The organism is Actinobacillus porcitonsillarum, from assembly GCF_003101015.1.
Lineage (GTDB): Bacteria > Pseudomonadota > Gammaproteobacteria > Enterobacterales > Pasteurellaceae > Haemophilus_A > Haemophilus_A porcitonsillarum.
Map to the genome: position 1 here is coordinate 1,694,666 of NZ_CP029206.1, position 461,373 is coordinate 2,156,038.

At 38.6% G+C, this 461,373-nt stretch carries 401 protein-coding genes, 7 tRNA genes, 2 other RNA genes, 7 pseudogenes and 1 riboswitch (1 of these 418 running past the window's edge); of the genes and pseudogenes, 167 read left to right on the top strand and 250 right to left on the bottom strand.

Annotated features, from left to right (window positions below; genetic code table 11):
- Together DDU33_RS08250 and DDU33_RS08255 are read left to right on the top strand one after the other, a co-directional pair.
- Positions 1-379: the 3' end of a metal ABC transporter permease gene (locus DDU33_RS08250; protein WP_108924654.1), read on the top strand. 494 nt of this gene lie to the left of the window's left edge; 379 of the gene's 873 nt are visible here — the last part of the coding sequence; the start codon falls outside the window, past its left edge; its stop codon occupies positions 377-379.
- A complete protein-coding gene (locus DDU33_RS08255) occupies positions 379-1,209 on the top strand; it encodes a metal ABC transporter permease (RefSeq protein WP_108924656.1) in 831 nt (276 codons plus the stop codon). Before DDU33_RS08250 ends, DDU33_RS08255 begins: the two co-directional genes overlap by 1 nt.
- Before the next feature lie 29 nt (positions 1,210-1,238).
- On the opposite strand, the gene glnS is transcribed toward DDU33_RS08255, so the two are convergent.
- Positions 1,239-2,906: a glutamine--tRNA ligase gene (gene glnS / locus DDU33_RS08260; RefSeq protein WP_005819270.1), complete on the bottom strand. Its 1,668-nt coding sequence runs from the start codon at positions 2,904-2,906 to the stop codon at positions 1,239-1,241.
- 153 nt (positions 2,907-3,059) lie between these two features.
- On the opposite strand from glnS, the gene DDU33_RS08265 reads away from it, so the two are divergent.
- From DDU33_RS08265 to DDU33_RS08335, 15 genes are all read left to right on the top strand, one after another.
- Positions 3,060-3,136: transfer RNA gene (locus DDU33_RS08265), tRNA-Met, on the top strand.
- Between the two features lie 188 nt (positions 3,137-3,324).
- Complete coding sequence (gene rimP / locus DDU33_RS08270; RefSeq protein WP_005818806.1) at positions 3,325-3,786, top strand: ribosome maturation factor RimP; 462 nt, start codon at positions 3,325-3,327, stop codon at positions 3,784-3,786.
- Between the two features lie 33 nt (positions 3,787-3,819).
- Positions 3,820-5,316, top strand: coding sequence for a transcription termination factor NusA (gene nusA, locus DDU33_RS08275; RefSeq protein ID WP_108924658.1), 1,497 nt, complete (start codon positions 3,820-3,822; stop codon positions 5,314-5,316).
- A gap of 14 nt (positions 5,317-5,330) precedes the next feature.
- On the top strand, positions 5,331-7,889 hold the full coding sequence (gene infB, locus DDU33_RS08280; RefSeq protein WP_108924660.1) for a translation initiation factor IF-2: 2,559 nt from the start codon (positions 5,331-5,333) through the stop codon (positions 7,887-7,889).
- Between the two features lie 26 nt (positions 7,890-7,915).
- Entirely contained in the window at positions 7,916-8,128 is a 213-nt protein-coding gene (locus DDU33_RS08285) for a hypothetical protein (RefSeq protein WP_125121620.1), read from the top strand.
- A 213-nt stretch (positions 8,129-8,341) separates the two neighbouring features.
- Positions 8,342-8,989: a hexitol phosphatase HxpB gene (gene hxpB / locus DDU33_RS08290; protein ID WP_108924664.1), complete on the top strand. Its 648-nt coding sequence runs from the start codon at positions 8,342-8,344 to the stop codon at positions 8,987-8,989.
- A 135-nt stretch (positions 8,990-9,124) separates the two neighbouring features.
- Entirely contained in the window at positions 9,125-12,679 is a 3,555-nt protein-coding gene (locus DDU33_RS08295) for a S8 family serine peptidase (protein WP_108924666.1), read from the top strand.
- Positions 12,680-12,861: 182 nt separating this feature from the next.
- Positions 12,862-13,242, top strand: coding sequence for a 30S ribosome-binding factor RbfA (gene rbfA, locus DDU33_RS08300; protein WP_005818820.1), 381 nt, complete (start codon positions 12,862-12,864; stop codon positions 13,240-13,242).
- A gap of 3 nt (positions 13,243-13,245) precedes the next feature.
- On the top strand, positions 13,246-14,163 hold the full coding sequence (gene truB / locus DDU33_RS08305; RefSeq protein ID WP_108924669.1) for a tRNA pseudouridine(55) synthase TruB: 918 nt from the start codon (positions 13,246-13,248) through the stop codon (positions 14,161-14,163).
- Positions 14,164-14,223: 60 nt separating this feature from the next.
- The gene (locus DDU33_RS08310; protein ID WP_108924671.1) at positions 14,224-15,321 is read left to right on the top strand and encodes a lytic murein transglycosylase; all 1,098 of its coding nucleotides are present in this window, start codon (positions 14,224-14,226) and stop codon (positions 15,319-15,321) included.
- A 247-nt stretch (positions 15,322-15,568) separates the two neighbouring features.
- Positions 15,569-17,821, top strand: coding sequence for a 1,4-alpha-glucan branching protein GlgB (gene glgB / locus DDU33_RS08315; protein WP_108924673.1), 2,253 nt, complete (start codon positions 15,569-15,571; stop codon positions 17,819-17,821).
- Between the two features lie 8 nt (positions 17,822-17,829).
- Positions 17,830-19,812, top strand: a complete 1,983-nt coding sequence (gene glgX, locus DDU33_RS08320; protein WP_108924675.1) for a glycogen debranching protein GlgX — start codon at positions 17,830-17,832, stop codon at positions 19,810-19,812.
- A 52-nt stretch (positions 19,813-19,864) separates the two neighbouring features.
- The gene (gene glgC / locus DDU33_RS08325; protein ID WP_005818834.1) at positions 19,865-21,175 is read left to right on the top strand and encodes a glucose-1-phosphate adenylyltransferase; all 1,311 of its coding nucleotides are present in this window, start codon (positions 19,865-19,867) and stop codon (positions 21,173-21,175) included.
- A gap of 64 nt (positions 21,176-21,239) precedes the next feature.
- Positions 21,240-22,682, top strand: coding sequence for a glycogen synthase GlgA (glgA, locus tag DDU33_RS08330; RefSeq protein ID WP_108924678.1), 1,443 nt, complete (start codon positions 21,240-21,242; stop codon positions 22,680-22,682).
- A 29-nt stretch (positions 22,683-22,711) separates the two neighbouring features.
- Entirely contained in the window at positions 22,712-25,177 is a 2,466-nt protein-coding gene (locus DDU33_RS08335; protein ID WP_108924680.1) for a glycogen/starch/alpha-glucan phosphorylase, read from the top strand.
- A gap of 295 nt (positions 25,178-25,472) precedes the next feature.
- Here DDU33_RS08335 and dld read toward each other — a convergent pair whose 3' ends face one another.
- The 5 genes from dld to DDU33_RS08360 form a co-directional block, all read right to left on the bottom strand.
- The gene (gene dld / locus DDU33_RS08340; protein ID WP_108924682.1) at positions 25,473-27,167 is read right to left on the bottom strand and encodes a D-lactate dehydrogenase; all 1,695 of its coding nucleotides are present in this window, start codon (positions 27,165-27,167) and stop codon (positions 25,473-25,475) included.
- Between the two features lie 165 nt (positions 27,168-27,332).
- On the bottom strand, positions 27,333-29,471 hold the full coding sequence (gene pta / locus DDU33_RS08345) for a phosphate acetyltransferase (RefSeq protein ID WP_005819964.1): 2,139 nt from the start codon (positions 29,469-29,471) through the stop codon (positions 27,333-27,335).
- A 56-nt stretch (positions 29,472-29,527) separates the two neighbouring features.
- Complete coding sequence (locus DDU33_RS08350; RefSeq protein WP_005819966.1) at positions 29,528-30,736, bottom strand: acetate kinase; 1,209 nt, start codon at positions 30,734-30,736, stop codon at positions 29,528-29,530.
- A 285-nt stretch (positions 30,737-31,021) separates the two neighbouring features.
- Positions 31,022-31,894 (bottom strand): pirin family protein, encoded by an 873-nt coding sequence (locus DDU33_RS08355; RefSeq protein WP_108924684.1) that lies wholly within the window; start codon positions 31,892-31,894, stop codon positions 31,022-31,024.
- Positions 31,895-32,021: 127 nt separating this feature from the next.
- Positions 32,022-32,924, bottom strand: coding sequence for a pirin family protein (locus tag DDU33_RS08360; RefSeq protein ID WP_108924686.1), 903 nt, complete (start codon positions 32,922-32,924; stop codon positions 32,022-32,024).
- Positions 32,925-33,296: 372 nt separating this feature from the next.
- Here DDU33_RS08360 and DDU33_RS08365 point away from each other — a divergent pair, with 372 nt between their 5' ends.
- On the top strand, positions 33,297-33,665 hold the full coding sequence (locus tag DDU33_RS08365) for a LysR substrate-binding domain-containing protein (RefSeq protein ID WP_157951838.1): 369 nt from the start codon (positions 33,297-33,299) through the stop codon (positions 33,663-33,665).
- A 105-nt stretch (positions 33,666-33,770) separates the two neighbouring features.
- Here the strand turns inward: DDU33_RS08365 and DDU33_RS08370 are convergent, their stop codons facing one another.
- Positions 33,771-35,597 carry a monovalent cation:proton antiporter-2 (CPA2) family protein gene (locus tag DDU33_RS08370; protein WP_108924690.1) on the bottom strand — a complete coding sequence of 609 codons (1,827 nt, stop codon included), beginning with the start codon at positions 35,595-35,597 and terminating at the stop codon, positions 33,771-33,773.
- Between the two features lie 239 nt (positions 35,598-35,836).
- On the opposite strand from DDU33_RS08370, the gene ybeY reads away from it, so the two are divergent.
- From ybeY to DDU33_RS08405, 7 genes are all read left to right on the top strand, one after another.
- A complete protein-coding gene (gene ybeY, locus DDU33_RS08375; RefSeq protein WP_108924692.1) occupies positions 35,837-36,328 on the top strand; it encodes an rRNA maturation RNase YbeY in 492 nt (163 codons plus the stop codon).
- An 11-nt stretch (positions 36,329-36,339) separates the two neighbouring features.
- The gene (locus DDU33_RS08380) at positions 36,340-38,226 is read left to right on the top strand and encodes a tRNA(Met) cytidine acetyltransferase TmcA domain-containing protein (RefSeq protein WP_005817643.1); all 1,887 of its coding nucleotides are present in this window, start codon (positions 36,340-36,342) and stop codon (positions 38,224-38,226) included.
- A 69-nt stretch (positions 38,227-38,295) separates the two neighbouring features.
- Positions 38,296-39,492: an amino acid aminotransferase gene (locus DDU33_RS08385; protein ID WP_005817644.1), complete on the top strand. Its 1,197-nt coding sequence runs from the start codon at positions 38,296-38,298 to the stop codon at positions 39,490-39,492.
- A gap of 400 nt (positions 39,493-39,892) precedes the next feature.
- A complete protein-coding gene (gene apxIIC, locus DDU33_RS08390) occupies positions 39,893-40,375 on the top strand; it encodes an RTX-II toxin-activating lysine-acyltransferase ApxIIC (protein WP_012263032.1) in 483 nt (160 codons plus the stop codon).
- Positions 40,376-40,415: 40 nt separating this feature from the next.
- Positions 40,416-43,286: an RTX family hemolysin gene (locus tag DDU33_RS08395; RefSeq protein ID WP_108924696.1), complete on the top strand. Its 2,871-nt coding sequence runs from the start codon at positions 40,416-40,418 to the stop codon at positions 43,284-43,286.
- A 64-nt stretch (positions 43,287-43,350) separates the two neighbouring features.
- The gene (locus DDU33_RS08400) at positions 43,351-45,474 is read left to right on the top strand and encodes a type I secretion system permease/ATPase (protein WP_005817646.1); all 2,124 of its coding nucleotides are present in this window, start codon (positions 43,351-43,353) and stop codon (positions 45,472-45,474) included.
- Positions 45,475-45,486: 12 nt separating this feature from the next.
- Complete coding sequence (locus DDU33_RS08405; RefSeq protein ID WP_005817647.1) at positions 45,487-46,923, top strand: HlyD family type I secretion periplasmic adaptor subunit; 1,437 nt, start codon at positions 45,487-45,489, stop codon at positions 46,921-46,923.
- Between the two features lie 117 nt (positions 46,924-47,040).
- Here the strand turns inward: DDU33_RS08405 and folC are convergent, their stop codons facing one another.
- The gene (gene folC, locus DDU33_RS08410) at positions 47,041-48,336 is read right to left on the bottom strand and encodes a bifunctional tetrahydrofolate synthase/dihydrofolate synthase (protein WP_108924699.1); all 1,296 of its coding nucleotides are present in this window, start codon (positions 48,334-48,336) and stop codon (positions 47,041-47,043) included.
- A gap of 53 nt (positions 48,337-48,389) precedes the next feature.
- Entirely contained in the window at positions 48,390-49,277 is an 888-nt protein-coding gene (gene accD, locus DDU33_RS08415; protein WP_005817649.1) for an acetyl-CoA carboxylase, carboxyltransferase subunit beta, read from the bottom strand.
- Between the two features lie 297 nt (positions 49,278-49,574).
- On the opposite strand from accD, the gene mazG reads away from it, so the two are divergent.
- From mazG to DDU33_RS08435, 4 genes are all read left to right on the top strand, one after another.
- The gene (gene mazG, locus DDU33_RS08420; RefSeq protein ID WP_108924701.1) at positions 49,575-50,366 is read left to right on the top strand and encodes a nucleoside triphosphate pyrophosphohydrolase; all 792 of its coding nucleotides are present in this window, start codon (positions 49,575-49,577) and stop codon (positions 50,364-50,366) included.
- Between the two features lie 106 nt (positions 50,367-50,472).
- A complete protein-coding gene (locus DDU33_RS08425) occupies positions 50,473-51,201 on the top strand; it encodes a response regulator (RefSeq protein WP_005817651.1) in 729 nt (242 codons plus the stop codon).
- A 63-nt stretch (positions 51,202-51,264) separates the two neighbouring features.
- Complete coding sequence (gene cpxA, locus DDU33_RS08430; protein WP_244175315.1) at positions 51,265-52,659, top strand: envelope stress sensor histidine kinase CpxA; 1,395 nt, start codon at positions 51,265-51,267, stop codon at positions 52,657-52,659.
- 301 nt (positions 52,660-52,960) lie between these two features.
- Complete coding sequence (locus DDU33_RS08435; protein ID WP_005817653.1) at positions 52,961-54,883, top strand: MacB family efflux pump subunit; 1,923 nt, start codon at positions 52,961-52,963, stop codon at positions 54,881-54,883.
- A gap of 61 nt (positions 54,884-54,944) precedes the next feature.
- Here the strand turns inward: DDU33_RS08435 and glpX are convergent, their stop codons facing one another.
- The gene (gene glpX / locus DDU33_RS08440; protein ID WP_108924705.1) at positions 54,945-55,943 is read right to left on the bottom strand and encodes a class II fructose-bisphosphatase; all 999 of its coding nucleotides are present in this window, start codon (positions 55,941-55,943) and stop codon (positions 54,945-54,947) included.
- A 194-nt stretch (positions 55,944-56,137) separates the two neighbouring features.
- Here glpX and DDU33_RS08445 point away from each other — a divergent pair, with 194 nt between their 5' ends.
- Together DDU33_RS08445 and DDU33_RS08450 are read left to right on the top strand one after the other, a co-directional pair.
- Entirely contained in the window at positions 56,138-56,356 is a 219-nt protein-coding gene (locus DDU33_RS08445) for a cell division protein ZapB (protein WP_005817655.1), read from the top strand.
- A 61-nt stretch (positions 56,357-56,417) separates the two neighbouring features.
- A complete protein-coding gene (locus DDU33_RS08450; RefSeq protein WP_005817656.1) occupies positions 56,418-56,996 on the top strand; it encodes a thymidine kinase in 579 nt (192 codons plus the stop codon).
- Between the two features lie 33 nt (positions 56,997-57,029).
- Here DDU33_RS08450 and tsaB read toward each other — a convergent pair whose 3' ends face one another.
- From tsaB to rnd, 6 genes are all read right to left on the bottom strand, one after another.
- Positions 57,030-57,734 (bottom strand): tRNA (adenosine(37)-N6)-threonylcarbamoyltransferase complex dimerization subunit type 1 TsaB, encoded by a 705-nt coding sequence (tsaB, locus tag DDU33_RS08455; protein ID WP_005817658.1) that lies wholly within the window; start codon positions 57,732-57,734, stop codon positions 57,030-57,032.
- Between the two features lie 38 nt (positions 57,735-57,772).
- Positions 57,773-58,858, bottom strand: a complete 1,086-nt coding sequence (aroG, locus tag DDU33_RS08460) for a 3-deoxy-7-phosphoheptulonate synthase AroG (protein ID WP_108924707.1) — start codon at positions 58,856-58,858, stop codon at positions 57,773-57,775.
- 107 nt (positions 58,859-58,965) lie between these two features.
- A complete protein-coding gene (ypfJ, locus tag DDU33_RS08465; protein WP_108924709.1) occupies positions 58,966-59,823 on the bottom strand; it encodes a KPN_02809 family neutral zinc metallopeptidase in 858 nt (285 codons plus the stop codon).
- 143 nt (positions 59,824-59,966) lie between these two features.
- Entirely contained in the window at positions 59,967-62,936 is a 2,970-nt protein-coding gene (locus DDU33_RS08470; protein ID WP_108924711.1) for a DNA translocase FtsK, read from the bottom strand.
- A gap of 9 nt (positions 62,937-62,945) precedes the next feature.
- Positions 62,946-63,428, bottom strand: a complete 483-nt coding sequence (gene lrp, locus DDU33_RS08475) for a leucine-responsive transcriptional regulator Lrp (RefSeq protein ID WP_005817692.1) — start codon at positions 63,426-63,428, stop codon at positions 62,946-62,948.
- Positions 63,429-63,475: 47 nt separating this feature from the next.
- On the bottom strand, positions 63,476-64,597 hold the full coding sequence (gene rnd / locus DDU33_RS08480; protein ID WP_005817694.1) for a ribonuclease D: 1,122 nt from the start codon (positions 64,595-64,597) through the stop codon (positions 63,476-63,478).
- A gap of 150 nt (positions 64,598-64,747) precedes the next feature.
- On the opposite strand from rnd, the gene DDU33_RS08485 reads away from it, so the two are divergent.
- Both DDU33_RS08485 and bioD read left to right on the top strand, forming a co-directional pair.
- Positions 64,748-65,929 (top strand): ROK family protein, encoded by a 1,182-nt coding sequence (locus DDU33_RS08485; RefSeq protein ID WP_108924713.1) that lies wholly within the window; start codon positions 64,748-64,750, stop codon positions 65,927-65,929.
- Positions 65,930-65,990: 61 nt separating this feature from the next.
- Positions 65,991-66,710 (top strand): dethiobiotin synthase, encoded by a 720-nt coding sequence (bioD, locus tag DDU33_RS08490; protein ID WP_005817696.1) that lies wholly within the window; start codon positions 65,991-65,993, stop codon positions 66,708-66,710.
- A 37-nt stretch (positions 66,711-66,747) separates the two neighbouring features.
- Here bioD and DDU33_RS08495 read toward each other — a convergent pair whose 3' ends face one another.
- From DDU33_RS08495 to topA, 4 genes are all read right to left on the bottom strand, one after another.
- A complete protein-coding gene (locus DDU33_RS08495) occupies positions 66,748-68,238 on the bottom strand; it encodes a helicase HerA-like domain-containing protein (RefSeq protein ID WP_108924715.1) in 1,491 nt (496 codons plus the stop codon).
- Positions 68,239-68,249: 11 nt separating this feature from the next.
- The gene (locus DDU33_RS08500; protein WP_108924717.1) at positions 68,250-68,642 is read right to left on the bottom strand and encodes a hypothetical protein; all 393 of its coding nucleotides are present in this window, start codon (positions 68,640-68,642) and stop codon (positions 68,250-68,252) included.
- A gap of 3 nt (positions 68,643-68,645) precedes the next feature.
- Positions 68,646-69,860, bottom strand: a complete 1,215-nt coding sequence (gene rhlB, locus DDU33_RS08505; RefSeq protein ID WP_108924719.1) for an ATP-dependent RNA helicase RhlB — start codon at positions 69,858-69,860, stop codon at positions 68,646-68,648.
- Between the two features lie 87 nt (positions 69,861-69,947).
- Entirely contained in the window at positions 69,948-72,548 is a 2,601-nt protein-coding gene (topA, locus tag DDU33_RS08510; RefSeq protein WP_108924721.1) for a type I DNA topoisomerase, read from the bottom strand.
- Between the two features lie 128 nt (positions 72,549-72,676).
- Between topA and DDU33_RS08515 the strand changes: the two genes are divergently transcribed.
- Positions 72,677-73,576, top strand: a complete 900-nt coding sequence (locus tag DDU33_RS08515) for a LysR family transcriptional regulator (protein ID WP_108924723.1) — start codon at positions 72,677-72,679, stop codon at positions 73,574-73,576.
- A gap of 34 nt (positions 73,577-73,610) precedes the next feature.
- Here the strand turns inward: DDU33_RS08515 and argA are convergent, their stop codons facing one another.
- The 8 genes from argA to pheS form a co-directional block, all read right to left on the bottom strand.
- The gene (gene argA, locus DDU33_RS08520) at positions 73,611-74,921 is read right to left on the bottom strand and encodes an amino-acid N-acetyltransferase (protein ID WP_108924725.1); all 1,311 of its coding nucleotides are present in this window, start codon (positions 74,919-74,921) and stop codon (positions 73,611-73,613) included.
- A 113-nt stretch (positions 74,922-75,034) separates the two neighbouring features.
- On the bottom strand, positions 75,035-76,333 hold the full coding sequence (gene aroA / locus DDU33_RS08525; RefSeq protein ID WP_108924727.1) for a 3-phosphoshikimate 1-carboxyvinyltransferase: 1,299 nt from the start codon (positions 76,331-76,333) through the stop codon (positions 75,035-75,037).
- 39 nt (positions 76,334-76,372) lie between these two features.
- Positions 76,373-77,143, bottom strand: a complete 771-nt coding sequence (locus tag DDU33_RS08530) for a Nif3-like dinuclear metal center hexameric protein (protein ID WP_108924729.1) — start codon at positions 77,141-77,143, stop codon at positions 76,373-76,375.
- A gap of 17 nt (positions 77,144-77,160) precedes the next feature.
- The gene (gene nrdR / locus DDU33_RS08535) at positions 77,161-77,610 is read right to left on the bottom strand and encodes a transcriptional regulator NrdR (protein WP_108924731.1); all 450 of its coding nucleotides are present in this window, start codon (positions 77,608-77,610) and stop codon (positions 77,161-77,163) included.
- Between the two features lie 263 nt (positions 77,611-77,873).
- On the bottom strand, positions 77,874-78,389 hold the full coding sequence (locus DDU33_RS08540) for an NlpC/P60 family protein (RefSeq protein WP_005817719.1): 516 nt from the start codon (positions 78,387-78,389) through the stop codon (positions 77,874-77,876).
- 59 nt (positions 78,390-78,448) lie between these two features.
- On the bottom strand, positions 78,449-78,745 hold the full coding sequence (locus tag DDU33_RS08545) for an integration host factor subunit alpha (protein ID WP_005817721.1): 297 nt from the start codon (positions 78,743-78,745) through the stop codon (positions 78,449-78,451).
- A 27-nt stretch (positions 78,746-78,772) separates the two neighbouring features.
- The gene (pheT, locus tag DDU33_RS08550; protein ID WP_108924733.1) at positions 78,773-81,160 is read right to left on the bottom strand and encodes a phenylalanine--tRNA ligase subunit beta; all 2,388 of its coding nucleotides are present in this window, start codon (positions 81,158-81,160) and stop codon (positions 78,773-78,775) included.
- Between the two features lie 98 nt (positions 81,161-81,258).
- A complete protein-coding gene (gene pheS / locus DDU33_RS08555; protein WP_005817725.1) occupies positions 81,259-82,245 on the bottom strand; it encodes a phenylalanine--tRNA ligase subunit alpha in 987 nt (328 codons plus the stop codon).
- Between the two features lie 215 nt (positions 82,246-82,460).
- Here pheS and DDU33_RS08560 point away from each other — a divergent pair.
- Positions 82,461-83,123, top strand: a pseudogene (locus DDU33_RS08560) (NAD(P)H-dependent oxidoreductase).
- 15 nt (positions 83,124-83,138) lie between these two features.
- On the top strand, positions 83,139-83,954 hold the full coding sequence (locus DDU33_RS08565; RefSeq protein WP_108924735.1) for a shikimate 5-dehydrogenase: 816 nt from the start codon (positions 83,139-83,141) through the stop codon (positions 83,952-83,954).
- A gap of 39 nt (positions 83,955-83,993) precedes the next feature.
- Here the strand turns inward: DDU33_RS08565 and DDU33_RS08570 are convergent, their stop codons facing one another.
- The 4 genes from DDU33_RS08570 to DDU33_RS08585 form a co-directional block, all read right to left on the bottom strand.
- A complete protein-coding gene (locus tag DDU33_RS08570) occupies positions 83,994-84,284 on the bottom strand; it encodes a YcgL domain-containing protein (protein ID WP_108924737.1) in 291 nt (96 codons plus the stop codon).
- The gene (locus DDU33_RS08575; protein ID WP_108924739.1) at positions 84,268-85,731 is read right to left on the bottom strand and encodes a replicative DNA helicase; all 1,464 of its coding nucleotides are present in this window, start codon (positions 85,729-85,731) and stop codon (positions 84,268-84,270) included. Before DDU33_RS08575 ends, DDU33_RS08570 begins: the two co-directional genes overlap by 17 nt.
- Before the next feature lie 85 nt (positions 85,732-85,816).
- Complete coding sequence (gene epmB, locus DDU33_RS08580; RefSeq protein ID WP_108924741.1) at positions 85,817-86,818, bottom strand: EF-P beta-lysylation protein EpmB; 1,002 nt, start codon at positions 86,816-86,818, stop codon at positions 85,817-85,819.
- A gap of 40 nt (positions 86,819-86,858) precedes the next feature.
- Positions 86,859-87,437, bottom strand: a complete 579-nt coding sequence (locus DDU33_RS08585; protein WP_108924743.1) for a hypothetical protein — start codon at positions 87,435-87,437, stop codon at positions 86,859-86,861.
- Between the two features lie 151 nt (positions 87,438-87,588).
- Here DDU33_RS08585 and efp point away from each other — a divergent pair, with 151 nt between their 5' ends.
- From efp to asnS, 9 genes are all read left to right on the top strand, one after another.
- Positions 87,589-88,155: an elongation factor P gene (gene efp / locus DDU33_RS08590; RefSeq protein WP_005817738.1), complete on the top strand. Its 567-nt coding sequence runs from the start codon at positions 87,589-87,591 to the stop codon at positions 88,153-88,155.
- Between the two features lie 168 nt (positions 88,156-88,323).
- Positions 88,324-89,232 carry a siderophore ABC transporter substrate-binding protein gene (locus tag DDU33_RS08595; RefSeq protein WP_108924745.1) on the top strand — a complete coding sequence of 303 codons (909 nt, stop codon included), beginning with the start codon at positions 88,324-88,326 and terminating at the stop codon, positions 89,230-89,232.
- A gap of 2 nt (positions 89,233-89,234) precedes the next feature.
- Positions 89,235-90,185: an ABC transporter permease gene (locus DDU33_RS08600; RefSeq protein WP_108924747.1), complete on the top strand. Its 951-nt coding sequence runs from the start codon at positions 89,235-89,237 to the stop codon at positions 90,183-90,185.
- Positions 90,182-91,123 (top strand): iron chelate uptake ABC transporter family permease subunit, encoded by a 942-nt coding sequence (locus DDU33_RS08605; RefSeq protein WP_108924749.1) that lies wholly within the window; start codon positions 90,182-90,184, stop codon positions 91,121-91,123. Before DDU33_RS08600 ends, DDU33_RS08605 begins: the two co-directional genes overlap by 4 nt.
- On the top strand, positions 91,120-91,878 hold the full coding sequence (locus tag DDU33_RS08610) for an iron ABC transporter ATP-binding protein (protein WP_005817746.1): 759 nt from the start codon (positions 91,120-91,122) through the stop codon (positions 91,876-91,878). The genes DDU33_RS08605 and DDU33_RS08610 overlap by 4 nt, the downstream gene beginning before the upstream one ends.
- Positions 91,879-92,050: 172 nt before the next feature.
- Positions 92,051-92,731, top strand: a complete 681-nt coding sequence (locus tag DDU33_RS08615; protein ID WP_108924751.1) for a TIGR00153 family protein — start codon at positions 92,051-92,053, stop codon at positions 92,729-92,731.
- An 11-nt stretch (positions 92,732-92,742) separates the two neighbouring features.
- Positions 92,743-94,005 (top strand): inorganic phosphate transporter, encoded by a 1,263-nt coding sequence (locus tag DDU33_RS08620; protein ID WP_108924753.1) that lies wholly within the window; start codon positions 92,743-92,745, stop codon positions 94,003-94,005.
- Positions 94,006-94,103: 98 nt separating this feature from the next.
- Positions 94,104-94,712 (top strand): TIGR04211 family SH3 domain-containing protein, encoded by a 609-nt coding sequence (locus DDU33_RS08625; protein WP_005817752.1) that lies wholly within the window; start codon positions 94,104-94,106, stop codon positions 94,710-94,712.
- 131 nt (positions 94,713-94,843) lie between these two features.
- Positions 94,844-96,247: an asparagine--tRNA ligase gene (gene asnS / locus DDU33_RS08630; protein WP_108924755.1), complete on the top strand. Its 1,404-nt coding sequence runs from the start codon at positions 94,844-94,846 to the stop codon at positions 96,245-96,247.
- A gap of 65 nt (positions 96,248-96,312) precedes the next feature.
- Here asnS and DDU33_RS08635 read toward each other — a convergent pair whose 3' ends face one another.
- From DDU33_RS08635 to pepP, 3 genes are all read right to left on the bottom strand, one after another.
- Positions 96,313-98,457, bottom strand: a complete 2,145-nt coding sequence (locus DDU33_RS08635) for a transglycosylase SLT domain-containing protein (protein ID WP_108925294.1) — start codon at positions 98,455-98,457, stop codon at positions 96,313-96,315.
- A 111-nt stretch (positions 98,458-98,568) separates the two neighbouring features.
- On the bottom strand, positions 98,569-99,108 hold the full coding sequence (gene hpt, locus DDU33_RS08640) for a hypoxanthine phosphoribosyltransferase (RefSeq protein ID WP_108924757.1): 540 nt from the start codon (positions 99,106-99,108) through the stop codon (positions 98,569-98,571).
- Positions 99,109-99,160: 52 nt separating this feature from the next.
- Positions 99,161-100,444, bottom strand: coding sequence for a Xaa-Pro aminopeptidase (pepP, locus tag DDU33_RS08645; protein ID WP_108924760.1), 1,284 nt, complete (start codon positions 100,442-100,444; stop codon positions 99,161-99,163).
- Between the two features lie 136 nt (positions 100,445-100,580).
- Between pepP and DDU33_RS08650 the strand changes: the two genes are divergently transcribed.
- Positions 100,581-100,766 carry a YegP family protein gene (locus DDU33_RS08650; RefSeq protein ID WP_039895294.1) on the top strand — a complete coding sequence of 62 codons (186 nt, stop codon included), beginning with the start codon at positions 100,581-100,583 and terminating at the stop codon, positions 100,764-100,766.
- Between the two features lie 396 nt (positions 100,767-101,162).
- Here the strand turns inward: DDU33_RS08650 and DDU33_RS08655 are convergent, their stop codons facing one another.
- The 12 genes from DDU33_RS08655 to pyrH all read right to left on the bottom strand — a co-directional run bounded on the left by DDU33_RS08655 (position 101,163) and on the right by pyrH (position 111,155).
- Positions 101,163-101,525, bottom strand: a complete 363-nt coding sequence (locus tag DDU33_RS08655) for a helix-turn-helix domain-containing protein (RefSeq protein ID WP_005817761.1) — start codon at positions 101,523-101,525, stop codon at positions 101,163-101,165.
- 16 nt (positions 101,526-101,541) lie between these two features.
- Positions 101,542-101,844 (bottom strand): type II toxin-antitoxin system HigB family toxin, encoded by a 303-nt coding sequence (locus tag DDU33_RS08660; RefSeq protein ID WP_005817762.1) that lies wholly within the window; start codon positions 101,842-101,844, stop codon positions 101,542-101,544.
- A gap of 917 nt (positions 101,845-102,761) precedes the next feature.
- On the bottom strand, positions 102,762-103,031 hold the full coding sequence (locus tag DDU33_RS08665) for a hypothetical protein (protein ID WP_244175316.1): 270 nt from the start codon (positions 103,029-103,031) through the stop codon (positions 102,762-102,764).
- 211 nt (positions 103,032-103,242) lie between these two features.
- Positions 103,243-103,328 (bottom strand) — tRNA-Leu (locus tag DDU33_RS08670).
- A 13-nt stretch (positions 103,329-103,341) separates the two neighbouring features.
- Positions 103,342-103,668, bottom strand: coding sequence for a preprotein translocase subunit SecG (secG, locus tag DDU33_RS08675; protein ID WP_005817764.1), 327 nt, complete (start codon positions 103,666-103,668; stop codon positions 103,342-103,344).
- A gap of 141 nt (positions 103,669-103,809) precedes the next feature.
- Positions 103,810-105,711, bottom strand: coding sequence for a DNA topoisomerase III (locus DDU33_RS08680; protein ID WP_108924762.1), 1,902 nt, complete (start codon positions 105,709-105,711; stop codon positions 103,810-103,812).
- A gap of 54 nt (positions 105,712-105,765) precedes the next feature.
- Complete coding sequence (mepA, locus tag DDU33_RS08685; RefSeq protein WP_108924764.1) at positions 105,766-106,599, bottom strand: penicillin-insensitive murein endopeptidase; 834 nt, start codon at positions 106,597-106,599, stop codon at positions 105,766-105,768.
- A 109-nt stretch (positions 106,600-106,708) separates the two neighbouring features.
- Positions 106,709-108,028, bottom strand: coding sequence for an L-cystine transporter (locus DDU33_RS08690; RefSeq protein ID WP_108924766.1), 1,320 nt, complete (start codon positions 108,026-108,028; stop codon positions 106,709-106,711).
- 84 nt (positions 108,029-108,112) lie between these two features.
- Positions 108,113-108,874 (bottom strand): Zn-ribbon-containing protein, encoded by a 762-nt coding sequence (locus DDU33_RS08695; RefSeq protein ID WP_108924768.1) that lies wholly within the window; start codon positions 108,872-108,874, stop codon positions 108,113-108,115.
- Positions 108,874-109,770 carry a cation diffusion facilitator family transporter gene (locus tag DDU33_RS08700; protein WP_108924770.1) on the bottom strand — a complete coding sequence of 299 codons (897 nt, stop codon included), beginning with the start codon at positions 109,768-109,770 and terminating at the stop codon, positions 108,874-108,876. Before DDU33_RS08700 ends, DDU33_RS08695 begins: the two co-directional genes overlap by 1 nt.
- A 73-nt stretch (positions 109,771-109,843) precedes the next feature.
- Positions 109,844-110,401 carry a ribosome recycling factor gene (gene frr, locus DDU33_RS08705; RefSeq protein ID WP_005817771.1) on the bottom strand — a complete coding sequence of 186 codons (558 nt, stop codon included), beginning with the start codon at positions 110,399-110,401 and terminating at the stop codon, positions 109,844-109,846.
- Between the two features lie 40 nt (positions 110,402-110,441).
- A complete protein-coding gene (pyrH, locus tag DDU33_RS08710; protein WP_005817773.1) occupies positions 110,442-111,155 on the bottom strand; it encodes a UMP kinase in 714 nt (237 codons plus the stop codon).
- Between the two features lie 89 nt (positions 111,156-111,244).
- Between pyrH and DDU33_RS08715 the strand changes: the two genes are divergently transcribed.
- Positions 111,245-112,783 carry a phosphoethanolamine transferase gene (locus tag DDU33_RS08715; protein ID WP_108924771.1) on the top strand — a complete coding sequence of 513 codons (1,539 nt, stop codon included), beginning with the start codon at positions 111,245-111,247 and terminating at the stop codon, positions 112,781-112,783.
- Positions 112,784-112,848: 65 nt separating this feature from the next.
- On the opposite strand, the gene aroC is transcribed toward DDU33_RS08715, so the two are convergent.
- From aroC to seqA, 5 genes are read right to left on the bottom strand one after another with little or no spacing between them, the layout of a single operon-like run.
- On the bottom strand, positions 112,849-113,931 hold the full coding sequence (gene aroC, locus DDU33_RS08720) for a chorismate synthase (RefSeq protein WP_005817776.1): 1,083 nt from the start codon (positions 113,929-113,931) through the stop codon (positions 112,849-112,851).
- Between the two features lie 15 nt (positions 113,932-113,946).
- Positions 113,947-117,267 (bottom strand): mechanosensitive channel MscK, encoded by a 3,321-nt coding sequence (gene mscK, locus DDU33_RS08725; RefSeq protein ID WP_108924773.1) that lies wholly within the window; start codon positions 117,265-117,267, stop codon positions 113,947-113,949.
- A gap of 17 nt (positions 117,268-117,284) precedes the next feature.
- Complete coding sequence (mscK, locus tag DDU33_RS08730; RefSeq protein ID WP_108924775.1) at positions 117,285-120,617, bottom strand: mechanosensitive channel MscK; 3,333 nt, start codon at positions 120,615-120,617, stop codon at positions 117,285-117,287.
- 8 nt (positions 120,618-120,625) lie between these two features.
- Positions 120,626-122,029 (bottom strand): o-succinylbenzoate--CoA ligase, encoded by a 1,404-nt coding sequence (menE, locus tag DDU33_RS08735; RefSeq protein WP_108924777.1) that lies wholly within the window; start codon positions 122,027-122,029, stop codon positions 120,626-120,628.
- An 11-nt stretch (positions 122,030-122,040) separates the two neighbouring features.
- A complete protein-coding gene (gene seqA / locus DDU33_RS08740) occupies positions 122,041-122,601 on the bottom strand; it encodes a replication initiation negative regulator SeqA (protein ID WP_005817783.1) in 561 nt (186 codons plus the stop codon).
- A 114-nt stretch (positions 122,602-122,715) separates the two neighbouring features.
- On the opposite strand from seqA, the gene DDU33_RS08745 reads away from it, so the two are divergent.
- A complete protein-coding gene (locus DDU33_RS08745) occupies positions 122,716-123,501 on the top strand; it encodes an alpha/beta fold hydrolase (protein ID WP_108924779.1) in 786 nt (261 codons plus the stop codon).
- 3 nt (positions 123,502-123,504) lie between these two features.
- Positions 123,505-124,230 (top strand): carboxy-S-adenosyl-L-methionine synthase CmoA, encoded by a 726-nt coding sequence (gene cmoA, locus DDU33_RS08750; protein ID WP_005817786.1) that lies wholly within the window; start codon positions 123,505-123,507, stop codon positions 124,228-124,230.
- 52 nt (positions 124,231-124,282) lie between these two features.
- Here cmoA and tsf read toward each other — a convergent pair whose 3' ends face one another.
- From tsf to rlmE, 5 genes are all read right to left on the bottom strand, one after another.
- Positions 124,283-125,128, bottom strand: coding sequence for a translation elongation factor Ts (gene tsf, locus DDU33_RS08755; protein WP_005817788.1), 846 nt, complete (start codon positions 125,126-125,128; stop codon positions 124,283-124,285).
- Positions 125,129-125,233: 105 nt separating this feature from the next.
- The gene (gene rpsB / locus DDU33_RS08760) at positions 125,234-125,944 is read right to left on the bottom strand and encodes a 30S ribosomal protein S2 (protein WP_005823792.1); all 711 of its coding nucleotides are present in this window, start codon (positions 125,942-125,944) and stop codon (positions 125,234-125,236) included.
- Positions 125,945-126,212: 268 nt separating this feature from the next.
- On the bottom strand, positions 126,213-127,991 hold the full coding sequence (locus tag DDU33_RS08765) for an ABC transporter ATP-binding protein/permease (protein ID WP_005817793.1): 1,779 nt from the start codon (positions 127,989-127,991) through the stop codon (positions 126,213-126,215).
- Positions 127,992-128,196: 205 nt separating this feature from the next.
- Positions 128,197-130,125 carry an ATP-dependent zinc metalloprotease FtsH gene (gene ftsH, locus DDU33_RS08770; protein WP_005817795.1) on the bottom strand — a complete coding sequence of 643 codons (1,929 nt, stop codon included), beginning with the start codon at positions 130,123-130,125 and terminating at the stop codon, positions 128,197-128,199.
- A 34-nt stretch (positions 130,126-130,159) separates the two neighbouring features.
- Positions 130,160-130,786, bottom strand: a complete 627-nt coding sequence (gene rlmE / locus DDU33_RS08775) for a 23S rRNA (uridine(2552)-2'-O)-methyltransferase RlmE (protein ID WP_108924780.1) — start codon at positions 130,784-130,786, stop codon at positions 130,160-130,162.
- Between the two features lie 234 nt (positions 130,787-131,020).
- Between rlmE and guaB the strand changes: the two genes are divergently transcribed.
- From guaB to guaA, 4 genes and pseudogenes are all read left to right on the top strand, one after another.
- A complete protein-coding gene (gene guaB, locus DDU33_RS08780) occupies positions 131,021-132,487 on the top strand; it encodes an IMP dehydrogenase (RefSeq protein WP_005817800.1) in 1,467 nt (488 codons plus the stop codon).
- A 98-nt stretch (positions 132,488-132,585) separates the two neighbouring features.
- Positions 132,586-133,470: pseudogene (locus DDU33_RS08785) on the top strand (BRO family protein).
- 60 nt (positions 133,471-133,530) lie between these two features.
- Positions 133,531-134,064, top strand: coding sequence for a hypothetical protein (locus DDU33_RS08790; RefSeq protein WP_108924781.1), 534 nt, complete (start codon positions 133,531-133,533; stop codon positions 134,062-134,064).
- Between the two features lie 16 nt (positions 134,065-134,080).
- Entirely contained in the window at positions 134,081-135,652 is a 1,572-nt protein-coding gene (gene guaA / locus DDU33_RS08795; RefSeq protein WP_108924782.1) for a glutamine-hydrolyzing GMP synthase, read from the top strand.
- 224 nt (positions 135,653-135,876) lie between these two features.
- Here the strand turns inward: guaA and DDU33_RS08800 are convergent, their stop codons facing one another.
- On the bottom strand, positions 135,877-136,929 hold the full coding sequence (locus DDU33_RS08800; RefSeq protein WP_108924783.1) for a porin: 1,053 nt from the start codon (positions 136,927-136,929) through the stop codon (positions 135,877-135,879).
- Between the two features lie 477 nt (positions 136,930-137,406).
- On the opposite strand from DDU33_RS08800, the gene priC reads away from it, so the two are divergent.
- Positions 137,407-137,925, top strand: a complete 519-nt coding sequence (gene priC, locus DDU33_RS08805; RefSeq protein WP_108924784.1) for a primosomal replication protein PriC — start codon at positions 137,407-137,409, stop codon at positions 137,923-137,925.
- A gap of 8 nt (positions 137,926-137,933) precedes the next feature.
- Entirely contained in the window at positions 137,934-138,551 is a 618-nt protein-coding gene (locus DDU33_RS08810; protein WP_108924785.1) for a DUF1919 domain-containing protein, read from the top strand.
- Between the two features lie 74 nt (positions 138,552-138,625).
- Here DDU33_RS08810 and DDU33_RS08815 read toward each other — a convergent pair whose 3' ends face one another.
- The 15 genes from DDU33_RS08815 to DDU33_RS08890 all read right to left on the bottom strand — a co-directional run bounded on the left by DDU33_RS08815 (position 138,626) and on the right by DDU33_RS08890 (position 157,108).
- Complete coding sequence (locus tag DDU33_RS08815; protein ID WP_108924786.1) at positions 138,626-140,071, bottom strand: alanine/glycine:cation symporter family protein; 1,446 nt, start codon at positions 140,069-140,071, stop codon at positions 138,626-138,628.
- Between the two features lie 335 nt (positions 140,072-140,406).
- Positions 140,407-141,831 (bottom strand): dihydrolipoyl dehydrogenase, encoded by a 1,425-nt coding sequence (gene lpdA / locus DDU33_RS08820; protein WP_108924787.1) that lies wholly within the window; start codon positions 141,829-141,831, stop codon positions 140,407-140,409.
- Between the two features lie 116 nt (positions 141,832-141,947).
- Positions 141,948-143,840, bottom strand: coding sequence for a pyruvate dehydrogenase complex dihydrolipoyllysine-residue acetyltransferase (gene aceF, locus DDU33_RS08825; protein WP_108924788.1), 1,893 nt, complete (start codon positions 143,838-143,840; stop codon positions 141,948-141,950).
- 201 nt (positions 143,841-144,041) lie between these two features.
- Entirely contained in the window at positions 144,042-146,699 is a 2,658-nt protein-coding gene (aceE, locus tag DDU33_RS08830) for a pyruvate dehydrogenase (acetyl-transferring), homodimeric type (RefSeq protein ID WP_108924789.1), read from the bottom strand.
- A gap of 295 nt (positions 146,700-146,994) precedes the next feature.
- The gene (gene pyrD / locus DDU33_RS08840; RefSeq protein WP_108924791.1) at positions 146,995-148,002 is read right to left on the bottom strand and encodes a quinone-dependent dihydroorotate dehydrogenase; all 1,008 of its coding nucleotides are present in this window, start codon (positions 148,000-148,002) and stop codon (positions 146,995-146,997) included.
- A gap of 60 nt (positions 148,003-148,062) precedes the next feature.
- Positions 148,063-149,013: a ribose-phosphate pyrophosphokinase gene (locus tag DDU33_RS08845; RefSeq protein WP_005820993.1), complete on the bottom strand. Its 951-nt coding sequence runs from the start codon at positions 149,011-149,013 to the stop codon at positions 148,063-148,065.
- A 19-nt stretch (positions 149,014-149,032) separates the two neighbouring features.
- A complete protein-coding gene (gene ispE, locus DDU33_RS08850) occupies positions 149,033-149,869 on the bottom strand; it encodes a 4-(cytidine 5'-diphospho)-2-C-methyl-D-erythritol kinase (protein WP_108924792.1) in 837 nt (278 codons plus the stop codon).
- Positions 149,869-150,501, bottom strand: a complete 633-nt coding sequence (lolB, locus tag DDU33_RS08855; protein ID WP_108925297.1) for a lipoprotein insertase outer membrane protein LolB — start codon at positions 150,499-150,501, stop codon at positions 149,869-149,871. The genes ispE and lolB overlap by 1 nt, the downstream gene beginning before the upstream one ends.
- Before the next feature lie 85 nt (positions 150,502-150,586).
- A complete protein-coding gene (locus DDU33_RS08860; RefSeq protein WP_005819548.1) occupies positions 150,587-151,387 on the bottom strand; it encodes a class II glutamine amidotransferase in 801 nt (266 codons plus the stop codon).
- An 83-nt stretch (positions 151,388-151,470) separates the two neighbouring features.
- Positions 151,471-152,250, bottom strand: a complete 780-nt coding sequence (znuB, locus tag DDU33_RS08865) for a zinc ABC transporter permease subunit ZnuB (RefSeq protein WP_108924793.1) — start codon at positions 152,248-152,250, stop codon at positions 151,471-151,473.
- A gap of 65 nt (positions 152,251-152,315) precedes the next feature.
- Positions 152,316-153,650: a replication-associated recombination protein A gene (locus DDU33_RS08870; protein WP_108924794.1), complete on the bottom strand. Its 1,335-nt coding sequence runs from the start codon at positions 153,648-153,650 to the stop codon at positions 152,316-152,318.
- Positions 153,651-153,668: 18 nt separating this feature from the next.
- Positions 153,669-154,157, bottom strand: a complete 489-nt coding sequence (mreD, locus tag DDU33_RS08875; protein ID WP_005819554.1) for a rod shape-determining protein MreD — start codon at positions 154,155-154,157, stop codon at positions 153,669-153,671.
- The gene (mreC, locus tag DDU33_RS08880) at positions 154,157-155,215 is read right to left on the bottom strand and encodes a rod shape-determining protein MreC (protein ID WP_039895731.1); all 1,059 of its coding nucleotides are present in this window, start codon (positions 155,213-155,215) and stop codon (positions 154,157-154,159) included. Before mreC ends, mreD begins: the two co-directional genes overlap by 1 nt.
- A gap of 92 nt (positions 155,216-155,307) precedes the next feature.
- The gene (locus DDU33_RS08885; protein WP_005819560.1) at positions 155,308-156,360 is read right to left on the bottom strand and encodes a rod shape-determining protein; all 1,053 of its coding nucleotides are present in this window, start codon (positions 156,358-156,360) and stop codon (positions 155,308-155,310) included.
- Between the two features lie 118 nt (positions 156,361-156,478).
- Entirely contained in the window at positions 156,479-157,108 is a 630-nt protein-coding gene (locus DDU33_RS08890) for a LysE/ArgO family amino acid transporter (protein WP_005819562.1), read from the bottom strand.
- A 100-nt stretch (positions 157,109-157,208) separates the two neighbouring features.
- Between DDU33_RS08890 and udk the strand changes: the two genes are divergently transcribed.
- Positions 157,209-157,868: a uridine kinase gene (gene udk, locus DDU33_RS08895; protein ID WP_005819564.1), complete on the top strand. Its 660-nt coding sequence runs from the start codon at positions 157,209-157,211 to the stop codon at positions 157,866-157,868.
- 1 nt (position 157,869) lies between these two features.
- Positions 157,870-158,454 carry a dCTP deaminase gene (gene dcd, locus DDU33_RS08900; RefSeq protein WP_108924795.1) on the top strand — a complete coding sequence of 195 codons (585 nt, stop codon included), beginning with the start codon at positions 157,870-157,872 and terminating at the stop codon, positions 158,452-158,454.
- Positions 158,455-158,496: 42 nt separating this feature from the next.
- Here dcd and dxs read toward each other — a convergent pair whose 3' ends face one another.
- The 4 genes from dxs to pckA all read right to left on the bottom strand — a co-directional run bounded on the left by dxs (position 158,497) and on the right by pckA (position 164,105).
- Positions 158,497-160,350 (bottom strand): 1-deoxy-D-xylulose-5-phosphate synthase, encoded by a 1,854-nt coding sequence (gene dxs / locus DDU33_RS08905; RefSeq protein ID WP_108924796.1) that lies wholly within the window; start codon positions 160,348-160,350, stop codon positions 158,497-158,499.
- Between the two features lie 84 nt (positions 160,351-160,434).
- Entirely contained in the window at positions 160,435-161,247 is an 813-nt protein-coding gene (gene suhB / locus DDU33_RS08910) for an inositol-1-monophosphatase (RefSeq protein WP_005819569.1), read from the bottom strand.
- A gap of 145 nt (positions 161,248-161,392) precedes the next feature.
- On the bottom strand, positions 161,393-162,280 hold the full coding sequence (gene dapA, locus DDU33_RS08915; RefSeq protein ID WP_108924797.1) for a 4-hydroxy-tetrahydrodipicolinate synthase: 888 nt from the start codon (positions 162,278-162,280) through the stop codon (positions 161,393-161,395).
- 214 nt (positions 162,281-162,494) lie between these two features.
- On the bottom strand, positions 162,495-164,105 hold the full coding sequence (gene pckA / locus DDU33_RS08920; protein ID WP_005819575.1) for a phosphoenolpyruvate carboxykinase (ATP): 1,611 nt from the start codon (positions 164,103-164,105) through the stop codon (positions 162,495-162,497).
- A 227-nt stretch (positions 164,106-164,332) separates the two neighbouring features.
- Between pckA and ftsB the strand changes: the two genes are divergently transcribed.
- From ftsB to ffs, 4 genes are all read left to right on the top strand, one after another.
- Positions 164,333-164,614, top strand: coding sequence for a cell division protein FtsB (gene ftsB, locus DDU33_RS08925; RefSeq protein WP_108924798.1), 282 nt, complete (start codon positions 164,333-164,335; stop codon positions 164,612-164,614).
- 9 nt (positions 164,615-164,623) lie between these two features.
- Positions 164,624-165,301 (top strand): 2-C-methyl-D-erythritol 4-phosphate cytidylyltransferase, encoded by a 678-nt coding sequence (gene ispD / locus DDU33_RS08930; RefSeq protein ID WP_108924799.1) that lies wholly within the window; start codon positions 164,624-164,626, stop codon positions 165,299-165,301.
- A 12-nt stretch (positions 165,302-165,313) separates the two neighbouring features.
- Complete coding sequence (ispF, locus tag DDU33_RS08935) at positions 165,314-165,790, top strand: 2-C-methyl-D-erythritol 2,4-cyclodiphosphate synthase (RefSeq protein WP_108924800.1); 477 nt, start codon at positions 165,314-165,316, stop codon at positions 165,788-165,790.
- A 106-nt stretch (positions 165,791-165,896) separates the two neighbouring features.
- Positions 165,897-165,994: signal recognition particle sRNA small type (gene ffs / locus DDU33_RS08940), an RNA gene on the top strand.
- Between the two features lie 41 nt (positions 165,995-166,035).
- Here ffs and dhaM read toward each other — a convergent pair.
- From dhaM to DDU33_RS08960, 4 genes are all read right to left on the bottom strand, one after another.
- Positions 166,036-166,446 carry a dihydroxyacetone kinase phosphoryl donor subunit DhaM gene (dhaM, locus tag DDU33_RS08945; RefSeq protein ID WP_108924801.1) on the bottom strand — a complete coding sequence of 137 codons (411 nt, stop codon included), beginning with the start codon at positions 166,444-166,446 and terminating at the stop codon, positions 166,036-166,038.
- Between the two features lie 9 nt (positions 166,447-166,455).
- On the bottom strand, positions 166,456-167,082 hold the full coding sequence (gene dhaL / locus DDU33_RS08950) for a dihydroxyacetone kinase subunit DhaL (protein ID WP_108924802.1): 627 nt from the start codon (positions 167,080-167,082) through the stop codon (positions 166,456-166,458).
- Positions 167,083-167,132: 50 nt separating this feature from the next.
- Positions 167,133-168,203, bottom strand: a complete 1,071-nt coding sequence (dhaK, locus tag DDU33_RS08955) for a dihydroxyacetone kinase subunit DhaK (RefSeq protein ID WP_108924803.1) — start codon at positions 168,201-168,203, stop codon at positions 167,133-167,135.
- A 175-nt stretch (positions 168,204-168,378) separates the two neighbouring features.
- On the bottom strand, positions 168,379-170,346 hold the full coding sequence (locus DDU33_RS08960) for an LTA synthase family protein (protein ID WP_108924804.1): 1,968 nt from the start codon (positions 170,344-170,346) through the stop codon (positions 168,379-168,381).
- Between the two features lie 231 nt (positions 170,347-170,577).
- Between DDU33_RS08960 and xseB the strand changes: the two genes are divergently transcribed.
- Positions 170,578-170,802 (top strand): exodeoxyribonuclease VII small subunit, encoded by a 225-nt coding sequence (gene xseB / locus DDU33_RS08965; protein WP_005819591.1) that lies wholly within the window; start codon positions 170,578-170,580, stop codon positions 170,800-170,802.
- A complete protein-coding gene (gene ispA / locus DDU33_RS08970; protein WP_108924805.1) occupies positions 170,795-171,694 on the top strand; it encodes a (2E,6E)-farnesyl diphosphate synthase in 900 nt (299 codons plus the stop codon). The genes xseB and ispA overlap by 8 nt, the downstream gene beginning before the upstream one ends.
- 45 nt (positions 171,695-171,739) lie before the next feature.
- Here ispA and DDU33_RS08975 read toward each other — a convergent pair whose 3' ends face one another.
- The gene (locus DDU33_RS08975) at positions 171,740-172,681 is read right to left on the bottom strand and encodes a Kdo(2)-lipid IV(A) acyltransferase (RefSeq protein WP_108924806.1); all 942 of its coding nucleotides are present in this window, start codon (positions 172,679-172,681) and stop codon (positions 171,740-171,742) included.
- A gap of 182 nt (positions 172,682-172,863) precedes the next feature.
- Here DDU33_RS08975 and hpf point away from each other — a divergent pair, with 182 nt between their 5' ends.
- Entirely contained in the window at positions 172,864-173,148 is a 285-nt protein-coding gene (gene hpf / locus DDU33_RS08980) for a ribosome hibernation-promoting factor, HPF/YfiA family (protein ID WP_005823326.1), read from the top strand.
- A gap of 54 nt (positions 173,149-173,202) precedes the next feature.
- Here hpf and truA read toward each other — a convergent pair whose 3' ends face one another.
- The gene (truA, locus tag DDU33_RS08985) at positions 173,203-173,991 is read right to left on the bottom strand and encodes a tRNA pseudouridine(38-40) synthase TruA (protein WP_108924807.1); all 789 of its coding nucleotides are present in this window, start codon (positions 173,989-173,991) and stop codon (positions 173,203-173,205) included.
- A 29-nt stretch (positions 173,992-174,020) separates the two neighbouring features.
- A complete protein-coding gene (gene folE, locus DDU33_RS08990; protein ID WP_193594263.1) occupies positions 174,021-174,677 on the bottom strand; it encodes a GTP cyclohydrolase I FolE in 657 nt (218 codons plus the stop codon).
- Between the two features lie 118 nt (positions 174,678-174,795).
- On the opposite strand from folE, the gene DDU33_RS08995 reads away from it, so the two are divergent.
- Positions 174,796-175,497 (top strand): 3-deoxy-D-manno-octulosonic acid kinase, encoded by a 702-nt coding sequence (locus tag DDU33_RS08995; RefSeq protein ID WP_108924808.1) that lies wholly within the window; start codon positions 174,796-174,798, stop codon positions 175,495-175,497.
- Between the two features lie 37 nt (positions 175,498-175,534).
- On the opposite strand, the gene DDU33_RS09000 is transcribed toward DDU33_RS08995, so the two are convergent.
- The 7 genes from DDU33_RS09000 to DDU33_RS11015 all read right to left on the bottom strand — a co-directional run bounded on the left by DDU33_RS09000 (position 175,535) and on the right by DDU33_RS11015 (position 179,784).
- Positions 175,535-176,527 carry a nickel/cobalt transporter gene (locus tag DDU33_RS09000; RefSeq protein WP_108924809.1) on the bottom strand — a complete coding sequence of 331 codons (993 nt, stop codon included), beginning with the start codon at positions 176,525-176,527 and terminating at the stop codon, positions 175,535-175,537.
- Complete coding sequence (locus tag DDU33_RS09005) at positions 176,518-177,135, bottom strand: DUF1007 family protein (RefSeq protein ID WP_108924810.1); 618 nt, start codon at positions 177,133-177,135, stop codon at positions 176,518-176,520. Before DDU33_RS09005 ends, DDU33_RS09000 begins: the two co-directional genes overlap by 10 nt.
- A 58-nt stretch (positions 177,136-177,193) precedes the next feature.
- An RNA gene (rnpB, locus tag DDU33_RS09010) (RNase P RNA component class A) lies at positions 177,194-177,572 on the bottom strand.
- Between the two features lie 42 nt (positions 177,573-177,614).
- Positions 177,615-177,869, bottom strand: a complete 255-nt coding sequence (locus tag DDU33_RS09015; RefSeq protein WP_108924811.1) for a sulfurtransferase TusA family protein — start codon at positions 177,867-177,869, stop codon at positions 177,615-177,617.
- 14 nt (positions 177,870-177,883) lie between these two features.
- Complete coding sequence (locus DDU33_RS09020) at positions 177,884-178,396, bottom strand: hemerythrin domain-containing protein (protein ID WP_108924812.1); 513 nt, start codon at positions 178,394-178,396, stop codon at positions 177,884-177,886.
- A gap of 45 nt (positions 178,397-178,441) precedes the next feature.
- Positions 178,442-179,584 carry a tRNA guanosine(34) transglycosylase Tgt gene (gene tgt, locus DDU33_RS09025; protein ID WP_005819613.1) on the bottom strand — a complete coding sequence of 381 codons (1,143 nt, stop codon included), beginning with the start codon at positions 179,582-179,584 and terminating at the stop codon, positions 178,442-178,444.
- A 65-nt stretch (positions 179,585-179,649) separates the two neighbouring features.
- A complete protein-coding gene (locus DDU33_RS11015) occupies positions 179,650-179,784 on the bottom strand; it encodes a lipoprotein (RefSeq protein WP_005819615.1) in 135 nt (44 codons plus the stop codon).
- Between the two features lie 105 nt (positions 179,785-179,889).
- Between DDU33_RS11015 and DDU33_RS09030 the strand changes: the two genes are divergently transcribed.
- The 4 genes from DDU33_RS09030 (at position 179,890) to ilvN (ending at position 183,761) form a co-directional block, all read left to right on the top strand.
- The gene (locus DDU33_RS09030; RefSeq protein WP_108924813.1) at positions 179,890-180,462 is read left to right on the top strand and encodes a YceB family lipoprotein; all 573 of its coding nucleotides are present in this window, start codon (positions 179,890-179,892) and stop codon (positions 180,460-180,462) included.
- 14 nt (positions 180,463-180,476) lie between these two features.
- The gene (gene can / locus DDU33_RS09035) at positions 180,477-181,223 is read left to right on the top strand and encodes a carbonate dehydratase (protein WP_108924814.1); all 747 of its coding nucleotides are present in this window, start codon (positions 180,477-180,479) and stop codon (positions 181,221-181,223) included.
- A gap of 332 nt (positions 181,224-181,555) precedes the next feature.
- Positions 181,556-183,277, top strand: a complete 1,722-nt coding sequence (locus DDU33_RS09040) for an acetolactate synthase 3 large subunit (protein WP_005819621.1) — start codon at positions 181,556-181,558, stop codon at positions 183,275-183,277.
- Positions 183,270-183,761: an acetolactate synthase small subunit gene (gene ilvN / locus DDU33_RS09045; RefSeq protein WP_108924815.1), complete on the top strand. Its 492-nt coding sequence runs from the start codon at positions 183,270-183,272 to the stop codon at positions 183,759-183,761. The genes DDU33_RS09040 and ilvN overlap by 8 nt, the downstream gene beginning before the upstream one ends.
- A gap of 117 nt (positions 183,762-183,878) precedes the next feature.
- On the opposite strand, the gene DDU33_RS09050 is transcribed toward ilvN, so the two are convergent.
- Positions 183,879-184,118: an alternative ribosome-rescue factor A gene (locus DDU33_RS09050; RefSeq protein ID WP_208620291.1), complete on the bottom strand. Its 240-nt coding sequence runs from the start codon at positions 184,116-184,118 to the stop codon at positions 183,879-183,881.
- 150 nt (positions 184,119-184,268) lie between these two features.
- Here DDU33_RS09050 and DDU33_RS09055 point away from each other — a divergent pair, with 150 nt between their 5' ends.
- Genes DDU33_RS09055 through DDU33_RS09075 form a run of 5 tightly spaced genes read left to right on the top strand, consistent with a single transcriptional unit; the run spans position 184,269 to position 188,492 of the window.
- Positions 184,269-185,024 carry a class I SAM-dependent methyltransferase gene (locus DDU33_RS09055; protein ID WP_108924816.1) on the top strand — a complete coding sequence of 252 codons (756 nt, stop codon included), beginning with the start codon at positions 184,269-184,271 and terminating at the stop codon, positions 185,022-185,024.
- A gap of 5 nt (positions 185,025-185,029) precedes the next feature.
- Positions 185,030-186,082: an AI-2E family transporter gene (locus DDU33_RS09060; protein WP_108924817.1), complete on the top strand. Its 1,053-nt coding sequence runs from the start codon at positions 185,030-185,032 to the stop codon at positions 186,080-186,082.
- Positions 186,083-186,112: 30 nt separating this feature from the next.
- Positions 186,113-187,024 (top strand): gluconeogenesis factor YvcK family protein, encoded by a 912-nt coding sequence (locus DDU33_RS09065; protein ID WP_108924818.1) that lies wholly within the window; start codon positions 186,113-186,115, stop codon positions 187,022-187,024.
- Positions 187,025-187,074: 50 nt separating this feature from the next.
- A complete protein-coding gene (queA, locus tag DDU33_RS09070) occupies positions 187,075-188,166 on the top strand; it encodes a tRNA preQ1(34) S-adenosylmethionine ribosyltransferase-isomerase QueA (RefSeq protein WP_108924819.1) in 1,092 nt (363 codons plus the stop codon).
- Positions 188,163-188,492 (top strand): CHY zinc finger protein, encoded by a 330-nt coding sequence (locus DDU33_RS09075; protein ID WP_005820971.1) that lies wholly within the window; start codon positions 188,163-188,165, stop codon positions 188,490-188,492. The genes queA and DDU33_RS09075 overlap by 4 nt, the downstream gene beginning before the upstream one ends.
- On the opposite strand, the gene DDU33_RS09080 is transcribed toward DDU33_RS09075, so the two are convergent.
- Entirely contained in the window at positions 188,459-190,765 is a 2,307-nt protein-coding gene (locus DDU33_RS09080; protein WP_039896117.1) for a DNA internalization-related competence protein ComEC/Rec2, read from the bottom strand. The two genes, DDU33_RS09075 and DDU33_RS09080, sit on opposite strands and share 34 nt — an antisense overlap.
- 179 nt (positions 190,766-190,944) lie before the next feature.
- The gene (gene trpCF, locus DDU33_RS09085; protein WP_108924820.1) at positions 190,945-192,357 is read right to left on the bottom strand and encodes a bifunctional indole-3-glycerol-phosphate synthase TrpC/phosphoribosylanthranilate isomerase TrpF; all 1,413 of its coding nucleotides are present in this window, start codon (positions 192,355-192,357) and stop codon (positions 190,945-190,947) included.
- A gap of 137 nt (positions 192,358-192,494) precedes the next feature.
- Between trpCF and DDU33_RS09090 the strand changes: the two genes are divergently transcribed.
- The 4 genes from DDU33_RS09090 to DDU33_RS09105 are packed head-to-tail and all read left to right on the top strand — an operon-like array spanning position 192,495 to position 194,182.
- Entirely contained in the window at positions 192,495-192,806 is a 312-nt protein-coding gene (locus DDU33_RS09090; protein WP_005820968.1) for a YqcC family protein, read from the top strand.
- A gap of 1 nt (position 192,807) precedes the next feature.
- On the top strand, positions 192,808-193,536 hold the full coding sequence (truC, locus tag DDU33_RS09095) for a tRNA pseudouridine(65) synthase TruC (protein WP_005820967.1): 729 nt from the start codon (positions 192,808-192,810) through the stop codon (positions 193,534-193,536).
- A gap of 17 nt (positions 193,537-193,553) precedes the next feature.
- The gene (locus DDU33_RS09100; protein ID WP_005820966.1) at positions 193,554-193,718 is read left to right on the top strand and encodes a YoaH family protein; all 165 of its coding nucleotides are present in this window, start codon (positions 193,554-193,556) and stop codon (positions 193,716-193,718) included.
- Positions 193,715-194,182 carry a hypothetical protein gene (locus DDU33_RS09105; protein ID WP_005820965.1) on the top strand — a complete coding sequence of 156 codons (468 nt, stop codon included), beginning with the start codon at positions 193,715-193,717 and terminating at the stop codon, positions 194,180-194,182. The genes DDU33_RS09100 and DDU33_RS09105 overlap by 4 nt, the downstream gene beginning before the upstream one ends.
- A gap of 39 nt (positions 194,183-194,221) precedes the next feature.
- Here DDU33_RS09105 and DDU33_RS09110 read toward each other — a convergent pair whose 3' ends face one another.
- Positions 194,222-195,052 carry a CYTH domain-containing protein gene (locus tag DDU33_RS09110; RefSeq protein ID WP_108924821.1) on the bottom strand — a complete coding sequence of 277 codons (831 nt, stop codon included), beginning with the start codon at positions 195,050-195,052 and terminating at the stop codon, positions 194,222-194,224.
- 71 nt (positions 195,053-195,123) lie between these two features.
- On the opposite strand from DDU33_RS09110, the gene DDU33_RS09115 reads away from it, so the two are divergent.
- From DDU33_RS09115 to serS, 3 genes are read left to right on the top strand one after another with little or no spacing between them, the layout of a single operon-like run.
- Positions 195,124-196,533 (top strand): YcjX family GTP-binding protein, encoded by a 1,410-nt coding sequence (locus DDU33_RS09115; RefSeq protein ID WP_108924822.1) that lies wholly within the window; start codon positions 195,124-195,126, stop codon positions 196,531-196,533.
- 32 nt (positions 196,534-196,565) lie between these two features.
- The gene (gene smpB, locus DDU33_RS09120; protein ID WP_192805816.1) at positions 196,566-197,048 is read left to right on the top strand and encodes an SsrA-binding protein SmpB; all 483 of its coding nucleotides are present in this window, start codon (positions 196,566-196,568) and stop codon (positions 197,046-197,048) included.
- A 41-nt stretch (positions 197,049-197,089) separates the two neighbouring features.
- Complete coding sequence (gene serS, locus DDU33_RS09125) at positions 197,090-198,397, top strand: serine--tRNA ligase (RefSeq protein WP_108924823.1); 1,308 nt, start codon at positions 197,090-197,092, stop codon at positions 198,395-198,397.
- Between the two features lie 140 nt (positions 198,398-198,537).
- Here serS and pntB read toward each other — a convergent pair whose 3' ends face one another.
- Together pntB and pntA are read right to left on the bottom strand one after the other, a co-directional pair.
- A complete protein-coding gene (gene pntB / locus DDU33_RS09130) occupies positions 198,538-199,986 on the bottom strand; it encodes a Re/Si-specific NAD(P)(+) transhydrogenase subunit beta (protein WP_108924824.1) in 1,449 nt (482 codons plus the stop codon).
- A gap of 11 nt (positions 199,987-199,997) precedes the next feature.
- On the bottom strand, positions 199,998-201,536 hold the full coding sequence (pntA, locus tag DDU33_RS09135; protein WP_108924825.1) for a Re/Si-specific NAD(P)(+) transhydrogenase subunit alpha: 1,539 nt from the start codon (positions 201,534-201,536) through the stop codon (positions 199,998-200,000).
- A gap of 212 nt (positions 201,537-201,748) precedes the next feature.
- Between pntA and trmJ the strand changes: the two genes are divergently transcribed.
- Positions 201,749-202,483: a tRNA (cytosine(32)/uridine(32)-2'-O)-methyltransferase TrmJ gene (trmJ, locus tag DDU33_RS09140; RefSeq protein ID WP_039896124.1), complete on the top strand. Its 735-nt coding sequence runs from the start codon at positions 201,749-201,751 to the stop codon at positions 202,481-202,483.
- Positions 202,484-202,515: 32 nt separating this feature from the next.
- On the opposite strand, the gene galU is transcribed toward trmJ, so the two are convergent.
- The 5 genes from galU to DDU33_RS09165 all read right to left on the bottom strand — a co-directional run bounded on the left by galU (position 202,516) and on the right by DDU33_RS09165 (position 208,403).
- Positions 202,516-203,403 (bottom strand): UTP--glucose-1-phosphate uridylyltransferase GalU, encoded by an 888-nt coding sequence (gene galU / locus DDU33_RS09145; RefSeq protein ID WP_108924826.1) that lies wholly within the window; start codon positions 203,401-203,403, stop codon positions 202,516-202,518.
- Between the two features lie 91 nt (positions 203,404-203,494).
- Positions 203,495-204,853 (bottom strand): phosphohexomutase domain-containing protein, encoded by a 1,359-nt coding sequence (locus tag DDU33_RS09150; protein WP_108924827.1) that lies wholly within the window; start codon positions 204,851-204,853, stop codon positions 203,495-203,497.
- A 31-nt stretch (positions 204,854-204,884) separates the two neighbouring features.
- Positions 204,885-205,076 (bottom strand): carbon storage regulator CsrA, encoded by a 192-nt coding sequence (gene csrA / locus DDU33_RS09155; RefSeq protein WP_005820955.1) that lies wholly within the window; start codon positions 205,074-205,076, stop codon positions 204,885-204,887.
- 79 nt (positions 205,077-205,155) lie between these two features.
- Positions 205,156-207,780 carry an alanine--tRNA ligase gene (gene alaS / locus DDU33_RS09160; protein ID WP_005820954.1) on the bottom strand — a complete coding sequence of 875 codons (2,625 nt, stop codon included), beginning with the start codon at positions 207,778-207,780 and terminating at the stop codon, positions 205,156-205,158.
- 197 nt (positions 207,781-207,977) lie between these two features.
- Entirely contained in the window at positions 207,978-208,403 is a 426-nt protein-coding gene (locus tag DDU33_RS09165; protein ID WP_005820952.1) for a universal stress protein, read from the bottom strand.
- A 218-nt stretch (positions 208,404-208,621) separates the two neighbouring features.
- Here DDU33_RS09165 and DDU33_RS09170 point away from each other — a divergent pair, with 218 nt between their 5' ends.
- Positions 208,622-209,401, top strand: a complete 780-nt coding sequence (locus DDU33_RS09170; RefSeq protein WP_005820951.1) for an FNR family transcription factor — start codon at positions 208,622-208,624, stop codon at positions 209,399-209,401.
- A 133-nt stretch (positions 209,402-209,534) separates the two neighbouring features.
- On the opposite strand, the gene rplY is transcribed toward DDU33_RS09170, so the two are convergent.
- Entirely contained in the window at positions 209,535-209,822 is a 288-nt protein-coding gene (rplY, locus tag DDU33_RS09175) for a 50S ribosomal protein L25 (protein ID WP_005820950.1), read from the bottom strand.
- A 173-nt stretch (positions 209,823-209,995) separates the two neighbouring features.
- Positions 209,996-210,973 (bottom strand): annotated as a pseudogene (locus tag DDU33_RS09180) (malic enzyme-like NAD(P)-binding protein); the annotation flags it as partial.
- A gap of 85 nt (positions 210,974-211,058) precedes the next feature.
- Between DDU33_RS09180 and DDU33_RS09185 the strand changes: the two are divergent.
- On the top strand, positions 211,059-212,033 hold the full coding sequence (locus DDU33_RS09185) for an IS30-like element ISApl1 family transposase (RefSeq protein WP_012478345.1): 975 nt from the start codon (positions 211,059-211,061) through the stop codon (positions 212,031-212,033).
- A gap of 9 nt (positions 212,034-212,042) precedes the next feature.
- On the opposite strand, the pseudogene DDU33_RS09190 reads toward DDU33_RS09185, so the two are convergent.
- The 6 genes and pseudogenes from DDU33_RS09190 to citD all read right to left on the bottom strand — a co-directional run.
- Positions 212,043-212,336 (bottom strand): annotated as a pseudogene (locus DDU33_RS09190) (malic enzyme); the annotation flags it as partial.
- 194 nt (positions 212,337-212,530) lie between these two features.
- A complete protein-coding gene (locus tag DDU33_RS09195; protein ID WP_108924828.1) occupies positions 212,531-213,982 on the bottom strand; it encodes an anion permease in 1,452 nt (483 codons plus the stop codon).
- 12 nt (positions 213,983-213,994) lie between these two features.
- Positions 213,995-215,401 (bottom strand): triphosphoribosyl-dephospho-CoA synthase CitG, encoded by a 1,407-nt coding sequence (citG, locus tag DDU33_RS09200; protein WP_108924829.1) that lies wholly within the window; start codon positions 215,399-215,401, stop codon positions 213,995-213,997.
- Between the two features lie 52 nt (positions 215,402-215,453).
- Positions 215,454-216,956, bottom strand: coding sequence for a citrate lyase subunit alpha (citF, locus tag DDU33_RS09205; RefSeq protein ID WP_108924830.1), 1,503 nt, complete (start codon positions 216,954-216,956; stop codon positions 215,454-215,456).
- A gap of 11 nt (positions 216,957-216,967) precedes the next feature.
- Positions 216,968-217,843: a citrate (pro-3S)-lyase subunit beta gene (citE, locus tag DDU33_RS09210; RefSeq protein WP_005820945.1), complete on the bottom strand. Its 876-nt coding sequence runs from the start codon at positions 217,841-217,843 to the stop codon at positions 216,968-216,970.
- A complete protein-coding gene (citD, locus tag DDU33_RS09215) occupies positions 217,840-218,127 on the bottom strand; it encodes a citrate lyase acyl carrier protein (RefSeq protein WP_005820944.1) in 288 nt (95 codons plus the stop codon). Before citD ends, citE begins: the two co-directional genes overlap by 4 nt.
- A gap of 262 nt (positions 218,128-218,389) precedes the next feature.
- On the opposite strand from citD, the gene metF reads away from it, so the two are divergent.
- Positions 218,390-219,268, top strand: coding sequence for a methylenetetrahydrofolate reductase (gene metF, locus DDU33_RS09220; RefSeq protein ID WP_005820943.1), 879 nt, complete (start codon positions 218,390-218,392; stop codon positions 219,266-219,268).
- 112 nt (positions 219,269-219,380) lie between these two features.
- On the opposite strand, the gene DDU33_RS09225 is transcribed toward metF, so the two are convergent.
- The 8 genes from DDU33_RS09225 to DDU33_RS09260 all read right to left on the bottom strand — a co-directional run bounded on the left by DDU33_RS09225 (position 219,381) and on the right by DDU33_RS09260 (position 225,821).
- Complete coding sequence (locus tag DDU33_RS09225) at positions 219,381-220,010, bottom strand: FtsZ/tubulin family protein (protein WP_108924831.1); 630 nt, start codon at positions 220,008-220,010, stop codon at positions 219,381-219,383.
- A gap of 180 nt (positions 220,011-220,190) precedes the next feature.
- Positions 220,191-221,153 (bottom strand): helix-turn-helix transcriptional regulator, encoded by a 963-nt coding sequence (locus tag DDU33_RS09230; protein ID WP_108924832.1) that lies wholly within the window; start codon positions 221,151-221,153, stop codon positions 220,191-220,193.
- 108 nt (positions 221,154-221,261) lie between these two features.
- Positions 221,262-221,447 carry a DNA gyrase inhibitor YacG gene (gene yacG / locus DDU33_RS09235; RefSeq protein WP_108924833.1) on the bottom strand — a complete coding sequence of 62 codons (186 nt, stop codon included), beginning with the start codon at positions 221,445-221,447 and terminating at the stop codon, positions 221,262-221,264.
- Positions 221,429-222,061, bottom strand: a complete 633-nt coding sequence (coaE, locus tag DDU33_RS09240) for a dephospho-CoA kinase (RefSeq protein ID WP_108924834.1) — start codon at positions 222,059-222,061, stop codon at positions 221,429-221,431. The genes yacG and coaE overlap by 19 nt, the downstream gene beginning before the upstream one ends.
- 25 nt (positions 222,062-222,086) lie before the next feature.
- Positions 222,087-222,719 carry a prepilin peptidase gene (locus DDU33_RS09245; RefSeq protein ID WP_244175317.1) on the bottom strand — a complete coding sequence of 211 codons (633 nt, stop codon included), beginning with the start codon at positions 222,717-222,719 and terminating at the stop codon, positions 222,087-222,089.
- A 31-nt stretch (positions 222,720-222,750) separates the two neighbouring features.
- Positions 222,751-223,947, bottom strand: coding sequence for a type II secretion system F family protein (locus DDU33_RS09250; RefSeq protein WP_108924836.1), 1,197 nt, complete (start codon positions 223,945-223,947; stop codon positions 222,751-222,753).
- A complete protein-coding gene (locus DDU33_RS09255) occupies positions 223,940-225,325 on the bottom strand; it encodes a GspE/PulE family protein (protein WP_108924837.1) in 1,386 nt (461 codons plus the stop codon). Before DDU33_RS09255 ends, DDU33_RS09250 begins: the two co-directional genes overlap by 8 nt.
- Before the next feature lie 49 nt (positions 225,326-225,374).
- Complete coding sequence (locus DDU33_RS09260; RefSeq protein ID WP_005823732.1) at positions 225,375-225,821, bottom strand: prepilin-type N-terminal cleavage/methylation domain-containing protein; 447 nt, start codon at positions 225,819-225,821, stop codon at positions 225,375-225,377.
- A gap of 185 nt (positions 225,822-226,006) precedes the next feature.
- Here DDU33_RS09260 and radA point away from each other — a divergent pair, with 185 nt between their 5' ends.
- Positions 226,007-227,386, top strand: a complete 1,380-nt coding sequence (radA, locus tag DDU33_RS09265; protein WP_108924838.1) for a DNA repair protein RadA — start codon at positions 226,007-226,009, stop codon at positions 227,384-227,386.
- Between the two features lie 34 nt (positions 227,387-227,420).
- Here the strand turns inward: radA and DDU33_RS09270 are convergent, their stop codons facing one another.
- Positions 227,421-227,906, bottom strand: a complete 486-nt coding sequence (locus DDU33_RS09270; protein WP_108924839.1) for a dihydrofolate reductase — start codon at positions 227,904-227,906, stop codon at positions 227,421-227,423.
- Between the two features lie 122 nt (positions 227,907-228,028).
- On the opposite strand from DDU33_RS09270, the gene proB reads away from it, so the two are divergent.
- From proB to nth, 3 genes are read left to right on the top strand one after another with little or no spacing between them, the layout of a single operon-like run.
- Positions 228,029-229,120, top strand: a complete 1,092-nt coding sequence (gene proB, locus DDU33_RS09275) for a glutamate 5-kinase (RefSeq protein WP_108924840.1) — start codon at positions 228,029-228,031, stop codon at positions 229,118-229,120.
- A 23-nt stretch (positions 229,121-229,143) separates the two neighbouring features.
- Complete coding sequence (locus DDU33_RS09280; RefSeq protein ID WP_108924841.1) at positions 229,144-229,908, top strand: TSUP family transporter; 765 nt, start codon at positions 229,144-229,146, stop codon at positions 229,906-229,908.
- Positions 229,909-230,544, top strand: a complete 636-nt coding sequence (nth, locus tag DDU33_RS09285) for an endonuclease III (RefSeq protein WP_005818971.1) — start codon at positions 229,909-229,911, stop codon at positions 230,542-230,544.
- Positions 230,545-230,743: 199 nt separating this feature from the next.
- Here nth and DDU33_RS11020 read toward each other — a convergent pair whose 3' ends face one another.
- From DDU33_RS11020 to DDU33_RS09335, 11 genes are all read right to left on the bottom strand, one after another.
- Positions 230,744-230,878: a hypothetical protein gene (locus DDU33_RS11020; RefSeq protein ID WP_275936216.1), complete on the bottom strand. Its 135-nt coding sequence runs from the start codon at positions 230,876-230,878 to the stop codon at positions 230,744-230,746.
- Between the two features lie 59 nt (positions 230,879-230,937).
- Positions 230,938-232,265, bottom strand: a protein-coding gene (locus tag DDU33_RS09290) for an IS3 family transposase (RefSeq protein ID WP_108924842.1) whose coding sequence is annotated in 2 segments (ribosomal slippage) — positions 230,938-231,797 and positions 231,797-232,265 — 1,329 coding nt in all. Because the reading frame shifts where the segments join, the coding sequence is not laid out codon by codon here.
- 265 nt (positions 232,266-232,530) lie between these two features.
- Positions 232,531-232,818 carry a type II toxin-antitoxin system RelE family toxin gene (locus DDU33_RS09295; protein ID WP_108924843.1) on the bottom strand — a complete coding sequence of 96 codons (288 nt, stop codon included), beginning with the start codon at positions 232,816-232,818 and terminating at the stop codon, positions 232,531-232,533.
- Between the two features lie 8 nt (positions 232,819-232,826).
- On the bottom strand, positions 232,827-233,075 hold the full coding sequence (locus DDU33_RS09300) for a type II toxin-antitoxin system RelB/DinJ family antitoxin (RefSeq protein WP_108924844.1): 249 nt from the start codon (positions 233,073-233,075) through the stop codon (positions 232,827-232,829).
- A gap of 277 nt (positions 233,076-233,352) precedes the next feature.
- Positions 233,353-233,730, bottom strand: coding sequence for a hypothetical protein (locus tag DDU33_RS09305; RefSeq protein WP_108924845.1), 378 nt, complete (start codon positions 233,728-233,730; stop codon positions 233,353-233,355).
- Between the two features lie 21 nt (positions 233,731-233,751).
- A complete protein-coding gene (locus DDU33_RS09310; RefSeq protein ID WP_108924846.1) occupies positions 233,752-234,756 on the bottom strand; it encodes a hypothetical protein in 1,005 nt (334 codons plus the stop codon).
- Between the two features lie 47 nt (positions 234,757-234,803).
- Positions 234,804-235,481 (bottom strand): hypothetical protein, encoded by a 678-nt coding sequence (locus DDU33_RS09315; protein WP_108924847.1) that lies wholly within the window; start codon positions 235,479-235,481, stop codon positions 234,804-234,806.
- A 17-nt stretch (positions 235,482-235,498) separates the two neighbouring features.
- Positions 235,499-236,371: a hypothetical protein gene (locus DDU33_RS09320; protein WP_108924848.1), complete on the bottom strand. Its 873-nt coding sequence runs from the start codon at positions 236,369-236,371 to the stop codon at positions 235,499-235,501.
- Positions 236,372-236,383: 12 nt separating this feature from the next.
- Positions 236,384-237,898 carry a hypothetical protein gene (locus DDU33_RS09325; protein WP_108924849.1) on the bottom strand — a complete coding sequence of 505 codons (1,515 nt, stop codon included), beginning with the start codon at positions 237,896-237,898 and terminating at the stop codon, positions 236,384-236,386.
- Positions 237,895-238,233, bottom strand: coding sequence for a hypothetical protein (locus DDU33_RS09330; RefSeq protein ID WP_108924850.1), 339 nt, complete (start codon positions 238,231-238,233; stop codon positions 237,895-237,897). Before DDU33_RS09330 ends, DDU33_RS09325 begins: the two co-directional genes overlap by 4 nt.
- Before the next feature lie 8 nt (positions 238,234-238,241).
- Positions 238,242-239,129: a helix-turn-helix transcriptional regulator gene (locus DDU33_RS09335; RefSeq protein ID WP_108924851.1), complete on the bottom strand. Its 888-nt coding sequence runs from the start codon at positions 239,127-239,129 to the stop codon at positions 238,242-238,244.
- 248 nt (positions 239,130-239,377) lie between these two features.
- Between DDU33_RS09335 and DDU33_RS09340 the strand changes: the two genes are divergently transcribed.
- The gene (locus DDU33_RS09340) at positions 239,378-239,722 is read left to right on the top strand and encodes a helix-turn-helix domain-containing protein (RefSeq protein ID WP_108924852.1); all 345 of its coding nucleotides are present in this window, start codon (positions 239,378-239,380) and stop codon (positions 239,720-239,722) included.
- A 202-nt stretch (positions 239,723-239,924) separates the two neighbouring features.
- On the opposite strand, the gene cysS is transcribed toward DDU33_RS09340, so the two are convergent.
- Complete coding sequence (gene cysS, locus DDU33_RS09345) at positions 239,925-241,304, bottom strand: cysteine--tRNA ligase (RefSeq protein WP_108924853.1); 1,380 nt, start codon at positions 241,302-241,304, stop codon at positions 239,925-239,927.
- 147 nt (positions 241,305-241,451) lie between these two features.
- On the opposite strand from cysS, the gene DDU33_RS09350 reads away from it, so the two are divergent.
- Both DDU33_RS09350 and DDU33_RS09355 read left to right on the top strand, forming a co-directional pair.
- Positions 241,452-241,961, top strand: a complete 510-nt coding sequence (locus DDU33_RS09350; protein ID WP_005818969.1) for a peptidylprolyl isomerase — start codon at positions 241,452-241,454, stop codon at positions 241,959-241,961.
- 78 nt (positions 241,962-242,039) lie between these two features.
- Positions 242,040-243,278, top strand: a complete 1,239-nt coding sequence (locus DDU33_RS09355; protein ID WP_108924854.1) for a multifunctional CCA addition/repair protein — start codon at positions 242,040-242,042, stop codon at positions 243,276-243,278.
- 37 nt (positions 243,279-243,315) lie between these two features.
- Here the strand turns inward: DDU33_RS09355 and DDU33_RS09360 are convergent, their stop codons facing one another.
- Complete coding sequence (locus tag DDU33_RS09360; protein ID WP_108924855.1) at positions 243,316-243,657, bottom strand: helix-turn-helix domain-containing protein; 342 nt, start codon at positions 243,655-243,657, stop codon at positions 243,316-243,318.
- Between the two features lie 157 nt (positions 243,658-243,814).
- Here DDU33_RS09360 and DDU33_RS09365 point away from each other — a divergent pair, with 157 nt between their 5' ends.
- Together DDU33_RS09365 and DDU33_RS09370 are read left to right on the top strand one after the other, a co-directional pair.
- Positions 243,815-244,417 (top strand): transferrin-binding protein-like solute binding protein, encoded by a 603-nt coding sequence (locus DDU33_RS09365; protein WP_108924856.1) that lies wholly within the window; start codon positions 243,815-243,817, stop codon positions 244,415-244,417.
- 72 nt (positions 244,418-244,489) lie between these two features.
- Positions 244,490-245,785 carry a surface lipoprotein assembly modifier gene (locus DDU33_RS09370; RefSeq protein ID WP_108924857.1) on the top strand — a complete coding sequence of 432 codons (1,296 nt, stop codon included), beginning with the start codon at positions 244,490-244,492 and terminating at the stop codon, positions 245,783-245,785.
- Positions 245,786-245,921: 136 nt separating this feature from the next.
- On the opposite strand, the gene cpdB is transcribed toward DDU33_RS09370, so the two are convergent.
- From cpdB to DDU33_RS09430, 12 genes and pseudogenes are all read right to left on the bottom strand, one after another.
- Positions 245,922-247,895, bottom strand: a complete 1,974-nt coding sequence (gene cpdB / locus DDU33_RS09375) for a 2',3'-cyclic-nucleotide 2'-phosphodiesterase (RefSeq protein WP_108924858.1) — start codon at positions 247,893-247,895, stop codon at positions 245,922-245,924.
- 146 nt (positions 247,896-248,041) lie between these two features.
- Positions 248,042-248,236, bottom strand: a complete 195-nt coding sequence (gene iscX, locus DDU33_RS09380) for a Fe-S cluster assembly protein IscX (RefSeq protein ID WP_005818965.1) — start codon at positions 248,234-248,236, stop codon at positions 248,042-248,044.
- Entirely contained in the window at positions 248,236-248,577 is a 342-nt protein-coding gene (gene fdx, locus DDU33_RS09385) for an ISC system 2Fe-2S type ferredoxin (protein WP_005818964.1), read from the bottom strand. Before fdx ends, iscX begins: the two co-directional genes overlap by 1 nt.
- 75 nt (positions 248,578-248,652) lie before the next feature.
- Entirely contained in the window at positions 248,653-250,509 is a 1,857-nt protein-coding gene (gene hscA / locus DDU33_RS09390) for a Fe-S protein assembly chaperone HscA (RefSeq protein WP_108924859.1), read from the bottom strand.
- Between the two features lie 148 nt (positions 250,510-250,657).
- Positions 250,658-250,783: pseudogene (locus DDU33_RS11010) on the bottom strand (DUF559 domain-containing protein); the annotation flags it as partial.
- A 15-nt stretch (positions 250,784-250,798) separates the two neighbouring features.
- Positions 250,799-251,431, bottom strand: coding sequence for a DUF2625 family protein (locus DDU33_RS09400; protein WP_005821054.1), 633 nt, complete (start codon positions 251,429-251,431; stop codon positions 250,799-250,801).
- Positions 251,431-252,246: a glycosyltransferase family 8 protein gene (locus DDU33_RS09405; protein ID WP_108924860.1), complete on the bottom strand. Its 816-nt coding sequence runs from the start codon at positions 252,244-252,246 to the stop codon at positions 251,431-251,433. The genes DDU33_RS09400 and DDU33_RS09405 overlap by 1 nt, the downstream gene beginning before the upstream one ends.
- 29 nt (positions 252,247-252,275) lie before the next feature.
- Positions 252,276-252,797 (bottom strand): Fe-S protein assembly co-chaperone HscB, encoded by a 522-nt coding sequence (gene hscB / locus DDU33_RS09410; RefSeq protein WP_005821058.1) that lies wholly within the window; start codon positions 252,795-252,797, stop codon positions 252,276-252,278.
- A gap of 8 nt (positions 252,798-252,805) precedes the next feature.
- On the bottom strand, positions 252,806-253,129 hold the full coding sequence (gene iscA, locus DDU33_RS09415; RefSeq protein ID WP_005821060.1) for an iron-sulfur cluster assembly protein IscA: 324 nt from the start codon (positions 253,127-253,129) through the stop codon (positions 252,806-252,808).
- Between the two features lie 128 nt (positions 253,130-253,257).
- Positions 253,258-253,641, bottom strand: coding sequence for a Fe-S cluster assembly scaffold IscU (iscU, locus tag DDU33_RS09420; RefSeq protein WP_005821062.1), 384 nt, complete (start codon positions 253,639-253,641; stop codon positions 253,258-253,260).
- Positions 253,642-253,724: 83 nt separating this feature from the next.
- The gene (locus tag DDU33_RS09425) at positions 253,725-254,945 is read right to left on the bottom strand and encodes an IscS subfamily cysteine desulfurase (RefSeq protein WP_108924861.1); all 1,221 of its coding nucleotides are present in this window, start codon (positions 254,943-254,945) and stop codon (positions 253,725-253,727) included.
- A gap of 51 nt (positions 254,946-254,996) precedes the next feature.
- On the bottom strand, positions 254,997-255,449 hold the full coding sequence (locus DDU33_RS09430) for an Rrf2 family transcriptional regulator (protein ID WP_005821066.1): 453 nt from the start codon (positions 255,447-255,449) through the stop codon (positions 254,997-254,999).
- A 357-nt stretch (positions 255,450-255,806) separates the two neighbouring features.
- Between DDU33_RS09430 and DDU33_RS09435 the strand changes: the two genes are divergently transcribed.
- Entirely contained in the window at positions 255,807-257,288 is a 1,482-nt protein-coding gene (locus tag DDU33_RS09435; protein WP_108924862.1) for an outer membrane protein transport protein, read from the top strand.
- Between the two features lie 70 nt (positions 257,289-257,358).
- Complete coding sequence (locus tag DDU33_RS09440; protein WP_108924863.1) at positions 257,359-257,913, top strand: methylated-DNA--[protein]-cysteine S-methyltransferase; 555 nt, start codon at positions 257,359-257,361, stop codon at positions 257,911-257,913.
- Between the two features lie 17 nt (positions 257,914-257,930).
- On the opposite strand, the gene DDU33_RS09445 is transcribed toward DDU33_RS09440, so the two are convergent.
- From DDU33_RS09445 to smrB, 3 genes are all read right to left on the bottom strand, one after another.
- Positions 257,931-259,775, bottom strand: coding sequence for an ATP-binding protein (locus DDU33_RS09445; protein WP_108924864.1), 1,845 nt, complete (start codon positions 259,773-259,775; stop codon positions 257,931-257,933).
- A gap of 110 nt (positions 259,776-259,885) precedes the next feature.
- Positions 259,886-260,755 carry a DMT family transporter gene (locus DDU33_RS09450; protein ID WP_005821074.1) on the bottom strand — a complete coding sequence of 290 codons (870 nt, stop codon included), beginning with the start codon at positions 260,753-260,755 and terminating at the stop codon, positions 259,886-259,888.
- Positions 260,756-260,887: 132 nt separating this feature from the next.
- A complete protein-coding gene (smrB, locus tag DDU33_RS09455) occupies positions 260,888-261,427 on the bottom strand; it encodes an endonuclease SmrB (protein WP_005821076.1) in 540 nt (179 codons plus the stop codon).
- 100 nt (positions 261,428-261,527) lie between these two features.
- On the opposite strand from smrB, the gene prmB reads away from it, so the two are divergent.
- Entirely contained in the window at positions 261,528-262,475 is a 948-nt protein-coding gene (prmB, locus tag DDU33_RS09460; RefSeq protein WP_005821078.1) for a 50S ribosomal protein L3 N(5)-glutamine methyltransferase, read from the top strand.
- A 60-nt stretch (positions 262,476-262,535) separates the two neighbouring features.
- Here prmB and greA read toward each other — a convergent pair whose 3' ends face one another.
- Positions 262,536-263,012 carry a transcription elongation factor GreA gene (greA, locus tag DDU33_RS09465; protein ID WP_005821080.1) on the bottom strand — a complete coding sequence of 159 codons (477 nt, stop codon included), beginning with the start codon at positions 263,010-263,012 and terminating at the stop codon, positions 262,536-262,538.
- 121 nt (positions 263,013-263,133) lie between these two features.
- Between greA and dacB the strand changes: the two genes are divergently transcribed.
- The 6 genes from dacB (at position 263,134) to rsmA (ending at position 271,135) form a co-directional block, all read left to right on the top strand.
- Positions 263,134-264,573, top strand: coding sequence for a serine-type D-Ala-D-Ala carboxypeptidase (dacB, locus tag DDU33_RS09470; protein ID WP_108924865.1), 1,440 nt, complete (start codon positions 263,134-263,136; stop codon positions 264,571-264,573).
- A gap of 135 nt (positions 264,574-264,708) precedes the next feature.
- Positions 264,709-266,016 carry a glutamyl-tRNA reductase gene (hemA, locus tag DDU33_RS09475; protein ID WP_108924866.1) on the top strand — a complete coding sequence of 436 codons (1,308 nt, stop codon included), beginning with the start codon at positions 264,709-264,711 and terminating at the stop codon, positions 266,014-266,016.
- 148 nt (positions 266,017-266,164) lie between these two features.
- Positions 266,165-267,697, top strand: a complete 1,533-nt coding sequence (der, locus tag DDU33_RS09480) for a ribosome biogenesis GTPase Der (protein WP_108924867.1) — start codon at positions 266,165-266,167, stop codon at positions 267,695-267,697.
- Between the two features lie 42 nt (positions 267,698-267,739).
- Positions 267,740-269,167 (top strand): bifunctional D-glycero-beta-D-manno-heptose-7-phosphate kinase/D-glycero-beta-D-manno-heptose 1-phosphate adenylyltransferase HldE, encoded by a 1,428-nt coding sequence (hldE, locus tag DDU33_RS09485; protein WP_108924868.1) that lies wholly within the window; start codon positions 267,740-267,742, stop codon positions 269,165-269,167.
- An 83-nt stretch (positions 269,168-269,250) separates the two neighbouring features.
- Positions 269,251-270,204, top strand: coding sequence for a peptidylprolyl isomerase (locus DDU33_RS09490; RefSeq protein WP_108924869.1), 954 nt, complete (start codon positions 269,251-269,253; stop codon positions 270,202-270,204).
- A gap of 61 nt (positions 270,205-270,265) precedes the next feature.
- Positions 270,266-271,135, top strand: coding sequence for a 16S rRNA (adenine(1518)-N(6)/adenine(1519)-N(6))-dimethyltransferase RsmA (gene rsmA / locus DDU33_RS09495; protein WP_108924870.1), 870 nt, complete (start codon positions 270,266-270,268; stop codon positions 271,133-271,135).
- 142 nt (positions 271,136-271,277) lie between these two features.
- On the opposite strand, the gene gap is transcribed toward rsmA, so the two are convergent.
- Entirely contained in the window at positions 271,278-272,282 is a 1,005-nt protein-coding gene (gene gap / locus DDU33_RS09500; RefSeq protein WP_005821093.1) for a type I glyceraldehyde-3-phosphate dehydrogenase, read from the bottom strand.
- Positions 272,283-272,522: 240 nt separating this feature from the next.
- On the opposite strand from gap, the gene msrB reads away from it, so the two are divergent.
- Complete coding sequence (gene msrB / locus DDU33_RS09505) at positions 272,523-272,918, top strand: peptide-methionine (R)-S-oxide reductase MsrB (RefSeq protein WP_005821095.1); 396 nt, start codon at positions 272,523-272,525, stop codon at positions 272,916-272,918.
- Positions 272,919-272,971: 53 nt separating this feature from the next.
- Here the strand turns inward: msrB and DDU33_RS09510 are convergent, their stop codons facing one another.
- The 5 genes from DDU33_RS09510 to DDU33_RS09530 all read right to left on the bottom strand — a co-directional run bounded on the left by DDU33_RS09510 (position 272,972) and on the right by DDU33_RS09530 (position 277,856).
- A complete protein-coding gene (locus DDU33_RS09510) occupies positions 272,972-273,658 on the bottom strand; it encodes an LrgB family protein (protein WP_108924871.1) in 687 nt (228 codons plus the stop codon).
- A gap of 11 nt (positions 273,659-273,669) precedes the next feature.
- Positions 273,670-274,032, bottom strand: coding sequence for a CidA/LrgA family protein (locus DDU33_RS09515; protein ID WP_005821099.1), 363 nt, complete (start codon positions 274,030-274,032; stop codon positions 273,670-273,672).
- 125 nt (positions 274,033-274,157) lie between these two features.
- The gene (locus tag DDU33_RS09520) at positions 274,158-276,080 is read right to left on the bottom strand and encodes a DNA repair helicase YoaA (protein ID WP_108924872.1); all 1,923 of its coding nucleotides are present in this window, start codon (positions 276,078-276,080) and stop codon (positions 274,158-274,160) included.
- A gap of 64 nt (positions 276,081-276,144) precedes the next feature.
- Positions 276,145-276,942, bottom strand: a complete 798-nt coding sequence (locus tag DDU33_RS09525) for an ABC transporter ATP-binding protein (protein WP_005821102.1) — start codon at positions 276,940-276,942, stop codon at positions 276,145-276,147.
- On the bottom strand, positions 276,942-277,856 hold the full coding sequence (locus DDU33_RS09530) for an ABC transporter permease (protein ID WP_108924873.1): 915 nt from the start codon (positions 277,854-277,856) through the stop codon (positions 276,942-276,944). Before DDU33_RS09530 ends, DDU33_RS09525 begins: the two co-directional genes overlap by 1 nt.
- A 161-nt stretch (positions 277,857-278,017) precedes the next feature.
- Between DDU33_RS09530 and DDU33_RS09535 the strand changes: the two genes are divergently transcribed.
- Positions 278,018-278,782 (top strand): TOBE domain-containing protein, encoded by a 765-nt coding sequence (locus DDU33_RS09535; protein ID WP_005821107.1) that lies wholly within the window; start codon positions 278,018-278,020, stop codon positions 278,780-278,782.
- A gap of 87 nt (positions 278,783-278,869) precedes the next feature.
- On the opposite strand, the gene uvrA is transcribed toward DDU33_RS09535, so the two are convergent.
- A complete protein-coding gene (gene uvrA, locus DDU33_RS09540; RefSeq protein WP_108924874.1) occupies positions 278,870-281,698 on the bottom strand; it encodes an excinuclease ABC subunit UvrA in 2,829 nt (942 codons plus the stop codon).
- Between the two features lie 147 nt (positions 281,699-281,845).
- On the opposite strand from uvrA, the gene DDU33_RS09545 reads away from it, so the two are divergent.
- The gene (locus DDU33_RS09545) at positions 281,846-282,373 is read left to right on the top strand and encodes a single-stranded DNA-binding protein (RefSeq protein ID WP_108924875.1); all 528 of its coding nucleotides are present in this window, start codon (positions 281,846-281,848) and stop codon (positions 282,371-282,373) included.
- A 55-nt stretch (positions 282,374-282,428) separates the two neighbouring features.
- On the opposite strand, the gene sodC is transcribed toward DDU33_RS09545, so the two are convergent.
- The 6 genes from sodC to DDU33_RS09575 form a co-directional block, all read right to left on the bottom strand.
- Positions 282,429-282,968, bottom strand: a complete 540-nt coding sequence (gene sodC / locus DDU33_RS09550) for a superoxide dismutase family protein (protein ID WP_108924876.1) — start codon at positions 282,966-282,968, stop codon at positions 282,429-282,431.
- Between the two features lie 159 nt (positions 282,969-283,127).
- Positions 283,128-284,162, bottom strand: coding sequence for a peptide ABC transporter ATP-binding protein (locus DDU33_RS09555; protein ID WP_108924877.1), 1,035 nt, complete (start codon positions 284,160-284,162; stop codon positions 283,128-283,130).
- 17 nt (positions 284,163-284,179) lie between these two features.
- Positions 284,180-285,079, bottom strand: coding sequence for an ABC transporter permease subunit (locus DDU33_RS09560; protein ID WP_005824308.1), 900 nt, complete (start codon positions 285,077-285,079; stop codon positions 284,180-284,182).
- Positions 285,069-286,031: an ABC transporter permease gene (locus DDU33_RS09565; RefSeq protein ID WP_108924878.1), complete on the bottom strand. Its 963-nt coding sequence runs from the start codon at positions 286,029-286,031 to the stop codon at positions 285,069-285,071. Before DDU33_RS09565 ends, DDU33_RS09560 begins: the two co-directional genes overlap by 11 nt.
- Before the next feature lie 7 nt (positions 286,032-286,038).
- Positions 286,039-287,721 (bottom strand): ABC transporter substrate-binding protein, encoded by a 1,683-nt coding sequence (locus DDU33_RS09570; protein ID WP_108924879.1) that lies wholly within the window; start codon positions 287,719-287,721, stop codon positions 286,039-286,041.
- A 12-nt stretch (positions 287,722-287,733) separates the two neighbouring features.
- Positions 287,734-288,696 (bottom strand): sigma 54-interacting transcriptional regulator, encoded by a 963-nt coding sequence (locus DDU33_RS09575; protein ID WP_108924880.1) that lies wholly within the window; start codon positions 288,694-288,696, stop codon positions 287,734-287,736.
- 196 nt (positions 288,697-288,892) lie between these two features.
- Here DDU33_RS09575 and lpcA point away from each other — a divergent pair, with 196 nt between their 5' ends.
- Positions 288,893-289,477, top strand: coding sequence for a D-sedoheptulose 7-phosphate isomerase (lpcA, locus tag DDU33_RS09580; protein WP_108924881.1), 585 nt, complete (start codon positions 288,893-288,895; stop codon positions 289,475-289,477).
- A 129-nt stretch (positions 289,478-289,606) separates the two neighbouring features.
- Here lpcA and DDU33_RS09585 read toward each other — a convergent pair whose 3' ends face one another.
- The 3 genes from DDU33_RS09585 to DDU33_RS09595 form a co-directional block, all read right to left on the bottom strand.
- A complete protein-coding gene (locus DDU33_RS09585; protein WP_108924882.1) occupies positions 289,607-291,025 on the bottom strand; it encodes an IS1182 family transposase in 1,419 nt (472 codons plus the stop codon).
- Positions 291,026-291,213: 188 nt separating this feature from the next.
- Complete coding sequence (locus DDU33_RS09590) at positions 291,214-292,494, bottom strand: amino acid permease (RefSeq protein WP_108924883.1); 1,281 nt, start codon at positions 292,492-292,494, stop codon at positions 291,214-291,216.
- 35 nt (positions 292,495-292,529) lie between these two features.
- Positions 292,530-293,723: a MalY/PatB family protein gene (locus tag DDU33_RS09595; protein WP_108924884.1), complete on the bottom strand. Its 1,194-nt coding sequence runs from the start codon at positions 293,721-293,723 to the stop codon at positions 292,530-292,532.
- Positions 293,724-293,932: 209 nt separating this feature from the next.
- On the opposite strand from DDU33_RS09595, the gene DDU33_RS09600 reads away from it, so the two are divergent.
- On the top strand, positions 293,933-294,637 hold the full coding sequence (locus tag DDU33_RS09600; protein WP_208620292.1) for a helix-turn-helix domain-containing protein: 705 nt from the start codon (positions 293,933-293,935) through the stop codon (positions 294,635-294,637).
- A 260-nt stretch (positions 294,638-294,897) separates the two neighbouring features.
- On the opposite strand, the pseudogene DDU33_RS09605 reads toward DDU33_RS09600, so the two are convergent.
- The 3 genes and pseudogenes from DDU33_RS09605 to DDU33_RS09615 form a co-directional block, all read right to left on the bottom strand.
- Positions 294,898-295,383, bottom strand: a pseudogene (locus DDU33_RS09605) (transposase); the annotation flags it as partial.
- Positions 295,384-295,496: 113 nt separating this feature from the next.
- Entirely contained in the window at positions 295,497-296,468 is a 972-nt protein-coding gene (locus DDU33_RS09610; RefSeq protein ID WP_108924886.1) for a substrate-binding domain-containing protein, read from the bottom strand.
- 172 nt (positions 296,469-296,640) lie between these two features.
- Complete coding sequence (locus tag DDU33_RS09615; protein WP_108924887.1) at positions 296,641-298,176, bottom strand: Na+/H+ antiporter NhaC family protein; 1,536 nt, start codon at positions 298,174-298,176, stop codon at positions 296,641-296,643.
- A gap of 128 nt (positions 298,177-298,304) precedes the next feature.
- A riboswitch (Lysine riboswitch) is annotated at positions 298,305-298,501 on the bottom strand.
- 192 nt (positions 298,502-298,693) lie between these two features.
- Between DDU33_RS09615 and DDU33_RS09620 the strand changes: the two genes are divergently transcribed.
- Both DDU33_RS09620 and purU read left to right on the top strand, forming a co-directional pair.
- The gene (locus tag DDU33_RS09620; RefSeq protein WP_005819119.1) at positions 298,694-299,086 is read left to right on the top strand and encodes an H-NS family histone-like protein; all 393 of its coding nucleotides are present in this window, start codon (positions 298,694-298,696) and stop codon (positions 299,084-299,086) included.
- A 64-nt stretch (positions 299,087-299,150) separates the two neighbouring features.
- The gene (gene purU, locus DDU33_RS09625; protein ID WP_005819121.1) at positions 299,151-299,987 is read left to right on the top strand and encodes a formyltetrahydrofolate deformylase; all 837 of its coding nucleotides are present in this window, start codon (positions 299,151-299,153) and stop codon (positions 299,985-299,987) included.
- A gap of 29 nt (positions 299,988-300,016) precedes the next feature.
- On the opposite strand, the gene DDU33_RS09630 is transcribed toward purU, so the two are convergent.
- Positions 300,017-300,730, bottom strand: coding sequence for a SanA/YdcF family protein (locus DDU33_RS09630; protein ID WP_108924888.1), 714 nt, complete (start codon positions 300,728-300,730; stop codon positions 300,017-300,019).
- 217 nt (positions 300,731-300,947) lie between these two features.
- On the opposite strand from DDU33_RS09630, the gene metX reads away from it, so the two are divergent.
- The 3 genes from metX to DDU33_RS09645 all read left to right on the top strand — a co-directional run bounded on the left by metX (position 300,948) and on the right by DDU33_RS09645 (position 303,760).
- Positions 300,948-302,018 carry a homoserine O-acetyltransferase MetX gene (metX, locus tag DDU33_RS09635; RefSeq protein WP_005819125.1) on the top strand — a complete coding sequence of 357 codons (1,071 nt, stop codon included), beginning with the start codon at positions 300,948-300,950 and terminating at the stop codon, positions 302,016-302,018.
- A gap of 109 nt (positions 302,019-302,127) precedes the next feature.
- The gene (gene purR, locus DDU33_RS09640; protein WP_005819127.1) at positions 302,128-303,138 is read left to right on the top strand and encodes an HTH-type transcriptional repressor PurR; all 1,011 of its coding nucleotides are present in this window, start codon (positions 302,128-302,130) and stop codon (positions 303,136-303,138) included.
- Positions 303,139-303,148: 10 nt separating this feature from the next.
- On the top strand, positions 303,149-303,760 hold the full coding sequence (locus tag DDU33_RS09645; RefSeq protein WP_005819129.1) for a DedA family protein: 612 nt from the start codon (positions 303,149-303,151) through the stop codon (positions 303,758-303,760).
- Between the two features lie 50 nt (positions 303,761-303,810).
- On the opposite strand, the gene folD is transcribed toward DDU33_RS09645, so the two are convergent.
- Complete coding sequence (gene folD / locus DDU33_RS09650; RefSeq protein WP_108924889.1) at positions 303,811-304,671, bottom strand: bifunctional methylenetetrahydrofolate dehydrogenase/methenyltetrahydrofolate cyclohydrolase FolD; 861 nt, start codon at positions 304,669-304,671, stop codon at positions 303,811-303,813.
- Between the two features lie 176 nt (positions 304,672-304,847).
- On the opposite strand from folD, the gene DDU33_RS09655 reads away from it, so the two are divergent.
- The 5 genes from DDU33_RS09655 (at position 304,848) to holA (ending at position 309,619) form a co-directional block, all read left to right on the top strand.
- Positions 304,848-304,924 (top strand) — tRNA-Pro (locus DDU33_RS09655).
- Positions 304,925-304,978: 54 nt separating this feature from the next.
- A tRNA-Arg gene (locus DDU33_RS09660) sits at positions 304,979-305,055 on the top strand.
- Positions 305,056-305,192: 137 nt separating this feature from the next.
- Positions 305,193-307,781: a leucine--tRNA ligase gene (gene leuS / locus DDU33_RS09665; protein ID WP_005819628.1), complete on the top strand. Its 2,589-nt coding sequence runs from the start codon at positions 305,193-305,195 to the stop codon at positions 307,779-307,781.
- Between the two features lie 115 nt (positions 307,782-307,896).
- Positions 307,897-308,391, top strand: a complete 495-nt coding sequence (locus tag DDU33_RS09670; RefSeq protein WP_005819625.1) for an LPS-assembly lipoprotein LptE — start codon at positions 307,897-307,899, stop codon at positions 308,389-308,391.
- A gap of 202 nt (positions 308,392-308,593) precedes the next feature.
- Positions 308,594-309,619 carry a DNA polymerase III subunit delta gene (gene holA / locus DDU33_RS09675; RefSeq protein WP_005820986.1) on the top strand — a complete coding sequence of 342 codons (1,026 nt, stop codon included), beginning with the start codon at positions 308,594-308,596 and terminating at the stop codon, positions 309,617-309,619.
- Between the two features lie 59 nt (positions 309,620-309,678).
- Here the strand turns inward: holA and lptD are convergent, their stop codons facing one another.
- From lptD to yihI, 4 genes are read right to left on the bottom strand one after another with little or no spacing between them, the layout of a single operon-like run.
- Positions 309,679-312,021, bottom strand: coding sequence for an LPS assembly protein LptD (gene lptD, locus DDU33_RS09680; protein WP_108924890.1), 2,343 nt, complete (start codon positions 312,019-312,021; stop codon positions 309,679-309,681).
- An 11-nt stretch (positions 312,022-312,032) separates the two neighbouring features.
- On the bottom strand, positions 312,033-313,400 hold the full coding sequence (gene hemN / locus DDU33_RS09685) for an oxygen-independent coproporphyrinogen III oxidase (RefSeq protein ID WP_108924891.1): 1,368 nt from the start codon (positions 313,398-313,400) through the stop codon (positions 312,033-312,035).
- Positions 313,400-313,867, bottom strand: a complete 468-nt coding sequence (locus tag DDU33_RS09690) for a DUF2489 domain-containing protein (protein ID WP_108924892.1) — start codon at positions 313,865-313,867, stop codon at positions 313,400-313,402. The genes hemN and DDU33_RS09690 overlap by 1 nt, the downstream gene beginning before the upstream one ends.
- A gap of 13 nt (positions 313,868-313,880) precedes the next feature.
- A complete protein-coding gene (yihI, locus tag DDU33_RS09695; RefSeq protein WP_108924893.1) occupies positions 313,881-314,456 on the bottom strand; it encodes a Der GTPase-activating protein YihI in 576 nt (191 codons plus the stop codon).
- 243 nt (positions 314,457-314,699) lie between these two features.
- On the opposite strand from yihI, the gene gltS reads away from it, so the two are divergent.
- The gene (gene gltS / locus DDU33_RS09700; protein ID WP_108924894.1) at positions 314,700-315,917 is read left to right on the top strand and encodes a sodium/glutamate symporter; all 1,218 of its coding nucleotides are present in this window, start codon (positions 314,700-314,702) and stop codon (positions 315,915-315,917) included.
- Positions 315,918-316,075: 158 nt separating this feature from the next.
- Here gltS and DDU33_RS09705 read toward each other — a convergent pair whose 3' ends face one another.
- A complete protein-coding gene (locus DDU33_RS09705; protein ID WP_005819712.1) occupies positions 316,076-316,456 on the bottom strand; it encodes a YacL family protein in 381 nt (126 codons plus the stop codon).
- A 44-nt stretch (positions 316,457-316,500) separates the two neighbouring features.
- Positions 316,501-319,383, bottom strand: coding sequence for a bifunctional [glutamate--ammonia ligase]-adenylyl-L-tyrosine phosphorylase/[glutamate--ammonia-ligase] adenylyltransferase (gene glnE, locus DDU33_RS09710; protein ID WP_244175318.1), 2,883 nt, complete (start codon positions 319,381-319,383; stop codon positions 316,501-316,503).
- Positions 319,384-319,564: 181 nt separating this feature from the next.
- On the opposite strand from glnE, the gene rpsO reads away from it, so the two are divergent.
- The 3 genes from rpsO (at position 319,565) to DDU33_RS09725 (ending at position 321,837) form a co-directional block, all read left to right on the top strand.
- Positions 319,565-319,834, top strand: a complete 270-nt coding sequence (gene rpsO / locus DDU33_RS09715) for a 30S ribosomal protein S15 (RefSeq protein WP_005597777.1) — start codon at positions 319,565-319,567, stop codon at positions 319,832-319,834.
- A gap of 72 nt (positions 319,835-319,906) precedes the next feature.
- Positions 319,907-320,773: a DUF808 domain-containing protein gene (locus tag DDU33_RS09720; protein ID WP_108924895.1), complete on the top strand. Its 867-nt coding sequence runs from the start codon at positions 319,907-319,909 to the stop codon at positions 320,771-320,773.
- An 89-nt stretch (positions 320,774-320,862) separates the two neighbouring features.
- Positions 320,863-321,837: an IS30-like element ISApl1 family transposase gene (locus tag DDU33_RS09725; RefSeq protein WP_012478345.1), complete on the top strand. Its 975-nt coding sequence runs from the start codon at positions 320,863-320,865 to the stop codon at positions 321,835-321,837.
- A 59-nt stretch (positions 321,838-321,896) separates the two neighbouring features.
- Here the strand turns inward: DDU33_RS09725 and DDU33_RS09730 are convergent, their stop codons facing one another.
- A complete protein-coding gene (locus tag DDU33_RS09730; protein WP_108924896.1) occupies positions 321,897-322,502 on the bottom strand; it encodes a curli polymerization inhibitor CsgI-related protein in 606 nt (201 codons plus the stop codon).
- A gap of 139 nt (positions 322,503-322,641) precedes the next feature.
- Between DDU33_RS09730 and corC the strand changes: the two genes are divergently transcribed.
- The 3 genes from corC (at position 322,642) to DDU33_RS09745 (ending at position 325,750) form a co-directional block, all read left to right on the top strand.
- Positions 322,642-323,547, top strand: a complete 906-nt coding sequence (gene corC, locus DDU33_RS09735) for a CNNM family magnesium/cobalt transport protein CorC (protein ID WP_005819717.1) — start codon at positions 322,642-322,644, stop codon at positions 323,545-323,547.
- Positions 323,548-323,631: 84 nt separating this feature from the next.
- A complete protein-coding gene (gene lnt, locus DDU33_RS09740) occupies positions 323,632-325,152 on the top strand; it encodes an apolipoprotein N-acyltransferase (protein ID WP_108924897.1) in 1,521 nt (506 codons plus the stop codon).
- 109 nt (positions 325,153-325,261) lie between these two features.
- Positions 325,262-325,750: a Dps family protein gene (locus DDU33_RS09745; protein ID WP_005819721.1), complete on the top strand. Its 489-nt coding sequence runs from the start codon at positions 325,262-325,264 to the stop codon at positions 325,748-325,750.
- Between the two features lie 39 nt (positions 325,751-325,789).
- Here the strand turns inward: DDU33_RS09745 and DDU33_RS09750 are convergent, their stop codons facing one another.
- The 7 genes and pseudogenes from DDU33_RS09750 to DDU33_RS09780 form a co-directional block, all read right to left on the bottom strand.
- Entirely contained in the window at positions 325,790-326,704 is a 915-nt protein-coding gene (locus DDU33_RS09750) for an ATP-grasp domain-containing protein (protein ID WP_108924898.1), read from the bottom strand.
- A pseudogene (gene nfsA, locus DDU33_RS09755) lies at positions 326,701-327,420 on the bottom strand (oxygen-insensitive NADPH nitroreductase). Before nfsA ends, DDU33_RS09750 begins: the two are co-directional and overlap by 4 nt.
- Positions 327,421-327,482: 62 nt before the next feature.
- Positions 327,483-328,274, bottom strand: coding sequence for a monofunctional biosynthetic peptidoglycan transglycosylase (gene mtgA / locus DDU33_RS09760; RefSeq protein WP_108924899.1), 792 nt, complete (start codon positions 328,272-328,274; stop codon positions 327,483-327,485).
- Positions 328,261-328,569 carry a trp operon repressor gene (trpR, locus tag DDU33_RS09765; RefSeq protein WP_005819727.1) on the bottom strand — a complete coding sequence of 103 codons (309 nt, stop codon included), beginning with the start codon at positions 328,567-328,569 and terminating at the stop codon, positions 328,261-328,263. Before trpR ends, mtgA begins: the two co-directional genes overlap by 14 nt.
- A gap of 19 nt (positions 328,570-328,588) precedes the next feature.
- Positions 328,589-329,230, bottom strand: coding sequence for an outer membrane lipoprotein periplasmic chaperone LolA (lolA, locus tag DDU33_RS09770; protein WP_108924900.1), 642 nt, complete (start codon positions 329,228-329,230; stop codon positions 328,589-328,591).
- Positions 329,231-329,308: 78 nt separating this feature from the next.
- Complete coding sequence (polA, locus tag DDU33_RS09775; RefSeq protein WP_108924901.1) at positions 329,309-332,161, bottom strand: DNA polymerase I; 2,853 nt, start codon at positions 332,159-332,161, stop codon at positions 329,309-329,311.
- 251 nt (positions 332,162-332,412) lie between these two features.
- The gene (locus tag DDU33_RS09780; protein WP_108924902.1) at positions 332,413-332,799 is read right to left on the bottom strand and encodes a helix-turn-helix domain-containing protein; all 387 of its coding nucleotides are present in this window, start codon (positions 332,797-332,799) and stop codon (positions 332,413-332,415) included.
- Positions 332,800-332,947: 148 nt separating this feature from the next.
- On the opposite strand from DDU33_RS09780, the gene DDU33_RS09785 reads away from it, so the two are divergent.
- Both DDU33_RS09785 and DDU33_RS09790 read left to right on the top strand, forming a co-directional pair.
- The gene (locus DDU33_RS09785; RefSeq protein ID WP_108924903.1) at positions 332,948-335,353 is read left to right on the top strand and encodes a HupA family protein; all 2,406 of its coding nucleotides are present in this window, start codon (positions 332,948-332,950) and stop codon (positions 335,351-335,353) included.
- 96 nt (positions 335,354-335,449) lie between these two features.
- Positions 335,450-336,850 carry a porin family protein gene (locus DDU33_RS09790; protein ID WP_108924904.1) on the top strand — a complete coding sequence of 467 codons (1,401 nt, stop codon included), beginning with the start codon at positions 335,450-335,452 and terminating at the stop codon, positions 336,848-336,850.
- 72 nt (positions 336,851-336,922) lie between these two features.
- Here the strand turns inward: DDU33_RS09790 and trpA are convergent, their stop codons facing one another.
- From trpA to leuB, 7 genes are all read right to left on the bottom strand, one after another.
- Positions 336,923-337,729 carry a tryptophan synthase subunit alpha gene (gene trpA / locus DDU33_RS09795; RefSeq protein ID WP_108924905.1) on the bottom strand — a complete coding sequence of 269 codons (807 nt, stop codon included), beginning with the start codon at positions 337,727-337,729 and terminating at the stop codon, positions 336,923-336,925.
- The gene (gene trpB / locus DDU33_RS09800; RefSeq protein ID WP_108924907.1) at positions 337,726-338,922 is read right to left on the bottom strand and encodes a tryptophan synthase subunit beta; all 1,197 of its coding nucleotides are present in this window, start codon (positions 338,920-338,922) and stop codon (positions 337,726-337,728) included. Before trpB ends, trpA begins: the two co-directional genes overlap by 4 nt.
- Positions 338,923-338,941: 19 nt before the next feature.
- Complete coding sequence (locus DDU33_RS09805) at positions 338,942-339,694, bottom strand: SDR family oxidoreductase (RefSeq protein WP_108924909.1); 753 nt, start codon at positions 339,692-339,694, stop codon at positions 338,942-338,944.
- Between the two features lie 109 nt (positions 339,695-339,803).
- Entirely contained in the window at positions 339,804-340,259 is a 456-nt protein-coding gene (locus DDU33_RS09810) for a YcgN family cysteine cluster protein (RefSeq protein ID WP_108924911.1), read from the bottom strand.
- Positions 340,259-340,579 carry a YbjQ family protein gene (locus tag DDU33_RS09815; protein WP_005821403.1) on the bottom strand — a complete coding sequence of 107 codons (321 nt, stop codon included), beginning with the start codon at positions 340,577-340,579 and terminating at the stop codon, positions 340,259-340,261. Before DDU33_RS09815 ends, DDU33_RS09810 begins: the two co-directional genes overlap by 1 nt.
- Before the next feature lie 7 nt (positions 340,580-340,586).
- A complete protein-coding gene (gene rdgB, locus DDU33_RS09820; RefSeq protein ID WP_108924913.1) occupies positions 340,587-341,180 on the bottom strand; it encodes an RdgB/HAM1 family non-canonical purine NTP pyrophosphatase in 594 nt (197 codons plus the stop codon).
- A gap of 217 nt (positions 341,181-341,397) precedes the next feature.
- Positions 341,398-342,480, bottom strand: a complete 1,083-nt coding sequence (gene leuB, locus DDU33_RS09825) for a 3-isopropylmalate dehydrogenase (protein ID WP_005819173.1) — start codon at positions 342,478-342,480, stop codon at positions 341,398-341,400.
- A 98-nt stretch (positions 342,481-342,578) separates the two neighbouring features.
- On the opposite strand from leuB, the gene DDU33_RS09830 reads away from it, so the two are divergent.
- From DDU33_RS09830 to DDU33_RS09850, 5 genes are all read left to right on the top strand, one after another.
- On the top strand, positions 342,579-342,809 hold the full coding sequence (locus DDU33_RS09830; RefSeq protein WP_005819175.1) for a YceK/YidQ family lipoprotein: 231 nt from the start codon (positions 342,579-342,581) through the stop codon (positions 342,807-342,809).
- Positions 342,810-342,864: 55 nt separating this feature from the next.
- On the top strand, positions 342,865-344,169 hold the full coding sequence (locus DDU33_RS09835; protein ID WP_108924915.1) for an acetyl-CoA C-acyltransferase: 1,305 nt from the start codon (positions 342,865-342,867) through the stop codon (positions 344,167-344,169).
- 15 nt (positions 344,170-344,184) lie between these two features.
- Positions 344,185-346,314 (top strand): 3-hydroxyacyl-CoA dehydrogenase NAD-binding domain-containing protein, encoded by a 2,130-nt coding sequence (locus DDU33_RS09840; protein ID WP_108924917.1) that lies wholly within the window; start codon positions 344,185-344,187, stop codon positions 346,312-346,314.
- Positions 346,315-346,383: 69 nt separating this feature from the next.
- A complete protein-coding gene (locus tag DDU33_RS09845; protein WP_108924919.1) occupies positions 346,384-347,796 on the top strand; it encodes a YdgA family protein in 1,413 nt (470 codons plus the stop codon).
- A gap of 163 nt (positions 347,797-347,959) precedes the next feature.
- On the top strand, positions 347,960-349,339 hold the full coding sequence (locus tag DDU33_RS09850; protein ID WP_108924921.1) for an L-serine ammonia-lyase: 1,380 nt from the start codon (positions 347,960-347,962) through the stop codon (positions 349,337-349,339).
- Between the two features lie 60 nt (positions 349,340-349,399).
- Here DDU33_RS09850 and DDU33_RS09855 read toward each other — a convergent pair whose 3' ends face one another.
- On the bottom strand, positions 349,400-350,332 hold the full coding sequence (locus DDU33_RS09855) for an AEC family transporter (protein WP_108924923.1): 933 nt from the start codon (positions 350,330-350,332) through the stop codon (positions 349,400-349,402).
- A 1-nt stretch (position 350,333) separates the two neighbouring features.
- Complete coding sequence (gene fdhD, locus DDU33_RS09860) at positions 350,334-351,149, bottom strand: formate dehydrogenase accessory sulfurtransferase FdhD (RefSeq protein WP_108924925.1); 816 nt, start codon at positions 351,147-351,149, stop codon at positions 350,334-350,336.
- A 260-nt stretch (positions 351,150-351,409) separates the two neighbouring features.
- Here fdhD and fdnG point away from each other — a divergent pair, with 260 nt between their 5' ends.
- The 4 genes from fdnG (at position 351,410) to fdhE (ending at position 357,096) form a co-directional block, all read left to right on the top strand.
- Positions 351,410-354,475: a formate dehydrogenase-N subunit alpha gene (gene fdnG, locus DDU33_RS09870; RefSeq protein WP_157951839.1), complete on the top strand. Its 3,066-nt coding sequence runs from the start codon at positions 351,410-351,412 to the stop codon at positions 354,473-354,475.
- Positions 354,475-355,380, top strand: a complete 906-nt coding sequence (gene fdxH / locus DDU33_RS09875) for a formate dehydrogenase subunit beta (protein WP_005819202.1) — start codon at positions 354,475-354,477, stop codon at positions 355,378-355,380. The genes fdnG and fdxH overlap by 1 nt, the downstream gene beginning before the upstream one ends.
- A complete protein-coding gene (locus DDU33_RS09880) occupies positions 355,373-356,056 on the top strand; it encodes a formate dehydrogenase subunit gamma (protein WP_005819204.1) in 684 nt (227 codons plus the stop codon). Before fdxH ends, DDU33_RS09880 begins: the two co-directional genes overlap by 8 nt.
- 122 nt (positions 356,057-356,178) lie before the next feature.
- A complete protein-coding gene (fdhE, locus tag DDU33_RS09885) occupies positions 356,179-357,096 on the top strand; it encodes a formate dehydrogenase accessory protein FdhE (RefSeq protein WP_108924929.1) in 918 nt (305 codons plus the stop codon).
- A 143-nt stretch (positions 357,097-357,239) separates the two neighbouring features.
- Here fdhE and DDU33_RS09890 read toward each other — a convergent pair whose 3' ends face one another.
- The 3 genes from DDU33_RS09890 to pepB form a co-directional block, all read right to left on the bottom strand.
- A complete protein-coding gene (locus DDU33_RS09890; protein ID WP_108924931.1) occupies positions 357,240-357,776 on the bottom strand; it encodes a hypothetical protein in 537 nt (178 codons plus the stop codon).
- A 384-nt stretch (positions 357,777-358,160) separates the two neighbouring features.
- Positions 358,161-358,649 carry a transcription elongation factor GreB gene (gene greB / locus DDU33_RS09895; protein ID WP_108924933.1) on the bottom strand — a complete coding sequence of 163 codons (489 nt, stop codon included), beginning with the start codon at positions 358,647-358,649 and terminating at the stop codon, positions 358,161-358,163.
- Positions 358,650-358,657: 8 nt separating this feature from the next.
- Entirely contained in the window at positions 358,658-359,941 is a 1,284-nt protein-coding gene (gene pepB, locus DDU33_RS09900) for an aminopeptidase PepB (protein ID WP_108925304.1), read from the bottom strand.
- A gap of 134 nt (positions 359,942-360,075) precedes the next feature.
- Here pepB and DDU33_RS09905 point away from each other — a divergent pair, with 134 nt between their 5' ends.
- The 3 genes from DDU33_RS09905 to sucD all read left to right on the top strand — a co-directional run bounded on the left by DDU33_RS09905 (position 360,076) and on the right by sucD (position 363,224).
- The gene (locus tag DDU33_RS09905) at positions 360,076-361,029 is read left to right on the top strand and encodes a bile acid:sodium symporter family protein (RefSeq protein ID WP_108925308.1); all 954 of its coding nucleotides are present in this window, start codon (positions 360,076-360,078) and stop codon (positions 361,027-361,029) included.
- A gap of 145 nt (positions 361,030-361,174) precedes the next feature.
- On the top strand, positions 361,175-362,344 hold the full coding sequence (gene sucC, locus DDU33_RS09910) for an ADP-forming succinate--CoA ligase subunit beta (protein ID WP_108924935.1): 1,170 nt from the start codon (positions 361,175-361,177) through the stop codon (positions 362,342-362,344).
- Between the two features lie 10 nt (positions 362,345-362,354).
- Positions 362,355-363,224, top strand: a complete 870-nt coding sequence (gene sucD / locus DDU33_RS09915; RefSeq protein WP_108924937.1) for a succinate--CoA ligase subunit alpha — start codon at positions 362,355-362,357, stop codon at positions 363,222-363,224.
- Positions 363,225-363,271: 47 nt separating this feature from the next.
- On the opposite strand, the gene gyrB is transcribed toward sucD, so the two are convergent.
- From gyrB to DDU33_RS09965, 10 genes are all read right to left on the bottom strand, one after another.
- Positions 363,272-365,701: a DNA topoisomerase (ATP-hydrolyzing) subunit B gene (gene gyrB, locus DDU33_RS09920; protein ID WP_108924939.1), complete on the bottom strand. Its 2,430-nt coding sequence runs from the start codon at positions 365,699-365,701 to the stop codon at positions 363,272-363,274.
- 159 nt (positions 365,702-365,860) lie between these two features.
- A complete protein-coding gene (gene purB / locus DDU33_RS09925; protein ID WP_108924941.1) occupies positions 365,861-367,231 on the bottom strand; it encodes an adenylosuccinate lyase in 1,371 nt (456 codons plus the stop codon).
- A gap of 130 nt (positions 367,232-367,361) precedes the next feature.
- Entirely contained in the window at positions 367,362-369,002 is a 1,641-nt protein-coding gene (gene treC / locus DDU33_RS09930; protein WP_108924943.1) for an alpha,alpha-phosphotrehalase, read from the bottom strand.
- A gap of 67 nt (positions 369,003-369,069) precedes the next feature.
- Complete coding sequence (treB, locus tag DDU33_RS09935; RefSeq protein WP_108924945.1) at positions 369,070-370,494, bottom strand: PTS trehalose transporter subunit IIBC; 1,425 nt, start codon at positions 370,492-370,494, stop codon at positions 369,070-369,072.
- 129 nt (positions 370,495-370,623) lie between these two features.
- The gene (locus tag DDU33_RS09940) at positions 370,624-371,565 is read right to left on the bottom strand and encodes a LacI family DNA-binding transcriptional regulator (RefSeq protein WP_108924947.1); all 942 of its coding nucleotides are present in this window, start codon (positions 371,563-371,565) and stop codon (positions 370,624-370,626) included.
- A 57-nt stretch (positions 371,566-371,622) separates the two neighbouring features.
- Complete coding sequence (gene hflD, locus DDU33_RS09945; protein WP_108924949.1) at positions 371,623-372,258, bottom strand: high frequency lysogenization protein HflD; 636 nt, start codon at positions 372,256-372,258, stop codon at positions 371,623-371,625.
- A gap of 78 nt (positions 372,259-372,336) precedes the next feature.
- Positions 372,337-374,001 carry a heme ABC transporter ATP-binding protein/permease CydC gene (cydC, locus tag DDU33_RS09950; protein ID WP_108924951.1) on the bottom strand — a complete coding sequence of 555 codons (1,665 nt, stop codon included), beginning with the start codon at positions 373,999-374,001 and terminating at the stop codon, positions 372,337-372,339.
- A gap of 26 nt (positions 374,002-374,027) precedes the next feature.
- Positions 374,028-374,113, bottom strand: a tRNA-Leu gene (locus DDU33_RS09955).
- Between the two features lie 247 nt (positions 374,114-374,360).
- Positions 374,361-375,821, bottom strand: coding sequence for an exodeoxyribonuclease VII large subunit (gene xseA / locus DDU33_RS09960; RefSeq protein WP_108924953.1), 1,461 nt, complete (start codon positions 375,819-375,821; stop codon positions 374,361-374,363).
- A gap of 133 nt (positions 375,822-375,954) precedes the next feature.
- Positions 375,955-376,031 (bottom strand) — tRNA-Met (locus DDU33_RS09965).
- Between the two features lie 215 nt (positions 376,032-376,246).
- Here DDU33_RS09965 and mltA point away from each other — a divergent pair.
- A complete protein-coding gene (gene mltA, locus DDU33_RS09970; RefSeq protein ID WP_108924955.1) occupies positions 376,247-377,365 on the top strand; it encodes a murein transglycosylase A in 1,119 nt (372 codons plus the stop codon).
- A 56-nt stretch (positions 377,366-377,421) separates the two neighbouring features.
- Here the strand turns inward: mltA and DDU33_RS09975 are convergent, their stop codons facing one another.
- The 3 genes from DDU33_RS09975 to ycaO form a co-directional block, all read right to left on the bottom strand.
- On the bottom strand, positions 377,422-377,757 hold the full coding sequence (locus DDU33_RS09975; protein ID WP_005818802.1) for a hypothetical protein: 336 nt from the start codon (positions 377,755-377,757) through the stop codon (positions 377,422-377,424).
- 159 nt (positions 377,758-377,916) lie between these two features.
- Positions 377,917-378,879, bottom strand: coding sequence for a tRNA 5-methoxyuridine(34)/uridine 5-oxyacetic acid(34) synthase CmoB (gene cmoB / locus DDU33_RS09980; RefSeq protein ID WP_108924957.1), 963 nt, complete (start codon positions 378,877-378,879; stop codon positions 377,917-377,919).
- A gap of 49 nt (positions 378,880-378,928) precedes the next feature.
- Entirely contained in the window at positions 378,929-380,674 is a 1,746-nt protein-coding gene (gene ycaO, locus DDU33_RS09985) for a 30S ribosomal protein S12 methylthiotransferase accessory factor YcaO (protein ID WP_108925311.1), read from the bottom strand.
- Positions 380,675-380,857: 183 nt separating this feature from the next.
- On the opposite strand from ycaO, the gene rng reads away from it, so the two are divergent.
- Both rng and lysS read left to right on the top strand, forming a co-directional pair.
- Positions 380,858-382,333, top strand: a complete 1,476-nt coding sequence (gene rng / locus DDU33_RS09990) for a ribonuclease G (protein WP_108924959.1) — start codon at positions 380,858-380,860, stop codon at positions 382,331-382,333.
- Positions 382,334-382,615: 282 nt separating this feature from the next.
- Positions 382,616-384,121, top strand: a complete 1,506-nt coding sequence (gene lysS, locus DDU33_RS09995; protein ID WP_005824439.1) for a lysine--tRNA ligase — start codon at positions 382,616-382,618, stop codon at positions 384,119-384,121.
- A 44-nt stretch (positions 384,122-384,165) separates the two neighbouring features.
- Here lysS and DDU33_RS10000 read toward each other — a convergent pair whose 3' ends face one another.
- Entirely contained in the window at positions 384,166-386,085 is a 1,920-nt protein-coding gene (locus tag DDU33_RS10000; RefSeq protein WP_108924961.1) for an ABC transporter ATP-binding protein, read from the bottom strand.
- A gap of 64 nt (positions 386,086-386,149) precedes the next feature.
- Here DDU33_RS10000 and DDU33_RS10005 point away from each other — a divergent pair, with 64 nt between their 5' ends.
- From DDU33_RS10005 to DDU33_RS10020, 4 genes are all read left to right on the top strand, one after another.
- Positions 386,150-386,767, top strand: coding sequence for a MarC family protein (locus DDU33_RS10005; protein WP_108924963.1), 618 nt, complete (start codon positions 386,150-386,152; stop codon positions 386,765-386,767).
- A 38-nt stretch (positions 386,768-386,805) separates the two neighbouring features.
- A complete protein-coding gene (locus DDU33_RS10010; protein WP_108924965.1) occupies positions 386,806-387,396 on the top strand; it encodes a YajG family lipoprotein in 591 nt (196 codons plus the stop codon).
- Positions 387,397-387,470: 74 nt separating this feature from the next.
- A complete protein-coding gene (gene rsmE, locus DDU33_RS10015) occupies positions 387,471-388,202 on the top strand; it encodes a 16S rRNA (uracil(1498)-N(3))-methyltransferase (RefSeq protein WP_108924967.1) in 732 nt (243 codons plus the stop codon).
- Between the two features lie 31 nt (positions 388,203-388,233).
- Positions 388,234-388,797, top strand: coding sequence for a YqgE/AlgH family protein (locus DDU33_RS10020; protein ID WP_108924969.1), 564 nt, complete (start codon positions 388,234-388,236; stop codon positions 388,795-388,797).
- 67 nt (positions 388,798-388,864) lie between these two features.
- Here DDU33_RS10020 and rluA read toward each other — a convergent pair whose 3' ends face one another.
- The 3 genes from rluA to DDU33_RS10035 form a co-directional block, all read right to left on the bottom strand.
- The gene (rluA, locus tag DDU33_RS10025) at positions 388,865-389,533 is read right to left on the bottom strand and encodes a bifunctional tRNA pseudouridine(32) synthase/23S rRNA pseudouridine(746) synthase RluA (protein ID WP_108924971.1); all 669 of its coding nucleotides are present in this window, start codon (positions 389,531-389,533) and stop codon (positions 388,865-388,867) included.
- 188 nt (positions 389,534-389,721) lie between these two features.
- Complete coding sequence (gene rapA / locus DDU33_RS10030; protein WP_108924973.1) at positions 389,722-392,631, bottom strand: RNA polymerase-associated protein RapA; 2,910 nt, start codon at positions 392,629-392,631, stop codon at positions 389,722-389,724.
- A 418-nt stretch (positions 392,632-393,049) separates the two neighbouring features.
- On the bottom strand, positions 393,050-393,415 hold the full coding sequence (locus DDU33_RS10035; RefSeq protein WP_108924975.1) for a hypothetical protein: 366 nt from the start codon (positions 393,413-393,415) through the stop codon (positions 393,050-393,052).
- Positions 393,416-393,572: 157 nt separating this feature from the next.
- Between DDU33_RS10035 and rlmD the strand changes: the two genes are divergently transcribed.
- Entirely contained in the window at positions 393,573-394,895 is a 1,323-nt protein-coding gene (gene rlmD, locus DDU33_RS10040) for a 23S rRNA (uracil(1939)-C(5))-methyltransferase RlmD (RefSeq protein ID WP_108924977.1), read from the top strand.
- Here rlmD and udp read toward each other — a convergent pair whose 3' ends face one another.
- From udp to DDU33_RS10090, 10 genes are all read right to left on the bottom strand, one after another.
- Positions 394,896-395,657, bottom strand: coding sequence for a uridine phosphorylase (udp, locus tag DDU33_RS10045; RefSeq protein WP_108924979.1), 762 nt, complete (start codon positions 395,655-395,657; stop codon positions 394,896-394,898).
- 175 nt (positions 395,658-395,832) lie between these two features.
- Complete coding sequence (locus DDU33_RS10050) at positions 395,833-397,389, bottom strand: DUF2813 domain-containing protein (protein ID WP_108924981.1); 1,557 nt, start codon at positions 397,387-397,389, stop codon at positions 395,833-395,835.
- Positions 397,390-397,399: 10 nt separating this feature from the next.
- Complete coding sequence (ppnN, locus tag DDU33_RS10055) at positions 397,400-398,764, bottom strand: nucleotide 5'-monophosphate nucleosidase PpnN (RefSeq protein WP_108924983.1); 1,365 nt, start codon at positions 398,762-398,764, stop codon at positions 397,400-397,402.
- Positions 398,765-398,884: 120 nt separating this feature from the next.
- Positions 398,885-399,871, bottom strand: a complete 987-nt coding sequence (locus DDU33_RS10060; protein WP_108922914.1) for an IS110 family transposase — start codon at positions 399,869-399,871, stop codon at positions 398,885-398,887.
- Between the two features lie 308 nt (positions 399,872-400,179).
- A complete protein-coding gene (locus DDU33_RS10065; protein WP_108924985.1) occupies positions 400,180-403,191 on the bottom strand; it encodes a glycoside hydrolase family 2 TIM barrel-domain containing protein in 3,012 nt (1,003 codons plus the stop codon).
- Between the two features lie 151 nt (positions 403,192-403,342).
- Positions 403,343-404,311, bottom strand: coding sequence for a galactose-1-epimerase (locus tag DDU33_RS10070; RefSeq protein WP_108924987.1), 969 nt, complete (start codon positions 404,309-404,311; stop codon positions 403,343-403,345).
- Between the two features lie 183 nt (positions 404,312-404,494).
- Positions 404,495-405,649, bottom strand: coding sequence for a galactokinase (gene galK, locus DDU33_RS10075; RefSeq protein ID WP_108924989.1), 1,155 nt, complete (start codon positions 405,647-405,649; stop codon positions 404,495-404,497).
- A gap of 150 nt (positions 405,650-405,799) precedes the next feature.
- Positions 405,800-406,849 carry a galactose-1-phosphate uridylyltransferase gene (gene galT, locus DDU33_RS10080; protein ID WP_108924991.1) on the bottom strand — a complete coding sequence of 350 codons (1,050 nt, stop codon included), beginning with the start codon at positions 406,847-406,849 and terminating at the stop codon, positions 405,800-405,802.
- A 201-nt stretch (positions 406,850-407,050) separates the two neighbouring features.
- Positions 407,051-409,186 carry an alpha-galactosidase gene (locus tag DDU33_RS10085; protein ID WP_108925314.1) on the bottom strand — a complete coding sequence of 712 codons (2,136 nt, stop codon included), beginning with the start codon at positions 409,184-409,186 and terminating at the stop codon, positions 407,051-407,053.
- An 81-nt stretch (positions 409,187-409,267) separates the two neighbouring features.
- Positions 409,268-410,554 carry an MFS transporter gene (locus tag DDU33_RS10090; RefSeq protein WP_108924993.1) on the bottom strand — a complete coding sequence of 429 codons (1,287 nt, stop codon included), beginning with the start codon at positions 410,552-410,554 and terminating at the stop codon, positions 409,268-409,270.
- 219 nt (positions 410,555-410,773) lie between these two features.
- Between DDU33_RS10090 and DDU33_RS10095 the strand changes: the two genes are divergently transcribed.
- Positions 410,774-411,769 (top strand): LacI family DNA-binding transcriptional regulator, encoded by a 996-nt coding sequence (locus DDU33_RS10095; RefSeq protein WP_005819708.1) that lies wholly within the window; start codon positions 410,774-410,776, stop codon positions 411,767-411,769.
- 137 nt (positions 411,770-411,906) lie between these two features.
- Here the strand turns inward: DDU33_RS10095 and DDU33_RS10100 are convergent.
- From DDU33_RS10100 to argG, 7 genes are all read right to left on the bottom strand, one after another.
- Positions 411,907-411,982 (bottom strand) — tRNA-Asn (locus tag DDU33_RS10100).
- Positions 411,983-412,065: 83 nt separating this feature from the next.
- Positions 412,066-412,812: a molybdopterin-synthase adenylyltransferase MoeB gene (gene moeB / locus DDU33_RS10105; protein ID WP_108924995.1), complete on the bottom strand. Its 747-nt coding sequence runs from the start codon at positions 412,810-412,812 to the stop codon at positions 412,066-412,068.
- Position 412,813: 1 nt separating this feature from the next.
- Positions 412,814-414,058 carry a molybdopterin molybdotransferase MoeA gene (gene moeA / locus DDU33_RS10110; protein ID WP_108924997.1) on the bottom strand — a complete coding sequence of 415 codons (1,245 nt, stop codon included), beginning with the start codon at positions 414,056-414,058 and terminating at the stop codon, positions 412,814-412,816.
- 100 nt (positions 414,059-414,158) lie between these two features.
- Positions 414,159-415,679 (bottom strand): amidophosphoribosyltransferase, encoded by a 1,521-nt coding sequence (gene purF, locus DDU33_RS10115; RefSeq protein WP_108924998.1) that lies wholly within the window; start codon positions 415,677-415,679, stop codon positions 414,159-414,161.
- Positions 415,680-415,690: 11 nt separating this feature from the next.
- Complete coding sequence (locus tag DDU33_RS10120) at positions 415,691-416,197, bottom strand: CvpA family protein (protein WP_108925000.1); 507 nt, start codon at positions 416,195-416,197, stop codon at positions 415,691-415,693.
- Positions 416,198-416,345: 148 nt separating this feature from the next.
- Complete coding sequence (gene rnhA / locus DDU33_RS10125; protein ID WP_108925002.1) at positions 416,346-416,807, bottom strand: ribonuclease HI; 462 nt, start codon at positions 416,805-416,807, stop codon at positions 416,346-416,348.
- Between the two features lie 113 nt (positions 416,808-416,920).
- Positions 416,921-418,252 carry an argininosuccinate synthase gene (argG, locus tag DDU33_RS10130; protein WP_005823160.1) on the bottom strand — a complete coding sequence of 444 codons (1,332 nt, stop codon included), beginning with the start codon at positions 418,250-418,252 and terminating at the stop codon, positions 416,921-416,923.
- A 192-nt stretch (positions 418,253-418,444) separates the two neighbouring features.
- Between argG and DDU33_RS10135 the strand changes: the two genes are divergently transcribed.
- Both DDU33_RS10135 and DDU33_RS10140 read left to right on the top strand, forming a co-directional pair.
- Positions 418,445-419,482 (top strand): glycosyltransferase family 9 protein, encoded by a 1,038-nt coding sequence (locus DDU33_RS10135; RefSeq protein WP_108925004.1) that lies wholly within the window; start codon positions 418,445-418,447, stop codon positions 419,480-419,482.
- Between the two features lie 69 nt (positions 419,483-419,551).
- On the top strand, positions 419,552-420,376 hold the full coding sequence (locus DDU33_RS10140; RefSeq protein ID WP_108925006.1) for a D-alanyl-D-alanine carboxypeptidase family protein: 825 nt from the start codon (positions 419,552-419,554) through the stop codon (positions 420,374-420,376).
- 54 nt (positions 420,377-420,430) lie between these two features.
- Here the strand turns inward: DDU33_RS10140 and DDU33_RS10145 are convergent, their stop codons facing one another.
- On the bottom strand, positions 420,431-421,192 hold the full coding sequence (locus DDU33_RS10145; RefSeq protein ID WP_108925008.1) for a glycosyltransferase family 2 protein: 762 nt from the start codon (positions 421,190-421,192) through the stop codon (positions 420,431-420,433).
- 99 nt (positions 421,193-421,291) lie between these two features.
- Positions 421,292-422,392, bottom strand: coding sequence for an extracellular solute-binding protein (locus tag DDU33_RS10150; RefSeq protein ID WP_005819693.1), 1,101 nt, complete (start codon positions 422,390-422,392; stop codon positions 421,292-421,294).
- A 232-nt stretch (positions 422,393-422,624) separates the two neighbouring features.
- On the opposite strand from DDU33_RS10150, the gene grpE reads away from it, so the two are divergent.
- From grpE to hrpA, 3 genes are read left to right on the top strand one after another with little or no spacing between them, the layout of a single operon-like run.
- Entirely contained in the window at positions 422,625-423,212 is a 588-nt protein-coding gene (gene grpE / locus DDU33_RS10155; RefSeq protein WP_108925010.1) for a nucleotide exchange factor GrpE, read from the top strand.
- A 42-nt stretch (positions 423,213-423,254) separates the two neighbouring features.
- Positions 423,255-423,707, top strand: coding sequence for a DUF441 domain-containing protein (locus DDU33_RS10160; protein WP_108925012.1), 453 nt, complete (start codon positions 423,255-423,257; stop codon positions 423,705-423,707).
- Between the two features lie 14 nt (positions 423,708-423,721).
- Positions 423,722-427,636: an ATP-dependent RNA helicase HrpA gene (hrpA, locus tag DDU33_RS10165; protein WP_108925014.1), complete on the top strand. Its 3,915-nt coding sequence runs from the start codon at positions 423,722-423,724 to the stop codon at positions 427,634-427,636.
- Between the two features lie 37 nt (positions 427,637-427,673).
- Here the strand turns inward: hrpA and DDU33_RS10170 are convergent, their stop codons facing one another.
- Entirely contained in the window at positions 427,674-429,002 is a 1,329-nt protein-coding gene (locus tag DDU33_RS10170; protein WP_108925016.1) for a tetratricopeptide repeat protein, read from the bottom strand.
- A gap of 655 nt (positions 429,003-429,657) precedes the next feature.
- On the opposite strand from DDU33_RS10170, the gene DDU33_RS10175 reads away from it, so the two are divergent.
- Complete coding sequence (locus DDU33_RS10175) at positions 429,658-430,509, top strand: glycosyltransferase family 2 protein (RefSeq protein ID WP_108925018.1); 852 nt, start codon at positions 429,658-429,660, stop codon at positions 430,507-430,509.
- Positions 430,510-430,593: 84 nt separating this feature from the next.
- On the opposite strand, the gene DDU33_RS10180 is transcribed toward DDU33_RS10175, so the two are convergent.
- From DDU33_RS10180 to ung, 3 genes are all read right to left on the bottom strand, one after another.
- Positions 430,594-432,252: an amino acid ABC transporter ATP-binding/permease protein gene (locus DDU33_RS10180; RefSeq protein ID WP_108925020.1), complete on the bottom strand. Its 1,659-nt coding sequence runs from the start codon at positions 432,250-432,252 to the stop codon at positions 430,594-430,596.
- A complete protein-coding gene (locus tag DDU33_RS10185; protein WP_108925022.1) occupies positions 432,239-433,993 on the bottom strand; it encodes an ABC transporter ATP-binding protein/permease in 1,755 nt (584 codons plus the stop codon). The genes DDU33_RS10180 and DDU33_RS10185 overlap by 14 nt, the downstream gene beginning before the upstream one ends.
- A 291-nt stretch (positions 433,994-434,284) precedes the next feature.
- The gene (ung, locus tag DDU33_RS10190) at positions 434,285-434,956 is read right to left on the bottom strand and encodes a uracil-DNA glycosylase (protein ID WP_005819675.1); all 672 of its coding nucleotides are present in this window, start codon (positions 434,954-434,956) and stop codon (positions 434,285-434,287) included.
- Positions 434,957-435,137: 181 nt separating this feature from the next.
- Between ung and grcA the strand changes: the two genes are divergently transcribed.
- A complete protein-coding gene (grcA, locus tag DDU33_RS10195; protein ID WP_005819673.1) occupies positions 435,138-435,524 on the top strand; it encodes an autonomous glycyl radical cofactor GrcA in 387 nt (128 codons plus the stop codon).
- Positions 435,525-435,692: 168 nt separating this feature from the next.
- A complete protein-coding gene (locus DDU33_RS10200) occupies positions 435,693-436,139 on the top strand; it encodes a LexA family protein (RefSeq protein WP_108925024.1) in 447 nt (148 codons plus the stop codon).
- 48 nt (positions 436,140-436,187) lie between these two features.
- Here DDU33_RS10200 and DDU33_RS10205 read toward each other — a convergent pair whose 3' ends face one another.
- Complete coding sequence (locus DDU33_RS10205) at positions 436,188-436,775, bottom strand: C40 family peptidase (RefSeq protein WP_005819669.1); 588 nt, start codon at positions 436,773-436,775, stop codon at positions 436,188-436,190.
- Between the two features lie 112 nt (positions 436,776-436,887).
- Positions 436,888-437,727, bottom strand: a complete 840-nt coding sequence (gene nfo, locus DDU33_RS10210; protein WP_108925026.1) for a deoxyribonuclease IV — start codon at positions 437,725-437,727, stop codon at positions 436,888-436,890.
- Positions 437,728-437,794: 67 nt separating this feature from the next.
- On the opposite strand from nfo, the gene DDU33_RS10215 reads away from it, so the two are divergent.
- Complete coding sequence (locus DDU33_RS10215) at positions 437,795-438,346, top strand: TorD/DmsD family molecular chaperone (protein ID WP_108925029.1); 552 nt, start codon at positions 437,795-437,797, stop codon at positions 438,344-438,346.
- A gap of 30 nt (positions 438,347-438,376) precedes the next feature.
- Positions 438,377-438,754, top strand: coding sequence for a hypothetical protein (locus tag DDU33_RS10220; RefSeq protein ID WP_005819663.1), 378 nt, complete (start codon positions 438,377-438,379; stop codon positions 438,752-438,754).
- Positions 438,755-438,916: 162 nt separating this feature from the next.
- Here the strand turns inward: DDU33_RS10220 and DDU33_RS10225 are convergent, their stop codons facing one another.
- The 7 genes from DDU33_RS10225 to DDU33_RS10255 form a co-directional block, all read right to left on the bottom strand.
- Positions 438,917-439,852, bottom strand: coding sequence for an IS256 family transposase, variant Zn-binding type (locus DDU33_RS10225; protein WP_244175319.1), 936 nt, complete (start codon positions 439,850-439,852; stop codon positions 438,917-438,919).
- A 9-nt stretch (positions 439,853-439,861) separates the two neighbouring features.
- Complete coding sequence (locus tag DDU33_RS10230; protein WP_108925031.1) at positions 439,862-440,119, bottom strand: hypothetical protein; 258 nt, start codon at positions 440,117-440,119, stop codon at positions 439,862-439,864.
- 8 nt (positions 440,120-440,127) lie between these two features.
- Positions 440,128-440,790: a hypothetical protein gene (locus tag DDU33_RS10235; protein WP_108925033.1), complete on the bottom strand. Its 663-nt coding sequence runs from the start codon at positions 440,788-440,790 to the stop codon at positions 440,128-440,130.
- Positions 440,791-441,205: 415 nt separating this feature from the next.
- Positions 441,206-441,775, bottom strand: a complete 570-nt coding sequence (locus tag DDU33_RS10240; protein ID WP_108925035.1) for a hypothetical protein — start codon at positions 441,773-441,775, stop codon at positions 441,206-441,208.
- A 448-nt stretch (positions 441,776-442,223) separates the two neighbouring features.
- Entirely contained in the window at positions 442,224-443,321 is a 1,098-nt protein-coding gene (apbC, locus tag DDU33_RS10245; protein ID WP_108925037.1) for an iron-sulfur cluster carrier protein ApbC, read from the bottom strand.
- 8 nt (positions 443,322-443,329) lie between these two features.
- The gene (locus tag DDU33_RS10250) at positions 443,330-444,904 is read right to left on the bottom strand and encodes a peptide ABC transporter substrate-binding protein (RefSeq protein ID WP_108925039.1); all 1,575 of its coding nucleotides are present in this window, start codon (positions 444,902-444,904) and stop codon (positions 443,330-443,332) included.
- A 93-nt stretch (positions 444,905-444,997) separates the two neighbouring features.
- Positions 444,998-446,872, bottom strand: a complete 1,875-nt coding sequence (locus DDU33_RS10255; RefSeq protein ID WP_108925041.1) for a SurA N-terminal domain-containing protein — start codon at positions 446,870-446,872, stop codon at positions 444,998-445,000.
- A gap of 180 nt (positions 446,873-447,052) precedes the next feature.
- Between DDU33_RS10255 and DDU33_RS10260 the strand changes: the two genes are divergently transcribed.
- Positions 447,053-448,357 carry a cation:proton antiporter gene (locus DDU33_RS10260; RefSeq protein ID WP_005819648.1) on the top strand — a complete coding sequence of 435 codons (1,305 nt, stop codon included), beginning with the start codon at positions 447,053-447,055 and terminating at the stop codon, positions 448,355-448,357.
- Between the two features lie 48 nt (positions 448,358-448,405).
- On the opposite strand, the gene DDU33_RS10265 is transcribed toward DDU33_RS10260, so the two are convergent.
- Both DDU33_RS10265 and purH read right to left on the bottom strand, forming a co-directional pair.
- Positions 448,406-449,727 (bottom strand): IS3 family transposase gene (locus DDU33_RS10265; RefSeq protein ID WP_108925043.1). Its coding sequence is split into 2 segments (ribosomal slippage): positions 448,406-449,253 and positions 449,253-449,727, totalling 1,323 coding nucleotides; the frame shifts between segments, so codons are not numbered across the junction.
- 81 nt (positions 449,728-449,808) lie between these two features.
- Entirely contained in the window at positions 449,809-451,398 is a 1,590-nt protein-coding gene (gene purH / locus DDU33_RS10270; RefSeq protein WP_108925045.1) for a bifunctional phosphoribosylaminoimidazolecarboxamide formyltransferase/IMP cyclohydrolase, read from the bottom strand.
- A gap of 116 nt (positions 451,399-451,514) precedes the next feature.
- Here purH and DDU33_RS10275 point away from each other — a divergent pair, with 116 nt between their 5' ends.
- The 6 genes from DDU33_RS10275 to msbA all read left to right on the top strand — a co-directional run bounded on the left by DDU33_RS10275 (position 451,515) and on the right by msbA (position 457,286).
- Positions 451,515-451,787, top strand: a complete 273-nt coding sequence (locus DDU33_RS10275; protein ID WP_108925047.1) for a GNAT family N-acetyltransferase — start codon at positions 451,515-451,517, stop codon at positions 451,785-451,787.
- Between the two features lie 109 nt (positions 451,788-451,896).
- Positions 451,897-452,931, top strand: coding sequence for a methionine ABC transporter ATP-binding protein MetN (gene metN, locus DDU33_RS10280; RefSeq protein ID WP_005821459.1), 1,035 nt, complete (start codon positions 451,897-451,899; stop codon positions 452,929-452,931).
- The gene (locus DDU33_RS10285) at positions 452,921-453,598 is read left to right on the top strand and encodes a methionine ABC transporter permease (protein ID WP_005821457.1); all 678 of its coding nucleotides are present in this window, start codon (positions 452,921-452,923) and stop codon (positions 453,596-453,598) included. Before metN ends, DDU33_RS10285 begins: the two co-directional genes overlap by 11 nt.
- Positions 453,599-453,664: 66 nt before the next feature.
- On the top strand, positions 453,665-454,486 hold the full coding sequence (locus tag DDU33_RS10290; RefSeq protein ID WP_108925049.1) for a MetQ/NlpA family lipoprotein: 822 nt from the start codon (positions 453,665-453,667) through the stop codon (positions 454,484-454,486).
- A gap of 80 nt (positions 454,487-454,566) precedes the next feature.
- The gene (locus DDU33_RS10295; protein WP_108925051.1) at positions 454,567-455,379 is read left to right on the top strand and encodes a MetQ/NlpA family ABC transporter substrate-binding protein; all 813 of its coding nucleotides are present in this window, start codon (positions 454,567-454,569) and stop codon (positions 455,377-455,379) included.
- A 161-nt stretch (positions 455,380-455,540) separates the two neighbouring features.
- Positions 455,541-457,286 carry a lipid A ABC transporter ATP-binding protein/permease MsbA gene (gene msbA / locus DDU33_RS10300; protein ID WP_108925053.1) on the top strand — a complete coding sequence of 582 codons (1,746 nt, stop codon included), beginning with the start codon at positions 455,541-455,543 and terminating at the stop codon, positions 457,284-457,286.
- 450 nt (positions 457,287-457,736) lie between these two features.
- Here the strand turns inward: msbA and DDU33_RS10305 are convergent, their stop codons facing one another.
- From DDU33_RS10305 to DDU33_RS10320, 4 genes are read right to left on the bottom strand one after another with little or no spacing between them, the layout of a single operon-like run.
- Positions 457,737-458,018 (bottom strand): YciI family protein, encoded by a 282-nt coding sequence (locus DDU33_RS10305; protein WP_108925055.1) that lies wholly within the window; start codon positions 458,016-458,018, stop codon positions 457,737-457,739.
- 32 nt (positions 458,019-458,050) lie between these two features.
- Positions 458,051-458,524, bottom strand: coding sequence for an acyl-CoA thioester hydrolase YciA (yciA, locus tag DDU33_RS10310; RefSeq protein WP_005821448.1), 474 nt, complete (start codon positions 458,522-458,524; stop codon positions 458,051-458,053).
- Positions 458,514-459,074, bottom strand: coding sequence for a septation protein A (locus DDU33_RS10315; protein ID WP_005821446.1), 561 nt, complete (start codon positions 459,072-459,074; stop codon positions 458,514-458,516). The genes yciA and DDU33_RS10315 overlap by 11 nt, the downstream gene beginning before the upstream one ends.
- Before the next feature lie 15 nt (positions 459,075-459,089).
- Positions 459,090-459,794, bottom strand: coding sequence for a hypothetical protein (locus DDU33_RS10320; protein ID WP_005821444.1), 705 nt, complete (start codon positions 459,792-459,794; stop codon positions 459,090-459,092).
- 123 nt (positions 459,795-459,917) lie between these two features.
- Between DDU33_RS10320 and yfbV the strand changes: the two genes are divergently transcribed.
- Positions 459,918-460,352: a terminus macrodomain insulation protein YfbV gene (gene yfbV / locus DDU33_RS10325; protein ID WP_108925057.1), complete on the top strand. Its 435-nt coding sequence runs from the start codon at positions 459,918-459,920 to the stop codon at positions 460,350-460,352.
- Between the two features lie 83 nt (positions 460,353-460,435).
- A complete protein-coding gene (ttcA, locus tag DDU33_RS10330; protein ID WP_005821440.1) occupies positions 460,436-461,368 on the top strand; it encodes a tRNA 2-thiocytidine(32) synthetase TtcA in 933 nt (310 codons plus the stop codon).
- The last annotated feature ends 5 nt before the right edge of the window (positions 461,369-461,373 follow it).

Consider the following 461,373-nt stretch of genomic DNA (forward strand, 5'->3'; position numbering starts at 1 on the left):
AGCCAAAGCCGTAGGCATTTCGCCGATGCGACTTAAAGTGCTGTTTTTTAGCCTACTCAGCGCCTGTATCGTTGCTGCATTACAAAGTGTCGGTGCAATTTTAGTGATCGCAATGGTTGTTACACCAGGGGCAACGGCGTATTTATTAACGGATAAATTCGGCAAATTATTGATTATCGCAATTTCACTTGGCGGTTTTAGTGGATTTGTTGGTGCTTATTTAAGCTATTTTGCTGATGGTGCGACAGGTGGATTTATTGTCACGCTACAAACCCTACTGTTTTTATTAGCGTTCTTCTTCGCCCCTAAATATGGTTTAGTTTCACGCAAATTTGCAAAAAATCCAGCAAAACTGACCGCTTGTCAAGGGGGAGAATAATGGACGCACTCTATCAATGGTTTGCTGAACCGCTTGCTTTCCCTTTTATACAACAAGCCTTAGTTATCGGTATTGTGGTTGCCCTAATCTGTGCCGTGTTGTCCTGCTATTTGGTACTAAAAGGTTGGTCGCTAATGGGAGATGCCATCTCACACGCCGTATTACCAGGGATAGTGATTGCCTATCTGCTAGCCATTCCATTAGCAATCGGGGCTTTTGTTTCGGGTATTTTTTGTGCCGTTGCAGTGGGTTATCTCAAAGAAAATAGTCGCATTAAAGAAGATACGGTAATGGGGATCGTCTTTTCTGGAATGTTTGCGTTAGGTTTGGTGATGTTTGCCAAAGTTGAAACCGATCAACATCTAATGCACATCTTATTTGGCGATCTGCTTGGGATTACCGACAATGAATTTTACCAAACTCTCGCCATTTCCTTAGTGGTATTATTTGTTATCTTAGTAAAACGCCGAGATTTCCTACTATATTGCTTTGATGCTAGCCACGCTCGCACCGTTGGCTTTAATATCAAAGTGTTACATTACAGCTTACTGGTGTTATTGGCATTAGTGATTATTAGTGCAATGCAAGTGGTCGGCGTGATTTTAGTGGTGGCAATGTTGATTACCCCAGGGATCACAGGCTATACACTTGCCAAACGCTTTGACCGAATGTTGCTGATCGCCATTTTCACTGCGGTAAATAGTGCTTTCTGGGGCGTGTTTTTAAGTTTCCATTTCGATGTCGCCACAGGACCTTGTATTGTATTGTTGCAAGCGGTAGGATTTTTAATTGCACTTGCAATAAGTCGATTTGCAGTATTTCATAGATAAAAAAATCCCCCTCAATGGGGGATTTTTCATTAGAACGCAACGCTTTCTTTTAGGCTGACTGTCAAGTTAAATACAAGATTATCGGCATTGCCATCTTTGCTATCTAAACAATAATAGCCTTCACGTTCAAATTGATAGCCTTGTTCTGCTTTTGCATTCGCTAAACTTGGCTCAACAAAACCTTGTTTAACTACTAACGATGTTGGATTTACCACAGAACAAATATCTTCTTCCGCACCTGGATTTGCAACGGTAAACAAGCGGTCGTAAATACGGAACTCTGCAGGTTTATTATGTACCGCAGATACCCAATGAATTACGCCTTTCACTTTGCGTCCGTCTGCAGGATTTTTACCTAAGGTTTCCGGATCGTAGGTGCAATAAATTGTTGTAATTTGACCGCTTGCATCTTTTTCTACACGTTCTGCTTTAATCACATAGGCATTACGTAAGCGAACTTCTTTACCTAATACAAGGCGTTTGTACTGTTTGTTCGCTTCTTCACGGAAGTCTGCTTCATCAATGTAAAGTTCACGGGTAAATGGTAATTGACGGCTGCCAAGTTCTTCACGATTTGGGTGATTTGGTGCAGTCAGCCACTCTTCGCCTTCAAAGTTTTCAATCACCACTTTAACAGGGTTAATTACAGCCATTGCACGAGGTGCGTTGGTATTTAAGTCATCACGAATACAAGACTCTAACGCACTGTATTCCACCACGTTATCTTGTTTTGTTACACCAATACGGCGGCAGAATTCACGGATAGACTCAGGAGTATAACCGCGGCGGCGTAAACCTGAAATCGTCGGCATACGCGGGTCGTTCCAACCATCAACAATACCGTCATTCACTAATTTCAACAGTTTACGTTTAGAGGTTAATGTGCCTTCTAAATTTAAACGTGAGAATTCGTACTGATGCGGTAGTGGGCGTTCAATACTGATGTTGTCTAATACCCAATCGTATAAACGGCGATTATCTTGGAACTCTAATGTACAGAGTGAGTGAGTAATACGCTCAATCGCATCTGAAATACAGTGGGTAAAGTCGTACATTGGGTAAATGCACCATTTATCGCCTGTTTGGTGGTGGCTCGCAAATTTGATACGGTATAACACAGGATCACGCATGACGATAAATGGCGAAGCCATATCAATTTTCGCACGCAAGCTCATTTTACCTTCTTCGATTTCGCCGTTTTTCATTTTTTCGAATAACGCTAAGTTTTCTTCAATCGGGCGATCACGATATGGGCTGTTTTTACCTGGCTCAGTTAATGTACCACGATATTCACGCATTTCTTCTGGAGAAAGTTCATCAACATAGGCTAAGCCTTTGTTGATTAATTCAATCGCATAACCGTAAAGCTGATCGAAATAATCAGAGGCATAACGAGGTTCGCCTTCCCATTCAAAGCCTAACCATTTCACATCTTCTTTGATTGAATCAACGTATTCCACGTCTTCTTTAACAGGGTTGGTATCGTCAAAGCGTAAGTTACATAAGCCTTTATAATCTTCTGCGATCCCGAAGTTTAAACAGATAGATTTAGCGTGACCGATATGCAAATAACCATTTGGCTCAGGTGGGAAACGGGTATAGACGTTATTATGTTTTCCTGATGCTAAATCTTCATCAATGATATGGGTAATAAAGTTTGCACGCACATCTTCGTGCGTTAAAATCTCTTCGCTCATAATTATCTCTTATAAATTTAAGTAAAATATCCTGATATTCTACACTGTATTTACACTGAATTAAAGGAACTCATCAAAGCGGTTAAAAAAGAAAATAATTTTGCAAAAACATTTGACTTTATTTTCTTTTCCTCTATAATAGCCCACATCAGACGCGGGGTGGAGCAGCTTGGTAGCTCGTCGGGCTCATAACCCGAAGGTCGTTGGTTCAAATCCAGCCCCCGCAACCAGTTTTGTAGGCTCACATTCCTGATTAGGTCTGTGAGCTTTGTTTTATGTAGTTTATCTTGAAAATTGCAAAATAAAGCATAAAACAAACCGCTTTCACGTTTTAAAAAACAGTTAAAGTGGCTGGTACAATATATTTCGTATCATAAAGAGCTGGTAAGGCTCTTTTTTTATATCTGGAGAAAATTCTTTGGCAACCTTAGAACAAAAATTAACAGAATTAACGCAAGATACCATTGAAGCAATGGGATGCGAGTTAGTTGGTATTGAATGTCAGCGTGCAGGTCGTTTTTTAACGGTGCGTTTATATATCGATAAAGAAGGCGGTGTAACCATTGACGATTGTAGTGATGTTAGCCGTCAAGTCAGTGCAATTTTAGACGTGGAAGATCCGATTGCAGATAAATATAACCTTGAAGTTTCTTCGCCTGGTCTAGATCGCCCATTATTTACGTTAGCACATTATGAACGTTTTGTAGGGCGTGAAATTACCATTCATTTACGTATTCCGATGTTCGATCGCCGTAAATGGCAAGGTAAATTGGAAAAAGTGGATGGCGATTTAATTACCCTTATTGTGGATAATGAAGAACGTCAATTTGCTTTCGGCAATATTCAAAAGGCAAATTTAGTACCAGTGTTTAATTTTTAACTTAACCAAATCTATTTTTTAGAGAGAAATTCCATGAGTAAAGAGATTCTTTTTGCCGCAGAAGCGGTTTCAAATGAAAAGCAATTACCAAAAGAAGCAATTTTTGAAGCATTAGAAACCGCTTTAACAATTGCAACGAAAAAAAGCAGTGAGTTAGATATTGACGTTCGTGTTGTTGTTGATCGTAAAACCGGTAGTTTCCAAACTTTCCGCCGTTGGTTAGTGGTAGAAGACGTGCACAATATGACACGTGAAATTAGCCTTGAAGCAGCACAATTTGAAAATCCAGACATTCAATTAGGCGATGTCGTTGAAGACGAAGTTGAATCTATCGAATTTGGCCGTGTGGCGATTCAAACTTTCGGTCAAGTTGTTAAAACAAAAATTCGTGAAGCTGAAAAAGGCAAAATCATTGATGAATTCCGTTCGGATGAAGGCAAAATTATTAGTGCTACAGTTAAGAAAGTCACTCGTGATAACATTTTCCTTGAATTACAAGGTAAAACAGAAGACATCAAAGGCGAAGCTGTGATTGCTCGTGAAGATATGCTTCCTCGTGAAAACTTCCGTCCGGGTGACCGTGTTCGTGGGGTTTTATATGCGATCAAACCAGAATCGAAAGGACCACAAATTTTCTTAACTCGTGCTAAACCGGTAATGCTTACTGAGTTATTTAAATTAGAAGTACCGGAAATTGGCGAACAAACTATCGAAATTAAAGGTGCAGCTCGTGATCCGGGTTCTCGTGCAAAAATTGCAGTAAAAAGCAATGATAAACGTATTGACCCAGTAGGTGCTTGCGTGGGGATGCGTGGTGCACGTGTTCAAGCGATCAGCAATGAATTAGGTGGTGAGCGTGTTGATATCGTGTTATGGGATGATAATCCTGCACAATTTGTTATCAATGCAATGGCGCCAGCAGATGTAAGCTCAATTACGATTAACGATGAAACTCACTCGATGGATATCGCAGTTGAAGCGAAAAATTTAGCGCAAGCAATCGGTCGCAACGGTCAGAACGTTCGTCTAGCAACTCAATTAACGGGTTGGACATTAAATGTGATGACGGTTGAAGAGTTAGAGAAGAAAAACCAAGAAGAAGACGGTAAAGTTATCAATTTATTAACATCAGCGTTAGAAATTGATGAAGAATTTGCACAAGTGTTAATTGAAGAAGGGTTTACCTCTTTAGAAGCGATTGCTTATGTCCCAGTGGATGCTTTAACAGCAATTGATGGTTTAGAAGATGAAGATCTTGTTGAGGAACTCCAAACTCGTGCGAAAAATGCAATCACCAAACAAGCATTAGCGGAAGAAGAAGCATTAAAACAAGCGCATATTGATGAGAAATTATTAAATCTTGAAGGTATGGAACGCCATATTGCCTTTAGATTGGCAGAAAAAGGTATTACTACGCTTGAAGATCTTGCTGAACAAGGCACTGACGAATTAGCGGATATTGAAGAATTATCTGCAGAAGCAGCCGGTGAATTAATTATGGCAGCTCGTCAAATTTGTTGGTTTAGCTAAGAGAGGAATTTGTAATGACAGAACAAACAGAGAAAAAAACGCTTTCCCTAGGTGGTGCACGTAAAACCAACAAGGTAAGTGCGACAACAACAGCCGGTAAAACAAAAGCGGTTGAAGTAAAAGAGAAAAAAGTAAAAATTGATGCGAAAGCGTTAAAAGAAAAAGCTGAAGCAGAAGCAAAATTAGCAGCTGAAAAAGCTGCTAAAGAAAAAGCGGAAAAAGAAGCAAAAGAGGCTGCAGAGAAAGCTGCTCAAGAAGCAAAAGCTAAAGAAGAAGCAGTGAAAAAAGAAGAAGCTGAAAAGCAAGAAGCCGCTAAGAAAGCTGCACATAGCGTGCCGGTTATGCCAAATAGTAAGCCCAAAACGGTAGCACCAAAAGCAGAACAACCAAAACAAGAGAAAGCGGTTGATCCTGAAAAAGAAGCGAAGAAAAAAGAAGAAGCAGAGCTTCGCCGTAAACAAGAAGAATTAGCCCGTCAAAAAGCAGAAATGGATGCAAAACGTGCTGCAGAAAATGCTCGCCGTTTAGCGGAAATTGAGCGTGAAGAGTCTATGGATAGCGGTAATGATGATTATGAAGATGATCGCTTTACCTCTAGCTATGCACGTGATGCAGATCGTGATAATGATCGCCGTAGTGAAGGTAATCGTGGTCGTAATGGTAAAACCGGTGTTGCAAAAGCGAAAAAAGGTCGTGAAGATGATAAAAACGAGCGCAATGCGGATCGTCGTAATCAGAAAGACCAAAAAGGCAAGGGTAAAAACGGTAAAAAAGGTGCTGCTTTACAGCAAGCCTTTACTAAACCAGCTCAAGTGGTTAAAGCAGATGTTGTTCTTGGCGAAACCATCACTGTTGCTGAATTAGCCAACAAAATGGCAGTAAAAGCAACAGAAATCATTAAAACCATGATGAAAATGGGCGAAATGGTAACGATCAACCAAGTTATCGACCAAGAAACGGCGCAACTTGTTGCTGAAGAGATGGGACACAAAGTTATTATTCGTAAAGAAAATGAACTTGAAGAGGCGATTTTAGAAGACCGCGACTTACACGCAGAACAAGTGACTCGTGCGCCGGTTGTAACAATCATGGGACACGTTGACCACGGTAAAACCTCATTGCTTGACTACATTCGTAAAGCGAAAGTGGCAGCAGGCGAGGCTGGCGGTATTACTCAGCACATCGGTGCTTACCACGTTGAAACTGATGACGGTAAGATGATTACTTTCTTAGATACACCGGGACACGCAGCATTTACTTCAATGCGTGCACGTGGTGCAAAAGCAACGGATATTGTGGTGCTTGTTGTTGCTGCGGACGATGGCGTAATGCCACAAACCATTGAAGCAATCCAACACGCTAAAGCAGCAGGTGCACCAATTGTGGTTGCGGTAAACAAAATTGATAAACCGGAAGCAAATCCGGATCGTGTAGAACAAGAGTTATTACAACACGAAGTAATTTCTGAAAAATTCGGTGGTGACGTACAATTTGTACCGGTATCAGCGAAAAAAGGTTTAGGTATTGATGAATTGCTTGAAGCGATCTTACTTCAATCAGAAGTATTAGAGCTTACCGCCGTGAAAGAAGGTATGGCAAGCGGTGTTGTTATCGAATCTTACCTTGATAAAGGTCGTGGTCCGGTTGCAACCATTCTTGTTCAATCCGGTACTTTAAACAAAGGCGATATCGTACTTTGTGGTTTCGAGTACGGTCGTGTACGTGCGATGCGTGATGAAAACGGTAAAGACGTGAATTCGGCTGGTCCATCTATTCCTGTTGAGGTGCTTGGTCTTTCTGGTGTGCCTGCAGCCGGTGATGAAGCAACCGTTGTACGTGATGAGAAAAAAGCACGTGAAGTAGCGTTATATCGTCAAGGCAAATTCCGTGAAGTGAAACTGGCTCGTCAGCAAAAAGCGAAACTTGAAAATATGTTTAGCAATATGACAGAAGGCGATGTGGCAGAATTGAATGTTATTGTTAAAGCAGACGTACAAGGTTCTGTCGAAGCGATTGTTCAAGCATTACATGAGCTTTCAACTGATGAAGTAAAAGTGAAAGTAGTAGGTTCTGGTGTTGGTGGTATTACCGAAACTGATGCAACTTTAGCGGCAGCTTCTAATGCAATTATGGTAGGCTTTAATGTTCGTGCAGATGCATCAGCACGCCGTGTGATTGAGAGCGAAAACATTGATTTACGTTATTATTCAATTATTTATGAATTATTAAACGAAATCAAAGCAGCAATGAGCGGTATGTTACAACCTGAATTCAAGCAAGAAATCATTGGCTTGGCAGAAGTCCGTGATGTCTTCCGTCATCCGAAATTTGGTGCAATCGCAGGTTGTATGGTAACCGAAGGTGTAGTAAAACGTAACAACCCAATCCGCGTATTACGTGACAACGTGGTGATTTTTGAAGGTGAGCTAGAATCTCTCCGCCGCTTCAAAGATGACGTTTCAGAAGTGCGTAACGGTATGGAATGTGGTATTGGCGTGAAAAACTACAACGATGTAAAAGTCGGCGACCAAATCGAGGTATTCGAAGTGGTTGAAGTAAAACGTTCGATCTAATCATATATTTATAAAAATATCTTGATATGCTAAATAAGCGGTCTGATTTTGGGAGTATTTTGCAAAAACTTTCAATTTCTGGCCGCTTGTTAGCAATTATGTCTGAATATCAATTGCCTTATGGAACAACAGCGGAAGTAGCAGTTTATACGGAACATGCTCATCATTTAGCGATGATGCGTAAAATTCTTCTACGTATGAATAGCTGGAAAACTATCTCTTCTAGATCATTAATTTAACGGGCGAGAGATCGCACGTTCAAGCGATAAGATTTTTTGTTTTTCGGTATTATGTAGCAATGCACAACCTCTTAATTTGATAAAATAGCATAGTAAGGACGCCAGCGTGGCGTCCCTACGTATATCTTGTGCAACTGCTACATAATAGCGTTTATTTTGCAAATTTAATGAGAAATTTTACCGCTTGTAATAATTAAGAAAAAAAGGAAATGTATGATTAAAGCAGTGATTTTTGATATGGATGGGACGTTGATTGACTCCCAACCCATTTGGTATCGAGTAAGTATCGATTTTTTCCAGAAAAATGGTTTCCCGATTACGATGGACGATATGATAAAGCTGACTGGCTCTCCGGTTGGAAAGCTTGTGGATTTTGTGCTACAAGCTCATGGACAAAAAGAGAAAGAGCGTGCTCAATTAGTAGCTGAATTGATGGATTATGCCGTCTCTGAAATTTTAGCGACTAAACCGTTAATGCCAAATGTTAAAGAGACATTGGCTTTTTTAAAACAACATCAAATAAAAATGGCGGTGGCTTCTGCTTCGCCTCGCAATATGCTACAAGGTATTGTTGAAAGTTGTGGCATTGCGGAGTATTTTGACTATTTAGCCTCTGCTGAAGATTTAGCATTTAATAAGCCCCATCCTGCCGTTTATTTACATGCCGCACAACAACTCGGCGTCTCTGCGGCAGAATGTTTTGCCGTAGAAGATTCTGTTTTGGGGATGATTTCAGGCAAAGCCGCAAGCATGAAAACGGTTGTGATTCCGGCACAAGCTGAATGGGATGATCCTCGCTGGTCTTTAGCAGATTTTAAATTAGCAAACATTGCTGAGTTGCCTACGTTACTCAATTTATAATCTTTACAGATAACTGTCATTTTAAACCGCTGAGAGGCGGTTTTTTGCTATGTATTACGCTACTTTAGTGGTAGAATTGTACAAATATCAATCTTATTGTGCATTTATTATAACAAAATTTAAAAGGAGACATTGATGAAGAAAGCGCTTAGATATTCAGAGGCGGCATTAGTATCATTATTAGCTACGGCTTGTAGTGGGGGAGGCAGTGGCTCACCAAGTCATGTAGAACCATCTAATAATGATTCTAAAAATATCGCCTCTTCAGATGTAACGATAATAGAGTCTACCGATACCACAATGGAGACGTCTGTTCCTGTAACAACCATCTACCATAATTCTGTCATTGAATTGACAGAAAAAGTCGCTTCACTTCCTGTTCCCCCAACACAAGAAGATGCTTTTAGAACAGATGTTTCAAATACTTCCAATGAGGAAAAAGTTGGAGATACTCCCCATGTTTCAACAGAACCAACAAAACAGGAAGAACATAGCTTAGAAGAAAGTTCACCTAAACCTGATGTGCCATCCGTTTCGGATAAAGAAAAGATTGAGGAAGTTTCTTCTGAGCCTGAAAAAACAGTTACAGTAAATGAAGAGAAAATTGAAGAAGGTACTTCTGCTTCAGTAGATACGACAGAACGAGAGGATGTGAGCGTTGAAGAGAGTATACTTGAAGGGGAAGTAACAAAGCCTATCTTTGAAGAAAGTTCACCTAAACCTGATGTGCCATCTGTTTCGGATAAAGAAAAGATTGAGGAAGTTTCTTCTGAACCTGAAAAAACAGTTACAGTAAAAGAAGATAAAATTGAAGAAGGTACTTCTGCTTCAGTAGATACGACAGAACAAGACGTAAAAGAGAACGAAGCAATTGAAGAGAATACAATAAACCCTATCGATGAAAAAACAGAAGAAAATGTAAGTTCTATAACTCCGCCACAGGAAAATGAGAGGGGCAGCCTGGTTACGAAGCATGTTTATCCAACAGGAGAATACAGACCAAAAGATCCTTCACGGATTTTTGATGAGGCGGATAGATATTCCTCTCAAAATGGTTTGATTGAAAAACTCCAACATCAAAACAACTCGGTTGTGAATGAACACAACCAAGTACATAATATCGGTGTAATTGATGTAGATTTTAGTTCAAGCAATGATACAGGTGATGCATTCTTATTTACAAATGGTAAGAATAGGTTGTTATTAAATCAAGGCTCGCCTCGAGTAGAAAAAGGAAATAAACATTCTCACGGAACAATGGCAGCAGGGGTTATTGCATTAAATAATAAAAATGCCTACATCTATGGCTATACAGCTGATTCAAATGGTATGGTAAGTGCATCAAATCAATACTATGATGCGGCTTATGAAAGAGGTATTAGAATTTTTAATAATTCTTATGGTAATACACCTTGGGAAGAGAGAGTAAAAGAGAAAGGTTGGGAAACACTTGCGAATCATAATATTTATCTTGAACTAGCAAAATGGGCAGCTAAAGACAGTATTTTTGTTTGGGCCGCAGGTAATGAAGGTAATATACATAGATATACTGGCCGCTATAAACACGCAACAACAGAATCTCACGTTCCTGTCTTAAATGATAATGCGAGAAAAGGCTGGATTACTGTTGCAGCAGTAAATTGGCAAGAAACAGCGCTAATGGATTATTCTAGCCAAATAGGTGATGTTGCTCAAAATTGGGGAATTGCAGCTCAAGGAAACTGGGATTTATTTAACCATACGGTATTTCCTCAAGGAACATCTTTTGCTGCGCCAGCTGTTACCGCAGCAGTGGCAAATGTTTGGGATAAATTTCCTTGGATGAGCAACCATCTTGTTACTCAAACGATTCTTTCAACAGCAAATAAATTAGGTTCAAAAGACGTAACGACAGGTCCGAATAAGCAAATTGGCTGGGGTGTTTTAAACGTTGAACGGGCATTGAAAGGCCCTGCTAGATTCGATAAACGTTTATTAGTGGAAGAGGAAAAAGACTTTGTTATCGCTGATTTTGACTACCACCAGTATGCAGATAAAGACAGATTAACTTGGCATAATGATATTGTTGGCGATGCAGGCTTTAAGAAACGTGGAACGGGTATTCTCTATTTTGGTGGAAAAAATAGTTATACAGGAGACACTGTTATTGAAGGCGGCACTTTAGCTATATCGAATGATTTAACACATTCTGCAGTGACTATTGAGAAAAATGGATCGCTTTTAGTTAAGAATGAGGTAAAGAACGTTTCTATTGGAAATTCTGTTTCCAATAAAGGTTCTTTAGATATTTATGGGCAAGGCGCAACGATTCAAAAAGATTACATTGCAGAGAGAGACTCACGCACGGTAATTGATATCCATACAGCATTGCTGGATATTAAAGGTACTGCAGATATGAATAATTCTCGTATCTTAGCGGATATAGAGAATGTTGATCGTGTTCCAACACAAACAGAGAATGTGAGAACGATCTTAAAGGCAGGTAATTTAATCAATTACAATAATTTTTATACGGTATCAGATCGTATTGCACCCTATATTCTTGTGAGTAAGGTAGAAAAACAAGAGAATGAGGTAAAGGCAACTTATAAACGTAATCAAACTGCAAATGTATTGCGAAGTGCTGTAGCTGTTTCTCGCAGTGCAGAGAATGTAGGGGCAAATTTAGATAAAGTGCTTGATGAAGTAGCGACTAAACCAAATAGTGCGATTCAATCGGATAGTGTGTCTATTATTAATGCGAAGCCGATGTCTGTTGCAAGAACAGTGGAATCTCTATCGGCTGAAATTTATTCATCATCGCCAAATATGATGCTTAATGCAAACCGAATTTTCAGTCAAAATGTGGCAGAAAGATCGCTCCAATCGCTTCAAGATGAAAAAAGTGATGTCTATGCCATTACAAGCCGTCAATCTTATCGGATTTCGCAAGAGGGTTATGCTTCAGCAGATGTTGATGGAAACCAAAGCTATGTGGGAGCAGATAAACAAACAGGGCCATTATTATTGGGAGCAGCAGCTTATCTTAGTAGACAAAAAGCGGATTTTGAGAGATCTGTTGGGTCATCAAAACTACATCAACAAGGCGGTATGATTTATGCAGTCTATCAATTAGACAATCACTATTTGTTAGCTCAAACAGGAATTGCCGAAGCGAAAAATGAAATTAAGCGATCAATTCTATTACCAAATGAAACTCGCCGTGTAGAAACTGATGTAAAATCAAGACTTTATCATTTCTATACGGAATTAGGACATCGTATTAAATTTAAACAGAGTGAAGTCAGTCCGTTTATGGGGTATCAATTTGATTCCATTTATCAAAAAGCGTTTAATGAAGGGAGAAACTTTGGTATTCAGGCAAATCGCACTCACTATAACCTAAATAGCTATCTGTTAGGTGTGCGAGCAATTATGAAATTCGGTGATGTAAGTGTAAATACCTCCTTGTCTCATCGTATGACGTCAAAAGCCGAAGGCGCATTTGGTTTTAATGCTCGTTATATTGGTGCAGAAAGTGATATTTACTTGCAAGGTATTTCTCCAGCAAAATATGTGACAGCTGCGAAGTTAGGGCTAAATTATCAAATGAGCGAAGCCTTTAATTGGTTCGGAGAATATGCGATAGCTCGTCAAAAAGGTGGGGAAAGATGGCATAATATCAGTGTGGGAATGAAATACCGCTTTTAGCATTTTTTGCAAAAAAGTAGACTAAAACGACCGCTTGTATATCATTTGCTTGTGAAATCAACCTTTTTGGACTATTATCATTCCCCATTATTTTAAGCAATACAAGCTAAAAATTGAGTTTAACTGAAATAATCCCCTTGTTTGAAGGGGATTATCTTATCTAAAAGAGTAAGTGAGAAAATATGAGTAGAGAATTTAAACGTTCAGATCGTGTCGCTCAAGAATTACAAAAAGAAGTGGCAATTATTTTACAGCGTGAGGTTAAAGATCCTCGTATTGGTATGGTAACGGTATCAGATGTTGAGGTTTCGCGTGATTTAGCCTATGCCAAAATCTTTGTAACCTTCTTATTTGATAACGATCAAGAAGCAATCAAACAAGGAATGAAAGGCTTAGAAAAAGCCAGCCCGTATATTCGTTCTTTAGTGGGTAAGGCAATGCGTTTGCGTATCGTGCCGGAATTGCGTTTTATTTACGATGAGTCTTTAGTGGAAGGGATGCGTATGTCAAACCTTGTTTCTAACGTGATTCGTGAAGATGAAGCAAAACATAAAGAGGAATAAGGCGTGTCAAGACCTCGTAAAAAAGGGCGTGATATACACGGCGTATTTTTATTAGATAAGCCCCAGGGTATGTCTTCTAACGATATTTTGCAGAAAGTAAAACGTATCTTTCAGGCAAATAAAGCCGGGCATACAGGGGCGTTAGATCCTTTAGCAACGGGAATGTTGCCGATCTGTTTGGGCGAAGCGACTAAGTTTTCACAGTTTTTATTGGATTCTGATAAACGTTATCAAGTTACGGCAAAACTTGGCGAACGAACGGATACTTCAGATGCAGAAGGGCAGGTTGTTGAAACAAAAGTTGTTAATGTAACCGAAAGCGATATTCAACAAGCCTTAGCGCAGTTTCGTGGCGATATTTTACAAGTACCAACAATGTTTTCTGCATTAAAACATCAGGGGAAACCCCTTTATGAATACGCTCGAGCAGGAATTACCGTAGAGCGAGAAGCGCGCCCGATTACCATTTTTGAGTTGAAATTTATTGCCTATGAAGCACCTTTTTTAACATTGGAAGTGCATTGTTCGAAAGGAACTTATATTCGCACATTAGTCGATGATTTAGGTGAAGTGCTGGGTTGTGGCGCTCACGTAACTGTATTACGCCGTTTAGCGGTGGCAGATTATCCGATTGCGGCAATGATGAGTTATGCCGATTTACAAAATATGGCAGAAAATCAACCGCTTGATGAGCTAGATAAGCTGTTATTACCTATGGATACCGCCGTATCTAATTTGCCTAAAATAAATTTAAATGAGCAGCAAACTAAAGCGGTTGGTTTTGGTCAAAGAGTAAAATTTGAGAATGTTGAACAAATTTATGGTTTAGTCCGATTATTCTCAAATACAGCGCAGTTTTTGGGGGTAGCGGAGATTACTGCTGATGATGTTATTCGCCCAAATCGTATGGTTAATCTATAAATATAAAGGGAAGCTGTTGGATTTACTCATTTTATAGTAAATTTAAGTAGCCGATAAAATATGAAATTTCAGAAAATTTTAGCAATTTCTTTAACTGCAATCACTTTAGCGATTGCAGGATGTTCAAGCAATACGGTAAATCATTATTCTGCTTTACCATTAGATGCAAAATATACTCAATCACGCGCTATAAGTAATTTTAATGATTACGTGAATTTCCTAAAGCGTAAGGCTGCGGGGGCGGGTGTTTCAGAAAAAACATTAAATTCACAAAAATTTATTCAATATAACGCAAGAGCGGTACAGTTGGATCAAGAACAAGCCGCGCGCAAACGTGATCCTAATACACCGCCACCACCGCCAAATCCTAATGGTGTAACGAATTATTTAAATAAAGTCCTTACCCAAAAGAAAGTGGATATGGCAACAGAACGTTGGTATGAATACAATGCTCAGCTAGCCAAAGCAAGCCAGAAATTTGGTGTTCAGAAAGAATACATTATGGCTTTATGGGGTATGGAAAGCAGTTTTGGTAATTACCAAGGCGATTTTGATGTGCTTTCTGTATTAGCAACATTGGCATTTGATGGCAGACGAGAAAAGCTATTTACGCAAGAGTTTGTGAATGCGATGAAGATGTTAGATGATGGTACGATTAATCGCTATGAACTATTAGGCTCTTGGGCGGGGGCAATGGGGCAAACACAATTTATGCCAACTGCTTATCTTAGCTATGCGGCAGATGGCGATGGCGACGGTAAAAAAGATATTTGGAATAATGAATATGATGCTTTTGCCTCAATAGCCTCTTATCTTTCAACTGTAGGCTGGAATAATCAATTACCTTGGGGTGTTGAAGTAAAATTATCGAACCCGATTGATTTATCATTCTCTGGAATTGAAGCAAATAAAGCTAAAACACTAGGAGAATGGCAAGCATGGGGCGTTTATTTAGCTTACCCTAATGGACAAGAAACAGCTAAACTAGCCAAAATGAATAATACGAAATTATGGTTAGTGAGACCGGATAAAGAAGCCGGGCGAGCTTTCTTAGTCACTAGTAATTTCCGAACGTTAATGGATTGGAATAAATCGAATAACTTCGGGATAAGTATCGGGAAGTTTGCAGATCGTATTTTAACAAGCGTAGGTCAATAATATATAGCGTAATGCTCTTTGAGTGTTACGCTATTTTTTTATTTATTTCAGCTTTTTGATAAAGATCAGGAAATGATATTAAAGTGTATAAAAACCATTGTAATTACTTACGCTTTTTATACAATGCGAGTATAAATTATGTTGGTGAATTGGTTGAAGGATAGCCAAATTAGAACTGCGAGAGATGTTGCTAGAAGATACTTAAAGTAAACTGCGCATAATGCTAACGCTAATAAGGAGAAAATTTATGGCTAAATTCGTTTCACAGGAAACAATTAATAATTTCTTTGATGGGAAGCATTCGGATCCTTTCTCTGTATTAGGTATGCATGAAACAGAGTATGGTATCGAAATTCGAGCACTATATCCTGATGCCAATAAAATTGAAGTTATTGGTAAAAATAACGAAGCACTGTGTGAGCTGCACCAAATTGATGAAAGAGGTTTTTTTGCTGGAGTTGTACCTAACACCCGTAGCTTTTTTACTTATCAATTAAAAGTGTATTGGGGATATGAAGCTCAAATTCTTGAAGATCCTTATCGTTTTCACCAAATGATCAGTGATTTAGATAATTGGTTATTAGCTGAAGGTTCTCATTTACGCCCTTATGAAATTTTAGGTGCTCATTTCTCTGAATGTGATGGTATTGCAGGTGTCAATTTTCGCTTATGGGCGCCAAATGCGAAACGAGTTTCTGTAGTAGGAGATTTTAACTATTGGGATGGGCGCCGTCATCCGATGCGTTTTCATCAAGCCAGTGGAATTTGGGAGCTTTTCTTACCAAAAGTCTCTTTAGGGCAAAATTATAAATTTGAATTATTAGATTGTAATGATCATCTTCGTTTAAAAGCCGATCCTTACGCTTTCCGTTCTCAACTACGTCCAGACACAGCTTCTCAAGTTAGCGTACTTCCAGAATTTGTTGAAATGACAGAAAGACGCCGTAAAGCAAATCAGGCAGACCAACCAATATCTATTTATGAAGTTCACTTAGGTTCTTGGCGTCGCAATTTAGAAAACAATTTTTGGTTAGATTACGATCAAATCGCCGATGAACTTATTCCTTATGTTAAAGATATGGGATTTACTCATATTGAATTTTTACCACTCTCTGAATTCCCATTTGATGGTTCTTGGGGATATCAACCAATTGGTCTTTATTCACCAACAAGTCGTTTTGGTACGGCAGAAGGTTTTAAACGCCTTATCGATAAAGCCCATCAAGCAGGCATTAACGTCATTCTTGATTGGGTTCCTGGACATTTTCCGAGCGATACGCACGGCTTAGTTGCTTTTGATGGTACATCACTTTATGAATATGCTGATCCGAGAGAAGGTTATCATCAGGATTGGAATACTTTAATTTATAACTATGGGCGACATGAGGTCAAGAATTTCCTAACAGGTAATGCTCTCTATTGGCTAGAGCGTTTTGGTTTAGATGGTATTCGAGTAGATGCGGTCGCTTCAATGATTTATAGGGACTATAGTCGTAAAGACGGGGAATGGATTCCAAACCGTTATGGCGGTAGGGAAAATTTGGAAGCCATTGAATTTCTAAAACAAACCAATAAAGTGATTAGAGAAGAAATTCCTGGCGCAATTTCTATTGCAGAGGAATCAACTTCATTTGCAGGTGTTACACATCCTATTGAAAATAATGGGCTTGGTTTTAGTTTTAAATGGAATATGGGGTGGATGAATGACACGCTATCCTATATGCAAAAAGATCCTATTTACCGTCAATATCATCATAGCCAAATGACATTTGGCATGATGTATCAATACAGTGAACAATTTGTGCTTCCATTATCACATGATGAGGTTGTTCATGGGAAATACTCGCTTTTAGGCAAAATGCCAGGCGATGCATGGCAAAAATTTGCTAATTTGCGTGCTTATTACGGCTATATGTGGGCATACCCTGGTAAAAAACTTCTATTTATGGGAAATGAATTTGCGCAAGGCAGAGAATGGAACTATAAAGAAAGTTTAGATTGGTATCTTCTTGACGAACAACATGGTGGTTCTTGGCATAAAGGTGTATTGAAATTCGTTAAAGATTTGAACCATACCTATACAGGAAATGCTCCACTTTATGAATTAGATTTTGATCCTGATGGTTTTGAGTGGTTAGTGGTTGATGATGCACAAAATTCAGTGTTTGCGTTTGAAAGACGTAGCCGTAAAGGGGAACGAATCATTGTTATTAGTAATTTCACCCCGATTCCTCGTGAAAATTATCGTATTGGGGTTAATGAATCTGGCGAATATGAAGAAATTTTAAATTCTGATTCCAGTTTCTATCAAGGTTCTAATATGGGGAATGGCGGTAAAGTATTAAGTGAAGAGATTGAAAGCCACGGAAAAGCACAATCCATCAATGTTGTTATTCCTCCATTAGCGACAATTTATCTTAAGTTTAAAGCACAAGCGGTTGAATCGAAAAAAAGTTTTGCGAAAAAAGCAAAAGCTCAACCTCATAAAAAACAAAAATAAGGCTAAATATGTTTCATACAGCAAAAGGAACACCTTACCCAATGGGTTGCACCCATCAAGAATATGAAGGTAAACAAGGATTTAACTTCTCACTGTATTCTTCACAAGCGAGAGCAGTAGAGCTTTGTTTCTTTGATTCTGTTGGGCAAGAAGTACGATTTCCAATGTATAAAACAGAGGATATTTGGCATATTTGGCTTGCTAATTTAGAGTATGGCACGGAATACGGTTTCCGTATTTACGGGAATTCCGAATCTATTAGTAATTTAAATAAATTAATGCTCGATCCTTATGCAAAAGCGGTAAACGGAAAACCTGATTTAAGCAATAGTGAGAAGCGGAAATGGTTTCTACTCTCTGATGAGCGAGATAATGCAGCCTTTGCGCCTAAATCAGTTGTAACACAAACAGATTTTGATTGGGAAGGCGATAAGCCACTCCGAACGCCTTGGGCTGAAACGATTATTTATGAAGTGCATGTGAAAGGGTTTACACAATTGCATTTGGACTTACCTGAGGAAATCAGAGGTTCTTATGCAGGATTGGCTCATCCTAAAATGATCGCTTATTTAAAAGAGCTCGGCATAACCGCTGTTGAACTATTACCTATCAATTATCACTTAGACGAACCGCATTTACAGGAAAAAGGTTTGCAAAATTATTGGGGATATAGCCCGCTTGCAATGTTTGCCGTTGAGTCAAAGTATTGGTCTGGACGAGAAGGCACAACACCATTAACGGAATTTAAATCTATGGTAAAAGCCTTGCATCAGGCTGGCATTGAAGTGATTTTAGATGTGGTATTTAATCATTCGGTTGAGTCTGAAAAACATTTTCCAACTTTTTGCCAACGTGGTATTGATGATCGAACGTATTATTGGCAAAACGAAGATGGGGAGTATCACAATTATACCGGATGTGGTAATTCACTAAATCTTTACCATGACGCTTCTCGTCGCTGGGTATTAGATTGTTTACGCTACTGGGTTGAAGAGTGTCATGTAGATGGTTTCCGATTCGACTTAGCTTCAACATTAGGCAGAGAGCCTGATTTTAATAAACAAGCACTGTTATTTAGAGAAATTGAACAAGAACCGTGTTTGAAACATTGTAAATTGATTGCGGAACCATGGGATATTGGTGGTAATGGTTATCAAGTTGGTAATTTCCCAGCCTATTTTGCCGAATGGAATGACCGTTTCCGTGATGATGTCACGAAATTTTGGTTATGGAAAAGCGGAGAGCTCGGCATATTTACAGAACGCTTTGCAGGCTCAAGCGATATTTATAAGTATGATGGACGCTTACCACATCACTCAATTAACTTTATTACGGCTCACGATGGTTTTACTTTACGTGATTTAGTAAGTTATAACCATAAACATAATGAAGCAAATGGAGAAAATAACCGTGATGGACGTAATGAAAACTACAGTTATAACCACGGTTTTGAAGGCATAGAAAACGTACCACCGATGGTGGAACAAGATCGTATTTTAAGCCGAGCAAGTCTCATGATGAGCCTTTTATTAGCGAATGGTACACCGATGTTATTAGCTGGCGATGAATTTGGGCATACTCAATTTGGTAATAACAATGCCTATTGTCAGGATAATGAAACGAGTTGGTTGAAATGGGCTCAATTTGATACGGTATTTTTCAATTTCATTAAGCAAACGATTGCATTGAGAAAAAAAATAAGAAGTCTTAATCATGATCAATGGTGGAGCATTGAAAATGTGCAACTTTTTAATACGCAAGGCGAATTAATGAATCTTGATGATTGGCATAATAGAGATACCAAGGCAATGCAGATTTTATTGGATCATCAATATCTTTTATTAATCAATGCCAAAACAGAATTACAAACCTTTATCTTACCGAAAGGGCGATGGAAGATTGTAGAAGACGCAGCATTTAATCAAAATCAACGATGGGAAAATGGTTTTCTCACATTAGAAAACGTAGATTTTTGTGTGTTGCAAAAGTGATCGATTAACGTCGGTTAAGGTTAAGTTCTTTTATATTACAGGGAGTGGCTATATGAATAGCAGTATTTCTCAATTACCAAATAGATATGAATTGGTTAAAGATACATTAGTATTGATTCTTGCCGGAGGGCGAGGTTCAAGATTACATGAGCTTACCGATAAACGTGCAAAACCGGCACTCTATTTCGGCGGTAATCGCCGTATTATTGATTTTGCCTTATCAAACTGCATTAACTCCGGGTTAAATCGTATCGGCGTTATTACTCAATATGCGGCACATTCTTTACTACGCCATCTACAAACAGGCTGGTCATTCTTACCGCAAGAACGTGGCGAGTTCGTTGATATGCTTCCTGCTCGTCAGCAAATTGATGATTCAACATGGTATCGTGGCACAGCGGATGCGGTTTATCAAAATATGGCGATTATTCGTGACCACTATCGTCCAAAATATATTCTTATCTTAGCGGGCGACCATATTTATAAACAAGATTACAGTCAAATGTTGTTAGATCACGTTATGAGTGGTGCACAATGTACCGTAGGTTGTATTGAAGTTCCTCGTTCAGAAGCCTCAGCATTTGGTGTAATGGCAGTGGATGAAAACTTAAAAGTAAAAGCCTTCGTTGAAAAACCAAAAGATCCGCCTGCGATGGTAGGCAAACCAGATATTTCATTGGCTTCAATGGGGATCTATGTATTTAATTCAGATTACCTCTATGATGTGTTAGAGAGAGAGGTTCACACTCCATGTACTTCTCACGATTTTGGTAAAGATATTCTTCCTAAAGCATTAGAAGAGGGCGTATTATATGCACACCCATTTAGCCGTTCTTGTATGGGACGTAACACAGAAGGCGAAATTTATTGGCGTGATGTCGGAACATTAGACAGTTTCTGGCAATCGAATATCGACCTTGTATCCGAAAATCCGCAATTGGATATTTATGATCAACGTTGGCCAATTCGAGGTAATCCAGTACAAACGTATCCATCTAAATTCTTCTATAAAAATGCAAGTATTCGTCCAGTGGATAACTCATTAATTGCAGGTGGTTGTGTTATTACAGATGCCTCTATTAGCTATTCTGTGTTATTTGATAAAGTGAAAGTTAATGAAGGCTCTTCCGTAGAATATTCTGTCGTATTGCCTGAAGTGGTTATCGGTAAAAACTGCGTATTAAAAAATTGTATCATTGATCGTCATACAAAAATTCCGGATGGGATGAAAATCGGTGTGGATTTGGAAGAAGATCGCAAACGTTTCAGAGTAAGTAGCACAGGGAAAGTCGTGCTTGTGACAGCAGCAATGATAAAGAAGTTAAATGGTGAAAATATTTCTTCTGAAGCGCATTTAGATTAAGTTTATGCTGAGAAATGCGGAGTAAATCGCTCCGTGTTTCTCTTATTTTATAGGATATAGAATAATGAGAGTATTACATGTTTGTTCAGAAATCTATCCGTTATTAAAAACCGGTGGATTAGCAGATGTAATGGGCGCATTACCTTTTGCACAAAAAGAGATTGGTGTCGATGCACGTATAGTCGTTCCAGGTTTTCCGGCTATTTTTGCAGGTATTGGCGAAACAGCTGTCGTGACAGAATTCCATAATTTTGCTGGACATATCACATTACGTTACGGCGAATATAAAGGCATTGGTGTTTATATTATTGATGCACCTCATCTTTATGCACGAGAAGGCAACCCTTATCATGACCCTTGGTATAACGACTATATTGATAATTATAAACGCTTTGCGTTATTAGGCTGGGTCGGTGCGGAGTTGGCAACAGGGCTTGATTTTTGGTGGAAAGCAGAAGTGGTGCATGCACACGACTGGCATGCTGGCTTAGCTTCAGCTTATTTATATCAGAAAGGAAGACCAGCAAAATCTGTCTTCACCATTCATAATTTAGCTTATCAAGGTAAATTTTCTTATCATCATCTCTTTGAGATTGGTTTGCCGTTAGAAATGTTCCATGTTCATGGATTAGAGCTTTACGGTGAAATGTCTTACTTAAAAGCTGGGTTATATTACTCAGACGTTTCCACCGCAGTGAGCCCAACCTATGCAAGAGAAATTACTACACCGGAATTTGGCTATGGTTTACAAGGCTTGTTGAGTGTTCTACGTGATCAAGGTCGTTTAGTCGGTATTTTAAACGGGGTAGATGAGAATATCTGGAGTCCAAGCAAAGATAGCTATATTGAAGACCACTATAAATTGAAATCAATGGTTGGAAAACGGAAAAATAAAGAAAAATTACAGGCTTATTTTAACCTCCCACAAAATCCGGATACGCTGGTCTTTGTGATGGTCACACGTTTAACGGAGCAAAAAGGTGTTGATCTTCTTATTGACAGTGCAGAAAGTATTGTACAACAAGGAGGACAGTTAATTATTTTAGGATCGGGTTCTCCGCACATGGAATATCATCTCAATCAATTAGCACAGCATTATCCGGAGCATATTGGTGTAAAAATTGGTTATGATGAAGCATTATCCCACTTACTCATTGCAGGTGGTGATGTGATTTTAGTGCCAAGCCGTTTTGAACCTTGTGGTTTAACACAACTTTATGGTTTGAAATACGGAACATTACCGCTAGTACGAGCAACAGGTGGACTCGCAGATACAGTAGTTGATAGCACATTAGAAAACATAAAATCTCGTACAGCAACGGGATTTGTTTTCCATGACGCAACGAAAGACGATCTCTGCAAAGCAATTTCGAATGCATTTGCTTTATGGCAAAAACAACGTTCATGGTTTAGCGTTCGAACCATTGCCATGGAACAAGATTTCAGCTGGCAGATTTCAGCATTACAGTATCAAAAACTTTATGAACGTTTGCTCGGACATCATTAATTATTTTACTCATTTAGGAGCTCTTATATATGGTAATCGATAATATTGATTTTCCATTTTCTTATAATCGCCCAGAACATACGACCGATTCGTTGAAAAAGGCGATTGTTTATAAACTTATCTTCTTAATCGGGCGCTCACCACAAGAGGCAAGCCAACGAGACTGGTTAAATGCCACGTTATATGCGGTACGTGATTTAGTAACAGAAGGCTGGATTTCGACCGCTCGTCAAGCTCGAGCAGATGAGACTCGCCGTGTTTACTACCTTTCAATGGAATTTTTGATTGGTCGAACTTTATCAAATGCACTCATTGCAGAAGGACTTTATGACCTCGCTAAAGATGCACTTTCTGAGTTAAAAGTTGATTTAGAAGAAATTTTAGAGAAAGAAGTTGATCCGGGTTTAGGAAATGGAGGTTTAGGTCGTTTAGCCGCGTGCTTTATGGATTCGATTGCCACATTGGGTATTCCGGCAATGGGTTATGGTATTCGTTATGAATACGGCATGTTCCGTCAAAAAATTGAAGATGGTCGCCAAGTTGAAAAACCGGATGCATGGTTAGAGAAGGGCGCACCTTGGGAGTTTATGCGTCCTTCTAAACGTTTCCATATTCGTTTTGGCGGACATATTTATTTTGAAGGTAAGAAATGTATTTGGAATCACGGCGAAGAAATTACCGCATTAGCCTACGACCAAATGATTCCAGGCTATGATAATGATTCGGCTGCAACGCTACGCCTTTGGAGCGCTTATGCAGGCGATGTATTTAATTTGCAAGACTTCAACCGTGGGGACTATTTCCGTGCGATAGAAAACCGCTCTTCAACCGAAAATGTTTCTCGTGTACTTTATCCTGATGATTCTACTTCAGCAGGGCGTGAATTACGTTTACGTCAAGAGTATTTCTTAGTATCTGCATCATTACAAGATATTTTGAAACGTCATAAACGCACACACGGTACGCTTGAAAATTTAGCGGATAAGGTTGCTATCCATTTAAATGATACGCACCCGGCTTTAGCTATTCCTGAATTGATGTATATCTTGGTCGATCAAGAAGGCTTCTCGTGGCAACACGCTTGGGATATGTGTCGTCGTATTTTCTCCTACACCTGCCATACTTTAATGTCAGAAGCATTAGAAACGTGGCCGGTCGAAATGATGGCGAAAATCCTACCACGTCATTTACAGATCATCTTTGAAATCAACGATCATTTCTTAGATTACGTGAGAAAACACGTAACAGACGAACACGATTTTATCCGCCGTGTTTCACTTATCGAAGAAGGTGATTATCGTAAAGTTCGTATGGGTTGGTTATCCGTGGTTGGTTCGCACAAAATCAATGGTGTAGCCGCAATTCATTCTGATTTAATGGTTACTTCAACCTTCGCTGATTTTGCTCGTATCTATCCAGAACGTTTTACTAACGTAACTAATGGTATTACACCTCGTCGTTGGATTGCTGTGGCAAACCCAGATTTATCTGCGCTATTTGATAAATATATCGGTAAAGAGTGGCGTCGCGATCTCAGTCAATTAGAACAACTGAAGGCGCATATTCAAAAAGCTGATTTCAAAGCGGCTATTCCACAAATTAAATATGCGAATAAAGTTCGTTTAGCAGAATATGTGAAGAAAACGCTAGGTATTGAGCTTGATCCAAATGCATTATTTGATGTTCAAGTAAAACGTATCCACGAGTACAAACGTCAAATTCTAAACGTATTACATATTGTTACCCGTTATAACGAGATGTTGGCAAATCCGGAAAAAGATTGGACACCTCGTGTCTTTATCTTAGCAGGTAAAGCAGCTTCAGCATATTATGCAGCAAAACAAACCATTCATTTAATCAATAATGTGGCGAATATCATCAATAACGATGAACGCTTAAAAGGACGTTTAAAAGTCGTCTTTATTCCAAATTACAGCGTAAGTTTGGCACAGTTAATTATTCCGGCGGCAGATATTTCTGAACAGATTTCATTAGCAGGTACAGAAGCATCGGGTACAAGTAATATGAAATTCGCCTTAAATGGCGCATTAACGTTAGGTACGTTAGATGGTGCGAATGTGGAAATTCTTGAGAATGTAGGCAACGATCATATCTTCATTTTCGGTAATACCGTTGAGCAAGTAGAAGCATTACGCCGTCAAGGTTATCGTCCATTTGAAATTTATCAAGCAGATGAGCAACTTCGCCAGGTTGTAGATCAAATTACGTCCGGTTATTTCTCACCAAATGACCCGAACCGTTATCAAGATCTCTTAAATAACTTATGCTACCACGATTATTACCAAGCATTCGCAGACTACCGTAGCTATGTGGAGGCACAAAAAGCGGTTGATGTGAAATATCAAGACCAAGCTGCTTGGGTAGAAAGCGCAATTCAAAATATTGTGAATATGAGTTTCTTCTCTTCAGATAGAACCATTGCAGAATATGCAGAAAAAATCTGGAAAGTAGAACCACTTAAATTAGGTGCATAAGATTTTGATTTATTGATTTTGGATTTATAAGGGCGAAAGATTTTCGCCCTTATTTTTTACCCTCGCCCCTTGTGGGAGAGGGAAAGATTTTGCTTCGTTTAGAAGCAAAATCAGGGAGAGGGGTAAATTCCTTTCTGGAAGTTCCCCCTCTCTCTGCCTACGGCTGCTAAACGCATCCTTCGGCTGTCTCTCTCCCACAAGGGGAGAGAGTAAGCATATTGCGGCTTATAAACTAGTTGTGAAAATAACTAATTTTAAATTAGCAAAATTCTCAAGAAATTCAACCGCTTGTAAATTATTCCACCCAGTATTTTTTCTTCGAGGTTTGTCCAATACCCGGGTTAAAGCTGTTTGTCGGATCAAGCGCTTTATAGAACTTACGTAAGGTTGGTTTCGCTTCGTATAAATGACCAACATTATGTTCTGCCGGATATTGCGCACCACGTTGGTCGAGTAGTTTTAACATCTCGTGTTCTAATTCAACACAATCATTGCCTTTTTTCACAATATAATCTTGGTGGAAAACGTGGCACATAAAGTGTCCATAATAGAGTTTATGGCTGATTTTATTATCAATTTCTGGCGGTAAATGCTCAAACCATTCACTATCATTGCGGCGTAATGCAATATCTAACGCAACAATATCTTCAACTTCTTTTTCGTGAATGGCACGATAACGAATTGCTGCAGAAGCAACAGCAAAGCGGTGGAGCATTGCCGCTTGGGTTTCTACCGCATTACATTCAAAATAACCCCCTTTTGTGCTATCGCTAAAGTATGTGCTTAAAAATTCTCGAGCTTCATTTACGCCTTTACCGCCCATTTTGACAATTAAATGGTGCTCATAGCGATCACGATATTCCCACAAACTTTTTGGTAAATGCTCCGGTAAAACCTTTGACACAAGTTGCATAAATTTATCGCTTAAATGTTGAGGTAAGAACGGGACTTTTTTTCCTAAACGATCCACATTCGCTTTAAGCGCAAAGAGTTTTGGTAACCAGTGCGTACCAAATTTCTTAATTACCCAGAAAGTGTCTTTTCCATAGCGAGCGGCAATATCAAAAGCATCACGATGGATATATTCACCTGAAATTGGCAGTTGTTCGAAATTTGCTAACATATGACGGCGAACATCATTTAAGACAGAAGTTTGGTTTGTACCAATATAGAAAACCGCTGTTTCTCGCTCAAGAGGGAAGGTATCTAAGCGAACCGCAAAAATCGCTAATTTACCTGCACTACCTGAAGCCTCATAATGACGGGCAGGATCGGCATTAAAACGAGCAGGGGAGTTTTCATCAACTTGGCGCACGTGGTTACAATAACTATGATCGTGTCCTTTACCGCAATCAAGCGTAATATCTTTTTGTTGGTAATGTTGCCCTTGTAGGTTAGTTAAAATTTCTTCAGGTGTCGAACCTAAATCAATACCGAGATGGTTTTTTAACTCCAGTTCGCCGTGCTCATTTAATTGGGCATACAACGCCATCTCAGTATAAGCCGGCCCACGTTGAACAAGCGCACCGCCGGAGTTATTACAAATCCCACCAATAACAGAAGCCCCAATGCAAGATGAACCAATGACAGAGTGAGGTTCACGGCTATGGGGCTTCAATTTATTTTCAAGTTCATTAAGTGTAGATCCGGGAAGACAGACGACTTGCGTTGCATTATTGATGAGTTGAATACCATCAATACGCATTGCATTGATAATGACAATATCCCGATCATAGTCATTTCCACTTGGTGTTGAACCGCCCGTTAGACCGGTATTTGCCGCTTGATTGATGACAATAACATCGTGTGCAACGCAGGCTTTTAAAACTTTCCAGAATTCTAATAAGGTTGCAGGTCGCACTACGGCGAGAGCATTTCCCGTACCAAAGCGATAACCGCTTCGATAGGCTTCTGTTTTAGCTGGATCGGTAATAATATATTGCCCACCGACAATTTCGGTAAGGGTAGAGATGAGTTGTTGAGCAGACATAGTTTGTTATCCTCTTGTAAAAAGAATTAACAATATCATAACCAACACTTGCGCATTTGTTAAGCGAAAAAAGAGAAATAAGCGGTCAAATTTAGAGGATTTTTTGCAAATAGGGAGAGCGGAGAAGCAAAAGGCTCCCAAACGGGAGCCTATTTATAAAAGCAATTAAGCTTGAGTTGCTTGGATTGCAGTTAATGCGATGGTGTAAACGATGTCATCAACCAACGCACCACGAGATAAGTCATTAACCGGTTTACGCATACCTTGAAGCATTGGACCGATAGAAACTAAATCTGCTGAACGTTGTACCGCTTTATAGGTTGTATTACCTGTATTTAAATCAGGGAACACGAATACGGTTGCTTTACCTGCAACTGGAGAATTTGGCGCTTTAGAACGTGCCACATCTTCCATTACCGCTGCGTCATATTGTAATGGACCATCGATAATTAAGTCTGGACGTTTTTCTTGTGCAATACGTGTTGCTTCTTTCACTTTCTCTACATCTGCACCAGAACCTGATGTACCGGTTGAGTAAGAGATCATTGCAACACGAGGCTCAATACCAAAGGCTTTTGCAGAATCTGCAGATTGAATTGCGATTTCAGCTAATTGTTCTGCATTTGGATCTGGGTTTACCGCACAGTCACCATATACAAGGACTTGGTCTGGTAATAACATAAAGAAGATAGAAGATACAATTGAGCTACCCGGTGCAGTTTTGATAATTTGCATTGGTGGGCGAATTGTATTTGCTGTGGTGTGAACTGCACCTGAAACTAAGCCATCAACTTCGTTCGCTTCTAACATCATTGTACCTAGTACAACGGTGTCTTCTAATTGCTCACGCGCTGATTCTTCAGTCATACCTTTTGCTTTACGTAACTCAACTAAACGAGCAACGTAATTTTCACGGACATCAGCAGGGTTAATAATGGTAATACCTTTACCTAAAACCACACCTTGTGCCTCTGCAACACGTTGTACATCAACAGGGTTTGCTAAAAGTACACATTCTGCAATACCACGTTCTGCACATAATGCTGCAGCTTTAACTGTACGAGGTTCGTCACCTTCCGGTAATACGATACGTTTTTTCGCTGAGCGTGCAAATTCTGTTAATTGATAACGGAATGCTGCCGGCGACAAGCGGCGTGCACGTGTTGCACCTTTAGAAACTTCTTCGATAAAGCCTGAATTTAATTGGCTTGCAACGTATTCTTTAATTGCTAAGATACGTTCTTTGTCATCTACAGGTACTTCTAAACTGAAGCTTTGTAGGTTAAGTGCAGTTTGCCATGTGTTACCTTCTACACGGAAAATAGGCACGCCAGTCTCAAATGCTTGTTGGCAAAGTTTAGCAATTGAGCTTTCAATTTTGTAGCCACCGGTTAATAAAATTGCGCCGATTTCTACACCATTCATAACAGCTAATGAAGCCGCAACTAATACTTCAGGGCGGTCAGCTGAAGTAACTAATAAGTTACCTGCTCTAAAGTGATCAACCATATGCGGTAAGCTTCTTGCACAGAAACTTACACCACGAATACGACGAGTATTGAGTTCGCCTTCATTGATAATTGCTGCATGTAAATGTTTTGCTAAATCTACAGCGCGTGTTGCGATAAGATCAGCTTTCCATTCAACACAAGCGAGTAGTTTAATTGGACTTTTTGCAAATAAAGCTTCAACTTCAGCAACATTTTGAGTGCTGTGTTGGAATGAGTCGAAGATTTCTGTTAAATCCGGGCGAGTGCGACCTGATTCATCAACCGGTGCATTGAATTTATTGATCACGACACCAAGTAGGTTAGGGTTATTACGACCACCGAACTCCGAAGCGGCTGCTTCAACACGTTCTTTTAATTGAGATGGTTTATCTGAACCTGGCGCCGCTACCAATACGATTTCTGCATCTAATGCTTGAGCCATTTCATAGTTAATGCTGTTCGCATAAGAGTTTTTGCGAGTCGGGATTAAACCTTCAATGATAACAATTTCATTGTTTTTCGCTAATGCTTGATGGCGTGCAACGATTTTCTCTAATAAAACATCAGTTTGATTTTGACCGATAAGTGCTTCCGCTTCACTTAACATGAACGGTTCGCCGATTTCGGTCGTTTGAGCCGCTTTAATGATTGAAGTAGAGCGGTCTAATGTATCTTCACCGCTAATTGGCTGAGCGATTGGTTTTAAGAAACCAACTTTAGTACCTTTTTGTTCTAAGGCGTGAACAAGACCTAAACTGACACTTGTTAAGCCTACGCCTGTTGAGGTAGGGATAAGAATAATAGTTCTAGACATTTTAATGTGTTCCGAATTTAAAAGTGAAAAAGGGCAGAGTGGTCTGCCCTTAGAAATTATAATGCTAATTTAGCGGTATCTTGTGCAATCACTAATTCTTCATTTGTTGGGATAACAATCGCTTTAAATGCAGAATCGTCTGTTGTAATAACACCTTCTTTACCGAAACGTGCTGCTAAGTTACGCTCGTTATCTACTTTAATACCGAATAATTTTAAGTGGTTTAAAGTTAATTCACGTACGTGACCAGAGTTTTCACCAATGCCACCGGTAAATGCAATAGCGTCTAAGTGTGAATCACCTAAAATCGCCATATATGCACCGATGTATTTTGCTAAGCGATATGCGTAAACGTCTAACGCACGTTTCGCTTCAGGTTTAGACGCATCGTCATAGTTATCTTCAGCGTAGCGGCAGTCGCTTGTTACTTCAGTTAAACCTAAAAGACCTGATTTTTTCACTAAGGTATCTTCAATTTGTTCCATTGACATACCAAGGTTTTTATATAGGTAGAAGATGATAGCAGGGTCGATATCACCTGAACGAGTACCCATTACTAAACCTTCTAACGGTGTTAAACCCATTGATGTGTCAATACATTTACCGTTACGAACCACAGAAACTGAACCACCGTTACCTAAGTGGCATACGATAGTATTTACTTGATCAACCGGTTTACCTACACGTTCAGCAACTTCACGAGAAATGAATAAGTGGCTTGTACCGTGAGCACCATAACGACGAATACCGTGCTCTTTATATAATGCATATGGAAGCGCATATAAATATGCTTCTTCTGGCATAGTTTGATGGAATGCTGTATCAAAAACAGCAACGTTTTTCTCTTTTAATTCAGGGAAAATACGGAAAGCTTCTTTAATACCAATTAAGTGAGCAGGGTTGTGAAGTGGTGCAAATTGAATTGCATCTTCAATACCTTTAACAACATCATCATTGATAACCACAGATGATGTGAATTTTTCTCCACCGTGAACGATACGATGACCGATAGCACCGATACTTGCTTTTAATTCTTCTGATAATAGCTCATTAGCGATAAACGTAAGAGCTTCGCTGTGTGCTGCACCAGCACCTAAATCAGCATTGCCTTTTTCGCCGTTTAATTTCCATTTAATACGAGCATCTTCTAAATGAAACGCTTCTGCTAGACCAGATAATTTTTCATCACCTGTTTTTGGATCTAAGATAGCAAATTTTAAAGATGAGCTACCGCAGTTAAGGATAAGAATTAAATTTTTAGACATGTCAAATACCTTAATTTCGTTTGAACGATTTATACCTAAATACGCAAGGCGTGAATACTTGTATAGAATACACAATTCATGAGTTGAATTAAAGAAATAATAAATAAATTTTGATCTAGATTAGCAAAATACCATCAAAGGCGTATAAAAATAAAAATATTTATAACTTATATCTTCTTATTTTAATTTCGCATAATGTAGATTATGTTAAATTGAAACAAACTATAAGAAATCCGACTTTAATGTTCATACTCATCTCCATCGGATTTCTTTATTATTTACACATTATTGCGCAATCGAACCAAATTTTCCTGCTTGTACATCACGAATTGCTTGCACAATTTCAGCTTCGCTATTCATGACAAATGGTCCATAACCTACAATAGGCTCATCAATTGGTTCGCCGGTTAAAATCAGAATTTTTGAGTCTTTGTTTGCAGCAAGCTCAACATCTGAACCACCACGCACAAATGTAGCTAATTCACCTGTTTTAGCAATATCGCTACCATTGATTTTAACTTCTCCATCAAGCACTAACACAATTAGATTATGGCTTTCCGGTACAGCAAACAGATTGCTTTTACCTGCATTTAGACGAACATCCCACATATTTACAGGTGTAAAGGTACTTGCTGCACCATTTACATTATTTAAATTTCCTGCAATTAAACGAGCGTAACCAGCATTATCGGCAAACTCAACAACAGGAATTTCTGCTGATGTAATTGCTTGATATTTTGGCGTTGTCATTTTGTCTTTCGCCGGTAAATTCACCCAAAGTTGCACCATTTCGAACATTCCACCCTCTTTAGAGAATTTTTCAGAATGGAATTCTTGATGCATTAAGCCTGAGCCAGCCGTCATCCATTGTACATCGCCAGTCCCGATTGTGCCGCCACCGCCATAAGAGTCGCTATGCGAAACTTCGCCTTGATAGGCAACGGTTACTGTTTCAAAACCACGGTGTGGATGCTCTCCTACTCCACGTGGGTGATATTCACGGTTTGGTTCAAAATAACGAGGTGGATTATAATCCATCAATAAGAACGGACTTAAGTTTTCATTTCTCTCGTTATAGCTAAACATTGATTGAACTTCAAAACCATCTCCAACCCAGTGTTTTGCTGGAGCACGACGAATATTTGCTAATTTTTTCATATAAACCTCACATTGTTATCTAATGGACGCTATTATATACTTTCATTTTTACAGATAAACTATCAAAAAGTAAAAACTCTATTTACTAAAAGCGAATAATAATTCACTAGATAACAATGATTTTTTATTAACGCAATTTTTCTGGAACCTTCGGTGCAGGTAAACGTTTCAACACCGTCCCTTCCAAGTTAATATCGCCAAAACGGAAATGGCCATTATTCCAGTCTTCTACCGCTTGTTCTAAGGCTTCTTTGCTGTCTGCCACAAAGTTCCACCAAATGACGGTTGGATGAGGTAGAGGCTCGCCGCCTAATAACATAATATGCGAACCGGCTTCGGCCCAAAGGTCCAATTCACCATTTGCATTTTGGCAATCAAATAAGACCGCTAGCTCATCGGCTTTATAGCTCACGCCGTTTACTTTCACTTCGCCTTTTAACACTAAAATGCCATATTCAAAGGTCGGAACACGGTCTATATCAAAGGCTTGCGCATTTTTAAATTGCATATCTACCCCAACCAATGGGCTAAATTGCGTAGTGGGTGCAGTGCGACCTAAGTAGCTACCTGTGGTTAGTACATAATCAATACCGTTTTCGCTCCATTCAGGTAATTCAGGATAATGCTCAAAATTCGGTTTGATTTCTTGGTTCATTGGCAACGCAATCCAAAGTTGTACTGCGTGTAAATCGTGAACACCTTCAGGAGTTTGCTCTGTATGGCTAATACCGTAATTTGCCCCTGTTCCAGCCGTCATTAAATTCACTTGTTTAGGGCGAATAAGCTGACGATTGCCAAGGCTATCTTGGTGCCAAACTTCGCCTTGTAGCATCCAAGTAAAGGTTTGAAGATTGGTATGCGGATGTAGACCTACTTGTAAACCTAATGAATCTTCTTCAAATTCCGCAGGCCCTGCGTGATCTAAGAAACACCAAGCACCTACGGTTTTGCGTGTGGCTTGTGGTAATAAACGGGCAACGGGAATACCGCCCACATCTTTTGTTTTTGCTAAAATTTTATCTACGCTCATGACATTCTCCATATTAAGAAAAACCGGCGGATTATAACCGCATAGACTGATGACAAACCTAAAATTGTCGTGAATACCACGATATTTTTTCAGTGCAAGTATTCAACTCATTCAATTTTGCGGAAATCTCAAGTCTCATAGTAGACATTGAGAATGTCATTATCAATTGCATCCCCTTCCCCTCACCCGCTTGCGGGAGAGGGTGGAGAAAAATGTGAAGCATTTTTCGGAGGGAGAGGGGAAATAACGATCTTTCCCCCTCTCTCTGCCTACGGATTCTGAACGAATCCTACGGCTGTCTCTCTCCCGTAAACGGGCGAGAGGAAATGAGATTTTGTCAGCAATCTGAACCCTAAGTTGATCGGCGAGCCATTGCGTGAACTCAATCAAATAAATCACTACCCTATTTTAAGTTGGGCTAAGTTAAATCACTCTTGGGTTTTCGAACATCAAGAAATCGGCTCGCAAGTTGTTAATTATTATCCTAAGTTGATTAGTGAAAATATTTATCTTATTCATAAAAGTGTTGTGGAAGGTGTGGGGATCGCGGTGTTGCCGGAAGTGTTGGTAAGAAAAGATTTAAAGCAAGGGACATTACAAATTATTTCTCCGAACGGTTGGAAAATTCCTAAATGGATGGTTCACGTTGCTTACAGCTCCCGTCATAGTTTGCAGCCATCTGCCAGATTATTGATTGATTTTCTTGCGGTTAAATTTGCCGAGTCAGATATTGTTATCTAAAAAAATCCCCTTAATGAGAGAATTAAGGGGATTGCAATTTTTAGGATAAAAAAGACCGCTTGTTAAAATTGGCTATGTATAACCATAGCCAATTTAGATATTTTATTATGAATTATTTTCTCTTGCTCGAGTGAGAATATTTTGAATTTCAAGCATTGTTTCTTGATCTTCTGCTAATGCAATTTTACGCATTTCTGCATTTTTGAAAATCTCAAGTTTAGGATCATAAACTTCCGCCATTAATTTCACGTGATGACGATCTCGGTCGAAATAGTATTTACAGATTTCATCTGCCACTTCGTGTTCAATACCTAAAATTTCTAATGCCTTACGACTGCTTCGTACTGCTGAGTCAAAGGTTTCTCGAACCTGAATATCTGCACCCGATTTATAAAGTTCAAACACATGACGGCGGTCATAAGCACGAGCCAAAATTTTGATGTTCGGATTCATTGAACGGGCAAGCTCCACAATATGTAATGCTTGTTGTTTATCGTCCACCGCAACAATCAATAATTCTGCTGTTTCAATTCCTGCATTGTGTAATAACTCCGGACGTGTTGCATTACCATAATAGCTTTTAATACCGAACTGTCTTGCCGCTTCAACCTGTTTTGCATTGAGATCGATAATTGTTGGGTGATAACCGGACATCGTTAAAATATGATTAACAATCTGCCCATAACGCCCAATACCGACTAAGATAATCGGGTGCTGTTCATCAATATGATCTTCAGCTTGCTGCTCGCCTTTATCTGCTAAACGAGGTACAACAAATTTATTGTGCAAAATAATGGTTAATGGGGCAAAAATCATCGAAAGCACTACAATCGCCGTGAAATTCGCTTGAATTTCCGAGCTAATTACCCCCTGAGTTGCCGCTGCCGCATAAAGAACAAAAGCAAATTCCCCACCTTGTGCCATCACGACGGCTCTATCCATAGCGGTAGAATTGGTACTTTTTGCTAATTTAGCAATAATAAAAATCGCCAGAGATTTAACAAACATCATCGCCAAAACAATAGATAAAATCATCAGCCAGTTGTTAAAGACGATGTTTAAATCTAGTGCCATTCCCACGCCAAGGAAGAATAAGCCTAACAGCAAGCCTCTAAACGGCTCAATGTCCGCCTCTAATTGATGACGGAAGCTCGATTCAGAAAGTAACACCCCTGCCACAAAAGCGCCCATTGCCGTAGAAAGTCCGCCCTCTTCCATCAATAATGCTGAACCTAATACGACGAACAACGCTGCAGCAGTCATCAGTTCACGGATTTTAGTTTTCGCCAAAATACGGAAAAGAGGGTTTAATAACCAAACTCCTGCAACAACTAAAGCGGTAACCGATAAACCGGCTATACCGATTTTCTGCCATACCGGTTGAGCATTTGCCACCTCATTCGCTTCGAGTGGTGATAGGAATGTAACTACTGCTAATAGTGGCACAATAATCAGATCTTCAAACAATAAAATGGAAACCATTTTTTGACCACGATAGCTTGCCATATCGCCACGTTCGCTTAACACCTGCATCACAATCGCCGTTGATGTTAAAACAAAGCCGGCGCCACCAATAAATGCTACTTGCCACGGAAAACCAAAAGCCATACCGACAAATGTCAGTAAGATTGCGCTTGTAACTACTTGAGCACTACCTAAACCAAAAATTTGACGGCGTAATCCCCAAAGGTGGGACGGTTTCATTTCCAACCCGATAATAAATAAGAACATCACGACACCTAGTTCGGCGACGTGTATGATAGATTGAGAATCAGAGAAAAGTTTTAACCCAAACGGACCAATTGCGATACCCGCGGCTAAATACCCTAATACCGAACCTAACCCTAACCGTTTAAAAATAGGCACAGCAATAATTGCTGCACCCAGTAGCGTAACGACGCTTACTAATTGATTTGCACCTTCTGCTGCCATATACCCTCAATATTTAAAATTTACCTATTATATTTTTACCTGTTTAATTTTTATTAAACAATGAGCTATTATTGAATATATTTTATAAAATTTCTAGTCCTAACACCTTGTATTTACTTAGATTTAACGATTTAATTTAATAGGTAAATAAATAGAATTCCAAATTAAAAAATATCCTAGTTTTCCTCTTCCTTCTTCGGGTAAAATAAGTACCGGTTTAGATTTAAGGAAAAGTATTTATGATAATACCAATAATTGATTTACAGATTGCCTGTGAAAATAGTGAAAATTTACCCAGCTTAGAACAATTTATGCTCTGGGTGCAAACAGCACTGGCTTATGAAGCACAAACTGAAGAGTTTCCAGAAACGGAAATGACCATTCGCATTGTTGATGAAGCAGAAAGCCACGAATTAAACCTAACTTATCGAGGCAAAGATAAACCAACAAATGTACTCTCTTTCCCCTTTGAAGTGCCGGAAGGTATTGAATTGCCACTATTGGGCGATTTAGTCATCTGCCGCCAAGTTGTAGAAAAAGAAGTGGAAGAACAACAAATATCCCTTGAATCTCATTGGGCGCATTTAGCCATTCACGGTACGCTGCATTTATTAGGTTATGATCATATTGAAGATGAAGAAGCCGAAGAAATGGAAGGATTAGAAACTGAAATTATGCAAAAACTCGGTTTTGCCGATCCTTACCTCTCTGAAAAAGTCATCGAAAGCTAATTCCCAACGCTATGAGAAAACTCGTTGTTTTGACTTCAGCACCTGACTTTCTGGAAGGTGCTGAAAATTTTTCCCATATTATCCTGCCTATCTTATCTTCTGATAAAGAAAAAAACGTTACATTGCCACGAAATCATAAAATTTCAGATTGGCAAAAAATCCCATTTTCCAATGCAAAAACGTTATTAGGTACGGAACACCCTTTCGCTTTTTTTGATATGCGAGCTTCAAATGGCGTGAATTTTCATTTGGAAGCCTTTGCGATTGTTGCCGGCACTATTCAAGATAATGGGATACTCTATCTTATCTGCCCTCATTGGCATAATTTAAGTGAGCAAATGGATGAAGATGCGTTACGTTGGAACGATAATAAACTCATTACAACACCCCATTTCTATCACTACTTCAAACAGTGTATTCACGAGTTTCATTTTGAAGTTACATCTGAGTTTTCCTATCCTACAAGCGGTCAAAATCTCGTTGAATTTCGCCAATTTACGCCACAACAGCAAAATATTTTTGAAAATTTACCGCTTGATCACGCAGATATTCATCTTATTACTGCACCTAGAGGACGAGGAAAATCCACTTTAGCCGGCAAATTAGCAGAACAAATTGCGCAAAAAATGCCTGTGATCATTACTTCCCGTAGTCAAGCTGCTCTACCTAGCTTTTGGAGAATGATCCAATCTGAGCATATTCAATTCTTTCCGCCGGATTTGCTTATCAAACAGATTGAAGAACAAGCGTTAAACCCTCAGAGCTGGCTATTTATTGATGAAGCCGCCAGTTTGCCTTTGCCTCTGCTGGTTAAGTTTTGTGAGTTTTTTCATAAAGTTGTTTTAACCACAACAACGCATAATTATGAAGGAACAGGCAGAGGCTTTTCATTGAAATTACCGCCACTTTTAACTCGAAGCATTAAACAATGGCAATTAACTCAACCGCTACGTTGGCAGGAAAACGATCCACTCGAATATTTTGTGGAGCGATTATTGCTACTGGATGATGAAGTTCATTATGATCATCAGAAAAAGGCAACAAAAACAGACTTTTATCGCCTACTCGCTGCAGCGCACTATAAAACAACACCTACGGATTTACGCCGTTTATTTGATGGTGAAAATCAAATTTTATTTCCTTATTCAGGGAATGGGCAACTTCTTGGTGGCATTTGGGCGATAAACGAAGGTGGTTTAGATAATGTGCTTTCACAAGCCATTTGGCGAGGAGAACGGCGACCGCAAGGCAGCTTAGTGGCGCAATATCTTTGTTATCAAGGTAATCTCCCCGAAGCACCGCAGCTATACTCTGTCCGAATTTCTCGTATTGCTGTCGAGCCTCTCTTCCAAAAGCAAGGTATCGGCAAGCGGTTAGTTTCTGATTTTATTTTGCAAATTTCACAGCAAAAACAACCGCTTGTTGATTTTATTTCAGTCAGTTTTGGACAAACCGAAGCATTAACCCATTTTTGGCAACAATGTGGTTTTGAATTAGTCCAAATTACACCAAATAAAGAAGCCAGTAGCGGTTATTACAGTGCGATGATGCTCTACCCTTTAACGGAGAAAGGCAAACAATTTGTAGAAAAAGCAAAAATGCGATTTAGTCGAAATCAAGCACTATTGCCCCATATCCAAAATGGTAGTCAGAAAATGGCTGAAGACCTCAAATTGGATAAAGCCGATTGGCAGGATTTATACGGTTTTGCTTATGCGCAACGTTCTTTTCAGGCGAGCTACACCAGTCTAAAACGGCTTTATTGGCAATATCCTGCACAATTTTCTGCGATGAAGGGGATTTTTGAACGAGAAGAACCATTGCCCAACAACAAAAAGCAATGGATTAACCATTACAGAACGTTGGTGCAAAAAATTTTGCAAGAAAATGATGGATAGCGCTTGCCAAAAGCGATATTTCGCTTTATAAAGATTTCATTTCAAACACAACTTTTAGAGGACAATAAAATGTCAATGTTTAGTCATATTCAAGCAGCACCAGCCGATCCTATTTTAGGTTTAGGAGAAGCATTTAAAGCAGAAACACGTGCCGGAAAAATTAATCTTGGTATTGGTGTTTATATGAACGATGAAGGGAAAACGACAATCGTTAAAGCCGTTAAAGAATCGGAACGCCAATTATTAGAAACGGAAATGACCAAAAATTATTTAACCATTGATGGTGTGGCAGCTTATAACGCCCAAACCCAAGTATTGCTTTTCGGTGAAAATGCTGAAGTGATTACTTCTGGTCGAGCGAAAACAGCACAAAGTTTGGGTGGCACCGGTGCTTTACGTATTGCAGCAGAATTTATTAAACGTAACACCTCTGCAAAAAATGTTTGGATTTCGGCTCCAACTTGGCCAAACCATAATGCGATTATGGCAGCGGTTGGCTTAAATGTGAAAGATTATCGCTACTACGATCCAAAAACAAACCGCTTAGATTGGGATAATCTTATTGCGGATTTAAGCCAAGCGGAAGCTGGTGATGTGGTGTTATTCCACGGTTGTTGTCATAACCCAACCGGTATCGATCCAACACCGGAACAATGGGAAACATTAGCAGCTTTATCTGCAGAAAAAGGCTGGTTACCATTATTTGACTTTGCTTATCAAGGTCTTGGTAACGGTTTAGAAGAAGATGCTTACGGTTTACGTGCCTTTGCTAAAAGCCACAAAGAATTATTAGTTGCAAGCTCGTATTCAAAAAACTTCGGTTTATATAATGAGCGTGTTGGTGCATTTACCCTAGTGGCTGAAAATGCAGAAGTTGCAAATCGTGCCTTTACGCAAGTGAAATCTATTATTCGTGTACTCTACTCTAACCCATCAGCACACGGTGCAAGTACCGTTGCAACAGTGTTAGCAAATCCTACGCTGAAAGCTTCGTGGATTGAAGAATTGACGGAAATGCGTAACCGTATTAAAGAGATGCGCAATCAATTAGTTCAGTTATTAAAAGAGAAAGGGGCAACTCAAGACTTCTCTTTTATCAATGAACAAAATGGAATGTTCTCTTTCAGTGGCTTAACACCTGAACAAGTCGATCGTTTACGTGAAGAATTTGCTATTTATGCGGTTCGCTCCGGACGTATCAACGTTGCAGGCATTACCAGCAGCAATATTGAAGCGTTAGCAGAAGCTATTGTGAAAGTACTTTAACTACTATGCCTTATAAAATCCCTCATCGAGGGATTTTTTTACTCAAACAACCTCTCCCTTACTCGCAGAAATTGAATTTCCTTATACGAAAGTAATTAAATATCCACACAAGTGTCATAACTTACAAAAGTAGACTAAAAGAAAAAACTATACGATAAACTCCCAAAGGTGCATATTATTTCCCCCCCTCAAAAATCAATAAATTACATACATTTCCTTTACAAAACCTTAACAAAAATGAGTGTTTCATTTCCTATAAAACATCCGACCAGTGTTATTTTTGGTCAAAAAGCAAACAAATAGACTGCAGCAAACGTTTGCCTTATGTTGTGTTACAAAAATATTATGGTTTTTTGTTTAGAATAATTTATCTATATTCATTTTTTAGGGAATGGGAGGGATGATGCTAAAAAATGATTTTAACGTATTGGGACAAATTGCTTGGTTATGGGCAAATTCTCCAATGCACCGAAATTGGTCAGTTTCACTGTTAATGAAGAATGTTATTCCTGCAATTGAAAATGACCAATATTTGTTACTAGTTGATGATGGTTTTCCTATTGCATATTGCAGTTGGGCCAAATTAACTCTAGAGAGTGAGGCTCGCTATGTAAAGGACACCAATTCATTAAAAATAGATGATTGGAATGCAGGAGATCGTATATGGATCATTGATTGGATTGCCCCATTCGGGGATTCATCTCTATTGTATAAACATATGAGACAACGTTTTCCATACGATATTGGAAGGGCAATTAGAATCTATCCTAGCAAAAAAGATACTGGAAAAATCATATATTTAAAAGGAGGAAAAATAACAAAAAAAGTAGCTGAAAAGACATTTCTTCAATATGAGCAAGAGTTAATAACAGCTCTACAATAATATCTTTAAATGATCAATTATATATAAAGGAGACTCTTTTATGTCAAAAATCACTTTGTCATCATTAAAATCGTCCTTACAACAAGGATTGACAAATGGGAAAAACAAGTTAAATCAAGCAGGTACAACACTGAAGAATGGTTTAACTCAAACTGGTCATTCTCTACAGAATGGGGCTAAAAAATTAATCTTATATATTCCTCAAGGCTATGATCCGGGTCAAGGAAATGGAATTCAAGATTTAGTTAAAGCTGCTAATGATTTAGGTATTGAAGTATGGCGAGAAGAACGCAGCAATTTGGACATTGCAAAAACTAGCTTTGATACAACTCAGAAAATTCTAGGTTTTACTGATAGAGGAATTGTATTATTTGCACCTCAGCTAGATAATTTATTAAAGAAGAATCCTAAAATTGGCAATACATTAGGAAGTGCTTCTAGCATCTCACAAAATATAGGTAAAGCCAATACTGTATTAGGTGGTATTCAATCTATTTTAGGATCTGTTTTATCTGGAGTAAATCTGAATGAATTACTTCAAAATAAAGATCCTAATCAATTAGAACTTGCAAAAGCAGGGTTAGAACTGACTAATGAATTAGTTGGTAATATTGCTAGCTCGGTGCAAACTGTAGATGCATTTGCAGAACAAATATCTAAACTAGGTTCACATTTACAGAATGTGAAAGGATTAGGAGGATTGAGTAATAAATTACAAAATCTACCAGATCTAGGAAAAGCGAGTTTAGGTTTGGACATTATCTCTGGTTTACTTTCTGGAGCATCTGCAGGTCTCATTTTAGCAGATAAAGAGGCTTCAACAGAAAAGAAAGCTGCCGCAGGTGTAGAATTTGCTAACCAAATTATAGGTAATGTAACAAAAGCGGTCTCATCTTACATTCTTGCCCAACGAGTGGCTTCAGGTTTGTCTTCAACTGGTCCTGTCGCTGCATTAATCGCATCTACAGTTGCACTAGCTGTTAGCCCTCTTTCATTCTTAAATGTAGCTGATAAGTTTAAACAAGCTGATTTAATCAAATCATATTCTGAACGCTTCCAAAAATTAGGATATGATGGAGATCGTTTATTAGCTGATTTTCACCGTGAGACAGGAACTATTGATGCTTCTGTAACAACAATTAACACTGCTTTAGCAGCTATCTCCGGTGGAGTTGGAGCTGCAAGCGCAGGTTCTCTAGTCGGAGCTCCAGTTGCATTACTCGTTGCTGGTGTTACAGGACTTATTACAACTATTCTCGAATATTCTAAGCAAGCTATGTTTGAACATGTTGCAAATAAGGTTCATGACAGAATAGTTGAATGGGAGAAAAAACATAATAAAAACTATTTTGAGCAAGGTTATGATTCTCGTCATTTAGCTGATTTACAAGACAATATGAAGTTTCTTATCAATTTAAATAAAGAACTTCAGGCTGAACGCGTAGTAGCTATTACCCAACAAAGATGGGATAACCAAATTGGAGACCTAGCGGCAATTAGCCGTAGAACGGATAAAATTTCCAGTGGAAAAGCTTATGTGGATGCTTTTGAGGAGGGGCAACACCAGTCCTACGATTCATCCGTACAGCTAGATAACAAAAACGGTATTATTAATATTAGTAATACAAATAGAAAGACACAAAGTGTTTTATTCAGAACTCCATTACTAACTCCAGGTGAAGAGAATCGGGAACGTATTCAGGAAGGTAAAAATTCTTATATTACAAAATTACATATACAAAGAGTTGACAGTTGGACTGTAACAGATGGTAATGCTAGCTCAAGCGTAGATTTCACTAATGTAGTACAACGAATCGCTGTAAAATTTGATGATGCAGGTAACATTATCGAATCTAAAGATACTAAAATTATCGCAAATTTAGGTGCTGGTAACGATAATGTATTTGTTGGGTCAAGTACTACCGTTATTGATGGCGGGGACGGACATGATCGAGTTCACTACAGTAGAGGAGAATATGGCGCATTAGTTATTGATGCTACAGCCGAGACAGAAAAAGGCTCATATTCAGTAAAACGCTATGTCGGAGACAGTAAAGCATTACATGAAACAATTGCCACCCACCAAACAAATGTTGGTAATCGTGAAGAAAAAATTGAATATCGTCGTGAAGATGATCGTTTCCATACTGGTTATACTGTGACGGACTCACTCAAATCAGTTGAAGAGATCATTGGTTCACAATTTAATGATATTTTCAAAGGAAGCCAATTTGATGATGTGTTCCATGGTGGTAATGGTGTAGACACTATTGATGGTAACAATGGTGACGATCATTTATTTGGTGGCGCAGGCGATGATGTTATCGATGGAGGAAACGGTAACAATTTCCTTGTTGGAGGAACCGGTAATGATATTATCTCGGGAGGCAAAGATAATGATATTTATGTCCATAAAACAGGCGATGGAAATGATTCTATTACAGACTCTGGCGGACAAGATAAACTGGCATTTTCGGATGTAAATCTTAAAGACCTCACCTTTAAGAAAGTAGATTCTTCTCTCGAAATCATTAATCAAAAAGGCGAAAAAGTTCGTATTGGGAATTGGTTCTTAGAAGATGATTTGGCTAGCACAGTTGCTAACTATAAAGCTACGAATGACCGAAAAATTGAGGAAATTATTGGTAAAGGAGGAGAACGTATTACATCAGAACAAGTTGATAAACTGATTAAGGAGGGTAACAATCAAATCTCTGCAGAAGCATTATCCAAAGTTGTGAATGATTACAATACGAGTAAAGATAGACAGAACGTATCTAATAGCTTAGCAAAATTGATTTCTTCAGTCGGGAGCTTTACGTCTTCCTCAGACTTTAGGAATAATTTAGGAACATATGTTCCTTCATCAATAGATGTCTCGAATAATATTCAATTAGCTAGAGCCGCTTAATATTCAAATCATAGCAATCCTATGGTGTAAATTATAGGATTGTTATTTTTTTAAAGGAGAATTTATGGAACCCAATAAAAATAAGGATCTTGGTTTAGCTGCACTTAAAATTCTTGCTCAATATCATAATATTTCAGTCAACCCCGAAGAATTAAAACATAAATTTGATCTAGATGGAAAAGGTTTGTCTTTAACATCATGGTTAATCGCAGCAAAATCATTAGATTTAAAAGCAAAGGCTATTAATAAAGCCGTTGAGCGTTTACCTTTTGTTAATTTACCTGCACTTATCTGGAGGGAAGATGGAAAACATTTTATCTTAGTAAAGATAGATAAAGATAAAAAACGCTATTTAACCTATAACTTAGAGGATGATGCGCCTAAAATTTTGGAGGAAAGCGAGTTTACTAATTTATACCAAAATAAAATTATTTTAATGACCTCTAGAGCATCTATTATTGGTCAACTTGCAAAATTTGATTTTACTTGGTTTATTCCTGCTGTCATTAAATATAGGAAAATTTTTATTGAAACCTTGATCGTTTCTGTTTTTTTACAAATTTTCGCACTAATTACACCGCTATTTTTCCAAGTTGTTATGGATAAAGTATTAGTTCATAGGGGATTCTCGACTTTAAATGTCATTACTATTGCTCTTGCAATTGTTATTGTATTTGAAATTATCTTAAATGGACTAAGAACTTATATATTTTCTCATAGTACAAGTAGAATTGATGTTGAATTAGGAGCAAAACTTTTCCGACATTTATTAGCACTACCAATTTCTTATTTTGAAAATCGAAGAGTTGGAGATACGGTTGCTAGAGTAAGAGAATTGGATCAAATCCGCAGTTTTTTAACAGGACAAGCGCTTACATCTGTTTTAGATCTTGTTTTTTCGTTTATTTTCTTTATCGTTATGTGGTTTTATAGCCCAAAACTTACGATAGTCATTCTTTGTTCGCTACCATTCTATATATTATGGTCATTATTAATCAGTCCAATACTTCGTCGTAGATTAGACGAGAAATTTGCTAGAGGAGCTGATAATCAATCCTTTTTAGTTGAATCAGTTAGTGCAATAAATACAATTAAAGCAATGGCCGTTACTCCACAAATGACTAATATTTGGGATAAACAATTAGCTGGTTATGTAGCATCAAATTTTCGAGTTACTGTTTTGGCAACTATCGGTCAGCAAGGTGTGCAATTCATTCAAAAAACTGTCATGGTAATAAATCTTTGGCTTGGTGCACATTTAGTAATTTCAGGTGATTTAAGTATAGGAAAACTTATTGCATTTAATATGTTATCTGGGCAAGTTATTGCTCCTGTTATTCGTTTAGCTCAATTATGGCAAGACTTTCAACAGGTCGGTATTTCAGTGACTCGTTTAGGTGATGTATTGAATGCCCCAACAGAAAGTTATAAAGGCAAATTATCTCTACCTGAAATTCAAGGTGATATCACATTCAAGAATATTAATTTTAGATACAAACCTGACTCTCCTACTATTTTACGTAATGTTTCTTTAAGTATTAAAAAAGGAGAGGTTATCGGAATAGTTGGGCGTTCAGGCTCAGGGAAAAGTACCTTAACAAAATTATTACAACGTTTTTATATTCCCGAGCAAGGTCAAATTTTAGTTGATGGACATGACTTAGCTTTAGCTGATCCCAACTGGCTACGCCGTCAAATCGGTGTAGTACTACAAGATAATGTGCTATTTAATCGCTCTATTAGAGAAAATATTGCACTCACGGATCCAGGAATGTCGATGGAAAGGATTATTGCAGCCGCTAACTTAGCTGGTGCCCATAGCTTCATCTCTGAATTAAAAGAAGGATACGATACAATAGTGGGTGAACAAGGGGCTGGTTTATCAGGAGGGCAACGACAAAGAATAGCAATAGCTAGAGCACTTATTAATAATCCCAAAATACTAATTTTTGATGAAGCTACCAGTGCATTAGATTATGAATCAGAACGGATTATTATGAATAATATGTCCAAAATCAGTGAAGGAAGAACAGTAATAATTATTGCTCATCGATTATCTACAGTAAAAAATGCAGATCGCATTATTGTGATGGAAAAGGGAGAAATTATTGAAGAAGGAAAACATAATGAATTACTTCAAAACACTAATGGGTTTTATTACTATCTAAATCAATTACAAATGAATTAAGGAAGAAAGAAAATGAAACTTTGGATAATAAGCATTTATGAATTTTTTCTTCGATATAAAAATCTTTTCCAAGAAGTATGGAAAGTTCGTAAAGAATTAGATTCACCTGTAAGACTTAAAGAAGAATATGAGTTTCTGCCAGCTCATTTAGAGTTAATTGAAACTCCTGTTTCTAAAAAGCCTCGAGCTGTAGCTTATTTAATCATGTTATTTCTTGCTATCTCTATAATTATTTCTATTTTTAGTAAAGTGGAAATAGTTGCAACAGCAACAGGTAAATTAACATTTAGTGGTAGAAGTAAGGAAATTGAACCTATTGAAAATGCTTTAGTAAAAGAAATTTTTGTGAAAGATGGGCAATTTGTAGAAAAAGGCGACCTCCTGATTAGTTTATCTGCTTTAGGTGTAGAAGAAGAGCTAAAGAAGTCTCGCTCTTCCCTTGCGTTGGCAAGATTAGAAAAATATCGTTATAGCACCCTCTTAGAATCCATTGAGAAAGAAAAATTACCTGTAATTGATTTTTCTCATATGGAATTAGATAGAGTATCCGAAGAGGAACGCTTGAGAATAAAGCATTTAATTGAGGAGCAATATACCACATGGCAAAAACAAAAATCTCAAAAACTTTTAGCTTATAAGAGAAAACAAGCAGAAAAACAAACATTGCTTACTTATATAAGAAAATATGAGGGGTTATTTAAAATAGAAAATGAAAAATATCAGGATTTAAAAAAATTATATAACCAAAAATCTGTATCAAGGCATGAATTACTTGTTCAAGAAAATAAATCTATTGAAGCTAAGAATGAATTAGATGTTTCTCATTCAAGATTAAATGAATTAGAGCATGATTTATTACAAGTTCAAGAAGAGATTTTCCTTACAACACAATTATTTAAAAGTGAAATTTTAGAGAAGCTTAAACACCATGTTGAAAATGAGAAACAGTTAAGTCTAGAATTAGAAAAGAACTATCAACGACAGCAAGCATCCATGATAAGGGCACCTATATCTGGTACAATTCAGCAGTTAAAAGTTCATACTATCGGTAGTGTTGTAACTACAGCTGAAACATTAATGATAATTACTCCTAAAGAAGATCTTCTAGAAGTAACAGCATTGATTCAGAATAAAGACATAGGTTTTATTAAGCAAGGGCAAGATGCAATTATCAAAGTTGATACATACCCTTATACACGTTATGGATATTTACAAGGAAAAGTAAAACATATTAGCTTAGATGCAATAGAGCATCCTCAACTAGGCTTAGTATTTAATGCTATCATTAAATTTAATGAAGGCACTCAAAATTTGTTTGATGAAAAAGGGATTAAGCTCGGTTCGGGAATGACTATTACTGCTGAAATAAAAACCGGTATGCGTAGCATAATCAGCTATTTATTAAGTCCTTTGGAGGAAGGATTTACAGAAAGTTTAAGGGAACGTTAAAAAGTACCATAAAACATATTCTATCTAAAATAAACCCGCTCCAAGTAAAAATTGGAGCGGATTATATACAATAGGGAAAAACCTACCTACAGTGTTTTTTTTAAGATCGCGAATTTATTATTGATTTAACCAAATCATAAAATCTGCTACGGTATGGAAAGAACCAAAGACCAACACAATATCTTGTTCTTTAGCCTGATTAAAAGCAATAGGCGTTGCTTGGGCGATATTTTCATAAGCACAAGCGGTCGCATTTGGTAAAGATTTTACCAACTTTTCAAATACTGCTTCCCCACTCTGCCCTCTCCAGCAATCTAACCCAACACAAAACCATTCATCAATAAGATTATCCAGCGGTTCAACAATACCTGATAATTCTTTATCTTCAAGGCAACTAAAAATAGCAAAAATTTTGCCTTTTTTAACCGCTTGTAAGCGCTCTGCTAAATAACGTGCGGCATGTGGATTATGTCCCACATCAATTATCACTTTCGCTTTAGGCATTATCCCACTAAATTGTGCGAAGTCAGATGCTGCCAACGTTTGAAAACGCCCAGTCATCTGTGCTTCAGATAGTGTTTCTCGAATAATCTGTTCACTCATGTTAAATGGTAATTGTGTCAGTGCCGCAATTGCCGTTCCAGCATTGGGAATAGGAATAAGTGGCATAGGTAAATCAACAAACTGTTGATCTGCCGCCTTCCACGAAAAACGCTCTGCTTTAACAGAATAATGCCAATCAACATCTCTTTGCATAACGTGACATTGTAATTGTTTGGCGTGTGTTAAAATGGAGTTCGGGCAATCCGGTTCACCAATCACTACGGGGATATGTTCACGGAAAATGCCTGCTTTTTCTCGACCAATATCTTCTCGATTGTCGCCTAAGAACGCCACGTGATCGATGTCAATAGAGGTAATAACCGCTAAATGAGGATCAACGATATTCGTTGCATCTAAACGTCCGCCTAAGCCGACTTCTAAAATCACAACATCTAATTTCGCATTTTTAAATAATTGAAATGCTGATAACGTACTGAATTCAAAGTAGGTTAAAGAAGCGGTCTTTTTTTCATTAATATCTGCAAAAGATTGAATATGAAAGTGATCGGCTAAAACCTCGCCATTGATACGGACACGTTCATTGTAGCGAATTAAATGTGGCGAAGAATAAACGCCCACGGTTAAACCTGCTTTAAGTAATGCAACTTCCAAAAAACGGCAAGTTGAGCCTTTTCCATTGGTACCGGCAACCGTTATAACATAAGGCGCAGGATTAAGTAGGTCAAGCTGTGCTGCTACGCTTTTAATCCGTTCAAGCCCCATATCAATAGGTTTAAAATGGCTTTTTTCTAAATAAGCCAACCAAGTTTCTAGGCTATCAGAACGGTCTGGGGTAATTAAATCTGTCATCATAATCAAAAGAAAATCCCTGCTTTAACAGGGATTTATGTATTTAAAAAAGGTTATTCTTCAATAATCAATTCACCCGTTTTAAACGGTGAAGGTTGATTTGTCATTTTAGCACACAGACGAGCAAGGGTATCTCGCATATCTTTGCGATGTACGATCATATCTATTGCCCCGTGTTCTAATAAAAATTCTGAACGTTGGAAGCCTTCCGGTAATTTCTCACGTACCGTTTGCTCAATAACACGAGGACCGGCGAAACCGATAAGTGCTTTAGGCTCAGCAATATTCAGATCCCCCAACATTGCTAAACTTGCAGAAACGCCCCCTAATGTTGGGTCTGTAAGCACAGAAATGAATGGTACGCCCTTTTCACGCATTTTCGCTAAAATGGCACTTGTTTTTGCCATTTGCATTAACGAGAATAACGCTTCTTGCATACGAGCACCGCCCGAAGCAGAGAAACAGATGAATGGAATATTTTCATTTAATGCTTTTTCTGCCGCACGTACAAATTTTGCTCCTACAACAGAACCCATTGAACCGCCCATAAATTCAAAATTAAATGCAGCAGTGACAACCGGCATACCGTAAAGCGTACCTGAAATCACGATGAAAGAGTCTTTCTCGCCCGTTTCTTTTTGTGCAGCGGATAAACGATCTTTATATTTTTTCAGATCTTTAAATTTTAAAATATCTTGGGGTTCTAATTCTGCCGCAATCTCTTGCGCCGAACCTTCATCTAAGAGATTTAATAAACGTGTTCTTGCATTGATACGCATATGGTGATCGCATTTAGGGCAAACTTCCATATTGCGTTTTAGCTCTTCACTGTAAAGAACTTGTTCACAGCTGGTACATTTTGTCCAAACACCTTCCGGTACTTTTGACTTGCCTGCGCTTGATGAAGATTCTCTACCTAAAATTTTGTCTAACCAACTCATTTTTAAACCTTTTTGTTATCGTTTAAAAGAAAAATCGCTGTATTAAAGCATAAATTTCATCAATTGGGTATGCTTTAATGCAATTATCTGCTCGGATCTGCAAAATAACTACAAATAAAGCTACGAATAAGTGCAGGTACGATAAATAAATGCTGCAATTAAAATACACAACATAATGATAATTTGCACTAATCTTTTCTTGGTCAGTTTCTCGTGCGCCATAAATTCCTTCCTTTTATTGCTCTGTGCTAAAATAGCAAAATAATTCAATTTTTTAACCGCTTGTAAGGAATAATAATGCAAAAACGTCCTTCTATCGATCAATTTCTTGATGTCGTTGCCCAACTTCGTGATCCACAATCCGGCTGCCCTTGGGATTTAGCGCAAAATTTTGACACTATGCTCCCCCACTTATTAGAAGAAACCTATGAGGTGGCAGAAGCTATCCATAAACAAGATCGAACGTCATTAAGAGAAGAATTAGGCGATTTATTGCTTCAGGTCGTGTTTTTAAGTCAATTGGCAAAAGAAGAAGGCTGTTTTGATTTTTATGATGTTTTAACGGATATTCACGATAAATTGATCTACCGCCATCCTCACGTGTTTGGCGATAAAAAAGCAAAAGATAGCGAAGAAGCATTAAAAACGTGGGAAGAACAGAAAGCAAACGATGAAAAACATCAGCAACAAACTTCGATTTTAGACGATTTGCCTTTTGCACTTCCAGCTTTAACCCGTGCGCATAAAATGCAAAAACGCTGTGCAAAAGTCGGTTTTGATTGGGATAACTCTCAGGATGTATTAGCGAAAGTTGAAGAAGAACTCCAAGAAGTCAAGGATGAAATCGCACTCTACCCACAACGGGCTGAACAGCTTAGCGAGGAATTAGGCGATCTTCTTTTTGCAACGGTCAATCTTTGTCGTCATTATCAGGTGGAATCGGAAGATTGTTTGCGCCAAGCGAATGTCAAATTTGAAAATCGCTTCAGAAAAGTAGAACAGATAGTGAAATCACAAGGAAAACAGATGAAAGATTGTTCTTTATATGAGCTAGATGAAATTTGGAAACAAATAAAATCTTTAGAATAATTGACAATTCCTATAAAAGTTGTAAATTGTCAGCACTGAGTAAACTCGTTGAATTAACATACTAAAATAATTATAAAACCTTATAAAGATAAAACAGGAATTCATTATGCCTAAAATATTACTTGTAGATGATGATATTGAGCTCACAGAACTACTTGCTGAGCTATTATCCTTGGAAGGATTTGATGTTAAGGTTGTACATAATGGTCAGGAAGCTCTTAATGAACTAGAAGAAAATGTTTATGATTTAGTATTATTAGATATTATGATGCCTATCCTTAATGGTATTGAAACACTAAAACAGCTACGTCAAAAATTAACGACGCCAGTACTTATGTTAAGTGCTCGAGATGATGATATTGATCGTGTTTTAGGTTTAGAATTAGGTGCAGATGATTATCTTCCAAAACCATTTAATGATAGAGAATTAGTGGCTCGTATTAAAGCTATTTTACGTAGAACAAGTTCAGTATCAAACATTTCTGATTCCGTGACAGTTCCTGTTACATTAGCACCAGAGGACGGTAGCAAACAATTATCGTTTGGCGGTGTTGAATTGCATCCTGGACGTCAACAAGCAACGTTTGAAGGAAAAGATCTCGAACTGACAGGAACAGAATTTGCGTTACTACAAATTCTTATACGTAATCCTGGACAGATTCTTTCTCGTGAACTATTAAGTTTAGAAATTTTAGGTAAGCGTTTAACTCCTTACGATCGTGCGATTGATATGCACATATCCAATTTACGTAAAAAACTGCCAGAGCGTAATGATAATTTACCATGGTTTAAAACACTACGTGGGCGTGGTTATTTGTTAGTAACAGAAAAATAATGATTGAAGTCCTCCATTTATCGGGGGACTTTTCTTTGGTAAAGAAATATGATAAAGAAAATAATGTCTGTTAGAAACTATCTCGTTTTTAAACTTTTTACATACTTTAGTTGCACATTTTTCTCTATTCTTTTTATTACTTTTACTGTTTCTCAACTAGATGAAAGACGTTTAGTACCTATAAAAGAACAAGATATCACATTCCTAAAGAAAGAAAGCGATAAAGTCAAAAAACGATTTGACCTTGATGATGCATTTGAACGAGACATTTCTATTGAGACACCAAATGGTTTAGAACTAATTCTTGTAGATAAAGAAACAGATATTGTGAGTGGAATGGATCAAAGTAATGTAAAACCTCTATTGGCCTTTATCTATCAAACAGAAGGTGCTGAACGCCCAATGTCACGCAGTATTGAAGAATACCGTATAAATGGGCCATTCCCTTTGTCCACAACAAAACGTGAATATAATGCATACTATCTTTTTAAAGTAAAAGTTCAAGAAGCTTGGTTAAACAATCTTTTTGATAATCCATTAACTATGACAGCATTGCTGTTAGCACTAACACTTCCTGTTATTTTTATTCTTTCATGGCGAATTACACGTCCATTAAGGGCATTACGTTTAACTGCAAATGCTGTAGCGAGAGGTACATTACAAATCAACCCTAAAATTGAACGACAAGGTGTAAAGGAGTTCCGTGATGTAGGCCGTAGTATGAATTATATGATCGCCTCACTTGAAGAACTAAGCCAACATCAACAAAGGTTATTATCAGATATTTCACACGAGTTAAAAACCCCTTTAGCTCGTTTACAACTTGCAACAGCAATATTGAAAAAGAAAATCGGCGAAAGCAATGAAACACAACGCATTGAAAATGAGATTCAGAAAATGAATGTCATGGTGCTTGATTTATTAGCAATTTCTCGCCAACAAGTGAATCAGCATGCTACACGTACAACTTTTGTGGTAGATGATATTTGGCGGGATGTATTAGAAGATGCAAAATTTGAAACTGAACACAATAATATTGCATTAGTTATAAAGAATGAATTACCAAATCATAAAAAATTTTATATCAATGGTAATGTCGCTTTATTAGCCAGTGCAATGGAAAATATTATCAGAAATGCACAGAAATACGCACATTCTCAAATTAACGTGGTATTCTCCTTGGAGAATGAGAATGAGAATGAGAATGAGAATGAGAATGAAAGGCTGATTATCTCTGTTGATGATGATGGTCCAGGTGTTCCAGAATCAGAATTGGAACAAATTTTCCGTCCTTTCTACCGTATTGATGAAGCAAGAGCAAGACATACTGGGGGAACCGGTTTAGGTTTAGCTATCGTTGCAAATGCAGCTAAACAACATCGAGGGACCGTGAAAGCGATGAAAAGCCCTATGGGAGGGCTTCGAGTTGAACTCTCTATTCCTCTTTGGTTTGAATAATCACTGAACTTATTAGCAAATATTCAGTCTAGAATATTTGCTAATTTTTTAGAAAATTCAAGCGCTTGTAATGAGCCCTCTTTGCAAAGAACGCCATACTTGTATTTGCCGCTGGATTTAAAAGTTTTCAAAAAATGCTAATTGCAAATACAAGTATGGCGTTCTTTTTCGGCATTGTGTAATTATTAGACATTGTTTGTAGGGGCAAATGTAATTTGCCCCTACAAACATAAATTTTAAATATTTGTACAACCGATACACAATGTTGATCTCTTGAGGATTTTATACGGAAAGTTACAATATGAAACTCATTGAAATAGAAAAGCTAAATAAGTATTTTGGCGAAGGCGAAAACCGAGCACACATTTTAAAAGATATTGACCTTACCATAGAACAAGGTGATTTTGTTGCGATTATCGGTGCGTCTGGCTCAGGAAAATCAACGCTGATGAATATTATTGGTTGCTTAGATACAGCAAGTTCAGGTATTTGTCGTATTGGTGGAAAAGAAACGCAACAAATGACTTCGGATGAACTATCGGATTTACGTCAGAGAAAATTCGGTTTTATTTTCCAACGCTACAACCTACTTTCCGCCCTCAATGCAAATGAAAACGTTGCATTACCTGCCATTTATGCCGGTATGGATAGCGCTTCTCGTAAAGAACGTGCGAATCAATTATTGGATAAATTAGGACTCTCTGATAAAACCGAGAATCGCCCTAATCAACTTTCAGGCGGGCAACAGCAACGTGTTAGTATTGCTCGAGCCTTAATGAATGGTGGAGAAATTATCCTTGCCGATGAACCAACCGGTGCTTTAGATTCCAAAAGTGGCGAAACCGTATTAGGTATTTTGCAAGATTTGCATAAAGAAGGCCATACCATCGTGATGGTAACACACGATCCGAATATTGCTGCAACGGCGAGCCGTATTATTGAAGTTAAAGATGGGCGTATTATTCGTGATGAACGACAAATGCCCTATGCCGATGAGCAAAAATTAAGTAAACCACCGCATAAAGCGCCTCGTTTCTTAGACCAACTCTCTGAATCATTTAAAATGGCGATGAGTGCAATTTTTGCACATAAATTAAGAGCGTTACTTACCATGCTCGGTATTGTAATTGGGATTACCTCGGTCATTTCCGTTGTTGCATTAGGAAGAGGCTCTCAAGAGCAAATTCTCTCCAATATCAATAGCTTAGGGACAAACACCATGACCATTATGAATGGGACAGGGTTTGGTGATAGACGCGCTAATTTAACCAAAAATCTGACGATAAGTGATGCGACCATGCTTGCCAAGCAGACTTATGTTGATAGCACTACGCCATCTAGTAATTTAAGTGCAACCTTAATTTATGGAAATACTAATGTAACCGGAACAGTAAATGGTGTTGGGGAACAATATTTAAGCGTAAAAGGCATGAAAATGGTTTCCGGACGCTTTTTTACCGCAGATGAAGTCACTCAAGCCGCACAAGTTGTCGTCATTGATGCCAATACTAAAAAAGATCTTAAATTAACCGAACCTGTTGAGGGGAAAATTATATTAGTAGATAAAAAACCGCTTAAAATTATCGGATTAGCGGAAGAGTCGAATAATATGAACCAAACAAGTTTAAAGTTATGGACACCTTATACGACACTTATGCAACGAATTTCCGGCGAAAAATCCATTGATTCTTTAACGGTAAAAGTAAAAGATGATATTGAAAGCCAAACCGCAGAGAAAAGTATTACAGAGTTACTGACGGCAAAACATGGTAAAAAAGATTTCTTCATTATGAATGCAGACACGATCAAACAAACCATTACAAGCACAACGAATACCATGACGCTTTTAATTTCATCTATTGCGTTGATCTCGTTAGTCGTTGGTGGAATTGGGGTCATGAATATTATGCTTGTATCTGTGACTGAACGAACAAAAGAAATTGGTGTTCGTATGGCAATTGGCGCAAAACAAAGTAATATTCTTCAACAATTCTTAATTGAAGCGATTTTAATTTGTTTACTGGGTGGTGTTATTGGTATTCTTTTAGCGATGAGCATTATCTTTGCCTTTAATGCTTTTGGCTCCGATTTCAAAATGGTACTAGCACCTGAATCGGTTGTATTAGCTGTACTTTGCTCTACTCTAATCGGTGTTGTGTTTGGTTATATGCCGGCAAAAAATGCCTCAAAATTAAATCCAATAACCGCATTAGCACAAGAATAAGCGGTTAAATTCAAGCTTTCTTTTGCAAAATGGGCAGAATGATATCTGCCCATTTTTATGCCTAATCTTCCTGCATACGTGTAATATCATGATATGAATTAAGGCGGCGAATCGTGCGAGAACGCCCTCTAATCAGAAGTGTTTCTGTTGCCATCATATTCCCTTTACGATGAACGCCTTTTACCAAATCACCATCTGTAATACCTGTTGCTGCAAAAAGGACATTATCATCTCGAACAATCTCTTCTAATTTTAACACTTGATTGACCGGAACATTCATTTCAGCACAACGCGCTAACTCTTTTTCAGCTGCTAAAATATTCTCGGGTGTATTTCCTTTAACTTGATTGCGAGGAATAAGTTTACCTTGAATATCGCCACCTAAGGCATGAACAGCCGCAGCTGCAACAACACCTTCTGGTGCACCACCTATTCCATATACAAGGTCAAAATCACTTTCCGGTAAACAGCACTGAACGGCTGCGGCAACATCGCCATCTGGGAATGCGACAACACGAACACCTAATGCCTGCACACTTTTAATAATTTCATCGTGGCGAGGTTTCGCTAAAATAGCTACCGTCATTTGTGAAAGGAGTTTTCCTTTTTTAGATGCGACTCGGCGAATGTTTTGTTCTAAAGGTAGATTTAAATCAATCATGCCTTTAGCGGAGCTATCCACAACCAATTTTTCCATATACATATCAGGTGCTTTTAGAAAAGCATTTCTACCCCCTGCAGCTAACACTGCTACTGCCCCAGCTTGTCCCATTGCAGTCATTCGAGTGCCATCAATCGGATCAACAGCGATATCAATTTCTTCATCCATTGCATTAGCCTGTCCGACTTTTTCACCGATATATAGCATTGGCGCTTCATCAATTTCCCCTTCGCCAATAACGATTTCACCTCGAATTTCCATTTTATTCAATAATGCTCGCATGGCTTTTACAGCAGCATCATCAGCTGCATTTTTATTGCCTCGCCCAATCCAATCATAAGCAGCGAGTGCTGCCGCTTCTGTTACACGGGAAAAATCAAAAGCTATTGCTCGTTTCATTTTGGTATCCTTATATAGCCATTAAAATAGACAGGCTATTTTAGCAAGTTGCAAACGTTTGCGAATCAAAATTTTATTAAAATTTGATCAAATAAATAAAATTCTAATTTCTTACGAACTTTTCAATGAAATCAACGTCTTAATGTTGTATAATCAATGTAAATTATCCCATTATAAAATTAGAGGTGAATACTATGTCATTATCCGTTCTTGATGAATTAGAAAGCAAAATTAAACAAGCCGTTGAAACAATCCAATTACTTCAATTAGAAGTTGAAGAATTAAAAGAAAAAAATGCTGAAGCAGAAAGAGCAAAAGCATCACTAAATCAAGAATATGAGCAATTAAAAGCAGAACAACAAAGCTTCCAAGAGCGTTTACGTTCGCTTTTAGGTCAAATTGATAACGTATAATTTCTTTTATTTGACATGAACGGCTAATTTAATTAGCCGTTTTTATTTGAATTTTTTGAATATGGCAAAACTTTATTTCTACTACTCTTCTATGAATGCAGGAAAATCAACAACCCTGCTACAATCTTCCTATAACTATCAAGAACGAGGCATGAATACCTTGGTTTATACCGCTGCAATTGACGATCGTTATGGGCTAGGTAAAGTCACTTCTCGAATTGGAATTTCCCAACAGGCTAATCTCTTTAGCGAAACCACGAATTTATTTAATGAAATTAAATCGGCATCTGAACAAAGTCCATTACATTGTATTTTAGTTGATGAGGCCCAGTTCTTAACAAAGCAACAGGTTTACCAACTGACTGATGTTGTCGATCATCTTAAAATCCCTGTTTTATGTTATGGATTGCGTACGGATTTCCAAGCTGAACTTTTCGAAGGTAGTAAATATCTCTTAGCATGGGCTGATGAATTAGAAGAATTAAAAACAATTTGTCATTGCGGTAAAAAAGCGCATTTTGTTATTCGTATGAATGAGAAAGGAGAAGCGGTTTGTGATGGCGATCAGATTCAGATCGGAGGAAATGATACTTATCTTTCTGTATGCCGTAAACATTACAAAGAGAAACTCGGAAAATAGTTCAAAAGGACGCCATGGCGTCCTTTTTTATATCTATTGCTTATGAGGTAACTTTTGCCATGTTACTTCATTTCGTAAGTACACAGGTTCAATGTCTAATGCGGTTTGAGTGGTTCCTGTCGCAATTGCATCTTTCGCAAGCGAAAGCATATATTTTGCTGAAGGTAATGTGATTTCACTCACCACAAGCGGTAGATTTTTTTCAGAAAATAACGAATATGCCGCCCAGCCGGTTCCTACAACGACAGGGTTTTCCGTGACATTGTCGCTTAATTGAAATTGTGCAAGTGCTTTTTCAGGAGAACAGACTTGTTCTTTTACTACCTCAACCCAACCGCTTTCTTCACGAGATAATTGAGAGAAATAGACCTCATTCATTCGGGCATCAATTAATGCAATCACTTTGGTTGCACCTAATTCTTGATAAGCTTGCTCCGCCATCGTTGTTAAATTGGAAATAGCAACAACAGGGAGATTCGTTCCCATTGCCAATCCTTGTGCCACACCAACCCCAACACGAACGCCCGTAAAGCTACCTGGACCTCGTCCAAAGGCTAAATAATCAACCTCTCGAATAGAGATCTTCGCCGCATTTAATAGCTCATCGATCATCGGTAAAATACGTTGCGTATGGGTACGAGGGCTTAATTCATCTAAAAAAGTTGTTTGCTCATGATGTAATAAAGCCACCGAACAAGCTTCAGTGGCAGTATCTAGAGCAAGAATGGTTTTTTTCATATATTCTTACACTAATATGCTCAATAATATGAGCGAAATTATTTCTCTGAACGGTTATTACGGCGAGTCTCAACAGCTTCAGCTAAAGCAAATAATGCTTTTTCACTATCGTCCCAACCGATACAACCATCTGTAATACTTTGTCCGTAAACTAAATCTTCAAGTTTTTGACCTGCCTTCAAATCTTGACGGCCTTCCACTAAATGACTTTCGATCATCACGCCTGAGATCAGTTCTGAACCGCCAGCAATTTGTTTGCAAACATCTTCACAAACATCCATTTGGCGTTTAAATTGTTTACTGCTATTTGCGTGACTAAAATCCACCATAACATGAGGACGGCGACCTGATTTCTCGATTTCAGCACAAACAGCCGCAACAGATTCTGCATCATAGTTAGTGCCTTTATCTCCACCTCGTAAAATGATGTGGCAATCTGGGTTACCTGCGGTAGAAACAATCGCTGAATGACCAAATTTAGTTACCGAAAGGAAATGGTGTTGCGCTTCTGCTGAAGCAATCGCATCTAATGCAATTTTCACGCCACCATTAGTACCATTTTTAAAACCAACTGCACAAGATAGTCCTGAAGCTAATTCACGATGTACTTGTGATTCTGTAGTACGAGCACCAATTGCACCCCAACTCATAAAATCAGCCATATACTGTGGCGTAATCATATCTAAAAACTCACCCGCAGCAGGTACAGTTAAATCATTAATATCTGAAAGCACTTTTCGACCTAATCGTAACCCATCATTTAATGCATAAGTTTCATTTAAGTATGGATCGTTAATTAAGCCTTTCCAACCAACTGTTGTACGTGGTTTTTCAAAGTAAACACGCATAACCACTTCAAGGTTTTTGTTAATTTTAGGGTTTTCACGCATTGCTTTGATTTTACGCGCATACTCTAATGCCGCCTTAGGATCGTGGATTGAGCAAGGCCCAATCACAACCAATAAACGGTCATCTGCACCATGAATTATGTTATGAACTGCCTTACGCGTTTTTGCTACGGTATCCGCTGCGATATCGCTTGCCGGGAAACGCTCTAACAAAGCAACTGGCGGTAATAATTCTTCAATTTTCTTAATACGAACATCATCATTTTTATAAGACATTGTGTTTCTCTCTTAAAGTAATTTAAATAGCTTGTCTAAAGTAGTTCAATCTACTTGAAATGTCAAATCGTTTTGTACTATTCAGATAGTACAAAACGATTTTTCTACTAACGGTTAGAAAAAGTATTGCAGATTGAAGGGTTACCCGAAGCTAAACCTTTTCTAAACCACGCTAAACGCTCTGCTGAAGATCCATGAGTAAAACTATCTGGAACAACATATCCTTGGGATTGTTTTTGTAAACGATCATCGCCTACCGCTTGTGAAGCAATAAAAGCCTCTTCTACATCACCACTATCCAGTTTTCCTTCTTTTTGGATTTGATGTCCCCATACACCAGCAAAGCAATCTGCTTGTAATTCTACATTGACGGAAATTTTATTCGCTGCTGCTTGACTACGTGCTTGTTGTTGAGCTTGCTGAGTTTGACGAGTTATTCCGAGTAAATTCTGTACATGATGTCCAATTTCATGAGCAATCACATAAGCAAAAGCAAAATCGCCGGAAGCTTTTAATTGGTTCTTCATATCATCATAAAAAGAAAGATCTAAATAAACTTTCTCATCCATTGGACAATAAAAAGGCCCCATAGCCGATTGACCTGTTCCACATGCCGTTTGTGTAACGCCACGATATAAAACAAGTTTAGGCTCGCGATAAGTTAAACCGTTCTGTTTAAAATAATCTCCCCAAATTCGCTCAGTCGTATAAAGTACCTTACGAGAAAGTGTGTTAAGTTGTTCTTCTTCCGCCGAAGAGGATTGTGCACTTTGCTGATAAGTTGTCGTTGAGTTATCGCTATATCCCATAATACCGGTTAAATCAACACCGTAATAGGCTCCCACCAACACAATAATAAACCCGAGAATACCGCCTTTTTTTCCACCTGTTACTCGACGACCATAGTTAGATTGACCACGTCTATCCTCTACGTTACTACTTTCTCTTTCATTATCTAAACGCATATTTATGCTCCATTACCTAAAATTTGATATCGATTTTATACGAATATCTTAAACTTACCTATATATATTAATAAAAATAAGCGGTCATATTTTACGAAGATTTGGCAAATCTTTAGTGAAAAATGACCGCTTGTATTTATATACTAACGCGATAACACTTCACGTTTTCCACCTTTACCCGGTTCAGAGATGATCCCTTGAGCCTCAAGTTGATCAATAATTCGTCCTGCACGGTTAAAGCCTAATGAAAAACGTCGTTGAATACCACTAATTGAGGTAATACCACTTTCAACCACAAACTCAACAACCTCATCAAATAGTGGGTCTAAATCGCCTAATGCACCTCGATTAGTTGTATCCACTTCTTCTAAAGATTCTACAATGCTATCTAAGTATTGAGGCTTGCCTCGTGCCCGCCAGTTATCCGCAATACGAGAGACTTCATCATCTTCCATAAACGCACCATGCACTCGAATAATATCAGGGCTTCCGGCACCGGAATATAACATGTCGCCACGTCCTAATAAGGCTTCGGCGCCGCCTGCATCAAGAATCGTCCGAGAATCAATTTGGCTTGCAACGGTAAATGCAATTCGACTAGGGATATTCGCTTTAATTACACCAGTAATCACATCTGTGGACGGTCTTTGTGTCGCAAGAATTAGATGGATACCCACAGCTCGTGCTTTTTGTGCAATACGCATAATATACTCTTCGACTTCTTTACCGGCACTCATCATTAAATCGGCAAATTCATCAACGATTAACACGATATAACTTAACTTCGTTAATGGTGGAGGTAAAGCATCCATTGAATCTCTTGGGCGCCAAGTCGGATCAGGAATTGGCATTTGCATAGCAGCTGCCTGATCAATTTTAGCGTTATACCCTTCAATATTACGAACTTGTAAATGGCTGACTAATAAATAACGGCGTTCCATCTCTTCTACTGCCCAACGCAATGCATTTGCCGCTTTCTTCATATCTGTCACAACCGGTGTCAGAAGATGAGGAATATCATTATAAATAGAGAGTTCAACCACTTTCGGATCTATCATAATAAAGCGAACTTGTTCTGGTGTCAGTTTAAAGAGTAAACTCAAAATCATCGAATTTACACCGACTGATTTTCCACCGCCCGTTTGCCCAGCCACTAATAAATGCGGCATTTTTGCCATATCAACAACAACAGGATTACCGCTAATATCTTTTCCCAATGCCATCGGTAGAGTTGCCTTGGTATTCACAAACTCATCACTACTTAAGACATCACGTAACCAAACTGTTTCTCGATGCTGGTTAGGCGTTTCAATCCCCATATAAGGTTTACCTGGTACAACTTCTGTAATACGGATAGCCTTAAACATCAATTCTCGGGCTAAATCGCTTGCGAGAGAAGTGACCTTTGCCGCTTTCACACCTGCCGCCGGTTTGATTTCATAACGAGTTACGACGGGGCCAACCAAAACATCTTCGACGGTTGCCTTCACACCATAATTTGCTAATGCGGTTTCGATACGGCGAGAGGTCTCAAGAATTTCCTCTTCGGTAATTTGTCTTGTGCTTTGTTTATGCTCAGCCAATAAATCTAATGTTGGCAACGGCGTTGTCGGTTTTTCTAAAACCTTATTTTTTTGCAACAACGGATGAATGAGCGTATCGCCATAGCCTTTAGGGTAAACCGTACTATCAGAAGTTGTTGCTTTAATAGGTGTACTAAATTCTGAAGGCGTTGGTTCAGTACGGATTTTGACTTGTGCCGTTAAATCTGTACTGAAATCGGTTGAACCTTCTGTAATTTTATGAAAAGTCTGTTCTAACCCTGCTGCTTTCGCACGTGCTTCTACTTCAGCTAATCTTGCTCGCTCCATTTCAGCGAAGGCTTTTGCTCTCTCAGACTCAAAATCATCTTCCGTTTGGGTTTCCTCAACCTCTTTAAAAGGTGTTAGCTTTACGATAGGCTTCGCCATAGGTTGAAATTCTTGCATAAATGCCGGAGGCTGAACTTTATCCTCACTCATTTCGACTACTCTTTCTTCCTCATCTTCATATTCATCTTCCCATTCTTCTGCTGTTTCTTCTGATAATGCGCTTTCAGGGAGTTGAACTTTAAATTGCGCCGGATTCACAAAATTTGAATTTGTTAATTCATGAGGAATATCAACCGCTTGCATTTGAGATTGTTCTTCTGCCTGCGGATTTAATCTTACTTTAGGTAAGTCAATGTGTAGAATTTCTTCCTCTGTTTTTTCAGGTGCGATAACGTCATCTTGAGGATTAAATCCTTGAACGTTTACACTTGGTAAAGCAAGTTCTGCATCAACCTTAAACATCGAGCTACCATTTTCTTCATGTTCTTGTTCAATATGCGTGATCTCATCTTCTGATGTTGGGCGTAAGCCATGAATGTTAGGGCGTTTAAAATGCGTTGGATCTGTGAACTGATTTTCAACATTTCGCATTTTTTCCGTTTGTTCTACAGATTCTTCATTTAAATCAACTACCACATTTTCGGCTTCTGATGAAACGATTTCTTCTGTTTTCTTCTCATCTTTTGCTGTCACCCAGTCATAAAACTGTGTAAATAGTGGGATAAGAGATTGTCCGGAACAAAAATAGAAACCTACTGCCACACACAACATCGAAACGAACAATGTTCCAAATTGCCCAATGCTCGAATCTAATAAAGCATGTAGCATACTTCCGATAAATCCACCAGAGAGATAATAAACAGAGTTACTTAAGACAGACGTTGCGATACCTGATAGACCCAACATCAGGAGTAAAAAACTCCCGATTCGGAGTGAAAGTTGTTTGAAGGTCAGATCTTCAGCCATACGGGTAATAAGCGCATAAGCTGAAGCCCCAGTGATTGAAAATGGAACAAGAAAACTTAATTTCCCGAAAAAGGCATAAAGTAAATCAATAATCCATGCCCCTAAACTACCTGTTTTATTAAGGATTTGATTTTCCGTCGCAGAACTCGCTACACTCCAAGCGTTATCTAAAGGACTATAACTTGCCCACGCTAAAATAAGATAGATACCCAATAACCCGACTATCGCAATCGCAAAGTTAATGAGATTTTCCTTTCCTCTAAGTCGTTTAATCACATTTAATCCTTATTTTAATAGTAGGTAGTTGGTTTGCTTGACTTCTTCCATAACCACATAGGTTCGGGTATCGTTTACCCCCGGTAAACGTAACAAGGTGGTTCCAAGTAATTTACGATAGGCAGCCATATCTGCCACACGAGTTTTGAGAAGATAATCAAAATCCCCTGATACCAAATGACATTCTTGAATTTCGTCTAATTGTTGTACTGCTTGGTTAAACTCTTCAAAAACATCTGGTTTACCTCTTACTAGCGTAATTTCGACAATGACCAAAAGAGGGGCTTCGAGTAATTCCGGGTTAAGCAACGCACGATATCCCATAATCACATTTTGTTTTTCCAAGCGTTTAACCCGTTCTAAACAAGGGGTCGGTGAAAGCCCTACACGTTTAGAAAGCTCAATATTAGAGATTTTTCCGTTACGTTGTAGTTCATTGAGAATTTTAAGATCTATCGCATCAAGTGCTCTTGCTAATTTTTTATTTTCCATTTGATTATCCTATTCGTTGCCTGACTCAAATTATACCGAATATCCGATCAGTGATCTAATACTTGTGCAATGCGTTTTCCATATTCTGTTCGCCAACCCGTTAATAATTCAGGCGTTTTATCTGCCGGCTTACCTTTCAAATGCCATTTGAATAATTGATTTAATTGACGTTTACTCGCCAATAATTCAGGGGCAAGATCAAGCGGTTGAATTTCTTGCATTTTTTGCTGCATTGCTTTAAGGGCATATTTATAACCTTTTTCATCCACTAAGCGTACCACTTTCTCAGGATAATGTTCGGGTAACACAGCCATGCCTTGTTCAACTAAACGTAAGATTTTTTTTCCGTGAATTCTGACTTCATTCGGGTGCATAAATTCCAAGAGTTGTGATGTATGTTTAGGCAATTGACGAGCAATTTCATATAAATTTTGTTCTTTAATGACAAAATTGAGTGCTAAGTCTCTTTTTTGCGCTTCTTCCCATCGCCATTTTGTGAGAAGTTGTAATACAGCAAGTTGATAAGGTTCTAATCGCCATGCATTAGCAATATGTTTATACATTTGGTCTGGATTTTCATCTTTCAGTTTTCTATGTAAGAACTTTTGACACTCTTCCTCCACGGCTTTTTGCCAACGGTTTTCAGAAAGCTCTTTTTGCATTTTGTGATAAACCGGCAACAAATAAAACACATCGGCGGCAGCGTATTGACACTGTATTTCACTTAAAGGACGAGCCAACCAATCTGTTCTAGAAGCGCCCTTATCTAATTCAATATGAAGATAATGTTCTACGAGCTTCGCAAATCCAATCGAAATTCCTCGATTTAAGAAGCCGGCAACAACTTGTGTATCAACTAAAGGCGTTGGTAATTGTTTAAAGCGATATTCAAAAACTTCTAGATCTTCACTACACGCATGTAAGACTTTAATGACGTCGGGATTAGCTAATAATGCAATAAAAGGGGAAAAATCTTCAATGCTACTTGGATCAATTAAGCTGACTTGCTCGCCATCAAACAATTGAATTAAGCCTAATTGAGGGTAAAAAGAACGGATACGGATAAATTCAGTATCTAATGCAATCGCTTTTTTAGTGGCAGCTTTCTGGCAGACTTCGTCTAATTGTTGGCTAGTCGAAACCCAATGATAATGGATAGTTTGGTGCATTTTTAAACGTTCTCTCGATTTTCTTTAATTTTAAAAATAAATAATGTGAATTGGATCACATTCTGAAAATAAATTGGTTGTATTCCTCCAAAATTAAAGGAAAATAATAACCAAATGGAGCAAATAAAACAAAATAATAAGGAAAAAAAGATGACAGAAAATCGGATTCAAAACATTGGCACAATTTATCGCTTAATTGAGCAATTTGAATTGATTTCAAGAACCGATCTTGCCAAATTAGCCGGCTTAGCGCCAGCCTCTATTACCAATATTACTAAAGCGTTAATTGACAAACAGTTCATTATTGAACGTACCGCTCAAGATTCTATTTCCCGTGGAAGACCTGCTGTCGGGCTTTCTGTTTCCCCATTTTTCTGGCGTTTACTCTGTTTAACCATCTCGTCAGAGAAAATTCATGTTTCTCTTTGCGAATTAAACGGAACGCCTCTTTATACTGAGAATTATACCGTTTCTTCCATAGATTATCCTAGCCTTGACACACTAATTATGGAAAATCTGCAAGATTTTCAGCAAAAATACCCGCTTGCAAAAGAACAATTGTTGGCTATTTCTGTTTGTGTTGTCGGGAAAATAGACGCGAATAAACGTATGATTACCGAACTAGGGGGACAACAATTGCACTGTCCTCTTATGGAAAAACTAGAATCTCATTTCACACACCCTATTTTACTGAATGAACATTTCCATCTTTGGTTACTGGCAGAATCAACCGTAGGGAGCTTAATTAGCGATGATAATGTCATTTTCTTACAGCTTGATGAATCCATTAACTTAAGTGTTCTCATGCGTGGTGCACTGCTCTATCAACAATCAAAAATGAATGTGGATAAGATGTTAATGCCTAAATTCAGCCCATTAAGTGACCAAATTTTTCCTGAACTTGATGAAATCCAACGTTATCAACTTACCAATCAAGTCACATTCTCAGCATTAATAAGATTAATTGATTTACATCTACCGAATACCTTGAAAACAAGTCAGGAAAAAATTAACTTCCTTTGTGAACAAATAGAACAACAAAATGAGCAAGCATTGCTTATTCTCAACCATATTAGTGATAACTTGGCGTATGTGTTGATGAATCTTATCAATATATTCTCTACACAAAAAGTACTGTTTGATTCTCCTTTATTAAAAGTTAAACAGGTTTTATTTGAACAAATTACTGAGAAATTACAAAAAACCTTGCTTATTGATAACCTTAACATTCAATTGGTAACAAGCCAATTTGAATGGAATAATGAAATTATCCCCTGTTCTGCAATAAAACAAGGAATTTATGAAGGAAGTTTGATCAAGGACATAAACTAGCTTACGCTTTTTAGATAGACTTATGGCTATTTGGAATCTGACTTAATAAGGAAGGACAAATATGCCATCTCTCTTTATCACAGGAACAGATACCAATGTTGGAAAAACAATTGTTACCCGTGCATTGTTACAAACATTGGCACAATATGATGTTCCTGTTGTACCTTACAAACCGATTGCCTGCGGTGGTGCGGAAGAATTACCAACAGAATTACCTCAAGATGATTATGCAAGTGAAGATAATAGTGACGTTTTAACATTACTTAAAAGCACACTTCCTCAAGTACAATATCGAGAAATCAACAGCTATACCTTTACACATTCTAGTACACCTGTTTTTGCGGCATTAGATGCAGTAAGGCATATTCATGTTGAAAAACTTAACTATGATTTAACACGCTTACAGAAGAAATATCATAATATTCTTGTGGAAGGGACTTATGGTTGGCTAACCCCCATCAATAAAGACTTCAGTTTTGCGGATTGGGTTCAGCAAAATAAAATGCCCGTTATCTTAGTGGTGGGCATTAAAGAAGGTTGTGCAAATCATGCTTTACTTACGGCACAAGCAATTAAAGCCAGCGGTGTTCCCCTAATTGGCTGGGTAGCTAATCGCATAAATCCAGGGCTTCGTCATTATGTGGAGTTAGTTGAAATGCTAACACAAAAAATTGACGCTCCATTATTAGGACAAATCCCTTATATTGGAAGACCTGAAGAAAAAGAACTGCATCAATTTATTCAGAACCCCGAACCTTTATTGCAATATTTTCGTAAATAAGAATAACAAAACTCCCCTAGTGGGGAGTTTTTTCATATTATTTCTTCGTTATCGCACCTAAAAGTCCACGCATAATCTGCTTAGTAAGATTATTTCTGAGATTGCGTCCAACTTGCTGTGCTACTTGACTAACAACTTGTTCCGTTAAAGATTGATCTTTTTTCTTTTTCGTCCCAAAAATTGAACCAATTAGTCCGCCTACAAAGCTCTCTTCGCCTTCTTCCTCTGCTTGTTTTTGCGCTTCAACTTGTTTTGCCTGATCGTTTAACATTTCAAATGCTGAGACATTATCGACATATTGGCTGTAATGGAGATAAAGGTCATCTTGTTTAACTAAACTATCTCGTTCTGCCGCTGTTAATGGAGTCAATTGGCTTCTTGGTGGGTAAATATAAGCCACCTCAACCGGCGTTGGCATGCCTTTTTCATCTAACACCGAAATCAAGGCTTCTCCAACCCCTAGTGTCGTAATTGCTTCAACAACATCAACACCTTTATTCGCACGGAAGGTTTCTGCCGCAGATTTAACCGCCTTTTGATCTCTTGGCGTAAAAGCTCGTAAAGCATGCTGAATACGGTTACCTAGTTGTCCTAAAACGCTGTCTGGTAAGTCTAGCGGATTTTGTGTAACAAAATAAACACCGACACCTTTAGAACGAATTAAGCGGACAACTTGCTCAATCTTATCAACCAACACAGTTGGTGCACCATCAAACAAGAGATGCGCTTCATCAAAGAATAGCACAAATTTAGGCTTATCCGGATCGCCGACTTCCGGTAATTTTTCAAAGAGCTCCGCCATAAACCAAAGCAAGAACGCACCATACATACGAGGCGAATTAATCAATTTTTCTGAATTTAGAACGTTGATGACGCCTTTACCATTACGGGTTTGAATCCAATCGAATAAATCTAATGCCGGTTCGCCAAAGAGCTTTTCTGCACCTTCATTTTCTAGCGCAAGTAGCGCACGCTGAATTGCCCCAACACTTGCTGCAGAAACATTGCCATATTCCACTTGGAATTGTTTAGCATTTTCTGCAACAAATTTTAACATTGCACGAAGATCTTTAAGATCGATAAGCAATAATCCTTGATCATCTGCAACACGGAAAACTAAATTAAGTAATCCCTCTTGGGTTTCATTCAAATTCAATAAACGAGCCAGTAGCATTGGACCCATTTCAGAAATGGTTGTTCGTAGCGGTATGCCCGTTTCACCAAATACGTCCCAATAGGATACAGGGTAACCGTTTAGATAACTTTCTCCCCCTAAATTGAATTGCTCAATGCGTTCTGCAATTTTTCCACTAAATTGACCCGCTTGTGAAATCCCTGAAATATCGCCTTTCACATCAACAAGGAAAACAGGAACACCGTGGTCACTAAAACTTTCCGCTAACTTACGTAACGTAACAGTTTTCCCTGTACCTGTTGCACCAGCAATTAGACCATGGCGGTTAGCCATTTTTGCTGTTAATGAAATTACATTACCCTCTTTAGATTGGGCAATCGCATAATTTGTCATGTTTTCTCTCTCTATGATTTAATGCCAACTTGGAAACCTCGTTCCCAATTTTTCTGATAACCGATTGGTCCTGAACCTTTGCAATAAGCCACACGCTGTTGAAACATCGAGTTTCTTTGGCTACGGAATGATTTGCCAACCCGAAACCCATCTAAATACCAATCGTCAAGATCGTTACAAGCTGTTGTGTTAATACGCCCATGTGCGATCTGTTGTGTTTTAGTTTTCTTTGTTGTATGAGTGTAATTGCCCTTCGGTTCTGGGTACCCCTTTGTCACATTGACAGCTTGTCTTGGTTTATTGGGTTCAAATGTTTTACCCAAATCATCCCAAAACTCTTGTGTATCTGCTGTGCATGCTGATAAGAATACTGGTAATAAAAGGTAAATGATCTTATGTTTCATATTTTATCGTTTCACATTCCGATTAAATCTTGGTGCTCTTTTTACTTTAGGCAAAGCCAATAGTGCTTGGCTATCATATTGACTGACCGGAATAGAATGTCCGATATATTCTTCAATTGCCGGTAAATTTACTGCATAACGCTCACAGGCAAAACTAATAGAATGTCCACTTTGCCCTGCTCGACCGGTTCGTCCAATTCGGTGTACATAATCTTCACGATCATCAGGTAAATCGTAATTAAAGACGTGAGTCACTTCAGGAATATGCAAACCACGCGCAGCAACATCTGTTGCGACTAAAATATCCAATTCCCCTTTTGTAAAGCTATCTAATAACGCTAAGCGTTTTTTCTGAGCAATATCTCCCGTTAATAATCCCACTCGATGACCATCAGCAAGCAAGTATTGCCAAATTTCTTCACATTTTTGTTTGGTATTTGCGAAAATCATACAACGCTCTGGCCATTCTTCCTCTAATAAGGTAAGAAGTAGCGCCATTTTATCTTCATTAGACGGATAAAAAAGTTCTTCTTTAATCCGATGCCCAGTACGTTGTAACGGTTCTATCTCGACATAGGAAGCATTATTCATATCTTCGTAAGCGAGTTCTCGTACTCGAGGAGATAATGTTGCGGAAAATAACATCGTCAAACGTTGTTCCGGTTTAGGGCATTTGCGCATTAAGTAACGAATATCCTTAATAAACCCAAGATCAAACATGCGATCCGCTTCATCTAATACAATGACCTGAACGCAATCTAAGTTGATGATTCCTTGTTTTACGTAATCAATAACACGACCTGTAGTACCAACAAGAATATCAACGCCTTTTTCAATGGCTTCAACCTGTTTCTCATAACCATCGCCACCATAAGCTAAGGCCAATTTTAAATCTGAATGTTTAACCAACAGCTCGGCATCAGAGGCAATTTGTACGGCTAATTCACGTGTAGGGGCTAAAATCAATGCTCGAGGTTGATTTTTCTTGCTTTGGCATTCGTTAGTCAGCAAATGGTGGAACGTTGCAATTAAAAACGCCATCGTTTTTCCTGTACCTGTTTGCGCTTGTCCGGCAATATCATTCCCTTTTAACGTGATCGGTAATGTTTTTGCTTGAATCGGTGTACAGAATTCAAATCCTTTACTTTCTAAGGCGGCTAATACATTTTCGTGGATCGAAAAGTCAATAAACCGTTGTTCTGTTAAATGCTGGGACATTAAATCCTTCCTTCTTTTGTTATACAGGTAAATAATACCTTAAAATAAAAAAAGGAGGAAAAAAAATTCCTCCTTGTTTACATATCTTTAACGTTCTACCCATTTCCCATCAAGATAATCTACAATCCATTTGGTTTTTTTGCCGTTTTTCTCTGACGTTACGTATTGACGTTTCTCTTTACGACTAAAACTAATAATGGCTGGATTACCTTCAGGGTCGGTTAATGGCGCATCGGCTAAATACTGTAATTTTTCCGGTAACCGATCACGATATTGCGCTAATTCCGATACTTTCGCCGGACGGCTTTCTCTCACTTTCGGGAAATTATGCGCTGACATAAACACGCCAACCGCACTATCACGTAAAACAAAATAAGCATCCGCATTTTCACATTTCAATTCAGGAAATGGAATTGGCTCTTCACGTGGTGGCGCAACTTCGCCATTTTTCAGAATTTTACGGGTATTATCACAATTCGTGCAGCCCATATATTTGCCAAAACGGCCTAATTTTAAGTGCATATCTGCACCACATTTATCACATTCGACAATTGGGCCATCATAACCTTTAATTTTAAAACTACCGGCTTCGATAACATAACCATCACAATTTGGATTATTACCACAAACATGTAATTTTCTACTTGGGTCGATCACATAGCTATCCATCGCCGAATCACATTTCGGGCAACGTTTACGAGCCATTAACGCTTTCGTTTCTGTTTCATCGTCCAGCACATTGAGTAATTCAGCTTCCGGAATTAAATTCATTGTTGTTTTACAACGCTCTTTTGGTGGCAATGCGTAGCCGGTACAACCTAAGAATACCCCTGTTGAAGCGGTGCGAATTGCCATTTTACGTCCGCAAGTCGGGCAATCAATCTCCGTTGGCACAAGGCTGTTTGGCTTCATTCCGCCTTCAAGTTCATCTAATTCCGCTTTTGTTAATTGTTCTGAGAAATCTTTAAAGAAGGTATCAAGCGCCGAAATCCAGTTTTTATTCCCTTCCGCAATTTGGTCTAAGGTTTCTTCCATATTAGCGGTAAAATCGTAGTTCATTAAATCCCCAAAGGACTCATTTAATCGATCTGTAACGATCTCACCCATTTTCTCAGCATAGAAACGGCGGTTTTCGGTACGAACATAACCACGCTCCTGAATGGTTGAAATAATCGCCGCATAAGTTGAAGGGCGGCCAATACCACGTTTTTCCAACTCTTTTACGAGAGCTGCTTCAGAATAACGAGCCGGTGGTTTGGTAAAATGTTGGCTTGGAACGAGCTCATCGAGTGTCAGAACCTCATTTAATTCCACATTAGGTAATTCCTGATCTTCTGCCGTTTTACCTTGAATAGGTAATGCTTTCGTCCAACCATCAAAACGTAAAACGCGGCCTTTCGCTTTGAATTCATAATCACTTGCCGTAACCGTTAAACTGGTTGAATCATATTGTGCCGGCGTCATTTGACAAGCTAAGAAACGGCGCCAAATTAAATCATATAAACGCTCCGCATCTTTATCCATACCTTTAAGATCAGACATCAACACATTCACATCAGAAGGACGGATTGCCTCGTGCGCTTCTTGGGCATTTTCTTTACTTGAATAAAAATTCGGTTTAGCCGGTAAATAGTCTTGACCAAATTTTTTCTCAATATAACCTCGAGCCATTGTCAAGGCATCTTGGCTTAAATTCGTTGAGTCGGTACGCATATAAGTGATGTAACCGGCTTCATATAAACGCTGTGCCAACATCATTGTCTTCTTCACGCCAAATCCCAAGCGAGTGCTTGCGGTTTGTTGTAATGTAGATGTAATAAAAGGTGGACTGGCTTTTGAGCTTGTTGGTTTTTGATCAATTTCACTCACAATAAATGCAGCTTGTTGCAAGTTTTTGACCGCTTGCATTGCTTCTGCTTCATTTTTTGCTTGCCATTTTTTACCTTGGTAATTGGTTAATTCAAGCGGTAGTTTTTTACGTTTTGTTTGCGTATTCGCTAAAATTTCCCAATATTCTTCCGGTTGGAAAGCCTTAATTTCTCGTTCACGCTCGACCAATAATTTAACGGCAACCGATTGTACTCGACCGGCAGAAAGCCCTCTTGCCACTTTCTTCCAAAGTAACGGTGAAACCATAAAACCCACCACACGATCTAAAAAGCGGCGAGTTTGTTGAGCATTAACACGGTCTAAGTTTAATTGTTCCGGATGTTCAAATGCTTTTTGAATAGCATTTTTCGTGATCTCATTAAACACAACACGGCTGAAGCGATTATCATCTCCCCCAATCACTTCACGTAAATGCCACGCAATAGCCTCCCCTTCTCTATCCAAGTCGGTTGCAAGATAGATATGGTCTGCCTTTTTGGCTAACGATTTCAGTTCTGATACCACTTTTTGTTTATCCGGCATAATTTGGTAATTAGCCTTCCAGCCGTGGTAAGGGTCAATCCCCATACGTTTTACCAATGCATTTCTTTCTTTTTCTGCCTTGAGTTTTGCTTTTTGTTCAGCTGTCAATCCTTTGGTTGATGTAGGTTTAGCTCGCTCCGCTTTTTCCTCGGTACCACTTTTTGGTAAATCACGAATATGACCCACACTTGATTTGACGACATAATCGCTACCTAAATATTTGTTAATGGTTTTTGCCTTAGCGGGCGACTCCACAATAACTAATGATTTTCCCATTATTCTTTCCCAATAAGCATTTTAAAATTTAAGTGAAATAACTTTTTTCATTGATTTTTTTACAGACTATTTTTACGATAGCAAGGCTACAAGAAAATTACAATATAAAGAAGAAGAAAATAAACGAAATGGATAAACTAAATGCAATTAGCCTATTTTGTAAAGTGATCGAAACCCAAAGTTTTACCCAAGCTGCTCAACAATTGGACATATCTTTGGCGATGGCAAGTAAGTTGGTCGCACAACTTGAAGAACATCTTAATGTTCGCTTATTACACCGCACCACCAGAAAGATTACACCAACCGAAGCGGGGTTACTTTACTATCAACGCTGCCAACCTATTCTTAATGAACTCAAAGAAGCCGATGATAGTATCAATAATATTAGCGAAAATTTAACCGGAAAACTATCCTTCTCTTTACCGATGGATTTCGGTTCACGCTTTGTTGCACCGCATTTAGGAAAATTCCTCGAAGCCTATCCACATATTGAACTACATCTTGAATTTAATGATAGACGAGTGGATGTCGTTTCAGAAGGTTTTGATTTAGTGCTACGAGTTGGACAGCTAGAAGATAGCAGTATTGTGGCTAAAAAAATTGCTGAGTCCCATCAAATTATTGTGGCTTCACCTGAATATCTCGCCACTCACGGTACGCCAAGATCTATTCAAGATCTTGACCAACACACTTGCTTGCTCTACGAAAATCATCAAACCTGGGATTTTTCATTCGGCGAGGAAACATTAAGATATAAAGCGAAAGGCAGAATTTACAGTAATAATGGCTACTCTCTCGTACAAATGGCAAAAGACCATCAAGGAATTATCAACATTCCGAAATGTTTAGTTACTAAAGAATTAAAAACCGGCGAGCTTATTCCGATTTTAGAACATCTTGATCAAAGGAAATTGGATATTAGCTTGTTATATCCTAATCGCCGCTATTTATCGCCAAAAGTGAAGGTATTTATTGATTTTTTAACAACGCTGATGAAAGAGCAAAAAGAAGCGTTAGTTAAGGGGTAAATGCGAATTTACCCCCAAATTTGACCGCTTGTTATTACACCAAATCCAACATCAAAATTTTCGACATTCGTTGGTAATTATAATGCTCACGCTTATAGGCGGGCAGATCTTCTGTGCCTTTTAATTCAAAACCCCGTTCTTGGAACCACTGCGTTGTCCGTGTTGTTAGAACAAACAATTTCTCAACACCTAATTGCACGGCTCTGCGCTTAATTGCATCAAGGAGAACATCGCCACGAGATGAATCACGATAATCTGGATGTACCGCAACACAAGCCATTTCTGCCATTTTTTCGTCTTCAAAGTGGTTTAATGCCGCACAGGCAATCACAATACCATCTCGCTCGATAATCGTATAACGGCTAATTTCAACTTCAAGCTGCTCACGAGAACGTTTGACTAAAATGCCTTGCTCTTCTAAAGGTCGAATTAAATTCAGTAAACTTGGAATATCGTGAGACGTTGCAATGCGAATATGCTCCGAACTTTCTTGAGATAATTGCGTACCAATACCATCTCGAGAAAACAACTCTTGAAGCAATGAGCCATCTTCTTTATAACTAAGTAAATGCGCCCGTTTGAGCCCTGAGTTGCTTGCTTCCACAGCAGCTTGGAGAAAACGGGCGGTCGAGTCGTGATACTTCCCGGCTTCAATCAAATTCGATAAATAGCGTTTAGCCTCACGGGGGTGAATATCCGATAACACTTCGCCTTGTTCATTTAATAAACCTTGCGTTTCACAAAAACCAATCAATTTATCAGCTTTTAATTTGATCGCAACTTGGGTGGCAATTTCCTCAAAAGGTAAGTTAAACATCTCCCCTGTTACGGAAGGTGCAATCGGGCTAATCAAAACAATCGCATTTTGCTCTAATTGCTGTTCAATATGTTCGACATTAATACGGCGAATTTTGCCACTTAGCCCATAATCAACACCATCAATAACCCCTAAAGGCTGAGCTAAAATCGCATTGCTACTCACAACATTGATAACAGGCGAGTTTGGTAAGCGTAAAGAAAGACGAGAGAAAATATCGTAATGTAAACCGCCAACAGCTTGTTTGACATACTCTAGTGTTTCAATATCTGTAACACGAATGTGATGATGATATTGCGACAAGCGGTTATTTTTTGTCAATAATTCGTCAATTTGATAACGGGCACCAAACACGAGTACCAATTTAATCCCTAAACTATGTAATAAACTAATATCATTAGCAATGTTCACAAAATTGGGATGAGCAACCGCATTACCATCTAACATAATGACAAAGGTTTTCCCTCTGTGCATATTTACATAAGGTGTGGATTGTCTAAACCATTGGACTAATTCTGTATTACGCATAATTCCCTCACTTTTTAATAGTGTAGTTATAACTTAAAATGAATAGATATGCAATAAAAATGAATTAAAAATCAAAATCTCCCATTCACTTTCGTCAATGAGAGATTTCTTTTTTATTCCCTTACCGATAATTTCGCTAACTCATCAAAATAGGTTGGGAACGTTTTTGCCGTACATTTCGGATCTAAAATGGTTACCGGTGTATTGGATAATGCCACCAGCGAAAAACACATTGCCACACGATGGTCATTGTAAGTTTCAATCTCTGCGTGCTGGAATTGATCTAATGCAAGCGGTTGAATTCGGATAAAATCTTCCCCTTCCTCAACTTCCGCCCCTACTTTACGTAACTCCGTTGCCATTGCCGTTAAGCGGTCTGTCTCTTTCACGCGCCAGTTATAGATGTTTCGAATAACGGTTTCGCCTTCGGCAAACAGTGCGGTGGTCGCAATGGTCATTGCTGCGTCAGGGATATGGTTCATATCCATATCAATACCTTTGAGCTCGCCTTGTTCTGCTTGAATAAAATCTTCGCCCCAAGTAATTTTAGCACCCATTTTTTCCAATACATCTGCAAACAAGCGGTCACCTTGAATAGAATTTTTACCAATTCCGGTTACTTTTACATTCCCTTTAATCGCACCTGCAGCGAGGAAATAAGACGCAGATGACGCATCGCCTTCAACCATATATTTTTCTGGCGAAACATAGCTTTGCTGACCTTTAACAAAGAAAGTTTGATAGTTCTGATGAGAAACAGTTACCCCAAAATCCTTCATCATTGCTAAGGTAATATCAATATAAGGTTTAGAAACGAGCTCGCCAATAATTTCAATTTCCATATCGCCTTCTGCTAATGGCGCAGACATCAATAGTGCTGTTAAAAATTGGCTGGAAATTGAACCATCAATTTTTACTTTACCGCCTGTTAGCCCCGTATTACGGATGGCAACCGGTGGGTAACCTTCATTTTCCAGATATTGAATTTGTGCGCCGACTTGGCGTAATGCATCCACTAAATGTTTAATCGGACGCTCCTTCATACGAGGCTCGCCGGTTAAAACAACCTCTGCCTCTTCTTTACCTTTTAAGCAAAGGGCAGCCGTAAGTGGTCGCATTGCTGTGCCTGCATTCCCTAAAAAGAGCGACAAGCCATTTTGCCATTGGAATGCACCGCCTACACCTTCGACTGTGCAAATCGTTTTATCTGCAGATAATTCATATTTAACGCCAAGTGCCTTTAACGCATTAAGCATATGACGAATATCATCACTATCGAGTAAATTTGTTACTTGAGTTGTGCCTTGAGCTAAAGCCGCAAGCAATAATGCTCGATTTGATAAACTTTTTGAGCCGGGTAAATTGATTTCGCCTTCAATGCGAGAAATCGGTTCAAGTGTTAATTTTTCCATTATAAAATCCGTTGTGTTGCTAAAAATAAAAAATAGTAATTATGCCGGGTTATCAATATCAATAAATTCAACGTCTAATTGATATTCTTGTGCAAGCCATTCGCCTAATGCTTTAATACCATAACGTTCTGTTGCGTGATGCCCTGCAGCAAAATAATAAATACCTTGTTCTCTGGCTGAATGAGTGGTCTGTTCAGAAATTTCTCCACTAATAAAGGCATCAATACCTTTAGTTGCCGCCAAATCAATATATCCCTGACCGCCCCCCGTACAAATCGCAACCGTTTTAATCAATTTATGAGGAAATTCAGCCACAAACTCATCACACAAAATGATGTTGCGGTTTAACCCTTTTTCTAAACGCAGTGCCAATTCGGTGGCGGAAATTGCTGTTTCTAATTCGCCATAGACAGGAATTGAATAAGGCTTATCTTCTAAGCCGGTTAAATGCTTAACACCTAACAATGCGGCTAATTGAGCGTTATTCCCTAATTCCGGGTGAATATCTAACGGCAAGTGATAACCAAATAAATTAATGTCATTAACAAGTAACTGTTTGATACGTTTGCCTTTCATTCCTCGAATACAAGGATCTTCGCTTTTCCAAAAATAGCCGTGATGAACTAAAATCGCATCTGCATTTTTCTCAATCGCTTTCTCAATTAGCGGTAGCGTTGCGGTTACGCCGGTAATAATTTTACGAATTTCACGTTTACCTTCAACTTGCAATCCATTCGGTGCATAATCACTAATTGCTTTCGCATTTAATTTTTCATTCAAAAGCTGTTCTAACGCTAAGTTTGTCAGCATAGTTTGTCCTCTCTTTATTATTCTCGTAATTTTTCAATTTCTTTGATGAACTCTTCAATATCACCAAAACTTAAATAAACCGAAGCAAAACGGATATATGCCACTTTATCTAAGCGTTTTAATGCATCCATTGCTAAATTCCCGACAAGTTTGCTAGGCACTTCTCTTTCGCCTGTCGCTTGAAGTTGAATAATAATTTGATTGACCGCTTTCTCCAAATCATCTGCACTGACAGGACGTTTTTCCAACGCTTTAGCCAAACTCATCTTTAACTTGCTTGCATCAAAGGGCTCACGGTTGCCATTACTTTTTACAATATAAGGTACAAGAAGTTCTGCTGATTCAAACGTCGTAAAACGTTCTTTACATATCGTACACTCTCGGCGACGACGTATTTGATAGCCATCTGCAGCCAAACGGGAATCAATGACCTTCGTTTCTTCCGCTGCACAAAAAGGACAACGCATGCTCTTTTCTCCAGTTATATGCGAACTTTCTGATTGTCGATGTTTTTTATAAAAAAATCAATCTAATCACACTCATTAAAAATGTATATGCATAAAAAAAGCCCCTTAATAGGGGCTACTCGGAAAGCAAATTTATGAATCTGGTTGTTGAACACAACACTTATTTTTGTTGTATGTAAGGTTACGTCAATTTTTTAATTTTTTCAAAGCCTAATTTTCAAATTTGTGATCGACTTCAAATTTTTCAGAACGGTTCGATTATTTTATAAACGACGTGCCTGCCAAAAGGTTTTTGACCAATAAGGCGAATCTAAATCAGAGTAAATAACGCCACCTTTTGTAGAAGCATGAAGGAATTGCCCGTTTTTCACATAAACACCAACATGTTTACCGTTCGGTCCACGACCTGTTTTGAAGAAAACTAAATCGCCTGTTTTAATTTCACTTTTAGACACGCGTCTGCCTTCATTAGCTTGTTCTGTTGTTGTACGAGGTAAATCAATACCAAAGAGATCACGAAATGTAATCTGCATAAAGCCTGAACAATCCACACCACTTTTAGATGTTCCGCCTAAACGATAGCGAGTCCCCTTCCATTCTTGCTGATGTTCACTTAAATTGGCAATAACCATAATCGGATCGCCCAAATTAGCTTGATTTGTGCGATAAATACCTGCTTTTGCCTTTATAGGACCTGATACATGAACATCATCTGAAGAAGAACAAGCGGTTAAAATTGCAGTTAAACTGACTAATGCCAATTTTGATATACGTTTCATTAAAATACCCTCTTGTTTACCCTAAATGGTAACCATTTAGGGTAAACATTTTCAGATTTTTATTTCTTCACTTTCGCATGTTCTACACGATCACGCATTTTTTGCCCTGCTTTGAAAACCACCACTCGGCGTGCTGAAACAGCAACGCTTTCTCCTGTTTTGGGGTTCCGACCTGGACGTGCATTTTTTTCTCGAACAGAAAAATTACCAAATCCTGATAATTTTACCTCTTCTCCGGTTGTTAATGCTCTTTTAATTTCTTCGAAAAACTGATCTATAAATAATTTTGCCGTTCGCTTCTCAAAGCCACATTTTTCAACCAATGCTTCTGCAAGTTCAATTTTAGTGAGAGCCATAAAATATCCTTACTAAACGAGTAATGATTAGTCACGTAATGTCGCATTAAAACGTTGCGATAAATCTGCTAATACGGCTTGAATAACCGCATTAATTTCATCTTCTTCTAACGTTTTTTCTGTGTCTTGTACCGTTAAACTAATCGCTAAACTTTTCTTACCTTCTGCAAGGTTTGTACCACGATAAACATCAAACAGACTCACGCCCACTAATTTATCGCCACCCGATGAACGACAAGCATCTAACACTTCGCCTGCAGCAACATTTTCATCTACGACAACTGCAATATCACGGTTATTTGCAGGGAATTTAGAGATCTCTTTGGCTGCCGGAATTGGACGTTCCGCAATTGCTGAAGCCAAGACTTCACAAACAATTGGTTTGCCTTTAATCCCTAATTTCTGAACTAACGACGGGTGTAAGGTTCCGATAAAGCCAATTTCTTTACCATCTAACATAATCGCTGCAGATTGTCCCGGGTGTAATGCAGGGAATGTTTTAGCCACAAATTTTAAATCGTTACGAACAGCGGTTAATGAGAAAATACGTTCAATATCACCTTTTAAGTCAAAGAAATCAACGGATTCTGCTTTATGCTCCCAGTGAACCGGACGTTTATCGCCTACAATCGCAGCTCCAATAACAGACTCTTGACGAACACCTGATTCTGCATTTGCATCCGGAATGAAGCGTAAACCTGTTTCAACGATGCGAACACGGTTTTGCTGACGATTTTGGTTATATACGATTGTTTCTAATAACCCCGTTAAAATCGACACACGCATTGCCGACATTTCACTTGAAATCGGGTTTGGTAGCATTAACGCTTCTTGCTCCGGATGTAACAAGGTTTGGATTTTTGGATCAACGAAGCTATAAGTTACCACTTCTTGATAATCGCTATCCACAAATGCTGCACGTACACGAGCGATTTCCAATAATTTCTCTGGCGTGCCTTTCATCGTTAAATGAGAGAAAGGCGAGTTATTTGGAATATTGTTATAGCCATAGATACGAGCGACTTCTTCAATGAGATCTTCTTCAATCTCAATATCAAAACGCCAACTTGGCGCTACCGCAGTCCAAGTATTATTTGCAAAAGTTACATTCAAGCCTAAACGAGTTAAAATATCTGTTACTGTAGCATCTTCAATATGATAACCAATCACCGCATCTAACTTGCTACGGCGTAAACTCACTGTATTGCGTTTAGGTAAATGTGCTTCGCTGACTGCTTCAACAATTTCGCCTGCTTCGCCACCACAAATTTCAAGAAGAAGGGCTGTTGCACGCTCCATTGCTTGACGTGTTAGTTCTGGATCAACACCACGCTCAAAACGATGTGAAGCATCAGTATGTAACCCATATTGACGTGCACGACCGGTAATCGCTAATGGTGCGAAAAATGCTGCTTCTAAAACAACATCTTTTGTCTCTTTGCTCACACCACTTGCCTCCCCACCAAAGATACCCGCCATTGCTAAAGCACCTTTCTGGTCTGCAATCACTAAGGTATTCGCTTGTAATTTTGCCGTGGTGCCATCTAATAAAACAAGCTCTTCGCCCTCTTTTGCCATTCTTACTTGAATTGCACCTTCAATTTTTGCAGCATCGAAAGCGTGCATTGGCTGACCTAATTCAAGCAAGCTCAGGTTTGTAATATCTACGATAGGGTCGATAGAACGAATACCACAACGGCGAAGTTTTTCTTGTAACCATAATGGAGATTGTGCATTAACATTCACATTCTTCACAACACGAGACAAATAACGTGGGCAAGCCTCCGGCGCTTGTAATTCAACGGCTACTTTATCTGAAATAGTTGCCGTTACGGCGGTAACTTCAGGTGCAGAAACTTCTGCTTGATTGATGACCCCCACTTCACGAGCAATACCACGAATACTTAAACAATCCGCACGGTTAGGCGTTAAACTAATTTCAATTGCCACATCATTTAAGTTTAGATATTCACGGAAATCAACACCAACCGGTGCATCTAATGGTAATTCAATGATACCGCTATGATCTTCTTTAATGCCTAGTTCTGAATAAGAACATAACATCCCTTCTGATGGCTGACCACGTAGTTTAGTTTTCTTAATTTTGAAATCGCCCGGTAGCAATGCGCCTTCAACCGCACAAGCTACTTTTAAACCCGCACGGCAGTTAGGTGCTCCACAAACAATATCTAATAGACGGTCACTACCAACATTCACTTTCGTTACACGTAATTTATCCGCATCAGGGTGCTGTTCTGCTGATACCACTTCACCAATTACCACACCGCTAAATTCGCCGGCGACAGGATCAACACTATCAACTTCTAAGCCTAACATTGTAATTTGGTCGCATAATTGCTCTGTTGAAATGGCAGGATTTACCCACTCACGCAACCAAGATTCATTGAATTTCATTTATCTCTATCCTTTAATTTGCAAAATTTTTCTAAAATTTAACCGCTTGTTATAAGCGTTACAACAGACACACTCAGTGTGTCCCTACAATGATAAAATTACTTAAATTGTTTTAAGAAACGTAAGTCATTTTCAAAGAATGAACGTAAGTCCGTTACGTTATAACGTAACATTGTTAAACGCTCTACGCCCATACCTACAGCGAAACCGCTATACTCTTCAGGATCGATGCCTACGTTACGTAATACGTTCGGATGAACCATACCGCAACCTAACACTTCTAACCATTTACCATTTTGGCGCATCACATCAACTTCAGCCGAAGGCTCTGTAAATGGGAAGAATGACGGACGGAAACGCACCTGTAAATCTTCTTCAAAGAATGCTTTTAAGAAATCGTGAATTAACCCTTTTAGCTCGGTAAAGTTCGCTTTTTTATCCACGTATAATAATTCAATTTGGTGGAACATCGGTGTGTGAGTTTGGTCGTAGTCGTTACGATATACACGACCTGGTGCCACAATACGTAAAGGTGGTTTCACGTTCTCCATTGTACGAATTTGTACACCTGAAGTTTGAGTACGCAATAAACGTTGAGCATCAAACCAGAACGTATCGTGATCTGCACGAGCCGGGTGATGAGCCGGGATATTTAACGCATCAAAGTTATAGTAATCCGTTTCAATTTCCGGACCGCTTGCAACGGTAAAACCTAATTCTGAGAAGAATTTAACCACACGCTCAATAGTAATCGAAACTGGGTGCAATCCACCTAATTCTGTTTTACGACCCGGCAAGCTCACATCAATACTTTCACTTGCTAATTTTGCGTTTAATGCTTCTTGCTCCCACGCTTCTTTTTTAGCATTTAAAATATCAAGTACCGCTTGTTTCGCTTCATTGATTTTTGCACCGATTGCCGGACGTTCTTCCGCCGCCACATTACGCAATTCTTGCATTAACTGGGTAAAATGCCCTTTTTTACCAAAATATTCTACACGGAAATTTTCCAAAGCATCTAAGCCTTGATCTAACTTATCTAACGCTTCTCTAGCTTGAGCGGTTAATTCTTTTAGGTGTTGCATTACCTATCCTCTAATAACTAATAAAAATTGCTGTGATAATAATACTTTGCATAAAAAATGTAAATGTAAAAATCGGCTAACGCCTTGATTTTTAAGGTTTGAAGCGGTGGGATTTTGTGATATTTTTGCGTATTATCAAAATAAACCATATCGAATGTTCGCTTTATCAAAAAATGGGCGTAGAATGCTTTAAGTTTTTTTAATGGAAAAATACAATGTTTAATATCACTAAATCGCAAGTTTTAGCAGCTTTCAATTATCGTGCGGCGTGTCGTTATTACGACCCAACACGTAAAATCAGTAAAGAAGATATGGATTATATTCTTGAGCTTGCTCGTCTATCGCCTAGTTCGGTAGGTTCTGAACCGTGGCAATTTCTCGTGCTACAAAATCAGGCTATTCGCCAAAAAATTGCGCCTGTTGCTTGGGGGATTAAGCACCCAATTGAAGAAGCTAGCCATATCGTTGTACTTCTTGCGAAAAAGAACGCTCGCTACGACTCGGAATTCTTTAAAACCTCTTTAGCTAAACGTGGTTTAACGCCTGAACAAACCTAAGCAACCCTTGCTCGCTACAAAGATTTCCAAACCAATGATATGAAAATTGCGGATAGCGAACGTGCATTATTTGATTGGTGCTGTAAACAAACCTATATCGCATTAGGCAATATGATGACAGGAGCGGCGCTGATTGGGATTGATTCTTGCCCGATTGAAGGCTTTAATTATGATGAAGTTAATCGTATTTTAGCGGAAGAAGGCTTATTTGATGCGAAGGAATATGGCGTTTCTTGCATGGTTACTTTTGGTTATCGAGCGAAAGAAATTACCAAAAAATATCGTAAACCGGCAGAAGACGTCATCCATTGGATTGAATAATGGATAGAGGAAAATATGATTAACAAAGACACACAACTCTGTATGTCGCTTTCCGGTAGACCAGGCAATACCGGTACTTATTTTCATAACTACCTTTATCAAAAACTCGGCTTAAATTTTGTTTATAAAGCCTTTACCACCCAAGATATTGAACACGCAGTAAAAGGCGTGCGAGCTTTAGGTATTCGAGGTTGTGCCGTTTCAATGCCATTTAAAGAGGCTTGTATGCCGTTTTTAGATGAAATTGATGCATCCGCTCAAGCGATTGAGTCGGTCAATACGATTGTTAATACGGAGGGTTATTTAAAAGCATACAACACCGATTATATCGCTATTGAAAAGCTCATTGCAAAATATCAATTAAAATCAACCGCTTCGGTTATCGTTCAAGGTAGTGGAGGTATGGCAAAAGCCGTTGTTGCTGCCTTTAAACACGCTGGTTTTAAACAGCTGAAAGTCTATGCACGTAATGCAGAAACGGGGACTTATCTTGCCAATCTCTACGGGTATGAGTATATCAATAGCCTTGAAAATCAACAGGCTGATATTCTCGTCAATGTTACCCCGATTGGAATGAAAGGCGGAAAAGAAGAGTTTGATTTAGCATTCCCTGAAACGATGATAAAACAAGCTGCCAGTGTGTTTGATGTGGTTGCAATGCCAGCGGAAACTCCGTTAATAAAATATGCTCAATCACAGGGTAAACAAACTATTTCCGGCGCCGAAGTGATGACTTTACAAGCAGTAGAACAATTTGTGCTTTATACGGGAATTCGTCCAAGTGATGAATTAATTGCAGAAGCTGCAGCATTTTCAAGAGCGTCTCACTAGCGATGAAAATGGACAATCATATTGATTGTCCATTTTTCGTTATAATGACCTTTTCTGTTCCAAGAATGCTTCAAGCAAATTTTCTGGCGGAGGTGGCATTTGCAAATAAAAACCTTGAGTTTGAATCGCTTGCAAAACTTCTTCATTTTTTGCCCGCTTGAGTTGCTTTTCGCCTGTGAGATTAAATAGCATCACAAATTGCGGTTTGCCAAAAATCTGTAATAAAGATTCCGGAACTTGCTCAAATACCTCACGTTTAGGAACGTATAAAAACATGCCTTCTTTTTTCGCACTTTTATAAATTGCACATAAATTAGTATTCGTCATCATAAGCTCCACCAGAATAATTATCAAATCGAGAGTATTGTCCTTGGAAGGTTAAACGTACTCGCCCGATTGGACCATTACGTTGTTTACCGATAATAATTTCTGCCACATTTTTGAGATCAGAATTGTCGTTATAAACTTCATCACGATAAATAAACATAATCAAATCCGCATCTTGTTCAATAGAGCCGGATTCACGCAAGTCCGAGTTTACAGGGCGTTTGTCCGCTCGTTGCTCCAAGCTACGATTTAGCTGTGATAGTGCAACCACTGGGACTTGTAACTCTTTTGCTAATGCTTTTAAAGAGCGAGAAATTTCAGCAATCTCTAACGTTCGGTTATCTGAAAATGCCGGCGCTCTCATTAATTGCAAGTAATCCACCATAATCAAACTTAAACCGCCATTTTCACGATACACACGTCTTGCTCTTGAACGGACTTCAGTTGGTGTTAAACCTGAACTGTCATCAATATAAATGTTGTTACGTTTTTGCAAAATTGCCATCGTTGAAGAAATTTTAGCCCAATCTTCATCATCGTGAATTTGACCCGTTCTGATTTTGGTTTGATCGACACGTGATAAAGAGGCCAACATACGCATCATAATTTGGTCGGCAGGCATCTCTAAGCTAAAAATAAGCACAGGTTTTGCCGGTTTTTTCTTTGGATTACCTTGTTCATCAAGATCATTAGGATCTTCAATATCCATGAGAGAGGCGTTCTCACATAAGTTCATCGCAAAAGTCGTTTTACCCATTGAGGGGCGAGCAGCGACAATAATCAGATCTGAAGGCTGTAAACCGGCTGTTTTTTTATTGAGATCCGTAAATCCGGTCGTTACACCTGTTACCCCACCATTATCTTTCTGCTTAGATAACATCTCTATTCGGGCAAGCGTATTTATCAAAATATCGTCCACTTTTTGCGGACCTTCATTGCCTGTATTGCGTTTTTCTGCAATCTCAAACACAACCCTTTCCGCCTCATCCAAAACTTCTTTCGCATTTCTGCCTTTGGTGTGATAAGCCATTTCAGCAATTTGATTTCCGGCACTGATGACGCTTCTAAGATCGGCACGATCCCTTACAATATCCGCATACGCAAGAATGTTTGCAGCACTTGGCGTATTTTTAGATAATTCTGCAAGATAAGCAAAACCACCAACATCTTGCAAAATCCCTTTATTTTTTAGCGCTTGATCTAGCGTAATAATATCAATAGGTTGGTTACTCCGTGCCAACTCTGTCATTTGTTCAAAAATCAAACGGTGTGCGTAATTATAAAAATCCACCGACTGTATTTTTTCAGCAACATTATCCCAATGTTCATTATTGAGCATAATCCCACCAAGCACAGCTTGTTCTGCCTCAATAGAATGTGGAGAGATAGCAATTTGCTCCACTTGTTTATCTTTGACGGTATCACGTGATGAAGGTTTATAATCAGCCATTTTTCGCCCTATTTTCCGTTTGTTTAAGCTTGATAAGCGGTTAGTTTAGCGTAATTTTTTGCAAATGCCAAAATGATTACGGTGGTTATCCCATTAAGGTTTTATTTGGTTCTTTAGCGATTTCTCGAGCCAATTTAGGTACTAAATAACCCGAACTGATCTTTTGTAACTCTTTATAAATACTAAAGGCAACTTCATCTTCCACAAAAAAGTGACTTGCCCCTTCCACCTTATCTAGCAAATGTAAATAATAAGGTAGGATCCCAATAGAAAATAACTTATCACTTAGAGCTTTTAGTGTTATTGCGCTATCATTCACGTCTTTCAATAACACTGATTGATTGAGCAAAACAACTCCCGCTTGTTTTAATTCAGCCATTTTGTTTGCTAAAACAATATCGATTTCATTTGCGTGGTTAATGTGCGTGACCATAACAACATTTAAACGAGAATCCGCAAATCGTAAACATAATTGTGAGGTAATGCGATTTGGAATAACCACAGGCAAACGGGTATGAATTCGGAGCGTTTTAACATGGTTAATTTTTTCCAATGCGGTTAAAATCCAATCTAATTCCTCATCTTTTGCCATTAAAGGATCGCCACCGGATAAAATAACTTCCTCAATTTCCGGATGTTCTGCAATATATTGCAAACTTTGTTGCCATACCGTTTTTCCACTTTTTACCTCTTCATAAGGGAAATGGCGTCTAAAGCAGTAGCGACAGTTAATCGCACAGCTATTTTTAACCATAAATAACAATCGATTGTGATATTTATGCAAAATATTGGGCGCAGGGCTATGTTGTTCTTCCAGAGGATCTTTTATAAACCCTTCTACTTGGGTAAATTCGTCAGAAGATGTCATCGCTTGAAGAAAAAGCGGGTCATTTTTATCGCCTTTTTGCATTTTTTCGGCAAATGGGCGAGGTACTCTCATCGCAAATAATTTACGGGCTAAAATGGCTTGTTCAAACTCTTGCGGATTAAGCTCAAGATATTCTAAAAGTGCGACTGGATCATTAAACGCTTGGGCTAAATCAAGCTGCCATTGTAACTTTGAAGATTGGAGTTGAATTGATTGCATAGAAATAAATTCCCCTCTTTAAGAAGAGGGGATGGTGAAATTATTGAACTAATTGACAAGCTAATGGCGAACCATTTGGGTTTACCATCACGATAGGCGTTGTTTGTCCACCTTGTGCCGGTGCTAAGTATTGCACACTTGCGATACAGTAACGGCGATAACCGTCTGTTTTCTCTACTAAGAATGGATCGATTTGACCGCCAATGCTTTTAAATGTTGCAACGCTTGATGTAGCATTTGTTGCATTTGCAACATTTTGCGGATTTTCAACCGCTTGGTTTGCTGCAGCTTGTTCTGTTGATGGTGTTTGAGTTTGAGCTTGCGCTGCTGTTGGCGCTAACATTTCACTTAACACATAACCTGCCGCCGCACCTGTTGCAAAGCTTGCTAATCGGTTATTCCCCGTTGCTTGCTGTGCTTGAGTTTGATTTGGAATCGCACGGTTAGGCGTGCTGTCAAATGTCGCATCTTTTTGCGTATTTGAATTGATTGATTGCGTTTTTTGCGCTGCAATCGGTTTACCTGAAACAGAGCGAGAAACAGAACGTCCTCCTTTTGCTTCTGCAATGATTGCAAATGAGAGAGCAATAATTGCGGCAAGTGTAATGGTTTTCTTCATAGTGTGTCCTTTTGTGTAAGATTTTTTGGATTATATCGCAAAAATTTTTAGAGATCTTTCTCTAATTACTGTATTATATAGGTCTTTTTGATAAACCCAATAGTGGGTGATTCAATTTTGTTAATTTTTTGTTAAATAAATTGAGGAAACAATGGCTAGTTACAGCACTAATGATTTCAAACCGGGTTTAAAATTCATCCAAGATGGTGAACCTTGTGTTATCGTTGAAAACGAATTCGTAAAACCAGGTAAAGGTCAAGCATTTACCCGTACAAAAATCCGTAAACTTATCTCTGGTAAAGTATTAGAGATCAACTTCAAATCAGGTACTTCTGTTGAAGCGGCGGATGTTGTTGATTACAACTACACCTATTCATATAAAGATGAAGATTTCTGGTACTTCATGCACCCGGAAACATTTGAACAAATTTCTGTTGATGCAAAAGCATTAGGCGACAACGACAAATGGTTAGTTGATCAAGCAGAATGTATCATCACGTTATGGAACGGTTCTGCTATCGCAGTTACTCCACCAAACTTCGTTGAATTAGAAGTTGTTGAAACAGATCCAGGCTTAAAAGGCGATACAGCCGGTACAGGTGGTAAACCTGCAACATTGAGCACAGGCGCAGTAGTACGTGTACCATTATTCGTACAAATTGGTGAAGTTATCCGTGTGGATACTCGTTCTGGCGAATACGTTTCACGTGTAAAATAATTTCATTTTACGTTAATTAAGCGGTTATTTTTCTTGCAAACTTTGCAGAAAATAACCGCTTTTTTATTTTCTTAAATAATAACCCTTCCCATTTGTATTTTTCTCGGTTAAGATAAACACAATCTTGAGAATTATTTTCAATAACAAAACTTAACCAAGGAAATGATTATGTTCAAAAAAGCACTACTTACTCTAGCTCTGGCTTCTTCTCTTAGCACACTCTCTTTTGCAAAAGAAGTTTCAATTCCAACCGCTCGTGGCGAAGTGACGATTGCACAAACACCAACTAAAGTGGCTGTTTTTGAAGCCGCAGCGATTGATACACTGTATCATTTAGGTGTTAAAGTCGCAGGGAGCCCAAATGTAGTCAAAACCTTACCTTACTTAAAAGCAGCAACCGAGAATGCCACATTAATTGGTACGGTATTTGAACCTAATTTTGAAGTGCTAAGCTCACTCAAACCTGATCTTATCATTGTAGGTAGTCGTGCGGCGAAAAAAGTCGATGAGTTAAAAAACATTGCGACAACCATTGATATGACTGCACCTAGCAATGTGAATACCATTCAAGCCGGTTTAAATAACATTGAAACTTACGGTAAATTATTCAACAAAGAAGCCGAAGCCAACAAATTAAAAACGGAATTAGAAACGCTACTTGCCGAAACCAAAGCTGCCGTTAAAGGCAAAGGGAACGGGCTTATCATTTTAGTTAATGGTGGCAAAATGTCTGCATTTGGTGATGTTGGTCGTTTAGGTTGGGTACACTCTGCATTAGAAATTCCACTTGCTCAGGCAGATATTAACCAAAAAGGTTCTAACCACGGTACACCGGTTTCTTTTGAATACTTACAAAAAGTGAATCCTGATTGGTTATTTGTATTAGATCGTACCGCTGCCATCGGTGAAGAAGGAAAAACAGCACAAGAGGTGCTCGATAATGCGCTTGTTCACCAAACAAAAGCATGGAAAAACGGACACATTATCTATTTAAGTAGCTCTGCTTATTTAGCAGCAGGTAGCGTTGAACAAATGCGTTTAGATCTTAACAATATCAAACAAGCATTTTCAAAATAAAAATGCGCCATTTAGCTTATCTTAATCTTCTCTTTTTATTAATTCTCTGCCCCATCAGCATGTCTGTTGGGGTAGCAGATTTTTCATGGTCGGATGTATTCCAGCAACCAGAACAAACTCAACTCTTTTTTGTCAGCCGACTGCCTAGAACATTTGCAATCATCCTTGTGGGTGCAACCTTAAGTATTGCCGGCATGGTTTTACAAATCGTCCTAAAAAATCGCTTTATTGAACCCAGCATGATTGGGGCAAGCCAAAGTGCGGCATTAGGTATCTTAATTGCTACGCTACTCTTCCCTGCTACGCCATTACTTGCAAAAATGTCCTTTGCTGCCGTATGTGCACTTATTGGCATGGCGATTTTTATGTTCTTAATGCGAAATCTCCCGCCACATCAAAAGTTAATGTTACCACTCATCGGGATTATTTTTGGTAATGTCATTGAATCCATTACAACCTTTATTGCCTACGAAACCGATAGTTTGCAGTTGCTTTCTGTTTGGTTTGCCGGTGACTTTTCAGGGGTATTGGCTGGCCGCTATGAATTACTCTGGCTAACTGCCGGATTAGCTTTTATGATCTATATTATGGCAGATCGTCTTAGTATTGCCGGTTTAGGGCAAAATATCAGTACGAGTTTAGGGATAAATTACCACCAAATGACTTGGTTTGCGCTTATTATTGTCGCCATGATTACGGCGTTAATTGTGGTTACCATTGGGCAAATTCCCTTTATTGGTTTAGTTGTGCCTAACATTGTCTCTCGCTTAGCCGGTGATAGACTGCGTCAAAATTTACCGACGGTCGTTTTATTTGGTGCAAATTTAATGCTCGCCTGTGATATTGTTGGTCGCGTCATTAACGCGCCTTTTGAAGTACCTATTTCAACAATCTTCGGCATTATTGGGACACTTATTTTCCTCTATTTACTTTTTAGAGGACAGCGCTCATGAAAACGACTCGAATTCTCGCTTTTGCCTTACTACTTCTACTTTGTAGTTGCTTATTCTTTATGCTTTTTAATGCCAATGGTAACTGGGATTTTGTGATTCCTTTCCGTGGGAAAAAATTACTTTTACTCTTAACCGTTGCTTATACTATTGGCGTTTCAACCCTTTTATTTCAAACATTAACACATAATCCGATTTTAACGCCAAGTATCTTAGGCTTTGATTCGCTTTATCTCCTGACACAAACGCTATTAGTTTATTTTCTTGGTGGCATTGGATTTACGTTATTAGATATCAGTTTCAAATTTACCATTGAAACGGGGTTAATGTTAATCGGTGCATTATTACTCTTCCGCACGCTCACGAAAGAAAACAGCGATCTTACTCGCATGTTACTGATTGGTGTGGTATTTGGCGTGCTGTTTAGAAGTTTGAATAATCTACTCCAACGCATGATTGATCCTGAAGAATTTGCAGTGGCGCAAAGTTCGTCTTTTGCCAGTTTTAATACCGCAAACCCAACCTTGCTTTTTATCGGGATTACCATTGCGCTATTAAGTATGTTCTGGATTTGGCAGCAACGCCACAAACTAGATGTACTTTTACTTGGTAAAAAGCAAGCTATCGGATTAGGGGTTGATTATCATCGTTTCTCACGCCACCTTCTGATTTGCTGTGCACTGTTGGTGTCTGTTTCTACGGCATTAGTTGGACCTATTCTTTTTTTAGGTTTATTGGTCTGTGCGATTGTGAATGCTGTTAGCCCAACGGTGTCCCATGCGGTTCGTATTCCACTTACTTTTTTGATTTCAGGTACCACCCTTGTGTTAGGACAAACGCTTTTTGAACAAATTTTCAAATTACAAGGCGTACTCAGTGTGGTAATCGAGTTATTAGGTGGATTAGTCTTTATTTATCTTATGCTGAAAAAACAAAAATGATTGAAGTTAAAAATCTCTCTTATCATATTGGTCAAACTCCGATTTTAGACAATATCAATTTATCCATTCCTGATGGAGGCATTACCGCTTTAATTGGTGCAAATGGCGCAGGAAAATCAACGCTCCTCTCCCTCATTGCTCGCCTTAACCCATTACAAAGCGGTCAAATTTTTCTTGATCATTGCAATATATCCACGACGCCTTCTCGAGAGATTGCTAAAAATCTTGCCATATTAACGCAAGACAATGTCATTCATAGTCGCATTACCGTGAAAGATCTACTGATGTTTGGGCGTTATCCGCATCATCAAGGAAAAATCACACCGCTTGATCATAAGATTATTGACGAAGCATTACAGCGTTTTGATTTAATCGGTTTCTCGCATCGCTTTTTAAGTGAATTATCTGGTGGACAACGCCAAAGAGCTCTCATTGCCATGACATTTTGCCAGCAAACTAGCCATGTTTTACTGGATGAGCCATTAAATAACCTCGACATGTATCATGCTCGAGAGCTGATGCGTCTTCTTAGAAAATTGACCGATGAGCTTGCTTTAACAACGGTCATGGTGGTTCACGATATCAATATGGCAGCAGCTTATGCTGATACCATTGTTGCGATGAAAAACGGGAAAATAAAGCTGATCGGTTCTCCAAAAGAAATTATCACCGAAGAAAATCTTAAAACGATTTTTGATTTAGACGCTGAAGTATTAGAACATCAGGGTAAACCATTAGTTATTCATCATATTTAAACAACATGTCTCTTGTTTGTTTTTAAAGGCTAATAAATTTTATTCAACGCAAACGTTTATGTGCAGCGGTCGTGCATTTATTCCGTGATCTTTCATGCTATATCAAGTAAAATGTGCGAGATTTTGTGTTTAACAAAATCATATTTTATTTATTTACAATGGAGATTTCCCTATGGCAATGAATAACATTTTAGGTTTATTCGCACAATCGCCACTCAAACCTCTACAAAAACACTCACGTAAAGTGACTGAGTGTAGTGAGCTCTTAGAACCTTTTTTTGAAGCAACATTCAACCAAGATTGGGAAGATGCAGAAAGAGTAAGAGCGCAAATCATCAATTTAGAACTTCGTGCCGATGCTTTAAAACGTGAAATTCGTTTAAAGCTCCCACGTGGTTTATTCCTACCTGTAGAACGTACTGACTTATTAGAGTTAGTTACTCAATTAGATAAATTAGCGAATTATTCAAGAGATATTTCTGGTCGTATTCTTGGTCGTCAATTAGTGATCCCAGAACAAATGCAGGAACCGTTTAGAAAATTCTTATCACGTAGTTTAGATGCTTGCCGCCAGGTAAGAAAAGTGCTTGAAGAATTAGACGAGCTTCTTGAAACCGGCTTCCGTGGTCGAGAGCTAAAATTTGTAAATAATATGATTTTAGAACTAGATAAAGTCGAAGATGATACAGATCAACTACAAGTTGTTTTACGTAAAACATTACTTGGTTTAGAACAAGATCTAAATCCTATCGATGTTATGTTCTTATATAAGTGTATTGAACGTATCAGTATTCTTGCAGAGCAAGCTCAACGTATAGGATCGCGTATTGAGCTAATGTTAGCAAGAGCATAAGGGGACCCTTCATGGAATTAATTCAACAATATGGCTCGATGTTAGTCATTATTACTGCTATTTTTGGTTTTTTTATGGCATTTGGTATCGGTGCTAATGATGTTTCTAATGCAATGGGAACATCTGTTGGTTCAGGTACAATTACAGCAAAACAAGCAATTATTATAGCAATGTTTTTCGAATTTGCTGGTGCCTATCTTGCAGGTGGTGAAGTAACCGAGACAATCAAAAGTGGAATTATTGATGTAAGTCTTTTTACTGATAAACCTGATGTATTAGTTTTAGGTATGATGTCAGCACTCTTTTCTGCAGGAACATGGTTATTAATTGCTTCTAAAATGGGATGGCCAGTTTCGACTACTCACTCAATTATCGGTGCAATTATCGGCTTTGGTTGTTTAACTGTTGGTTCTCAGGCTGTACATTGGGGACAATTAGGTGGTATTGTTGGTAGTTGGTTTGTAACACCAGTTGTTGCTGGTATTGTTTCTTATACTATTTTCACTAGTACACAAAAACTGATTTTTGATACCGAAGAACCGATGAAAAATGCACAGAAATATGGTCCATTCTATATGGCTTTAACTGCATTTATTCTTAGTATTGTTACCATGACTAAAGGTTTAAAACACGTTGGATTACACCTTACAACAGGCGAAACGGTATTAATCTCATCTGTTATTGCAGCAATCGCTGTAGTTGCGTGTTACTTCTACTTCCGCAGTGAAGCTTTTGCTAAAAGAGCACAAGGCGCAACTTTTGGTGGTGTAGAAAAAGTCTTTAGTATTTTAATGTTACTTACTGCATGTTCTATGGCTTTCGCACATGGTTCAAATGATGTAGCTAATGCAATCGGGCCGTTATCTGCCGTGGTTTCAGTTGTAGAAAGTGGTGGAGTCATCCAAAGTAAAGCAGCATTAGCCCCTTGGATTCTTCCTCTCGGCGCAGCAGGTATCGTTGTTGGTATGGCGGTAATGGGATATAAAGTAATGGGAACTATCGGTTCTGGTATTACTGATTTAACGCCTAGCCGTGGATTCTCTGCCGAGTTTGCTTGTGCAATTACCGTGGTTATTGCCTCAGGAACAGGTTTACCTATTTCAACAACTCAAACACTTGTAGGTGCAATTCTCGGGGTAGGCTTTGCTCGTGGTATTGCCGCATTAAATTTAGGTATCATTAGAAATATCGTTGCATCTTGGGTAATTACCCTACCGGCTGGTGCAATCATTTCTATTATTATTTTTAAGATCCTAAACGCTATTTTCTACTAAAATTTTCGGGGGCGGACATCTCTGCTCCCCTATTTTATTTCTAAGCTATTAAAATTTAATATTTTAGAAATAAGATATAAAATGATAAGGATTCTTTAATGACAAAAAGTTTACGTAAGGCTGTTATCGCCTCTTTTTTACTCGGATCAACACTTCCTGCTTTTTCTGCAGATTACATTACTGAAAACCTAAGCACCTATATGCGTAAAGGAGCGGGTGATCAATATAAAATTTCAGGTGCGATTCAAGCAGGTGAGAAAATTACAGTCTTAGACCGTAAAGATCGTTTTGTGTTGGTCAGAGATAGCCGTAATCGTGAAGGTTGGGTATTAGCGTCAGAGATCTCTCAAACGGCAAGCCCTAAAGATTTAATTCCACAATTACAACAACAAGTTCAAGAATTGAGCACAAAATTAGGTAAAATTGACAGCGATTGGCAACAACGTACGGTTGAAATGCAAAGACGTAGCCAAGATGCTGAAAAACAAACCAGCGATCTTCTTGCTGAAAATGCGCAATTAAAACGTGAAGTTGAAATTTTAAAGAATAAAAATCGCAGTCTAGAAACCATGCAAGATAGCGAGAAGCGTGCTATTGCTATTCAATATTTTATTTATGGTGGATCTGTCTTGGTTGTTGGTTTAATTCTGGGACTTATTCTTCCGTTAATTCTCCCTCGCCGTAAACGTAATAATGGTTGGTCATAATACTTAACATTTACTAGGCATGTGGCTGATATGCCTAGCATTACACTATTTTTTTCACTATAATCAGGCGTTTCCAGAAAATGCTTTATAGATTTTTTAATTCCACTTTTTAGTATAAAAGGTATATATTCATGTCTAAATTTCCAACAATTTCAGAAATTCTCTCAGGTAAAATTGCCGTAGGGGAAGAAGTTTCTGTTCGTGGTTGGGTTCGTACCCGCCGCGATTCTAAAGCAGGTTTATCATTCTTAGCCGTATATGATGGTTCATGTTTTGATCCTATTCAAGCGATCATCAATAATGACCTCGCTAATTATCAAGATGAAGTATTACGCTTAACAGCAGGCTGTTCTGTGATTGTAACGGGTGTTATCGTTGAATCTCCAGCAGAAGGGCAAGCGGTTGAATTACAAGCAAAATCTGTTGAAGTCGTGGGTTGGGTTGAAGATCCTGATACTTATCCGATGGCAGCAAAACGCCACTCTATCGAATACTTACGTGAAGTCGCTCACTTACGCCCGCGCACAAACTTAATCGGTGCAGTAGCGCGTGTGCGTCACTGTTTAGCACAAGCAATTCACCGTTTCTTCCACGAGCAAGGTTTCTATTGGGTTGCAACGCCGTTAATCACCGCTTCAGATACAGAAGGTGCGGGTGAAATGTTCCGTGTTTCTACCTTAGATTTAGAAAATTTACCACGTGGTGAAGATGGTAAAGTCGATTTCAGCCAAGATTTCTTTGGTAAGGAGTCTTTCTTAACTGTATCTGGTCAATTAAACGGCGAGACCTATGCTTGTGCATTAAGCAAAGTCTATACGTTTGGTCCAACATTCCGTGCAGAAAACTCAAATACTACCCGTCACTTAGCAGAATTCTGGATGGTTGAGCCTGAATTTGCGTTTGCAACCTTAGCAGATAACGCAAAACTTGCTGAAGACATGTTGAAATATGTGTTCCGTGCGGTACTTGAAGAACGTAAAGATGACTTAAAATTCTTCGAGAAACACGTTGATAACACGGTAATCAGCCGTTTAGAGAACTTTATCAATTCGGACTTCGCTCAAATTGACTATACCGATGCAATTGAAGTGTTACTCAAATCAGGTAAAGATTTTGAATTCCCTGTTTCTTGGGGTATTGATCTTTCTTCTGAACATGAACGCTATCTTGCAGAAGAATACTTTAAATCGCCGGTAGTTGTGAAAAACTATCCGAAAGACATCAAAGCCTTCTATATGCGTTTAAATGATGATGGTAAGACCGTGGCAGCAATGGACGTATTAGCCCCAGGAATCGGTGAAATCATCGGTGGTTCACAACGTGAAGAGCGTTTAGAGGTGTTAGATAAACGCATGGTAGAAATGGGCTTAAACCCAGAAGATTACTGGTGGTATCGTGATTTACGTCGTTATGGTACAGTACCGCACTCAGGCTTTGGTTTAGGCTTTGAGCGTTTAATCGTATATGTAACTGGTTTACAAAATATTCGTGAAGTGATTCCATTCCCACGTACTCCACGTAATGCAAGCTTCTAATAAATAATAAAGAAAGGGCTTTAAATCATTATTTAAAGCCCTTTCCTATATCTTTGGAATTGATTTTAATACTTTCGCTCCACCTCTTCCTTCGTAAACATCACCGGTGTTTTTACACCTTGCAAGATCTGATAATAATAGTCATAGGCTAGCACATTTTGCACATAACCTCTCGTTTCCATAAAAGGAATTGAGGCTATAAATTCATCAAATGCTAATCGACCGCCTGCTCGTTTTAACCATTGCTCTACCCGACTTGCGCCAGCATTATAGGCTGCGGAAATTAAGATACGGTTATTTGGATATTTTGCATTTAGCTCCGTTAAATGTGTTGTTCCCAGCATAATATTACGGAACGGTTCTAAAAGATCTCGCTCACTTTGGAAAGGAAGTGAATTATCTTTTGCTGTTTTTTGCGCCGTGGTCGGCAACATTTGCATTAGCCCTATCGCATTAGCATGAGATTTGACCTGCGGATTCCATGCACTTTCTTGACGGGCAATTGCCATCGCAAAACTTTTTTGAATAGGCTTATCGACCAAATTCATATCAAACCAATTTGAATAAGCATTGGGTAAACGGAGAGGGATATAATCCCATGCTTTTGCTTGAATCGTCCCTTCGACTGCCAAATCATACCATTCCTGTTGCAAAGCCCATTCTGATAATGCTAACTTTTCCTCAAAATTGACCGCTTGTAACCACTCTATCCATAGTGCTTTCGCTTGATTTAAACGATTCAATGCTCGTAGTTCCGTTATCCTTTCAAGCTGGATTTTCCAAGCCGAGCGTTGTTCATCTGTGAGAGGTTTAGCCTGTAACATAGCGACTTGATAAGGTTGTCCTAACATTTGAGCCGCTAACATTGGATAAAATCCTCTCTCTTTTGCCAATTCAGAGAGTAAACGATGTTGATGCTTAGGATCTTGCTTTGCCTGCCAATATCGCCATTCCACCTTATTTTTGGCTTCATCGCTTAATAGTTCTAACCAACTTCCTAGAGCTTCTTTTTGGTTTATTGCTAAACGTAAACGACGTTCTGTCAGATTATCGTTTTTCAGCTCTTTTAGCTGTTCATCTCGCCAAAGTTGAAAAATCGGATCAACATTATCAAACAGGCGGCTAATAAAAGCGACCTTCCAACTATCCACTTCTGTTACGCTAAGTTGCCATTTTTCCGCCCATTGTTGATAGCGTGAGAAATCCGGATTCTCTCTTTGTTCCGCTAATGTTCTCACAAATTTAGGAAAGGTCGTTAAGATCAAAACTTTATTTTCAGGAGTAAGCAGTTGATTTTCAACAAATTTTTGCAAACTAGTCGGTTCATTTAATAATGTTTGGATAGCTTGTAACCATGCTTTTAATGTGGCATCTTGAGTTTGAATAATAAGCCCTTCTAAACCTTTTTTCCCTTCACGTTGGAAAAGGAAAAGCGCTTTTTGCTTAATTTTGTCGGCGGTATTTAATCCTTTATCTTTCCAATACGACTCAATCCCTTGACATTCAGAAGGTAACCCTGAATTATTTTTCCAATAATTTGGTTCAAGCTCTCGTTTTTCATCACTATCTTTAACTTGGATCGTTGATGTTTGCCAAAAATGATCAAATTCGGTTAATAAGGTATTCATTTCGGCTGAATCGACCGTAGAACTTCCTGCCTGCTCCACCTCGGGATTTAATTGTAACTGTTCCGCTAACAGCTGATATTGTGCTGAAAAAAGGCGACATTGATTCGTTAAAGTTGTAGGCGCAACCTTTTGAGCATAAGCAATCAACGCAGGGAAATCCTGTTTTTGGTATAACGTTTCAAAGGGCAGCTGATCCAATTTATTCCGTTTTGCGGTATTCGGATATTTCGCGATAAATGCACCTAATTCTGCTTCGTCATACATTGCTGCATTGATTTTAGCCTTCATCACAGCCCAATCCGCCTCTTCCATTAAAGGGTAGCCCTCTAACGACTCTCGCAAGCGCATAGCCAATAACAAAGTCGCAGGGGTTAATTTGTTTGCATCAACCAATGAAACCAACTGTAAGAAATTCGCACGTTGAATTTCTCGTTGCTTCGCTTCTTGTTGCTGTGCCATTTGCCAAGTTTGCTCTAGTTGTATAAGCTCTTGCGCTGAAAGTGGCTTAGCGGCGGAAGATGCCTGAGCCATCAAGCCTAACGGCGAGAACAAACAGAGTGCCAGTAATGATTTTTTCCACATTTTCATTTTATTATCTTCATTTTATAAATTGTTAAATGTTAGAAGAAAAAGACCGCTTGAAGTTCCCTAAAGGAGGAGCTACAAGCGGTCATATTTCTGATTCTTTTGCAATTATTCTTCAATAATCACTTTGCCAATGTAATTTAAGTTACGATAACGCTGAGCATAATCAATGCCGTAACCCACCACAAATTCATCCGGAATGGCAAAACCGATCCAATCTACCGCAACATCAACCTCACGACGTGAAGGTTTGTCTAATAAGGTACAAATGGTTACTGAACGTGGATCACGTAATTTTAAGATATCACGCACTTTACTTAACGTAAAACCTGTATCAATAATATCTTCGACAATCAGTACATCTTTGCCGCTAATTTCACCATCAAGATCTTTTAAAATTTTAACATCGCGGCTAGATTCAGTTCCCGAGCCATAGCTTGAAGCGGTTAGAAAATCTACCTCAACCGGTAAATCTAGCAAGCGAACTAAGTCAGCCATAAACATAAAGGAACCACGTAATAAGCCAATGACAACTAAGTTTTGGCTACCTGATTTCTTATAGTGGTTGTTAATTTCTGCGGCTAATTCAGCAATACGAGAATTGATTTCTTGCGTACTGATTAATGTTTCGAGATGATGTTTTTTCATACGTCTTTCCATTATTAAAAATTGGGGTTTACTCTAACAAAAAAGCAATCGTTTAGCTAGCCATAATCGCTTCAATGTCAGCAATCTCTTTTGGGCAACCACTGGTTAGATTTTTGTTGCCATATTCCGTCATAAGCAAATTATCTTCAATACGAATACCAATGCCTTTATATTCTTCCGGCACATCCGCATCACGAGAAATATATAAACCCGGTTCAACGGTAATTACCATACCAATTTCAAGCGGACGACTACGTTCTTGACTATAATCGCCCACATCATGCACATCTAACCCTAACCAATGTCCTAAGCCATGCATATAGAATTGGCGATAGGCTTTTTCTTGAATCAGCATTTCCACATTACCATGTAAAATGCCTAAACGAACCAATCCTTCTGTTAGTACCTCAATGACTCTGTCATTTGCTTTTTTAATAGAATTGCCTGGAACTAATAATTGTATCGCTTCTTTCTGCGCCGTTAAAACTAACTCATAAAGGGCTTTTTGTGGCTCACTGAATTTGCCATTGACAGGAATCGTGCGAGTAATATCGCCTGCATAGTAAGCAAATTCTGCGCCAGCATCAATCAGCAATAAGTCGCCTTCCTTCATGACTGCACTATTCTCGTTGTAATGTAAAATACAGGCATTGTCGCCACTCGCCACAATTGAATTATAAGACGGGAATCGGCTACCAAAACGGGTAAACTCGTGCTGGATCTCCCCTTCAATCTCCATCTCATAACGATTAGGACGCGTTTGCTTCATTGCACGAATATGCGCTAAAGCCGAAATATGACACGCTTGTTGAATCAAGGCAATTTCTGCTGTGGATTTAATCAAACGCATCTCAGCTAACATTGGGCGCCAATCTATCACATCTGAAAATACGCCCTCAACCAGCTCATCGCCCCATGCCTGCCAGCCTTGAGCATAGTAACAAGCGGTTAAATTTTGCGTTTTTTCTGCAAAAATAGTCGCAAGTTCTTCAATATCGTAGGCTTGATCAACATGAAGTTGCTCTGCTGCACACTCCACGCCTAAACGTCTTCCATTCCAAATTTCCATGAGCGGATCTTTGGCTCGAACAAATATAACGCTTTCAATTTGTCCCGCTCGCTTAATCAATAACAAAGCGGCTTTTGGTTCTGCAAAACCTGTTAAATACCAAAAGTAACTATCTGGGCGAAATAGGTAGTCACAATCATTATTACGGCGCTTTTCTGTTTCAGTAAAAATAATAAACGCAGAATTATCCTGCATTTGTTCCAGCACTCGATGACGGCGTTCCACAAATTCAGCTTCGGGAAGTTGAGCGAGATAAGCGAGATCCATAAAATCCTCTCTAATTTGTAAAATTAGGCAAATTTTATCATAAACTGGCAGACTGGTTGGTATAAGAATTTACATTTTTCAAATTTAAGAGTAATCTTTCTCTACCCAAATAATTGGGCAATCATGGAGATTAAAAATGTATTTTGAAATTTATAAAGATGCGAAAGGCGAATTCCGTTGGCGCTTAAAGTCAGGCAATCACCAAGTTGTGGCTACTGGTGGCGAAGGTTATGCAAGTAAACAAAGTTGCCAAAAAGGCATTGAAGCCGTGAAGAAAATCACATCAGAAACAGAAGTAAAAGATTTAACTGTTACTGAATAAGAGAAAATAATCTGCACCCCAAAGTGAATAATATTATGCATGATTAAGGTGCAGATTTTTTATACCTCAATCCTTCCACATACCATCAAAAGGTTTAATAAAACAAAAAGCCTAGTCGTTAAACTAGGCCTTTATTTATTGGTGCCTGGGCGAGACTCGTGCTATTGGGACTCAACCATTGTTAATACTGGAAATCTTTGATTCTTCATTTCCAAAATATAGTCATTCGTATAGTCAAAATGAAAAGTCATCATCATTTGAGCTATTTAACCGCCACTTGTATAGGGTTGTTTTTAAATTTGGCGGATTAAGTGAAGCAAGTTTACTTTTGCCCTCTAATTCTTGGAGCCCATAAAAAAGCCCTACATTCAAAAAATGTAAGGCTTTGCGTTATTTCTATATCGCTTGAATTAAAACGTCGGCTGATATATTCATTTTTTCGTGAATTCTGCGGATCATGGTAAGCGTTAGCGGTCTCGTCTTATTAAAAATCTCATAAACTCTATTCGGCTTCCCGATAATGCCTTCTAAATCCTTAACGGCCAATCCTTCTTGCTCCATTCTGAATTTTATTGCCTCGATAGGGTCTGGCGGTGTGATGTGATAGTGCTTATTTTCGTAGTTTTCAATAAGTGAAATCATAACATCTAAAAAATCCGCTTCTTGTTCTGTTAATTCCTCCGCTTTATCAAAATAAGGCTCTACGATTTTTAAAGCCTGTAAATAGTCGTCATTTGTTTTAATCGGCTTGATTTGCATTGAATTACCCTCTTTTTTATTGCATTTCTACGGTTTCTGCGTTGATTTTGTCATATTCTGAATGTGTACCAATGAATTTGATATACATCGCTCCTAAACGATAAGCGACCGCCACAATAATGCGATAATCATTACCCTTGATATTAAAAACAATTCGATTATTTGCCAAAAAACTAGCATTCCGGTAGTGTGCTTTAATCTCTTGTGGTGTTTTCCAGTCCGCATTTTTAACCTCCGCAAGCCATGCTTTTAGCGGTTGTTCTGCGTCTTGGTGCTTTCTATAAAACTCTATGATTTTAGCGGTTGAAATTACTCTCATTTATCCCCCTTGCTGTTATGAATTATAATCCCATTTTGGGACTATTGCAAGAAAAAAGCTACCGCTCTAATTTGGGTAGCTTTTATTCGTTTTAGATAGCGTTATACACTGAATGTATAATTTACCTTTTGCAAAGAAAAGGCGTTTTATTCTGCTTCTTAATGTGTAGCATAAAAAGCAAAATCATTAGATAAAAGAGAATGTATCAAGGCGGTCTGTTTTATGATTTTAAAAAAATTTTTTATATTTAGTAAAAAACGTTAGTCCAATTAGTCCAATTAGTCAAATTCTTTAAAATCAAATAGTTAAGTGCCATTTTTTGGACTAATTGAGTAGTCCAAAATTAGTCTAAAACTCTTTTGTTCATTTTTTTGAGCAACACAAAACTCCCTAAATTTAGTCCAAAAAAAGAAAAATCAGTCCAATAAATTTTATGTAATATATTGATATATAAGGATATTATTTTATAAATAGGTATTTTGGACTAATTGGACTACTAAAAAACTACGCGTATGAAAAAGAATTTTTTTGCAAAGATAAAAAAAGGAGCTAACCATTTCTGGAAAGCTCTTAAATTATCAATGTAGCATATAGGTTACTAAAATATTTATAATTATGATTTGTTTTGTTTTTTATGCTTCATCACTTTCAACAAGTGGGAAAACGAGATAACATCTTGTACGTTTCGGATCTATCCTGCTTGGTATTCTTACTCTGTACTTATATTATCCGATGGCTAGAGGTTTTCGCTACAAGCAAAAGCATCTTTCTTGGCTGAGAGAAAATACCCCTCTCTATGCTTGGAAAGAGCTTGCAACAATGTTTAATGCGCATTTTGGCACAAATATTAGGTTTAAAGCATTACGGCAAGCCGCCAACAAAAGAGGGATTAAACGCCCACCCGAAGCACAGCATTTTCAGAAAGGAATGTTTCCTTGGAATACCCAATACGATTTAGCCTTAGCCGTTCTTCCCTTGCTCCACGTTACTTCATTGACGTACTTCTCAATTAACTCTGCAAAAGTCATTTCCGGTACAGCGCTATATTCCCCAGACTCGATTTGACTTTCTATGGATAAAGCCCAGCGAGTAGCCTCTGTTTTGGTTGTAAATGTTGCTGATTTTCTTATTCCATTTTTCGATATTTCAGCTCTCCATTTATCCCCACGCTTGCGAAATGTTGCCATATAATCCCCCTTGTTTTTGGCGTAAATTTGGCGTAAATTTGGCGTAATTGGATAATAAACTAAAATAAATGAAAATAAAATAGAATAAATAACAACCTGATAGCTGTTTGAATAAATAGTGTATAAATACTGAGTAAGACTTGTAACTTATTGAAAGTAAAGGACTTTAGAAAACAAAAAAACCTAGTCGTTAAACTAGGCCTTTATTTATTGGTGCTCTGGGCGAGACTCGAACTCGCACATCCTATGGACACTACCCCCTCAAGATAGCGTGTCTACCAATTCCACCACCAGAGCGTAATTTGATATTTTATTGAGGAATATCGCTATTCTGTGTTTGTGTTTTTGGTTGTTCTACTTTTTGTTGAACACCACTTAAATCATCGAACTGACTTGTTGGCTTAGCTTGATGGCTATTTAAGTTACCAATAACTAAGCTAATAGCGAAAAATATAGTCGCTAATACAGCTGTTGTTCTAGATAAAAAGTTTGCTGAACCTGCTGAACCGAAAACTGTTCCTGCCGCACCTGCACCAAATGATGCCCCTGCATCAGCACCTTTACCTTGCTGAATTAAAATAAATCCAATTAAAGCAATAGCAACTAAAAGATAAACAATAGTTAGAATATTTAACATTAAAATCTCTCTGAATGTGTACGCAATAATGTGAAGATTTTAAATAAATCTAATGCGATGGCGTGAATATTATAAGATCTCACAAACGATTGCAAATAAATTTTTCTGTCTCTATTGGCAATCGCCTTTTTTTTCAACATTTTACGTTTTTTTCTTAAAATTAGACCGCTTCGTATACGTTGTAGGTGCCGGAATTTTGCTTAGTTGATACAATTTTTGTCTATCTGTATAAAGCAAATCCGGCAAATGAACCAATAAATTTTGCATAAATTGTTGATAGCTGATTTGCTTTTTACTGATATCCGTTAATTGCATTTCCCAGTGTGCTGTCATATCCGGCAATGTCGCCATTTCCGGCAATGCATGAATAAGAATTCTTCCAGCTTCTGTACTGTGAATATGCCGCCCTTTTTTGACTAAAAAACCTCGCTTAAACAGTAGTTCAATAATACCTGCTCGAGTGGCTTCGGTTCCCAATCCATCCGTTTCTCGCAAAATCTTTTTTAGCTGTTTATCTTGTACAAAACGAGCAATTCCCGTCATTGCGGAAAGTAACGTGGCATCCGTAAAATAACGTGGAGGCTGTGTTTTTTTACTGAGTATTTCTCCCCCCTCACAATGCAGTTGTTGCCCTTTTTTAACAACAGGTAATAGTGGCTCTAATATCTCATCATTATCCTCTTTCCCGAGCAATGCTTTCCAACCTGCCACAATCAAATTTCGTGCTTGAGCAGTGAATTTTCCCCCGGCAATCTCAAGTTGAATAAACCCTTTTCGATATTCTGCATCAGGACAAAATTGCAATAAATACTGGCGTGCAATCAGTTGATAAATCCGTTTTTCATTTTCGGTTAGATTTACATTGCCTTGTTTTGCTGTTGGAATAATCGCATGGTGTGCCTCAACTTTTTTATCGTTCCAACAACGATTTCGCAAATTAGGATCGACTACCGCCGGCTTTTCTTTATACTCGGCTAAATGATGGGAAATGGCCGCCATCACTTTATATCGTTCAGCATAATGTTCTTCAGGCAAGTAACGATTATCCGAACGGGGATAAGTGATCAGTTTATGTGTTTCATATAGTTTTTGGCAAATATCTAATACTACTTGTGCTGATAACCCAAAACGCTTTGCGGCATCAATCTGAAGCACTGAAAGCGAATAAGGCAAGGGGGCCGTTTCGGATTCCATTTTATCTTGATAATCTTTGACTTCAGCAGGTTGATTCGTAATGCGCTTAATCACATTTTCTGCCAATGGACGACTTAATACACGTCCATCTTCATCTTGATAATCTTCACATGCTTTACTTGGTTGCCATTGTGCGATAAAACGCTCATTAGTTTCAGGCACGAGAATATGAGCTTCAACCTCAAAATAATCTTTGGGGATAAAATTCTCAATTTCTAAATCTCGACGAACGATCAGCCCTAAAACGGGCGTTTGAACCCGTCCTACAGATAACACGCCTTTATACCCAGCTTGTCTTCCTTGCAATGTATAGGCTCTCGTCATATTGATACCATAAAGCCAATCTGCCCTTGCTCGAGCTAAGGCAGAGGTAGCAAGCGGTACAAAATCACGATTATTTTGCAATTTTTCCAACGCTTTTTTAACAGCATTAGGATTAAGATCGCTAATTAGACAACGTTGGATCTGTTCTCGCTTTTCGGGTGGGACTTGTAAATAGCTAAACACCTCATCAACTAAAAGCTGCCCTTCTCTATCCGGGTCGCCTGCATTTACCAGAACATCCGCTTTTTTTACCAGTTTTTCAACCGCTTGTAATTGCTTAAACGTTTCTTTTTTAGGCACAAGCTTCCATTGTTGCGGAACAATCGGCAAATGTTCCATTCGCCACATTTTAAATCGCTCATCATAAACATCCGGTTCGGCTTGTTCTAATAAATGACCGATACACCATGTTACGACATCATGTTCGCCACATTGAATATAGCCATCGCCACGAGTATGAGGTTTGGGTAACACATCCGCAATGGCTCTCGCCAAGCTCGGTTTTTCAGCAAGAAATAAACGCATAACAAATAAAAAAGAAAGCGGAGAAAGTCCATTCTCCGCCAAAGTTAATCATGATTAGTTTGTCAGACCTTGAGAAGATAAAATCATCTGGCATTGGTAAGGAACGGCTGGCAGAACCTTCGATTTTGAGGCAGTAGATGTCCCTGTTGCGGGCTCAAACCATGAATAAAGTTCATCGCCACAACCGTCTCCAGCTGGTAACGCTGCTTGATTCTCACAATTTTGAGCATCTGCAGGGCAGGTTAAACGAACGTGAATATGGGAATCATGTCCATACCACGGGCGGATCTTCTGTAACCAAGTACGATCTGAACCAGCTGTATTACAAAGTTTTACTTTGATTGCTGGGTTTACAAAAATACGATTTACTCTTGGATCGCTCGCTGCTAATTTAATCAAGGTTGTTTGATTTGGCGTCCAAACGCTTTCATCGACTACTTGAGCTTCTCTATTGACCATCAATGTCGCCAAACCGGCTGGATTTTTTGCTGTTTCATCGTCCATCGGTCCGAAACGTAACCAGATATCCGCATCTAAACCAGTTTGATGGCTCGCATGCCCAGAAGAAAAACGACCACCGGCAGGCATTCCCATATCGCCAATGAGCATTGGTGGAAGACCGGCATTTTTCGCTTTTTGTCCTAATTGTGTTAAATAGTCTAATAATTGGGGGTGTCCATAATAACGATTTCTGGCAGAACGAATCACTTGATAACCTTCCCCTTTCAATGCTAAAGGTTTAGCACCAATAATACAGCCGTTACTATAACCACCGATAGATTGAGGAGCACCACTAATTGGCTGACGGATTTGTTCCCATAATGTCGCTTCTGCCGATAAACTAAAACAAGCTAAGCCTGAAACGAAAAGAGTTTTTAATAATTTCATAATAAATTTCCAAGTAAAAAATAAAGGCAATGGGTTATGCCTATTTTGACAAAAAATTTATCAAAACGCTACCCATTGCCTTTATGATTACAAAGCTGATAAAGCTAATTTATTTCAACCATTTGTTGCTTAACGTTCCTGCTACCATTGCGCCATTCACGTTGAGAGCCGTTCTTCCCATATCAATCAATGGTTCGATAGAAATCAATAATCCAACTAACTCAATCGGTAAATTAAGGGTGGATAATACGACAATTGCGGCAAAAGTCGCACCGCCACCAACGCCTGCGATACCGAATGAAGAAATTGCGACCACTAAAATGAGCGTGAGAATATAACTGAAACTAAAAGGATCAATACCAACAGTCGGCGCAACCATCACGGCTAACATCGCCGGATAAATACCCGCACAGCCATTTTGCCCTATCGTTGCACCAAAAGTGGCAGAAAAATTCGCAATAACATTGTCATTCCCTAATTTATTGGTTTGAGTTTCAATATTAAGCGGTAGCGTTGCTGCACTTGAACGTGATGTAAACGCAAAACTGAGCGTTGGTAGCACTTTTTTATAGTAATCAAGCGGGTTAATTTTTGCGACAAACAGCAAAATACCGTGAACCACAAACATTAAACCAATCGCTAAGTAAGATGCCACAATAAAGTTGCCTAAATTGATAATATCCGCCCATTTTGATGTCGCCGCCATTTTGATCATAAGCGCAAAAACGCCATAAGGTGTTAAGCGGATCACAAAGCGAACCAAACGCATAATAAGCTTATTAAGGGTATCAACGCCTTGAGCAATACGTTCGCCTAAATTCTTATCTTCTTTGCCTAAACTTAATGCGGCAAACCCTAGAAAACCAGAGAAAATGACAGTGCTGATAATAGAAGTTGGATTTGCGCCGGTTAATTCTAAAAATGGATTTTTAGGAATAAAAGATAATAACATCGCCGGCACAGATAAATTGCTAACCTGATCGACTCGTCCGGCAACTTTCGCTTGTGCCGCTAGCTCTCTTTCACCAACAACTAAACCTTGTGCGGTTAAATCGAACAAGTAGCTCATCGCTATCCCGATTGCTGCGGCAATTGCAGTGGTAACTAATAATACAGATAAAACGCTGAAGCTGATTTTCCCTAATGAGTTCGCTTCTTTCAGGCGTGTCATTGCCGACAAAATGGACACAAAGACTAACGGCATAACAATCATTTGTAGCAATCGGACATAACCGTTACCCACAAGGTTTATCCAATCTAATGTTGGATCGATAACCGCTTTATCATAGAGCGTCTGTAATAAAATCCCAAATCCTAAGCCCAATAACAGCCCAATAAAAACGGTCTGCCCCAGTTTCTGGGTTCTTTTATAGAGTACAGATAACAAAAATAGAAATGCAACAAATATGCCTAAATTAACAATGAGCATAAAAACCTCCAATGCTTTTTGTTCATCATAGAATAGATCCTCATTCGAGTGTTAGTCGAATAAGATTGGGTTTATAACCTTTTGTTATAATATTTCCCAACTTAGGTTAGAAATCAAGCGACATTGATCACATTTAAAATAAAAAATATCGTGTAATGGTGTTGCGAGTTTCCAGTTTCCACCACAGCTTGGGCAGGTTCTATTCTGTTCTTTCGCTTCATCTGTCCCTAAACGATATAAGTAATAAAATACGGGAATAGATGTTTTTTGCGCTATCTCCTTAGCCAAAGTTCGCCCCCTCATACTTAGCTCGCTATCAACCTCGCTAATTTGTGATACAGCTTGTTGCTCTAACACTAAGCCATTCATTTGTAGCTGATCGCAGGCCTGCCAATCTTCTTGCCATTTTATGAGCTGTTCACTGAGATCATACTCTGTGTGCAATAAACGATAGCTCGGGACAGGTTTAAAATCGCCTGCTGCTCGAAGCGGCGAACAGCTATCTAAATGCGTGGTATAAAGGATTAAAAATAGATGTTTCTCCTCTTGGCTACTTTCATCGGCTTGATAATCTTGCCCGATAATTTCGAATCCGGTAAAAATAACACCAAATTCAACCGCTTGCTGTAAGGCTTCATTGACCATTTCGCTATTCCATTTAGGTAACAAACTCTCTTGTTCCGGAAGTGAAAGACGAACTTGAAAATGATCTTGATGGTAAGTTACGCCAAACTCTCTGCCGATAATCTGCCCGTTATATCGCCATTGATTAACCACTTGTCCAATCAATGTAACGGGATCTTCTTCGAAATTCTCAAAATTAAAATAGGCAATTGCTTGATACATTACTGTTCCTGTTGTTTTTCTTTTTGAACCACAGAAGTCGGTTCTTGATGAATGATCACTTCCGACATTGGGAATAATGCCAAAATTTTATGTTCTAAATTATCGGCAATATCGTGGGCTTCGAGTAGCGTTAAATGATCGTCTAACTCTAAATGAAGCTGAATAAAACGCACTGCCCCCGCTCGGCGGGTAAGCACATCGTGAATCCCGAGGATACAAGGATTTTCACGTGCAATTTGCATAATTTGCGCAATTTCTTCTTGAGGCAATGCTTGATCTAATAAAGTATGCACCGCTTCCCACAACATTTTTAACGCACTATATGCAATATACAGCGCAATGCCTATGGCAAAAATGGCATCGGCATAGATAAACCCAAACCAGTTTAAGATCATTGCCACTAAAATTGCGCCGTTCATCAGAAAATCGGTTTGATAATGAAGGGAATCCGCTTCAATTGCCGGACTTTGTGTGATTGCAACCACTTTTTTCTGATACCAAATCAATACAGCTGTTAAAGCAATCGAAATCAAACTAACCATAATCCCTAATTCAGAATCAGCAATCAATTCAGGATTAGTCAATTTATAAAAACCTTGTAAGAGCAGAAAAGCCGCAGAACCACTAATAAACGCACTTTGTGCTACCGCAGCTAGCGATTCTGCTTTACCGTGCCCAAAAGCATGACGTTCATCTGCCGGTTGTAAGGCAAATCGTAAAACGAAAACATTAACAATAGATGCAAATAAATCAACCACCGAATCGGTCATTGCGGCGAGAATTGAGATTGATCCTGTTTGCCACCACGCAAAGGCTTTAATTAAAATTAAGGAACAAGCAACGACAATGGCTAAATTTGCTGCTCGTTTAACCAGTTTTTTATATTGTTCTTCCATTTGTTTATATACTTTATATTCGTTCTGAAAATAAAAAAGTGGGCTTTACACCCACTTTAACTGATTTTTTTGATTAGAAATCAAGTAATTCTTTTTCTTTTGCTGCAAGCACTTCATCTACTTTTTTGATGTAGCTATCAGTAATTTTCTGAATTTCATCTTGTGCTTTACGTTCTTCGTCTTCACTAATTTCTTTGTCTTTTAACAATGCTTTAATTTGATCATTCGCATCACGGCGTACATTACGGATTGCAATTTTACCTTGTTCGCCTTCGCCTTTTACGATCTTGATTAAATCACGACGACGTTCTTCTGTTAATGGTGGAAGTGGAACACGAATTGTTGCACCAGCAGAAGATGGGTTTAAGCCTAAATCTGACGTTAAAATCGCTTTTTCTACGGCTGAGATTAAAGAACGGTCAAAAACGTTTACCGCTAATGTACGTGCATCTTCTGCAACCACGTTTGCGACTTGGCGTAATGGTGTTGCAGAACCGTAGTATTCAACTTGAATACCGTCTAATAAACTTGGTTGTGCACGCCCTGTACGAATTTTAGAAATATGGCTTTTTAAAGCATCTAAGCTTTTTTCCATACGATCTTGCGTATCTTTTTTGATTTCATTGATCATTGATTTCTTTTCCTTTTCATCAATTAAAATTTGTTAAACATTAAGCAATAATTGTGCCTTCGGTTGTGCCTGTTACAACTTCACGTAACGCACCCGGTTTACCCATATTAAATACACGAATTGGCATTGCGTGGTCACGTGCTAAAGTAAAGGCTGCTAAATCCATAACTTGCAATTCTTTATCAATGACTTCGGCATAAGTTAATTGATTGTATAATTTCGCATCAGCAAATTTAGCTGGATCTTTGTCATACACGCCATCTACTTTTGTTGCTTTTAAGACAACATCGGCTTCAATTTCGATACCACGTAAGCAAGCCGCTGAATCGGTCGTAAAGAATGGACTACCTGTTCCTGCTGAGAAAATCACAACGCGTTTTTCACGTAACATTTTGATCGCTTCAGACCAGTTATAAGTATCGCAAATCCCGTTTAATTGGAATGCAGACATAAGTTTCGCATTCACCTCTGCACGGTGTAACGCATCACGCATTGCTAAGCCATTCATTACAGTAGCAAGCATCCCCATATGGTCGCCAACAACACGATTCATTCCTGCTTTAGCTAATTTTGCCCCACGGAATAAGTTACCGCCACCGATAACGACTCCCACTTCAACACCCATTTCGATTAACTCTTTAATTTCAAGAGCCATACGATCTAAGATTGAAGGATCGATACCAAAGCCTTCTTCGCCTTGTAAAGCTTCGCCACTTAATTTTAATAAAATGCGTTTATAAATAGGGTTGCTCATTTTAATTGCCTCTGTTTGTATGGACTAAACACAAAATTACGTTATTATAGAACAATCTGTCTAAACTAGAAATAGAGAAATTTTAATCTATGCAAAATAAGAAACTTTTTGGGATATTTTTCGCACTGGGCTTAGCCATTTTTGCAAGTTTTTTTATGCTCAAAGGCTCTGGTTTTTTTGAGCATCCTAGCGTCCCCGAAGTTATTTTAGGAGCCATTTTAATCATAACGTTAGCAAGTTCTAAGTGGACTTATTACTTGCTATTATTACCAATTACATTGGGGTATATGTTTTATACCCCGATCGGTCTTGCTTTTGGTCGTCCTACTTACCAATATATCGCTTCTGTATTTGCGACCGATATGATGGAAAGTAAAGAATTTCTCCAACAGCTTGATCCTCTCAATATCGTGATTGCGATTGCGATGCTATTAGCGGTCATTTTTTATCGAAAAATTACCAATATATTGGATATTAAACCTTTGAGAAATAAAAGCTTTGTACTCTTTGCGATTCTCTTTGGTTTGTATTACCTCGCTCCACTTAAGTTCTTTCATGTTTTTTATGATGAAAGTATGAAAGTGAAGAAAGAGCTGGATGTTTTAAATCATCTTTCCATTGAGTCAAAATGGGGATCTTCTACACTTTCTGCTAATGCAAAATACGATGATTATGTCTTAATTATTGGCGAAAGTGCGAGAAAAGATTATCACCACGCTTATGGCTATCCGGCAGAGAATACGCCATTTATGAGCCATGCTAAAGGCACGCTGATTGACGGATTTACATCTGGTGGCACAAATACAATCGCCTCATTAAAACTCATGCTAACCAAGCCAAATACGCAAACATGGGAAGGCAACTATGAGCTTTCGATGATCGACCTCATTAAATCAGCTGGTATTAAAACGTACTGGATTTCAAATCAAGGGTATTTAGGGCAATTTGATACACCGATTTCATCTCTAGCCAATAAGAGCGACGTCAAAATCTTCACAAAGGCTGGCGATTCGCTCAACCAAAATATCAGCGATTTTGAATTGTTACCCAAGTTCGTTCAGACCATTGAACAACCTGCAACACAAAAACGCTTTATTGTCTTACATTTATATGGTTCTCATCCTATTACTTGCGACCGTTTAACGGATTACCCAAAAATGTTTGATGATGAAAAACTGCCGAAGAAATTTTTTAACGTAAACTGTTATGTTTCTTCCATCAAAAAAACTGATGAGGTCATTCAACGTGTTTATGAAGCCTTAGAGAAAAATAAAGCCTCGACTGGGCGTTCTTTTTCGATGATTTATTTTTCTGATCACGGTTTATCCCATGATATTTCGGAAGATAACATCACTATTCACAACAGTAGCGGCAAGAGTAAATTACATTACGATATCCCTCTGTTTAAAATTTCAAGCGACGATACACAAAGAAATGAATACCATGTTTTTAAATCGGGGCTCAACTTTACGGATGGCATTGGAAAATGGATCGGGATTGAAAACCCATTATTAAATAAAGACGTTGATTTATTTAGTAATCAACCGGATAAAGATGATTATGGATTGAAAAAAATCATTGAAGAAATCAAGGCACCACTCGATCCAGCAATCATTATTCCTCAATAATTTGCAAATTTAGACAAAAAATAACCCGCTTGTTTGCGGGTTATTTTATCTTTAAACCATTTAGCCTATCGGCATTGTGCTTTAAATCGTAATAGATGGTCAAGCAACACGATTGCCATCATCGCTTCTGCAATCGGCACGGCACGAATACCCACACAAGGATCGTGGCGTCCTTTCGTGACTAACTCCACCGCTTCATTATTGAGATTGACACTTTTTCCCGGCACCATAATGCTTGATGTTGGTTTTAATGCAATGTTAGCAATAATCGGCTGTCCGGAGCTAATACCTCCTAAAATACCACCGGCGTGATTAGATAAAAAACCTTCCGGCGTCATTTCATCTCGATGCTGACTACCTTTTTGTTCAACAACTGCAAAACCATCACCAATTTCGACCGCTTTCACGGCATTGATAGACATTAAAGCGTGCGCTAAATCTGCATCTAAGCGGTCAAAAACCGGTTCACCTAATCCAACAGGGACATTTTCTGCCACCACGGTTAATTTTGCGCCAATGGAGTCCCCTTCTTTTTTCAGATCACGAATGAGCGCATCAAAAGCCTCAACTGCAACTGGATCCGGGCAGAAAAACGGATTGCTATTCACTTGTTGCCAATCAATTTTATCTACTTCAGCTACGGTTTTCGGATCGATTTTAACCGAACCGATTTGAGAAAGATAACCTCGAACCTCAATACCAAACTGCTCACGCAAATACTTTTTCGCAATCGCTCCCGCCGCTACACGCATTGCCGTTTCACGTGCAGAAGAACGACCACCGCCTCGATAATCACGAATGCCGTATTTTTGTTGGTAGGTATAATCAGCGTGTCCCGGTCTAAACTTATCGCAAATATCGCCGTAATCTTTAGAACGTTGATCGCCATTTTTAATGATTAACCCAATACTGGTTCCGGTTGTTTTTCCTTCAAAAACACCTGAAAGAATTTGTACTTCGTCATCTTCACGGCGAGGCGTGGTATAGCGAGATGTTCCCGGTTTACGACGATCTAAATCCGGTTGAATATCTGCCTCACTTAATGTCATATTCGGCGGAACGCCATCCACAATACACCCTAATGCAATGCCGTGCGATTCGCCAAATGTTGTTACTTTAAAAAGTTGTCCAATGCTGTTGCCTGCCATATTTTTTCCTTTTTGTTATTTTGCAAAATTTTCGACCATTTTAACCGCTTGTTGAGGTTCATTCTCTGATGAGTGTAAATGAACATCTAATTGATTCAAGGCAAATTGAATACCATTTTCACGGAAAAGTTGATTAATACGAGATTGTAAGAAATTCATCGTTTCGGTACGATCACCTAACTCCCCGACAAACACTAATAACTCGTGTTCTAAAGCGTTATCGCCAAAACGGAGCAAGTTAATTTCCATTTTCGGCTCCGCTAATACTTTCGGTGCTTCCGAAACAGCTTGTAATAATAACACTTTCATTCGTTCTAAGTCGGTATCGTAACTAACTTTAAACAAAATCTGCAAGCGTGTAATCGTATTATTTAGTGTCCAGTTAATAAAGCGATCTGTCACAAATGCTTGGTTTGGTAACACGACCTCCATATTATCTGAATTCAGTAATGTGGTAGAACGTAAGCGGATTTTCGTAATAATACCGGTGTATTGCCCTACGGTCACTTTATCGCCAACTCGGATCGGTCTTTCAAAGAGTAGAATAGAACCCGAAACAAAACTACCAAAAATCTCACGAACCCCGAAACCTAAACCGACGGAAAGCGCCGTGAAGATCCATTGAATTTTTGTCCACGAAATCCCTAAAGCTGAGAATGCCGAAACACTACCAATGGTAATAATAATATACGTTAATACGGTAATGATCGTCTGTGGCGTACCTTTTGAAAGCCGCATACGAGAAAAGAAGGTGACTTCTAAAATCCCCGCAATGTTTTTCACTAACACATAGGTAACCATCACATAGAGTAATGCTCTCATTAAGTTGAGTAATGTGACAGAATCTACTTGAGTACCATCATTGCTTTCCCACAGTATCACACCATCTAGATAGTAGGCGACACTCAACAGATCGGACCAAACCACATAAAGTAGAGCAAATAAGACAACCCAACCAATCAGATCCGTTACGCGGAAAATTTGCTGATTGACGACCGATAACTTAATTGTTTCTTCTTCTTTGGCATCCTCTTTGCTGTTTGATTGAGCATCTGTGGCTTGTTGTTCACGAATTTTTTGGCGTTTTTCCTGTAAACGGCGATACGCTAATCGGCGTGCCGAAATGCTAACAAAACGATAAGCAAAATAGCGCCCAAATACCCAAAAGAGAATGACAAAGTAGCTATTAAGCAAATGCGTAATTAAATAGACCGCCGTATAGTAATACCCTAATAGGATCAACACGATAAGCGAGATTGGCGCAACAATTAAGATCAATCGTAAGAGCTTAAATAAACTAATGTTACGCTTAGAACCATCTTCCGTTTTCGCATTTTGATACTCTTTGATCCCCCTGTTTAGCAACGGTCTTACCACAAATAGACACAATGCTAACGCAATAATAGACATGACCTGCCCTATGGCATCATGGGTATAACCAATCGTATCAACCTGTGATGGAATAGATGACACCAATAATAATCCAACAATCCAAATAGATTGTTTAATAATACGTTGGAAGATGCGATTACTTTCTTGTGGCATGCCAAAATGGCGATAAGCCAATCCATTTGGACGCAATAATGAAAGTACTGTCGCAAAGAACCACCAATAAAGCGTTAGACGTAATCCCCATCGCCATGCAGAAATAGGATCGTGGAGAAATAAAAATGCCACTAAGGAATAGGCCGCCAAGAACATTAACGTACTTGGTAGTGCCAATAAAATCGTCCAGAACATCGCTTCTGGTGTGTACCAATGGCTATCATTTTTTAGCGTATTGACTCTACTTGCAATGAATGCCAAGCGGTCTTTTATTGCTTGTTTTTTCCAATTTAGTAAGAAAGAGACAAACAAAAAAGCTATCGTAAATACCAGCATTTGAAGCAAGTTTTGATGCACGTTATCAAAACTCACATACTTTGCTAGTTCTGCAATTTCAGCAAATGCAAGAGAAGGAAATGTTTTAATCCAATTTAAATCAAATGGATTATTGCTATTTACCCAGAAGCTTTGCTGTTGAAGTTTCCGTTGCAATGCATCACTAATTGCCATGGACTGTTTCTGATTATTCTCAATGTTAATCGAAATATTCAGTTGGCTATTTAATGATTTAATAATCTCATCTAAAAGTTGCTGACGCTCTTTTAGGATCTTATTGAGTGCTTGATTCTCTTCTTCCGTTAAGGACTCTTCAAGGTGCTCTGTAATGCTCTTAATATAGTCATCAATGTTATAAAGCTCATCCCGTTGCTGTGAGTACTCAAAAATATGTACCCTAACATTAGAAATTGAATTCGCCAGATTTTTGTTAAAACTCTCTGTGGGTAGCGCTTGTTTTTGCTTATTGATTACTTTAGACAGAACCAACGTGCCCTGAAGCGCACTGATCTGTTCATCAATGTTGCGTTGTGTTTGTGTTAAGCCTTCCAACACATTTTTCATTCGCAAATCATCACGAGATAGTGCATTTAGCTTTTGAGTCTGCTGAACTAAAAATTGGCTAAGTGATTGATTATCTTCCAATTCTTCTTTGATAAGATAGTTTTCAATGCTACTTGCTATCGTTTGATTAGCCACTTCTTGTGCTTTTTGTTGGGAATCCTCTAAACGTTTTGTATTTAAGGTTTCTTGTAGAATAGAAAGCTGTTTCTGAATCAGTTGTTGTTTTGCAATCGCTTCATTGCGTTTTGCCTCATCTAGCGAAATCAATTTTTCTGCATTATTGCTTAATAATGCGTTAAAACGGTTGTTTTCTTCAAGAAATGCTAACTCAGCATTCCATTTATCCACCAAAGATTGATTAGATTGAGTTGTATTTTTGACTCGATTGATTTCTTGCATGCGAGCCAAATTCTCATCTAATAATTTTTGATTATTTTTTAATAAATTACGACTATTTGCTAAACGAGTATCTAAATCAACAAAATTTACTTGTGCCGATTGTAATGCTGCTTCAAGCTCATTTTGTTTTTGCGTTAGTGCATCCAAGGAAAGTGTTGCATAAGTCTTCTCCGAAAGACTATCACTTTCTTCTTTGTAAGCTTTTGTTCTATTTTGGAGGGCAATAACCTCTTGTGGCAACGTTGAAATTTGTTTTTCCAATGCTGCCATATCTTGCTTTTGCTTTTTAGTTTGCTCGACAAAACGCAATGTCGCTTCTAAATTTTGGGCTTGCGAATCCGTTGAGGTTGCGTCTAACGTCCCAGTCTTTAATGCACTAATTTGATTACGAATACTCGTTTCCGCTACCTGATTTTGGCTTTGACTTGCCCTAACAGGAAGCGAAAACGCTATACATAATAAAATAATAAAAAACCGTCTATAAAATTGCATAAATGAATAAATCCACTTTAACGTTTAATATCAAGTTGTTCACTTGACCATTTTACTTCTTCATTTGTTGATTGGTTTTTAATAAAAATATCTAACTGGTTAAAGGCAATATCAATGTTATTTTCTGCAAATAATTGATTGATTCTGCGATTTAACGTATCAATCGTTCTTGTACGATCACTTAATTGTCCAACATAAACACGTAGCTCATGATCTAACGTACTTGCGCCAAAACTGAGGAAGTACGCTGCTGGAGCAGGATCTCTGAGTACCGCGTCATTTTCCTCGGCTGCTTGTAGTAATAATTTTTTCACCAGGTCTAAATCTGAACCGTACGCTACACCAATGCTGATAACCAAACGTGTCATTGAGTTAGTTAAAGCCCAGTTTACAACACGTTCTGTAATGAACGCTTTATTTGGCACAATAACTTCTTTCTTGTCATTATCAATCAATGTTGTTGCTCGAATACGAATTTTAGAAACCGTCCCATTAAAGTTACCAATCGTTACCATGTCACCAACACGTACCGGACGTTCAAATAAAATGATAATCCCCGAAACAAAGTTTCCGAAAATTTCTTGCATACCGAAACCTAAACCAACCGATAATGCCGTAAATAGCCATTGTAACTTAGACCAAGACATCCCTAACATAGAAAATGCTAAGGAAGCGCCTAATACAACTAACAGATAGGTCAATAATGTCGTAATGGTATAAGGTGTTCCTTGAGAAAGTTTTAGGTTCGAAAACACAAATGTTTCAAGAAGACCACTTAAATTCCGAATAAGCACATAGGTAACCACCACAATAATGACCGCCACCAATAAATTGAGTAATGTGATCGATTCCATGACCACACCGCTTTCGGTTGTTGTACTTTGTTGCCAAAGCGTGACACCTTTTAGGTAATAAGCCACCGTAATTAAGTCTGACCAAACCCAATACAATAATGCAAATAATCCAACCCAAAGTACAAAATCTGTGATTTTCAACATTTGATTTTTTACTTCGCTGACTGCAATCGCATCCTGTTTAATCTCAAGCGGAATATCGTCTTCCGTTGTATTATTTACTGTCTCATTTGCTCGTTTTGCCACTAATTGTTCACGTTTTTCTTGTAAACGGCGATAAGCTAAACGGCGGGCGGAGACCGTAAAAATTCGATAAAACACATTACGGACAATAATCCATGTCGTTACGGCAAAATAAGTTGAAATTAAATGCTCAATAATGACTAAAGAAGTATAGTAATACCCCATGACAATCAGTCCGATCAAAGCGATAGGGGCTAATAAAAGCACTATGCGTACCAGCGTTAATAAGACATGACGAGGGCTTTTATCTTGTTCTACGGTATTTTGATAAGTCGAAATCGCTTTTCTAAAGCCCGGTGCAATAATAAATACGGTAACAACTAAAACTATAATTGTCATCGTTTGACCGATCACATCATATGCCACACCCATTTCTGAATTCGCAAAGATTGAAGTATTTAATAATAAACCGACGACCCAAACCGAACGTTTTAAAATGTGTAAGAACAACATATTGCTCTTTTGAGGCATATCAAAATGGCGATAGCCAATCCCATTTGGACGTAACATTGCCATCATGAAAGCGAAATAGAGCCAATAACCCGCCATTTTCAAGCCCCAAGGCCAGATCGTTAATGGATCTTGGAAACAGATATAGGTTACCAAGATAAACACCATTAAGAACATAAAAGTGCTAGGTAAACATAAAATGATCGTCAAGAAAATAGCGTAAGGCGTATTCCATTGGCTATCTGTTGTTATCGTTTTCATACTGTTACTAATTTGATTTAGACGCTGTTTTATCGACTCTTTTTGTCGAAGAATCGTTATCGTCATCAATGTTAATAACGCAATGAGTAACCCTGCCGGCAAGGCATTATCTCGCCAATTCGAGAAATCAAACTGCTTTGCAATATCTTCTAATTGTAATCCGGCAGAAAGAGGGAATTTAGTAAACCAAGCTAAATCAATCGGACTATTACTTTTAACCCAAAAGCTTTGTTGTTGTAATTTCTGTTGTAATTCATCACTGATGGTCTGAACTTGTTTTTGACTGAGCTCAATGTTAATTGCTAAATTCAATTGATTATTTAAAGACTTAATCAATTCAGACAATGTTTGTGCTCGTGCTTGTAACACCTCTGTAAGCTGATTTTTTTCTTTCTCCGTAAATTGCGTTTTATTGCTACTTTCTAATTTTGCAATATACGCAGCAGGGTTAGAAACCGTATCCTTGAATTCACTCATATCAAAGACATTTACTCGTAGCTCACTGATTCGGTCGGCTAAGCCTTTAATCATTTGATCTTGAGGCAAAAGCTGTTTTTGTTTATTGATGATACGAGATAGCACCAACGTACCTTGTAATGAGCTAATTTGCTCATCAATGTTACGCTGGGTTTGTTGCAAATTATCTAACATACTTTTAATACGTAAGTTATCATTTGATAATTCACTCATCTTCGTTGTTTGATTCAGAAGCTCCTGACTCAATTTCGCATTCCAATCCAATTCTTTTACAATCAATGGATTTTGATCCGAGCTTAAGTTCTGCTCTAAAGATTCTGTCGCTTGAGCTACCTTTTCTTTAGAGTCTTCAACTAATTTCTGATTAATTGCTTGTTGTAAAGCACTTAATTCCGCCTGAAGATTTTGTTGCTCTTGTTTTTTCTCATCTAATTGCGTGTTATAAAGTGTTGAAAGTTCTTCGCTCCCTTTCAACAAATTTTGATTATAGGTATTCTGAATATCCAGTAATGCTAACTCTGTCGTGAGTTTATTTTTGTGAGCATCCGTAATATTCGCATTCGCTAATTCACTACTAATTGCTTGTTTACGTGCGGCATTCGCCGTTAATACAGCTTGAGCTTTATCCGGCACAGCATTTTGCGCAACTAATTTGGCATTAATAACCGATAAATCTGCTTGAACCTGATCTAATTCAGATTGAATAGCACTAGAGGACTGTTGTAACTTCGCTAAAGCGTCTTTCCCTAAACTTTCTGCTGAAGGTATCTGTTCATTTTTTAACTTATCAAGATTGGTTTGACTTGTAGATAAGGCTTTCTTGGCATTATTAATCTCATCATTTAAGGCATTATTATCCTCATTTTGTTGTGTAATTTGAGACAATAATGATTGCGTATCTTCCAGATCTTTAATTAATGCTTTTGTCGTATCATTTTGTTCTAATTTATTCGCTTCTTTCAGCTGAAGTTGAATTGTCTTTTCCGTTGGTAATTCTGCAGCCGACACATAGCTTTGGCATAAACATAAACTGATTAGAAAATAACGTAATACTGTTTTGATCATACAAATTCCTAAACTTGTTGTTGAACAAGTGATGATTTTAATTGTTTCCGAGAAATTTTAATGCCGCCTTGCTGAGCATTTTCAGTATTTAAGGCAAAATAGCAAACGGGTTGTTTAAATTTTTCTAAATGTAATCTTGCAAAATTTTGCAATTTTTCGACCGCTTGCGTATTAAATGGTTCGATAAAATCGACAAATGCCACAGGGCGCTGCCCGAATTCTTCATCATCCCTTGGCACAACAAAAACTTGTTTTACCATACCTGATTGAAAAAGGACTTTTTCGACTTCTTCCGGTTGAATATTTTCGCCACCAGAGATAAACATATTATCCAACCTACCTTTCACAACTAATTGCCCTTGGCTATTCCACGCACCACGATCTTTAGTTTGCAACCACCCCTCTTCATTCACAAGCGGTCTGATTTGCCCATCCTTTTGCCAATATCCCAGCCCGAGCATTGTTCCCTTAACCCAAATTTCATTTTCAACAATTTTAACGGCTCGCCCCTTTAACGGCAGACCGACATTATCCAAAGCATTCTCTACCGCACAAATTGTGGACGCCATTTCCGTCATACCATAACCGGAAAAACAACAAATGCCCCGTTGTTGGGCTTGTTCAACTAATTCAGGTGGAATTGCACTACCACCCAGCAAACATTTTTGGTTTTGCCCAATTAAAGCCGTTGTTTGAGTTAAATAGCGTTGTAATTGTGTTGGTACTAATGAAGCATGGGTAACTAAAGAAAGCATCTCAAAAAAATCCGCTTTATCTTCATGAATAAATAAAGACGCGCCTTTGAATAACCACCGCCAAAGAATACCTTGTCCGGATACATGAAAAAGAGGTAAGCTCAATAACCAAGCATGCGCAGCCTCAAATTGCATTAACTCGCAAACACCCTCTGCATTCGCAAGATGGTTCTCCACGGAATGAACGATAGCTTTCGGCGTACCAGATGATCCTGATGTGAGAGTAAGGGTCGAAGGTTGCGACCAATCACATGGTAAAAGTGCACAAGCGGTCTGTTTTTCAGAAAACTCTGCAAAATGCTGATCGGTTATCAGAATATCAACACCATTATCTTCTAAGATATTTTGCTGTTGGGAAGAAGTTAATGCCGGATTTAACATTAAGATCTTTTTACCTTGCGCAATGGTCGCACAGTAGCAAAGCACGCCAATCAGCTTACAGCTACCACTATAAGCAATCACTTGGGCAGAATGAAAATCAGGTTGAGAGGACAAAAAAGCGGATACTTGTTTAATAAGATGATGAAACTTTTGCCAATTTAAAGTTTCAGGTAGCCAAGTTAAATATGGGCATTTCCCCTTTCGCCAGACAATAGCTGTATGATGTGGCTGCATTTTTGCCCAATGCTCACTCATGAAAGATGAAAAATTGCCCATTTAGCCTCAAATTAAGAAAAGAATGTTTTTACTTGATCAATAACAGATGATGGCAATCCCATCACTTGCATCACATGAGTAATGATCAAACCTTTGCGTTGTGTATTGTTATTCGTTACAACCCAAAATGGTGAATGAGGAATTTGTTTTGCTTTTACACTATTACCATGGCTTAATAATGCTGCTTCCTCTTTTGCAAAGTATGTTCGTTCATTCCCTGTTACGACTGTTGTCGCAGATGAGAAACCTTCCGGATGCGCTTTATATAATGCAGAAAGTAATGCTAAGAATCGAACAACATGCTTTGTTTCATTCACGAATGTTTCTGAAGTCAGCACCATTTCAACTTCATGTTTAGCCTTTTCAATCGGATCTTCTTTTTTATGCTTACCTTTTGGTTTCACTAATTCTTTTAATTCATCAATCGTATTTTGTTGAACTAAAACAAAAGGTTGAGGCGATGATGGCAAACGTAATAAACGGCGTAAAATATCAGATGCACTTTCGCCAATTGATTGTGTTCGACTTGCTATGTAATGATATAATTCCTCATCAACTTCAATGGTTTTCATCTTATCCTCTTAATTTTACTCGATTTTTACTGTTGAAAATAATTCTAGGCATTATAATACAAGTTAAAGATCTTTTTACAGATCAATTTGATCAACACATAAAAAATTATTCTTATGGCTTCAAACTTACTTTTAAATTATCAATTTCAACCGGCAACCGCAAAACCTCATGCCCAAACTATGGTCTTTTTACATGGGTTATTTGGCGATTTAAATAATTTAGGCATTATTGCTCGTGCATTTGCTGACCAATTTAACATTCTACGCGTTGATTTACGAAATCACGGTGCATCATTCCATCATGATGAAATGAACTATCGTTTAATGGCTGAAGACCTAAAATTACTGTTAGAATCGCTTAAACTCTCTCAAGTTATTGTGATCGGTCATTCTATGGGAGGGAAAACCGCCATGACACTTGCACATATTGCCCCCGATTTAGTCGCAAAATTAGTGGTCATTGATATTGCACCAACCCAAAACCCAACTCATCGCCATGACAATAATTTTGCAGGGCTTTTTGCTATCAAAGCAGCTAAACCGGCGACACGTCAAGAAGCGAAAAAAGTGCTTGAACAATATGTACAAAATGAAGGCGAACAGCAATTTATGCTAAAGGCTTTTGATCCTCAAAAGCCCGATTATTTCCGCTTTAATCTCACAGCGATTAAACAAAATTATGAAAATCTGATGGGATGGCAAGATGTCTTTTTTGATAAACCCACTTTATTTATTAAAGGCGGATTATCCGATTATATTCAATCAAAAGACAGCGCTGCCATTTTAGCGCAGTTCCCTAAAGCAACTTCATTTGTCGTGGCAAATGCTCAACATTGGGTACATGCGGAAAAGCCTGAAACTGTCGCACGAGCCATTCAAAAATTTTTAGACAAGGAATAAAAAATGAATAAAGATACAATTTTCTCTGCCCCTATTGAAAAATTGGGCGATTTTACCTTTGATGAATCTGTCGCAGAGGTCTTCCCCGATATGATTCAACGTTCAGTGCCTGGCTATTCAAACATTATTACTGCTATTGGTATGCTTGCACAACGTTTCGTGACCGAAAACTCAAACGTTTACGATCTTGGATGCTCACGTGGCGCAGGTATTCTCTCCATTCGCCGTAACATCAATAGCCCCAATACCCGCATTATTGGCATAGATAACTCTCAACCGATGGTTGAACGTTGTAGAACCCATATCAATGCTTATCACTCTGATGTTCCTGTTGAAATTCTTTGTGATGATATTCGCCATATTGAGATCAAAAATGCCTCTATGGTGGTATTAAATTTCACACTACAATTTTTACCTCGTGCAGATCGCCTTGCATTATTGCAAAAAATCTACCAAGGATTAAACCCTCATGGCATTCTTGTCCTTTCTGAAAAATTCACATTTGAAAATGAGACCATGAACGAATTACTTATCGATCTGCATCATACTTTCAAACGTGCGAATGGATATAGCGAATTAGAAGTCAGTCAGAAACGAACTGCATTAGAAAATGTGATGCTAACAGACAGTATTGAAACGCATAAAGAACGTTTAAAAGAGGCTGGATTCCAACAAGTTGAATTATGGTTCCAATGTTTTAATTTTGGCTCCATGATTGCGATTAAATAACAAAAAAAGCAGGTATTTCTACCTGCTTTTTTCCTAGTTACCTAGTACAAAATTAGATTTTCTGCATTGCAGCAACTTCTGCAGCGAAGTCAGCTTCAACTTTCTCAATACCTTCACCCACTTCTAAACGAATGAAGCCAGAAACTGAAGTATTTACTGATTTTAAGTACGCGCCAACAGTTTGTGATGGATCCATAACGAATGCTTGGCCAGTTAATGATACTTCGCCAGTGAATTTCGCCATACGACCTTCAACCATTTTTTCTGCGATTTCTTTTGGTTTACCAGAGTTCATTGCGATTTCGATTTGGATTTCGCGCTCTTTAGCAACCACTTCAGCAGAAACGTCTTCTGGATTTACGAATTCAGGTTTAGATGCAGCTACGTGCATTGCAACTTTCTTAAGTTCTTCTTCAGAACCTTCACCTGCTACTAATACACCGATTTTCGCACCGTGTAAGTATTGTGCAATCACTTGACCTTCTAAGTATTGAACACGACGAATGTTCATGTTCTCACCGATTTTAGCAACTAATGCAACACGTTTTTCTTCAAATTGTGCTGCTAATGCTTCGATAGAGATATCTTTGTTTGCAGCTGCATAATCAACAACTTCGTTTGCTAATTCTAAGAAACCAGCATCTTTTGCTACGAAGTCAGTTTGGCAGTTCATTTCAACTAATACACCAAAACCATTTGCAACGCGAGCTAAGATAACGCCTTCTGCTGCGATGTTACCTGCTTTTTTAGCTGCTTTTGCTTGACCTGATTTACGCATGTTATCGATTGCTAATTCGATATCGCCGTTAGCTTCAACTAATGCTTTTTTACATTCCATCATACCTGCGCCGGTACGCTCACGAAGCTCTTTTACTAATGATGCTGTAATTTCAGCCATTTTAATATCCTCAGAAATGAAATTTAGATAAGAGAAAGCAGGGATTACTTTTCAGCCCCTGCTCTCGAATAGATTTAAGGGCTATGCCTTAGTTCAAGATAACGATTATTCTGCTGCTAATTCAGCTTCAACGTTAGCACCTTTACCTTCTTTGATTGCAGCTACTGCTGAATCTAAGTAAAGTTGGATTGCACGAGTTGCGTCATCGTTACCTGGGATGATGTAATTTACGCCATCTGGAGTTGAGTTAGTATCAACGATTGCAAATACAGGAATACCTAAGTTATTTGCTTCTTTGATTGCGATATGTTCGTGATCAGCACCGATTACAAAAATTGCATCCGGTAAACCGTTCATATCTTTGATACCGCCTAAGCTTAACTCTAATTTTTCTAACTCACGAGTACGCATTAACGCTTCTTTTTTAGTGATTTTGTCAAAAGTACCGTCTTGAGTTTGAGTTTCTAAATCTTTTAAACGTTTGATTGACTGACGAACTGTTTTCCAGTTTGTTAGCATACCACCTAACCAACGGTGGTTTACGTAGAATTGTTGGCAATCTACTGCTGCTGCTTTAACTGCATCTGACGCTGCACGTTTTGTACCAACGAATAATACTTTACCGTTGTTGCTTGAAATACGAGTTAATTCAGCTAACGCTTCGTTGAATAAAGGTAAAGTTTTTTCTAAGTTGATGATATGAACACCATTACGAGCACCGAAAATGAATGGTTTCATTTTTGGGTTCCAGTAACGAGTTTGGTGACCATAGTGAACGCCTGCGTTAAGCATATCGCGCATAGAAACTTGTGCCATAAGAATTTTCCTTTAAAGTTGTTTGTCCAGCCACTTATGAAAGACTGAACGGGGTTTAGCCTCCACCTATCCTAGAAAATTAACCGCATAAGCAGCACCCCAATTCCCAGTTTTATGATAGATGTGTGTTTTAGTGTTAAAAAATAAATACCTTGTTTTTATTGCCGAAAGCTGGAAATAAAAACGGCAAGATTATGCCAAAAATTTAAGCAAAAAGCCAATAAATTTTTTGCAAGCGGTTAAATAAATTCAACCGCTTGCAATCATTCTAACATTGGCATTCAATACATTTAAAATCCCCTAGGGTAATTTGCTTATTATGGAATTGTTGAAGCGTACAACGATGTCCTACACTGATAATAATACTTTCAGGCAAGAGGTGACGAATAGTACGGTATAAAATCGCCTCCGTTGGTTCATCAAGTGCCGATGTTGTTTCATCTAAGAAAATCAATTCCGGTTTGGTTAATACAATTCTGACGAAAGCCACACGTTGTAATTCCCCCGGTGATAAAGTCGCTTGCCAATCCGTATCGTAATCTAACGCATTAACATATTTTTCCAGACAACAAACTTCCATCGCTTGTTTTATTTGCTCATCACTTGCATTTAAGTGTGGGTAACAAATTGCCTCTCGTAGTGTTCCCTGTGGCATATAAGGTCTTTGAGGCAAAAATAGAGGCATTTCTGTACAAGCCTGTTCTGCCACGCCAAAGGTTTCAAACGGATAAATACCGGCAAGTGCTTTCAATAATGTCGTTTTTCCTGTTCCGGATGCCCCTTGAATTAACAAGGAATCCCCTGCATGCAATTCAATATTGATATTCTTTAATAAAATCTGACCGCTTGCATCTTTCACACCAAAATTATGGAGATAAAATCCTTTTGAGCAAGGGTAAGGCTGACGAGCCGGAATTTCATCTAACTTATCTAATGTCGTAAAAAAGCCATAAAGACGATTTAAACGAGCCTGATAAAGCGTAAACTCTTCGTAAAATAATCGGAAAAAAGATAATGCTCGCATTAAACGATTAAATGATTGTACCGTTTGATGCATATCCCCTAACGTTGCTTGTCCGGCAAAAAAACGGGGAGCTTGTAGCATTAACGGTAAAATCATTGTAATTTGTGTAACCCCAGTATTAAATCCATCTAGCCCCAACATTTTACGCACAATACGCCAACGGTTTTGAATAATTAAATCAAACTTATCTCGTAAATTCCCTTGCTCTTTTTCCTCCCCTGAATAAAAAGCAATACTTTCTGCATTATCTCTGACACGAATAAGTGAATAACGATAATCCCCTTGCAACCTCTCTTTATTGAAATTTAAATTGATAAGAGGACGACCAATCCATACTGATAATACTGTCGCAAGAATAATAAAAATATAGATGAAAAAGACAACACCTTTAGGAATATCAACACCAAAGAGACTTAAAATGCCGGATAATCCCCATAAAATGATCGTAAATTCAATGGTAGCAACGATTGAATTCAACACGCCTTTAACCATTTCAACCGTACCGGAAATAAATGCAGTCGCATCTTGCTCAATACGTTGATCAATATTATCCGGTAGTTCTTTTTGGTATTGTAATAAATAGTAGTTCTTATTTTCTAACCAGCGTTCTAACATTTCTGCATTGAGCTTTTCTAACCATCTGATTTCAAAAGTCTGCGTTAAGAAATATTTGATGATGGAATGAATAATTTTGACTACAACTAACATTGCATTTATCCCGGCAAAAAACCAGAATGCATCGACTGCTTTATCTTGTAGCGATTTATATAACCCATTGTAGAAAAAGGTATTTAATACACTGATCCTTACTTCTAGAAGAATCAGAAGTAAAAGTAGCCCAATTAACCCCAATGTTTTCACTTTATTACTTTTATGCCAACAGGGTTGAACAACTTTCCAAAATTTATAACCTAATTCGGTTCGTTTGAATAAAAATACAAAGCTTGCTAAGCCTAAAATAACCCAAAAAAACGAGCTAATTAGCCAATAAAAACTGTTGTTGAGTTCCGTTTGCCAATTCATTGAAAATCCTAAATATAAAAAACGGTTGGAATTGAGAATAATTCACAACTCCAACCGTGCGTATTTTAAAGACTTTACTTATATTGTCAATTCACTGAATTTACTGTTGCCAAAATATTGTTTTGCTACTATGCCGTAAAATAAGTAGCAATAAAGAAGACCGAGTCTTTCAATAAAACTCGGTCTTTTGTATATTTACAATACGTTATTTGTCCGCAACTTCACCATCTATTTTAGGTTCTTCCAAATCAGATTTAACAGGCTCTTCATTGCTAGTATTTGAAGAATTTGGCGTGTTGGCACCATTTTCAGGTTTATCATTCCAACCTGAAGGTTCACCTACTGGGCGCCGAGCCATTAAATCATCAATTTGTTTACGATCTAAAGTTTCATATTTCAATAATGCATCTTTCATCGCATGTAAAATATCCATATTATCTTCGAGCGTTTGTTTGGCTCGTTGATAGTTACGGTCGATAATTTTACGCATTTCAATATCAATCAATTTCTGTGATTCTTCTGAAACACCTTTGATTGCGCCCATTCCATCTTCATTTTGATAGAAGATTGGACCGAGTTCTTTAGAAAAGCCCCATTGTGTTACCATCGCTCGTGCAATTTGAGTCGCACGATGAATGTCAGAAGACGCACCGGTTGTAATTTTATCTTCACCAAAAATCAAACCTTCTGCAATACGTCCTGCAAATAAGGTTGAAAGTTGGCTTTCTAATTTAGTGAAAGTTTCACTTACACGGTCGCCTTCCGGTAAGAACTGAGCAAAACCAAGTGCTTGACCACGAGGGACAATAGTTACTTTGTTTAGCGGATCATGCTCCGGCATTAAATAGCCCACGATAACGTGCCCAGCCTCGTGATATGCCGTATTGATGATCTCTTTTTCAGTCATCGTATTAGAACGGCGTTCTGGCCCCATATTGATTTTATCTCGAGCTTGCTCAAAATCTTCCATCGTCACGACACGTTTATTCTTACGTGCGGCGAATAATGCGGCTTCATTAACGAGGTTCGCTAATTGTGCCCCTGAATATCCTGGGGTACCACGAGCAATTTGCATCGCATCAACATCATCTGCAAGCGGTACTTTTTTCAAGTGAACTTGCAAGATCTGCTCACGGCCTTTTACATTCGGTAAATCGACTGTAACTTGGCGGTCAAAACGCCCTGGACGTGTTAAAGCATCATCAAGTACATCAGCACGGTTCGTTGCCGCAATGATAATAACACCTTCGGAACCTTCAAAACCGTCCATTTCAACTAACATTTGGTTTAATGTCTGTTCACGTTCATCGTGCCCACCACTAAATCCTGCACCACCACGTTTGCGACCAACCGCATCGATTTCATCAATAAAGATAATACAAGGCGCATTTTTCTTTGCTTGTTCAAAAAGATCCCGTACACGTGAAGCACCGACCCCGACAAACATTTCAACAAAGTCAGAACCAGCCATTGTAAAGAATGGCACTTTTGCTTCGCCGGCAATCGCTTTAGCTAAAAGTGTTTTACCAGTTCCCGGAGGTCCAACCATTAAAATACCTTTAGGAATACGACCACCTAATTTCTGGAATTTACTTGGATCACGTAAGAAATCGACAACTTCGCCAACTTCTTCTTTCGCTTCATCACAACCTGCGACATCAGCAAAAGTGGTTTTAACCTGATCTGCTGTCAACATTTTAGCCTTGCTTTTACCAAAGCTAAAGGCGCCACGACCACCGCCACCTTGCATTTGGCGCATATAAAAAGCATAGAAGCCGATAAGCAATAACATCGGGAACCAAGAAATCAAGATTTGTGTTAACAAACCACGGCGTTCTTCCGGTTGTCCTGTTACAGTTGCGTTCGTTTTTGCCAAATCCGCCATTAAGTATTCATCATACATTGGCATCACGGTTTTATATTGCGAACCATCATTTTTGGTCACACTAATAACATCTTCATTACGCTTAAAATCCACCTCTTTTAACGTATTTGATTTAATATCATTTAAAAAAGTTGAATACGCAACAGTGTTTGAGCTGCTTCCAAAGTTTGAATTAAATCCTTCAAATGCGGTAACCATCACAACAGCAACCACGACCCAAAGGACGATGTTTTTAACAAAATCGTTCAAGATTTAGTCCCCTATGTTATAAAAAAACTGGTTATTATCCTTTATACCCTGTCGCAACAATATAAACTTCACGAGAGCGATCTCGTGATGCTTCCGGTTTACGCACTTTTACCGTCGTAAACATTACTCGGATATCTCTTAAATATTCATCAAAACCTTCGCCTTGGAAAACTTTGACCACAAAACTGCCTTTTGGTGCCAATACTTGACGACACATATCTAAAGCCAATTCAACCAAATACATTGCTCGAGGAATATCAACAGATGGCGTTCCGCTAAAATTTGGCGCCATATCAGACATCACAACGTCCACCATATCATCGCCAACGCGCTCTAATAATGCATTTAAAACGCTTTCCTCACGAAAGTCCCCTTGTAGAAAATCAACGCCTACAATTGGGTTCATATCCAAAATATCACAAGCAATAATACGCCCTTTGCTTCCAATCTGCGTAACCGCATATTGCGACCAACCACCAGGCGCGGCCCCAAGATCTACCACTGTCATCCCCGGTTTAAATAAACGATCCGTTTGTTGGATTTCATCTAATTTAAAATATGCTCGTGAACGCAACTTCTGCTTATGTGCTTTTTGAACAAACTGATCTTTAAAATGTTCTGCCAACCAACGAGACGAGCTGGCACTCCGTTTTCTACCCATTTTCTCTCAAAAATATTTAACAATTACAACTGAATTTATTAGTTTACCATAATAAGGGCAAATTATCGCTATTCAAGTCAATTCATTAGATTTTTGTGATAGTTTTTTCCATGCTGATAATTTTTATCCAACATGCAAACGATTGCTTGAATTTATTTTACAACAATAAAAAATACCTGTATAATTCGCCCGCAATAATTTCTATACACATTTTATATTTGAGGAACTATTGCAATGGCATTACGTATCAAATCAGAAGCCTTAACATTCGATGACGTGCTTCTTGTCCCTGCTCATTCAACTGTGTTACCAAACACAGCAGATCTTTCCACGCAATTAACCAAAACCATTCGTTTGAATATTCCAATGCTTTCTGCTGCAATGGATACCGTAACCGAAACCAAATTAGCGATCTCTTTAGCACAAGAAGGTGGTATCGGTTTTATCCACAAAAATATGTCTATCGAACGCCAAGCAGATCGTGTACGTAAAGTGAAAAAATTTGAAAGCGGTATCGTCACCGAACCTGTAACCGTTTCGCCTGAATTAACGTTAGGCGAACTGGCTGAATTAGTGAAGAAAAATGGTTTTGCCGGCTACCCTGTTGTAGATAAAGAAGGCAATTTAGTCGGTATTATTACAGGTCGTGATACCCGTTTCGTGCGTGACTTAAGCAAGCCAGTATCGAAAGTGATGACGCCAAAAGAACGCCTTGTTACCGTTAAAGAAAATGCAACACGTGAAGAAATCTTAGATTTAATGCACGAACACCGCGTGGAAAAAGTGTTAATGGTTGATGACAGCTTTAAATTAAAAGGGATGATCACCGTTAAAGATTTCCAAAAAGCAGAACAAAAACCAAACGCTTGTAAAGACGAATTTGGTCGTTTACGTGTAGGTGCAGCGGTTGGTGCCGGCCCGGGTAATGAAGAACGTATTGAAGCTTTAGTACAAGCCGGTGTGGACGTGCTTTTAATTGACTCTTCACACGGTCATTCTGAAGGTGTGTTACAACGTGTGCGTGAAACCCGTGCAAAATACCCGAATTTACCAATCGTAGCAGGAAACGTGGCTACCGCAGAAGGCGCTATCGCGCTTGCTGATGCGGGCGCAAGTGCGGTGAAAGTGGGTATCGGTCCGGGTTCAATTTGTACGACACGTATCGTGACCGGCGTGGGTGTTCCACAAATTACTGCAATTGCAGAAGCCGCAGCCGCATTAGAAGGTCGTGGTATTCCTGTAATTGCAGACGGAGGTATCCGCTACTCAGGCGATATTTCAAAAGCCATTGCTGCCGGCGCAAGCTGTGTAATGGTAGGTTCAATGTTTGCAGGAACAGAAGAAGCACCGGGCGAAATCGAGCTTTATCAAGGTCGTGCGTTCAAATCTTACCGTGGTATGGGTTCATTAGGCGCAATGAGTAAAGGTTCTTCAGACCGTTACTTCCAATCAGATAATGCAGCGGACAAACTCGTGCCTGAAGGTATCGAAGGTCGTATTCCGTACAAAGGTTTCTTAAAAGAAATCATTCACCAACAAATGGGTGGTTTACGTTCTTGTATGGGCTTAACGGGTTCTGCAACCATCGAAGACTTACGCACAAAAGCACAATTTGTACGCATTAGCGGTGCAGGTATTAAAGAAAGCCACGTTCACGATGTAACCATTACGAAAGAAGCGCCTAACTATCGTATGGGCTAATCTTTCAACGGACTTGTAAGGTGGGCTTACTAGCCCGCCTTTTCTAGTTTTTTATTATTTGCAAAATTTTCTGAAAATTTAACCGCTTGAAATCTAATATGGACATTAAACTTTTTGAACACAAAGAAGTCCGTTCCGTTTGGGACGAAGTGCAAGAAAAATGGTATTTTTCGATTATTGATGTCATCGAAGTTTTGACGGAAAGCCCTAATCCAAGAAAATACTGGAGTGTCTTGAAAACAAGGCTTAAGAAGGAAGGAAGTCAGTTGGCTACAAATTGTAGTCAACTGAAATTGAAAGCTGCCGATGGTAAATTTTATAAAAGCGATGTAGCCGATGTACCGCAACTGCTACGCTTAATTCAATCCATTCCATCCCCGAAAGCTGAGCCATTTAAACTTTGGTTAGCACAGGTGGGAAGTGAGCGTTTAGATGAATTGCAAGATCCAGAGCTTACCATCAACCGAGCAATGCAGGATTACTTGCGATTAGGCTATTCGGAAAATTGGATTAACCAGCGTTTAAAAAGTATTGAAATCCGTAAGGAACTGACGGACGAATAGAAACGTGTCGGCGTGAAAGAAGGACAGCAATTTGCCGTTTTAACCGATATTATCACTAAAGCGTGGAGCGGAAAAACTACCAAAGAATATAAGCAATTCAAAGGGTTAAAGAAAGAAAACTTACGCGATAATATGACGAATACCGAGCTCATTCTCAATATGTTAGCCGAAGCCTCGGCCAAAGATATTTCGCAAGCAGTAAACCCTGAAACCTTTGAAGAAAATCAAAAAGTCGCCGAACAAGGCAGCAATGTTGCTAAAGTGGCTTTACAAGAGTTAGAAAGCAAAACGGGCAAAAAAGTCGTGAGCGATTTATCGGCGAAGAAAATATTTTCCCCGCACGGCAAGCCGTACGGGGTTACGCATAGTTTAGCTCCGCTGGAGCTGGGAGTTACAAATGAACAAAGAGCTACGGAGTAGCTCAATTATGCTTAACCTAGGGCGTAAGCCCTAGGAAAAAAGCCATTAAAGGAACATTTTATGACAAAAATTGCAGACCTTGAATTTGTACAAAATCTTACTTGGTCAAAAGTTATTGGTTATTCTGCTATAATTGCAACAACATTAGTATCAATGACTTGGACTGTTAGTACACGTGTAATTGATAGTCGATTAGTAAGTATAGAAAAAGAAAATGAAACTCTAATTGCTCAAAATGAATCGTTAAAAAATCAACTAGCAAAAGTTTCTAATAATACAGTTGCTAATGCGAATAAAACGGAAAGCGTAACTCCGGAAAAACAAGAAGCTAATGATGAGTTTGAAGGGGAAGCAGCAATTAATACCTCTATAAGAATTAAAGAATTAGATTTTATTTTTTCTGCTTCTGGTATTTATACAGAAACAGTATATTTCGTATTCACCACACCAAATGGTGAAGTAGCAGCAGATAAACCATTAAAAATAGGAAATAGCTTTGAGTTTGAATACAGTTCTAAAAAATATAAGTTTATTTTAATGGGAACTGATACAAGCAAAAAAACTTTTTTATATTTAATTAAACCAATTAAATAATCAATAGAGAAACAAAATGACAAACATCCACAACCATAAAATCTTAATCCTTGACTTTGGTTCACAATATACCCAACTGATCGCACGTCGTGTGCGTGAAATCGGGGTTTACTGTGAGCTTTGGGCTTGGGACGTGACGGAAGAACAGATCCGTGAATTTAACCCAACGGGGATTATTCTTTCGGGCGGTCCTGAAAGTACCACCGAAGAAAACAGCCCACGTGCACCTGAATATGTGTTTAACGCTGGCGTGCCGGTGCTTGGCATTTGCTACGGTATGCAAACGATGGCAATGCAGTTAGGCGGTTTAACGGAAACTTCGGATCACCGTGAATTTGGCTATGCGTCTGTTGAGTTAAAAGCAACTGACCGCTTATTTGCAAAATTAAATGATGATCTCACCGCTTCTCAACCAAAATTAGACGTTTGGATGAGCCACGGCGATAAAGTAACGCAATTACCACCGCACTTTAACGTCACTGGCGTCACCCCAACTTGCCCGATTGCGGCAATGTCGGACGAAAGTCGCCATTTCTATGGCGTGCAATTCCACCCGGAAGTTACCCATACGAAAAGCGGTTTAGCCTTATTAACCAACTTCGTAGTAAACATCTGTGGCTGTGAAACCAAATGGACAGCAGAAAACATCATTGAAGATGCCGTGGCTCGCATTAAAGCCCAAGTTGGTGATGATGAAGTCATTTTAGGCTTATCAGGCGGCGTTGATTCATCTGTTACCGCACTACTTTTACACCGTGCAATCGGCAAAAACTTGCACTGCGTATTCGTAGATAACGGCTTATTACGCTTAAACGAAGGCGATCAAGTGATGGAAATGTTCGGCGATAAATTCGGCTTGAACATTATTCGTGTAAACGCCGAAGATCGTTTCTTAGACGCACTCAAAGGCATTGATGAACCTGAAGCGAAGCGCAAAACCATTGGTAAAGTATTCGTTGATGTGTTTGATGACGAATCTAAAAAGCTGACTTCAGTGAAATGGTTAGCACAAGGCACGATTTACCCAGATGTAATCGAATCCGCCGCCAGCAAAACAGGCAAAGCACACGTGATCAAATCACACCACAACGTAGGCGGCTTGCCGGATTATATGAAATTAGGCTTAGTTGAACCATTGCGTGAATTATTCAAAGACGAAGTGCGTAAAATCGGCTTAGCATTAGGCTTACCGGCAGAAATGCTCAACCGCCACCCATTCCCAGGCCCAGGCTTAGGCGTGCGTGTGTTAGGCGAAATCAAAAAAGAATACTGCGATTTAGTCCGCCGTGCTGATGCGATCTTTATGGAAGAACTCCACGCCTCAGGCTGGTACTACAAAGTCAGCCAAGCCTTTACTGTATTCCTACCAGTCAAATCTGTGGGCGTAATGGGCGATGGGCGTAAATATGATTGGGTGGTTTCATTGCGTGCAGTGGAAACTATCGACTTTATGACCGCACATTGGGCACACTTACCATACGATTTACTCGGCAAAATCTCAAATCGTATTATCAACGAAGTGAATGGTATTTCCCGTGTAGTGTATGATGTTTCAGGTAAACCACCTGCAACAATTGAATGGGAATAAAATTTCTGCTTTTCATCCCTTTTCAATTCATTTCAAAATCAACCAAAAGCCTTGTGAAAACAAGGCTTTTCTATTTCATACAATTTCATTGCTTTTCACGTTAGTTTATTTTTCTGACGGTATTTTTGACGGTAAAATTCCAATCTTTCGAATAAATATTTAACATAAAAAAATCCCTCAATCATTTCTGACTGAGGGACTTTTAAACAAATTATATTACTGGATTACCAGTATACACGCATACCTACACCGATAGCTTTATCTGTTCCTTTACCTACATAGTTATAGCCTTTTTGAGCTTTTTCATAACCTTTAGTTTGAACGACTTTACCTTCTACGAAAGCAACCACTTGTTTGTGGAATTTGTAATCAACACCAAGTAAGAAGCCATGAGTTTTTGTTTTAGCAATATCTTTTGCTTTAGAGCGCTCATATAGGTAGTTACCATATACGCTTGAAGTTGGAACCACTTGATATTTGAAACCTGGAGATACATAGAATTTATTAAGTTTTGCATCACCAGCTTTCTCATGAGCATAACCGAAATCACCGATTACAGTGAAATCGCCAAAGGCATAGCTTGCTGACGCTAAATAACCATCTTTACGATGTTTAATTGCAGAATTTGTTTCGTAGTTAGTATGACCATATGCGAAACGAACATCCACATTGCCAGCATTATATAATGCACCTACACCGATAGCATTTTTTACTTCTCCAGTATTTGAAGATGCATCATCCTTCTCATTGAAGTTATAGTTTGCGCTTAATTGTAAACCTTCAATACCACGATAGTCATAACGCACTACTTGTTTACCAGAAGTTGGGATGTACTGGTCTTTTGGAATTAAACCATATTCGTAATCGTTAGTTTGGCTTAAATCATCTGCAATTGTTACTTGACGACCAAATGTAATCTCACCAAATTGTTTGCTACCTAAACCAACATAAGCTCGGTGAGCATATAAATCACCGAATTGATCATCTTTATTGTTTTTGTTAAAACGGAACTCAACACGACCTAATGCATAGAAATCTTGACCTAAATCATGTTTCACTTTTACACCGAAACGAGAACCTGCATTACGTAATTTTGACTCGCTAGCTTTTGATACTAATGTACCATCTGCTGCTTTAGTTTTCTCGTTTGTTTTTTCCATAATTAAACGTAAAGAACCTTCGAAATCTACTTTGGTACCTTCAGCGTCTAATACAGTTACCGCGTTTGCTGATGCTGCGAATGCAGCTACTGATAATGCAACTAATGTTTTTTTCATAATGTTCACCTATCTATGGAGGTTGATTTTTAGTATTGGTGTTCTTTATTGCTAAAGAACATTTCTTTAAAAAACCGCAAACATTTAGTTCTGTAAACTCGAGTAAATGTTTTTTGCGTGGCTATAATGGCAAAAAGGCTATATTCTGTCAATAGTTCCCCCTTTTCTCGCAAAGAGGAGATTTATTATTTAAAATCAATAAGTTACATAAAACAATGAAGAAATAAAATAATATTTCAGAAATTTTTAGCGTTATACTCCATAAAAACACACCATCTAACCCATTGAAAAATAAGACTTTATTTATGTGCATTTGATTTTAAATAAAGTTCCCTACTTTTTTGTATTTTTTTTGTGATATATCTCACATTTTTAACATTTACTTTATTTTACGCTCACTTTATGAACAAATTTTCTGTTTGGAAAGCCTCTTTATGCTCGCTATAATAGGTAATAAATCTTAATTTATCTCTAAAAATGAAGAATTTTAGCCAACATATCGAACAACTTTTAAAAAGCTTTGAACCTTTTTTAACTCGACAAGCGGTTGTATCCGGAGAATATTTTACGAAGGATAAAGCACTTGTTAGCCAATTTGTGGAAGAGATCAAACAGTCTGTCCGGTTATTACAACAACAGGATACTCCTGAATATGCTGAGGTTTATGCTGAAAAATTGCTCCGTCAATTTGATGCATTGAACAAAGCCGTTGCTTTACTCTCTAAAGAAAAGCAAAGAGAAAGTGTTTTTCGATCCGCTTACCATTTTCCTAAAAATGTCCATTCTTTAAGCCCTGAAAAACGCTTAATTGAATATCGCAAAGCATTACGGGCATTAAATGATAAAATAAGTTGGTTAGTCGAAAAACAACTCAGTGCCTCTCATCATGATGAATATCAACAGCTTAAATATCAAATTGATGAAACAGAATATCGCAAAATGCGGTGTTTAGCGGCTATTGAAGAGTTGGAAGAATTAACTTCATATAAAAACTAGGATTTATTATGTTTTCAAAAATAAAAAAATTAATTAATCATTTCTATCGCAAACGCATTAACCAACAAAATCAGCAGCGACTAGAAAATCATTCCATGTCTGTTATTTCGAGCAACTGTAATGGTGCTTTTATTTTGCATGATTTAGGAGAGCAATTCCGTTCGCCTTTTGTGAATCTTTATTTAACACCAAATGATTTTATTCAATATCTAAAGCATCTCGATCAATATATGCATGAAGAGCTTGTATTTGTCAAAAGCGATAAATCTTACCCTGTGGGTATGTTAAAAGATATTACAATTCATTTTATGCACTATCACACTGAAGAAGAAGCTAAAAGCAAATGGTTGGCGCGTAGCCAAAGAATCAATAAAGAAAACCTCTTTATAATGATGACGGATCGAGACGGTTGTACTTACCAAAATTTGCAAGAATTTGACCGCTTGCCATTTAAGAATAAGGTCGTATTTACTCATAAGCCTTATTCTGAATTTGCTTCTGCATTTTACATTACAGGATTTGAACAAGAAAAACAGGTCGGCGATTTATTTGAGTATGTTGGATTAAACGGTAAAAAATTTTACGATCAATTTGATTATGTAAGTTGGTTTAATCAGATGAAATGATAAAAGGGAATTTGATATTATGCAGCGGATATATAAATGTAGGGGCAAATCATATTTGCCCCTACAAACAATTCTTACTTCTCGGATTTCCAAATAAGAGGATCAACGCCTTTATGAATAAGGTCTTGATGTTCTTCAATTCTGAAAACCGGTTCTTGATTTGCTTTGATTTGACGTAGATAGTCCTTCAAAATACGCCAAACAAGTGGAGAAAGAATCAAAATAGCAATCAGATTAATCACCGCCATAGATGCCATGACCGTATCGGCGAATGCCCATACAATACCACCATCTCGCACTGCACCAAAGTAAACAAAGAATAAAACGACTGCACGGAATCCCCAAACAAACCACGCTTTATTTTTGATATAACGGATATTCGTTTCTGCATAAGCATAGTTACCAATAATTGAGGTGTAGCAGAATAATAATAAGATAAAGGCTAAGAAATGTAAGCCAAATTCGCCTAAATGATACTGTAATGCCACTTGAGTTAATTCAACCCCTTTTAAGGTTTCATTGCCATAGTTATCTGACATTAAAATAATGACTGCCGTGCAGGTACAAACGACTATCGTATCAACAAATACACCTAGCATTTGAATTAAACCTTGGCTTGCTGGGTGTTTTGCGTCTGATGTTGCTGCAGAGTTAGGCGCTGAACCCATACCAGCTTCATTAGAGAATAAGCCCCGTTTAATCCCCATTAACATGGTTTTAGAAACTAATGTTCCAAACATGCCCCCTGCTGCGGCAGAAAAATCAAAGGCGCTATCAATAATTGTAGCTAAAATCGACGGCACACGCTCAATGTTCATGCCTAAAATAATGACGGCAATAATTAAATAGAACAATGCCATGGTTGGAACAACTTTCGCCGAAACTTGCCCGATGCGTTTTACCCCACCGGAAATAATCACGGCAGTTAAAATAACAAGAATAATGCCTACATATTCCGCATTCCATTCCCATGCTTTACTTGTTGCTGCCACGATTGAGTTTGACTGTACGGCATTGAATGCAAAACCAAAAGTAAAAATCAGCGTTACTGCAAATGCAATAGCTAAAGGCTTACATTTTAAACCTCGTGTGATGTAATATGCCGGACCACCTCGAAACATGCCGTTTGGGTCTCTTGTTTTATATAATTGTGCTAATGAAGATTCTGCAAATGCAGAACTCATCCCCATTAATGCGGTAATCCACATCCAAAATACTGCGCCAGGTCCACCAAGTGCAATGGCTGTGGCTACCCCACCGATATTACCTACACCTACACGGCTCGCCAAACCTGTTGTAAATGCTTGGAAAGGCGTTAAAGAGCTACCTTCTGCAGCTCGTCCACCCCACATTTCACGCAAACTTTGAGGTAATAGGCGAAGTTGCACTAACCCTGTTGTAATCGTGAAAAATAAACCTGTACCAAGAAGTAGCAAGATGGTAATGTCCCAAAGTGGTCCATCAATCGTATTGACCACCCACGTAAGCAGGGCTTCAAAGCCCGAAACAATTGAATCCATATAAGACCTCTGTTAATAACTAAAATTGACAACTTTCTGCATTGTAACTATTTTTTTACTTTTGAAAACTTTTTTTAATGCTTTTTATAACAAAAAGTATCTTTTAAAATCTTTTAGCAAGAAAAAAGCGACTTTCTGATGAGAAAGCCGCTTTTGTTATAAAACTAAATAATAGATCATAAATTTGTTGCAGGGTGCTCAAATTTTCAGAAGGCTTGCGTAGGGGCGGGGTTTATCCCCGCCCCAGAAACATTTATATACTAAGGGAGGGGATAAACCCCACCCCTACGAAAGAAATTAAATGTTTATGCAATTCTTACATAAGAAAAATTAAATTAGCGTTTTTTCGCTTTAGCATTTGGAAGGTCAGTAATTGAACCTTCAAATACTTCCGCTGCTAAGCCAACTGATTCGTGTAAAGTTGGGTGAGCGTGGATTGTTAATGCGATATCTTCTGCATCACAACCCATTTCGATTGCAAGACCGATTTCGCCTAATAATTCACCACCATTCGTACCCACAATCGCACCACCAAGTAAACGATGCGTATCTTTATCAAAGATTAACTTCGTCATACCTTCTGAACATTCAGATGCAATCGCACGACCTGAAGCAGCCCAAGGGAATTTAGCCACTTCGTAGTTTAAGCCTTCTTGTTTACACTCTTTCTCTGTTTTACCTACCCAAGCAACTTCCGGCTCAGTGTAAGCAATTGAAGGGATTACTTTTGGATCAAAGTAGTGTTTTTGTCCTGCAATCACTTCTGCAGCAACGTGTCCTTCGTGAACACCTTTGTGTGCTAACATTGGCTGACCAACGATATCACCGATAGCAAAGATGTGAGGTACGTTTGTACGCATTTGTTTGTCAACTGCGATGAAACCACGATCATCAACGTTTACGCCTGCTTTACCTGCATCAATCAATTTACCGTTTGGTACACGACCGATAGCAACAAGTACAGCATCATAACGTTTAGTATCGTTACATGCTTTACCTTCCATAGAAACATAGATACCATCATCTTTTGCTTCTACTGCAGTTACTTTCGTTTCAAGCATTAACTTAAATTTCTTCTCGATCTGTTTGGTATAGATTGCAACCACATCTTTATCTGCAGCAGGGATTACTTGGTCAAACATCTCAACCACTTCAATTTCTGCGCCTAATGCGTGGTAAACTGTACCCATCTCTAAACCGATAATACCACCACCCATGATAAGGAGTTTTTTCGGTACTTCTTTTAATTTAAGCGCATCTGTTGAATCCCAAATACGTGGATCTTCGTGTGGGATAAATGGTAATTGAATTGGGCGAGAACCTGCTGCGATAATCGCATTATCAAATTTAATGGTGGTTGGGTTACCATCACGATCACGAGCAACTAAAGTATTTGGATCAGTAAATGCGGCTAAGCCTTCTACAACCGTTACTTTACGTGCTTTTGCCATACCCGCTAGACCGCCGGTTAATTTAGCTACTACTGCATCTTTACCCGCACGAACTTTATCTAAATCAATTGTTGGTTCAGTAAAGAAGATACCATTTTTCTCAGCGTGTTTCGCTTCTTCGATCACTTTTGCTACGTGTAATAACGCTTTAGATGGGATACAACCTACGTTTAAGCAAACCCCACCTAATGTTGAATAACGTTCAACTAATACGGTCTCTAAACCTAAATCCGCACAACGGAATGCCGCTGAATAACCTGCAGGACCAGCACCAAGTACAACCACTTGGGTTTTGATTTCTTTGCTCATAAATTTTTCCTCTTATGTAGGGACACACTGCGTGTGTCCACGGACGCAAGCATTGCGTCCCTACAACAAGCGGTCTTTTTTGCATTATATTTTGCAAATCTGACCGCTTACATCAATTACATTACTAAACGACGAATATCCGCAAGAACACCGTTGATATAGCTTAAGAAACGTGCACCATCAGCACCATCGATCACGCGGTGGTCGAAAGATAATGATAATGGAAGCATTAAGCGTGGCTCAAACTCTTTACCGTTCCATTGTGGCATCATTTCTGATTTAGAAACACCTAAAATTGCCACTTCTGGTGCATTCACAATTGGTGTGAAGTGAGTTGTACCGATACCGCCTAAGCTTGAAATCGTGAAACAGCCACCTTGCATATCAGAACCTGACAGTTTGCCATCACGTGCTTTTTTCGATACTTCCATTAATTCACGAGAAAGTTCAACGATGCCTTTTTTGTTCACATTTTTGAATACCGGAACAACTAAGCCATTCGGTGTATCAACTGCAACACCGATGTTGATATATTTCTTGATCGTTAATTTTTGACCATCTTCAGAAATTGAACTGTTGAAACGTGGGTATGCTTCTAACGCTTTCGCAACCGCTTTCATGATGAATACCACTGGTGTGATCTTCACATCTGATTTTTGTTTTTCAGCTAATTTGTTTTGTTCTTTACGGAACGCTTCTAAATCGGTAATGTCAGTGCGATCGAAGTGTGTCACGTGTGGAATCATTACCCAGTTACGGTGTAAGTTTGCACCAGAGATCTTATTGATACGGCTTAATTCAACTTCTTCAACTTCACCAAATTTGCTGAAGTCCACTTTCGGCCATGGTAATAAACCTAAACCTGCGCCATTTGCGACACCTGTGCCTGCCGGTGCTTTGCCTGCTTTCACATCTTCAAATAATTGAACTGCAGTTTTCACGTAAGCTTGGATATCTTCTTTAACGATACGACCTTTACGACCTGTACCTTTCACTTTATCTAAGTTTACGCCGAATTCACGTGCTAAACGGCGAATCACCGGTGTTGCGTGAGCATATGCCGCTGAAGCAACAACTTGTTCTTGGCTTAAACCTGAAACATTACCACTTTGTGCCGGTGCTGCTGGTGCAGTCGGTGCTGGCGCTGCTGCTTGAGCAACTGGAGCCGGAGCGGCTGCCGGTGCTGCACCTGCGACTTCAAAACGCATAATGAGTGAACCGGTTTTCACTTTATCGCCAGAATTCACTAAAATTTCTTTTACTACGCCTGCAAATGGTGCCGGTACTTCCATTGATGCTTTGTCGCCTTCAACGGTAATTAAAGATTGCTCTTCTGAAACCGTATCGCCCACTTTTACCATGATTTCGGTTACGTTTACTTCATCGCCACCGATATCCGGTACATTAACATCTTTAACCGCTGCCACTGCCGGTGCTGCTGGAGCAACTTCCGCAACTGGTGCTGCTGCCGCAGGTGCTGCAGATGCGGTTTCAAATTTCATAATCAATTTACCTGTTGATACTTTATCGCCAACATTGATTAAAATTTCTTTTACAACACCTGCAACCGGAGCCGGAACTTCCATAGAAGCTTTATCGCCTTCTACGTTGATGATAGATTGATCAACTTCAACTGCATCGCCCACTTTTACCATGATTTCAGTGACGTTTACTTCATCTGAACCAATATCCGGTACGTTTACTTCAACGATCGCTGATGCTGTTGCAACCGGTGCCGGTGCTGCTTGAGCCGGTGCTTCTGCCACTGGTGCTGAACCTGCTGCTTCTAAAACAAGCATTGGCGAACCTGTTGTGACTTTATCTCCTACTTTAACAAGTACTTCTTTTACAACACCTGCTTCTGGCGCTGGCACTTCCATAGAAGCTTTATCGCCTTCTACGTTGATAATAGATTGGTCGATAGAAATGGTATCGCCCACTTTGACCATTACTTCTGTTACGCTTACTTCATCTGAACCGATGTCTGGTACATTAATTTGTTTTGACATTTTGGTAATCCTTCATTTAATAAACCACCCTCGCCCCTTGTGGGAGAGGGACAGAAAAATTGCGTAAAGCAATTTTTCAGGGAGAGGGGAAAGCGGTCTCATTTTTACAAATTTTGCAAATACCACACCCTCTCTCTGCGATCCACTTCTGAACGAAGCGTGTCGCTGTCTCTCCCCCATAAAGGGGGAGAGTGTTAATAATTATGCATATAACGGGTTAATACGATCTACATTTAAACCGAATTTCGCAATCGCATCAGCAACCACTTTCGTTTCAACTGTGCCTTCTTTCGCTAATTGGCTTAATGCTGCAACCACAACATAACGCTCATCTACTTCAAAGTGTTCACGTAAGTTTGCACGGCTGTCTGAACGACCGAAACCGTCTGTACCTAACACGTGGTAGTGTTTAGTTGGTACGAACGCACGAATTTGCTCTGCATAAGATTTCACGTAGTCTGTTGAAGCAACGGTTGGTAAATCTGCTAATACTTGTGCAACATATGGTACACGTGGCGCTTCTGTTGGGTGTAATAAGTTCCAACGAGCTGCATCGTTACCATCACGACCTAATTCATTAAATGAAGGTGCAGAGAACACATCAGAAGTGATACCGTAGTCGTTTGCAAGGATCTGTGCTGCTTCACGAACATGACGCATAATTGCACCTGAACCTAATAATTGAACACGACCTTTGCCTTTACCTTCAACCGTTTCAAATTTATAAAGACCTTTACGGATACCTTCTTCTGCACCTTCCGGCATTGCTGGTTGTTCAGTAATTTCATTTAATGTTGTGATGTAGTAGAACACATCTTCTTGGTTTTCACCGTACATACGGCGGATACCATCTTGAACAATGACCGCAACTTCAAATGCAAATGATGGATCGTAGGTTACACAGTTAGGGATGATACCTGCTTGAATATGGCTATGACCATCTTCGTGTTGTAAACCTTCGCCGTTTAATGTTGTACGACCTGATGTACCACCGATCATGAAACCACGCGCTAATTGGTCGCCTGCTAACCACATCATATCGCCCACACGTTGGAAACCAAACATAGAGTAATAGATGAAGAATGGAATCATTGGGCGATTACTTACAGAGTAAGATGTCGCTGCTGCAACCCATGAAGCTGTTGCACCTAATTCGTTGATACCTTCTTGTAATACTTGACCATCTTTTGCTTCACGATAGTAAGCTACTAAATCACGGTCTGATGGTACATAGTTTTGACCATGCGGGTTGTAAATACCGATTTGACGGAATAAACCTTCCATACCGAATGTACGAGCTTCATCGGCAATAATTGGCACGATTGAGTTACCAATATTTTTATCTTTTAATAGTGTATTTAACACACGGCTGAATGCCATTGTTGTTGAAATACCACGAGGTTGAGCTTCTAATAATGCTTGGAACTCATTTAATGCCGGTACTTGATATTCAATATCAAATTTCGGTTTACGAGCAGGTACATAACCATTTAATGCAGCACGTTTGCCGTGTAAGTAGTTATATTCTGCTGAACCTTCTGCAAATTTAATGTATTCTAAGTTTTCAACTTGCTCATCTGTTAATGGTAATTCGAAGTAATCACGGAAGCCTTTTAAGCTTTCTAATGACATTTTTTTCGATTGGTGAGCCGTGTTTTTACTTTCTGCTTCAGGGATTTTATAACCTTTAACTTGGTGCGCTAAAATTACAACCGGTTTTGTTGCGTTTTGTGCTTTAGCATACGCAGCGTAAAGTTTTTCGCTATCGTGTGCACCACGGCGTAATTCCCAAATTTCATCATCTGTCATATCTGCAACTAATGCCGCAGTTTCAGGGTAACGACCAAAGAAATGTTCACGAATGTAAGCACCGTTTTTAGATTTGAAGGTTAAATAGTCGCCATCAACCACTTCCATCATTAACTGAGTTAATTTACCTGAAGTATCTTTTGCGAATAATTTATCCCAGTTGCTGCCCCATAATACTTTGATAACTTCCCAACCAGCACCGGTAAATAAACCTTCTAATTCTTGAACGATTTTACCGTTACCGTTTACCGGACCATCTAAACGTTGTAAGTTACAGCTAATCGTGAAAATTAAGTTATCTAATTTTTCACGTGCAGCAAAGGTTAATGCACCTTTTGACTCGATTTCATCCATCTCGCCATCGCCTAAGAATGCATAGACTTTTTGATCTGCTGTATCTTTTAAGCCACGATTTTCAAGGTATTTTAAGAAACGAGCTTGGTAGATTGCATTAACAGGACCTAAACCCATAGATACGGTTGAGAATTGCCAGAATTCAGGCATTAATTTCGGGTGAGGATATGAAGATAAACCATCTGCAAAAGCTTCTTGACGGAAATTATCCATTTGCTCTTCAGTGATACGACCTTCTAAGAACGCACGAGCATACATACCTGGTGCGGCGTGACCTTGGAAGAATACTAAGTCGCCACCATTTTTTTCTGTTGCTGCTTTGAAGAAGTGGTTATAGCACACTTCATACATGGTTGCTGCTGATTGGAATGTTGAAATATGACCACCTAAGTCAAGATCTTTCTTCTGACTACGTAAAACCATCGCAATCGCATTCCAACGTACAGCTGAACGAATACGGCGTTCAATCGCGTGATCGCCCGGGTAAGCTGGTTGTTCTAAAGCTGGAATCGTATTGATGTATGGCGTTGTTACACCTGATTGAATTGCAACACCATTGTTACGAGCTTGGCTCATCACTTGTTCAATAATAAATTGAGCACGCTCAACACCTTCTTCACGAATTAAAGAATCTAAAGACTCTAACCAATCTTGAGTTTCGATTGGATCTACGTCATTTACTAAAATCTCTGACATAGGTTTTCCCTTATTAGTTTGTTTAAAATAAAATAAAGCTCATATCACAGATATTAAAAAGCTTTATCGTTGCTTGATTTCAATGCGACAAGCCTTAACAAGAGTTTGCAAATATCATTGATGATTTCCAAACTATTGTTAAAGCCTATCACACCCACAATATCTACGAATTTATAATCTATTTGCTTGTTATAAAAATGTAGATGAATTTTTAAATTAAGATAACAAAAAACTGCTAATTTGTCTATTTTTTTGCGCCAAATCAAATTAACAGTTTTCTTCAATGATTAAACTCCTAACGCAATTTAATCTGTTTGGCTAATTCTTGAATTAATTGCGGTCCTTGATAAATCATTGCGGAGTAAACTTGTAATAATGATGCGCCGGCATCTATTTTTTCTTGACCTGATTCAACCGAATGAATACCGCCACTCCCAATAATAGGTAATGCACCATTTAACTCTTTTGCCAGCAAGCGAATTAAACGTGTACTTAGTGCATTCAACGGTTTACCACTTAACCCACCTTGTTGTTCCGCATTTTTTAAACCGGCAACAGGTTCTCGAGAAAGTGTGGTATTACCCGCAATAACACCATCAATTTTGTGTCTGACTAAACTGTCTGCTACGGAAGCAATTTCATTTTCCGCCAGATCCGGCGCAATTTTTAATACAAGCGGTTTATATTGATTGAATTTTTGCGAGAGCTGTGCTTGTTCGGCTTTTAAATGTTGAAGAAGATCATCTAATGCTTCGCCATATTGTAACGAACGTAAGTTTTTAGTATTTGGCGAAGAAATATTGACCGTAATATAATCAGCGTGTTCATAAACTTTACGCAAACAAATTTGGTAATCGTCTAGGGCTTTTTCAATCGGTGTAATAGCATTTTTACCAATGTTTATCCCTAATATACCATCATATTTGGATTTTTTGACATTTTCTACAAGAACATCCACACCATAATTGTTAAATCCATTACGATTCACAATACCTTCAGCTTCTAAAATTCTGAACTGGCGTGGTTTCGGGTTTCCATCTTGAGCAACCGGTGTAACCGTTCCCACTTCAATAAAACCAAAACCTAATTTACCGAATCCATCGATTGCCTCACCATTTTTATCAGCCCCAGCGGCTAAACCGATAGGATTTTTAAATTTGAGCCCCATCACTTCTGTCGGATTTTGTGGGATAGTGAACGGATTAAAAGGCAACTGCCCCATTATTTTTAAAGCTTGGATGGAAAAATGATGCGCCGTTTCAGGCTCCATGGTAAAAATAAATTTACGGATGAGTGAATACATATTATTGGATTATTTAGTGATAAATGTAAAAAAAGCGGGTATAAAACCCGCCTCAATCTATTAAGCATCAAACATTGCAGAAATTGATTCTTCGTTGCTAATACGACGAATAGCCTCTGCAAGCATACCAGATAAAGTTAATGCACGAACTTTATTAAGTGCTTTAATTTCTTCCGAAAGTGGAATAGTATCCGTCACCACCACTTCGTCTAACGCTGGATTCGCAAGATTTTTTGCCGCTGTGCCAGAAAACACTGGGTGAGTTGCATAAGCAACAACTTTTGTTGCACCACGTTCTTTTAACGCTTCAGCCGCTTTAACTAAAGTACCACCGGTATCGATCATATCATCAACGAGAATACAATCACGACCAGCAACATCACCAATGATGTGCATTACTTGTGATACATTCGCTTTTGGACGACGTTTATCAATGATAGCCATATCTGCATCATTTAATAATTTTGCAATCGCACGTGCACGTACCACACCACCGATATCCGGTGAAACCACCATTGGATTATTTAAATCTGTTTTTTGTAAAATATCTTTGATTAACACAGGAGAACCAAATACGTTATCTACCGGCACATCAAAGAAACCTTGAATTTGCTCTGCGTGTAAGTCGCAAGTTAATACGCGATCAACACCCACACTAGAAAGAAAATCTGCAACTACTTTTGCGGTAATGGGTACACGAGCAGAACGCACTCGGCGATCTTGACGAGCATAACCAAAATAAGGGATTACTGCCGTGATACGACCTGCTGAAGCACGACGTAACGCGTCTACCATGACGATCAATTCCATTAAATTATCATTCGTTGGCGCACAAGTCGATTGTACGATGAATACGTCTGAACCACGTACATTCTCGTTAATTTGAACTTGGATTTCTCCATCACTGAAACGACCAACTGTCGCATCACCAAGAGAAATATAAAGACGCTCTGCAATACGTTTCGCAAGTTCTGGAGTTGCATTACCTGCAAACAATTTAATATCTGGCATTGGAATGGATCCTTTAGGATTAGAAAGTTAAGTTAAGAAATTGATGTAACGGAGAACGATTCTGCCCTTTTGCAACAAAACCAAATACATTTTCCGGTTTATGCGCAAAAACTGCCCTAGCTTCTTCCTCACGATCAAATTCAGCAAAAATACAAGCACCTGTGCCTGTCAATCTGAATCTTGCATATTTTAGCAATTTTGTAATCAGATCTTCAACCTCGAAATAATGATCTCGAACAACTTTTTCGCAATCGTTTTCCCAGCTTGTATTAAGAAGGTTATTCATTGAACGTTTGGGTGTATTTCTAGGTAAAAGAGGATCTTTAAAAACCACCGCTGTTGAAATCGCAATTTCAGGCTTAAGTACTACATACCATTTTTCTTTAGGCTCACAAGGCGTTAAAACTTCGCCAACCCCTTCTGCAAAGGCAGCAAAACCTCGCACAAAAATAGGCACATCAGCACCTAAGGCTAACCCTAATTCTGCTAATGCTTCGAGGGTAAGCCCTGTTTGCCAAAGATAATTTAACCCAACAAGAACGGTTGCCGCATTAGACGATCCGCCACCAACACCGCCGCCCATAGGGAGACGTTTAGTTATCCCAATTCTTGCCCCTTTTTGACAAGCGGTCGTTTCTTGTAGAAGTTTTGCAGCCTTATAAATTAAATTATCTTCTTTTGCCACTTGAGGTAGTTCGTTCAATAATTCTATCTGACCGCTCTCATCAACCTCTATTTCAATCTCATCGCCAAAATCAAGAAATTGAAATAACGTTTGAAGTTCATGGTAACCGTTCGGTCGCTGTCCGGTAATGTATAAAAATAAATTCAACTTAGCAGGGCTTGGAAATTTCATTAGTATGTCCAATTATCAATACGAATTTTTAACGTTTGAGAACCATTTTCTAACACAATCAATTTAGGTAAATTAGGCTGTTTTGTCTCATCATAGCTTACATAGCTAACTTTCCAAACAACACCTTTAATTGGATAGCTAAACTGTGCTAACTGACGCTTATCATTTACCGTATATTGACCGTTTTTCTCTGGCTGACCTTTTAACCAATAAGCAAACTGATCGATAGGAAATGCCACACCAATAATTTCTTGCATTAAGGCATCGATATCACGATCTGAACGGCTATTCCCTTCACTATCAGAAATCGTTAGCCCACGTGCATTACGGTGTAATTTTAGCGACTTGCTGGATAAATTCGAAGAAAGCTCAAGCCCAAAGTTGGTTGTGTTGTTATATTGCCAATCAAAATGTGATGAGAAGCGCTCTTCAGGCGAGATATAACCAAATTGTCCCGTTGCTTTATAGCTGTGAATTTTAGCCAGTGCGGCAAGATGCGCTTGCCATTGAGGATCTTGATGAGAAATTTGTTGGGTTGGTTGTTCAACGGTTGTCGGTGCATCAAGTACAGATTGACAACCTACCAAGAAAACAAGAGGTGTCAGTAAAAAAATTTTTGAGCGTTTTTTCATATCAAATAAAAAGCGGTAGGATTTCATTAAAATTTTGCAAATTCTACCTGAAATCTTACCGCTTGTCTGTAACTCTCACGCGGTTTTATACGTGCGTTTGGTTATTTGGTAATGTACCTTCAATCTCTTCGATTAAATCACCATCTTTAAAAAAGACGTAACCACCATTTTTCATTTTGACCCAGTTTTCATTTTTAGTCAGTGGTTGGGTCGCAATAATCGTGACTTTATCCTTTTCTGTTGTGTATTGACTAAAATCGATTTCAACATCATCATCTCTCAATGCCTTACAAAATGGTGCCTTACGAGTCACATAATATAAATTGGTTGAGCAGCGTGCAATCATCCAATGCCCATTAGATAAGATAAAATTAAATACGCCTTTGGTCGCAATCTCAGAGGTAATTTCAACTACAGCATCAAAAATCTCTTTTTCGGTTGGTTTTTTATTAAATCTTTCTCTTAATTGTGAAACTAAGCAACAAAAGGCAGCCTCTGAATCCGTAGAACCAATTGGTTGATAATGACACTCTTCACAAACACCAACTCCTTCAACCGTACCATTATGAGCAAAAACCCAATTTTCTCCCCATAGCTCACGAATAAAAGGGTGTGTATTTTCTAAATTGATATCACCTCGCGTAGCTTTTCGGATATGCGAAATCACATTAAAGGATTTAATTTTAAATTCACTGACTAAATCAGCAACAGGCGATGATGCCCCTGGGCGATTATCTCGAAAAATACGCACGCCCTTTCCTTCAAAAAAAGCAATACCAAAACCGTCTGTATGATGATCTGTTAAACCTGCACGCCGACGGAAGCCTTCAAAAGAGAACGTAATATCCGTCGGTGTATTACAGTTCATTCCAAGTAATTGACACATAATTCACAATCTAAAATAAAAACAATTGCTGTGCATTTTGATAAATTCTTCAGACTAATTCAATAGAGGTAGATCAAAAAATTTTATTCTTTCTTCAATAAACTTATTAAAAAGAGCCCACCGGCACAAACAACCACGGAAGGTCCTGCTGGCGTATCTTCAATACTTGATAATAATAACCCCCCCGTGATTGCCATAACACTAAAGCAAATCGCATAAATTACCATCGACTCTGGTGTTTTTGCAAAACGGCGAGCCGTGGCTGAAGGGATTATCAGTAGAGAGGTAATAATCAATGCGCCCACAAATTTCATACTCAATGCGATCGTTAATGCAGTTAAAATCATCAATAATAAGCGTAATCTTGCCACTTTTAGCCCTTCTATTTGTGCTAACTCTGGACTTATGGTGATCGATAATAATTTTTCCCAATAAAAGCCTAAAATAGCAGCGATAAAGACAACGCCCACGGCAATAAAAATCACATCACTGAAATCAATGGCAAGTAAATCACCAAAGAGATAAGACAGTAAATCCACTCGAACATTATCAAGCAAACTGATCGTAATCACGCCCAGAGAAAGGCTACAATGCGCAATAATGCCCAATACCGTATCGACAGAATAATTGGTTTTATGTTCTAACCAAACTAATGCGAGAGCTAAGATAATTGTCATCGCAATGACGGCAATATAGGGATCGATTTGCAAAAAAATTCCTAAAGCGACACCTAATAATGCCGAATGCGATAATGTATCGCCAAAATAAGCCATTTTTCGCCAAACGACAAACGCTCCAAGTGGCGCTGTAATAAAAGAAAGGAGCAATCCTGCCAACCAAGCAGGTAATAGAATATCTAACATAGTGTTTCAAGCGGTTTGATTTGTAAAAAATTTTACCAATTTAACCGCTTCCTCGGATTAAATTATCAATAACGTTTTGTTGGACTTTGTGCATCAAGGGCTTTCAGCCACGCCATTTTTTCTTTAATTTGCTTTTCCATGCCTCGTTCGGTCGGAAAATAAAACTGCGTATTTTTTAATTCAGGAGGGAAATAATTTTCCCCAGCGGCGTAAGCATGTTCTTCATGATGAGCATAACGATACTCTTCTCCATATCCCAACGTTTTCATTAAATGGGTTGGTGCATTGCGCAAGTGTTCCGGCACATCATAATCTTTTGCTTCTTTGGCTAATCGTTTAGCTTCATTAAATGCGGTATAAACAGCATTACTTTTCGGTGCTACGGCTAAATAAATAACCGCTTGAGCAATCGCCCGTTCGCCCTCATAAGCGCCGACTCGAGTATAACAATCCCATGCGCTTAATGCGGCTTGCATTGCTCTTGGATCGGCATTACCAATATCTTCCGATGCAATGGCTAACAATCTTCGAGCGACATAAAGCGGATCGCCGCCTGCTGTGAGTATTCTCGCATACCAATACAATGCGCCATCGGGCGAAGAACCTCGGATTGATTTATGTAATGCTGAAATAAGATCGTAGTAGCGATCGCCACCTTTATCAAACCGCGCTAATCTTTCGCCAAGGATTTCTGTGAGAAGATTAAGATCAAACCGTTTTCCTGCTTCTGTTTGTGTTGCCATGTCCGACATTTGTTCTAAACAATTTAAAGCATAACGTGCATCACCATTTACGTAGTCTGCTAATAAATTGAGTACATTATCTTTTAAGACAATCTTTTCTGCCCCTAAACCTCGTGTTTTATCATTCAACGCATTTTGTAGTACTAGCAAAATATCTGCCGATTGTAATGGTTTTAAAATATAAACTCTCGCACGAGATAGCAATGCATTATTTAATTCAAAGGAGGGATTTTCGGTTGTTGCTCCAATAAAAATGATCGTGCCATCTTCAATATAAGGCAGAAAAGCATCTTGCTGGCTTTTATTAAAACGGTGTACTTCATCAACAAAAAGCAGTGTTCGTCTCCCCGTTTGGCGATTTAATTTAGCTCGTTCAATCGCTTCTCGGATCTCTTTAATGCCACTCGTTACCGCAGAAAGGCGTTCGACATCGGCATCGAAATGATAGGCGATGATTTCTGCCAGTGTCGTTTTACCGGTACCAGGAGGCCCCCAAAAGATCATAGAGTGAGGATGTTTAGATTCAATCGCTCGGCGAAGTGGCTTTCCTTCGCCGATAAGATGATGCTGCCCAATATACTCACTCAGATTTCTTGGGCGCATACGGGCTGAAAGAGGACGAAAATCCTCAGCAAAATCAAAGGAGAAACTACTCATAGATGATGTTCATAGCCCCTAACGTAATCGTAATTGGCGTCTAATTTGACGCATGAGTAAAAAGACCCAAGGCCATAAAATACCGCTAATAAATGCCCCGGCAATTTCTTGTGTATTGAACGTTGCTGCATGTAAAGTATGCTCAATGACAAAAATAAAGCCTCTAATCATAATGATATAAAGCATGACTAATAAGCCTTGTAACCATAATGATAAATTACGTAACACAAGGTGGTGTTTAGCCACAAAATATATTGAGATCGACAACACTAAGGCATGAATTCCTAAAATTGATCCTAAAATCAAATCCCATACAATACCTGCGGCAAATGCCGTGCCGACACTCACTTTATCAGGTAAAGCTAATGCCCAATAAATGAGTACCAAAATAAGCCATGAGGGTCTAAACCCTTGAAAACCAATTGGCCAAGGCATGATTTCCAAAATAAATGCGACGATAAAAATAGAGACCAAAACTAAAAGTTGAAATAACGGATTTGTACGCACTACTCCGCTCCTTGTTCTGTATGGTTATTCTGTTCTGATTCAACTTCCGGCTGCGTTGCAGGATTATCTGAAGCTTCATCCGATTGTTCAATAACATCATCTTTCTCTTTTGTATCAATCTGTTCTTTTTTCTGGGTTGAACCTTTTAAGCGTTCAAAAGGGTTTGCACTGTTACGGCGTTCTTCAACCACATCACGAACTTGTTGAGGAGAAAGCGCTTGAGTCCTGCGACCTTCTTCATTAATTGGCCAGAGTAAAAGCAAATAACGAAGGCGATCTAATGAAGCCAGAGGTTTTGCTACAATACGGGCAAATTGGCTTTTAGTATCATTCGTCACTTCTTCAACCACTGCAACAGGATAGCCTTCCGGGAAACGCCCCCCCAGCCCCGATGTGACTAATACATCTCCTTTCACAATGTCTGTTGAACGAGGGAGATTATCCACAATCAATTCATCATTATGGCCTGTACCATTTGCAATTCCTCGCACATCATTACGCAATACTTGCACAGGAATGGCATGTGTAATATCACTAATTAATAGCACACGGCTACTGGTTTCTCCCACGGAAATAACTTGTCCAACAACACCACGTTCATCAATGACAGCTTGACCTACATATGCACCGGTATTTTGCCCTTGATTGATAACCACTTGCTGGCGATAAGCATCCATCTCGGCCGTTAATACTTCCGCTATCTTCTTATATTCATCTTGACGAAGAGGAGAACTCAATAATAAACGTAAACGTTGATTTTCAACTTTCAATTGATCTAAAAGTAATAAATCTGCATTTTTCTCACGAAGTTGTTCTTTTAAAACGCTGTTTTCAAGTTGTAATTTATTAGTATCAATAAAGTTATTGCTAATGCCATCTAACACAGAACGAGGCGTATTTGCAAAATAATATAGTCCGCTAACGGCAGTTTCTAACATATTACGGATCTGAATCATGGCACTGCTTCTACCATCTAAGGCAATCAATGCGACTGAAATACTTACCGCAAAGAAAAGGCGAACTCCTAAGGAGGGTGCTTTCGCAAAAATAGGCTTCATAGAATTAACTTCTAAAAATAAAAAAAGATACGAGAAAAATAGAAAATGGACACACTCTGTTGTCCATTTCTATTTTTACTTAAAAATATGACTTAGTCATCGCTGCTAAAGACATCGCCACCATGCATGTCAATCATATCAAGAGCTTTACCACCACCGCGCGCAACGCAAGTTAAAGGCTCTTCTGCAACGATAACTGTTACACCTGTTGAATCTGAAAGCAATGCATCTAAGTTTTGTAATAATGCACCACCGCCAGTTAAAACCATACCGCGTTCAAAAATATCAGCAGCTAATTCAGGTGGGCATTGCTCTAATACTGATTTAACGGCTTCTACAATACCATTTAAAGGCTGTTCAATGGCTTCTAACACATGTCTTGAGTTTAATGTAAAGGTACGAGGTGCACCTTCTGCAAGATTGTGTCCATGCACTTCCATACTTTTCACATCATCGTCAGACTCAATTTTTGCCATTGCAATTTCTTTTTTGATACGTTCTGCGGTCGCTTCACCAATTGCAGAACCAAAATGACGGCGAACATAAGCCACAATCGCTTCATCTAATTTATCGCCACCAATACGAACTGATGTTGAATAAACGATACCGTTTAATGATAGAACCGCTACTTCTGTTGTACCACCACCAATATCAATAACCATTGACCCGGTCGCTTCGTGAACAGGCAAACCTGCACCAATAGCAGCAGCCATTGGTTCTTCAATTAAATAAACTTCACGAGCACCAGCACCAATAGCTGATTCTTTAATTGCACGGCGTTCAACCTGTGTTGCGCCTGCAGGTACGCACACTAATACACGAGGGCTTGGACGCATAAAGTTATTACTGTGAACTTGTTTAATGAAGTGCTGTAACATTTTTTCAGTCACAAAAAAGTCTGCGATTACCCCATCTTTCATTGGACGAATAGCTGTAATGCTTTTAGGCGTACGACCAAGCATAAGTTTAGCATCCGTTCCTACTGCCGCAATACTTTTTAATGAACCAATACGATCTTGACGCACTGCCACAACAGATGGCTCATCAAGCACAATGCCTTGCCCTTTTACATAAACGAGTGTATTTGCTGTACCGAGGTCAATTGATAAATCATTTGAAAATAATCCAAGAAATTTTTTAAACATATTACGGAATCCGTTTTAACAAAAGTAAAGAATTAGAATTTTAAACGCTTAGCGTACAAAAATGATGGCTAATATAGCAAAAAAAGCGGTTACTTTTCAATGAATAATTTACATTGTTTTAAAATAACTGTTTCGCTAAACCCAGCGCATAAATAATCAAACTAAATGCAATTCCATACATAATCAATCCCGTAATAAAATCAAGAATTTGCCATGTCCTACGTTTTTCAAAATAAGGTGCTAAAAAGCCTGCGCCATATCCCAAACCTAAAAACCAAATTAACGAACAAGACAATGCGCCACCTAAAAATGCTATCTTGCCAGCAAAATCTAATTTACCACCTATTGCGCCTAAAATAACCACCGTATCAATATAAACATGTGGATTAAGAAACGTAATGGCAAAAGTAATCATCAACGCTTTTTTTAAACTTAAGCGGTGATACTCTTCATTTTTTAATACTGCATTATTTTTGAATATGCTAATAAAAGAGCGACTACCATAGGTAATTAAAAAAACAGCACCTAACAGCGCAATAATCAAACTCAATACTGGTAACTGAGTAATAATCACCCCCAATCCCAATACACCGAGAGTCATTAAAAATACATCTCCGAAAAAGCATAGTAAGGCAATAGGCAAAACATGCTGTTTTAGAATTCCTTGTTTAAGTAAAAATGCATTTTGTGCACCAATTGAAACGATCAAGCCAAAACAAACGATAAACCCTTGTACAAAATATTCCATTTTTCCTCCAATTAGTGTTGATAAGCGGTCAATTATACGCAAATTTTTGCAAATTTAATGTATAATCTTTTAGATTTTATTTTAACTATTGAGAATGTATATGGCTGACATCAACGAAACTGAAAACCAATCTTGTATTGTAATTGCAATTGCAGGGGCTTCTGCTTCAGGCAAAAGTCTTATTGCATCAACAATTTATAAAGAACTTAAAGAAGAACTTGGCTCAGATGATATTGGTATTATCTCTGAAGATGCTTACTATAAAGATCAAAGCCATCTTACCATGGAAGAACGTGTGAAAACGAACTACGATCATCCAAATTCTATGGATCACCATTTATTAGTCGAACACCTCCGCCAGCTTAAACAAGGGAATGCGATCGATATTCCTGAATACGATTACGCTGAACATAACCGTAAAACGACAACAACTAAATTTGAAGCAAAAAAAATCATCATTTTAGAAGGAATTTTATTACTTACAGATGAAGAAATCCGCAATGAACTAAATGTTTCCATTTTCGTTGATGCCCCATTAGACATCTGTTTTATTCGCCGTTTACAACGTGATATGGTTGAACGTGGTAGAACTATGGAATCGGTCATTGCGCAATATCGCAAAACCGTTCGCCCAATGTTCTTACAATTTATTGAACCTTCTAAACAATATGCTGATATTATTGTACCAAAAGGTGGAAAAAACCGTATTGCAATCAATATCTTAAAAGCTCAAATCAAACAGTTATTAGGAAAAAAATAAAATGCGTTTGTGCGATACTGATATTATCCGTTATCTAGATGAAGGCATTATTGAAATATCGCCTCGCCCCTCTAATGAAAAAATTAGCGGGGCAACCGTTGATGTTCGTCTTGGTAATTCTTTCCGTATCTTCCGAGAACATTCCACGCCTTATATTGATGTGAGTGGCCCTCGTGAAGCCGTTACTGCTCAACTTGATAAAGTGATGAGTGAAGAAATTATTATTGAAGAAGGCGAAGCATTTTTTCTTCATCCGGGGGAATTAGCACTTTCGGTGACACTTGAGTCGGTTAAATTACCTTCTAATATGGTCGGCTGGTTAGATGGTCGTTCATCATTAGCGCGTTTGGGGCTTATGGTCCATGTAACCGCTCATCGTATTGACCCAGGTTGGGAAGGTCGAATCGTACTTGAATTCTTCAATGCAGGGAAATTGCCATTAGCTTTGCGTCCTAATATGGCAATTGGTGCACTCAGTTTTGAAATTCTAAGCGGACATGCTGCCAAACCGTACAATGCTCGTAAAGATGCAAAATACAAAAATCAGCAAAGTGCGGTTTCGAGCCGAATTCATGAAGATAAATGATGTAAAAAAGCGTTAGTTACCACTAACGCTTTTTCATTTACTTTAAGCAAGCATTGCTTGAATTTTCTTTTCAATCCCTTTCGCATCAAGCCCTAACATCTCATAAGCTTCTTGCTGAGTCGCTTGAGGGACAAAGTAGTCTGGAATCCCAAGCATCATAAGCGGTTTAATTTTGCCAATAGATTGCAAATATTCATTGACCGCACTTCCTGCGCCACCTTGAATTGCATTCTCTTCAAGTGTCACAAAATAATCATGATTTTCAGCTAATTCTGCAATCAAACGTTCATCTAATGGTTTAACAAAACGCATATCCACTAACGTATAATCGTATTGTTCTGCAACCGTTTTAGCTTCATTTAATAAGGCACCAAAATTCAGAATAGCAACTTTTTTACCTTCTCGTAAAATACGGCCTTTACCAATTGCTAAAGGATTCATCGGTTGAAGTTCAACTCCTTGAGCATTTCCGCGAGGATAACGAACCGCAACAGGTGTATTTAATGTATAAGCAGTATAAAGCATTTGACGCATTTCATTTTCGTCTGATGGCGTCATAATCGTCATATTTGGAATACAACGCATATAACTTAAATCAAAAGCTCCTTGGTGCGTTTGCCCATCTGCGCCTACAATCCCTGCTCTGTCTATCGCAAAAATCACAGGAAGATTTTGAATCGCAACATCATGAATGAGTTGGTCATAAGCTCGTTGTAAAAAGCTTGAATAAATAGCAACAACCGGTTTATACCCTGCAATAGCAAGCCCTGCTGCAAAAGTCACCGCATGCTGTTCTGCAATCGCCACATCAAAATATTGCTCTGGAAAACGCTTAGAAAATTCAACCATACCCGAACCTTCTCGCATAGCTGGCGTAATACCAATCAACTTGGCATCTTGGGCAGCCATTTCACACAACCAATTACCAAAAATATCTGAATATGTCGGGACATTTTTTGCTTTTGGCAATTGTCCGCTTGCCGGGTCAAATTTCGGTACGCCATGGAAGCCTATTGGGTCGTTTTCTGCCGGAGTATAACCTTTGCCTTTTTTAGTACGAATATGTAAGAACTGCGGGCCTTTTAGCTCACGCATATTACTTAACGTTTTGACTAATTCTTCAATATTATGCCCATCGACAGGACCGATATAATTAAAGCCAAGCTCTTCAAAAAGTGTACTTTCCGGCGAGAAAATAACACCTTTCATATGTTCTTCACTTTTCTTCATAAAGTTCTTGATCGTTGGCACTTTATCAAGGATTTTTTTACTGCCATCTCGCACAGTAGTATAAAGTGAACCAGAGAAGATCTGCGCTAAATGGTTATTTAATGCCCCAACGTTCTCAGAGATAGACATTTCGTTATCATTTAAAATAACCAACATATCCGTATGCAATGCCCCTGCATGATTGAGTGCTTCAAACGCCATACCAGCAGTAATCGCACCATCGCCAATCACACAAACCGTTTTACGGCCTGCATTTTCTTTTTCAGCGGCAACAGCAATGCCTAAACCAGCACTAATTGAGGTTGAAGAATGTCCTACGCTTAAGACGTCATAAACACTTTCTTCACGCCAAGGGAATGGATGAATACCGTCTTTTTGGCGAATCGTCTTAATTTGATCGCGACGTCCCGTCAAAATTTTATGCGGATACGCTTGATGTCCCACATCCCAAATCAATTGATCAAAGGGTGTTTGATAAACATAATGTAAAGCGACTGTTAATTCAACAACGCCTAATCCTGAGGCTAAATGACCACTTGATTGACTCACGCATTCAAGTAAGTAAGCACGAAGTTCATCTGCAAGCGGTTGTAATTGTTCTTTATTTAGCAAACGCAAATCTTCAGGCGAGTTGATTTTGCTTAGCAAAGGGTATGTATTTTGCATAAGTATTAAAATCCATAAAAGAGCCGCAATACATCATAAGTCAAAGCCGTATTCATACGGCTTTAACCCAAGAATATATGCTGATTAATTTTTTAGATCTTCAGTTAAGATTGGTTGAATCGTATTTAAAATTTCTTTAACCACACGAGCTTGACCAACAACAAGATTACCTGATTTTAAGTAATCTGTTCCACCGATGAAGTTAGTCACGATAGCACCTGCTTCACGTGCAATGAGTTCACCAGCTGCGCAGTCCCAAGGTTTTAAACCAATTTCAAAGAAACCATCTACACGATTTGCTGCCACATAAGCTAAGTCTAAAGCGGCAGAACCTGTGCGGCGAAAATCTGCTACACCATTATTCATTAAGCCTTCAAGCATATTTAAATGCGCAGGACGATGTTTAGGATTTTTGAAAGGGAAGCCCGTTGCAAGTACTGTACCGTCTAAATCACGGCGAGAAGTATCTACACGTAAACGGAATTCGTTTAGTTTAGCACCTTCTCCACGAACGGCGGTAAAGAGTTCATTACGAATAGGATCGTAAACTACCCCTACTGTTGTACGATTATTTTCACGAATCGCAATCGACACACAGAAATGAGGTAAACGTTTAACGAAGTTTGTTGTGCCATCTAATGGATCAATTACCCATTGTACACTGCTATTTTCGCCTTCAAGTAAACCAGATTCTTCCCCAATAATCACATGATCAGGGTATGATTTACGAATAACCTCAATAATTGCCGCTTCTGCCGCTTTATCAATTTCAGTTACATAATCATTTGTACCTTTACGAGCAACTTCCATATCTTGAGGCGCTTGCTCATAACCTTTTGCAATAATATTTCCTGCTTTTCGTGCAGCACGAATAGCAATGTTTAACATTGGATTCATATATTTCCACCAGATTTTAAAGAACAGAAAGAGCGAGGATTATAATCAAAATAAACCAATAAAGAAACTGTAAGCGGGTATTTTTCCATAAAGATTTACGAAAATAGGCACAATGATGTGCCTATTTAAGCCTCAAATTGAAGGTTTAAAGTAAACCGGCTTGTTTTAATGCCGCTAATACTTTTGGTTGAGCTTCTTCTGAAAGCGTTGTAAGCGGTAAGCGTAAAGTTGGCTCACTAATTAAACCCAGTTTATAAGCGGCCCATTTCACAGGGATTGGATTTGCTTCTACAAATAAATCATGATGCAGTGCCATTAAACGCTGGTTAATCACTTCAGCTTCATCAAATTTACCGGCTAAAGCTAATTCACACATTCTTGCCATATCTGCTGTCGCAACGTTATTTGTTACCGAAATCACGCCTTGTCCGCCTAGTTTCATGGATTCCAGACCCGTTGCATCATCACCACTTAAGAAAATAAAGTCATCACCGGCAAGTTGTTTAATGAGAGGCAAACGGCTTAAATCGCCGGTAGCTTCTTTAACGCCCACAATATTTTCAATTTTAGCTAAACGACCAATCGTTTCAGGTTTTAAATCACTTCCTGTTCTACCCGGTACGTTATATAAAATTTGAGGTAAATCGGTTGATTCCGCAATCGCTTTATAATGTAAATACATTCCTTCTTGGGTTGGCTTATTGTAATAAGGTACAACACTTAAACAACCTGCCACACCACTATTTGCAAGTAATTTCGTCATGGTAACCGCTTCACTTGTTGCATTCGAGCCAGTTCCTGCGATAACAGGAATTCGACCATCTGCAAATTCAACGGTTTTCTTGATGACTTTTACATTTTCATCAATGCTTAAAGTGGTTGACTCCCCTGTTGTTCCCACTGAAACAATAGCGTGCGTCCCCGCCTTAACATGATGTTCAACTAAATTTTTAAGTTCTGCATAATTCACTTCCCCGTGTGTCATTGGGGTAATGAGGGCTACGATACTACCGTGAAATAAAGGCATTGCCATAATCTACTCCTGTGCTCTTATTCTTATGTGCATACTGCTGATAGATTGCAAAATTACATAAAAATATGCAAGTACTTTTTTATAAAAAAGCAAAAAAGAAAAGTATGTTGTTAGATAATATTTATTTTTTTGATAAAAAATCTGCATCCTATTCACTAGACTAGTCTAATGCGTGAGATGCAGATTTTACCTTTTCTCTTAGGTTAGAATTTACTTAGAGTTTTGGACCTGCGGCAATAAGTGCTTTACCTTCCTCGTTAGTTGCATATTGCTCAAAGTTTTTCACAAAGCGACCCGCTAAATCTTCCGCTTTTGCTTGCCATTGAGCTTTATCTGCATAAGTATCACGAGGGTCTAAAATTGCAGGATCTACACCCGGTAATGCTTTTGGAATTGCCAAATCAAAAATTGGTAGTGAACCCATTTCTGCTTTTTCAATTGAGCCATCTAAGATCGCATCAATAATGCCACGTGTATCTTTAATTGAAATACGTTTACCAGTACCGTTCCAACCTGTATTCACGAGATAAGCTTCCGCACCGGATGCTTCCATACGTTTAACCAAAACTTCTGCATATCTGGTTGGGTGTAGCGATAAGAACGCTTTACCAAAACAAGCTGAGAATGTTGGTGTTGGTTCTGTAACGCCACGCTCGGTACCGGCTAATTTTGCCGTAAATCCTGATAAGAAGTAGTATTTCGTTTGTTCAGGCGTTAATTTTGATACCGGCGGTAAGACACCAAAAGCATCAGCGGTTAAGAAAATCACTTTTTTCGCATGACCTGCTTTTGAAACCGGCTCCACAATATTATCAATATGATAAATCGGATAAGATACACGTGTATTTTCGGTTTTAGATTTATCATCAAAGTCAATAGAACCGTCATCACGCACAACTACGTTTTCTAATAACGCATCACGGCGAATTGCTCGGTAAATATCCGGTTCGTTTTCTTCTGATAAGTTGATTGTTTTTGCATAGCAACCACCTTCGTAGTTGAATACGCCTTCATCGTCCCAGCCGTGTTCATCATCACCAATTAATTTACGTTTTGGATCTGTTGAAAGTGTTGTTTTACCGGTTCCTGATAGACCAAAGAACACCGCAACATCGCCATCTTCGCCTACATTAGCTGAACAGTGCATTGAAGCAATATCTTTAAATGGTAAAAGGAAGTTCATCATTGAGAACATACCTTTTTTCATCTCGCCACCGTACCAAGTACCGCCGATAAGTTGAATCGCTTCGGTTAAGTTGAAGGCAACAAAGTTTTCAGAATTCAAGCCTTGCTCTTTCCAATTTGGATTGGTAACTTTAGAACCATTCATTACCACAAAATCCGGTTGGAAATCTTTTAGCTCTTCTTCGGTCGGGCGAATAAACATATTTTTCACAAAATGCGCTTGCCACGCAACTTCAGTAATAATTCGAACCGCTAAACGATGACGAGGGCTAGCACCACAAAACGCATCAATCACAAACAAACGTTTATTCGATAATTGATGAGTAACGAGATCTTTTAAACTTTGCCATGTGGTTTGTGTCATCGGTTTATTGTCATTTTTTACTTCATCCGATGTCCACCAAACGTGATCTTTTGTTGTTTCATCATAAACGATGTATTTATCTTTTGGAGAGCGTCCCGTAAAAATCCCCGTATCCACAGCAACCGCACCGGAGGTCGTTAAACGGCCTTTCTCAAACCCTTCTAAATTAGGGTTCATCTCCTCTTCAAATAATTGTTCGTAACTCGGATTGCGGACAATCTCTTTTACATTTGTAATTCCTAATTGTGCAAGTTCTTGTTCAAGACGGTTTAACATAGCATCACCTCATTTGAATAAAAATTAAGATTTAACAACTGAGCCGATTGTAACGATTTTTCTTATAAAAAAATGCCAACTACTTCACATTTTTAGAAAGTGAGTCAATTATTTTTATTCAACTGTACGATAAAACAACACCCTCAACGCTTGAAAGTTTTTCTTTTTTGGCAAAATAACGGTAAAATTCAACCGCTTATATTCTTTAATATGTAACAGGACATAAAATGCGTTTATTAATTGTATTTTTAATCGGTTTATTGAGTTTTTTTCAATATAGTTTTTGGTTTGGTAAAAATGGTTGGTCCGATTATCAAGAAGCCACAGCAGAAGTTGCTCAGCTAAAAAAAGAACATGAGAAACTAACCGCTCGTAATGAACTGATTGAAGCCGAAATTCACGATTTAAAAACAGGCGTAAATGCATTAGAAGAACGAGCCCGGCTTGAACGAGAAATGGTTAAATCGGATGAAGTCTTTTATCGCATCGTACCTCGTTCCGGGCAATAAGGAGAGAATATGAGTCGCCAAATTGTTGCAGTAATTCCTGCTTCAGGCATTGGTAGCAGAATGAATGCCCCTCTGCCAAAACAGTACTTACCTTTATTGGGTAAAACGATTTTAGAGCACACCGTTTCTCTTTTTTTAGAACATCATCAAATAGATAAAATTGTTATCGCCGTTTCTGCCGAAGATAGCTATTATCAGGCATTAGATTTGTTACGTTCACCCAAAATTCAATTCGTTTTAGGGGGAGAGACACGAGCACATTCCGTATTTAATGCGCTACAAACCATTGATGAAGATGCTTGGGTTTTAGTACATGATGCCGCTCGCCCGTGTCTCAAGCGGTCTGATTTAGATAAACTTTTGCAAATCACGAATGAGCAAGGTGCAATTCTCGCAACCCCTGCTATTGATACCATGAAACGAGCTGAAAATGGCGTGATTTCTCATACTGAAGATCGCTCTACGCTTTGGCATGCACTCACACCACAGTTTTTCCCTGTAAAACTATTAAAACATGCGCTACATCATGCTTTTGAGAAAGGGGAATCGGTCACAGATGAAGCTTCTGCAATGGAATTGATGGGATATCATCCCCTACTCATTGCCGGCAGAAGCGATAATTTAAAAATTACTCGACCAGAAGATCTGGCTCTTGCAGAGTTCTATTTAACGCATTCAACTGAATAAGAGGATAATAACATGATTAGAATTGGTCACGGTTTTGATGTTCACGCATTTGGGCAAAATCGTCCGCTCATGATTTGTGGTGTAGAAGTGCCATATCATACTGGTTTTATCGCACATAGCGATGGCGATGTTGCGCTGCACGCTTTAACCGATGCGCTCCTTGGGGCTGTCGCATTAGGCGATATTGGTAAGTTATTTCCAGACACCAATATGCAATATAAAAATGCCGATAGCCGTAAATTATTGATTGAAGCCTACCGTCAAGTTCGAGAACAAGGCTATAAAGTAGGCAATGTTGATATCACAATCATTGCCCAAGCACCTAAAATGCGCCCTTATATCGATCAAATGCGTCAAACGATTGCCGATGATTTACAATGCGATGTGATGCAAGTGAATGTAAAAGCAACAACCACTGAAAAACTGGGTTTTACCGGCAGAGGCGAAGGTATTGCGTGTGAGGCGGTTGCCCTATTAGTAAAAAAATAAGAATGCTTATTTTATCAGCATTCTTATTTTAAGGGCTTGCCTTATCCTAAAATTTCACTATAATTGCAAGCCTTACGTTTATATTAAGCGTAATCCTATGGGGGTGTTATTGGTTCCTCGCAACGGTGTTCAGCTTACTAGGTCAGGTTCGGAAGAAAGCAGCCAGAGTTGAAATTTCTGTGTGCCGAGGGGTGCTGGTAACACCCCCACCTTTTGTCTACTATTCCCTAAACTAAAGTTATCTCTTATTTATCAGCTTGCTCTAACTTCAAGCCCGCAGCAGCATTGGCTTCTGCCAAGACTACTTGTAAGGAATCTCCGCTAGATGCTGAAACAGCTGCAGCAAAAGCGCCTTCAACTAAAGCAGCATAGCTAATTACCACATTTTTTGCCATCTCAGGATCAAGTAAATCAATAGCTATTTCTGCACTTAAAATAGCACTTCCAAGATCAACAAAAATGATAACGCCATCAGATGAATAAACTTCTTCTACGGCGGCCATAATCTTGGTTGCATCAGTTCCAATAGGATTATTTAGGTCATCAATTCCTGCTGCCACAGCAATTTTACAACCATGTCCTGCCATTTGACGGGTAATTTCTGCAACACCCTCTGCCAATTTCTCGCTATGAGAAACCAGTACTAAATTTACCATTTTACGCTCCTATTTTACTGCATCATACAAGGCTCTTAAAATATAAGTAGTCGAAGTTGCACCTGGATCTTGATGCCCTACACTACGTTCACCTAGATAACTTGCCCGACCTTTTTTTGCAATCATAGGTATCGTTGTGGCTAAACTGTCTTCTGCTTTTTTAACCGCACTTTCAAGCAATTGTGTAATAGTCTGCGATTGTTCTGATATTTCTAATTCTGCTAAAACAGGTAACCAAACATCACACATTGTCTTATCGCCTATTTCTGCTCGCCCACGGGCAATAATACCATCAACGCCGTTTTTAAGAATAGCGACAAGATCTTCTGGAGAAAGGTTTTCTTTTCCTATTGCATATTGTGAGCCTTTTATAAACAAGGTTCCATACAGTGGTCCACTTGCGCCCCCCACTTGTGAAAGCAAGGTCATTCCTACTGTTTTTAAAATAGTGCCGATATCCTTATCCGTTACCGTAGCAACTTTTTCCATTGCTTTACTAAAACCTCGTTGCATATTTAAACCATGATCGCCATCACCAATAGCTGTATCCAATTGGGTTAAATAATCACGTTGTTCACTCATAATTTGACTACAATTTTCAAGCCATTTTAATACTTGCGATTTTGTTATACTCATTACACATTTCCTTCCGAATAATTATTTTAAGGGGAATATCCCCTACATCATTATGCTCCCCAACGTAATGCCGGTGTAACTACTGGAGCATCCCATAATTCAAGAACTGAATCATCAACTTTAAGTAATGTAATTGAAATACCTTGCATATCTAATGATGTACAAAAAGAACCTATCAACTTACGCTCAATTTTCAAACCAAAGGTTGTTGCGACTTGCTCAAGTTTATTGTACACACCATAAAGCTCTGACAATGGAACTGCTCCTAGATTATTAACCAATGCGATAACACGATCTCCTTTTTGTAATGCTTTTTTGCTATCTTGCACTTCAATCCATTGGTTATTCTCACTATCCCAGCGGCGAACTGTACGTTCATAATCTCCATGAGCAATTAATGTATCGAACATTTCAGATACCGTGTTATCTAAATTTATAAATTCACGACGTTCAATCCCTGGTTCACCATGAATACCTACACCAAATTCCATTTCATTTTCAGCAAGAGTAAATGATGGTTTTCCCGCAGCCGGAACAGTGCAAGCACCAAGAGCGATACCAATTGAATGCCCAGCATTATTAAGCTGATAACCTAACTCGGCTAATTGGGTTAATGAATATCCTCTTTCGGCAGCTGCTCCCAATAATTTTTCTAAAATGACGGTATTAGCGACACCTCGGCGACCTGCAGTATAAAGGCTATCTTTAACTGCAACATCATCATCAACTAACACCGTAGCAACTTTTACTCCACTGTCCGCTAATAATTCTGTCGCAGTTTCAAAATTTAAAACATCGCCCGTATAATTTTTAATAAGTAGTAATACACCTTCTCCACTATCAACTTTTAGAGCACATTCAAACATTTGATCTGGCGTTGGAGATGTAAATATTGCCCCTGGGCAAGCACCATCTAACATACCTTTACCAACAAAGCCTGCATGCATAGGTTCATGTCCACTCCCACCACCAGAAATTAATGCGACCTTACCAGTGACCGGAGCATCCGCTCGACATACATAAACTGGTTCCATATTCAGTACTAAATCTGAATGAGCTTTGGCTAAGCCTTGTAATTGTTCATTTAATACCGTTTCCACAGAATTAATTAATTTTTTCATAAATTTTTCCTTTGTTTTAGTTAATTAAAGATGAATGCAATTTAGCAAAATTAAAACCATATTTCTGTTAACTAAGTCACAAAATAAAAAATCATAATAGGAATCTCAAAAAAAAGGTTAAAGCCTTTGATAAGGCTTTAACCTACTTTTTATCAACAAATTTCGATGACTTTATCTATTCTCCACCTTTCTGTTCAGCTTTAGGTAAACGATATAACTGGTTTTTATATAGATAACTACCTAATAACGCATGCGCTAACGCCTCTTTTTTCTGCTCTTCCGGCAGATCTTTTGCGATCAGTTTTTCATTGGCTTTGTCATATTGATAGCCTTCAGTTGGTAAATTTGGACGCATTACGATAACGTCATTATTCCCTTTTAGCATCGCTTGAGTACCATCATACTGCATAATCGCACGATCTGGGTTAACATTTTTAGTCAAATCATAGCCAATCATTGGATATTCGCCACTTACTCCGGCAAGAGAAAGTAAGGTTGTAGGAATATCAATTTGGCTCACTAAACGATTATCACGTTTTGCTTCAATCCCCTCGCCTAAAAATAGCCCAGGAATACGGAAATGTTTAATTGGCACAAGATGATCGCCCGCCGCTCGTGAGTCATGATCGGCTATGATTAAAAAGAGCGTATCTTTCCAATAATTCGATTTTTTCGCTAAATTGAAGAAATGCCCTAACGCATAATCAGCATATTTTGCCGCATTATTACGGGTTTGTTTAGGCTGTTCATAAAGTTCGATTTTTCCATCTGGGAATTCAAATGGGTCGTGATTGCTTGAACTAAAGACTAAGCTAAAAAATGGCTTGCCCTCTTGTTGTAACTGCGTGAAGGTTTCATTGGCTTTATCAAATAAATCCTCGTCACTCATACCCCAAGTCGCTTTAAATTTCGGATTGACATAATCTTTTTCATCAATAATGCGGCTGAAGCCATTTCCATAGAAGAAACTTGCCATATTATCAAAGTGCTTTTCACCACCATAAATGAATGAGGTGTCATAACCTTGACGGCGTAATAATTCCGCAATACTAAAGAAGTTATTTTGGCTCTTCGTTAATTTGACGACAGCACGAGCCGGTGTCGGCGTAAACCCTGTCGTAACGGCCTCAATACCACGCACTGAACGTGTACCTGTAGCATAGAGATTTTCAAATAACCAACCTTCTTTTGCTAAATGATCAAAGTTAGGAGTGAGTGGTTTTCCGCCTAAGGTACCAACAAATTGCGCCCCTAAACTTTCTTCCAAAATAATCACGATATTTTTAGGTTTTCCCTGATAAGTCGCTTGGTTATAAGTAAGCGTTGGGATCTCTTTTGAAATATAATCACTCGCCGGTCTGCCTCGTGCATTCTTGACACGTTCAAACATCTCTTCTTCAGACATTTTGCCGTATTGTTCCGAGGACTTTTCTTCATCTTTTAATTGTTGAACAGCATATAAAACAGAATATCCGGAACTCAACACTAAAGAATTCACTAATGGATCACTTGAAAATGCAACCATCGCAGGATTGATACCACGATGAGCAAAGCTTGAACGCCCACCGACAAAAACTAAAGCCGCCACCAATAAACCAATTAATGGACGAAATTTCCAATTAGGGTAACGGATATGTTGAACCGCCCAACCCGATAATTTCCAGTAAATGACGATCGAAAGCGCCAATACAACGAAGCTAATAATAACCGCCGTCAAATGTCCATTGATTAACATCGTTGCGACTTCTTTCGGGCTGACCAAATACTCAATAAATAAACGATTTGGACGTAAGTCAAAAGTTTCAATAAAGTTCGGTGTAGCCACTTCCATAAATAAAATGAAAATAGAACCTAAGGTTAGCCAAATGCGTAAGATGATTTGCCACACTTTTCCTAATGTATTTTGATTTAAAAACAGTGCAGTAAATAATGCAGGAATACCAAAAAGCCAGCAAAGAGCAGAAACATCTATGCGTAGCCCTTGTAAGAAAAGTTGAACCCAACCATCTACGGCTGAAACACGTTCAGATTGCCATAATGCCAATCCTAAACGAGAAATAAACAGAACGATCAAGTTGACCGCAAAGAAAAACAACACCGGAAAGAGAATAAAACGGTGAGGCGACTTATTTGATTGCTGCATAGCAACTCCAGAAGGAAATAAAGAAAAGAAAGCCCAAATTCATGTTGTGTTGAAATAGGTTTAAACCGACATAAATTCAGCATTTAAGGCACTCTTTTTACCTGAAAGTTCCTACTTTTTCAAACAGTATTTCACTGAACAAATAAAACAAGCGGTTAAAAATCAAAAGGTATTTGCAAATCCTTTTCCCGAACGGTAAACTTTTCATTATTTTTTACTTTTATCATCATTATGGCAAAGAAACCTACTCCAGATTTTGAAAGCACTTTAAAAGAACTTGAAGCAATTGTTAATCATTTAGAGGCGGGCGATCTTCCTTTAGAAGAAGCTTTAAATGAATTTGAAACAGCCGTTAAGTTAGTCCAACAAGGTCAAGAACGTTTACAAAATGCAGAACAGCGTATTCAGATTCTCCTCAATAAAAACGAGCAAGCGGATTTAGTAGATTATGAATAACGAGTATGAACTAAAAACCGATCTCGTTACATTTCAGCAACGAGTAAATCAATTTATTGAGCAAGAATTAAAGCAATACTCCGCCTACCATTCTCCATTGATTGATGCGATGGCTTATGCGGTCTTGCTTGGTGGGAAACGTGTTCGCCCCTTTTTAATCTATGCAACAGGGCGAATGTTAGGTGTTTCACTTGAGGCGCTAGACCATTCTGCAGCGGCCATGGAGTCTATTCACGCATATTCATTGGTTCATGATGATCTTCCTGCTATGGATGATGACAAACTTCGCCGAGGTAAGCCGACTTGTCATATCACTTTTGATGAAGCAACGGCGATTTTAGCTGGGGATTCTCTACAAACCTTTGCTTTTGAGTTAATCGCAAAAGATCCGTTCTTAACAGATTTACAAAAAGTCAAACAAATTCAATCGCTTGCACAAGCAGCCGGTGCTAGAGGTATGTGTTTAGGGCAAAGTTTGGATTTAATTTCTGAAAATAAAGCGATTTCACTTTCTGAATTAGAGTTAATTCATCGGAATAAAACAGGTGCTCTGATTGTTGCCTCTGTACTTATGGGTTTCAATCTTTCTGATTACGCACGAGATGAAAAAATTAAAAATGCACTTGAGTGCTATGCAAAAGCAATTGGTTTAGCATTCCAAGTGCAAGATGATATTTTAGATGTCATTGGCGATACGGATAAAATTGGTAAAACCGCAGGTTCGGATGAATCACTGAATAAAAGCACCTACCCTAAACTATTGGGGCTAGAAGGTGCAATGGAAAAAGCACAGAGTTTATATCAAACCGCATTAGAGGCTTTAGATGAACTTCCTTTTGATACGCGAGCATTAAAAGCATTAGCGCATTTTATTATTCAGCGAGAAAGCTAATTCCTTATATCCATGAATAAGGGCAGATCAGAATCTGCCCTTTTTTTAATCATACAAACTACGATCGGTTTCATTAGGTCGTGTTTTAAATCGGCGATGTAGCCACATATATTGTTCTGGCGCCTGCATAATTTCTTTTTCAATCAATTGATTCATTTTTATCGCCGTACTTATTTCATCATCGCAATGACTAAAATCAACAGCAGCACTAATTTTTACCGTATAGCCAGAGAAATCAGCATGTCGAATCGGAGAAAATGGAACTACTACGGTATTCGGCGTTGATTTTAATAACATACGGGTTCCTGCCGTTGTACAAGCCTCTTTTACCGCAAAGAACGGTACAAATACGCTGTTTTTACGCCCATAATCATGATCAGGTGCATACCAAATCGTTTCTCCTGCCTTCAATGCTTTAATCATTCCACGTAAATCATTACGATTAAGCATCGCTTTATTTGAACGTATCCGTCCTCTAAATTGAATCCAATCTAACAAAGGGTTATCGTTAGGACGATAGACACCAACGCCTTGGTGATGTAAACCAACAATTCTCGCCCCTAATTCTAAAGTTAAGAAATGCACCCCAACAAACAGAATGCCCGTTCCTTCCGGATAATTTTTGAGGTGTTCCAATCCCTCTACTTTCGACCATTTTAAAATACGTTTATCCGACCAAAACCACGCCATTCCCGTTTCAATAATTGCCATGCCAACCGATTCAATATTTTTCGTTAAGATATGTTGAATCTCAGCATCTGAATAATGCGGAAAGCAGAGTGCTAAATTGCGTTGTGCAATACGTAAGCGGCGTTTCCCAAAGCCTAGTGATGCAAATAATTTACCTAAGCCTTTGCCAATCAAAACTAAAACAGGATATGGTAAGCAAAGGATAGTTCTAAAAACCGCTAACCCAATCCATAATCCCCAAAATTTGGGCGATAAAAAGTGCCATTGAAATGGCGGGAGTTGTTTTTTATTTTCCATATATACGATTTCTCATCAATATCACGGGGTAATTATAGCCAAAAAAGGGATAAAAAAGTATAAAAGTGTTAAGTGGATCACAAATTTGAAAATTATTTGAAAATTACTCTTGAATTATTGGAGCAAAAGGCATATTTTTGGAGTAAAGGAAAACACAATCAACTCAAAAAGAGGAAAACGTTATGTCACTCAATATCTCTAGTAAACAAATGGAAGTAACCCCTGCAATCCGTACCCATATTGAGGAACGTTTAGCAAAACTCGACAAATATCACACTCAACTAATCAATCCACATTTTATGATTCACAAACAACCCAATAGTTATGAGGTTGAAGCCACAATTGGTAGCCCTTTAGGCGATTTAATTGCAAAAGCTGTTAATGAAGATTTATATAATGCAATCAATGAAGTGGAGAAAAAATTAGAATCACAATTGATTAAACTTAAAGAGAAAAAAGAACATTAATTTTCACTAAATAAAATAAAAGCCAAACGGAGCAAAATCTGTTTGGCTTTTTTGCTAATTATTTTCTAAAAAGAGGGGCCCAAGCTCCCCTTTTGGCAATCCAAAATGTTCCGGATAATGTACATCTACCAGATACAACCCTTCGGCTTTTGCTGTTGGAGCAGCTAACGTACGATCTTTTTGTTCTAATAACCACTTAATCCACTCAGGAGGCTGATTTCCTTGCCCTACCTCGATCAAACTGCCAACGATATTTCGCACCATATGATGAACAAAAGCATTCGCTTGAATATCCACAATAATATAAGCCCCCAATCGACTTACATTTAGATGGTGGATATTTCGCCACGGTGTATGCGATTGACATTTTGCTGCCCGAAAAGAGGAAAAATCATTCTCTCCCAATAAATATTGCCCAGCTTCGTGCATTTTCTCGTGATCTAAATCCACGTGATAATGTGAAACACCTTTCGGCAAAATCGCTGAACGTAATTTGCGATTAAAAATAATATAACGATAACGGCGGGCTGTTGCACTAAAACGGGCATGAAAATCCTCAGGGACTTCTACCGCCCACTTCACGGCAATATCATCAGGCAAATGCGCATTGGTGCCGAAACACCAAGCTTGTAGAGGACGCTTCGCCTCCGTTTCAAAATGGACAACTTGCCCTGTACCATGTACACCGGAATCCGTTCGTCCTGCACAAAAAACCTCAATAGGCGAATTCGCCACAATGGATAAGGCTTCTTCTAATTTTTGCTGAACACTCTCAACACTCTCTTGTCGTTGCCAGCCAAAATAGCGACTGCCATCATATTCAATGCCTAATGCAATCTTCATTTTGTAAAAAATCTTTAAAAATAGACCGCTTATTTATTGATAAGCGAAAGAAACTCTTTGCGTGTTTCACGATCTTCTAAGAATACGCCACCGAAAGCGGAAGTAACGGTATAGCTATTTGTATCCTTCACGCCTCGACATTTCACACAGAAATGCGTTGCTTTCACATAAACCGCCACATCTTCTGTTTCTAAAATGGTTTGGAACGCCGTTAAAATTTGCTCGGTAAAGCGTTCTTGCACTTGTGGACGTTGTGCAAAGAACTGTACAACACGGTTAATTTTAGATAAACCGATAACCCATTTTTTAGGGTAATAAGCCACTGCAACTTTGCCATCAATCGTCACAAAATGATGCTCACAGGTTGAGGTAAGGGTAATATCATCAACCAACACCATTTCACTTACTTTCATACGGTTTTCGATATTCGTAATTTTCGGGAAGGTCGCATAATCCAATCCGCTAAAAATCTCATCAACATACATTTTAGCTAATCGCTGCGGCGTTTCCTCTAGGCTATCATCGCTTAAATCCAACCCAAGTAATTCCATCACGGAACGAAAGTGAGCTTGAATTTCAGCTCGGCGAGTCGATTTATCTTTAGTTAAGGCAATCGTTGGGGTCTCAATCCCTTTTGCAATAAGTGCTTTACGAACTTTTTGTGCTTCTTCTGAAATCGGTGAGATCGTTGTCATTTGGTTTCCTCTCAATTTAAGCGAAAGATTCTAACAAATTGACATCAAAAAAAATAGCTCTAAAATCTAGTAATCCCCTTTAAACATATAAGAACATAGAAGAATAACAATGATTTATTACCATTTTAATCAAACGTTGGTTTCAAAAACCCATCAATCCGTTCTTGAATCCCTGTTTAATCAGCAAGATTTCACACATTCCGAACGTTTACTTGGCTTTTCAAAAGGAAGAGGAACTGCTTGGTTTTTAAATACACAAGCAGAGTTAGGTATCAATATTGTCTTACGCCATTATTATCGTGGCGGGTTATTTGGGAAGATCGTAAAAGATCATTATCTGTTCCGTGGAATCAAACAAACTCGTGCTTATCAAGAATTTGAGTTGCTTCAAAAAATGTATAATTGGGGCTTGCCAGTTCCTCGTCCAGTGGGAATTCAAATCAAGAAGTCCATATTTTGCTACCAAGCCAACATCATGATCGAGAAAATTGAACAGACTCAAGATTTAAGCAAATTACTCCAAAAACAGGCTTTATCTGCGGAACAATACCAACAAATCGGGCAACTTATTCGCCAACTACACAACAAGCAAATTCATCATTCTGATCTTAACATTCACAATATTTTGCTCGATAGTGCAGAAAATTTTTGGCTGATTGATTTCGATAAATGCCATGTAGAACAAGGCGATGAATGGAAAAAGGATAACCTCAACCGCTTACTTCGTTCATTCCGTAAAGAAAAAGGACGATTAAATATCCTGTTTAATGAAACTGATTGGGAAAATCTACTAAAAGGCTATCATGCTTAATTCTAGACCTCTTAGTTTTTAAACTAAGAGGTTTGCATTATCGCTTAAAAATATGACCGCTTGTTGTTTCAATAAAGCTACTATGTAAAAGCAATATCCCCATGATCATTAAAATAAAGCCGATTCCCCATTTCAACATCACGGCATATTGTTGCGTTGTTCGGTGTGATAAATACCAATGACTTAGCGTTACTGCCTTTTGTCTTGCCCAAACCACTAATAATGCAAAAAGCGTGAGGGTAAGCCCTGTCCCTACTGCCATAACAATAGCAGACAACATGCCCCACCAATAAATATTCAACGTATAAGAAAGAAAAAGAACTAAAATCGCCCCCGAACAAGGTCTTGCACCGATACTCAAAACGAGTAAGAGTTGTGTTTTCCAATTCGTTGCTTTTTGCATTTGTGACTGCGAAGGCAGGTGTTGATGACCACAACTACAACTTTCAGAAGATGGATGATGTATATGCGTAAGCGGTCGAATTTGCGTGATTTTTTGCATCGGTTTCGCAGCATGAATTTTAAAAGCCACTTGTGTTTTTCGTCTAGCACGCCATGCTGAATAACACCAATAGCTACCCAAAACAATCATCACGAAAAAACTCACTCGTTCAACCCATTGCAAAGTAACATTAAAATAGGTTCGAGATAACGTAAAGGCGACGACAATAATCGATACCAAAATAATGGCGACAACGCCCTGCACGAGAGATGCCCCTAAACTCATTTGAACTGCTTGGCGTAATTTAGTTTGCTCTAAAGAGAGATAACTGGTTAAAATAAATTTGCCATGTCCTGGTCCTACGGCATGGAAAATGCCATAGAGAAAGCTAATCAATACCAAGGTTACACCCGCTTTTCCTTGTTGCTGGCTTAATTGATTTAGCGCACCGGATAGCTGTAAATTAAAGCTCTTTTGCCATTCCATGACCTGATAAAGTAAATAAGGGTAAAGCCAATATCCTCCTACAAGAAGTAAGAGAGCAACAATGCCCCAATTAAACCATTTGGGCTGAAATCTTATTTGCATGTCATACTTACCTTTTGAGCAAAATGGCGACCGAGTGAACCATCTTCCGGTGTTTGATCTTTATCTAAACCTGAAGCATATTGTTTCAATGAATTATCCACTTTAGGCTGAATTAACTGGATTTGACAATTCGGGTCAGTCATGGCGAGTTCTTTTTCACTATTATATTCCATTCCCATATAGTAAGTCGGCTCATAGGTCATCAGAACAGTAGGTAGCTCACCTAATTGTTGCGGTTTTTCCAAATAAAACTTCACGGTAAAAATAATGCGATTATTTTTAATCTCAAAAGCATAATCTTCAGGCTTATCCGTAAATTTAATCAAATCATTTTTTTGATTATATAAGTAACTGAAGTAATGCTCTTCTTTTGCCGTTTCTATCATCTCATTCAAAATGGTGGATTTGGTTTTATCCGGTCTATCGCTTGCTTGCAATTCATAAATTAACGTACTTGAAGCGATTTCATCTAATGTCCAGTCCATTTGAAAGCCTGTTAATGTTTTATCATTCACTAACGCTTTCGTTTTCAGATCAACAAAAGAGTGAGGGTGTGCCCAAAGCGATACGGAAAATAGGCTTAAAAGAGAAAAAAGAATATATTTCATAACAGTTACAAAAGAAAAGATACAAAAAAGCGAACCGTTAAAAACGATTCGCTGGAATAAGATGAGTTGGTCGATAAGCCGAGTTCTGTCGTGGACAATCATTCCTCTAGGCGTACATTCACACATACGCTCAAGCAACCTACCCGAATCCTGAGCGGGCCACTCATTGGATTCCTATTTGGTCTTGCTACGAGTGGAGTTTACCGTGCCGTGAAATGTTACCACTCACGCGGTGCGCTCTTACCGCACCCTTTCACCCTTACCAGCCGAAACTGGCGGTCTACTCTCTGTTGCACTAGTCGTAGGCTCACGCCTCCCAGACGTTATCTGGCACTCTGCCCTGTGTAGCTCGGACTTTCCTCTCGTTTACTTGTCCCACTAGGTCGTATTACTACGGTTAAGGGCTTCAATAAACCAGCGATTGTCTAACCAACTCGGGCACAAGTATAACGCATTTGTCCTTTGTTGGAAAGCCACGTTTAATTCGAAGAAACGATGATAAGTTGAATTTCTCCCTTATTTTCTCGCTTTTCCTTCAATATTAGCCCCATTTCCTCGCATAACAATTCAAAATCACGAATATCACTTTGTTTGTTGAGCCGAAAAAGCGCTTGAACATGAGAAGGAAGCTGTTTCAACGCACAGCGAGCCATCACTAATGGAACAGGGCAAAGGTAGCTTCTAAGATCAAACTGTATCATTTCCATAATATTAAACTTGCTTACGTTTTTCATAAGCAAGTTTCTCTTTAGGTTTTACGGCGATTTGCCATTACCTGCCCGATTTCACTCAATTTTTCGGCTGAAATATATTGGCGACCGAGTTCAAATAACGGCTCTTCTAGTGCAATATGCAAATCGTAGCCGGAAATAAACCGCTTGATCAATTCTGGTTCTATCTCCACAATTTCATCGTTAATCAATGCTGTCAATTGAGCAGAAAGAGCATCCCAGTTTTGATGCAAATGAATATGTTGCGCTTCCAGCTCATCAATTTGCGTTTGCGCCTCAGGGTAAACCGCAAGCAAAGCAGGGAAAAAATCAAGTTCTTCATCTTCATGATGAAGAGGAGCTGATAAATTAAAATAATTCAAAATTTGCTGAACATCATTTTTTACGATCTGATTTACACCATTTTGCGTTAAATAATCCGGTAAAATTTGAAGCTGTTTACAAAAACGCTTTACCTTACTATGGCAGGCATAAAGCATTTCAATCGGTTCAGCCCAGCTCGCAAACTGTTGTGGAGCCAATTGTTCCATATTTTCTCCTTAGAAAAAAGTGGCGTAAAATACGCCAGCTTTTATTTATTCACCTTTTTGTAAAGGTGGAACCTCTTTACCAATTTTGGCATAAAATTCGACGACAAAATCATCAAAGCGATCTTCTTCAATGGCTTGACGAATTTGTGCCATTAAACGTTGATAATAACGTAAATTATGAATGGTATTTAATCTCGCCCCTAAGATCTCACCGCATTTATCTAAGTGGTAAAGATAGGCTTTCGTATAATTTTTACAGGTATAGCAATCACATTCCGGATCTAATGGCGAAGTATCGCTTTTATATTTCGCATTACGGATTTTCACTACCCCATCACTCACAAACAAATGTCCATTTCGAGCATTTCGTGTTGGCATAACGCAGTCAAACATATCAATACCTCGACGTACACCTTCAACTAAGTCTTCCGGCTTTCCTACCCCCATTAAATAGCGAGGTTTATCCGCAGGCAATAATGGTGTGGTAAATTCTAAAATACGATGCATTTCTTCTTTTGGCTCACCAACGGCTAAACCGCCTACCGCATAACCATCAAAGCCAATATTCACTAGGCCTTCGACTGAAATTTTACGTAATTCTTCGTAAGTACCGCCTTGCACAATGCCAAATAATGCACGGGGGTTTTCTAACTCATCAAAACGATCACGGCTACGTTTTGCCCAACGTAACGACATTTCCATAGAATTTTTGGCATAATCAAAGGTCGCAGGATAAGGAGTACATTCATCAAAAATCATCACAATATCCGAACCTAAATCATATTGGATCTCCATTGATTTTTCTGGAGAAAGGAAGATTTTTTCGCCACTGATTGGATTTTGGAATGTCACGCCTTCTTCTTTAATTTTACGTAATTTACCTAAACTAAAGACTTGGAAACCGCCACTATCGGTTAAAATCGGGCCATGCCATTGCATAAAATCGTGCAGGTCACCGTGCATTTTCATCACTTCTTGCCCTGGGCGGAGCCAAAGATGGAAGGTATTTCCCAGCAAAATTTGAGCACCCGTAGCTGCCACTTCTTCAGGGGTCATGCCTTTTACCGTACCGTAAGTGCCAACCGGCATAAATGCCGGGGTTTCTACGTGAAATTCGCCTTTCGGGCGATTGAACGTCAAACGTCCACGACGAGCATTACCGCTCGTACATTTTAATTCATACTTCATAAAGTTCCTTATAGATAAACAGTCTATAAATACAAGCGGTTAATTTCCGCTATCATTTTACTTAATTAAAAACGAATGCCTGTGCCGAGCCCTAAACCGACGCCTACACCATTCGAACCGCCTCCGGCGTTAATACCGCCAGAAAAACTACAACCTGCTAAAATACCAGCAATAAGCAGGCTGAATAGTATTTTTTTCATATTAAGGTTTCCTTAATTGATCAGAACTTGTTATAGTCCTCATAGTCTAAAGGGTGTTATTTTACCTGTCTTTTAAGCCTAAACCTAATTTTTAGAGAAATCTTTATGAAACTTTTACATAAATTAAGTATTTTACTTTCGATAGGTGTAGTTGCTTCTGTTGCCTCAGCAAATTTATTGAGTATTTCAGAGCAAGAGATCAATCAGTATTTACAAACTCGTGTTGCCGAAAAAGCCCCTTTAGAAGATCAAGTTGGTCTCCCAGGACTTTTTCAACTTAATTATAAATTGCATGATTTAAACACCCGAATTGGACAAACCAGTGAGAAAAAAGTAGAAATCCAAGGGGTTGTTGATGGTATCCTTATCGCAAAAGGGAAAAAATATGATGCGCAAATTACGTTAAATATGGATACCACGCCTTATTACGATCCCGAAAAAGGCGCTCTTTATCTAAAAGATGTGCGTTTATTAAGTTGGAAAGCTTCACCTGAAAAATACCAAGATGAGCTACAAATGTTCTTACCGGTGTTATCTGATGGGTTAAGTAGTTTATTAAATAATAATCCGGTCTATACGCTCGATGAAACAAAAACCAAAGAAGCATTAGTCAAAAAATTTGGGAAAGCCATTGTTGTTGAACAAGGCTTATTGCGTTTAGAAACCTCTGTATTTTAATTTAAAGGATCACAATGAAAGATATTGAACAACTCTTTGCTAATAATCACGCTTGGGCTACACAAATGAAAGATGAGCAATCGGATTATTTCAAAGAGCTTGCCGAACACCAAAATCCAACCTATTTATGGATTGGTTGTTCTGATAGCCGTGTACCGGCGGAAAAATTAACAGGATTAGGTCCAGGCGAACTTTTTGTTCACCGTAATGTAGCGAATATGGTTATCCATACTGATCTTAACTGCCTTTCTGTTGTCCAATATGCGGTTGATGTGTTAGACATTAAACATATTATTATCTGTGGGCATACAAATTGTGGGGGAATTAAAGCAGCCATGGGAACGGTTGAAGATCTCGGTCTTATTAGTAACTGGTTGCTTCACATTCGTGATCTTTGGTTTAAACACGGACATTTACTCGGTAAATTATCCCCTGAACAACGTGCCAATATGCTAACGCGCCTTAATGTCGCCGAGCAAGTTTATAATTTGGGTCGAAGCTCTATCATTAAGACCGCTTGGGAAAGAGGCAAAGAACTTTCCATTCATGGTTGGGTTTATGATGTTAATGATGGATTCTTAATCGATCAGGGCGTTATTGCAACAAGCCGTGAAACGCTTGAAATCACTTATCGTAATGCCATCGCGAAGTTAATTAGCGAAGCAGATGAGCTTGCTAATCGAGAATTAGCAGAAAAAGAAAGCGCTCAAGATAATCAAAAACAAACCGATTTTATTGCTGAACAATCACTTTCCGAATAATTCAGCGCTCCTGATAAACGCTAAAACGTGATATAGATCACATTTTAGCGTTTTTACGCCCATACCCTACCCCAAAATACAAAAAACATCAAAAAAATTTAAATCTTTTTATTTTATAAAATTTGGTTCAATATGCTTTTTTATCGTTTACCTTTAGATTTTTATTTATAAAACACCAAATAAAATATATTTTTAGCATATTACTCCAAATAATTACCAAACACCTCTTCTGGACAAATGAAAAAAACTTTTGCACAATGCATACCAAACACAACGCATAAAGCGTTGCTTTCTCTTATCTCAACTTTTTCGGATGTTATTCGGAGGATTCAATGAAAAAACTTTCTGGTGCAGAAATGGTCGTACAGTCCTTGTTGGACGAAGGCGTTGAATACGTGTTCGGCTATCCCGGTGGCTCGGTTTTAGATATTTATGATGCAATACATCAATCAAGTCTTAATCACGTATTAGTCCGCCATGAGCAAGGTGCTGTCCATATGGCTGATGGCTATGCCCGCTCTACGGGTAAGGTTGGTTGCGTGCTAGTGACTTCAGGTCCTGGGGCAACCAATGCGATCACGGGGATTTTAACCGCTTATACCGACTCTGTGCCGCTTGTGATTATTACCGGCCAAGTGCCTTCTTCACTCATTGGTACAGATGCTTTCCAAGAGTGCGATATGATTGGTATTTCTCGTCCGGTAGTAAAACACAGCTTTATGATCAAAGATCCGCAAGAAATTCCAGAAACAATTAAAAAAGCCTTCTACATTGCCTCAACAGGACGCCCAGGTCCGGTTGTCATTGATATTCCAAAAGATATGGTAAACCCGGCGAATAAATTTGCTTACTCATATCCGAAAGAGATGGCTCTACGTTCTTACAACCCAAATGTACAAGGACATAAAGGGCAAATCAAAAAAGCGTTAAAAGCATTACTCGTTGCGAAAAAACCGGTTCTCTTTATTGGTGGTGGCGTAATTTCTGCCGAATGTTCTGCTGAAGTGACTGAATTTGCACAAAAATTAAATTTACCGGTAACCAGTTCGTTAATGGGCTTAGGTGCTTATCCAAGTTCGGATAAACAATTCTTAGGTATGCTCGGTATGCACGGGACATACGAAGCCAATAATGCAATGCACGAGAGTGATTTAATTCTTGGTATTGGTGTACGCTTTGATGACCGTACCACCGCAAATTTAGCAAAATACTGCCCGAATGCGAAAGTTATTCACGTGGATATTGACCCTGCTTCTATTTCAAAAACGGTACAAGCCTATATCCCTATTGTAGGCTCGGCTAAGAATGTATTAGAAGAATTCCTCGCTTTACTTGAAGATGAAAACCTTGCAAAAAATCAAACAGATTTAACCGCTTGGTGGCAACAAATTGATGAATGGAAAGCGAAAAATTGCTTAAGTTTTGAAGAAAGTAAAGAGGTCATTAAACCACAACAGGTTATTCGTCTTATTCATAAACTCACGAACGGCGATGCCTATGTTGCTTCTGATGTAGGACAACATCAAATGTTTGCTGCGTTACATTATGGCTTCGATAAACCTCGCCGTTGGATTAACTCCGGTGGTGCTGGAACAATGGGCTTTGGCTTACCTGCAGCGATTGGTGTGAAATTTGCTCACCCTGAAGCAACGGTTGTTTGCGTAACCGGCGATGGTTCTATCCAAATGAATATCCAAGAACTTTCTACCGCAAAACAATATGATACACCGGTTGTGATTGTAAGCTTAAATAACCGCTTCTTAGGCATGGTAAAACAATGGCAAGACATTATCTATCAAGGTCGCCATTCTCAAGTTTATATGAACTCATTACCGGATTTTGCGAAATTAGCCGAAGCTTATGGTCATGTTGGCATTACCATCGACCACCCAAGCGAGTTAGAAGAGAAATTAACACAAGCCTTCTCAATTAAAGATAAATTAGTCTTTGTTGATGTAAAAGTAGATGAAACCGAACACGTTTACCCAATGCAAATTCGTGGCGGTGCGATGAATGAAATGATTTTAAGCAAAACGGAGCGTACAGATGCGTAGAACATTATCAGTTTTACTCGAAAATGAATCGGGTGCTTTATCTCGCGTTGTAGCACTTTTCTCTCAACGTGGTTTTAATATTGAAAGTCTGACCGTTGCCCCAACCGATGATGAAAGTCTCTCTCGTATGACCATTGTTGCGAGTGGCGATGAAAAAGTATTAGAGCAAATCGAAAAACAACTCCACAAGTTAATTGATGTCTTTAAAGTGATCAATTTAAGTGCTTGTGAACACGTTGAACGTGAAATTATGTTGTTGAAAGTCCGTGCAACAGGCTCAACTCGTGATGAATTAAAACGTATGGTCGATATTTTCCGTGGTCAGATTGTTGATATTACGCCTAAGCTCTATACCATTCAATTATCGGGGACAAGTGAAAAACTTGATGCCTTTGTTGATGCGGTTAAAGCAGAAACAACCGTGATTGAGATTGTTCGATCAGGTTTAATCAGCCTCTCTCGTGGTGAAAATAATTGTTTATAAACAATTTAGTTCAATGAACTTCGCTCCCTCCGTTTACGGAGGGAGCTGCCGAAGGCTGAGGGAGGGGAAAAATCCAATAAAATGACTTTTGTACAACTACTACATAAGATCGAAAAATTACACCAAAAAGAAAGCCCATTTAAAAAGACTCTTTAGAATGTTTTTAAATGGGCTTTCGCCTTGATAGGCTTTTCGATGTTTGGCATTACGCTGATAGCTGCCTTTCCCTTTTCGATTACGTTCCACTCGTTGTTTAAACAACGGATCTGTCACTAATGCTTTAATTGCACTTTGCTTAATTTCACCTCGTTGGTGTTCATAAGATAAATGCGGAAGTGGTTTCATTTTTTTCGTCATTTCTCTTTTCCTCTGTTAAAAATCACTGGATATTTTGTCAAAAAATCTCGGTATTGTATATAAGAATAATGAAAAGTTAGGTATAATCTTGCAACTTATCCGTAATAAGCGGTTCAAAGATAATAAGATTTTGCAAATACAGAGGTTTTTATGAAAAAAGAAGAAGTTGGACACAATTTCTTAGCCCGTTTAGGAAAAACTCGCTTACGTCCAGGCGGTAAAGTGGCAACCGATTGGTTAATTGCGAATGGCGATTTCAATAAAAATAAAAAAGTGCTTGAAGTTGCCTGCAATATGGGAACGACAGCCATTCAACTCGCAAAAGATTATGGTTGCCAAATTATTGGCATTGATTTAGATGAAGAGGCTCTCGAAAAAGCTCGAGAAAACATCAAAGAAAATGGAGTTGAAGAGCTTGTTCAAGTGCAACGTGCCAATGCAACAAAATTACCTTTTGAAGATAACTCATTCGACATTGTGATTAACGAAGCGATGCTCACGATGTTACCGATGGAAGCCAAAGAAAAAGCGATCCGCGAATACCTACGTGTATTGAAACCAAATGGTTTTCTACTTACTCATGATGTGTTACTGAATACCGATGATGCTGAAGGCGTTATCAATGAATTACGTGAAGCGATCCATTTAACAGTTTCTCCTCTTAAAAAAGAAGATTGGAAAGCGCTTTTCCATCGTTGTGGATTCCGTAATGTAGATACTTATTCAGGCGAAATGTCGTTACTATCGCCGAAAGGGTTAATTTACGATGAAGGCGTACTCGGTGCCATGAAAGTGATTGGTAATGCCTTAAAACCGGAAAATCGTGAAACCTTTACCAAAATGTTTAAAACGTTTAACGATCCTGAACACAAAATGGGATTTATCGCTGTTTGTAGCCAAAAATAGATTTTATGCTTGCACTTTTTAAAGAATGGTACACACAAAAATTTAATGACCCACAAACAATCGCTTTACTCGGCATTCTTTTGTTTGGGTTTGGTATTATTTACTTCTTCAGTGGGTTAATTATGCCCCTGTTAGTTGCGATTGTGCTTGCTTATTTATTAGAATCGCCAATCCGTTTCTTAACTGAAAAGTTACATTTTCCTCGATTATTGAGTGTTCTGCTAGTATTTGGCGGAACGATTTCTCTTGTCGCTTTTTTGTTAGTTGTTATGGTGCCGAGTCTGTGGAATCAAGCGGTCAATTTTATTCGTGATTTACCAAATATGTTTAACCTACTCAATGAGTGGGTTCAAGCACTCCCCGAACATTATCCGGAACTCGTAGATTATGCGATGTTAGACGGGCTTATGTCTTCCTTAAAAACGAAGATTTTGGGGTATGGGGAGTCATTATTGGCGATCTCGGTAAACTCTATTATCAGTTTAGTTGGGTTAGGCATTTATGCCTTTTTAGTCCCTCTGATGGTCTTCTTTTTATTGAAAGATAAACCGATTTTCTTACGCTCTTTCATTAAAATGATGCCGAAAAACCGCCGATTAGCCACTCGTGTTTGGATTGAAATGCAAGGGCAAATCGCCAATTATATTCGAGGGAAATTCCTCGAAATTTTGATTGTTGGAATTGTTACTTACATCATTTTAATTTTCTTTGATTTACGTTATCCGCTATTACTCTCGGTAGTGGTGGGGTTATCGGTATTAGTGCCTTATATCGGTGCAGTTATCGTAACGATTCCAGTTGCACTTATTGCCCTATTTCAGTTTGGCTTATCACCGGATTTTTACTATTTATTATTAGCTTTTGTCATTAGCCAATTGCTCGATGGTAACCTTGTTGTACCGTTTTTATTCTCTGAAGCCGTGAACTTACACCCATTAACGATCATTGTCGCCGTGCTGATCTTCGGTGGTTTGTGGGGATTCTGGGGTGTCTTTTTTGCGATACCTTTAGCAACTTTAGTTAAAGCGGTTATCAATGCATTGCCTTCTAATGAATAGTTCGTCATTTTTAATAAAAGGATTATCCAAATGACATCAACCCCTAGACACCCTCATTTAACGGTTCTAAATGTCGTGGCACTTGGTGGCGGTCATGGTTTAGGGCGTGTATTATCTGCCTTATCCTTTTTGCGAGAAAACCTGACCGGTATTGTAGCAACCACCGATAATGGTGGTTCTACCGGCAGAATCCGCTCACAACAAGGCGGAATTGCGTGGGGAGATCTACGCAATTGTTTAACTCAAATTATTGTAAAACCCACAGTTGCATCCGCATTATTTGAATATCGTTTTCCAGGGAATGGTGAATTGGGTGGACATAATTTAGGTAACTTAATCCTTAAAGCGTTAGAAAATATGCAAATTCGACCGCTTGAAGGGCTTAATTTAGTTAGAGATCTTCTTCATGTTCGAGCATTCTTGATTCCCATGTCTGAAATGCCCGTGGATCTCGGTGCTTATTTGGCAAATAGACATATTCTTGGCGAAGTTGCTGTGGACGCCTTAGAAGAATTGCCTCAGGGTTTATTTCTTGAACCCGCAGTACAAGCAACTCCCGAAGCGCTTTTAGCGATTGAAAAAGCTAATGTAATTTTGTTAGGTCCAGGAAGTTTCTTTACCAGTATTATGCCAAATTTGTTAATACCTGCTTTAGCAGAATGCATTAACCAAAGCTCAGCGAAAGTTATTTTTATTGATAACATTGGTATCGAACACAGTATCGTAAGCCATTTAACACTTGCGGATAGAGTTCAATGGATTGAGAAAGCAATCGGTAGCCAGCGTGTTAATGGTGTGATCACAACCCCAACAGAAGTTGCTCCATTACCCGAACATCTTTGTGTGTTACGCCGCGATTTATCGGCTGAAGATGTTTATTATCGTCATGATCGCTACAAATTAAGCAAGGCGATTAACGATTTAGTTGCATTAATTTCATAAACAAAGCGGTCGATACCGCTTTATTTTTTCTTAGTTTATAAAAGGATAATATGTTAGTTTCCGATTTTCATTTTGATTTACCCGACAATTTGATTGCCCGTTACCCAATGCCTGATCGCACTGCAAGCCGTTTACTCTATTTAAATGGCGAAACCGGGGTATTTGCTGATCAGCATTTTACAGACTTACTAGACCATTTACACGAGGGCGATCTGCTTGTTTTCAATAATACCCGTGTCATACCCGCCCGACTTTATGGTCGAAAAATCAGTGGCGGAAAAGTCGAAGCATTAATTGAGCGAGTATTAGATAAACATCGTTGTTTGGCACACGTTCGTGCCTCAAAAGCTCCAAAAGAAGGCACGCAACTTATTTTTGGGGAAGATAAACTTGGCGAGGGAAATGGCTTAGTTGCAACCATGGTAGCTCGTCATGATACGCTTTTTGAATTACATTTTGAGAGTCAAACTAATCTTTTTGATCTTCTTCAATCTGCCGGTCATATGCCTCTACCGCCTTATATTGATCGCCCTGATGAAGATGCCGATCAAGAGCGTTATCAAACCGTTTACAGTAAGGTGCTTGGCGCTGTGGCTGCACCAACGGCTGGGCTACACTTCGATAATGTGATGTTAGAAAAACTCAAAGAAAAAGGCGTCAATACCGCATTTGTTACCCTGCATGTTGGAGCTGGCACGTTCCAACCTGTTCGGGTTGAAAACATTTTGGATCATAAAATGCACGCCGAATATGCCGAAGTATCACAAGACGTTGTCGATAAAATTTTAGAGACCAAAGCTAACGGCAAACGAGTAATTGCAGTAGGCACAACCTCTGTTCGCTCTATTGAAAGTGCAGCACAAGCAGTCAAAAATAGCGATGCGTTAATTGAGCCATTTTTCTCCGATACCAGTATTTTTATTTACCCGGGCAAAACATTTAAAGTGGTCGATGCTTTAGTTACAAACTTTCACTTGCCTGAATCAACGCTGATTATGTTGGTTTCTGCATTTGCCGGCTATAAAAATACGATGAATGCTTATCAGCATGCGGTGGAGTCACAATATCGTTTCTTCAGCTATGGCGATGCGATGTTTATTCAAAAAAATCCTCATGCCACGGAAGATCTCCCAACCTCATGAAAATTTATGGATTAACCGTTGATGCTCACACCCGTTGTGAGCATTATCACTCCCCTCTCGACATTGTCGCTATCAAATTCAAATGTTGTGGTAAGTTTTACCCTTGCTATCAATGCCACAATGCTTGCGAAGATCATTCGATTCAACGCTGGGCAACAGATGAATTTCATGAACAGGCGATTGTGTGTGGTAATTGCTATCAAACATTAAGTATTACCCAATATACTCAAGTCACACAATGCCCCTATTGTGCCTCAGCATTTAATTCTGGCTGTAAAAAGCATTATGCGATTTATTTTGAGTGGGAAACCTTTGATTCAAAATAACCTTGATACCAAGCAGAAAAAGCATCTCGCCCTGTTTCCACCGACCAATGGTCTTGATGAAATGTCACTTTAATCATGCCTTCTTTTGCAGTATTCAATAGCGGCACCTGATAACGCAGTAATCGCTCAACTACCGTTTTATTTGGCATTTTCCATGGATTCCATCTCCCTGTCGAAACCACAGCAAGTGTCGGGCGTGTTTTCGCTAATAAAACCTCGCTCGTACTGGTTTTACTCCCATGATGAGCAATCTGAAGAAAATCAATTTGCCCTAGTGAAGAAGAAAAAATCCGTTCTTGCTCCACTCCTGTATCCCCCGTTAATAAAAGTGTAAAGCGGTTAATTTTGACAAGTAAAATGCAAGAATCTTGATTTTGAGCTTTTCCTACACGCTGTGTGGGGTAAACCGCCATAAACTGAAGTTCGCCAAATTGCCATTTATCACCCGCCAAACAAGATTGAGGTTGAACATCCGCATAGGCTAATCGGCTACTCGAAAATATCTCTGCGTGAGGGTAAGCGGTTAATAAGTCCAATACACCACCGGAATGATCGTTATCATCATGGCTAAGAAAAATGGCTTGAACTTGAATATTATGCCGTTTCAAATAGGGCAAAATTTCAAGTTTTGCCATAGAGTTCTTTTGCTCTCCCTCGCCCCAACTCACGCTGGTATCGTAAAAAATGGCTTGTTTTTGACCGCTTGTATCTTGATAAACAATGGCTTGTGCTAATCCCTGCCCTACATCAAACGTAATCCACTCCACAGGAGTTTCTCGCCATGAATAAAGGCAAAAAACGACATAAGCACTACTAAAAACAGCGATACCTTTGTATAAAAAAGATTTAGCTTTTTGACTATTTTTCATATAAAGCCCAAATAGTACAGCGCCATTGATGAATAATATTTGTCCTTGTTGCCAAAGACTTAGGTCATACCATGCATTTGATAAAGGTTTAAGTAGCCATAAACTAAATTGAGCGATGTAATCCGCCAATCCCCATGTACTGAATAGGTTATCCGTTAATAATGTAAATAAAATAATCGGGACTAACACCATACTGTATAGTGGCACTATCAGCATATTCGCAGGCAAACTCAAAGGCGATGTCCCTGCAAAAAAGAAAAATTGCACTGGCGAAAAGATCAACCAAATGCCAATTTGAAGATGTAGCAATGAAACGATAACTTTGCCGATTTTATGTTGCGTTTGAGAGAACGGTATCCAAGAAAATTGCGCTAATGGAAAATAGCGATACCATAAAATTAACGATAGTACCGCTAAGATCGATAACCAAAAACTGTCGGATAAAATAGCAACCGGTTCAAACACCAACAATAACGCAACAACTCGCCACCAGATTTGTAATGAGGTATAACGTCTTCGAAAAATTTGGCAAGATAAAAGCACGGTCATGGCTAATAATGCCCGAAGTGTTGGTGCTGAAAAACCGGCTAAATAGCTATATCCAAAGGCGATTACAAAACCAAAGAGTCGAGGAAAAAGATAAGAATACCCCAAAGAAATGCCTATCTGCCCTTTTAATAAACACCATTGTATGCCCTTCGCCAACCAGAACCCAAATGCCAACGCTAAAGCAATATGCAGTCCTGAAATCGCAATCAAGTGAGCCGTTGCTGTTTTTTGAAAAGGTAGCCAATGTTCATTCTTCAACCAAGCTCGTTCTCCAAAAGCCAAGGCAAGCAATAACCCTTGACTGTCTAGCTCTGCGGTTTGCTGGTAGCTACGATTCAGCCATTGTGTTCGAAAAGGCGCATCAAATTCTTCAAGTAGCTCGGCTTTTCTGACGGTAGCAATCCCATCAATATGGTTGGCAAAATACCAGCGTTGTCGATCAAAATTTCCTAAGTTATATCTTCCTGAAATCGGACGAAGTGTAAAATCAACGGTATATTTTCGATGCAAATATAATGGCGTTTGAGCTTGCCACGTTAAATAAATTTGCTGATCGTTCGCTAATTTACCAATGGCGGTTTGATACTCTTGCTGCTTTAAAATTTTAACAATCTCAATCGTCTCTTTCACTTTAGAGGCTGGCTGATTCTCTGCTATTTTCACGGTGTGGGAAATGGATAAGTAACTTATCGCCATCAGTATCCCTAATCCCATATGCCAGTAATGTTTCCTCATCAGATTAAAAAAGGCCCATACGAAGGCTAAAAATATGGCAAAGGGCAAATAGTCACGAGGAAGAAAAAGAAGAGGTAAGAACGAAATGCTCAAATAAATAGAAAAACGATCGAGGTTCATAATGGTAAGGTCATTTTTTCTGATAGTATGCCCTTTATTTTTAAACCCTGCTGAAAAAATATTGTAATTTTCGAGCGAGATCGCAAATATTTCTACCCAAAGAAAAAAGGCGATATTAAATCGCCTTCAGATCATTAACAAACCTAGCTCAGTTCGTGCTAGGCTACTTTATTTATGATTTATGCTTGAATAATTTTCGCAAAACAAGCGGTTAATTTTTCAAGATCTTTTACACCTTTTGCACTTTCAATGCCTGAATTAAGATCTACACCCAAACAGCCTTGTGCTAAAGCAGAATCGAGATTATCTAAATGAATGCCTCCGGCTAAAAGTGATTTGTTTTTCAGCTCTTCAGGAATAAGCACCCAATTAAATGATTTCCCTGTTCCCCCTTGTTGATGACCTGATTGACTGTCTAAAATGAAGCGGCTTACTAATGGATTATCAACAAATGTCCAAGAGTCTGCATTTATATCAATAGAACATGCTTTCCAGATTTGTGTTTTGCCTTCTAGGCGTTCCGCAAGTTCTGCGATATATTGTTCATCTTCCTGCCCATGTAATTGAACTGCGAATAATTCAAGCTGTTTTGCTATTTTTTCCACAAATTCAACCGCTTGATTTTGAAATACGCCAACATATCGTAGTGGTGCATTAACTACAAGTTCCTGCGCTTGGCGTAAAGAAAGCTGTCTTGGCGAACCTTCTGCAAAAATCAATCCGCCATATAAAGCGCCTTGTTCATAGACTGCTTTAACATCTTGTGGACGAGTTAATCCGCATACTTTATTTTCGCCATATATTACCGAACGAACTGCATTATTGAGATCAGCACTTCCCATTAAACTACTGCCGATCAAAAATCCATGCGCAAAAGGTTTTATTGTTCTAATTTGTTGATGATCATAAATACCCGATTCTGAAATTAACCGTACATTTTCCGGAATTTGCTCACGATATTTTTCAACGAGTCGAACAATGCGATTCATATCAATCGTTAATGTATGTAAATCACGGTTATTAACACCAATAATTCTTGCGCCAAGAGATAACGCTCGTTCAAATTCTTGCTCTGTACTGGTTTCTGTTAGCACGCCCATACCTAATGAATGGGCTAATTCAGACAACGTTTTATACGTTTCATCATCTACGACAGATAACATCAATAAAATCGCATCAGCATTGTAATAACGCGCCAAATAAACCTGATAAGGTGAAATAATGAAATCTTTACACAAAATAGGTTGCGTCGTTTGCTGTTTTACCTGATCAATGTAACGAAAATCCCCTTGAAAATATTGTTCATCCGTCAAAACAGAAATCGCAGATGCATAATGTTTATAAACCTGAGCAATCGCATCTAAATCAAATTCTGCCCGAATCAATCCTTTCGAAGGCGATGCTTTCTTACATTCTAAAATATAAGCTGGGGTTTGATGACTCCCTGTCGATAATTGCCCATAAAAATCCCGATCTGCCGGTTTTAATGTGTGTTTAAAATGATCTAAAGGAAACGCCTGTTCCTTTTTTTGAACCCAAATGGCTTTATCTTGAACGATTTTTTGAAGAATGGTTGGTTGTTGAGATTGCATATTTATCCTTCTTTTATTGTTATCTGGCGGAAATCTGAGACATTTTCAAAAAGTTTACTCTAATCATCTTACAATAGAAAGAAAAAAGAAAATAGCCTAAAATAGCCACCTAAATTTTTACCAGATTGAGGAAAATGATGAAAACAAAGGTAAAACAACTTTTAATTGAATTACAAGAAGCGATGCACCATCATCAATTATGGGAAGCGACGCCTCCAAGTGCTGAAGCATTAGCAAACGACCAACCGTTTTGTGTTGAAACACTTACGCCAACGCAATGGCTTCAATGGATATTTATTCCAAGAATGCACGCATTATTAGAGCAAGGCACTGAACTTCCACGTAACTTCTCAATTACAGCTTATCTGGAAGAAGCCCTAAAAAATGAGCCTTATTTAAGCGCCCTTCATCAGCCATTATCACAAATGGAAGCCCTGCTAAAAAGCTAATATGTTACTAGATATTCTTTATCAAGATGATGATCTTATTGCGATCAATAAACCAGCAGGCATGCTCGTTCATCGTAGTTGGTTAGATAAGGCGGAAACGGTTTTCGTCATGCAAACACTTCGAGATCAAATTGGGCAACATGTTTTTCCGATACATCGTTTAGATCGCCCGACATCCGGCGTATTACTTTTTGCCCTCAATAGCGATATGGCACGAACGATGTGTGAATTATTTGAAAATCATCAAGTAAAAAAAGGCTATCTTGCTGTCGTCAGAGGCTACTTAGAAGGAAAAGCCAGGGTTGATTACCCGTTGAAAGTAATTTTAGATAAAGTAGCTGATAAATTTTCGCAAGAAAAAGAACCGCAAGAAGCGATTACGGATTATCAAGGTTTAGCAACTGTCGAAATGCCTTATCCAGCAGGAAAATTTCAAACAGCACGCTATTCGCTGGTCGAGCTATCCCCTCAAACAGGGCGAAAACATCAATTAAGACGACATTTAAAGCACCTTTTTCACCCAATTATGGGCGATACAAAATATGGCGATTTACATCAAAACCGCACGCTAGCCGAGCAATCCGGCGTGGAGAGATTAATGTTGCATTCGCATTTTATGCAATTTCAACACCCTAAAACCTTGCAAAAAATCGAAATAAAAGCACCGCTTGATCAGCAATGGCGACAATTATTTACATTCTTTAACTGGAACTTTACCTATTTTTATTAGACATAATGGAGAACAAGATGGATAATGCCCTACTCTCATTAACTCATGAGCAACAACAAGAGGCCGTCGAAGAGATCCAAAAATTAGCCCAGCAAGGTATGAGTATGGGCGAAGCAATTCAACTCGTGGCAAATCAATTACGAGAAAAATATAAAAAATCGAATTCGGAGAAACATAAATGAAAAAATTAGTAATTTTATCCATTGGATTTATTACAACAGCTATTGCATCAGCAAATGAAAAACAAGAAATTAAATTACCTTTTAACGGCAAACCAAGTGTTGTTTTACGCGTAGTTGATTTCAGTACAAAATCACCTCGTGTTATTGATGGAAAATCAGTTTCTATTAGTAAAAAACAACAACTTTGTTGGTCTAGCGTCAATGTGCCTGTATCGAGTAAAGTCCGTATTGCTGAAGCATTCTACACTCCTGCAGAGACTGATTTTAGCTCTCCAGGAATGGTAATCAACGCCTCTGATAATAAAAAAGAGTTCTTAATACTAGGGGAAGTCGCTTCAGTAAATAATGAATACATTAGTCGTTGCTGGAAATTTGATACTACAGATCCAATCGGTACTTATCATATGGAAATTCAAATTGGCGATTTTGTTTTCAAGAATTTATCTTTTAATGTCATAAAATAGATACCTTAAAAAAGGGGGAGGAATTCCTTCCTTCTCCTTTTATATAAAGGCCAATAATTTGGTTAAATTATAATTTAGATAGTCAACAGTTTTTAAATACCCATATAAATTTGCTTTATTCGTGTAAGGAAAATTAGGGAATTTTTGGTAAAAAACTTCAACCATTTTCAAATCATGAACTTCACGTAAATAGTCAGCTAATTTCTGCTCTAAGATATAGCCCTTTTCTTTACTTAATGCATGTTCAATTTCTTCCCTAAAATGCTCTGTATGCCCAACCAAATAACCTCGTTGCGCTTTACTCAAACTGCTCAGCCACATGCCGTCTCGTTTAGGCATTTGTGCTAATAGTGAAAAAACATCAGCCAAATTGCCTTCCAATAGTTCAAATTCCAACTCGCAAATAGGTGCGGAACCGTACTCGTTTTTAATCTCCCCTTGATCAAGGGCTACTTCAATTTTGGTATTTTGATATTGAATAAGCCATTTATGGCGAATAAAGTCCGTACTGAATTTTGCTTTTAGCTGAGCCGAAATCTGTTCTGCTTCCAGAATTTGCAAATTAAAATGCGAATTTAACCGCTTGAAGTCTGGCTCTTTAGTCTCTAAAGGAAGATTATATTCAGGGCGAACATGTAGCCCCCCAATGATTTCTCCTTTCATTTTCAAGGTCATTTCATGATGGCCATTATAAGTTCGCACACGAAATCCCATCTGATTTTTGGCAAAAAACTGTTCTGCGGTATCAAAATAAGTATTCCCGAGCGAGTCGGTTCGTGTCTCAATCACATTCTGCTGCGCTAGCCAATTTTTTATTGGTGTTATATTTTCAGGTAAGAGCATGATTTTTAATTCAATTTCATTTTGCATAGAATTCCCATTTTTTGATAAACGCATTTTTGATATGATGATAACGTTATTTTAGCAAGAAAAATTTATCCATGTTTAATAAAATCCAACATAAGATCCACAACTTCGTGCAACGTGGCTTAGATAACCATTTAAGACTCGCTGTTACCGGTTTAAGTCGAAGCGGTAAAACGGCTTTTATCACGAGTTTAGTCGATCAGCTATTACATATCTCAAAAAGTGAGAATCCGCATCTTCCTCTTTTTGCACCTGCGCGGCAGCAACAAATTATTTCTGTTAAACGTGTAGAACAGGGCGATTTAACGATCCCTCGTTTTGAGTACGATAAAAATCGTCAGTGTTTTGAAGCCAATCCACCAAGTTGGTGTCCATCAACAACTGGGATCAGCGAGATCCGTTTGGAAATTCGCTTCCAGCGTAAAGAAGGTCTGTTAAAACATCTCAAAGAAACCGGCGTACTTTATCTAGATATTTTTGATTATCCTGGCGAATGGTTATTAGATTTACCTTTACTTACCCTATCTTTTAAAGAGTGGTCGGAAGCTCAAAAACAAGTTCATCACGGCAAACGTGCTGAACTCGCTAAAGAATGGTTACAAGCGGTCAAAAATTTAGATTTATTTGCAAAAACAGATGAAAATCAACTTGCAGAATTAAGTGAAAAATACACCGCTTTCTTATTAGCCTGTAAGGCTCAGGGGATGCAATATATTCAACCCGGTCGCTTTGTGTTGCCAAATGAAAATAGCAAAGGCGCTCCCGTATTTCAATTTTTTCCACTCCTCAATTTATCTGAACAAGAATGGCAAAAATTAGAAGCAAGTGATGAAAACAGTACATTTAAGACGTTGAAAAAACGCTATCTACACTATCAGCAAAAAATTGTAAAACCGTTTTATGAAAACTATTTTTCACAATTTGATCGCCAAGTGATTTTAGCAGATTGCCTCACGCCTCTTAATCATGGTTATGATGAATTTCTAGAAATGAAAATTGGGTTGCAACAACTCTTTAAACATTTTCATTACGGAAACCGAACGTTATTTCATCGCTTGTTTTCATCCAACATTGATAAACTGCTGTTTGCGGCAACCAAAGCTGATCATATTACACGAGATCAACTCCCTAATTTAGAGAGTTTAATGCGTCAGCTTGTGCAAGAAGGCGGTCGACATACAGAATTCAAAGATATTGAGATTGCCTATCAAGCCATTTCAAGCGTGAAAACCACCGATTCGGTCATCGTTACTCAACAAGGAAAACAAATTAAAGCCATTCGAGGCATTCGTTCAAACGATAAAAAACTGGTAACCATGCATGCCGGTGCTGTACCGAGTCGCTTACCCGATGCTAATTATTGGCAATTTAACACCTTTGAGTTTGACCAATTTGATCCGAAACAAATCGCTTTTGATGAAGCCATCCCCCATCTTCGAATGGATGCGGTATTGCAGTTTCTATTGGCGGATATGTTAGATTAAGGTAGAATTCCATTTATTTTTTAGAAAATTTCATTATGAGCAAAAAACCAAAAGTCGCTTCAAATACAATCGCATTAAATAAACGTGCTAGACATGAATACTTTATTGAAGAAGAAATTGAAGCAGGATTAGAATTGCAAGGTTGGGAAGTAAAATCCCTTCGCGCAGGCAAAGCCAATATTGGCGATAGCTATGTCACATTTAGAGATGGGCAAGCATTCTTATTTGGTGCAACCATTACTCCACTTAATGTTGCTTCAACCCATATTGTGGCAGACCCAACTCGTACACGAAAACTTTTGCTTAACCGCCGAGAGCTTGACTCGCTTTTCGGGAAAGTAAATCGAGATGGCATGACCGTTGTAGCATTATCCCTCTACTGGAAAGCCGCTTGGGCAAAAGTGAAAATTGGTGTCGCAAAAGGGAAAAAATTACACGATAAACGTGAAGATATCAAAGATAGAGAGTGGCAACTGGCTAAACAACGTATCATGAAAAATGCCAATCGTGGTTAATTACATTTTAATTATTAAGTAAAGAAACTTAGGGACAACATATGATCGACCAAAACTTACTTCGTACAAATTTAGATGAAATCGCTCAAACACTTAAGATTAAACGTAACTTTACGTTAGATGTTGAGCGAATCAAATCATTAGAAGAACAACGTAAAACGCTTCAAGTTAAAACAGAAACCTTGCAAGCTGAACGTAACGCTCGTTCAAAAAATATTGGTGCCGCAAAAGCACGTGGCGAAGATATTTCTGTATTACTCGCTGAAGTCGATAACATGGGCAACGAACTGACTGAAGCTAAAAACGCTTTAGATCAAGTTCAAGCTGAAATTCGTGATATTCTCCTTGCTGTACCGAACCTACCGGCTGAAGAAGTCCCTTTAGGTAAAGACGACAGTGAAAATTTAGAAGTGGCTCGCTGGGGCGAACCTCGTCAATTTGATTTTGAAGTGAAAGATCATGTGACTTTAGGCGAAAACCTAGGTGGTTTAGACTTCGCAGCAGGTGTAAAATTAACAGCAAGCCGCTTTGTTGTGATGAAGGGTAAACTTGCTCGCTTACATCGTGCATTGTCTCAATTTATGTTAGATTTACATACCGAGCAACACGGCTATGTTGAAACAAACGTACCATTTTTAGTCAATCACGATACGCTATTTGGAACAGGTCAATTACCAAAATTCGGCGAAGATTTATTCCATACACAACCATTAACAGGGCAAGATCCGAATGAAACACAACGCCCATTCAGTTTAATCCCAACTGCAGAAGTTCCTGTAACTAACTTAGTGCGTGATGAAATTATTGATGAAGAAACATTACCGTTAAGATATACCGCCCATACGCCATGTTTCCGCTCTGAAGCAGGTTCATACGGACGTGATACTCGTGGTTTAATTCGTATGCACCAGTTTGAAAAAGTGGAAATGGTGCAAATTGTTGCCCCTGAAAAATCAATGGAAGCCCTTGAGGAATTAACTGGACACGCTGAAAAAGTATTACAACTCTTAAATCTACCGTATCGTAAAGTATTGCTTTGCACCGGCGATATGGGCTTCGGTTCAGCCAAAACTTACGACTTAGAAGTGTGGCTACCAGCACAAAATACTTATCGTGAAATCTCATCTTGTTCAAATATGTGGGATTTCCAAGCTCGCCGTATGGCTGCTCGTTGTAAAGCGAAAAACGATAAGAAAACCCGTTTAGTGCATACGTTAAACGGCTCCGGCTTAGCGGTAGGACGTACTTTAGTTGCCGTGTTAGAAAACTATCAGAATGCTGATGGTTCTATCACAATCCCTGAAGTTTTACGTCCGTATATGGGTGGATTAAACGTTATTGAAGCATAGAAATAATTAGTGGTTAAATCAAAATATCATCTTAGAAGCCATCAAAAATAGAAAATTTAACCACTTAGCTTTTATTTAAAATTTTTAAATAGAAGATAAAAAAGAGAGCAAATTTGCTCTCTTTTCATTTATAGCATAGATTAAGAGTTCAACGCTCTTAAAATATCATCCACACGTTCTTTCGCATCACCAAATAACATTTGGGTATTTTCTTTGAAGAATAATGGGTTTTGTACACCTGCGTAGCCTACCGCCATTGAGCGTTTGAATACGATAACGTTTTGTGCTTTCCATACTTCGAGCACCGGCATACCTGCGATTGGGCTTGATGGATCGTCTAATGCCGCTGGGTTTACGGTATCGTTCGCACCGATAACCAATACTACATCAGTATCTTCGAAATCATCATTGATTTCATCCATTTCTAATACCACATCGTAAGGCACTTTCGCTTCTGCTAGTAATACGTTCATATGACCCGGTAAACGACCTGCAACAGGGTGGATACCGAAGCGAACGTTAATGCCTTTCTCACGTAATTTTGCCGTAATTTCAGCCACCGGATATTGTGCTTGTGCAACCGCCATACCGTATCCCGGCGTAATGATCACAGAGCTTGCATTTTTCAGCATTTCCGCCACTTCTTCAGCAGTGGTTTCACGGTGTTCGCCGTATTCTTCATCGCCTTTGCTTGCTTGAACATCGTTACCGAAGCCACCAGCAATCACGCTGATAAATGAGCGGTTCATCGCTTTACACATAATGTAAGAAAGAATCGCACCTGAAGAACCTACTAACGCACCGGTTACGATAAGCAAGTCGTTGCTTAACATAAAGCCTGCTGCTGCCGCTGCCCAACCTGAGTAAGAGTTAAGCATTGAAACAACTACCGGCATATCCGCACCACCGATAGAAGCCACTAAGTGCCAACCGAACGCTAGTGCGATAGCCGTCATTAACAAGACAGGGAAAATGTTATGTGGGTTATTTAAGAATGCCACCATTAACAAGGCTGAAACCACTAACGCCGCTAAGTTCCATTTGTGTTTGTGCGGTAAATTTAAAGCGCTTGATGATACTTTGCGACCAAATAATTTGCCACTTAATTTACCAAATGCCACTAATGAACCTGAGAAAGTTACCGCACCGATGAAGATCCCTAAGAACACTTCAACATTGTGGATATTCGCTAAGGTTGCTTGTTCTGCGTGGAATGCGGCTAAAGCCACTTCATCTAAATTAGCCGGAGGAACTGCCTCAACGTGTAAGCCCCAGCTGTTAAAGCCAACTAAAACCGCTGCTAAACCTACGAAGCTGTGAAGAATTGCCACTAATTCCGGCATTTCTGTCATTTCCACTTTTAAGGCTTTGCGTACACCAAGATATCCACCCACAGCCATTGCAATCAAGATCCAAAGTGTACCTTGTGATTGCGGTCCGAAAATGGTTGCCACTAGTGCAATACCCATACCCACGATACCATACCAGCAACCTGCTTTGGCAGTTTCGTGTTTAGAAAGACCGGCTAAGCTCATAATGAAAAGAATGGCAGCAATAATATATGCCGCTGTAACTAAACCAAAAGACATTGTTGCTCTCCTTAACCTTTTCTAAACATTGCCAACATACGTTGGGTAACTTTAAAGCCACCAAAGATATTGATGCTCGCCACTAAAATCGCAATAAAGGCAAGAATATCAATAAATAAGTTGCCAGTTGGTTGGCGAATTTGTAACACCGCCCCAACGATAATAATGCCTGAAATCGCATTCGTTACCGCCATTAACGGGGTATGTAATGCGTGGCTAACGTTCCACACCACGTAATAACCGACCACACAAGCCAACACGAAGACGGTAAAGTGTGATAAGAATGCCGCTGGTGCCACAGATGCGATCCATAGGAACAATACGCCGGTAGCTGCCATTGCGCCATATTTTTTGCGTGGATCCACTGGTTTTTCTTCTTTCTTCTCAACAGGTGCTGCCGCTTGTTTTTGTTGCGGTTGTGCTGAAACCTGAATTGGTGGTGCAGGCCACGTAACTTCGCCATCACGAATAACCGTTACGCCACGAAGTACCACATCTTCAAAGTTAATATCGATCACACCATCTTTATTTGGTGCTAATAATTTCAATAAATTAACTAAGTTTGTACCGTAAAGTTGTGAAGATTGTGTTGGTAAACGTGCCGGAAAGTCGGTATAACCAATCACTTTCACTTGGTTTTCTGTAACAACGACTTCGCCTGCTTTGGTATATTCACAGTTACCGCCTGTTGCCGCCGCTAAATCTACAATTACCGAACCTGGTTTCATTGAATCCACCATTTCTTTTGTGATTAAGCGCGGAGCTGCTTTGCCCGGAATTGCTGCAGTGGTAATAATAATATCCACTTCTTTGGCTTGTTCTGCATAAAGTGCCATCGCACGACGGTTAAATTCTTCCGACATCACTTTAGCATAACCATCACCTGAGCCGCCTTCTTCTTCAAAGTCGATTTCTAAGAAATCTGCGCCCATTGATTTCACTTGCTCTTTTACTTCAGGACGAGAGTCAAACGCACGCACAATCGCACCTAAGCTATTTGCCGCACCGATTGCCGCTAAACCGGCAACACCTGCACCAATCACAAGCACTTTCGCCGGTGGCACTTTACCTGCGGCGGTAATTTGTCCGGTAAAGAAACTACCGAATGCGTTAGCCGCTTCGATAACCGCACGATAACCTGAAATGTTTGCCATTGAAGACAAGGCATCTAACGCTTGCGCACGAGAAATACGTGGTACAGCATCCATCGCTAACACGTTGATTTTCTTCGCCGACAATGCTTCCATTAATTCTGGATTTTGCGCAGGCCAAACGAAACTAACCAGCGTTGCCCCTTCTTTAATCAGTGCAATTTCTTGTTCAGTCGGCGCATTCACTTTAAAAATAATGTCCGAATTCCAAACTTCTTCTGTTGTGCCGACAGCTGCACCTGCTTTTACAAATGCATCGTCTTCAAAACTCGCTTTAAAGCCGGCATTGTGTTCAACAATGACTTCAAAACCAAGTTTTTTGATCTGCTCAACGGTTTTCGGTGTTGCAGCAACACGTGTTTCACCGTTTAGCAGTTCTCTAGGTACACCAATAAGCATATTGACTCCTGTATTGGATAGTGGATTGAAACGCTATAAAAATAGCCCAATAGTTTTGAAAAAAAACGTAAATACTCTACCACTAAATGAGAAAGATTTGTAAAAAAATTATGCCTATCAATTCAATTATTTTATGGTTAATAACAAATTCTCAGATGTAGTAATTTTTGCTAAAATTTAGCACAATAAACATGCAACCAAATAGAACAAAAATGAATAACTTAGATCAAATTAAAATCGTTCTGATTGAAACCTCCCATTCCGGCAATATAGGCTCTGCGGCTCGGGCGATGAAAACAATGGGGCTGACTCAACTTTGTCTTGTTTCCCCCAAACAGCCGATTGATGAACAAGCTGTTTCGCTTGCTGCCGGCGCAAAAGATGTTTTGGATAATGCACAAACTTTTGCTTCTTTTGAAGAAGCGATTGCCGATTGCCATATCGTGATTGGCACTAGTGCAAGGCTTCGTCATTTGCAAAATACGCTGATTGAACCGAGAAAATGCGGCGAAATTGCCGTTCAACATACATTAAAAGGGAAAGTTGCTCTTGTTTTTGGACGAGAAAGAATTGGTTTAACCAATGAAGAACTATTGAAATGCCATTACCATTTAAATATCCCCACCAATCCGGAATACGGCTCACTCAATTTAGCAATGGCGGTTCAATTAGCATGCTATGAAGTTCGCATGGCATGGCTAGCCCAACAAGATTTGCAAAAAAATAGCCAAATCTCACCGCTTGCAGAGAGAGCAGCCTATCCAAGCAACGAAGCTTTAGAATACTTTTTCGAGCATACCGAACGTTTATACAAAGAATTGGGCTTTATCCGCAATGATGCTGTCATGCTGAAATTAAGACGGCTTTATCAAAGAGCTAGATTAGAAACGAATGAGCTAAATCTGTTGAGAGGAATGCTGACGGCTGTGGAAAAATATCATTTCTAAATATAAGCCTCCCAATAGGGAGGCTTTATAAATTATAACGTTTTCGCTAATGATTTAATATACTCTTTGAATTGTTTGCCAAACTTATCATGGCGTAAACTATATTCAACAAAGGCTTCCATATAGCCTAATTTATCACCACAGTCAAAAGTACGACCAGTCATATTAAATGCTTCTACCGTTTCTTGTTCAATTAACATATCAATCGCATCGGTTAATTGGATTTCATCACCAACACCTACAGGTGTTCTTTCCAATAAATCCCAAATATTTGCTGAGAACACATAACGACCTACAACAGAAAGATTTGATGGTGCATCTTCTTTTGCTGGTTTTTCTACAATGCGATTAATTGTAGCCGTTTCGCCTGCATTGATTTCAGCCCCGCCGCAATCAACTACACCGTAGTTACTGACTTCATCCATTGGTACTGGTGCAACCATGATTTGACTATTCCCCGTTTCTTTAAAACGTTTGAGCATCGCTGCTAGGTTTTCTGTTTTTTGATTTGCACTAAAATCTGCGAGAATAACGTCTGGCAATACCACAGCAAAAGGTTCATTACCTACCACAGCTCGACCGCATAATACGGCATGCCCTAGGCCTTTTGCATTACCTTGGCGAACATGCATAATTGTCACATCTTTCGGACAAATAGAACGCACTTCATCTAATAATTGACGCTTAACACGTTTCTCAAGCATCGTTTCTAGTTCAAAAGAAGTATCAAAGTGGTTTTCGATAGCGTTCTTCGAAGAATGAGTGACTAAAACAATTTCTTTAATGCCCGCGGCCACACATTCATTGACGATATATTGAATTAAGGGTTTATCAGCAACCGTTAGCATTTCTTTTGGAATAGCTTTAGTTGCAGGTAACATACGTGTGCCTAAACCAGCGACAGGGATAATGACTTTCATATTTATTCCTTTATTTGTTGTAAGATAAATTAACCGCTAACATTATAGTGCAAGCGGTTAATTTTGCTAAAGATTTTACATATTTTTATGATTATTGACGTAATAAAGCCAAAATCTCATCCATTTTCTGTTGCATCAGTTGCTTATCGCCACGCGTTTCTAAATTCAAACGCACAACAGGTTCTGTATTAGAACTTCTCAAGTTAAAACGCCAGTTTTCGTATTCCACGCTAATACCATCTAAAGTCTCAATTTTAGCATCAGAATATACCGCTTTGACTCGTTCAATAGCTGCTTTTGCATCACTTAATTTGCTGTTGATTTCGCCCGGGGACGGATATTTCTCTAGTCGAGCCCCAACTAATTGGCTTAAAGATTTGCCACTTGTGCAAAGTAATTCTAATGTAAGCAACCAAGGAATCATACCACTATCACAATAGAAGAAATCACGGAAGTAATGATGGGCAGACATTTCTCCACCGTAAATAGCATCTACTTCACGCATTTTTTCTTTAATGAATGAGTGACCAGATTTAGACATCACTGGAATCCCCCCCGATTGAGTAACGAGTTCCTCAGTATTCCAAATTAAACGTGGATCGTAGATGATGCGAGCTCCTTTATTTTTGGCTAAGAAAGCCTCTGAAAGTAAGCCAACCACATAGTAACCTTCAATAAAGCCACCTTTTTCATCAAACAAGAAACAACGATCGAAATCGCCATCAAATGCAATCCCCATATCTGCATTATTCGCTAATACTGCTTTAATAGAGTCTTCTCGATTTTCATGCAAAATAGGGTTAGGAATACCATTAGGGAAATTACCATCCGGATTGTTATGTACTTTAACGAACTCTACTGGTACTTGTTTTGCTTTAAATTGCGCTTCAATAGCATCAATAATATGCCCTGCTGCACCATTGCCCGAGTTGATAACTAACTTCCTAGCGGTCAATTTCGTTAAATCAATATAAGAAAGAAGATGTTCAACATATTCGCCTTGTACTGATTTTTGGGTATAAACACCGCGTTTTTCTACAACTGGGAAGTTATTTTCTTCCGCTAAGCGCTGAATATCGGCTAAGCCGGTATCCGCACTGATTGGACGAGAACCCTCTCGCACTAATTTCATGCCATTATAATCCATCGGATTATGACTTGCAGTTACCTGAATACCACCATCGGTTTTCAAGAATGAGGTCGCAAAATAAACTTCTTCTGTTCCCGTTAGACCTAAGTCAATCACATCCACACCTGAATCGAGCAATCCATTTGTAACGGCACTTTTCAGTTCATTGCTGGTTAAACGAACATCGCCACCAACAACTACCGATTTAGGCTTTAAAAACTGCCCAAAGGCTCGACCGATTCGGTATGCGATATCAACATTCAACTCCGTGCCTAATTGACCACGAACATCATATGCTTTAAAGCATGTTAATTTACTCATAGAATATTTCCTTGTAATACTTGCCTGGACATCATTCTTCCTGCTCAGGTGGATTTTCCTCAGCTTTTTTAATTCGTTGATAAATTTCTTGTCTGTGTACTGAAATTTCCTTAGGTGCATTTACCCCTAATTTAACTTGATTACCGCGTACACTTAGTACAGTAATCTCAACATCGTCTCCTACGAATAAACTTTCTCCTGTCTTCCGAGTTAAAATAAGCATCTTTACCTCCAAGATAAAAGCCCTTAGATATTGGGGCTGGCAAGGCGGATTCATTCTACCTTGCCTTCGTTATATAAGATTATAATTTTGCTTGAATCCATTCTTGTGCAAAGTTAAGTGCTTTTGCTAAATTTTGTGGTTCTGAACCACCAGCCATAGCCATGTCGGGACGACCACCGCCTTTACCTCCAACATATGTAGCCATCTCGCCAACAAGTTCTCCTGCTTTAATCTGCGTGGTTAAATCAGAACTAACTCCAACAATTAAGTTCACTTTGTCATCAGCTACCGTTCCTAATACTACGATGGCACTTCCTAGTTGGTTTTTCAAGTCATCAACCATCGTTCTTAGTACCTTAGGTTCAGTATTTTCTAATTGCGTTACAACAACATTCACACCGTTAATTTGTTTAGCTTGTTTTGCTAAATCCGCCCCAGCTTGAGAAGCTTGCTTCTCTTTTAATTGCTGTAGCTCTTTTTCAAGACGTTTTGCTTTATCTTGAAGTTGTTGGATTTTTTCAACAAGATTTGTGCTATCTGCTTTCAATAATTCCGCAGAATGTTGCGTCATTTGTTGTAAATTATGCAACCAAGCTAATGCCGCTTCACCAGTAATCGCTTCTACACGGCGAACACCTGCTGCAACTGCCCCTTCAGAAGTGATCTTAAATAGACCAATATCTCCTGTACGTTTTACATGCGTACCACCACATAGCTCAATTGAGAAGACAGACATATCAACAACACGTACAACATCGCCATATTTCTCTCCGAATAACGCCATTGCACCTTTTGCTTTCGCTTCTTCAATGCCCATTTCTTCGATCACAACTTCAATGTTTTCACGAATTTTTGCATTAACAATACGCTCAATCGCTTCAAGCTGCTCTTTAGTAATTGCTTCCGGTTGAGAGAAGTCAAAACGTAAGCCGTTTTCATTCACTAACGAACCTTTTTGCATTACATGTGTACCTAAAACTTCACGTAATGCTGAATGTAGCAAGTGTGTTGCAGAGTGATTTAATTGAATGCTATGACGACGCTCTGCTGCGACTTCAGCCGTTACTTTATCGCCAACTTTTAATTCTCCGGCTTCAATCTGTCCGATATGACCAAATACTTGCCCATATTTTTGCGTATCTACAACATGAAATTGGCAAAATTCTGTTGAAATTCGACCGCTATCACCAACTTGACCACCCATTTCTGCATAGAATGGCGTCTTGTCTAAAATAATGATCGCATTTTCACCTGATTTAACCACATCAACAGCATTACCATTGCTGAATAATCCCACTACAGTTGCTTCAGCGGTTAAATTATCATAACCGATAAAATCGGTTTTACCGTCAACTTTAATAACATTATTGTAATCCACACCAAAGTTACTGCTTGCTTTTGCTCTTTCACGTTGAGCTTGCATTTCAGCTTCAAAGCCAGCTTCGTCAATGACGATATTACGCTCACGGCAAACATCCGCCGTTAAGTCTAATGGGAAACCGTAAGTGTCGTATAACTTAAATGCCACATCGCCTGAAAGGGTATTATTCTCTACTTTTGTTAAAGCGTCTTCTAATAACGCCAAACCACGCTCAAGCGTACGAGCAAACTGTTCCTCTTCCGCTTTCAATGTTTTTTGGATATGCGCTTGTTTTTGTGCAACAATTTCGCCTGCGTGTCCCATTACTTGCGCTAAAGTAGGCACTAATTTATAGAAAAAGGCTTCTTTAGCGCCTAAAATATTCCCGTGGCGGACTGCTCGGCGAATAATTCGGCGTAACACATAACCACGACCCTCATTTGAAGGCGCAACGCCATCAGCAATTAAATATGAGCAAGAGCGAATATGATCGGCAATAACACGTAATGACTTGTTATCTAAATCTTTAACATTTAATAACTCTGCGATCGTTTTAATTAATGTTTGAAAAATATCAATTTCATAGTTTGAGTTTACGTGCTGCATAACTGCTGTCATGCGCTCTAACCCCATTCCTGTATCCACCGATGGTTTTGGTAATTTTTCCATTGTTCCGTCTGCTTGACGGTTAAATTGCATAAATACAATGTTCCAAACTTCGATGAAACGGTCGCCATCTTCTTCAGGTGTTCCAGGTAAACCACCCCAATATTTATCGCCGTGATCATAGAAAATCTCGGTACAAGGACCACAAGGACCGGTATCCCCCATTGCCCAGAAATTATCTGAAGCATATGGTGCACCTTTATTATCACCAATGCGAATAATATGATCAGCTGGTACTCCTACGATTTTATGCCAAATATCATAGGCTTCATCGTCCGTTTCATATACCGTAACATATAATTTTTCTTTAGGTAAGCCTAACCATTGCGGAGACGTTAAATATTCCCAACCGAATTGAATAGCATCCTGTTTGAAATAATCACCAAAGCTAAAGTTTCCCATCATTTCAAAGAAAGTATGATGGCGGGCGGTATAGCCTACGTTTTCTAAATCATTGTGTTTACCACCGGCACGAACACAACGTTGCGCGGTTGTCGCTCGTGTATAAGGACGCTTTTCTAAGCCAAGAAAAACGTCTTTAAATTGGTTCATTCCCGCATTAGTAAATAATAATGTCGGATCATTTTCCGGCACAAGCGAACTACTTTCTACAACCGTATGTCCCTTGCTTTGGAAAAAATCCAAAAAGGATTGTCTGATTTCTGATGTCGTTTTCATTCTAATAACGCTCTTGATTTAAACATAAAAATAAATTCGTAACATATCTATAACTAATCTATTCTACACCTTTTACATTCATTTTGCTAAATAGAATAATAAAAAATGTTGCTTTTTTATCTAAAAATTTTTCTAAAAAATAACCGCCTGATGCAAAACGCTTCAAGCGGTTATTTATTAGTAGAATATTAATTCACTTATTCACTTTCTAACGGGACAACAAGCATATCGACTGCAACGCTATTCATTACTTGACGAGTTGAAGACATAAATTTACTCCAAAAGTCCTGATGATGTCCTGTAACCAGTAAATCAACATTATGTTTTTCAACTGCTTCTTCCAATACCTGAGAAAAATCTCCTGTACCGTTCAAGCGTTCCGCAACAGGGTAGTTTATTTTTGATGCTAATTCATCTAATGCCTTATTGGTTTCTACTGAAACACTATCTTGTACAGCAGACATATTAATATCAATTAAGCCAGTATAAAGATCTGAAAAATTTACATCTACATGGATGATAGATAATTTAGCTCCACATTTTTCTGCAATTCCAGCACCTTTACGTAATAAAACAAGGCTTTCTTCTGAAAGATCAACTGCAACTAAAATATGTTTATACATAATAGACTCCTTGTTGTGTCTGTTTTTGTTATTGATATATTAGCAAATTCTTCTATAAAAAAATGAGATATACTTCTCATTTTTTTATTAAAATGTAAAAATTCTTATCACATTTTTAAGAAAGGAGATTTGTTATCAAATCTATACTTTCTTCCCTTGGAAATAAATGGTAAGATTTGCTTTAAATCAAATTTTAGTCAAATTAACACGGAATGAGTATGAAAATTGTGTCTGATTCAAAAACTTCAGGAAGAACAGCTTGTACGATTCACTGCCAAAACTGTAGTATTAGTCAGCTTTGCTTACCTTTTACCTTGAGCGAACATGAACTCACTCAACTTGATAATATAATTGAACGTAAAAAACCTATCCAAAAATCTCAAATCATCTTCCAATCTGGCGATGAACTTCGTTCTATTTATGCTATTCGTTCGGGAACTTTAAAAAGTTATACACTAAGCGAAAATGGAGAAGAACAAATCACAGCATTCCATTTACCAGGAGACTTAATAGGTTTCGATGCTATTATGAATATGAAACACGTGGGTTTCGCTCAAGCTTTAGAAACAGCAATGATTTGTGAAATTCCATTTGATATTTTAGATGACTTAGCAGGTAAAATGCCTAAAATTAGGCATCAAATTATGCGCTTAATGAGTAATGAAATCAAAAGCGATCAAGAAATGATTTTATTACTATCTAAAATGAGTGCAGAAGAAAAATTAGCTGCATTTCTCTATAACTTATCTCAACGTTTTGCAGCTAGAGGTTTCTCGGCTAGAGAATTTCGCCTGACAATGACAAGAGGCGATATAGGTAATTATCTTGGTTTAACTATTGAAACCATTAGTCGGCTTTTAGGACGATTCCAAAAAAGTGGCATGATTACCGTCCAAGGGAAATATATTACTATAAATAAAATGGATGAACTAATTGAAATGGCTGGTGGAGGAAAAAACCAAATACCATTTAAAGATATTAGTAATTGTTGTGGATAATCCCTGTTAATTTAAAAACAATATATCGTAGACAGATTTGTTCTTAAAATCTCTTTCCCCTTTAAATAAAAAAACCCTTTTGTATAAACAAGAGGGTTTTTTGTTGACTCTATATAAATTTTTATAGCAAAATTTACACGCGTTTGAAGTCCAAGTGAACAAGTTTTGGTTTTGTTGGGTGGCGTTGAATCGCTTGTACTTTAACTTGCTCTTCTTTACCTGCAACAACGATAGTTAACACTTCGTTATAGAACGCATCGTGAACTTGTGCGTTGTTTACATTATCGTGGTTTAATACGATTGATACAGGCTCTGCAGAACCACCGTAGATGATTGCAGGAACTTGACCATTGTGACGCAGGCGGCGGCTCGCACCCTTACCTTGCGCTGTACGAACTTCAGCTTCGAATTTGAATGACATTGTTTAATTCTCTTAAATAATGGAATTTTCATTCCGTAAAAATAAAAAATAGCAGGCGACCCAGCTATTTCCCTAAAATTATGTGACTAAAAGTCGGGCGCAATTCTACACGATTTAGAAAAAAAATGCAAAAAAAGAGATGGCATTCCATCTCTTTTTCTTGTTATTTCACATTATTCTACTAATTTTCTAACACGATCAGTATAAGCCTTCCAATCGGTTATTGGGCGAGTTGCCACGCCACTTTCCATTGCAGCTTTTGCTACCGCAGAAGATACTACTTCAATTAAGCGAGGATCGAAAGGTGTTGGAATTACATAATCTGGACCAAATGTTAAAGAACCATAAGTTGAAATAACTTCAAAAGGCACAGGCTCTTTCGCTAAATCTGCGATTGCGTGTGCTGCTGCCATTTTCATTTCCTCGTTGATGGTTGTCGCGCCAACATCTAAGGCACCACGGAAAAGGAATGGGAAACATAAAACATTATTAACTTGGTTAGGGTAATCCGAACGTCCTGTACAAACAACGGCATCTGGACGAACTGCTTTAGCTTCATGTGGTGTCGTTTCAGGAACTGGGTTTGCTAGTGCTAAAATAAGCGGATTATCAGCCATTGTTTTAATCATATCTTGCGTTAATGCACCGGCTTTAGAGCAGCCTAAGAACACATCGGCACCTTGAATGGCATCTGCTAATGTACGCCAGCCATTATCTTCAATAGCATAAAACTGTTTAGTTTCATCCATGTTATCGCCACGACCTTGGAAAATAACGCCTTTAGAGTCACACATAGTAATATTTTCTTTTTTGAAACCTAAAGAGCGTAATAAGTTTGTACAAGCAATTGCTGAAGCACCAGCACCGTTTACTACTAAACGCACTTCATCAATTTTTTTACCTACTACTTGCAAGCCGTTTAAGGCAGCTGCACCAACAATGATCGCCGTACCATGTTGATCATCATGGAAAACTGGAATACCCATTCGCTCACGCAATTTTTTCTCGATATAGAAACATTCAGGTGCTTTAATATCTTCTAAATTGATACCACCAAATGTTGGTTCTAATGCGGCAATAATATCAACTAATTTATCCGGATCTGTCTCATTAATTTCGATATCAAAAACATCAACGCCAGCAAATTTTTGCTGAATTTACAATCCAAGTGCAACAAAAAAAGAAGTACTCATCAACTAGAATATAATTTTGTTTCCACACAAAAACCACTTCCAAATGATGAGTACTTCCTACCGACATCTTACAATAAACGAGCGAGAAAAGATAATGATTTTACTCGCACAGGGCAAAAAACAAGCAGAAATTGCCAAAGCACTGGGACGTAGCTCCAGCACCATTTCTCGCGAGCTGAAACGACACGCTCTAGAAAGCTACAGTGCAACGAACGCACAAAACAGCTATTTGAAGCATCGTCAAAATAGCAAAGCACAGCGCAAATTAGAGCAGCCTGAATATTTCAATTTGGTGCAAGAAAAGTTTCTGACAGAAAACTGGTCGCCCGAACAAATCAGCGCACGATTAAAATTGGAAAAATCTGAATTATCCATTAGTTATTCAACCATTTATCGTGGTATTTATTCAGGGTTGTTTGATATAGGCGAACGCAAAGCCAGTCGCAAACTGCGCCACAAAGGCAAAACACGGCATACAAAAAATCATCATGAAAAACGTGGCAAAATTCAGATATCCAACCATTTGAACGACCGTCCCATTTCGGCGCAAAATCGCAGTCGCTTTGGACATTGGGAAGCCGATACCGTACTGGGTAAAGCGGGTGGAGCTTGTTTGCTGACGCTGACGGAACGCAAAAGTCGTTTTGAGTTGGTGAAGAAAATTCCTGCCAAAAAAGCCGAAGCAGTCCAAAAAGCCATGATTGAATTGCTGGATTCACATATATTGCGGTCAATTACGCCAGACCGTGGTAAAGAATTTGCCCAACATCGTTTGGTAACAGAAGCACTGGGTGTAGAATTTTACTTCCCCGAGCCGCATCAACCGTGGACACGGGGAACGAATGAAAATACAAATGGGTTACTTCGTGAATACTTTCCGAAGCACCAAGACATCAATCAGTGGAGCGAAGTTGATATTCAACAGGTGATCAATAAACTGAATTTACGACCACGTAAATGTTTAGGTTGGAAAACACCTTATGAAGTTTACTTCAAAAAATCGTTGCACTTGGTTTGACAATTCAAGTTTAAATAGTACACCTTTACCTTCCATTACTGGTTTGGATGCTAATGCACCAATATTACCTAGACCTAAAACCGCAGTACCATTAGAAATCACTGCCACTAAGTTGCCTCTCGCAGTATAACGGCTTGCTGCTGCCGGATTTTTTTCAATTTCGAGACACGGCTCAGCAACACCTGGAGAATATGCTAATGCTAAATCATGCTGAGTAGCTAAATTTTTAGTTGGTGTAACGGAAATTTTGCCTGGAACGGGAAATTCGTGGAAGTCTAATGCCTGTTGTTTTAAATCACTCATACTGTATCCTTATTAAAACGAGAGAATGGAAGGAATTTTATTTTATTGCAAATTTTAACCTAATTTTGTGATCTAGATCGTAATTTTAACAATTTGTTAAAACTTAATTCATTAGAAAAATAACATATTATGTGAAAAAACAATGGGGTTTTGTAAAAGATCTACAAAACCCCACCGCTTAATTAGAATTTATCTTAGTTTACTGTTGGTAACCAACCTGCGCTGAACAGGAACTCCCACCAAGCAATACCTAATGTTGCGTGAATGAGTAAGCTACCGAATGCAATCACTGCACCTGCTGTCCACCAAGATTTAATGTCGTTATAACCTGCACCAAATGTGATTGGACCTGGACCACCACCGTAGTGCGTTACAGAACCACCGTAAGAGTTAGAGAATAATAAGCCTAATGCTAATAATTCAACCGGTGCACCTGCTACTTTACCGACTGTTGCAAATACAGGAACCATTGCAGCTACATAAGCACCACCTGATGCAAATAAGTAACGTACAGCAACACTCAAGAGTAAAATAACGATTAAAGCAATGTTACCATGGTCGCCAAAGTTTAAGTTTGCACTTAATGTATCTGCTAACCATTTGAAGAAGCCTGCTTTCTCTAAAATGCCAGACATACCAATGATACCACCGTACCAAATTAAGGTATCCCAACCCGCTTTATTTTTACGGATATCATCCCAAGATACGATGGTTAATACAACGCAAAGTACCATGGTAATTAACGCAACTGTTGTTGCATTTACATTTAAGAAATCAGAGAAAATCCAGCCAAATAACGCTAATACGAATAACACTGCTAATGCTTTCTCACGGAAAGACATTGGACCTAATTCATCTAAGCCTTTTTTCGCAATCGCTTTATTATCTACATTTTTTAACTCTGGTTTAGCAATAATGTAGCAGATAAATGGAATGATAAATAAGCATAATAAACCTGGTACAGAAGCAGCTAAAAACCATTGAACCCAGTTTAAGTTTAAACCTAAAATTGGAGACATCAATGATAATGCTAATGCGTTAGGCGCCATCGCTGTTAAGAAGATATAGCTGGTTGTTTTTACCACCATATATACGTTTAACAATAAGTAACGACCTGCTAATTTAGGTGATTTTTCCGGATCTGAACCTAAAGCGACTGCCACACTGTTAATAATTGGGAATACAATCCCCCCTGCACGAGCCGTGTTTGACGGAGTTGCCGGAGAAAGTAATAAATCAAGGAAAACAGTCACATAACCTAAACGGAGAGTTGTGCTTCCTAACCAACTAATCATGTGATATGCAATACGTTTACCTAAACCGGTAATCACGAATGCAGAACTAAGCGTAAATGCGGTAAAGATCAACCACGTTGTTCCTGATTGATAACCCGCAAGCGTATGGCTTACTTTCACAAATTCTTCTGCACCAGCCGTATTACCGATAGTTGCAGCAGAAGCCGCGACAGCTGCAAGTAATAATACTGGCTCGCCATATGGTTTAATCACAAGACCTACGATTGTTGCAATGTAGATCCCTAATAAACGCCAAGCAATCAGAGAAAGTCCCTCTGGTGCAGGCAGTAAGAAGAAGAGCACAGGTATTGCAACCAGTACTGCAACTTTTTGCGCTTTAGATAAAGCCATAGTTCACCTCTATTAAGATTTAAGATAACATTTTAAAAAAATCGTTAATGCCAATAAATCTGCACTGCCACCTGAACTCAAATTACGTGCAATGCAGGCTTGATCAAATTCTGCGAGACTTGCAATCAAGCTGTCTTTATTTTGTAAAATCGTACTATTTTCCAACCGCTTGCTCGCCTCCTTTTGTATAAATGTTAAACCTTCCATCTTCCCACGATTAACAACATTCGTATCGGGATTATTTGCCATTAAATACAATAATATAATTAACCATTGATGTTGTAATTCAACATTTTTGTATGCTTCAACAAAGTCTAATGCTTGTCTTACTAATAAGAAGCCACTTTCTGCTTCCCCTCTGGCGCCTGTTAAACCATATTCTCTAAACAATCTAACGCCAGCGGTAAGAGGTTGATGATCAGGATAATGCTTTAATTCTTCTGTTAAACCCTGAGTAAATTGAGCAACTTGTTCACAAATAGCATTAACCAAAGAGTGGTTTTGCTTAAGCTGATTTTCTATTACATCTAACGCATACAATCGTCCAATCGCGGTACAAATTAACCCAAATGCAAAAATTGCGCCTTTATGGGTATTCACATCATTTGTTGCCTGCCGCATGGCCTTTTCTGCAATAACACCAAGCGGTCTAATTTGTGCCAAAATTTGCGAATGGGGCAAATTGACGGTTTCTATCCCCTTTAATACAAACTGTGCAAAAAACGGGCGTAATGCTAGCGCACTTTGCTCAAAAGTTTTCAGGTTCATATCCTGATGAGAACCATTATTTATACTGTCCACTAAACCTGGTTTTGGCGATAATCTTGCTTCATCAACTAATGCTTGATAAACCATTGTGGCAATTCGCTGTGAGAAATCATCTGCCTGAACACGCGTCTTCATTTCGCTCCAAATCGCTTCAAAGCTATGTTTTCTTGCTCTGGCACACACTTTTGCTTCATCTTGACAGACTAAACAAGGGCGAGGCGGATAATTAAATTCTGTACGACTTAATAATCTGCCATCCGCTTGAATAACATCGATATCCCATAAACGAGCAAGAGGCGAACTCTCTTCTAAAGCGATCATTGCCCTTTTTAGCTTGTCAGCCTCAATAGGCAGTACAAATAATGCTTCATGTCCCGTATTTAACGGTCTAATAAATTCTGCTGTGGGCTTTACCCCTAAAGCCGAAAAACAAGCGGTCAAATTTTCTAATGCGCTTGCAAACACATAATCGAGCAACGCATTTTTCTTAACGCCCCCTACCGCAAGCAAAGTGAGCGACAATACTGTTTGACCGTATTGTGCTAAACATTGTTGCTGAAGTTGAACTCGGTTTTCTCGAGCTTCAAGTAGCTGCTCAAGACTTACCTCTTCACCGTCCAAAGAAAAATCATTATAAAATTGCTCAAACATATTGACCGCTTACTCAATAAGGCGAGTATAAAATTTATGCTCGCTTATCTTTTTATGCTTTTACTTGATATACCGTGTCAATCACAGAACCATCACGGTAACGAACAACCGCAACAGGTTTATCTGTGAATTCAATATCTTTCGGTTTACCTGTAATGCTATACGCACGTTCACAAAGTTGTTCAATCGTGAATAATTGAATACCTGCTTCTGTTAATTTTTCAATTAAGTCAGGGCGTTTAGGGTTTACCGCAACACCGTGATCGGTTACAAGAACATCAATGTTTTCACCTGGGGTTACACAAGTAATAACATTTTCTACCACCGTTGGGATACGTCCACGAACTAATGGCGCAACGATAATTGCAACTTGAGCAGAGGATGCCGTATCACAGTGACCACCTGAAGCACCACGAATAACACCATCAGATCCTGTTAATACGTTTACATTAAATTTGGTATCAATTTCTAGTGCTGAAAGAATAACCACATCTAAACGCTCAACAGAAGCACCTTTTGAACTATAGTTTGCATATTGGTTAGCCGATACTTCGATATGATTTGGGTTACGAGCAAGGGATTCTGCCGCATCTTTATCGAAAGATTGAACGTCAATCAGTTTTTTGATTAAACCTGCTTCGTGTAATGCCACCATGCTTGAAGTAATTCCACCTAATGCAAAACTTGCAGTGATATTTTCACGGCGCATTTTTTCTTCCATAAAACGGCTTACGGCAAGTGCAGCACCGCCAGAACCGGTTTGGAATGAGAAACCATCTTTAAAGTAGCCCGAACCAAAAATTACTTCAGCACATTTACGAGCGATTAAAAGTTCACGAGGGTTTGTAGTCATACGTGTTGCGCCACCACCGATTTTTTTCGGATCGCCAACAGCATCAACTTGTACGATTAAATCCACTTGGTCTTGTGCAATGCTGATTGGATGAAGTGGATATTCGCCAAATTCTTCTGTTAAAAGCACAACTTTATCAGCAAATTCCGCATCAACACGAGCATAGCCTAATGAACCACATTTACTTTTACCGGTAAAACCATTGGCATTACCGAATTTATCGCAACAAGGTACCCCTAAAAATGCCACGTCAATTTTTAATTCACCTGATTTCACTAAGTGAACACGGCCGCCATGCGAGTGAATATTAACCGGCTCAGCAAGGATGCCTTTTGAAATTTCATCTGCTAATTTACCACGTAAACCTGATGAGTAAATTTTGGTTACAACACCATTTTTAATGTGTTCTACGATTGGGAAATGGCTATCGATCAATGAACTTGAAGCTAAAGTTAGGTTTTTAAAGCCCATTTCAGCAATTTTATCCATCACCATATTTACGACAAAGTCGCCACCACGGAAAGCGTGGTGAAACGAAACGGTCATACCATCTTTTAAGCCTGAACGGCGAATAGCATCTTCTAAACTATCACAAATTTTGCGGTCTTTCGCAGTACGAGCAAGAGATTCAGCTTTTGGCACTGCTTGATAAACAGCTTTACCGCCATTAAATTTTTCAACACGTTGTTCTCTAGTTGTCATTTTCTTTCCCCTTACTCTTCACGAATACCTGATTTAGCACGTTCAAGCACTAATCTTGCACGATCAATAATCGGTGCATCGATCATCTTACCGTTTAATGAAACAACACCTAAACCATTACGTTCAGCTTCTTCTGCTGCTTCAATAATTTTTTGTGCTTGTTCCACATCTTTTTGTGTCGGTGCAAATAAATTATGTAGTAACTCAATTTGGCGAGGGTTCACTAATGATTTACCATCAAAACCTAACTGTTTAATCAGAGCCGCTTCTTTTAAGAAACCTTCTTCGTTATTTGCGTTTGAATATACGGTATCAAATGCTTGAATACCGGCTGCACGTGCTGCTTGTAAAATTGAGCAACGTGCGAATAATAATTCAATACCTTCAGGTGAACGTTCTGTTTTTAAATTACGTACGTAGTCTTCTGCACCCAATGCAATACCGATTAAACGTTTAGAGGCGGTTGCAATTTGGTTTGCTTGCGTAATACCAAGTGGTGATTCAATTGCCGCTAACATTTTGGTTGAACCGACTTCACGACCACACGCTTTTTCAATTTCAGTAATCTCACGATCCATATCAATTACATCTTGCGCTGTTTCGGTTTTTGGCATACGCACAACATCAACACCTGCACGTACAACGGCATTTAAATCCGCTAAACCAAACTCAGAATCTAATGGATTAACACGAACAACCGTCTCAATTTCTTGATATAGCGGGTGTTGCAATGCGTGAGCAACTAAGATACGTGCAGAATCTTTTTCTTTTAAAGCGACCGCATCTTCAAGGTCAAACATAATTGAATCAGGTTTATAGATGAAAGTATTGCTAATCATCGCTGCATTTGAACCCGGTACAAACAGCATACTTCTTCTTAATTTCATAGCACTTTCTCCCAATCAATTTTTTCGTCTGTTGCACGTAAAAGCGCAGCTTTCAATCTTGCACGAAGTACGCAATCAAGTGCGCCTTTATCTTCTACAATAACTTGAGCTGCGGTTACATTAAATTGTTTTAGAACGTCATTGATGGTGGCTAAAATGTCATCACCAAATTGTTTACCTACTGAACTGTTGAGTTCGATTTCCAGTTGTGCAGAAGGTGCAATTCGCACTTGTGCATCGCTAGATTCTAATGTGCCGGCTACGGCAACTTTGGTTATCTGCATAATGCGTTCCTTTTATTTTTAATGAATGAAATCAGTTGATTGAAAGTATTGTTAATTAAACATCTAGATGTTTCGCATTTTAACCAACTAAAAAAAAAAATCTAATAATAAAGAGGTATGTTTGATGTATGTCAAATTTTATTTCTTACATGAATTTATTTCATCTTCATTTTGAGAATTATGTAATTGACTTACATTAGCCAAACTCTTAAAGTACAGCTTAATTACATTAAAAACAATATAAGGAAAAAGGGTTTCTCACATGAGTTTTGCAGCCAATATCGATCAATTAAATCAAAATATTGCCGACTTAAATGGCAAGATCAACGTTTCTTTTGAATTTTTCCCACCTAAAAATGAAAAAATGGAGACCTTACTTTGGGATTCTATTTATCGTTTAGCTCCACTTAAACCAAAATTCGTTTCAGTGACTTATGGTGCAAACTCTGGAGAGAGAGATAGAACACACGGCATTGTGAAAAGTATTCAACAAGAAACAGGTTTAATTGCAGCACCTCATCTTACTGGTATTGATGCAACACCTGATGAACTTAAAGTTATTGCCAAAGATTATTGGGATAATGGGATTCGCAACATTGTTGCATTACGTGGCGATGAACCACCAGGTTATACTAAAAAGCCTTTTTATGCCTCAGATCTTGTCGCATTACTAAAAGAAGTGGCTGATTTTGATATTTCTGTGGCAGCATACCCTGAAGTTCACCCTGAAGCTAAATCAGCACAAGCAGATTTACTCAACCTCAAACGAAAAATTGACGCTGGTGCAAACCGTGCGATTAGCCAGTTCTTCTTTGATATTGACAGCTACTTACGCTTCCGTGACCGCTGTGTCAATGTGGGGATTGATGTTGAAATTGTTCCGGGTATTTTACCTGTTACCAATTTCAAACAATTACAAAAAATGGCGCAACTCACAAACGTCAAAATTCCAAGTTGGATGCATAAAATGTATGAAGGTTTAGATAATGATCCAACGACACGAAATTTAGTCGCAGCGAGTATCGCCATGGATATGGTTAAAATCCTTTCAAAAGAAGGCGTAAAAGATTTCCATTTCTATACGCTAAATCGCTCAGAATTAACTTATGCGATTTGCCATACTTTAGGGGTTCGTCCTTAATCAATTTAGCCCCATTTTTAATAAAATAGAATGGGGCTTTTATCTATAAGAAAATCTATAATTATTTTAATAAATTACAAAATTTTCTCAAAATCTGACCGCTTACAATGATTTAATATGCTGCAACTATAGAAAGTTCGATGATATTGCCTAATTCGTGTTTTATGTTTGTAGAAGCTATGATTGTACAATCCTCAGAAATAAGGGACGATATAGATTCCATAAGCATATGATATTCATCCAAAAGAAGATTTTCATCTGATGTAATTGAGATAACTGCACCATTTATTTCTTTTATTTTCTTGTGGCTTTTTGATAATAAATGAGTAATTACATCATCAGCACTAATCGTCTCTCCTTTTCGCTCTATTTCAAAAGAGTAAAAGCCTATTTCTTTTGCACCATAAGAAACTGTTTTAATATCTTCCACATCAACACTAATTAAATTATTCGCTGAAATCAAATCTATTATTACTGTAATAGCATCAAATAAATCCGTTTCTTTAAGTAACATACACTCTACTTGTAATGGCTTATTTAATGCAATAAGGAGATCTATCCGCTTTTCTAAATCAAGTAGCCACTTATGACAATTACTATGCAGACTTTCCCCTCTTGCTGGTAGTACGACTACAGATAAGCAATTAAACTGGAATGATTTTGCAAACTGATAACACAGTTGTAAATCTCTCTCATTATTTTCCACAAACAGAAGTGTAAATGATTCAGTATCCACTGTCATAGCTTCTGTAAGTGACTCAATATAATGAAATGATGTAACAAGCGGTGAATTTTCGTGATTTTTTTACGAATTCATTACCTTGCAAGCCAATGCCGATAAATTGCATTTTTTTAGACATATAGATCTCCTTGTTGATTGGAGCTATTAAATATAATGGTTAACACGACAAGATATGTCGCACTAAATACTCTCTTTATCAATATCCCAAATATCTTCTCCAAAATGTCTTATCCACCATTCCAACATATCAGTATCGGCAACGGTCGCTTGGAATCGGTAATGTTCTTCGCTTTCTTCAAGTGTAATTTGATCTTTTGAAAGTGGCGTTTCAGTTAAATGGAAGCCAGCCCAGCGAGTAATAGAAAATGTTAGTTTCACTTTTCCGCCACTGCCAAAACCTAAATGCCCTTCATCTTGATACTGTTTTAAGTTGAAATCTTTTGGGCGTTCAAAGCTAAAGGTTGAGAGTTTCGCTTTTTTGATACGATGTAAAACAAGTAAGCGGTTATCATCAAACCCATCATAACGAGCGACTAAATAGGTGCTTGCCCCTTGTTGTGCAATCGCCAACGGCATAATTTGTGCTTTATGCTTTTTACCGGTTTGGTTTTGGTATTCAATATGCAGTAACTTATTTTGGAAAAGTGCGGTACTGACGGCGGTAAATACATCTTCTTTCACTTTGGCTGGGATAAGTGGCTGGCTGGTCGGTACGCTACAAATTTTCCCGAGCCACTGATGTTCAGGATTGCTCGTTCCTATTCCGACAATTTTTTCTGCCTGTTTAAAAAAGGGTTCCATGGACGACATAATATTTACCGGCAAGAGATATTTAAGTTGCTGTTCCGCTAATTTTAAAATTAACGCTTGTTGTTCATTCAACATAGACACCGAAAGCCCTTCAGCATGTTCGAGCCAATAATAAGCGTATTCGTTATCACGATCATCGCACTCTAAACCGGTAAAATAATCGCTTAATTTTTTTAAGGCACGTTGAACACTGCGTTTATCTTTTGTAAATCCAGCATCTGTAATAGCAGAATACATTTCTGACGTGGTAATTCGTCTTGGTTGTCTAGGTATGCGGCGTAAAATTTCGAGTAGAAAGAAGGTAGAATCTAAATCAGATGGACGTTTAGGCATAATAATCTCCTTAGTCAAACTAAGGCGATTATAGCAATCTTAGGGCATACATTTGTAAAAAATAGAAAGAATTTTACCGCTTGTAAGCCCTTAGGTTATCGTTAATAATCAGTATTTTTCTAGATCTTCTGAAAAAATATCATCTTCAACACTTGCGATACGCTTTTCTTCACTCGCCCATTCGCCTAAGTCAATAAGTTGGCAGCGTTCGCTACAAAATGGGCGGTATTTGCTTGATGGATTCCATAGCACTGGTTTGCTACAAATAGGGCAATTTACGATTGTTTCTGACATTGTTTTTCCTCTGCGAATTGAAGATAAAGTGTATGTAAGTGTTTTACTTGTTGTTGAAGCTGCACTAAGCCCCTCTCAAAAGGAAGATTATTTTCAATAATATCATCGGCATAGCTTAACCGCACGTCTCGGCTCACTTGCGATTTCATAATGTTTTTAATGGTTTCGAGATGATTTTGATCTCGTTTTGCCGCTCGTTCTAGTTGAATTTCAGGGGCAACATCAATCACTAAAATACGATCACATAATGCCGTTAATTGGTTCTCAATCAGCAACGGTACAACAAAAAGCACATAAGGTGCTTGACATGCCTGTAATTGGCGTAGCATTTCTTCTCTAATAGCTGGATGAAGTAAATGATTTAACCATTGTTTTTCGGCTTCATGCGCAAAGATAATTTGGCGTAATTTTGCCCGATCTAGCTCACCTTGTTCAGTTAAAATACCATGCCCAAAATGCTCGGCTATTTGGGCTAATAACGGCGAGCCTTTCTCTACAACTTGGCGAGAGACAATATCCGCATCAATAATCGGAACGCCTAATTCTGAAAATAAATTGGCAATGGTTGTTTTACCACTGCCAATTCCACCGGTTAAGCCCACAACATATGTCATATGATTTTCCTTTTACACGTTAGGCTTAAATTTTATCAATAAATACCATAAAAGTCGAAGCGGTTATAAAAGGGATAAAAGGCAATTTAGCCAGCTTTTGTTTTGTGATTCCCCAATAAACAAGATAATAAATAATCCCGAGTAAAGAGGCGATAAGAATTAAATACAGCATTTGTTCTATTTGAAATAGCGGTGCCAAGGCTAAAAAAAGTAAATAATCGCCCATACCAATCCCCTCTTTTTTTAAAATCACGAGTGAAATAATTTGAATGATGATAAATAACCCAATAAGAACATATAAGGTATTAATTTCGCCTTGAGATAAGGACAATAAAAAGATCAGTGCGACCACTCTAATATCTGTTAAATAATAAGCAATATCTAAACAGGCTAAAAAACATAATAAAATTAAGATTCCGCCAATAATCACATCATCATAAAGTATTATAATGCTTGGAAATAATAGAAAAAACAGATAAGAAAAATGCATTTCTTTCGGCTGTAAATAAGATTTTTGCTGAAATAACTCATAATTTTCTTCCATCTCAATAAGAGAATGATATTCTGCATAAATTTGGTGATTGATTCTCAAAGCAAATGCAGGAATTTCTTTTCTTCCCCACCATGCGAAACAAATCGCTATGATGATTTTTAACATATAAATAGCCATATTCCATTTACTCTACGCATTATTCTACTAACGATCCCATATCAAAAATAGGAAGGTATAAGCCCACAATAATCGTCCCTACAATAATCCCCATAATCAACATTAACATCGGCTCTAATAATTGAGAAATAATGTCAATTTGATAATCCAATTTTTGCTGATAAATTTCATGAATATGCTCGCTCATTTGTGCTAAATTGCCACTTTTTTCGCCAATAAACAGCATTTGAATGACCTGCTCATTAAACAAATTTGGATTTAAACTTTCCGATAGTGAATAACCTTGCTTTAATAGTTGAAGGGCTGTTGTAATTTCTTGCTGTAATTGTGGATCATCAGGTGTTTCAGATAAAAAAGAGCGTAATATTGCATCCAGCCTGATATTCGCATTCAACATTAGGGCTAAATTTTGATGAAAAAAGACAATTCTCGCATAATTAAAAATCTGATTAAAAACAGGTGTGGCTTTCAATAAACGATTTTTAACATGTAAAAACCAAGCTGTTTTTTTAGCTATAAATCTGAAAAGCAACATGATAACAATAAAAAAGAAAATAAATTCGCTAATATATTCTTGTAAAAATGCCGATAGACTAAATAAGATTTCCGTAATCATCGGAAGGCTTTTCTCTTTTGCGCCATATAATTCTGCAAATTGCGGAACGATAAATAACAATAAACCAATTGAAAGTGAAAAAGAGATCGTTAAAACAACAATGGGGTAAAATAAGATCTTTTTTACCTTTTTTAAGGTTGTTTCTTTCTCTTTTCTGGCTTTAGCTATATTTTGTAAAATAGTTTCTAACTTACCACTTATCTCTCCCATTTTAATCAGTTGGATTTCTTGTTGTGGGATATATTTTTCAGATTTTTCTAATGCCGTTGAAAATGCATAGCCTAATTCAATCCATTTGATTAAGGCTTCTAGCCATAAATAAATTTTTATTTGTGTACAATTTTCTAAAATCATCGCCAATGCCGATTTTAAAGGAATTTTAGCTTTTACCAGCATTGCTAATTGAGAAAGGACTTGAGTTATTTCTTCTGATTGTGGCGATTTTGCTAAAGCAAAATTCCGACTTATTTTGATATGATGATAACCCTTTTTTAACAGCAAATTTTCTAACTCTTCTTGATTTTTTGCTAATCGCTTCCCTTTTTGTTTTTGCTCAAATCGATTTATTGCCGACCATTGATATTCATATACCTTAAACATAGCCTAATACTCTTTTCACTTCCGTTTCATCTGTTATTTTTGCCATGACTTTTTCTTTTGCACTTTCAGCAAGTGTTTTAAAGTCTAAACAAGCGGTCGTTTTTTCAAAAAAATTGCCATTTTTAGATAACAATTGGTAAACGCCTGTACGTCCTTTATAGCCCTGATAACAATGTTCACATCCTTTTCCTAAACAGCTCGGGCAAAGCGTTCGCACTAATCTTTGCGCAATAACTAAGAGCAAGGAATTATTCAATTCATATTCTTTTATCCCTAATTGTAATAAACGTTCCACGGCAGAGAATGCGTCATTAGTATGTAGTGTCGAAAGTACCAAATGCCCGGTTTGCGCAGCTCTTAATGCCATTTGCGCACTTTCTTCATCTCGAATTTCACCAAACATAATGATATCCGGATCTTGGCGTAAAAAAGTTCGTAATAATTGACTAAAATCCAATTGAATACCTCGATTTACTTGTGTTTGAATAATTCCCTCGATTTCAATTTCAATCGGATCTTCAGCGGTAATAATATGTCTCTGATTGTTATTTAAATAACTGAGTGCACTATATAACGTAATACTTTTACCACTCCCCGTTGGTCCTGTGACTAAAATTAAACCTTGAGGTTGTTCTAAGGCAAAAATTAATTTTTCTTTTTGATGTTGATTAAATCCTAGAGATAAAAAATCAGCTTGTGTTGGTTTATTTTTTTGTAAACGTAGTACTAATTTTTCGCCATAATTGGTCGGCAGGCTTGATACACGAAAATCTAAAACATCCCCTAATAACGTTTTAAAATGAAATTGCCCATCTTGTGGAAATCTTGTTTCGCTAATATCTAATTTAGCTAAAAGCTTAATCCGTGAAACTATCCGATTTGATAAATTAAGCGGCAATGTTTTATAAATATGTAAAACGCCATCAATTCTTAATCGAATCATTAAATGTGCTTTTTGAGGTTCAATATGAATATCAGATGCGTTTTGTTGTAAACAAAATTTAAAAAGCTGGTCCAGTGTTTGAATAATTGGATCATTTGGATTTATTATTTCCTCTTGATCTTTTTGGGCTAATTGAAATTCTGATTCTTCATAAACTACTTGTTGTTCAGGCGATAATTCATTAAGTAAATACTTTAACTCTTCCCTAGAAATTAATACGGGCTCAATGGCTTTATGCACCAAAAATGAGAAAATTTCGCAAGCGGTTAAATTATTTAAATCATCAATGGCTAACCAAAGTTTTTCTTTATCTTCTTTTATTGGCACCGCTAAATAACGAAGCAATATCTGCTTTTCATGGCAATTTTTCTGCCACTGTTTTTCTGAAATATCAAATACTTCTTGAGTATTAAGATCACATACTGAATAAGTCATACGTTATCCTCCCCATTCTTTCTACGAGGTAAAAAGAATGGGTTGTTTTTTAGTTAGTCGAACAGAAATTTGCAGGGAATAAGCTGGTATCTGAACCCGTACATGCGGTTTTCCAACTAATCGTATTATTTGCAAATGTTGGGGTCATGCTATAACCAAAGCCATCAACATTTCCTTTTCCTGCCACACTAATTACCCCATTCGTAACCGAAACAGATTTCAAATATTTGGTTTCATCACTTGAGGTTTTATTGGCTTGAATACCATTTGATCCCCCCGAACAATTCGTCACAGCACCGGTATTGTAGATACACACCTCCACATCTGATTTATAAGAGGAAGATGCTCTGAGTAATTCAGATAGTGCCGCTTTCTGGGTATAGGTGGTATATGAAGGGATCGCAATCGTGGCAAGAATGGCAATAATCGCAATCACGATCATCAATTCAATTAACGTAAATGCCTTTGCGGTTTTAAATAAAAATTGAGATTTCATGTAAAGTTCCTTTTGTTAAGCGCAAGATTTGCGCCCTCATAGTTTGCCGAACTCACTCTTTTTTGCGAGCGGCAATCTTAAAATTTTCGAGCACGATCGCAAAAATAGTTGCATAGCATTTACTTTAAGCCGTAAACTTTGCTATTATCTGTTTGTTTTTACAGTGATTTATTTTGAGGTTAAAAATGGCTAAAGCTCCTAAAACAGCCTATGTTTGTAATGATTGTGGTGCGGAATATTCAAAATGGCTTGGGCAATGTAAAGAGTGTTTCTCTTGGAATACCATTAGCGAAGTTCGTCTCATTTCTGCCAAAGAAACAAAGAAAAATGACCGCTTTAGTGGCTATGCCGGTGAAACATCGGGCAAGGTACAGGCGCTCTCAGAAATTAGCCTTCAAGAAGTACCTCGTTTCAGCAGTGGATTTTATGAATTAGATCGTGTTCTCGGTGGTGGGGTTGTGCCGGGTTCTGCCATTTTAATTGGTGGACACCCAGGAGCGGGAAAAAGTACCCTACTCCTTCAAGTAATGTGTGGCCTATCAAAGGAGATCCCGACACTCTATGTCACGGGGGAAGAATCGCTACAACAAGTAGCAATGCGAGCAAATCGATTAGGCTTACCCACTGAACATCTTAAAATGCTTTCAGAAACATCTGTGGAGCATATTTGTAATATCGCCGATCAGGAAAAGCCGAAAATTATGGTTATCGACTCCATTCAAGTGATGCATCTTGCCGATATTCAATCTTCGCCAGGGTCTGTTTCTCAGGTGCGTGAATGTGCTTCATTTCTTACCCGTTATGCCAAAACACGCCAAGTCGCTATTATTATGGTTGGTCACGTAACAAAAGACGGCACATTGGCAGGGCCGAAGGTTTTAGAACATGCCATAGATGCTTCTTTACTTTTAGAAGGCGAATCTGACTCTCGCTACCGAACATTACGCAGCCAAAAAAACCGTTTTGGTGCGGTAAATGAACTCGGTGTTTTTGCGATGACGGAACAAGGTTTACGCGAAGTTAAAAACCCTTCTGCAATTTTCCTTAGCCGTAGCGAAGAATTAGTATCAGGTAGCTCTGTGGTTGTATTGTGGGAAGGAACACGCCCACTGCTTGTTGAAATCCAAGCTCTTGTCGATCACTCAATGTTGGCGAATCCACGCCGTGTCACTGTAGGTTTAGATCATAATCGCTTATCTCTATTACTTGCCGTACTCCATCGCCATGGTGGACTACAAATGTCGGATCAAGATGTATTTGTGAATGTTGTGGGTGGTGTAAAAGTAACAGAAACCAGCGCTGATTTAGCCCTAATTCTTGCCTTAATTTCTAGCTTTAGAAATCGCCCACTACCACAAGATTTAGTCATCTTCGGCGAAGTCGGCTTAGCCGGCGAAATACGTCCTGTTCCGAGTGGTCAAGAACGTATTTCTGAAGCCGCAAAACATGGTTTTAAACGTGCCATCGTACCTTTTGGTAACATGCCGAAAAAAGCCATTAAAGGTATGGAAGTAATGGGGGTTAAAAAGCTCTCCGAAGCGTTAGATATTTTGGGGAATTTGTAAAAATGAGCCGAATAGTATAACTATTCGGTATTTTTTAACGCTCAAATACCATAAATCGGCAGTCGTATGCATTTTCGGCATCTTTTTCTGACCAAATTTCTTGGGTTAATTGCCAATTTTCTTCGTCAAATTCAAATAGTGTGTCGCCGTCGATGTCTGCTTGAATTTCTGTCAGATATAATTTATTTGCTATCGGTAAAGCCTGCTTAAATAATTCTCCGCCACCAATAATCATAATTTCATCGGTATTTGCAAAACTTTTCGCTAATTCAACCGCTTGTTCTAATGTTTGAGCTGAATATGCTCCATCAACAGAAAAACCTGTGCGAGAGAGAATAATATTTGGGCGTTTTGGCAGTAATCGACCAATAGACTCATAGGTTTTGCGCCCCATGATAACCGGTTTTCCTACGGTATTTTGGCGAAACCATGCCAAATCTTTTGGTAAGTGCCATGGCATGGCATTTTCTTTGCCAATAATATGATTTTGTGTGCGTGCAACAATTAAGCTAATCGTCATGTTTTATCTCGTTGATGATGTTTTATGAAAAATTAAGCGTGATTTTAACATCGATTAGTGATAATTTTTACCTAATTTTGAAATGGGCTAAAATCCGCCTAATAGCATTTGTTGAGGGATATATGAAAAAAACAATCGTGATTAAATTCGGGACGAGCACACTTACTCATGGTTCAAAAAGTCTAAGCCGTCCTTATATGTTGGAATTGGTTAAACAGATCGCTGAATTACATAAACATCATCGTGTTATTGTCGTGACCTCTGGGGCGGCAGCGGCTGGGCGTGATTATTTGGGGCATCCGGAATTACCTAAAACATTAGCTTATAAACAGATGCTTGCGGCGGTCGGTCAAAGCCAACTGATTCGTACTTGGGAAAATTTATTTGATATTTATGGAATTCATATCGGGCAAATTCTCTTAACCCGTGCGGATATCGATGATCGTGAGCGTTTTTTAAATGCTCGCGATACGCTTAATGCACTACTTGAACAGCAAATTATCCCGGTAATCAACGAAAATGATACGGTTGCGACTGAAGAATTTAAAGTCGGCGATAACGATAACCTTTCGGCGCTAGTCGCTATTCTTGCTCAAGCGGATCAACTTTATTTATTAACCGATCAAGAAGGGCTTTTTACTGCCGACCCTCGTAAAGATCCGAATGCGCAATTACTCTCGGTGGTTGAAAAAATCACACCTGAAATCCGTCAAATCGCAGGTGGAAGTTCTACAGGGCTAGGCACTGGCGGTATGAACACGAAAATTACTGCTGCTGATATTGCGACTCGCTCAGGTGTTGAAACCATTATTGCCTCTGGTTCTCGTGAAAATGTGTTAGTCGATTTAGCCAATGGTAAAGCGATTGGTAGTAAATTTTTAGTGCAATCTGACCGCTTGGAAGGCAGAAAACAGTGGCTCTTTGCTGCACCACAAGTGGGTTCTATTACCGTAGATCAGGGCGCAGAAACGGCATTACAACAGCATAAATCCTTATTACCTGTTGGGATTGTCGAAGTAAAAGGCGAATTTGCGCGCGGCGAATTGGTTAAAGTATTCAATCAAGAAGGTAAACCACTTGCTCTTGGATTAGTCCGCTACGGTAGCGAGGCGTTATTACGTATCAAAGGGAAAAAATCAACAGAAATTGAATCGCTACTGGGATATGAGTTTGGAACAGTCGCCATTCACATTGATGAGATGATTATTTATTAGCTTAATCATATTAAGGAAAGGTTATGGAACTCGCTTTTGATACATTGATGATTTTATTTGCCGTTGCAACCTTCGCCGGTTTTATTGATGCAATTGCCGGAGGTGGCGGATTATTAACCATTCCGGCGCTGCTTTCGGTGGGAATACCGCCTGCCATGGCATTAGGGACGAATAAATTGCAATCTTGTGGCGGTTCATTTTCTGCTTCTTTATATTTTATAAAGCAAAAAGCGGTCGATCTTCATCAAATCAAATTGATTTTATTTTTAACCTTTATTGGGGCAACACTCGGCACCATTTTAGTGCAGATGATCGATGTTAACGCGCTTAAATCTGCTCTCCCGTTCCTCATTTTACTGATTGGGATCTATTTTTTATTTAGCCCTAACGTGGGCGATGGCGAAAGAAAACAACGAGTAAGCTTGCTTACGTTCGCTTTTATTGCTGCGATGCCGATCGGTTTTTATGATGGTTTGTTTGGTCCAGCAACGGGGTCATTTTTTACCTTAGCTTGCCTTCTGTTACTTGGATTTAATCTTTCAAAAAGTGTGGCGCATGCTAAGGTGCTTAACTTCGCGTCTAACTTTGCCTCTCTTCTCTTTTTCATTTTAGGCGGCGCGGTATTATGGAAAGTAGGCTTGATTATGATGGTTGGGCAATTTATTGGTGGAAATTTAGGGGCAAGAATGGTTGTAACCAAAGGTAAAGCGCTCATTCGTCCTATGTTAGTGATTATGTCATTTAGCATGGTCACCAAAATGTTATATGAACAAGGCTTTTTTAATTAAATGAATAAACAAAAACGTATTGAGATTTTAACTCGACTAAGAAATGAAAATCCGCATCCCACAACGGAATTAAACTACACAAATCCTTTTGAATTGCTGATTGCCGTGATTTTATCGGCACAAGCGACAGATAAAGGTGTGAATAAAGCAACAGAAAAACTCTTTGCCGTAGCTAATACGCCACAAGCTATTTTAGATTTGGGCGTTGAGGGGCTTAAAGAATACATTAAAACCATTGGGCTATTTAACAGCAAGGCGGAAAATATTATCAAAACCTGCCGTGATTTAATTGAAAAACATCAGGGGCAAGTGCCTGAAAATCGTGAAGCCTTAGAAGCCTTAGCCGGCGTAGGAAGAAAAACCGCCAACGTGGTATTAAATACCGCTTTCGGACACCCTACTATTGCCGTGGATACTCACATCTTTCGTGTTTCAAATCGAACGGGCTTTGCACCAGGTAAAGACGTGGTTAAAGTTGAAGAAAAGTTACTGAAAGTTGTTCCGGATGAATTTAAAGTTGATGTACACCACTGGCTGATTTTACACGGGCGTTATACTTGCATAGCAAGAAAGCCTCGCTGTGGTTCCTGTATTATTGAAGATCTTTGTGAGTATAAAGAGAAAACGGAGATTTAATCCGTTTCATGTAGTATTTGCACAAAAGCTAATTTTTAAAAAGTGCCGTAGGGTGGGCATCCCTGCCCACCAAAATAACGATATGAGTTTTGATAGAGTGGACGTAAGTCCATGTTTTATAATAATAAAGTAGATGGTTATTTATTATTTTTACCCAAAAACTTCTGAATGTGTATTTAGTCTTGCAAGCTGAAGTACATTACCACTCCGTTGCCATTTTTAGCATTAACGCCATCATTTCTTCTACAGAATTGACTTCGTGGTATTCTGCCTCACCTGCCGTTAGCTCTCGAATTGCCTCTGCGGTTTCCGGTATTATGTAGCACTTGCACAAACATTAAATGTTTTCGTAGGGGCGGGGTTTATAATCTGACCCCAAAAAGTTAGACTGATTTAGTTCAAGGACTGAGTTCTGTATTCCACAGGGCTTAGTCCTTTTAATCTTACTTGAATACGCTCATGATTGTAATAATGAATATATTCATGAATAGCTTGTTCCAGTTGCTCAAAGGTCTCAAACCGTTTACCAAAGTAACATTCCGTTTTTAAACGCCCAAAGAAACTTTCCATTGCACTGTTATCCAAACAATTTCCCTTTCTCGACATACTTTGTACGATGCCGTTTTGCTTCAATATCGACTGATAACTTGCCATTTGATACTGCCAACCTTGGTCAGAATGGAGTATCGGCGTTGCACCGTCAAGCCTTGCTACAGCTTGTTTCATCATTCGGCTTATCTGCTCGAAACTTGGATTTCTTGCCACATCATAAGCAATAATTTCACCGTTAAAGAAGTCCTTAATCGGCGAGAGATAAAGTTTACCTTCTGCACATTTAAATTCACTTACATCAGTGACCCATTTTTGATTTGAGGCCGTGGTGTGAAAATTCTGTTTTAGCAAATTATCTGCAATTTTGCCGACTTCGCCACGATAAGAATGATATTTTTTGCGTTTGTTTTTCCCTTTCAACCCAAGTTGTTGCAGTAAGCGTTGGGCTTTTTTATGGTTAATCAGCCATATTTTTCTTAATTCCAGCGTAATACGACGATAACCGTAATTACCGTCATTTTTGTGATAAATTTTGATAATTTCTTGCTTAATCGCGGCATTTTTATCATCTTTTTCAGCAAGATGATAAAAGAACGTACTCCGTTTTAAATCAACCAATTGCAATAAAATCTCAAACGGAAATTGGTGGCGCAGTTCTTTTACGATACTTGCTTTTTCCGCATTTTTGCTTGGTTGAGTTCCTGTAACTTTTTTAGGATAGCATTCTCCGCTTCCAACTCTAAAATCCGATAACGTAAACGTTCTTCTTCAGTTTTCGGTGGTGGCGGCATTTTAGGATATTTGGGTTTCATACTTGAGCGACCTTTTATTTTGGGTAATAAACCATTTATACCCTGTTTATCAAAGGCTTGCAACCATCGACTGATAGAATTTGAATGAGCGATACCAAAATAAAGGCAGGCATACTCAGCAGAAAATTGTCCGCTTTTGACCGCTTGTACCACGCCTAATTTAAACTCAAAGGAATATTTTTGGGGCTTACCCAACGCTACTAACCCATTGATACCATTGTGGTTATATTTGTTAATCCAACGGTCTAATGTTGTTTTAGGAAGATGAAAATGCTGACGAGTTAATGACCGAATTCTATTATTTTGAAGATAAAATTCGATGACTTTTTGTTTGAAAGATTGGCTGTATTTACTCATAAAAATCTGCACCTTAATTAGTTGGTTGTTTAGTCCAACTTTTGGGGTGCAGATCATTATCCCCGCCCGAATCTTGTTCGAACATCAGGGCTTACGGGGGGGGATAACCCCCCCCTACATAAATTTTCCTAAAATTGATTTTTGTGCAACTGCTACATAATACCGGCGGTTTCTGCATTTGGTTGATAATCAAGTCGGAAAGTGTATGGATCCATTTTTGCCTCCTCTGTAATACATAAAATGAGCTTACAAGCGGTTAATTAATTTACAACCGTTTTAATGCCGTTTCATAAACTTCATTATCCGCTCTTTTACCTACCGTAAGTAAAAGGATATAAATTTCATCATCATTAACTTGATAAACCAAACGAACACCTGCTCGTCTGAGTTTAATTTTGTAACAATTATGCAATCCGCCTGCTAATCGGTTCTTTGGAATATGCGGATTTTCAACTACTTTGTCGAGTTTTTTACGCAACTGTGTTCTAATTGCAGTATCGAGTTTATTCAACTCTTCGACAAAATCATCGTGAACCTTAATTGAATAGGTCATATAACAACCTATGAGAATAATTCATCAAGGGTTGTGTTTTTGATTTTTTCAGGTTCATTTAAACGCTGTTTAACCAACGCATATAAATCCGCATCTTCGTCAGATACAATAATTTGCTTGATTGGCATTCTACCAGTTTCCGCTACATACGCTAAGAATGAACGTATAGCATCTGATGGGCTGATCCCTAAGTTATCAAAAGCCTCAAATGCTTGTTTTTTTACCACATCATCAATACGGATATTTAAGTTTGACATTGTTCCCCCTATGTTTAAGCATAGTGTAAAACAAATGTAAAACACAAACAAGCGGTTATTTTTTACCATTGGGGGAAATCACTTTGTAGAGGAAGGTGGATTTTTGTTGTAAGTAAGATGAGAGATGATAGGTTATGTCGCAATAAGAAAATTGATATTTGGGAGTGGATTTGTTCTTTATCAATCGGAAAGCTTCAACCGTTTTTCTTCAGTATCATTGCTGTCACTTAAATAAAAAAGGATATTTAATCTTAAATATCCTTTCATTATAAAAATACTAATATGTATTTTTACGATAATCCGCAATGAATTTATCTGCTGTTTGCTGAATTTCTCTCATTGGACTCTTTCTAGAAAGTTGAATCATATTATGTCCACAAAACTTTAAGGTTTGCTGAATAACATCTTCACTATTATGGTTTACCTTACTTAATAAAGAATCTACACCATACCTTTGATACCGATAATAAACAGCTAAAATAGCAGTACAATCTAAATTTGTTATTCTTTCTTTAGAATTCAGATATGATGCAATCCTCTCTTCATCAAAGTTTCTAAGACGTTGCCAAAGCTCAATGATTTTATCCTCCATAGCTGATTGCATTGAGTCATTAATACTTTTACCAACTTTACCTAAAAAACTAAAAAAACCCATTTTAAATTACCTCATTTTGTATTACATACTTAATGCAACTTTCTTAATATTATTAATATTAGAACTTGCATCACCTAATAATTCACCTTTTTCATTAAGAATCGGTGTATCAATTACTGCTTTCATTAATTGAACTAATTTCAAGCTTCTTAGAACAACTTCTTTATCTGATTGTCCATATTGTTGATAATCAAATCCTTTTTCTAAAGTAATATTCTCTAATACTTTAGTGCTTCTGCGAGAAGCCTTACGCAATAGAGATAATACCTCGATAGAATTAACTGCAATTTCTGCAATACCATCTGTAAAAGTTACTGTAGTGCGAGAATCTTCCTCATATTTCAATGCCAACTCTTTATTTGATTTAGCATCATTTAATTGTTTAGCGGCTTGATTTCCCATATACCAACCAGCAATAGCTAAAGCTGGTGCAATAGTAATCACATTTAACATCATTGCACCGCCTGCCATACCAAATCCACCACTAGCAATCGTACCTCCCCCCAACCAAGCTAATGTCGCATTTGTTGCTGCTGCTCCACTTAATGTACTAATAGCTGTTCCTGTACCTGCTGCGGCAAAAGCCATTGTTCCACTATAAGCACCAAATGCAGCCATAGCACCAGCAGCAGAACCACCGAGAACACCGAGAGAAGAACTCGTGAAAAAAGAAATTTCCTTCTTCAACTCTTCTAATACTTCATTGCTAAATTCAGCAATTTTTAGTTCTTCTAAACTTTGATCTTGAGATAACTCAACATTTTTAATTCGACCAAATACATTAATAAATGAATGAATATTCTTTGTTAGAGCATCATATTTTTTCTGCCCTAATTCTTCTAATGCTTGTTCACAAATTTCTCTAGAAGCTTCTAAAGATTTATTTGCAGAATTAATAATTTCTTGAGCAGAAGCATTAATATCTTTTGCTTCACTATTATCTTTTACTGCTTTTCCACCCTTATATAATCCCCAAAGAGCAGAAACTCCCATACCGATTGCTACTGGAATTACTGGTAATGCCATTTTAATTACTCCTATATAATAGATTAGATTTATTGATTGCTAAAAATTTATTCTTCAATTAACTCTCTTATATTTTCATTGATTGAATTTAACTTATTTCTAGCAAAATAATACTCTTTCGCCATATCTTTAAACTCATCAACATATTCAAAATCAATAGAGAATAAATTACATAACTTCCTTAAAATAAAAATAATAGACTCATAATTTCCATATAATAAAGATAAATAAATCAACTCGAACAAGAATGTTTTCTTATCTTTTTCTGATAACTTAAGATCTTTTTTATCTAAAATACCTTTCAAAGCAACACATAATATTTCTTCTTTTATCATAGGTATATAAGTCATACACTTATTAATAGCAGCAGGACTAGTACTAATAATACTTATACCTAACTTTTCCATTAACACTAAAGTGTCTTTCTGAATGTTTCTATCATCTCTATATTTAGAAAAAACAATATCAACCGCTCTAGTTATAGATTGAGATAAATTATTATCATAAGAATTTAGTATCTTATCTAAATTTTTCCTTTCAATATCCAACTCTTCTAAATATAAGTTTAAGACATTTCTCTTATTTGCATTAAAATAATGATCAAAATATAATTTTGTTCCATTATTTGAATAATAATTCAATTCATTGTCTGCTATGGATATCAGTACAGCAAGTTCAAGAGCAAGCTCTTTTTCACTGCTACTATATTTCTGTAATAGGCTCATCTAAAACTCCTATCTATTTATTCTGAAATCAGTTGATTAGCTTCTCTGAAGCACGAAGAAAATCCAGATACAACATCAATAAATTCTGGAATATATTCCATATCTAGCTGTAAATTCATCGCAATGCTCTCAATTAACTCTTTTTCAAATGAGTTAAAGTTTCCATTTACATAAGCTATAAATATCAATTCAAATAAGATAATTTTCTTATCTCTTTCATTAATCTCAATAGGGGTATGTTTTATAAGTGGATATATTCCCGCAAATACGTGTGCTTTTGCCATAAAAGGAGGCTCTCCCCATTTTTTCGTATATATCAATCCTGCAGCTGTTTTTTTAATAATTTCCTCTTTTACTGACGGGATATGGGCTATTTCTGATAATAGAGTATCTTTTTCTAACTCAAATATATTCAATCCTTTTTCAGATATTCTACTTAAGAGTTCTTTTTCGATTTCTTTATCATTTTTCTTATCTTGATATACTTCTGATAAAACATCAGAAAGACAAAGAGAGAAATCTGTACTTACAGGGAACTTAACCTCTTCAGTTTTTTTAGTTTTATTTGCAACAGCGACTGCTGCTAAACCTAATAAACCAGTAGCAGCAACAATTGGGGCTACACCTCCAAGTTTAGAGGGAACCTCAACAGTACGTGATAAATAGGTTTTCTCATCATTTAATAATCCCAGCAAATAATCTTTTTTACCCATTTCTTCAGCATACTGAAATAGCAAGTCAATTTCATAATCGCTTAAATAATTAGAAAACATAAGTTTATAACCATTATCTTTTCTATTTACTTTTTCATTTTCAGAGATTGCAACTAAAACAGCCAATTCTAAAAATAACTCTTTAACTCCATCATTACTTAATTTATTTAAAAACATAGAATGCTCCTATCAAATTTTTAACGTACTATCAGATAACATAAATTCATTAAACTCATCAATATTATTGAATGGTAGTTTTTTACCAAGAATATCAGAAAATTGATCGATATTTTGACAAAAATCATCAATATTAATATTTTGATTTTCTAATAAATTAAATAGTTTCTCGGATTCTATTCTTAACTCTGAAAGCTTATTAGCAAATAAATTATCTAAGTAATATCTATATCCACGCATTGCAGCTCTTGCCCTTAAACAACACATTTCTAGATATTGATACCGTTCTTCAGAAGCTTTTACTTCATCAAGCGAATCTAAAAAACTATGATAAAAATTATTTGTTAATGTATAACCAACCATTCCTCCAATTAAACCACCTAACACAGGAATCGGTATTGCAATTTGCCCAATCATTGAAAAAGTCGCAGTAGATAGCGTGTTATTTGCAACTCCACCAATCTCTCTAAATAATTCTGTTTCATTAATTTCGCCTTTAGCATATCGTTTAATCGATTTCCCAGTAGAAATACAAGTTGAAACAATCATTGCAGGAAGCCCTGTTTTTGATAAATTGCGTATAGCCATCTTTGACGATTGTTGCATTACACCTTTAATTGCTGATCCCGCAAATGCAGTCCCATAACCAACACCTGCCGATTTCAGCGTATCTTTTGTTGTATCAAAAAGAGCATCAGCAAATTCTTTATTGCCAGACCTCACTGCAATCATATTAGTGATTAGAGAAATACTTCCCCCAATAGCTGCACCAAATTTTGCACCTTCAATGCCTGCTCTATGGCTTACTTTTGCAATATCTTTTGCTGTTTCCCATTTTGGATTGAGACGATATTTAATTGCTTCATCTGTTGAAATTCCTGAATCACTAATTTTTGTGGATAATTTTTCATAATTATCAGCTGTTTTATTTAGCTTTTCAGCAACATCAGTTTTCCCAGCTTTAGCCGCTGCTTCTGCATTTTTCCGTAATTCATTAGCTCTTCTACGGCAATACTCTTTTGCTTTTTCAACTTGCTCAGTAGGTAAATCAAGTCGATCAACATTCATATAACGGGATAAATCATTTTTGCCTCCCCCATTACCTTCTGCTATTTTCCTAAGTAATGATTCAGGATCAGTTACAAATTTCATCTGAGATGTAATCTGTTCTCCCGATGCAGTAATTTCCACAATATCAACTACATTATGATTTTTCCCAAATTCAGCTATGTCCTCACTGCGAGAAAATGTTGAACCTGTTTTATTAATAATTGCTTCCGCATTCTTTCTAGAAACGTGAGCGACTTCCGCAGAAAACCCTGCTTGTTGTTTAACAGTTTTTTCAACATCATCAGGATTAATTTTGTAGTTACTAATATCTGTCAAACTACGGTCAAATTTAATCCCTGTTTCATAATCAATACCTCTAAGCCCTTTTAAAAATTCAGCACCAGCACTGCCATAGCGGTTCACTAGTTCCTGTGAACCTGCTGCCACCATATATTCTTTAAAATCATCTTTCTTCATTTTTTACTCCATTTCTTCCAAACCACCCCAACCCTTTTATTTGCAATATCTCGATAGATTTCATAATCAGGGTTTAAGGTCAGTAAATTATGTGCTGCAATTGCTGCAAGGGATAAAATGCCCCAACGGGGATTTAATACCGCTGATAAGCCTACGGCTAAGCGATTTTTGGTATAAAGGCGACACTTCAAATTTAAACTTTCAATATATTTTTCAAGTTCTTGACTAAAGGCGAATAAATTACCTGCATCAATGCCACAGATTTCAAAACTTTGACGTTCATTAATTAATGCTTTAATGGTTGAAAATGGCTCGCTAATATCAATTTTTTTCATATTTCCCCCTAATCATTCGCAATATATTGTTTCAACTTCTCCACCATTTTTTCCTGCAAGCCGTTAGGGCTGATGATGGTTAAATGGGGAATCCAATATTGCACAAGCGGTACGATGTCGAGTTCGTTTACGTTTTCGCTGGCTAAAATCAGTTCGCCGTTTTCCGATTTATGCACTAGTTTTTGGTTAGGCAGTAAATTTCGGCGAAGGAAGTAAGGGGCGGCAAAGCTGGATACTTTGACCAATACTTCACTGAGCTGATTGCCAAAAGAGATACTGTCGTTACTTTTGATCTCTTCTTGTAGCTGTTGGTTTGGCTCGAAGGTTTCTTCTAGCTTAGTTGCCATTGAAATTTGGGTAAAGCAGAAGGTTTTTTGTTTGTCTGCGTCTGTGCCAATTAAGTACCAAATGCCATTTTTATTGATCAGACTGTAAGGGGCAATTTTGTAAAATTTCCCGTCATTTTGACCGCTTTTTTTATATAGAAAACTCACAAATTGGCACTCTTCAATTGCTTGTTTCAGTAGGCGGAATTCATTTTCAAGATGGCGGATATCTTCATATTGAAAGCCTTTGACTTTCACACTTTCGGTTAATTTTTCTTGATAAAATGTTTGATCCACTTTAGGGAATAAATCGGCTACGCTGGCAAAACGTGCAAAACGTTCAATATCTTCTTTATCTAAAAAGCCTAGCTTTTGGGTGTTTAATTTGTAATAACGAGGTCCAAATTCTTCCCAATCTAGAAAAGTCAATCGATCTCGAATATCACGTTGAATAGTGCGAAGGTTTACTTCAAATTCTTCGGCTAATTGATGGGTATCAAGGCGTTTGCCTTGATTAAGGAGAATTAAAATCTCACTTAAGCGTTGAGCTAATATTTTACTTTTTTGCATAATGAATATCCTATCTCATTTGTTGGCGTGAAGTTTAGCAATGCTGTGCGACAGGTCGTGTCATGGCAATAGAAAAAGTAAAATATTTTTTCATTTTGGTTGTTTAATACTAGAAAAACGCCTAAAAAGTGAATTTGCATATATTATTTATTCCAACTAGATTTTTCAAGTCTAGAGTAGATGTTGTTTGCTATTTATCAAAGAATGTTAGCGCCTATCATTTCCTTACATAATAAAAGGGGGATTGGGTGTTGGACAAAAGTGAACAATTAGTACAAAGCATTGGGCGAGCGATTTCAAAATATCGACAAGCCGTTGGGCTAACACAAGCGCAATTAGCCGAAATTTTAGGCATTAGTAATGATGCGGTTTCTCGCATGGAAAGGGGAAAAAGCGTGCCGTCAGTGTTGCGGTTGTTAGAGCTTTCTGAAATTTTTGGTTGTGAAGTAGCAGATTTATTAACCGAGAGTAGCAACCGTTCAATCGATCAGGCGCGGAAATTAGAATTATTATTTCATCATTTAGAAGATAGCGAGCGCAGTGAGTTGGTTGCGTTGATTGAGAGAATTGTGAAATGGAAGCAGGGGAAGTAGTTTTTCCCCTATCTCCGTAAACGGAGGGCAGACAAATAAAAATATGGGATTTTGTACCATATCTCCCGAGCATATTTCAGTGCTAAGGGGAGCAAGGATACCCACCCTGCAAAAATTAAAGGTTTATGCAACTGCTACATAATATCGGATATAATTAAACTGAATATCTATCAGGGCAAATATAATTTGCCCCTACCGCATATTACGCCTTACGCCAAATTGTGCCGTTTGGTGTATCTTCTAAAACAATATTCATTGCTTTAAGTTTATCACGCACTTCGTCCGCTACTGCCCAATTTTTATTGGCTTTGGCTTCGTTGCGTTGTTTAATTAACGCTTCGATTTCTGCAGCTTCATCGCTATTGGTATCGCCTTGCAAGAAACTTTCCGGCTCTTGTTCTAATAACCCCAATACGCCAGCAAGCTCTTTCAGACGAACCGCTAAACCATTGGCTTTCGCCATATCTTCCGTTTTCAGTTTATTCAACTCGCGGGCGATTTCAAATAATACTGCTAAAGCTCCCGGTGTATTGAAATCATCATCCATTGCAGTTTTAAAGGCTTCAACATAATGTTCGCCACCTTCGGCAGCCCCTGAAACATCACAACCACGTAGTGCTGTGTATAAACGCTCTAATGCAGAACGAGCCAAGTCTAAATTCTCTACGCTGTAATCTAACAAGCTACGATAATGCGCTGTTAAGAAGAAATAACGTAAACTTTCAGCATCATATAACCCTAACATATGGCGGATACTAAAGAAATTGCCCAATGATTTAGACATTTTTTCTTTATCAATGGTCAGCATACCGGTGTGTAGCCAATAATTCACATAATCGCCGCCGTGGGCACAGCAAGATTGGGCAATTTCATTTTCGTGGTGTGGGAACATTAAATCCGAACCGCCACCGTGAATATCAAAATGTTCGCCTAGCTCTTTGCTGTTCATTGCAGAACATTCGATATGCCAACCCGGGCGACCATTCCCCCACGGACTTTGCCAACTTGGTTCGTTCTCTTTTGACATTTTCCACAAGACGAAATCCATCGGATTTTTCTTCACAGATTTAATCTCAACACGAGCGCCCGCTTGTAATTGCTCAAGATTTTGGCGAGATAGTGCGCCATACTGTTTGAAACTTTCCACATCAAACATCACATCGCCATCTTCTGCCACATAAGCGTGTCCATTTGCGATCAGTTTTTCAACCATCGCAATAATCTCAGGAATATGTTTGGTTGCACGTGGCTCAACATCAGGGCGTAAAATGTTTAATGCATCAAAGTCTTTATGCATTTCTGCAATCATTCGATCCACTAGCTGATCGCAAGTCTCTTTATTTTCTAATGCACGTTTGATGATTTTATCGTCCACATCGGTAATATTACGCACATAACGCACGTTATAGCCCGAATAGCGTAAATAGCGCACAATCACGTCAAAGGATACAAAGGTTCGACCGTGCCCAAAATGGCAGAGATCATAAACCGTTACGCCACAAACATACATACCAATTTGGTTCGGGTTAATCGGCTTAAATTCTTCTTTTTCACGTTTTAAGGTGTTATAAATTTTGAGCATAATATCCTCTGAATAAAAATAGAAAATTCAAAAATTTCCCGAAGTTTAGCAAATAAGCGGTCAAATTTAGAGAATTTTTTGCAATTTCTCTTAAACTTTTTAATAATAGTGCCTGAAATTTCTTCCCCAAATGATAAGGAACTTAAAATGATTACATTACACACGAATTTTGGCGACATTAAAATCAAATTAGATTTTGATAAAGCCCCAATTACGGCAAAAAACTTTGAAGATTACTGCAAAGAAGGCTTTTACAACGGTACGATTTTCCACCGCGTGATTGACGGTTTTATGATTCAAGGCGGCGGTATGACATCAGGCTTAATCGAAAAGCCAACCAAAGCACCAATTAAAAATGAAGCAAACAACCGTTTAAGCAATAAACGTGGCACCATTGCAATGGCTCGTACTTCAGATCCACATTCAGCCAGCTCACAATTTTTCATCAACGTGGCAGATAACACTTTCTTAGATTATCGCTCAAAAGAGATGTTTGGTCGTGAAGTTGTGCAAGAATGGGGCTACGCTGTTTTCGGCGAAGTGGTTGAAGGTATGGACATCGTTGATAAAATTAAAGGGGTAAAAACCGGTAATAAAGGTTTCCATCAAGATGTTCCAACTGAAGATGTTGTGATTGAATCTGTTAGCGTAGCGTAATAATTTGACCGCTTGTGATAAACAAGCGGTTATTTTTATGGCTACAATCTCGTTTCTTTTTTATTTCAGGGGATTATTATGCAAATCTATCTTGTCGGTGGTGCGGTTCGAGATCAATTATTAGGCTTGCCTGTCAAAGATCGTGATTTTCTTGTCGTAGGTTCAACGCCGGAACAACTTTTATCACTCGGCTACCAACAAGTGGGGGCAGACTTTCCCGTATTCCTACATCCTCAAACCAAAGAAGAGTATGCTCTCGCTCGTCAAGAACGCAAGCATGGTAATGGCTATAATGGCTTTATTTGTGATTTTTCCCCTGAAGTAACTTTAGAACAAGACCTGATTCGCCGAGATTTGACAATCAATGCAATGGCACAAGATCCGACAAGCGGTCAAATTTTTGACCCTTTTAGCGGAAAACAGGATTTAGAAAATCGCCTATTACGCCACGTATCCCCTGCTTTTGAGGAAGATCCTCTACGTGTTTTACGTGTTGCACGTTTTGCGGCTCGCTTCTATTTGCTTGGTTTTCGCATTGCTGAAGAAACCAAATCTCTTATGCGAAAAATGGCAACAGATGGCGAACTCAATCATCTAACGGCTGAACGTGTTTGGCTCGAAACAGAAAAGGCATTTCAAACCGACTCTCCGCACATTTATTTTGCTGTTTTACATGAAGTAGGCGCTTTAGCCGTGTTATTTCCTGAAATGGAAAAGCTCTTTGGAAAGCCCCAACCGGCACAGCATCATCCAGAAATTGATTGCGGTATTCATACGTTAATGGTTATTGAACAAGCGAAGCAATTAGCAAAAAAAGCCGAAAATCCGACCGCTCTACTTTGGGCTGCACTCTGCCACGACTTAGGGAAAGGCTTAACGCCTGATGATATTTTGCCTCATCATTATGGGCATGAAATGAAAGACATTGCGCCAGCTCGTGAATTATCTAACCGTTTAAAAGTGCCAAGTGAAGTAAAAGATTTTGCGTTATTAGTGACCCAATATCATACACATTGCCATAAAATGGCTGAATTACGCCCTGAAACCGTGTTAAAACTTTTTAATGCCCTCGATGTTTGGCGGAAGCCTCAACGTTTCCAAGATTTTTTACTGGCATGTGAAGCCGATAGCAAAGGTAGGCTTGGTTTTGAAGAGCGAGCGTATCCACAAGCAGAATTAGCCCAACACTATTTTCAAGTAGCGAACAGCGTAGATGTTCAACAGGTTATTGCGGACGGGTTTGAAAAAGCGGATATCCGAACAGAGTTAAATAAACGCCGGCAATTAGCAATTCAGCGTTACAAGAATAATACATAGAAAAAAAGGGGGAGCTAATATTATTGGCTTCCTCGTATTATTTTAATGTTTCAAGAAAAGTGATAAATGCTTCTTTTTGAACAGAAGACAGGCTATCCCATTTTTGGTTTATTTCTATCTCTTTTAATTCCTTTTCAGTAAATTCGGCAGGAATACAATCTTGGAAAAACCAATTAATGGGCGTTTTAAAAAAAATAGCAATATCAATCAAGTGATTAACGTTGATTTTACTTGCACCTCGCTCATAGCGTGAAAGTTGTTGCTGGGATAAATTGATACATTCTGACAACTTTTCCGCTGAATAACCAAATTCCTTTCTCTTTTGCTGAATACGCTGCCCAATTAATCTATCTGTCATTTCCGCAGGAAGCTGTGCCATTTTAACCCTTTTCATTTACTAATACTCATCTATTCACATTTTGTGTATTTTTCTACTTGAAAACAGCGTTATAGATAAGTAAAATCATCTTTAATTACTTATCTATTAACTAAAATCGGAAGATTCTGATTATTTCTACTTATTAAAGGATGTGCTTATGAGAAAATTACTTCTTTCTGCAATTTTGGCTGGATTATTAACCGCTTGTAGTGGTGGCGGTGGTGGTAGCGGTACAGCAACAACACCTGATAATTCTAAAGTTGATTTAACCAACAGCCCGAAAGGTGATGTTGGTGCTAAAACTGTTGATGGAGAATTGTACGGTCAAAATAGCAACGACTCTTTTTATGGTATTTGGTTAAATGATAGCAAAACCTTAAAAGAAGTTCGTTATCAAGGAACCGCTGCAACAAATTTACCATCAGGTAGTGCAACTTACGTAGGCGATGCTTATTGGGTAAGTGGCACAACAGGACAACCATCTAAAGGCGGTAAAACTACATTAAACGTTGATTTCGACCAGAAAACGGTAGATGGCAAAGTTGAATTTAGCCTATTCACAGATGGGCGTGCACAAGATATTACGCTACACCAAACCCAATTAAATGGCACAGAATTCAAAGGCAGAGCAACCACTTTATTACAAGAAGGCACTTATGAAGGTGGCTTATTCGGTAATGGTGCAAAAGAAGCAGCAGGTATTGCTACCTTCAGCGGCGATAGCAGTTATAACACCTCATTTGGTGGTATTCGTTACTAATTTTCGTTGAACAATTAAACCTAGTGTGCATAGGCGTACTAGGTTTAAAAATAACTTTTTTTGCCCATTCTTATGCGTTCTCTCTTTTTACTCGCCTTGTGTTGTTCCAATATTGTTTTTGCTGCGGCAACGCCCCTTGAAGAACAACTAAAACAAGCAATTTACCAAGATAATAGCGGTCAAATTCAATCTTTACTTTACCAATATCAGCAACAATCACAGCAAGATTTAACATTAAAATCTTATGCAGAAGCAAAGCTAGCAACCTTACAGCAAAACTATGATGTTGCTATTCGTATTTACCGAAAAATATTGAGCGAACGACCAGAGCTAAATTCAATTCGAATGGAATTGGCAAAAGTGCTGTTTGCGGATCGGCAAGACAGTGCTGCAAGAGTTCAGTTTGATAAAGTGAAAAGTGCCAAAAATCTACCACCTTCAGCCTACCAACTTATTGAACGCTATATTGACGCACTCAATTCAAGAAATCGTTGGCAATTTGATGCAAGTGTTTCTTATCTTAAAACGGATAATGTCGAAAATGTTTCATCGTCTTCGGTGATTGAAAATACGGGATTTGTAAAAGGTGCAGGAATGTTGCCACAAAAAGCCCAAGGCTTCGCCTATAATTTGGGTATAAATCGTGATTTTAATCTAACAGGTTCGCATTATCTCGGTGTGAGTAATGAAACCTACGGCAAAACTTATTGGGATAATCATCAATATGACGATCTTTTTAGCCGTACTTTTATCGGTTATGCTTACAAAAAGAATGATGCCATCTTACGATTACAACCCTTTTATGAAAAACGCTGGTATGGCGGCGATTCGTTTCATTGGTCAAATGGGGCGGAAATCAGTTACAGTTTTTGGCTTTCACAAAATTGGCAAAACCAAACCGCACTTGAATATGAAAAACGCCGCTTTTTCAAAGATAATCCACAAGCTGGGCATATTCGAACAGCTTCAACAACGTTAATTTGGTATCGAAACCCCGAACAGATTTTTTATGTCAGTGCAGCCTTTTCTCAGCAACGCTTACAAGAGCAACAATACAGCTCAGATATTCAGAATTTACGTTTAGGTTGGTTGCAAGAATATGCTTTTGGGATTTCAACTAAATTAAATCTCTCTTTTACTCATCGCCAATTTAAAGATCAAGCGATATTGGGCGGTATCTTGCCACTCGGCAAAACTCGCCAAGATCAGATTTATTCAGTTTTCGCACAAGTTTGGAAACGAGATTGGCATTTATGGGGTATTACACCTAAATTAAATTTGGAATGGCGGAAACAGAAAAGCAATTTTGACACACTTTATTCCTACAAAATGCATAATATTACACTCGCTTTTGAAAAGACTTTCTAACGCAAACATATACCTCAAGTATATCTCGGGTAAAATGCTGCATGATAGTGAGCTCCAAAAAGTTAGAAGCATAATAAAGGTATAGTAAACAAAAGTGTGTTTTTGTAAACTATACCTTTTAATTTCACTTAGCTCACTACTTCGTCAAATCAATCTGATAAATCGCAAAGCCTGTTTCATCAGTACCAACGAATGACATTGGATATTGCGCTTTTTCTGCAATAAAGGCTTTTGCTTTATCGCTTGGCGAAGTTTCGAAGCGTACATCTAATTTACCTTTAGCGGCAATCGGCGCAATACGCCAGTTTTTGTCTGCTGCAGGGCTAACTTGACCTTTCGCTTTACTTTCAGCGGTAATATAGTTCGCTAAAATTTGGCGATTTTCATCCGGTGCTGCAAAGACGATATGCTCTTCTCCAGTACCAGGGAATTTATTGCTATATGCACGGTAGTTGTTGGTTGCAATCAAAAATTCTGCTTTTGGATCAACCTGTTTGCCGTTATAGGTTAAATTCACAACACGATGGGCTTTTTCATTAATCAGCTTCATTTCGCCATCATAACGGGCTGGTTGAGTCAGATCATATTGATATTGAACTCCATCAATCACGTCAAAGTTATAAGTGCGGAAACCTTCCCAATCTAATAAACTTTGTGGCTGTTCATTCGCTGGGTCGATTTGTTTAAACATACCTGCACTGCACTCTAACCACTCTTTTAACTCTTCGCCTGTGACTTTAACAACGACAAGTGTATTTGGATAGAGATATAAATCCGCTGCGTTACGGAAAGTCAATTCGCCTTTGTTTACTTCAGTATAACCGTTCGGGTCGTTTTTACGACCGCCTGCTTTAAACGGTGCCCCTGCACTTAAAATTGGTAAACCTGCTAGCTGTGGCAATCCTTTCACAATATTTTCCACATAGGCTTTTTGAGCTTGGTTCACAATTTGTACTGTCGGGTCATCTTGAACTAAAGCAAGGTAGCTGTACATATTGTCTGTCGCTTTACCGATTGGTTGTGACACGAATTTACGCGTTGCTTCGTGAACCGGTTGTAATAACGCAGCAACCTCAGGGTGATTTTCTACCGTTGCGGCTTTTTTCTCATTATCATAGATTGGGCGTAATACCGCTTTACCATCAACTACAATCCATTTACCTTTTTGTTTAGCTAGGGTTAAATCCACCACGCTGATATTATTCGCCCAGTAACCTGCCATCGCTTCAGGGATACCCTTCATTGTGCCTTTTTCAATATCGGCATTTGGCGATTTTGCGAACTCTTTATTTGGGAATAAACGGTGTGAGTGACCAAAAATCACCGCATCAATGCCTTTTACATCAGCAAGGTAGAACGCTGAGTTTTCTGCACCTTCTTTATAAGGTTCGTCTGAAGGACCGGTATGAGCTAATGCAATAATAACATCTGCACCGGCTTTTTTCACGATTGGCACGTATTTTTCAGCCGTTTTCACAATATCGCGAGCTTCCACTTTACCTTCTAAATTTGCTTTATCCCACACCATCACTTGTGGTGGAACGAATCCGATATAGCCCACATTTAAAGTATGTTTCACGCCATCTTCATCAACCACTTCTTTTTTCTGAATGAAGTATGGTTGGTAGACGGGTTCGTCAGTACCCGGTTTAACGATGTTCGCATTGATAATTGGGAATTTTGCTTCTTTGATTGCATCATCAAGATATTTTAAACCGTAGTTAAATTCATGGTTACCTAATGTCCCTACATCGTATTTCATTAGGTTTAACGCCTCAATCGCAGGGTTAGATTTCCCTTCTTTATAACCAACCGCTGCTTGATAATCTGCAATCGGATTACCTTGAATTAAGTCGCCATTATCAACAAGAACACTGTTTTTCGCTTCTTTACGTGCTTGTTCAATTAAGGTCGCTGCACGAGTAAAACCGAATTTAGCCGTAGGCGCGTCTTTATAGTAGTCAAAATCCGTTAAAAAACTATGAATATCTGTTGTACCAATAACACGTAGAGCCACTTTACTATCGCCGGCAGCAAATGCAAAACGGTTTGCACTAATCGCTAATACGGTGGTAGCACCGATTTGAAGAAAACGTCTTCTGTTCATCATAATGAGTAATCCTTATAGAAATTAAGAAAGGGGGCGTTATTATAGGGAATATTAGGCTTAAAGGCTGAATATTTTTATTAAATTTGTGAACGTTATCACAAAATAGCAAGAAAAGAGGGAATGAAGTTATCTCCATTCCCTCTTTTTTATTCGTACTCTTCTAACCAAATCGTTAAAATTGCTTCTAAAATTTGTTCATTTGATGCTTCCGGATCATCATCAAAATCTTCCATTTCACAAATCCATTTGTGCATATCAGTAAAACGTACGGTGGTTGGATCTAAATCTGGGTTCATATCATACAGATTTTCTGCGATCATTCTTACATCAGTCCATTTCATTAGTGTGCGGCCTCATTTGCGTGGTTTAAGTTATATTTTGGAATTTCAACAACTAAGTCTTCATCACCAATAACACATTGGCAACTTAAACGACTTTCCATTTCTAAACCCCAAGCTTTATCTAACATATCTTCTTCTTGATCCGAGCTTTCGTTTAATGAATCAAAGCCTTCACGAATAACCACGTGGCAAGTCGTACAAGCACAAGAACCATCACAAGCGTGATGAATTTCAACCCCTGCATTGTGAGCAACTTCTAATAAGTTTTCGCCGGTTTGAGCTTCAACAACCATACCCTCTGGGCAAAATTCTTCATGTGGAAGAAAAACTACTTTTGGCATAATGTCCTCTATATTTTCTGTTTATTTGTAGGGGGCGGGCACATCGCCCCACCCCTACCATTCTTTCTATCGATTTTAATTCATCACTTCATCTACCGTTTTACCCGCTAAGGCTTTTTGGATAGATAAATTCATTCGTCTTGCCGCAAATTCTTGCGTAGCAAGATCTAAATCTTTAATACCTTGTTGAATAGCAAAACGATCCGTTCCTTTTTTCAAATCCAATAACTGCTGAATTTGGGCTTCAATCGCTTTAAATTCTTCAACGCTTAATACTTCTGCCCCATCTTGTTGTAACGCAGAAATCACGGTATCAATCGTACGATCTGCTTCAACTCGTTGTTCAGCAAGCTGACGAGCTTCCATATCTTCTTTGGCATTCGCCATAGATGACTTAATCATTTGTGTGACTTCTTCATCCGTTAAGCCGTAAGAGGGTTTAATTTGAATAGAAGCCTGCACTTTCGTGCTTTTTTCCATTGCCGTAACACTTAATAAACCATCGGCATCCACTTGATATGTCACTCGAATTGTTGCAGCACCCGCCACCATTGGAGGAATACCACGCAATGTAAAACGACCAAGAGAGCGACAATCTTCAACTAATTCACGTTCGCCTTGTAACACGTGCACCGACATTGCGGTTTGCCCATCTTTAGCTGTCGTAAACTCTTGGGCTCGTGCCACAGGGATTGTCGTGTTACGAGGAATGATTTTCTCAACCAATCCCCCCATTGTTTCAATGCCTAATGATAATGGAACCACGTCCAGCAATAGCATATCGCTATCAGGTTTATTTCCTACCAAAATATCGGCTTGGATGGCAGCCCCTAACGCCACCACTTTATCTGGGTCAATAGAGGTTAAAGGTGTTTTCCCGAAAAACTCGCCCACTTGTTCACGCACAAAAGGCACTCTCGTTGAACCGCCAACCATAACAACTTCTCTAATTTCTTCGTTTTCAACGCTGGCATCTTTTAATGCACGGCGGCAAGTCATTAAAGAACGTCTGACAAGCGGTTGAATAAGCTCATTAAATTGCAAGCGGGAGATACGACCTTGCCAATTTGCAAATTTCACATCAATTTCATCCGCTTGCGAAAGTGCAATTTTGGTTTGAGTAGCTAATGTTAATAATTCACGTTGTTCATTTGCTGTTTGTGGTTTATAACCTGCTTGTTCTGAAATCCAGTTTGCCAATAGATGATCAAAATCATCACCACCTAGCGCAGTATCGCCTCCAGTAGCTAACACTTCAAACACGCCTCGACTTAAACGCAAAATTGAAATATCAAAAGTACCGCCACCTAAATCATAAACAGCAATAACACCTTCCTGCCCACTATCTAAACCATAAGCTATTGCCGCTGCTGTTGGTTCGTTTAATAAACGTAAAACATTCAAGCCAGCTAAACGAGCAGCATCTTTTGTACTTTGGCGTTGTGCATCATCAAAATATGCCGGAACTGTAATAACCACGCCTGATAATTCGCCACCTAAACGTTGCTCTGCAAATTGATTTAAGTGACTTAAAATATCAGCAGACACTTCAATCGGGCTTTTATTACCTTGCTTTGTTTGAATAAGAGGTAAGCCGTTATCGGTTGCTGAAAATTGATATGGCAGATCAGGATAACGTGTTTGAACATCACTCAAAGAGCGGCCGATTAAACGTTTTGCTGAAATAATTGTATTCTGAGGATCCGTTGAAGCCTGTGCAAATGCTTCTACCCCAACTGTTTTGCGTTCTGCCCCATAATGCACCACTGACGGTACTAATGCTCGCTCTTTCTCATCAAGTAGTACGGTTGTCGTACCGCTACGAACACTTGCGACTAATGAATTGGTTGTACCAAGATCAATCCCGACCGCCAAACGATGTTGGTGCGGTGCAGCTGTTTGCCCCGGTTCCGCAATTTGAAGTAATGCCATTATTTATTTTTCTCTAGTAAATGATTTCCCTTCTAGAAAAAGGAAATAGTCTTAATGCTAAATAGTTAAATTTTTATAATTTGCAGAAGAGATAACTCTCTCCCCTTGTGGGAGAGAGACAGATTTTTGCTTCGTTCAGAAGCAAAAATCAGAGAGAGGGGTTCTCTACTGCATAAAAAATTGTATCTAATACACTTTCCAATGAAGCATAAACTTCATTATTCCAAAAGCGTAACACCTTAAAACCTTGTAAATTTAAAAATCGTGTTCTTTCCTCATCATATTCTTTTTATGCTACTGAATACCCCATATTTTCAGGAGCGAATTCATTTTGATAATGTCTTTCTACCGGAACAGCAATATGATTTTCGCCACTCAAAATTTGGTGACCTTGCAATTTTTCAACATCTGATTGCCAATTATCCCAACGTAACTCTTGATAGAAAGCATTTAAATCGCCGGCTAATGCCCAGCCTAAAAATTCGGAGTAGCCTAAATTGGTATTCTGCCACGCTTTTTTTAGTGGATGATAATAAAAAACTTTACCCACTTCTGAGCCTAATCCGCCGGCATTAATTGCAAAATAACCACCTACAGCGTCATCTGCAACCAATAGATGGCTTGGTTGTTCGCCAGATTGTTTAAAGGTTTTACCAAAGTTCCAATCAAAAAGCCCTCTTGGCAACTTTTCATTACCCGAACCTAAAATGCGTAACCAACCGTGATCAATTAATACACCACCTGTTTCATACACCATTGCACCAAGTGGCGAACGGGTTGAAAGCTGCATACCAACTAACGCAGCACTAGCATCTTCAGGATAACTCACTAAAATTTCATAATGATTTTTAGCTTGCGTAAACCAATCTCTTAAAATTAGCCATGCGGAGTTTTTATCTAATAATTCTTCTAAACTTTTCACTATTTATCCTTATATCGGGTAATAATATCCAACCAATTTAATTTATAATAAAACCAATAATATTCTCGGAATGGTACACCATCTATTGGCAACCACGGTTTATATTTTGTATTAAAATGCAAGATAAGAGGAATATCATTTTCTTGACGGTGAATATATTGCGTTACTCCATTTCTTCGATAAAGATATTCTGCACCAACTAGATAATTTAAATAAGGATTTAATTCTATCCAATTGTTTTGAAATAAAATATTTAATACTTCTTGATCACCATCTTCAAGTTTTTCATTTAGCCTATCTGTTAGCTCCAGTGCTTTTAATGTAATTTCTTGTTCGCGCCAAAGTTTATTATTAATTAACAAAACACCAGCATTAAAATGTCTTTTCTGATGAAAATTAAAAGCTATATCATCTAATGATGCCGCAACATAATGATCATTAAGTTCTAAATCAAAAAAGATAGAGAGTGAACCATTTACAACCAAATCACAATCTAAATAAAGAACTTTATCATCATTTACAAATGTCGGGATAAAATATCTAAAAAAGGTCGAAGCTGATGAAATATGAGGTAAAGTTTTATATTCTTCAAGCTGATGACAATTTACTTTTGCATCAATAATTTCACAGTTTATTTGGTTTAAATATGTATTTAAATATTCAAACCATTCTTTAGAAAAATCCCGATTTAAAAGAATAATATTTAAATTGGTATTATGATAACAAATAGATTTAATAGTTGTTTCTAATTGCTCTGAGAATTTTATATCTGCAGCCAATATAATTGTTTGTTTATTTATTTCACCATATTTCATATCACTAAGTTTATCAAAAGATAAATCATCTAAAATTTTAACAATTTTTCTTCAACCTTCTCAATCTGAAAAATTAGCTTTTTAAAGTAGCGAAGTTTGTCTGTTAAGGTATTTGCCATCGCCCATTCTGCTTTTTCTAGTGCATTTTCTAACTGCTGTAAAATGTGCTTTTGTTCCGTTTGAATAAACTTTAAAAAAGAGAATAATGCTTCTTCATCTTGTTGATGTTCTATCGCTTCTAATTTTTCGTGCCATTCCATTTGTTGCATTAGAAAATCAATATCTTTCATACTCTTTTCTTCTAAATTTTTTTCTTTGCCAGTATGAATTTTGATGATTTCTTCAGCCCTTAAGATCGGATCTTTTAAGATTTGCAATGCTTGATTAACATCAGCGGATTTCTCAATTGCCAAACGTTGTTCTGCCGCAGAATGATTTGCGAAGTTATCCGGATGGAGCTCTTTTTGCAGATTTAAATAACGTTCAGAAAGTAAGGCTTGATCAAGCTGAAATTGTACGGGTAACCCGAAAAGTTCAAAAGGATTATGCATAATAACCTCTAAACACTAAAACTTTCGCCACAACCGCACTCATTTTTAACATTTGGGTTGGTGTATTTAAAGCCTTCATTTAAGCCTTCTTTGACAAAGTCTAATTGCGTGCCATCAAGATAAGTTAAACTTTTCTCATCGACAATAACTTTTACGCCGTGTTGTTCAAAAACGTGATCATCTTCATTTAAAACATCAACAAATTCAAGTACATAAGCTAATCCTGAGCAACCTGAAGTTTTCACACCTAAACGCAATCCGATACCTTTACCTCGATTTTCAAGGAAGGTTTTTACACGATTTGCGGCAGCTTCTGTAAGGGTAATTGCCATTATTTCTCCTTAATATAATCAATTCCAAAAGCATTGAAATGCTTTCAATCATTTTGGAAATGGCTATAAAAAATTGTAAGCGGTCGGATTTCGCAAATTTTTTGCAAAATACAACCGCTTATTCAATACTATTTACCGTTTTTTTCTTTGTAATCTGCAATTGCTGCTTTAATTGCATCTTCCGCTAAAATTGAACAGTGAACTTTTACCGGCGGTAATTCTAACTCTTCAGCAATATCGCTATTTTTAATCGCACCGGCTTCTTCTAAAGATTTACCTTTTACCCATTCAGTAATTAAAGAACTTGAAGCGATTGCAGAGCCACAACCATATGCTTTAAAGCGTGCATCTTCAATAATCCCCTGATCGTTCACTTTAATTTGTAAACGTAAAATATCACCACACGCAGGTGCGCCAACCATACCTGTACCAATATCTGCTGCTTCTTTATCGAATGTTCCTACATTACGTGGATTTTCGTAATGATCGATTACTTTTTCGCTGTATGCCATTTTTGTATTCCTCTATCTTTCTGCTTTCACAGAATTTCGTAGGGGTGGGGTTACCCCACCCTATTTATAATATCAATGAAAAATTAGTGATGGTTCCACTCAATTTTTGATAAATCTACACCATCTTTGAACATTTCCCATAATGGAGAAAGATCACGTAATTTCACAATGGCTTTACGTACGATTTCAATGGTGTAATCAATTTCTTCTTCAGTTGTCCAACGTCCTAATGAGAAACGAATTGAACTATGCGCTAATTCATCATCACGACCAATCGCACGTAATACGTAAGATGGCTCTAAACTTGCTGATGTACACGCAGAACCTGATGATACGGCAATATCACGTAATGCCATCATTAACGATTCGCCTTCTACGAAGTTGAAGCTGATGTTTAAATTGCTATCAACACGTTTGCCTTCTTCCATAGAACCGTTTACATAAACTTCTTCAATATCTTTAAAGCCGTTATATAAACGATCACGAAGTGCTTTAATGCGAGGCATTTCAGTTGCCATTTCTTCTTTTGCGATACGATACGCTTCGCCCATACCTACAATTTGGTGTACAGGTAATGTGCCTGAACGCATACCACGCTCGTGTCCACCACCGTGAATAATCGCTTCGATACGAACACGAGGCTTACGGCATACATATAAACCGCCGATACCTTTTGGTCCGTAAAGTTTATGGCTAGAGAATGACATTAAATCCACTTTTAACTCTTGCACATTAACTGGAATTTTACCGACAGATTGGGTTGCATCAACGTGGAAAATAATTTTTTTCGTACGGCACATTTCGCCAATAGCTTTGATGTCTTGAATAACACCGATTTCATTGTTTACGTGCATGACTGAAATTAAAATTGTATCCGGGCGAATTGCTGCTTCTAATTTCGCTAAATCCAATAAACCGTCTGTTTCAGGTTCTAAATAAGTTACCTCAAAACCTTCACGCTCTAATTGACGGCAAGTATCTAATACCGCTTTATGCTCTGTTTTTACGGTAATAATGTGCTTACCTTTCGTTTGGTAGAAGTGCGCAGCGCCTTTGATTGCTAAGTTATCAGACTCTGTTGCTCCTGATGTGAAGACGATTTCACGGCTGTCTGCACCGATTAAATCAGCAATATGGTTACGAGCAACATCAACAGCTTCTTCCGCTTCCCAGCCAAATTTATGTGAACGAGATGCAGGGTTACCAAAGATACCGTCTTTGGTCATATATTCCATCATTTTTTTTGCAACACGTTCGTCCATTGGCGTTGTTGCTGCATAATCTAAATAAATAGGTAATTTCATTATTACTCCTAAATTTACGACAAGCGGTCGTTTTTTATCGAAATTTGCAATTTAGTGTTTGTGAGGATGTTCATGACAATGTGATTTCTCACAATCGTGATCCGAATTCTCTTTAACTAAATCTTCTAGTGAAACGGTATTTAGAAAAACACCAATTTGTTCCTCTAAACGTTCCCACAATGTATGAGTTAAACATGTTGAATCTTTACGGCAATTACCGCTGCCTTTGCATTTGGTCACATCAACACTCTCATTCACAGCCGCAATAATCATACCCACCGAAATTTCTTTCGGCGATTTTTCTAATTTATATCCCCCGCCAGGGCCTCGAACACTATGAACGATACCATCGCGGCGTAATTGTGCAAAAAGCTGTTCTAAATAAGATAATGAAATGGCTTGACGATCTGCAATATCTGCAAGGCTAACCGGTTCTTCTTTGCCATGAATAGCAATATCTAAAATTGCCGTTACTGCATAACGTCCTCTTGACGTTAATCTCATAAATTTGCCCTCATTTAAATGGCGTTCAAGAAAGACTTGAAAACGATATTGATTTTGATTGACTTGACTATTTTAGTCAAGTATTTTGGTTTGGTTTAAACTTATTGATTTGAAAGGTTTTACAAATGAGAGTAAAACAAAAAACATAATTTCCTATTATAGATGTTTTTCACTTGAGTTTAAACTGAAAAACAGAAGAACAAATTATCTATTTCAAAAATTAAACAAAGTTCACTCCAACTGGTCGGAACAGCCTGATTTCCCCCTTCAAAAGATTGCAATCTCTGCTTTCGCTCCGTAAAATCCCCGAGAATTTTTATCAATCCCTTTAAAATATCAATAACAAAGGATCTACAAATGTCTAAATTTTCTAAAACATTACTTGCAACAACGATTACTTTCGTTGCTGGTGGTGTAAATGCGGCAGCATTCCAATTAGCTGAAGTTTCAACCTCTGGTTTAGGTATGGCATATGCTGGTAATGCAGCCGTTGCGGATAACGCTTCTGTGGTTGCAACAAACCCAGCACTGATGACTAAATTTAAACGTGCTGAACTTTCTGCTGGTGGTGTATTAATTGATACAGATCTTCATGTAAAAGGCACAACGGCTTTAGGAAATAGCGCAAATCAAAATAACATCGTACCGACATCATTAATCCCAAATGCTTATTTCGTTACACCAATCACGGATAAATTTGCATTAGGTGTAGGCTATAACGTAAATTATGGTCTTAAATCTGAGTATTCAAATGATTTTAACGCTGGCACGATGGGCGGAAAAACAGAGCTTGCTGCACACAACTTTAATTTAAGTGGTGCTTATGATCTTGGCTATGGTTTTAGCTTTGGTGCGGGTGTTAATGCCATTTACTCAAAAGCAGAAGTTCGCCGTACATTGGGTGATCAAGTAAATAATCCAGCTGTTCAAGCAGGTGTTGCTCGTGCAAATGCTGGTGCGATGCTTTTAGAGCGCCTTCCAAATCAATCAATGACACTCACACAATTAGTTGCAGCAATCCCAGCTAGTCCTGCATTACAAGCTATTGCAGCACAAAATCCAACTGCTGTTGCAGCATTGCAAGGATTGGCAACTCGCTCACCTAATGCAACAGTAGGACAAACAGCAAGCCTATTACGAGCTACTGCAAATACACTTTCAAATAAAGAAACCGAAGTTTCTCGTATCAAAGGCGATGAGTGGTCTTTCGGTTGGAATGCAGGTTTAACATATGAACTTAACGAAAATCATCGTTGGGGCTTAGCATACCATTCAGCCATTGACGTGAAATTTAAAGGGAAATATCGCAATGCCCTTGTTAATGATCTTGGTTCAATCATTGCCACAAACGGTGTAGAAAAAGATGGTAAATTAACGCTAAATCTGCCGGCTTACTGGGAATTATCAGGTTATCATAAGCTAACCGATCGTTTTGCTGTGCAATATAGCTGGAAACGTACCGAATGGTCTCGTTTAAAACAACTTGATGCTTACAGTTTAGATGATCAATATCATTACTTCCATAAAGCAGAGAACTTCCGTGATTCTAACCGCTATGCATTAGGAGTATCTTATGATGCAACAGAAGATTTAACGCTTCGTGCAGGTATGGCATATGACCGCAGTGCGAGTGTAAGAAGTCCATCAATTTCGATCCCAGATACTAACCGTGTATGGTATTCAGCAGGAGCGACCTACCGCTTTACTCCTGATCTTTCCGTTGATGGTGGCTTCTCATTCTTACGAGGTACAAGCTTTAGCTTCAACGAAGATGGCGCAGCATTTAAAACAAAAGCTCGTGGTTATCTCTATGGTTTAAATCTTAATTATAAATTCTAACCATAATGCGTGAATAAAATTTAAAAGGCGTGTAAACTTAGCTTACACGCCTTTTGATTTTAATGAATGTATGAAACCAACAATTTATTACCATTATTACCAAAGCCCAGTCGGGCGCTTATTATTACTTGCTCAAGAGTGTGGACTTATCTATATTGAATTTGAACAAGAACAACAAACCACAGATATCTCATCTTTTACCAAAGCGACACCGACAAGCGGTCAAGTTTATAAAATTTTTTGCAAAACAATCGAAATTTTAGACCGCTATTTTGCAGCCGAGCCTATAGATTTTTCTCAATTAGATTTTCTCGCTCCTCAAGGTACCGAATTTCAACAAGCGGTTTGGCATATTCTTCGAACCATTTCTTACGGAAAAACAACGAGCTATGGCGAAATTGCCCATCAGCTCGGTAAACCAAATGCCATGCGTGCCGTTGGGGGTGCCGTTGGGCGTAACCCTATTTCCATTTTGATACCTTGCCATCGTGTTTTGGGTAAAAATAGTGCTTTAACGGGCTTTGGTGGAGGATTACCAAACAAAAGATATTTACTTCAATTAGAAGGCATCCCATATCAAGATAAAGGGATTGAGTTTGTAACCCCAAAAACAAAAAAATGGTAAAACAGTAAGTGGGCGGATTATTCCGCCCATATTTTTTGTAGTCCCTCTAAATCAGATTGCCAAAGTTCGACCATTTGTTCTACCCAAAAGGCGATATGTTCTGTCCATTCTGTTCCATTATCTGTTTGCGCGAGTTGTGCTATCTCTTGCAAGCGTTTTAACCCAACCGAAGCAAAAGCACCTTTCATTTTGTGAGCTTGAGTCGCTAAAATTTGTCTGTATTCAGGCGAATCATCTATTTTCCATTGCTGAAAAGCGTGCTGTAATTCAGCAATATATTCTGGCATTAGCTTTTCAAATAAAGCGAGGTTTGCCTGAACGCCTGATTTTCCCAGTACATTTACCAATTCATCTAACATTGGCTTATTATAAATTTTTTCATCAAGTTGAATGATCCCTTCAAGCGGTTGTTTTTCTGATTTATTTAACAAAAATACTTCGCCAAAATGTTCATTTAAACAATTAGCCAAGGCTTCTAATGAAAGCGGTTTACGCAACACATCATCCATTCCTTGAGATTGGTATTCTGATTTGGTTTGCATTATATTTGCCGTTAAAGCCACCATTAAAGGTAAATAATCAATTTCTTCATTTTCGTAGCGGCGGCGAAGCTCTTGGGCAATTAATGTGCCAGTTGTATCGGGTAATTGAATATCCAATAAAATGAGATCGTAGCTATGTTGCTCAAATTGGCGATAGGCTTCTGCCCCACTCATCGCCACATCTATTTCACAACCAAATTTTTCTAGCATAGCTTTCGCGACAATAACATTGACTTCAACATCCTCCACAAGCAATACCTTAAGCCCTAAATTTTGGACTTGAATATCTTGTTCTGCGTGAGTCGCTTCAGCTTGAATAGTTAGTGTAAACGTGGCGCCCTGTCCTAATTGGCTCTCTACAGTTAAATCGCCCCCCATCAACTGAGCAATATGTTTTGATACGGCTAAACCTATACCGCTTCCTTGAGCCTTATTACCATCAGAACGTTCTGATTGATAAAACATATTAAAAATTTTATCTTGCTCTTCTTTAGCAATACCAATACCAGAATCAATTACAATAAATTGAAAACAAGAAGGCGATAGTTGATTAATTTTTAAAGTAACATCCCCTTTTTCTGGGGTAAATTTAACCGCATTACTTAATAAATTCCAAATGACTTGGCTCAAACGAGCATTATCTACATTGATATAATGTGGAAGTTGTTTGGCATATTCTAAGTGAAATTTAATCTCTTTTTTGCCTGCCATTAAATTGGCAAAATGATTGATATCATTGATTAGCTGAATAAACTCAACAGGTTTATTAAATAACTCAATTCTTTTGCTATCAATTTTTTCTAAATCAATAATATCGCTAAAAATATGACCTAAAGATACGGCACTGATATTAATTGTTTTTAAGTATTCACGTTGCTTGGGGGCAAGTTCGCCCTCTAATAAAATACGGCTTAACCCGATAATCCCATTTAACGGCGTACGCAATTCATGGCTAATTGTTGCCATTAACTTGGTTTTATCTTGGCTATTCTTTTCCAAACGTTTATTTAAAATAAAATCTTGTTCTCGAAGAGTACCTAATTCATAAATACTCTGTTCAAGTTTTACTCTTGATTTTTCGAGCTTTTCTACAATCACATTAAAGAAATAGATTACAAAAGGAGCAGAAATAAGCCCAAATAAAACAGAGCGTAAAATATCATGGACGAGAACTCTGCCTAAAAATAAATAATCTAAAAAAATTTGGACAATAATTGCAAATATACATAACACAACAAAGCCCAGAATTGCCGATTTTGTTTTTCCTAATTTAATGACCCAGTTTACATAATTTTCGGTACATTTTTTAAAGAGATTCATCTGCATAGATAGAAGAAGTTTAAAGGTAGGTAAATAAAATTATAAAGATTTCTGATGATTCCTCAAGCCGTAAAAAGCCCAAGTCGAAACTTGGGCTGAAATAAAAAGCATTAAGCGAAAAGTTTTTCTGCATAGAGTAACACAATGGCAATAAGACCTAATAAAATCCCCACACCATTGAGTTTACTGATTTTTTCTTTAAAGACTAACGCTCCTGTTAAAGCCCCTAAACAAATTACCCCTAAGTCCATACCGGCAAAAACAATCGTTGGGCTATCACTAAAATGCTGATGAGCTTTGATATAAAAGAGAATATTAAAGAAGTTTAATACACCTAATAAAATACCGCCAAAGAAACTCGGTACAGTCCATTGAGTACGTTTAATCATCAAATAACTAAACATAATCGCACAAGCTAACACAAAAGAAATAAAGAGCGTTGTTGGGAAAGCGCCCCCCATTTTAGCAATCTGTTTAAACAAAATACCTGTTGTACCATACCCCAACCAAACAAGTGCTAAGAAAAGCATACCCTTTCCTGCATTACCCATTTCGTTAGTTGGCTTAGAAAGCAAACAGAAAAGTGCAAGAAATGCCACGATTACGCCAACAATACGTAAATCACTTAAGGTTTCGTTAAATAAAAAGACGGCAGCAATAATTTGTAGGAATAACGCTAATCGCTGTGCCGCGTCTGCCCTAACGATCCCGGCATACTCCACCGCTCTCGACATAAAAATAAAGACGGTTGGCAATAAAATCCCCATTGCCAGAAAAATAGGCTGTGCCTCGCTTTGAATAAAAAAGTCTGTAAAACCTAGCCCTTTAAAATCGGGTTTAAGTAAGAAATAACATAATCCAATTGCTGTAATATAATTAAATGCAATCGCCTGTTCGATCACAATATTTTTAGCCCGTGCAACTTTAAGTAAGACCGAGACCGATACGCTACATAAAATCGCAAGAATAAGAAATGTCATGCTTGAAAATCTCCTTTTTTGAAATGAAATAAAATGGCGTGTATTTTAACGATTTTTACCGAATAGAATAGAGCTCAAGCGGTCGGATCTCTGCAAAATTCTGCAAAAAAACGACCGCTTGAAAAATGGTTTTTATCTTTCAAATAATCTTCTTTCCAAACTTTCTGGTTGCTCTACCAAAATAAGAATAGAAGCATCACCGCCCCATTCTCTCGGAGCTTGATGAAGGGCGATGACTTTAGGGTGCTGAACTAACCAGCGAGGAATTTGATCTTTTAATGTTCGAGTCCCAAATCCCGTCATAATACTTGCGCAATACACTCGCTCTCTTTCACAGGCTAAAATTAAAGCTGCCAATTCCCGTTTGGCTTGCTCACGCGTTAAACCATGTAAGTCTAAAAAAAGTTCGGGTTGGAAATCGCCACGTCGTAATTGTTTTAAAATATAGGGGTCAATATCTTCACGCAGATACTTAATTTTTTCATTTTCTTCTTTTAACAACGGCTCGTATTCGTCTGAAAAGAAAAATTCTGTATCCTTTTGTTCCTGCATTTCTCGTAATTCACTTACCTTTTTACGTGGTGCCGTTTTAGGAATAAAAGTATCTTGCTTTATTTTCTTTGTGCCTTTAATTGCTTCATGAAACAAGGCTAAATCATCATTTTCTAACATTCTGCTCTCCTTAGATTTCGTTATTTTAACATAATAAAAAGGGTTGATACATCACAGCCAAAAAGCGATAATGCGGCAAATTTTAGTGAAAGGAATACTTATGTATCAACATAATTTAGAACTCCTTGGGGAAATTTCAGCCTCAAGTGCTTTAAGCGATTTAAAAACCATTCAAGATATGATGCGTTGGGCATATAGCTATTTTAATGCTTCTGATCTTTATTACGGCCATGGCTACGACAATGCTTGGGATGAAGCGCAGCAACTTGTTCTCAATGCGTTATATCTACCTGCTGATGTGCCTGAAGTAATGTATCAATCTCGCCTAACTGATGTAGAAAAAACACGTGTTTTTCATTTTATTCAAGAGCGCTTAGGTTCTCGTAAGCCGGTTGCTTATTTAACGAATTCCTCTTGGTTCTGCGGTTTGGAATTCTATGTTGATGAGCGTGTTATTGTTCCTCGCTCTCCAATTGGTGAACTGATTAGCCATCAGTTTAACGGGCTTATTCCAACATCGCCTAAACGTATTTTAGATATGTGTACAGGGAGTGGCTGCATTGCTATCGCTTGTGCCGTTGCGTTTCCTGAAGCAGAGGTTGATGCCGTAGATTTATCTTTAGATGCATTAGATGTGGCGCAAATCAACATCGAACGTCATCAACTTTCTCATCGTGTATTCCCGATTAGCTCGGATCTGTTTAACGATATTCCTCAAGATAAATATGATTTAATTGTGACGAATCCGCCTTATGTCGATCAGGAAGATTTAGATGATATGCCAGAAGAATTCCACTTTGAGCCGGAATTAGCATTAGGTTCTGGTGAAGATGGCTTAAATATCACGAAACGTATTTTAGCCCAAGCGGCAGATTATTTATCCGATAATGGCGTCTTAGTTTGTGAAGTGGGTAATAGTATGGTTCACTTAATGGAACAATACCCGTCTGTACCATTCAATTGGATTGAATTCCAAAATGGCGGCTTAGGTGTATTCAGTTTAACCAAAGCCCAATTGCTTCAATATCGAGATCTATTTATGGCATAAAAGTACAAGCGGTAAAATTTTCTTTAAATTTTACCGCTTGTTTTCTATTTTCGTTACGTCTTAGAGATATTCAACATCCACAATATCAAATTCAACTTTACCGCCTGGTGTCGTAATTGATACCGAGTCGTCTACTTCTTTTCCGACCAAACCGCGAGCAATCGGGGAATTCACTGAAATAAGCCCTTCTTTGATGTTCGCCTCATCATCACCAACAATACGGTAAGTCACTTCTTCATCTGTATCCACGTTTACTAAGCTCACCGTTGCACCAAAAATCACTTTACCGTTATTTTGCATTTTTGTGACATCGATAATTTGTGCATTGGCTAATTTACCTTCGATCTCTTGAATACGCCCTTCACAGAAACCTTGTTGTTCACGTGCGGCATGATATTCTGCATTTTCTTTTAAATCGCCGTGTTCACGCGCTTCTGCAATAGCATCAATGATTTGTGGTCGGCGCACATTTTTTAAAAAATCTAATTCTTCACGTAGTAATTCTGCACCACGCACTGTCATTGGGATTTGTTTCATTAGTTATCCTCTAAAATACTTTACCAAATTCATGGTTTACAAATTTGTCGTTTACGAACAGAAATGAAAGGGCTATTATTCAATTTCTAATAAAAAATATCAATAGATTAAATACATAACTATGTTCTTTAAATTCTCACGTTTTCTAAAAAACGGCATTCTTCTCGGTTTATGTTATAGCACTTATAGCGTTGCTGAAATCAATACAACTCAGTTGCTTAGCTATCTACCATCTGGTACTTCAGCAACCTTTATCGCTAAAAACCTCGACACGAATCAGATTATTACCCAACATCAAAGTGATATTTTTATGTTGCCTGCCAGTACGCAAAAAGTCTTTACCGCTTTAGCCGCAAAACTTGCTCTACCGCAGGATTTTCGTTTCCAAACTGCTTTACTGACCAATGGAAAAGTTGAAAATAATGTCTTAAAAGGCGATTTAATTGTGAAATTTACAGGCGATCCCGATTTAACAAGCGGTCAGTTTTACCAACTTTTTAGCGAATTAAAGAAACAAGGTATTCAAAAAATTGAGGGGAATTTGATTTTAGATACTTCGGTTTTTGCTAGCCATGATAAAGCCTCAGGTTGGATTTGGAACGATTTAACCATGTGCTTTAATGCTCCGCCTGCAGCAATCAATATCGATCATAATTGCTTTTATGTCAATTTAAATGCAGATCAACCTGTTGGCGATTATGCCAAAGTAGATGTGCCTTCCGCTTATCCTGTTCAGGTTTTTAGCTCAGCATATATTGTCAGCAAAGAAGATTCCCCTTATTGCCAACTTGATGTGGTAGCACATGATAATAACCGCTATCAAGTAAAAGGTTGTATGGCGCGTCAGCCCACGCCATTTGGTTTAAGTTTTTCGGTTCAAGATCCGACAAGTTATGGTGCAAGCATCAGTTTAGCCAATCTCAAAAAATTGGCAATAACCTTTGATGGGCAGGTAAAAGAAGCCCCTAATCCGCAAAAAGGCACTCTGCTCGCAGAACATTTTTCAAAACCCCTCCCCGATTTACTCAAAAAAATGATGAAAAAATCGGATAACCAAATTGCCGATGCCCTTTTTAGAACGGTCGCTTATCATCAGCAAAACCGCCCTGCTTCATTCCAATTGGCAAGCCATGTTGTTCGTCATTTATTAAACACAAAAGCGAATATGACCTTCAATAACAGCATTATTGCAGATGGTTCGGGGCTTTCTCGACATAATCAGGTTAGCGCAGAAACCATGCTTCAAGCTCTTGAATATATTGCCAAAAATGAAGACAGCTTACAGTTGTTAGAAGCCTTCCCGATTGCCGGTGTTGATGGCACCATTTCTGGCAGAGGCTCTATGATCAACGAACCGTTAGTCAAAAATATCATTGCCAAAACGGGATCTTTAAAAGGCGTTTATAATCTTGCCGGTTTTATGAGAAATGCGAAAGGCGAAAGAATTGCCTTCGTTCAATTCATTAACGGCTATTCTACGGGCGATTTAGAGAGTAAAACCAAACGAGCGCCGTTGGTTAATTTTGAACACAATCTTTTTATGGCTCTTTACCAAGAATAATTACCTCTAAGGAGGTAATCTCATTGTGATAAATCAAATCAATCTCTACAATTATTTGCAGCCTTATAATCGATTCGCTAGAATGCGGTAGATTTTATTTTTGATTACTGTATCTGTTTAATTTGTGAGACTTGAATGACCATTCTAGCTTTAGGCATTAACCATAAAACCGCATCTGTTGGATTAAGAGGAAAAGTTGCATTTGACGATCAAAAACGTCAGCTTGCTCTTAGCCAAATTCAGCAACAAGATTTAGCGGAAAGCGTGGTCATTCTCTCTACCTGTAACCGAACAGAACTTTACTTTCATCAACCTAATATCACACCTCGAGAAGAAGAGGCAGATAACCTTGAATGGCGAGAAAAATGTTTTAATTGGTTTGCAAATATTCATCAGCTTGATCACGATGAATTACGTGAATGTATTTATTTTAAACAAAATATGGAAGCCGCTCGCCATCTTATGAAAGTAGCTTGTGGGTTAGACTCACTTATTTTGGGTGAACCGCAAATTTTAGGGCAGGTAAAACAAGCTTATCACGATAGCGAGCATTTTTATCAAAAACAACATATCGGTATTTCCAGCAAGCTTTCTCGATTATTTCAACGTACCTTTTCTACCGCTAAACGCGTTCGTTCTGAAACGGAAATAGGCTCGAGTGCGGTCTCGGTTGCTTATGCAGCTTGTGGTCTTGCCCGCCAAATTTTTGATGACTTCGGTAAACTTCGTTTTCTCTTAGTCGGCGCAGGCGAAACCATTGAATTGGTGGCACGTTATCTAATTCAGCATGGCGCAAAAAATATCATGATTGCGAACCGAACGCATATCCGAGCGGAAATGTTAGCCGAAAAGCTTAATGTTCCAATGCAAATTCTTTCTCTCAGTGCATTACAAGTCGGGCTAAATCAAGCAGATGTTGTGATTAGCTCTACGGGTAGTCCTGATACATTGATTAGTAAAGAGATGGTAAGAGAAGCTCAAAAACAACGACAATTTGATCCAATGCTATTAGTTGATATTGCCGTACCTCGAGATATTGATGAAAATGCCGGCGATATTGATGGCGTTTATTCTTATAGCGTTGATGATCTGCAAAACATTATCCAACGCAATCTTGCCCAACGCCAACAAGCAGCGGAACAAGCGGAAATGATTGTGGATGAAGAATGTAAGGCTTTCTTTGAATGGTTAAAACAACAGCAATCCAGTGATTTAATCAAACGCTACCGCCAAGATGCAGAAGCGATCCGCCAAGAATTACTCACAAAAGCAATGCAAGCTATCCATAGTGGGCAAGATAGTGAAAAAATATTAAATGAATTAAGTTATAAACTCACTAACAGTTTATTACATATTCCGACTCAAGCGCTTCAATCTATGGCAAAAGAAGGCAACTCTAAAGGCTTACAAAGTTTTTCTCAAGCACTTAAAGCAGAACAATAAATATCTCAAGCGGTCGATTTCTGGTAAATTTTTACAGAAAATCGACCGCTTTTCCGATCATATTTCCGATCTTATCTTGATTTAGTATATAATATATCAATTTTGCAATACGCAAGAACCCTATTGATAAGAAAGGAATAATATACCTATGACTCCAGTTGTTGCCCTTGTCGGCAGACCTAATGTTGGTAAATCAACACTCTTTAATCGCTTAACTCGCACGCGAGATGCTCTCGTGGCAGATTTCCCCGGCTTAACCCGAGACCGAAAATATGGCCATGCGAACATTGGCGGCTATGATTTCATTGTTATTGATACCGGCGGTATTGATGGCTCTGAAGAAGGTGTCGAAGAAAAAATGGCTGAACAATCGTTATTAGCGATTGAAGAAGCGGACGTTGTACTCTTTTTAGTGGATGCACGTGCAGGGTTAGTACCTGCTGATGTGGGGATCGCTCAATACCTTCGCCAACGTGAAAAAACCACAGTCGTGGTAGCAAATAAAACCGACGGTATTGATGCAGATTCGCATTGCGCCGAGTTTTACCAATTAGGTTTAGGCGAAGTTGAGCAAATTGCGGCGGCACAAGGTCGTGGTGTCACACAACTTATCGAGCAAGTTTTAGCACCTCTAGCCGAAGAACTCGGTGGTTCACAAGCGGTTGAAAATGAAGAAGAATTTGCAGATCACGAAGAAAATGAAACAGCTCAGGATGAGTGGGATCGTGATTTTGATTTCGAAAATGAAGAAGATGCAGCATTATTAGACGAGGCATTAGAAGAAGAAAATGCTGCTGTTGAAGATAAAAATATCAAAATTGCCATTGTGGGGCGTCCTAACGTTGGAAAATCAACGCTAACCAACCGTATTTTAGGCGAAGAGCGTGTTGTTGTTTACGATATGCCTGGCACAACCCGTGATTCTATCTATATTCCAATGGAACGAGATGGGCAGCACTATACAATCATTGATACTGCCGGTGTGCGTAAACGTGGTAAAGTAAATCTTGCCGTAGAAAAATTCTCGGTAATCAAAACCTTACAAGCGATTCAAGATGCCAATGTAGTGCTATTAACCATTGATGCTCGTGAAGGGATTTCAGATCAAGACCTTTCATTGTTAGGCTTTATTCTCAATGCTGGACGTTCACTGGTTATTGTGGTTAATAAATGGGATGGTTTATCACAAGATATTAAAGATCAAGTGAAATCAGAGTTAGATCGTCGTTTAGATTTTATTGATTTTGCTCGTGTGCATTTTATTTCAGCTTTGCATGGCTCAGGTGTTGGTAATTTATTTGAGTCGGTAAAAGAAGCCTATGCTTGTGCGACACAAAAAACATCAACCTCTATGCTTACCCGTATTTTACGTATGGCAGCGGATGAACACCAACCGCCTCTCGTCAATGGGCGTAGAGTGAAATTAAAATATGCTCACCCGGGTGGTTATAACCCACCGATTATTGTGATTCACGGTAATCAAGTTGATAAATTAGCGGACTCTTACAAACGCTATTTATCTAATTATTATCGTAAGAGTTTAAAAATTATTGGCTCGCCAATTCGTATTCAATTCCAAGAAGGTAACAACCCTTTTGCTGGTAAGCGGAATAAATTGACACCAAGCCAATTACGTAAACGTAAACGCTTAATGAAATTTATTAAGAAAAATAAAAGATAAATTTGTCCCTTTCTCATTTTAAAATAAGAGAGATGTAAATACATGATGCAATACTCCCCTAAATTTAATCAAGCTAAAGTATTAGTGCTTGGTGATGTAATGCTAGATCGCTACTGGTTTGGTGCAACGAATCGTATTTCGCCGGAAGCACCTGTTCCGGTGGTAAAGGTTCAGGATATTGAAGAGCGTGCCGGTGGTGCTGCGAACGTTGCAATGAACATTGCAAGTTTGAATGTGCCAGTAGCTTTACATGGTTTAATTGGTCAAGATGATGCAGGAAATGCATTAGATAAACTGCTGAACTCGCACAATATTCAAAATCATTGTGTTGCATTAACCACACATCCAACCATTACGAAATTGCGTATTCTTTCTCGTCATCAACAATTATTGCGTTTAGATTTTGAGGAAGGATTCCATAATGTTGAAAGCCGTGATTTATTAAATAAATTAGCGCAAAACATTCTGGACTACGGAGCCTTAATTCTTTCAGATTACGGTAAGGGCACTTTAGAATCTGTCCAAGAGATGATTCAAATTGCTCGTAAAGCTAATGTGCCTGTGTTGATCGACCCGAAAGGCACTGATTTTGAGCGTTATCGTGGTGCAACGCTTTTAACACCTAATATGTCTGAGTTCGAAGCCGTTGTTGGTCATTGTAAAGACGATGATGACATTGTCGCTAAAGGTTTGAAAATGATTGCAGACTTTGACTTGACAGCATTATTGGTAACTCGTTCTGAAAAAGGGATGACATTAATTCGTCCAAATCAAGCGCCTTACCACTTACCTACACAAGCAAAAGAAGTTTATGATGTAACAGGTGCCGGCGATACAGTCATTAGTGTTTTAGCGACAGCTATTGCTGATGGTCGACCTTTTGAAGAAGCATGTTACTTAGCCAATGCAGCGGCTGGTGTAGTTGTTGGTAAATTAGGAACATCTACGGTAAGCCCTGTTGAATTAGAAAATGCGATCCACCAACGTGCAACAACCGGTTTTGGCATTGTGTCTGAAGCAGAATTAAAAGCGATAGTTGAAGAAGCTAAAAAACGCGGCGAGAAAATCGTGATGACAAACGGCTGTTTTGATATTCTTCATCCTGGACATGTTTCTTATTTAGAGAATGCACGTAAATTAGGCGATCGTTTAATTGTGGCGGTTAATACAGATGACTCTGTTAAACGCTTAAAAGGCGAAGCTCGTCCAATTAACGAACTTGATGCGCGCATGGCTGTGCTAGCAGGACTCTCTTCTGTTGATTGGGTTGTAGCATTTAACGAAGATACACCTCAACGCTTAATTGGCGAAATTTTACCAAATCTTCTTGTTAAAGGCGGGGACTATAAACCTGAAGACATTGCAGGTGCAAAAGAAGTCATTAACAACGGAGGCGAAGTTCAGGTATTGAATTTTGAAAATGGCTGTTCTACCACAAATGTGATTAAAAAGATTCAATCTTTAGCATAATGGTATTATATCTAAGTGAACCTTTTAGTATAATCAAACTCTAAAATGACAATTTTAGTGTTTACACAAGTAGGAAAAGAAAAATGAAATTTACCTCAGCCAAATCTTTATTGGTGGCATTTGTTGCGACATTAGGCTTATCTCAGTCTCTTTTGGCTGCCGAAGAACGTGTTGTTGCAACCGTTGATGGCAATATGATTATGGAAAGCCAAGTGACCCGAGCATTAGGGAAAAAAGCAAATACGGAAGCAAATCGTAAAGCAGCCCTTGAAAACGTCATTGATGATTTTCTTGTTCAAAAAGCAATTAAACAATCGGGCGTAAAAGTGGATTATCGCCGAGTAGATCAAGCGATTGAAGAAATTGCAGCACGTAATGGTTTAACCTATGGTCAATTACTTGATGCGTTAGACTATCAAGGTATTACTTTAAATCAATATCGCCAACAAATTGCGCAACAAATGATGATGGAAGCAGTACGCCATCAAAGTATTGGCAAATCAATTCAGGTAAACCCTGAAGATGTTCGAGCTCAAGCGCAAGCACTTATGGCAAAAGATAAAGCAGCAGGTAAATTAAAATCTGTATCCGGCACAGAACCTCGTATCAGCCATATTCTGATTAAAACAACGCCTGTACTCAACGATACTCAAGCTAAAGCTAAATTAAATAGCATCATTGCGGATATTAAAGCGGGTAAAACAACCTTTGAAGAAGCTGCAAAAGCAAATTCTGTGGATTATGTTTCTGCTGCTGATGGTGGTGACTTAGGATTTAATTTCTTAGATATCTATGATCCTGCATTTGCTAATGCCGCAGCAAAAGCAAAACAAGGTCAAATTACCGCACCGTTTAAATCACAATTTGGTTGGCACATTCTGAAAGTAACCGATTCTCGTCAAGGCGATAGAACGGAAGATGCTTATGCTCAAAGAGCGTACGAGCAACTTGCTAATCAACAAGCTGAGGCAGCTTCTAAAGATTGGGTAAAAGCATTAAGAAAAACAGCTAATATCCAATATGTAAATGTAAAATAAATTTTCTCATTTCAAGAACCTCGCCTAAGCGGGGTTCTTTCATTATTTAATAAGGACAAAAATGAGTCATATTAACTCTAAAAAACACCTTGGTCATACTGCTCGTAAACGATTTGGTCAGAACTTCTTACACGATATGAATATTATCCACGGTATTGTTTCTGCCATCAATCCTAAGAATGGACAATATTTATTAGAAATTGGACCGGGTTTAGGTGCATTAACGGAACCTGTTGCAGAACTTGTTGATAAGCTAACTGTTGTGGAATTAGACAGAGATTTAGCAGAGCGTTTAAGACACCACCCATTTTTAAATCATAAGCTTACGATCATTGAACAAGATGCGCTTCGTTTCAATTTCCGTGAGTATTTTGAAAGTTTAGATTTGAAAGAAGATGAAGGCGTACGTGTATTCGGTAACTTACCTTATAATATTTCAACACCATTAATGTTTCATCTCTTTAAATTCCATGATCTTATTCAAGATATGCACTTTATGTTGCAAAAAGAGGTGGTTAAACGTTTATGTGCCGCACCAAACAGCAAAGCCTATGGTCGCTTAACTATTATGGCACAATATTATTGTCAAGTTATGCCTGTATTGGAAGTGCCTCCAACTGCATTCAAACCAGCACCTAAAGTGGATTCAGCCGTTGTTAGACTTGTGCCACATAAACAAATACCACACCCGGTTAAAGACGTTTATTGGTTAAACAGAGTAACAACTCAAGCATTTAATCAGCGTAGAAAAACATTACGTAATGCATTATCTACATTATTTTCAGTGGAACAATTAGAAACTCTTGGTATTGATTTAAATGCTCGTGCAGAAAATTTAAGCATTGCTGATTATGCACGTTTAGCCAACTGGCTCTGCGATAATCCACCATTAGTGGACAAAGATATTGAGTTGGTTGATGAAGATATTTAAATTTAAATAGAATCATAATAAGGTAGGCTATTTGCTTACCTTATTTTTTATCTAAAACATCTCAACGTTTCCTTCATAAAAGGATAAAAAAACGCTCTACCGAAGTAGAGCGTTAATTTTTAATATTTATTCAAAAACTAGATTAGCCTTTGTAGTTGTGTACTAATGCAACTAAGTCTAATACTTTGTTTGAGTAACCAGTTTCGTTATCGTACCAAGATACTAATTTAACGAAAGTATCTGTTAATGCGATACCTGCTGCTGCATCAAATACAGAAGTTTCTGTTGCACCGTTGAAGTCAGTAGAAACTACTGCATCTTCTGTGTAACCTAAAACGCCTTTCATTTCATTTTCTGAAGCACGTTTGATTTCTGCACAGATTTCAGCGTAAGTTGCTGGTTTTTCTAAGTTTACTGTTAAGTCAACTACAGATACGTTTGCTGTAGGAACGCGGAACGCCATACCAGTTAATTTACCGTTTAATGCTGGTAATACTTTACCTACTGCTTTCGCTGCACCTGTTGATGAAGGAATGATGTTTTGTGAAGCACCACGACCACCACGCCAGTCTTTCGCTGAAGGACCATCTACTGTTTTTTGTGTTGCAGTAGTTGCGTGAACAGTTGTCATTAAACCTTCTTTAATACCGAATTTCTCGTGAATAACTTTTGCTAATGGTGCTAAGCAATTTGTTGTACAAGAAGCGTTAGAAACGATATCTTGACCTGCATATGCATCAAAGTTTACACCGTTTACGAACATAGGTGTGTTATCTTTAGATGGACCAGTTAAAACAACTTTTTTCGCACCAGCTGTGATGTGTTTACGTGCTGTTGCATCATCTAAGAATAAGCCAGTTGCTTCAACGGCAACATCAACACCGATTTCATCCCATTTTAAGTTTGCAGGATCACGTTCAGCAGTTACACGGATAGCTTTACCGTTTACTACTAATTGACCATCTTTAACTTCAACTGTACCATTGAAACGACCGTGTGTTGAATCGTATTTTAACATGTAAGCCATGTAATCAACATCGATTAAGTCGTTGATACCTACAACTTCGATATCATCACGTAATTGTGCTGCACGGAATACGATACGACCGATACGGCCAAAGCCGTTAATACCAATTTTAATTGCCATAGATTTTTTCACCTATATAAAAGTTAAACAAAATTGTTCTATCACTCAAAAGGAGTATCAAGATGTGCTAATTATAACACATACTGTTACCGTTTTGACAATAAAAAAGAACAGTTCTCAATATAACAGATAAATGTTCCATGATCTATGTCAAAACTTATAAAATTCTCCTTCGCTTCACGTAAAAAAATTGTAAAATACAACCGCTTATATCGTATAAATAGACGGCAAGGGGATGACATGATAAAAGATATTGATGAACTTACCGAAGAACAAGTAGAAATCTTGTTAAACAGCGGTACAGAACAGCCTTTTACGGGCAAATTTTTGAATGAAGATCGTGTAGGTACATACCGTTGTGCGAGATGCCATAATGCACTCTTTCGTTCAGATACTAAATTTGATGCGGGTTGCGGTTGGCCAAGTTTTTATGAAGCTGTTTCAGACAATGCGTTACGTTATCTTGATGATTATAGTCTAGGACGCCATCGTACAGAAATTCGTTGCGGTAATTGTGATTCACATATGGGGCATGTCTTTAATGATGGTCCTCCTCCAACAGGATTACGCTTCTGTTTAAATTCCATTGCACTTAACTTTAAATGGGATGAAACTGGCGAAGAAATTGATGGTTAATTTGTATTAGATAAAAAGCCTGAGACTTCATTTGGAGTGCCAGGCTTTTCTTTTTAATAAAATAACCAAACCGCCAATTTAAAGACCATAGGTGCAAATATCGAAGATAACACTCCACAAGCGACTAAAGCGATAGAGCTATAACTGCCTGTTTTTACACTATATTCCATACATCGCCCGGTTCCGAGTGCGTGAGAAACAGCCCCCATCGTTAAGCCAATCGCTCGTACATTTCTTACCCCAAGCCAATGTAAAACAGAAAAGCCAAACACTGAGCCTAATAATCCTGCAATCATTACGCCTACGGCTGTAACAGCAGAGCTTCCGCCAATTTGTCCTGCAATAGAAATGGCAATGGGTGTTGAAACCGATTTAGGAATAATCGTAGCTAGGATCTCTTGACTTGCACCGAACAAAACGGCAAAGAATACCCCTGTACTCATGGCAATTAAGGTGCCAAATAAAACGACCGCTGTGATAGGTTTCCATTTTTTTCTAATTTGCGGTAATTGCTCATAAAAAGGCAGAGCTAATGCAACCACTGAAACGCCTAATAAATTATTCAACGGGAAATTGCCACGATAATAATCAGAGTAAGGAATTTTCCCGATAACTAAAATCAAAATAACCAATAACAAGGCAATCAGAAAGGGATTCAAAATCGCTGAGTTTAATTTTTTGCTGATTTTTTGTCCGAGTAAAAATGCCAAAATCGTTAAAACCGAAAAAAGATAAATCATATTCCCCTCCATTATTTATAGCGATGGAAAATCCATTGTCCAAATAGCCCGATTAGCACGACAGAAAGCGATGTACTTAGTACATTAGAAAGTACAAATGACGCTAAATGCGCTTGTAAAACATCAAGATGTTCAATAATTTCGGCACAGATAGGGATAAAAAAGACGGTCATATATCGTGTGAGAGGTCTTGCACTAGGTGTTACCCATTCCACTTTGACAATACCGAGAACGAGACAGGAAAAGAGCAGTAACATTCCCCAAATACTATCGGAAATACCGATAGGTATTAAAATTGCCAATCCTTTTCCGAGATATAACATAGCAAAAAGCAAAGCGAGCGAAAGCAGGTTGCGGATTGCTTTAATAAGCATATAAGCCCCCTAATAAAAAATAAGCGGTATCATTCAACTTATTTTTTGCAAATAACAAGGTGCTTGCTATTTGCAAAAAACATCGCAAATTATACCGCTTTCAGAAGGTAAAAATTTGATTTGTCTTAATTTTTCTTTAAAAATTGAATGACTCTATCTAAATCCCTTGTTCGAGCCGAAGGGGGAAGACTTTTCAAAAAAGTAGCACCATATTGTCGTGTCACCAATCGGTTATCGCAAATAATGACGGCACCACGATCGGATATATCCCGAATTAAACGCCCTACACCTTGTTTTAAGGTTATAACCGCCTCTGGAATTTGTATGTCGTTAAAAGGATCGCCACCTTGTAAACGACAATCTTCCATTCTTGCTTTAAACAAAGGCTCGTCCGGTGAAGTAAAAGGTAATTTATCAATAATCACAAGCGATAAATCATCGCCTCGAACATCAATCCCTTCCCAAAAGCTTTGGGTTGCAACGAGTACCGAATGAGGCTCTTGGATAAATTTTTCCAATAATTTGCTTTTACTGGTTTCGCCTTGTAATAACACGTTAAGTGATGAATGTTCACGGAGAAAATCAGCCAGCCCTCGCATCATATAATAAGAGGTACAAAGTAAAAAACAACGCCCTTGATTAGCTTCAATCAGAGGCATTAACATTTGTCCGAGCGATGTTAAGGTATGAGACTTATTACTCTCAGGCAAATAGCGCGGAACGCATAATAACGATTGCGAGGCATAATCAAATGGGCTTTGCAACACCATTTGTTCTGCATTTTCAATGCCTAATCGTTGGCAAAAATGGTTAAAGTTCCCTCCCACTTCTAAGGTTGCAGACGTAAATACCCAGGCCGTTTTCTGCCCTTTCATCTGTTCGCCGAATTTATCCGCGACCGTTAAAGGCGTAATATGCAATCCGAAAGAGCGACCGTTAGCCTCAAACCAATAGCAGTAGCCTGTAATGGTAGTATCGCCAAATTTTTTTAATAACAATTTTATTTCAGCTAAGCGTTCAAAAATTTTATCCAATGTTTCTGAACGTCCTAATGATTTTTTGGCAATTTCACTTAAAAAATCTATATTTTCTGCAATTTTATTTAACCCATTTACGATTTTTTGATCTGCAAATAAGTCCCTTAAGTTGCCTCGAATTTGCCCCTCTCCCCCCATCAATAAGCGGAAATCTTGGATCACTTTTTGTAGATGATCTGCCGCCTTTCCTAATTGAGCGAGATCTTTAAGTTCTGAGCGATAAACAATGTTAGTATCTTTACAAAGGTCAAATAATTGTCGAGAGGTTAAAGATTGCCCAAAGTACTGGCTGGCAATATCGGGAAGTTGATGTGCCTCATCAAAAACTACTAGCTCTGCTTCAGGAATCAGCTCGCCAAACCCGGTTTCCTTTACCGCCATATCTGCACAAAATAAGTGATGATTAACCACAACTAAATCAGCATCCATCGCTTTTTTACGAGCTTGAACCACGTGGCAATCTTTATAATTCGGACAATCACTTCCCAAACAACTTTCTGTCGTGCTGACTAACTGCGGTAAAATTGGACTATCTTCTGCAATCGTTGTACATTCGCTTAAATCGCCCGTTTTTGTTGATTGATGCCATTTTCTCACTTTAGACAGATCGCTTAAAACCGATTTATCGCCAACCACGCCCATCGCAATGAGTTGATCTAATCGTTCTAAGCAGAGATAGTTTGCTCTTCCTTTTAATAAGGCAACTTTTCCCTTATATTTCAATGCTTTTTGAATGGTCGGTAAATCACGATTAAACAGCTGATCTTGCAGGTTTTTAGATCCTGTAGAAACAATCGTTTTTTTCCCGGATAATAAGGCAGGCACTAAATAAGCAAAGGTTTTTCCCGTTCCAGTGCCGGCTTCCACCACAACGGGCGTTGCAAATTTCACGGCATTTCCGACCGCTTGCGCCATTTCTAGTTGTGCCTTTCTTGGTTTAAAACCTTTGATGTTGCTACTTAACCAGCCATCATCACTGAAAGCGTGTATAATTTTTTCACTATATTTCATATTTCTTCACTAAAAACAAAGGCACAAGCATTGCTTGTGCCTTTCTCTGATATGGATAAGAGCGTTAATTATCCAACAATAATCCGTCATCGCTTAATTGCTGATGACGATTTTTTTGGAATAACGCAAGGAGATCAGACACATCCATTTTTTTACGTTGCTCACCCGACACATCAAAAGCGACCTGCCCTTGATGTAACATAACCGTACGATCGCCATAGTCTAACGCTTGTCGCATAGAATGAGTAACCATTAGCGTTGTTAATTTTTGTTCACGAACAATTTTATCCGTTAATTGCATCACAAAATCCGTGGTTTTCGGATCTAATGCCGCCGTATGTTCATCTAATAAAAGAATATTCGATGGCTGAAGCGATGCCATAAGTAAACTTACCGCTTGGCGTTGTCCACCGGATAACCGCCCCATTTGATCCGTTAAACGGTTTTCTAAACCTAAACCAAGTAAGGCTAATTTTTCTCGGAAAATTTCACGTTGCTGGCGTTTAATCGCAAAACCTAATCCACGTTTTTGCCCACGTTGGTATGCAAGTGCCATATTTTCTTCAATGGTTAAATCTTCGCAAGTTCCAGCCATTGGATCTTGAAAAACGCGAGCCACTGAATTAGCACGTTGCCAAACGCTATGCTGATTGACATTTTTACCCTGAATAAGGATTTCGCCTCGATCAACCATACAATCGCCACTAATCGCATTTAATAGCGTAGATTTACCGGCTCCGTTGCTACCAATCACAGAAACAAATTCGCCTTCAGCAACATTTAAAGAAAGCCCTCTTAATACAGGATTTTCAATTGCCGTGCCTTTATTAAAGGTAATGAATAAATTTTTCAGTTCGATCATCATTTCCCCCGAGAGGCTAACCAACGTTGCTTCATTTTTGGTAATACTAACACAAAAACGACTAAAAGTGCTGTAATTAAATTCAGATCTTGAGGTCCAAATCCAATGGTATTTAAGGTTTCATTGTTTAAAGCTAAAGCGATAAAGGCACGATATAAGATAGAACCGATAATTACCGCCGTCGTTAGCCAAACAATGCGTTTTGCAGAAAAAATAGCCTCCCCAATGATTACGGCAGCTAAGCCGATAACAATTGTCCCTACGCCGATAGAAATATCAACACCGCCATTGCTCTGTACATATAATGCACCGGCTAAAGCAATTAAGCCATTTGAGATCGCCATTCCGAGTATCGTCATTTTATTGATTGCAATCCCTTGAGCTTTTGCCATTCGAGGGTTAGTCCCTGTTGCCCGAACTGCTAAACCAATTTGGGTAGAAAAGAACAAATCAAATAAAATTTTAGCCACGATAACAACTAACGCTGCCATTGCTAAACGAACTAATGCCAGTTGAAAATCTGTTTCAATTGGCATGACATCATAAATGGTCGCTTCGCCTAATAAGGCTAAATTAGGCATTCCCATAATACGCAAATTGATGGAGTAAAGCGCAATCATCATCAAAATACTTGATAATAATTTTTCAATTTTAAATCCGATATAAAGTGTTGCCGTAATCACACCAGCAAATGCCCCAGCAAACATTCCAAATAAGGTTGCCAGCCAAGGATCGATTTGATTAAGAATACACACAACACAAACAGCCCCTCCTAATGGAAAAGAACCGTCTGCAGTTAAATCCGGAAAATCCAAAATTTTATATGAAATTAACACACCTAAAGCAACAAGGGCATAAATTAACCCAAGTTCTAATGCGCCTAATAAAGCAATGTTGCTAAAAATATCACTCATCATATTCGCTACAAAATCAGTAAAAATCTTGCACTATTATACTAGTACAAACCTCGCTGTGTAAATGCCTTTGCCGAAATTATATTGATCAAATCTGTGCTAACTGCTTGTATTTCATATAAAATACGTAGCTAATATCAAAATTTAACTGGAATAGTGATATGTTAAGCTCAGAAATTTTATTAACTATCAAACTAAATGAACACTTATTTGCCGATCCTCGTCGTATCGAATTATTACGCCAAATTCAAAAAATTGGCTCCATCAGTCAAGCAGCCAAATTAGCCGATGTCAGCTATAAAACTGCTTGGGATAATATTGATGCAATGAATAAATTAAGTCCCAAGCCATTACTTGAGAGAAATGTTGGCGGAAAACAAGGTGGCGGCACACGTTTAACTGCCTATGCCGAACGCTTACTTCAACTTTATGATCTCTTAAAACAGATCCAAGAAAGAGCTTTTACAATCCTTCATCAAGAAGAGGTCTCTTTAGACAACCTTTTGGTTGCCACCGCTTGTTCTTCGCTTAAAACGAGCGCTCGAAATCAATTTTTTGGCACGGTTTCTGCTATCCAAATTGATGGCATCTATGCAACTGTTTCAATCCAAGTTAAAGGTTTACCTCATCCGATTAACGCCCAAATTACACTTAAAAGTTACGAAAGGCTTGCCCTCTCTTTAGAAAAAGAAGTGATGGTTATGATCAAAGCGCCTTGGGTAAACTTAGAGTATTCATCTCATTCTGAAAATGTTTTTTCTGGGAAAATAACGCATCTGCAAAAGCAAGATGATGAAGTTGAAGTTTTAATAAATGTGAACGATATTGAATTTTGTGCCACAACCACAAAACCTGTGATGGCTAATATCGGAGAAACCATTTCATTTAGCATCGATCCTGAACAAATCATTTTAGCAACACTTTAAGATGGTCGCTTTACAAGCGGTCAAATTTCTCTCTTAATTTGCAAATCGCAAAAGAAATTTGACCGCTTGTTGAGATGGTTACACCAATTATTTTTTCAGCAAGATATCCTTCAAAAATCTCGCCGTATGTGAACCTTGATGTTTTGCAACCTCTTCCGGTGTACCCGTTGCAATAATCTGTCCACCGCCTGAACCACCTTCCGGGCCTAAATCCACAATCCAGTCTGCGGTTTTTATTACATCTAGGTTATGCTCAATCACTACAATGGTATTTCCTTGATCACGTAAACGATGTAACACGCCTAATAATTGCTTAATATCCGCAAAATGTAGCCCTGTTGTTGGTTCATCTAGGATATAGAGCGTTTTTCCTGTATCTCGTTTTGAAAGTTCGGTTGCTAATTTAACACGCTGAGCTTCCCCACCTGAAAGTGTCGTTGATGACTGCCCTAGTCGAATATAAGATAGCCCTACGTCCATCAAGGTTTGTAGTTTGCGAGCAATCGCCGGCACCGGGTCGAAAAATTCTCTGGCTTCTTCCACGGTCATATCTAATACTTGATGAATGGTTTTGCCTTTATAACGAATTTCAAGGGTTTCTCGATTGTAACGCTTACCTTTACATTGATCACAAGGCACATAAACATCAGGCAGGAAGTGCATTTCAACTTTGATTACCCCATCGCCTTGGCAAGCCTCGCAACGTCCGCCCCGTACGTTAAAGCTAAAACGACCAACATTGTAGCCTCTGGCTCGAGCTTCTTGTGTGCCGGCAAACAATTCTCGAATAGGGGTAAATAAACCTGTATAAGTTGCCGGATTTGAACGAGGCGTTCGTCCAATAGGACTTTGGTCAATATCAATGACTTTATCAAAATGAGCCAAACCTTCAATACTGTCATAAGGTGCTACATCTGTTCTTTCAGCTCGATTTAAAGCATTTTGCGCAAGTGGGAAAAGCGTATCATTGATCAAAGTTGATTTGCCTGAACCGGACACACCGGTAATACAAGTAAATAAGCCAACCGGAATATCTAGTTGCACATTTTTTAGGTTATTTCCTTTCGCTCCTTTTAACGTGAGGACTTTCTTCTCATCATAAGGAATGCGCTTCGCAGGCACTTCTATCTTCTGTTTACCAGATAAAAACTGCCCAGTAATAGAAGCTTCCACTTGCATAATTTCTTCCGCTGTGCCTTGAGCGATAATGTTCCCACCATGCACACCAGCACCCGGTCCAATATCAACAATATGATCTGCCGCTCGAATAGCATCTTCATCGTGTTCAACCACAATGACGGTATTTCCTAAATTGCGTAAATGTAATAAGGTATTCAAAAGTCGTTCATTATCACGTTGATGTAATCCGATTGAGGGCTCATCAAGCACATACATAACGCCAACTAAACCTGCGCCAATCTGGCTTGCCAAACGAATACGTTGCGCCTCGCCCCCTGACAAAGTTTCTGCTGAACGAGATAACGAAAGATAATTTAACCCGACATTCACTAAGAACTGCAAACGCTCACGGATCTCTTTTAAGATTTTTTCTGCAATTTTGGCTTTTTGCCCATTTAGCGTTAATTCTTCAAAGAAAGTTAATGCTTCCCCAATTGATTTTTCCGATACCATCGGTAAATTGGTTTTATCTAAAAATACATAACGAGCTTCTTTTCTCAAACGAGAACCGCCGCAATCCAAACAAGGACGGTTATTGATATATTTTGCCAGCTCTTCTCGAACGGCATTCGACTCCGTTTCTTTATAACGGCGAGCCATATTATTCAGTACGCCTTCAAAAGCGTGCTTACGCTTAACTTTATCGCCTCGATCATTCACATAAACAAATTCAATTTCGTCTTTTGAGCCGTTTAAAATAATTTCTTGGTGTTTTTTAGAAAGCTGATTAAATGGTTTTTCAATATCAAAACCGTAATGTTCTGCCACGGCTTTTAATAAACCAAAATAGTAAAAGCTACGGCGATCCCAGCCCTTAATCGCACCGCTTGCAAGTGAAACATCAGCATTTTGAACCACTTTTTGCGGATCAAAATACTGTTCAACGCCCAATCCATCGCAGGTTGGACAAGCACCAGCCGGGTTATTAAATGAGAATAAGCGTGGTTCTAATTCGTGTAATGAATAACCACAATGCGAGCAAGCAAAACTGGAAGAAAAGACCAATTCTTCTGCATTAGGATCGTCCATATCCGCAACAATTGCCGTTGAACCGGAAAGATCTAATGCCGTTTCAAAGGATTCCGCTAAGCGTGTTGCAATATCACTTCGTACTTTAAAGCGATCAACCACGACTTCAATGGTATGTTTTTTTTGTAATTCTAATTTAGGCGGATCGGACAAATCACAAATTTCACCATCTATTCGAGCTCGAATATAGCCATTAGCGGTCAAATTTTCTAATAATTTTACATGTTCCCCTTTTCGATCTTTCACGACAGGCGCAAGCAACATTAAACGCTTACCTTCCGGCTCTTCAAGCACACGATCAACCATCTGTGAAATCGTTTGTGCCGCTAACGGTATATCGTGATCAGGACAACGAGGATCGCCCACACGCGCAAACAGCAGACGTAAATAATCGTGAATTTCTGTTACTGTACCAACCGTAGAACGAGGGTTATGTGAGGTTGATTTTTGTTCAATAGAAATCGCCGGCGATAGCCCTTCAATATGATCAACATCAGGTTTTTCCATTAACGATAAAAATTGACGAGCATAGGCAGATAAACTTTCAACATAGCGGCGTTGCCCTTCTGCATAAAGGGTATCAAAGGCTAAAGATGATTTACCTGAGCCAGACAAGCCCGTAATCACAATAAATTTATCTCTCGGTAATGTTAGGTTTATATTTTTTAGGTTGTGGGTTCTTGCTCCACGAATATCGATTTGTTTCATGCTCCCTCACATAAAATGGGAAATAATGCTTATTATGCCATAAAAACAAAAACTGTACAAAATATCAGTTTATCCTAGCATTTTTTATTTAAAGCGGTTAGAATACGCCAAAATTTTACAAATTCATTCAGCTTAAAGAGGTTTTATATGGCGGGTATAAATAAAGTTATTATTGTTGGTAATTTAGGAAACGATCCGGAAATGCGTACAATGCCAAACGGTGAAGCCGTGGCAAATATCAGTGTCGCAACAAGCGAAAGCTGGACGGACAAAAATACAGGCGAACGCCGTGAAATCACAGAATGGCATCGTATTGTATTCTATCGCCGCCAAGCTGAAGTTGCAGGTCAGTACTTACGCAAAGGTTCACAGGTTTACGTTGAAGGACGTTTACGCACACGTAAATGGCAAGACCAAAACGGTCAAGATCGCTATACCACAGAAATTCAAGGCGATGTGCTACAAATGTTAGGCGGTCGTAATCAAGGTGGCGATTTCAGCGGCGGACAATCTTGGGGCGGTAATGCGCAAACACAACCGGCAGGCAACAATTATAATCAAGGTAATAGTGGCTATGGTTACGATCAAACTTCAGCTCCTCGTCCACAACAGACAAAACCAGCTGCACCGGCAGAACCGGTTATGAACAACTTTGATGATGATATTCCGTTCTGAGTTGTCATCAATAAGATATAAAAAACCCAGCCTTGTGCTGGGTTTTCATTTTTAGTTATTTAATCACACCACAAGCCATTCTTGCGCCGCCACCGCCTAATGGTGCTGGATGATCAGAGTGATTATCTCCACCAGCATGAATCATTAAAGCTTTACCTTTAATTTCATTTAGTGATTTTAAGCGAGGTGCTAATACTGGGTTGGTTGAATTCCCATCATGATCAACATATAACGCTGGCAAGTCACCTAAATGAGCCTCATCAGACCATGGAGCACCATGCCCTGTTGCTTTATTTGGATTCCAATGCCCTCCAGCAGCAAGGCCTGCTGTTAATTTCCCATCTTTTTCTTTAGGTTCACAACTTGGGTTTTCATGAATATGAAAACCATGTAAGCCTGCTGTTAAGCCTTTAAGCGAAGGAGTAAAAACTAAACCATATTTCGATTCTGTAATCGACACAGTTCCGGCTGCCGTATTCCCTTTTATCGGATCTAATAATTCAACATTTACCGTTAATGATTCTGCAACTTTTTCTTGAGCAGATAAAGGCAACACCGCAAATGCTAAACTTAATGTAATCAATGTTTTTTTCATAGATGTATCCTTATTTTATCTTGCCAAAATGGCTTATTGATTATGCAATGAAAAAAGTGATTCGCCAAGATATTAGTATAATTATTACATAAATTTTGCACTACAATTTTTATCCTTTCTTTATTTGCTAACCTCTATGTAACAACTGTTTTTTCTGAGTTACTCTATTTCACTGACAACAACAGGCTCAAAATCGCTCTTCTTACTGATATTCACATCTTTAAAATTAATCGGAAAATGGCAAGCAAACTCACGCTGTTTATATTTTTTTAGACTTGGTTTTTGTACACATTTTTTTTGGGCAAAAGGGCAACGAGGTCCAAGACGGCAACCTATTGGCATCTCTTGCAACATAGGCACAGATCCTTTTAACGTATTTAAACGACTTTTTACCACAAAAGGCTGTGAAAAATCAGGCATGCTGTGGATTAAAGCTGATGTATAAGGATGAAATGGTCGTTCTAAAACATCTTCTTTATTCCCCATTTCAACGGTTTGTCCACAATATAAAATATTAAATGAGTCAACCCAACTACTCATATTTTTCATATCACTACTGACGAGTAAAATTGAAGTCCCCAAGTTTTTATTCATACTTGATAATAAGCGATAGATTTGTAGTTGTGTTGTCGCTTCCATCGTATTTGTTGGCTCATCCGCCACAAGTAGTCTTGGTTGATTTGCAATTGCCATTGCGATCATCACTTTCTGAGCTTCACCTTCTGTGACATCACTAGGGTAACTTTGCATAATATCTTTATGATCACGGATACCTACTCGGTGCAATAATTCAATAGCTTTTTTCTTTTTCCAACCAAACCACTGCCACCATTTTCCTTTAAATCGAATGCTCTGAATAAGCTGTTTACCAATACTTTTACTTGGATCTAAACTCATCAAAGCATCTTGGAATACCATCGAGATTTGTTCGCCAATTAATTTTCTTCGTTGATGTGGGGAAAGTTTTAGTAGCTCAATATCATTAAAACGAAATCTATCCGCTCGGATAATCCAATCATCTTTAACGACACCACAAATCACTTTCGCAATTAAGCTTTTTCCCGAGCCGGATTCACCCACTAATCCGCAAATTTCGCCATCATCTAAGGTAAGATTGATATTATCAACCATCTTGACTCGACCATGAGGTGTATCAATTTCAATGCTAAGATGTCGGATATCTAAAAGTGCCATATCAATATAACTCCATCTTATAAGGAAACATTACGATATTTCGTAAGAACCCGAATAATGTTGTTGCTTAATAACGTAATAATTAAAATACTTAAGGTAATCGCTAATCCAGGGAGAATAATCGTCCACGGTGCAATATAAATCAGTTCCGCGGAATCTCTAATCATCGCCCCCCATTCAGGCGTACCACTTGCTGCACCTAATGCAATAAAACTTAGCGCACTAATATCCAAAATTGTAAACGCAAAATACATAGATAACTCCTTGGTCGCCACATTCATGACATTTGGTAAAATAACCTCTTTGACCAAGGTTTTATGATTGGCACCATCTAAACGTAAAGTTACCACATACTCTCGCTTAAGCTCTGCTTGAGTGACCTGATAAATTCGATGGATAAAATGAGGAAGTAACGCCAAGAAAATCGCAAACATTGCATTAATTAAACTAGGTTCCATCAATGTTGCAATAATAATCGTGATCAATAGAGCCGGAATGAACAAAAACGTATCAAATAAATGGCTTAAAAAAGAAATTGATTTTCCTTCATTTAATCCAGCCCAAATACCAATAATACCCCCTACTGTTGCAATGAGAAAACAAACCACGAGTGAAGATCCAACTGTATAATAGAACCCTGCAAGAATACGGCTAAAAATATCTCTTCCGAGATCGTCTGTTCCCATAAAATGATTAATCTGTCCTTTAGCATCCCAAGAAGGCGGCATTAGTTCTTTTCCAACAAACTGTTGGTCGGCATGATAAGGTGCAATTAAATGACCAATTAATACTAAGATCAGTAAGGCAATAAAAAGATAAAGACTAATCAATGCCGCTTTATCGTTCCTAAAACTTGACCAAAAGCGACTTATTTGATTGATTTCTCTAAATTGTTCCGGTTCTCGATTATTTTGCATACCAATCCTTTTTCTGTGAAGGGTCTAAAAGGGTTTTGATTAAACTCGTTAAAAGGTCCACAAATAAAACAAAAGAGCCGATGACCACAACGCCGGCTGAGATCGCATTATAATTTTGAATAGCTAATGCATTTACTAGCCAGCGTCCAATGCCTCCCCAGCTGAAAATATTTTCAATTAACATACCAAAAGCAAAAATAACCGTAAAATGTCGAGCGATAGTCGGAATTAATGCCGGCACAGTATTTCCTAAAACATGTGTTCGCCAAATATGAAAAGCAGAAAGTCCACGGGTTTGAGCGACTTTAATATAATTCTGCTTCAAAACATATTCTGCCCTTTCCTGCGTAAAACGCATGACTTCTAGGGTAGAAGGAATACCTAAGACTAAGGTTGGCAAAACCAAATGGTGTAATGCACTCTGTATCATTTTAAGTTTATATGGTGAATCCGTAGAAAAAATATCTAAAATCCGAAACCCTGTAAGCGGTTGAATTTCATAAATAGGATGCAATTCCCCCACGGAAGCAATTCCCCAGTGGTTTATTGAAGCATAATAGAGCAATAATAATGCTAACCAAAATACAGGAACGGCTAAACTTAGCGAACCTGCAACGGTTAAAAGTTTTCCGATGGTTGTTTTACGAATATAGGCAACAAAGAATCCTAACGGAATCCCCAGCAAGAGGGAAAGCAACAATGCCGATAAACACAATGTAATTGTCGCCGGAAATACGCTTAATACTTGAGCTGTAAGCGGTTCACCATTGCTATAACTGATCCCTAAATCAGCATGCAACAGTCCTTCAACATATTTAAAATAGCCTAATATAATTGAGTCATTACCTAAAGAATTCAGTGGATCTCGTAAAAGAATACTGTAACTGATTAAAGAAAGGATGCTCAATGTAATTAGCGTTAAGAAACATTTACGACATAAAGCTAATAACATAATGAAATTAATTTTGTTTATTTATTTTTAACCGAAGATCAGCCAAACGAACTTGTCCATAAGGGCTTACTTCAACATTATCCACGCGATCATTAACCAATAACAACCGCTTTGTATTAACAATCGGGATAATTGGTACTTCAGAAGCAATTTTACTTTGCATGAGCTGATACATTGTATCTCTAACCTTCACATTTTTGCTTAATTTTGCAATGTTTAGCCAGAAATCAAATATAGGACGACACCAATTCGCCAAGTTAGTCATATCATATTGTGATGCACAAGAAAGAATTGGTGCGAGAAAGCCATTTGGATCAGAATTATTCGCTAACCACCCTGTTAAAATTAAATCATAATCTGCATTACCGATATCATTTTGTTGAATCACATAAGTCCGACTAACTGCTTTTAATTGAACCTCAATACCTTGCTGTGCTAACGCACTTTTTATCATTTCAGCCATTTTCATCGGATGCAAATTAAATACTCTTTTCTCATCAACAACCCAGAAAACGAGAGGCTTTTGCACTCTTTGAGGTTTAAATGAAACATCAAAATTGCCTTTAGAGTAAGCCTGTTGCCACAATGTTTTAGGCAAAATCTGTTCTGCAGCACTCGCACTCCCGAAAAAGAGTTTATCTGCAATACGTTTACGATCAATCGCCTTTGAAATTTGCTGGCGTAATGCGAGATCTTGCACCGCTGGGCGCTGCATATTAAATGCAATAAATGCCAAATTAGCACCATCATTCTCAACAATTTGTGAAGGTTTTACTTGTGTAAGTTGGCTAGGTTCTGGAAATGCCACGATATCACATTCTTTATTCAAAAATTTAGCCATTCTCCCTGTCCCATCGGAAGAAAAATCCACAACGATATTCCCCACCTTAGCCTTTTTTCCCCAATAATGAGGATTAGGCTGCAACCGAATATAATCATTTTGCGTATAGCTCACTAGTTGATATACCCCCGTTCCTACGGGTAACGTATCAAGCTGAGATAAGTTTTCGTCTGCATTTAATTGCAAAGCATATTCTTTCGATAAAATAACTGCATATTGGCTTGCTAAGTGTGAAAGTAATGCATGATCAGGCTCTGCCAATTCAATTTTAACAGTCATATTGTTTACTGCCGAAACACGCGCAATTTTTTTCTTTAATGCAATACTTTCAAAATAAGGAAAATGAACTAAATTCGCTTTATTTCTGTACGCTCTTTCTTGAGTTTGATGGAAAGCGCTTCCGTCATCGCTCACTCGGTTTAACGCGGGCAAATCACCGACAAGCCCCATCATCCGATTTAAAGAGAAAATCACATCTTCGGCATTTAATTTTCGAGTCGGAGTGAACCATTTTGTAGAATGAAATGCGACATTTTTACGAAGATATAAGGTAATTACCTTCCCATCATCGCTAATACTATATCTTTCCGCTAAAGCCGGTTTTAACTTATTTGAAGATGGCTCTAGCTCAAATAATTTATCGTAAATTTGGTCTGTTACCACATTCATATTTGCCCCCATATCTGCTGTTTGCGGATTGAAAGAAAAGCCAAACCCATTCGTACAATAAATAAGGCTTTGGTTATATAACTCACTTGGAATACGGGGGGCAGCAAAAATTTTAATGCTCAAACAAATACATGTAAAAAAAGCGAAAAATTTAACCGCTTGTCGATGAAAACTATACATTCTTTTCTTACTCTATTCTGGTTTACCAATCCCATAAACACGTAATTTATTGGCTACTGCTGTATGAGAAATCCCTAGCCTTTGTGCCAATTTACGTGTACTTGGATATTCTGCATAAAACTTACGTAACAATGCGGCTTCATATTCAGCCATAAGTTCATCTAATGTCCCCGTTTCAGGTAACGAAACAACCGAAGAGCCCGAAGATTGACTTGGTAAATTGAGATCTTTAGGCGAAAGGCGGTAACTATGCGATAAAGTACAAGCTCGATAAATCGTATTATAAAGTTCACGTAAATTGCCAGCCCAATGATAATGACGCAACGCATCTAAAAAGTCTTGATCATATTCAAGTTTACTAATCCCTAATTGTTTACAACTTTCTTCGATAAAATGTTCCGCTAACAAAGGCAGATCAACCAATCTTTCTCGTAAAGGTGGTAATGTTAATGTCAAAACATTTAAGCGATAATAAAGATCTTCTCTTACACGACCTTCTGCCACAAGCTGTTCTAACGGTTTTTGACTTGTACAAATCACACGAACATTCACTGAAATTTCTTGATCTGCGCCCACACGGCGAAAAGAACCATCATTCATAAAGCGTAATAACTTTGCTTGCATTTCAAGTGATAGTTCCGCAATGCCATCAAGTAAAACCGTACCGCCATTGGCATATTCAAAGAAGCCTATACTTTCTTTACCGCCACCATGATGACCAAACATCTCTGTTTCCGCCTCATCTTCTGGCAACCCTGCACAATTTACTGCAATAAATTTTTGATCACGACGTTGGCTAAATTGATGACAAGCCTTTGCCATTAAATCTTTCCCGGTTCCTGTTTCACCTTGAATTAATAAAGGGGCATTTAAAGGCGCAAATTTTTTTGCCTGCTCAATGACCGCTAACATTTCCGGCGATTGCGTTAAAACTTGATCAAATGGCTGATTAAAAATTGATTGCTGCGTACTCATATCAAAATGTCCATAATATAGTCATGCCTAAATCATACTCTTAAAACATCTAGTTGGAAAGTTTTGTTTACAGATTTACATAAACATTTCCTGATAAATTTCTATTTACAATAAGCTTTTGATCTTCTAGACTTTATCCGCTTTAACAAGCGGTCATTTTCTCTGACTTTTTTACAAAAATTTTAAGGAATATGCTATGTACTTAGATCAAATCAAAGCAGAATTACAAGAAGCAGCTGATGTATTAGACAAATTTATGCACGATGAAAAAAATATTCAGCTGATTCAAGATGCAGCTTTACTTATTGCGAATAGCTTTAAACAAGGTGGTAAAGTGCTTTCTTGTGGTAACGGCGGCTCTCACTGCGATGCGATGCATTTTGCTGAAGAATTAACAGGTCGTTATCGTGAAAACCGTCCTGGCTACCCAGCTATTGCGATTTCAGACGTAAGCCACTTAAGCTGTGTAAGTAACGATTTTGGCTATGAGTATGTTTTCTCTCGCTATATTGAAGCCGTTGGTCAAAAAGGCGATGTACTCTTTGGTTTATCTACCTCTGGTAACTCTAAAAATGTACTAAATGCCATTAAAGCAGCAAAAGAAAAAGGTATGAAAGTTATCACCATGACTGGGAAAGATGGTGGTCAAATGGCTGGATTAGCGGATGTTGAAATTCGCGTGCCTCATTTCCGCTATGCCGATCGCACTCAAGAAATTCACATTAAAGTGATTCATATTTTAATGATGCTCATTGAATTTGAAATGGCAAAAGTAGCATAATGCAAAAACCTCTCCAAATGGAGAGGTTTCAGACCGCTGACAAACCCACCTTTACAGGCTTTCCGTCAAAGGTGGGTTTATTTTTTGCTGTTTTCTCTCTTTCTTTTGTATTTCACTTCGGATAGCCATTCAAGCGGTCAGTTTTGTGGATTTTTTTACCATTACCGCATATTGATAAAGACTGAGCCATAAAAAGCGTAAAAAAAACCATAACACAAGGGCTATCTTCTTGATATTTTGTGCCATTGCCGCAAGGAAGCATTGCATCTGTACTTTCGACAACCCTCTGTAATGGGCGTAGCGGTGTCCGTGGTGTTGTTTGGCGTCCGCAAAGCTACGCTCTACGGTTTCGGCTCGACGTTTGTAGAGTTTTTTCCCTTGCTCCGACAGTCTCACCGCATTGGCGTTGTCCATCGCAACTTGATAGATATGTCGGGTTATCAGCCTTTCGGCTTTTTGATTTTGGGTGCACTGCGAACGAAGAGGGCAAGTCTGACAATAAGCAGGGTTGGATTTGTAGGTATGGTAGCCTTCTCTTGTAGTGGTGCTGTAAATGAGCGGTTGCCCCATTGGGCAGGTGTAACAGTCCTTGTCCGCATCGTATTTAAAGTCTCGTTTTCTCAGGCTGTTTTTCCCTTTGGTCGGACGGCGATAACCAAACACGCCAATAATCTCTCGGCGAGCCAAACTTTCTGCAATAGGGGCAGTAAAATAGCCGGCATCCAACCCAACGGCTTGGGGGTTGAACTGAAAACGTTGCGTGGTGGCATCAAGGCGGGCGATATAGGGCGGACTGTCATTGACATTCCCTGCCGTGGCAAAGGTATCTAAAATAATCCCGCACTTACCATCGACCGTGCGGTGGTCAAGGTAGAAGAACCCTTTCGGTTTGTTATCTCGGTGCATATAACCACTTTCAGGGTCGGTATGACTGACCTTGGTGTCTTTGAGTTCTGCCGCTTTCTCACTCGCCTTTAACGGCTTTTTTCCTTTTTCTTCTCGCACTTTCGCGACATCTTGGTTGAGCATATCAATGTACCGACTCACACGCACTTCACGCTTTTCATTGTGCTTTTTGTTCTTGTTGGCACCGGCTTTTAAATGGATGCTGTCGGTAAACAGATATTTGCCACCCACCAAGCCTTTTTCCATCGATTGCCACACGATACAGGTAAAAATACGCTCAAATACATCCCTACCATTAAAACGACGAATGCGATTTTGGCTTAATATGCTGGCATCAATCACTTTTTCCGCTAAGTACATCCCTAAAAACCAACGATAAGCCACATTGACCTCAATCTCTTTCACCAATTGGTGTTCGCTTTTAATGCCAAAGAGATAGCCCAACAGCATAATTTTAAACAAACGCACAGGGTCAACGGCAGGACGACCGTTATCTTGGCAATAAAGATGGGCAACCTCATCACGGATAAATTCAAAATCAATGGCTTTGGCGACCTTGCGAACAAGATGGTCTTTGGAAACCAGTTGCTCAAGACTTATCATCTCGAGTTCATATTGAGGAGAATGGGGATTTTTAAGCATAGGCATTTCCTTTTTTCGATATGCCTATTAGATCAAACCTCTAGAGAGATGTCTAGAGGTTTGTCAGCGGTCTGAGAATCCCCATATAGGGGATTCTTTATGGTTATTATAGGGAAAATACATGTTATTGTTGGTTGTTATTTGGGGCAAATACGATTTGCCCCACAGCTAGAATTATCTTCTTTAGTTTATTCAAATAAGCTAAAGAGTGGTGATACACAAAGTAGGATGCCGAAAAATGCAACATACCAAGCTCTGAAACCTTTTAAATCACTAAGGTTTGATACTTTATAAATGAGGTAAACAGGAATTAGACAAGCAATAATTCCGTAGGTTGGTCCTGCAAGCTGTAATAAATATAGCACTGAGAATTTTGTTGAAACCCAAATCCATAATGCAAGAATGATACAAATAGTGACAGCGTAATGTAGAATGGTTTTATTGATTTTATTCTCAGGAATTACACGGCTAAGTAGGTTGGTAACAATACCTTTAACAGATTCTTGCACACCTAAATAAATACCTAAAAATGCAGTGATGATGGAGAATACATTTAAAACACTAGACATGATTTTAATAGCATTGCCCGACATTACTTGTGCTGCAATGGCTAAGGCTGAGATGTTTTGTTCAAATGCTTGTACTGCTTGTTCATGGCTAATAGAAAATGTAAATGAGAAGGCAAAAAATAGAACTACAATTGCCAAAATGATATAGGTGATTCTATTGACTCGAACTGCTCGGTATGCAGCAATTTCTTTATCAGTTTCCACTTTACGATAGGCAATATTCATTGGGTTTAATATTTGTACGAAGAGAATAGAATAGAGTGTGAAAGGTAAAGTTAATAATACATCTCGTAAAAATGGGAGGAATTCAGGAAATGCCGTAATGTTGTCAAAATTCCAATGAGGGATCATTAAAAGTCCAAGAGCCAAAATGATACTGAATTTTACGATAATCATGGGACCTGATACTTTAAATAGTAGCCTTTCCCCTTGTGCAGCAATAGAGACCAATATGCTGAATACTAACAAACTATACCAAGGTGAGTCGGATAGTAATTCTTCTGTTATTCCAAATGTTTTAATGTAGGATGCACTATCAAAAATTACGGCTAATGAATAGGATAGGAAAATCATAATTAATGATAGGAAATAAACCGCACCTAATGCGACGCCCCAGTTTTTGCCTAAATATTGTGAGATGATGTTGGTGTAATCCTCACATTCTTCAGTTCGTGAAAGTGTTTTTAAGTAAAGATCTTGCAAAAAATAAATTGCAGGATATGAAAGTGCAATTGCAACAATGAAAACCCATATTCCTTTTAGTCCTATTTGTACCGGCATAAAAACAATGCCTGCACCAATTGCCATTCCTATACATAAAACTACCCAACCGACATCGTACATGGTAAAAGGAATTTTTTGGAGTTTAGAGTTATTGATTGAAATGTTCTCGTTACGCATAAGCTGCTCCTATTTTTAATAAAATACAATGTCTTTTATTTGTTATTGACTGCTTCACAAATACGTTTCATGCCTTCTTCCACAATACTTCTTGGGCAAGCAAGGTTTAATCGAATAAATCCATCTGAGTTTCTAACAAACATATTTCCGCCTTCTAGTAATACACCGGCTTGATGAGCAAAGAACATAGATAGATCTTCTTCAGGGTTAAAATAAGCACTTAAATCAATCCAACCCAGATAGGTTGCTTCAGAAATTTGATATTTTGCTTTGGGTAAATGTTGTTTCAAATACTCTCCAACAAATTCAAAATTTTTGTCAAGGTAGGCTTGTAATGCAATGAGCCAATTTTCCCCTTCTTCATAAGCAGCTTGTGCCGCCGCAATACTTAATGGATTATCAAAATTATAATGTCTATTTAACCAAATCTGTTTTAGTGTTTCGCTACGAATAATGATGTTTGAAATCATTAAACCCGCCATATTAAATGTCTTACTTGGCGCCATTGCGGTAATTAAACGTTCATAATCAGGCATAATTTTGCCTAAAGGAATATGTTTACGTCCTGTTCTAAGTAAGTCACAATGAATTTCGTCTGAAATTACCCAGAGATTATATTTTTGAATAATTTCAGCTAATTTGTTTAATTCCTCTTGTGTCCAAATACGTCCACTTGGATTATGAGGATTACATAAAATTAATAGTGTAGTTTTAGGATCAGAGGCTTTTTGTTCTAAATCATCAAAATTTATACGATAAAAACCTTCTTCATTAATCAAATCGGAATATACAGCTTGTTTTGCAGAATGGTCAGCTGCGTATTGGAAGTAAGCATAAGAAGGTGTTAGAAATAGCACTTTTTCATCGTCTTTACAGATGTAATCAACTAGCTCAAAGAGTGCCGGAATAATGCCATTTGACATCACTAAGTCTTTTTTACTAAAACTCCAGTCGTATCGACGCTTACACCAGTTGACGAAAGCCTGATAATAGCTGTCCTCATATACTCTTGTATAACCTAAAATACGTTTATCCAGTCGCTTTTTAATTCCATTGATAATGACATCCGGTGTAGCAAATTCCATATCAGCTACCCACATTCGGATAAATTCCTCATCTTTATAAGGGAAGATCATTGAGTCATCTGCTTTGAATATATAAGAGCGAAATCCATCGGTATTTAAGGCATTCGTATGACAGCGATCGATAATTTCATCAAAATTATACATAGTTATTCCTCCAGTGATTTTTGATAATAATCGATTCTATTTTAGAAACAGAATATGAGCTGTCAAATTGAATAAATTTTCTTTTAAAGAAAAAATAGAAGTAAAAATTTTATTTTAAAGAAATAAATTGCTTGAAATTTGGTCTTTTGACAGGATAAACTTAAAAAAATATAGCTAACTAAGTTATTTTTATCTTTATAGGAAAAATGATGAATATTAATCAAGAAGTAGGACAGCTTATTCGACTTGCTAGGAAAAAGCGAGGATTGACGCTCAATGATTTTTCTAAACTGATTTATAAAAATCCCTCCACTATTTCTAAATATGAAAAGGGAGAAATTATTATTGATATTCCGACGATATACGCTATTTCTAAAGCACTGGATGTTGAAATTGATCAACTTTTGGTACGTCCTCACAAGGAACTTCGTTTCAATTTAGCCACACAGGTTCCCGCTTTCTTTTTAGGTTTATCACAATTTTACGCGTACTTTTATGATGGTCGTAATAACTCTATCGTGCCTTGTGTGATTGATTTAATTAGCCAGCAAGCTGTGAATCAGTTTAAAGTTATGATGTATATGAATTATAAGGATTTTTATCAGTACAAAAAATGTGAAAATATTTATTCCGGATATATGGAGCATTTTGATGCGGTAACAAATATTGCCTTATCTAACCAGCATATGCCAATGGAAAAGGCAAGTATTCAAATCTTAGCTTCTCAACTTGATGCCGATAGGAAATGGGGATTATGGAATGGTTTTTCTACACGTCCAATGATGCCTGTTGCAACCAAAATGCTTTTTTCACAAAGTAGGCTGGTACAAGACGAGGAGTTGATTACACAACTAAAAATTTCAAAAGAAGACATTAAACTATGTCGTTTGTACAATATGTTTATTGTGATTTAACCTATATATTTTTCTATATGAGCAGAATGAAGGATTGTACAATTCTTTGTTTTTTGTATGTTTTACAAAAGTTACCGCACTTTTATCTCTATATTTTTTTATCTCTATACTTTTTCTCGCCTATGCCCAATATTATGGTTCAACAGATATCTGTGAAGATAAGTGCTCAACGGCATTAATTTTATCCACAATAAACTGACCCTCTTGTCCTTGTTCTTGGTTGTAATGCACTACATTAATGGCGGTGTTTAAAATGGATTTTCATTGTGCTTTTTGTTCTTGTTGGCACTGGCTTTTAAATGGGTACTGTCGGTAAACAGATATTTGCCACCCACCAAGCCTTTTTCCATCGATTGCCACACGATACAGGTAAAAATACGCTCAAATACATCCCTACCATTAAAACGACGAATGCGATTTTGGCTTAATATGCTGGCATCAATCACTTTTTCCGTTAAGTACATCCCTAAAAACCAACGATAAGCCACATTGACCTCAATCTCTTTCACCAATTGGTGTTCGCTTTTAATGCCAAAGAGATAGCCCAACAGCATAATTTTAAACAAACGCACAGGGTCAACGGCAGGACGACCGTTATCTTGGCAATAAAGATGGGCAACCTCATCACGGATAAATTCAAAATCAATGGCTTTGGCGACCTTGCGAACAAGATGGTCTTTGGAAACCAGTTGCTCAAGACTTATCATCTCGAGTTCATATTGAGGAGAATGGGGATTTTTAAGCATAGGCATTTCCTTTTTTCGATATGCCTATTAGATCAAACCTCTAGAGAGATGTCTAGAGGTTTGTCAGCGGTCTGAACCTCTCCAAATGGAGAGGTTTTGTCTATTATACTTTTTTAGTTCAAATCTTTTTTCTCTACGCTAATGTAAGGAATCCGTAAAACACGGTTTTTTAATTTCCATGCAGTTCCAGCATCAGCTGGTTTGCCATTAGCTAAATTCTCAGCAAAAGCCATAATCGCTTGACTTTGTGCCATCCAATCATTTCTTACCGTTCCGGCAAGTTTTCCTTGTTGAATTAAGGTAAGCGCTTCAGGTGTTGCATCTACACCATAAATAGGTAATGTTTTACCTTGTTCAAGCGTTGCTTCAACCGCTCCAATTGCCATTGCATCGTTATTCGCAATAATGACTTCAATACGGTTGTGATCTGTTTTAAGCCATGCAGCTACTTTTTCTTTCGCAATATGTTTTCGCCAATATGCTGGCTCTAATGCTAATTGTTCTGCGGTAACCCCTAACTTTTTAAATTCATTCATTACCGCTTTTGTCCGAATTTCAGCATCGGGATGAAAATCTTCCCCTTTTAGCAAAGCATATTGAATTTTGCCATCGTGATTTAAATCATAATGTGGGTTCTCTTTCCATTGTTTTGCGATCATTTGAGCCTGCAATCTTCCTGCTTCTTCCGGTAAAGCCCCCACATAATAGGCTTTATTATAGCTGGCTATTGCTTTTTCCCCTGGATCTCGATTAAAGAAAATAACGGGAACATTTTTTTCTTTTGCTTTACCTAATACGGTATCCCATGCGTGAGGATAAACGAGATTTACCGCTAAAACATTTATTCTCTGTTTGAGTAATCCTTCTACTTGATTATTTTGAACAAATTGAGAATTCTGAGAATCATTAAACAATAATTGAAGATGATGAGAAATTGCTTTATTTGACATTTCCTTTTTCATCAATTGTATAAAGTCATCGCCATGATGATAAAAGGTTATGCCGACACGAGTCTCTGCATATCCAGACACTGAAAAACCTAATCCCATCGCCACAACTAAAGGTTTGAAATAACTTGTTTTCATTTTAATTCTCCTAATCCTACACAAGTTTTGTAGAATGGGATCATAGTACTCCTCTTGGAGTAAAAATGATGTGAGCTTGTTCACATTTCTCAATATTTTTAAAATAAAAAGCGGTAAATACTTAACTTTGCAAAATAAAGAAAAATATTTACCGCTTGATCAAACGACAACTTTAATCTGTTTTTCTCGCTTTAAATACGAAAATTAAAATCGCCATGACAATTGCCGTTGTTACAAAACCAAATAGACCAGATTCCGTAAAACCGAGAACTAAGTAGCCAGCAATAGATGCACATGCCACTAGTAATGCATACGGGAGTTGCGAGATAACGTGATCCATATGATTACATTGCGCACCTGTTGAAGATAAAATCGTGGTATCTGATACAGGAGAACAGTGATCTCCACAAACGGCTCCCGCCATTACCGCAGATAAGCATGGAATAATTAAATTAGGATCTGAGTTTACCGCCATTGAAGCTCCAATCGGTAACATAATACCAAATGTTCCCCAGCTTGTTCCCGTTGAAAATGCCATAACAGAAGCTAAAACAAATAAAATTGCAGGTAAAAAGGCTGGATTGATATTACCTGCAACAAGGCTAGATAAATACTTCCCTGTTTGCATGTCGCTCACCACACCATTGATAGTCCAGGCGAAGAAAAGAATCAAAATCGCACCAGACATCATTTTAGCGCCTAAACCATAAGATTTAACGTATTCAGCGACAGATAAACTACGATTTAATGCCAAGCAAATTGTTAATACGATTAAGCTTAATACGCTACCTGTTACAAGAGAAATCCCTACGGTTGTATTTTCAAAAGCACCTAATACACTAAATTCCGTACCATTTGCAGCTAAAGCATCTCCGCCTGTTTTTAGCATCATTGCGACAGTACCAATAATCAACGCAATAATAGGTAAAATCAGATGAGAAACTTTCCCTTTACTTTCGATAATCTCATCCTCAACTTCTTCTTGATGAGATGCATGACGCTCAAATCGAGCCATTGAACCAATATCAAAACTAAAATAAGCAACGAAAAATACCATGACAATAGAAAAAATGGCATAGAAGTTCATTGAACTCATGGTAATAAATGCGCCTAATGGTGTATATCCGGCAATAGCGTGGGTTGTTAATAAACCGGCAACGAGTGTGATGATATATGCACCCCAACTTGAAATCGGCATCATGACACACATAGGCGCTGCGGTAGAATCCAATATATAAGCCAATTTTGCTCGTGAAACTTTAAATTTATCTGTTACCGGGCGAGCAATTGCACCAACTGCTAAGCTATGGAAATAATCATCAATAAACGTTACGAAAACTAAACAAGCTGCAACTAATTTTGCACCACGTTTACCTTTTATTTTAGTTTGAGCCCAATTTGCAAAGGCTTGATTAGCGCCAGATGCACTAAGCAATGAAGTTAATACGCCAAGTAAAACTAAAAAGAGAATAATACTGATATTATTCGCATTAAATCCCTCATCGCCACCTTTATAAATCAGAGAAATAACACTATTTTTTAAGTAAATAAGCGCACCAATAACATCTCCACCTGAAAGCATTAATGCCCCAACTAAAATACCAACGCTTAATGAAATCAGTACACGGCGAGTCATAATGGCAAGCATGAGAGCCAATAACGCCGGTACAACAGACCAAAATGATGCTGAATAATCGACAAGATTCATAAAACCTCTAAAGTTATTTTTGATAAAAGATATTGTAAAAATAAGATCTACTGAAATGATTCACACAAAGAGGTAAATTACAAGGAAGGGGATTGGATAAAGAATATGTCTAAACGAACCCTAACCTAACTCACAGTAGCACTCCGCAAACTTATTTAAATGTCTTTCATTTAAATTAAGTATCACGACAGTGTCGTCCCTTTCGATAACGACCCCAACCAATTAAGATGACGCTTAATTGATTTCGGCAGATACGCCTTTCTTTTTTCCTCATCGTTTTCCACTCAGAAAAAGTACTTATCGGACCTGCGCCTCTACAATTTGTAGGATTGCAGCTAGAGTACATGAAATCAAGGACTTAAACAAGAGTATTTTTATAAAATAGCCTTTTACCTTAAATCATTTTTGATTTTTATTATTTACCCTCCAAATATATTAGGGTAATATAATAGATATTGTTTAATATAAAAAACAAAAGCTAAATATTTGTTACTTATTTTTTATAGAGGAACTAATGATGTCTGATGCATTAAAAACATTATCTAATATTCGTAGCTTACGTGTTATTGCACGAGAAACATCTCTAGAACAATTAGAAAGTTTACAAGAAAAGCTCGCAATTGTTATTGAAGAAAAGCGTGAAGAGTTAAAAAATCAAGAATTAGAACAAGCTAAATTCTTAGAAGGTTTAAATAAATATAAAGAAATGCTTGCTCAAGACGGCATTTCAGCGGAAGAACTTGTTGCATTACTAGGTGGACAAGTTGAGAAAAAAGTACGTAAAGCCATAGCTCCTCGCCCAGCAAAGTATAAATTTATTGATGCCAACGGCAATGAAAAAACATGGACAGGCCAAGGTCGTACACCGCGTGAATTAGTGGGCAAAAACCTCGCTGATTTTGAGATCTAAATTATTATAAAACATAAAGAGAACCTTTATTGGTTCTCTTTTCTATTTTTTAGGAAGTATAATCATGATCGAAACAAAAATTTTATTAACGGAATGCCCTGATAGTACAGGGCTTGTCGCCAAAATCACGAATATTTGTTACAAACATCAACTTAATATTTTAAAAAATAGTGAATTTGTTGAAAACGAAACCAAACGTTTTTTTATGCGTACTGAATTAGAAGGTATTTTTAATGATCAAACCTTATTAGCCGATCTTCAATTTACCTTACCAGAAGGCTCTTCTTATCAACTAAAACCTAAAGCGCGTAAACGCATTGTTATTCTTGTTACAAAAGAAGCACACTGTTTAGGCGATATTCTCATGAAAACATATTATGGTGGTTTGGATGTCGAAATTGCTGCCGTAGTAGGGAATCATGATTCTTTACGCCAACTTACCGAACGTTTTGATGTCCCGTTCTATTTAGTCAGTCATGAAGGATTAACACGTGTTGAGCACGATAAGCTTTTAGCAGAAAAAATTGATCAATATAATCCTGATTATATTGTTCTTGCCAAATATATGCGTGTATTAAATCCGGAATTTGTGGCTCGCTACCCTAACCGTGTTGTTAATATTCATCATTCATTTTTACCCGCATTTATTGGTGCTAAACCTTATCAAAGAGCTTATGAGCGAGGCGTAAAAATTATCGGAGCCACCGCACATTTTATCAATAATGAACTGGATGAAGGTCCTATCATTATGCAAAATGTCATTAATGTGGATCATACTTATACTGCGGATGCAATGATGCGAGCTGGGCGTGATGTCGAAAAAACCGTTCTGACACGAGCACTTGAATTGGTTTTTGATGAACGTGTTTTTGTTTATCAAAATAAAACCATCATCCTATAAAAAACAAAAGTCCACATAATGGTGGACTTTTAATTTGTTTTCAATTCTTTAGCAACAACCTTCTCAAAAGTTCTTGGCTGGTTATTAACGATATAATCCCAAATCATTCCTATTCGAGCAAAAAACTCTCGAATTCTTACCTTAACATGCCCTTCTGGATATTTTGCAACCAAACAAACCGCATCAATATTTTGTGTTTTAGCAATAAATAGAGCTCTCTCACAATGAAATTGCTGGCTGATAATAATAAAAGGAGCAAGTTTAAACACTTTATTTGCCCGAATAACAGAATCTAGAGTGCGATATCCAGCAAAATCTTGCTGAATAATGTTTTTAGGCACTCCCATCTTTAGCAGATCTTCTGTCATGACTTTAGGTTCATTATAGTAAGGTGTTTGATTATCTCCACTTACTAATAAATGTTTTATCTGGTGTTCTTTAACTAATTGTGAGGCAGCTTCAACACGATATTGATAATATAAATTAGGAACGCCCTTGGAATAAAATTTTGCTGTACCTAATATAACCGCAGTATGGAAATCCGGCAATTTATTTATATCTGTATAAATTCTATCCTTAACGGAATACCCTGTAATAAAATCGATACCTAATAATGCTAATACGAAAAAAATAAATCCCCCGACACTCCACTTTATAAAAGAGCGTCCACAAGACATCCATCTTTTTATTAACAGTAATACTCCAATTCGATTACTTTTAGGTTGTGAAATTTCTTCTCTCATACAGTACTAAATTTAAAAATGACATTATTCAGACTCAACTTTTACTATATAGTTGCAAAGCATAGCGAAGCAAATAAAAATTACAAGTGAAAACTTAGCACTCTAGACGTTTAGACGTCTAAAATTTCTTGACAAATTTTCATGTGAACGTTACCTTATTGACATAATTAAGATAACAAGCGGTGTAAATTCCGCCTTTTTTTGCAAACAAGGTTATATGGCTCTCTCTCTTACTCTCTTTGAAGAAGCTCCGCTTTCACTCACATTTGGCGGAACACTTTCTCCAATTCAAGTAGCATATCAGACTTACGGCACGCTCAATGAAAATAAAAGCAATGCCGTACTCCTTTGCCACGCATTAACGGGGGATGCCGAGCCATATTTACCTCCACCCAACAAAGGTTGGTGGCAAGATTTTATTGGTCCGGGACTTGCTTTTGATACCGACCAATATTTCTTTATCTGTTCTAACGTACTTGGTGGGTGTAAAGGTACGACAGGGCCTTCATCAATCAATCCTCAGACCGGTAAACCTTACGGAAGCCAATTCCCTGTTATTACCGTTCAAGATATTGTAAATGTACAAAAAGCATTACTCGATAAGCTCAATATTCCACATTTACATGCCGTTGTTGGCGGGTCTTTTGGCGGAATGCAGGCAACCCAATGGGGTATTTCATACCCTCATTTTGTGGATAATATTATCAATCTTTGTTCATCCCTCACATTGAGTGCCGAAGCCATTGGCTTTAACCACGTTATGCGCCAAGCCATTATCAACGATCCTTGTTTCAACCAAGGGGATTATTACGAAGGAATTGCACCTGACAATGGGTTAAAAATAGCCAGAATGTTAGGCATGCTAACATATCGAACTGATATTCAGTTAGCAAAAGCATTTGGCAGAGAAACAAAACAACACGGACAAATGTGGGGAGACCATTTCCAAGTTGAATCTTATTTAACTTATCAAGGTGAAAAGTTTTTAGACCGCTTTGATGCTAATAGTTATCTACGTTTACTCCGAGCTCTTGATCTATATGATCCCGCACAAGGATTTGAAAATGAGTCTTCTGCTTTAACACGTATTAAAGCAAACTACACTTTGGTGGCAGTTACAAGCGATCAATTATTTAAACAGATAGATGTCCATAAAAGCCGCCAACGTTTAATTGATGCTGGTATTAAAGTCAATTATCACGAATTTAATTCCACTTTTGGACATGATTCCTTTCTTGTCGATTATGATTTCTTTGAGCCTATGATTAAACAAGCATTAAAAAAATAGAATCTTCAAACTTTTAGCATATATCAAGAGTAGAAAAATACACTTTTTATCACTTATTTTAGCCAAAATTAGTTATAATAAAGCCTTAATTTTAACCTAGGTATCAATTATGGCTACTATTAAAGATGTTGCAAAACTTGCTGGTGTATCAACTACAACAGTATCACATGTCATTAATAAAACTCGATTTGTCGCAGAAGATACAACTAAAGCTGTTTGGGATGCGATTCAATCGTTAAATTATTCTCCTAGCGCAGTTGCTCGTAGCTTAAAAGTTAATACGACAAAATCTATCGGAATGATTATTACAACGAGTGAAGCGCCTTTTTTTGCTGAAATTGTTTTAGCAGTCGAAGAATATTGCTATCGCCAAGGCTATTCTCTCTTTTTATGTAACACACAAAACAACCCAGAAAAGATCCAAAACCATTTAGATATGTTGATAAAAAAACGTGTAGATGGCGTATTAGTAATGTGCACAGAGTACACTGAAAACTCCCTTACACTTTTCAATGGAACAAACATTCCTATGGTAATCATGGATTGGGGGCGTCATGATGAAAAAAGTGATCGCATCTTAGATAACAGTTTTGAAGGCGGTTATCTTGCAACAAAACATTTAATTGATAATGGACATAAAGAAATTGGTGTCATTGCAGGAAATTTAGAAAAAACAACCGCTAGAGATCGCTTTAATGGCTTTCTAGAAGCGATGAAAGAAGCGAATTTACCTGTACATCAAGAATGGATTACCGAAGGGGATTTTGAACCTGAAGATGGTTATGAGTGTATGAATAACCTATTCCGTTTAGAAAAATTGCCAACAGCGATTTTCTGCTTTAATGATGTTATGGCATTAGGTGCAATTTCAGCAATTACTGAACGAGGATTATCCGTCCCCAATGATATTTCTATTATTGGCTACGATAATATTCATAGTTCTCGTTTTTATGCACCACCGCTTACTACGATTCATCAATCTAAATCACGTTTAGGTACACAAGCACTGAACTTATTATTAGAGCGAATCCAAAAAGAAGAAAAAGTGAGTGAACCTCAAATTTTAGAGTTTCATCCAGAACTTGTACAACGTAAATCGGTACTTAATTTAAATCAATAAGGTATATTGAATGGAGTTTTTAATTGAATTTTTTAGCAGCTACGGCTATTGGGCTGTATTCCTTGTGTTGTTAGCTTGTGGCTTTGGCTTGCCGATTCCCGAAGATGTTACCCTCGTTTCTGGTGGAGTGATTTCAGGATTAGGCTATACCAATGTTCATTGGATGCTTGTTGTGAGTATGCTTGGTGTTCTTGTCGGCGATAGCACCATGTATTGGCTTGGACGTATTTATGGCGAAAAAATCCGTCAGTTCCCTCTAATTCGTAATATAGTGACTGAAGAACGCTATAAAATGGTTCAGGAACGATTTGAAAAACAAGGTAACCGCTTACTATTCCTTGCTCGTTTCTTACCAGGGTTACGTGCTGTTGTTTATCTTGTTTCCGGAATAACAAAACGAGTCAGTTTTACTCGTTTTGTTCTTGTTGATTTTTGTGCTGCAATTATTTCCGTACCTATTTGGGTCTATTTAGGTGATTATGGCGCTCAAAATATAGATTGGTTACATGCTCAAATTAAAAATGGACAACATATCATTTTTGCTTGTTTAGGTGTCATCGCTATTTATATTTACTGGAAATGGAATAAAGCTCGTAAAGCAAAATTAAATAATATTTCATAACATCATAAGGGGAGTATAAATCCCCTTATTTTTTATACAGATACTATATACTATTTTAAATAAAAATGTTTTTTATACGCTTGTAAAGTGTTTTGCATTAGCATTGCAACGGTCATTGGTCCCACACCACCTGGTACAGGTGTTATAAAGCTAGCATTTTCTGCAGCAACCTGATATTCAACATCTCCCGTTAGTTTTCCATCTGCGTTACGGTTAATACCAACATCGATCACAATTGCGCCGGATTTAATCCATTTACCTGGAATAAACTGAGGCTTACCGACAGCTACCACTAAAATGTCTGCTTGACGAACATGAGATTCTAAATCTTTGGTAAAGCGATGAGTTACGGTAATAGTACAACCTGCCAATAATAGTTCCATCGCCATAGGACGACCAACAATATTTGAAGCCCCTACAATAACAGCATGTTTTCCATGTAAATCGATATTCGTTGTTTCAAGCAATTTCATCACACCATAAGGTGTGCATGAACGCAATGTTGGAATACGCTGGCATAAACGACCGACATTGTAAGGGTGGAAACCATCCACATCTTTATGAGGTAAAATAGCTTCAATCACTTTTGTCGAATCAATTTGTTGGGGTAACGGTAGTTGTACTAAAATACCATCTACGGTTTCATCATTATTCAATTGTTCAATTAATTGTAATAACTCTATTTCTGTTGTTTCAGCTGGTAAATCGTAAGATTTTGAAAAAATACCTACCTCTTCACAACTTTTACGTTTACTGTTTACATAGACTTGAGATGCAGGATCTGAACCAACAAGAATAACCGCCAAACCAGGCGCTCTTTTACCTTCAGATACATAGGCTGCTATTTGTGTAGATATATCCGTTTTAATTTGTTTCGATAAATTGGTACCAGAAATGATTTGTGCAGGCATTAAACGATTCTCCTATGAGATTTAAAACAATAACGTAAACGTTTGCCATTCTCTCAAATTTTTATGATTTTGATAAGCTATTTTTCCTAAAATGCATAAACTTCAATCACTTAACCATCAATTCATAAATATTATTTGACAATAAACTAAATCAAATTATAATAGCGACCACTTATCGGCGAGTAGCGCAGCTTGGTAGCGCAACTGGTTTGGGACCAGTGGGTCGTAGGTTCAAATCCTATCTCGCCGACCACTCTTACTTATTTTCAGAAATTCCTATCTAAAAATAATATATTCTTTAAACTATGCGCCCTTAGCTCAGCTGGATAGAGCAACGCCCTTCTAAGGCGTGGGTCAAAGGTTCGAATCCTTTAGGGCGTGCCATTGTTTTATCTACTCATAATCAATTTATTATAATTTGCAAAATACTCTCTAAAAATAACCGCTTACCATTCAAAACAAAGCGATTTTGCGGTAAAATCCCTATAATTTTTTAATCATTAAATTAAAGGTTCATATTTATGCAACAACAATATAACCCAAGTGAAATTGAACCCAAAGTTCAACAATTCTGGGCAGAAAATAAAGTTTTTAAAGCTGTTAAAGATGTAACAAAAGAGAAATATTATTGCCTTTCAATGTTGCCATATCCATCAGGTAAACTGCATATGGGACACGTGCGTAACTACACTATCGGTGATGTGGTGTCCCGTTATCAACGTATGATCGGTAAAAACGTATTGCAACCAATGGGTTGGGATGCATTCGGCTTACCGGCAGAAGGTGCGGCAGTAAAAAACAATACTGCACCGGCAAAATGGACATACGAAAACATTGAATATATGAAAGGTCAGCTCAAAATGTTAGGCTTTTCATACGATTGGGATCGTGAAGTAACGACTTGCCGCCCGGAATACTATAAATGGGAACAATGGTTCTTCACTGAGCTTTACAAAAAAGGCTTAGTGTACAAAAAAACCTCAACAGTAAACTGGTGCCCGAATGATGAAACCGTTTTAGCGAATGAGCAAGTTCACGAAGGTTGTTGCTGGCGTTGTGATACACCGGTGGAACAGCGTGAAATTCCACAATGGTTTATCAAAATTACTGATTATGCTGAAGAGCTATTAAATTGTTTAGATAACCTACCACAATGGCCGGATCAAGTAAAAACGATGCAACGCAACTGGATTGGTCGCTCTGAAGGGGTAGAAATTACCTTTAAAATTGCCGGTTCAAATGCAACTTTACCTGTTTATACTACTCGTCCGGATACATTCTTTGGCGTGAGCTATGTCGCAGTGGCTGCGGCACATCCATTAGCAGAATTAGCGGCTGAAAATAATCCGGCATTAGCTGAATTCATTAAAGAAGCAAAAAACACCAAAGTTGCTGAAGCAGAATTGGCAACAATGGAGAAAAAAGGCATGGCAACAGGCTTGTTTGCTATCCATCCATTAACTGGTAAGGAAGTGCCTGTTTGGGTTGCTAACTTTGTGTTGATGCATTACGGTACCGGTGCGGTAATGGCTGTACCTGGACACGATGAGCGTGATTTTGAATTCGCGCAAAAATATAATTTACCAATTAAACAAGTTGTACAACCAATTGATGGTTCTGAATGGGATTTCAGCAAAGCACCTTACACTGAACACGGAAAACTTGTTAATTCTGCTGAATTTGATGGTTTAGAATTCGAAGCTGCGTTTAATGCCATTGCCGATAAATTAGAATCAATGGGCGTGGGTAAACGCCAAGTGAATTTCCGTCTGCGTGACTGGGGCGTTTCTCGCCAACGTTATTGGGGCGCACCAATCCCAATGATGACATTAGAAGATGGCGAAGTGGTTACCGTACCGTTAAAAGATTTACCGGTCATTCTGCCTGAAGATGTGGTAATGAACGGCGTACAAAGCCCGATTAAAGCTGATCCAAACTGGGCAAAAACAACTTACGAAGGCAAACCGGCATTAAAAGAAACCGATACATTTGATACCTTTATGGAATCTTCTTGGTATTACGCACGCTATACGTGTCCACAATATCACGAAGGAATGTTAGATTCGGATGAAGCGAACTACTGGTTACCAGTGGATCAATATATCGGCGGTATCGAACACGCAACAATGCACTTGCTCTACTTCCGTTTCTTCCACAAATTATTGCGTGATGCAGGCATTTTAAATTCTGATGAACCAGCAACCAAACTTCTTTGTCAAGGTATGGTTCTTGCCGATGCGTTCTACTACACCAGCCCGACCAACGAGCGTATTTGGGTTTCTCCAACACAGGTTACTTTAGAGCGTGATGAAAAAGGTCGTATCATTAAAGCAACCGATCCGGAAGGTCGTGAGCTTGTACATAGCGGTATGACCAAAATGTCGAAATCGAAAAATAACGGTATCGACCCGCAAGAGATGGTAGAAAAATACGGTGCAGACACTGTGCGTTTATTTATGATGTTCGCTTCGCCTGCTGAAATGACGCTTGAATGGCAAGAGTCTGGCGTGGAAGGCGCAAAACGCTTCTTAGGTCGCGTGTGGAATTTAGTGTATGAATATGCACAAAATCCGGCTACGGCTGCTTTAGACGTGAACGCATTAAGCAAAGCGCAAAAAGACTTACGCCGTGATGTGCACAAAACTATTGCTAAAGTATCTGATGATATTGGTCGCCGCCAAACATTCAACACTGCTATCGCTGCTGTGATGGAGTTAATGAATAAATTAACCAAAGCACCACTTGAAACAGAACAAGATCGAGCAGTAATGGCAGAAGCATTAAGTGCTGTGGTGCGCATGCTTTACCCAATCACACCACACATCTGTTTTGAATTGTGGCAAGCGCTAGGCAATGAAACTACTATTGACTTCGCTCCTTGGGTTGTGGCTGATGAAGCAGCAATGATCGAAGATGAAAAATTGGTTGTGGTTCAAGTAAACGGCAAAGTACGTGGTAAAGTGATGGTTCCTGCAACGGCTTCTGAAGATGAAGTAAAAGCAGTTGGACGAGCTGATGCGAACGTAGCAAAATTCTTAGACGGGCAAGAGATCGTTAAAGAGATCTACGTACCATTTAAAATGTTGAATTTTGTGGTAAAAAGTGCATAGTTCATGATGGGGCTATTCCCGAATAGATGAATAAATCAAGCGGTTAAATTTTCAAAATTTTTTGTAAAAATAACCGCTTGTTATTCAAGCTAAATTCTCAAAATGGAGAAATCCTATGTTAAAAAAAATCGTTCTTTTATCGGTATTTGCCCTTTCTGCTTGTGGTTGGCATTTTAAAAATAATGAGGTTCTTCCAGAAGAACTCCGTACACTTACTTTTGAAAGCGCGGATCCACATAGTGATATGGCTCGTATTTTACGTAATCAATTGCAACTAAATGATGTCAAACTCGTATCCAAACAAGAAGGAATTTCAAAAGTACGTTTAGTTGGGGCTTCTAGTGGTAGCAAAGTGGTTTCTGTTTTTAAACAAGCTCGTGAAGCTGAAAAACTCCTTACGTTAAATGTTCAAGCGATTGTTGATGTTCCGAAAAAAGGGGCTTATCCTTTAGAAGTATCTGTTCATCGCACCTTCTTTGATGATTCACGTGCTGCATTAGCCAAATCAGCAGAAAAAGAGATGATCATGAAAGATATGTATGAACAGGCTGCTCGCCAACTTATTATCAAAATGGCTGGTTTACATAAAGAGTTAAACCAATCAAAATAATGAAAAATAACCTAGCACGAGCCGTGCTAGGTTCGTTAAGCCCAGCCCCGCTGGGGCTGAAAGGAAGAGCCGCAGAGCGGCTCAGATTAAGTAACCCTATACGGCTCGTATAGGTTTGTCAACGGTCTGAATAGAATCCTTTTATATTCGTAAAATAATCTCAAAAATAGACCGCTTATCTTAAATAATCCGATTATCATTCATGCAAAAGATTTTCCCAGAAGCTCTCACAAATTCACTAAATCAAACGCTCTCGCCTTTTTATCTCTTAACAGGTACAGACCTACTTCTTCTTGAAGAAAGTAAGTCCCAAATTTTACAGGCAGCACGTTTGAAAGAATTTGATGAAAAAAACGAAATCACCATTACGAATGAAACAAATTGGGATGCCTTATTTGAATCTGCTCAATCTATGGGGCTCTTCTTCAGTAAGCAAATGATGATTCTTAATTTGCCGGAAAGTCTCAACGCTAACCAAGTAAAACAATTAACCACATTATGCCAACTAAGTCATTCAGACCTTTTACTTGTTTTATGCTTACCGAAGTTCACAAAAGCGGTAGAAAAACAAACATGGTTTACGCAAATTGAAGCTCAGCTCATACAAGTCAATTGCCAAACGCCTGATGTTGCAAAACTCCCTAATTGGCTTGCACATCGAGCCAAGCTCATGGGGCTTCAAATTGAACCCGAAGCAGCACAATTACTTTGTTACAGCTACGAAGGCAACTTGCTGGCATTAAAACAAGCACTCCAATTTCTACAACTTCGTTTTATTGACGGAAAGATTACCCTCGCTCGAGCTAAAGAAATAGTCGAACAATCCGCACAATTTACACCGTTTCAGTGGGTTGATGCCCTTTTAGAAGGGAAAATTGGGCGAGCAGAACGCATCTTAAATTACCTAAAAAATGAGGATATTCAACCGGTTGTTTTACTGCGTATTATTCAAAAAGAGCTGTTTATTTTATTAGAAATAAGCCGCTTACCTACCCCACTTCATCATTACGATCAACCACTGCTAACGAACCAAATTCGAGCAGAGTTTGATCGCTTGAAAATTTGGCAAAATAAACGCCCTTTTTACGTACAAGCGTGCCAACGTCTTACTTATCGAAAATTATTTACCCTTATTCAGCAACTGGCTGTATTAGAAAAGCAGATTAAACAAGAATTTAGCGAACAAATTTGGTTTGAATTGGGAAAATATTCAACTTTATTTAAGTAAAAAATTGGCTTTAATTACCGAAATAATTAAAGCCAGTTTTTTATTTCATATACTTTTATTTAATTAATTCCATACACCTCAGTATAAGGTATTAAACCTTTCTTCAACATACGGCTTACACCACTACCATAATTAGTGCCAAAACGTAGCTCAAAGTTCACACCGAATTTATTATCATAAAATAAATCTTTCAATGTATCACTGGTTGCATTTGATGGTGTTGCCGTTAAACGACGTGCAACATAAACATTAGCACTCCAACAGCAAGTGTTGTAATTCATTGAGAATTGTGTCTCAACCGGTTTTTTCAAGGCAATATCTTGATAATGGCTTGCCATTACTGCGATATTATCAGTTAATTCCCAGCCAACAACGCCTCCAACTTGCTTAATGTCTTGTCCATAACGATTCGTACTTAAATTCTGATCGATATACGCTTTACTTGCATAACGATAATTTAATTGAATCAGTTTATTATCACTCGGTTTATATTGCAAAGACGTATTTGCTAAAGACGTTTGATTTAAACGAGTATCATATTGGTAACTGCCATGCCAATTCCATTTACGATGGAATTTCCAGTTAGATTCTAACGCCCATGATGAAGATCGCTTAGCAGTGCTATTAATCGAATTATCATCAATTTTTGAAGGACTTAAATAATAAGTCTGTCCTGCACTAAAGTTAAAAACTTCTGCACCTGTTTTATCACTAAAGAAACGAGTCGTTCCGCCTGCAATAATAAGGTTTGCAGACGAAATTCTATCTAAACCACTATAACGGCGATCATTAAATAATGAGAAATAATCATTTTGTAAAAGTGCTGAATCATAACCTAACCCTACACTTTGATGACGTTTAGAACCAATATCTCCCTGATTCTTATAAGGTCGATAAATATATTGCACTCTTGGCTCAAATGTCTGATTAAATCCACTAAATAATTGCTTATCCGCTTCTAACACCGTTTGGAAATCAAGTTTGAGCTGTGGAATAAAGCGGCTTACATTTTTCTTCATATCTTCCGCATTATTTCCAGATCCTTTTTGCTGAATATAGTGCGTTGCATAAAGCTTAGTTTCAACATTTAAACTACCATAACGATTTACAAGAGGTAAATTCAATGTTGGTTCAGCATGAAAACGCCACGCTTTAGGCATTAATTTACTGTCATTTTCAAAACGGGCTGCTTGCGCAAAAAATTTAAAATCGGCTAATCCTTTGAATATATCGTTTTGGTAATAATTAAAATCAATCTGAGGTAAAACTCGATATGGACCAATATCTAAATCATCAAACGTCTGAAACTTTTTACCTGAAATAGATAAATTATAATTAGGTTGATAATAGCCTAATTTAAATTGTTGTGTCGCATATCCGTCCGTGCTATTTCCATAATCCGAATCAAAATCTGAGAAATAGCGTTTATCACTCACTTTTGTATAATCCACAGATAAGCGCCAATCGCTTAAGAAGCTCATATAATGACGCCAATGCATTAAATAACGTTTACGATCACCATCTGCCGGTTGATATTCATCAAGACGATCTTTAGCCATATATTCACCGGCAACAAGCCCTTCTCCAAATCCTGTTAAATAACGGAATTCAGGACTGATTTGCCAACCACGACGAGAATAATAAGTAGGTGTAAATGTTGCATCCATATTAGGTGCAATATTCCAGTAAAATGGTTGAGAGTAGCTAAATCCATCTTTACTTGAACGATGGAAACTTGGGATCAATAACCCTGTACGGCGGCGATCCCCAATAGGGAATTGGAGATACGGCGAATAAAATATCGGTACACCAAGCACTTTAAAACGAGCATGCCACATTTCGGCATATTCATCTTTAACATGTTGGATCATCTCATTCGCTTCAATAGACCAAGAATCATCATTCGTTAAACAAGACGTAAAACTTGCATTTTTCAATGTTCGGGTATCTTCGCTAAACGAACCACTTTCAGCAGTACCTCGCCCTTGACGACCAACAAGCTGATATTCCGTATTTGCTAATGTCGCTTCTTTACTTGTTAGATCCATCGCTGCATCATGGCCCTGCGCTTGAATCATATTATCTTGATATTGATACTGCCCTTTTAAAAAGGCCTTACGCGCTTTATCACCATCTTGCTCAACTCGCACTTCATCTGCAACAATGGTACGGTTTCCTTGTTTGACACTTACATCACCAGTGTAAGTTGCATCTTTAGGCTGATTAATGACGGCACTATCGGCTTCAATATAAATCGGTAAATCAGTTTGTTCACCCTTTACCTCTTCTCCCTGAAAATGAGGAACGCCAAGTAAACATTGTTCCCGTAAATCTGCTTGAGCATAACTGCTATAACAAGCCGCCATCACGGCCAGAGAAAGTAAGTTGTAACGCTGTTTCATCATTTTCTCTCTTAAATAATTCTTGAAAATTGTTGTCTTTTTGCAAGTTGTCTTGAATAAACATCAAAACATAAACAAATGTTACGAATTAATAAACGACCACGAGGCGATACAACCATCGATTTATCATTTATTTCTAATAAACCATCTTCTGCTAATGGCGCAAGATAAGCCAAATCTTCAGCAAAATAGTTTTTAAAATCAATATCGTATGCCTTTTCCAAGTGGTCAAATTCTAATTTAAAATTGCAAATCAATGCTTTAATCACATCACGACGAAGACAATCATCTTTGGTTAAGACTAAACCTTTATGCAGAGCAATACCTTTTTCTTCAAGATCAGCATAATACTGTTTTAGCTCTTTTTGGTTTTGTGCATAAGTATCGCCTAATAAGCTAATCGCCGAAACACCCATACCCAATAAATCACACTCTTCTTGAGTGGTATAGCCTTGGAAATTACGGTGTAATATCCCTTTTTCTTGAGCGATAGCTAATTCATCATCCGGCTTCGCAAAATGATCCATGCCGATAAACTTATAACCATTTTTACCTAAGAACTCAATGGAGTTTTGTAAAATCGTTAATTTTGTTTCCGGTGGTGGCAACATTTCATCTTTAATTTTAATTTGAGCAGCAAAACGGCTTGGCAAATGCGCATAATTAAACACGCTCATACGATCAGGATTTAACTCTACTACCCTTTCAAGTGTGTACATAAAGCTTTCTACATTTTGCTTTGGTAAGCCATAAATCAGATCCACATTAGTTGAAACGAAGCCCAACTCTTTTGCTCGTTTCATTAACGCAAAAATAAAGTCTTCATCTTGCTCACGATTAACTAATTGTTGAACTTCCTTATTAAAATCTTGGATCCCCATACTAATACGGTTAAATCCAATCTGACGAAGATGATCGAGCATATCTAATTCGATTTCTCTTGGATCCATCTCGATACTAATTTCAGCATCTTCTGCAACATTAAAGTTTGACTTTAACATTTCCATTAAACGTGCTGATTGATCTTCATCTAAATAAGTTGGTGTACCGCCCCCCCAATGAATTTGGGTAACTTTGCGTTGCTTAAATAAAGGTGCTCGAGTACGGATTTCTTTTTCAAGATAATCTAAATAAATTTCAACTTTATGACGGTGGCGTGTAATCACTTTATTACAAGCACAGAAATAACAAAGTTTATGGCAAAAAGGAATATGAATATAAAGCGAGAGCGGACGTTCTGGATAACGCTGCGCTGCAAGTTTAAAGTCCTCATCGGTATAAGCCTCATTAAACTCTAATGCCGTTGGATAAGAAGTATAACGTGGACCTGATTGATTATATTTTTGAATAAGAGCTAAATCCCAAATAATTTCTGACATTAGAGAGCCTTTTTAAAATGGTTAATATTATCTAATAACTGTGTACATTCACGTTTGATTTCATCGCAAAGTTCTGCTTCTTTGGCTTCCCTTGCTAAATCTTGTCGCATTCTTTCATTACGTTTTAAATTTTTTCGTTCATCTAAAATTGCCATTTCTTCGACAAATTGATAAAGCGCCCACATCGCAGCATAATCAGACAACTTTTTGCCTAATACGTCTAATAAGGGTTTTAGCCTTAAAACACCCTCAGAGAGATCGCATTGTTCCACTATCATTGCACGGGCAATCACATCTACACTATCCACAATGCGAAGAAACCGCTCTTTCTGCGCTTCTTCGGCTTGCTTTTGTAATTCAAGTTCCAACGCTTTTTGATTTTTCAATCTGATCCATAAATAGATCGCATATCCCACTAAAGAAAGTAAAATCAATACCGCAAGAACAATAAGAAAAAATCTAAACATCGTTTAAAAATCACTATTTAAATTGATTAAGATCCACTGTTTCAAATTGACGAAGTAATGCGTTACCATCGTCCTCTTCTTCAATACCTAAAATTGTCATCAACTCATCAATACGATCTAAGCATTCATCAACAAATTTTTGATCTTCTGCAGAAAGCGCTTTTCCTGCATCTAATTCATCAAGTAATTGATGTAAACATTCATTATTTTCCAACTGAGCTAATTCCATTTCAGGCGTAAGTGTCGGTTTTTGTAATTCTGACGGAATTACGGGTTGGATCTGCTGACCTTTTTCAGGTTTATTGATAAATTCAACCATCAATGGCACTTTCTTACGGCTACCAATACGAGGGTCTTTAACTTCTTTAACAACTTCGTTCTTTTTAACAGTTGGATCAATATGGCGAGAACCACTTGGCAAGCCTTTATGTTTACGTTTCTTTTTCTCTTCACGGGCTTTTGCATCCAACTCATAACGTGTCGGTTTACGGTTTTTACCACCACTTAATTTAGGTTGTTCAGGTTTTTTATCCGCCTTGCGGGTTGGCATAATATCCGTAATGCGGCGTGTTTTCTTTGTTCTACTCATTGTATCTTCTCGTTTCTCTATTTATCTAAATACTAAATGACTTATTCTACAAGGAAAGCATACAACTTAACAGTATTTTATCTAATCGCGGTATGTAAACATTTCCTATTTCATAAATATTTATTATCCGATAAATAAATCATTTTCATTTTACGATATTGACAAACCTTTATTATTCATATAATTTCGAGCAATCGTTTTACTGCTTGCTAGCTTAGCAAGCCTACACAAGAGGATATTTTCGTGGAACCGATTGTTTTAAATGGCTATCACACTCTAATTGCAGCAACCTTGGTTTTGCTTTTAGGGCGTCTTTTAGTTAAAAAAATTAAATTTTTACAGGATTTCAACATCCCTGAAGCCGTTGCTGGTGGTTTAATTGCTGCTGCAATTATTTTCAGTATCTATCACTGGGCAGGCATTTCATTCCAATTCGAAAAAAGCTTACAAAATGCATTCATGCTTGTATTCTTCTCATCTATCGGATTATCGGCTGATTTCTCTCGCTTAAAACAAGGTGGAATTCCGCTTGTTATCTTCTTAGTTGTTGTAAGTGTACTTATTTTTGTTCAAAATGCCGTTGGCGTAAGCTTAGCTTCTGCATTTGGTTTAGATCCAAAAATTGGCTTAATTACAGGTTCAATTACTTTAACCGGTGGTCATGGTACTGGTGCAGCATGGGCTGAGACCTTTACCAAACAATATGGCTTACCAGGAGTCATGGAAATGGCAATGGCATCTGCAACCTTTGGTTTAGTGGCTGGTGGTTTAATTGGTGGCCCGGTTGCTCGCCGTTTAGTAAACAACATGAAACGCGGTAAAAAAGCTTATACCAAAAAAGTAGATACCTCAGCCGATCAATATGATGGCGAAACGTTTGAAGAAAAAGATCATGTCCGTTTCATTACCGCAAGCTCAACCATTGAGACCATGGCATTATTTGCAGCATGTTTAGCTTTCTCTTCAGTCATGGCGGCAAACTTCTCTGACTTAGGCTTACCGCAATTCGTTTGGGCATTAGGTTTTGGTGTATTACTACGTAATATTTTAACGAAAGTATTTAAATTCGACATGTTCGACCGTGCGATCGATGTATTTGGTAACGCATCATTAAGCTTATTCTTAGCAATGGCATTAATGAGTATCAAATTATGGGAATTAGCAGGTCTTGCAGGTCCAATGTTAATAATCCTACTTATCCAAACCTTAGTAATGATCCTTTACGGTTATTTCATTACTTTCCGTGTTATGGGTAAAGATTATGATGCAGCGATTTTAACAGCTGGTCACTGCGGTTTCGGTTTAGGTGCGACACCGACTGCGGTTGCAAATATGCAATCGGTAACTGAAACATTCGGACCATCGCATAAAGCTTTCTTAATCGTACCGCTTGTAGGTGCATTCTTCGTAGATTTAATTAACCTTGGTGCAATTACCTGGTTCGTTAAATTCTTAGGATAAAAAAATAGGCGGTTTTTAACCGCCTATTTTTATATTATGATAGTCGTTGAATAAAATTTAATTTGTAGGGGCAAATCACATTTGCCCCAAATCATCTCTGAAATATCAGGACGAATGTAATTCGCCCCTACAAAATAAACTCTACACAACACCGCTCTTTAATGGTAAGTTTGGATAAATTTTTGATAAGCCTTTAAAAACATTTCAAAATCATCTAAACCACAAAATGCAATGCTTTCCTCATTATAAAATTGCAATCCTTCTTCCATCTCTTGTTCATCAAAAGCATCATCTAAATTATTGGCTTTTACCATCACTTCATCGCTATTGAAATAAAGGCTGTATTCTTTACCTTCAAAAACACACTCATAATTATTCGGGTAGATGCTTTTACAATGTTCAATTTCGTTTAAGATAGAATGAAGTTCTTTTGTGCCATTACCAACAATTTCACTATTTAGCCAACGGGCAAATGCTTCGTGATCCATTGAGCAACGTGCAATTACACCGTGCATTGTGTGAGTGAATTGGTATTCCATACTTCCTCCTTATAAAATTTCACCTCATTATAACGTACAAGCGGTTATTTTTCGGTAAAAATTTGCAACCACATTTGTTGAACAAAGGCTCTTTCTTCCACAAATTCATCTGCATTCACTATACTTTCACTTCGCAAAAGATTTAAGTGATGAATTCGATTACGAATGGATGTATAACAGCGCTTCATCTCATTGCCTTGTTCTGATGTTAATATATGACAAGCCATCGCTGCATCAAAAATACGTACATTATCCGACCAAATTGCCATATCAGGGTATTGATGTGAATAAGCAAGCACCAAATATTGTGCGATAAATTCAATATCGGTAATGCCGCCTTGATCCGTTTTTAAATGGAATTGAGCTTGGTTAGTGTTTGCTAAGTGCTGATACATCTTTTCACGCATTTCGCAAATATCTTGCTTTAATTGACCGCTTGATCTTACTTTTGATAGCGTACTTTGGCGAATTTGCTCAAATCTTTCCCTTAATATCGCAGAACCGTAAACACATCTTGCCCGAACTAATGCTTGGCTCTCCCACGTCCAAGCCTCATTTTTCTGATAAAAATCATAAGCGTTAAATGTACTGACCAATAATCCTGCTTCACCGGATGGCCGTAAACGCATATCGACTTCATACAAGACACCGGCACTGGTATTTAAATTAAAAATGGAATTAATTTTTTGCGCAAGTTTTAAATAAAACTGATGACTTGAAATAGACTTCTTCCCACCCACAGTTTCACTATTTTCTGGGGCGTTATGCAAAAAGACTAAATCTAAGTCCGAGTTGTAACCTAACTCAATCCCCCCTAATTTTCCATAGCCAATCACAGCAAAATCTTGCTCGCCTTCTGCTAAATGTTCCGGATAACCAAAACGTTGCCCTACCGATTTCCATGCCATATTAACTACAGCAGCAATAATGGCTTCCGCTAAATAAGTCAAATGATCGCTAATTTTCATAACAGGTAATACATCTAAAATATCTGCAGCGGCTATACGTAAAATATGGCTTTGCTTAAACTGGCGTAAGCCATCAATCAAAGCCTCTTCATCCTCTTCAGGAATGCGGATCAAGTACTCTTGTAGCGCCTTGTGATATTCGTTTAGTTCTAAAACCTGAGTAAGCCCTTTATTACTGATAAGTTCATCAAGCAACATTGGATAACGAGCGATCTGCTCCGCAATCATAATCGATTGCCCACACAAACGAACAAGTTGTGGCAGAATTTGCTCTTTTTCTAAAAGTAGCTCTAAGTAAGTTGTTCGTGTCGTGATCTTATCCACGATATTCAACAGACGAGGTAGTAGCACTAAATAATTCGGCTGTGAACAAACAGTGTCTAACACTTTTGGCATAAGCGAACGTAAAACCTCTCGTCCTCGAACGCCAATTGCTCGTTTAACCCAATCTTGGAAAGTCGAAGATAATCGTTGAAAAATCTCCGGATAATCTTGTTCCGCCACAGGATAGTCTTGCAAAACTAAATTAAGCTCTTCTTGAGTTATTTCATAATGAAGAATATCTTTCCAAACGGATAATTTTTCATTCTCCTCATCCGTTTCCTCCTCTTCTTCCCCAATCAATTCATTAAAAACCGCTCGAACATTGCGCTGATGTTGAGATAACACCTCAAGAAAATCCTGCCACGTACGCATTTCATACTGAACAACTTGAGCTTCCCCATTTCCTTCAATCAAATACGATTGCGTAGCAAAAACAATTCGTTGGCGATCTTCCTCGTCTGAAGGCAATGTTTGAGTTTGTTTATCATCAATCGCTTGCAAGACATTTTCCACTTGGCGCAAGAAAAGATAGGCTTGACGCAGTTGCTCAACCTGTACATCTGTCAGTAAATGTAATTGCGCTAATTGCGGCAACACCGAAAGCAAACTACGTTCTTGTAGAATTTTATCCCGTCCCCCTCTAATCATTTGAAAGGTTTGCACAATAAATTCAACTTCCCGAATACCACCGGCACCTAATTTAATGTTATCGGTTAAATGACGGCGTATGACCTCTCGGCTAATTTTTAACTTCATTTCTCGCAATGATTGAATCGCACTAAAATCCAAATAACGGCGATAAACAAACGGGCGTAACATTTGTTTTAAATAGCGATGATTTAAATTGGTGAAATCTTCGCCTAAAATCTTCGCCTTAATCATCGCATAGCGTTCCCAGTCTCTTCCTTGCTCTTGGTAGTAATCTTCCATTGCTGCAAAGCTGAGAACTAATGCGCCACTGTCGCCAAAAGGGCGAAGTCGCATATCTGTGCGATAGACAAAACCATCTACGGTAATCTCATCTAAAGCTCGAATTAACCGCTGACCTAATCGGGTAAAAAATTTGCTATTTTCAATCGGTTTACGACCGCCAACAGTTTCGCCGGCATCAGGATAAACAAAAATCAAATCAATATCTGAAGAAAAATTAAGCTCTCGTCCGCCTAATTTTCCCATTCCCAAAATCAGTAACTCCTGCTTTTCTCCCAACATATTCATTGGCGTGCCATATTCTTCACAACAACGCTGATACAACCAATCTCGTGCAGCTAAAATAAGAGCTTCGGCTAAATCAGACAGATGTTGGAAAATAAATTCTACCGTTGCTAATTTATTGGATTGGAGATAACTCAACGCAGCCATTTCTTGATGACGAAAACCCCGTAACACTTTTGCTAAATGTTCTTCATTTTCAACCGCTTGTAATCGTTCTGCTAATTTTGTCGCATAATTACCGCATTGCTCAATAGAAGGTGGGGAAGTTTGCCAGCTCGCTAATAATTCCGGTTGGGTTTGTAATGTTCGCTTCACAAAAGAAGACATTACCACCGCTGTTGCAAGCGGTTGATTTTGATAAAAATGCTGCAAATGGCTCACGTTATTTTTTTCAGAAAGTACATCGAATGGAATAGACATATTTAAACCCATAATAAAATTCACTTTGGCTAATGTACATTTTGTTAAATCGCATAGCAATAATTTCCTTCATCTATTGATTTATTCTTTATTTGCTCGTAAAATCATCGCTCCTTGTCATAGCTGAGTTAGAGATCGGCTATTGATGTATTATCAACCCTTAACAAAAAGGAAATTAAAAATGTCTCTAAGCGTAGAAGCAAAAGCAAAAATCGTTGCTGAATTTGGTCGTGATGCAAAAGATACTGGTTCTTCAGAAGTTCAAATTGCATTATTAACAGCACAAATCAACCACTTACAAGCACACTTTGCTGAGCACAAAAAAGATCACCACGGTCGTCGTGGTTTATTACGTATGGTTTCTCGCCGTCGTAAATTATTAGACTACTTAAAACGTACTGATCTTGCTAAATATTCAGAAACTATCGCACGTTTAGGTTTACGTCGCTAATTTCAAATATTTGGAATGGGAACCGAGCAAATTTGCTCGGTTTTTTTATAACTCACACAAGAAATATGAATTATGGCTTTTAGTTCTTTATTTACTTTATTAGATGATATTGCGGCTGTACTTGATGATGTTTCCGTAATGACTAAGGTTGCCGCAAAGAAAACTGCCGGTGTCATTGGGGATGATCTTGCCTTAAATGCCAATCAGGTCAGTGGTAAACATATCTTACCTGAGCAAGAATTACCGATTGTATGGAGTGTAGCAAAAGGATCTTTCATCAATAAAGTTATTCTTATTCCTTTGGCTTTGTTGCTTTCAGTTTATCTCCCTCAAGCCATTACACCTTTATTGATGCTTGGAGGCGCTTATCTCTGCTTTGAAGGTGTTGAGAAACTTTTACATAAATTCTTACATAAAAATGAAGAGAGCCAGGCAGGAGAAGAACCAACTTCGATTGAAGATAAAATTAAAGGTGCTATTCGCACAGATTTTATTTTATCGGCTGAGATTATCATCATTGCACTAGGTGTATTACAAGAAAGCACAACGCTTACCAAAGTATTATCGCTTTCTGCTATTGGTATCGGTATTACATTCTTTGTTTACGGCTTAGTAGGACTTATTGTTAAATTAGATGATATTGGCTTATGGCTTATTCAGAAAAAAAGCAGTGTTCAACAATTAATTGGTAGAAGCCTTTTGTTCATCATGCCTTGGTTTATGAAAGGACTGTCTGTGATTGGAACGATTGCAATGTTCTTAGTCGGCGGAGGCATTTTCTCGCACAACGTGCCTGCCATTCATCACTTTGCTGAAGGGCTTGCATTACCAAGTTATTTAACCAGTGGCGTAGATTTTGTCGTCGGGATTATTGTTGGCGCTATTGCGTGTGCCATTATTTTACCTCTGCTTAAGCTATTCAGTAAAAAATCTGCTTAATATGCTGAATTTACAATCCAAGTGCAACAAAAAAAGAAGTACTCATCAACTAGAATATAATTTTGTTTCCACACAAAAACCACTTCCAAATGATGAGTACTTCCTACCGACATCTTACAATAAACGAGCGAGAAAAGATAATGATTTTACTCGCACAGGGCAAAAAACAAGCAGAAATTGCCAAAGCACTGGGACGTAGCTCCAGCACCATTTCTCGCGAGCTGAAACGACACGCTCTAGAAAGCTACAGTGCAACGAACGCACAAAACAGCTATTTGAAGCATCGTCAAAATAGCAAAGCACAGCGCAAATTAGAGCAGCCTGAATATTTCAATTTGGTGCAAGAAAAGTTTCTGACAGAAAACTGGTCGCCCGAACAAATCAGCGCACGATTAAAATTGGAAAAATCTGAATTATCCATTAGTTATTCAACCATTTATCGTGGTATTTATTCAGGGTTGTTTGATATAGGCGAACGCAAAGCCAGTCGCAAACTGCGCCACAAAGGCAAAACACGGCATACAAAAAATCATCATGAAAAACGTGGCAAAATTCAGATATCCAACCATTTGAACGACCGTCCCATTTCGGCGCAAAATCGCAGTCGCTTTGGACATTGGGAAGCCGATACCGTACTGGGTAAAGCGGGTGGAGCTTGTTTGCTGACGCTGACGGAACGCAAAAGTCGTTTTGAGTTGGTGAAGAAAATTCCTGCCAAAAAAGCCGAAGCAGTCCAAAAAGCCATGATTGAATTGCTGGATTCACATATATTGCGGTCAATTACGCCAGACCGTGGTAAAGAATTTGCCCAACATCGTTTGGTAACAGAAGCACTGGGTGTAGAATTTTACTTCCCCGAGCCGCATCAACCGTGGACACGGGGAACGAATGAAAATACAAATGGGTTACTTCGTGAATACTTTCCGAAGCACCAAGACATCAATCAGTGGAGCGAAGTTGATATTCAACAGGTGATCAATAAACTGAATTTACGACCACGTAAATGTTTAGGTTGGAAAACACCTTATGAAGTTTACTTCAAAAAATCGTTGCACTTGGTTTGACAATTCAAGATCAAAAAAGTCGATTTGCATACACAAATCGACTTTTTATTATAAGGAACCTATTTCACGTTTTTCTTTGCCCATTCTAAGAAACGTTTTTGCGTTTCTTTATCTGCTTTTGAGAATAAAAGCTGAAGTTGCTCTTCTTTCACGTTTTTCGTTTCAACAACCATTTGTCCTTTTGCTTCCAATACTGCATTTGCGAATGCTGGCACAGCCGCAACGCCTTTACCTGCATTATATTTTGCTAGGTTATCTTCTACTCGGCTGTTTGGTGCAAAACCATCGCCTTTTAACTTATCTTGTTTATATTCAAGCGATTTACCTGATGCCGTTTCAATGCTAAAAGTAGGCTGGCTCTTAAATTTATTTACATCATAGGCATTACGGAATTGTGGCACGGTAATCTTTGTATCTTCCGTTGAACCATTAAAGGTTAAAACAATAGGATCTAAAGAAAAGTAACTACCATTTACGATATCCCCAACACTTACTACAACCTGGTGAGTCTGAGTATCATTGATTTGGATTTTAGTGCCTTTTTTCACATATTGACCATCAAATGCTAAAATTTCAACCGTATCGGATGAAGTTAATGCTCCCGCCATGGAAACTGTACTCACAACCATTGCTGCTGTTGCTACTGCAATCTTAACTAATTTCATTGATAAATCCTCTTAAGATGAAATAAATAATAAAATTTAGTGTCTATGCTATGCTAATTTGCAAAAAATAGAAATAATTTTATTATCAAATTGCTTAAATTATGGGAAAATCAAGCTAAATTTTCAAACAGGATATTATATGAGTGATGAACATCAGAGCTTAAGCTCACAAGATAAATCAGAAAAGAAACCGTTTCTTCAATCGCTATTTAGCGGCTTATTTCAATCAGAACCTAAAAATCGTGAAGATTTAGTCGAGGTTATTCGTGATTCCGTTGAAAACGAACTCATTGATAGCGATACAAAAGAGATGATTGAAGGTGTCATGGAAATTTCTGAGCTTCGTGTGCGTGATATTATGATTCCTCGTCCTCAGATTATTTCGATTGACTCTCGCTTACCTCTTGAAGCCTGTGTTGATATTATTATTGAATCAGCACACTCTCGCTTTCCCGTGATCTTAGATGACGGCAAAGACACTATTCAGGGCATTTTACTGGCTAAAGATTTATTGAAATATCTCCGCCCAGACGCAGAAGCTTTTGATATGCAAGCAATTCTTCGCCCTGCTGTAATCGTGCCGGAAAGTAAACGAGTCGATAGAATGTTAAAAGAGTTCCGCTCTGAACGTTTCCATATGGCGATAGTGGTAGATGAGTTTGGTGCAGTTTCAGGTCTGGTTACCATTGAAGATATCTTAGAACAAATTGTAGGCGATATCGAAGATGAATTTGATGAGGAAGAAGTTGAGCAAATTCGCCAACTTTCTCGCCATACCTATGCTGTATTAGCACTTACGGATATTGAAAAATTCAATGAATTCTTTGCAACCTCTTTTACTGATGAAGAAGTGGATACCGTTGGTGGACTTGTTATGCAGGCTTGTGGGCATTTACCACAACGGGGGGAGCAAATTCAACTCGAAGGCATTGACTTTAAAGTAACCTCAGCAGATAGCCGCCGCTTAATTCAACTTCGTGTCACAGTGCCTGATGAACTATTAGAAAAAATGGAAAATCAGAAAAACGATACCGTTGAAGAGTAACTTTCTTAAAGTTTCATTTTGGCAACAATTACCCTATATTTCGAATAAGCCACTTTGTGGCTTAATTTTTTAGATGACTTTACTATGAATTTTGTAAAAAATCCCTCTTTTTTTACCGCTTGTATTTTAGCGTTACTGTTAGGCGCAATCGGCACATTTGCCTATTCGCCTTTTGATTATTCGTTCGTTGCATTTTTTTCTGCATTTGGGCTAATTTGGGCGGCAACACTAAAACAGCGTAAAACAGCACTTTGGGCAACCTTTATTTGGGCCGTGAGCTATTTTTGCGTTGGTGTAAATTGGATCCATGTAAGCATGATCCAATTCGGTGGCGTCCCGTTAATTGTGAGTTATTTAGCCGTTTTCTTATTAGCTTGCTATTTAGCACTTTACCCTCTCACGTTTGCATTTATAGCACAACGCTTTCAGATTAAAAATCCGTTTGCCCTTGCAAGCCTTTTTACGTTTACTGAATACTTACGTGGCGTGGTATTTACCGGATTCCCTTGGCTACAATTTGGTTATAGCCAAATTGATACCCCATTCGCCAATATTGCTCAAGTTTTCGGTGTCGAAGGGCTAACCTTCTTTGTGATGCTCATTGCCGGCTACCTCGTGCTTTTAATTAAAAATGAAGGTAAAGCAATGATTTCCAGCACAGCTATGGCGTTTATTTTAGCATTGGCCTGTGCAACTCGATTATTCTCTTTCGTTGCAACAGATACAGAAAAATCACCTCTTACTGTGAGTTTAGTGCAAGGAAATATCGAACAGAAAATGAAGTGGGATCCTGAGCACTTCGATTATACGGTAAGAACTTATCTTCATTTAGTCACACCGCTATTAGGGAAAAGTGATGTCGTGATTTTACCGGAATCGGCTATCCCTGCGCTGGAGAGCCAAATACAACCGCTTATTCGCACACTTCAACAAGTGGCAAGCGATAAAGATAGCGATATCATTATGGGAACGCTTTATCAAAATAGCCAAAATGCGTTGTTTAATAGTGCGATTGTCCTTAATCATGAGCCTTATCAATCCGATAAGGTGGCACGATACAATAAACACCATCTTGTTCCTTTTGGAGAATACGTCCCTTTTGGAAACATGCTAGATTGGATGCGTGAAGTTTTTGTTTTACCGATCAACCTTTCTCAAGGCCATTTTATTCAATCACCGCTTGAAGCTAAAAATCATCGTTTCAATACCGCGATTTGCTATGAAATCATCTTTGGAGATCAAGTTCAGAAAAACCAAAAAGACGCTCATGCCGATTATTTATTAACGATTACCAATGATGCTTGGTTCGGTACCTCTATCGGCCCTTGGCAACACTTTCAAATGGCAAGAATGCGTGCATTAGAATTAGGGAAACCGTTGCTCCGTGCAGCAAATACAGGAATTACCGCCATTGTAAATGCAGATGGTAGCGTTGCCGACCAACTCCCGCAATTCGAAGCGAATGTATTAACCGCACAAATTTCTCCAACGGTAAGTTCAACACCGTTTAGCCAATGGGGCAATTCTCTCATTTATGGATTGAGTTTATTGATTTTGGTAAGCGGTTGGATTATTAAAAAATTTAGCTATTTTTCTAAAGGTTAATCACTAAAAATGCTCTATCTATTTAACTAATAGATAGAGCATTTTTGTTTTTATGCATCATTTTTTATAAGATAGACACAATCTTAATTAATCAATAAGGAAGTAAATTATGTCATTAAATCATATTGGTATTAATACTGAATCCGCTGAAAAATTAGCAAAAGAGTTAAATGGCTTGCTCGCAACATATCAAGTTTTTTACATGAATGTTCGCGGCTACCATTGGAATATCAAAGGCGTAAACTTCTTTGAATTACACGCTAAATTTGAAGAAATTTATGATGATCTTGTTGTGAAAATTGATGAAATTGCAGAACGTATCTTAACATTGGGTCATACGCCAAGTAATGCATATAGTGAGTATCTCAAAACTTCACGTATTCAAGAACACGTTAATGCAACAACAGCAAGCCAATGCCTTACCGGTACATTAGAAGGTTTCAAAACATTACTTATTCAACAACGTGAAATTTTAAATCTTGCAAGTGAAGCGGATGATGAAGGTACAGCGTCTCAAATGAGCGACTATATTAAAGAGCAAGAAAAATTAATTTGGATGTTCTCTGCCTCAGCCGCTTGTGGTGTTTGCCAAGGCTAATTTGACAAATAAACTCACTCAAATCGAGTGAGTTTATTTTTATCTCATTTTCATCACATAATCGACCATCATTTTGGCGATATTAAGCCCTGTCGCTTTTTCAATACCTTCAAGTCCAGGGCTTGCATTGACTTCTAAAACCATCGTTCCATGATGAGAACGTAAAAGATCGACACCAGCAATATCTAATCCGATAACCTTAGCTGCATTGAGAGCAATTTGCTTTTCTGCTTCACTTAACACAATTTTTTCAGCTGAACCGCCCTGATGTAAATTAGCACGAAATTCCCCTTCAGAACTTTGGCGTTGCATAGCTGCAACTACTTGATTTCCTATAACAAATGCCCGAATATCCTGTCCTTTAGCCTCCGCAATAAAATGTTGCGTTAATACAGGAAGATTAGCTTGCTTTAATGTATCTAATACACTCTGCCCGCTTCGCTGATTTTCAATTAACATTACACCAACACCTTGTGAGCCAGACAAAGTTTTCACAACCAAAGGGTATTGATGTAATGCTAATAATTCAGTATTGCTTACCTCGCTCCCAGCGAAACTACTCATAGGTACAGGAATATTATTCGCTAATAATTTTTGTAAACTTTGCCATTTATCGCGAGCTAAACGAAAAGCCTCTGAGCGATTTAACACTTTAATCTGCCGGCTTTCAAAATGTTGTAAAACCCGACAACCCATTTCCGTGCTTGATGAACCAAATCGAGGTAATACCGCATCATATTCAGGCAATAAATAAGCTGGCTTACAATTTTTATCGTATCGCTCCCCTTCTTGATAAAAAAGCTGAAATACCGGCTTATCTTGTTCAAAATTTAAGCTTAACAGCATTCTATTTGGATCAAGAATATCTAATTGAATACCCTGTTCTTCACAAGCTTCTTTTAAACGTTGGCAGCTGTATAAGCGAGGCTCTCGGCAAAGCATTAACCATCTCATTTTTTTAGAAGCCCTTGCTTTTGGAAAAATGGAAGAATATGTGGACGCACCGGCTTCGCTAATGTTTTTTTAATCGCAGCTTGCTACTCTTGAGGTTCGCCTATTCTTTGTTGATAATATGCCGACAGCGTTTGGTTATAACCTTGTAATGCTTGTTGATCTATAGGTTGATACTGATTTTCATAGCACATCAAAGTTTGTGGTAAACGTGGTTTTAATGCAGGATCTTGCGCTGGATAACCTAAACATAGTCCAAACAGCGGCACACAATGTTCAGGTAAATTAAGCAATGAAGCAGTTTTTTCAATATCATTTCGCAAAGCGCCGATATAAACTCCGCCTAATCCTAATGATTCTGCGGCAATGAGCACATTCTGAGCCATAATGCCTGCATCAACAGCCCCGATTAAACTTACTTCTGCCCAATCCAATTGAACATCCGGTACAAGTTGTTTGTGTTTATGAAAGTCGATACAAAATACCCAAAATTCCGCAGCTTCTGATACATATGCCATTTGCGTAATCTCTCTAAATCCTTGACGAATTTCTGGTGAGGTTACTCGAATGATCGAAATACATTGCAAATGATTTGAGGTTGAGGCCTGTCTGCCGGCATCAATTAGCGTATTGATGATCTCTGTGGGAATCGGTTGTTGAGTGAATTGACGAATAGAACGATGAGATAAAATTGTCTCAAGTGCAGATTTACTTTGCATATTGCCTCCTATTAAAAAAACGGTAAGATTTGCAAAATACATCACAAATCAAACCGCTTATCTTACTCCAGTTTATCTAGATATTGTTTACCGCCAAGTGCTGAAACTTGCCGAACAATCCATGCTTGTCTTTTCCGCATTGTTGGCCCTGGTTTATCTACTCGGTAAATTAATGGATTAGGCAAAGATGCCGCTAATAAAGCTGACTCTTGTAACGTAAGCTGCTTCGCTGATTTTTTAAAAAACGCTTGTGCAGCAGCTTCAACCCCAAAAATCCCTTTACCAAATTCGGCGATATTAAGATACACCTCTAAAATACGCTCTTTGCCCCAAACATTCTCAATCACAAAGGTTAAAGGCAATTCAATACCTTTACGTACCCAACTTTGCCCATGCCATAAGAACATGTTTTTGACTGTTTGTTGCGAAATGGTCGAGCCTCCACGAATTTTCTTCGATTTGGCATTTCGCTCTAAAGCAACTTGAATGGCATTTAAATCAATACCGAAATGGCTTTCAAATTTTTGATCTTCCGAAGCAATCACGGCCATCTGCATTTGCCAAGCAATATTATCTAGGCTAACCCACTTTTTCTTAATATCATACTTCTGCCCCTCAATAAGATTCGCTGCTTTTTGTTGAATCATATAAGACGAATAAGGCACTGGTACGATGCTAAAAAGCAAGATAAGTCCAAATAATCCCCCTAATAGTGGCGTGGCAAAGCGACTCAAGCCAAACCACGTCCAACCTAATTTCGAGCTAATCTCTTTAGGGATAAAAAAATCGACACCTAATTTAAACAAGCGGTTAAAAATGCCATTCGTTTTGCGACTTTTTCTACGCTTTGCCATTTAGTTTCTCATTAACCCAATTTAAAAATTGCGGATCTAATGTTTTGAGCATATTCGAACCACGCGTAATGGTTGCCGCACTGGTATTCAATTTTTGTTGAATTTCACGTTGTGATGACTCATTTTTTAATAAATGTTCCACAATTTGAGTACGTAAACCAAGCGAACCTCGCTCATCCGCCGTTAAGAAAAGCTCAAAAAATTCAGTTAATTTATCTTCGGCAACCGCTTGACGTAATAAGGTGACAAACTGTTGCCATTCTTTAGGATCTCGTTGATGATAAACCGTTTTCATAGACTCCGCTTACTCAAAATTATTTTTTCGTTTTCTTTCCACCACGCTGATCATCTAATTCCGCACCTTTTGGTACACTAAATTTGAATAAATCAGAAGAAACATTTGCCGTTGTGATATTACGTAACACGTATAAATTACTTTGCCCATCACGTTCAATGGTGCTAAAGCCTTTCATTACACCATTTGCATCAATACGCACATCAAATTGTTTTAAACTGCTTTTTTTCGATTTTGGTTTTAGCACAAAAGAGTCCATATTTTGGGTAACATCATATTGATCCCAATGACTTTTATTATTGCTGGTCAGTAACACAAACGGCGTATTATTTACCGCATCTTGCACCGTGTTTACCGTAACTTGTGAAACAAAAGGGTCGTAAAACCATAAATTTGCACCGTCAGAAACAATTAAATTTTCCTGTGGCGATTTCGTATCCATACGGAATAAATTTGGGCGTTTCACTTGGAATTTACCTTGTCCGGATTGAATTTGTTTACCTTTGCTTGAACGTACCGTTTGAGCAAAGTCCGCACTGTACTGGCTAACTTTCTCTAAACGATTTTGTAATTCTGCAACAGCCTGAGCATCAGCAAAAGCTGAGCCTGCTAAAGAAAATAATGCTAATCCGAATAATGATTTTTTCATAATTTGTTTCATTTGTTGTCCTTTTTGTGTTAAAGATTTTTCTCTTTGACCATTAAATTTGTTATCTAGTTCCTTGAGTGTAATAGGAAGTTAATGAGCCTCATCCCAATTATCACCAACACCAACCTCTGCAATTAAAGGAACATTTAACTGAATGGCTTTTTCCATTTCGGCTTTAATTACCGCAGAATAATGTTCAACTTTATCCTCTTTCACTTCAAACACCAATTCATCGTGAACTTGCATAATCATTTTGATTTCATCGGAATGTTGAATAACACGGTCAATGCCAATCATCGCAATTTTAATAATATCTGCTGCCGTCCCTTGCATTGGAGCATTGATCGCAACCCGTTCTGCCGCTTTACGGCGCATTGCATTACTGGATTTTATTTCCGGTAAATATAAGCGTCTACCCAACAAGGTCTCCACATAACCTTTTTCTGCGGCTTTTGCTTTTATATCCGTCATAAATTGTAAAACATTAGGATAACGGTTGAAATAGGCTTCCATATACTGCTTTGCATCGGCTCGGGAAATACCGAGCTGATTAGACAAACCAAATTCAGACATACCATAAATTAAGCCGAAGTTAATCGCTTTTGCATTACGGCGTTGTTCGCCTGTTACCTCATCTAATGGCACACCAAAAATTTCTGAAGCCGTTGAACGGTGAATATCTTTCCCTTCTGCGAAGGCTTTTAACATCCCCTCATCATTTGCCAAATGTGCCATAATACGTAGCTCAATTTGCGAATAGTCCGCTGCCACGATTTTATAGCCTTTACGAGCAACAAATGCTTGGCGAATACGTCTTCCCTCTTCATTTCGAATAGGAATGTTTTGCAAATTCGGATCACTTGAAGAAAGACGCCCCGTTGCTGTTACGGCTTGATGATAAGAAGTATGCACTCGCCCTGTTTTAGCGTTAATCATTAACGGCAATTTATCCGTATAAGTCGATTTAAGTTTGCTCAATCCTCGATGCTCGATTAACAATTTTGGCACACGATGTCCCATCATTGCTAATTCCTCTAACACTTCTTCATTTGTCGAAGCAGCCCCTTTCGGTGTTTTCTTCAAAATCGGCAAGCCTAACTTTTCAAACAGAATTTCTTGAAGCTGTTTGGTTGAGGCTAAATTAAACACCGAACCGGCTTCACTGTGTACCTCTTGTTCCAGCTCAGCTAAACGGCGCTCAATTTCATCAGATTGTTGCTTTAATTTAGCCGGGTCAATCAACACCCCGTTACGCTCAATGCGAGAAAGCACGCTTACCAATGGTAATTCAATTTCATCGAATAATTTAACCAACGCTGGCTCTTGTGCTAATTGCGACCATAAAACTTGATGAAGTTTCATCGTAACATCAGCGTCTTCAGCGGCATATTCCGCGGCGGTGCTGATTTCAATTTGATCAAAAGTCAGTTGATTTTTACCTTTGCCGGCAATGGTTTCAAACTCAATGGTTTTATGCCCAAGATAGCGCCCCGCCAAATCGTCCATATTATGACGACCGGTGCTATTTAAGGTATAAGATTCCAACATCGTATCAAACGCTACGCCTTGCACATTAATGCCGTGATTAGCAAAAACGGTTAAATCGTATTTAATATTTTGCCCGATTTTTTTAATCTCCGGATTTTCCAAAATCGGTTTTAATTGCGCTAAACAAGCGGTTAAATTTAGCTGATTTTTTGCTAATTCATAGCCAACCGTTTCCATCTCATTGGCAAATAAATCGCCTTGCCCTGCGGAAGCGGTAACCAATGTTTTATGCGCCAGTGGAATATAACAAGCCTCGCCGTTAGCTAGAGCTAATGAAACCCCAACTAAATTGGCACTCATCGAGTCAAGCGAGTCGGTTTCGGTGTCTAGTGCAATACATTTCTCTGCTTGCATTTTCTCAAGCCAACGATTTAATGCCGCCATTTCTGTAATGGTTTCATACTTAGAACGGTCAATGTCCACTTTTGCAAAAGTTGGCTCATTTTGCACCGCTTGTGTCGCTTCATAAGCATTTGGCGTTCTCACTTTTTCCGTTTGCGTAACCGGATTTGCACCACCTTTCACTTCGCTTAACCATTTTTTAAATTCATATTGGCTAAATAATGCAACCAACTCATCGTGATTTTGCGGCGAAGTGGTTAATTGATCGTGACGAAATTCTAATTCAACATCCGTTTTAATCGTTGCCAATAAATAGGAGAGATCTGCCATCTCTTTTTCTGCTTCTAATTTAGGCGCAAATGTTTTTGCCCCACGGAAAGAAAGCTCCGCCACTTTATCTAAATTTTGATAAATCGTCTGAATAGAACCAATCCCCTGCAATAAGGCTAACGCAGTTTTTTCGCCTACGCCTTTTACACCGGGAATGTTATCGGAAGAGTCTCCACGTAATGCCAAATAGTCGATAATCAACTCAGGTGGAATACCATATTTTTCAATCACACCATCTCGGTCTAGCAACGTATTGGTCATCGTGTTAATCAACATAATATGCTCATTAACCAACTGCGCCATATCTTTATCGCCAGTACTAATCAAGACATCTTTGCCATCTTTCGCTGCTTGAACAGCAAGCGTGCCAATCACATCATCGGCTTCTACGCCTTCAATTGAAATCAGCGGAATACCTAATGCTTTGATAATGGTGTGAAGCGGTTGAACTTGCGCCCGTAAATCATCGGGCATCGGTGGACGATGAGATTTATATTGTTCAAACAACTCATCTCGGAATGTTTTGCCTTTTGCATCAAATACCACCGCAATATGGCTTGGCTCAACTTGAGCAATCAAACTTTTTAGCATATTTAATACGCCATACATTGCGCCGGTTGGCTCTCCATTCTTATTGCTTAAAGGTGGAAAAGCGTGGAAAGCTCGATAAAGATAGGAAGAACCATCGACAAGAACAAGGGGATTAGATGCAATTTTAGCCATTAAAATCTCGATATGTGTTAATTAATTACGGAAGGGATTATACAACAAAATGTAAGAACCAAACTAGATTAAACACGATGCATCGTCATACGACATAGCTTTGAGCTTAAGAAGGTTTGTGTCACAACAGAGAATAAAAAATGATAGGCGTTATTACACGATAAGGGCAGAGTTTATCCCTGCCCGAAAAAATATCAATATCGCAATAGGAGGGTTTCCCCTACATAAATTTATAAAAAACAGCACTATATTTACGCCTTATCTTTTAATAGTGCAATAATCTCTTTCAAGGCGACAATTTCCTCATTTTTCTGAGCAAGCATTTCATCTTTATGAGCGATAGTCAGTTTTAATTTTTCAATTTCGGCAGTGAGATTTTCAGGATTTCCATAATAATTCGTATTATTGGCGTGTTCGTTCATCAAAAATAGAACGCCTTTTCCCTCACAATTCATTAGTTCCAACACATCAATATTAAAAATTTGAGCAATTTGTTCGAGTTTATGTAAATTAAGTTTTGTTTCACCACGTTCAATTTTAGCGTAACCGTTGGTGGACATATTCATTTTTGCCGCCATCTCTTCTTGCGACCATTGGTTCATTTCTCGCACCATACGGATTTTTTCATTAACACTCACAAATTGCCCCTTTTCTTGATTTGTCCACCCACAAATTGAGTGGATTCCCCACACCGTTTGTTGTTAGCGGAAGATTAAGCCTACTTTTAAAATAGCTCGTATTTTACACATATTTTCGTTAAATAACACTTTAAAATAAGGACTTTCTATGCGTTTGTCAGTTAAAACAGCAGCAATGGCGATTTTGGTTTCATTAGGCGTAACAGCTTGTAGCTCAGGCGGTGGTGGCGGTGGCTCATCTGCACCGACTGATAACCTGGAGCAAGCAAAGCAAATTGAAGCCTTAAAAAAACAGGTGGAAGCCGAGCAACAAGCGGTTAAATCTGCGCAAAATAATGCAAATCAGGCTTCAGAAAAAGTAAAAGCGAGTGAAACAGCTAAAGCAAAAGCGGAAGCTGAACTGGCAAAAGCACAACAAGCGTTAAAAAATGCAGAAAATGCCACTGTAGCAGAAAAAACAAAAGCACAAGCTGCTGTAGATAAAGCTGCTCAAGATTTAGCCGCAGCACAGCAAGCCGTTAAAAATGCCGAAGCAGCTACTGCTGCAGAACAAGCCAAAGCGCAAACGGCAGCAGAAAAAGCGGCACAAGATTTAGCCGCAGCGCAACAAGCCGTTAAAAACGCCGAAGCGGCGACAGCAGCGGAGCAAGCCAAAGCGCAAGCAGCTGCGGATAAAGCCACTAAAGACTTAGCCGCAGCGCAACAAGCGGTTAAAAATGCCGAAGCAGCGACTGCTGCAGAACAAGCTAAAGCTCAAGCAGCTGCGGATAAAGCCGCTAAAGATTTAGCCGCAGCGCAACAAGCGGTTAAAAATGCGGAAGCAGCAACGGCAGCGGAACAAGCTAAAGCCCAAGCAGCGGCAGAGAAAGCTGCGCAAGACTTAGCCGCAGCGCAACAAGCAGTTAAAGCTGCGGAAGCAGCCACTGCTACAGAACAAGCTAAAGCTCAAGCAGCAACGGAAAAAGCAGCTAAAGATTTAGCCGCAGCACAGCAAGCGGTCAAAAATGCTGAAGCGGCGACTGCTGCAGAACAAGCCAAAGCGCAAGCAGCTGCGGATAAAGCCACTAAAGACTTAGCCGCAGCGCAACAAGCGGTTAAAAATGCCGAAGCGACAACTGCAGCAGAACAAGCTAAAGCGCAAGCGGCAGCAGAAAAAGCAGCTCAAAATTTAGCAGCGGCACAACAGGCAGTAAAAAATGCCGAAGCGGCAACTGCTAAAGAAAAAGAGAAAGCACAAGCAGCTGCAGAAAAAGCGGCTCAAGATTTAGCAGCGGCACAACAGGCAGTAAAAAATGCCGAAGCAGCAACTGCTAAAGAAAAAGAGAAAGCACAAGCAGCTGCAGAAAAAGCGGCTCAAGATTTAGCAGCGGCACAACAGGCAGTAAAAAATGCCGAATCAGCAACAGCTGCAGAACAAGCTAAAGCACAAGCTGCTGCAAAAAAAGCAGCTCAAGATTTAGCGGCTGCACAACAGGCAGTAAAAAATGCTGAAAATGCAACCGCTGCAGAAAAAGCTAAGGCTCAAGCAGTGGCAGAAAAAGCGGCTCAAGATTTAGCGGCTGCACAACAAGCGGTAAAAAATGCCGAAGCGGCAACTGCAGCAGAGCAAGCTAAAGCTCAAGCAGCGGCAGAAAAAGCGGCTCAAGATTTAGCGGCAGCACAACAGGCAGTAAAAAATGCCGAAGCGGCAACTGCAGCAGAACAGGCTAAAGCTCAAGCGGCGGCAGAAAAAGCAGCTAAAGCATTGGAAGAAGCTCAATCCAAAATTACCACATTGGAAGAAGAATTAGCTCCTATTAGAGCAGAAGCAGAAAGAATACGTTTAGAAGCAGAGGCAGAGGCTAAGAAATGGGAGTTTTTAACCCAAGACAACACTTGGAGATTTTTGAAAACTAATATATCAGGCAATAGTATTAGTAAGAATAATAAATTAAGAATTACAGACTCATATTCAGTGATTCTTTCTGGAAAATTAGAATCAGGAGAATTACAAAAAGGGATTAATTTTGGAGATTATAATATATCAGATCAAGTTAATTCTATACCTGTTTATGCTAGTAGAAACACTTTGTCAGGAAAAAAAGAAGAACATATTTTGAATGCTAATTTTGTCAATCAACAATATTCAACTTATCTAGCTTGGAGCGTAAACACAGATTCAATTAGTAGTTCGGATGTGGCATTATGGACAGATGTCATTTCATTACCTACACAAAGTTCTAGTGAATATCTCAAAAGAGCAACTAAGGCTGTTTATACTGGTAAGGTAATAAAAATAAACAATAAAGGGATTGCTCCTATAACTGGTGATTTCAAATTAAACGTAGATTTTCAATCTGAAAAAGTGAATGGAGAAATCACTAATTTAGAAGGAAATAATTATCAACTATATGATGGCACTATCACAATTTCAGGGCAGCAAGTTAAATTCTCAGGGCAAAGTAATTATCCTGAAGTAAATCCAAGATATGATGGAATTTTTGCAGGACCAAATGCGGAAGAAGTAGTCGGAACTACGGGGAATGATTTAAGCTTTGGAGGTAAACGCCAATAATTGATCGCACGGGCGGGGATAAACCCCGCCCCTACGAATCCTACAATATATTTTCAAGAATCAATAAACAGCACTTGATTAAATAAAAAATTCAAAATGAAAAAATATCTCCCCCTTACCCTTTTTATTCCCTTAGTTGCCAACGCTAATCCCGATCTAGCAATTAAACCTGCCGAGCCTACATTACCAAAACAAGCGGTTATTTTTTCAGAAAAATCCGCAAATAGTGAGGAAATCACGTTAACCCAAGAGCTGATCAGTAAGCCTGAACTGACTCGTCAAATGTTAAATCGGGCGATTGATAGCCGACAATTTCATTTATTGCCTGAACTGGTGCGGATTTACCAACAAACACCTAATCCCGATTTGATACTGATCGATTATGCCAACGGCATTATTTTGGCAAGCCAAGGGGATTATAAAACGGCAATTGATCTCTATCGTGGCATTATTGCGAAGCACCCTAATTTTCAGCCTGTGCGTTTTCGTTTGGCGCAAATGTTGTTTGAAGATCGGCAAAATGAAGCCGCACTTTCACAATTTCGTAAGCTACAAGCAGACGGATTACCGCCTCAAATTGCAAATGGGGTGGAACAATATATTGCCGCTATTCAAAAACGTTCGGATTGGTCTTTCGATTTTGGTATTAATTATTTGCACGAAAGCAATGTTAATAATGCCTCAAATTCGCCTTATGTTTGGATTGGGAATGTACCGTTTAAGAAAACGGAAGAGTCGTTACCGCAATCAGCAAATGGGCTAAGTTATCATCTCAATTTGGCTAAAAATTGGAATGTCAGCGGCTCGCACTATCTACATTTTGAGAACCAATTTAGCGGAAAATCCTATTGGGATAATCATCAATTTGACGATCAGCAAAACCGTTCAAGCCTTGGCTACCAATATCAAAATGCTCAAAGTCGTCTTGCCTTTTTGCCTTATTACGAAATGCGTTGGTATGGTAATCATCGCTACAATCACGGCTATGGGGTTCGAGTTGAAGCCGAACATTGGCTTGCTTCTCAATGGCAACTTTCTACCGCAGGCGAGATGGGCAAGCTCAAACATCGGGGCGAAAATCAGCTGGCAGATAGCACGACATTATTTGGTTCTGCCACGCTACTTTATGCCTTTAATGCGAAAAGTTATCTCTATGGCGGTGTAGATTTGTTGCGAGATAGGACGCTAGAGCGTTCTTTGGCTTCCAAACGTTATACTGGGCGAATCGGTTGGGGACAGGAATGGTGGGGCGGCATTTCCAGCCGTATTCAGCTCAGTTATGGAAAGCGTGAATTTGACCAAGCTCACCGCATTTTTAATCAAGTACGTCAAGATAGAGAGTTAGGTCTGAACGTTACACTTTGGCATCGTAACCTGCATTTTTGGGGAATTACGCCGAAAATCAGCTATCAATATCAGCGTGTGAACTCAAATTTAGCAGATCTTCATTCGTATAAACGAAATCGGGTTTATTTGAGTTTTGAGAAGACGTTTTAATAGAGAAGATATTTACGCTCAATGTTCCGCAAAAATGACCGCTTAAGCGGTCATTATGTCAGCATATACAATTTAAAGTGTCGCCGCCTTCATTTCCTTCACAAATTGCCCTAGCTCTTTTAGCAATTTGGTTTGATTAGCCAAATTCGCTTCAATGATTTTTACAATTGCCGAGCCGGAAATTGCACCATCGCAACCTAGAGCTAATGCTTCTTTTACTTGAGCCGGTTTTGCAATGCCAAAGCCTTGTAAAATAGGCGCAGAATTTGACCGCTTGAGGTTTTCAACTAAGTGATCTAAGTTGCTGGCGTGCGCTTGATTTTCAGCACTGGTTACGCCGGCACGAGAAACTAAGTAAGTATAGCCTTCGGTTAATTCTGCTACTTTTTCAATGGTCGCTTGGTCAGCATTTGGCGGGCAAATAAAGACGGGTTGAATACCATATTTTTTTGCCGTGCCGGTAAATTCTTCTGCGGCTAAAACCGGTAAATCCGCAATCAACACTGCATCAACGCCATTTTCTGCGCAACGTTTAAAGAAAACGTCCGCTGTTGGCACAAAAATTAAATTGGCACAAAGGAGTAAGCCGATTGGGATTTCAGGGTATTTTTGACGAATTTTCGCAATCAATTCAAAACAAGCATCGGTACTGTATCCGCCATCTAATGCTCGTTTATTGGCGGCTTGGATAACAGGTCCATCGAGTAACGGATCAGAAAACGGAAAGCCAAGTTCTAAGGCATCTGCACCGTTTGCAATTAAGGTTTCAATGATTTCCCACGAGCGATCAAAATTGGGATCGCATAAGGTAACAAATGGTACAAAAGCCCCTTCATTTTTCGCTTTTAATTTTGCAACACATTGATCAAAACGGCTCATTCTGCGTTCCCTCCATTTAAAATTTTATCGACCGTGAAAATGTCTTTATCGCCTCGTCCGGAAAGGTTTACCACCAGTAATTGCTCTTTTTCAGGATTTTGTTGAATGAGTTTTAAAGCATAAGCCAATGCGTGGGAAGACTCTAATGCCGGAATAATCCCTTCATTTTTTGCCAACGCTTGGAAAGCATCAAGTGCTTCTTGATCGGTAATAGACACATAATCCGCTCGTCCAATGGCATTTAAATAAGCGTGTTGCGGACCAACAGAAGGGAAATCTAAACCGGCAGAAATTGAATAGGACTCTTCAATTTGCCCGTCTTTGTCTTGCATAATCGGGGATTTCATACCGAAATAAATCCCCGTTGTGCCGTGTTTTAACGGTGCGCCGTGTTCGCCTGTTTCAATTCCTTTCCCTGCCGGTTCAACACCAATCAATTTTACCGCTGTTTCTTCAATAAAATCAGCAAACATACCAATCGCATTTGAGCCACCACCCACTGCGGCAATCACCGCATCAGGCAAGCGGTCTTCTTTTTCAAGAATTTGACGTTTAGTTTCTTCGCCAATCATTTTTTGAAATTCACGCACAATGGTCGGGAATGGGTGTGGACCGGCAGCCGTACCAATTAAGTAGTGAGTTGTTTCATAATTTGCCGCCCAATCTCGCATTGCTTCGCAACAAGCATCTTTTAACGAGCAAGAACCTTTTTGTACAGGGATAACTTCCGCCCCCATTAAACGCATACGAAATACATTCGGCGATTGACGTTCCACATCTTTGGCCCCCATATAAACCACGCAAGGCATTCCCAACATTGCACAGGCTAATGCGGTCGCAACACCGTGCTGTCCTGCGCCAGTTTCCGCAATGATACGGGTTTTGCCCATTCGTTTTGCCAATAAAATTTGCCCTAATACTTGGTTTGTTTTATGCGCTCCGCCGTGTAATAAATCCTCACGTTTTAGATAGAGCTTGGTTTTTGTTCCTTTGGTTAAATTACGACAAAGGGTTAGAGCCGTTGGGCGACCGGCATAATTTTTCAATAAATCGGTAAATTCTGCTTGAAAGCTCGGATCTTGCTGCGCTTCTACAAAAGCTTTTTCCAACTGTTTTAATACCGGCACAAGAATTTCGGGGACATACATTCCGCCGAATTCGCCGAAATAAGGGTTAAGAAGAGTGTCTGACATATTATTTTCCTGATTTCTTTTAGAGATTTTTTGCGACTTTTAAACCGGCAAAAGTTTGCGCAACCGGCATCACTTCAATACGGTTAATGTTTACGTGTTCAGGTTGCTGATTGAGCCATAAAACAATGTTGGCAATATCTTCGGGTTGAATAGATTGGACATCTTTATAAACCTCGGCGGCTTTTTCATCATCGCCACGAAAACGCACATTTGAAAACTCGGTTCCGCCACATAAGCCCGGTTCAACATTACTTACTCGAACTTTTGTGCCAACCAAATCCGCTCTTAAATTTAAGCTAAATTGGGTAACAAATGCTTTTGTTGCCCCGTACACATTACCGCCGAAGTAAGGATAATTCCCCGCAATAGAACTTAAGTTGATAATATGCCCCGAATTACGTTCAACCATTTGCGGTAAAATCAAGCGGGTTATCGTCACTAGCCCTGTAATATTGGTATCTATCATTTGCTGCCATTCAGATAAAGCAGCTTGATGAGCCGGTTCTAATCCTAAAGCTAATCCTGCATTATTTACTAATAAATCCACCGCTTGCCAGCCTTCAGGGAGGCTTGCTAATGCTTGCTTAGTGGCTTCTTCATTTCGAATATCAAATGCAAGCGGTAGAAAATGATTACCCAGTTGCGAATGTAATTCAGCTAAACGCTCCACACGTCTGCCTGTTCCGATAACTTTGTAGCCTGCTTCAATTAATTTAATACAAATTGCACGACCAAATCCTGATGTTGCGCCAGTTACGAATGCTGTTTTCATTATTTTCTTCTCCGTAAAAATGTTTGCACTACTAAAGTAGTACAAAAAAAGGGTTTATGCAAGTAAAAACGGTAGGAATTTTTGATTACTCATCCATTCCTACCGTTTATTAAACTTCATCAATCACAAATTCAAACCAATCAATCACATCTTTTTCGTGAATACCATGCGGAATTAGCACATTGGCATTTTTCACTGAATGAAGATCTTGCGAAATCAAAGGGTGCCAATCAAACAAAGGTTTCCCCTCATAAATCAGGCGATAAGCGCACGTTTTTGGCAACCAACCAAAATCAGGTAAATTCTTTTTCGTGAGTTTGGTGCAGTCGCTTTCCAGCTTAAAGCGGTTAGCATAATTGCCACAACGCCCTGTATCGACATCAAGTAAATTACAAGCAACACGGGTGTAATACAATTTTTCTCGCTTGCCTCGCCCTTGAATATATTTGCGATAGCAGCATTTTCCGCACCCATCACAGAGGGCTTCCCATTCCGCCTCATTCATTTCAAGTAATGACTTTTTTTGCCAAAAAAGCGGTTCAATTTGCAAATTTTTTTGCAACATTATCTCACCACTACTGCTGTGCCGGTCGCCACGACAATAAACATTCCTTTATCGCCGCCCATAGATTGATATTCCATAGAAACACCGACAACTGCATTTGCGCCAATCTTTTTAGCTTCCTGCTCAAGCTCTGCTAAGGCTTCTTTTCTTGCACTATTTAATTTGCTTTCATAAGCACCGGAACGTCCGCCAATCACATCGGTAATGCTGGCTAAAAAATCACGGATAAAGTTTGCGCCTGAAACGACTTCACCAAACACAAGACCTTTATATTCGGTAATCTGTTTACCATCAATCGTTGGGGTTGTTGTAATAATCATAATCTTCCTATTTCAATTGTTGTTTAAGGGATTGTAATGCCATCGCACGGTGCGAAATTTTTTTCTTTTCCGCCGTTTCTAATTCCGCAAACGAACATTGTTTTGGCGGATAGAAAAATAACGCATCATAACCAAAACCATTTTGACCACGTTCTTCTTTTAAAATTTCGCCAAAACATTCGCCAATGGCAATTTTAGGGGTTGGATCGGTTGGGTGTTGCAACATCACAATGCAACTAACAAACTTCGCCGCACGATCTTGATCTGCCACGTTCGCCATTTCTTCTAAAAGTTTTTTACGGTTGGCTTGATCATTACCATCTTCGCCTGCATAACGCGCCGAATATAAACCGGGTGCGCCGCCTAATGCCTCAACAGCTAATCCGGAGTCGTCTGCAATTGCCGGTAATCCCGTCATTTGCGAAGCATAGCGTGCTTTAATAAGTGCATTTTCGACAAAGGTTAAACCTGTTTCTTCAGGGCTTTCAATGCCAAATTCGCTTTGTGCAATCACTTCAAAACCAAATTCAGCTAATACGTCCGCCATCTCTTCTACTTTGCCTTGGTTGCCCGTGGCAAGCACAATTTTTGTTTTTTGCATAGGTTATTCTCTGGTTAGAAAAATACGATATTATGTAGCTTTTGTTTATATCACTTCGTAGGGGCAAATTACATTTGCCCCAAAACCAGCAAAGGAGCATAAGGGCGAATGTAATTCGCCCCTACATAAGGAAATTAAATTTACCTTGCAACTGCTACATCATTCCAAAAAATGAGAAAAAGGGCGAAGTATTTTCTTCGCCCATTGATTTTACTGATTAAGCTAAAATGTTTTTAGCAATTACATCACCCATTTCTGATGTTGAAATCGGTGCGGCATCATCGGCTAAATCGCCAGTGCGATAGCCATCTGCTAATGCTTTTTGAATAGCAGCTTCAATCGCATCTGCTGCTTCGTTTAAATTAAAGCTATAACGCAACATCATTGCGGCTGAAAGAATTTGCGCAATCGGGTTCGCAATGTTTTTACCGGCGATATCCGGAGCTGAACCACCTGCCGGCTCATATAAACCAAAGCCTTTTTCATTTAAACTCGCTGATGGCAACATTCCCATTGAACCGGTAATCATCGCCGCTTCATCAGAAATAATATCGCCAAAGATATTTGAGCAAAGTAAGATGTCAAAAGACTCCGGTGCTTTAATAAGCTGCATTGTCGCATTATCAATATACATATGCTCTAACGTTACTTCCGGATACTCTTTAGCAATTTCGGTTACCGTTTCACGCCATAAAATCGAGCTTGCTAATACGTTGGCTTTGTCCACAGAAGTAACACGTTTTTTACGTTTCATTGCCGACTCAAAGGCTACACGTGCAATACGTTCGATTTCATATTTGTAATAGACTTCCGTATCAAATGCTTTAGTTTGTGCGCCTTCGCCTTCACGTCCTTTTGGTTGTCCAAAATAGATACCACCAGTTAGCTCACGCACTACCACCATATCAAAGCCTTTTGCTGCAATATCCGCACGTAATGGACAGAATTTTTCTAAGCCTTTATAAAGTGCCGCAGGGCGTAAATTACAGAATAGAGAAAAATGTTTACGTAGTGGTAATAATGAACCACGTTCAGGCTGTTCATCCGGCGGTAAATTTGCCCATTTAGGACCGCCCACCGAACCGAATAAAATCGCATCGGCTTCTTCACAGCCTTTTAACGTATTTTCCGGTAAGGCTTTACCTTGCGCATCAATCGCAGCACCACCGATATTAAAATGATTAAAATTGAGCTTAAAACCAAATTTTTGTTGTGTTGCTTCAAGCACTTTAATGGCTTGAGCCATCACTTCAGGGCCAATACCGTCCCCTGCTAAAACCGCAATGTTGTAAGTTTGCATACTATCCTCAATTTATGTGAAATATAAAATAAATCCGCCTTATTCTAACTAAAAAGCGAATTATGAGCTAGAATTAACTTTTGCACCAAGGAAATAAAATGAAGCCCGTTTTAATCAAAATACTTCTTTTGGTATTTTTCAGTCTAAATTTAACCGCTTGTGGCACTATTGTCAGTTTATCAAGTGGCGATTATGCCGTTTATGGCGGTGTGTCAAATGATTTTTCGGTCATCCAACAAGGTGGCATATTAAGCGTACTGGCGGTTATTGATCTTCCATTAAGTTTTGTACTTGATACATTGATGCTTCCTGTTACGCTCAGTCAATAGATTAACTATGCTAAAATATATTTTTTACGGCAATCTCATATTTAAAGGATAACTTATGCCAAACCAACATCTTCTTACTGCCCAAGGGGAGCGTATTGCTATTGTATCCGGCTTACGTACGCCCTTTGCTCGCCGTGATACAGGCTTTAAAGATGCTTATGCAACCAGCTTAGGAACCATGGTCACCAATGAATTATTAAGCCGTTTAGCCATTGATCGCAAAGAAATTGAGCAACTTGTTTTTGGGCAAGTTATCCAACAACCCGATATTCCAAACCCTGCACGCGAAATTGCATTAGCGCTGAATATGCCCTATTTACAATCATACAGCATTAGTAGCTCTTGCTTATCAGGCTTACAAGCTATTGCCAATGTTGCCGGCAGTATTATTAGTGGCTCGATTTCTAGCGGTATTGCCGGTGGGGCAGACTCTATTTCAAATGCACCGATTAGCATTAGCCCTCGTGTTATCTATAAATTTAAATCGATCTTTAAAGCGGAAACTTTAGATGAAAAATTCCGCCGTTTTCGCAATTTTTCGTGGAGCGATTTCAAACCTCACGGTGTCAATTTAAAGGATTTTACAACGCAACTCTCTGTGGCTGAGATCTCGGAACAAATGGCTCAAGATCATCAAATCAGTCGTGCGGAACAAGATGAATTTGCCCGTTACTCCAACGAAAAAGCCGCTAATGCATGGAAATTAGGGGTATTTAAAGATGAAGTTATGCAATCTGTTCCTCGTCCATACACGGATTTTGTGGTTGCCGATACACTCATCAATGCGGCAACTAAACCACAATACTACCAACGCTTTAACCCGATTGTGAATAAGCCTTACGCCACCGTAACAGAAGCCAATATTCCACAACCGATGGACGGAGCTGCTGCTGTTCTGTTAATGAATGAAAGTAAGGCTAAAAATTTAGGACTAGAGGTATTAGGTTATATCCGTAGCTATGCGATTACCGGCAATGATATTTGGCAAAATATGTTTGCAGGTGCGACGGTTGCCAGTGCTTCTGCATTAACACGAGCCGGTTTAACGCTCCAAGATATGGATTACATTGATATTCATGAAACCTCCGCAAGCCAAATGATTATGAATATTCGTTTATTTGAATCAGATGAATTTGCAAAAAATCAACTCAATCGTACCGCTTGTTTGGGCAAAATTGATATGGAAAAACTCAACCATTTAGGCGGTTCTATTGCCTTTGGTAACCCTCGAGCGGTAACCAGTTTAAGAACGGTAATTCAATCTCTCCATGCTCTCAAGCGTAAGGGGGGAGGTATTTCATTAGTGGCTTCAAGCGGTTTAGGCGGCTTAGGAGCAGCAATGGTTTTAGAAAGTGAATAATGGCAGGATAAATCTATGACAGAACAAATTGAATTAACCTTAAATCCGGAAAATACGGCTTTTCATGTGGAAATTGATCAGAACCGTATCGCCGTTGTTCATATTCTTACCCAAGATAGCGATGCCAACTGGCTTCCTGAAACCTTTGTTGAGGAGCTAAGAAGCATTATTGGTAAAGTCATTTATCAGCAAGCCCGCGCAGTGTTATTTATTTCTGCCCGTAAACAGAACTTTATTCAAGGTTTTAAACCGAGTATTTTGACAGAAAAAAATGAAGCGTTACTCAAACAATTTTCACAAGAAGCGCAAGCCATTATGCGAGAGTTAAATACCCTAAAAGTGCCGGTTGTGGCAGCCATTGACGGTAACTGTTTTAGCGTAGGATTAGAGCTGGCTTTGGCTTGTGATTACCGCATTGCTTCAGATGAAATCTATACACAATTCGCACTGCCACAAATTCGCTCGGGCATTTTACCTTTTGCCGGTGGAACACAACGTTTACCTCGCTTAATTGGATTAGTCCCAGCCACGGAACTCTTACTCTCGGGCGATAAAGTCAATGTCGAACAAGCCTTAAAATTAGGGCTTATTGATATGGCTGTACCTGCCAACAGACTCTTCCAAGTGGCTTACCAACGATTACTTGATAACCAAGTGCAAAAAATCGATCCAAAACGACCGCTTACGCCATTAAAAAAATGGCGTAAACAGCTTGAAGGAAATCAATACTATCGTAATAAAGTGTTAGATCGTCTCGAAAATCGTGCTTGGCAACGTACTTTCGGTAATTATCCAGCCGTTCAAGAACTGATTGAATTGCTTAAAGAGCCTCACTTTAGAGCCGGTTTACATTTAGAACAGCAATTACTGGCTAAACTTTTTCAAACAGAAACCTCTAGAGTGCTGATTGATTTAAAACGCACCGAACGTACCATGAAAGATAAATATGCCATTCGAGGCAATGTGCAAGATATTTCACAAGTAAGTATTCTTGGTTCAGGCTACATGGGAGCAGGCATCGCTTATCTGACCGCAAATTATGCTCAAGTGCCGGTGCGTATAAAAGATATTCACCCTTCTGAAATTCAGAAGGCGCTACGCACCTGTTTTGAATTGATGCAAAAAGAAGCTGAACATAAGAAAATTTCCTCCGGCGTGATGATTCAAAGAATGAATTTGATTACAGGTGGCGAGCGATTAGTGGCGGCAAAATCGACAGATTTTGTGATTGAAGCAGTTTATGAGGATCTCAAACTCAAGCAAAGAATGTTGCAAGAAAGTGAAAATTACTACAATGATCATGCAATTTTCGCAACAAATACCTCCACGTTATCGATTAAGGAAATTGCAAGTGTTGCGCAACGTCCGCAAAATGTCATTGGCTTCCATTATTTTAGTCCGGTAACAACTCAACCCATGGTCGAGATTATCCCTCACGAGGGAACATGCGAGCATACAATTGCCACGGCGATCCACTTTGCCATTCAACAAGGCAAAGTGCCTCTTTTAGTTTCAGATACCCGAGGCTTTTTCATTAACCGCATTTTAACGCCATTACTGCTTGAGGCGATTGAATGTTTAATTGATGGGGAATCGATTGAATTTATCGACCGCTCGTTACAAGAGTTTGGTTTTAAATTAGGGCCTCTAGCTATCATTGATGAAATGGGACTAGACGTATTAGTTAAATCTAACCCGACTTTAGTTGATGCCTTTGGCGAGCGTTTTGTGATGCCTCAGGCGGTCAATTTATTGATCCGCAATGAGCGTAAAGGGTGTAAAAATAAACGAGGTTTTTATCTCTATAATACGCAAGGCGAACGTGTACAAGAGGATAAAAGTATTTATCACGTCATGGAAACAATCGCCCAGAATGATTTGGAAGCAGAAGAAATTGCTCGCCGTTGTATCCTACGAATGATCAATGAAGCGGCTTGGTGCTTACAAGAAAATGTCATTCAATCTGCTGAAGAAGGCAATGTTGCCTCGGTATTAGGCGCTCACTTCCCACAATTTAGAGGGGGGATTTACGCTTATATAGAAAAAATCGGAGCCAAAGAGATTGTTCGCCAACTTCGATTACACGAAACACGCTATGGAAAACGCTTCAAACCTTGTGATTGGTTGGTTCAGCAGGCAGAATAATTCGTTTTTACAAGCGGTTTAATTTCTACTAACATTTACATAAAATTTAAATAAATTGAGGTTTTCAATATGAAAAAATCTACCATTGCTCTTTCAGTGATTGGGCTATTAGGTGCTGCTACTGTTGGCGGTAGTTACTTTACGGGCAAAATCGCAGAAGAAAAATTTAACGATTATATTGCCCAAACGAATCAATATTTTCAAAAGCATAGTTCTGATGCTTTTGGTGCTGAAATTAAAGAGATGAAATTTGAACGCCATTGGTTTAGTTCTGACGTATCTTATATGTTAGATCTTAAAATTGGCGAATCTAAAATTCCTCTTCAATATAATGATAAACTTTATCACGGTCCATTCCCAATGAATCGTGTCATGTTGGGTAAATTAACTCCTGTGGCAGCCAGCTTAGAAAGTAATATTAACACGCCAGCAGAATTAAAAGAGTGGATTGCTACCCCTCTGTTAGGTACCGCTCGCACGGATATTGGCTATGATGAAAGTTATAGCGGTGTGGCAACAATCAATCCAATCAAAGGTCAATATCCAGAGGGCTCTTTTAAACTTGAACTTGATAAAACGGTAATTAAGTTTGATACCGATAAGAACTTTAACGGCTCAATGTCTTATCAAACACCTGTAATTAAATATACTGTTAATGAGACAAATGGCATTATTGACGGCACTGATATCCAAGCTGAATTTAAACGAGATGAAGCTTATCGTTTTTTAAGTAACGGCAAATTTGATGCAAAAATTAAGTCTATCAAAATTTCTGAACCGGAAAATAATGATGTAATTATTGAGAATTTCCAATCTAAAGGGACACAAAATATTAAAGATGGTCGCTATATTTCTCAAAGTATCACGAATACGGATATCAAATTCGCGCATTTAGAAAAATCTGCTTCTCTCGGTAAATTTACCTTCGACTCCGATATGGACATTGATGCGAAATCTTATGATGAAGTTATGAATGCTACTATTTATAAACCTGAAGCAAACGCACAACTTGAACAAGTTGTTGAACAATTATTGGCAAAACAGCCAAAATTAAATATCAAAGCACTTAATTTAGAAAATAGTAAAGGAAAACATCACTTATCTTTAGCAGTTAATTTAACAAAATTACCTTCTGAAGATGAAAACAAATCACTTAAAGATATGTTAAGTGTCTTTAAACAATCAGCATTAAATCTTGTGATCAACATTCCGGCCACAGAAGAAATGATGAAGCAATTTGCAACTCTTGAGCCAACAGCAAATGAGCAAGATTCATCATCTGCAATAAAATCAGCAATGGAGGAGATTAAAGGACAAGCGGTACAAAGTGGTTTATTTAGCGTTTCAGACCAAGAAATAAAATCAAACATTACCATTGATAACGGCGAAGTTAAATTAAATGGTCGCACCGTTTCTGAAGAAGAGCTTCAAATGGCATTTTTTGTCATTGCTATGGGACTAGGTGGTTTGTTAGGAAATTAAAATATCTCTCACTATTGTATTGGGCGTAGTTATACGCCCTCTTCTCTCTTATAAGAATCTATCCCGCACTTTTTCCATTTTTTAATTTACATAAAACACTAACCATACCAAATAATTTCAAGTAAAATACATTATTTGTTTTATTTAATAAGTGTGTGTTTTTATGATTAGTGTATTTGATATGTTTAAGGTGGGAATTGGCCCATCAAGTTCTCATACCGTAGGACCAATGAAAGCGGCAAAATTATTTATTGATGAGCTGATTTCTAGCAATTTATTAGCCAAAACAGACCGCTTGCAAGCCCATATTTATGGTTCTCTTTCTCTCACAGGACGTGGGCATAGTACTGATATTGCCGTGATAATGGGATTGATGGGCTATTTACCCGATAATGTCGATATTGAAAAAATTGACGGCACCATTGCCCAATTAAAACAAGACAGCAAACTGCAGCTGGCAGCGGCAACGCCTGAACATTCAAAAGAAATCCAGTTTGATTTCTACCAAGATATGCCATTTCATTACGATTTCTTACCTAAACACGAAAATGGTATGACATTAAAAGCCTTTGCCGGTGAAATGCTCCTTTTAGAAAAAACCTATTATTCTATCGGGGGAGGATTTATCGTTGATGATGAGCATTTTGGACATAGCGAAGACAATGCTGTTCAAGTGCCATTCCCTTATAAGTACGCTGAAGATTTACTCAAACATTGTAAAGAACAAGGATTACCACTTTCCAGTTTAATGTGGAAAAATGAGTTAGCTTTACGTTCAAAAGAAGAGATTTCGGCTTATTTAGCGTTAATTTGGCAAACGATGGAAGCCTGTATTCAACGAGGTTTACATACAGAAGGTTTGCTCCCCGGCTCATTAAAAGTTGTCCGCCGAGCAGCTTCATTACGCCGTACATTGGAAGCAAACAGTAAATTTAACAACGATCCGATGCAAATTATTGATTGGGTTAATATGTTCGCCTTAGCGGTAAATGAAGAAAATGCGGCGGGCGGACGTGTTGTTACTGCGCCAACTAATGGTGCTTGTGGTATCGTACCGGCTGTATTGGCTTATTACCAACAGTTCATTGCACCATTAAATCAAGAAACCATTGAACGTTATTTATTAACCACAAGTGCGATTGGCTCTCTCTATAAAATGAATGCGTCAATTTCAGGTGCGGAAGTGGGTTGCCAGGGGGAAGTTGGTGTTGCTTGCTCAATGGCAGCAGCTGGTTTAACCGAAATTATGGGAGGAAGCCCTGATCAAGTTTGTATTGCCGCAGAAATTGCCATGGAACACAATTTAGGATTAACTTGCGACCCTGTTGGCGGGCAAGTTCAAGTACCTTGCATTGAGCGTAATGCGATTGCATCTGTTAAAGCTATTAACGCAAGCCGCATGGCGTTACGTTTGACAACACAGCCTCGAGTAACGCTCGATAAAGTAATTGAAACGATGTATGAAACAGGCAAAGATATGAATGCAAAATATCGTGAAACCTCAACCGGAGGATTAGCAATTAAGATTCTGCCTTGTGATTAACTTTATATAGTGTTTATATTCATAAAAAATCCAACAGTTATTCTCTGTTGGATTTTTTCATTAAATCATCTGATATAACGCAATCACTAACGGCATTGTGATGACACAAAGCAATGTCGTTACACCATAAATGGCACTTGCTTTTTGGGCATTTTGCCCGTAGACCACAGCCATTTGCGTCACAGTGGCGGCTGAAGGACTTGTTGTCGCTAGAAAACTAATCATCGCAATAATTTCCCCATTTTTCTCAATCCAATGAGGGAAGTCTAGCCATTTGATAATGAACAATAAAATAAGCGGGATGAAAATTAAACGTAAAAAAGCGACTAAATATATCCGCTTGTCTGTCATAATTTGCTTAATCGGCATAGAGGCAATTAACATCCCAGCCACAAACATTGCCATTGGTCCAATCATTACCGCAAGAGATGAAAGCGTACCAGAAATCACTGAAGGGAGTTTAATATGAAAAGCAAAAAGGAATATCCCTAAAATAATTGCCAAAATATTAATGTTAAAAATAATATTTTTGAGTGAAACATTTGCCTTTCCACAAAGAAGTATTCTTAAATGCGACCAAAACAATAAGTTCTGAATAACAATAAAGCCTGTTGAATAAATTACCCATTCTGCCCCAAATAATGAGGCAACAATAGGAATAATTAAATTACCGGAATTTGAGTAAATTGAGGCAGCATGTTCTAAATTATCTAATTTAAAAATAGGTTTAATTATTTTACCAATTAAAATTAATAAACCACTTAATAAAATTGCCATCACAAATGAAAGGGCGATCCCCTTTATAATTTCAGGCGAATAGTCAATTTGAAAAGCTGTAATTAAGGTTGCAGGGCTAATGATATAAAGCCCAATAACAGAAAGCGGATAACTTTCTTCTGATTTCAACAAATTAAATTTAACAAGCGCATAGCCTAATAACACTATCAATGTCAATTGCGTTATTTTATTGGCGAGTAGCAAGGCAATATCCATATCAATCTCCTAACATTAGCCGTCTTTTTCCGGAATAGACCGTACCTTTTCCTTTTCGAGTAAAACCAATGAGCGTAAAGTCATTTTCTATTGCCATTTTGGCTGCCATTTCTGTGGTAGCTGAAATAGCACAAAGCATTTCAATGCCAACTGCTAAACTTTTTTGTACCATCTCAAAACTTGCCCGACTGGTTACAAAAACAAAACCTATTGGCTCATTATTTTTGGCATACCAGCCAAGTAATTTATCTAATGCGACGTGCCGCCCCACATCTTCTCTAATTGCTAATAGATTTCCCTCTGGCGAGAAAAACGCTGCTGCGTGGCTTGCGCCCGTCTCTTTTGCTAATTGTTGTTTTTGTTCTAATTGCGCTAAACAGCGATCAAATAATAATGGATTAACCTTTTGTAAGCGGTCTGATTTTTTGCTTAATTTGCTACTTTGTTTAACTTGTTCTAACTGCTCTACACCACAAATACCGCACCCTGTTCTGCCTGCCATTGAACGGCGTTTTTCTTTTAATTCCACAAAACGACGTGTTGCAATTTCTAGTTGAATTTCAATCCCATCACATTGCTCAAGAATATCGATACCGTAAATTTCAGATTTTTGTTGTACAATCCCTTCTGCCAATGAAAAACCAATAGCAAAATCTTCAAGATCATTTGGTGTACACATCATAACCGTATGAGAAATCCCGTTATAAACTAAAGCAACGGCTATTTCACTAATCAATTTATCCTTGCAATCAGAGCTCGTTATTTGTTGATTATTTAAACTCAAGCGAGTAGCATTTATTTCATCATAACTATTCATAGCTTTACCACACATTAAAAATAAAAATTATTATCAATCACTTTATTTGGTTAAAAATAAATTAAAACATAAAACCAATAATGTATTAGTTTTATTAAATTTACTAATATTGAGGTATGGCTTATTATATATAAAGGTAAATAATAACCTAACTTTGAAAATAATGACAAAATTGTCATATTTATACTAAGGTTAATTTTACATTTTTTAAGGCAATATTGGCAAAATTCATTGCTGATATATTTTCATAGGAGTGATTTATGCAGGTCTCTAGACGTAAGTTTTTCAAGATCTGTGCAGGTGGTATGGCAGGGACTTCCGCTGCAATGCTTGGTTTTGCTCCGGCAACGGCTCTCGCTGCTGCCCGTGAGTATAAGCTATTGCGTGCAAAAGAAACCCGTCAATCCTGTACATATTGTGCTGTAGGCTGCGGTATGTTGATGTATAGCCTCGGAGATGGTGCGATGAATTCACGTGGTAAACTATTCCACGTTGAAGGCGACCCAGACCATCCTGTAAGCCGTGGGGCATTATGTCCTAAAGGTGCTGGGGTTTTAGATTATGTAAACAGCCCAAACCGTTTACAATACCCTGAATATCGTGCACCGGGTTCTGATAAATGGGAACGCATTAGTTGGCATGATGCTATTCATAAAGTGGCCAAATTATTAAAAGAAGACCGTGATGCAAACTGGGAATCAACCAATGCCGAAGGCACCCCAGTAAACCGTTGGACAACAACAGGTTTCTTAGCGGCTTCTGCAGCAAGCAACGAAACAGCACTGATTACCCAAAAATTTGGTCGTGCATTCGGGATGCTTGTATTAGATAACCAAGCGAGTACCTGACACGGACCTACGGTAGCAAGTCTTGCTCCAAGTTTCGGTCGCGGTGCGATGACCAACCATTGGGTTGATATCAAAAATGCAGACGTGGTTGTAGTAATGGGCGGTAACGCCGCTGAAGCTCACCCTGTCGGCTTCCGTTGGGCTATTGAAGCGAAAAAACAAAACGGTGCGAAGTTAATGGTGGTAGATCCACGCTTTAACCGTACGGCTTCTGTGGCTGATTTCTATTCGCCTATTCGTTCAGGTACTGACATTACCCTTTTATTAGGTGTTATTAAATACCTATTGGATAATAATAAAATCCAACACGAATACGTGAAACACTATACAAATGCAAGTTTCTTAATCAACGAAAACTTTGGCTTTGAAGATGGTTTATTCACAGGCTACGATGAAACTAAACGTACCTATGATAAATCAACTTGGTCTTATCAATTAGATGAGAACGGTCAACCAAAACGTGATTTAACCTTGCAAGATCCACGTTGTGTAATCAATTTATTGAAAAAACACGTTGAACGTTATACACCGGAAATGGTTGAACGTATCTGTGGTACGAAGCAAAAAGCCTTCTTAGAATTTGCTGAAACCATTGCTTCGACGGCAACGCCTGAAAGAACAACAACGTTCTTATATGCATTAGGTTGGACACAACACACTGTGGGTGCACAAAATATCCGTACTATGGCAATGATCCAGTTACTATTAGGTAACATTGGTATGCCGGGCGGTGGTGTAAACGCATTACGTGGACACTCAAACGTTCAAGGTACAACAGATATGGGATTATTCCCATCTATGTTACCGGGCTATATTCCATTACCAATTGAAACAGATACCTCTTTAGAAGCATTTTTAAACCGTATTACACCAAAAACAATGGTTGAGGGTCAGGTAAACTACTGGCAAAACACACCTAAATTTATGGTGAGTATGTTAAAAGCTTTTTATGGCGAAAATGCAACGAAAGAAAATGAATTTGGCTTCCATAATCTTCCTAAACAATACAAGAAGAAAATGGATCATATGCAATTCATTGATTTAATGGATCAAGGTAAAGTCAATGGTTATATCTGCCAAGGTTATAACCCGTTAGCGTCTTATCCAGATAAAAACAAGATCTCAAGTGCATTACGTAAATTGAAATTCCTTGTGATTTGCGATCCACTTGCGACAGATACATCTGAATTCTGGAAAAATCACGGCGAATTTAACGATGTAAATCCGGCTGATATCCAAACAGAGGTCATTCGTTTACCAACCATCTGTTTCGCGGAAGAAGATGGCTCAATTGCTAACTCAGGTCGTTGGTTACAATGGCACTGGAAAGCCTCTGAACCACCAAAAGAAGCAAAACCGGATGTAGATATTCTTTCAGAAATTCGTGAAGTGATGCTTGAAATGTATCATAAAGAAGGCGGTCCTTCGATTGATACCATTGAAGCAATGACATGGAATTACGCTAACCCATTAGAACCAAAAGCAGATGAAATTGCAAAAGAAAATAATGGCTACGCTTTAGAAGATCTTTATGATACAAGCGGTAATTTAATTGCGAAAAAAGGCGAATTGCTATCAAGCTTCGCTCAACTTCGTGATGATGGTACAACTTCATCCGCAATTTGGATTTATACCGGTCAGTGGACGCAAAAAGGTAACCAAATGGCAAACCGTGATAACTCGGATCCATCAGGCTTAGGTAATACGTTAGGTTGGGCATTTGCTTGGCCAGCAAACCGCCGTATTATTTATAACCGTGCATCCGCTGATTTATCAGGTAAACCTTGGAACCCTAAACGTCAGATTGTGAAATGGAATGGTAAAAACTGGAACTATATTGATGTGGCAGACTACGGTACTGCACCGCCAAATAGTAATGTAACACCATTTATTATGCAGCCTGAAGGGGTAAGCCGTCTCTTTGCTTTAGATAAACTCGTTGATGGTCCGTTCCCTGAGCATTACGAGCCGATTGAAACGCCAATCGGTACGAACCCACTTCACCCGAATGTGGTATCAAACCCGGTTGCTCGTATTTTAGAGAATGACAAAGACCGTTTCGCCAAAGATGCAAGTGAGTTCCCTTATGTTGGTACAACTTACCGCTTAACAGAACATTTCCACTTCTGGACGAAACAAGCTGAGCTCAATATGATTGCTCAACCAGAGCCATTCGTTGAGATTAGTGAAGATCTTGCCAAAGAAAAAGGCATTGCTAACGGCGATACTGTTAAAGTAAGTTCTAAACGTGGCTTTATTAAAGCGAAAGCGGTAGTTACAAAACGTATGAGAACGTTAGAAGCAGATGGTAAGAAAATTCATACCGTTGGTATTCCAATCCATGGTGGTTTTGCAACCGTAGGTAAAAAATCTTACTTAGCAAATACCTTAACGGGTCGTGTGGGTGATGCAAATACCCAAACACCGGAATACAAAACGTTCCTTGTAAACATTGAGAAAAGTACGGAGGCACTATAATGTCAGCAGTTCAAGATCAAAACATTATTAAAATCTCCGCAACTTCAGGCGTAACCCCTCCACCACATGCACGTAATCACGTGGTGGAAGTGGCTAAACTCATCGATGTTTCAGCTTGTATTGGTTGTAAAGCATGTCAAGTTGGCTGCTCAGAATGGAATGATATTCGTGCGCCACAAGAAGATTGTGTGGGAGTGTATGACAATCCTCGTGATCTGAATGCCAAACAATGGACGGTCATGAAATTCAACGAAGTGGAAGAAAATGACCGCTTAGAATGGCTTATTCGTAAAGATGGTTGTATGCACTGTGCAGAACCGGGCTGTTTAAAAGCTTGCCCTGCACCGGGAGCCATTATTCAATATGCTAATGGTATCGTGGACTTCCAATCGGATAAATGTATTGGCTGTGGTTACTGTATTGCAGGCTGTCCATTCAACATTCCTCGTATGAATGATGAAGATAACCGAGTGTACAAATGTACACTTTGTGTGGACCGAGTGAATGTGGGTCAAGAACCGGCTTGTGTGAAAACCTGTCCAACAGGCGCAATCCGTTTTGGTTCAAAAGAAGAAATGCTACATTATGGTGAACAACGTGTTAAAGATCTTAAATCACGTGGTTACCCAAATGCTGGTGTTTATAACCCTGAAGGTGTTGGTGGTACACACGTTATGTATGTATTACATCACGCAGATAAACCAGAACTCTATTCCGGTTTACCGAAAGATCCAAGCATCGACATTACCGTTGAGCTTTGGAAAGACGTGTTAAAACCAGTTGCCGCCGTTGCAATGGGTGGTTTAGCGTTAGCTGAAATTGCTCACTATGTAACAGTCGGACCAAACATCGAAGAAGATGTTGAAGATCATCATGAACACGCTGAAGGAGGAAAACATGAGTAAGAAAATTGAAATTTCTAACGATACAAAAATCGTTCGTCATAAACCGCTTGCTCGTGTGAGTCACTGGTTCTTAGTGATTGCTTTCTTTATGACGATGTTTACCGGGGTTGCTTTCTTCTTCCCTGATTTTGCATGGTTACATGAAATTTTAGGTACGCCACAATTAGCACGTGCAATCCACCCGATTACGGGGATTGTGATGTTTATTGCTTTTATTATCATGGCATTCATTTACTGGCATCATAATATTCCAGAAAAAAATGACATCAAATGGGCAATGAACGTGACCGAAGTGCTAAAAGGTAATGAACACGCCGTCGCCTATAACGGTAAATATAACTTTGGTCAAAAAATGTTATTCTGGACATTAATTTTGGCAATGTTTACCTTATTGATTACTGGCATCATCATGTGGAGAAAATACTTCTCAGATAACTTCTCCATTACGACATTACGTATTGCCATCTTGCTTCACTCGGCAAGTGCATTTGCTCTCTTTACCGGTATCCTTGTACATATGTATATGGCATTCTGGGTAAAAGGCTCTATTCGTGGTATGGTTGAAGGTTGGGTAACTGTCCGTTGGGCGAAAAAACACCACCCGAAATGGTATAACGAAGAAGTAAAACCAGAGCTTGAAAAAGAACTGGCAAAACAGGCTGAACAAAGCAAATAAGTAACCGTTTAGCTTTAAGGATAAGTGCGGTATTCTTACCGCACTTTATTTTTATCGAACATCTCTTCCTAAGCTCTTTTTGATAAGAGAATTTAGGAAGATAAATCAATAGAGAATAAATTATGAGTATTCGAATTTTACCTGAAAACGAAATTAAACAAGCCGCACACTCCTTTGAAAATCCGCCACTTTTATTTGCAAATCCGAAAAATCTCTATTTTCGCCGTGCTAAACGCTTGCGTGATCTTGCGCAAAATAATCCTTTTGCCGATTATTTAGAGTTTGCCGCAAACTTAGTCGAAGTACAGCTTGATTTACTTGAAAACAAACCTATTGCAAATTACACGGAAAAATTAACCGCTTGTATCGAACATTCACAAGGCGAAAAGCCGTTAAATGCTAAAAATTTTAAACGCTCCGATGAATGGCGGGAGCTTCTATTAGCACTACTAGAAAAATTCAAACCCTACGCTAATGATAACGTCTTACCTACCATAGAATGGTTAGAAAAAGCGGCTAATTCAGAGCTTGATAAGCTCGCAGACGATCTCTTAAACGAGCGCTACGAGCTTGTTGGTGCAGATAAAGCGGTTTTCCTTTGGGCTGCACTATCTTTATATTGGACACAGCTTGCTCAACAACTACCACGCAATACACGAACAGAAGTCGGCGAACGTCATACTTGCCCGGTTTGCGACTCTGCACCGATCGCAAGTGTTATCCATTTTGGAAATACACAAGGATTACGCTATTTACATTGCTCACTTTGCGAAAGTGAATGGCATATGACACGTTCACAATGTTCAAATTGCGATCAAAGCGGTAAGTTAGATTACTGGAGTTTAGAAAGCGTTGAAGCCCCTGTTAAAGCAGAAAGCTGTGGAGATTGTGGCAGTTATCTTAAAGTGATGTATCAAGAAAAAGATCCTCATGTTGAACCTATTGCTGATGATTTGGCAACGCTTTTCCTTGATGCCGAAATGGAACAAAAAGATTTTGCACGAAGTGGCATCAACCCATTTTTGTTTCAGGTAGAATAAAAATAAGGGTACTACATTAGTACCCTCATCAATATATAAAACAAAAAAACTCTTAGGCATAGTAGAAAAATCAAAATCAACTCTTTTGTTAAGATGCCTAAAGGTAAATTTTCAGTAGTCTAGCCACTAAAAAGTGGCTTTTATTATTTGACTATTTGTGGTACGTTACCAGCCTTTATATATGAAATATACCATTTTATATTTTTAATATCTTCTGGAGTTAAAGTTCTCTCTAAATAATATTGAGTACCACTCACTCGTACAATAATGGAATTTGCATTAGAGAATAAATCAATTAACTCATCTGATACAACAAAATTTTGGTTTTGAACTACACTTAGCCCAAAAGAACTGGTATTAGCAATAGCCAAATTATTAAACGTCAAAATTTTCCCATCTACATTAAATGCAATAGATTGAGGGAAAAGAAGTTTTGAGCTTGCACTTATCCAACGCGTATGGACTTCCCAAGATAGATTATTTTCTTTTCTAAACGCATGTATATTAAATGTTCCAATACCAGGTCCACCAAAGTCATTTTCTTGGTAATAGAGATCACCACTAAAATAATGCTCAACGCCTGGTGCAAAATTATCTGGCTTAGCTTTGTAAGCATCAAACTTACCTAGTGAACAAGCCGATAAACAAATTATGCTAAAAATAAAAAATAATTTTTTCATATATTTTCCTTAAATAAAGTTATCTAAATTTTTCAAATATAAGAAATGTAATAATTTATAGAAAATCAAACCTAATCTTACATTCCTCAATTAAAATTATAGAACCTATTAGATTAATTTGACCTTAAATTCTTTTACCTCAAAATCTGTTTTTCATCAAGTAATTTTGCTATCAACGAACTGCTATAGTTCATTTCCTTGATAGGTTCAATGATACTTATAATACATTAATTGCTTACCTAAGTCAGCAATGTACTGCAACTAAATCCATATAAATTTTTTCTTAAATATCATTTAATAAAATTCTAGCAAGCCTAGTGCTAAATCCTCTATCCTTTGAGATACCCAAATTAGCCAAATTTACCGCTTATACATTTTCAAAACCTAATATAACCCCGATTTCTCATACCAAATTTTATTGATAAACCACATCACTTTACCAACCGGTGTTTCTACCGTGATTTCATCGTCCTGCATTTTGCCAATCAATGCACGGGCAACTGGCGAATCAATCGAAATCCAATTCTTCGCTGGATCAAACTCATCACACCCAACAATACGGTATTGTTCCACTTCGCCTTCTTCATTTTCTAATTCAACCCAAGCACCAAAAAAGACCTTACCTTCTTGTTTGGGATGATAATCGACAATTTGTAACACTTCCAACCGTTTAGATAAAAAGCGAACACGGCGATCAATCTCTCTTAAACGGCGTTTGCCATAAATATATTCCGCATTCTCACTACGGTCACCTAAAGCAGCTGCATCTGAAACAGCTTGAGTAACTTTTGGACGTTCTTCTTTCCACAGAAATTTTAGTTCCTGATCTAACGCCTGCCAACCTGCACGAGTAATATAATTTGATTTTGCCATCTCTCTGCCTATTTACTTAACAATAAGTTTGCGATGGTACGCATACCAATCCCTGTTGCACCAGCTGCCCATAAATCGCTAGCCGATTTGCGGAAGGTCGCAGAAGCATCAATATGCAACCAATTTTGTTGATAATTTTCAACAAAATAAGAGAGAAATGCACAAGCAGTGCTCGCCCCCGCACCCACTGGTACAGAACCGATATTCGCAATATCAGCAAAACTTGAGCTAATTTGCGAACGGTGAAATGCCTCGAATGGTAAACGCCAAAATGGTTCATTTTCCGCTTTAGCCGACTGGAAAAGCGCATCGACTAATTGCTCGTCCATTGATAACACACTATGATAATCGTTACCGACTGCCACTTTAGCAGCCCCTGTTAGCGTAGCAACATCTAAAATAAATTGAGCATTCTGTTTATCCGCTTCAATAAGTCCGTCCGCTAAAACCAGTCGTCCTTCTGCATCGGTATTAAGCACTTCTGCGGTTATCCCATTTCGATAGGTAATAATATCGCCTAATTTAAAGGCATTATGGCTAACCATATTTTCCGCACAACATAAGAACAATTTAACCCGTTTTTTCAAGCCTCTTGCAATAGCAAAACCGAGAGAGCCTGTCAGTAGTGCTGCACCGCCCATATCTGTACGCATCGTACTCATTGAATCGCTTGATTTAAGGCTATACCCCCCTGTATCAAAGGTAATCCCTTTACCAACAAGACATGCTAATACCGGTGCATCATCTTTACCCGTTGGATTAAAATCTAAATGTAAAAATGCCGGTGGATTTTCCGAACCTTTCCCAACCGTCCAAATCCCATGAAAGCCGTTTTCTTTCAAGGCTTCGCCTGCAATCACTTCGGCTGAAATTGCATTTTTCAAACCTTTTTTAACCGCTTGTTCGGTTAAGAAATCCTGAGCTTTTTTGACCAATTCAAGCGGTGTCAGTTGGTCTGAAGGCAGATTGATTAAAGTTCGTGTAAAAATACTGCACTCTACTCTTGCCTCAAATTCTGCCTGTTCTTGTCCTAAATCAGGATATTGCACACTCCCAGCCTGTTTAACACTATTAAACCCTTGATGAAACGCCCAACAATGTTCTAAATCCCAGCCTTCTCCAACAAGACTCACATCTAAAATACTTTGATTTTTAATTTTACGAGCTGCTTTCTGAATCGTTTGTAATGAAGGTTCTTGAAGATGGATTGTCATACCGGATTCTGTTGCCGATAAAATCGCTTTTTCACCCCATGCGCTAAGAGCCGGTTGTGTAGAGAGTTTAATTTGCATTGTCATAAATATTCCTTAACGATAAAAATCTGTAAGCGGTCTGATTCTAACAAGAATTTACGTTTTTTTCCTATTCATTTTTCTTTGATTTTAAGGTAACCTCAATGCTTATTTTTCACACGGAGAGTTATTTAATGAATTATCTTTTAAAATTAACAAACTTCATCAGTAAAACCTTTGCGATTTGGGTTGTCGTTGCTGCTTTTATTGCCGCTCAATTTCCCGAAACCTTCAAAATGTTTGTACCTTGGATTCCATATCTACTTGGTATTGTGATGCTCGGTATGGGTTTAACCCTTACATTTAAAGACTTTGCTGAAATTACAAAAAATCCCAAAGCTGTCATTATTGGGGTAATTGCTCAATTTGTGGTTATGCCCAGCGTTGCTTTTATATTAGCAAAACTATTTAATTTACCACCCGATCTCGCGATTGGTGTTATTCTTGTAGGTTCAGCGCCTGGTGGTACATCCTCAAATGTGATGACTTATTTAGCAAAAGGAAATACGGCACTTTCAGTTGCTTGTACGACCGTTTCTACCCTACTCGCACCGCTATTAACTCCAGCAGTATTCTATCTTTTCGCAAGCCAATGGTTAGAAATTGATGCAACAGGTATGCTCATTTCAGTTCTACAAATGGTCTTATTACCTATTTTTGTTGGTGTTGTCATTCGCTCAATCTTCAAGCAAAAAATCGCACAATTCAGCCAAACTATGCCATTAATTTCCGTTATTGCGATTATGCTCATTGTGACGGCTGTTGTAGCAGTAAGCAAAGATCGTATTATTGAATCAGGTTTATTAATTTTTATGATCGTTGTTCTGCATAATGGGTTAGGTTATTTAATTGGTTATATTGTCAGCCGTTTACTGAAACTCCCTGTATATGATAGTAAAGCTATCGCTATTGAAGTTGGTATGCAAAATTCAGGATTAGGCGCAGCACTTGCGGCTCTTCACTTCAAAGCTAATCCGTTAATTGCCGTACCAAGTGCAGTATTTAGCTTCTGGCATAATATTTCGGGCCCCATCCTCGCAATGTTCTTTGCATCAATGGAGGATGAAAAAAGTTCATCAGAAAACTAGTTTGTAAGCGGTTAAATTGAGAAAGAGATTTGCAAATCCTTCTCCGAATTTAACCGCTTGTTTCATCTTATAATCTCTATTTGCAATTTCAGAAAAGATGATTTACATTCTGTTTACAACTTCGTAGAAGATAAAGGAGACATCTATGAATCTACACGAATATCAAGCCAAGCAGATTTTTGCGCAATATCATCTTCCTGTCAGTCAAGGCATCGCTTGCCAATCCGCCGATGAAACCGTCAATGCTCTAAAACGTTTAAATGGCGAAGTTTGGGCTGCAAAATGCCAAGTTCATGCGGGAGGGCGAGGTAAAGCCGGTGGCGTAAAATTAGTCCATAATGAACAAGAAGCGAGAGCATTTGCAGACTACTGGCTAGGCAATCGACTTGTAACCTTTCAAACCGATTCACGTGGGCAGCCGGTCAATACCATATATATCGAAGAAACATGCCAAATCGCCCGTGAGCTTTATCTTGGCGCTGTGATTGATCGTAGTTCTCAAAAAGTCATTTTTATGGCTTCCAGTGCAGGGGGAATGAACATTGAGGAAGTTGCCGAAAAAACACCAGAGCTCATTCATAAAGTGGCTTTAGATCCCCTCGTGGGAGGGCAGCCTTATCAAGGTCGTGAACTTGCCTTTAAATTAGGCTTGAAAAATGATGAAGTTAAGCAATTTAGTCATATCTTTGTTCAATTATCCAAACTCTTTATCGAAAAAGATTTAGCCCTTCTCGAAGTGAATCCGCTTGTGGTTACCCAACAAGGACAACTTATTTGTTTAGATGCAAAAATGGTCATTGATAGCAATGCCCTTTACCGCCACCCTGAATTACTAGCCCTTCAAGACCCAAGCCAAGAAGATCCAAGAGAAGCAGAGGCTGCCAAATGGCAACTGAATTACGTTGCCCTTGAAGGCAACATTGGTTGCATGGTCAATGGTGCAGGCCTTGCGATGGGAACCATGGATATCGTCAAATTACATGGTGGACAACCGGCGAATTTCCTTGATGTTGGCGGTGGTGCAACCAAAGAACGAGTGGCTGAAGCCTTTAAATTGATTCTTTCTGATCAAAATGTGAAAGCGGTATTAGTGAATATTTTTGGAGGCATTGTCCGTTGTGATTTAATTGCGGAAGGAATTATTGCCGCAGTAAATGAAGTTGGCGTTCAAGTGCCGGTTGTCGTTCGTTTAGAAGGAACCAATGCAGAACTTGGTCGTGAAATTCTTGCCAAAAGCGGATTGAGTCTGCTTGTTGCAAATACATTAAAAGAAGCAGCTATTTTAGCTGTAAAAGCGGCTCAAGAAGCGAATTAAGGAGAAAGATATGGCAATTTTAATTGATAAAAATACCAAAGTGATTTGCCAAGGATTTACCGGTGCACAAGGCACATTTCATAGTGAACAGGCCTTAGCTTACGGTACGCAATTAGTCGGTGGTGTTTCACCTAATAAAGGAGGAACAACCCATTTAGGTCTTCCTGTTTTTAATACGGTTCGAGAAGCCGTAGAAGCAACACAAGCAACCGCAACCGTCATTTATGTTCCTGCTCCCGGTTGTAAAGATGCGATTTTAGAAGCCATTGATGCGGGTATTCAGCTTATCGTTTGTATTACCGAGGGAATTCCTACCCTTGATATGCTTGAAATCAAGCAAAAATTAAATCAAACCGGCGTGCGAATGATCGGTCCAAACTGCCCTGGAGTCATTACACCAGAAGAATGTAAAATCGGGATTATGCCGGCAAACATTCATAAAAAAGGCAAAATCGGTATTGTCTCTCGTTCAGGAACTTTAACCTATGAAGCCGTAAAACAAACGACAGATGAAGGTTTTGGGCAATCGACTTGCGTAGGTATTGGCGGCGATCCTATCCCCGGCTCCAACTTTATTGATATTTTAAGACTCTTTGAGCAAGATCCGGAAACCGAGGCGATTGTAATGATTGGCGAAATTGGTGGCTCTGCCGAAGAAGAAGCAGCGGAGTTTATTCGTAAACATGTAACAAAGCCTGTTGTTAGCTACATCGCAGGTGTTACAGCACCTAAAGGTAAGCGAATGGGACACGCTGGTGCGATCATTAGCGGTGGAAAAGGCACAGCAGATGAGAAATTTGCAGCATTAGAAGCAGCCGGAGTCACCACTGTGAGAAGCCTCGCTGAAATCGGTTCAGCATTGAAAAGAGTATTAAGATAATATCCGATAAAAAACCCCGTATGTCCAAACATACGGGGCTATTTTCATTAAATATCTAACTGTGCATACAGTGCATTGCTTTCGATAAAATCACGGCGAGGTTCAACTTCATCCCCCATTAAGGTGCTAAACAATTTGTCTGCCGCAATAGCATCAGTAATGTTCACTTGCAACATTTTACGTGCAACCGGATCCATTGTGGTTTCCCATAACTGTTCCGGGTTCATCTCACCTAATCCTTTATAGCGTTGGATAGTTAAACCTTTACGAGATTCTTTCACTAACCAATCTAATGCTTCAGCAAAACTGCTTATCGCTTGACGGCGTTCCCCTCGCATCACATAAGCACTTGGCGACAATAAATCGTTAAGTTCATTACCTAATGCGGTAATCCGTCCATATTCATTACTTGTAATAAAGTTAAAGTCCAAACGATAAGTTGTATCCATACCGTGAGTTGTCACAATAATTTCAGGCTCATAAATTTGACGCTCTTCATTAAAGAAAACGCCAGCACGATAGAAACTTCCGCCGGTTTCTTTTGCCATTAATTGTGTCATCAATTGCTCATTCCAAGCGGTTACTTTTGCTTGATCTTTTACTAATTCCGTTGAAAGTGCCGGTGTATAAATCAACTCATTTAATACAGCTACCGGATAACGGCGAACTAAACGTTCAAATAATTTTTGTACGTCATTATATTGCGTAATGAGGCTTTCCAGCGCAACACCACTTAACGCCGGTGCATCTTCACTCACAAATAAGCCTGCGCCTTCCAATGCAATATCAATCTCATATTGCGACATTTCATCGTTGTCTTGAATATAACGCTCTTGCTTGCCTTTTTTCACTTTGTAAAGCGGTGGTTGTGCAATATAAATATAGCCGTTTTCAATTAGTTCCGGCATTTGGCGATAGAAGAACGTTAATAAAAGTGTACGAATATGCGCACCATCAACGTCCGCATCGGTCATAATGATGATTTTGTGATAACGTAATTTTTCAATGTTGTAATCTTCACGCCCAATGCCTGTGCCAAGTGCCGTAATGAGCGTTGCCACTTCTTGCGAAGAAAGCATTTTATCGAAACGAGCTTTTTCTACGTTTAGAATTTTACCTTTTAACGGCAAAATCGCTTGGTTTTTACGATCACGACCTTGTTTTGCCGAACCGCCCGCAGAGTCTCCCTCCACCAAGTAAAGTTCAGAAAGTGCGGGGTCTTTTTCCTGACAATCTGCTAATTTACCCGGTAAACCACCTAGGTCTAACGCACCTTTACGACGAGTCATCTCACGAGCTTTACGTGCAGCTTCACGTGCTCGAGCCGCATCAATGATTTTACTAACAATATTTTTCGCATCATCCGGGTTTTCAGCAAGGTATTCCGCTAATGCTTCGTTCATTGAACTTTCTACTGCACCACGTACTTCTGATGAAACGAGTTTATCTTTAGTTTGCGATGAGAATTTTGGATCCGGTACTTTAACTGAAATAACAGCAACTAAACCCTCACGAGCATCATCACCTGAAGCATCAATATTGGCATCTGCCTTTTTCAACACTCCACTGTTATCCATATAGTTTTTTAACGCACGTGTTAATGCCGCACGGAAACCTGCTAAGTGCGTACCGCCATCACGTTGAGGAATGTTATTGGTAAAACAGTACACATTTTCGTTATAGCTATCATTCCATTGTAATGAGACCTCGACACCGATACCGTCTTTCTCGGTTGAAAGATAGAAAGGCGTGTTATGGATATGCGTTTTACCTTCATTTAAATATTCCACGTAGGCTTTAATACCACCTTCGTATTTGAAATGCTCTTCTTTACCATCACGTTCATCAACTAAACGGATTGACACGCCTGAATTTAAGAATGAAAGCTCACGTAAACGTTTTGAAAGAATTTTATATTCAAATTCTGTTTTGTTTTTGAAAATATCTAAACTTGGCCAAAAACGAACCATGGTTCCTGTTTTATCGGTGTTGCCAATTACCGTTAATGGCGCATTCGGTTCACCAAGGCTATAGAACTGCTCGTGAACATGACCTTCACGGCGAATCGTTAATTGGAGTTTAGATGAAAGGGCATTTACTACCGACACCCCCACACCGTGCAAACCGCCCGATACTTTATAAGAGTTATCGTCAAATTTACCACCTGCGTGAAGTACCGTCATAATCACTTCAGCTGCAGAAACACCTTCTTCCGGGTGAATCCCTACCGGAATACCACGCCCATCATCTTGTACTGAAACAGAATTATCGGAATGGATTGTCACCACAATATCTTGGCAATAGCCGGCTAATGCTTCATCAATCGCATTATCTACGACCTCAAATACCATATGGTGTAAACCTGTACCATCGTCTGTATCGCCGATATACATACCCGGACGTTTACGTACAGCATCTAAGCCTCTTAAAACTTTAATACTTGAAGAATCATAGCTTTGTTGATTTTGTTCAGACATTCCTAATCCCTAAAATTTATAAAACGGATAACGGTAAACAGGCAAAAAACCTGACCGAAAAATTATGCAGATTATAACAGAAAATCCATCGAAAAGCGAAAAATAGACAAAAAACAACCGCTTGCCATCCATGACAAGCGGTTGTTTTTGATATCAAATTTACAGTTTTTCAACTAACTCAACAGCATAACCAATATAAGTTGCCGGTGTCATCTGTTTTAAGCGATCTTTTTCTACCTGAGGAAGCTCTAAACCATCAATAAATTGACGCATCGCTTCGCCATCTACACGTTTACCACGGGTGAGCTCTTTGAGTTTTTCATACGGTTTCTCAATACCGTAGCGACGCATTACCGTTTGAATTGGCTCAGCTAGCACTTCCCAGTTTTGATCTAATTCATCTCGTAAGTGCTGCTCATTCACTTCTAACTTGCTAATGCCTTTTAAAGTCGCCGCATAAGCAATCAACGCATACCCCAACCCTACGCCTAAGTTACGCAATACGGTTGAGTCGGTTAAATCACGCTGCCAACGAGAAATCGGCAATTTTTGCCCTAAGTGGTTCATGACCGCATTCGCTAAACCTAAGTTACCTTCTGAGTTTTCAAAGTCAATTGGATTAACTTTATGTGGCATGGTTGAAGATCCGATTTCGCCAGCAATTGTACGTTGTTTAAAATGATTTAACGCAATGTAACCCCACATATCACGGTCGAAGTCGATCAGGATTGTGTTGAAACGTGCCACGCAATCGAAAAATTCTGCAATGTAATCGTGCGGCTCAATTTGAGTGGTGTATGGGTTCCATGTTACGCCTAAAGATTGCGTAATAAACTCTTGGCTAAATGCGTGCCAATCCACATCTGGATAAGCGGATAAATGAGCATTGTAGTTCCCCACTGCCCCATTGATTTTCGCTAAAATCTCTAAGTTTTCTAACTGGTTATATTGACGTTTTAAACGATACGCAACGTTCGCCATCTCTTTACCAATCGTTGTTGGACTTGCCGGCTGACCGTGCGTGCGAGAAAGAAGCGGAATATCTTTGTAGCGATTCGCAAGTTCTACGACCGCATCAATCACTTTTTTCCATTCTGGTAATAATACCTCTTCACGTGCCGTTTTAAGCATCAATGCGTGAGAAGTATTATTGATGTCTTCAGAGGTACAAGCAAAGTGAATGAACTCATTGATTTTTTGCAGTTCCGGTAATGCTTCACACTTCTCTTTTAAGAAATATTCCACCGCTTTCACATCATGATTAGTCGTACGTTCAATCGTTTTGATACGATTTGCATCTTCAATGGAAAAATTCTCAACAATTTGGTTTAGGTAATCGTTTGCTTTTTCAGAAAAAGCTGGAACTTCGTTGATTTGTGCGTGAGATGCCAATTTTTGTAACCAGCGCACTTCGACAGTTACACGAAATTTAAGTAAGCCAAATTCACTAAAAATAGGGCGAAGTGCAGCCGCTTTGTCTTGATAACGACCATCAATTGGGGATAACGCTGTTAAAGCAGTCAGTTCCATTCAGATTTCTCCGTAAAAATAATTAAAAAAACTGGGTAAGAATATAGCATTTTTCCCAAGAAATTTCATTAGTTAGTTTAGATATTACCAATTTCCCCATAAAAAAGACCGCCTAAGCGATCTTTTTTCATTAACCAAGCAAATACACCGCCTGATAAGGCTCTAACTCAATGCCATTTTCGACTTGGGTGAGATTTTGGTAATTGTTTAACAAAATCTGACCGCTTGTGTCTAGCTTAACTACTTGTTTTTCTGCACTTAAATTCGCTATTACCGTCAATTTTTCCGTTGCGTTATTTTCCGTTTCGTTAGTGCGTTGATACGCCCAAACGGACAGGTGTTGTGGCAGTAAATCTTGGTAGTCGCCATCGGTAAGTACCGCTAATTTTTTGCGTAGGGCAATCAATGTTTGGTAAGTGTAGAACACGGAATTTTTGTCCGCAAGGGCTTGTTCTACGTTGATTTCCTTGTAATTGCGTGCCACATCAATCCACGGTGTGCCTGTGGAGAAACCCGCATTTTTCGAGCTGTCCCATTGCACCGGTGTGCGTGAATTATCACGGGATTTTTGGGCAAGGATTTTGATAATCAGATCTTCACTTACGCCTTTTTCCTTCAGTTCCGCATAGGCATTCAAGCTTTCCACATCACGATATTCTTCAATGGTGGCAAAATTCGGGTTGGTCATTCCGATTTCTTCCCCTTGATAAATATAAGGTGTGCCTTGCATACCGTGTAGCAACATCGCTAACATTTTTGCCGACGTGGTGCGAAACTCGCCTTCATCGCCAAAACGGGACACAATGCGTGGCTGGTCGTGGTTGCACCAAAATAACGCATTCCACGCTTTGCCGTGCATACCTTGTTGCCAGTAGTTGAAGATGGACTTCAGTTCCACATAATCAGGTTTGGCATACGTCCATTTTTCGCCGTTCGGGTAATCCACTTTTAAGTGGTGGAAATTAAAGGTCATCGACAATTCCGAACCGTTCAAATTAGCGTATTGTTGGCAATGTTCTAATTTGGTGGAGGACATTTCGCCAACGGTCATCAAGCCGTATGGCGTTAAGGCGTTTTGGTTAAGCATTTGTAAGTATTGATGAATTTTCGGGCCGTCCGTATAAAAACGGCGTCCATCGCCTTCAAAATCGTCTTCAAATTGTTCCGGCTTGGAAATCAAATTCACCACGTCTAAACGCAAGCCATCAATGCCTTTTTCCGCCCAGAATTTGCAAATATCAAACAATTCTGACCGCAGTTTTGGGTTTTCCCAGTTTAAATCCGCTTGTTCAGGGGCAAACAGGTGCAAGTAGTATTTTTGGGCTTTGTCCGACCATTTCCACGCCGAACCGCCGAATTTAGATTTCCAGTTGGTCGGTTGTTCTTTCCAAATATAATAATCGTGATATTCGCTGTTTGGATCTTCGCCTTGCTTAAACCATTCGTGGAAGGTGGAGCTGTGGTTGAACACCATATCCATCACAATGCGGATATTGCGTTTGTGTGTCTCGGCAATCAGTTGCTCAAAATCCGCCATCGTGCCGTAACTTGGGTCGATATTGCGGTAATCGGCAATATCGTAGCCGTTGTCAATTTGTGGCGACACGTACATCGGCGTAATCCAAATGCCGTCAATGCCAAGGGTTTGTAAGTAATCAAGGCGTTTGATAATCCCTTGAATATCGCCCGTGCCGTTCCCTGTCGTGTCTTGGAATGATTTTGGGTAGATTTGGTAAATTACCCCATTTTGCCACCAGTTTTTGTTGTTCATTTTTATTTTCCTAACATTATATGCGGTTGGATTTTGAAAAATTTTTGCAAATCCAACCGCACTTTAATTATTCCACTTCGCCCTTCAACGCTTTACGTTTGTACACCACCATTGTTAATGCAATCGGTACGATGATTGCCACTAACATTGCCACCGCAAAGGTTACCCAGAATTGGTGTTGGATCGATAAAATACCCGGTAAACCACCCACGCCGATACTGCCGGCTAACACGCCGTTGAAACCGCAGATTAACGCTGCACAAGCAGAGCCGATCATTGCGCATAACATTGGGAAACGGTATTTTAAGTTGATCCCGTACATCGCCGGTTCGGTTACGCCGAGGTAGGCGGATAATGCCGCTGGTAATGCTACCTCACGTACGGTCATTTTTTTCGTCATCATAAAGACTGCCACTACTGCAGAGGCTTGAGCGATATTCGATAAGGCGATTAAAGGCCAAACCGGTGTGCCACCCATACTTTGGATCATTTGCATATCAATGGCGAGCGAGGTTTGGTGAACGCCAGTTACCACTAACGGTGCATATAAGAAACCGAATAATGCCGCCCCGATTGGCGCAAATTCACCTGTCATCGCTGCTTTCACCACATAAGCTACGCCGTTGCCGATTTCACGACCGATAGGGCCGATAACCGTATGGGCTAGGAAAACCGCTAAAATAATGGAAACCACAGGAACGATGATTAAATTTAAGAAATCAGGCACGATTTTGGTCATAAAGCGTTCGATGTACGAAAGCGTTAAACCTGCCATAATTGCTGGGATCACCTGCGCTTGATAGCCCACTTTTTCAATGGCGAACCAACCAAAATCCCAAGTTTCAGGCAGTTGAGAGCCTAATCCATAAGAGTTCATTAGCTGTGGCGATACTAGGGTAATCCCTAGCACGATGCCTAAAATTGGCGAAGTGCCCATTTTACGTGCAATCGACCAACAAATGCCCACCGGTAAGAAGTGGAAAATCGCCTCACCGATAAGCCACAAGAACGAGTGCATACTTGCCCAGAACGCACTGATTTCTACCAGCGTTTTGGTGCCGTCTTCAAACATTTTGATGTCGCCAATCACATTGCGGAAACCTAAAATCAAACCGCCGCTGATCAAGGCCGGCAACAACGGAATGAAAATATCCGCCATATGAGAAATCAGGCTTTCATACCATTTTTGGTTTTGGCGTGCCGCCGCTTTTACTTGTTCTTTGTCCACACTCGCCAAACCGGTTTTTTGCAACAAGATTTTGTAGTAATCGCCCACTTCTTGCCCGATCACCACTTGATATTGACCGCCGGTTGAAAAGTTCGCTTTGACCATTGGCAAGCCTTCAATTGCTTTCGCATCAACCTTGCTTTCGTCATTTAACACAAAACGCAAGCGGGTAATACAATGTGTTACGGTCGCAATATTTTCACGACCACCGATATATTCCACAAGTTTGTCGATATTCTGTGGATCGATTTTTTGTTTAGCCATAAGAAAATCCTTTGCTGGATAAGAGAATTAAAATTGGTGCTGATTATAGATTGTTCTCTATTTAAATCAATGGGAACGTTCCCAATTTTATGAATCACTTTTAATTTTTGTGATCTTGATCACATATTTCTAAATCAATTTAAAGGGAATTTTGTGATGTACTATCGCTGTTTCGCTATTTTCTAGCTGGTTGAGCAATAAATTCACAGCGGTAACACCGGCTTGTTCATAGCCGAAGTCAAGTGTGATGAGTTGAGGCACAAAGGCTTGTAAAATGGGATTTTGCCCGATACAAGCAAGCGGTAAATTTTTCTGATTTTCTTGCAAATACTTAGCTGCCCCCACGGCTAAACCTGTGGTAGCACACACTAAAATAGAAAGAGGAAATGACATCAAGGAGCTAATTTGCTGATACCCACTTTCAATAGATAATTCGCCTTTTGCGAGATAAGGCGTAAGCTGATGTTGCTCACAAAAGGTAAGATAAGCTGCCGTCCTTTTTTTTCCGGTGGTTTCATCACTATCAACAATCCCCAAATAACCGATTTGGCGGTGCCCTTGTTGATACAAATGTGATAGCAATGCCTTCATCGCATTTTCATCATCATAATAAACGGCACTAAAAGGTTTATAGGCTCTCGCCACCGTAACCATTGCCTTCTTCCAGCCTTTAAGATGTTTTTCTTTTAACGCTGAAAACCCAAACAAAATCACGCCATCAACTTGGCGTTGTTGGAAAAGAGCCAGTTCTTGCACAACCCGTTCCGGTTTAAATTGACTTTCAACAATAAGCGGCGTGAAATCTTGTGCATATAGTTCATTCAAAATGCGGCTGAGCGTTTGCGATTCGGCACTCGAATTCAACCTTGTAACAATAATGCCGATCACTTTTTCCGTCGAGCCTCGCATTGCACGAGCGGTTCTATCCGGCGCAAAATTGAGTTCATTAATGACCGCTTGTACCCGTTCTCTCGTTTTTGGGTTTACATTCGGCGATTGGTTAAGCACCCTTGAAACCGTGGATTTTCCCACACCGCAGCGGGCGGCAATATCTTTAATGGTTAATTTCATAAAAGCAAAGCATCCATAAACCTTGAGCGTGATATTCCTTCTCACGCCAATAGAAAGTTACAGAGATTGATATAATTGTTGAACTTGACGAAGGAGTTTTCGGCGAGAAAATAAAAATTGCCAGCGGTTTCCGCCAACCTGTTGCCATAAAATCCCCGCACGAATACCAGCTAATAATGCTGCACGAATTTTATGCTGAATATCGGGGCGAACTAAATAATCCTGCATACCTAACACGTGAATTTTATTGCCTAGCGGACTGATAATATCGCTGTAAATAGACGCTAAATTGGCAATCATTTGATCCGCCATTACGTCCCCTTCATAAAGGGACAACTGACGTTCAATTTGCTGTAAACGTTGAATAAGCTGCGATTTGGCTTGCGGATTTTTATCCAATTTTTGACTTAACGCTAAAAGGCTAACCCAATAACGCCCAATTTCGGTATCCAGTTTACCATTTCCGCCACCTAATTGAGCGAGTGCTGCTTCTAAGCCCTGTTTTAAATTTTGGAGGGAATTGCCATACACCGCAAGGGTTGATTCAGGATGTGTAACCAGTAAACTTTTCACTAATACGCTAAAGTTCTCGCGATCTTTTGCCATTCCTTGATGAGCAAACTGCTGAACCAAGCTCGCTGCTTGACAAACCGCTGCATAAGCTATTGCAATATCTTGATAGTTTTTTGCCATAATTATTCTATTTAAAGGGAAATAAAGTTACGTAGAAGCGAAATATTTTTCGCCCTGATACTACATCATATCAAAAAGCTAAAGCAGTTGCCCGTTATCTATACGATAAACTTGATCAAACTTTTCAATACCTTTTAAACGGTGTGTAATCATCAATAACGTCCGATCCGCACAATGGGTTAAAATTAAATCAAGAATTTGTTGCTCTGTTTCTCGATCTAGTCCTTCTGTTGGCTCATCAAGCAAAACTAACTCTGCTTTACTTAGTAATAAACGGGCTAAACCTAAACGACGTTGCTCGCCGCCTGATAATGGTCTTCCCCCATCACCAAGCCATAAATTAAGCCCTTCTGTTTCAAGCAGGTACGATAATCCAACTTTTTCAAGCACATTAAATAGCTGTTCATCGGAGGCCTGATTATTTCCCATTCTCAAGTTATCCGCCAATGTTTGACTAAAAATATGCACACGCTGGCTCAAGGTAACAAGGTGTTCTCTAAGGGTATTTTCTGAAAAATCAGCGATGTTGCAATTTCCAAGGAAAATATGACCGCTTGTCGGATCGTAGTTGCGATTAAGTAACTGCAAAATGGTTGATTTACCACTCCCCGTTTTTCCTAACAAAGCGACCTTTTGTCCTTTTCGTAACGTGAATGAAATCTGTTTCAAGACCGATTGTGAGCTATTAGGGTAACTGAAATCAACATTTTCAAAACGGACAAGCGGTTGATTTTCTTCAATATTTTGCCATTGTGCATTGCCATTAAATACTACTGTCGGTGTTTGTTCCATCACGTCATTTAAACGAGTTGCCGCCGTAATCAGTTGCCCTAAATGTAAAAAGGCAACGCCAATCGGCATTAAAATTTCTGCTGATGCCATCACACAGAAAATCACTAATGCAATTAACGCTTCAGGCTGTTCGGCATCCGGCACATTTATTGCGGTGGAAACCAAATAAACCACGACACAAACTAAAATACCGTTAATAAAGGTTAAAAATGCATTAGATAAGCCGCCTAATTGGCTCTCTTTACTTTGTGCATTAAGCCAAACTTTCTCCGTGTCTTGGAGCTTTTCGGTCGCTTGTTGAATAGTACCAAAGAGTAAAAACTCTGCATTTAGTTGAATCCACTCAATGAATTGGCTGCGGTAATTCGCACGAGCCTGAATTACCGTTTTCCCGATTTTTTTGCCTAAGTGATAAAAAATAACCGGAACAATAAACAATAATGCAAACAGCGTACCGCAAATTATCCACGCTAAATCCGCCGAAATAAACGAAAGCCCAAACGCCATAAAGAGAATAACCATAACGGCACTAATAAATGGCAACACTAAATTCAAATAAAGGGTATCTAATGTATCAACATCGGCAACAAGGCGATTTAATAATTCGCTATTTCTAAAGCGATTTAGACCGCTTGGACTTAATGGAATTAACTTGCTAAAAACTTTAACTCGCAAATCTGCAAGCACTCGGAAGGTAACATCGTGCGTTACCAAGCGTTCAAAATAACGGGAAACTGTACGCCCAATGGCTAAACCTCGTACACCGGAAGAAGGATAGAAAAAATTAAAAGCTATCGCAGAGCCTACTAAGAATGAAGCGGCTAAAAACCACCCCGATAAGCTTAATAAGCCAATACTGGCTGATAATCCTGTAATCGCAAGGATAATACCAAGCATTAAACGCCCTACATGGGTACGATAAAGTGAGAAAAATGGGAAAAGAGATTTCATAAGATTTGAAACTATATGATTTCAAGTGGTGCCTAGGGTCGGACTCGAACCGACACGTTTATTCAACGGCGGATTTTGAATCCGCTGCGTCTACCAATTTCGCCACCCAGGCTAGGGATGTATTAGTGAAAACTAATATTAAGAAAATATGAGGCGGATTATAAGACTAATTATCGCTCCATGCAAGCGAGGAATGATACCCGATTGATTATTCGTCTTAAAAATCATCAACCCCATTTTTGAAGTTATGCACAAATTCTGTGGATAACTTCGTGAGTAACTTTCAAATAACCTGATCATCTCCTTGATTTATAAAGGTTATTTTCACATAAAAACGCCTTGAATGAAAAAAATACAGCCTATTTTAATTCAACCACTTCACTGATTATTTGCCCAGTTTCCAGTTGCGTGATTAGCTTATCTCCAACAGCTACCTCTTTTGCATTGGTTAAAATGTGTCCTTTTGAAGTTTGCGTAATAGAATATCCCCGTCCGAGAATTTTTAGAGGGCTTAAACCATCTAAACGGGTACATAGCGCTTGAAAACGTTGATATTCTTTCAAATAACGTTTATCCATTACGTAATTGAGTTGTTGTGCTAAATGGGCAATATATTGCTGCCTTTTTCCTATCTGATAGGGTAATGGCGAACTTTCAATACGTTTTGTAAGGTTTTCCCAATCTTGTTTTTTTCGTGATAAGTATTGAGACATTTGCTGATGTAAACGCACTTCTCTTTGGGCTAATTGTTCACGTTGCACCTCTAATTTACGTTTAGGATGATGAGGCTGTAAACGTAAAAATACCTGTGTTAATTGGTTACGCCGAGCTGAAAGTAAGCTCTTAACCGATTTTTCCATTCGATAAGCCAGTTGTTCAAACCGGATTTTGAATACATGAAGGTACTTTGACGGATGTTGTGCATTTAAACGTAAATTCAACTGCTGAAAGTGAGTGAGTTTTTCATGCCAAATACGATCAAAAGCTAAATTAACCATATTGAAATGATGTTGAAGCTGTCGTATCAGTTCTTGCTGATCCCGACTCACAAGTTCTGCCGCAGCAGAAGGAGTCGGTGCACGTAAATCTGCAACAAAATCAGCAATAGTAACATCGGTTTCATGCCCTACGGCACTAATAATGGGAATTTCTGAACGATGAATTGCATAAGCAACCACTTCTTCATTAAAACACCATAAATCTTCTAATGAACCACCGCCACGCCCGACAATTAAAACATCACATTCTTGACGGCGATTAGCTAAATCAATCGTTTGAACAATATCTTGTGTCGCCTCTTTGCCTTGGACTAAAGTGGGATAAATAACTACAGCTAAACTTGGATCTCGGCGTTTTAAGATATTCAAAATATCTTGTAATGCCGCACCGCTTGATGACGTGATAATCCCCACTCGTTTCACAAAATCAGGTAGCGCTTTTTTATGTTCTTGTGCAAATAGTCCTTGTGCTGCGAGTTTCATTTTTAATTGTTCAAACTGCTGTTGTAGCAATCCTTCTCCAGCCGGTTGCATGCTTTCAATGATAAGTTGGTAATCGCCACGAGGCTCGTATAAACTCACACTGGCTCGGACAAGCACTTGCATACCATTCTGAGGGTAAAACGTCACACGGCTATTTTTCATTTTGAACATCGCACAACGTACCTGTGCATTTTCGTCTTTTAACGTCAGATACCAATGCCCTGAAACCGGCTGGCTAAAATTAGAAATTTCGCCGGTTAGCCAAATTTGCCCTAATTCTGTTTCAAGTAAATGCCGAACAGAGTAATTGAGTTGTGTAACAGTAAGAATATTGTTCATATCAAAATGCGATAAGGATAGATAAAGCGAGTTTAAAGATTAGAGGGCAAGACTGCAAGCGGTGAAATCTAAATCTTTTTTTACCGATTGGCAGATAAAAGAAAACCCTCGATAATTTCGAGGGTTAAGAATTTGGTTGCGGGGGCCGGATTTGAACCAACGACCTTCGGGTTATGAGCCCGACGAGCTACCAAGCTGCTCCACCCCGCGTCTGATGTGAGGTATAATACTCTTTCACGATTTAATTGCAAGTTTTATTTCAAGAAAACTATTTATATGCCGAATTTTAAAACAGAATTGGCATAAAATTTCACAAAAAGACGAAATTTAAAGCATAAAATTTTTTGTATCGTTTTGGTTTATTTTTTGTTAATCTAGCGTTCTATTTTCTTCCCTTTATACTTTAATTTAATAATAGGATTTTTATGAATTGGAAAGCATATAGCAAATGGGCTATGGTTTTAGGCTTCTCTGTGCTCGTTGTCGGATGTTCATCTAAAAAAGCCCCTCAACGTACCTCTGTTGCGGATATTTACGCTGAAAATGCAAAATTAGGCGCTATCTATAAAAACCGTCAAGTTATGCCGTCATACATGAATTTTGCTCGCGTACAAGCGGTTGAAAACAAACAAAATATTGTAAACGGACGTGATTTTATTTCCCAAATTAACAATGTTCGCGCTTACTCTGACCGCATATCTAATCGCTATGAAGGCATTTACAGCAAAGTGCAACGTTGGGTGTCTTCTGGCGCTGATGTCGATGATCTCAGCAAATATGGCATCAATGCAAACCTCATGCGTGGGCAAGATGGCTATCAAAACGTGAATTTAACCGGTTATTATGCACCTGTATTACAGGCTCGTCGTACGCCACAAGGCGAATTCCAACATCCTTTATACCGTTTACCTGCGAATAAACGCTTTACTCGCGCACAAATCTATGCAGGCGCATTAGAAGGACAGGGCTTAGAGTTAGCATACTCAAACTCGATGGTAGATAACTTCTTTCTTGGTGTACAAGGGAGTGGTTTTATCGATTTTGGTGAAGGGCGCCTAAGCCATGTCGCTTATGCAGGACAAAATGGTTATAAATACAATGCTGTTGGACGCCTATTAGTTGAAGATGGTGAAATTCCAAAAGAAAAAATGTCCGCTCAAGCGATCAAAGATTGGACAAAACGTAATCCTAGCCGTACTCAAGAGTTATTAGAACGTAACCCTTCTTATGTCTTCTTCAAATTTGATGAAACTCACGATGTAAAAGGCTCTGCAGGTGTGCCACTTGTTGCATTAGCTTCTGTGGCTTCAGATAAAAGCCTTGTGCCATCAGGTAGCGTACTTTTAGTTGAAATGCCGTTAATCGATGATAATGGCAAGTGGACAGGTAAACACGAAATGCGCCTCATGGTGGCTCTTGATGTAGGTGGTGCAGTTAAAGGACACCATTTTGATATTTATCAAGGCATTGAAAGTGTGAATAAAAAAGCCGCTCAAACAGCAGGCTTACTTAAACACTTTGGACGCGTTTGGGTGTTAAATTAATTTAAAAGATAAAGCGGTAAGATTTACAATATTTTTTGCATATCTTACCGCTTTAATTAAATACAACCACCACAAGACCCACAACGCCAATCTTCCTTATTTACAGCCTGATAAAAATACCTAAACAGATCTTCTTCTAACGGAATATTCTCTGCAATAAACACATCACTTAGCCAGTCAATGTTTTCCACAATCCAATCATCCTCGTCTAATCCTTCTAGATAAAGCTCATCTTCCGGATCGATATAATTATAAATCCCTTTTGTTCCCATATCTTTATCAGCCCGATCTTTAGGCAATGTTAATGCTTTCCCTTCATAAGAAATAATCCAATGCCCTAAACACATTACTTGTTGTTTACGAGTCCACTCTGCTTGAAACGGATTTGACATAATAATCCTCAGTTCTCTGAATATCTAGATGTTATCAATTTTAGGTAGGTCAAAAGAGAGAGGATATACAAAGAAATTGGTAGATTTTAAGATATTTGAGGAAAATTTGATTTTATTCAAATGATGAAAATGTGCGAGTCAACGACCCGCACCTTAAATTTACGCATTTGCCAAAATAACAGCACGTTTGGGTGCCGGTAAGCCTTCTATAGTTTTAGAATGGTCATTCGGATCTAAAAAATCCACCAAACTTTCATTTTCCAGCCAATCTGTTTTGCGTTGCTCTTCAAGCGTTGTTACCGCTTGATCCACACAACGCACATTTTTAAAGCCAACTTTTTCAAGCCAGTTGATTAACGCAGGAACAGAAGGGATAAAATAGACATTTTTCATTTTGGCATAACGATCTGCCGGAACTAATACATCATTCACATCACCATCAATAACTAAGGTCTCAAGCACTAACTCGCCCCCTTTCACTAATTGCGCTTTAAGTTGTGAGAGATGATCGAGTGGCGATTTACGATGATATAAAACCCCCATTGAAAATACCGTATCAAAAGCTGCAAGCGGTTGCATTTGTTCAATACCTAGCGGAATTAAATTCGCACGGCGGTCGTTACCTAATAGCTTTCTTACGACCTCAAATTGGCATAAGAAAAGCTCGGTAGGATCAATGCCGACAACCATACTTGCCCCTTCGCCGACCATACGCCACATATGGTAGCCACTTCCACAACCGACATCTAATACCGTGCGATCTTTTAAAGGTGCAAGATGAGGTAGCACTCGATCCCATTTAAAATCAGACCGCCATTCGGTATCAATATGAATACCGTGTAGGTGGTAAGGACCTTTGCGCCAAGGCATGAGTTGTTTTAAATGATGAACAATTCTTTGCGTTTCTCCATTGGAAAGAGGTGCTTCCGGCACGGCTTCTACCTTATCTTTTAAGTTAAGCGTTACCGCAACATCCGGCATATAATCCACGATTTTTGCCCATTTAGCATAATCACCGTGAGTTGTTTTTTCCCACTGTTTTAATTGGAGAGGGAGCGTTTCAAGCCACGCAGAAAGTTTTGTTGTTGCAATTTGTTGATAAAAAGGACGGAAATCAATCATTTTCTTCTTTAAAGTGATAAGGACGCTTATGGCGTCCTTAGAATTAACATTATTTAACTTGTTGTAATTTTCGGTATGCCGCTAACAATTTTTGATGAGCCGGCATATCTTCAAGGCTTTCATCAGAACCGCTTAAGCCGTGGAATGGATTACCGCCTTGTACCGCAGACCACGCAAAGTCCACCGCATCTTTGCCGTACATTTTGTTAAATACCATGCGATATTGTTCTGCCTCGCGCGCCTCATCTAAGAACAACTCAATCGACTGAATTAAACAACGGTAGTAGTTGTTACGCTCTGCTGAGAAAACAGAAGCATTCATATCTGCTGTCCAGTTTGCCCAATCTAAGGCTTCTTCAAGGTTGCCTAACGCAAGGTGTAACATTGATTTTAACTCGCCGATACGCAAGGTTTGCAATGCCGAGCCTTTTTCTGCGACAATGCCGATAAACTCACGCACACGGGTCATATCGTCAATGCTTTGTTCGTCCAACTCGTCCAGTAACTCTTGGTAGGTTTCTTGATCGTGGTGGAAATATGGCAAGTCGAGCAAAATCCCACGCCATTCCATACCCATATTGTTGTTTGCATAAATTAAGTCGTCTGACGGATAGATGTTTGACATACCTGGGGCAAGAATACGGCAAGCGTAAACGCCTAAATGTTCGTAATCCATAATATAGACTTCTTGTTTATGCTTATTGAAAATTGCCATTAAGTTGGCAAATTCTTGTTCTGTCGTGCCTGAAAAATCCCAGTGAACGAAGTCGTAATCCGCTTCAGATTTGAAAAGATCCCACGAAATCAGACCGCTTGAGTCAATGAAGTGAGTTTCAAGGTTAGCGTGATCTGCCACATCTTCATTGTTAAATGAAGGCGGTGCGAAAACATCTAAATCTTTCAAGCTACGACCTTGTAATAATTCGGTTACAGTACGTTCAAACGCTACTTGGAAATTCGGGTGTGCACCGAAAGAAGCAAAGCAAGTGCCGTTATTCGGATTGAGTAAAATCACACAAATGACAGGGAACTCACCACCGAGTGACGCATCGTAGCAGAGGATCGGGAAGCCTTCTTGTTCCAGTTTTTCGATAGAGGCTTTGATCGTTGGGTAGCCGTCAATTACACTTTGTGGGATTTCAGGCAGGCTGATCGCTTCTGTGATAATGCGGTTTTTCACAAAACGCTCAAACACTTCCGATAAACCTTGTACACGGGCTTCGTTTTTGGTGTTACCAGCGGACATACCGTTAGATACGAATAAGTTACCGATAATACTTTGCGGAATATATACCGTTTGACCATCTGATTGGCGAGTATAAGGCAGAGCCACGATACCACGATCAGCATTGCCCGATTGTAAATCAATCAGTAAATCTGGGGTTAAATCGCCGTGAGGGTCGAAATAGCCACGCAAGAATGGATCTAAAATGCCTTCCGGTAGCGTTTCTTCATCTTCAATTTCAAACCATTTTTCACTTGGATAGTGAACAAATTTGCCTTCGGCAATCTCTTTACCTAAATAGAAATCCGCCCAGAAATAGTTGGTGGATAAACGTTCAAAATATTCCCCTAACGCAGAAGCTAACGCCGCTTTTTTACTTGCCCCTTTACCGTTTGAGAAACATTGTGGGCAGTCTGCATCACGAATATGTACCGACCATACATTTGGCACTGGATTGAGCCACGAGGCTTCTTCAATGTTAAAGCCTAAGTTTTTCAATTTCGTTTGGAATTTTTCGATACTCTCTTCAAGGGCAGCATCTTTACCCGTAATAAAGGTTTTTTCAGTCATTAAAATAGCCTGTTCAAAATAAGGAAAATCATTGCGATATTCTAACAAATGTGTAACAAGAAAGCATTGGATTTCTCTCTTTGCCAATTTCCTACCAAAAACAACCGCTTGTTTGATCTTGATTTTTGTTTTCTGATGAATGAAGTGATACACTTCCTCTAATTTAATTTAGGGACAAACGATATGAGTGGTGCAGAATTATTAGTCAATGTAACACCGAGCGAAACACGGGTGGCATTGGTAGAAAATGGGATCTTAAAAGAACTACATATTGAGCGAGAAGCCAAACGGGGTATTGTCGGCAACATTTATAAAGGGCGAGTGACCCGAGTGCTCCCCGGCATGCAATCCGCATTTGTTGATATTGGCTTAGAAAAAGCGGCGTTTTTACATGCTTCTGACATTGTTTCACATACAGAATGTGTTGATGAAAACGAGAAAAAGCAATTTGTCGTCAAAAATATCAGTGAATTAGTCCGTGAGGGGCAAGATATTATTGTTCAAGTCGTTAAAGATCCGCTTGGGACAAAAGGCGCACGACTCACGACCGATATTACCCTACCTTCTCGCTATTTGGTTTTTATGCCAGAAAATAGCCACGTGGGCGTTTCTCAACGGATCGAAAGTGAAGAAGAGCGTAACCGTTTAAAAGCCTTAGTTGAACCTTATTGTGATGAATTAGGTGGCTTTATTGTGCGAACAGCGGCAGAAGACGTTGCCCATGAAAGTTTAGAACAAGATACTATCTTCCTCAAACGATTATGGCGCAAGGTGTTAGAAAGAAAAGCAAAATACCCAACAAGATCGATGCTCTATGGCGAACTGGCGTTGGCTCAACGTGTTTTGCGAGATTTTGTCGGCACCCATATTAGTTCAGTCAAAATTGACTCAAAAATTACTTTTGAACAAGTAAAAGAGTTCTTAAATGAATTTATGCCGGAACTCACAGACAGCGTAAGTTTATATAGTGGCACTCAAACCTTATTTGATGCCTATGGCGTGGAAGAGGCAATCCAAAAAGCCTTAGATAAACGGGTTGATTTAAAATCGGGCGGCTACTTAATTATTGAACAGACCGAAGCCATGACAACGATTGACATCAACACAGGTGCCTTTGTCGGGCATCGTGATTTAGCCCATACGATTTTTAACACAAACATTGAGGCAACGAAAGCGATTGCTCATCAACTCCAATTACGTAATTTAGGCGGCATTATTATCATTGACTTCATTGATATGCAGGAAGAAGAGCACCGCCTACGTGTTTTGGAATCGCTTGAACAAGCCTTAAAAGGCGACCGAGTGAAAACGAATGTTAATGGCTTTACCCAACTTGGCTTAGTCGAGATGACTCGCAAGCGTACACGAGAAAGCCTAGAGCGTATTTTGTGTTGCGATTGCCCTGCTTGTAAAGGGCGTGGAACGATTAAAACCGTTGAAACAGTGTGTTATGAAATTCTCCGTGAAATCGTGCGAGTTCATCATCTCTTTAATACAGAGAAAGTTCGAGTTTACGCCTCAAAAGAGGTGGCAGAATACTTAATCCATGAAGAAACGCATGCTTCGCTTGCCGAATTAGAAGCCTTTATCGGAAAAAAAGTCGAAATCAAATTAGAGCCTTACTATCATCAAGATCAGTTTGATGTAGTTGTAATGTAATGTTTTTATTTACATAAGAACTAATTTAAAAAATATGTGTAGGGGCGGGGTTTATCCCCGCCCGTAAGTCCTGATATTTGAATGAAATTCGGGCGGGGATAAACCCCGCCCCTACGAAAACATTAAATGTTTGTTCAATTACTACATAATACAGAATTTTTATTGAAAATTTATCTTAAATCCGACCGCTTGTTTTCTACCAAAATCCTGCAAAATCGCTTATAATATCGCCCTTTTAGTCTTAGCAAATCCGAATTCTTTAAAAAAATTTAAGGTAATACCATGTCTGAAGTTGAAAACCAAGAATTAGATCTTAACGGCGAAATGATTGCTCGCCGTGAAAAATTAGCCAAAATCCGTGAAATGGGAAATCCATTTCCAAATAAATTCCGCCGTGATGCTTATGCAAAAGATTTACACGCAAAATATGATGATGTTGATGGCGAAGCATTAAAAGAACAAGATATTCAAGTGAAAGTCGCTGGTCGTATTATGCTTAAACGTGTAATGGGAAAAGCCTCTTTCTTCACAATCCAAGACGTAAGCGGACAAATTCAGCTTTATGTTGCTCGTGATAATCTTGCTGAAGGTGTTTATAGCGATAAAGTGAGCCTTTGGGATTTAGGCGATATCGTTGGCGTATCAGGAACCTTATTCAAAACCAAAACAGGCGAATTAACGGTGCGTTGTTCTGAAGTAGAATTATTAACGAAATCACTTCGCCCACTGCCAAATAAAGTACAAGGTATTACAGACCAAGAAATCCGTTATCGTCAGCGTTATTTAGATTTAATCTCTAACGAAGAATCTCGCCGTACCTTTATGATCCGTTCACAAGTGGTATCAGGTATTCGTCAATTCTTCTTAGAAAGAGGTTTTATTGAAGTTGAAACACCAATGTTACAAGTGATTCCAGGCGGTGCTGCAGCTCGTCCATTTGTTACACACCACAATGCACTAGACGTAGATATGTATTTACGTATCGCACCGGAACTTTACTTAAAACGTTTAGTGGTAGGTGGTTTTGAGCGTGTATTCGAGTTAAACCGTAACTTCCGTAATGAAGGGGTTTCTGTTCGTCATAACCCTGAATTTACCATGATTGAATACTACCAAGCCTATGCGGATTATCACGATTTAATGGATAACACCGAAGAATTATTACGTAAATTAGCATTAGATATTCTTGGCACTACTGATGTTCCTTACGGCGAATATGTGTTTGATTTTGGCAAACCATTTGAGCGTATCACTATGCATGAAGCGATTGTAAAATACGGCAATGGTATTTCAATGGAAGATTTACACGATTTCGATAAAGCCGTTGCGATTGCAAAAGGTTTACACATTGAAATCCAAAAATCGTGGGGCTTAGGCTCTATTGTTAATGCGATCTTTGAAGAAGTGGCAGAACATCAACTTATTCAGCCAACCTTCTTAATGGCACACCCTGCGGAAATTTCACCGCTTGCACGCCGCAATGATGAAAATCCGGAAGTAACAGACCGTTTTGAATTATTTATCGGTGGACGTGAAATCGGTAATGGCTTCTCAGAATTAAACGATGCAGAAGACCAAGCTGAACGCTTTGATGCACAAGTAGCCGCTAAAGATGCCGGTGATGATGAAGCAATGTTTAAAGATGAAGACTTCGTTGTTGCGCTTGAACACGGTTTACCACCAACTGCAGGCGAAGGTTTAGGTATTGACCGCTTAGCCATGATTTTTGCTAATGCACCGTCAATCCGTGATGTCATTCTCTTCCCTGCAATGCGTCAAAAAGCGTAATAAAGCAGATCAAATAAGGGCGAACATTTTGTTCGCCCTTCGCTTTACTCTCCATTCAACATGAATTCTAACTGTTCTTGAGCCTCTAGCCATTCCATTTCAATCTGCTCAACTTTTTGCTTCGCTTCAACTTGCTTTGCTAATGTTTCCGTTAATTTTGCCTTATTTTCCGCCTCATAGATTTCACTTGAAGCTAATAAGGTTTCAAGCTCTGCCAATTGGGTTGAGGCTTTATCTAAATCCTTTTCCAACTGGGTAATTTTTTTGCGTAACGGTGCTGTTTGCTGGCGAAGCTCCGCTTCTAAGCGTTTTTGCTCTTTACGGTTTGAAGCACTCTCTTTATTTTCAGACACGCTAGCGGTCGAATTTTCAGAGGATTTTGCCAATTCAAGGCTATTTTGTTCATTCAGCCATTTTTGATAATCGTCTAAATCGCCTTTAAATTCTTCCACTTTTTTATCGTGTACCAAATAGAATTCATTGACCGTGCTACGCAATAAATGCCTATCGTGCGAAACCACCACCAACGAACCCTCATAATAAGTTAAAGCATCCGTTAAGGCTTGACGCATTTCCAAATCCAAATGGTTAGTCGGTTCGTCTAACAATAATAAATTAGGGCGTTGCCATACAATTAACGCCAGTACTAAACGCGCCTTCTCTCCCCCCGAAAATGAGCCAACCTCTTGTTTAACTTTATCCCCTTTAAAGTCAAATCCACCTAAGTAATTGCGTAATTCTTGCTCTGTTTTCTCTGGGGCTAATTTTGTTAAATGCCATAGCGGACTTTCATCAAAGCGCAAAGTATCCACTTGATGTTGAGCAAAATAGCCGAGTTGTACACCTTTGGCTAACTGAACGTGCCCACTTTGTGCTGCTAATTCGCCGGCAAGCAATTTAATTAGCGTTGATTTACCGGCACCATTTCTCCCTAACAAGCCAATTCGTGAACCAGGGACTAAATTTAATTTAACCGACTCTAAAACGGTTTTCCCACCATAACCTGTTGCCACTTTTTCCATCATCAATAATGGGCTAGGTAGCGCAAAAGGTGGTTTAAATTCAAATTCAAACGGCGAATCAGCATAAGCCGGTGCAATCAATTCCATTTTTTCGAGGGCTTTAATACGACTTTGCGCTTGTTTCGCTTTGGTTGCTTTTGCTTTAAAGCGGTCAATAAAGCTCTGCAAATGCGCTACTTTGCGTTGTTGTTGCTGATAAGCTGCATTTTGTTGCGAAATTTTGGTGGCTCGCTGAATTTCAAATGAAGTGTAGTTACCGGTATATTCGTGTAATTGCTGATTTTCAATATGAATCACTCGGTCAATAATCGGATCTAAAAAATCTCTGTCATGCGAAATAAGTAGCAAAGTGCCACGATAATTAGTTAGCCAGCGTTCTAACCAAATCACCGCATCTAAATCCAAGTGGTTTGTCGGTTCGTCCAACAGTAATAAATCTGAACGGCAAATTAAGGCTTGTGCCAAATTTAAGCGCATACGCCAACCACCGGAGAACGATTTTACCGGCAAATTGAGCTGTTCGGTTGAGAAGCCTAAGCCATTTAATAACGTTGCGGCTCGAGACTGGATCGTCCAAGCGTCAATCGTATCTAATTGAACGTGAGTGGTGGCAATCAAGTTACCATTATTTTCTGCATTGGCTTTCTCTAGTTGTGCCATCAATGCGGTATATTCCCGATCGCCTTGAATAACATAATCTATCGCCGAAATCTCTAACGCCGGCGTTTCTTGATTTACCCACGAAATCGCCCAATTTTTAGGAAGTAAAACCTCGCCGCCTTCAGGCTGCAATTCGCCTTTTAATAAAGCAAAAAGCGAAGATTTACCACAACCGTTTTTGCCGACAAGCCCGACTTTTTGCCCAGTGTGAATCGTTGCGGAGGTCTGCTCAAGTAGCGTATTTGTGCCACGCTTCAGAATTAAATCTGTAAAAAAAATCATAATAATTCATCTATTTATGTTAAAATTTATCGGCTTTATTTTATCATAATTATTAGGAGAGCAGATGTTTGATTCTTTGGCAGTACAATTTGTTGTACTTTGGGCGGTTATCGACCCGATAGGTTCTATTCCGGTCTATTTAGCAAAAACCACAGGGTTATCCTTAGATGATCGTAAAAAAATTGCCCGAAATGCGATTTTAATTTCTGCCGGTATTCTGTTTTTCTTCTTGATCGGTGGTCAGTTATTGCTCGAAGCGATGCAGATTCCACTCTCAGCATTCCAAATTGCAGGGGGATTGGTGCTTTTGATTTTTGCTTTAACCATGATTTTTGGTGAAGGTAAACCGCAGCATGAAATCAAAATGCAAACTAACATTAACGAGCTTGCTGTTTACCCACTTGCCGTGCCTTCAATTGCTTCCCCAGGGGCAATGATGGCAATTGTGCTTTTAACCGATAATCATCGTTTTAGCCTCTTTGATCAATCAATTACTGCGCTAATTATGTTAAGCGTATTATTGATTACCTATATTCTTTTATTACTTGCTAACCGAATTCAACATTTTATTGGGAATTCAGGTGCGGCAATCATTAGCCGAGTCATGGGGCTTATTTTAGCTTCGGTGGCTATCAATAACTTATTAGTTGGTATTCGTGATTTTTTCACGCAAGTCAGCTAAACTGAGTATACATTTATCTTTATTAAAGGAAGAAAAATATGAAATTCTCTAAAAAAATGCTTTTTGCAATGGCAACATTAAGTGTTGCAGTATTAACAGGTTGCCAAAGTAGCCAATCAAATGTACTAACATTTACAACACCATCGCCAACAGCGGTATTTAATACGAATAATCAAACTGCAGCAGTCAGTGTGAATACCCAAGATCTTCGCACGTCAAGAGAAATTGCCGCTTATACAAAAAATGGCGAAATTATCCGCTTAAGCTCAAGTCCGGATGTGGCACAAATGTTCCAACAAGCCGTACAACAAGACCTTAACGCTAAAGGCTTCCAAATTGTACAAGGTGCGGCAAATGCGCATGTTACTGTAAATATTAAACGCTTTTTTGCAACTGTAGAACAAGGAAACCTTCGCCACAAAGCGAATGCGGAAGTGAATGTTGAAGTCAGCGTACAAGGGTCAAAAGGTAACTTTAACAAAACCTTTAATGCTACTCGTAGCTACGAAGGCGTGTTAGGAGCAGATAATGACTCTGTGAAAGACGTATTAAGCCAAGCTTATCAAGACGTTGTAAAAGCGATTTACAACGATAACGAAGTTTCAAACGCAATTCATCAATATAAATAACCCTTTCACAAGCGGTTTAATTTGGTAAATGTGATACTAAATTAGACCGCTTATCAGCTTTTCTAAATAACATCATGCGAATTCCAAGAATTTATCATCCCGAGCCACTCATCGGAAAGACAACCTGTATTTTGAGTGAAGATGCAACTAATCATGTAGGACGAGTCCTACGCATGACCGCCGGTGAACAAATTACTTTATTTGACGGCTCAAACCATGTTTTCCATGCCACACTACAAGCGGTCGAAAAAAAGCAAATCATTGCAGAAATTACCTCTAGTGAATTAGATGATCGAGAATCGCCTTTATCTATTCATTTAGGGCAGGTTATTTCAAGAGGCGATCGCATGGAATTTACGATTCAAAAATCTGTAGAATTGGGTGTTAAAGTTATTACACCGCTTTGGTCAGAGCGTTGTGGCGTAAAATTAAATGATGAACGCCAAGATAAAAAATTACAACAATGGCAAAAAATTGCGATTGCCGCCTGTGAACAATGTGGACGAAATGAGATTCCTGAAATCCGCCCAATTATGAAATTGACGGATTGGTGTAAAGAGCAAGATGACATGCTTAAACTCAATTTACATCCAAGAGCTAAATATACCATTCGCCAACTGCCAAATATGCCGGCTGCCGGCGTACGATTATTGATTGGTTCAGAAGGTGGATTATCTCCGGAAGAAATTGCTATGACAGAAAAAGAAGGCTTTACTGAAGTTTTATTAGGGAAACGTGTACTACGTACAGAAACCGCCTCACTCGCTGCCATTACCGCACTACAAGTCTGCTTCGGCGATATTTAATTTTCCTCTTTAATCAAAATAAAAGGATCATATGTTAGACAATTTACAAGGTAAATTCTTAATCGCCACACCTGAAATGGACGATGAATTTTTTGAACGTGCAGTCATTTACATTTGTGAACATAACAGTAACGGGGCGATGGGATTGATCATTAACGTCCCAACCGATTTATCTGTTTTAGAATTACTAACCCGTATGGATTTCCAAATGGCAAATCAACGGGATTATAAAAAAGACCAAATGGTATTAAGTGGTGGACCGGTTAGCCAAGATCGAGGTTTTATTATCCATACTAAAACGGAACGAGATTTTCTTCACTCTTATCATGTTACCGATCGTATTATGCTTACAACATCTGGCGATGTATTGGATAGTTTAGGCACGCCCGATGCACCAGAGAAATTTGTTGTTTGTTTAGGTTGTGCAACATGGAGTAGCGATCAACTCGAAAATGAAATTGCGCGTAATTTTTGGATCTACTCGGAAGCTAACGACAAAACGCTTTTTGAAACAGGCTATTTAGATCGTTGGGTTGAAGCCAATGAATTTTTTGGCATCTCTTCAGGCGTACTTTCTAGCCCGGGGAGAGCTTGATATTTTCCCTCCCCAATCCACCTCCGTAAACGAAGGGGAAAAGAGATAGAGCGTTAAATAAATTTTATTAAAAATCCGCCTCTGCACTAAACGTCATCAACTCCCCTGTTATCGGGTGGGTAATGGTTAGACTTTCCGCATGTAAACACAAACGAGGCGCTAGGCTTTTCGCTAAGGGGTTGGCATAAAATTTATCGCCGAGAATCGGGTGCCCCAATGCTAGTGAATGAACCCTTAGCTGATGAGATCGCCCCGTAATGGGTGTTAATTTAACACGTGTTGTATTATTCGGTAAATGTGCCAACACTTCATAATGTGTTATCGCTTTTTTACCCCGTTCATAGCAGATTTTTTGGCGAGGGCGATTTTCCCAATCACAAATTAAAGGGAAGTCCATCACGCCCTTATCCCCTACTTGCTCGCCTAATTTGCCCCAAAGTAACGCAATATAGTGCTTCTTCGGCTCACGCTCTCGGAACTGGCGTTTTAACTCTTTTTCTGCCACTTTGCTTAATGCGAACAATAAAATACCGCTTGTTGCCATATCTAAACGATGAGCCGGTTCGGTAAAACCATATTTTTGCTGAACCCGTGTCATTGCGCTGTCATAGTATTCAGGGCGGTTCCCTGGAACAGAAAGTAATCCGCTCGGTTTGTTGATGACCAAAATATGGTTATCTCGGTAAACCTCATTTAAAAAAGGTTCTAAAGGTGGATGATATTCAATAAGTGCCATATATTTCTGAAATCATGTGGGATATGTACCACAGGTTTAAAATCTATTTGTAAATTGTAGGGGCGGGTCGGTGTGCCCGCCCTTTACCCCTCTCCCTGATTTTGCTTCTAAACGAAGCAAAATCTTTCCCTCTCCCACAAGGGGAGAGGGTTATATATTAACCGGAGCAGTTGAACCTAGAATTTTAACTAACTTTGATTGCTCACAATGACACGTAAACAATCAAGTCGCCAAGTGGCAAGATCTAATTGCGTGAGTGTCTCGTTAAGCTGTTTCTCTAACGCTGTAATCTCATCTGCTCGAATGTTTTTATTCACCGATTTTAACGCTTCTAAGCGGTGTAATTCAGCTTTTAATTTGCTATTCGCTTCTGCTTTTGCTTCAGCAATGATCGCTTCCGCTTGTGCTACCACTTTCTGCTCACTGATGCCAATCATCTTCTCGATGTTTGTGCGTGCCATTTTTGCAATTTTATTTGCCATCTGCTTATTCACTGGTTTCAATTGCTTTTCTAAACCGGCAAAAGAGACCTGAGCAGCCATATCGTTGCCTTTATTATCCAATAAAATACGAATTGGCGTAGGCGGTAAGAAACGAGTCAAATTAAGCCCTTTCGGTGCTTGTGTTTCCACAATGTAAATCGCCTCAAGTAGCAACGTACCTGCGGGTAAATTTTTATTCACTAACAGCGATACCGCCGATTTTCCAATATCGCCCGATGTGATTAAATCAATACCATGACGAATCATTGGGTGATCCCAAGTTAAAAATTCCACATCCTCACGCATTAAGGCTAATTGGCGATTAAACGTTACTGTACTACCTTCTTCCGCAAGCCCTGGGAAATCCGGCACGAGCATGTGTCCTGTTGGGCTAATCACAATACTTTGCTCGCCTAAATCCTCTTGCTCTAAACCAATTACATCAAAAAGATTTAAAGCAAAATTCACTAATTGAGGTTGGTTATCTTGTTCGGCTATCGCAGCTGCTAGTTGTTGAGCGGCTTCTCCGCCATTAGAGTTAAGCTCTAATAAGCGATCTCGCCCTTTTTCAAGCGCCGTTTTTAATACCTTTTGACGTTGATTTACTTTAGTAAGAAATTCATCAAATCCGTCCGCTTGTGGATCATCTAAATAGCCTTGCAACGCCTCATGATACTCATCAAAGAGTGTCGCCCCCATCGGACAGGTCTCTTCAAAAGCATTTAAGCCTTTGTGATACCACTCTGCCAACACAATTTGCGCAGAATCTTCAAAACAAGGCACATAAATTTTAATATCGTTTTTCTGTCCAATACGATCCAAGCGTCCAATGCTTTGTTCTAACACATCAGGATGATCCGGAAGATTAAATAACACTAAATCGCTGGCAAATTGGAAATTTCGTCCTTCCGAACCAATGCTTGAACTAATGAGAACCTGCGCACCCTCTTCTTGTTGGGCAAAATAGGCGGAAGCCTTATCTCGTTCAACAATCGACATACGCTCGTGGAACACTGCCGCACGAATCGCCTCTTTTTCACGTAAGATCTGCTCAAGCGCAATCGCTGTTTCTGCCTGTTTGCAAATCACTAACACCTTCTCATCACGATGATTTTTCAAGAAAGTGATTAACCAGCTAATACGAGGATCAAATTCCACCCAACGTGCCGTAGGATTTAAACGCTGAAAAAGTTGTTCCGGATAAAGCAGATCACTTTGCTTAATGCCGCCCATCATTTTCATCACTTTTAACGCATTCGTATATTGTGCCGGCATCGCCAATTTGACCTGATGATATTCACGGTGTGGGAAGCCTTTTACCCCTTGGCGAGTATTGCGGAACAACACTCGGCTGGTACCATGACGATCAATCAACTCTTGAATCAACTCTTGGCGAACTTGCAAGCGGTCAGATTCTGAAGATTTTTCGCTATTGATGATTTTAAACATCGGCTCGGTATCTTCTTCACTCAATAGCTCCGAAATCGCATTTTGCGCATTCGCACTCAATGGCTTATCGCTTAACAAGGTTGCAACTGCATCCGCCACCGGCTGATAAGCATTCTGCTCTTCAACAAAGGCACGATAGTCATAAAAGCGATCTGAATCCAATAAGGCTAAACGTGCAAAATGGCTTGCTTGCCCTAATTGTTCCGGCGTTGCGGTTAAAAGTAATACTGAAGGAATTTGTTTGGCTAAACACTCAACCAATTGATAAGCCACCGAAGGAGCCTCTTCCGACCAGGCCAAATGATGTGCTTCATCAACAATCAGCATATCCCATTGGCACGCTTTAACCTGCTCCGCACGATGAGGTTTCGCCGACAACCAATCAATCGAAGCAATGACCATTGATTCCGTATCGAACGGGTTCTCGCTGATATCATGACCATCTGCATCCGCCTGATCAAAATCGCTACAACGCTCTTCATCAAATAACGAGAATTTCAAGTTAAAACGGCGGAGCATTTCCACCAGCCACTGATGTTGCAAGGTTTCAGGCACTAAAATCAACACACGCTCTGCACGGCCGGCAAACAATTGTTGCTGTAAAATCATACCGGCTTCAATGGTTTTACCCAGCCCCACTTCATCTGCCAGTAACACTCGAGGCGACAAACGCTGCCCCACCTCTTTGGCGATATGCAATTGATGAGGAATAAGCCCGGCTCTTACCCCACGCAGCCCACGCAAAGGCGACTGAAACTGCGCTTGTTGGTGTTTTAGCGCATGATAACGTAACGCAAACCGATCTGAACGGTCAATTTGTGCGGAAAACAAACGATCTTGAGGACGGCTAAAACTCACTTTATGATCAAGCCCCATTTCGGGCAATACCACTTCTTCTTGAGTATCTAAACGTTTACCCAAATATAAAATCACCCCCTGATTTTCAATGACTTGGCTAACCTCCATTTGCCAACCTTCTGATGCGTTGATAACATCGCCCACTTGAAATTGCACTCGAGTGAGTGGCGCAACGGCAATCGCATAAATGCGTTCCTCCTCCGCTGCCGGGAATTGAATCGTAATGGCACGATTATCCACCGCAGAAACAATCCCTAATCCCAAGTTATTTTCAGATTCACTTATCCAACGCTGACCTACAACGAACATTTTTGCCTCTTTTTTATTTTAATTCGAGAGAATTTTATCAAATTTGCCCTCGAGAAAAAACTAGCGGTCATTTTCTTCGCTTATTTTACAACGTTTCCTAAGCTGAATTTCAGGCAAAAAAAAGCCTCTTATCCAATAAGAGGCAATGATACATGAATAAAATTTTCTGCCCTTTACAAGGGATTTTGTTATAGCTTATCGTAATAAAAACAAAGCCTTTTATTACAAAAAATCTTAACCATTATAAGAAAAACAAAACAACCAAGCAACTTTTTTGATCCGATGGAAAATAAATTTAGATATTACAATAGACGCAAACGATTAAATAAATTTCAATTTATCTTATTTTGTATTTTATTCATAAAAAAAGACCGCTTGCATAAACGCAAACGGCCGCTTTCCGAGTTAAAAAACAAAATTAATTTTTATCTAAATCTAAATCCGCTTTATATTCAATACGGTTGTGGTCTTTCACTTCAATTTGCACATCAAGTTCTTGTTCACCACGTTTAAATTTTAAATCTGCATCGTCACGCTCAATATCAGATTCTTTTAAACGGAAACCATGTCTTTGTGCATGAGAAATAACTCTTTTAGCTAATCCGCGAACATCATTTCCTTTTAAACGATATTCAACTTCATATTCGCCATTACCTTGTTTATCGGCTTTCACCAACTGACCATTCGGGCGGTAAATTTCACTTGGAATGCTTGCAGCAAATGCCGATGAGGCAAATAAACCTAATGTTGTTGCTAATAAAGTCACTTTGGGTAACATTTTCATTTTTGATTTCCTTCATGAGATAAAATAAATCATCTGCCTTTATGACTTAGGTAATTTGGATAAGTTCCCCTCTTTTTGAGAATTTTGTTCACTTTTTTATTTTTCGATATAATGATTCGATATCTTTCTTTATCTTCTCATCTTATGTGATAAAAAAATGGCGTTATTTTATTCTGAAAAAATGGCAAAAAAACCACAAAAAAAGACCGCTTGTCCTGTGGTTGAAATTCAATCGTTAGATTATCAAGGGCTTGGAGTAACCAAAATTGATGGCAAAACGTGGTTTGTTGAACACGCACTTCCAACCGAAAAGGTCGCAATTCAAGTGATTGAAGAAAAACGGCAATATGGGCGAGCGAAGGCGGTTAAATGGTTAAAAACCGCAGAAAACCGCCAAACGCCAAGTTGTGCAATTTATGCTCAATGTGGCGGTTGCCAAATGCAGCATATTCCGCTTGAAGTACAAAGAGAAACCAAACAACAAGCGTTATTTCAACGTTTACAAAAACTGCAATCTTCTCCTATTGCACTTGAACCAATGCTCGTTGGGCAAGCGAAAGGCTATCGCCGCCGTACCAAATTAAGTGTTGCGTTGCAAAACGGTAACTTGGTTATGGGATTTCGTATGCAAAATTCCAACCTAATTATACCGCTTGAGCAATGTGAAATTTTAACGCTGGCACTCTCTACCCTTCTTCCTTCATTACAAAATTTATTAGCAAACTGGAAGCAGAAAAAGCTCTTAGGACATATTGAATTGGTGGAAGCAGATAACACCGTGGCGATGTTATTAAGATATATGGGCGAACTCGACTCGTCTGATTTGGCGCAGTTACTTGCGTTCGCAGAAGAAACCAAACTTTCGCTGTTTTTGATGAATGATGCGCAGCAAATTGAGCATATTTGTGGCGAAAAACCATACTATAAACTTAATGATTTAACGCTACATTTTTCTATTCGTGATTTTATTCAGGTCAATGCCGAACAAAATCAAAAAATGGTCGCACAAGCCTTAAATTGGTTAGCCCTTGAAAAATCGGATCGGGTTTTGGATTTGTTCTGTGGGATGGGAAACTTTACCTTACCGCTTGCACAACAAGCCGGCTATGTTGTCGGTGTGGAAGGGGTTGAAGAGATGGTTGTTACCGCACGCCAAAATGCCGTTGAAAACCAGTTGGATAATGTTGCCTTTTATCAAACCAATTTAGATGAGCGTTTTGTCGATCAGCCATGGGCGGCAGAAGCATTTAATAAGGTGTTGTTAGATCCGGCTCGCAATGGGGCTTATTTTGCGTTAGATCATTTATGTGAACTGAATCCCGAGCGGATCGTTTATGTCTCTTGCAATCCGGCAACTTTAGTTCGAGATGCCGAAAAACTCATAAAATCAGGCTACTCTCTGGCGAAAGTAGCCGTAATCGATATGTTCCCTCATACGGGGCATTTAGAGTCCATTTCGCTTTTTGTTAAAGCGAAATAATTAGTTTTTAGCTAATTGGCGAGCGGCTGCCACAACAGCGGCAATCGCATTTTCTTCCGTACTCTTCATTGTTGTTTCATTTGGAATCTCTTGTTGAGTACGGTTTACAATCACACCGGCAACCATACCAGCTTTTAAGCCTAACGCAGCACACATTGTAAATAGCGTTGCCGATTCCATTTCGTAATTCATCACGTGTAAATCTTGCCACTGTTTTAGGCTACCTTGATATGCCGGATACACTTTGCCTGAATAGGTATCGTAACGCTCTTGCCCTGGGTAGAATGTATCTGATGAAGCGGTAATCCCGACATAAGTTTGAACACCTTGCGCTAATGCCGCTTGATGTAATGCGGTGGTACATTCAAAATCTGCTACCGCTGGATAAGCCAATGGCGCAAAATGTTGGCTCGCACCATCTAAACGCACCGCCCCTGTGGTAACTAATAAATCGCCGACATTGATATGCGGTTGAATCGCACCAGTTGTACCAATACGTAAGAAGGTACGCACACCTAGTTGCGCTAACTCTTCCACACAGATAGAGGTTGAAGGACCGCCAATCCCCGTAGAACAAACCACAATCGGCTCGCCATCGGCATACCCTAACCAAGAGTTAAATTCACGATGACTGGCTAAAAAGGTTGGATTTTCTAATTTTGCCGCAATGCGCTCACTTCTTGCCGGATCGCCCGGAATAATCGCCACTTTCGCGCCGTTTAACATTGCTTTGGTTAAGCCTAAATGGAATACTTCAGACATATTGTTCTCCTTTATATTTGCCTAAATTCAAATTCATTGTAACAAAATTTATTTTTAACTTATTGCGTTTAAACAAGTTTTTATCAGTTTTGGGGCCCCCTCTCTCTGCCGAAGGCTGCTGAACGCATCCTTCGTCTGTCTCTCTCCCACAAGGGGAGAGAGTTTAATGTATTGTTTACACCTTTTGCGTAAGCAATAGCACACTTTCAAATAGCTGTTTAAATAAAACGGGGATTTTATCTTCTCCTCTTAATTCCATCTCTTTTGAAAGCGCAATCGCTAAATCAGGTTTAGAGGTAAAATGTACTGCACGTTTAATAATTTGCGAGGTGGGATAAAATTTTCCATTCGGCTGCCAGCGAGCCAATTTTAGGAAAACCGCTTTAAAACCGGAATGATAAAAGAAATGCTCAATATCCCGATAAGGTAAGATGGTCAAACGGCTGGCAAAATTATCCTCTAAACTTTGAACGGTATCGGCATAACGCAAGCCGGCATCATCGCCATCGGTCAAGACGTACCATTCAATCCCCATTGCTTTGGCATATTTAATCAGCGGTCTTAAACCACATTGGGCAAATTCGACAATCCGGATTCCCTCAATATCTAAATCGATATTCAGTAATTTTGCCATCTCTTCCAAAATCCAAACTTCTGTTTCGCCTTCTACTAAAATCCACGTTTTGGCAAAAAGCGCTAGTCCTCGATTGTGATGAATATGAAAGGTCAGTTTTCTTAAATCTTCTTTGCCTAACATACTACTTTCAATTTGGTAAGCCTGAGTATGATCTGGGTAACGCACTAATCTGCAGATCTCTTTTAATGGAATATGTGATAACAACTCCATTGAATTGGTAGTGGTAATCCGCTGAATTTGCAATTGGCTGATTAAAGCCCATAAGATAGCAATCATTCTAGGGTGTAATTGCGTATCAAGATCTTCAAATAAGATGATCGGCGTGCCTATATTGGCTAATTTTTTATCCCGAACAAAAAATGCTGAGAGATATTCACGGACTTTTTCGGCAAGATGAGGGGCTTTTTGTAATCGAATACAAAGTGCTTTTGCTTTTTCCCATAAAAAAGCGTTATCTTGCATAGCTTCGAGGGCTTTTTTTCGGCTTTGTGCCGTTAAAAAATAGTACTTCATCAACAATGCAAGGGCTTCTAACTCTTGCACAAATGCTTGATCTGAAGCGTTAATCGGCATCGGTGTCAATTGCACCTGATTGATCGATTTATTTAAACGTGCATCACGTAAACGATAAACGGGATGTCTCTGGATTAAATAACGGATAACCTCTTGTTCGTTTTCACAGCTTATCACTCGATGTCGTTCATTCGTAAAACGATAATGTGTTGTAACCTCCCCGTTATTCCGTTCTCCAAAAACCTCCAAATGAAGAGAGTGTAAACCTTTATCGTCAGTGACAAATAATCCACGGCAAGGTTTTAACTCGGCTTCTCGATGTTCGTTTCCCCGCTCTTCACAAAACGTAAAACGTAGCCGAATTTGTGGGTGTTTTTTCGGCTGGCTACCAAATTCCACGTGGAAATCACTTTCTGTAAATTGATAAAGCTCGTCACTGGAACTGAAGATCGTACTCAACGCCCCTAATAAACTGGATTTACCCCAAGTATTTTCGCCAATCAGCACCATATTTGGGAGTAATTTCAGAAAGAGGGAATTAATGCCACGAAATCCGTGAATTTCAACAAATTTTAGGTACATACTTCCCTCCCTACTTCAGGATTTCATAACAAGGCTGATAGGCTTTTTCTGTCGGCAATTTCATTCGATTTTGTTGCACCAGTGATTGTAAAAGCCGATCCATTTTTTCCATCAACAGCGGATCGCCCGATAACTTAAACCGCCCTTCTTTTTCAATCAATGCCTGGGTTTCAGGTTTAATATTTCCTGCCACAATGCCCGAAAATGCACAGCGTAAGTTTGCGGCAAGTGCCTCTTTCGATTGTTCAAAATGTAAATTCAGTTGTGCCATTGAATGATGCGTTGGCACAAAAGGTTTAATCAAGGCTTCCGGAATGTTGAGCGACCAATTGAAATGATAAGCCTCACCATTTTGGCTACGTTGCTGTTTTAAACGGGCGATTGAAGATTTCATTTTTTTCGCCACTAAAGCCGGATCATCAATGATAATTTCATACAACGCCTGTGCTTCTTTCCCTAAGGTTTCGCCAATGAAGCGGTCGATTTCTTCAAAGTAATTTGCAGATGCTCTCGGCGCCGTTAAGATAACCGGAAGTTGCTGATCGTGATTGGCAAAGTTGAGTTTAATTCCCAAAATATACAAAAGCTCTTCTAATGTCCCCGGCCCGCCCGGAAAAATAATGATACCGTGCCCAAAACGCACAAAGGCTTCAAGGCGTTTTTCGATGTCGGGCATAATGATAAGTTCATTAACAATAGGGTTCGGTGGTTCGGAAGCAATAATGGAAGGCTCAGTAATGCCGATAAAACGGCTATTTTTGTAACGCTGATGGGCATGCCCAATAGCCGCACCTCTCATCGGTGCTTCCATCACTCCTGTGCCACAACCGGTAATGATGTTAAGCTCTCTTAAACCTAGCTCTGTTCCTACCGTTTTACAATACTGATATTCTGTTTCACTAATAGAGTGTCCTCCCCAACAAACCACCAGATTTAAATCATTGTTTGCCGGAAATGCCTTAGCGTTACGTAAAATAGAGAAGATCAAATTACTGCTGTATTTGGATAATGGAATGTCCAAAACGCCTTTTAACCGCTCGGTCATACCGTTTACAAAAATAATATCACGCAATACAGAAAAGAGATGATATTGGATATTTCGGATAATTTTTTGATCGACAAATGCCGTTTCAGGTGGATTATGCAATTCAAGCACGATACTTTTCTCACAAGCCACTAATTCAATATCAAAATGTTGATATTGTGCTAAAAGCGCCCGACTATCATCCGTTACCGCCCCTGAATTTAACACCGCCAGCGAGCAATTACGATAAAGCGGGTATAAACTCCCTTTGGCTTCTTTTTTCAATAGCTCCACTTCTAACTGAGAGAGTTGTTCCATGCTTCCTTTGGGGGCGATTCTATAACGACTCATATCGAATTCCTTCTAGTCTTTTCGGACAACATAGCAAAAAATAAATTTTTATGAAATAGATTTATCAGTAATTCCCTAGCTTTTATTTAATATAGTAGATACCATAAGACACAACAAATTTTATTTCATAAATGTATCTAAATTAAATGCCGTCTGTTTTTGCAATACAGCCTGTGCAATAGTGACTAATTTACGCATTAAAGCAGTGATAATTACCATTTTAGGCTTACCACACTCAAGCAACCGCAATACAAACGAGCGATATACGCTATTTTTGTAGCAGCCAAAGGCAAAATTCATTGCAGGACAAAAGAGCGCCTTGCGAATGTCGGATTGCCCGATTTTTGAGATACCAATAACGGTATTTAAACTTTTCCCCGAACTTTTAATCATCGGGGTTAAGCCTGTAAAAGTGGCTGCAGCTTTTGCATTTTTAAAACGATTGCCATCACCTAAATGGGCAATCAGTTGAACGGCGGTTGCAAAGCCAATAGCAGGAATAGTGCAAAGCAATTTTACATTGTTTTTCAATGTGTTATCTGCATTAACGCACTGTTTAATCGTTTTCTCCAAAGCATTAATCTGCGCTTTGATGAAGGCAATCATCTGCTGTGTTGAAGCAATGCAATCGCTATCAATCAACATCGTTAGCCGTGTTTTTTCTTGTGCCAACTGTTTTTTCAGGTGGTCAAGTTGGCGATTTTTACGCAACAATTCCCGTTGAGCAGGGGAAATTGGCTGATAAATCGGTAATTTATGACGCTTTTCATCGGCATAATCGGCAAGCATTTTGGCGTCGATTTTGTCGGTTTTAGAGCGTAAATTATCGGTTCTCGTGAAATTTGCACTACATTTAGGGTTAATTACGCTAACGGTGATTTGCTGTTGAAACAGAAAATCAGCTAGGGCTTCGTGATAAATATTGGTGGCTTCCATTACGCAGTGAAAAGTTTCACCAAATGTATTGAGCCACTGCATAAGTGATTGAAATCCTTCCGGATTATTTTTAAACACTTTATGCTTATGTTTGCCGTTTTGTAATTTAATGGCAACATCAAATTTAGCTTTGGCAATATCAATGCCAACGTAATATAATGGGTTATCCATTTGACCTCCAAACCTTGTGAATGCGGGCTACGGAAAACGTGCCTGAGATACCATTCGGGGTGATAGTGGATGAGGAAGTAGGCTTATATCTACACTACGTGCTTAATAGCACTAGGGACGCCACAACTCTACTTTCTCTTTAACCCCATTATGATGGTACTCGTAATGGGGTTTTCTTTTACCCATATTCTAATACAAGGGACGTAATGCTGGCGTCCGTATAAATTCAATACGGAAAAACAATATATTTTTAGAACATGAGAAAAACGGGCGCCAGCATGGCGCCCCTACTATTCTTTTGAACAACATTAATTGAAATTTAAATAGAACGTGATTTCTATCCGCTCCTCATTCAAACGATACTCATCTTTCAAATTCGGGCCGCAAGAGTTAGAGCCGATGCCACTCATTTTGTAATCCACACATAAAATAGTCGAAGCCGCTTCTTCTAGTTCATAATGGTGTTTTTTCGTGGTCAGTTCTTCGGCGGTATAAGGCGAGAGGTTAAAGCTAAACGCTTTATCTGCACTAATGTACAAACCATTTACTTTCAAATACTCACAACCAAAATGGCTACCATTTTCTTGCGGTTTAACGTAATCCGTATGGTTCGTTTTTGCCGTTGTGTGGTAAATCCCCAATTTTGCTAAATGATGTTTATCAATGTAACTTTCCGCTTCGCCATAGCCAAAATACTCTAATGGCTCTGCCATAGAAATTTGCTGTTTTGGTAAATAGAAACGTAACCCAAAGCGAGGTAAAAACGGTAAATATCCTGCCCGTTGCCCTTGAATATGCAATGAAATTTGCCCGTTCGCCCAAATTTGATAACGGAGGTCTAAAGTTAAAATGCGTCCACGGGCAACCGCTAAAATGGCAGATTTCACGGTAATTTCAACCGCTTGATCTGTAACATTTACCGCTGTTTCATAAGCTCGACTATAAGCTTTATCGTAACCTGCATTTTGCCACGTTTCACGAATAAGGCGGTCGTTATCCGTTGGTGCTCGCCAAATCACAAAATCCAGCGGTTGTTCAATTTGTGCCACTTCGTTTTTCTCAATATGGCTGAAAATGCCTTTCTGTTTATCGAACAGATAGCGATAATCGCCATTTTTGATCTCAACGGTTAGAGCTGTTTCGTTTACGTCAAAGTGGGTTGCTTCTTTAACAAGCGGTTGTTTTTTGAAGTGATTTTGCGGATAAAGCAAAATTTGATCAAAGCCTAACTCGTGATGCTTCGCCAGCAATGCCGAAGCGTGATTTTGCGTATAACGTAAATTTAATAGCCAATGTTCGCCGTTATTTTCAGGCATCGGCAAATTGAGCACGGCACTTTGCTGCGGTTTGCAATCAATTTGGCATTTTCCACCGCTTGTTACCACGCCGTTTTGGACAAATTCATAATGCACCGTTACGAAATCGGCTAAATCCGTAAAATCAAGGTAATTGTGAAGACGTAATTCGCCATTTTGATAGCTTGCTCGAACAGGGCGATTAACGTTTTTCAGCTCTAATAAATTGCTGTGTGGGATGCGATCCGGAGAAACTAAACCGTCCATACAGAAATTGCCGTCATTCGGTGTGTCGCCAAAATCGCCGCCATAACCAAATTTACCGTTTGGTAAATAAGGGGCGTGATCGCACCATTCCCACACAAAGCCGCCACAAGATTGGCGATGGCGTTGGAACGCTTGCCAATAATCTTCCGCATCACCGTTAGAATTCCCCATTGCGTGAGTGTACTCACATAAGATAAACGGCTTCGCTTTCGGCTCTTCGCAATAGCGGTCAATATCTTCTGTCGAGCCGTACATTTCACTGTAAAAATCTAAATTTGAGAGATCATTTTGGTGTTGAGTATGTTGATAAATTGAGCTTTCATAATGCACCAAACGAGAAGGATCGCGTGATTTTATCCATTCGGCAGCCGCCTCAAAATTCTCGCCGTAGCCACTTTCATTGCCTAGCGACCAAATAATAATCGAAGTGCGGTTTTTGTCTCGTTCTACATTCGCTTGTTGGCGATCTAAAATTGCCTTTTTAAAGGCTGGATCACGTGCAAAATAGCAGAAATTATCGATGGTCTCTTGGCGAATACGGGCCGTTTCAGGATCGTTTTCGTGATTGAGGAAAATGCTCGGTTCCGGTGTTTTGACCGTGAGCATACTCGCCCCGTGTGCTTCCACATCGGCTTCGCCAATCAAGTAAAAACCATATTGATCGCAAAGCTCACTAAACCAAGGCGCATTCGGATAATGGGCGGTACGAATGGCATTGATGTTATGTTGCTTCATCAACTGTAAATCTTTCAAGGCTTGTGCATAACTGATGGTATAACCCGTTTTCGGATCGCTGTCGTGGCGGTTCACGCCTCTAAATTTAATTGGCTGCCCATTGAAATAGAAAATGCCTTCTTTCACTTCCGCTTTTCTAAAGCCGATTTTTTGGACGATCACTTCATCGGCATAGCGTAAAACCAAGGTGTAAAGCTGTGGCAGCTCTGCATTCCAAAGTTGAATATTCGTGATTTTTTCACAAAAATCGACCGCTTGTTGTTGTAAAACTAAAGCACCGTTTGGGGCAAAAAGCTGAATATCAAGCGGTTGTTTTTGCCCGATAAATTGCGTTTCCAAACGAAGTTCCGCTTGGCTAAAATGCTCATCTAATTCATAGCGGATAAAGAAATCCTGCAAATAATTTTCTGGGCGTTCCAGCAAATAAACATCTCGGAAAATGCCCGACATTCGGAATTTATCCTGATCTTCCAAATAACTACCATCACACCATTTTAAAACCACGACCGTTAAATGATTTGTGCCTTGTTGCAGGTATTCCGTCACATCAAATTCTGAAGTGTTATGGCTAATTTGGCTATACCCGACAAATTGCTTGTTGAGGTAAACAAACAAGCAAGAGTCCACGCCTTCAAAATTCAATAAATAGCGTTTCGCCGTGTTAGGCTGTGCCGTAAAGGCGCGATGATAAACACCGCAAGGGTTTTGATGCGGTACAAACGGTGGATCAAACGGGAATGGATAGTTGATATTTGTGTAGTGGTGTCGATCAAAACCGTGATTTTGCCAATTAGACGGCACGGGGATTTTATGCTCAAACGCCATCGTTAAAAAATCTTGAGGCAGTTGATGATAGCTTTCGTAATAATTGAAATCCCAATCGCCATTAAGCAAGGTAAAATAGGCAGAATGTTCCCGTGCCTCGGTGGTTTCTAAACTTTGATGAGGAATAAAATAGGCGTGATGCGGCAAGGTATTAACGTGTAATATATTTGGATCTTGGAAATAGTTTGGAAGTTGCATTTTCATTCTCCTATTTGGGTGTCTCTTTTTTTAAAGAGGAGGATTTTCTGATGCGTAGGGTGGACGTAAGTCCACGTTTCTTATCAATATCAATCGTGGACTTACGTCCACCCTACAAAAAAGTTTATACCATAACCTCTAATATCAAATTTTAAAAAATAAACTGATAACTTATTTTATGGTTATAAGGCTCATTTGCTTTCAAAATACCGCCAAATTTTGCCAATTCCGGCTGGTTTGGGCTGTTGGGGAAAAACTCGGGTTCTAACGCAATACCGGCATAATCTTCATATTCGCCCGCTTGCATATTGGGTTGTCCTTTTAGCCAATTGCCCGTGTAAATTTGAATGGCTGGATAGCTGGTATCCAATTTAAGCGTTAAATCCTCCACCGCTAGACAAGCGGTAAAATCTGGTGATTTTTTTGCAATAAGGAAAGCGTGATCGTAGCCTTTTACGTTTTGTTGATCGGCATCGCTCAGCAAATCCTTGCCGATGATTTTGGCTTGGCGGAAATCAAAACTTGTCCCGTCCACCGCTTGCAAAGGTTTATTGGGAATACCGCTTTCATCGACCGGTAAATAGTGGCTCGCATTTAATTGCAAGCGATGATGTTTGATCGTCGGTTCGCCACTTAAGTTAAAATAGGCGTGATTAGTCAAGCAAAGCGGTGTGTCTTGCGAAGCGTTCGCTTCAAAGTGAATTTCAAGGCAATCTTCATTCAGGCGGTATTCCACAGTCGTTTTTACCTCGCCGCCAAACCCTTCTTCGCCGTCAGCAAAACAGTAGGCAAATTTAACCGCTTGTGAGCTTTGGCTTAGGATTTCCCATTCCACTTTATCCGCCCCCACATTGCCGCCGTGTAAGTTATTGCGACCGTTATTCGCCGCCAGTTGGTAAGTCTTGCCGTTGAGTTGATATTGTGCATTGGCAATGCGGTTGGCATAACGCCCAACCGTTGCGCCAAAGTAAGCGGTCTGTTTTTGCCAATTTTTTGCATCGGTGGTAACCAAAACTTCTCGTTCGCCTTTTGGGTGTTTTACAATGCAAGAAAGCCAAGACGCCCCAAAAGGAGAGAGGGTTAATTTAAGATATTTGTTTTCAAGTGTGATAAGTTGCATAACAGCTCCTTAATTTCCCTCGCCCGCTTGCGGGAGAGGGGGGAGAAAATTCGTAGAATTTTCGGAGGGAGAGGAGAATTTGTAAAATTTTTTGAAAAACTGACCGCTTCCCCTCTCTCTGCCAGCTCACTAGACATTCGCTGGCTGTCTCTCTCCCGCAAGCGGGCGAGAGTAAGATGGAAATTAAACTACTCTCACCCCATCACTTGCAGTGCAAACGTAAAAGGTTTCTTTAATTCCCGTTTGTTTTTCGTAATTTTCTGCAATCAGCTGGCGGAGTGCTTCGACTTTTTCGTGAGGCACAAGACAGACGATACAGCCACCAAAGCCGCCGCCGGTCATTCTTGCCCCACCTTTTTTACCGATAGCGACTTGGGCTAATTCCACCAAATAATCAATTTCCGGTATGGTAATCTCAAAGTCATCACGCATTGAGTCGTGAGATTGCGCCATTAGCTCGCCTAATTTTTCCATATCATTGGCTTTCAAGGCGGCAACTGCATCTAACACACGTTGGTTTTCGGTTACCACGTGTTTCGCACGTTTATAGGCTAATTCACTTTCTGCTTTCAATGCTTCAGCCTTAGCAAGAAAATCGGTAACACTTAAATCCCGTAAGGCTTTCACGCCAAAGAATTTTGCTGCTTGTTCACACTCTTGACGGCGGCTGTTATATTCGCCAGTGACTAAATCGTGCTTCACATTTGAGTTAATAATAGCAATGTCATAGCCTTGTGGCACAGGGGTTGGCGTAATTTCTAAAGAGCGGCAATCAATCATCACTAAATGATCTTTTTGCCCCAACGCAGAGGTAAGTTGATCCATATTGCCACAATTTGCGCCCACAAATTTGTTTTCGGCTTCTTGTCCGATTAAGGCGATCTCCGCAAATGAAAGCGGCAAGTCGCCAAGCCATTGGCAAGTTTTGCCGATAGAAATTTCTAAGGCGGCTGAAGAGCTTAAACCTGATGACATCGGTACATCGCTCGTCATCGCAATATCAGCACCCTGTTGGAAATTCGGGCATTTTGCTTGGATATATTTCACAACACCACGCACATAATTTGCCCATTTATGTTCGCTTTTTTCGATAGGTTGGCTTAAATCAAATTCATCTTGTGCTTGAATATCAATGGCATAAACTCGCCAACGGCTGTCATTGCGTTTTTTGAGGCTCACTGCCATACCATAGTTGATAGCACAAGGCATCACAAAGCCATCGTTATAGTCCGTATGCTCGCCGATAATGTTTACCCGACCAGGGGCAAAAATAGTTTGCTCGGCATTTTCGCCATAATGTTGTTTAAATTGGGTTTGAGAAAGTTCGATTGGGGTCATAGTATATTCCTCTTAATTGCACAAACTTTTGTAGGGTGGGCATCCCTGCCCACCAAAAAACAAGGCTGGTTATCAAATGGTGGGCAAGGATGCCCACCCTACATGCATTTCTAAAAATGCAATGTTTATGCAAACTCAATATAATGCTGGTTATTTATCTTTATAATGCACTTCATCACTCACTGCATTAAGCCTTTCCGCCGCTTGTTCCGGAGTAAGATCTCGTTGGCTTTCAGCCATCATTTCATAACCGACCATAAATTTACGCACAGTTGCTGAGCGTAAAAGTGGTGGGTAAAAATGGGCGTGGAGTTGCCAATGTGCATTTTCTTTACCGTTAAATGGGGCAAAATGGAAGCCCATTGAATAAGGGAAGCTGATGTTGAAGAGATTGTCATAGCGTATCGTTAATTTTTTTAGGGCTAATGCCAAATCTTCTCGTTCCGCCTGATTAAGCTCTTCAATCGATTTAAACTGTTTCGCTTTTGGTAGTAATAGTGTTTCAAACGGCCACGCTGCCCAATAAGGCACAACGGCAATCCAATCTTCAGTTTCTACGACAATGCGTTCTCGTTTTTCCAGCTCTCGTTGAGCGTAATCTAGTAATAATGGGCGTTGATGTTTGGCAAAATAATCGGCTTGGCATTCGTCTTCTGTGGCTAATTCATTCGGTAGAAAATTACTTGCCCAAATTTGCCCATGTGGATGAGGGTTAGAACAACCCATCATTGCCCCTTTGTTTTCAAAGAGTTGCACCCATTGATAACGTTGTTTTAGCTCGCCAACTTGCTCTTGCCAAACTTCTACCACTTGTGCGATTTCTTCAACGCTTAGTTGTGGCAAGGTTTTGCTGTGATCCGGCGAAAAGCAGATCACACGGCTCTCGCCTTGTGTGTGCGAAATTTGGAAAAGAGGATCGTCATTTTCTTCCGGTGCCGGTGTATCCGGTAATAAGGCAGAAAAATCATTTTTGAACACAAACGGTTTTGTATATGCCGGATTTTGCTCGCCGGTAATCCGTTTATTGCTCGGGCAAAGATAGCAAGTCGGATCATAACTCGGTTTATCTTCTGCCACGATCTCTTCTTGCTGCCCTTGCCATGGGCGTTTGGCTCGATGCGGAGAAACTAAAATCCATTGATTTTTCAACGGATTAAAACGGCGATGTGGGTGATCGTTTAAAATAAATTGCGTTGTCATATAATCGCTCCATTTCAATCAGATTTTTGGAGTATAGTTTAACTTTGCTTTTTAAGCTGTGATAAGGATCACAAGTATAGGGAAATATGTAATATAACATTGTATTTGTACAAAATTTAACATACGTTTGTAGGGGAGAATTACATTCGCCCTGATATTCCTGTGAAGGTTTTGGGGCAAATGTAATTTGCCCCTACATCGTTACACTCGGGTAAATTTCAACAACATTGCAGAAGCAGGATCAATTAACGGCAAGCCTAATCCGACTTTTGCTAACCATTGGCTGTTAATGATAACTTTTTCGCCCTCTAAGGCTTTTACCATCCATTGTGGTAATTTTTTCATCAAATGCCCGAATTTTCCTTCGGCAAAATTACGAGGTAAATCGAGTATTTCTACTTGATAATCGCCTTCAGCTAAATACGGTAAACGTAACGCTTCTTGCCCTAAGTAATCCAACATTGCAAGTTGGCTGATTAAAACAACCGCTTGCGAGCCTTCTTTATTAACCACGCCATTCACAAGTGAGGCCGGATCTTTACGGTCTAGTCGGAACGATACGCCATTGTGCAATAACGGGCGTAAAGACTTATGCAACGCAATGTATTTTGCAAAGTTTTGGCGCTCTTCTTCGCCCTCTTTAACCGGATCAAGTTCTACGCCCATATGTCCGAACAGTGCCGTTAAGCCACGGAAATTTGCATCTAATTTTCGGTAAGTCGTATGACAGTGATAGCCTCCGATATGCGCTCCCATCACTTCCGGCGGATAGAAATAGCTAAAGCCACGTTGAATAGTTTGGCGCTCAAGAGCATCATTATCGTCCGAAGTCCAGAAACGTTGTGAGCGTTTTAAAATTTCATAATCGATACGTCCACCACCGGAAGAACACGCCTCAAACTCCACATTCGGATATTTTTCGCAAAGCACATCACATAAGCGATACAGTGCTTCAGTTTGTTTGGTAACAGCGGCTTTGCCTTCGTGTGCGCCTTGTACAATACGGCGGTTCATATCCCATTTCACATAGTCAATGTCGTGATTGCCTAACAACCAATCCATACGTTCGACTAAATAATTAAACACATCAGGATTGCAGAGATCCAACACATACTGATTACGCTCTGCAGGTTGATCGTAGCCTTTTACTTCCAATAACCAATCTGGGTGTTGTTGATAGAGCTTTGTCGGTTTATTAATCATCTCTAACTCTACCCAAATCCCGAATTGCATACCAAGCTCTTTCACTTGCTGAATAACCGGTGTTAAACCGTTTGGATATTTACGTTCATCTAAATACCAATCGCCTAATCCGCCAAAATCATCATCACGTCCGATAAACCAACCATCATCAATAATAAAACGTTCTACGCCCATTTCTGCCGCCGCTTTTGCCATAGCGATAATATGATCCGGTTTATGGTCAAAATAAACGCCTTCCCAAATATTTAAATGCACAGGACGCGTTTTTTCTTTCGGGAAGCGGACAATATGCTCACGGACATATTGATGGAATTGTTGGCTCATACCGTTTAATCCTTCCGCTGAGAAGGTGCTATAAACCCAAGGCGTGGCAACTTCTTCATTTTGCTCTAGGCTAATTTCGCCGGCAAAATATAATGCTTCAAGCTGAACAGTTCGGCGACCACGAATATCAATATCGGCACGAATACGATGATTGCCACTCCAAGCTAAATGAAAGCCCCAAACTTGACCATTTTGCTCTTTAAAGCCATTTTCGCCGACCATTACAATAGGCGGATATTCGTGAGATGTTCTGCCCACTCGATTTTCTTGAATGAAACCACCATGTTTTAAAGTTTGGCGATTAAGCTGGAACTCTCGTACCCATCTGCCGTAGAAATTGCAAACTTCATCAGCAAACTCCGGTAATGGTAACGTTACTGCAAGGCGATCAACCGTATAGCGTCCTGCTTTTAAATTACGTAGTTTGTTGCGAGTTTTTAGTACAGACGTTTTTTCATCAAGCACAAATTCGCTGATAAATTCTAATCCGGCGATTTCATCGGTTTGGCGTAAGATCAAGCGGTCATTTTCTTGCTCAATTTTACTTAATTTGAATACCGGCATTGAATTCAAACCATTACGATGCCCTTCTAAACTACTGCTTTCAAAATAGCCTCGTCCGTTCTCTGAAATGAGTGATACAGGTACATCAATATCTAAGCCTCCATTGGTTACGCCAGCTTGTGAAAGCCAAGCACTTTCAGGGCTAAATGTGGAAAGTTTTTCGCCCCAATAAAGGATGCGAGGGTTATCTGATGCCTCAATAATAAGATCGTTTTTTTGACTAGAAAGACGGATAATATTGCTCATATTATAAACTCCAATTCGGTTAAATTCTTTGGCTTGTTTACGGGCGGGGATACCCTCGCCCATACAAAATATTCCCTATATTTATGCCCCTACCGCATTACGGCGATGAAGCTGATAGCGCTCTTGCATATTCATTTTGCCTGTTAAGGTAAAGACGGAAAGTAAGGTAAAGCCAAGCGCAATACAACCTAAAATAAAGTAGGTTTCTTGATAGCCAAATTTGTCGTACCAGCTTCCCACCACTGATGACGCTAACATATTGCCCACTTGTTTAATGAATTGGCACGCCACCATATAAATCGTTGCTGAAAAATGAACTTCAAACACATTGCCGATATATTTGAATAAACCGACTAAATAGAATGGCACTTCAAACATATGTAAGGTTTTTAACACGACTACGTGCCACGCCTCCGAAGCGTAAGAAGAACCGATAATACGAATGGTCATAATAAAACCGGCGGTTAAAAGCGCATTTTTTGCTCCCATACGGTTAATTAAAAGTGGGACAAAGAACATAATGGCTGCATTTAAAAACTCGCCCATCGTGGTCACATAACCAAACATTTCAATCCCTTCTTCTTTGGAGTCAAAGAAGGTATTAAAGAAATTACCGAACTGTTGGTCAAAAATATCGTAAGTACACGCCACGCCCACCACATAAGCTAACAATGCCCAGAAACGAGGAAGTTTGAATAATTTAACGGCTTGTGCAAGGCTGACCGGATTTTTATTTGCACCAAGTTGCGCCATCACAGAAGCGGTAGAATTTTGCTCTGGTTTTGCAAGTGCGACTAAAATCAGTAACACCACCGCACCGGCTGAACCTAACCAGAACACAGAATTAGGATCACGACTGTATAAAATACCGGCAATTGATGCACAAATCCCCCAGCCGATCATTCCGAACATTCTCGCTCGCCCATATTCAAAATGGCTTTGACGGCTAACACGTTCTACATAAGCTTCTGAAGCACCTGCGCCCCCTGAGAAAACAAAGCCCATATAAACACCGCCTGTAATTGCCCCTAACCAGATGTTACTTTTTAATAACGGCGCAAAGATATAAATAAAGAAAGGTGCGTAGAAAACGAGCGCAACTGCAACTGCCCACAGTAAATGTTTTTTCACGCCTAATTTATCGGTAACGTAACCAAAAATCGGCTGGAAGCAGAGTGCAAAAAACGACATCGCTGCAAAAACAATGCCTCGTTCTTCGCCACTCAAGCCGTTAATATCGCCCAACCAAATCCCTAAAAACGGATAACAGGTTGCCATAATAAAGAAGTAGGTAAAGAAATAACCGCTAAATACAAAGTAGTTACGGTTGCCCCAATAATAGGCTTTATTGGATGTACTTGTTTGCATATTGCACCTCATTAGGTTAATTTGATAGCAAAATGATAACGTTACCATTTTATCTTTCAAAGCAAATTTTGTTGAAAATGTGAAGAAGATCACATTTTTTAACGTTATCATTTCAATTTTGTGAGCAAGATCACATTTTTATGCTTTCAAAATACGATAGAAAATGCGAAAGTATCGTTAAATTTTATAAACCTTAACATTGCTGCCAAAGAGGATGATATGGCTTCATTGAAAGAAGTAGCAAAACTGGCTGGGGTATCGCTGATGACTGTTTCTCGAGCGATCAACAACCCGGAACAACTCTCCGAAAAGACGCTCGCTCGTGTTAAACAAGCCATTGAGCAACTTGGCTATGTGCCGAATATTGCTGCCCAAAAAATTCGAGGAGTGAGTAACAATACTATTGGCGTACTCTCCTTTAGCACTGCAACCACACCGTTTTCTGTGGAAATTTTGTTAGCCATTGAACAAACGGTACGTAAATACGGCTGGAACAGTTTTGTGATCAACGCTTTTGAAGATAATCCGCAAGATGTCGAACAAGCGGTAGATCTACTTCTCTCACACCGCCCAACCGCCATTATTATTACCCGCCACGGCTTAAAAGAAATTAACGTGCCGAAACGCCTTGCTGCTTATCCGATGGTGTTAGCCAATTGCGTTACTCAAGATATTGAGGTGGCAAGCTATATTCCCGATGATTTTCAAGGTCAAGCAGATGTGATGAGTTTATTAGTGGAGAAAGGATATAAAAAACCACTTTGTCTTTATATTCCTCATAATGCCATTGCCGCTCAAAAACGCCAAGAGGGCTTACACACTATCTGGTTTGCACAAAAAAATGCTCATCCGCTAACCGAGTTTTTTATGGATGAAAGTGATGACTATCTGCACGGTGCGGACGAGTTGAAAAAACTGTTAGAGCAAGGTGTTGAGCATTTTGATTATGATGTGATTGTTTGTGGAAATGACCGTATCGCTTTGCTTGCCTACCAAATGTTGCTCGCCAAAGGATTACGTATTCCTCAAGATGTTGCTGTTGTGGGCTACGATAATATGGTGGGAATTGCGCATTTATTCCTTCCACCGCTGACAACGGTTCAGCTCCCTCACTACGAAATGGGAAAACAAGCCGCACTGCATTTGATTGAAGGTAGAAAGGGAAAGAATACCTATCCGATTGAATGTCCGTTGGTTGTAAGAGAATCGTGTTAAAAAGGCTAGATAAAAAGAAACCCCATAGAAAACCTACGGGGTAAACCTTTTGTTCTAATTCTGGAGGTATGAATCAACTGTTTTATAAAAGGAGACAAATAAAACAAGAACAAAAGTAAAAACTAAAGGAAATTAGTTGGCTCCTCCTGCGGGACTCGAACCTGCGACATATGGATTAACAGTCCACCGTTCTACCGACTGAACTAAGGAGGAACAAAACGGCGTCATGTTAAGCGAAATTTGTATAGCAGTCAAACTCCAAATGGAGAACTTTCAATTCTTTTCATTCTTTACAATTAAGATTGACATACGGCACAACTCGGCATTTTGGCTAGCTTCATTTCTCTAACTGAAAAATGTAAAGCATCAATGATAAATAATTTACCGGATAAATTTTTACCAATACTGAGTAAGACTTTAATCGCCTCCATCGCCTGCATACTGCCAATTACCCCGACAATCGGTGCCATCACACCAGCCTCAACACAGCTTAATGTTCCTTCGCCAAATAATTGGCTTAGGCATTGGTAGCAAGGCTCATCTTTCTGATAAGTAAAAACCGAAATTTGCCCTTCAAATCGAATTGCCGAACCGGAAACAAGCGGTCGTTTTTGTTGAAAACAGTGCAAATTAAGCTGATTACGCACTTCAACATTATCAGTACAATCTAGCACAACATCAACTTGAGCAATAAGTCCTGCCCACTCATCTTGTGCAAATTTTTTATGAATGGCTTGAATGGCAATATTCGGATTGATCGCCTGTAAACGCTTTTTAGCCACTTCGACTTTAGGTAAACCAATATCCGCATCGGTATATAAAATTTGGCGTTGCAAATTGGATAAAGAAATTTCATCAAAATCAACCAAAATCAATTTGCCAACACCAGCCGATGCCAAATATTGCAAAGCTGCACAGCCTAAACCGCCCGCGCCGACAATCAAAACTCGGCTCGCTTTTAATTTCTCTTGTCCGTCAAAATCAACCGCCTTCAAACTAATTTGGCGGTTGTAACGTAACATTTCGTGATCACTAAGTTCCATACTATTTAAGTAAACTGTTGAAAGGTTGAATGGTAACTTTCTCGCCGGCTTGAACTGCGCCACGTTCTGCTTCTAAAACGATGAAACAGTTACTCTCATAAAATGCACTGAAAATATGCGAGCCTTGTGTGCCAATCGGTTTCACTTCTAATTCGCCACGTTCATTAGCATAATAAAAACCACGCTGGAAATCTTGGCGACCTACCGCTTTTTTCAACGGAACAGCACTACAAGCGGTTAAATTTTGAGTAAGTTTTGCAATACTTGGCTCATTCATACCGGATAAATGCGCTAAAGCAGGCTGAACAAGTTGGTAGAATGTAACCAAAGCAGAAACAGGATTACCCGGTAAACCAAAGAAAATCGTTTGTTTGGCATTTTCTTGCCCTAGCTTACCAAAAGCAAAAGGTTTACCAGGCTTCATTGCAATTTTCCAAAACGCTATTTTGCCTAATTTTTCCAATACATCTTTGGTAAAATCAGCCTCTCCAACAGAAACACCACCGCTGGTAATTAAAATATCCGCTTCTTGTTGTGCTTGTATAAATTTCGCCTCAAAAATTTGCGGATCATCAGGCAAGATACCGTAATCTATAATTTCACAGTTTAATTTTTCTAACATCAAACGCACCGCAAATCGGTTAGTGTCATAAATTTTCCCTTCCGTTAATGGCTCGCCTACGCTCGTTAATTCATCGCCTGTTGAAAGAATTGCCACTTTTAGACGAGGGAAAACCGGCACTTGTGCAATTCCCAAAGAAGCCAATAAAGGTAAAGTTGTTACATTGAGTAAACTTCCTTTCGCTAAAACTAATTCCCCTTGTTTAACATCTTCTCCCACTCGGCGAATGTTTTGTCCAAGTTTAGGTGTTTTGCAAAAAATAATCTGATTGTCACCGCTTGTTTCGGTTTCTTCTTGCATCACAACCGCATCACAACCTTGTGGGATCATTGCCCCCGTCATAATGCGAACACACTCGCCTTGCTTTAACTCGCCATTAAAGGGATTGCCGGCAAAAGATTTGCCGATTTGCGTGAGTTGATTTCCTTGTGCTAAATCGCTTACACGAACCGCATAGCCATCCATAGCGGAATTATCAAAACTTGGGACATTGATTGGCGAGAAAATATCTTCTGCCAGAATACGGTTTGCACACGCATTTAAGGCTAAAGTTTCAGTTACTTTAGGTAAAGGAAGCTGCTGCAACATTTGTTGTAACGCTTCTGTTAAGGGTAAAAGTGCCATAATCCATCCTCTTTGTCATAAAGAAAAGGGCGTATTAACGCCCTTAATTTCTTTTAGTTTACCTGATTTTCATCAAAATTCGAATGATCTTCGAAAGGTTTTATGAACTGATATTGTGAATTTCTAAATTTGTTGCTTGCGTTGCTGCTTTACTTTTGGCTTTATCATTACGTGCTTGCGCTATCGCGTCTAAATAATCTTGACTGACATCGCCCGTAATATATTCGCCCGTGAAAACGGAAGCATCAAAGTTTTTGATGTTTGGATTTTCTGTTTGTACCGCTTTAAATAAGGAAGAAAGATCTTGGAAAATCAGTTTATCAACACCAATGATTTCAGCCACCTCTTCCACACTACGTCCATAAGCCACAAGCTCTTGGCTGGTTGGCATATCAATTCCATAAACATTAGGGTAACGGATCTCCGGCGCAGCAGAAGCAAAATACACTTTTTTAGCACCTGCGGCACGAGCCATTTCAACAATTTGCTCAGATGTCGTACCACGTACAATTGAGTCATCCACTAAAAGGACATTTTTCCCTTTAAATTCAGACGCTATTGCATTCAATTTACGGCGAACCGAACTTTTACGTTGCGCTTGCCCCGGCATAATAAAGGTTCGAGCAACATAGCGATTTTTTACGAAACCTTGACGATAAGGTTTGTAGAGAACATTTGCAATACGTACCGCAATATCATTTGAGGTTTCAGGGATTGGGATAACTACATCAATTTCATCCACTAATCGCCCCCATTCACGTTTGATTTTTTCGCCTAACAGCTCCCCCATATGGACACGTGCACCATATACCGAAACACCATCAATCACAGAATCCGGACGGGCAAAATAGACATATTCGAAAATACATGGGTTAAGTGTTGGGTTCTCCGCACAAATAGCAGAATGAACTTGCCCGTCAAAGGTAATGTAGATTGCTTCACCAGGTAATACATCTCGCTCAAACTCAAAACCAACAATATCTAGTGCCACGCTTTCAGAAGCAAACATATATTCCGTTTTGCCATCTAGCACGCGTTTTCCTAAAACAAGCGGGCGAATTCCAAACGGATCACGAAATGCTACCATACCATGCCCAATTATCATCGCAATACAAGCATACGCACCTTTGATTACTTCATTCGTTTTACGAACGGTTTCAAAAATGTTTTCCGGTGTGAGATGTGCGGTAGGATATTGATCAAGATAGTGAGCAAAAATGTTAAGTAGAGCTTCAGAGTCTGAGTTAGTATTAACGTGGCGGCGAGCTTCATTAAAAAGACGCTCTTTTAATTCTGCACTATTGGTTAAATTACCGTTATGAACCAAGGTTAAACCGAATGGAGAGTTTACATAGAAAGGCTGCGCTTCCGATACACTTGAACTACCTGCAGTTGGATAACGCACATGACCAATACCGGCATTCCCTTGCAAGCGTAACATATGTTCTTGACGGAACACATCGCTTACCAGCCCATTTGCTTTACGTAAGCGGAATCGATTTTCTTCATCGATAGTGACAATACCTGCGGCATCTTGTCCACGGTGTTGAAGTAATGTTAATCCATCATAAATCGCCTGATTCACAGGCGATCCCCCAATAATGCCGACAATGCCGCACATAAAATAACCTCTTATTTTGTGGAATTTAAGAAACTGGAATTAGCTTGCATCTGATCAAAGAACCATTTCACAATAAAATCAAAATGCGGAATCAGTTGAGATTCTTTCCATAATTCACTTTGACTTACTGATGTAAAGGTATCTAAGAAAAATAATGCTGCGGCAACAATAAGAATACCTCGTAAAGCACCAAATGCACCGCCTAGAATACGATCTGTGGTTGATAAAATGCCTGTTGTATCAATAATTTTACTTAAAAGTGCGTTAATCACACCGCAAATAATCAATACCACAATAAATAATGCCCCAGCGGCAATACCATTACGCAAGAATTCTGAATTTTGAAGATAGATAGAATTAACTTGAGTGAGATAACCGCTTAAATAAGGATAAAACGAACTTGCGACCCAAAAGGCAATTACCCAGCCAGCCAATGAAAGCGCTTCACTCACAAAACCTCGCCAAAGGCTAACTAAAATAGAAAATGCAATAAGTCCGATAATAATGATATCAACCATAAAAACCTCAATGGGTCAAAACGACCGCTATTTTACAAAAAAAGAAAACGTTTGCGTAGTGCAAACAAGCTAAAAAATGGCAATTTTTGCCAAAAAATTTAACAAACGAGTATTTTTATAAATTTTAATAAAAATCTGACCGCTTGTATTATTCAGCATTATACCCAATATCTTCCAAAGTGGGATTATTTGCCCCAGCCTTTGCTAATTCATCACAAATTTCATTTTCACGATGTCCCGCATGACCTTTAACCCAATGCCATTCCATTTTATGACGCTGGATTTCCATATCTAAGGCAATCCATAAATCTTGATTTTTAACCGCTTTACCGTTCGCTGTTTTCCAATTATTACGCTTCCAATTAAAAATCCATTTTGTGATGCCGTCTTTCATATACTGGCTATCTGAATGTAAATGCACTTGGCAAGGTTCCTTTAACATCGCAAGAGCTTCAATAACTGCGCGAAGTTCCATGCGGTTATTAGTCGTTCGGAAATAACCTTGGCTAACCGTTTTTTCATGCTGATTATATCGGAGCAATATGCCTATTCCCCCTTTGCCCGGATTACCTAAGCAAGAACCATCTGTAAAAATTTCGACTTGTTTCATTTGATTTATCGATACTAACAAAAGTGCATCAGTATATAACTTAATTATAAAAAAAGAAAATCGCCCCAAATTAACCTTTGAGGCGATTTTGCTCTTAATCTTAAATAAAAAGATTATTTTTGACCTAATTGCGGCACAACTTGGTTATTCGCAGAAATTAAACCTGTTTCGGTATAAATCGCTAATTTACCACGTGTATCCACAATATCTAAGTTACGCATTGTTAATTGACCGATACGATCTGACGGTGTAAATGGCGCATCTTCTACTTTTTCCATACTTAAACGTTCTGCTTCGTAAGTTAAGTTTGGCGATTCAGTATTAAGAATCGTGAAGTCGTTACCACGGCGTAATTCTAAAGTTACAGTACCGGTAATTGCTTTTGCTACCCAACGTTGTGCTGTTTCACGAAGCATTAATGCTTGTGGGTCGAACCAACGACCTTGGTATAATAAGCGACCTAAACGTAAGCCGTTAATACGGTATTGTTCAATCGTATCTTCATTGTGAATACCGGTTACTAAACGCTCGTAAGCAATGTGTAATAATGCCATTCCCGGTGCTTCATAAATACCACGAGATTTTGCTTCAATGATACGGTTTTCGATTTGATCTGACATCCCTAAACCATGGCGACCACCAATACGGTTTGCTTCAAGAATTAACTCAACAGCATCTTCGATACGTTTGCCGTTTAATGCAACCGGCACACCTTCTTCAAAGGTAACAGAAACTGTCTCAGGTTTGATTTCAACTGATTCATCCCAGAACGCTACGCCCATAATTGGTTTCACAATTTTCATTCCGGTACTTAATTCTTCTAAGTCTTTCGCTTCGTGCGTTGCACCTAACATATTTGAGTCGGTTGAGTAAGCTTTTTCAACAGACATTTTGTAGTCAAAACCGTTAGCAATTAAGAATTGCGACATCTCAAAACGACCACCAAGCTCATCAATAAAGAGGTTGTCTAACCAAGGTTTATAGATTTTTAATTTTGGATTGGTTAATAAACCATAACGGTAGAAACGCTCGATGTCATTGCCCTTAAAGGTTGAGCCATCGCCCCAGATGTTTACGTCATCTTCTTTCATTGCAGCAACAAGCATTGTACCGGTTACCGCACGACCAAGTGGCGTGGTATTGAAATAAGGGATACCGCCCGTTGAAATATGGAATGCACCACATTGAATAGCTGCAATACCTTCGTGTGCTAATTGCGCACGGCAGTCAATTAAACGTGCATTTTCTGCACCGTATTCCATCGCTTTTTTCGGAATTGCGTTGTAATCATCTTCATCAGGCTGACCTAAGTTTGCTGTATATGCGTAAGGCACTGCACCTTTTTTACGCATCCAAAGTAATGCTGCTGAAGTATCTAAACCGCCTGAAAATGCGATACCTACTTTCTGACCTAACGGTAGAGATTCTAAAATTGTTGCTGACATACGAATTCCTATAATTTGCTTATTTTTGAATGGATAACAACCAACCGCAAACGGTTGCGTTATAGTTAAACTGCTGTATTTTATTAGAATTTAAGAGAAATTTCATCTAAAATTTTTCGTATTATAAAATCTATTACATCCTGAATAAACCACGCTATAATTCTGCTCTACATTTTAGAAAGAGAATACAAAATGAAAAAACTCCTCGTCATTCGTAATGACAAAATTGGCGATTTTATGGTTTGTTTTCCCGCTTTTGCGATGCTAAAACAATCCATGCCCAATGTAGAAATTACGGCTTTAGTGCCAAATTACACAGCTCCTTTAGCAGCTCTTTGCCCTTCAATTGACAAAGTTATCATTGATACGCCCAATAAAAAAGATAAAACCGAATTTGAGCGTATTTTAAAACAAATCAAACAAGAAAATTTTGATACGGTTATTAGCTTTGTTTCAGATTGGTATAACGCAAAATTGACGTGGAAAAGCGGTATTCCCTACCGTTTAGCACCTGCAACCAAATTATTTCAATTTTTATATAACCACCGTTTAACACAGCGCCGCTCACAATCGGCAAAAGCGGAATCGGAATATAATCTTGACCTTGCTCGAGCGTTTCTAACTGAGAAAGGGATTACAACCATCGAGCCTAAAGCACCATACTTAACATTTTCGCCGGAAGAGACCGCAAGCCAAAAACAAAAATTAGCAAAACAGTTACAAATTTCTACCGCTTGCAAATGGCTTTTTGTCCATAGTTCTACCGGAGGTTCAGCCAATAATCTCTCATTAGAGCAATACGCAACGCTTATTCAAGGCATTTGCGAGAAATTTAACTGCCAAGTCATTTTAACCGCCGGCAAAGGCGAAGCTGAAAAAGCGCAGCAATTAGCCGAAAAAGTGAATTTGCCTAACGTGGTTATTTATGACAAAAATGATGGATTAGATGATTTTACGCGCTCACTTGCTTGTGCCGACCTCTTTATTTCAGGTTCAACCGGTCCTTTACACATTTGTGGCGCATTAAATATCCCGACAGTTGGCTTCTACCCCAGCCGTCTTTCTGCCATTCCTCGCCGTTGGCGACCAATAAATGAGGAAGGAAAACATATCGCTTTTTGCCCGCCAAGCGATAAAGCCTCACAAATGAATTTAACCTTAATTTCTATTGAAGATGCGTTAAAAGAGATTATTCCTTTTGTTCAGCATCATTGGGCAAAAATAGAATAAGAAATAGTCGAATGCTTATTTTTTTGCTAGAATGCGCCTCTTTTTCTTTATTACTCGGATGTTATAGATATGTTAAAAAAATTATTTTCAGTGCTACTCATCGTGCCTTCGTTCAGTATGGCTCAATCTTATGTGGTTTATGATTTTACTCATGATCGCGTATTAGAAAGTCGTGCGCCCAATAGTATTCAACCTATTGCATCTGTAACAAAATTGATGACCGCTAATATTTTTTTAGAAAATAATAAAAATAAAAACTGTACCGCTACCATTACCGAAGCGGATAGCGACTTTATTAAAGGCACGGGTACAAAATTACCCAAACACACACCGATTTCTTGTGATGAATTATTAAAAGCAATGATGGTGCATTCAGATAATTATGCCGCTCATGCGCTCTCTCGTTCAGCAGGTATGACTCGCCCACAATTCATTCAGAAAATGAATGAAAAAGCACAGCAGTTAGGCATGCGCTCGACTCGCTTTAGTGATAGCTCCGGTTTATCTAGTGCAAACATTTCTAGTGCAATGGATTTAGTGAAACTAGCTAAATACTCACTACAAAAGCCTAAATTACAAGAGCTGTCTAATACACCTGCAACACTTGTTCAAGTAGGAAAACGCCAAGTATTTATGCAAAATACGAGTGCTTTAGTACGAGAAGAAATCTTCAATGCGGCATTAAATAAAACTGGCTACATTCGTGAATCTGGCTATAATTTAGTTTTCGTAAATAAACAACAATGTAACCATGCGACCATTGGGGTTATTAGTTTGAATAATTACAGTTCTGCCATTCGTTCGAATTTTACCAAAACAAAATTGGAGCAATATGGCTGTGAATCATTAGCCCATGATGATTACGGCTATGCCGATGAGGATGAAGATATTTAATAAAAAAACCGCTTGTAAAATAACTTATTACAAGCGGTTTAATTTTCATAATAATTAACGATTTCTCGTCCTATTCCACAAATCGGCATATTTAACAAAGGTTGAATGTGCAGAGAGAATAGCTAACAAAAAGCCTTGTTTTCCATCTAAAAATCCGGCTTTGAGCAAATACATCTTCACAAAACACCCTAGTGCGTGAGTTACACCATCAAACAAACTTGCTTTTTTACCGGCTTTGGCTTTTTGAATTGACCATGCTTGAGCGTAAGAGGCAGATTTGACGAGATAATGATGAACATCTTTATAAGTAAAGTGCAATAAGTCGCCTGTTAATTTTTTTACATTAGCATCTTTAGGAAAATGTACTTTTTCGTGAACTAATTCATCGCCATATTTGGCAAATGTTGTGCGATATAAACGCACGACATAATCCGGATACCAACCGGAATGACGAATTTGACGACCGAACACTTCACTTAATCGCCCAATTTTATAAACGGTATTTTGTTCATCATTTTTGACCGCTTGTAAAATGCTATGTTTTAATTCCGGCGTTACTCTTTCATCGGCATCAAGCCATAATACATAATCGCTGGTAACATACTGCTGGGCTAGCTGGCGCTGTTTACCAAATCCTTGCCAATCAGTATTGACATAAAATTTTGCACCATATTGTTCCGCAATTTGTTCTGTGTCGTCTGTGCTTCCACTGTCTAAAATCACAATTTCATCCACCCAACCTTTAACCGTATCAAGGCAAGCAGCTAAATCTTGTGCTTCATTTTTGACAATCATTGCAACACTTAATGTTGGCATACTTCTTTCCTACTTTATCAATTTATTCGCTATTGTACTTCATCTAAAACAAAACCCCAAAGATTTCTCTTTGGGGTTCACTGTTACTGAAACATCAGATTATTTTGATGCTTTTAACTCTTGGTAGTATTTTTCGTAAAGTTCAATTGCATCGCCAACTTCATCTTGCCATTGAGAAGATTTTAATACTTCTGCTGTTGGATAGATTGCTGGATCTTCAGTAATCTCTTTTGGTAATACTTTTAACGCTTCAACGTTAGAAGTTGGGTAACCAATCGCTAATGTTAATTTTTCAGATGCTTTTGCACCTAATAAGTAGTTAATTAACTTATGTGCGTTTTCTTTGTTTTTCGCATTTGCCGGAATAGCTAATGTATCCACCCATAATACCGGCCCTTCTTTCGGGAAGACCATATTGATAGGTGCTTGCTCTTTCTTCGCAATACGTACAGAACCATTCCATAATTGACCTACTGAAACTTCACCTGAGATAAATGAGTTTGCTGGGTTATCTGATGTGAATGAAAGTACGTTTGGACGTAATTTTTTCAGCTCTTCATAAGCTGCTTTAATTTCTTCCGGATCACGTGTATTTGGATTTTTACCTAATTTTAATAACGCAATGTTAAATACTTCACGAGCATCGTCTAATAATTGTACTTTGTTCGCAAATTCAGGTTTCCATAAATCACCCCAAGAAGTGAATTCTGTACCTTTATAGTCGTTTGTATTAAATGCAATACCCGGTGCACCTAATAATTGAGGTAATGAGTATTTGTTACCTAAATCATAAGGTTTATTTAACCAATCTTGGTTTAATTCTTTAATGACTGGAAGTTGTGCGTGATCTAACTCTGCTAACATACCTTCTTTTGCCATTTTTGATACGAAGTAGTTAGATGGTGCGATAACATCATAACCGCCATCTTTACCTTGTAATTTTAACTTCGCATACATTGTTTCGTTTGATTCAAGGCTAGAAACTTCTACTTTAATACCCGTTTCTTTTGTGAATTCGTCTAATAAACCTTCAGGAACGTACTCCGTCCAAGTATATAAATGAACGGTACCTGCGTTAGCTGGTGCTGCTTTAGACTCTGCTGCTGGAGCAGCTTCTGTTGTTTTTGGTTTTTCTTCATTACATGCTGTTAATGCGAATGAAGCCACGCCTGCAGCTAATAAACCTGCTAATTTTTTCATTTAAGTTTTCTCCGTTAAGAAAAAAAAGATAAAAGCGGTCGGATTTCTCCGAAAATTTACGAACCTTTCACGCCGTGATCGTCAATGAAAGTTAGGGGCGATTTTAAGGCAAGCCCTACATTTTGCAAGCACTTTCTTGCCTAAAATAAAATTATTTTTGCCTTTTCCTTGAATTTCAGTAATTTATCGCTATATTAAGGCAAAATTTGTCTTTTATATAAGAGGATTAAGTATGACAAATCAAACTGAAACCACACAACAAGAAGAAATGAACACCATTCAAGAAGAAACACAAACAGAACAAATTCAAGAAGAACAAACCGTTGAAGTGAATCCGCTTGAAGCAGCAGAAGCTCGCATCGCAGAATTAGAAAGCTATATTTCTGAAGCCGATGCACGTGAAAAAGATATTCAACTTCGTGCCCAAGCAGAAATTCAAAACATTCGCCGCCGTGCAGAACAAGATGTTGAGAAAGCGCACAAATTCGCTTTAGAAAAATTCTCAAAAGAACTTTTAACCGTTGTGGATAATTTAGAGCGTGGTTTAGCTGCGTTAGATAATGCGGTGACTGATGAAAAAACTCAAGCATTAGTCGATGGCGTAGAAATGACGCATAAAGAATTCATTTCAACCTTAGCGAAATTCGGCGTTGAAGCAGTTGGTGCGGTTGGTGAAGCATTTAACCCTGAATTACATCAAGCAATTTCAATGCAACCGGCTGAAGGCATTGACGCAAATCACATCAGTACGGTATTACAAAAAGGTTATACCTTGCAAGGACGTGTACTCCGTCCTGCGATGGTTATTGTTGCAGCATAATACCTACGGGCGGATTTTCCGCCCTCATTTTTTATCAATACTATGAGCTTATCATTTAATCCTATCGCCCTTTTTCTTGTTGCCCTTATCTTACTTGGCGTATTGGGAAATAATAATTCCATTACCATTTCTGCTACCGTCTTACTCTTAATGCAACAAACAGTTCTAAATAAATATATTCCTCATTTAGAAAAATATGGGCTCACTCTCGGCATTATAATTTTAACCATTGGCGTTCTTAGCCCCATTGTTTCAGGTAAAATTGCGCTACCAAATTTGGCGACATTACTAAATTGGAAAATGCTACTGGCAATTCTTGCCGGGATATCAGTAGCTTGGCTTGGAGGGAGAGGCATTAATCTAATGGGCAATCAACCCATTCTCGTAACGGGGCTACTGATTGGTACGATTATCGGTGTCGCTTTCTTAAAAGGTGTGCCTGTCGGGCCATTAATTGCGGCAGGGATTTTGTCGCTGGTTGTAGGAAAATCATAATTTAACATTGAAATATGCAAAAAAATCATAAAAACCGACCGCTTGATGATGCTCAGAAAGCATTGTTAGCCCAATTAAAAGATATAACCAATTTAGATTATCGCCGTTTGCGTTCTCGTATTCACGGCATTTCCAATATCAAAAATGAAAATGCCAAACAAGCCATCATTGCAGAAATTGAAACGGATCTGACCGCTTGTAAAAGTCGTTATCTCACGCGTAAACAACAAGCCGAACAGCTAAAAATTGAGTATCCTGATCTGCCTGTTTCTGCGCGCCGTGAAGAGATATTAAAACTGATTGCCGAACATCAAGTGGTGGTGATTGCAGGGGAAACGGGGTCGGGTAAAACCACGCAGTTGCCGAAAATGTGTTTGGAGCTTGGGCGTGGAGTAAAAGGGCTAATCGGGCATACGCAACCTAGACGTATTGCGGCTCGCTCGGTGGCGACACGCATTGCCGAAGAGCTGAAATCGGAACTTGGCTCGACTATCGGTTATAAAGTCCGCTTTAACGATCAGATTAGTGATAATACTCTCGTCAAATTGATGACGGACGGTATTCTGCTTGCCGAAATTCAAAACGACCGCTATCTCAATCAATACGATACGTTGATTATTGACGAAGCCCACGAACGCTCGCTTAACAACGATTTTATTCTCGGTTATCTCAAGCAAATTTTGGTAAAACGTCCTGATTTGAAGGTAATCATCACATCGGCAACCATTGATGTAGAACGTTTTTCTAAACATTTTAACAACGCACCGATCATCGAAGTGTCGGGCAGAACTTATCCTGTGGAAGTGCGTTATCGTCCGATTGTGGAAGAAGAGAATCAAGACCAACTACAAGGCATTCTCAATGCGGTGGACGAACTGCAAGCAGAAGGTCGGGGCGATATTTTGATTTTTATGAACGGTGAGCGAGAAATCCGTGATACCGCCGAAGCCTTGCAGAAGCAGGAACTTCGCCATACGGAAATTTTGCCATTATATGCCCGTTTATCAGCCGCAGAACAACAACGCATTTTTAATCCAAGCAACCTGAACCGCATTATTTTGGCAACCAACGTGGCGGAAACCTCGCTGACTATCCCGAATATCAAGTATGTGATTGATACGGGAACGGCTCGTATTTCCCGTTATAGCTATCGCACCAAAGTTCAGCGTTTGCCGATTGAGCCGATTTCTCAAGCGTCCGCCAACCAGCGTAAAGGGCGTTGCGGACGTATTTCGGAAGGGATATGTATCCGCTTGTATTCGGAAGAGGATTTTAACGCCCGTCCGCAGTTTACTGATCCTGAAATTTTGCGGACAAATTTGGCTTCGGTTATCTTGCAGATGACAGCGTTGGGTTTGACGGATATTGCTTCGTTTCCGTTTGTCGATGCACCGGATCAGCGACATATTCAAGATGGTATTCGTTTATTAGAAGAATTACAGGCATTTGAATTCAAAAAAACAAAAAATGGTGAAATACGTGAATTGACCCAAATCGGTCGCCAACTCGCCCAACTCCCTATCGATCCCCGTCTGGGTCGTATGGTGATCGAAGCGGCGAAGAATGGTAGTTTGCACGAAGTGATGATGATCGTATCGGCGTTGTCTATTCAAGATCCCCGAGAGCGTCCGCAGGAAAAACAGCAGTCAGCAGATGATAAACATCGCCGTTTTGCTGATAAAGAGAGCGATTTTTTAGCCTTTGTGAACCTGTGGCATTTTATTCAAGAGCAACAAAAAGAACTCACTAAAAATCAGTTTCGCAAACTCTGCCAAAAAGATTATCTCAATTATCTGCGAGTGCGTGAGTGGCAGGATATTTATCATCAGCTTCGCCTTGCGGTGCGTGAAATGGGCTTGCCGATTAACAGTGAACCTGCAAATTATCAGCAAATTCACACCGCTTTATTATCGGGTTTATTGTCGCATATCGGCTTGAAAGATAACGAAAAAATGCACTATTTAGGGGCGAGAAATGCCCATTTCTACCTGTTCCCTAATTCCGTGCTTTTCAAAAAACAGCCGAAATGGGTAATGGCGGCGGAATTGGTCGAAACCACCAAATTGTGGGGGCGAATGGTGGCTCGGATTGAGCCGGAATGGGTTGAACCACTTGCTAAACACTTAACCAAATCCAGTTACAGCGAACCACGCTGGGCGAAATCGAAAGGGGCGGTGGTTGCCGATGAAAAAGTGTCGCTCTACGGCATTCCGATTGTTGCCAGCCGTCCTGTGATGTATGGGGCGATCGATCCTGTTGTCAGCCGTGAAATTTTTATCCGCTCGGCGTTGGTAGAAGGCGAATGGCACAATAATTACAAATTTTTCAAAGAAAACAACCGCTTGATCAAAGAGATCGAAGAGTTGGAACATAAATCTCGCCGTCGAGATATTTTGGTGGACGAGCAAGTGCTGTTTGAATTTTACGATCAGCGGATCGGCACTGATGTCGTTTCCAGCAAGCATTTTGACAGCTGGTGGAAAAAAGCGTCCCAGAAAGATCCTGAACTGCTGAACTTTGAAAAATCGTTCTTGATGAATGATAACGCCAACAAAGTGAGCGAGTTGGACTTCCCTAATTTCTGGTATCAAGGTTCGCTCAAATTGAAGTTGAGCTATCAGTTTGAAATTGGGCAAGATCACGATGGTGTCACCGTGCATATTCCGTTACCGTTACTTAATCAAATTGAGCCTGAAGGCTTTGATTGGCAAATTTCCGGGTTGCGTCACGAGTTAGTGGTCAGCCTCATTAAATCGTTACCTAAAGCGATGCGCCGCAATTTTGTACCTGCGCCTAATTATGCCGATGCGTTTCTAGGCAAAGCAGAACCTTTTGCTAAACCATTGCTTGAAAGTTTGACTTATGAACTGCGTAGAATGACAGGTGTAACAGTCGATCCTGAACTTTGGGATTTAACACAATTACCACCGCATTTACGAATGACATTCCGTGTGATTGATGAAAAAGGGAAAAAAATTGCGGAAAGTGAAAACCTTGATGAATTAAAATTCCAACTGAAAGATCAAGTACAAAGCACGCTTTCTAACATTGCCGACGATGGAATTGAACAAAGCGGTGTGCATTTGTGGAATTTTGCAGATTTACCCCAATTCTACGAGCAGAAAAAACAGCATTTTAGCGTAAAAGCCTACCCTGCGATTGTGGATGAAAAAGAGTCTGTGGGTATCAAATTGTTCGAAACAGAATTTGAACAAGCACGAGCAATGCAAGCGGGTTTACGCCGATTATTATTGTTGAACGTGCCGTCTCCGATTAAATACCTGCACGAAAAACTGCCGAATAAGGCCAAACTTGGTTTGTATTTTGCCCCGTTCGGCAAAGTGCTAGAACTCATTGATGACTGTATCGCTTGTGCGGTAGATAAATTGATTGAAGAGTTTGGTGGCTTTGTCTGGTCGGAAGAAAAATTCAACGAACTACACGAGTACGTTCGAGCCAATTTAAACGATACCACAGCAGAAATTGCTTTGCAGGTAGAAAAATGCCTTACCCTTGCTTTTGAATTAAATAAGCGAATGAAAGGCAAAATGGATTTTACGATGGCATTTGCGATGTCTGATATCAAGGCACAATTAGCAGGCTTAATTTATCCGGAATTTGTTACCAAAACCGGGCATAAACGCCTTGCAGATTTGCATCGATATTTAACCGCTATTGATAAACGACTAGACAAATTATTAGTCGATACCAATACGGATCGTGCGAAAATGCTACGTGTTGAACAAGTGCAAGAAGCTTATAAGCAATTATTGGCTAAATTACCGAAATCTAAAGCGATACCTGATGAAGTATTAGAAATTCGTTATATGATTGAAGAGTTGCGTGTCAGCCTGTTCGCTCAACAGCTTGGCACCAAATATCCGATTTCGGATAAGCGGATTTTAAATGTGATTACAGAAATGAAGTAATAATATTCAGGGGAAATTCCCCTGAATAATTACTAATTTACGGCTTCGCTTTTGTTGATGAAATTTGTTTTTCAATAAATTTAAGCATATCTTGTTTTGGTTCAGAATCAGGTAGTGACATTATTTCCTCTTGAACTTGTTGCCAATAATCATGTTTCTTTTCTTTACCAAGAAAATCATCTAGTTTAGATAATGCCATCTTCAAATTATTATATGCTGTTTGATAGTCGGGTTTTATTTTTATTGCTTTTACATACATTTCTTTAGCTTGTTGAAATAAGTTCTCTACTTCTTGTGGATTATCTTTACTAATCAAATTTGCTTCATAACCGAAAGCATTTCCCCAATTGTAATAAGCTTCGCTATTCTCAGGATTTAATTCAATAGCCTTTTTATATTTCTCGCCTGCTTGTTTAAGTAATTTTCTTGCTTCTTGTGGATTATCTTTACTAATCAATTGCGCTTCATCATCTAAAACATTTCCCCAATTGTAATAAGCGTCACTTTCTTTAGGATTTAACTCAATAGCCTTTTTATATTTCTCGCCTGCTTGTTGAAATAATTTTCTTGCTTCTTGTGGATTATATTTACTAATCAAATTTGCTTCATCAACTAAAACATTTCCCCAATTGTTATAAGAAAAACTCACTACATCAGATTTAATCTCAAGATCATTTGCCTTAGCAATCAGCAACTCATATAATTCACTCGCTTTCTCATATTTATTTTTACTGTTTGCCTGACTAATTGAGGTAGCCAACCTAAAAATAGCCAATAAATAATTTTCAATATTACTTCTTTTATCATACAAAAAAAGTAACTTCCATAAATCTACCAATTCCTCATAATACTTAACAGCTTCACTCCACTTTTTACTCTTGTAAGCTTTATCTGCCTCTTTCTCTAATAAAATTGCATTTGCTTTAATTTTAATATGGTAGTCAGGATTTTTAGCTTCTGAAATATTTCTAGCCATTTCATAAAATTTTTCTTTCTTAGTTTCAGAAAAGTTTTTATTTAATTCATCAACAACTAACTGATAGTTTTCCAGCCCTTTAATATTATTTTCTGCAAATTCATATCGTTGTTGAATATCTCGAATTTTATCTAACTCGCTTTCAGCCTTATCAAGTTTTTCTTTTACTGAAAAATATGACAAGATTGCCACTGTTCCGGCAAATACCCCACCGGCTGTTAATAATACGCCTAACAATGAAAATACACTTATCGTGGCTTCCCAAGCACCTTTTTGTGCAAATTTTTCGGAAATGGCAATAATAGAAAAAACGATAAAACAAACCAAACCGATAAAAAGTAATATATACCAATAAAATTTCAGCTGACTACGTATTTCTTTTTCTGTCATAAGTTACCTATTTATTTTGCTAGCTTAGAATAATTAAAGCCGGGGTAAAATTCGTAAACTGTTTGCGAATTGCTCCCTGAAGTTAAGTTTAAAAAGACTGTTTAATGTCCTAGACAAATAGTATTACCTAAACTCTCATCTACGCTTATCTCAAATATTTCTAATATAGAAACGCTTTCAATAGATGAATAATTTAAGTTAAAATAATGCTATACTTTAAATAAAGTCAAAACGTGAGTTATAACTGATTCAGAAACAATCAAATTTTCTTGCATGAATTCGCATTATAGCGATGATAAATACCAGAGTAAACCATTCTCCCCTACTTAACCTGCTCTCAAATAATAGGTAACAACACTATCAGATGAGTATTTAGCATACGTTTGTTGATGTTTTGTCCTTATGGGATATATCAATTGTACCTAGCACGTAAAAATACGTACTGGGTTACACATAGTTGAGCAGCTATACCACGTCTAATATATTTGACGTTGTGTGCACCTCATCTATTCACCTTTATTATTACTAAATGAAGGCTGAGTTAGTGTGGAATAAGTACAAAATTCCTATCAACAATTATTAACAAAACTGCTAAAATCCAAGCTAATTTTAGATAGTATTCAAAAGACGAAATAATCCAACAAAAGAAAAAACAATGAATAATCAAACTATTAAAACTGTTGCAGTGATTACCTCAACAATTGGCAGACCCGAGCTTGAACGTGCGATTTTAAGCGTTAAAAATCAAACTTACCCTTGCAAGCATTATGTGTTTGTTGATGGTGAACAATTTGCTGAAAAAGCCAAAGCGATTTTAGATAAATACCCTGATGTTATTGCGACCTATTTACCTATGAATACCGGTGCAAACGGTTGGACTAATAGTAGCATCAATGCTATCGCCCCGTTTTTAATCAAAGAAGATGCCATTTGTTACTTAGATGATGATAACTGGTATGAGCCGACTCATGTTGAAAATGGCGTAAAAACGCTCAATGAATCAGGTGCTGATTATGTTTATTCTTTTCGTAATTTCTATGATGATAAAGCACAATTTATTTGTCAAGATACATTAGAATCTATCGGATTTTATGAAAATAAATTAGATAACCCTTATGCATATCAAATTACCGTAGAGAATGAGACCATAGGAATGACAACTATGTTACATAAAAAACATCATATTGATACCAATTGCTATATGATGCGAAAATCTCTTACTGTGTTAACATCTCGCTTCTGGTATAGCGGTATCTATAACGATACCAATGTGTTTAATGCTCTTATGCAACTTAACGCCTCCCATTGTTGCACAAAAGCCTTTACAGTTAATTACCAATATGATCTCGAAAAATATGATATAGGATTTATCCTCTCCGTAGAAAAGGCGTTTCCACACTTAACCCGTGATGAGGTAAAACAACTCAATTACCAAGTGACGGCTCAAAAACAATTGAAAAACCTTGAACAGCATGGTGGTGTTTATCCTTGGGATAAAGAATATTGAACAAGTTAGACTATGATATAAAAATCAACTTTCTACCTAAAACTCAAGCAACATGAATCTCATAATGTATATTATACCTATACATTATGAAGCTCTTGCTGTCTCAATATTAATAACTTCATCACAAATCGACATTGTTGAAGGTCTATGGCTCACAAGAATAATTAACTTTTGTTCTTTCTCACTAAGTAAAGATTTTAAAATTATTGCTTCATTTAAACTATCTAAATTACTCGTTGGTTCATCTAATAGAATAATAGGAGAATTATGTAGAAATGCTCTTGCAAGACCTATACGCTGTTTCTCCCCATCCGATAAATTACTTCCTAATTCAGAAACTTTAGTCTCATACCCATTGGGAAGTCCCATAATAAATTCATGAATAGAAGCTTTTCTAGCGGCTTCAATCACATCATCATAACTAGCTTGTCTATTAGCTAAAATAATATTTTCATAGATACTCTCATTGAAAATATAAGTTTTTTGTGTAATATATGAGATATTATTCCGCAAACATTGGGTATTAATATCTTGTAAAGGTACTCCATTGATATTTACTTGTCCGAATTGAGGCTCATAGAACCGCATTATCAGCTTTAATAATGTGCTCTTTCCACTACCACTTTTCCCATAAACACCTATAATTTTTCCTTTTTCAAGAGTAAAAGTTACATGTTGGAGAACAGGAATACTTTCATAGGAAAATCCTACATTTAAAAATTGAATATACTTAATATTTTGAATATATTTACCATTTATAACATCTTTTAAGACGGGTTCCTCATTTAATAAATCTAATACCCTCTCTCCACTAGCTAATGTTTGTAGTAAGTTATTTGATAAGTTACTTAATGCAATAACAGGACCATAGCTAGACATTAATAAAATAACGCTGATTAATAAACCTGAGAATGAAATCTCTTGATAGATATAAAGTACAATACCTATAAATAAAATTAATATATTAAAAATGGATATAGCTAATTCTGAGTATATTCTAACTTTTCCTTCTTGCTCTTTGAGCTGTAAAAAAGCCGAATCTATTTTTTTACTACGACCAAGAATCCCATTTAATCTAGATTTTTGATTATTAAATAATAAAATTTCTTTCATCCCTCTAATACTATCTAAAAAATAGTCATTTAACTCTCCGACTAATCCTCTATATTCACGCCCATAATCTCTTGCCGTTCTAGTAGTAATATACGGAATTATTACACCAATAACTAAATAAGCAAATAATGCGATGACTGAAAATATTATCGACACATGACCTAAAATAATAATCAGAATAAGAGAAGTTAGAAAAGCGATCACAATAGGAGCTATCGTATGAGCATAAAATACTTCTAATAGCTCAATATCATTAGTAATTAAAGATAATAACTGCCCAGCTTGTTTACTTTGTAATTTAATCAATGCTAATTTACGTAAAGCTTCAAACACTTTATTTCTTAATAATGCCAACAACTTAAATGCTATATAATGCCCTGACATATGTTCTAAATACCGAAAGACTCCTCTTAAAACAGCAAGGAAAATAAGTATATTTATAATTTGATGGAACTCAAAATAACTAGGAAAATCAAGCAAGGATGCAAACCCTAACGCTCCAAATCCCATAATAGATATAGCACTTAAGAATCCTAAAGTTCCCATAATAATGGTAAATAGCATTACATGAGAAAGAGGTTTAACCAGCTTTAATAACTGCCACATAATAAAAAAACTATTTCTTTTCATTTAGCTCTCCACGTCTAAGACCTTCTAATTCCACCTGCTGATTAAACATTTCCGCATAAATTCCTTTTATACATATAAGTTCCTGATGCGTTCCTTGTTCAACAATATAGCCATCTTGTAATACATAAATTTTATCGGCAATAGCCGCATTAGCTAAACGATGAGAAACCATAATTATAGTTTTTTCTCTTTTTAAACTCTGTATTAATTTTAAAATGATTTCTTCACTTTCAATATCAATATTACTAGTTGCTTCATCAAAAATATAAATTGAAGAATCATGTAATAAGGCTCTTGCTAAGGCTAAGCGTTGAATTTGCCCCCCTGAGATATTTTCGCCTTGACTGAGTAAATTCATATCTAAGCCACCATTTTCTTTAATAAAAGAAGATAAATTTACTTGTTCTAAACAAGAATAAATTTCCTCATCTGTAGCCTGAGGATTAGCCACAAGCATATTATCTCTGACACTCCCTTTAAAAATATAACTATTATGGCTAACTAAAGAAATAGTTTGATAAAGTGATTGAAAACTCAATTCAGATTGTTTTTTCCGATTAAATAAAATTTTTCCATCTACATAGTTATGAAATCCCATTAATAAAGAAATTAAGGTAGATTTACCACATCCACTTTTACCAACAAACACAGTTAACTTTTTTGGTTCAATACTTATATTTAAGTTATTAAGAATAGGTTTTTCTGGAATATAGGAAAAAGATAAATCTTCAATATCTATCCTTACTGAATCATCTATTTCAAAATCAGTTTTTTTCATATCGTCACCCAACTTAATATCTAACAAATTAAATATTTTATCTGAAGCTACTTTCCCATTCATGGCGACATGAAAAAAAGAACCAAGTAAACGTAATGGTATAAAAAATTCTGAAGAAATAAGAATAAATAAAATAACCCCCAAAGTATCTAGACTATTCACCCTATATTGTAGAAGAGCAATTATAATTCCTAGAACACTCCCCCCATATGCTAATAGATCCATTAGAGAAATAGAGTTCAGTTGCATTGTAAGTACTTTCATTGTAATAGAACGAAAATGTTCTGCTTCTACATCCATTTTTTTTGCCTTATAAATATCGTCCTGATAAACTTTTAATGTAACTAATCCCTGTAAGTTATCCAAAAAGCTGCTCCCCAATCCAACATAGACTGTCCAATACTTAGCCAACAATCGCTTAGCAATTTTATTTACTATAATAATTGAGAACGGGATTAGAGGGACACATATTAATAATATAAATGCTGTCTCAATATTAAAAAAGCTTAAAAAAATAAATAATGTTAATGGAGCTAAAACGCTATAGAATAGTTGTGGTAAATATCTGCCAAAATAGGTTTCTAATTGCTCAATCCCTTCAGAGGCTACTTGGATAATAGAAGAGGTTGATTGTTGATTAATTACACTTAATGGCATAGATGCGAGCTTTTGATAAATTAATATTCTCAGCTTGTGTTTGACATGAACACTAGCTTTATAAGATGCATTAATAGCTTTCTTCCCAGCCAGAATTTTAATTAATAATAGTGTCATTAATAAGAAAAAATAAAAAATGATGTTATTTATAGCTAAAGAATATTCAAATGCTTCTTGTAAAATTTTAGAGAAGATAAATGCACTACAGATACTAGCTAATAATGCGATCCAATTCCATAGTACATTAATTATGATCCATTTTTTACTTTCTTCAACCGTATTAATTAGTCTTTTATCAATCATCATAAATCATATATCTCCGGTAATAATATACAAAGTGTCTTAATTACATGTATAAAAATATCAGTATCATTAACTATAATGAAATACACTTTCAACTATTATAAAATTCAGATTACTTAATGCTATATCTAGTTATCTTCTTTATCTTCAACAAAAATAGTAATGATTATCAATAATACATTATTACAGAAAATAAATGAAAAAGATTATCAATATAATTTGATAAAAATCAAAAAACCGATATATACAGCATATATATCGGTTTTATAAGTGTTCATATATTACTAAACTGACTTACTTATTGATAGGTAAGCTCCAATTTATAGTTTTTATATTCTTCATCTGTAAGTAGTCATTTGCCTTAGAAAAATGCTTGCAACCGAAGAAGCCTCGATGTGCTGATAATGGAGAGGGATGTGGTGCTGTTAAAACACAATGACGTTTTCTATCAATAAATTGTCCTTTCTTTTGAGCATGACTTCCCCAAAGTAGAAAGACGATATTTTCACGGTATTCATTAAGCTGTGCAATCACTTTATCTGTAAAAGTTTCCCAACCAAATTTGGCATGAGAATGAGCCATTCCTTGCTGAACAGTTAAAACAGTATTAAGTAATAATACGCCTTGTTTTGCCCAATCAATTAAATAGCCATGCTGAGGAATTTGAAATCCCACAATATCTTGAGAAAGCTCCTTATATATATTGACTAACGAAGGGGGAGGAGCAACCGGTGGCTTAACAGAAAAAGCTAAACCATGTGCTTGATTAGGACCGTGATAAGGGTCTTGTCCCAAGATCACAACTTTTACATCACAAAACTCAGTAAGTGAAAAGGCACTAAATACTTCATTTTGAGGCGGATAAACAATTTTACCGCTCATTCTCTCATGATGCACCTGTTGCAAAATATGCTGAAAATAAGGTTGTAATTTCTCTTCCCCTAGTGCTTCTTTCCATGTTTTCATGTTTCTACCTACTTTTATAAATTTAGTTTCTGTCTGTTTTTTAATCAGTTGAATATATTTTCGCTAAAAATGTTCAAATTTTTATCGTAATTTTCATCAAGATAAGTATAATTAGTTCATCAAATTTTTTTGAAATTTTAAAATTTTTTTATAAATTTCTTCCATCTATTAGGAGTTAAAAATGATTAAAGGTGTACAAATTACCGAATCAACAAACAGCAACTTAGTAAATTCTTTCTGGTTATTAGACGAAGCAAAAAACGAAGCTCGTTGTATCGCTTCTAAAGGTAACGTTTACAAAGAAGACGAAGTTGTTGCAATCAGCGATTTAGGTCAAATTTCATACCGTGAAGTACCAGTAAATGTTGCTCCAACAATCAAAGTTGAAGGTGGTCAGCATTTAAACGTAAATGTATTACGTCGTGAAACATTAGAAGATGCAGTTAAAAACCCAGAAAAATATCCACAATTAACTATTCGTGTTTCTGGCTATGCTGTACGCTTTAACTCATTAACACCAGAACAACAACGTGATGTAATTACTCGTACTTTCACAGAAAGCTTATAATATCAGCTTTTTCCTTAAGGAAGCACCTCTATGAGGTGCTTTTTTATTATTTTATTAACCTCCATCTTAAAATACTGTAAAAAAAATCACATTAAACTATTGACACTGGTTACTTAATCAGTAAAATAAATACTGTATAAAACGCCAGATTTAAGATAGAGGTAAAATATGGCAAGTCTCAAAGTTATCAAAAAAGCATCGTCTTATCAGCCAATTCCTTTATATCGAGATATAAATCCTGATCATGAACGATCTATCAAATTAGATTTAAATTCGCTTTGTATTAAGCGTCCTACGGATACATTTTTTATATTAATTAAAAACCCTAATTTAATTGCTTGGGGAATTGAACTTGATGATCTTGTTATTGTTGAAAAATCACAACAATACTATAAAAATGACTTACTCGTACTTGAGAAAGAAGGAGATTATAAATTCTATCAATTCTTTAATGAAGTTGATGGAGAAATCATACTTTTCTCATTAGATATTCACGAAAAAAATTTACGTTTAAAAGATTGGAATGAGGTAAATGTGGCGGGTGTTATCACAAATATTGTGCATCAAATGAGACAGCGCTTCTCTACTTCTCAAGAAAAAAGATATGTCGCCTAATAAAAAAATCGCTATGTATTACTTACATAGCGATTTTTTATCATTTTATTATAAAACTCGACGCGATTGTGTATAATTTCTAGCCCAATAACTTTCAGAAAGAGAGCTTGTGGTTACACCTCGACTTGAACTTGCATGAACAAATTTACCCCCACCAATATACACACCAACATGATTATTTTTACGAAAGAAAACTAAATCTCCTGGGCGTAAATCTGATTTTGAAATCGAACGACCTGAATAACGCTGTTCCGCAGTAGAACGAGGAAGATGAACATTAAAAGCACCACTCATTGTCTTTTGAACAAATGCAGAACAATCAATACCACCTACGCCGCTACCACCTAAACGATAACGGGTACCAGCCCACTTTCGATAAATATTATTTACTTTCTGCGAAGCCTGATTTGCTGATGAAGCATTTTGATTATGCGGGGCAGTCTTTACCTCTTTACGAGATATTTGTTGCTCAATTTGTTCTGGTGTTGCTGCTTTTGCAACTATTCTAATTTGGTTAGGAGTGGCAGGAACACTACTTAAACTTGCATTTGCCATTGAAGCATAGCTAGAAAAAAGCGTAAATAAAGAAGTCATTAAAAATGGCTTAAGCCCAGTTAAAGTAATGTATTTTTTCATAATTTTGTCTCGCCAGAACAACTACAGCGTATTTATTCCTATTAAAAAACCAATTAAATAGCCTATCTACATGATAGGCTATACCTAAGATAGCAAGCAGTATAACCTATATTTATGCTAATGTCCTTAAAAAATTTATCTCATCCGCCCAAATTTCCGGATTTATTGTTTCTAAAATCAACGGAATATTATCAAAGCGGTCATCTTTCATAATAAATTTGCAAAAATCGGTGCCGATTGTGCCTTCTCTTAATGTATCGTGACGATCTTTTCGGCTACCTAACGGTGTTTTCGAGCCATTTAAATGCATTCCCCGTAAATAACGGAAGCCGACAATTTCATCGAACTGCCGAAATGTCTCATCACAACTTGCTAACGAAGAAATATCATAACCTGCTGAAAATAGATGACAGGTATCTAAGCAAACGCCCACTCGATTTTTATCTTCTACTTGGTCAATAATTTCAGCTAAATGTTCAAAACGATAACCTAAATTTGAACCTTGCCCCGCCGTATTTTCAATGACGGCGATCACATTTGGGACTTTCTCAATAGCCATGTTGATCGACTCCGCAATACGAGCCAAGCAATCACTTTCTGAAATTAAATTCAAATGCGAACCTGGGTGAAAATTTAATAACTTCAATCCAAGCTGATTAGCACGTTCCAGTTCATCGATAAAAGCCGCTCTTGATTTCTCTAGCCCTTCTTTATCGGGGCTTCCCAAATTAATTAAATAGCTATCATGCGGAAGAATATGCTCAGGTTGAAAATGATGAACTTGGCAAAAACGCTTGAATTTTTCGATGGTTTCCGCTTTCAGTGGCGTTGCTTTCCATTGACGCTGATTTTTAGTAAATAATGCAAAAGCATTAGCACCAATTTCTACCGCTCTTAAAACAGCATTCTCAACGCCTCCTGAAGCACTCACGTGTGCACCAATATATTTCATTACTTTCTCCCTATTTTTTGTAGTTCGTGTAAAATAACTAACATTTTACACCGCTTGTTTATTGACTATGAACGAAATGATTAACGATTTTTCTTTACTGTGCCGCTTATTCGGCAATCTTTTTTATCGCTCGCCCACCGATCCGGTACTAACGGCAACATTTAATTGGCTCGCCCAAGGGGGATTACGTAGCCAATGGGCTTTAGCCACCGATACACAAAGCGATTTAGCCTTAACTCTTGTTGAAAAATATGCTCACCCTACCCAATTACAAGCCGACTATCAAGCGCTTTTTGGCGAGGGAGGTGCTATTGCTACAACAATTTCTGCCTATAAAATTTCAATCGAAGATTTCGTCTCCTTTAGACAGGAACGTGCCATGCCTGCACTTGAGCATGCGGATCATATTGCTTTATTGCTATTAACAGCTTCTTGGATTGAAGATAATTTGGACTCAACGTTGGCACAACAAACGCTTTTTGAACAATTTTTATTACCTTGTATGAGTAAATTTTTAGGTTTAGTCGAAACGCACGATCAAGGCTTTTATAAAGCGATTGCGCAATTAACCCGTGATGCTTTATCAGCTATGTCTGATGAATTAGAGGAAGAGGAATAGGCTAAATACCACTCACTAAAGGAGGCGTAAATGAAAACAAAATTATTATTTGCATTATCCGTCTGTTTAATGACCGCTTGCACACTCACGCCTGAGCAACAAGCGGCTCGTCAAGCCAAGCAAATCAAAGCGCAACAAAAACTTTCTGTTGAAATTGCGAAACAATGCGATCTTGAAACGGCACAATTGATGGAACAAGTTTATGACCCACCAATTAGCCAAACAGATCAAGAAAAAACAGTGCTCATGAAGCGCTATACGCAAAAAATCAATGATCCAATGTTTCAAGCGTGCAATAAGCTTGCATGGGATAACTATAAGAAACAGATCGAAATTGAAGAGATGAGACGTTACTACGATGAGCGTCCTCATTTCTATCCTTGGCATTATTGTTATGCTTGTTGGTAATATAAAAAGTAAAGCGGTATGATTTAGCAAAACAACGGTATTATGTAGCAGTTGCACAAAACCCAAAACGCACTTAAGGCATAGTAGACAAAATGGTTGCTAATTTCGTGAAAACTATGCCTATATGACAAAGTGGTTGCTAATGAATATTTTTAATTATTCTTAGTAACTCTTTTTATTTAAAAAATCCTTTATAAACATAATCTTATGTTTCTTCGTTAATCCTTCATGATGCGATAATTTCTTCTTAAGTTGTCCAAATAAGTTTTCAAGTCTATTTGTTGTTTTTTCGATATTTAAATCGCTATACTTTTCATAGGTAAATAAATAATCCATATAACGTTTAAAACTATGATAAGCACTTCTTACATTTCTATGTTTATAAGGATAATAGCCCTTCTCATTCGGTTTATCTGACCGTTCTTCTAAAAATGCTTTATGTTTTAAATACCAATGGTGTAATCGTAAATAGAAGTCTTTTTTAGAACTCTGTTTAAGTGTCAATGCAATGATTTTTAATTCTTTTCCAGCCATAGACTGATGCTTTTTTCGTAATGCTCTCATCACAATGGCTACCATATGAAAATGGCACATTTGTGTCGGTGTATTCAATAAATCTTTCAATATACCCCGTCTGCCGTCGCAGGTAATTGATTGAATTTTATAGCCTTTCATACGAAGTGAATTAAACGCTATTCTGTAATAAACATCTTTTTCCGTTTTGATGATACGATGGTAAACCACTTTTTTAGAAAGTGAATCCATCAGGACTAAAATACCAAATTCACGGCCAAAGAAGGTGGTATCCGCAATAATATTTAAATAACGTGATAGTGGTGGATTTAATGCTGTTTTAGGGGCTTTTTCGAGATATCTTTGAATTGTTCTAATTGAACAATGATATTTTTCGGCAAGTTGTTTATAGGTTTGTTTTCCTATTGAATAATCATTCCAAATATTTATTGGATTTAATTTCTTTTTAAGGGTAAATGTTTTATTACAGGCATTACATTTATAGCGTTGAATATTATTTCTTATACCATGTTTGCGAATGTCGCTACTGTGGCAAAAATGACATTTTTTGGGTTCATAATTCAAAAAAGTGGCTTAAAGCCCGTAATATAAGGCTTTAAGCCACTTTTTAGCAACCATTTTGTCTACTATGCCAGAAAAATCAATTTTATCTCCATTATCCTTTATGCCAGACATAAACTTATCAATAACACCAAAGCTAGCCGCTGATACAAGCCTACCATGTCCATTTTTCATGATATCGCTCATTAAAAACACAACTTCTGCTAATTTTTTATCCTGTGCATCAAGTGCTATTTTATCATATTCTTGATTCATCTTAATTATAGTCATATTCACTCCTAATTATTAGTAGAAATCTCATACTCATTAAAGTTAATAACTTCACCACATTGATTTAAAGGATAATATCTTTTTTCGGAAAGTCCATCGTATGATGGCACTTTAAGCAAATCAATATCCAAGCGATAATGATACCCTTGAATTATGTTTGTTAAGGATTTTACATTTACCAACAACACATCCTTCTTAATCAAAAAACTATCCAGATTGTAAAGCTCCAAGTGAGTTCCCCTATGATTTATAACTGAATGATCAATAAGACTTCCCACTTCAACTCCCTCCACAACTTTGGCATTTAAATCTCTAAAAAAGTCACTAAGATCTAGCTTCATTACTTTTATTAGATTACCTGAGTCATCTTCAATTAGTATATTATCGCTATAATTATATATATAATCATGCAACTTATACTCTAATTTATAAATATCTATTTTAGGAGAAACCCATATTTCACACTCTTGATCATACCTGCAACTTTCATATTTATTTTTTCTTTTCTCTCTATCCTCTTTCATTTTTTCAAAAAAACTATTTATAGAGTGATTCACATCTACTTCATTACGGTTAAAACACTCCACCTTATCATATGAATAGCAATTACTAATAATTAATATAAAACACAATAACAGATAGAGGTATTCTTTATGTTCAAAACTCTTCATAATTTATTATCTAAAACTTCTTTATGCACTTATCCTGATTTCCACTTCACATTCTAGTTAACAGCTTATATTTATACCACGCTAGATATTAACTATTGTACGAAAAATTAATTTTACAAAAATTGGTTAAGAGGTTACTCATAAATAATGACTAAATTTCTTATTTAGTTTAAGATAACGCCATGATAAAAGCCTCCTAAAATAGCACAAACTTTTCGAGCTCTTCATCGCTGAGGTAATAGCAGCGGATGCCGCAGATAATTCGCAAACAAGTGAAGCCCAACAGCATTGTCTATATAGATTTCTACACAAGTTACGTTACGACATACTAGACATACTAAATGTGAGTGAATTTCACTATTTATGCTGAAGCTGCTAACAATGCTAGGTTGTCATTAGACATAATCCTACCTCACTAGTTATTTAAATAATCATTCATAAAATCTGAACCTTCCGAAATATCATTTTCATTACACTTAAAACTTTCAGCTAGCCCTGAAAGAGGGTTTCTGAAATACCCCGCAATTAAATGATACTGTACTATAACCTGTTTAAGGTTATGATCGTATAGTACGAAAGTATTATGACCAAATATCTTGTTAGGGTTTATATATACATATATATTTAAGTAAGGATATTTTCTATTTACCTCCCCTAAAAAATGTTTATTTCCATCAAAATACATCACTGCTTGATATAAACCTTGGTTTTTTATAAAAAAAGGCTCTTTTTCTGGCTCACCTTCAATCGTAGGATAATATACCCATTCAGTACCTTTGAGTGACTCATTAACGCCTGATAACTTTCTCCATTCTTCAGGTGTTAAAAAAACTTCTACTTCTTTACCTTTCCATACATTACAACGGTAAGGTGTGATAATCTGTGCAAGAAACATATCATGAAGTAAAAGCAATAATAGGAATGAAATAGTCAGAAAAGTGTAACAACAAGGATGCTTTAAAACGTGCTGCTTTAACTTACTCATCACAAAACCTCACCATCATTTTTATTCTAAACTCTAAATATAGGGTAATAAAAAGTGTCATTATTGTATTTATAACACACGAAATGCGCTTAATAAATAGTCAATTATTAAATTTATGATCTACTTCATATTTTTTATGAATAGAAATTTCAGAGGGAATATTTAAAGAACTGAAGCAGAAATTATTTGCTCATAAGAAATTAACAAAAACATAACATTATGTTTATAAAGGATTTTTTAAATAAAAGAGTTGGTAATAATTAGGAAAAATAATTAAAACCAACACTTTTGTCTACTATGCCTTTCTTTTGCTTTACTCATAAAAAAATCCTGATAAAGTAGAATGATTTATCAGGATTTTAATTTATCAATCGGATGAAATCTTTGTGCAACTGCTACATAATACCGCAAAACAAAGACAAAATCATACCACTTATTCTTTTAATAATTACTTCACTTCACGAATCATAATTTCCGAAGGAATTACACTGCCTTGCCAATATAATTCAGCCGCCACTTTTGCAGCGAGTTCTAAATAAGCTTGGCTGGTTTCATGTTCCGGAGCGGCTTCTACCGTTGGCATACCGTTATCTAAATCTTCACGTAAACGAATATGAAGCGGAAGTTGCCCTAATACTTGTGTGCCATATTTCTTCGCAATTTTTTCTGCGCCACCCGTACCAAAAATATCTTCGTGATGCCCACAATTTTGGCAAATATGCACGCTCATATTTTCAATGACACCAAGTACCGGCACCGAAACTTTTTGGAACATGGAAATCCCTTTTACAGCATCTAATAAAGCAATATCTTGCGGTGTCGTTACCACTACAGCCCCCGTTACCGGGATCTGTTGAGAAAGCGTTAATTGAATATCCCCTGTACCCGGTGGCATATCGATCACTAAGTAATCCAATTCGTTCCACCATGTTTCATTTAGTAATTGGCTTAATGCACTGCTTGCCATTGGACCACGCCAAATGGTTGCGCTATCTTCCGACATCAAGTAGCCAATAGAATTGGATTGAATACCATAAACCTCAACAGGCGTGATATGCTTGTTATCCGGCGAAGTCGGACGCTGATCTTTTGCTCCAAGCATATGTGGAATAGAAGGACCATAAATATCGGCATCAAGGATCCCCACTCTTGCCCCTTGTGCTTTTAACGCTAAGGCTAAATTAACCGATGTGGTTGATTTCCCAACACCGCCCTTGCCGGAAGTCACCGCAATAATATTTTTAACGCCATTAACCGCCGGGTGATTATTCGCACGCTTTAAGGTGGCAATATTGTAATTTAATACCCATTTTACACCGCTTGCAGCCGTGATTTCTTTGAGCTTTTCTTCCGTAGCGGCTTTTAACGCTTCAAATCCACTATTCCAAGCAAACGGCATGGTTAATTCAATACGTAGAATACCTGCGCCTAGCTCAGCTTTTTTTAATGCATTTAGCGCAATAAGATCTTTCTTTAATGTTGGATGAGAGAAATTTTGTAATACAAACTTAATTTCATTAAGTTGTTGTTCTGTTAATTGATTCATTGTTTTCCTTAATTTGAACTTTGAGAAGTTACTCGAGATAAATCTTTGCTATAAATTACTTCACTGGTATTACGTAAATCAATACCAGTAAGATCCGGTTTTATCATGATTTTACGCTGATATTGAAACAGGGGTAAAATCGCAATATCGTTTTCTAATTGTTGTGCAATATATTGAATTAACTCTTCCCTTTCATTTTCTGATAATGCACCTTTCTGTAATTTCTCTAATGCACTATCTACCACGCTATTGTGATAGCCATTTTTATTATCCGGACTTTGAGAATGGAACTTCCATAAAAATGCAGCAGGATCTGCATAATCCGCACACCAACCGGAACGAATCAGTTGGTAGTTTTTTTGAGCATGACGATTAAGTAAGCTGTTCCAATCAACTTCTTGAGGCTCAATGCGAATTAAATCAGATTGTGCTAATGCTCTTATCATCTGCTTTGCAATTTGTAGGTGCTGCCCTTGTGCGTCATAAACAACATTTAGTCGTAATGGATTATTTGAGTTGATCCCCATTTGAGTAAGTAATTGTTCGACAACAATTGGAGACCAACGATTTTCAACTTCAGCCCTCATTGTTTTAGGCAATACTGAATGATTTAAAAGTCCATTTTCCCCTTTAATTCTTGCCGGGAAAATCATGGCTTTAATAGCTCGGCGAATCTCCGGCTTTTGTAACTGAGGATCTTGAAAATTAAATTCATAAAAATACGTACATAAACGTGGCAAATATACGATACCTTGCGCATGTGAAGCGGTCGGATTTTCAATAAAATCTACGGACGTATCCACAACATTTCGTAGTAAGACATACTTTACTCGTTGAAAAAATAAAGACTCGTCACGAGCGACTAGCTGTAATTGTTGCTCTTGTCTATCACTGAATTGATAATCTCCATTTGTCACAAATTTACCTTGAGGTTTTTCGCCACGAAAAGTGGGTAATAGTGCGATGTGCCCTAACATTTTAGGTAGCTGGGGATTGGCTCTTTCAAGGGTAATTTTCAATGTTGAAGGATTAAGCGCTTCAACTCCGAGCTCACTGACCGGTTTGTTACCAGATAAAACGTCCTTAGCATGCTTTATACCAAGATAGGTTAAATAGGACGATAATGGCGATTGTGAGACAGGACCCGCCAAACGTTGCCAGCTCGCCACAAAATCTTCCGCAGTCACAGGTTCTCCATTAGACCATGTTTTATGATTCAGAATAAATAACCATGTTTGGTGATCTTCTGTAAACCAACTTTGTGCCACAGCTGGTTGAATCTCACCCTTCGCATTAAATTTCACCAATCCGTCAAGAAGATCTCTTAATGGCGCAGCCTGCTCATTATTTCTGACAAAGTGCGGATCTAACTCAAATTCCGTTTGGTAAATACCTCGCGTTAATGTGCGTTGGATTTGCGCCTGCTGAATTTGATAAATCTCATTGTAACGTTTAATTTCCTCAACTTTCTCTGGCGATGAATTCAATTTATCACAACTTGTAAGCAGCACGATACAAGCGGTCATTTTTACCATTTTTTTTACGATTTTAACCGCTTGTAACTGAGTATGTCGTAATTTCATAGCTTTGCCTAGAGAAAAAAAGTTGTCCTATTATACGAGAGTTCAACATAAACAAAAACACCTAAAACATTAAGGTTTTAGGTGTTTTCTATCTTATTGAGCCGGTGTAATCAATTGATCCATAAATTCTGCATTGACATCAATTGACGCTCGCTCTCGTAAATCTTTCACTAAATCGTTACGTAAGATCGTACGGTTAGCTTCTGCGAATTGCGGTTCTAACGGCTTAAATTCAGCCAACGTACCATCAGATACTTTATCTAACGCCACAATAATCACATCACCTTTTACGTTACGAGCAATTTGGAATGTTACTTTATCCGTAGGTTTTGGCATATTAAATACAGTTTTTGCCAATACTGGTTGTTGTGCTTGAGCTTGAGCGTAAACAAGCGTTTGTGTTTCACCAAACGAGATATTATTTTTACCTTCATTTAAAGCCGCTAAATTCGCTTCTGCATTACTCAGTAAAGCTTTCTCTGCTTTTTCTCGTTTAACCATTGCTTCAACGTCTGCCTTAGCTTCCTCAAGTGTTTTTTCACGTTCAGCTTGGAAATCGCTGATACGAACAAACATAGTACGAGGATTGGTTGAGTCGCCCACATCTAATGCTTCTGAATTTTGCCCTGTTTGACGTAAATCACTTTCAAATAACGCTTTCTCAACCGCTTCATGTTGTAATTCTGCCGGTACATTCGCTTGCGTAAATGCAGACGTTTTATGAATGTCTAAACCTGCCACCTTTGCTACGGCTTCTAAAGAACCGCTATTTTCAAAAGCACTATTTGCCATATCACGAGCAACGGTAGAGTATTCTGAAGCAAGTAGCTCTTTACGGATCGTTTCAGTAATTTTATCTTTTACTTGAGCTAACGGAATAACATTTTCCGCTTTACGATCAATCACTTTAATAATGTGGTAAGCATTATCAATTTTAATCGGTTGGCTTACCTGTCCGGCTTGTAATTGGTTCGCTGCATTTTCAAATGCTTGAGGGAAAGTCCCTGCTTTTGCCCAACCTAAATTACCGCCTTGTGCTGCTGATAATTTATCAGTCGATTTTTCTTTCGCTAATGCTGCGAAATCTGCACCGTTATTTAGCTGTTGTGCAATTGCATTTGCCTCTGCTTCATTTGCTACTTGGATATGAGCTAAATTCGCTTCGCCTTTTGTGACAAATTGTGCTTTATTTTTATCGTAATATGTTGCGATTTGCTCATCAGTAATTTGAATACGCTTTTCAACATCTTTTGGCGTTAAAACAAGATATTCCACCGTAAATGTTTCTGGGGTAAGCAATTGCTTTTTATGCGCATCATAAAAAGATTGCAACTCTTCAGGCGAAACCGTTTGATTTTTAGCTTCATCAGCTAAAGAATAAGTTGCTAATCTCACATCACGTTTTTGGAATAACAATTTTGCTAATGCTTCTTGTTGAGCAGGCAAGTCAAAAGAGGTATTAATAATGCCTTCTTCAATTTGAGAGAAAATCATGCCCTCACGCACAACTGCAGCATAACCATCCGGCGTCAAACCGGCATTACGTAAAGCTTGTTGATATAAATTGTTATCAAATTTGCCATTTTGTTGAAAATTAGCATCATGCACAATTTCAGATTTAATTTGATCAACGCCCACATCTAATTTTAATGACTTAGCATACTGGCGTAAAAGCTCATCATTGATGAGGCTGTTAAGTACAGATTGATTGAATTCACGAGCATATTCCGGTTTATCCAATAAATCCCATGCTTCGCCACCTTTTTGGCTATAAAGGATATTTTGCTGACGGTTTTTCGCATCAGTAAAAGTACGCTGAGAGATGCCTTCTCCATTTACTTTTACCGCTGAATTATCGGTGGCAACAAGCCCGCTACCAATACCGCCCAAAACAAACGATAAAGAAACAAGGGTAAAAACAATTTTAAAGCCCAGACTATTTGTCCGATCATGCCATTTTTCAATCATGCTATTTTTCCTACTGTTTTCGTAATCAAAAAATTCTTTGAATTATACTGGAAAGAAGATAATTCTCAAATCTGAATTTCTTTAATCTTGCCTTATCAATAAAATATTTACTTTCATTTACGTCTAAAATTTGTTTTAATTTCCTCTCCCGTCAATTTTGACTTTCATAGGATTTCCCTAATGGGCATTTATGCATATATCTGCTTTTTAGCAGCGCTTTCTATCTTACTCGGTTTCGTTACCAGCAAAATCAGTGCAAGAGTACAATCAACCATTGCAATTACTGCAGCCGCAATGGTCTGTTCTCTGTTAGTCTGGATTTTAGGTTCTTTAGGCTGGTTTAACATTGATGACATCGCTAAAAATGTCATGGAACAAATTGATTTCAAAAGTTTCCTACTAAACGGTATTTTAGGCTTTTTACTTTTTGCCGGTTCGCTTGGCGTAAAATTACCGGTTTTAAAAGACCAAAAATGGGAAATTACCACTTTCGCACTTTTTTCTACGCTTGCTTCAACCTTTATTATTGCCATACTGGTATGGGCTATTGCGAATTTGATTGGGCTTCCTCTCGACTTTATTTATTGTGTTGTTTTTGGCGCATTAATTTCGCCTACCGACCCGATCGCGGTATTAGCCATTATCAAAAATTTACGTGCGCCTAAACGTTTATCTATGCAAGTTGAAGGCGAATCTCTCTTTAATGATGGCGTAGGTTTAGTCATCTTCGTTACCGTATTTGCCGTTGCTTTCGGCGGACAGGAAGCCACCTTCTCAGGTATTACCAGCCTTTTCTTACATGAAGCGATTGGCGGTATTTTATTTGGTTTCTTACTTGGCTTTATTGCTCACATCCTCATTTCCTCTACTGATGATGGTTCAATGGAAATGATGATCACACTTACCATTCCAACAGCCGGATTTATGTTTGCCAATAACATCTTGCACGTTTCCGGCGCTTTAGCGATGGTTGTTTCAGGCATTATGATTGGTAACTGGACACGCCGTTCAGGATTTTCTGAACAAAGCCAACGCTATTTAGATCATTTTTGGGAAATGATTGACCATTTCTTAAACTCATTGCTTTTCTTCTTAATCGGTTTTGCATTACTACTCGTTGATTTTGAATTCTACGGCGTTGTGTTGATGATCATTGCCATTCCAATCTGCTTAATTGCTCGCTATTTAAGCCTATGGATTCCATTTAAAGCCATGCAGCAAATCCGTACTTATAACCCATATACATTAAAAATCATGACATGGGGCGGATTGCGTGGAGGGCTAGCTTTAGCAATGGCGCTCTCTATCCCAAGCAAAACTGCTTTTGCCGGAGAGATTGACGTTAAAGATCTTATTCTTGTGATGACTTATGCGGTTGTGATGTTTTCTATTCTTGTTCAAGGTTCAACCATTGAACCAATGATTAGAAAATCTAAAACGGTCGATCCAAATCGAGAAGAGTATTTGCAGCCTAGCCGCCACTAATAATTCTCTAAAAGCGGTCAAAATGATCTGCACCCCAAAAGTTAGACACTATTCAAAGGACTGGTTTCGATATTGTATCGGACTCAGTCCTTTTAGTTTTAATTGAATGCGTTCTTCATTGTAGTAACGCACATAGTCATTTATTGACTGTGCAAGTTCATCAATACTTTCAAAGGTTTTTCCATAAAAACATTCTGTTTTCATTCGCCCGAAAAAACTTTCCATTGCAGCATTATCTAGACAATTTCCCTTCCTAGACATACTTTGACGAATCCCATTTTTTGCTAATAGGCGTTGATAGCTGTGCATTTGATAATGGATACCTTGGTCTGAATGTAATATCGGGTTGGCATTTTTCGGGAGTTTCTTAACCGCTTGTAAGAGCATTTTTTGCACGAATGCACCACTTGGACTACGACTTAATCCATAAGCGATTAACTCATTATTAAAACAATCTAGAATCGGTAAAAAATACAGCTTTTCAGCTTTCACGCTAAATTCCGTGATATCCGTAAGCCATTTCTCATTCGGACGATTCGCTTTAAAGTCTCTTTGTAACAGATTCGGGGCGAGTTTGCCTTGCTCTCCTCGGTAAGCATTGTATTTACGCCGTTTCTTCGTGCAGACTTGTAATCCCATTGTTTGAATCAAGCGTTGTACTCGCTTGTGATTAACCCCCTCTAACTTCGCCGTCACTCGGCGATAACCATAATTTGGCTCTTTCCGCTTAATTTCTCGAATCTGTGCTTTTAATTCACTGTCTTTATCTGGCTTTAGCTTTTGATGATAGAAGAATGTGCTACGCGCTAACTTGGCAATGGGCAAAAGTATCTCTAACGGATAATCTTCTCTCAAACTTTGAACGGTTTCTGCCGTTTGGCTTCGTCTCTTTTGACTATCTCGTCCAACTTTTTTAGAAAAGCAACCTCCGCTTCTAGTTCGAGAATACGTAGGCGTAAGCGCTCTTCTTCTGTTTTCGGTGATGGTGGCATTTTAGCGTATTTGAGTTTCATTCTTGGGCGACTTTTAGATTTGGGCTGGAGTCCCGTTATACCGTTTTTTAGAAAGGCTTTCAACCACTGGCTAATCGTGCCACTATTGGAAATACCAAAGTGAAGTGTAGCGTCTTCGGGAGAAAACCTGCCTGTAAGGATAGATTTAACCACCTTGAGTTTAAACTCAGGAGCATAAACCCTTTTGGAATGCAGAGCAGCTAAACCGTGAGCACCTGAATACTTATACTGAGCAATCCAGCGACTAACCGTTCTGTCTGATAAATTAAAATAACGAAGTGTGAGAGAAAGATTTTCGTGATGTTCAAAATAGAAATTCACGACCTGCTGTTTAAATGTTTGGTTGTATTTAGTCATAAAAAATCTGCACCTTAATCAGTTGGTTATTTAGTCCAACTTTTGGGGTGCAGATCAAATTGACCGCTTTTTAATATTTTATTAATGACGGAAATGACGCATTCCGGTTAATACCATTGCCATACCATGTTCGTCGGCAGCATCAATCACTTCTTGATCTCGCATTGAGCCACCTGGATGGATAACACAGGTAATGCCTACTTTAGCTGCTGCATCAATGCCATCACGGAATGGGAAGAAAGCATCAGAAGCCATCACACAACCGGCAACTTGTAAACCTTCATCTTCGGCTTTAATGCCAGCAATTTTAGCGGAATAAACACGGCTCATTTGCCCTGCACCAATACCGATTGTTTGCCCATCTTTGGCATAAACGATAGCATTCGATTTTACAAATTTTGCTACTTTCCAACAGAATAAGAGATCTTTTAATTCTGCTTCGGTTGGTTTACGTTTTGACACAACTTGTAAATCTTCAATTGACACCGCACCTTGATCCGCATCTTGAACTAATAAACCGCCATTAACACGTTTGAAATCAAAACGCTTTTGTGGAGCAGAAAATTCGCCACATTCTAATACACGGACATTTTTCTTTTTCGCTAAGGCTGTTTTAGCTTCTTCAGACACGCTTGGTGCAATAATTACTTCAACAAATTGACGTTCTGCAATCGTTTGTGCCGTTTCGCCGTTTAATTCACGGTTGAAGGCGATAATACCGCCAAAGGCAGATGTTGGGTCGGTTTGATATGCTCGGTTATAGGCTTCTAAAATATCTTTACCTAAAGCAACACCACAAGGGTTAGCGTGTTTTACAATCACACAAGCCGGTTCAGCAAATTCTTTTACACATTCAAGTGCGGCATCTGTATCGGCAATATTATTATAAGAAAGCGCTTTACCTTGCAGTTGTTTAGCAGTAGAAACAGACGCTTCTTTCAGCTCGTTTTCAACGTAAAATGCGGCATTTTGATGTGCATTTTCGCCATAACGCATAGTTTGTTTACGTGTAAAGTTGAGATTAAGCGTACGGGGGAATTGACCGCAAGGCTGCGTTAAATCCTCTTCTTCCGCACCCTGATATGGTGGAACTTTTTGACCGAAGTAATTGGCGATCATTGAGTCATATTGCGCAGTATGTTCGAAGGCTTTAATCGCTAAATTGAAACGGGTTTCTAGCGTAAGACTGTTTGCGTTGTTATCCATTTCAGCCAAAATCGCATCAAAGTCGTTGTTATTTACTACAATTGCAACATCTTTATGGTTTTTTGCCGCAGAACGCACCATCGTCGGGCCACCAATATCGATATTTTCTACCGCATCTTCTAAGGTGCAATCCGGTTTTGCCACTGTTGCAGCAAATGGGTAAAGGTTTACCACCACCATATCGATACGTTCGATACCGTGTTGGTTCATAATCTCATCATCAGTGCCTCGGCGACCTAAAATACCACCGTGAACTTTTGGGTGTAAGGTTTTTACACGTCCGTCCATCATTTCCGGAAAGCCGGTGTAATCTGATACTTCTGTAACCGGCAGACCTGCTTCGGCTAATAATTTTGCCGTACCACCGGTAGAAAGTAATTTTACGCCACGAGCCGAAAGCCCACGAGCAAATTCGACAATGCCTTTTTTATCCGACACACTTAATAATGCTTGCTGAATCGCCATTTTGAGTTCCTTTAATAAATGGATTAAAATAAATCGGTCAGGATTATAACGCAAACGTTTGCTTTTTTCATTAACAAGCGGTTGATTTCGTCAATTTTTTTACAAAGGAGGAAAAAATGCCTATTCAACATAATGCGGAGCAGTTTGAATTTTCTTATTTTGATGAGCAAGGGGAAAAAGTCGGAAAGCTGTGTTATCGCTACATTAAAGATGACGTGATAGACGCTTTTCATACCAAAGTTGCAGAAAGTCATCAAGGCAAAGGCATTGCAGGGGAGCTCTATGACGCATTGATTGCATTTGCTCAAGAACAACAACTCAAAATTAAACCAAGTTGTAGTTATATTGAAGTAAAAATGAGACGTTCTCATCAAAATATGATGATTTAAGCTCTTTTATTCCATTTTGATATAAAAAAAGCGGCGTTGTGAATTGACATAGCATTCTAGACGTCTAAAATAACCCGAGAGAATTTTAACAATAAATGTGGATAGTTTTATGATTCAGCTGAAAAACATCAGCAAACAGTTCGAGGTTAAGGGTAAAAAAATTACTGCCTTAGATAATGTTAACCTCCACGTGCCGAAAGGGACGATTTATGGCGTGATTGGCGCATCAGGCGCAGGCAAAAGCACGCTTATTCGTTGCGTCAATTTATTAGAACGCCCAACTATTGGCGAAGTTATCGTTGATGGTCAAGATTTGACCGCAATGTCGGATAAAGAGCTCATTCTAGCTCGCCGTAATATTGCAATGATTTTCCAACATTTTAATTTGCTTTCTTCGCAAACGGTATTTGAAAATATTGCTTTGCCATTGCGTTTAAACAATACGCCTAAAGAGCAGATTGATAAGAAAGTTAATGAATTGCTTGAGTTAGTTGGTCTGACTGAACGTAAAGATGTTTACCCAAGTAATTTATCGGGCGGGCAAAAACAACGTGTTGCTATTGCTCGTGCATTAGCCAGCGATCCGCACGTTTTACTTTGTGATGAAGCAACCAGCGCATTAGATCCAGCAACCACGCAATCTATTCTTCAATTATTAAAAGATATTAACAAACGTTTAGGCTTAACCATTTTATTGATTACTCACGAAATGGAAGTGGTGAAACGAATTTGTGATCGTGTTGCGGTAATTGATAAAGGGCAGTTAATTGAAACCGGCTCGGTAAGTGAAATTTTCTCTAATCCGAAAACGGAATTAGCGCAGAAATTTATTCAATCGACATTCCACTTTGAATTGCCGGCAGAATATACGGAACAACTTTCACAAACTGCAACAGAAAATAGTAAACCGATTATCAAATTTGAGTTTACCGGACGTTCGGTGGACGCACCGTTACTTTCCAATGTTTCTAAGAAATTTGGCATTGATTTCAGTATTTTGATGTCGCAAATTGATTACGCTGGTGGTGTAAAATTTGGTTTTGTGATCGCTGAGGTCTGTGGCGATAGTGATGCCATCGCAGAATCTAAGTTCTATTTAATTGATCATAATGTAAAAGTTGAGGTGTTAGGTTATGTGGGATAATTTTATGAATGAACTAACGCCTCAAATGTGGCAATTAGTGGCAAGTTCAACCTTAGAGACCATCTACATGGGATTTGTGGCAACCTTATTGTCCGTTGTGGTAGGCTTGCCGATTGGCTTTTTAGCATTCTTAACAGGTAAAGGCGAAATTTTAGAAAATGCTCGATTACACCAAGTGTTAGATGTGGTTATCAACATCGGGCGTTCTGTTCCTTTTATTATTTTGCTGATCGTATTATTGCCTTTTACTCGTTTACTCGTTGGTACAACGCTGGGTACAACGGCGGCGATTGTTCCTTTAAGTGTTTCGGCAATTCCATTTTTTGCCCGCTTAACGTCCAATGCGTTACTTGAAATTCCGGCTGGTTTAACTGAAGCTGCAAAATCAATGGGTGCAACAAATTGGCAAGTGGTAACGAAATTTTATTTACCGGAATCATTACCGATTTTAATTAACGGTATCACTTTAACATTGGTAGCATTGATTGGATATTCGGCAATGGCTGGTGCTGTTGGTGGCGGTGGTTTGGGTAACTTAGCAATTAGTTACGGCGAGCACCGAAATATGATTTATGTGAAATGGATTGCAACGGTCATTATTGTGGCAATTGTAATGATTTCACAAAAATTAGGTGATCATTTAGCGAAAAAATTTGATCATCGTTAAACGAAACTGCTTTATCAAGCAATTCATCATTTATATGCAAACATATCTCATCAAAAGGAGAATTTTATGAACTTTAAGAAAGTTTTAGGGGTAGCACTTGTTTCAGCATTAGCTTTAACAGGTTGTAAAGAAGAAAAAAAAGCAGAAGCAGCAGCTGCACAGCCAACCAATAAAATTAAAGTGGGCGTGATGTCTGGTCCTGAACATACCGTTGCGGAAAAAGCGGCACAAGTGGCAAAAGAAAAATACGGCTTAGATGTAGAATTCGTCTTATTTAATGACTACGCTTTACCAAACACAGCGGTAAGTAAAGGCGATTTAGACATCAACGCAATGCAACACAAACCTTACTTAGATAAAGATTCAGCAGCAAAAGAGTTGAAAAATCTCGTCATCGTGGGTAATACCTTTGTTTATCCGTTAGCCGGTTATTCTAAGAAAGTGAAAAACGTATCAGAATTAGCGGAAGGCGCAGTTGTGGCTGTACCAAATGATCCAAGTAACCTTGCTCGTGCGTTAATTTTATTAGAAAAACAAGGTCTTATTAAATTAAAAGACAACACTAACTTATTCTCAACCTCACAAGATATTATTGAGAACCCTAAAAATCTTAAAATTCAAGAGGTGGATACATCAGTTGCAGCTAAAGCATTAGATGATGTGGCGCTTGCAGTGGTAAATAATACTTATGCAGGTCAAGTTGGTTTAAGTGCAAATGACGGTATTTTCGTGGAATCAAAAGATTCACCTTATGTGAATATCATTGTGGCTCGTACTGATAACAAAGACAGCAAAGCAGTACAAGATTTTGTAAAAGCATACCAAACAGAAGAAGTTTACCAAGAAGCTCAAAAACACTTTAAAGATGGTGTTGTGAAAGGTTGGTAATGGGTTTTAGCGGTTAGATTTACCTGAAAATTTGCAAAAATTTGCGTAAATTTGACCGCTTTCTATTTTGAGGATTTTATATGAACTTAAAAAAAATTTTAGGTATCGCTCTTATTTCAGCATTAGCCTTAACAGGTTGTAAAGAAGAAAAAGCTGCAACTGCAGCACCGGCCAAACCATTAAAAATGGGCGTAATGACCGGCCCTGAAGCACAAATGACCGAAGTTGCGGTAAAAATTGCAAAAGAAAAATATGGTTTAGATGTAGAGTTAGTTCAATTTACGGAATACACACAACCAAATGCAGCCTTACAAGCAGGCGATTTAGATGCTAATGCGTTCCAAACTGTGCCATATTTAGAACAAGAAGTGAAAGATCGTGGTTATAAATTAGCGATCATCGGTAACACTTTAGTATGGCCCATTGCAGCATACTCAAAGAAAATCAAAAACATTGCTGAATTAAAAGACGGCGCAACGATTGCGATCCCAAATAATGCAAGTAATACCGCTCGTGCTTTATTATTACTTCAAGCAAATGGTTTAATTAAACTTAAAGATCCTAAAAACGTCTTTTCAACCGAACAAGATATTATTGAAAACCCAAGAAATATCAAAATTGTTCAAGCTGATACTGCATTGCTAACACGTATGTTAGATGATGTTGATTTAGCGGTAATTAACAACACCTACGCAGGTCAAGCAGGTTTAAGCCCGGATAAAGACGGCATTATCGTAGAAAGCAAAGATTCACCTTATGTGAATTTAGTAGTAAGCCGTGAAGATAATAAAACCGACCCACGTCTTCAAACTTTCTTAAAATCATTCCAAACTGAAGAAGTTTACCAAGAAGCGTTAAAATTATTTAACGGTGGCGTGGTAAAAGGTTGGTAATCAGCTAATCCAAGATATCTAAATTTAAGCGGTCATATTTGTAAAAAATTTTGCAAATATGACCGCTTTGCTTTTAAGTTCATGATTTATAAGGTTCTCGTTTGGAGAATCATTAAAATCAGGGTACAATAAGCCCGATTTTCCTATCAAAACAAAATATTATGCAAGAAAAAGATCTTTCAACGTTTAAAACCTTTAAACGTTTATTCCCAACGATTACACCTTATAAATGGGGGCTAGTTGTTGGGGCTATCGCATTAGTGTTAAATGCTTTAGTAGATTCAGGACTGATTTATTTATTAAAGCCGTTACTTGATGATGGTTTTGGGCATGCTGATCATGGCTTTTTAAAGTTGATGGCAGTTCTCGTTGTCGTATTTATTTTAGTTCGAGGTATTACGAACTATATTGCTGGGTATTGTTTAGCATGGGTGTCAGGAAATGTGGTTATGTCGATGCGCCGCAATATTTTCCAGCATTTAATGTATATGCCGGTGAGCTATTTTGATCAAAATCCGGTAGGGCGTTCGCTTTCTCGTGTGACCTATGACACGGAAATGGTTGCAACGTCTTCTTCTCACGCTTTGGTAACGATTGTCAGAGAAGGCGCATATTTAATTTCTCTGTTTGTTGTAATGCTTTATACAAGCTGGCAGCTTTCTTTGGTGTTATTTTTTATGGCGCCAATTATCGGAACATTAATCGGGATTGTTTCAAAACGATTCCGTAAATTGAGCCGTAATATTCAAAGTTCAATGGGCGAATTAACTGTGACGACAGAACAAATGTTAAAAGGGCATAAAGTCGTTTTATCGTTTGGCGGGCAACAAATTGAAAAAGAGCGTTTTGATCGCGTAAGTAATGATATGCGCCGTAAAGGGATGAAAATTGTTTCTGCTGATGGGATTTCAGATGGTTTAGTGCAATTAATCGCCTCTTTTGCCTTATCAGTCGTCCTTTATTTAGCTACGGTGGAAGGTTTACAGATTGAAGATCTTACCGCGGGTTCGTTTACCGTGGTGTTCTCATCGATGATGGCGATGCTTCGTCCGCTTAAATCTTTAACGAATGTGAATTCACAATTCCAACGTGGTATGGCTGCTTGCCAAACGTTGTTTGAATTTTTAGATTTACCGATTGAGAAAGATAATGGCACGGTGAAAGTTGAAAGAGTAAAAGGCGAAATTTGTTTTGATAATGTGTCCTTTAGCTATGACGGTAAAGAGGAAAAAGCGCTTAATCATATCTCTTTTAATCTTCCTCAGGGTAAAACGGTGGCGTTGGTGGGGCGTTCGGGTTCTGGGAAATCGACCATTGCCAATTTATTGACACGTTTTTATGATATTGATGAAGGGCGTATCACGTTAGATGGCATCAATATTCAAGATTATCAGTTGGCAAATTTGCGTGAGCAATGTTCCATTGTTTCACAACAAGTCCATCTGTTTAATGATACGATTGCGAATAACATCGCTTATGCCGCAACAGATAAATATAGCCGTGAGCAAATTATTGCCGCAGCAAAAGCGGCACATGCAATGGAGTTTATTGATAAGCTAGAAGATGGGTTAGACACCGTTATTGGCGAAAATGGTGCGAGTTTATCTGGCGGACAACGTCAGCGCTTAGCCATTGCAAGGGCATTGCTGCGTAACTCGCCTGTATTGGTGCTTGATGAGGCAACCTCTGCTTTAGATACGGAATCAGAAAGAGCGATTCAAGCGGCATTAGCCGAATTGCAAAAGGATAAAACCGTTCTCGTAATTGCACACCGTTTATCTACAATTGAAAAAGCGGATGAGATTCTGGTGGTTGATCATGGGAAAATTATCGAACGAGGTTCTCATCATGAATTGTTAGCACAAAATGGAGCCTATAAGCAACTTCATAGTTTGCAATTTAGTTAATTATCCTATACTCCCTTTTTCAGGGCGTAAGCAATACAAAAGATGCTTTAAGTGTTTTTGCTGATCGACTATTAATAAATTAAGTCTTTTATCTTAGGGAGTTGGTAATAATTATTTAAGTTAAGTACTACCAACTCTTTTTATTTTATGAATTTAACCTTTCTCTCAAGATTTTTATGGTAACTCATCATCTTCCTAAATAAGAGCGGTGCTTTCTCTTAATTTCTACCTGAACAATGATATTATTAGCTAACCGTTGAGCTTTCTAGTAAGGTAATCAAATAAGACTAAAAAGACTAAGCCCAGTAAAACCAGAAACTTAGTCCTTGAACTAAATAAATCGAACTTCTGAGGTGCGGATCAATTTTGTAAAACATAATTATCTTACTTATCATCCGAAACCTTTATTTAAATACCTCACAAGATCGAAAAACTTAGCTTTATCACTAATTAAAACACTTTCTTAAATGGCTTAATAATCACATCGCCATACACACCTGCTTCAACATAAGGGTCTTCTGCCGCCCAAGCTTGTGCATCGGCAAGTGATTCAAATTCTGCAATTACCGTTGAGCCCGTTACACTTGAACCATCTTCTGTTGGGTTTGGACCAGCTGTTAATAAACGACCTTCTGCTTGCAGCTGCTCTAAACGAGCGAGATGTGCCGGACGAACGGCTAAGCGAGTTTCAAGCATATTGGGATTATCTTGTGCAAAAATAACGTAATACATAGATTTTTCCTTTTCATTATTGGTGGTTAAAACTAATTTTGTTCCGCCTCTTCCTGAAGATTGAGCGTTTCTAAAATAGCTAGTGCTTCATCTAATTCAGGGTTATTTTCACGAGGAATTTCACGAGGTCTGCCATTTTTATCAATCGCGACATAAGTAAATAGAGCCTCAGTTACACGGAAGCGTTCACGGTTGCCTTCATAAACTTGTTTAATAAAGACCTCAACCTTCACTTGCATTGACGTTCGTCCAACACGGACTAATGTCCCATAACAGCAAACGACATCGCCAACTGAAATTGGAAGATGGAAAATCATTTTATCTACGGTTACAGTAACTACTCTACCCTTTGCTAATTCTTTGGCTAAAATTGCGCCTCCCAAGTCCATTTGCGACATAATCCAACCACCAAAAATATCGCCGTTTGCATTGGTATCTGATGGCATTGCAAGGGTTCTTAAAATCAATTTGCCGTTAGGTTCTTTTGTATAAGGTTTATTTTTCATTGTGTTTTTCCTGCGCTTTCGCATTTTCTTGTAAATAAGGATAAATCATCACACCTGTTACAATCGTCGCTACAAGGCTTAAACCGGTTAAACCAAAGACTTTAAAGGTGTACCAGGCATCATTAGACATATAGTGGCTGATGTATAAGTTAAGCAACATACAAAGTATAAAAAACATTGCCCAACCTAAATTCAACTTAGCCCAAATATGATTTGGTAATTGAATTTCTTTACCCAATAGATGCTTAATAATTGGATTTTTTAAAACAAATTGGCTAATTAAAAGCACTAATGCAAATAGTGCATTGATGATGGTTACCTTCCATTTTAAGAAAGCATCATCATTAAAATAAGCAGTTAATCCACCAAAAACCACTACAAATCCAGCCATAAAGAGCTGCATTTTTTCAATCTTACCGTAAAGAGCTTTGAGGGTAATCAATTGAATAACGGTAGCAACTACTAGCGTTATCGCCGCTTCTTGTGTTCCCCATACTTTATAGACAATAAAAAATAAAATAAGGGGGATAAATTCAAGTAATTGTTTCATATGTGATGAGCTCTTTTATTGGCGAATTGCCTGATAAAAACGGAAACCAAAAATGGTAGTAAATAATGATAAAAATGCCGAAATAAAAAATGAGATAATCATTACAGCAATGTTGTCGCCTAATTTACTTACCAAACCGGCTAATAATTGTGGTAATACATTGGCAATTAAACAATATCCAAGCATTAAATTCATTTTACCTTTAGTAAAATTCCACGTAAATCTTACCGCTTGCCCGAAAGAATAGTCCTCTATTAAATAAATATAAATAGATAAACATAATTTCATAAAGATGAAGATCCCCATTACCAATAATGGAAGTGAAATAATATTTACCCCACTCCCGCTCATCACACTAAGTAATACGGAAGATAATCCAAATGAAAGAGGTAACACCATCAAAATATAAAGACCAATTGCCGGTAATAATTTATTAAAGGCTGTGAGCGCATTTTGTAAAAACGAATGATATTGCCCTGCATTGATCGATTTAATGTTTAAGATCAGTAATAAAGAGACATAAACATTCGCAATCCCGATAATAATTGTTGGCAACAGCATAGAAATTGATGCCTCTGCTGAAACGGGTGCATTTGGCATAACCAGTAATACGGTTGCTTGAATTGCAACAAGTAAGATAATTGCAAATAATGAAAATTGGCTTCTGTTTCGGATAAAATTCCAGCTATCTTGTATTAACTGTGGAAAATTCATCAACATGAAAAAATCCTTCTTTATGGCTAGTAAAACGTTAAAAATTTGTAGTAAAGTATAACAATAGATTGCTGAATATGCATTAAAATTTGGCTTTTCTCTCACATAAAGCCATTTATAGGTTGTGATATGAATGAAACACTCCAAGCCGGGCAACGTTATTTAAATACGTTACCTAATCAAAAAAAACTCGGATTATTTATGATTGATTACCGACTCATCCGACTGGTCAAATTCTCGGCTCGATTTATGCCGGCTTTTGCTTGCTTTGCGATCTTATGGCAATACTTCTTTAGCGATCCGACACAATCTGTTTTAGTCAATTCGATTATTACAGGGCTATTTGCCATCAGTATCCCTTTTCAAGGATTATATTGGTTAGGAAAACGGGCTAAATCACCGCTGCCACTTTCATTACTAAAATGGTATGAAGAACTCCGCCAAAAACTCATTAGCGAACAAATCAACGTTGATACACAAACGATGCCTTCATACCAAGATTTTGCGAATTTATTGCAGCTGGCTGAAAAAACGTGGGGCAATAAATACTTTGATGAGTTATAATCTTCCGCAATCAATCTACATCGGCACTTGCATTTTGCTTGTGCCATTTTCATTTATTTTCGGTTTTATTCATTTATAGACTTATGACAACGTTATCAGATAAAGAAAAAAAACAAGCTTACAATTTAAATAAACTCCAAAAGCGTTTACGCCGCAATGTCGGTAATGCTATTGCTGATTTCAATATGATTGAAGATGGCGATAAAGTGATGGTCTGTTTATCCGGCGGAAAAGACAGCTACACATTATTAGATATTTTATTAAATTTAAAATTAAATGCGCCGATTCATTTTGATATTGTTGCGGTTAATCTCGACCAAAAACAGCCGGGCTTTCCTGAACACGTGCTACCGGAGTATTTAGAGAGTATTGGCGTGGAATATAAAATCGTTGAAGAAAACACCTACGGTATCGTCAAAGAGAAAATTCCTGAAGGTAAAACAACTTGCTCACTTTGCTCTCGCTTACGCCGTGGTATTCTATATCGTACGGCAACAGAACTTGGCGCAACTAAAATTGCACTCGGCCATCATCGTGATGATATGTTAGAAACCCTCTTCCTAAATATGTTTTATGGTGGTAAATTAAAATCTATGCCGCCAAAACTTATGAGTGATGACGGCAAACAGATCGTTATTCGTCCGCTTGCTTATTGTAAAGAAAAGGATATTGAGAAATACGCAGTGGCAAAACAATTCCCGATTATTCCGTGTAATTTATGTGGCTCTCAGCCTAACTTACAACGCCAAGTGGTTAAAGAGATGCTTCAAACGTGGGATAGACAATATCCGGGAAGAATTGAAACGATGTTCAGTGCATTACAAAATGTCACACCATCGCATTTATGCGATCCACGTTTATTCGACTTTAAAGGTATAAAACACGGACAAGTTATTGAAGGGCTAGAAGGCGATATTGCTTTTGATAAGGAAGAGCTTCCAACCATTCCTGCTGCTTTTGAGGAAGAAGAAAATGATTTCGCCGATAATGGTTTAATCCAATTTAAAGCGGTCTAATTTTT

Bases quoted from the DNA above. Each gene is read 5' to 3' on its own strand.
- DDU33_RS08255 (WP_108924656.1), top strand. From the start codon at position 379: ATGGACGCACTCTATCAATGGTTTGCTGAACCGCTTGCTTTCCCTTTT.
- glnS (WP_005819270.1), bottom strand. From the start codon at position 2,906: ATGAGCGAAGAGATTTTAACGCACGAAGATGTGCGTGCAAACTTTATT.
- nusA (WP_108924658.1), top strand. From the start codon at position 3,820: ATGAGTAAAGAGATTCTTTTTGCCGCAGAAGCGGTTTCAAATGAAAAG.
- infB (WP_108924660.1), top strand. From the start codon at position 5,331: ATGACAGAACAAACAGAGAAAAAAACGCTTTCCCTAGGTGGTGCACGT.
- DDU33_RS08285 (WP_125121620.1), top strand. From the start codon at position 7,916: ATGCTAAATAAGCGGTCTGATTTTGGGAGTATTTTGCAAAAACTTTCA.
- hxpB (WP_108924664.1), top strand. From the start codon at position 8,342: ATGATTAAAGCAGTGATTTTTGATATGGATGGGACGTTGATTGACTCC.
- DDU33_RS08295 (WP_108924666.1), top strand. From the start codon at position 9,125: ATGAAGAAAGCGCTTAGATATTCAGAGGCGGCATTAGTATCATTATTA.
- rbfA (WP_005818820.1), top strand. From the start codon at position 12,862: ATGAGTAGAGAATTTAAACGTTCAGATCGTGTCGCTCAAGAATTACAA.
- DDU33_RS08310 (WP_108924671.1), top strand. From the start codon at position 14,224: ATGAAATTTCAGAAAATTTTAGCAATTTCTTTAACTGCAATCACTTTA.
- glgB (WP_108924673.1), top strand. From the start codon at position 15,569: ATGGCTAAATTCGTTTCACAGGAAACAATTAATAATTTCTTTGATGGG.
- glgX (WP_108924675.1), top strand. From the start codon at position 17,830: ATGTTTCATACAGCAAAAGGAACACCTTACCCAATGGGTTGCACCCAT.
- glgC (WP_005818834.1), top strand. From the start codon at position 19,865: ATGAATAGCAGTATTTCTCAATTACCAAATAGATATGAATTGGTTAAA.
- glgA (WP_108924678.1), top strand. From the start codon at position 21,240: ATGAGAGTATTACATGTTTGTTCAGAAATCTATCCGTTATTAAAAACC.
- DDU33_RS08335 (WP_108924680.1), top strand. From the start codon at position 22,712: ATGGTAATCGATAATATTGATTTTCCATTTTCTTATAATCGCCCAGAA.
- dld (WP_108924682.1), bottom strand. From the start codon at position 27,167: ATGTCTGCTCAACAACTCATCTCTACCCTTACCGAAATTGTCGGTGGG.
- pta (WP_005819964.1), bottom strand. From the start codon at position 29,471: ATGTCTAGAACTATTATTCTTATCCCTACCTCAACAGGCGTAGGCTTA.
- DDU33_RS08350 (WP_005819966.1), bottom strand. From the start codon at position 30,736: ATGTCTAAAAATTTAATTCTTATCCTTAACTGCGGTAGCTCATCTTTA.
- DDU33_RS08355 (WP_108924684.1), bottom strand. From the start codon at position 31,894: ATGAAAAAATTAGCAAATATTCGTCGTGCTCCAGCAAAACACTGGGTT.
- DDU33_RS08360 (WP_108924686.1), bottom strand. From the start codon at position 32,924: ATGAGCGTAGATAAAATTTTAGCAAAAACAAAAGATGTGGGCGGTATT.
- DDU33_RS08370 (WP_108924690.1), bottom strand. From the start codon at position 35,597: ATGGCAGCAGAAGGTGCAAATCAATTAGTAAGCGTCGTTACGCTACTG.
- ybeY (WP_108924692.1), top strand. From the start codon at position 35,837: ATGATAATACCAATAATTGATTTACAGATTGCCTGTGAAAATAGTGAA.
- DDU33_RS08380 (WP_005817643.1), top strand. From the start codon at position 36,340: ATGAGAAAACTCGTTGTTTTGACTTCAGCACCTGACTTTCTGGAAGGT.
- DDU33_RS08385 (WP_005817644.1), top strand. From the start codon at position 38,296: ATGTCAATGTTTAGTCATATTCAAGCAGCACCAGCCGATCCTATTTTA.
- apxIIC (WP_012263032.1), top strand. From the start codon at position 39,893: ATGATGCTAAAAAATGATTTTAACGTATTGGGACAAATTGCTTGGTTA.
- DDU33_RS08395 (WP_108924696.1), top strand. From the start codon at position 40,416: ATGTCAAAAATCACTTTGTCATCATTAAAATCGTCCTTACAACAAGGA.
- DDU33_RS08400 (WP_005817646.1), top strand. From the start codon at position 43,351: ATGGAACCCAATAAAAATAAGGATCTTGGTTTAGCTGCACTTAAAATT.
- DDU33_RS08405 (WP_005817647.1), top strand. From the start codon at position 45,487: ATGAAACTTTGGATAATAAGCATTTATGAATTTTTTCTTCGATATAAA.
- folC (WP_108924699.1), bottom strand. From the start codon at position 48,336: ATGACAGATTTAATTACCCCAGACCGTTCTGATAGCCTAGAAACTTGG.
- accD (WP_005817649.1), bottom strand. From the start codon at position 49,277: ATGAGTTGGTTAGACAAAATTTTAGGTAGAGAATCTTCATCAAGCGCA.
- mazG (WP_108924701.1), top strand. From the start codon at position 49,575: ATGCAAAAACGTCCTTCTATCGATCAATTTCTTGATGTCGTTGCCCAA.
- DDU33_RS08425 (WP_005817651.1), top strand. From the start codon at position 50,473: ATGCCTAAAATATTACTTGTAGATGATGATATTGAGCTCACAGAACTA.
- cpxA (WP_244175315.1), top strand. From the start codon at position 51,265: ATGTCTGTTAGAAACTATCTCGTTTTTAAACTTTTTACATACTTTAGT.
- DDU33_RS08435 (WP_005817653.1), top strand. From the start codon at position 52,961: ATGAAACTCATTGAAATAGAAAAGCTAAATAAGTATTTTGGCGAAGGC.
- glpX (WP_108924705.1), bottom strand. From the start codon at position 55,943: ATGAAACGAGCAATAGCTTTTGATTTTTCCCGTGTAACAGAAGCGGCA.
- DDU33_RS08445 (WP_005817655.1), top strand. From the start codon at position 56,138: ATGTCATTATCCGTTCTTGATGAATTAGAAAGCAAAATTAAACAAGCC.
- DDU33_RS08450 (WP_005817656.1), top strand. From the start codon at position 56,418: ATGGCAAAACTTTATTTCTACTACTCTTCTATGAATGCAGGAAAATCA.
- tsaB (WP_005817658.1), bottom strand. From the start codon at position 57,734: ATGAAAAAAACCATTCTTGCTCTAGATACTGCCACTGAAGCTTGTTCG.
- aroG (WP_108924707.1), bottom strand. From the start codon at position 58,858: ATGTCTTATAAAAATGATGATGTTCGTATTAAGAAAATTGAAGAATTA.
- ypfJ (WP_108924709.1), bottom strand. From the start codon at position 59,823: ATGCGTTTAGATAATGAAAGAGAAAGTAGTAACGTAGAGGATAGACGT.
- lrp (WP_005817692.1), bottom strand. From the start codon at position 63,428: ATGGAAAATAAAAAATTAGCAAGAGCACTTGATGCGATAGATCTTAAA.
- rnd (WP_005817694.1), bottom strand. From the start codon at position 64,597: ATGCACCAAACTATCCATTATCATTGGGTTTCGACTAGCCAACAATTA.
- DDU33_RS08485 (WP_108924713.1), top strand. From the start codon at position 64,748: ATGACAGAAAATCGGATTCAAAACATTGGCACAATTTATCGCTTAATT.
- bioD (WP_005817696.1), top strand. From the start codon at position 65,991: ATGCCATCTCTCTTTATCACAGGAACAGATACCAATGTTGGAAAAACA.
- DDU33_RS08495 (WP_108924715.1), bottom strand. From the start codon at position 68,238: ATGACAAATTATGCGATTGCCCAATCTAAAGAGGGTAATGTAATTTCA.
- DDU33_RS08500 (WP_108924717.1), bottom strand. From the start codon at position 68,642: ATGAAACATAAGATCATTTACCTTTTATTACCAGTATTCTTATCAGCA.
- rhlB (WP_108924719.1), bottom strand. From the start codon at position 69,860: ATGTCCCAGCATTTAACAGAACAACGGTTTATTGACTTTTCGATCCAC.
- topA (WP_108924721.1), bottom strand. From the start codon at position 72,548: ATGGGAAAATCATTAGTTATTGTGGAGTCGCCCGCTAAGGCAAAAACC.
- DDU33_RS08515 (WP_108924723.1), top strand. From the start codon at position 72,677: ATGGATAAACTAAATGCAATTAGCCTATTTTGTAAAGTGATCGAAACC.
- argA (WP_108924725.1), bottom strand. From the start codon at position 74,921: ATGCGTAATACAGAATTAGTCCAATGGTTTAGACAATCCACACCTTAT.
- aroA (WP_108924727.1), bottom strand. From the start codon at position 76,333: ATGGAAAAATTAACACTTGAACCGATTTCTCGCATTGAAGGCGAAATC.
- DDU33_RS08530 (WP_108924729.1), bottom strand. From the start codon at position 77,143: ATGCTGACAAACTTAGCGTTAGAACAGCTTTTGAATGAAAAATTAAAT.
- nrdR (WP_108924731.1), bottom strand. From the start codon at position 77,610: ATGCGTTGTCCTTTTTGTGCAGCGGAAGAAACGAAGGTCATTGATTCC.
- DDU33_RS08540 (WP_005817719.1), bottom strand. From the start codon at position 78,389: ATGAAACGTATATCAAAATTGGCATTAGTCAGTTTAACTGCAATTTTA.
- DDU33_RS08545 (WP_005817721.1), bottom strand. From the start codon at position 78,745: ATGGCTCTCACTAAAATTGAACTTGCAGAAGCATTGGTTGAAAAATGT.
- pheT (WP_108924733.1), bottom strand. From the start codon at position 81,160: ATGAAATTCAATGAATCTTGGTTGCGTGAGTGGGTAAATCCTGCCATT.
- pheS (WP_005817725.1), bottom strand. From the start codon at position 82,245: ATGCAACACCTAAAAGAATTAACCGCTCAAGCTAGAGAAGCGTTAGAT.
- DDU33_RS08565 (WP_108924735.1), top strand. From the start codon at position 83,139: ATGATTAACAAAGACACACAACTCTGTATGTCGCTTTCCGGTAGACCA.
- DDU33_RS08570 (WP_108924737.1), bottom strand. From the start codon at position 84,284: ATGATGACGAATACTAATTTATGTGCAATTTATAAAAGTGCGAAAAAA.
- DDU33_RS08575 (WP_108924739.1), bottom strand. From the start codon at position 85,731: ATGGCTGATTATAAACCTTCATCACGTGATACCGTCAAAGATAAACAA.
- epmB (WP_108924741.1), bottom strand. From the start codon at position 86,818: ATGCAATCAATTCAACTCCAATCTTCAAAGTTACAATGGCAGCTTGAT.
- DDU33_RS08585 (WP_108924743.1), bottom strand. From the start codon at position 87,437: ATGAAGAAAACCATTACACTTGCCGCAATTATTGCTCTCTCATTTGCA.
- efp (WP_005817738.1), top strand. From the start codon at position 87,589: ATGGCTAGTTACAGCACTAATGATTTCAAACCGGGTTTAAAATTCATC.
- DDU33_RS08595 (WP_108924745.1), top strand. From the start codon at position 88,324: ATGTTCAAAAAAGCACTACTTACTCTAGCTCTGGCTTCTTCTCTTAGC.
- DDU33_RS08600 (WP_108924747.1), top strand. From the start codon at position 89,235: ATGCGCCATTTAGCTTATCTTAATCTTCTCTTTTTATTAATTCTCTGC.
- DDU33_RS08605 (WP_108924749.1), top strand. From the start codon at position 90,182: ATGAAAACGACTCGAATTCTCGCTTTTGCCTTACTACTTCTACTTTGT.
- DDU33_RS08610 (WP_005817746.1), top strand. From the start codon at position 91,120: ATGATTGAAGTTAAAAATCTCTCTTATCATATTGGTCAAACTCCGATT.
- DDU33_RS08615 (WP_108924751.1), top strand. From the start codon at position 92,051: ATGGCAATGAATAACATTTTAGGTTTATTCGCACAATCGCCACTCAAA.
- DDU33_RS08620 (WP_108924753.1), top strand. From the start codon at position 92,743: ATGGAATTAATTCAACAATATGGCTCGATGTTAGTCATTATTACTGCT.
- DDU33_RS08625 (WP_005817752.1), top strand. From the start codon at position 94,104: ATGACAAAAAGTTTACGTAAGGCTGTTATCGCCTCTTTTTTACTCGGA.
- asnS (WP_108924755.1), top strand. From the start codon at position 94,844: ATGTCTAAATTTCCAACAATTTCAGAAATTCTCTCAGGTAAAATTGCC.
- DDU33_RS08635 (WP_108925294.1), bottom strand. From the start codon at position 98,457: ATGTGGAAAAAATCATTACTGGCACTCTGTTTGTTCTCGCCGTTAGGC.
- hpt (WP_108924757.1), bottom strand. From the start codon at position 99,108: ATGAAAAAACATCATCTCGAAACATTAATCAGTACGCAAGAAATCAAT.
- pepP (WP_108924760.1), bottom strand. From the start codon at position 100,444: ATGGATCTCGCTTATCTCGCTCAACTTCCCGAAGCTGAATTTGTGGAA.
- DDU33_RS08650 (WP_039895294.1), top strand. From the start codon at position 100,581: ATGTATTTTGAAATTTATAAAGATGCGAAAGGCGAATTCCGTTGGCGC.
- DDU33_RS08655 (WP_005817761.1), bottom strand. From the start codon at position 101,525: ATGCAAATCAAGCCGATTAAAACAAATGACGACTATTTACAGGCTTTA.
- DDU33_RS08660 (WP_005817762.1), bottom strand. From the start codon at position 101,844: ATGAGAGTAATTTCAACCGCTAAAATCATAGAGTTTTATAGAAAGCAC.
- DDU33_RS08665 (WP_244175316.1), bottom strand. From the start codon at position 103,031: ATGGCAACATTTCGCAAGCGTGGGGATAAATGGAGAGCTGAAATATCG.
- secG (WP_005817764.1), bottom strand. From the start codon at position 103,668: ATGTTAAATATTCTAACTATTGTTTATCTTTTAGTTGCTATTGCTTTA.
- DDU33_RS08680 (WP_108924762.1), bottom strand. From the start codon at position 105,711: ATGCGTTTATTTCTTGCTGAAAAACCGAGCTTGGCGAGAGCCATTGCG.
- mepA (WP_108924764.1), bottom strand. From the start codon at position 106,599: ATGAAATTATTAAAAACTCTTTTCGTTTCAGGCTTAGCTTGTTTTAGT.
- DDU33_RS08690 (WP_108924766.1), bottom strand. From the start codon at position 108,028: ATGCTCATTGTTAATTTAGGCATATTTGTTGCATTTCTATTTTTGTTA.
- DDU33_RS08695 (WP_108924768.1), bottom strand. From the start codon at position 108,874: ATGTATCAAGCAATTGCCTATTTTAATTTTGAGAATTTCGAAGAAGAT.
- DDU33_RS08700 (WP_108924770.1), bottom strand. From the start codon at position 109,770: ATGGAAGAACAATATAAAAAACTGGTTAAACGAGCAGCAAATTTAGCC.
- frr (WP_005817771.1), bottom strand. From the start codon at position 110,401: ATGATCAATGAAATCAAAAAAGATACGCAAGATCGTATGGAAAAAAGC.
- pyrH (WP_005817773.1), bottom strand. From the start codon at position 111,155: ATGAGCAACCCTATTTATAAACGCATTTTATTAAAATTAAGTGGCGAA.
- DDU33_RS08715 (WP_108924771.1), top strand. From the start codon at position 111,245: ATGCAAAATAAGAAACTTTTTGGGATATTTTTCGCACTGGGCTTAGCC.
- aroC (WP_005817776.1), bottom strand. From the start codon at position 113,931: ATGGCAGGCAACAGCATTGGACAACTTTTTAAAGTAACAACATTTGGC.
- mscK (WP_108924773.1), bottom strand. From the start codon at position 117,267: ATGCAATTTTATAGACGGTTTTTTATTATTTTATTATGTATAGCGTTT.
- mscK (WP_108924775.1), bottom strand. From the start codon at position 120,617: ATGATCAAAACAGTATTACGTTATTTTCTAATCAGTTTATGTTTATGC.
- menE (WP_108924777.1), bottom strand. From the start codon at position 122,029: ATGGGCAATTTTTCATCTTTCATGAGTGAGCATTGGGCAAAAATGCAG.
- seqA (WP_005817783.1), bottom strand. From the start codon at position 122,601: ATGAAAACCATTGAAGTTGATGAGGAATTATATCATTACATAGCAAGT.
- DDU33_RS08745 (WP_108924779.1), top strand. From the start codon at position 122,716: ATGGCTTCAAACTTACTTTTAAATTATCAATTTCAACCGGCAACCGCA.
- cmoA (WP_005817786.1), top strand. From the start codon at position 123,505: ATGAATAAAGATACAATTTTCTCTGCCCCTATTGAAAAATTGGGCGAT.
- tsf (WP_005817788.1), bottom strand. From the start codon at position 125,128: ATGGCTGAAATTACAGCATCATTAGTAAAAGAGCTTCGTGAGCGTACC.
- rpsB (WP_005823792.1), bottom strand. From the start codon at position 125,944: ATGGCACAAGTTTCTATGCGCGATATGCTTAACGCAGGCGTTCACTAT.
- DDU33_RS08765 (WP_005817793.1), bottom strand. From the start codon at position 127,991: ATGAATTGGCAAACGGAACTCAACAACAGTTTTTATTGGCTAATTAGC.
- rlmE (WP_108924780.1), bottom strand. From the start codon at position 130,786: ATGGGTAGAAAACGGAGTGCCAGCTCGTCTCGTTGGTTGGCAGAACAT.
- guaB (WP_005817800.1), top strand. From the start codon at position 131,021: ATGGCATTACGTATCAAATCAGAAGCCTTAACATTCGATGACGTGCTT.
- DDU33_RS08790 (WP_108924781.1), top strand. From the start codon at position 133,531: ATGACAAAAATTGCAGACCTTGAATTTGTACAAAATCTTACTTGGTCA.
- guaA (WP_108924782.1), top strand. From the start codon at position 134,081: ATGACAAACATCCACAACCATAAAATCTTAATCCTTGACTTTGGTTCA.
- DDU33_RS08800 (WP_108924783.1), bottom strand. From the start codon at position 136,929: ATGAAAAAAACATTAGTTGCATTATCAGTAGCTGCATTCGCAGCATCA.
- priC (WP_108924784.1), top strand. From the start codon at position 137,407: ATGAAGAATTTTAGCCAACATATCGAACAACTTTTAAAAAGCTTTGAA.
- DDU33_RS08810 (WP_108924785.1), top strand. From the start codon at position 137,934: ATGTTTTCAAAAATAAAAAAATTAATTAATCATTTCTATCGCAAACGC.
- DDU33_RS08815 (WP_108924786.1), bottom strand. From the start codon at position 140,071: ATGGATTCAATTGTTTCGGGCTTTGAAGCCCTGCTTACGTGGGTGGTC.
- lpdA (WP_108924787.1), bottom strand. From the start codon at position 141,831: ATGAGCAAAGAAATCAAAACCCAAGTGGTTGTACTTGGTGCTGGTCCT.
- aceF (WP_108924788.1), bottom strand. From the start codon at position 143,840: ATGTCAAAACAAATTAATGTACCAGACATCGGTTCAGATGAAGTAAGC.
- aceE (WP_108924789.1), bottom strand. From the start codon at position 146,699: ATGTCAGAGATTTTAGTAAATGACGTAGATCCAATCGAAACTCAAGAT.
- pyrD (WP_108924791.1), bottom strand. From the start codon at position 148,002: ATGTATTCACTCATCCGTAAATTTATTTTTACCATGGAGCCTGAAACG.
- DDU33_RS08845 (WP_005820993.1), bottom strand. From the start codon at position 149,013: ATGCCAGATATTAAATTGTTTGCAGGTAATGCAACTCCAGAACTTGCG.
- ispE (WP_108924792.1), bottom strand. From the start codon at position 149,869: ATGAAATTTCCAAGCCCTGCTAAGTTGAATTTATTTTTATACATTACC.
- lolB (WP_108925297.1), bottom strand. From the start codon at position 150,501: ATGAAAAAACGCTCAAAAATTTTTTTACTGACACCTCTTGTTTTCTTG.
- DDU33_RS08860 (WP_005819548.1), bottom strand. From the start codon at position 151,387: ATGTGTCAATTACTTGGAATGAACTGTAATACACCGACGGATATTACG.
- znuB (WP_108924793.1), bottom strand. From the start codon at position 152,250: ATGTTAGATATTCTATTACCTGCTTGGTTGGCAGGATTGCTCCTTTCT.
- DDU33_RS08870 (WP_108924794.1), bottom strand. From the start codon at position 153,650: ATGAGTAGTTTCTCCTTTGATTTTGCTGAGGATTTTCGTCCTCTTTCA.
- mreC (WP_039895731.1), bottom strand. From the start codon at position 155,215: ATGAAGCCTATTTTTGCGAAAGCACCCTCCTTAGGAGTTCGCCTTTTC.
- DDU33_RS08885 (WP_005819560.1), bottom strand. From the start codon at position 156,360: ATGTTTAAAAAATTTCTTGGATTATTTTCAAATGATTTATCAATTGAC.
- DDU33_RS08890 (WP_005819562.1), bottom strand. From the start codon at position 157,108: ATGGAATATTTTGTACAAGGGTTTATCGTTTGTTTTGGCTTGATCGTT.
- udk (WP_005819564.1), top strand. From the start codon at position 157,209: ATGGCTGACATCAACGAAACTGAAAACCAATCTTGTATTGTAATTGCA.
- dcd (WP_108924795.1), top strand. From the start codon at position 157,870: ATGCGTTTGTGCGATACTGATATTATCCGTTATCTAGATGAAGGCATT.
- dxs (WP_108924796.1), bottom strand. From the start codon at position 160,350: ATGCAAAATACATACCCTTTGCTAAGCAAAATCAACTCGCCTGAAGAT.
- suhB (WP_005819569.1), bottom strand. From the start codon at position 161,247: ATGAATCCAATGTTAAACATTGCTATTCGTGCTGCACGAAAAGCAGGA.
- dapA (WP_108924797.1), bottom strand. From the start codon at position 162,280: ATGGCAATGCCTTTATTTCACGGTAGTATCGTAGCCCTCATTACCCCA.
- pckA (WP_005819575.1), bottom strand. From the start codon at position 164,105: ATGTTAAACCGTCTTGAACAAGAACTTGCACAATTAGGAATTACAAAT.
- ftsB (WP_108924798.1), top strand. From the start codon at position 164,333: ATGCGTTTATTAATTGTATTTTTAATCGGTTTATTGAGTTTTTTTCAA.
- ispD (WP_108924799.1), top strand. From the start codon at position 164,624: ATGAGTCGCCAAATTGTTGCAGTAATTCCTGCTTCAGGCATTGGTAGC.
- ispF (WP_108924800.1), top strand. From the start codon at position 165,314: ATGATTAGAATTGGTCACGGTTTTGATGTTCACGCATTTGGGCAAAAT.
- dhaM (WP_108924801.1), bottom strand. From the start codon at position 166,446: ATGGTAAATTTAGTACTGGTTTCTCATAGCGAGAAATTGGCAGAGGGT.
- dhaL (WP_108924802.1), bottom strand. From the start codon at position 167,082: ATGAGTATAACAAAATCGCAAGTATTAAAATGGCTTGAAAATTGTAGT.
- dhaK (WP_108924803.1), bottom strand. From the start codon at position 168,203: ATGAAAAAATTAATTAATTCTGTGGAAACGGTATTAAATGAACAATTA.
- DDU33_RS08960 (WP_108924804.1), bottom strand. From the start codon at position 170,346: ATGCAGCAATCAAATAAGTCGCCTCACCGTTTTATTCTCTTTCCGGTG.
- xseB (WP_005819591.1), top strand. From the start codon at position 170,578: ATGGCAAAGAAACCTACTCCAGATTTTGAAAGCACTTTAAAAGAACTT.
- ispA (WP_108924805.1), top strand. From the start codon at position 170,795: ATGAATAACGAGTATGAACTAAAAACCGATCTCGTTACATTTCAGCAA.
- DDU33_RS08975 (WP_108924806.1), bottom strand. From the start codon at position 172,681: ATGGAAAATAAAAAACAACTCCCGCCATTTCAATGGCACTTTTTATCG.
- hpf (WP_005823326.1), top strand. From the start codon at position 172,864: ATGTCACTCAATATCTCTAGTAAACAAATGGAAGTAACCCCTGCAATC.
- truA (WP_108924807.1), bottom strand. From the start codon at position 173,991: ATGAAGATTGCATTAGGCATTGAATATGATGGCAGTCGCTATTTTGGC.
- DDU33_RS08995 (WP_108924808.1), top strand. From the start codon at position 174,796: ATGATTTATTACCATTTTAATCAAACGTTGGTTTCAAAAACCCATCAA.
- DDU33_RS09000 (WP_108924809.1), bottom strand. From the start codon at position 176,527: ATGCAAATAAGATTTCAGCCCAAATGGTTTAATTGGGGCATTGTTGCT.
- DDU33_RS09005 (WP_108924810.1), bottom strand. From the start codon at position 177,135: ATGAAATATATTCTTTTTTCTCTTTTAAGCCTATTTTCCGTATCGCTT.
- DDU33_RS09015 (WP_108924811.1), bottom strand. From the start codon at position 177,869: ATGAAAAACGTAAGCAAGTTTAATATTATGGAAATGATACAGTTTGAT.
- DDU33_RS09020 (WP_108924812.1), bottom strand. From the start codon at position 178,396: ATGGAACAATTGGCTCCACAACAGTTTGCGAGCTGGGCTGAACCGATT.
- tgt (WP_005819613.1), bottom strand. From the start codon at position 179,584: ATGAAGTATGAATTAAAATGTACGAGCGGTAATGCTCGTCGTGGACGT.
- DDU33_RS11015 (WP_005819615.1), bottom strand. From the start codon at position 179,784: ATGAAAAAAATACTATTCAGCCTGCTTATTGCTGGTATTTTAGCAGGT.
- DDU33_RS09030 (WP_108924813.1), top strand. From the start codon at position 179,890: ATGAAACTTTTACATAAATTAAGTATTTTACTTTCGATAGGTGTAGTT.
- can (WP_108924814.1), top strand. From the start codon at position 180,477: ATGAAAGATATTGAACAACTCTTTGCTAATAATCACGCTTGGGCTACA.
- DDU33_RS09040 (WP_005819621.1), top strand. From the start codon at position 181,556: ATGAAAAAACTTTCTGGTGCAGAAATGGTCGTACAGTCCTTGTTGGAC.
- ilvN (WP_108924815.1), top strand. From the start codon at position 183,270: ATGCGTAGAACATTATCAGTTTTACTCGAAAATGAATCGGGTGCTTTA.
- DDU33_RS09050 (WP_208620291.1), bottom strand. From the start codon at position 184,118: ATGACGAAAAAAATGAAACCACTTCCGCATTTATCTTATGAACACCAA.
- DDU33_RS09055 (WP_108924816.1), top strand. From the start codon at position 184,269: ATGAAAAAAGAAGAAGTTGGACACAATTTCTTAGCCCGTTTAGGAAAA.
- DDU33_RS09060 (WP_108924817.1), top strand. From the start codon at position 185,030: ATGCTTGCACTTTTTAAAGAATGGTACACACAAAAATTTAATGACCCA.
- DDU33_RS09065 (WP_108924818.1), top strand. From the start codon at position 186,113: ATGACATCAACCCCTAGACACCCTCATTTAACGGTTCTAAATGTCGTG.
- queA (WP_108924819.1), top strand. From the start codon at position 187,075: ATGTTAGTTTCCGATTTTCATTTTGATTTACCCGACAATTTGATTGCC.
- DDU33_RS09075 (WP_005820971.1), top strand. From the start codon at position 188,163: ATGAAAATTTATGGATTAACCGTTGATGCTCACACCCGTTGTGAGCAT.
- DDU33_RS09080 (WP_039896117.1), bottom strand. From the start codon at position 190,765: ATGAACCTCGATCGTTTTTCTATTTATTTGAGCATTTCGTTCTTACCT.
- trpCF (WP_108924820.1), bottom strand. From the start codon at position 192,357: ATGCAATCTCAACAACCAACCATTCTTCAAAAAATCGTTCAAGATAAA.
- DDU33_RS09090 (WP_005820968.1), top strand. From the start codon at position 192,495: ATGAAAACAAAGGTAAAACAACTTTTAATTGAATTACAAGAAGCGATG.
- truC (WP_005820967.1), top strand. From the start codon at position 192,808: ATGTTACTAGATATTCTTTATCAAGATGATGATCTTATTGCGATCAAT.
- DDU33_RS09100 (WP_005820966.1), top strand. From the start codon at position 193,554: ATGGATAATGCCCTACTCTCATTAACTCATGAGCAACAACAAGAGGCC.
- DDU33_RS09105 (WP_005820965.1), top strand. From the start codon at position 193,715: ATGAAAAAATTAGTAATTTTATCCATTGGATTTATTACAACAGCTATT.
- DDU33_RS09110 (WP_108924821.1), bottom strand. From the start codon at position 195,052: ATGCAAAATGAAATTGAATTAAAAATCATGCTCTTACCTGAAAATATA.
- DDU33_RS09115 (WP_108924822.1), top strand. From the start codon at position 195,124: ATGTTTAATAAAATCCAACATAAGATCCACAACTTCGTGCAACGTGGC.
- serS (WP_108924823.1), top strand. From the start codon at position 197,090: ATGATCGACCAAAACTTACTTCGTACAAATTTAGATGAAATCGCTCAA.
- pntB (WP_108924824.1), bottom strand. From the start codon at position 199,986: ATGTCTTTTGGTTTAGTTACAGCGGCATATATTATTGCTGCCATTCTT.
- pntA (WP_108924825.1), bottom strand. From the start codon at position 201,536: ATGCTTATTGGTGTACCTAGAGAACTGCTAAACGGTGAAACACGTGTT.
- trmJ (WP_039896124.1), top strand. From the start codon at position 201,749: ATGAATAACTTAGATCAAATTAAAATCGTTCTGATTGAAACCTCCCAT.
- galU (WP_108924826.1), bottom strand. From the start codon at position 203,403: ATGAAAGTCATTATCCCTGTCGCTGGTTTAGGCACACGTATGTTACCT.
- DDU33_RS09150 (WP_108924827.1), bottom strand. From the start codon at position 204,853: ATGAGTAAATTAACATGCTTTAAAGCATATGATGTTCGTGGTCAATTA.
- csrA (WP_005820955.1), bottom strand. From the start codon at position 205,076: ATGCTTATTTTAACTCGGAAGACAGGAGAAAGTTTATTCGTAGGAGAC.
- alaS (WP_005820954.1), bottom strand. From the start codon at position 207,780: ATGAAAACGACATCAGAAATCAGACAATCCTTTTTGGATTTTTTCCAA.
- DDU33_RS09165 (WP_005820952.1), bottom strand. From the start codon at position 208,403: ATGTATAAACATATTTTAGTTGCAGTTGATCTTTCAGAAGAAAGCCTT.
- DDU33_RS09170 (WP_005820951.1), top strand. From the start codon at position 208,622: ATGAAAATTGTGTCTGATTCAAAAACTTCAGGAAGAACAGCTTGTACG.
- rplY (WP_005820950.1), bottom strand. From the start codon at position 209,822: ATGTCATTCAAATTCGAAGCTGAAGTTCGTACAGCGCAAGGTAAGGGT.
- DDU33_RS09185 (WP_012478345.1), top strand. From the start codon at position 211,059: ATGATGAGTACTTCCTACCGACATCTTACAATAAACGAGCGAGAAAAG.
- DDU33_RS09195 (WP_108924828.1), bottom strand. From the start codon at position 213,982: ATGGCTTTATCTAAAGCGCAAAAAGTTGCAGTACTGGTTGCAATACCT.
- citG (WP_108924829.1), bottom strand. From the start codon at position 215,401: ATGTTTGAGCAATTTTATAATGATTTTTCTTTGGACGGTGAAGAGGTA.
- citF (WP_108924830.1), bottom strand. From the start codon at position 216,956: ATGACAACTAGAGAACAACGTGTTGAAAAATTTAATGGCGGTAAAGCT.
- citE (WP_005820945.1), bottom strand. From the start codon at position 217,843: ATGAAATTAAGAAGAAGTATGCTGTTTGTACCGGGTTCAAATGCAGCG.
- citD (WP_005820944.1), bottom strand. From the start codon at position 218,127: ATGCAGATAACCAAAGTTGCCGTAGCCGGCACATTAGAATCTAGCGAT.
- metF (WP_005820943.1), top strand. From the start codon at position 218,390: ATGAGTTTTGCAGCCAATATCGATCAATTAAATCAAAATATTGCCGAC.
- DDU33_RS09225 (WP_108924831.1), bottom strand. From the start codon at position 220,010: ATGACAGTGGATACTGAATCATTTACACTTCTGTTTGTGGAAAATAAT.
- DDU33_RS09230 (WP_108924832.1), bottom strand. From the start codon at position 221,153: ATGCCTAAACGTCCATCTGATTTAGATTCTACCTTCTTTCTACTCGAA.
- yacG (WP_108924833.1), bottom strand. From the start codon at position 221,447: ATGTCAGAAACAATCGTAAATTGCCCTATTTGTAGCAAACCAGTGCTA.
- coaE (WP_108924834.1), bottom strand. From the start codon at position 222,061: ATGACATATGTTGTGGGCTTAACCGGTGGAATTGGCAGTGGTAAAACA.
- DDU33_RS09245 (WP_244175317.1), bottom strand. From the start codon at position 222,719: ATGTTAAAAATCATCATAGCGATTTGTTTCGCATGGTGGGGAAGAAAA.
- DDU33_RS09250 (WP_108924836.1), bottom strand. From the start codon at position 223,947: ATGTTTAAGGTATATGAATATCAATGGTCGGCAATAAATCGATTTGAG.
- DDU33_RS09255 (WP_108924837.1), bottom strand. From the start codon at position 225,325: ATGACTTATTCAGTATGTGATCTTAATACTCAAGAAGTATTTGATATT.
- DDU33_RS09260 (WP_005823732.1), bottom strand. From the start codon at position 225,821: ATGAAATCTCAATTTTTATTTAAAACCGCAAAGGCATTTACGTTAATT.
- radA (WP_108924838.1), top strand. From the start codon at position 226,007: ATGGCTAAAGCTCCTAAAACAGCCTATGTTTGTAATGATTGTGGTGCG.
- DDU33_RS09270 (WP_108924839.1), bottom strand. From the start codon at position 227,906: ATGACGATTAGCTTAATTGTTGCACGCACACAAAATCATATTATTGGC.
- proB (WP_108924840.1), top strand. From the start codon at position 228,029: ATGAAAAAAACAATCGTGATTAAATTCGGGACGAGCACACTTACTCAT.
- DDU33_RS09280 (WP_108924841.1), top strand. From the start codon at position 229,144: ATGGAACTCGCTTTTGATACATTGATGATTTTATTTGCCGTTGCAACC.
- nth (WP_005818971.1), top strand. From the start codon at position 229,909: ATGAATAAACAAAAACGTATTGAGATTTTAACTCGACTAAGAAATGAA.
- DDU33_RS09295 (WP_108924843.1), bottom strand. From the start codon at position 232,818: ATGACCTATTCAATTAAGGTTCACGATGATTTTGTCGAAGAGTTGAAT.
- DDU33_RS09300 (WP_108924844.1), bottom strand. From the start codon at position 233,075: ATGTCAAACTTAAATATCCGTATTGATGATGTGGTAAAAAAACAAGCA.
- DDU33_RS09305 (WP_108924845.1), bottom strand. From the start codon at position 233,730: ATGGGTTTTTTTAGTTTTTTAGGTAAAGTTGGTAAAAGTATTAATGAC.
- DDU33_RS09310 (WP_108924846.1), bottom strand. From the start codon at position 234,756: ATGGCATTACCAGTAATTCCAGTAGCAATCGGTATGGGAGTTTCTGCT.
- DDU33_RS09315 (WP_108924847.1), bottom strand. From the start codon at position 235,481: ATGAGCCTATTACAGAAATATAGTAGCAGTGAAAAAGAGCTTGCTCTT.
- DDU33_RS09320 (WP_108924848.1), bottom strand. From the start codon at position 236,371: ATGTTTTTAAATAAATTAAGTAATGATGGAGTTAAAGAGTTATTTTTA.
- DDU33_RS09325 (WP_108924849.1), bottom strand. From the start codon at position 237,898: ATGAAGAAAGATGATTTTAAAGAATATATGGTGGCAGCAGGTTCACAG.
- DDU33_RS09330 (WP_108924850.1), bottom strand. From the start codon at position 238,233: ATGAAAAAAATTGATATTAGCGAGCCATTTTCAACCATTAAAGCATTA.
- DDU33_RS09335 (WP_108924851.1), bottom strand. From the start codon at position 239,129: ATGCAAAAAAGTAAAATATTAGCTCAACGCTTAAGTGAGATTTTAATT.
- cysS (WP_108924853.1), bottom strand. From the start codon at position 241,304: ATGCTCAAAATTTATAACACCTTAAAACGTGAAAAAGAAGAATTTAAG.
- DDU33_RS09350 (WP_005818969.1), top strand. From the start codon at position 241,452: ATGATTACATTACACACGAATTTTGGCGACATTAAAATCAAATTAGAT.
- DDU33_RS09355 (WP_108924854.1), top strand. From the start codon at position 242,040: ATGCAAATCTATCTTGTCGGTGGTGCGGTTCGAGATCAATTATTAGGC.
- DDU33_RS09360 (WP_108924855.1), bottom strand. From the start codon at position 243,657: ATGGCACAGCTTCCTGCGGAAATGACAGATAGATTAATTGGGCAGCGT.
- DDU33_RS09365 (WP_108924856.1), top strand. From the start codon at position 243,815: ATGAGAAAATTACTTCTTTCTGCAATTTTGGCTGGATTATTAACCGCT.
- DDU33_RS09370 (WP_108924857.1), top strand. From the start codon at position 244,490: ATGCGTTCTCTCTTTTTACTCGCCTTGTGTTGTTCCAATATTGTTTTT.
- cpdB (WP_108924858.1), bottom strand. From the start codon at position 247,895: ATGATGAACAGAAGACGTTTTCTTCAAATCGGTGCTACCACCGTATTA.
- iscX (WP_005818965.1), bottom strand. From the start codon at position 248,236: ATGAAATGGACTGATGTAAGAATGATCGCAGAAAATCTGTATGATATG.
- fdx (WP_005818964.1), bottom strand. From the start codon at position 248,577: ATGCCAAAAGTAGTTTTTCTTCCACATGAAGAATTTTGCCCAGAGGGT.
- hscA (WP_108924859.1), bottom strand. From the start codon at position 250,509: ATGGCATTACTTCAAATTGCGGAACCGGGGCAAACAGCTGCACCGCAC.
- DDU33_RS09405 (WP_108924860.1), bottom strand. From the start codon at position 252,246: ATGAAATATGGTGAAATAAATAAACAAACAATTATATTGGCTGCAGAT.
- hscB (WP_005821058.1), bottom strand. From the start codon at position 252,797: ATGCATAATCCTTTTGAACTTTTCGGGTTACCCGTACAATTTCAGCTT.
- iscA (WP_005821060.1), bottom strand. From the start codon at position 253,129: ATGGCAATTACCCTTACAGAAGCTGCCGCAAATCGTGTAAAAACCTTC.
- iscU (WP_005821062.1), bottom strand. From the start codon at position 253,641: ATGGCATACAGCGAAAAAGTAATCGATCATTACGAAAATCCACGTAAT.
- DDU33_RS09425 (WP_108924861.1), bottom strand. From the start codon at position 254,945: ATGAAATTACCTATTTATTTAGATTATGCAGCAACAACGCCAATGGAC.
- DDU33_RS09430 (WP_005821066.1), bottom strand. From the start codon at position 255,449: ATGAGATTAACGTCAAGAGGACGTTATGCAGTAACGGCAATTTTAGAT.
- DDU33_RS09435 (WP_108924862.1), top strand. From the start codon at position 255,807: ATGTCTAAATTTTCTAAAACATTACTTGCAACAACGATTACTTTCGTT.
- DDU33_RS09440 (WP_108924863.1), top strand. From the start codon at position 257,359: ATGAAACCAACAATTTATTACCATTATTACCAAAGCCCAGTCGGGCGC.
- DDU33_RS09445 (WP_108924864.1), bottom strand. From the start codon at position 259,775: ATGAATCTCTTTAAAAAATGTACCGAAAATTATGTAAACTGGGTCATT.
- DDU33_RS09450 (WP_005821074.1), bottom strand. From the start codon at position 260,755: ATGACATTTCTTATTCTTGCGATTTTATGTAGCGTATCGGTCTCGGTC.
- smrB (WP_005821076.1), bottom strand. From the start codon at position 261,427: ATGTTAGAAAATGATGATTTAGCCTTGTTTCATGAAGCAATTAAAGGC.
- prmB (WP_005821078.1), top strand. From the start codon at position 261,528: ATGTATCAACATAATTTAGAACTCCTTGGGGAAATTTCAGCCTCAAGT.
- greA (WP_005821080.1), bottom strand. From the start codon at position 263,012: ATGAAACAAATCCCAATGACAGTGCGTGGTGCAGAATTACTACGTGAA.
- dacB (WP_108924865.1), top strand. From the start codon at position 263,134: ATGTTCTTTAAATTCTCACGTTTTCTAAAAAACGGCATTCTTCTCGGT.
- hemA (WP_108924866.1), top strand. From the start codon at position 264,709: ATGACCATTCTAGCTTTAGGCATTAACCATAAAACCGCATCTGTTGGA.
- der (WP_108924867.1), top strand. From the start codon at position 266,165: ATGACTCCAGTTGTTGCCCTTGTCGGCAGACCTAATGTTGGTAAATCA.
- hldE (WP_108924868.1), top strand. From the start codon at position 267,740: ATGATGCAATACTCCCCTAAATTTAATCAAGCTAAAGTATTAGTGCTT.
- DDU33_RS09490 (WP_108924869.1), top strand. From the start codon at position 269,251: ATGAAATTTACCTCAGCCAAATCTTTATTGGTGGCATTTGTTGCGACA.
- rsmA (WP_108924870.1), top strand. From the start codon at position 270,266: ATGAGTCATATTAACTCTAAAAAACACCTTGGTCATACTGCTCGTAAA.
- gap (WP_005821093.1), bottom strand. From the start codon at position 272,282: ATGGCAATTAAAATTGGTATTAACGGCTTTGGCCGTATCGGTCGTATC.
- msrB (WP_005821095.1), top strand. From the start codon at position 272,523: ATGATAAAAGATATTGATGAACTTACCGAAGAACAAGTAGAAATCTTG.
- DDU33_RS09510 (WP_108924871.1), bottom strand. From the start codon at position 273,658: ATGATTTATCTTTTTTCGGTTTTAACGATTTTGGCATTTTTACTCGGA.
- DDU33_RS09515 (WP_005821099.1), bottom strand. From the start codon at position 274,032: ATGCTTATTAAAGCAATCCGCAACCTGCTTTCGCTCGCTTTGCTTTTT.
- DDU33_RS09520 (WP_108924872.1), bottom strand. From the start codon at position 276,080: ATGAAATATAGTGAAAAAATTATACACGCTTTCAGTGATGATGGCTGG.
- DDU33_RS09525 (WP_005821102.1), bottom strand. From the start codon at position 276,942: ATGATCGAACTGAAAAATTTATTCATTACCTTTAATAAAGGCACGGCA.
- DDU33_RS09530 (WP_108924873.1), bottom strand. From the start codon at position 277,856: ATGAGTGATATTTTTAGCAACATTGCTTTATTAGGCGCATTAGAACTT.
- DDU33_RS09535 (WP_005821107.1), top strand. From the start codon at position 278,018: ATGTTAAGCTCAGAAATTTTATTAACTATCAAACTAAATGAACACTTA.
- uvrA (WP_108924874.1), bottom strand. From the start codon at position 281,698: ATGAAACAAATCGATATTCGTGGAGCAAGAACCCACAACCTAAAAAAT.
- DDU33_RS09545 (WP_108924875.1), top strand. From the start codon at position 281,846: ATGGCGGGTATAAATAAAGTTATTATTGTTGGTAATTTAGGAAACGAT.
- sodC (WP_108924876.1), bottom strand. From the start codon at position 282,968: ATGAAAAAAACATTGATTACATTAAGTTTAGCATTTGCGGTGTTGCCT.
- DDU33_RS09555 (WP_108924877.1), bottom strand. From the start codon at position 284,162: ATGGCACTTTTAGATATCCGACATCTTAGCATTGAAATTGATACACCT.
- DDU33_RS09560 (WP_005824308.1), bottom strand. From the start codon at position 285,079: ATGCAAAATAATCGAGAACCGGAACAATTTAGAGAAATCAATCAAATA.
- DDU33_RS09565 (WP_108924878.1), bottom strand. From the start codon at position 286,031: ATGTTATTAGCTTTATGTCGTAAATGTTTCTTAACGCTAATTACATTG.
- DDU33_RS09570 (WP_108924879.1), bottom strand. From the start codon at position 287,721: ATGTATAGTTTTCATCGACAAGCGGTTAAATTTTTCGCTTTTTTTACA.
- DDU33_RS09575 (WP_108924880.1), bottom strand. From the start codon at position 288,696: ATGAGTACGCAGCAATCAATTTTTAATCAGCCATTTGATCAAGTTTTA.
- lpcA (WP_108924881.1), top strand. From the start codon at position 288,893: ATGTACTTAGATCAAATCAAAGCAGAATTACAAGAAGCAGCTGATGTA.
- DDU33_RS09585 (WP_108924882.1), bottom strand. From the start codon at position 291,025: ATGCTTAAAAATCCCCATTCTCCTCAATATGAACTCGAGATGATAAGT.
- DDU33_RS09590 (WP_108924883.1), bottom strand. From the start codon at position 292,494: ATGCGTAACGAGAACATTTCAATCAATAACTCTAAACTCCAAAAAATT.
- DDU33_RS09595 (WP_108924884.1), bottom strand. From the start codon at position 293,723: ATGTATAATTTTGATGAAATTATCGATCGCTGTCATACGAATGCCTTA.
- DDU33_RS09600 (WP_208620292.1), top strand. From the start codon at position 293,933: ATGAATATTAATCAAGAAGTAGGACAGCTTATTCGACTTGCTAGGAAA.
- DDU33_RS09610 (WP_108924886.1), bottom strand. From the start codon at position 296,468: ATGAAAACAAGTTATTTCAAACCTTTAGTTGTGGCGATGGGATTAGGT.
- DDU33_RS09615 (WP_108924887.1), bottom strand. From the start codon at position 298,176: ATGAATCTTGTCGATTATTCAGCATCATTTTGGTCTGTTGTACCGGCG.
- DDU33_RS09620 (WP_005819119.1), top strand. From the start codon at position 298,694: ATGTCTGATGCATTAAAAACATTATCTAATATTCGTAGCTTACGTGTT.
- purU (WP_005819121.1), top strand. From the start codon at position 299,151: ATGATCGAAACAAAAATTTTATTAACGGAATGCCCTGATAGTACAGGG.
- DDU33_RS09630 (WP_108924888.1), bottom strand. From the start codon at position 300,730: ATGAGAGAAGAAATTTCACAACCTAAAAGTAATCGAATTGGAGTATTA.
- metX (WP_005819125.1), top strand. From the start codon at position 300,948: ATGGCTCTCTCTCTTACTCTCTTTGAAGAAGCTCCGCTTTCACTCACA.
- purR (WP_005819127.1), top strand. From the start codon at position 302,128: ATGGCTACTATTAAAGATGTTGCAAAACTTGCTGGTGTATCAACTACA.
- DDU33_RS09645 (WP_005819129.1), top strand. From the start codon at position 303,149: ATGGAGTTTTTAATTGAATTTTTTAGCAGCTACGGCTATTGGGCTGTA.
- folD (WP_108924889.1), bottom strand. From the start codon at position 304,671: ATGCCTGCACAAATCATTTCTGGTACCAATTTATCGAAACAAATTAAA.
- leuS (WP_005819628.1), top strand. From the start codon at position 305,193: ATGCAACAACAATATAACCCAAGTGAAATTGAACCCAAAGTTCAACAA.
- DDU33_RS09670 (WP_005819625.1), top strand. From the start codon at position 307,897: ATGTTAAAAAAAATCGTTCTTTTATCGGTATTTGCCCTTTCTGCTTGT.
- holA (WP_005820986.1), top strand. From the start codon at position 308,594: ATGCAAAAGATTTTCCCAGAAGCTCTCACAAATTCACTAAATCAAACG.
- lptD (WP_108924890.1), bottom strand. From the start codon at position 312,021: ATGAAACAGCGTTACAACTTACTTTCTCTGGCCGTGATGGCGGCTTGT.
- hemN (WP_108924891.1), bottom strand. From the start codon at position 313,400: ATGTCAGAAATTATTTGGGATTTAGCTCTTATTCAAAAATATAATCAA.
- DDU33_RS09690 (WP_108924892.1), bottom strand. From the start codon at position 313,867: ATGTTTAGATTTTTTCTTATTGTTCTTGCGGTATTGATTTTACTTTCT.
- yihI (WP_108924893.1), bottom strand. From the start codon at position 314,456: ATGAGTAGAACAAAGAAAACACGCCGCATTACGGATATTATGCCAACC.
- DDU33_RS09705 (WP_005819712.1), bottom strand. From the start codon at position 316,456: ATGGAATACCAATTCACTCACACAATGCACGGTGTAATTGCACGTTGC.
- glnE (WP_244175318.1), bottom strand. From the start codon at position 319,383: ATGTCTATTCCATTCGATGTACTTTCTGAAAAAAATAACGTGAGCCAT.
- rpsO (WP_005597777.1), top strand. From the start codon at position 319,565: ATGTCTCTAAGCGTAGAAGCAAAAGCAAAAATCGTTGCTGAATTTGGT.
- DDU33_RS09720 (WP_108924895.1), top strand. From the start codon at position 319,907: ATGGCTTTTAGTTCTTTATTTACTTTATTAGATGATATTGCGGCTGTA.
- DDU33_RS09725 (WP_012478345.1), top strand. From the start codon at position 320,863: ATGATGAGTACTTCCTACCGACATCTTACAATAAACGAGCGAGAAAAG.
- DDU33_RS09730 (WP_108924896.1), bottom strand. From the start codon at position 322,502: ATGAAATTAGTTAAGATTGCAGTAGCAACAGCAGCAATGGTTGTGAGT.
- corC (WP_005819717.1), top strand. From the start codon at position 322,642: ATGAGTGATGAACATCAGAGCTTAAGCTCACAAGATAAATCAGAAAAG.
- lnt (WP_108924897.1), top strand. From the start codon at position 323,632: ATGAATTTTGTAAAAAATCCCTCTTTTTTTACCGCTTGTATTTTAGCG.
- DDU33_RS09745 (WP_005819721.1), top strand. From the start codon at position 325,262: ATGTCATTAAATCATATTGGTATTAATACTGAATCCGCTGAAAAATTA.
- DDU33_RS09750 (WP_108924898.1), bottom strand. From the start codon at position 326,704: ATGAGATGGTTAATGCTTTGCCGAGAGCCTCGCTTATACAGCTGCCAA.
- mtgA (WP_108924899.1), bottom strand. From the start codon at position 328,274: ATGGCAAAGCGTAGAAAAAGTCGCAAAACGAATGGCATTTTTAACCGC.
- trpR (WP_005819727.1), bottom strand. From the start codon at position 328,569: ATGAAAACGGTTTATCATCAACGAGATCCTAAAGAATGGCAACAGTTT.
- lolA (WP_108924900.1), bottom strand. From the start codon at position 329,230: ATGAAACAAATTATGAAAAAATCATTATTCGGATTAGCATTATTTTCT.
- polA (WP_108924901.1), bottom strand. From the start codon at position 332,161: ATGGCTAAAATTGCATCTAATCCCCTTGTTCTTGTCGATGGTTCTTCC.
- DDU33_RS09785 (WP_108924903.1), top strand. From the start codon at position 332,948: ATGCGTTTGTCAGTTAAAACAGCAGCAATGGCGATTTTGGTTTCATTA.
- DDU33_RS09790 (WP_108924904.1), top strand. From the start codon at position 335,450: ATGAAAAAATATCTCCCCCTTACCCTTTTTATTCCCTTAGTTGCCAAC.
- trpA (WP_108924905.1), bottom strand. From the start codon at position 337,729: ATGAGCCGTTTTGATCAATGTGTTGCAAAATTAAAAGCGAAAAATGAA.
- trpB (WP_108924907.1), bottom strand. From the start codon at position 338,922: ATGTCAGACACTCTTCTTAACCCTTATTTCGGCGAATTCGGCGGAATG.
- DDU33_RS09805 (WP_108924909.1), bottom strand. From the start codon at position 339,694: ATGAAAACAGCATTCGTAACTGGCGCAACATCAGGATTTGGTCGTGCA.
- DDU33_RS09810 (WP_108924911.1), bottom strand. From the start codon at position 340,259: ATGTTGCAAAAAAATTTGCAAATTGAACCGCTTTTTTGGCAAAAAAAG.
- DDU33_RS09815 (WP_005821403.1), bottom strand. From the start codon at position 340,579: ATGATTATTACAACAACCCCAACGATTGATGGTAAACAGATTACCGAA.
- rdgB (WP_108924913.1), bottom strand. From the start codon at position 341,180: ATGCAAAAAACAAAAATTGTGCTTGCCACGGGCAACCAAGGCAAAGTA.
- leuB (WP_005819173.1), bottom strand. From the start codon at position 342,480: ATGCAAACTTACAACATTGCGGTTTTAGCAGGGGACGGTATTGGCCCT.
- DDU33_RS09830 (WP_005819175.1), top strand. From the start codon at position 342,579: ATGAAGCCCGTTTTAATCAAAATACTTCTTTTGGTATTTTTCAGTCTA.
- DDU33_RS09835 (WP_108924915.1), top strand. From the start codon at position 342,865: ATGCCAAACCAACATCTTCTTACTGCCCAAGGGGAGCGTATTGCTATT.
- DDU33_RS09840 (WP_108924917.1), top strand. From the start codon at position 344,185: ATGACAGAACAAATTGAATTAACCTTAAATCCGGAAAATACGGCTTTT.
- DDU33_RS09845 (WP_108924919.1), top strand. From the start codon at position 346,384: ATGAAAAAATCTACCATTGCTCTTTCAGTGATTGGGCTATTAGGTGCT.
- DDU33_RS09850 (WP_108924921.1), top strand. From the start codon at position 347,960: ATGATTAGTGTATTTGATATGTTTAAGGTGGGAATTGGCCCATCAAGT.
- DDU33_RS09855 (WP_108924923.1), bottom strand. From the start codon at position 350,332: ATGGATATTGCCTTGCTACTCGCCAATAAAATAACGCAATTGACATTG.
- fdhD (WP_108924925.1), bottom strand. From the start codon at position 351,149: ATGAATAGTTATGATGAAATAAATGCTACTCGCTTGAGTTTAAATAAT.
- fdxH (WP_005819202.1), top strand. From the start codon at position 354,475: ATGTCAGCAGTTCAAGATCAAAACATTATTAAAATCTCCGCAACTTCA.
- DDU33_RS09880 (WP_005819204.1), top strand. From the start codon at position 355,373: ATGAGTAAGAAAATTGAAATTTCTAACGATACAAAAATCGTTCGTCAT.
- fdhE (WP_108924929.1), top strand. From the start codon at position 356,179: ATGAGTATTCGAATTTTACCTGAAAACGAAATTAAACAAGCCGCACAC.
- DDU33_RS09890 (WP_108924931.1), bottom strand. From the start codon at position 357,776: ATGAAAAAATTATTTTTTATTTTTAGCATAATTTGTTTATCGGCTTGT.
- greB (WP_108924933.1), bottom strand. From the start codon at position 358,649: ATGGCAAAATCAAATTATATTACTCGTGCAGGTTGGCAGGCGTTAGAT.
- pepB (WP_108925304.1), bottom strand. From the start codon at position 359,941: ATGCAAATTAAACTCTCTACACAACCGGCTCTTAGCGCATGGGGTGAA.
- DDU33_RS09905 (WP_108925308.1), top strand. From the start codon at position 360,076: ATGAATTATCTTTTAAAATTAACAAACTTCATCAGTAAAACCTTTGCG.
- sucC (WP_108924935.1), top strand. From the start codon at position 361,175: ATGAATCTACACGAATATCAAGCCAAGCAGATTTTTGCGCAATATCAT.
- sucD (WP_108924937.1), top strand. From the start codon at position 362,355: ATGGCAATTTTAATTGATAAAAATACCAAAGTGATTTGCCAAGGATTT.
- gyrB (WP_108924939.1), bottom strand. From the start codon at position 365,701: ATGTCTGAACAAAATCAACAAAGCTATGATTCTTCAAGTATTAAAGTT.
- purB (WP_108924941.1), bottom strand. From the start codon at position 367,231: ATGGAACTGACTGCTTTAACAGCGTTATCCCCAATTGATGGTCGTTAT.
- treC (WP_108924943.1), bottom strand. From the start codon at position 369,002: ATGAACAACAAAAACTGGTGGCAAAATGGGGTAATTTACCAAATCTAC.
- treB (WP_108924945.1), bottom strand. From the start codon at position 370,494: ATGGCTAAACAAAAAATCGATCCACAGAATATCGACAAACTTGTGGAA.
- DDU33_RS09940 (WP_108924947.1), bottom strand. From the start codon at position 371,565: ATGAAATTAACCATTAAAGATATTGCCGCCCGCTGCGGTGTGGGAAAA.
- hflD (WP_108924949.1), bottom strand. From the start codon at position 372,258: ATGGCAAAAAACTATCAAGATATTGCAATAGCTTATGCAGCGGTTTGT.
- cydC (WP_108924951.1), bottom strand. From the start codon at position 374,001: ATGAAATCTCTTTTCCCATTTTTCTCACTTTATCGTACCCATGTAGGG.
- xseA (WP_108924953.1), bottom strand. From the start codon at position 375,821: ATGAACAATATTCTTACTGTTACACAACTCAATTACTCTGTTCGGCAT.
- mltA (WP_108924955.1), top strand. From the start codon at position 376,247: ATGAATTGGAAAGCATATAGCAAATGGGCTATGGTTTTAGGCTTCTCT.
- DDU33_RS09975 (WP_005818802.1), bottom strand. From the start codon at position 377,757: ATGTCAAATCCGTTTCAAGCAGAGTGGACTCGTAAACAACAAGTAATG.
- cmoB (WP_108924957.1), bottom strand. From the start codon at position 378,879: ATGATTGATTTCCGTCCTTTTTATCAACAAATTGCAACAACAAAACTT.
- ycaO (WP_108925311.1), bottom strand. From the start codon at position 380,674: ATGACTGAAAAAACCTTTATTACGGGTAAAGATGCTGCCCTTGAAGAG.
- rng (WP_108924959.1), top strand. From the start codon at position 380,858: ATGAGTGGTGCAGAATTATTAGTCAATGTAACACCGAGCGAAACACGG.
- lysS (WP_005824439.1), top strand. From the start codon at position 382,616: ATGTCTGAAGTTGAAAACCAAGAATTAGATCTTAACGGCGAAATGATT.
- DDU33_RS10000 (WP_108924961.1), bottom strand. From the start codon at position 386,085: ATGATTTTTTTTACAGATTTAATTCTGAAGCGTGGCACAAATACGCTA.
- DDU33_RS10005 (WP_108924963.1), top strand. From the start codon at position 386,150: ATGTTTGATTCTTTGGCAGTACAATTTGTTGTACTTTGGGCGGTTATC.
- DDU33_RS10010 (WP_108924965.1), top strand. From the start codon at position 386,806: ATGAAATTCTCTAAAAAAATGCTTTTTGCAATGGCAACATTAAGTGTT.
- rsmE (WP_108924967.1), top strand. From the start codon at position 387,471: ATGCGAATTCCAAGAATTTATCATCCCGAGCCACTCATCGGAAAGACA.
- DDU33_RS10020 (WP_108924969.1), top strand. From the start codon at position 388,234: ATGTTAGACAATTTACAAGGTAAATTCTTAATCGCCACACCTGAAATG.
- rluA (WP_108924971.1), bottom strand. From the start codon at position 389,533: ATGGCACTTATTGAATATCATCCACCTTTAGAACCTTTTTTAAATGAG.
- rapA (WP_108924973.1), bottom strand. From the start codon at position 392,631: ATGTTCGTTGTAGGTCAGCGTTGGATAAGTGAATCTGAAAATAACTTG.
- DDU33_RS10035 (WP_108924975.1), bottom strand. From the start codon at position 393,415: ATGAAAATGTTACCCAAAGTGACTTTATTAGCAACAACATTAGGTTTA.
- rlmD (WP_108924977.1), top strand. From the start codon at position 393,573: ATGGCGTTATTTTATTCTGAAAAAATGGCAAAAAAACCACAAAAAAAG.
- udp (WP_108924979.1), bottom strand. From the start codon at position 395,657: ATGTCTGAAGTATTCCATTTAGGCTTAACCAAAGCAATGTTAAACGGC.
- DDU33_RS10050 (WP_108924981.1), bottom strand. From the start codon at position 397,389: ATGTACCTAAAATTTGTTGAAATTCACGGATTTCGTGGCATTAATTCC.
- ppnN (WP_108924983.1), bottom strand. From the start codon at position 398,764: ATGAGTCGTTATAGAATCGCCCCCAAAGGAAGCATGGAACAACTCTCT.
- DDU33_RS10060 (WP_108922914.1), bottom strand. From the start codon at position 399,871: ATGGATAACCCATTATATTACGTTGGCATTGATATTGCCAAAGCTAAA.
- DDU33_RS10065 (WP_108924985.1), bottom strand. From the start codon at position 403,191: ATGCAACTTCCAAACTATTTCCAAGATCCAAATATATTACACGTTAAT.
- DDU33_RS10070 (WP_108924987.1), bottom strand. From the start codon at position 404,311: ATGCAACTTATCACACTTGAAAACAAATATCTTAAATTAACCCTCTCT.
- galK (WP_108924989.1), bottom strand. From the start codon at position 405,649: ATGACCCCAATCGAACTTTCTCAAACCCAATTTAAACAACATTATGGC.
- galT (WP_108924991.1), bottom strand. From the start codon at position 406,849: ATGACAACGCAATTTATTTTAAACGATCACCCACATCGCCGTTTTAAT.
- DDU33_RS10085 (WP_108925314.1), bottom strand. From the start codon at position 409,186: ATGAGCAATATTATCCGTCTTTCTAGTCAAAAAAACGATCTTATTATT.
- DDU33_RS10090 (WP_108924993.1), bottom strand. From the start codon at position 410,554: ATGCAAACAAGTACATCCAATAAAGCCTATTATTGGGGCAACCGTAAC.
- DDU33_RS10095 (WP_005819708.1), top strand. From the start codon at position 410,774: ATGGCTTCATTGAAAGAAGTAGCAAAACTGGCTGGGGTATCGCTGATG.
- moeB (WP_108924995.1), bottom strand. From the start codon at position 412,812: ATGGAACTTAGTGATCACGAAATGTTACGTTACAACCGCCAAATTAGT.
- moeA (WP_108924997.1), bottom strand. From the start codon at position 414,058: ATGGCACTTTTACCCTTAACAGAAGCGTTACAACAAATGTTGCAGCAG.
- purF (WP_108924998.1), bottom strand. From the start codon at position 415,679: ATGTGCGGCATTGTCGGCATTATTGGGGGATCGCCTGTGAATCAGGCG.
- DDU33_RS10120 (WP_108925000.1), bottom strand. From the start codon at position 416,197: ATGGTTGATATCATTATTATCGGACTTATTGCATTTTCTATTTTAGTT.
- rnhA (WP_108925002.1), bottom strand. From the start codon at position 416,807: ATGAAACAAGTCGAAATTTTTACAGATGGTTCTTGCTTAGGTAATCCG.
- argG (WP_005823160.1), bottom strand. From the start codon at position 418,252: ATGTCAGCAACAATTTTAGAATCTCTACCGTTAGGTCAGAAAGTAGGT.
- DDU33_RS10135 (WP_108925004.1), top strand. From the start codon at position 418,445: ATGAAAAAACTCCTCGTCATTCGTAATGACAAAATTGGCGATTTTATG.
- DDU33_RS10140 (WP_108925006.1), top strand. From the start codon at position 419,552: ATGTTAAAAAAATTATTTTCAGTGCTACTCATCGTGCCTTCGTTCAGT.
- DDU33_RS10145 (WP_108925008.1), bottom strand. From the start codon at position 421,192: ATGCCAACATTAAGTGTTGCAATGATTGTCAAAAATGAAGCACAAGAT.
- DDU33_RS10150 (WP_005819693.1), bottom strand. From the start codon at position 422,392: ATGAAAAAATTAGCAGGTTTATTAGCTGCAGGCGTGGCTTCATTCGCA.
- grpE (WP_108925010.1), top strand. From the start codon at position 422,625: ATGACAAATCAAACTGAAACCACACAACAAGAAGAAATGAACACCATT.
- DDU33_RS10160 (WP_108925012.1), top strand. From the start codon at position 423,255: ATGAGCTTATCATTTAATCCTATCGCCCTTTTTCTTGTTGCCCTTATC.
- hrpA (WP_108925014.1), top strand. From the start codon at position 423,722: ATGCAAAAAAATCATAAAAACCGACCGCTTGATGATGCTCAGAAAGCA.
- DDU33_RS10170 (WP_108925016.1), bottom strand. From the start codon at position 429,002: ATGACAGAAAAAGAAATACGTAGTCAGCTGAAATTTTATTGGTATATA.
- DDU33_RS10175 (WP_108925018.1), top strand. From the start codon at position 429,658: ATGAATAATCAAACTATTAAAACTGTTGCAGTGATTACCTCAACAATT.
- DDU33_RS10180 (WP_108925020.1), bottom strand. From the start codon at position 432,252: ATGAAAAGAAATAGTTTTTTTATTATGTGGCAGTTATTAAAGCTGGTT.
- DDU33_RS10185 (WP_108925022.1), bottom strand. From the start codon at position 433,993: ATGATGATTGATAAAAGACTAATTAATACGGTTGAAGAAAGTAAAAAA.
- ung (WP_005819675.1), bottom strand. From the start codon at position 434,956: ATGAAAACATGGAAAGAAGCACTAGGGGAAGAGAAATTACAACCTTAT.
- grcA (WP_005819673.1), top strand. From the start codon at position 435,138: ATGATTAAAGGTGTACAAATTACCGAATCAACAAACAGCAACTTAGTA.
- DDU33_RS10200 (WP_108925024.1), top strand. From the start codon at position 435,693: ATGGCAAGTCTCAAAGTTATCAAAAAAGCATCGTCTTATCAGCCAATT.
- DDU33_RS10205 (WP_005819669.1), bottom strand. From the start codon at position 436,775: ATGAAAAAATACATTACTTTAACTGGGCTTAAGCCATTTTTAATGACT.
- nfo (WP_108925026.1), bottom strand. From the start codon at position 437,727: ATGAAATATATTGGTGCACACGTGAGTGCTTCAGGAGGCGTTGAGAAT.
- DDU33_RS10215 (WP_108925029.1), top strand. From the start codon at position 437,795: ATGAACGAAATGATTAACGATTTTTCTTTACTGTGCCGCTTATTCGGC.
- DDU33_RS10220 (WP_005819663.1), top strand. From the start codon at position 438,377: ATGAAAACAAAATTATTATTTGCATTATCCGTCTGTTTAATGACCGCT.
- DDU33_RS10230 (WP_108925031.1), bottom strand. From the start codon at position 440,119: ATGACTATAATTAAGATGAATCAAGAATATGATAAAATAGCACTTGAT.
- DDU33_RS10235 (WP_108925033.1), bottom strand. From the start codon at position 440,790: ATGAAGAGTTTTGAACATAAAGAATACCTCTATCTGTTATTGTGTTTT.
- DDU33_RS10240 (WP_108925035.1), bottom strand. From the start codon at position 441,775: ATGAGTAAGTTAAAGCAGCACGTTTTAAAGCATCCTTGTTGTTACACT.
- apbC (WP_108925037.1), bottom strand. From the start codon at position 443,321: ATGAATCAATTAACAGAACAACAACTTAATGAAATTAAGTTTGTATTA.
- DDU33_RS10250 (WP_108925039.1), bottom strand. From the start codon at position 444,904: ATGAAATTACGACATACTCAGTTACAAGCGGTTAAAATCGTAAAAAAA.
- DDU33_RS10255 (WP_108925041.1), bottom strand. From the start codon at position 446,872: ATGATTGAAAAATGGCATGATCGGACAAATAGTCTGGGCTTTAAAATT.
- DDU33_RS10260 (WP_005819648.1), top strand. From the start codon at position 447,053: ATGGGCATTTATGCATATATCTGCTTTTTAGCAGCGCTTTCTATCTTA.
- purH (WP_108925045.1), bottom strand. From the start codon at position 451,398: ATGGCGATTCAGCAAGCATTATTAAGTGTGTCGGATAAAAAAGGCATT.
- DDU33_RS10275 (WP_108925047.1), top strand. From the start codon at position 451,515: ATGCCTATTCAACATAATGCGGAGCAGTTTGAATTTTCTTATTTTGAT.
- metN (WP_005821459.1), top strand. From the start codon at position 451,897: ATGATTCAGCTGAAAAACATCAGCAAACAGTTCGAGGTTAAGGGTAAA.
- DDU33_RS10285 (WP_005821457.1), top strand. From the start codon at position 452,921: ATGTGGGATAATTTTATGAATGAACTAACGCCTCAAATGTGGCAATTA.
- DDU33_RS10290 (WP_108925049.1), top strand. From the start codon at position 453,665: ATGAACTTTAAGAAAGTTTTAGGGGTAGCACTTGTTTCAGCATTAGCT.
- DDU33_RS10295 (WP_108925051.1), top strand. From the start codon at position 454,567: ATGAACTTAAAAAAAATTTTAGGTATCGCTCTTATTTCAGCATTAGCC.
- msbA (WP_108925053.1), top strand. From the start codon at position 455,541: ATGCAAGAAAAAGATCTTTCAACGTTTAAAACCTTTAAACGTTTATTC.
- DDU33_RS10305 (WP_108925055.1), bottom strand. From the start codon at position 458,018: ATGTATTACGTTATTTTTGCACAAGATAATCCCAATATGCTTGAAACT.
- yciA (WP_005821448.1), bottom strand. From the start codon at position 458,524: ATGAAAAATAAACCTTATACAAAAGAACCTAACGGCAAATTGATTTTA.
- DDU33_RS10315 (WP_005821446.1), bottom strand. From the start codon at position 459,074: ATGAAACAATTACTTGAATTTATCCCCCTTATTTTATTTTTTATTGTC.
- DDU33_RS10320 (WP_005821444.1), bottom strand. From the start codon at position 459,794: ATGTTGATGAATTTTCCACAGTTAATACAAGATAGCTGGAATTTTATC.
- yfbV (WP_108925057.1), top strand. From the start codon at position 459,918: ATGAATGAAACACTCCAAGCCGGGCAACGTTATTTAAATACGTTACCT.
- ttcA (WP_005821440.1), top strand. From the start codon at position 460,436: ATGACAACGTTATCAGATAAAGAAAAAAAACAAGCTTACAATTTAAAT.